Origin of the sequence: Cellulomonas sp. zg-ZUI22 (genome assembly GCF_017353535.1) — a bacterium.
Classification (GTDB): Bacteria; Actinomycetota; Actinomycetes; order Actinomycetales; family Cellulomonadaceae; genus Cellulomonas; species Cellulomonas wangleii.
Map to the genome: position 1 here is coordinate 456,503 of NZ_JAFMUZ010000002.1, position 337,413 is coordinate 793,915.

At 74.7% G+C, this 337,413-nt stretch carries 309 protein-coding genes, 5 tRNA genes, 1 rRNA gene, 1 pseudogene and 1 riboswitch (1 of these 317 running past the window's edge); of the genes and pseudogenes, 119 read left to right on the forward strand and 197 right to left on the reverse strand.

Annotated elements, in window-relative coordinates; translation table 11 throughout:
• Window positions 1-28, forward strand: partial view of an excinuclease ABC subunit UvrA gene (uvrA, locus tag J1G43_RS09795; protein ID WP_207370556.1) — the 3' portion only. It extends 2,834 nt beyond the left edge of the window; only the last 28 of its 2,862 coding nucleotides appear in the window; the start codon falls outside the window, past its left edge; the stop codon is at window positions 26-28.
• Window positions 29-129: 101 nt separating this feature from the next.
• On the opposite strand, the gene J1G43_RS09800 is transcribed toward uvrA, so the two are convergent.
• Window positions 130-633: an OsmC family protein gene (locus J1G43_RS09800; protein WP_207342187.1), complete on the reverse strand. Its 504-nt coding sequence runs from the start codon at window positions 631-633 to the stop codon at window positions 130-132.
• A gap of 78 nt (window positions 634-711) precedes the next feature.
• Here J1G43_RS09800 and uvrC point away from each other — a divergent pair, with 78 nt between their 5' ends.
• The 9 genes from uvrC to J1G43_RS09845 all read left to right on the forward strand — a co-directional run bounded on the left by uvrC (window position 712) and on the right by J1G43_RS09845 (window position 10,088).
• Window positions 712-2,742 carry an excinuclease ABC subunit UvrC gene (uvrC, locus tag J1G43_RS09805; protein ID WP_207342188.1) on the forward strand — a complete coding sequence of 677 codons (2,031 nt, stop codon included), beginning with the start codon at window positions 712-714 and terminating at the stop codon, window positions 2,740-2,742.
• A complete protein-coding gene (rapZ, locus tag J1G43_RS09810; RefSeq protein WP_207342189.1) occupies window positions 2,739-3,680 on the forward strand; it encodes an RNase adapter RapZ in 942 nt (313 codons plus the stop codon). Before uvrC ends, rapZ begins: the two co-directional genes overlap by 4 nt.
• The gene (yvcK, locus tag J1G43_RS09815) at window positions 3,677-4,666 is read left to right on the forward strand and encodes a uridine diphosphate-N-acetylglucosamine-binding protein YvcK (RefSeq protein ID WP_207342190.1); all 990 of its coding nucleotides are present in this window, start codon (window positions 3,677-3,679) and stop codon (window positions 4,664-4,666) included. The genes rapZ and yvcK overlap by 4 nt, the downstream gene beginning before the upstream one ends.
• Before the next feature lie 99 nt (window positions 4,667-4,765).
• Window positions 4,766-5,746 carry a DNA-binding protein WhiA gene (whiA, locus tag J1G43_RS09820; RefSeq protein ID WP_089799190.1) on the forward strand — a complete coding sequence of 327 codons (981 nt, stop codon included), beginning with the start codon at window positions 4,766-4,768 and terminating at the stop codon, window positions 5,744-5,746.
• Window positions 5,747-6,043: 297 nt separating this feature from the next.
• The gene (gene gap, locus J1G43_RS09825) at window positions 6,044-7,048 is read left to right on the forward strand and encodes a type I glyceraldehyde-3-phosphate dehydrogenase (protein WP_207342191.1); all 1,005 of its coding nucleotides are present in this window, start codon (window positions 6,044-6,046) and stop codon (window positions 7,046-7,048) included.
• Window positions 7,049-7,216: 168 nt separating this feature from the next.
• Entirely contained in the window at window positions 7,217-8,416 is a 1,200-nt protein-coding gene (gene pgk / locus J1G43_RS09830; RefSeq protein ID WP_207370459.1) for a phosphoglycerate kinase, read from the forward strand.
• Window positions 8,417-8,419: 3 nt separating this feature from the next.
• On the forward strand, window positions 8,420-9,214 hold the full coding sequence (tpiA, locus tag J1G43_RS09835; protein ID WP_207342193.1) for a triose-phosphate isomerase: 795 nt from the start codon (window positions 8,420-8,422) through the stop codon (window positions 9,212-9,214).
• Between the two features lie 268 nt (window positions 9,215-9,482).
• Window positions 9,483-9,728, forward strand: coding sequence for a preprotein translocase subunit SecG (gene secG, locus J1G43_RS09840; RefSeq protein ID WP_089799182.1), 246 nt, complete (start codon window positions 9,483-9,485; stop codon window positions 9,726-9,728).
• Window positions 9,729-9,740: 12 nt separating this feature from the next.
• Complete coding sequence (locus J1G43_RS09845; protein WP_089799180.1) at window positions 9,741-10,088, forward strand: RNA polymerase-binding protein RbpA; 348 nt, start codon at window positions 9,741-9,743, stop codon at window positions 10,086-10,088.
• A 131-nt stretch (window positions 10,089-10,219) separates the two neighbouring features.
• Here the strand turns inward: J1G43_RS09845 and pgl are convergent, their stop codons facing one another.
• The 5 genes from pgl to tkt all read right to left on the reverse strand — a co-directional run bounded on the left by pgl (window position 10,220) and on the right by tkt (window position 17,604).
• On the reverse strand, window positions 10,220-11,707 hold the full coding sequence (pgl, locus tag J1G43_RS19625) for a 6-phosphogluconolactonase (RefSeq protein WP_207378382.1): 1,488 nt from the start codon (window positions 11,705-11,707) through the stop codon (window positions 10,220-10,222).
• A gap of 60 nt (window positions 11,708-11,767) precedes the next feature.
• Entirely contained in the window at window positions 11,768-12,685 is a 918-nt protein-coding gene (opcA, locus tag J1G43_RS09855) for a glucose-6-phosphate dehydrogenase assembly protein OpcA (RefSeq protein ID WP_207342195.1), read from the reverse strand.
• A complete protein-coding gene (gene zwf / locus J1G43_RS09860; protein ID WP_207342196.1) occupies window positions 12,682-14,223 on the reverse strand; it encodes a glucose-6-phosphate dehydrogenase in 1,542 nt (513 codons plus the stop codon). Before zwf ends, opcA begins: the two co-directional genes overlap by 4 nt.
• Complete coding sequence (tal, locus tag J1G43_RS09865) at window positions 14,220-15,350, reverse strand: transaldolase (RefSeq protein ID WP_207378383.1); 1,131 nt, start codon at window positions 15,348-15,350, stop codon at window positions 14,220-14,222. Before tal ends, zwf begins: the two co-directional genes overlap by 4 nt.
• 85 nt (window positions 15,351-15,435) lie before the next feature.
• The gene (gene tkt, locus J1G43_RS09870; RefSeq protein WP_207342198.1) at window positions 15,436-17,604 is read right to left on the reverse strand and encodes a transketolase; all 2,169 of its coding nucleotides are present in this window, start codon (window positions 17,602-17,604) and stop codon (window positions 15,436-15,438) included.
• 531 nt (window positions 17,605-18,135) lie between these two features.
• Here tkt and J1G43_RS09875 point away from each other — a divergent pair.
• The 12 genes from J1G43_RS09875 (at window position 18,136) to J1G43_RS09930 (ending at window position 28,746) form a co-directional block, all read left to right on the forward strand.
• Window positions 18,136-19,014, forward strand: coding sequence for a heme o synthase (locus J1G43_RS09875; protein ID WP_207800332.1), 879 nt, complete (start codon window positions 18,136-18,138; stop codon window positions 19,012-19,014).
• Between the two features lie 10 nt (window positions 19,015-19,024).
• A complete protein-coding gene (locus J1G43_RS09880; protein WP_207342200.1) occupies window positions 19,025-19,957 on the forward strand; it encodes a site-specific tyrosine recombinase XerD in 933 nt (310 codons plus the stop codon).
• 106 nt (window positions 19,958-20,063) lie between these two features.
• Window positions 20,064-20,927, forward strand: a complete 864-nt coding sequence (locus J1G43_RS09885; protein WP_207342201.1) for a ParA family protein — start codon at window positions 20,064-20,066, stop codon at window positions 20,925-20,927.
• The gene (locus tag J1G43_RS09890) at window positions 20,911-21,849 is read left to right on the forward strand and encodes a ScpA family protein (protein WP_207378384.1); all 939 of its coding nucleotides are present in this window, start codon (window positions 20,911-20,913) and stop codon (window positions 21,847-21,849) included. Before J1G43_RS09885 ends, J1G43_RS09890 begins: the two co-directional genes overlap by 17 nt.
• On the forward strand, window positions 21,846-22,526 hold the full coding sequence (locus tag J1G43_RS09895; RefSeq protein WP_207342203.1) for an SMC-Scp complex subunit ScpB: 681 nt from the start codon (window positions 21,846-21,848) through the stop codon (window positions 22,524-22,526). Before J1G43_RS09890 ends, J1G43_RS09895 begins: the two co-directional genes overlap by 4 nt.
• Window positions 22,523-23,401, forward strand: a complete 879-nt coding sequence (locus J1G43_RS09900; RefSeq protein WP_242635527.1) for a pseudouridine synthase — start codon at window positions 22,523-22,525, stop codon at window positions 23,399-23,401. The genes J1G43_RS09895 and J1G43_RS09900 overlap by 4 nt, the downstream gene beginning before the upstream one ends.
• Window positions 23,398-24,507: a prephenate dehydrogenase gene (locus tag J1G43_RS09905; RefSeq protein ID WP_207342204.1), complete on the forward strand. Its 1,110-nt coding sequence runs from the start codon at window positions 23,398-23,400 to the stop codon at window positions 24,505-24,507. Before J1G43_RS09900 ends, J1G43_RS09905 begins: the two co-directional genes overlap by 4 nt.
• Complete coding sequence (gene cmk, locus J1G43_RS09910; protein WP_207370452.1) at window positions 24,489-25,217, forward strand: (d)CMP kinase; 729 nt, start codon at window positions 24,489-24,491, stop codon at window positions 25,215-25,217. Before J1G43_RS09905 ends, cmk begins: the two co-directional genes overlap by 19 nt.
• Entirely contained in the window at window positions 25,214-25,900 is a 687-nt protein-coding gene (locus J1G43_RS09915) for a 1-acyl-sn-glycerol-3-phosphate acyltransferase (RefSeq protein ID WP_207378385.1), read from the forward strand. Before cmk ends, J1G43_RS09915 begins: the two co-directional genes overlap by 4 nt.
• Window positions 25,901-25,978: 78 nt before the next feature.
• Window positions 25,979-27,517: a ribosome biogenesis GTPase Der gene (der, locus tag J1G43_RS09920; protein ID WP_207342207.1), complete on the forward strand. Its 1,539-nt coding sequence runs from the start codon at window positions 25,979-25,981 to the stop codon at window positions 27,515-27,517.
• A gap of 7 nt (window positions 27,518-27,524) precedes the next feature.
• Window positions 27,525-28,583, forward strand: coding sequence for a hypothetical protein (locus J1G43_RS09925; RefSeq protein ID WP_207342208.1), 1,059 nt, complete (start codon window positions 27,525-27,527; stop codon window positions 28,581-28,583).
• Between the two features lie 89 nt (window positions 28,584-28,672).
• Window positions 28,673-28,746 (forward strand) — tRNA-Pro (locus J1G43_RS09930).
• A 304-nt stretch (window positions 28,747-29,050) separates the two neighbouring features.
• On the opposite strand, the gene J1G43_RS09935 is transcribed toward J1G43_RS09930, so the two are convergent.
• A complete protein-coding gene (locus J1G43_RS09935; RefSeq protein WP_207370450.1) occupies window positions 29,051-29,953 on the reverse strand; it encodes a universal stress protein in 903 nt (300 codons plus the stop codon).
• Between the two features lie 308 nt (window positions 29,954-30,261).
• On the opposite strand from J1G43_RS09935, the gene J1G43_RS09940 reads away from it, so the two are divergent.
• The 3 genes from J1G43_RS09940 to J1G43_RS09950 all read left to right on the forward strand — a co-directional run bounded on the left by J1G43_RS09940 (window position 30,262) and on the right by J1G43_RS09950 (window position 32,925).
• Window positions 30,262-31,044 carry a DUF899 family protein gene (locus J1G43_RS09940; protein WP_207342210.1) on the forward strand — a complete coding sequence of 261 codons (783 nt, stop codon included), beginning with the start codon at window positions 30,262-30,264 and terminating at the stop codon, window positions 31,042-31,044.
• A gap of 93 nt (window positions 31,045-31,137) precedes the next feature.
• Entirely contained in the window at window positions 31,138-32,091 is a 954-nt protein-coding gene (locus J1G43_RS09945; RefSeq protein ID WP_207342211.1) for a manganese catalase family protein, read from the forward strand.
• A 153-nt stretch (window positions 32,092-32,244) separates the two neighbouring features.
• Window positions 32,245-32,925 carry a phosphoribosyltransferase gene (locus J1G43_RS09950; RefSeq protein ID WP_207342212.1) on the forward strand — a complete coding sequence of 227 codons (681 nt, stop codon included), beginning with the start codon at window positions 32,245-32,247 and terminating at the stop codon, window positions 32,923-32,925.
• A gap of 46 nt (window positions 32,926-32,971) precedes the next feature.
• Here the strand turns inward: J1G43_RS09950 and J1G43_RS09955 are convergent, their stop codons facing one another.
• A complete protein-coding gene (locus tag J1G43_RS09955) occupies window positions 32,972-33,610 on the reverse strand; it encodes a DUF2231 domain-containing protein (protein WP_207342213.1) in 639 nt (212 codons plus the stop codon).
• 323 nt (window positions 33,611-33,933) lie between these two features.
• Between J1G43_RS09955 and J1G43_RS09960 the strand changes: the two genes are divergently transcribed.
• The 8 genes from J1G43_RS09960 to J1G43_RS09995 all read left to right on the forward strand — a co-directional run bounded on the left by J1G43_RS09960 (window position 33,934) and on the right by J1G43_RS09995 (window position 41,202).
• Window positions 33,934-34,680 carry a succinate dehydrogenase cytochrome b subunit gene (locus J1G43_RS09960; RefSeq protein ID WP_207342214.1) on the forward strand — a complete coding sequence of 249 codons (747 nt, stop codon included), beginning with the start codon at window positions 33,934-33,936 and terminating at the stop codon, window positions 34,678-34,680.
• A gap of 86 nt (window positions 34,681-34,766) precedes the next feature.
• The gene (locus J1G43_RS09965) at window positions 34,767-36,758 is read left to right on the forward strand and encodes a fumarate reductase/succinate dehydrogenase flavoprotein subunit (RefSeq protein WP_207378469.1); all 1,992 of its coding nucleotides are present in this window, start codon (window positions 34,767-34,769) and stop codon (window positions 36,756-36,758) included.
• Window positions 36,755-37,504: a succinate dehydrogenase/fumarate reductase iron-sulfur subunit gene (locus tag J1G43_RS09970; RefSeq protein WP_207370447.1), complete on the forward strand. Its 750-nt coding sequence runs from the start codon at window positions 36,755-36,757 to the stop codon at window positions 37,502-37,504. The genes J1G43_RS09965 and J1G43_RS09970 overlap by 4 nt, the downstream gene beginning before the upstream one ends.
• Window positions 37,505-37,555: 51 nt before the next feature.
• Entirely contained in the window at window positions 37,556-38,878 is a 1,323-nt protein-coding gene (locus J1G43_RS09975) for an MFS transporter (protein WP_307859543.1), read from the forward strand.
• Window positions 38,875-39,711 (forward strand): aldo/keto reductase, encoded by an 837-nt coding sequence (locus J1G43_RS09980; RefSeq protein WP_207378386.1) that lies wholly within the window; start codon window positions 38,875-38,877, stop codon window positions 39,709-39,711. Before J1G43_RS09975 ends, J1G43_RS09980 begins: the two co-directional genes overlap by 4 nt.
• A 71-nt stretch (window positions 39,712-39,782) precedes the next feature.
• Window positions 39,783-40,289 carry an RNA polymerase sigma factor gene (locus J1G43_RS09985; protein ID WP_207342219.1) on the forward strand — a complete coding sequence of 169 codons (507 nt, stop codon included), beginning with the start codon at window positions 39,783-39,785 and terminating at the stop codon, window positions 40,287-40,289.
• Window positions 40,286-40,915, forward strand: a complete 630-nt coding sequence (locus J1G43_RS09990; protein WP_207378387.1) for a methylated-DNA--[protein]-cysteine S-methyltransferase — start codon at window positions 40,286-40,288, stop codon at window positions 40,913-40,915. Before J1G43_RS09985 ends, J1G43_RS09990 begins: the two co-directional genes overlap by 4 nt.
• Window positions 40,916-40,926: 11 nt before the next feature.
• Entirely contained in the window at window positions 40,927-41,202 is a 276-nt protein-coding gene (locus J1G43_RS09995; RefSeq protein ID WP_207342221.1) for a DUF2277 domain-containing protein, read from the forward strand.
• A 41-nt stretch (window positions 41,203-41,243) separates the two neighbouring features.
• Here J1G43_RS09995 and J1G43_RS10000 read toward each other — a convergent pair whose 3' ends face one another.
• Both J1G43_RS10000 and mqo read right to left on the reverse strand, forming a co-directional pair.
• Window positions 41,244-41,609: a hypothetical protein gene (locus J1G43_RS10000; RefSeq protein WP_249670533.1), complete on the reverse strand. Its 366-nt coding sequence runs from the start codon at window positions 41,607-41,609 to the stop codon at window positions 41,244-41,246.
• Between the two features lie 4 nt (window positions 41,610-41,613).
• The gene (gene mqo, locus J1G43_RS10005; RefSeq protein WP_207378388.1) at window positions 41,614-43,101 is read right to left on the reverse strand and encodes a malate dehydrogenase (quinone); all 1,488 of its coding nucleotides are present in this window, start codon (window positions 43,099-43,101) and stop codon (window positions 41,614-41,616) included.
• Between the two features lie 250 nt (window positions 43,102-43,351).
• Between mqo and J1G43_RS10010 the strand changes: the two genes are divergently transcribed.
• Entirely contained in the window at window positions 43,352-43,564 is a 213-nt protein-coding gene (locus tag J1G43_RS10010; protein ID WP_207342223.1) for a hypothetical protein, read from the forward strand.
• Between the two features lie 80 nt (window positions 43,565-43,644).
• Here J1G43_RS10010 and J1G43_RS10015 read toward each other — a convergent pair whose 3' ends face one another.
• The 4 genes from J1G43_RS10015 to ligD (J1G43_RS10030) all read right to left on the reverse strand — a co-directional run bounded on the left by J1G43_RS10015 (window position 43,645) and on the right by ligD (J1G43_RS10030) (window position 47,373).
• Window positions 43,645-44,751 carry an App1 family protein gene (locus tag J1G43_RS10015; RefSeq protein WP_249670532.1) on the reverse strand — a complete coding sequence of 369 codons (1,107 nt, stop codon included), beginning with the start codon at window positions 44,749-44,751 and terminating at the stop codon, window positions 43,645-43,647.
• Window positions 44,752-44,834: 83 nt separating this feature from the next.
• Window positions 44,835-45,413, reverse strand: a complete 579-nt coding sequence (locus J1G43_RS10020) for a Dps family protein (RefSeq protein WP_207342225.1) — start codon at window positions 45,411-45,413, stop codon at window positions 44,835-44,837.
• A 108-nt stretch (window positions 45,414-45,521) separates the two neighbouring features.
• A complete protein-coding gene (ligD, locus tag J1G43_RS10025; RefSeq protein WP_207378390.1) occupies window positions 45,522-46,403 on the reverse strand; it encodes a non-homologous end-joining DNA ligase in 882 nt (293 codons plus the stop codon).
• A gap of 34 nt (window positions 46,404-46,437) precedes the next feature.
• On the reverse strand, window positions 46,438-47,373 hold the full coding sequence (gene ligD / locus J1G43_RS10030; protein WP_207378391.1) for a non-homologous end-joining DNA ligase: 936 nt from the start codon (window positions 47,371-47,373) through the stop codon (window positions 46,438-46,440).
• Between the two features lie 89 nt (window positions 47,374-47,462).
• On the opposite strand from ligD (J1G43_RS10030), the gene J1G43_RS10035 reads away from it, so the two are divergent.
• The 3 genes from J1G43_RS10035 (at window position 47,463) to J1G43_RS10045 (ending at window position 49,987) form a co-directional block, all read left to right on the forward strand.
• Window positions 47,463-48,533: a Ku protein gene (locus J1G43_RS10035; protein ID WP_207370438.1), complete on the forward strand. Its 1,071-nt coding sequence runs from the start codon at window positions 47,463-47,465 to the stop codon at window positions 48,531-48,533.
• Entirely contained in the window at window positions 48,530-49,567 is a 1,038-nt protein-coding gene (locus tag J1G43_RS10040) for a PHP domain-containing protein (RefSeq protein ID WP_207370437.1), read from the forward strand. The genes J1G43_RS10035 and J1G43_RS10040 overlap by 4 nt, the downstream gene beginning before the upstream one ends.
• A 138-nt stretch (window positions 49,568-49,705) precedes the next feature.
• The gene (locus tag J1G43_RS10045) at window positions 49,706-49,987 is read left to right on the forward strand and encodes an HU family DNA-binding protein (protein WP_207342230.1); all 282 of its coding nucleotides are present in this window, start codon (window positions 49,706-49,708) and stop codon (window positions 49,985-49,987) included.
• A 62-nt stretch (window positions 49,988-50,049) separates the two neighbouring features.
• Here the strand turns inward: J1G43_RS10045 and J1G43_RS10050 are convergent, their stop codons facing one another.
• Window positions 50,050-50,598, reverse strand: a complete 549-nt coding sequence (locus tag J1G43_RS10050) for a DUF6328 family protein (RefSeq protein ID WP_256439574.1) — start codon at window positions 50,596-50,598, stop codon at window positions 50,050-50,052.
• A gap of 33 nt (window positions 50,599-50,631) precedes the next feature.
• Between J1G43_RS10050 and J1G43_RS10055 the strand changes: the two genes are divergently transcribed.
• Entirely contained in the window at window positions 50,632-51,759 is a 1,128-nt protein-coding gene (locus tag J1G43_RS10055) for a low specificity L-threonine aldolase (protein WP_207370436.1), read from the forward strand.
• An 82-nt stretch (window positions 51,760-51,841) separates the two neighbouring features.
• Here J1G43_RS10055 and J1G43_RS10060 read toward each other — a convergent pair whose 3' ends face one another.
• The 3 genes from J1G43_RS10060 to J1G43_RS10070 all read right to left on the reverse strand — a co-directional run bounded on the left by J1G43_RS10060 (window position 51,842) and on the right by J1G43_RS10070 (window position 57,024).
• The gene (locus J1G43_RS10060) at window positions 51,842-53,608 is read right to left on the reverse strand and encodes a cellulase family glycosylhydrolase (protein WP_207370435.1); all 1,767 of its coding nucleotides are present in this window, start codon (window positions 53,606-53,608) and stop codon (window positions 51,842-51,844) included.
• Window positions 53,609-53,752: 144 nt separating this feature from the next.
• Window positions 53,753-55,654 (reverse strand): glycoside hydrolase family 6 protein, encoded by a 1,902-nt coding sequence (locus tag J1G43_RS10065; RefSeq protein WP_207370434.1) that lies wholly within the window; start codon window positions 55,652-55,654, stop codon window positions 53,753-53,755.
• A gap of 269 nt (window positions 55,655-55,923) precedes the next feature.
• Window positions 55,924-57,024, reverse strand: a complete 1,101-nt coding sequence (locus tag J1G43_RS10070) for a LacI family DNA-binding transcriptional regulator (protein WP_307859545.1) — start codon at window positions 57,022-57,024, stop codon at window positions 55,924-55,926.
• Between the two features lie 17 nt (window positions 57,025-57,041).
• On the opposite strand from J1G43_RS10070, the gene J1G43_RS10075 reads away from it, so the two are divergent.
• Window positions 57,042-59,756 (forward strand): substrate-binding domain-containing protein, encoded by a 2,715-nt coding sequence (locus J1G43_RS10075; protein ID WP_307859546.1) that lies wholly within the window; start codon window positions 57,042-57,044, stop codon window positions 59,754-59,756.
• Window positions 59,757-59,857: 101 nt separating this feature from the next.
• On the opposite strand, the gene J1G43_RS10080 is transcribed toward J1G43_RS10075, so the two are convergent.
• Together J1G43_RS10080 and J1G43_RS10085 are read right to left on the reverse strand one after the other, a co-directional pair.
• Window positions 59,858-61,618 carry a DEAD/DEAH box helicase gene (locus J1G43_RS10080; RefSeq protein ID WP_207378392.1) on the reverse strand — a complete coding sequence of 587 codons (1,761 nt, stop codon included), beginning with the start codon at window positions 61,616-61,618 and terminating at the stop codon, window positions 59,858-59,860.
• 273 nt (window positions 61,619-61,891) lie between these two features.
• Window positions 61,892-62,299, reverse strand: coding sequence for a CoA-binding protein (locus J1G43_RS10085; protein WP_207342236.1), 408 nt, complete (start codon window positions 62,297-62,299; stop codon window positions 61,892-61,894).
• Between the two features lie 186 nt (window positions 62,300-62,485).
• Between J1G43_RS10085 and J1G43_RS10090 the strand changes: the two genes are divergently transcribed.
• From J1G43_RS10090 to J1G43_RS10125, 8 genes are all read left to right on the forward strand, one after another.
• Window positions 62,486-63,040, forward strand: coding sequence for a CDP-alcohol phosphatidyltransferase family protein (locus J1G43_RS10090; protein ID WP_207370432.1), 555 nt, complete (start codon window positions 62,486-62,488; stop codon window positions 63,038-63,040).
• Complete coding sequence (locus J1G43_RS10095; RefSeq protein ID WP_207370431.1) at window positions 63,037-63,984, forward strand: DUF881 domain-containing protein; 948 nt, start codon at window positions 63,037-63,039, stop codon at window positions 63,982-63,984. Before J1G43_RS10090 ends, J1G43_RS10095 begins: the two co-directional genes overlap by 4 nt.
• On the forward strand, window positions 63,981-64,313 hold the full coding sequence (locus tag J1G43_RS10100; RefSeq protein ID WP_089799054.1) for a small basic family protein: 333 nt from the start codon (window positions 63,981-63,983) through the stop codon (window positions 64,311-64,313). Before J1G43_RS10095 ends, J1G43_RS10100 begins: the two co-directional genes overlap by 4 nt.
• Window positions 64,310-65,551, forward strand: coding sequence for a DUF881 domain-containing protein (locus tag J1G43_RS10105; protein WP_207370430.1), 1,242 nt, complete (start codon window positions 64,310-64,312; stop codon window positions 65,549-65,551). Before J1G43_RS10100 ends, J1G43_RS10105 begins: the two co-directional genes overlap by 4 nt.
• 185 nt (window positions 65,552-65,736) lie before the next feature.
• Window positions 65,737-66,207 (forward strand): FHA domain-containing protein, encoded by a 471-nt coding sequence (locus J1G43_RS10110; RefSeq protein ID WP_207342240.1) that lies wholly within the window; start codon window positions 65,737-65,739, stop codon window positions 66,205-66,207.
• Window positions 66,208-66,214: 7 nt separating this feature from the next.
• A complete protein-coding gene (locus J1G43_RS10115) occupies window positions 66,215-66,967 on the forward strand; it encodes a MerR family transcriptional regulator (RefSeq protein ID WP_249670528.1) in 753 nt (250 codons plus the stop codon).
• Window positions 66,968-67,072: 105 nt separating this feature from the next.
• Window positions 67,073-67,579 (forward strand): bifunctional nuclease family protein, encoded by a 507-nt coding sequence (locus tag J1G43_RS10120; RefSeq protein WP_207342295.1) that lies wholly within the window; start codon window positions 67,073-67,075, stop codon window positions 67,577-67,579.
• 156 nt (window positions 67,580-67,735) lie between these two features.
• Complete coding sequence (locus J1G43_RS10125) at window positions 67,736-68,317, forward strand: MerR family transcriptional regulator (RefSeq protein ID WP_089799047.1); 582 nt, start codon at window positions 67,736-67,738, stop codon at window positions 68,315-68,317.
• Between the two features lie 188 nt (window positions 68,318-68,505).
• Here J1G43_RS10125 and J1G43_RS10130 read toward each other — a convergent pair whose 3' ends face one another.
• On the reverse strand, window positions 68,506-69,270 hold the full coding sequence (locus J1G43_RS10130; protein WP_207342241.1) for a ParA family protein: 765 nt from the start codon (window positions 69,268-69,270) through the stop codon (window positions 68,506-68,508).
• A gap of 246 nt (window positions 69,271-69,516) precedes the next feature.
• Between J1G43_RS10130 and J1G43_RS10135 the strand changes: the two genes are divergently transcribed.
• The 4 genes from J1G43_RS10135 to J1G43_RS10150 all read left to right on the forward strand — a co-directional run bounded on the left by J1G43_RS10135 (window position 69,517) and on the right by J1G43_RS10150 (window position 72,670).
• Complete coding sequence (locus tag J1G43_RS10135) at window positions 69,517-69,705, forward strand: hypothetical protein (protein WP_207342242.1); 189 nt, start codon at window positions 69,517-69,519, stop codon at window positions 69,703-69,705.
• A gap of 45 nt (window positions 69,706-69,750) precedes the next feature.
• Entirely contained in the window at window positions 69,751-70,257 is a 507-nt protein-coding gene (locus tag J1G43_RS10140) for a GNAT family N-acetyltransferase (RefSeq protein WP_307859547.1), read from the forward strand.
• Between the two features lie 286 nt (window positions 70,258-70,543).
• The gene (locus J1G43_RS10145) at window positions 70,544-72,004 is read left to right on the forward strand and encodes an NAD(P)/FAD-dependent oxidoreductase (RefSeq protein ID WP_207378393.1); all 1,461 of its coding nucleotides are present in this window, start codon (window positions 70,544-70,546) and stop codon (window positions 72,002-72,004) included.
• Window positions 72,005-72,217: 213 nt separating this feature from the next.
• On the forward strand, window positions 72,218-72,670 hold the full coding sequence (locus tag J1G43_RS10150) for a hypothetical protein (RefSeq protein ID WP_207342245.1): 453 nt from the start codon (window positions 72,218-72,220) through the stop codon (window positions 72,668-72,670).
• A 33-nt stretch (window positions 72,671-72,703) separates the two neighbouring features.
• On the opposite strand, the gene J1G43_RS10155 is transcribed toward J1G43_RS10150, so the two are convergent.
• The gene (locus J1G43_RS10155) at window positions 72,704-73,651 is read right to left on the reverse strand and encodes an aldo/keto reductase (protein ID WP_207370553.1); all 948 of its coding nucleotides are present in this window, start codon (window positions 73,649-73,651) and stop codon (window positions 72,704-72,706) included.
• Between the two features lie 378 nt (window positions 73,652-74,029).
• Here J1G43_RS10155 and J1G43_RS10160 point away from each other — a divergent pair, with 378 nt between their 5' ends.
• Window positions 74,030-74,374, forward strand: a complete 345-nt coding sequence (locus tag J1G43_RS10160; protein ID WP_207342246.1) for an RNA polymerase-binding protein RbpA — start codon at window positions 74,030-74,032, stop codon at window positions 74,372-74,374.
• Window positions 74,375-74,527: 153 nt separating this feature from the next.
• On the opposite strand, the gene lnt is transcribed toward J1G43_RS10160, so the two are convergent.
• The 9 genes from lnt to J1G43_RS10205 form a co-directional block, all read right to left on the reverse strand.
• On the reverse strand, window positions 74,528-76,096 hold the full coding sequence (lnt, locus tag J1G43_RS10165; protein WP_207378394.1) for an apolipoprotein N-acyltransferase: 1,569 nt from the start codon (window positions 76,094-76,096) through the stop codon (window positions 74,528-74,530).
• Window positions 76,097-76,561: 465 nt separating this feature from the next.
• A complete protein-coding gene (locus tag J1G43_RS10170; protein ID WP_207370428.1) occupies window positions 76,562-78,181 on the reverse strand; it encodes an amidohydrolase in 1,620 nt (539 codons plus the stop codon).
• Window positions 78,182-78,245: 64 nt separating this feature from the next.
• Complete coding sequence (locus tag J1G43_RS10175; protein WP_207370427.1) at window positions 78,246-81,137, reverse strand: RNA helicase; 2,892 nt, start codon at window positions 81,135-81,137, stop codon at window positions 78,246-78,248.
• Window positions 81,138-81,168: 31 nt separating this feature from the next.
• On the reverse strand, window positions 81,169-82,083 hold the full coding sequence (locus J1G43_RS10180; protein ID WP_207342250.1) for a diacylglycerol kinase family protein: 915 nt from the start codon (window positions 82,081-82,083) through the stop codon (window positions 81,169-81,171).
• Window positions 82,080-82,922: a twin-arginine translocase subunit TatC gene (gene tatC / locus J1G43_RS10185; RefSeq protein ID WP_207378395.1), complete on the reverse strand. Its 843-nt coding sequence runs from the start codon at window positions 82,920-82,922 to the stop codon at window positions 82,080-82,082. The genes J1G43_RS10180 and tatC overlap by 4 nt, the downstream gene beginning before the upstream one ends.
• A 49-nt stretch (window positions 82,923-82,971) precedes the next feature.
• Window positions 82,972-83,259: a twin-arginine translocase TatA/TatE family subunit gene (tatA, locus tag J1G43_RS10190; protein ID WP_207342252.1), complete on the reverse strand. Its 288-nt coding sequence runs from the start codon at window positions 83,257-83,259 to the stop codon at window positions 82,972-82,974.
• 95 nt (window positions 83,260-83,354) lie between these two features.
• Window positions 83,355-83,687: a hypothetical protein gene (locus J1G43_RS10195; RefSeq protein ID WP_207342253.1), complete on the reverse strand. Its 333-nt coding sequence runs from the start codon at window positions 83,685-83,687 to the stop codon at window positions 83,355-83,357.
• Between the two features lie 2 nt (window positions 83,688-83,689).
• Window positions 83,690-84,676: a YafY family protein gene (locus J1G43_RS10200; protein ID WP_207342254.1), complete on the reverse strand. Its 987-nt coding sequence runs from the start codon at window positions 84,674-84,676 to the stop codon at window positions 83,690-83,692.
• Window positions 84,669-85,727 (reverse strand): YafY family protein, encoded by a 1,059-nt coding sequence (locus tag J1G43_RS10205; RefSeq protein ID WP_207370425.1) that lies wholly within the window; start codon window positions 85,725-85,727, stop codon window positions 84,669-84,671. The genes J1G43_RS10200 and J1G43_RS10205 overlap by 8 nt, the downstream gene beginning before the upstream one ends.
• Window positions 85,728-85,800: 73 nt before the next feature.
• Between J1G43_RS10205 and J1G43_RS10210 the strand changes: the two genes are divergently transcribed.
• Complete coding sequence (locus tag J1G43_RS10210) at window positions 85,801-86,958, forward strand: DUF3866 family protein (RefSeq protein ID WP_207342256.1); 1,158 nt, start codon at window positions 85,801-85,803, stop codon at window positions 86,956-86,958.
• A gap of 43 nt (window positions 86,959-87,001) precedes the next feature.
• On the opposite strand, the gene J1G43_RS10215 is transcribed toward J1G43_RS10210, so the two are convergent.
• The 24 genes from J1G43_RS10215 to pyrR form a co-directional block, all read right to left on the reverse strand.
• A complete protein-coding gene (locus J1G43_RS10215; RefSeq protein WP_207342257.1) occupies window positions 87,002-87,448 on the reverse strand; it encodes a PH domain-containing protein in 447 nt (148 codons plus the stop codon).
• A 1-nt stretch (window position 87,449) separates the two neighbouring features.
• Window positions 87,450-88,298: an ATP phosphoribosyltransferase gene (hisG, locus tag J1G43_RS10220; RefSeq protein WP_207342258.1), complete on the reverse strand. Its 849-nt coding sequence runs from the start codon at window positions 88,296-88,298 to the stop codon at window positions 87,450-87,452.
• A 62-nt stretch (window positions 88,299-88,360) separates the two neighbouring features.
• Window positions 88,361-88,624 (reverse strand): phosphoribosyl-ATP diphosphatase, encoded by a 264-nt coding sequence (locus J1G43_RS10225; protein WP_207370423.1) that lies wholly within the window; start codon window positions 88,622-88,624, stop codon window positions 88,361-88,363.
• A gap of 46 nt (window positions 88,625-88,670) precedes the next feature.
• Entirely contained in the window at window positions 88,671-89,144 is a 474-nt protein-coding gene (gene ribH / locus J1G43_RS10230; RefSeq protein ID WP_207370422.1) for a 6,7-dimethyl-8-ribityllumazine synthase, read from the reverse strand.
• Window positions 89,141-90,517 (reverse strand): 3,4-dihydroxy-2-butanone-4-phosphate synthase, encoded by a 1,377-nt coding sequence (gene ribB, locus J1G43_RS10235; protein ID WP_207342261.1) that lies wholly within the window; start codon window positions 90,515-90,517, stop codon window positions 89,141-89,143. The genes ribH and ribB overlap by 4 nt, the downstream gene beginning before the upstream one ends.
• Complete coding sequence (locus tag J1G43_RS10240) at window positions 90,514-91,128, reverse strand: riboflavin synthase (protein WP_207370421.1); 615 nt, start codon at window positions 91,126-91,128, stop codon at window positions 90,514-90,516. The genes ribB and J1G43_RS10240 overlap by 4 nt, the downstream gene beginning before the upstream one ends.
• Window positions 91,128-92,177, reverse strand: a complete 1,050-nt coding sequence (gene ribD, locus J1G43_RS10245) for a bifunctional diaminohydroxyphosphoribosylaminopyrimidine deaminase/5-amino-6-(5-phosphoribosylamino)uracil reductase RibD (RefSeq protein WP_207378471.1) — start codon at window positions 92,175-92,177, stop codon at window positions 91,128-91,130. The genes J1G43_RS10240 and ribD overlap by 1 nt, the downstream gene beginning before the upstream one ends.
• A gap of 168 nt (window positions 92,178-92,345) precedes the next feature.
• Window positions 92,346-92,479, reverse strand: a riboswitch (FMN riboswitch).
• 124 nt (window positions 92,480-92,603) lie between these two features.
• The gene (gene rpe, locus J1G43_RS10250) at window positions 92,604-93,275 is read right to left on the reverse strand and encodes a ribulose-phosphate 3-epimerase (protein WP_249670526.1); all 672 of its coding nucleotides are present in this window, start codon (window positions 93,273-93,275) and stop codon (window positions 92,604-92,606) included.
• Window positions 93,276-93,310: 35 nt separating this feature from the next.
• A complete protein-coding gene (locus tag J1G43_RS10255) occupies window positions 93,311-94,882 on the reverse strand; it encodes an RsmB/NOP family class I SAM-dependent RNA methyltransferase (RefSeq protein WP_207370420.1) in 1,572 nt (523 codons plus the stop codon).
• Window positions 94,879-95,850 carry a methionyl-tRNA formyltransferase gene (gene fmt, locus J1G43_RS10260; protein WP_207378396.1) on the reverse strand — a complete coding sequence of 324 codons (972 nt, stop codon included), beginning with the start codon at window positions 95,848-95,850 and terminating at the stop codon, window positions 94,879-94,881. The genes J1G43_RS10255 and fmt overlap by 4 nt, the downstream gene beginning before the upstream one ends.
• A 39-nt stretch (window positions 95,851-95,889) precedes the next feature.
• The gene (locus tag J1G43_RS10265; RefSeq protein WP_207378397.1) at window positions 95,890-97,992 is read right to left on the reverse strand and encodes a primosomal protein N'; all 2,103 of its coding nucleotides are present in this window, start codon (window positions 97,990-97,992) and stop codon (window positions 95,890-95,892) included.
• Between the two features lie 67 nt (window positions 97,993-98,059).
• Window positions 98,060-99,259, reverse strand: coding sequence for a methionine adenosyltransferase (metK, locus tag J1G43_RS10270; RefSeq protein WP_207342266.1), 1,200 nt, complete (start codon window positions 99,257-99,259; stop codon window positions 98,060-98,062).
• Window positions 99,256-100,506 (reverse strand): bifunctional phosphopantothenoylcysteine decarboxylase/phosphopantothenate--cysteine ligase CoaBC, encoded by a 1,251-nt coding sequence (coaBC, locus tag J1G43_RS10275; RefSeq protein WP_207342267.1) that lies wholly within the window; start codon window positions 100,504-100,506, stop codon window positions 99,256-99,258. The genes metK and coaBC overlap by 4 nt, the downstream gene beginning before the upstream one ends.
• An 11-nt stretch (window positions 100,507-100,517) precedes the next feature.
• Entirely contained in the window at window positions 100,518-100,784 is a 267-nt protein-coding gene (gene rpoZ, locus J1G43_RS10280) for a DNA-directed RNA polymerase subunit omega (protein ID WP_089798991.1), read from the reverse strand.
• A 131-nt stretch (window positions 100,785-100,915) separates the two neighbouring features.
• Window positions 100,916-101,482: a guanylate kinase gene (gene gmk, locus J1G43_RS10285; protein ID WP_207342268.1), complete on the reverse strand. Its 567-nt coding sequence runs from the start codon at window positions 101,480-101,482 to the stop codon at window positions 100,916-100,918.
• 100 nt (window positions 101,483-101,582) lie between these two features.
• Window positions 101,583-101,894 (reverse strand): integration host factor, actinobacterial type, encoded by a 312-nt coding sequence (gene mihF, locus J1G43_RS10290; RefSeq protein WP_013117080.1) that lies wholly within the window; start codon window positions 101,892-101,894, stop codon window positions 101,583-101,585.
• A 204-nt stretch (window positions 101,895-102,098) separates the two neighbouring features.
• A complete protein-coding gene (locus tag J1G43_RS10295; RefSeq protein WP_207378398.1) occupies window positions 102,099-102,929 on the reverse strand; it encodes a hypothetical protein in 831 nt (276 codons plus the stop codon).
• A 347-nt stretch (window positions 102,930-103,276) separates the two neighbouring features.
• Window positions 103,277-104,086: an orotidine-5'-phosphate decarboxylase gene (gene pyrF, locus J1G43_RS10300; RefSeq protein ID WP_207378472.1), complete on the reverse strand. Its 810-nt coding sequence runs from the start codon at window positions 104,084-104,086 to the stop codon at window positions 103,277-103,279.
• 41 nt (window positions 104,087-104,127) lie between these two features.
• Entirely contained in the window at window positions 104,128-107,478 is a 3,351-nt protein-coding gene (gene carB / locus J1G43_RS10305) for a carbamoyl-phosphate synthase large subunit (protein WP_207378399.1), read from the reverse strand.
• Window positions 107,478-108,692, reverse strand: a complete 1,215-nt coding sequence (carA, locus tag J1G43_RS10310) for a glutamine-hydrolyzing carbamoyl-phosphate synthase small subunit (RefSeq protein ID WP_207342271.1) — start codon at window positions 108,690-108,692, stop codon at window positions 107,478-107,480. Before carA ends, carB begins: the two co-directional genes overlap by 1 nt.
• Window positions 108,689-109,237 (reverse strand): hypothetical protein, encoded by a 549-nt coding sequence (locus J1G43_RS10315; protein WP_207342272.1) that lies wholly within the window; start codon window positions 109,235-109,237, stop codon window positions 108,689-108,691. The genes carA and J1G43_RS10315 overlap by 4 nt, the downstream gene beginning before the upstream one ends.
• A complete protein-coding gene (locus J1G43_RS10320; protein ID WP_207370413.1) occupies window positions 109,237-110,541 on the reverse strand; it encodes a dihydroorotase in 1,305 nt (434 codons plus the stop codon). Before J1G43_RS10320 ends, J1G43_RS10315 begins: the two co-directional genes overlap by 1 nt.
• Window positions 110,538-111,587: an aspartate carbamoyltransferase catalytic subunit gene (locus J1G43_RS10325; protein ID WP_207342274.1), complete on the reverse strand. Its 1,050-nt coding sequence runs from the start codon at window positions 111,585-111,587 to the stop codon at window positions 110,538-110,540. The genes J1G43_RS10320 and J1G43_RS10325 overlap by 4 nt, the downstream gene beginning before the upstream one ends.
• A complete protein-coding gene (gene pyrR, locus J1G43_RS10330; protein WP_207342275.1) occupies window positions 111,584-112,210 on the reverse strand; it encodes a bifunctional pyr operon transcriptional regulator/uracil phosphoribosyltransferase PyrR in 627 nt (208 codons plus the stop codon). The genes J1G43_RS10325 and pyrR overlap by 4 nt, the downstream gene beginning before the upstream one ends.
• A 184-nt stretch (window positions 112,211-112,394) precedes the next feature.
• Between pyrR and J1G43_RS10335 the strand changes: the two genes are divergently transcribed.
• The gene (locus tag J1G43_RS10335) at window positions 112,395-114,761 is read left to right on the forward strand and encodes a bifunctional diguanylate cyclase/phosphodiesterase (protein ID WP_207378400.1); all 2,367 of its coding nucleotides are present in this window, start codon (window positions 112,395-112,397) and stop codon (window positions 114,759-114,761) included.
• 50 nt (window positions 114,762-114,811) lie between these two features.
• On the opposite strand, the gene nusB is transcribed toward J1G43_RS10335, so the two are convergent.
• The 26 genes from nusB to J1G43_RS10465 all read right to left on the reverse strand — a co-directional run bounded on the left by nusB (window position 114,812) and on the right by J1G43_RS10465 (window position 141,720).
• Window positions 114,812-115,228, reverse strand: a complete 417-nt coding sequence (nusB, locus tag J1G43_RS10340) for a transcription antitermination factor NusB (RefSeq protein WP_207342277.1) — start codon at window positions 115,226-115,228, stop codon at window positions 114,812-114,814.
• 1 nt (window position 115,229) lies between these two features.
• Entirely contained in the window at window positions 115,230-115,793 is a 564-nt protein-coding gene (efp, locus tag J1G43_RS10345) for an elongation factor P (protein WP_089798971.1), read from the reverse strand.
• Between the two features lie 284 nt (window positions 115,794-116,077).
• Window positions 116,078-116,509, reverse strand: coding sequence for a hypothetical protein (locus J1G43_RS10350; protein ID WP_207342278.1), 432 nt, complete (start codon window positions 116,507-116,509; stop codon window positions 116,078-116,080).
• Window positions 116,510-116,525: 16 nt separating this feature from the next.
• Window positions 116,526-117,194: a hypothetical protein gene (locus tag J1G43_RS10355; protein WP_207378401.1), complete on the reverse strand. Its 669-nt coding sequence runs from the start codon at window positions 117,192-117,194 to the stop codon at window positions 116,526-116,528.
• Window positions 117,195-117,260: 66 nt separating this feature from the next.
• Window positions 117,261-118,385, reverse strand: a complete 1,125-nt coding sequence (aroB, locus tag J1G43_RS10360; protein ID WP_207342280.1) for a 3-dehydroquinate synthase — start codon at window positions 118,383-118,385, stop codon at window positions 117,261-117,263.
• Entirely contained in the window at window positions 118,382-118,945 is a 564-nt protein-coding gene (locus J1G43_RS10365) for a shikimate kinase (RefSeq protein WP_207342281.1), read from the reverse strand. Before J1G43_RS10365 ends, aroB begins: the two co-directional genes overlap by 4 nt.
• 179 nt (window positions 118,946-119,124) lie before the next feature.
• On the reverse strand, window positions 119,125-120,342 hold the full coding sequence (gene aroC, locus J1G43_RS10370; protein ID WP_207370408.1) for a chorismate synthase: 1,218 nt from the start codon (window positions 120,340-120,342) through the stop codon (window positions 119,125-119,127).
• Window positions 120,343-120,532: 190 nt separating this feature from the next.
• Entirely contained in the window at window positions 120,533-121,315 is a 783-nt protein-coding gene (locus tag J1G43_RS10375; RefSeq protein WP_207378402.1) for a hypothetical protein, read from the reverse strand.
• 1 nt (window position 121,316) lies between these two features.
• On the reverse strand, window positions 121,317-122,015 hold the full coding sequence (locus J1G43_RS10380; RefSeq protein WP_207341961.1) for a fimbrial assembly protein: 699 nt from the start codon (window positions 122,013-122,015) through the stop codon (window positions 121,317-121,319).
• Window positions 122,012-123,070, reverse strand: a complete 1,059-nt coding sequence (gene pilM / locus J1G43_RS10385) for a type IV pilus assembly protein PilM (protein ID WP_207341962.1) — start codon at window positions 123,068-123,070, stop codon at window positions 122,012-122,014. Before pilM ends, J1G43_RS10380 begins: the two co-directional genes overlap by 4 nt.
• A 76-nt stretch (window positions 123,071-123,146) precedes the next feature.
• Window positions 123,147-123,944, reverse strand: coding sequence for an A24 family peptidase (locus J1G43_RS10390; protein ID WP_207341963.1), 798 nt, complete (start codon window positions 123,942-123,944; stop codon window positions 123,147-123,149).
• Window positions 123,945-123,949: 5 nt separating this feature from the next.
• Window positions 123,950-125,722, reverse strand: a complete 1,773-nt coding sequence (locus tag J1G43_RS10395) for a hypothetical protein (protein WP_207341964.1) — start codon at window positions 125,720-125,722, stop codon at window positions 123,950-123,952.
• On the reverse strand, window positions 125,722-126,408 hold the full coding sequence (locus J1G43_RS10400; protein ID WP_374191798.1) for a type II secretion system protein: 687 nt from the start codon (window positions 126,406-126,408) through the stop codon (window positions 125,722-125,724). The genes J1G43_RS10395 and J1G43_RS10400 overlap by 1 nt, the downstream gene beginning before the upstream one ends.
• A complete protein-coding gene (locus J1G43_RS10405; RefSeq protein ID WP_207371486.1) occupies window positions 126,408-127,739 on the reverse strand; it encodes a type II secretion system protein J in 1,332 nt (443 codons plus the stop codon). Before J1G43_RS10405 ends, J1G43_RS10400 begins: the two co-directional genes overlap by 1 nt.
• Window positions 127,740-127,835: 96 nt before the next feature.
• Window positions 127,836-128,258, reverse strand: coding sequence for a prepilin-type N-terminal cleavage/methylation domain-containing protein (locus tag J1G43_RS19380; protein ID WP_278186616.1), 423 nt, complete (start codon window positions 128,256-128,258; stop codon window positions 127,836-127,838).
• 152 nt (window positions 128,259-128,410) lie between these two features.
• A complete protein-coding gene (locus J1G43_RS10415; protein ID WP_207378405.1) occupies window positions 128,411-129,637 on the reverse strand; it encodes a type II secretion system F family protein in 1,227 nt (408 codons plus the stop codon).
• Complete coding sequence (locus J1G43_RS10420) at window positions 129,637-131,133, reverse strand: PilT/PilU family type 4a pilus ATPase (RefSeq protein ID WP_207378406.1); 1,497 nt, start codon at window positions 131,131-131,133, stop codon at window positions 129,637-129,639. Before J1G43_RS10420 ends, J1G43_RS10415 begins: the two co-directional genes overlap by 1 nt.
• A gap of 105 nt (window positions 131,134-131,238) precedes the next feature.
• Window positions 131,239-132,912 (reverse strand): GspE/PulE family protein, encoded by a 1,674-nt coding sequence (locus tag J1G43_RS10425; RefSeq protein ID WP_207341970.1) that lies wholly within the window; start codon window positions 132,910-132,912, stop codon window positions 131,239-131,241.
• A 129-nt stretch (window positions 132,913-133,041) separates the two neighbouring features.
• On the reverse strand, window positions 133,042-133,890 hold the full coding sequence (locus J1G43_RS10430; protein WP_207341971.1) for a shikimate dehydrogenase: 849 nt from the start codon (window positions 133,888-133,890) through the stop codon (window positions 133,042-133,044).
• The gene (mltG, locus tag J1G43_RS10435; RefSeq protein WP_207341972.1) at window positions 133,887-135,101 is read right to left on the reverse strand and encodes an endolytic transglycosylase MltG; all 1,215 of its coding nucleotides are present in this window, start codon (window positions 135,099-135,101) and stop codon (window positions 133,887-133,889) included. Before mltG ends, J1G43_RS10430 begins: the two co-directional genes overlap by 4 nt.
• Before the next feature lie 7 nt (window positions 135,102-135,108).
• Window positions 135,109-135,675 carry a Holliday junction resolvase RuvX gene (gene ruvX / locus J1G43_RS10440; protein WP_207341973.1) on the reverse strand — a complete coding sequence of 189 codons (567 nt, stop codon included), beginning with the start codon at window positions 135,673-135,675 and terminating at the stop codon, window positions 135,109-135,111.
• A 4-nt stretch (window positions 135,676-135,679) separates the two neighbouring features.
• Complete coding sequence (gene alaS, locus J1G43_RS10445) at window positions 135,680-138,373, reverse strand: alanine--tRNA ligase (protein ID WP_207378407.1); 2,694 nt, start codon at window positions 138,371-138,373, stop codon at window positions 135,680-135,682.
• An 87-nt stretch (window positions 138,374-138,460) separates the two neighbouring features.
• A complete protein-coding gene (locus J1G43_RS10450; protein WP_207371483.1) occupies window positions 138,461-138,844 on the reverse strand; it encodes a hypothetical protein in 384 nt (127 codons plus the stop codon).
• Window positions 138,841-139,206, reverse strand: coding sequence for a DUF948 domain-containing protein (locus J1G43_RS10455; RefSeq protein WP_207342125.1), 366 nt, complete (start codon window positions 139,204-139,206; stop codon window positions 138,841-138,843). Before J1G43_RS10455 ends, J1G43_RS10450 begins: the two co-directional genes overlap by 4 nt.
• Window positions 139,207-139,367: 161 nt before the next feature.
• A complete protein-coding gene (rpsD, locus tag J1G43_RS10460; protein WP_089798933.1) occupies window positions 139,368-139,994 on the reverse strand; it encodes a 30S ribosomal protein S4 in 627 nt (208 codons plus the stop codon).
• Window positions 139,995-140,310: 316 nt separating this feature from the next.
• On the reverse strand, window positions 140,311-141,720 hold the full coding sequence (locus J1G43_RS10465; RefSeq protein ID WP_207341976.1) for a replication-associated recombination protein A: 1,410 nt from the start codon (window positions 141,718-141,720) through the stop codon (window positions 140,311-140,313).
• A 108-nt stretch (window positions 141,721-141,828) separates the two neighbouring features.
• Here J1G43_RS10465 and J1G43_RS10470 point away from each other — a divergent pair, with 108 nt between their 5' ends.
• A complete protein-coding gene (locus tag J1G43_RS10470; protein WP_207378408.1) occupies window positions 141,829-144,060 on the forward strand; it encodes an MMPL family transporter in 2,232 nt (743 codons plus the stop codon).
• 36 nt (window positions 144,061-144,096) lie between these two features.
• Here the strand turns inward: J1G43_RS10470 and J1G43_RS10475 are convergent, their stop codons facing one another.
• From J1G43_RS10475 to J1G43_RS10500, 6 genes are all read right to left on the reverse strand, one after another.
• The gene (locus tag J1G43_RS10475; protein WP_207341978.1) at window positions 144,097-144,876 is read right to left on the reverse strand and encodes an SDR family NAD(P)-dependent oxidoreductase; all 780 of its coding nucleotides are present in this window, start codon (window positions 144,874-144,876) and stop codon (window positions 144,097-144,099) included.
• An 87-nt stretch (window positions 144,877-144,963) separates the two neighbouring features.
• Window positions 144,964-145,734: an N-acetyltransferase gene (locus J1G43_RS19385; RefSeq protein ID WP_207341979.1), complete on the reverse strand. Its 771-nt coding sequence runs from the start codon at window positions 145,732-145,734 to the stop codon at window positions 144,964-144,966.
• Entirely contained in the window at window positions 145,731-147,527 is a 1,797-nt protein-coding gene (aspS, locus tag J1G43_RS10485) for an aspartate--tRNA ligase (protein WP_207371480.1), read from the reverse strand. The genes J1G43_RS19385 and aspS overlap by 4 nt, the downstream gene beginning before the upstream one ends.
• Before the next feature lie 134 nt (window positions 147,528-147,661).
• Window positions 147,662-148,708: an Rv2578c family radical SAM protein gene (locus J1G43_RS10490; protein WP_207378409.1), complete on the reverse strand. Its 1,047-nt coding sequence runs from the start codon at window positions 148,706-148,708 to the stop codon at window positions 147,662-147,664.
• A 175-nt stretch (window positions 148,709-148,883) separates the two neighbouring features.
• Window positions 148,884-150,260 carry a histidine--tRNA ligase gene (gene hisS / locus J1G43_RS10495; protein WP_207371478.1) on the reverse strand — a complete coding sequence of 459 codons (1,377 nt, stop codon included), beginning with the start codon at window positions 150,258-150,260 and terminating at the stop codon, window positions 148,884-148,886.
• Between the two features lie 73 nt (window positions 150,261-150,333).
• Window positions 150,334-151,056, reverse strand: coding sequence for an MBL fold metallo-hydrolase (locus J1G43_RS10500; RefSeq protein ID WP_207371477.1), 723 nt, complete (start codon window positions 151,054-151,056; stop codon window positions 150,334-150,336).
• A gap of 225 nt (window positions 151,057-151,281) precedes the next feature.
• Here J1G43_RS10500 and J1G43_RS10505 point away from each other — a divergent pair, with 225 nt between their 5' ends.
• From J1G43_RS10505 to J1G43_RS10515, 3 genes are all read left to right on the forward strand, one after another.
• Window positions 151,282-152,052, forward strand: coding sequence for a peptidylprolyl isomerase (locus J1G43_RS10505; RefSeq protein ID WP_207341984.1), 771 nt, complete (start codon window positions 151,282-151,284; stop codon window positions 152,050-152,052).
• Window positions 152,049-154,001 (forward strand): DUF349 domain-containing protein, encoded by a 1,953-nt coding sequence (locus J1G43_RS10510; RefSeq protein WP_374191795.1) that lies wholly within the window; start codon window positions 152,049-152,051, stop codon window positions 153,999-154,001. Before J1G43_RS10505 ends, J1G43_RS10510 begins: the two co-directional genes overlap by 4 nt.
• Window positions 154,002-154,074: 73 nt before the next feature.
• Complete coding sequence (locus J1G43_RS10515; RefSeq protein WP_207378410.1) at window positions 154,075-154,797, forward strand: hypothetical protein; 723 nt, start codon at window positions 154,075-154,077, stop codon at window positions 154,795-154,797.
• A gap of 36 nt (window positions 154,798-154,833) precedes the next feature.
• Here the strand turns inward: J1G43_RS10515 and J1G43_RS10520 are convergent, their stop codons facing one another.
• The 21 genes from J1G43_RS10520 to J1G43_RS10620 form a co-directional block, all read right to left on the reverse strand.
• Window positions 154,834-157,230, reverse strand: coding sequence for a bifunctional (p)ppGpp synthetase/guanosine-3',5'-bis(diphosphate) 3'-pyrophosphohydrolase (locus J1G43_RS10520; protein ID WP_207341986.1), 2,397 nt, complete (start codon window positions 157,228-157,230; stop codon window positions 154,834-154,836).
• A gap of 112 nt (window positions 157,231-157,342) precedes the next feature.
• Window positions 157,343-157,921 carry an adenine phosphoribosyltransferase gene (locus tag J1G43_RS10525; protein ID WP_207341987.1) on the reverse strand — a complete coding sequence of 193 codons (579 nt, stop codon included), beginning with the start codon at window positions 157,919-157,921 and terminating at the stop codon, window positions 157,343-157,345.
• Window positions 157,918-159,006: a protein translocase subunit SecF gene (gene secF, locus J1G43_RS10530; RefSeq protein WP_207341988.1), complete on the reverse strand. Its 1,089-nt coding sequence runs from the start codon at window positions 159,004-159,006 to the stop codon at window positions 157,918-157,920. Before secF ends, J1G43_RS10525 begins: the two co-directional genes overlap by 4 nt.
• Window positions 159,006-160,739, reverse strand: a complete 1,734-nt coding sequence (secD, locus tag J1G43_RS10535; RefSeq protein WP_207371474.1) for a protein translocase subunit SecD — start codon at window positions 160,737-160,739, stop codon at window positions 159,006-159,008. Before secD ends, secF begins: the two co-directional genes overlap by 1 nt.
• A 132-nt stretch (window positions 160,740-160,871) precedes the next feature.
• On the reverse strand, window positions 160,872-161,258 hold the full coding sequence (gene yajC / locus J1G43_RS10540; RefSeq protein WP_207341990.1) for a preprotein translocase subunit YajC: 387 nt from the start codon (window positions 161,256-161,258) through the stop codon (window positions 160,872-160,874).
• Between the two features lie 121 nt (window positions 161,259-161,379).
• Window positions 161,380-162,387: a Holliday junction branch migration DNA helicase RuvB gene (gene ruvB, locus J1G43_RS10545; protein WP_372434921.1), complete on the reverse strand. Its 1,008-nt coding sequence runs from the start codon at window positions 162,385-162,387 to the stop codon at window positions 161,380-161,382.
• A 70-nt stretch (window positions 162,388-162,457) separates the two neighbouring features.
• Window positions 162,458-163,066: a Holliday junction branch migration protein RuvA gene (gene ruvA, locus J1G43_RS10550; protein ID WP_207341991.1), complete on the reverse strand. Its 609-nt coding sequence runs from the start codon at window positions 163,064-163,066 to the stop codon at window positions 162,458-162,460.
• Between the two features lie 76 nt (window positions 163,067-163,142).
• Entirely contained in the window at window positions 163,143-163,709 is a 567-nt protein-coding gene (gene ruvC / locus J1G43_RS10555; protein WP_207341992.1) for a crossover junction endodeoxyribonuclease RuvC, read from the reverse strand.
• Between the two features lie 88 nt (window positions 163,710-163,797).
• Window positions 163,798-164,553, reverse strand: a complete 756-nt coding sequence (locus J1G43_RS10560; protein ID WP_207341993.1) for a YebC/PmpR family DNA-binding transcriptional regulator — start codon at window positions 164,551-164,553, stop codon at window positions 163,798-163,800.
• Between the two features lie 86 nt (window positions 164,554-164,639).
• On the reverse strand, window positions 164,640-165,251 hold the full coding sequence (gene pdxT, locus J1G43_RS10565) for a pyridoxal 5'-phosphate synthase glutaminase subunit PdxT (RefSeq protein ID WP_207378411.1): 612 nt from the start codon (window positions 165,249-165,251) through the stop codon (window positions 164,640-164,642).
• 11 nt (window positions 165,252-165,262) lie between these two features.
• Entirely contained in the window at window positions 165,263-166,471 is a 1,209-nt protein-coding gene (locus J1G43_RS10570; protein ID WP_207378412.1) for a pyridoxal phosphate-dependent aminotransferase, read from the reverse strand.
• Between the two features lie 77 nt (window positions 166,472-166,548).
• Window positions 166,549-167,124 carry an NUDIX hydrolase gene (locus J1G43_RS10575; protein WP_372434918.1) on the reverse strand — a complete coding sequence of 192 codons (576 nt, stop codon included), beginning with the start codon at window positions 167,122-167,124 and terminating at the stop codon, window positions 166,549-166,551.
• On the reverse strand, window positions 167,121-168,029 hold the full coding sequence (gene pdxS / locus J1G43_RS10580) for a pyridoxal 5'-phosphate synthase lyase subunit PdxS (protein WP_207341996.1): 909 nt from the start codon (window positions 168,027-168,029) through the stop codon (window positions 167,121-167,123). Before pdxS ends, J1G43_RS10575 begins: the two co-directional genes overlap by 4 nt.
• A gap of 159 nt (window positions 168,030-168,188) precedes the next feature.
• Window positions 168,189-168,866: a hypothetical protein gene (locus J1G43_RS10585; RefSeq protein WP_372434919.1), complete on the reverse strand. Its 678-nt coding sequence runs from the start codon at window positions 168,864-168,866 to the stop codon at window positions 168,189-168,191.
• On the reverse strand, window positions 168,863-170,050 hold the full coding sequence (locus tag J1G43_RS10590) for a glycosyltransferase family 4 protein (protein ID WP_207342130.1): 1,188 nt from the start codon (window positions 170,048-170,050) through the stop codon (window positions 168,863-168,865). Before J1G43_RS10590 ends, J1G43_RS10585 begins: the two co-directional genes overlap by 4 nt.
• A gap of 14 nt (window positions 170,051-170,064) precedes the next feature.
• Window positions 170,065-171,054, reverse strand: coding sequence for a phosphatidylinositol mannoside acyltransferase (locus J1G43_RS10595; protein ID WP_207342131.1), 990 nt, complete (start codon window positions 171,052-171,054; stop codon window positions 170,065-170,067).
• On the reverse strand, window positions 171,054-171,665 hold the full coding sequence (gene pgsA / locus J1G43_RS10600; protein WP_207341997.1) for a phosphatidylinositol phosphate synthase: 612 nt from the start codon (window positions 171,663-171,665) through the stop codon (window positions 171,054-171,056). The genes J1G43_RS10595 and pgsA overlap by 1 nt, the downstream gene beginning before the upstream one ends.
• A gap of 7 nt (window positions 171,666-171,672) precedes the next feature.
• Entirely contained in the window at window positions 171,673-172,245 is a 573-nt protein-coding gene (locus tag J1G43_RS10605) for an HIT domain-containing protein (RefSeq protein WP_207341998.1), read from the reverse strand.
• Between the two features lie 3 nt (window positions 172,246-172,248).
• On the reverse strand, window positions 172,249-174,249 hold the full coding sequence (gene thrS, locus J1G43_RS10610) for a threonine--tRNA ligase (RefSeq protein ID WP_207342132.1): 2,001 nt from the start codon (window positions 174,247-174,249) through the stop codon (window positions 172,249-172,251).
• Window positions 174,250-174,411: 162 nt separating this feature from the next.
• A complete protein-coding gene (locus tag J1G43_RS10615) occupies window positions 174,412-176,481 on the reverse strand; it encodes an NAD(+) synthase (protein WP_207378413.1) in 2,070 nt (689 codons plus the stop codon).
• A 306-nt stretch (window positions 176,482-176,787) separates the two neighbouring features.
• Window positions 176,788-176,859 (reverse strand) — tRNA-Val (locus J1G43_RS10620).
• A gap of 383 nt (window positions 176,860-177,242) precedes the next feature.
• Between J1G43_RS10620 and J1G43_RS10625 the strand changes: the two genes are divergently transcribed.
• Entirely contained in the window at window positions 177,243-177,671 is a 429-nt protein-coding gene (locus J1G43_RS10625) for an SsgA family sporulation/cell division regulator (protein WP_089798897.1), read from the forward strand.
• A 141-nt stretch (window positions 177,672-177,812) separates the two neighbouring features.
• Here the strand turns inward: J1G43_RS10625 and J1G43_RS10630 are convergent, their stop codons facing one another.
• The gene (locus J1G43_RS10630) at window positions 177,813-178,676 is read right to left on the reverse strand and encodes an aminotransferase class IV (protein ID WP_207371471.1); all 864 of its coding nucleotides are present in this window, start codon (window positions 178,674-178,676) and stop codon (window positions 177,813-177,815) included.
• A gap of 41 nt (window positions 178,677-178,717) precedes the next feature.
• Entirely contained in the window at window positions 178,718-179,803 is a 1,086-nt protein-coding gene (locus tag J1G43_RS10635; protein ID WP_207371470.1) for a chorismate-binding protein, read from the reverse strand.
• Between the two features lie 161 nt (window positions 179,804-179,964).
• Here J1G43_RS10635 and J1G43_RS10640 point away from each other — a divergent pair.
• From J1G43_RS10640 to J1G43_RS10650, 3 genes are all read left to right on the forward strand, one after another.
• Window positions 179,965-180,036, forward strand: a tRNA-Gly gene (locus J1G43_RS10640).
• 49 nt (window positions 180,037-180,085) lie between these two features.
• Window positions 180,086-180,156: transfer RNA gene (locus J1G43_RS10645), tRNA-Cys, on the forward strand.
• Window positions 180,157-180,174: 18 nt separating this feature from the next.
• Window positions 180,175-180,249, forward strand: a tRNA-Val gene (locus tag J1G43_RS10650).
• 82 nt (window positions 180,250-180,331) lie between these two features.
• On the opposite strand, the gene J1G43_RS10655 is transcribed toward J1G43_RS10650, so the two are convergent.
• The 4 genes from J1G43_RS10655 to J1G43_RS10670 form a co-directional block, all read right to left on the reverse strand.
• Entirely contained in the window at window positions 180,332-182,047 is a 1,716-nt protein-coding gene (locus J1G43_RS10655; RefSeq protein ID WP_207378414.1) for an ABC transporter ATP-binding protein, read from the reverse strand.
• Window positions 182,044-183,027, reverse strand: a complete 984-nt coding sequence (locus tag J1G43_RS10660; protein ID WP_207378415.1) for an ABC transporter permease — start codon at window positions 183,025-183,027, stop codon at window positions 182,044-182,046. The genes J1G43_RS10655 and J1G43_RS10660 overlap by 4 nt, the downstream gene beginning before the upstream one ends.
• Entirely contained in the window at window positions 183,020-183,946 is a 927-nt protein-coding gene (locus J1G43_RS10665) for an ABC transporter permease (protein WP_207342004.1), read from the reverse strand. The genes J1G43_RS10660 and J1G43_RS10665 overlap by 8 nt, the downstream gene beginning before the upstream one ends.
• An 82-nt stretch (window positions 183,947-184,028) precedes the next feature.
• Window positions 184,029-185,657, reverse strand: coding sequence for an ABC transporter substrate-binding protein (locus J1G43_RS10670; RefSeq protein WP_207342005.1), 1,629 nt, complete (start codon window positions 185,655-185,657; stop codon window positions 184,029-184,031).
• Between the two features lie 357 nt (window positions 185,658-186,014).
• Here J1G43_RS10670 and J1G43_RS10675 point away from each other — a divergent pair, with 357 nt between their 5' ends.
• Window positions 186,015-186,596, forward strand: a complete 582-nt coding sequence (locus tag J1G43_RS10675) for a TetR/AcrR family transcriptional regulator (RefSeq protein ID WP_207342006.1) — start codon at window positions 186,015-186,017, stop codon at window positions 186,594-186,596.
• Between the two features lie 48 nt (window positions 186,597-186,644).
• On the opposite strand, the gene J1G43_RS10680 is transcribed toward J1G43_RS10675, so the two are convergent.
• Complete coding sequence (locus J1G43_RS10680; protein ID WP_307859549.1) at window positions 186,645-188,684, reverse strand: TIM-barrel domain-containing protein; 2,040 nt, start codon at window positions 188,682-188,684, stop codon at window positions 186,645-186,647.
• A gap of 177 nt (window positions 188,685-188,861) precedes the next feature.
• On the opposite strand from J1G43_RS10680, the gene J1G43_RS10685 reads away from it, so the two are divergent.
• The 3 genes from J1G43_RS10685 (at window position 188,862) to J1G43_RS10695 (ending at window position 192,794) form a co-directional block, all read left to right on the forward strand.
• Window positions 188,862-190,415 (forward strand): glycosyltransferase 87 family protein, encoded by a 1,554-nt coding sequence (locus tag J1G43_RS10685; RefSeq protein WP_207378416.1) that lies wholly within the window; start codon window positions 188,862-188,864, stop codon window positions 190,413-190,415.
• Window positions 190,416-190,599: 184 nt separating this feature from the next.
• Window positions 190,600-191,325 (forward strand): GAF domain-containing protein, encoded by a 726-nt coding sequence (locus J1G43_RS10690; protein WP_207371468.1) that lies wholly within the window; start codon window positions 190,600-190,602, stop codon window positions 191,323-191,325.
• Entirely contained in the window at window positions 191,322-192,794 is a 1,473-nt protein-coding gene (locus tag J1G43_RS10695) for a PP2C family protein-serine/threonine phosphatase (protein WP_207378417.1), read from the forward strand. Before J1G43_RS10690 ends, J1G43_RS10695 begins: the two co-directional genes overlap by 4 nt.
• A gap of 15 nt (window positions 192,795-192,809) precedes the next feature.
• On the opposite strand, the gene J1G43_RS10700 is transcribed toward J1G43_RS10695, so the two are convergent.
• The 6 genes from J1G43_RS10700 to nirB form a co-directional block, all read right to left on the reverse strand.
• Window positions 192,810-193,610: a glycosyltransferase family 2 protein gene (locus J1G43_RS10700; protein WP_207371466.1), complete on the reverse strand. Its 801-nt coding sequence runs from the start codon at window positions 193,608-193,610 to the stop codon at window positions 192,810-192,812.
• Between the two features lie 122 nt (window positions 193,611-193,732).
• Complete coding sequence (locus J1G43_RS10705) at window positions 193,733-194,479, reverse strand: sirohydrochlorin chelatase (protein ID WP_207378418.1); 747 nt, start codon at window positions 194,477-194,479, stop codon at window positions 193,733-193,735.
• Window positions 194,476-195,585, reverse strand: a complete 1,110-nt coding sequence (locus tag J1G43_RS10710; protein WP_207378475.1) for a uroporphyrinogen-III synthase — start codon at window positions 195,583-195,585, stop codon at window positions 194,476-194,478. The genes J1G43_RS10705 and J1G43_RS10710 overlap by 4 nt, the downstream gene beginning before the upstream one ends.
• 8 nt (window positions 195,586-195,593) lie before the next feature.
• On the reverse strand, window positions 195,594-196,862 hold the full coding sequence (cobA, locus tag J1G43_RS10715; RefSeq protein WP_207378419.1) for a uroporphyrinogen-III C-methyltransferase: 1,269 nt from the start codon (window positions 196,860-196,862) through the stop codon (window positions 195,594-195,596).
• On the reverse strand, window positions 196,859-197,278 hold the full coding sequence (locus J1G43_RS10720) for a nitrite reductase (NAD(P)H) small subunit (protein WP_207342013.1): 420 nt from the start codon (window positions 197,276-197,278) through the stop codon (window positions 196,859-196,861). The genes cobA (J1G43_RS10715) and J1G43_RS10720 overlap by 4 nt, the downstream gene beginning before the upstream one ends.
• Window positions 197,275-199,836, reverse strand: a complete 2,562-nt coding sequence (nirB, locus tag J1G43_RS10725) for a nitrite reductase large subunit NirB (RefSeq protein ID WP_207342014.1) — start codon at window positions 199,834-199,836, stop codon at window positions 197,275-197,277. Before nirB ends, J1G43_RS10720 begins: the two co-directional genes overlap by 4 nt.
• 307 nt (window positions 199,837-200,143) lie before the next feature.
• Here nirB and J1G43_RS10730 point away from each other — a divergent pair, with 307 nt between their 5' ends.
• Window positions 200,144-200,641: a DUF1269 domain-containing protein gene (locus tag J1G43_RS10730; RefSeq protein WP_207342015.1), complete on the forward strand. Its 498-nt coding sequence runs from the start codon at window positions 200,144-200,146 to the stop codon at window positions 200,639-200,641.
• 130 nt (window positions 200,642-200,771) lie between these two features.
• Here J1G43_RS10730 and J1G43_RS10735 read toward each other — a convergent pair whose 3' ends face one another.
• From J1G43_RS10735 to J1G43_RS10785, 11 genes and pseudogenes are all read right to left on the reverse strand, one after another.
• Window positions 200,772-204,260, reverse strand: a complete 3,489-nt coding sequence (locus J1G43_RS10735) for an FUSC family protein (protein ID WP_207378420.1) — start codon at window positions 204,258-204,260, stop codon at window positions 200,772-200,774.
• Between the two features lie 21 nt (window positions 204,261-204,281).
• Window positions 204,282-206,348, reverse strand: coding sequence for a YhgE/Pip domain-containing protein (locus J1G43_RS10740; protein ID WP_207342017.1), 2,067 nt, complete (start codon window positions 206,346-206,348; stop codon window positions 204,282-204,284).
• Window positions 206,345-207,199 (reverse strand): hypothetical protein, encoded by an 855-nt coding sequence (locus tag J1G43_RS10745; RefSeq protein ID WP_207378421.1) that lies wholly within the window; start codon window positions 207,197-207,199, stop codon window positions 206,345-206,347. Before J1G43_RS10745 ends, J1G43_RS10740 begins: the two co-directional genes overlap by 4 nt.
• A 92-nt stretch (window positions 207,200-207,291) precedes the next feature.
• Window positions 207,292-208,218, reverse strand: a complete 927-nt coding sequence (locus tag J1G43_RS10750) for an urea transporter (protein ID WP_207378422.1) — start codon at window positions 208,216-208,218, stop codon at window positions 207,292-207,294.
• Window positions 208,219-208,274: 56 nt separating this feature from the next.
• Entirely contained in the window at window positions 208,275-209,312 is a 1,038-nt protein-coding gene (locus J1G43_RS10755; RefSeq protein WP_207378423.1) for an urease accessory protein UreD, read from the reverse strand.
• The gene (ureG, locus tag J1G43_RS10760; protein ID WP_089798870.1) at window positions 209,309-209,944 is read right to left on the reverse strand and encodes an urease accessory protein UreG; all 636 of its coding nucleotides are present in this window, start codon (window positions 209,942-209,944) and stop codon (window positions 209,309-209,311) included. Before ureG ends, J1G43_RS10755 begins: the two co-directional genes overlap by 4 nt.
• A 37-nt stretch (window positions 209,945-209,981) precedes the next feature.
• Window positions 209,982-210,674: an urease accessory protein UreF gene (locus tag J1G43_RS10765; protein ID WP_249670864.1), complete on the reverse strand. Its 693-nt coding sequence runs from the start codon at window positions 210,672-210,674 to the stop codon at window positions 209,982-209,984.
• An 8-nt stretch (window positions 210,675-210,682) separates the two neighbouring features.
• Window positions 210,683-212,407: an urease subunit alpha gene (gene ureC, locus J1G43_RS10770; protein WP_207371460.1), complete on the reverse strand. Its 1,725-nt coding sequence runs from the start codon at window positions 212,405-212,407 to the stop codon at window positions 210,683-210,685.
• A 107-nt stretch (window positions 212,408-212,514) separates the two neighbouring features.
• Window positions 212,515-212,823 (reverse strand): annotated as a pseudogene (locus J1G43_RS10775) (urease subunit beta); the annotation flags it as partial.
• A gap of 42 nt (window positions 212,824-212,865) precedes the next feature.
• On the reverse strand, window positions 212,866-213,729 hold the full coding sequence (locus J1G43_RS10780; RefSeq protein WP_207378424.1) for a hypothetical protein: 864 nt from the start codon (window positions 213,727-213,729) through the stop codon (window positions 212,866-212,868).
• 2 nt (window positions 213,730-213,731) lie between these two features.
• Window positions 213,732-214,037: an urease subunit gamma gene (locus J1G43_RS10785; RefSeq protein ID WP_207342024.1), complete on the reverse strand. Its 306-nt coding sequence runs from the start codon at window positions 214,035-214,037 to the stop codon at window positions 213,732-213,734.
• 300 nt (window positions 214,038-214,337) lie between these two features.
• On the opposite strand from J1G43_RS10785, the gene J1G43_RS10790 reads away from it, so the two are divergent.
• Both J1G43_RS10790 and crcB read left to right on the forward strand, forming a co-directional pair.
• Window positions 214,338-214,874: a CrcB family protein gene (locus J1G43_RS10790; RefSeq protein ID WP_207378425.1), complete on the forward strand. Its 537-nt coding sequence runs from the start codon at window positions 214,338-214,340 to the stop codon at window positions 214,872-214,874.
• Complete coding sequence (gene crcB, locus J1G43_RS10795; RefSeq protein WP_207342026.1) at window positions 214,871-215,248, forward strand: fluoride efflux transporter CrcB; 378 nt, start codon at window positions 214,871-214,873, stop codon at window positions 215,246-215,248. Before J1G43_RS10790 ends, crcB begins: the two co-directional genes overlap by 4 nt.
• Before the next feature lie 137 nt (window positions 215,249-215,385).
• Here crcB and J1G43_RS10800 read toward each other — a convergent pair whose 3' ends face one another.
• Entirely contained in the window at window positions 215,386-219,687 is a 4,302-nt protein-coding gene (locus tag J1G43_RS10800; RefSeq protein ID WP_207378426.1) for a bifunctional nitrate reductase/sulfite reductase flavoprotein subunit alpha, read from the reverse strand.
• A complete protein-coding gene (locus J1G43_RS10805; RefSeq protein ID WP_374191796.1) occupies window positions 219,687-221,114 on the reverse strand; it encodes an MFS transporter in 1,428 nt (475 codons plus the stop codon). Before J1G43_RS10805 ends, J1G43_RS10800 begins: the two co-directional genes overlap by 1 nt.
• Before the next feature lie 299 nt (window positions 221,115-221,413).
• On the opposite strand from J1G43_RS10805, the gene J1G43_RS10810 reads away from it, so the two are divergent.
• Both J1G43_RS10810 and J1G43_RS10815 read left to right on the forward strand, forming a co-directional pair.
• On the forward strand, window positions 221,414-221,755 hold the full coding sequence (locus tag J1G43_RS10810; protein ID WP_207342028.1) for a cupin: 342 nt from the start codon (window positions 221,414-221,416) through the stop codon (window positions 221,753-221,755).
• Window positions 221,752-222,966, forward strand: a complete 1,215-nt coding sequence (locus J1G43_RS10815) for a ThiF family adenylyltransferase (protein WP_207378427.1) — start codon at window positions 221,752-221,754, stop codon at window positions 222,964-222,966. The genes J1G43_RS10810 and J1G43_RS10815 overlap by 4 nt, the downstream gene beginning before the upstream one ends.
• A 10-nt stretch (window positions 222,967-222,976) precedes the next feature.
• Here the strand turns inward: J1G43_RS10815 and J1G43_RS10820 are convergent, their stop codons facing one another.
• Genes J1G43_RS10820 through glp form a run of 3 tightly spaced genes read right to left on the reverse strand, consistent with a single transcriptional unit; the run spans window position 222,977 to window position 225,199 of the window.
• A complete protein-coding gene (locus J1G43_RS10820; protein ID WP_207342030.1) occupies window positions 222,977-223,480 on the reverse strand; it encodes a molybdenum cofactor biosynthesis protein B in 504 nt (167 codons plus the stop codon).
• Window positions 223,473-223,952, reverse strand: a complete 480-nt coding sequence (moaC, locus tag J1G43_RS10825; RefSeq protein WP_207342031.1) for a cyclic pyranopterin monophosphate synthase MoaC — start codon at window positions 223,950-223,952, stop codon at window positions 223,473-223,475. Before moaC ends, J1G43_RS10820 begins: the two co-directional genes overlap by 8 nt.
• Window positions 223,949-225,199, reverse strand: coding sequence for a gephyrin-like molybdotransferase Glp (gene glp, locus J1G43_RS10830; RefSeq protein WP_207342032.1), 1,251 nt, complete (start codon window positions 225,197-225,199; stop codon window positions 223,949-223,951). The genes moaC and glp overlap by 4 nt, the downstream gene beginning before the upstream one ends.
• Window positions 225,200-225,311: 112 nt before the next feature.
• Here glp and moaA point away from each other — a divergent pair, with 112 nt between their 5' ends.
• The gene (moaA, locus tag J1G43_RS10835) at window positions 225,312-226,361 is read left to right on the forward strand and encodes a GTP 3',8-cyclase MoaA (RefSeq protein WP_207342033.1); all 1,050 of its coding nucleotides are present in this window, start codon (window positions 225,312-225,314) and stop codon (window positions 226,359-226,361) included.
• A gap of 4 nt (window positions 226,362-226,365) precedes the next feature.
• Window positions 226,366-226,680 carry a MoaD/ThiS family protein gene (locus J1G43_RS10840; RefSeq protein ID WP_207371454.1) on the forward strand — a complete coding sequence of 105 codons (315 nt, stop codon included), beginning with the start codon at window positions 226,366-226,368 and terminating at the stop codon, window positions 226,678-226,680.
• A 4-nt stretch (window positions 226,681-226,684) separates the two neighbouring features.
• On the opposite strand, the gene J1G43_RS10845 is transcribed toward J1G43_RS10840, so the two are convergent.
• Window positions 226,685-227,140, reverse strand: coding sequence for a molybdenum cofactor biosynthesis protein MoaE (locus J1G43_RS10845; protein ID WP_207342035.1), 456 nt, complete (start codon window positions 227,138-227,140; stop codon window positions 226,685-226,687).
• 94 nt (window positions 227,141-227,234) lie between these two features.
• Here J1G43_RS10845 and J1G43_RS10850 point away from each other — a divergent pair, with 94 nt between their 5' ends.
• The 5 genes from J1G43_RS10850 to J1G43_RS10870 are packed head-to-tail and all read left to right on the forward strand — an operon-like array spanning window position 227,235 to window position 230,602.
• A complete protein-coding gene (locus J1G43_RS10850) occupies window positions 227,235-227,633 on the forward strand; it encodes a molybdopterin-binding protein (protein WP_207342036.1) in 399 nt (132 codons plus the stop codon).
• Window positions 227,630-228,415 carry a molybdate ABC transporter substrate-binding protein gene (gene modA / locus J1G43_RS10855; protein WP_207342037.1) on the forward strand — a complete coding sequence of 262 codons (786 nt, stop codon included), beginning with the start codon at window positions 227,630-227,632 and terminating at the stop codon, window positions 228,413-228,415. Before J1G43_RS10850 ends, modA begins: the two co-directional genes overlap by 4 nt.
• Complete coding sequence (locus J1G43_RS10860) at window positions 228,412-229,248, forward strand: ABC transporter permease (protein WP_249670863.1); 837 nt, start codon at window positions 228,412-228,414, stop codon at window positions 229,246-229,248. Before modA ends, J1G43_RS10860 begins: the two co-directional genes overlap by 4 nt.
• On the forward strand, window positions 229,248-229,961 hold the full coding sequence (locus J1G43_RS10865; RefSeq protein WP_242635652.1) for an ATP-binding cassette domain-containing protein: 714 nt from the start codon (window positions 229,248-229,250) through the stop codon (window positions 229,959-229,961). The genes J1G43_RS10860 and J1G43_RS10865 overlap by 1 nt, the downstream gene beginning before the upstream one ends.
• A 29-nt stretch (window positions 229,962-229,990) precedes the next feature.
• Window positions 229,991-230,602 carry a molybdenum cofactor guanylyltransferase gene (locus J1G43_RS10870; protein WP_207342039.1) on the forward strand — a complete coding sequence of 204 codons (612 nt, stop codon included), beginning with the start codon at window positions 229,991-229,993 and terminating at the stop codon, window positions 230,600-230,602.
• Here J1G43_RS10870 and J1G43_RS10875 read toward each other — a convergent pair.
• The 3 genes from J1G43_RS10875 to J1G43_RS10885 form a co-directional block, all read right to left on the reverse strand.
• Window positions 230,574-230,843, reverse strand: coding sequence for a DUF6457 domain-containing protein (locus J1G43_RS10875; RefSeq protein WP_207378428.1), 270 nt, complete (start codon window positions 230,841-230,843; stop codon window positions 230,574-230,576). The genes J1G43_RS10870 and J1G43_RS10875 overlap by 29 nt on opposite strands.
• 21 nt (window positions 230,844-230,864) lie before the next feature.
• Window positions 230,865-231,407, reverse strand: a complete 543-nt coding sequence (locus J1G43_RS10880) for a hypothetical protein (protein ID WP_207342041.1) — start codon at window positions 231,405-231,407, stop codon at window positions 230,865-230,867.
• A 66-nt stretch (window positions 231,408-231,473) separates the two neighbouring features.
• Window positions 231,474-232,649, reverse strand: a complete 1,176-nt coding sequence (locus J1G43_RS10885; protein ID WP_207342042.1) for a glycosyltransferase — start codon at window positions 232,647-232,649, stop codon at window positions 231,474-231,476.
• Between the two features lie 198 nt (window positions 232,650-232,847).
• Here J1G43_RS10885 and J1G43_RS10890 point away from each other — a divergent pair, with 198 nt between their 5' ends.
• From J1G43_RS10890 to treZ, 4 genes are all read left to right on the forward strand, one after another.
• Entirely contained in the window at window positions 232,848-233,642 is a 795-nt protein-coding gene (locus J1G43_RS10890; protein ID WP_207378477.1) for a transglutaminase family protein, read from the forward strand.
• An 85-nt stretch (window positions 233,643-233,727) separates the two neighbouring features.
• Window positions 233,728-235,920 carry a glycogen debranching protein GlgX gene (gene glgX / locus J1G43_RS10895; protein ID WP_207378429.1) on the forward strand — a complete coding sequence of 731 codons (2,193 nt, stop codon included), beginning with the start codon at window positions 233,728-233,730 and terminating at the stop codon, window positions 235,918-235,920.
• Window positions 235,917-238,436 (forward strand): malto-oligosyltrehalose synthase, encoded by a 2,520-nt coding sequence (gene treY, locus J1G43_RS10900; RefSeq protein WP_207378430.1) that lies wholly within the window; start codon window positions 235,917-235,919, stop codon window positions 238,434-238,436. Before glgX ends, treY begins: the two co-directional genes overlap by 4 nt.
• Before the next feature lie 7 nt (window positions 238,437-238,443).
• Window positions 238,444-240,237 (forward strand): malto-oligosyltrehalose trehalohydrolase, encoded by a 1,794-nt coding sequence (gene treZ / locus J1G43_RS10905; RefSeq protein ID WP_207378478.1) that lies wholly within the window; start codon window positions 238,444-238,446, stop codon window positions 240,235-240,237.
• A gap of 36 nt (window positions 240,238-240,273) precedes the next feature.
• Here the strand turns inward: treZ and zapE are convergent, their stop codons facing one another.
• Window positions 240,274-241,350: a cell division protein ZapE gene (gene zapE / locus J1G43_RS10910; RefSeq protein ID WP_374191797.1), complete on the reverse strand. Its 1,077-nt coding sequence runs from the start codon at window positions 241,348-241,350 to the stop codon at window positions 240,274-240,276.
• Between the two features lie 356 nt (window positions 241,351-241,706).
• On the opposite strand from zapE, the gene J1G43_RS10915 reads away from it, so the two are divergent.
• The 6 genes from J1G43_RS10915 to cobA (J1G43_RS10940) are packed head-to-tail and all read left to right on the forward strand — an operon-like array spanning window position 241,707 to window position 247,845.
• The gene (locus J1G43_RS10915) at window positions 241,707-243,377 is read left to right on the forward strand and encodes a nitrite/sulfite reductase (protein ID WP_207342046.1); all 1,671 of its coding nucleotides are present in this window, start codon (window positions 241,707-241,709) and stop codon (window positions 243,375-243,377) included.
• Complete coding sequence (locus tag J1G43_RS10920; RefSeq protein WP_207342047.1) at window positions 243,374-243,535, forward strand: hypothetical protein; 162 nt, start codon at window positions 243,374-243,376, stop codon at window positions 243,533-243,535. Before J1G43_RS10915 ends, J1G43_RS10920 begins: the two co-directional genes overlap by 4 nt.
• Window positions 243,532-244,251, forward strand: a complete 720-nt coding sequence (locus tag J1G43_RS10925; RefSeq protein ID WP_207378432.1) for a phosphoadenylyl-sulfate reductase — start codon at window positions 243,532-243,534, stop codon at window positions 244,249-244,251. Before J1G43_RS10920 ends, J1G43_RS10925 begins: the two co-directional genes overlap by 4 nt.
• The gene (cysD, locus tag J1G43_RS10930; protein ID WP_207342049.1) at window positions 244,248-245,192 is read left to right on the forward strand and encodes a sulfate adenylyltransferase subunit CysD; all 945 of its coding nucleotides are present in this window, start codon (window positions 244,248-244,250) and stop codon (window positions 245,190-245,192) included. The genes J1G43_RS10925 and cysD overlap by 4 nt, the downstream gene beginning before the upstream one ends.
• The gene (locus tag J1G43_RS10935; RefSeq protein WP_207378433.1) at window positions 245,192-246,637 is read left to right on the forward strand and encodes a sulfate adenylyltransferase subunit 1; all 1,446 of its coding nucleotides are present in this window, start codon (window positions 245,192-245,194) and stop codon (window positions 246,635-246,637) included. Before cysD ends, J1G43_RS10935 begins: the two co-directional genes overlap by 1 nt.
• Window positions 246,634-247,845: a uroporphyrinogen-III C-methyltransferase gene (gene cobA / locus J1G43_RS10940; protein ID WP_207371444.1), complete on the forward strand. Its 1,212-nt coding sequence runs from the start codon at window positions 246,634-246,636 to the stop codon at window positions 247,843-247,845. The genes J1G43_RS10935 and cobA (J1G43_RS10940) overlap by 4 nt, the downstream gene beginning before the upstream one ends.
• A 7-nt stretch (window positions 247,846-247,852) precedes the next feature.
• Here the strand turns inward: cobA (J1G43_RS10940) and J1G43_RS10945 are convergent, their stop codons facing one another.
• Window positions 247,853-248,581, reverse strand: a complete 729-nt coding sequence (locus J1G43_RS10945; protein WP_207342052.1) for a YoaK family protein — start codon at window positions 248,579-248,581, stop codon at window positions 247,853-247,855.
• A 106-nt stretch (window positions 248,582-248,687) separates the two neighbouring features.
• On the opposite strand from J1G43_RS10945, the gene J1G43_RS10950 reads away from it, so the two are divergent.
• On the forward strand, window positions 248,688-249,476 hold the full coding sequence (locus tag J1G43_RS10950; RefSeq protein WP_207378434.1) for a dihydrofolate reductase family protein: 789 nt from the start codon (window positions 248,688-248,690) through the stop codon (window positions 249,474-249,476).
• Window positions 249,473-249,958 carry a hypothetical protein gene (locus tag J1G43_RS10955; RefSeq protein WP_207342054.1) on the forward strand — a complete coding sequence of 162 codons (486 nt, stop codon included), beginning with the start codon at window positions 249,473-249,475 and terminating at the stop codon, window positions 249,956-249,958. Before J1G43_RS10950 ends, J1G43_RS10955 begins: the two co-directional genes overlap by 4 nt.
• Before the next feature lie 67 nt (window positions 249,959-250,025).
• On the opposite strand, the gene J1G43_RS10960 is transcribed toward J1G43_RS10955, so the two are convergent.
• Genes J1G43_RS10960 through gndA form a run of 3 tightly spaced genes read right to left on the reverse strand, consistent with a single transcriptional unit; the run spans window position 250,026 to window position 253,482 of the window.
• A complete protein-coding gene (locus J1G43_RS10960) occupies window positions 250,026-250,778 on the reverse strand; it encodes an amino acid racemase (RefSeq protein WP_307859550.1) in 753 nt (250 codons plus the stop codon).
• Window positions 250,775-252,031, reverse strand: a complete 1,257-nt coding sequence (locus tag J1G43_RS10965) for a carboxylate--amine ligase (RefSeq protein WP_207371441.1) — start codon at window positions 252,029-252,031, stop codon at window positions 250,775-250,777. Before J1G43_RS10965 ends, J1G43_RS10960 begins: the two co-directional genes overlap by 4 nt.
• Entirely contained in the window at window positions 252,028-253,482 is a 1,455-nt protein-coding gene (gene gndA, locus J1G43_RS10970) for an NADP-dependent phosphogluconate dehydrogenase (protein ID WP_207342056.1), read from the reverse strand. Before gndA ends, J1G43_RS10965 begins: the two co-directional genes overlap by 4 nt.
• A 177-nt stretch (window positions 253,483-253,659) precedes the next feature.
• Between gndA and J1G43_RS10975 the strand changes: the two genes are divergently transcribed.
• From J1G43_RS10975 to J1G43_RS10995, 5 genes are all read left to right on the forward strand, one after another.
• Window positions 253,660-254,241: a DUF3000 domain-containing protein gene (locus tag J1G43_RS10975; RefSeq protein ID WP_207342057.1), complete on the forward strand. Its 582-nt coding sequence runs from the start codon at window positions 253,660-253,662 to the stop codon at window positions 254,239-254,241.
• Window positions 254,242-254,410: 169 nt separating this feature from the next.
• Window positions 254,411-254,824: a LuxR C-terminal-related transcriptional regulator gene (locus J1G43_RS10980; RefSeq protein WP_207342141.1), complete on the forward strand. Its 414-nt coding sequence runs from the start codon at window positions 254,411-254,413 to the stop codon at window positions 254,822-254,824.
• Between the two features lie 107 nt (window positions 254,825-254,931).
• Window positions 254,932-256,191, forward strand: coding sequence for an HRDC domain-containing protein (locus J1G43_RS10985; RefSeq protein WP_207342058.1), 1,260 nt, complete (start codon window positions 254,932-254,934; stop codon window positions 256,189-256,191).
• A 139-nt stretch (window positions 256,192-256,330) separates the two neighbouring features.
• On the forward strand, window positions 256,331-257,569 hold the full coding sequence (locus tag J1G43_RS10990) for a thiolase family protein (protein WP_207342059.1): 1,239 nt from the start codon (window positions 256,331-256,333) through the stop codon (window positions 257,567-257,569).
• Window positions 257,566-259,686 (forward strand): 3-hydroxyacyl-CoA dehydrogenase NAD-binding domain-containing protein, encoded by a 2,121-nt coding sequence (locus J1G43_RS10995; protein WP_207342060.1) that lies wholly within the window; start codon window positions 257,566-257,568, stop codon window positions 259,684-259,686. Before J1G43_RS10990 ends, J1G43_RS10995 begins: the two co-directional genes overlap by 4 nt.
• Window positions 259,687-259,746: 60 nt before the next feature.
• On the opposite strand, the gene pflA is transcribed toward J1G43_RS10995, so the two are convergent.
• The 4 genes from pflA to J1G43_RS11015 all read right to left on the reverse strand — a co-directional run bounded on the left by pflA (window position 259,747) and on the right by J1G43_RS11015 (window position 265,647).
• Window positions 259,747-260,631: a pyruvate formate-lyase-activating protein gene (gene pflA / locus J1G43_RS11000; protein WP_207342061.1), complete on the reverse strand. Its 885-nt coding sequence runs from the start codon at window positions 260,629-260,631 to the stop codon at window positions 259,747-259,749.
• 80 nt (window positions 260,632-260,711) lie between these two features.
• Window positions 260,712-262,982, reverse strand: a complete 2,271-nt coding sequence (pflB, locus tag J1G43_RS11005; RefSeq protein WP_207342062.1) for a formate C-acetyltransferase — start codon at window positions 262,980-262,982, stop codon at window positions 260,712-260,714.
• Between the two features lie 118 nt (window positions 262,983-263,100).
• Window positions 263,101-264,978 (reverse strand): 1-deoxy-D-xylulose-5-phosphate synthase, encoded by a 1,878-nt coding sequence (gene dxs / locus J1G43_RS11010; RefSeq protein WP_207342063.1) that lies wholly within the window; start codon window positions 264,976-264,978, stop codon window positions 263,101-263,103.
• 60 nt (window positions 264,979-265,038) lie between these two features.
• The gene (locus J1G43_RS11015; protein WP_207371440.1) at window positions 265,039-265,647 is read right to left on the reverse strand and encodes a DUF4126 domain-containing protein; all 609 of its coding nucleotides are present in this window, start codon (window positions 265,645-265,647) and stop codon (window positions 265,039-265,041) included.
• A 93-nt stretch (window positions 265,648-265,740) separates the two neighbouring features.
• Between J1G43_RS11015 and J1G43_RS11020 the strand changes: the two genes are divergently transcribed.
• From J1G43_RS11020 to J1G43_RS11030, 3 genes are read left to right on the forward strand one after another with little or no spacing between them, the layout of a single operon-like run.
• Window positions 265,741-267,195, forward strand: coding sequence for a GuaB1 family IMP dehydrogenase-related protein (locus tag J1G43_RS11020; protein WP_207342065.1), 1,455 nt, complete (start codon window positions 265,741-265,743; stop codon window positions 267,193-267,195).
• Window positions 267,196-267,200: 5 nt separating this feature from the next.
• Window positions 267,201-267,902 carry a type 1 glutamine amidotransferase gene (locus J1G43_RS11025; RefSeq protein ID WP_207342066.1) on the forward strand — a complete coding sequence of 234 codons (702 nt, stop codon included), beginning with the start codon at window positions 267,201-267,203 and terminating at the stop codon, window positions 267,900-267,902.
• Entirely contained in the window at window positions 267,899-268,576 is a 678-nt protein-coding gene (locus J1G43_RS11030) for a CoA pyrophosphatase (RefSeq protein WP_207342067.1), read from the forward strand. The genes J1G43_RS11025 and J1G43_RS11030 overlap by 4 nt, the downstream gene beginning before the upstream one ends.
• Window positions 268,577-268,643: 67 nt before the next feature.
• On the opposite strand, the gene J1G43_RS11035 is transcribed toward J1G43_RS11030, so the two are convergent.
• Complete coding sequence (locus J1G43_RS11035) at window positions 268,644-269,726, reverse strand: Gfo/Idh/MocA family protein (RefSeq protein WP_207342068.1); 1,083 nt, start codon at window positions 269,724-269,726, stop codon at window positions 268,644-268,646.
• A gap of 90 nt (window positions 269,727-269,816) precedes the next feature.
• Entirely contained in the window at window positions 269,817-270,980 is a 1,164-nt protein-coding gene (locus J1G43_RS11040; RefSeq protein ID WP_207342069.1) for a Gfo/Idh/MocA family protein, read from the reverse strand.
• A gap of 216 nt (window positions 270,981-271,196) precedes the next feature.
• Between J1G43_RS11040 and J1G43_RS11045 the strand changes: the two genes are divergently transcribed.
• A complete protein-coding gene (locus J1G43_RS11045) occupies window positions 271,197-272,207 on the forward strand; it encodes a LacI family DNA-binding transcriptional regulator (RefSeq protein WP_207342070.1) in 1,011 nt (336 codons plus the stop codon).
• Window positions 272,208-272,221: 14 nt separating this feature from the next.
• Window positions 272,222-273,118 (forward strand): aminoglycoside phosphotransferase family protein, encoded by an 897-nt coding sequence (locus J1G43_RS11050; protein ID WP_307859551.1) that lies wholly within the window; start codon window positions 272,222-272,224, stop codon window positions 273,116-273,118.
• A 25-nt stretch (window positions 273,119-273,143) separates the two neighbouring features.
• Here the strand turns inward: J1G43_RS11050 and J1G43_RS11055 are convergent, their stop codons facing one another.
• The 5 genes from J1G43_RS11055 to J1G43_RS11075 form a co-directional block, all read right to left on the reverse strand.
• Complete coding sequence (locus J1G43_RS11055; protein WP_207342071.1) at window positions 273,144-273,395, reverse strand: hypothetical protein; 252 nt, start codon at window positions 273,393-273,395, stop codon at window positions 273,144-273,146.
• Between the two features lie 150 nt (window positions 273,396-273,545).
• Window positions 273,546-276,365, reverse strand: coding sequence for an aconitate hydratase AcnA (gene acnA, locus J1G43_RS11060; protein WP_207378435.1), 2,820 nt, complete (start codon window positions 276,363-276,365; stop codon window positions 273,546-273,548).
• 247 nt (window positions 276,366-276,612) lie between these two features.
• The gene (locus J1G43_RS11065; RefSeq protein WP_089798821.1) at window positions 276,613-276,789 is read right to left on the reverse strand and encodes a translation initiation factor 2; all 177 of its coding nucleotides are present in this window, start codon (window positions 276,787-276,789) and stop codon (window positions 276,613-276,615) included.
• A gap of 105 nt (window positions 276,790-276,894) precedes the next feature.
• Window positions 276,895-278,157, reverse strand: a complete 1,263-nt coding sequence (locus tag J1G43_RS11070) for a class I SAM-dependent RNA methyltransferase (protein ID WP_207371438.1) — start codon at window positions 278,155-278,157, stop codon at window positions 276,895-276,897.
• Entirely contained in the window at window positions 278,147-280,150 is a 2,004-nt protein-coding gene (locus tag J1G43_RS11075) for an APC family permease (protein ID WP_207378436.1), read from the reverse strand. The genes J1G43_RS11070 and J1G43_RS11075 overlap by 11 nt, the downstream gene beginning before the upstream one ends.
• Window positions 280,151-280,278: 128 nt before the next feature.
• Here J1G43_RS11075 and J1G43_RS11080 point away from each other — a divergent pair, with 128 nt between their 5' ends.
• Together J1G43_RS11080 and J1G43_RS11085 are read left to right on the forward strand one after the other, a co-directional pair.
• Window positions 280,279-280,929 carry a TrkA family potassium uptake protein gene (locus tag J1G43_RS11080; protein WP_207342076.1) on the forward strand — a complete coding sequence of 217 codons (651 nt, stop codon included), beginning with the start codon at window positions 280,279-280,281 and terminating at the stop codon, window positions 280,927-280,929.
• Window positions 280,926-281,600 (forward strand): TrkA family potassium uptake protein, encoded by a 675-nt coding sequence (locus tag J1G43_RS11085; RefSeq protein ID WP_207342077.1) that lies wholly within the window; start codon window positions 280,926-280,928, stop codon window positions 281,598-281,600. The genes J1G43_RS11080 and J1G43_RS11085 overlap by 4 nt, the downstream gene beginning before the upstream one ends.
• On the opposite strand, the gene J1G43_RS11090 is transcribed toward J1G43_RS11085, so the two are convergent.
• From J1G43_RS11090 to dut, 4 genes are all read right to left on the reverse strand, one after another.
• Window positions 281,533-282,306 (reverse strand): DUF3159 domain-containing protein, encoded by a 774-nt coding sequence (locus tag J1G43_RS11090; RefSeq protein ID WP_207378437.1) that lies wholly within the window; start codon window positions 282,304-282,306, stop codon window positions 281,533-281,535. The two genes, J1G43_RS11085 and J1G43_RS11090, sit on opposite strands and share 68 nt — an antisense overlap.
• A 4-nt stretch (window positions 282,307-282,310) precedes the next feature.
• Complete coding sequence (locus tag J1G43_RS11095) at window positions 282,311-282,679, reverse strand: OB-fold nucleic acid binding domain-containing protein (protein ID WP_207342079.1); 369 nt, start codon at window positions 282,677-282,679, stop codon at window positions 282,311-282,313.
• Window positions 282,676-283,392: a DUF3710 domain-containing protein gene (locus J1G43_RS11100; protein ID WP_207378438.1), complete on the reverse strand. Its 717-nt coding sequence runs from the start codon at window positions 283,390-283,392 to the stop codon at window positions 282,676-282,678. Before J1G43_RS11100 ends, J1G43_RS11095 begins: the two co-directional genes overlap by 4 nt.
• Window positions 283,393-283,506: 114 nt before the next feature.
• Window positions 283,507-283,965, reverse strand: a complete 459-nt coding sequence (dut, locus tag J1G43_RS11105; RefSeq protein WP_207342143.1) for a dUTP diphosphatase — start codon at window positions 283,963-283,965, stop codon at window positions 283,507-283,509.
• A gap of 225 nt (window positions 283,966-284,190) precedes the next feature.
• On the opposite strand from dut, the gene J1G43_RS11110 reads away from it, so the two are divergent.
• A complete protein-coding gene (locus J1G43_RS11110) occupies window positions 284,191-284,736 on the forward strand; it encodes a DUF3093 domain-containing protein (RefSeq protein ID WP_207342081.1) in 546 nt (181 codons plus the stop codon).
• A 31-nt stretch (window positions 284,737-284,767) separates the two neighbouring features.
• On the opposite strand, the gene J1G43_RS11115 is transcribed toward J1G43_RS11110, so the two are convergent.
• The 3 genes from J1G43_RS11115 to J1G43_RS11125 all read right to left on the reverse strand — a co-directional run bounded on the left by J1G43_RS11115 (window position 284,768) and on the right by J1G43_RS11125 (window position 286,858).
• Window positions 284,768-285,067, reverse strand: coding sequence for a DUF4193 domain-containing protein (locus tag J1G43_RS11115; RefSeq protein WP_089798812.1), 300 nt, complete (start codon window positions 285,065-285,067; stop codon window positions 284,768-284,770).
• 193 nt (window positions 285,068-285,260) lie between these two features.
• Window positions 285,261-286,151 carry an inositol monophosphatase family protein gene (locus J1G43_RS11120; protein ID WP_207378439.1) on the reverse strand — a complete coding sequence of 297 codons (891 nt, stop codon included), beginning with the start codon at window positions 286,149-286,151 and terminating at the stop codon, window positions 285,261-285,263.
• Between the two features lie 65 nt (window positions 286,152-286,216).
• Window positions 286,217-286,858, reverse strand: a complete 642-nt coding sequence (locus J1G43_RS11125; protein ID WP_207378440.1) for a trimeric intracellular cation channel family protein — start codon at window positions 286,856-286,858, stop codon at window positions 286,217-286,219.
• 137 nt (window positions 286,859-286,995) lie between these two features.
• Between J1G43_RS11125 and sepH the strand changes: the two genes are divergently transcribed.
• Window positions 286,996-288,111 carry a septation protein SepH gene (gene sepH / locus J1G43_RS11130; protein ID WP_207378441.1) on the forward strand — a complete coding sequence of 372 codons (1,116 nt, stop codon included), beginning with the start codon at window positions 286,996-286,998 and terminating at the stop codon, window positions 288,109-288,111.
• 96 nt (window positions 288,112-288,207) lie between these two features.
• Here sepH and J1G43_RS11135 read toward each other — a convergent pair whose 3' ends face one another.
• The 4 genes from J1G43_RS11135 to J1G43_RS11150 form a co-directional block, all read right to left on the reverse strand.
• The gene (locus J1G43_RS11135; RefSeq protein WP_207342085.1) at window positions 288,208-288,888 is read right to left on the reverse strand and encodes a thymidine kinase; all 681 of its coding nucleotides are present in this window, start codon (window positions 288,886-288,888) and stop codon (window positions 288,208-288,210) included.
• A 31-nt stretch (window positions 288,889-288,919) separates the two neighbouring features.
• On the reverse strand, window positions 288,920-290,080 hold the full coding sequence (locus J1G43_RS11140) for a nucleotide pyrophosphatase/phosphodiesterase family protein (protein WP_207378481.1): 1,161 nt from the start codon (window positions 290,078-290,080) through the stop codon (window positions 288,920-288,922).
• A 2-nt stretch (window positions 290,081-290,082) separates the two neighbouring features.
• Window positions 290,083-290,655 (reverse strand): DUF5998 family protein, encoded by a 573-nt coding sequence (locus tag J1G43_RS11145; RefSeq protein WP_207342087.1) that lies wholly within the window; start codon window positions 290,653-290,655, stop codon window positions 290,083-290,085.
• 77 nt (window positions 290,656-290,732) lie between these two features.
• Window positions 290,733-293,528: a GNAT family N-acetyltransferase gene (locus J1G43_RS11150; RefSeq protein ID WP_207342088.1), complete on the reverse strand. Its 2,796-nt coding sequence runs from the start codon at window positions 293,526-293,528 to the stop codon at window positions 290,733-290,735.
• A 125-nt stretch (window positions 293,529-293,653) separates the two neighbouring features.
• Here J1G43_RS11150 and J1G43_RS11155 point away from each other — a divergent pair, with 125 nt between their 5' ends.
• Both J1G43_RS11155 and J1G43_RS11160 read left to right on the forward strand, forming a co-directional pair.
• Complete coding sequence (locus J1G43_RS11155; RefSeq protein WP_207342089.1) at window positions 293,654-296,134, forward strand: DNA topoisomerase (ATP-hydrolyzing) subunit A; 2,481 nt, start codon at window positions 293,654-293,656, stop codon at window positions 296,132-296,134.
• Window positions 296,135-296,167: 33 nt separating this feature from the next.
• Window positions 296,168-296,926 (forward strand): hypothetical protein, encoded by a 759-nt coding sequence (locus J1G43_RS11160; RefSeq protein WP_207371430.1) that lies wholly within the window; start codon window positions 296,168-296,170, stop codon window positions 296,924-296,926.
• Window positions 296,927-296,935: 9 nt separating this feature from the next.
• On the opposite strand, the gene glgA is transcribed toward J1G43_RS11160, so the two are convergent.
• A complete protein-coding gene (gene glgA / locus J1G43_RS11165; protein WP_207378442.1) occupies window positions 296,936-298,162 on the reverse strand; it encodes a glycogen synthase in 1,227 nt (408 codons plus the stop codon).
• Window positions 298,163-298,270: 108 nt separating this feature from the next.
• Between glgA and J1G43_RS11170 the strand changes: the two genes are divergently transcribed.
• Together J1G43_RS11170 and serB are read left to right on the forward strand one after the other, a co-directional pair.
• A complete protein-coding gene (locus J1G43_RS11170; RefSeq protein WP_207342092.1) occupies window positions 298,271-299,512 on the forward strand; it encodes a glucose-1-phosphate adenylyltransferase in 1,242 nt (413 codons plus the stop codon).
• A gap of 110 nt (window positions 299,513-299,622) precedes the next feature.
• Window positions 299,623-300,273 carry a phosphoserine phosphatase SerB gene (serB, locus tag J1G43_RS11175; RefSeq protein ID WP_207378443.1) on the forward strand — a complete coding sequence of 217 codons (651 nt, stop codon included), beginning with the start codon at window positions 299,623-299,625 and terminating at the stop codon, window positions 300,271-300,273.
• A gap of 38 nt (window positions 300,274-300,311) precedes the next feature.
• On the opposite strand, the gene J1G43_RS11180 is transcribed toward serB, so the two are convergent.
• The 3 genes from J1G43_RS11180 to fabG all read right to left on the reverse strand — a co-directional run bounded on the left by J1G43_RS11180 (window position 300,312) and on the right by fabG (window position 302,556).
• Window positions 300,312-300,833: a histidine phosphatase family protein gene (locus tag J1G43_RS11180; RefSeq protein ID WP_207342094.1), complete on the reverse strand. Its 522-nt coding sequence runs from the start codon at window positions 300,831-300,833 to the stop codon at window positions 300,312-300,314.
• 133 nt (window positions 300,834-300,966) lie between these two features.
• Complete coding sequence (fabI, locus tag J1G43_RS11185; protein WP_089798800.1) at window positions 300,967-301,734, reverse strand: enoyl-ACP reductase FabI; 768 nt, start codon at window positions 301,732-301,734, stop codon at window positions 300,967-300,969.
• 66 nt (window positions 301,735-301,800) lie between these two features.
• The gene (fabG, locus tag J1G43_RS11190; protein WP_207371429.1) at window positions 301,801-302,556 is read right to left on the reverse strand and encodes a 3-oxoacyl-ACP reductase FabG; all 756 of its coding nucleotides are present in this window, start codon (window positions 302,554-302,556) and stop codon (window positions 301,801-301,803) included.
• A gap of 145 nt (window positions 302,557-302,701) precedes the next feature.
• Here fabG and J1G43_RS19630 point away from each other — a divergent pair, with 145 nt between their 5' ends.
• The 3 genes from J1G43_RS19630 to J1G43_RS11205 are packed head-to-tail and all read left to right on the forward strand — an operon-like array spanning window position 302,702 to window position 304,292.
• Window positions 302,702-303,037: a DUF3099 domain-containing protein gene (locus J1G43_RS19630; RefSeq protein WP_249670860.1), complete on the forward strand. Its 336-nt coding sequence runs from the start codon at window positions 302,702-302,704 to the stop codon at window positions 303,035-303,037.
• 2 nt (window positions 303,038-303,039) lie between these two features.
• Window positions 303,040-303,285 (forward strand): hypothetical protein, encoded by a 246-nt coding sequence (locus J1G43_RS11200; protein WP_207371427.1) that lies wholly within the window; start codon window positions 303,040-303,042, stop codon window positions 303,283-303,285.
• Complete coding sequence (locus tag J1G43_RS11205) at window positions 303,282-304,292, forward strand: SURF1 family protein (RefSeq protein WP_307859553.1); 1,011 nt, start codon at window positions 303,282-303,284, stop codon at window positions 304,290-304,292. The genes J1G43_RS11200 and J1G43_RS11205 overlap by 4 nt, the downstream gene beginning before the upstream one ends.
• On the opposite strand, the gene J1G43_RS11210 is transcribed toward J1G43_RS11205, so the two are convergent.
• Window positions 304,265-305,863 carry an ABC-F family ATP-binding cassette domain-containing protein gene (locus tag J1G43_RS11210; protein ID WP_207342099.1) on the reverse strand — a complete coding sequence of 533 codons (1,599 nt, stop codon included), beginning with the start codon at window positions 305,861-305,863 and terminating at the stop codon, window positions 304,265-304,267. The genes J1G43_RS11205 and J1G43_RS11210 overlap by 28 nt on opposite strands.
• 183 nt (window positions 305,864-306,046) lie before the next feature.
• On the opposite strand from J1G43_RS11210, the gene J1G43_RS11215 reads away from it, so the two are divergent.
• Genes J1G43_RS11215 through J1G43_RS11225 form a run of 3 tightly spaced genes read left to right on the forward strand, consistent with a single transcriptional unit; the run spans window position 306,047 to window position 308,125 of the window.
• The gene (locus J1G43_RS11215; RefSeq protein WP_207342100.1) at window positions 306,047-306,718 is read left to right on the forward strand and encodes a biotin transporter BioY; all 672 of its coding nucleotides are present in this window, start codon (window positions 306,047-306,049) and stop codon (window positions 306,716-306,718) included.
• Complete coding sequence (locus J1G43_RS11220) at window positions 306,715-307,443, forward strand: energy-coupling factor ABC transporter ATP-binding protein (protein ID WP_207371426.1); 729 nt, start codon at window positions 306,715-306,717, stop codon at window positions 307,441-307,443. The genes J1G43_RS11215 and J1G43_RS11220 overlap by 4 nt, the downstream gene beginning before the upstream one ends.
• A 46-nt stretch (window positions 307,444-307,489) precedes the next feature.
• Window positions 307,490-308,125 carry an energy-coupling factor transporter transmembrane protein EcfT gene (locus J1G43_RS11225; RefSeq protein WP_207378444.1) on the forward strand — a complete coding sequence of 212 codons (636 nt, stop codon included), beginning with the start codon at window positions 307,490-307,492 and terminating at the stop codon, window positions 308,123-308,125.
• A gap of 40 nt (window positions 308,126-308,165) precedes the next feature.
• Here the strand turns inward: J1G43_RS11225 and J1G43_RS11230 are convergent, their stop codons facing one another.
• Window positions 308,166-308,585, reverse strand: a complete 420-nt coding sequence (locus J1G43_RS11230) for a DUF3817 domain-containing protein (RefSeq protein ID WP_207342103.1) — start codon at window positions 308,583-308,585, stop codon at window positions 308,166-308,168.
• A 93-nt stretch (window positions 308,586-308,678) separates the two neighbouring features.
• Here J1G43_RS11230 and J1G43_RS11235 point away from each other — a divergent pair, with 93 nt between their 5' ends.
• Both J1G43_RS11235 and J1G43_RS11240 read left to right on the forward strand, forming a co-directional pair.
• A complete protein-coding gene (locus J1G43_RS11235) occupies window positions 308,679-309,980 on the forward strand; it encodes an alpha/beta fold hydrolase (RefSeq protein ID WP_207378445.1) in 1,302 nt (433 codons plus the stop codon).
• Between the two features lie 106 nt (window positions 309,981-310,086).
• Complete coding sequence (locus J1G43_RS11240) at window positions 310,087-310,956, forward strand: neutral zinc metallopeptidase (protein ID WP_207342105.1); 870 nt, start codon at window positions 310,087-310,089, stop codon at window positions 310,954-310,956.
• Between the two features lie 49 nt (window positions 310,957-311,005).
• Here J1G43_RS11240 and J1G43_RS11245 read toward each other — a convergent pair whose 3' ends face one another.
• From J1G43_RS11245 to J1G43_RS11290, 10 genes are all read right to left on the reverse strand, one after another.
• On the reverse strand, window positions 311,006-311,329 hold the full coding sequence (locus J1G43_RS11245; RefSeq protein ID WP_207378446.1) for a hypothetical protein: 324 nt from the start codon (window positions 311,327-311,329) through the stop codon (window positions 311,006-311,008).
• A 210-nt stretch (window positions 311,330-311,539) separates the two neighbouring features.
• The gene (locus tag J1G43_RS11250) at window positions 311,540-311,914 is read right to left on the reverse strand and encodes a metal-sulfur cluster assembly factor (RefSeq protein ID WP_207371422.1); all 375 of its coding nucleotides are present in this window, start codon (window positions 311,912-311,914) and stop codon (window positions 311,540-311,542) included.
• Window positions 311,911-312,426 carry a Fe-S cluster assembly sulfur transfer protein SufU gene (sufU, locus tag J1G43_RS11255; protein ID WP_207342108.1) on the reverse strand — a complete coding sequence of 172 codons (516 nt, stop codon included), beginning with the start codon at window positions 312,424-312,426 and terminating at the stop codon, window positions 311,911-311,913. Before sufU ends, J1G43_RS11250 begins: the two co-directional genes overlap by 4 nt.
• Window positions 312,423-313,775, reverse strand: a complete 1,353-nt coding sequence (locus tag J1G43_RS11260) for a SufS family cysteine desulfurase (protein WP_207371421.1) — start codon at window positions 313,773-313,775, stop codon at window positions 312,423-312,425. Before J1G43_RS11260 ends, sufU begins: the two co-directional genes overlap by 4 nt.
• 110 nt (window positions 313,776-313,885) lie before the next feature.
• The gene (gene sufC / locus J1G43_RS11265) at window positions 313,886-314,650 is read right to left on the reverse strand and encodes a Fe-S cluster assembly ATPase SufC (protein ID WP_207342110.1); all 765 of its coding nucleotides are present in this window, start codon (window positions 314,648-314,650) and stop codon (window positions 313,886-313,888) included.
• Window positions 314,651-314,672: 22 nt separating this feature from the next.
• Complete coding sequence (locus J1G43_RS11270) at window positions 314,673-315,005, reverse strand: non-heme iron oxygenase ferredoxin subunit (protein ID WP_089798786.1); 333 nt, start codon at window positions 315,003-315,005, stop codon at window positions 314,673-314,675.
• Window positions 315,002-316,309 (reverse strand): Fe-S cluster assembly protein SufD, encoded by a 1,308-nt coding sequence (gene sufD / locus J1G43_RS11275; protein ID WP_207371420.1) that lies wholly within the window; start codon window positions 316,307-316,309, stop codon window positions 315,002-315,004. The genes J1G43_RS11270 and sufD overlap by 4 nt, the downstream gene beginning before the upstream one ends.
• A complete protein-coding gene (sufB, locus tag J1G43_RS11280; protein ID WP_278186618.1) occupies window positions 316,309-317,766 on the reverse strand; it encodes a Fe-S cluster assembly protein SufB in 1,458 nt (485 codons plus the stop codon). Before sufB ends, sufD begins: the two co-directional genes overlap by 1 nt.
• Window positions 317,763-318,602 (reverse strand): metalloregulator ArsR/SmtB family transcription factor, encoded by an 840-nt coding sequence (locus tag J1G43_RS11285; RefSeq protein ID WP_207371419.1) that lies wholly within the window; start codon window positions 318,600-318,602, stop codon window positions 317,763-317,765. The genes sufB and J1G43_RS11285 overlap by 4 nt, the downstream gene beginning before the upstream one ends.
• A gap of 167 nt (window positions 318,603-318,769) precedes the next feature.
• Complete coding sequence (locus J1G43_RS11290) at window positions 318,770-319,402, reverse strand: hypothetical protein (protein ID WP_207342113.1); 633 nt, start codon at window positions 319,400-319,402, stop codon at window positions 318,770-318,772.
• A 185-nt stretch (window positions 319,403-319,587) separates the two neighbouring features.
• On the opposite strand from J1G43_RS11290, the gene J1G43_RS11295 reads away from it, so the two are divergent.
• The 3 genes from J1G43_RS11295 to J1G43_RS11305 all read left to right on the forward strand — a co-directional run bounded on the left by J1G43_RS11295 (window position 319,588) and on the right by J1G43_RS11305 (window position 322,407).
• The gene (locus J1G43_RS11295; RefSeq protein ID WP_207371418.1) at window positions 319,588-320,523 is read left to right on the forward strand and encodes an ABC transporter ATP-binding protein; all 936 of its coding nucleotides are present in this window, start codon (window positions 319,588-319,590) and stop codon (window positions 320,521-320,523) included.
• Complete coding sequence (locus J1G43_RS11300) at window positions 320,520-321,308, forward strand: ABC transporter permease (RefSeq protein WP_207371417.1); 789 nt, start codon at window positions 320,520-320,522, stop codon at window positions 321,306-321,308. The genes J1G43_RS11295 and J1G43_RS11300 overlap by 4 nt, the downstream gene beginning before the upstream one ends.
• A 100-nt stretch (window positions 321,309-321,408) precedes the next feature.
• Window positions 321,409-322,407, forward strand: a complete 999-nt coding sequence (locus tag J1G43_RS11305) for a heme A synthase (RefSeq protein ID WP_249670858.1) — start codon at window positions 321,409-321,411, stop codon at window positions 322,405-322,407.
• A gap of 89 nt (window positions 322,408-322,496) precedes the next feature.
• Here J1G43_RS11305 and J1G43_RS11310 read toward each other — a convergent pair whose 3' ends face one another.
• The 13 genes from J1G43_RS11310 to rrf form a co-directional block, all read right to left on the reverse strand.
• Window positions 322,497-323,105 (reverse strand): NUDIX domain-containing protein, encoded by a 609-nt coding sequence (locus tag J1G43_RS11310; protein ID WP_207342116.1) that lies wholly within the window; start codon window positions 323,103-323,105, stop codon window positions 322,497-322,499.
• Window positions 323,102-324,766, reverse strand: a complete 1,665-nt coding sequence (locus tag J1G43_RS11315; protein WP_278186619.1) for a CTP synthase — start codon at window positions 324,764-324,766, stop codon at window positions 323,102-323,104. Before J1G43_RS11315 ends, J1G43_RS11310 begins: the two co-directional genes overlap by 4 nt.
• A gap of 72 nt (window positions 324,767-324,838) precedes the next feature.
• Window positions 324,839-326,530, reverse strand: coding sequence for a murein biosynthesis integral membrane protein MurJ (murJ, locus tag J1G43_RS11320; RefSeq protein WP_207378447.1), 1,692 nt, complete (start codon window positions 326,528-326,530; stop codon window positions 324,839-324,841).
• The gene (locus tag J1G43_RS11325; protein ID WP_207342118.1) at window positions 326,527-327,402 is read right to left on the reverse strand and encodes a hypothetical protein; all 876 of its coding nucleotides are present in this window, start codon (window positions 327,400-327,402) and stop codon (window positions 326,527-326,529) included. The genes murJ and J1G43_RS11325 overlap by 4 nt, the downstream gene beginning before the upstream one ends.
• Window positions 327,399-328,448, reverse strand: coding sequence for a copper transporter (locus J1G43_RS11330; RefSeq protein WP_207342119.1), 1,050 nt, complete (start codon window positions 328,446-328,448; stop codon window positions 327,399-327,401). The genes J1G43_RS11325 and J1G43_RS11330 overlap by 4 nt, the downstream gene beginning before the upstream one ends.
• A gap of 97 nt (window positions 328,449-328,545) precedes the next feature.
• Entirely contained in the window at window positions 328,546-329,733 is a 1,188-nt protein-coding gene (gene steA / locus J1G43_RS11335; protein WP_207378448.1) for a putative cytokinetic ring protein SteA, read from the reverse strand.
• A gap of 6 nt (window positions 329,734-329,739) precedes the next feature.
• Window positions 329,740-331,476 (reverse strand): DNA repair protein RecN, encoded by a 1,737-nt coding sequence (recN, locus tag J1G43_RS11340; protein WP_207342121.1) that lies wholly within the window; start codon window positions 331,474-331,476, stop codon window positions 329,740-329,742.
• On the reverse strand, window positions 331,473-332,345 hold the full coding sequence (locus J1G43_RS11345; RefSeq protein WP_207342122.1) for an NAD kinase: 873 nt from the start codon (window positions 332,343-332,345) through the stop codon (window positions 331,473-331,475). The genes recN and J1G43_RS11345 overlap by 4 nt, the downstream gene beginning before the upstream one ends.
• Complete coding sequence (locus J1G43_RS11350) at window positions 332,342-333,235, reverse strand: TlyA family RNA methyltransferase (RefSeq protein WP_207371414.1); 894 nt, start codon at window positions 333,233-333,235, stop codon at window positions 332,342-332,344. The genes J1G43_RS11345 and J1G43_RS11350 overlap by 4 nt, the downstream gene beginning before the upstream one ends.
• Window positions 333,232-333,414 (reverse strand): hypothetical protein, encoded by a 183-nt coding sequence (locus tag J1G43_RS11355; protein WP_207342148.1) that lies wholly within the window; start codon window positions 333,412-333,414, stop codon window positions 333,232-333,234. Before J1G43_RS11355 ends, J1G43_RS11350 begins: the two co-directional genes overlap by 4 nt.
• A gap of 154 nt (window positions 333,415-333,568) precedes the next feature.
• Window positions 333,569-334,582, reverse strand: coding sequence for an HAD-IIA family hydrolase (locus tag J1G43_RS11360; protein ID WP_207342124.1), 1,014 nt, complete (start codon window positions 334,580-334,582; stop codon window positions 333,569-333,571).
• Complete coding sequence (locus J1G43_RS11365; RefSeq protein WP_307859554.1) at window positions 334,579-335,541, reverse strand: hypothetical protein; 963 nt, start codon at window positions 335,539-335,541, stop codon at window positions 334,579-334,581. The genes J1G43_RS11360 and J1G43_RS11365 overlap by 4 nt, the downstream gene beginning before the upstream one ends.
• Window positions 335,542-337,311: 1,770 nt before the next feature.
• Window positions 337,312-337,413 (reverse strand): 5S ribosomal RNA (rrf, locus tag J1G43_RS11370); the annotation flags it as partial.

Consider the following 337,413-nt stretch of genomic DNA (forward strand, 5'->3'; position numbering starts at 1 on the left):
GCCCGAGCGCGTCGAGGTGAGCGCCTGACGCGCTCGGCCCGTGACCGGCGGTGAGGTGGCGGTCGCGGGTCGACGACGACCCGGCGATGCGGGGGTCGGGCCCCGGGGTGCGGCTCGACGGACCGGTCGTCAGCCGGCGCCCACCACCACGGGCGCCGGCTCGTGGCGCACGGTGAAGTTCACCGACCGCGCGATGAAGCAGTGCTCGTGCGCGCGACGGTGCAGGTCGTCCAGCAGCGCGGCGTCGACGGCGCGGCCGTCCGGCAGCGTCGCCGAACGCACCACGACGCGCGGCCGCAGCACGACCTCGGTGAAGTGCCCCTGCCCGGCCGACTCGATGCGCATCGTCCCGGAGGCCGCGTCCTCGTAGCCGATCACGACGACGCCCGCCGCTGCGGCGAGGTGCAGGAACCACAGCATGTGGCACTGGGCCAGCGCCCCGACGAGCAGGTCCTCCGGCGACCACCGGTCCGGGGCGCCGCGGAAGTGCGGGTCGGAGGTGCCCGGCAGCGGGGGCTTCGCCCCCGACGACAACGTGTGGTCACGGCCGTACGACGTGTACGTCGACGTGCCTGCGGCCCCCGCGCCCGTCCACGTGAGGTCGACCGAGTACTGGTGCAGCAGCTGTGCCATGGACCGACCCTAGTGGTGCACGTCACGTCCCCGGGCGCCCGGCGGGCTGTGTGGGTGCGCCGAACTAGGCTCGGTGGCATGGCCGACCCCGCCACCTACCGTCCCGCGCCCGGGGAGATCCCCGACGCGCCCGGCGTGTACCGCTTCCGCGACGAGCACGGCCGGGTCGTCTACGTCGGCAAGGCCAAGAGCCTGCGCAACCGGCTCAACAGCTACTTCCAGGACATCGCCGGGCTGCACCCGCGCACGCAGCAGATGGTGACGACGGCGGCGTCCGTGCAGTGGACCGTCGTCGGGACCGAGGTCGAGGCGCTCGCCCTCGAGTACTCCTGGATCAAGGAGTTCGACCCGCGGTTCAACGTCAAGTACCGCGACGACAAGTCGTACCCCTACCTCGCGGTGACCATGGCCGACGAGGTGCCCAGGGTGCAGGTCATGCGTGGGGCCAAGCGCAAGGGCACCCGGTACTTCGGGCCGTACGCGCACGCGTGGGCGATCCGCGAGACGGTCGACCTGCTGCTGCGCGTGTTCCCCGTGCGCACGTGCTCCGCCGGTGTGTTCAAGCGGGCACGGCAGCAGGGCCGGCCGTGCCTGCTCGGCTACATCGACAAGTGCTCCGCGCCGTGCGTGGGGCGCATCGGCGTCGACGAGCACCACCGGCTCGCCCAGGACTTCTGCGACTTCATGGCGGGGGACACGGCCCGGTTCACCCGGCGGCTGACGCGCGCGATGAAGGAGGCGGCGGCCGAGCTCGACTACGAGCGTGCCGCGCGGCTGCGCGATGACATCGCGACGCTCGAGAAGGCCACCGAGCGCAACGCGGTCGTGCTGTCCGACGGCACCGACGCCGACGTCTTCGCCCTGGCCGGGGACGAGCTCGAGGCCGCCGTCCAGGTCTTCCACGTCCGGGACGGCCGCATCCGCGGGCAGCGCGGCTGGGTGGTCGAGAAGGTCGAGGACGTCGACGACGCGGCACTGGTCGAGCACCTGCTGCAGCAGGTGTACGGCGGCGAGGACCCCGAGGCCGCGTCGGCGTCGGTGCCGCGCGAGGTGCTCGTGCCCGTGCTGCCCACCGACGTCGAGCAGGTGCAGGCGTGGCTGTCCGGCCTGCGGGGCAGCCGCGTGCAGGTCCGCGTGCCGCAGCGCGGTGACAAGCGGGAGCTGGCGGCCACCGTGCTGCGCAACGCCGAGCACGCCCTCGCGCTGCACCGGACCCGGCGCGCCGGCGACCTCACCAGCCGCAGCCTGGCGCTGCGGGAGATCCAGGAGGCGCTCGACCTGCCGACGGCCCCGCTGCGGATCGAGTGCTACGACGTGTCCCACAACCAGGGCACGTACCAGTCCGCGTCGATGGTGGTGTTCGAGGACGGGCTCGCCCGCAAGAGCGAGTACCGCCTCTTCACGGTGCGCGGCCCGGAGGGTCAGGGCGCGCGCGACGACACGGCCGCGATGCACGAGGTCATCACCCGGCGGTTCCGCCGCTACCTGGCGGAGCGGTCCGACGCGCACGACCCCGAGCTCGGGGACGGCGAGGAGGACGACGCGCCGCGCAGCGGACCGGTCGACGAGCGCACCGGGCGGCCCGTGCGGTTCGCGTACCCGCCCAACCTCGTGGTCGTCGACGGCGGCCCGCCGCAGGTCGCCGCGGCCGCCGCCGCGCTGGCCGAGCTGGGCATCGACGACGTCGCGCTGTGCGGGCTGGCCAAGCGGCTCGAGGAGGTGTGGCTGCCGGGGGAGGAGTACCCGGTCATCCTCCGGCGCGCGTCGGAAGGGCTGTACCTGCTGCAGCGCGTCCGCGACGAGGCGCACCGGTTCGCCATCACCGCCCACCGCAAGCGGCGCAGCAAGGGCATGACCGTGTCCGTGCTCGACGACGTGCCGGGCCTGGGGCCCGCGCGCAAGGCCGCGCTGCTGCGGCACTTCGGGTCGGTGAAGCGGCTGCGCGCGGCGTCCGCCGAGGAGATCGCGACAGTCCCCGGCATGGGGTCCCGCACCGCCGAGGCGGTGGTCGCCGCACTCGCCGGGCCGGCGGACGACGCCGCTGCCGGTGCCCCGCCCGGCGGGTCCGGCACCGAGACCGCCGACGAGCCTGGCATCCTGGGCGCATGAGCGAGCCCTCGCCGATCACCGTGCCGGCGGGCATCCCCGCCCTCGAGGCGGCCGCCGAGGCGCCGGTCCTCGAGCAGCCCGAGGTCCTGGTCATCACCGGCATGTCCGGGGCGGGTCGTACCCGCGCGGCCGCGGTGCTGGAGGACCTCGGCTGGTACGTCGTCGACAACCTGCCCGCCCAGATGCTCACGCACCTGGTCGGCATGCTCACGAGCGGGCCCGTGGGCACCGGTGCCCGGCGCCTGGCCGCGGTGATCGACGTGCGCGGGCGCGAGTACTTCGCGGCGCTGACCGGGGTGATCGACCACCTGCAGGGCACGGGGATCGAGCTGCGCGTCCTGTTCCTCGACGCGTCGGACGAGGTGCTCGTCCGCCGGTTCGAGCAGGTGCGCCGGCCGCACCCGCTGCAGGCGGACGGCCGGATCCTCGACGGCATCGCCCGCGAGCGGGCCCTGCTCGCCGAGCTGCGCGAGCGGGCCGACACCGTCATCGACACCTCCGAGCTCAACGTGCACGACCTCGCCCGCGTCGTGCGGGCCGGTGTCGCGAGCCCGGCCGACGAGGTGCTGCACCTGTCCGTGCTGTCGTTCGGGTTCAAGTACGGCATCCCGCTGGACGCGGACCACGTCGTCGACGTGCGGTTCCTGTCCAACCCCTACTGGATCACCGAGCTGCGGCACCTGTCGGGACGCGACGCGCCGGTGCGCGACTACGTGCTGGGCCTGCCGGGCGCCACCGTGTTCGTCGAGCGGTACGTCGACGCGCTCGAGCCGGTGCTCGCGGGCTACCTGCACGAGGAGAAGCGCTACGCGACCATCGCGGTGGGCTGCACGGGTGGCAAGCACCGCTCCGTCGCCATCAGCGAGGCGATCGGTGCACGGCTGCGCGAGCGCGGGCACCGCGTCCAGGTGACGGCGAGGGACCTGGGCAAGGAGTGAGCACCCCGCCGAGCGCGCCCCGCGAGCCCGCGAACCCCGCCTTCGTCGCCCTCGGCGGCGGGCACGGCCTGGCGGCCTCCCTGTCGGCGCTGCGGCTCATGACGGACCGGATCACGGCCGTCGTCACCGTCGCGGACGACGGCGGGTCGTCCGGCCGGCTGCGCGAGGAGCTCGGCGTGCTGCCCCCGGGGGACCTGCGGATGGCGTTGGCCGCGCTGTGCGACGACTCCGAGTGGGGCCGCACCTGGCGCGACCTGCTGCAGCACCGCTTCGCCACCGACGGGCCGCTGGACCACCACTCGGTCGGGAACCTGCTGATCGTCGCCCTGTGGCAGCTGCTGGGGGACACGGTGGGAGGGCTCGACCTGGTGGGGCGGCTGCTCGGCGCGCGCGGGCGGGTGCTGCCCATGGCGGCCGTGCCGCTGGAGATCGAGGCCGACGTGCGGTGCGACGACGGCACGCTCGCGGTCGTGCGCGGGCAGACCCACGTCGCGGTGACGCCGTACCGGATCGAGCAGCTGCGGCTGCACCCCGCCGACCCCCCGGCGTGCCCGGAGGCGGTGAGCGCGGTGCGTGACGCCGACTGGGTCGTGCTGGGGCCGGGCTCCTGGTACTCGTCGGTGCTGCCGCACCTGCTGGTCCCCGAGCTGCGCGCCGCGCTCCACGAGACGCCGGCGCGCATCGTCGTCACGCTCAACCTCACGCCGGACGACGAGACGCAGGGCATGCGTGCCGTCGACCATCTCGCGGTGCTGCGTGCGCACGCGCCCGAGCTGCCCGTGCACGCGGTCGTCGCGGACCCGGGGTCCGTCGACGACGTCGGTGAGCTCGCCGACCTCTGCGCGTCGACGGGTACCCGCCTGCTCGTCCGGCAGGTCCGGCGGGGGGACCAGAGCGCGGTGCACGACCCGTTGCGGCTCGCGGCGGCGCTGCGCGACGTGGTCGAGGGCTACCTGGGCGACGTCGGGACCCCCGCCGGGCGCTGACAGGGCGCTGGTCGGGCGGCGCCCGGACCGCCGCAGGAGGTCGGAACCCGGGTCACGGGACGGTCACGACCACCCGGGTGTCAGTGGCAGGATGACGCCATGGCGCTGACGGCACAGGTGAAGGACGAGCTCGCCCGGCTGAAGGTCGACAAGACCTCCTGCCGGAAGGCGGAGATCTCGGCCACCCTGCGGTTCGCCGGCGGCCTGCACATCATCTCGGGCCGCATCGTCATCGAGGCGGAGCTGGACACCGGGATCGCCGCCCGGCGGCTGCGCCAGGCCATCGCCGAGGTCTACGGCCACGAGAGCGACATCATCGTGGTGTCCGGTGGCGGCCTGCGCCGCGGCAGCCGGTACGTCGTGCGCGTCGTCAAGGACGGCGAGTCCCTGGCCCGTCAGACCGGGCTGCTGGACAACCGTGGCCGCCCGGTGCGCGGGCTGCCGCCGCAGGTGGTGTCGGCCGGTGTCGGCGAGGCCGAGGCGGCGTGGCGCGGTGCGTTCCTCGCCCACGGGTCGCTCACCGAGCCGGGACGCTCGTCGTCGCTCGAGGTGACGTGCCCGGGCCCGGAGGCCGCCCTGGCGCTCGTGGGCGCCGCCCGGCGGCTCGGGGTGGCGGCCAAGGCGCGCGACGTGCGCGGCGTGGACCGCGTCGTCATCCGCGACGGCGACGCCATCGGCGCGATGCTCACCCGGCTCGGGGCCCACGACACGATGCTCGTGTGGGAGGAGCGCCGCGTCCGCCGCGAGGTGCGGGGGACCGCCAACCGCCTGGCCAACTTCGACGACGCGAACCTGCGGCGCTCCGCACGGGCCGCCGTGGCGGCGGGCGCCCGCGTCGACCGGGCGTTCGAGATCCTCGGTGACGACCTGCCCGAGCACCTGCGCCAGGCGGGCGAGCTGCGGCTCGCGCACAAGGAGGCCTCGCTCGAGGAGCTCGGCAAGCTCGCCGACCCGCCGTTGACCAAGGACGCGGTCGCGGGCCGGATCCGGCGCCTGCTCGCCACCGCGGACCGGCGTGCCGCCGAGCTGGGGATCCCCGACACCGAGGCCGGGCTCAGCCCGGATCTGCTCGACCTCTGACCTGCCCGCGCCTCGTGCCCGCGCGGCGCCGCCGTCGCGCGCTGCACGTCTCCGGCCTGCGGCGACGCGGTCGGCGGATCGTCCAGCATGCGAACGGCGCGGGAGGGTGGACCTTCGTCTCGGGCGAGCCCCGCGCCTCGGGGTATAGGCTCGAGTCATCCGATCGCAACGAGGACGCAACGCGCTGGGCACGTCCCGGCAGTGGTGGTCAGTGGCGGTCGGGACGCACAGCGGCGTGCGTGACCCGAACACCAACTGTGTGCGCCGGCATGGATCGGCGCGTGCCGAGGAGGGCAAGTGACCATCAAGGTCGGCATCAACGGCTTCGGCCGCATCGGGCGCAACTTCTACCGCGCCATCGTCGCCTCGGGGGCGGACATCGAGATCGTCGGGGTCAACGACCTCACCGACAACCACACCCTGGCGCACCTGCTCAAGTACGACACGGTCCTGGGCCGCTTCCCGCTGAGCGTGGACTACGACGACGAGAACATCATCGTCGACGGCAAGAAGATCCGTGCGCTGGCCGAGCGCAACCCGGCCGACCTGCCCTGGGCCGAGCTGGGCGCGGAGATCGTCATCGAGTCGACCGGCTTCTTCACGGACGCCACCAAGGCGAAGGCGCACATCGACGCCGGCGCCAAGAAGGTCATCATCTCGGCCCCGGCCAAGAACGAGGACGCCACCTTCGTCGTCGGTGTGAACCACACCGACTACGACGCTGCGGCGCACCACATCATCTCGAACGCCTCGTGCACCACGAACTGCCTCGCCCCCGTGGCGAAGGCGCTCAACGACGCGATCGGCATCGAGCGCGGCCTTATGACGACGATCCACGCGTACACGGGCGACCAGAACCTGCAGGACGGCCCGCACCGCGACCTGCGTCGTGCCCGTGCCGCCGCGCAGAACATCGTCCCGACGACGACCGGTGCGGCCAAGGCCGTCGCGCTCGTCCTCCCGGAGCTCAAGGGCAAGCTCGACGGGTTCGCGCTGCGCGTCCCGACGATCACCGGCTCGGCCACGGACCTGACCTTCACCGCCTCGCGCGAGGTCACGGTCGAGGAGGTCAACGCCGCGGTCAAGGCTGCCGCCGAGGGTGAGATGAAGGGCACGCTGAAGTACACCGAGGACGAGATCGTCTCCTCGGACATCGTCACCGACCCGCACCAGAGCATCTTCGACGCGAAGCTCACCAAGGTGAGCGGCGACCTCGTCAAGATCGTCGCCTGGTACGACAACGAGTGGGGCTACTCCAGCAGCCTCGTGAAGCTCACGGAGTACGTGGGCGCGCGTCTCTGACGTCGCTCACGCTCTGAGGCAGTCCATGCGTCCGCGTGCGCCGAGGCCACCGGCCCGGCGCACGCGGACGCTGCTGTGTCCGGGGCCGTAGCGCCCCACACCGTGTCCCCGCCCCGGCGGGGGCGACCCAGGCCGCCGGCCACGCCGGCGGCAGGTAGGTAGGAGACCATGAAGACCATCGACGACCTCGGCGACCTGCGCGGCAAGCGCGTGCTCGTCCGCTCCGACTTCAACGTGCCGCTCGACGGCACGACCATCACCGACGACGGCCGCATCCGCGCCGCCCTGCCGACGCTGCAGGCGCTGCTCGCCAAGGGCGCGCGTGTCGTCGTCGTGGCGCACCTCGGCCGGCCCAAGGGCACGCCGGACGCCAAGTACTCGCTCGCCCCCGTCGCCGCCCGCCTCGGCGAGCTGCTGGGCCAGCCCGTCGCGCTGGCCGAGGACCTCGTCGGCGACTCGGCGAAGGCCACCGTCGCGGCGCTCGAGGACGGCCAGATCGCGCTGCTCGAGAACGTCCGCTTCGACGCCCGCGAGACCTCGAAGGACGACGCCGAGCGCGGCGCCCTCGCCGACGAGCTCGCGTCGATGGTCGACGCCTTCGTGTCGGACGGCTTCGGCGTGGTGCACCGCAAGCAGGCGTCGGTGTACGACGTCGCGCAGCGCCTGCCGCACGCCGTGGGCCAGCTCGTCCTGAAGGAGGTCGAGTCGCTGCGCAAGGCCACGGACGACCCGGCGCGCCCCTACGTCGTCGTCCTCGGCGGCTCGAAGGTCTCCGACAAGCTCGGCGTCATCGAGAACCTGCTGAGCAAGGCGGACCGCCTGCTCATCGGCGGCGGCATGCTCTTCACGTTCCTCGCGGCGCAGGGCCACTCGGTGGGCAAGAGCCTGCTCGAGGAGGACCAGATCGACCGCGTCAAGGGCTACCTCGCCACGGCGAAGGAGAAGGGCGTCGAGATCGTCCTGCCCGTCGACGTCGTCGTCGCCCCGGAGTTCAAGGCCGACGCCCCGGCGACGGTCGTCGACGTCGACGCCATCCCGGCCGACCAGATGGGCCTGGACATCGGCCCGCGGACCGCCGAGCTGTTCGCGTCGAAGATCGTCGACGCGAAGACCGTGGTCTGGAACGGCCCGGCCGGCGTGTTCGAGTTCGAGGCGTTCGCAGCGGGCACGCGTGCGGTGGCGCAGGCGCTCGTGGACGCGGGCAAGGCCGGCGGCTTCACCATCGTCGGCGGCGGCGACTCGGCTGCTGCCGTGCGGACGCTCGGCTTCGACGAGGCCGACTTCGGCCACATCTCCACCGGCGGCGGCGCGTCGCTGGAGTTCCTCGAGGGCAAGACCCTCCCCGGTATCGCTGTCCTGGAGGGCTGACACGTGGCGAGCACCCGTACCCCGCTGATGGCGGGCAACTGGAAGATGAACCTGGACCACCACCAGGCGACGCACACCGTGCAGAAGCTGGCGTGGACGCTGAAGGACGCCAAGCACGACTACTCGGCCGTCGAGGTCGCCGTGCTGCCGCCGTTCACGGACCTGCGCAGCGTCCAGACGCTGGTCGACGCGGACAAGCTGGAGATCGCCTACGGCGCCCAGGACGTCTCGGCGCACGAGTCCGGCGCCTACACCGGTGAGATCTCGCCGCTGTTCCTGGCCAAGCTGGGCGTCACGTACGTCGCGGTCGGCCACTCGGAGCGCCGGGAGTACCACCACGAGGACGACGCGCTCGTCAACGCCAAGGTGAAGTCGGCGCTCGGTGCCGGGCTCGTCCCGATCCTGTGCGTCGGCGAGCCGCTCGAGGTCCGCGAGGCCGGCGAGCACGTCCCGCACACCCTCGCGCAGCTCGAGGGCGCCCTCGCCGGCCTGTCGGCCGAGCAGGTCGCCGGTCTCGTCGTCGCGTACGAGCCGGTGTGGGCCATCGGCACCGGCAAGACGGCCACCCCGGAGGACGCGCAGGAGCTGTGCGCGGCGATCCGGGTCAAGGTCTCCGAGCTGTACGACCAGGCCACGGCCGACGCGGTCCGCGTGCTGTACGGCGGGTCCGTGAAGTCCTCGAACGTCGCCGAGATCATGGCGAAGCCCGACGTCGACGGCGCGCTCGTCGGCGGTGCGAGCCTCGACCCGGAGGAGTTCGCGAAGATCGCGCGGTACCAGGCGCACACCGTCGCCTGACCCCGTGCGGGACCGGGGCGCGCCGCGGCGCGCCCCGGTCCCGCACGTCCAGGGACGGGGTGGTGGTGGATCACACCGCCCTGCGTCGCCTACCCTGTACCGCGGTCACCGTGTCGGCGCATCCCGACGACCACGGTGCGCACCGGAGCCTCGCTCCACGCACCACCTGCTGTACGGCACCACCTGCTCCACGGCACCACCTGCACCGCCGCCGATCGGCAACGGCGCACTGCTGCACCGAACCGCCCGAGTGAGGAACCCCACCGACGTGACTGGTCTTCGTATCACCCTCCAGGTGCTGCTGGTTCTCACCAGCCTGCTGCTCGTCCCGCTGGTGCTGCTGCACAAGGGCAAGGGCGGCGGCCTGTCGGACATGTTCGGCGGCGGCATCACCGCCGGCGCCGGCTCGTCCGGCGTCGCGGAGCGCAACCTCAACCGGATCACGGTGACCGTCGCCCTGCTGTGGACGGTCATGATCGTCCTGCTCGGCCTGATCGAGAAGTTCTCGGAGTAGGGAGACCTGGCCATGGCGAGCGGGAGTGCGATCAGGGGGTCGCGCGTGGGGGCCGGCCCGATGGGTGAGGCCGAACGCGGGGACGCCGCACCGCGCGTGTGGATCTCGTACTGGTGCTCGAACGGTCACGAGACCCGTCCGAGCTTCGCGGAGGAGGCCGCCGAGGAGGCGCCCGCCACGTGGGACTGCCCGCGCTGCGGGTTCCCCGCCGGCCAGGACCCGGACGCGCCGCCGGCGCCGAGCAAGAACGAGCCGTACAAGACGCACCTGGCCTACGTGAAGGAGCGGCGCTCCGAGGAGGACGGCGCCGCCATCCTCGACGAGGCGCTGGCCGCGCTGCGCGCCCGCCGCGGGCGCTGACACCACCCGGCCCACGACGGCGCCGCATCCCTTCCGGGGTGCGGCGCCGTCGGCGTCCGCGTCGGACCGCCCGGTACGCCGGCCGGGCACCGCGAACGGCCGCTGGTCACACGGCGCGTCGGCGCCGCACGTCAGCGCACCAGGAGCAGCGCGAAGCCGTCGTACCCCTTCTCGCCCACGGTCTGGACCACGGTGCCCAGCAGTCGCCCGTCACCCGTCGCGCGCTCGACGAAGGCCCGCACGCCCTGCACCCGGTCGTCCGGGTGGTCCGCCTCGACCACGGCCCCGCCGCGCACGACGTTGTCGACGACCACCACGGTCCCCGGCCGGGCGAGCGCGACGGCGCGGTCCAGGTAGTCGGCCAGCTGCTGCTTGTCGGCGTCGACGAAGACGAGGTCGAACGGCTCGGTGCCGTCCGCGACGAGCCGGTCCAGGCTGTCCGTCGCCGGTCCCACACGGACCTCGACCCGGTCCGTCAGCCCGGCGGCCGCGAGGGACGCGCGGGCCACGGTCGCGTGCGCGTCGCTCAGCTCGAGGGTGAGCACCGTGCCCGTGGCGCCCACCGCCTGCGCGAGCCACCAGGTGCTGTAGCCCCCGAGCGTCCCGATCTCCAGCACCCGCCGCGCGCCGGTCGCGCGCGCGAGCAGCTCGAGCAGGCGGCCCTGGGCCGCGCTGACGGCGATGTCCGGCAGTCCGGCGTCGGCGGCGGCCGTGCGGACCGCCGCGGCGGCCGCCGGCTCGGCGACGAGGGGTGCGACGTAGGCGTCGACGGCCGCCCACGCGCCGTCGGCCCCGGATGCGGTGCGGGGGCGCAGGCCCTCGGCGGCTCCGGCCGCCGGGCCGCTCCCGTCCCGGGGGGCGCCCGGCAGCGAGCTCGCCGCCGCGACGTCGACGAGCCACAGGGTGCGCTCGGTGCCGTGGGCCGCGGCGGCGGGGGTCGTGCCCACGTCGTCACCGGCCAGCGCACGGGCCACCGCAGGCGCCTTCTCGGTGCCTGCCGCCACCACCCACACCTCGCGGGCCGACTGCAGCAGGGGGAACGTCAGCGAGACGCGCTCGGGCGGCGGCTTGGGGGAGTCGTGCTCCGCGACGACCAGCAGGTGCGTCTCGTACAGCGCGGAGCGCCCCGGGAACAGGGACGCGACGTGGCCGTCGGGTCCCATGCCGAGGAGCAGCACGTCGAAGCGGGGCGCGAGTCCGTCGCCGGTGGCGTGCGCCCGCAGCTCGGCCGCGTAGCGACGTGCCGCGGTCGCGCCGTCCGGCACGTCGTCCGAGAGCGCGGGCACGGGGTGCACGTTGCCCGGCGGCAGGGCGTCGCCCAGCGCGTCGATCAGTGCCTCGCGGGCCTGGGTCTCGTTGCGGTCCGGGTCACCGGCGGGCAGGAAGCGCTCGTCGCCCCACCACAGGTGCACGCCCGACCAGTCGACGGCGTCCCGCACCGGGGAGGCCGCGACGGCGCGCAGGGCGGCGACGCCGACGGTGCCGCCGGTCAGGACGACGTGCAGCGGTGAGCGGTGGGACTGCAGGTCGACGAGCCGCGTCAGCAGGCGCGCGGCGGTCGCCGCGGCGAGCACGTCGGCGTCCGGGTGGACGAGGACCTCGGGCGGGGCGGAGCTCATGGGTGTGTCCTCCGTGCCCGGACGCCGGGCGGTGTCGGGGCGCGGGGGCACCGCGCCGGGTCAGCCGTCGATGCGGGCGAGGCCCTTCTGCAGCACCTCGCCGTACACCTCGTCGGCGTCGAGCCGGCGCAGCTCCTCGACCAGGCACTCACGCAGCTGGCGGATCGGCAGCGCGATGCGGTGCTCGGGCTGGTCCGGCTGCCGCAGCGAGGCGGTCTTGCCGTCGGGGCGGTCCAGCACGATGTCGCCCGACGTCCGTTCGAGGCGGACCTGGGTGATCGCGGGGGCACCCGGGACGCGCTCGATCTCCACGGGGCAGCGCAGCGCCTGCGCGAGCCACGCCGCGATGAGGTCGACCGAGGGGTGCGTGCTCTCCCCGGTGACGACCGCGCGGTGCACCGGCTCGTACGGCGGCTGGTCCAGCGTCGCCGCGATGAGCCCGCGCCACAGCGTGGCACGCGTCCACGCGAGGTCCGTGTCCCCGTCGGTGTAGACCTGCGCGAGGTCGCGCAGCGCACGGCTGGGCCGGCGGCACGTCGTGGTGTCGGTGATGCGGCGCTGCGCCATCCGCCCCAGGGGGTGCTCGGCGGGGTTGGCGGGGACGTCGTAGGGCCACCACACGACGATCGGTGCGTCGGGCAGGAGCAGGGGCATGACCAGCGTGTCGATGTGCCGGACGACACCGCCCGAGACCCGCAGGACGATGACCTCGCTGGCGCCGGCGTCGCCACCGAGGCGGATCTGGGCGTCGAGGTTGGACTCGCGGTCGCTTGTGCGCTCGGTGATGACGATGATGCGGCAGGGGTGCTCGCGGCTGGCCGCGTTGGCCGCTGCGATGGCGTCCTCGGGGTCGTGCGCGTCGGCGTCGATGATGAGGGTGAGGACACGGCCGAGCGCGACCGCACCCCCCTCCTCGCGCTCCTGGATCAGCCGCCGGTTGATGGCCCGGGTGCTGGTGTCGGGCATGTCGATGATCACGGCAGCCTCCAGGCGCGCCCGTCACGGGCCATCATCTCGTCGGCCGAGGCGGGACCCCACGTGCCCGCCCGGTACTCGTCCGGCCTGCCGCGGGACGCCCAGTAGTCGATGACCGGGTCGAGGATCTTCCACGACAGCTCGACCTCCTCGTGCTGCGGGAAGAGCGGCGGGTCGCCGAGCAGCACGTCGAGGATGAGGCGCTCGTACGCCTCGGGGGAGGACTCGGTGAAGGCGTGGCCGTAGCCGAAGTCCATGGTGACGTCGCGGACCTCCATCGCGGTACCCGGCACCTTGGCGCCGAACCGCAGCGTGACGCCCTCGTCGGGCTGCACGCGGATGACCAGGGCGTTCTTGCCGAGCTCAGAGGCGGCGGTCGCCTCGAACGGCAGGTGCGGGGCCCGCTTGAACACGACGGCGATCTCGGTGACACGCCGGCCGAGCCGCTTGCCCGTCCGCAGGTAGAACGGCACCCCGGCCCACCGGCGTGTGTCGATGTCCACGCGGATCGCGGCGTACGTCTCGGTCGTCGAGTCGGGGTTGAAACCCTCCTCCTGCGCGTAGCCCACGACCTTCTCGCCGCCCTGCCAGCCGGCCGTGTACTGCCCGCGTGCGGTGTGCTTGCCCAGGTCGCGCGGCAGCCGCAGCGCCGAGAGCACCTTGGTCTTCTCGGCCCGCAGCGACGCCGCGTCGAAGGAGACCGGCTCCTCCATCGCGGTCAGCGCGAGCAGCTGCAGCAGGTGGTTCTGGATGACGTCGCGGGCGGCGCCGATGCCGTCGTAGTACCCCGCGCGGCCGCCGATGCCGATGTCCTCGGCCATCGTGATCTGCACGTGGTCGACGTAGTTGCCGTTCCAGATCGGCTCGAACAGCTGGTTGGCGAACCGCAGCGCCAGCAGGTTCTGGACCGTCTCCTTGCCCAGGTAGTGGTCGATCCGGAAGATGTCGTCCGGGTGGAACACCTGGGACACGATGTCGTTGAGCTCCCGGGCCGACTCGAGGTCGTGGCCGAACGGCTTCTCGATGACGACGCGCCGCCAGGTGCCCTCCTTCGGCTGCGAGAGTCCCGAGCGGGCGAGCTGCTGGCACACGACGGGGAACGAGCTCGGCGGCACCGAGAGGTAGAACGCGTGGTTGCCGCCCGTGCCGCGCGTCACGTCGAGCTCCTCGACCGTCTTGCTCAGCCGGTCGAAGGCGTCGTCGTCGTCGAACGTCCCCTGGACGAACCGGATGCCCTCGGACAGCTGGCGCCAGGTGGCCTCGCGGAACGGGGTGCGCGCGTACTCCTTGACCGAGTCGCGGACCACCTGCTCGAAGTCCTGCGTCTCCCAGTCCCGGCGCGCGAACCCCGTCAGGGCGAACCCGGGCGGCAGCAGGCCGCGGTTGGTCAGGTCGTAGACCGCGGGCATGAGCTTCTTGCGGGCCAGGTCACCGGTGACACCGAAGATGACCAGGCCGCTGGGCCCGGCGATGCGCGGAAGTCGCCTGTCCCGCGCGTCACGCAGCGGGTTCTGGTCGGGTCCGACCTTCGCGGGGCTCACCGGGCGGCACCGGCGTCGTCGGCGGCGCCCTGGAGGCCGGCCTCGACGGTGGTGAGCAGCTCGGCCCAGGAGGCCTCGAACTTCTGCAGCCCCTCGGACTCGAGCTGCTCGGTGACGTCGTCGACGGAGATGCCCAGCGCCTCGATCCGGTCGAGGAGCGCGGCGGACTCGTCCTGCGTACCGGTGACGGTGTCGCCCAGGACCTGTCCGTGGTCGGCGACGGCCTCGAGCGTCTTCTCCGGCATCGTGTTGACCGACCCGGCCACGACGAGCTCGTCGACGTACTTGGTGTCGGGGTAGGCGGGGTCCTTCACGCCCGTGGACGCCCACAGCGGCCGCTGCGGCTTGGCACCGGCCGCGGCCAGCGCCTGCCACCGGTCGCCGGTGACGACGTCCTGGTACACGCTCCACGCGAGCCGCGCGTTGGCGACGGCGGCCCTGCCGCGCAGCGCCGCGGCTTCCTCGGTGCCGATCTCGTCCAGCCGCGGGTCGATCGCGGCGTCCACGCGCGAGACGAAGAACGACGCGACGGACGCGATGGGCGCGAGGTCGAGGCCGGCCGCGTGCGCCTGCTCCAGACCGTCGACGAACGCGTCGAGCACCGCGCGGTAGCGCTGCAGGGAGAAGATCAGCGTGACGTTGACGCTGATGCCCTGCGCGAGCGCGGTCGTGATGGCCGGCAGGCCCTCGACCGTGGCCGGGATCTTGACGAAGAGGTTGGGCCGCTCGATCTCCGACCAGAGCGTCTGGGCCGTGGCCGTGGTCGCGGCCGTGTCACGCGCCAGGCGCGGGTCGACCTCGATGGAGACCCGGCCGTCGACGCCGTCCGTGGCGTCGTACACCGGGCGCAGGACGTCGCAGGCGTCGCGCACGTCGTCCGTCGTGACCCGCAGCACGGCCTCCTCGACGGCCGCGCCGTCGACCGCGAGCGAGCGCAGCTGCGCGTCGTACGCGTCACCGTGCGCCAGCGCCGCGGCGAAGATCGACGGGTTCGTCGTCACGCCCACGACGCCGCGGGCGACGAGGTCCGCGAGCCCGCCGGACGCGATGCGCTGACGCGACAGGTCGTCGAGCCAGACGGCGACGCCCGCCTCACGCAGTGCCTGCAGGGGGGTGGTGCTGGTCATGGTCGTTCCCCTTCGTCCCACGAGGTGCATCTGCGTCCTGCGGGCGGCGGGGCCGGGCTGGAGCCGGCCCCGCCGCTGTCGACCGTCAGGCCGGCAGGTCGCCGGTCCCGGACTGCGCGGACGCGTCCGGACGGTCGGACGGGGCGTGCGCCCCACGGGCTGCCGCGATCGACTCGTGCGCCGCGGCCACGACGGCCTCGGCGGTGATCCCGAACTCCCGGTACAGCGTCTGGTAGTCCGCGGACGCCCCGTAGTGCTCGAGGGAGACCGCGCGACCCGCGTCGCCGAGGATCTTGTGCCACGACAGCGAGATGCCGGCCTCGACCGACACCCGTGCGCGCACCGTGGACGGCAGCACCGACTCGCGGTACTCGTCGTCCTGCTCGGCGAACCACTCGAGGCAGGGCGCCGACACCACGCGGGTGGCCACGCCGGCGGCCTCGAGGGTCTCGCGCGCCTCGACGGCGAGCTGCACCTCGGAGCCCGTGGCGAGCAGCACCACGTCGGGCGTGCCGGTCGACGCCTCGAGCAGGACGTACGCGCCCTTGGCGACGCCGTCGGTCGTCGCGAAGCCGTCCTCGCCGCGCGGGAACGTGGGCACGTTCTGGCGGGTCAGGACGAGCGCCACGGGACCGTCGGTGCGCTCGAGCGACGCCCGCCACGCGGCCGCCGTCTCGTTGGCGTCGGCCGGGCGCACGACCGCCAGGCCGGGGATCGCACGGACCGCGGCGAGGTGCTCGACCGGCTGGTGCGTCGGGCCGTCCTCACCCAGGCCGATCGAGTCGTGGGTCCACACGTACGTGACGTTCACGCCCATGAGCGCGGCCAGGCGCACGGCGCCGCGCATGTAGTCGGAGAACGTGAAGAAGGTGCCGCCGTAGGGCCGCGTGAGGCCGTGCAGGCGGATCCCGGACAGGATCGAGCCCATGGCGTGCTCGCGGATGCCGAAGTGCAGCGTGCGGCCGTACTGGTCGCCGGCGAACTCGTGCGACGAGCGGTGCGCCGGCAGGAACGACGACTCACCCTTCATCGTCGTGTTGTTCGACCCGGCGAGGTCGGCCGAGCCGCCCCACAGCTCGGGCAGCACGGGCGCGAGCGCGGACAGCACCTCACCGGACGCGGCACGCGTGGCGACGGCCTTGCCGGCGGGGAACGTCGGCAGCGCCTCGGTCCAGCCCTCGGGCAGAGCGTCCGCGCGCAGGCGGTCGAGGAGCGCCTTGCGCTCGGGGTTGGCCGCGGCCCAGGCGTCGAACGACTGCTGCCACGCGGCGCGGGCCGTCGCGGCACGGTCGGCCAGGCTGCGCGTGTGCGCGATGACCTCCGGGGCGACCTCGAAGGACTTCTCGGGGTCGAAGCCGAGCACCTCCTTCAGGCCACGGATCGCCTCGGTGCCCAGCTTCGAGCCGTGCGAGGAGTGGTCGTCCGTCTTGCCGGGGGTCGGCCACGCGATGAGGGTGCGCAGACCGATGAACGACGGCTTGTCGGTGACGGCCTTGGCCGCCTCGATGGCCGCGTTCAGCGCGTCCACGTCCTCGCGGTACTCGCCGCCGACGGTCCAGTCGACGTACTGCACGTGCCAGCCGTAGGACTCGTAGCGCTTGAGCACGTCCTCGGTGAACGCGATCTGCGTGTCGCCCTCGATGGAGATGTGGTTGTCGTCCCACAGCACGACGAGGTTGCCGAGCTCCTGGGTGCCGGCCAGCGAGGACGCCTCGCTGGTCACGCCCTCCTGCAGGTCGCCGTCGGAGGCGATGACGTACACGTGGTGGTCGAACGGGCTGGTGCCCGGCGCCGCCTCGGGGTCGAGCAGGCCGCGCTCACGGCGGGCCGCCATCGCGAACCCGACGGCCGAGGCGAGGCCCTGGCCGAGGGGGCCCGTGGTGATCTCGACGCCGGCGGTGTGGCGGTACTCGGGGTGGCCCGGGGTCTTCGAGCCCCACGTGCGCAGGGCCTCGAGGTCCTCGAGCTCCAGGCCGAAGCCACCCAGGTAGAGCTGGATGTACTGCGTCAGGCTGGAGTGGCCCGCGGAGAGGATGAACCGGTCACGGCCCAGCCAGTGCGGGTCCGTCGGGTCGTGGCGCATCACGTTCTGGTACAGCAGGTAGGCGGCCGGGGCCAGGCTGATCGCCGTGCCGGGGTGCCCGTTGCCGACCTTCTCGACCGCGTCCGCCGCGAGCACGCGGACGGTGTCGACCGCCCGCACGTCGAGATCGGACCAGCCGACCGTGGTGGCCAGGGGAGCCTTCGCGTTCACCGAACCTCATTCCCGTCCCGCACGCGCGGGGCGTCGTTCCGAGCGTCTCCGGACGTCTGCCGCATCGCGGTTCGTCCGGCTGGGGCCCCGCCGCGTCGTCGGGCGGGGAGGTCTGCTGACGGGGAGCCTATAGCGGACCCGCCTCCTGCCGCGCACTGGGTCCAGGAACGCGGCAAACGATTGCCACACCCGACCGACGCCGTGCGTCGGCCCGTCGCGGACCTCGTGCGACCGATCTCACGTCCTCCGGCGGCGCCGCGACCGGGTCGAACGTCCCGTGCGGGTGGCGGGGTGCGTACCATGGCCGACGGGACCTCGGTCCCGTCCGCCCACGCCCCGACGGGTGTCGGCACCCCCGATCCGACTCCCGAACGGAAACCGAAGCGCGTGCGCCTGTCCACCCCCGCGTCCCTCGACGCGAGCAGCCCCGGTGCCACGGTCGGCACGGTCGGCACGGTGGAGGGCGAGCCGCAGGGAGCGGGCGACGCCCCCGCCCTCGCGCCGGCCCCGGGCGGTCGGTGGTCCACGGCGCTGGGCACCGTCGCCGCGTACGTCGCGCTCACCAAGCCCCGCGTCATCGAGCTGCTGCTCATCACGACCATCCCCACGATGTTCCTCGCCGCGCGCGGCATGCCGCCGCTCGGCCTCGTCGTCGCCACGCTGGTCGGGGGAGCGGGTGCCGCGGGTGCGGCCAACACGCTCAACCAGTACCTCGACCGCGACATCGACGAGGTCATGAACCGCACCCGGCGCCGGCCGATCGTCACCGGGCGGATCACGCCGCGTGCGGCCCTGGTGTTCGGGCTGGTGCTGGGCGCCCTGTCGCTGGCGTGGCTCTGGTTCGTGGTGAACCCGCCGTCCGCCCTGTGGACCGCGTCGGCGATCCTCATCTACGTCGTCGGCTACACGATGATCCTCAAGCGGCGCACCCCGCAGAACATCGTGTGGGGCGGTGCGGCGGGCTGCATGCCGGTCGTCATCGGCTGGTCGGCCGTGACCGGCGGGGTGTCGTGGGAGGCGGTGCTGCTGTTCGGCGTCGTGTTCTTCTGGACGCCGCCGCACTACTGGCCGCTGTCGATGAAGTTCCGGCGCGACTACGCCGCCGCGGGCGTCCCGATGCTGCCGGTCGTCGCCGCCGACACCAAGGTCGCGCGCCAGATGATCGCGTACACGCTGGCGATGATCGCGTGCTCGTTGCTGCTGGTGCCCGTGGGTGGCATGACCTGGGTGTACGCCGTCGTCGCCGCGGCGCTCGGCGCCTGGTTCCTGTGGCTGTGCATCGGGCTGCTGCGCCGTGCACGCGACCCGCAGCACCCGCCGCTGCGCGCCATGACGGTGTTCCACGGGTCCATCACCTACCTGACCCTGCTGTCCGTCGCGGTCGCGGTGGACGTCTTCCTGCCGCTGTGACGTCGCGGACGTGGCCGACCGCCTGACCGCCGCGCTCGAGGGGTACCTCGCCCACCTCACGGTCGAGCGCGGGCTCGCCACCCACACGCTGGCGGCGTACCGCCGCGACCTGACGCGCTACGTCGAGCACCTGCGGGCGTGCGGACGCACCGATCCCGCCCAGGTCACCGAGCGCGACGCCGAGGACTACGTGCTGGTGATGCGCACGGGCTCCGACGGGCGCGCCGTCCTGTCACCGGCGTCGGCGGCGCGCAGCGTCGTCGCCATGCGCGGCTGGCACCGGTTCCTCGCGCTCGACGGACTGGCCCCCACCGACGCCGCGGCGGACGTGCGCCCGCCGCAGCAGCCCCGGCGGCTGCCCAAGGCCATCTCGGTGCAGGACGTGGGTCGACTCCTGGACGCCGCGGGCGTCGGTGACGGACCCGTCCCGCTGCGCGACCGCGCGCTGCTGGAGCTGGTGTACTCCACGGGCGCCCGGATCTCCGAGGCGGTCGGGCTCGACGTCGACGACCTGGACCTCACGCCGGACCGGGCCGCCGTGCGGCTGCTCGGCAAGGGCGGCAAGGAGCGCGTCGTGCCCGTCGGCTCGTACGCGGCGCGTGCCGTCGAGGCGTACCTGGTGCGCGGGCGGCCGGCCCTGGCGCAGGCGGGGCGCGGCACGCCGGCGATCTTCCTCAACACCCGCGGTGCCCGCCTCAGCCGGCAGTCCGCCTGGGCCGTCCTGCGCACAGCGGCGGAGAGGGCCGGCCTGGACGCAGCGCACCTGTCGCCGCACACGCTGCGGCACTCGTTCGCGACGCACCTGCTGGCCGGCGGCGCGGACGTGCGCGTGGTCCAGGAGCTGCTGGGGCACGCCTCGGTGACGACGACGCAGATCTACACGATGGTGACGCCCGACACCATGCGTGAGGTGTACGCGGCGAGCCACCCGCGAGCCCGGTGATGCGGATCGTGCGGCGCCCGGTCTGTCGCACCGGGTGCGGGCGCCGGGCTCGGGTAGGTTGTGCGCGAGGTGGGCCCGCACGGGCGACGGGGAGCAGATGGTGAGCATGAGCCAGGAGACGACCGAGCAGCAGCTCGACGCGGTGGGACGGCCGCTACCGGTGTTCCCCGTGCCCGCGCCGCTGGCGTCGCACGGTCCGGCGCGCGTCATCGCGATGTGCAACCAGAAGGGTGGCGTCGGCAAGACGACGACCACCATCAACCTGGCCGCGGCGCTGGCCGAGTACGGCCGCCGGGTCCTCATCGTCGACTTCGACCCGCAGGGTGCCGCCTCGGTCGGCCTGGGCATCAGCCCGCACGAGCTCGACCGCACGGTCTACAACCTGCTCATGGAGCGCGACGCCGACCTCCAGGACGTGCTGCGCCACACGGCGGTGCCCGGCCTCGACCTGCTGCCCGCCAACATCGACCTGTCGGCCGCGGAGGTCCAGCTCGTCGGCGAGGTGGCGCGCGAGTCCGTCCTGTCGCGGGTGCTGCGCCCCGTCCTCGACGACTACGACGTCGTGTTCATCGACTGCCAGCCGTCCCTGGGCCTGCTCACCGTGAACGCGCTCACGGCGGCGCACGGCGTGCTCATCCCGCTGGAGTGCGAGTTCTTCGCGCTGCGCGGCGTCGCGCTGCTCATCGAGACCATCGAGAAGGTGCGCGACCGCCTCAACCCGCGCCTCGAGGTCGACGGCATCCTGGCGACCATGTACGACTCGCGCACCCTGCACGCGCGGGAGGTCGTCGCGCGGGTCAACGAGGCGTTCGGGGACACCCTGCTGCACACGGTCATCGGCCGGACGGTGAAGTTCCCCGACGCGACCGTGGCCGCGGAGCCGATCACGCAGTACGCCCCGACGCACCCGGGTGCCGAGGCCTACCGCCGGCTCGCGCGCGAGCTCGTGGCGCGTGGCGACGCCGCCTGACGGCGCGCCCGGCACGCTGGACACCCCGCGTCCGTCCGACGGCGCGTCGGGGCAGGGGGCGCCGTCGGGGTCGTCCGGGTTCGAGGTCCACCTCGACGTCTTCAGCGGCCCGTTCGACCTGCTGCTCGGACTGATCGCCAAGCACCGCCTGGACATCACCGAGATCGCGCTCGCGCAGGTCACCGACGAGTTCATCGCGTACATCCGTGCCGCCGAGCGTGCCGCCGCCGCGGGCGGCAAGGACTGGGACCTGTCGCAGGCCAGCGAGTTCCTGCTCGTGGCCGCCACGCTCCTCGACCTGAAGGCGGCGCGACTGCTGCCCTCCGCGCAGGTCGAGGACGCCGAGGACCTGGAGCTGCTGGAGGCGCGCGACCTGCTGTTCGCCCGGCTGCTGCAGTACCGCGCGTACAAGGTCGTCGCCCGCGACCTGGGCGTGCGCCTCGAGGAGGGGGCGCGTCGGTTCCCGCGCGACGTGCAGCTCGAGCCGCACCTGGCCGCGCTGCTGCCCGAGCTCGTCTGGCAGCTGGGTCCGGACCGGCTCGCCGAGCTCGCCGCGCGTGCGCTGGCGCCCAAGCCGCCGCCGCCCGGGGTGGACGTCAGCCACCTGCACGCCCCGCTCGTCAGCGTGCGGGAGCAGGCCGCCCTGCTCGTCGACCGCCTGCGCCGCGACGGCGCGTCGAGCTTCCGGTCGCTGACGGCGGACGCCGACGAGCCCGTGGTGGTCGTCGTGCGGTTCCTGGCGCTGCTGGAGCTGTTCCGCGAGGGGGCCGTCGCGTTCGACCAGGTGGTGCCGCTCGGTGAGCTCACCGTGCGGTGGACCGGCAGCGAGGAGGGTGACGTCGCCGTGTCCGACGACTTCGACCACGACGACCCGGGGGCGCCGGCCACGGACGCCCCGGGGCACGAGGAGGCCGGCGCATGAGCGCGCAGGACGCACAGGACACCGCCCCGCAGGCACCGGGCACCGCCCCGGACGCGGCGGACGCCGCACCCGACGAGCTCGCGTTCGACGTCGCGTCGCTGCCCGGCGGGGCGCTCGCGGCGCTCGAGGCCGTCCTCATGGTCGCCGACGAGCCGGTCCCCGCGGTGCGCCTGGCCACCGCGCTGGCGCTGCCCACCGCGCACGTCGAGGAGCTGCTGGCCACGCTCGCCGCCGAGTACCGCGGCGAGGGCGGCGGCCGGCCGCGCGGCTTCGAGCTGCGGCGTGCCGGCGACGGCTGGCGGATCTACTCCGCCGGTCCGTACGCGGACGTCGTGGGGCGCTTCGTGGTCGACGGGCAGACCCAGCGACTCACCCAGGCGGCGCTCGAGACCCTCGCGGTCGTGGCCTACCGCCAGCCCGTCAGCCGCGGGCAGGTCTCCGCCGTCCGCGGCGTCAACGTGGACGGCGTGATGCGGACCCTGTCGACGCGCGGTCTGGTGGCGGAGGTCGGGCAGGACGCCGCCACCGGCGCGGTGCTCTACGGGACCACGGGATACTTCTTGGAGCGGATGGGCCTGTCGAGCCTCGACGAGCTGCCCCCGCTGGCGCCGTACCTGCCGGACATCGAGTCCCTGGACGGCGTGGACACGACCGACGGACGAGAGGACGGACGATGAGCGGCACGGGAGCGCGTGGCCACCGGGGTGGCGGGCGCGCGGGAGGTACGGGACGCACGGGCGGCGGGACTCCGGGACGCGGGCCGCGTCGCACGGGCCGGCCGACGCGGCGGCCCGCCCAGGTCGCGGAGCCGATCGACGTGCACGACCCCGACGGCGTGCGGCTGCAGAAGGTGCTGGCCTCGGCCGGCCTCGGCTCGCGCCGGGCGTGCGAGCAGCTGATCGCCGCCGGGCGGGTGAGCGTCGACGGGCAGATCGTCACGGAGCTCGGCGTGCGGGTGGACCCGCTGACCGCCGTGCTGCACGTGGACGGCATGCGGGTGCAGCTGGACTCCTCGGTCGTCACGATCGCGCTGAACAAGCCGGTGGGCGTGGTCTCGACGATGCACGACCCCGAGGGGCGGCCGTCGCTGGCGCAGTACGTCGCCAACCGCGAGGAGCGCCTGTTCCACGTCGGACGCCTCGACGCGGACTCCGAGGGCCTGCTGCTGCTGACGAACGACGGCGAGCTGGCCAACCGGCTGGCCCACCCGTCGCACGGGGTGCCCAAGACGTACCTCGTCGAGGTGCAGGGCCGGGTCCGCGAGTCGCTGGGCAAGCAGCTCAGGGCCGGCGTCGAGCTGGAGGACGGCACCGTCACGGTCGACGAGTTCAAGATCGTGCAGGTCGCCAGCCACGCCAGCCTCGTCGAGATCGTCCTGCACGAGGGCCGCAACCGCGTCGTGCGCCGCCTGTTCGACGAGGTCGGCCACCCCGTCGACCGGCTCGTGCGCACCCGCATCGGCCCGATCCGGCTCGGTGACCTGCGCCCGGGTCGCACCCGCGTGCTCTCGAAGACGGAGGTCGGTTCGCTCATGACGGCGGTGGGCATGTGAGCGTCGCGACCGTCGGCCCGGTGCGCGTGGTCGGCACCGGGCTGCTCGGTGCGTCCGTGGGGCTGGCCCTGGCGCAGCACGGCGTCGACGTCCAGCTCGAGGACCCGTCGCGCACCGCCCTCGCGCTGGCGCGTGACGTGGGTGCCGGCACCCCGGCCGACGCGTCGTCGCCGGCCCCTGCGCTGGTCGTGGTCGCCGCACCTCCCGACGTGACCGCCGATGTCGTGGCGGCGTCGCTCGCGGCGCACCCGCAGGCCGTGGTCACCGACGTCGCCAGCGTCAAGGGGTACGTCCTGGCCGAGCTGCGCGCCGCCGGCGCCGACCTGACGCGGTACGTCGGGTCGCACCCGATGGCGGGGCGCGAGCGGTCCGGCCCGTCCGCCGCCGTGCCCGGGCTCTTCGTCGGCCGCCCCTGGGTCATCACGGACTCGGGGGAGTCCGGCGAGGACGCCGTGCTCGCCGTGCGGCACCTCGCCGTCGACGTCGGGGCCGTCCCGGTCGTGATGGACACGGACGAGCACGACGCCGCCGTGGCCGTCGTCTCGCACGTCCCGCAGCTCGCCTCCTCGCTCGTGGCGGCACGCCTGCGCGCCGCCGACGACGACGCCCTCGCGCTCGCGGGCCAGGGGCTGCGCGACGTGACGCGCCTCGCGGCGTCCGACCCGGCGCTGTGGACGTCGATCCTGGCCGCGAACGCCGCGGCGGTCCGGGACGTGCTGGTGGCGCTGCGGGAGGACCTCGACGTGGTCCTCGGTGCTCTCGACCTCGCCGCGGCGGCCACGGGGCCCGAGGACGTCGAGCTCGGCGCGCTGGCGACGATCGCCCGCGCGATCGCCGACGGGGGTGCGGGCGCCGCCCGGATCCCCGGCAAGCACGGCGGTGCGCACAAGCGGTACACCGTGGTGACCGTGCTGGTGCCGGACCGGCCGGGCGAGCTGGCCCGGCTGCTCGGCGACGTCGGCGCCGCCGGCGTGAACCTGGAGGACCTGCAGCTCGAGCACGCGGCAGGGCGACCGGTCGGCATGGCGTCGATCTCGGTGCTGCCCGGGCGTGCCGAGCACCTGGAGACCGAGCTGACCGCTCGGGGATGGAGGCTGGTGAGTTGAGCACCGTCGTGGCGGTGGACGGACCGTCCGGGTCGGGCAAGTCGAGCGTGTCGCGCGAGGTCGCGCGGCGGCTGGGGCTGGCCTACCTCGACACCGGGGCGATGTACCGGGCGGCGACCTGGTGGTGCCTGGACCAGGGCGTGCCACTGGGCGACGGACCCGCCGTCGCGGCCGCCGTGCGGGACCTGCCGCTGGTCATGGGCATGGACCCGGCGGCGCCGACGGTGACCGTGGGCGGCCGTGACGTCGGCGCGGCGATCCGCAGCACCGAGATCTCGTCGCAGGTCAGCGCGGTGGCGACCAACCTCGACGCGCGCGCCGAGCTGGGACGACGACAGCGTGAGCTCATCGAGGCCGAGCGGAGCGGCGGCTGGTCCGGCGGGCGCGGCGTGGTGGCCGAGGGTCGGGACATCACGACGGTCGTCGCCCCCGACGCCGACGTGCGGGTGCTGCTCACCGCCGACGAGGCCGCGAGGCTCGCGCGCCGGGCACGTGAGGTGCACGGGAGCGACGACGCCGCCGCGATCGCCGCGACCCGCGACCAGGTGGTGCGCCGCGACGCCGACGACTCCACGGTCGTGGAGTTCCAGGTGGCGGCGGACGGCGTGGTGACGGTCGACTCCTCGGAGCTGGACCTCGAGCAGACGGTCGTGGCCGTGCTCGACGTGGTCGGGCGGGCAGGCGACCCCCAGGCACGAGCGCCCCGGTGAGCGCCGCGGGCGCGCGCCACGTGCCGTCGCCGGCCGGCCCCGCGTGGGGGCGGTGGGTGGGGCGGTTCCTGGCCCGGGTCGTGTGGGACACGCACGTCACGGGCGCCGAGCGCGTGCCCCGCAGCGGACCGGTGGTGCTGGCCGCGAACCACATCACCCTGCTGGACGGCCCGCTGCTCGTCGGGGCGGCACCACGGCCGCTGCACGTGCTGGTGAAGACGGAGCTCTTCCGCGGGCCGCTCGGGCTCGTGCTGCGAGCGGCGGGGCAGATCCCCGTCGACCGCGCCAACGGGCGTCCCGCGCTGCAGTCCGCTCTCGGTGTGCTGCGCCGCGGCGGCGCCGTGGGCATCTTCCCCGAGGGGACCCGCGGGCGCGGCACGGTCGAGCAGGTGCGTGCGGGGGCGGCGTGGCTGGCGGTCAACGGCGGCGCGCCCGTGGTGCCCGTCGCGATCCTGGGTACCCGGCGCACGGGGGAGTCCGCGCACGGGCTGCCGGAGCTGCGCCGCGACCTCGTCGTGGAGTTCGGCGACCCGATCGACGTCGGCGCAGACGGGCTGTCACGCAGGGAGGCCATCGACCACGCCGCGGCGTCGCTGCGCAGCGCGCTGAGCGAGCTGCTCGTGACCGCGCAGGCCCGCACCGGGGTCGAGCTGCCGGCGGACGACCCACGCTCGACGGCCTGACACGCCGGGGGCGCGCCGTGGTGCACGTCGCGACGTGACATGGCCGGACGAGTCGCCGCGGCAGGGGACAATGGACGCATGGACCAGCCCGACCCCACGACGACGCGCACCCCGGACGACGACCGCGGCGACCTCCTCGAGCCCACCGCGCCGCCGACCGACGACGCCGCGGCCGACGGCGACGACGAGGTGGCCCGCGAACGTGCGCTGCGTGCCGGCCTCGCCGAGTACGACCTGGCCGACGAGGACCTGGCCCTCCTGGAGGGCGAGGGACTCGAGGGTGACGCCCTCGAGATCGAGACGACGCTGCCGGTGCTGGCCGTCGTCGGGCGCCCGAACGTCGGCAAGTCGACCCTCGTCAACCGGATCCTCGGGCGCCGCGAGGCCGTCGTCGAGGACAACCCCGGTGTGACGCGTGACCGCGTGAGCTACCCGGCGGAGTGGTCCGGGCGCCGGTTCACGCTCGTGGACACCGGCGGCTGGGAGGTCGACGTCGCGGGGATGGACAAGCGGGTGGCGCAGCAGGCCGAGGTCGCCGTCGACCTCGCCGACGCCGTGCTGTTCGTCGTCGACGCGACGGTGGGCTCCACGGACACCGACGAGCAGGTCGTGCGCCTGCTGCGACGCTCCGGCAAGCCGGTCGTGCTGGTGGCCAACAAGGTCGACGGCCCGGCCGTCGAGGCGGACGCCGCCACCCTGTGGTCGCTCGGCCTCGGGCAGCCCCACCCGATCTCCGCGCTGCACGGCCGCGGCACCGGCGACCTGCTGGACGCGGCCATGAAGGCGCTGCCCACGGTCTCCGCGCACGCCGTGCCGCTGCCGGACGGACCGCGGCGCGTCGCGCTGGTCGGACGGCCCAACGTCGGCAAGTCCTCGCTCCTGAACAAGGTCGTGGGGTCCGAGCGCGTGGTCGTCGACCCGACCGCCGGGACCACCCGTGACCCGGTCGACGAGCTCGTCGCGCTGGGTGGCAAGCCGTGGGTGTTCGTCGACACCGCCGGCATCCGCCGCCGCGTGCACCAGACGTCGGGCGCGGACTTCTACGCCTCGCTGCGCACCCAGGCCGCGATCGAGAAGGCCGAGGTCGCGGTCGTCCTCGTCGACGCGTCGGAGTCGATGACCGAGCAGGACATCCGCATCGTCCAGCAGGTCATCGACGCCGGGCGGGCGCTCGTCATCGCGTACAACAAGTGGGACCTCATGGACGAGGACCGCCGCCCGTACCTGGAGCGCGAGATCGAGCAGCAGCTCGTGCAGGTGCAGTGGGCGCCGCGCGTCAACGTGTCCGCCAAGACCGGCTGGCACACCGACCGTCTCGTGCCTGCCCTCGAGCGGTCGCTGGAGTCGTGGGACACCCGCATCTCGACCGGGCGCCTCAACGCGTTCCTCGGCGAGCTGGTCTCGGCGCACCCGCACCCGCTGCGCGGCGGCAAGCAGCCGCGCATCCTGTTCGCCACGCAGGCCTCGACGCGCCCGCCGCGGTTCGTCATCTTCGCCAGCGGGTTCCTCGAGCCCACGTACCGCCGGTTCATCGAGCGCCGCCTGCGCGAGACGTTCGGGTTCGAGGGCACGCCCATCTCGATCTCGGTGCGCGTGCGCGAGAAGCGCAAGCGGTGACGCTGCGGTGAGCGACCGGCAGGCCGACCGCCGCACCGGCACGGCGACGCACGTGCTGCTGCGGCTCGGCCTGCCGCGCGACCCCCGCGCCACCCGGCACCTCGGCACGTTCCTCGTGGCCACGGCCGCGACGGTGCTGGTCACGCGCGCGTTCCTGGCGGCCACCGGGTACCCGCAGCTCGGTGGCGACGGCCTGCACATCGCCCACGTCCTGTGGGGCGGTCTGCTGATGGCGGTCGCGTTCCTCATGCTGCTGTCGTTCGCGGGGCCGGTGCTGCGCCCGCTCGGCGCCCTCGTCGGCGGCATCGGGTTCGGGCTGTTCGTCGACGAGGTCGGCAAGTTCGTCACGTCGGACAACGACTACTTCTACGAGCCGACCGCGGCGATCATCTACGCCACCGTCGTGGGCCTGGGGATCGTGGCCGAGGCGCTGCACGGCCGGCGGCCGCCCGACCCGCGCGAGGCGCTGGCGGGCGCCGTCGACGAGGCGGTCGCGGGTGTGGTCGGGGGCTTCACCCCGGCCGCGCGGCACCGCGCCGAGGCTCGTCTGTCCGACGCCGGTGACGTGCCCGGTGCGCGGGAGACCCGTGCGCTGCTGCGCAGCATCGACGAGGACCACGCCGAGCTGCCCGACCCGGTCGACGCGGTCGCATCGGGCGTCGTGCGCGTGCTGCACACCTTGGTCCGTGCCCGGTTCGTGCCGTGGCTGGCTGTGCTGGCGCTGGTGGGCACCTCCGGCGTCACCGTGGCCGGTGCCGTGGCCCGGTGGTGGGGCGGGGACGACTCCCCGGGCTGGGTGGTGGCCGGCGCGCTGGTCGCCGGCGCCGTGAGCGTCGCACTGTGCCTGGTGGGTCTGGCCCGCGTCGGGCGGGACGCCGTCGACGGGTACCAGTGGTTCCGGCGCGCCGTGCTCGTGAGCCTGCTGGTCACGCAGTTCTTCCTGTTCCGGCTGTCGCAGTGGGACGCGTCGTGGGGGCTGCTGGTCGACCTGCTGGTGCTCGGCGTGGTCGCGGCCGAGCTCGAGGTCCTGCGGCGGCGGCGCGAGGAGCGCGACCCCACGGCGTGAGCCCGCACGCCTCCGCACCCGGAGGCGACGGGTGGTCGGGACAGGGGCGTCACGTGCGGTAGGCTCTTCGAGGCTTCTGCGGGAGCCATCGGGCTGTGGCGCAGCTTGGTAGCGCACTTGACTGGGGGTCAAGGGGTCGCAGGTTCAAATCCTGTCAGCCCGACGTGGAGAACGGCGATCAGCGGCTGTCCCGGGAGACCGGGGCAGCCGCTGATCTGCGTGGGTGCCCGTGTCGGGTGAGCCGTTCGACTCACCGGTGGTCCGCGAGCGACAGCCCCCGCACCCGCTGAGAGGGACGCCCCGACGAACGGGGGCCGCCTCGGCGTGGACGAGCCGCTCGCGCTGATCCACGTGCTCGACGAGAGCGTCGACCCCGACGAGATCCAGCACCTCGCGACGGCGGAGGCGCTGTTCCTGCAGCGGTACGCCGCCTCGGGCGACCGCCCGGCTGACCCGGGCCGACGGTCTCAGGCCTCCGCGCGGCCGACCAGCACGCTCGACGCGGCGGTGCGGAGCACGTCGTGGCTCACGGAACCCAGGAGCATGCCGCGGAACGCGCCCAGCCCTCGACACCCGACGACCACCAGGTCGCTGCCGACCGACCGGGCGGCGAGGGCGTGCGCGGGGCTGTCCTCGACCACCTCGACGTCGACCTGCAGACCGGGGTGCTCCTCCCGGAGGTCCTGCGCCAGCCGGGACGCCGCGTGGTGCGCGGTGCCGGCCTCGTCCGGGGGCAGCGGGACGGGCGCGTCGTGGGTGCCGTACGGGTCCTCCACGGTCGGGCGTGCGTGCACCAGGACGAGCGGGACCTCGCGGGACGACGCGGCACGTGCGGCGGTCCGTGCCGCGGCGAGCGAGGTCGCGGAGCCGTCCACGCCGACGACCACCGGTCCGGCAGGTCCGTCCGCGGCGGCCTGGCGGACCACCGCGACCGGGACGGGTGCGTGCGCGGCCACGTGGCCCGCCACGCTGCTCAGCCGGGACCCGTCGGCCCGGCCGCTCGCGCCGATCACGAGCAGCTGGGCTCCCTCGGCGGCGGCGAGGATCGCCGGCACGGCCGCCCCCTGGACGGCGCGCGCGTCGACCCGCAGCCCGGGGTGCGCGGCGGTCGCACGTTCCCGCTGTGCATCGAGGTAGGCCTGCGCGTCGCGGTCCAGCCCCAGAGGGATGAAGGGCGCGTACCACCCCAGCGGCGAGACCTCGTACGGCTCCTGCCACGCGTGGACGAGCAGCACGTCCGCGCCGCGCCGCTCGGCCTCCTGCAGGCCCCACCGCAGCGTGTGCGCGCTGTGCGGCCCGCCGTCGAGAGCGATGACCACCGGTCCGTCCGCCACCATGACCGCCTCCTGCTCGAGTGGCCGAGAACGCATCCTTCTTCAGGTTACGCCCGTGGTGGTACGGGCGGTCATGACCTGGGACCTACCACCACGAACCGGTCCCGGAACGCGCCGGGTCCGCCCGTCGACGTCGCGGCCTTCCCGACGGTGCCGGTCGCCGACGGGGGAGCGGCGACCGCGGCGTCGGCGCGGTCCTGAGGTCGCCCCGGCCGCTGCGTGACGTCGAGCAGGTGGGCCAGGTCGTCAGGCGATGAGTTCACCACGTGCCGCCGGTCAGACCTGGTGACCGTCGACGGACGCCGGGCCCCGCTGCCCGGCACGGACAGCCCCGCGGAGACATCATGACAACGCTGAACGACGCACCCACCACCTCACGCCCGGGCCGGCCGCCTGTGGTCGACCGGGCCACGTGGCAGGCCGCGCGTGACGAGCTCCTGGTCCGCGAGAAGGCCCACACCCGCGCGGGCGACGCGCTCGCGGCGGACCGTCGACGGCTGCCGATGGTCGAGCTCGCCCCCGACGTCCAGGTCGTCGGACCCGGGGGTCCGGTGCCGTTCCGCGATCTCTTCCAGGGGCGCGACGAGCTCGTCGTCTACAAGCACATGTGGCACGACGGCGCGCCGCACCAGGGGCAGTGCGAGGGCTGCACGGTCACCGCGTGGCAGCAGAAGGACGCCGTCTACCTCAACGCCCGCGGGGTGTCGTTCGCGATCCTGACCACCGGCCCGTGGGACGAGGTCGCCCCGTACGTCGACTTCATGGGCTACACCCAGCCCTGGTACTCCGTGCGCGGACTGGACGAGCCCGTCGGCGGTGAGATGGGCCACCTCACGTGCTTCCTGCGCGACGGGGACCGGGTCTACCTGACGTACGACACGACGGGCCGCGGCACCGAGGTCGCCGACTCGTCGTTCGGGCTGCTCGACCTGACGCCCTACGGCCGTGGCGAGGCGTGGCAGGACAACCCCGACGGCTGGCCCGAGGGGAACGGTCCCTGCTGGTACTGGAGGGCCGACGCCGACGGCAACGCGGGGTGGGGGCCGACGACCCGGCCCGTGCCGCAGTGGACCCGTCCCGGCGCGACCGCGGTGGACACGCTCGGGCGGCACGGCCACCACCACTGACGTCCGACGGCGGCACGCGGGGCGGCCCAAGATGCCGAACCCGACAAAGGGGAAGAAGGTGGAGGCCCACCGGACCACAGGAAGAGGCTCGCCATGTACCTGCACGTCCAGCGCCTGATCAACGAGATCGTCCCCGACGAGCCGGACCCGGCCGCCGCCAACGCGCTCCAGGAGGGGCTCGGCGGACAGTTCGGCGAGATGCGGACGATGATGCAGTACCTGTTCCAGAGCATCAACTTCCGGGGCCCCTCCGGCAAGCCCTACCGCGACCTGCTGCAGGGCATCGGGACGGAGGAGATCAGCCACGTCGAGCTGATCGGGACGACCATCGCCCGGCTCCTGGACGGTTCGCCCCGGTACCAGGGCAAGAAGACCGACCCGCTCGACAAGCCCGGCGCCGACGGGGCCACGCCCCTGGGGATCGCGCTGGACGAGAGCAACATCCACCACTACCTCGTCGCGGCCCAGGGTGCGCTCCCGGTCGACGCGGCCGGCAACCCGTGGAGCGGGTCGTACGTCTACAACTCGGGCAACCTCGTGCTCGACCTGCTCTACAACCTCATGCTCGAGTCGACCGGCCGTCTGCAGAAGTGCCGGATCTACGAGATGACGGACAACAAGACCGCCAGGTCGACGATCTCGTACCTCATCGTCCGGGACCAGGCGCACGAGAACGCCTACGCCCGCGCGTTGGAGACCCTCGGCGTCGACTGGGGCAAGCTCCTGCCCATCCCCAAGACGAGCGCGGAGAAGTTCCCCGAGGTCAAGAAGCTCCTGGACCTCGGGCTCCAGAGCAAGCAGTACTCCTTCGACCTCACCGCGGCGTCGGAGGCGGGCAGGATCTTCCAGGGCATGTCGCCGTCGAACGACGGCACCCAGCTCGACGCCAGCGAGCAGGCGCCGGCCGGTGTGCCGATGACCATCGCCGAGGAGCGCTTCGAGGAGTTCGCGCCCGGCCTGGACCCCGAGCTCCTCGCGCTGATCCAGGCGACGGCCGACATCGAGATGGCCGAGGTCCAGCCGATCTACGGGCCGCTGCCCGCCTAGGGCACCCGGCACGCGGCACCCCCGGATCGTCGGGTCCCGAGGACCCGGGGGTGCCGACGACGGGCCCGAGACCGCCGGGCACGTCACGTGCGGGCGCGCACGTGACGTGCGCGGACGTCGCGGTGCTCCGGTGCGGCGTGGGGGAGTGGGTGCATGGCCGCGAGCACGAGACCGTACGCGGACCGGGCCGCGGCGGGGCAGGATCTCGCGGGGCACCTGGCGCACCTCGCGGGCGAGCGCGTCGTCGTGCTCGCGCTGCCCCGCGGCGGGGTCCCGGTCGCCGCGCCCGTCGCGCAGGCGCTCCGTGCGCCGCTCGACGTCGTCGTCGTCCGCAAGCTCGGCCTGCCCGGCCACCCCGAGGTGGCGATGGGTGCGATCGCCGGGATCGGTGACGACGTCGAGCTCGTCCACGAGCACCGGATCGAGGTGCGCGGGAACGTCACCGCCGAGGAGTTCCGCCACGTGCACCGTGCCGAGCTCGTCGAGCTGCGGCGTCGGGAGATCGCCTACCGCGGCACTCGTCGCCCACCGGGTGTGACCGGGCAGGTGGTCGTCCTCGTCGACGACGGCATCGCCACGGGGGCGACCGTCCGTGCCGCTGTCGCCGCGGTCCGCCGCCACGAACCAGAGCGCATCGTGGTCGCCGTCCCCGTGGGGCCCGCGGAGGCCGTGGCAGCGGTCGCCCAGACGGCCGACGACGTGGTCTGCGTGCGCCGGCCGCGGCGCTTCCGGGCGGTGGGGCAGGAGTACGTGGACTTCGCGCCGCCCTCGGACGACCAGGTGCGTGCTCTGCTCGCCGGCGCCGGGCCGGCGCGCCCCCGGCACGACGGCTGACGGAACCGGCGGCCCGGCGCCGGTACGGGCGCTCGCGGGCGCGCGGTCAGGCGTCCGGGGTCGTGCTGGGCGGTCCCGGGGCGGGCGCCACGTCCACCTCGTCCGCATCGGGCACCGTGCGGGTGGTCGCCGGCCCGCTGTGCCGGCGCGGCGGTGAGCCGAGGCGGAACGACATGTGACCACCCAGGTACCCGCCGGCCGAGACCACACCCGTCGCGAGCAGCGAGGCCGCCACACCGGCCGAGTGCGCCCCGCGGCGCCGCAGCACCCAGGACCCGGCGTACAGGCCGAGCGCCACGGAGTTGAGGGCGGCGTGCGCGGCCCCGACGCGCTGCGTGCGGCGGCCGGACACGGCCCAGTCGGCCAGCCCGGTGAGGGAGGTCGGCAGTGCGGCCAGGACGCCGAGCCCGAGCAGCCGTTCGGCATGGGGTCGGGCCGAGTCGCCCCCCACGAGGTCCAGCGTGGTGGCGGACATCCACAGGCCCAGCGGCAGGTCGGTCATCAGCGGGTGGAGCGCGTGCCCGAGGTCCCGACCGTGCAGCCGTGCAGCGAGCCCGGGTCGACCCTCCAGCGCGGCCGCGACGCGGGGCTGCCAGCGCTCGATGACGGCGTCGAACGCGTCCGAGCGCTCGAGGGCGCGGGTGGCGCGCAGCGCGGGGGACGTCCGGTCGTCGGTGTCGCTCATCGGGGGACCTCCGTGGGTGGTGACGGGTCTGCTCCGGTGGTCGTCGAGCATCGCACGACAGGGCGACGCTCGCCCGGGCAGCGTCGACGCCCGTCGGGCCGGGCCGTGACGGGCCCGGGGACGGGCCGGTGGGTGGGTCGAGAGGGCTGATAACGGAACCTGGCGCCCATGAAGGCACAGGAAGACGACAAAACCAGCCCGGAGTCCGAGAGGGGAGCCGTCCAGCGGGGGACTCCAGTCCCACCTCGGCTCCCGCGCGGGATGGAAGCCTCGAGGCGCTGGACGCCCGCACCGGCGGCGCGTCCGTGACACGGAGGTCAGCGGTGGCAGTACCGACCAGCACGCGTCCTGAGCCCGACCGCGTCCCCGCCGTCGCCCGGCCCGCCCCGAACCCGCCGGCGCGCCCGGCGACCTGGGTCCTCAAGGCGGTGATGGCCGTCACCGGCCTCGTGCTCGTGGTGTTCGCCGTCGTGCACCTCGTGGGGAACCTCAAGATCTTCCTCGGCCCCGAGCAGCTCGACGGCTACGCCCACTGGTTGCACGAGGACCTGCTGGCCCCGCTGGTGCCGCACGGCTGGTTCATCTGGATCTTCCGCGCCGTCATGGTGACGAGCCTCCTCGCGCACGTCGCGGCCGGCGTGGTGCTGCGGCGCCGGGCACGCACCGCCCGTGGGCCGCACCGCCGCCAGGGGCTGAGGGGACTGCGTGGGTTCCAGGCGCGCAGCATGCTCGTCACGGGCGCGGTCCTGCTCTTCTTCATCGTGTTCCACGTCCTCGACATCACGACGGGCACACGTCCCGCCGCGACCGACGAGTTCGTCGCCGGGCAGGCGTACGCGAACATCGTCGCGTCCTTCCAGCGGCCGGCCGTCGCCGCGTTCTACGTCCTGGCGATCGGGACCCTCACGCTGCACCTTGCGCACGGGCTGTGGAGCGTGGTGAACGACCTCGGGGCCACGGGACGCAGGCTGCGCGCCACGGGCGCGGCGCTCGCCGGCGGCGTGGGCCTGCTGATCCTCGTGGGCAACCTGATCATCCCGGTCGCGGTCCTGACGGGGCTCGTGGCATGAGCGGCACCGACGCACCCCGCACCGACGCACCCGGCACCGACGCGATGGGCACCGACATGACCGGCAGCGACATGACCGGCAGCGACATGACCGGCCCCGCCACGGACGGTGCGGCACCGACGCTCACCCCCGAGGACGTGCGCCGGGTCGGTGCGCAGCTCGACGGCCGCGTGCCCGAGGTGCCGGCCGAGCAGGCGTGGGACGACCGCCGGCTGCGCTACGACCTCGTCGCGCCCGCCAACCGCCGCAAGTTCACCGTGATCGTCGTCGGCACGGGCCTCGCCGGCTCGGGCGCGGCGGCCGCGCTCGGCGAGCTCGGGTACCAGGTGGAGTGCTTCACGATCCACGACGCACCACGGCGTGCGCACTCCGTCGCCGCGCAGGGTGGCATCAACGCCGCCCGCGCGCGCAAGGTCGACAACGACTCGGTGCACCGGTTCGTCAAGGACACCGTCAAGGGCGGCGACTTCCGCGGCCGCGAGGCGGACGCCTACCGGCTCGCGCAGGAGTCGGTCCGCGTCATCGACCACATGAACGCGATCGGTGCGCCGTTCGCCCGCGAGTACGGCGGCCGGCTGGCGACGCGGTCGTTCGGCGGCGTGCAGGTCTCCCGGACCTACTACACCCGTGGCCAGACCGGCCAGCAGCTGCAGGTGGCCGGCGCCAACGCGCTCCTGCGTCAGGTGGCCCGGGGGACCGTCACCCTCCACACACGCCAGGAGATGCTCGACCTGATCGTCGCCGACGGGCGCGCCCAGGGCATCGTCGTCCGGGACCTCGTCACGGGGGAGGTGCGCGCCGTCACCGCGCACGCGGTCGTCCTGGCGACCGGTGGCTACGGCAACATCTACTGCAAGTCGACGCTCGCCAAGAACTCGAACGCCACGGCCGCCTGGCGCGCCCACCGACGCGGCGCCCACTTCGCGAACCCCGCCTTCATCCAGTTCCACCCCACCGCCCTGCCGCTGATGAGCGAGTGGCAGTCCAAGACGATCCTCATGTCGGAGTCGCTGCGCAACGACGGGCGGATCTGGGTGCCCGCACGCGCAGGCGACGACCGCGCCCCGGCGGACATCCCCGAGGACGAGCGGGACTACTACCTCGAGCGGCGCTACCCCACGTACGGGAACCTCACGCCCCGGGACGTCGCGTCGCGTGCAGCCCGTGAGCGGATCGACGCGGGCCACGGCGTGGGGCCGCTGAGGAACGCGGTGTACCTCGACTTCGCGGACGCCGTGGCACGGCTCGGGCGCGACACCGTGGTGTCGCGCTACTCGAACCTCTTCCACATGTACGAGCAGGCCACGGGCGACGACCCGCTGCGCACACCGATGCGGATCGCGCCGGGTGCGCACTTCGCGATGGGCGGGCTGTGGTCGGACTACGACCTGATGACGTCGGTCCCCGGGCTGTTCGTCGGGGGTGAGGTCGGCTGGGGCTACCACGGTGCCAACCGGCTGGGGGCCAACTCGCTGCTCTCGGCGTGCGTCGACGGCTGGTTCACCCTGCCGTACGCGGTGCCGGGCTACCTGGCGCCCCTGCTGGGGTCGGACGTGCTGGCGCCGGACCACGAGGCGGTCGTGAACGCGCTCGAGGCGGTGCGCGCACGGACGCAGCGGCTGCTGAAGAACGACGGCACGCAGGGTCCCGACCGGTTCCACCGTCGGCTGGGGGAGATCCTCTACCGCTGTGCCGGGGTCACCCGGACCCCCGAGGGTCTGGCCCAGGGCATCGCCGAGATCCGGGCGCTGCGCGAGGAGTTCTGGCGCGACGTCCGCGTGCTCGGCGAGGGGTCGGCCCTCAACCAGGAGCTCGAGCGCGCGGGACGCGTCGCGGACTACCTGGAGATGGCCGAGCTGCTGTGCGTCGACGGGCTGGACCGTGACGAGAGCTGCGGCGCCCACTTCCGCGCCGACCACCAGACGCCCGACGGCGAGGCGCTGCGCGACGACACCACGTGGTGCCGGGTCTCCGCGTGGGAGTCCCCGGCCACCGACGCCCCCGACCAGCGGTTCGTGCGGCACGACGAACCACTGACGTTCCAGACCGTGCCGCTGCAGACGAGGAACTACGCGTGAAGCTCACCCTGGACGTCTGGCGCCAGCCCGACGCGGCATCGCCCGGTGCGTTCGAGACCTACGTCGTCACCGACGCGACCCCCGAGATGACCCTGCTCGAGCTGCTGGACCGGCTGAACGACCAGCTCGTGGCCGAGGGCCGCGAGCCGGTCGCGTTCGAGTCCGACTGCCGCGAGGGCATCTGCGGGTGCTGCGGCGTGAACGTGGACGGCCGGCCGCACGGCCCGGAGGGCAACACGCCGTCCTGCGAGCAGCACGTGCGGTCCTTCGCGGACGGCGACCGCGTCGTCATCGAGCCGCTGCGCTCGGCCGCGTTCCCGGTCGTCAAGGACCTCGTGGTCGACCGGTCGGCGCTGGACCGGGTGATCCAGGCGGGCGGCCACGTCGCGGTGGACGCGGGTACCGCACCGGACGCGGACGCGACCACCATCGACCACCAGACCGCGGAGATGGCACTGGACTTCGCCGCGTGCATCGGGTGCGGGGCGTGCGTCGCGGCCTGCCCCAACGGCTCCGCGTCCCTGTTCACCGGCGCCAAGCTCACCCACCTGGCAGCGCTGCCGCAGACGCGTGCCGAGCGGGGTCGCCGGGCCGTGGCGATGGTGGACCAGATGGAGCACGACTTCGGGCCGTGCTCGACGTACGGGGAGTGCGCGCTGGTGTGCCCGGCGGGGATCCCGCTGAGCGCGATCGCGGCGGTGGGCAAGGAGCGGATGCGGGCGTTCCTGCGGGGTCGCGCGACCTGAGACCGGGGGAGTGCGCTCGGCGTGGCAGCACGGCGCCGCTAGCGTCGTGCCGTGACCCCGTCCGACGGCCCGCCGGCGCCCGGCACCGCGCGGCCCGGTCCGGGCGGTGGTGACCTCGTCGACGTGCCGCGCCTGCGTCGGCGCACCCTGACCGTCCTGGTGGCCGCGCAGGTCTGCGGCGGGCTCGCCGCCGGGTCGGCCGTGTCGGTCGGCTCGCTGCTCGCGGTCGCGCTGTCGGGGTCGTCGACGTGGGCGGGCGGGGTGACGACCGCGACGACGCTCGGCGCGGCGCTCGCGTCGCTGGGCCTCGCGCGCCTGGCGACGGCCCGGGGGCGGCGTGCGGCGCTGTCGACCGGCCTGGCGCTGGCGGCGCTCGGCGCGACGCTCGTCGTCGTGTCCGTCGTCCTGTCCGCGTTCGCGCTCCTGCTGGTGGGCAGCGTCCTGCTGGGGGTCGGGGCCGCCGTGAACCTGCAGTCGCGCTTCGCGGCGACGGACCTCTCGACGCCCGCGACGCGCGGCCGCGACCTGTCGCTGGTCGTGTGGACCAGCACGGTCGGCGCGGTCGTGGGCCCCAACCTCGTGCACCTCGACGGTGCCGTCGGTCGGCTCACCGGGCTGCCTCCGCTGGCCGGTGTCTTCGTGCTGGCCGGGCTCGGCATGCTCGTCGCGCTGCTCGTCGTGCAGGTGGGGATGCGGCCCGACCCGCTGGACGTCGCGGGGCGGGCCGAGGGGACGGTGCGCCGGCACGTCCCGGTGCGGGTCGCCGGTGCCACGCTGCGCCGCCACCCCCGGGCCCTCGCCGGCGTCCTGGGCGTGGTCGTCGCCCACGCCGTGATGGTCGCGGTGATGTCGATGACGCCCGTCCACCTCGCGGAGCACGGCGGGTCGGTCGAGCTCGTCGGCCTGACGGTGAGCCTGCACCTGGCCGCGATGTTCGCGCTCGCGCCGGTCATGGGCACGCTGGTCGACCGTGCCGGTGCGCAGCCCGTGCTCCTCGCCGGTCTGGTGGTCCTCGTGGTGGCCACGGCGGTCTGCGGCCTGGCGGGAGGGGACGCCCTGGGCGTGACGGTCGGGCTCGTGCTGCTCGGCCTGGGCTGGTCGTCCGCGACGGTGGCGGGCTCGGCGGCGGTCGCCGCGGACGTGACGGGCGTCGAGCGCGTCGCCGTCCAGGGGCTGTCCGACGCCGCCATGTCGTTCGCCGGAGCCGTCGGCGGTGCCCTGGCCGGTGTGTGGCTGGGCCTGGTCGGGTACGGCGGGCTGAGCGCGGTGTCGGGGGTCGTCGCGACGTTCGGCGTGCTCGTGGCGCTCGCCGCGCACCGTGGCGGGCGGTCCCCGCGCGCGGACGCGGACACCGGTGCGAGGGTGACCCCATGACCTCTCCCACCATCACCCTGAACAACGGCATCGCGATCCCGCAGGTCGGTTTCGGCACCTTCCAGGTCAAGGCCGAGGAGACGCAGCGCACCGTCGAGGACGCGCTCGAGGCCGGGTACCGCCACATCGACACGGCGGCCGGCTACTACAACGAGGCGGGCGTCGGCGCCGCGGTGCGGGCGTGCGGCCTGCCGCGCGACGAGGTGTTCGTGACGACGAAGCTGCGCAACGGCGACCAGGGCTACGAGCAGGCCCTGCGCGCGTTCGAGGACAGCCGCCGTGCGCTCGGCCTGGACGTCGTCGACCTGTACCTCATCCACTGGCCGGTGCCCAGCAAGGACCTGTACGTCGAGACGTGGCGGGCCTTCGAGAAGCTGCTCGCGGACGGTGCCGTCCGGGCGATCGGCGTCTCGAACTTCCTGCCCGAGCACCTCGAGCGGCTGCTGCGCGAGACGGACGTCGTGCCCGCCGTCAACCAGGTGGAGGTGCACCCGACCTTCCAGCAGCGCGCGACGCAGGACGCCTCCACGCAGCACGGCGTCGCCGTCGAGGCGTACTCGCCGCTGGGGCAGGGCAAGGACCTGCAGGCCGACGCCGTGACGTCGGTGGCGGAGCGGCTCGGCGTCACCACGGGCCAGGTGGCCCTGCGCTGGCACGTGCAGGCAGGACGCATCGTCATCCCCAAGTCGGTCACGCCCGAGCGGATCCGCTCCAACCTCGACCTGTTCTCCTTCGACCTCACGGACGAGGACGTCGCGGCCATCGACGCGCTGGACAGCGAGGAGCGCATCGGCGCCGACCCGGCCACCGCCGCCTTCACCCAGATGCGCTGACCCGCACGCGCTGACCCGCGCCCCGCCGGACCTCACGTCACGGCGGGGCGCGGCGTCTGCACACTGTGGGGATGACCGGACCGTTCGAGGACGTGGTGCGCGCGCACGGGGGCACCGTGCTGCGCGTGTGCCGCGCGGTGCTCGGGCCTGGCGACGCCGACGACGCGTGGTCCGAGACGTTCCTCTCCGCGCTGCGCGCCTGGCCGGCCCTCCCACCCGACGCGAACGCCGAGGCGTGGCTCGTGACGGTGGCGCGGCGCAAGGCGATCGACGAGCTGCGCCGCCGTGCCCGGCACGCGACGCCCGCCGCCGAACCGGGCGCGCTGGGCGGCGACCCGCTGGTCGCACCCACGCCGCTGCCCGGCGACCGTGACCTCGACCTGTGGCGCGCGGTCGGCGCGCTGCCCGCCAAGCAGCGGCGCGCCGTGGTGCTGCACCACCTGGGCGGGCTCCCGTACGCCGACGTCGCGGCGCTCGTGGGTGGCAGCGCCGCCGCGGCCCGGCGTGCCGGAGCCGACGGCGTGGCCGCGCTGCGCCGCACGTACGGCACGACCATCGACGACGGGGGCCAGCCATGACGACCGACCGGACGACACGCGCCGGTGAGGAGCAGGCCACGCTGCGCCGCCTGCACGCCCGACTCGTCGCCGAGGCGCAGGCCGACGGGTTGCTCGACGTCACCTACCGCGTGGTGGACTCGCCGGTGGGCCGCCTGCTGGTCGCGGCGGGGGAGACCGGGGTGCTCCGGGTCGCGTTCGAGGTGCAGGGCCACGCCGCGGCGCTCGACGACCTGGCCGCCCGCGTGGGCCCGCGGGTGCTGGAGGGCGGCACCCGGCTGGACCCGGTGCTGCGCGAGCTCGACGAGTACTTCGCCGGCCGGCGTCGCACGTTCGACGTGCCGGTGGACCTGCGGCTCACGCGGGGGTTCCGCCGTGACGTCGTGGCGGCTCTGACCGCCGTGCCGTACGGCGCGACCGCGTCCTACCGGCAGGTCGCCACGGCGGCGGGCCGGCCCGCCGCGGTGCGCGCGGTCGGTACGGCGTGCGCGCTCAACCCGGTGCCGCTGCTGCTGCCGTGCCACCGGGTGGTGCGCTCCGACGGGTCGCCCGGCCGCTACGCCGGGGGCGAGGCGGCGAAGCGCACGCTGATCGGCCTGGAGCGGGCGGGCGCCGACCCTCTCGCCACGGGACCCGCCGAGGCGTAGGTTCGGCAGGCATGTGCCGGAACATCACGACGTTGCGCGGCCTGGAGCCGCACGCCACGGACGCGGAGATCGAGGCGGCCGCCCTGCAGTACGTGCGGAAGGTGACCGGCGTGCAGCAGCTCTCCGACGCCACCCGCGGGCCGGTCGAGGCGGCGGTCGCGCAGATCGCGCACATCACCGCCCACCTGCTCGACGAGCTGCCCGAGCGCCGCCGGCCTCCGGCGACGGTGCCGCCGCTGCGCCGCCCCGAGGTGCAGGCGCGCATCGCGGCGCGCCAGGGGGGCTGAGGCCGGCCGCGACGTCCGCACGAGGCCGCAGGGTGCGCCGGTCAGTCGTCCGTGCTGCCCGGCGTCGGCACCAGGCGGGGGATGCCCGCCGGGGCGACGGCGGACAGGGCGAGGAACCGCGCCTCGGCGCGGTGCAGGCGGATGTGCTCGTCGAGCGACCACCCGGGACCGTTCGTCAGCGTCATGCCGCAGGCGCACCCGATGGTCACGGCGCCGTCCTCGTCCACGACGACCTGACCCACCGTCGTGTGGTCGGTGAACGCCCGCACCTTGGCGTGGCGCATGGGCGCGCTGACGGGCTCCGGCAGCGTCTCCTGCGGGTCGGTCGTCCGCTCGCCGTCGGTCAGGTCGTCGGCGGGACGACCGAGGTCGGGAACGTCGGGGCCGGGAAGGGCGTGGTCGGGCACGGACTCAGTGTCCGCCCGTGAGCGTCCCGTCGTCCACGAGCTGACGCTCCATCGCCGCGTCCCACTCGCCGCCGCCCAGGCTGGGCATCAGCTGCTGCAGCTGCGGACGCCAGGCGTCGGCCCGCTCGGGGAAGCACCGGTCGAGCAGGTCCAGCATGGTCGCCACCGCGGTCGACGCGCCGGGGGACGCGCCCAGCAGACCGGCGATCGAGCCGTCGGCCGACGCCACGAGCTCGGTCCCGAACTCCAGCACACCACCGCCCTTGCCGCGCTTGATGACCTGGACGCGCTGGCCCGCCGTCACCAGCTCCCAGTCCCGCGGGTCGGCGGTCGGCATGTACGCGCGCAGCGTGCGCAGCCGCGCGGTGTCGCCGGTGGTGACCTCGCGGATGAGGTACGTGAGCAGGTCGACGTTGCGCAGGCCGACAGCGATCATCGGCACCAGGTTGGTGGGTCGCACCGAGCGCAGCAGGTCGGTCCAGGAGCCGCGCTTGAGGAACTTCATGCTCCAGCCGGCGTACGGGCCGAACATCAGCGCGCGGCGCCCGTCGACGACGCGCGCGTCCAGGTGCGGGACCGACATGGGCGGCGCACCGATCGCGGCCTTGCCGTAGACCTTCGCGCGGTGCTGGTCCACCACGTGCGGTGCGGTGGTCCGCAGGAACTGCCCGCTGATCGGGAAGCCCGCGTACCCGCGGATCTCCTTGATGCGGCTGCGCTGCAGCAGGTGCAGCGCACCGCCGCCCGCGCCGACGAAGACGAACCGGGCGGTGAGCGTGCGCGGCGGACGACCGTTCCAGCGCCGGTCCGCCACGGTGACCCGCCAGCGCCCGTCGCGCAGGCGCTTGAGCCGCGTGACCTCGCTGCTCGTGTGCAGGGTGGCCCCGCGCTGGACCGCGTCGGCGAGCATGGCGCGCGTCAGCGACCCGAAGTCGACGTCCGTGCCCCAGGCGGCGCGCGTGGCGGCGACGGGCTCGTCGTCCGCCCGGTCGGCCATGAGCAGGGGAGCCCACCGGGCGATGACGGCCGGGTCGGTCGTGAACTCCAGGTCGGCGAACAGCCGGTGCGCGCGCAGCGCCTCCCAGCGGCGGCGCAGGAACTCGACGTCCTGCGACCCGCGGACGAACGTCAGGTGCGGGGTCGTGGTGACGGCGTCCTCGCCGCCGGGCAGCCGGCCCGCGGCGGCCAGGTGGTGCCACAGCTCGCGCGACAGCTCGTACTGCTCGTTGATCGTGACGGCCTTGGTCACGTCGACCGTGCCGTCGGGGCGCTGGGGCGTGTAGTTCAGCTCGCACAGCGCGGCGTGGCCGGTGCCCGCGTTGTTCCACGCGTTCGAGCTCTCGAGCGCGGGGGAGTCCAGCCGCTCGTGCACCTCGATGCGCCAGCCGGGCTCCAGCGTGCTCAGCAGCGACGCGAGCGTCGCGCTCATGATGCCGCCGCCCACCAGCAGGACGTCGACGTCGGCCGCGGTCTCGTGCTCTCCAGGTGCCACGCCGCGATGCTAGGTCGACGTCGAGAGACCTCCCAGCACAAGTCATGTGATGTTTGTCTCGTGGGACTTTCGTCACATGCGCGCCGCTGACCTGCGGCGCAGTCGCTGTCGGCCGACACGGGGACGTCGGACGCGACGCCCCGACCCCGGTCGTGCCCGACGAGGGCGACACGCCGCGCGGACGCCCGACACGCGCACGCCCCGCGCCGAGCGGGTGCGCGACCCGCCCGGTGCGCGGTAGAACCGGTGCATGAGCTCGAACCGCGCGCGCGACCTGACGTCCGACCCCGCCGCCCACGGCCTGGCCGACCAGCCCCTCACCCAGGCGGACCTGGACGCGGCGGACGCCCGCACGGGGGGCGACCCCGCGCGGGCCCCGCGCTCGCTGCGCGCCGCCGAGCTCGAGCCCGACGACGAGGCGATCGCCTCGAGCGACGACTGGGACGACCCCGAGCGGCTCTGAGGTCCGCGCCGGCGCCGGCATCGACCGCCGGCGTCCCCGCCGGGATCGCCGGCGGCAGACGCCGACGATCCCGGCGGACGTCAGCGCGCGAGCCCGGCCTCGCGCGCCCGCTGCAGCAGCTGCTCCCCGTCCTCGCCCGTGAGGACGTCGAGACCGGGTTCCTCGTCCGCCCGCTCCTCGGACTCCTCCTGCTCGGGGGTTGCGACGGGCATGCCGTGCGAGAGCACGTGCTCACCGGGCGTCAGCTGGCGGATGAGGACGGCCTCGACCCGGTCCGGGTGGTGCTCCACGGCCCCGGCGTAGATCTGCGGGTCGTGCTGCCCGTCGTCGCCGACGAGCACCCACCGCACCTGCGGCAGGTCGGTGAACAGGCGGCGCAGCTCGGCCACCTTGTGCCGCGGACCGCTGCGGAAGAGCCCGGTGTTGGTCGGTCCCCAGTCCGTCAGCAGCAGCGGCCCGGCGGGGTAGTCGTGGCGCCGCAGGAACCGGCCGATCGCCGGTGCCGCGTTCCACGCCCCGGTGGACAGGTACACGACGGGGGCCCCGGGGTGGTCGGCCCGCAGGGCGTGGTACAGGCGTGACATGCCGGGGACGGCCTCGCGCGCGTTCTCGTGCCGCACGAAGACGTTCCACGCGGCGACGAGGGGACGCGGCAGGCGCGTGACCATGACGGTGTCGTCGATGTCGCTGACGATGCCGACCGTCGGCTCCGGGCCCACCACCACGACGCGCGCCGTGGTCCGGGCGTCGTCCACCGACGTGAGCGTGATGTCGTGCCAGCCGGGCGGGAGGTCGGCGTCGACCATGGCGTCGACGTACCCGCCGCGGTCCGTGGTCAGCCGGTGCTTGCGGCCCCCGACCTCGACCTCGACCGGCGCGCCGGCCACGGGTGCGGTGAAGAACGAGCGCCACCCGCGGACGGTCGGTGCGGGCCGCTCACCGGTCTGGGCGCCGCCACCGGCGTCCGGCAGGTCGCGCTGGCGCACGGTGGGGGAGGCCAGCAGGGTGCGGGCGAGCACCCGCACCTTGCCGCCGGAGCCGTACCCGGCGTACCCGACGACGCGGACCGTCCAGCCGCGCCGCCGCAGCACGCGGGCGAGCACGGCGTCGAACCGGTCCTCGAAGCGGGCCGCCACGTGCAGCCGCTGGACCGGGCTGCCGTCGGGGTTCTCGAGCCGGGGAGTCACGCGTCCTGCGCGCAGCCCGTCGTCCTCGTGGCCACCCGGACCGGCGGGTGCGGCAGGCGCGGACGCCGCGGCGTGCCGGGGCGTCACTGGGCGCTGTCGGAGGTCGTGGCGGACTTCGCGGCCGCGGCGGCGCCCTTCTCGGTCGACGCGCCGGCCGTCGACAGGGCACCACCGGAGGACTCGAGGTGGGCGCGGACGAACCAGTGGAACAGCTCGAGCTCGCTCAGGTGCCCGACCAGCAGGTCGTTGGTGACGGTGTCCAGCTCCTCGGTGTCCGCCGCCGCCCTGCGGTGGTCCGTGATGACCCCGACGTACACCGCGTCCAGCGCGCCGAGGTGCTCGGTCGTGCTCGCACGGCCGATCGCGTAGTCGTCCCAGGTGCGCGCGGCGACCAGGGCGCCCGGTGTGCCGACAGGCGCCACACCGAGCGTCGCGATGCGCTCGGCCGTCGCGTCGACCATCAGCCGGACGGCGTCGACCTGGGGGTCGAGCATCTCGTGCACCGCGATGAAGTGCGGGCCGACGACGTTCCAGTGGACGTGCTTGAGCGTCAGCGCCAGGTCGTTCAGCGCGTGGAGCCGTTCCTGCAGGATCGCGGCCACCCTCGCGCCGTCCTCCGGCGTCAGCGACGGGACGGTGTACTTCGGGAGATCGCGGGACATGGCACTCCTTCGCAGACGCACCGGGCCCGTCCGGCCCGGGGTGACGTCCACGCTGCCAGGACGCGCGACCCCCCGCCATCGGAGCCGGTGGGCGGGTGTGCGTCCTGGTCAGGGGTCGAAGGGGTCGCCGTCGCGCGCGAGGCGGTCGGCCGCCTCGTCGGCCGTGAGCTGGCGCAGGCCGGGACCGATCTCGTCCCAGTCGCGTGGCGCCGCGACCGTGGGTCGGTCCCGGCCACGCAGCGACCACGGCGTGATCGTCGTCTTGGCCGGGTGGTTCTGCGACCAGTCCAGGAGAACCTTCCCACCGCGCAGGTCCTTGCGCTGCACCGCCACCACGAGGTCCGGGTGCTCGCCCGCGAGCGCGTGGGCCAGGTCGTGCGCGAGCTCGCGCACCTCGGTCGCGGGACGGGGCCGGGGCAGCGGCGCGTAGAGCTGCAGCCCCTTGGACCCGGAGGTGACGGGCACCGTGCGTGACAGGCCCTGGGTGCGCAGCCGCTCGGCCACGAGGTGCGCGACGCGGGCGCACTCGTCGAGGCCGGCTCCGGGGCCGGGGTCGAGGTCCACGACCAGGCGGTCGGCGCCCCGCAGGCCCCCGCGCGGTCCCACGGTCCACTGCGGGGTGTGCAGCTCGAGCGCGCCGGAGTTGGCGGCCCACATGAGCCCGGCCAGGTCGTCGATGAACGGCAGGTCGAGGGTCGTGCCCTCGTCGTCCGTGCCGGGGGACGCGGGCAGACGCTGGTGGCGCAGCCAGGGCGGGGCGCCGCGGGGGACGTTCTTCTCGAAGAACTTCTCGCCGCCGACGCCCTCGGGCCACCGGATGCGCGTGACGGGCCGGTCCCGCAGCTGACGCAGGATCGCCGCCTCGACGCGCACGAGGTAGTCCATGACCTCGGCCTTGGTGGTGCCCGTGGCGGGGTAGAGGACCCGGTCGAGGTGGGTCAGGCGGACGGGCCGGCCGCCGACGTCCACGGTGCGGCGCTCTGCGCTCATGCGGTCGGCGTCTCCTCGGTCCTCGGGGCTGTTCTCAGGGCTGCTCCCACGGGTCGGCCGTGGTGTCGGTCCGCACCCCGCGGACGACCGGCTGGCGGAGGCGTCCGGTCGGCGTGCGACCCAGGTAGAGGATGTCGGTGACGACCACCGGGTCGCACCAGATCGTGCCGCGGGCGTCGACGGCGGGCACGTCGTCGGCGAACGGGCTGGTGGCGCGTTCGAGGGGGGCGAGCCGCTCGCGCATGGCCCGCGCGGCGGGTCCGGCGAGACCGGAGCCGGCACGGCAGAGGTAGCGCAGGGCGCCGGTGGCGTCCGGGGCACCCAGCAGCACCGCGCCGAGGCGTCCCGTCCCGGTCGACTCCGGGCGCCAGCCGCCGACGAGTGCCGTGCGGGTGCGCCGGTGCGCGGACTTCACCCAGTCGGGCGACCGCCGCCCGGGTCGGTAGGTGGAGCCCGTGCGCTTGGCGACGACGCCCTCGAGCCCGTGGGCGGCGGTGACCTGCCAGAGGTCGTCGCCGTCGTCGTACCAGGGGGAGACCTGGACGTGCTCGGGCAGGGGCAGGCTCTCGAGGACGGCGCGCCGCGCGGTGAGGGGCAGGGGAGCGAGGTCCCGGCCGTCGTGGCGCAGGACGTCGAACACGAGGTAGGTGACGGGCCGGGCCGCGGCCAGGGTCTCGGCGCGCCGGACGTCGCGCACGTGCATGCGCTCGGCGAGCGCCGGGAACGACGGCCGGCCCGCGTCCATGAGCACGACCTCCCCGTCCAGCAGGACGTCGCCCAGGTCGGCCAGGTAGCGCAGCTCGGGGTACGCCGGGGTGACGTCGCGCTCGTTGCGGCTGGCCAGCCGCACGGTGCCGTCGCGCACGTCCGCCAGGACACGGACGCCGTCCCACTTGACCTCGTAGACCCAGTCGCGCCCGTGCGGCAGGGCGGCCGGTGCGGGCGCAGGGGTGGCGAGCATGGGCTCCACGGGTCCATCCTGCCCGTGGACGGCGCAGCGGTCGCGTGGGGCGGCTCGTGGGGGAGCGGTGCCGTGGTCACGACGAGGGAGGACGTGCCGTGCGGGCGATCTGGAAGGGCGCCGTGGCCTTCGGCCTGGTGAACGTGCCGGTGCGGCTCTACGCCGCGACGGGGGAGCACGAGGTCCGGCTGCACCAGGTGCACCGCGAGGACGGTGGCCGCATCCGGTACCGCAAGGTCTGCAGCGTCGACGGCGAGGCCGTGGAGTGGTCGGACATCGCGAAGGGCTACGAGACGGAGGACGGTGAGCTCGTGGTCCTCACGGACGAGGACTTCGAGCAGCTGCCTCTGGCCACCGAGCGCGAGATCGAGGTGCTCGAGTTCGTGCCGGCCGACCAGGTCGACCCGATCATGCTGCAGAAGACGTACTACCTGGAGCCGGACCGCACGGCCGCCAAGCCGTACGCGCTGCTGCGCGGTGCGCTGGAGGAGACGGACCGGGTGGCGGTGGTGAAGGTCGCGATCCGGCAGCGGGAGTCGATGGCGGTGCTGCGGGTGCGGGACAAGGTCATCGTGCTGCAGACGCTGCTGTGGCCCGACGAGGTGCGGGAGGCCGACTTCCCGGTGCTCGACGACGACGTGACGGTGCGCCCGCAGGAGCTGACGATGGCGTCCTCGCTGGTGGAGTCCCTCGCGGGGGACTTCGACCCCTCGCAGTACGAGGACGCGTACGTGGCGGCGCTCGAGCAGCTGATCGCGACCAAGGTGTCGTCGGGCGACACGCAGGTCCGGCCCGCCCCGCCCGAGGAGGAGTCGAGCGAGGGCGGTGGCGAGGTCGTCGACCTGCTCGCGGCCCTGCAGCGCTCCGTCCAGAAGGCGCGCGCGGCCCGGGGCGAGGACGCCGACGACGCCCCCGCCGAGAAGGAGAAGCCCGCGGCCCGCACGCGCGCGACCTCCGGCACGCGCTCGCGCACGACGAAGGACACCGCCGGCGAGGCGTCCACGGACAAGGACACGAAGGGTCGTGGCCGCAAGGGCGGCACGGCGACGAGCGGCAAGGGTGACGAGGCGACGAGCGGCACGGGCGCCAAGCGCCGGTCCGCGGCGACCAAGGAAGGGGCCGACGAGCAGGCCGCGCCGCGGCGGCGGGCGCGCAGCAAGGCCTCGTGAGCGCGCAGGACGACCAGGATCGGGCCGTCGCGGCGCTGCGTCGCATCGCCTTCCTGCTCGAGCGCGGGCAGGCGGGCCGGTACCGGTCGGAGGCGTACCGCGCGGCAGCCCGCACGGTGGAGCGGCAGGACCCGGCGCGCCTGGCGGCCCTCGCCGCGGCCGGGTCCCTCACGGACCTGCCCGCCGTCGGCAGCAGCACCGCCGGGGTGGTGTCACGGGCGATGGCCGGACGTGCCGTGCCAGCGCTCGACGAGCTGGAGGCCCGCGCGGCCGAGCAGGACGCGGGCCTCTCGCCGGAGGGCGCAGCCCTGCACGCCGCGCTGCGTGGCGACCTGCACACCCACACGGACGCCAGCGACGGGTCGGCCCCCCTGCAGGAGATGGTGCTGGCTGCCGTCGGGCTCGGACGCGACTACCTGGCCGTCACGGACCACTCGCCCCGGCTCACGGTCGCGCACGGGCTGTCCGCCGCGCGGCTGCGCGCCCAGCTGGACCAGATCGCCGCCCTACGCCCGGCGGTCGCCCCCTTCGAGGTGCTCAGCGGCATCGAGGTGGACGTCCTCGAGGACGGCACGCTCGACCAGGACCCCGACCTGCTCGACGAGCTCGACGTCGTCGTGGCGTCCGTCCACTCGAAGCTGCGCATGGACCGGGCGGCGATGACACGCCGCATGATCACCGCGGTGCGCGACCCGCGCACCGACGTGCTCGGGCACTGCACCGGCCGGCAGGTGGGTGCCAAGCACCGGCCGCCGAGCGAGTTCGACGCCCGCGCCGTCTTCGACGCGTGCGCCGAGCACGGCGTGGCGGTCGAGATCAACTGCCGCCCGGACCGGCTGGACCCGCCGCACGAGCTGCTGCAGGTCGCGGTCGACGCCGGGTGCGACGTCACGATCGACTCCGACGCGCACGCGCCCGGCCAGCTCGACTGGTTGCGGGTGGGCTGCGAGCGCGCGGTGGCCCACGGGATCGGCCCCGAACGGGTCGTCACCACCCGTCCGGCGCACGAGGTGCGGCAGCGTGCACGACGCTGAGCGCCGATACCGGCCGCGTCGGCGGGCTGTGCACGGGTGACGCGGCTAGGGTCGGTGGCCGTGCGCACGCTCGACGTGCCGCACCGTCCCGGCCCGTACCCGGCCGGGGAGCGAACCGAGTACCGAGGAGCACACTCCGTGAGCGTCAACCGCACCGAGCTCGTCCAGGCCGTCGCCGCGAAGGCCGGGCTCACCAACGCCGACACCGACAAGGCGCTCAAGGCCCTGCAGGAGGTCGTCGTCGAGCAGCTCGCCGCCGGCGGCGGCGTGTCCATCCCGGGCTTCCTCGCGATCGCGCGCGCCGACCGTGCCGCGCGCACGGGCGTCAACCCGCAGACCGGCGAGAAGCTGGAGATCCCGGCGGGCCACCGCGTGAAGATCACGGCCGGCAGCGCCCTCAAGCGCGCCGTCCAGGACTGAGTGACGAACGGCCCCGGACCGCACCGATCGGGTGCGGTCCGGGGCCGTCGTCGTCCCCGCGGTCAGGTCGTGCTCGGCTCCGCACGGCGCGCGATGAGCCGGGGCAGCACCAGCCAGGCGAGCACGATGACGAGCAGCAGCCCGCCGCTGACGACCCGCCCCGCCGTCCGCGACAGCACGACGTCGAACAGCAGCATGGTCGCTCCCGACAGCACCAGTGCGAGCGCCGCCAGCCCGGCCCGGGCGAACCAGTGCGCGGCGTCCACCAGCTGCGGCTTGAGCCGACGGCGGAAGAGCAGCCGGTGCAGGCTGACCGGCGCGACGATCAGCACGGTGGCCAGCGCCGCGAGCACGACGAGCACCAGGTAGACGTCGCGCTGGTAGTCGTCGAGGTCCCCGAACCGGGACTGGAAGGGCAGCGTCAGCAGGAACCCCGTGAGGATCTGCGTACCGGTCTGCGTGACGCGCAGCTCCTGCAGCAGCTCGTCCCAGTTGCGGTCCATCCGCTCGATGTACGTCTCGTCGCGGCCGTCCGGCCCGGTGCCGCGGTCGTCCGCGGTGTCCGTGCCTCGGGCGTCGGCGGAGCGGGCGTCGCTGCCGGTGCGTGCCATGCGGGCTCCTCTGGTGGGTGGGCTGCACGGATCATGCCGGTCCGGGGACGGTCGTGCACGCCCGGGCGCGGCACTGTCCGGAGAGTCGGGGACACTGGGGGCGTGAACGATCCGCACGCGCCCGGCACCCGACACTTCGCCTCCGACAACTACGCCGGCGTGCACCCCGAGGTGCTGGCCGCCGTCGCGGCCGCCAACGTCGGGCACACGCCCGCCTACGGGGACGACCCGTGGACCGAGCGCCTGCAGGAGGTGGTGCGCGCGCACCTCGGCGACGAGGCCGTCGCCTACCCGGTGCTCAACGGCACCGGCGCTAACGTGGTGGCGCTGCAGGCGATGCTGCCCCGCTGGGGCGCCGTGGTGTGCGCCGAGACCGCGCACGTCAACACCGACGAGAACGGCGCGCCCGAGCGTGTCGGCGGACTGAAGCTGCTGACGGTGCCGACGCCGGACGGTCGCCTCACACCCGACCTGGTGGCGCGCCAGGCCTGGGGGTTCGGCGACGTGCACCGCGCGCAGCCCGGGGTCGTCTCCCTCACGCAGGCCACCGAGCTGGGCACCGTGTACACGCCGGACGCGGTGCGTGAGCTGTGCGACCAGGCCCACGCCCTGGGCATGCGGGTGCACGTGGACGGGTCCCGGATCGCCAACGCGGCGGCGCACCTGGGGCTGCCGCTGCGTGCTCTGACCACCGACTGCGGTGTCGACGTGCTGTCCCTCGGTGGCACCAAGAACGGGCTGCTGCTCGGCGAGGCCGTGGTCGTCCTCGACCCCGGCGCCGTCGACGGCGTGGAGTACCTGCGCAAGGCAGGGATGCAGCTCGCCTCGAAGATGCGGTTCGTCTCCGCGCAGCTGGTCGCGCTCTACGAGGGCGACCTGTGGCTGCGCTCCGCGCAGCGTGCCAACGCGATGGCGGCCCGCCTGCGCGCCGGGCTCGACGCGCTCGGGCTGGACATCACCCTGCCGACCGAGGCCAACGGGGTGTTCGTGCGGCTGCCGCGGCCGGTGGCGGCCGCCCTGCGGCGCACGTGGCGGTTCTACGACTGGGACGTCGCCGACGGCACGGTGCGCCTCATGTGCGCGTTCGACACCACGGAGCAGGACGTCGACGACCTCCTCGCCGCGCTGGGCGAGGCGCTGGGAGTCACCGCGGCGTCGTGACACGCGGTCGACTGCCGCACCCCGGGTGCGGCAGCCGACCGGGGTCATCGGTGCACGGGACGCACCGACGTGCCGGGCAGGCTCAGCCGACCGTGCACCGGGCACCGTTCAGCGCGAAACCCGTCGGCGTGCCGGGGGTGCCGCCGTGCGAGGCGTTGAAGCCGATCTCCGCCGTCCCACCGGCTGCGAGCGCGCCGTTCCAGGCGGCGTTGGTCACCGTGACCGTGGTGCCCGACTGCGACCAGGTGCCGCCCCAGCCCTGCGTGACGGTCACGCCCGCCGGGGCGGTGAAGGTCAGCGTCCACCCCGACAGGGTGCTGCCGGTGCTGGTCAGCCGCACGGCGCCCGACAGGCCCGTGCTCCACGAGCTCGCGCTGTAGGTCACCGTGCACGCCCCGGTCGGCTGGGTCGTCGGGGTGGCCGACGGACCGGGGGTGACCGACGCGGACGGCGTCGGTGTGACGCTCGGGGTCGGCGTCGGGCTGACCGTCGGCGTGGACGTGGGCGTGATCACCGGCGTCGACCCGGTCCCGGTGGCCTGGGACAGGGAGATGCCGGTCGTGCTGCCGGCGCCGCCGAGCGGGACGTCGTGGTCGAGCCCGACGAACTTGCCGTCCTGCTGCCACAGCGCCGGCTCCAGCAGCGCGTACTTCTCCTCGTCCCAGGTCGCCCAGTCGTACCCGAGCAGGCCCCCGGTGTCCCCGGAGTTCGGGTTCAGCACCCAGAAGGTGTGGCTCAGGCGCCGGTCCACGATGAGGTCACGCAGCGCGAGCATCCACTTCTCGTTCTTCCCGCCGTCCATGAAGCCACCCCACTCGCCGATGAGCAGCGGCGCGATGTCCTCCTTGTGCAGGTACAGCCAGTTGGGGTCCCACACGTCGCGCTCGAGGCTGGCACGGTCGAAGTCGCCCGTGAACCACGGCTGCTCGTACACGAGCGGTCCGTAGTCGTGCGGGGAGTACACGAGCTGGTCCTGGTTCGCGCCCAGGTCGATGGGGAAGTCGCGCACGCCGCGCAGGTTGCCGCCCCACCACGTGCCGTAGTAGTCCGTCAGGCCCTTCGAGGTCCAGGACACCCCGGGCTTGGGGTAGATCTCGATCCCCTCGACGAAGACCAGCCAGTTCGGGTTGATCGCGAGCACCTTGCGCGACGCGGTCTCGGCGAAGTGCTTGAAGTTGTCCTTGTCGGTCGAGCCGTCCCACTTGGCGCGCTCGGTGTCGCCCTGGGTGCCGTGCGGCTCGTTCTTGATGTCCGCACCGATGATCGTGTCGTCGTTCTTCCAGCGGGTCGCGGCCCACTCCCAGCCCTCGTACACCTTCTCGGTGGTGATGTCGCCCTTCCACCACGTGGGGTAGACGTGCCCGGAGTTGTCGGCCTCGGCGCTGTGCACGTCGAGGAAGACCTTGATGCCGTACTCCTCGCACATGTCGAGCCACTTCTCGAAGACCTGCAGGCTGTTGAGGCCGGCGAGCTCCGGGTTGGCGAACTCGTTGACGTTCGGCTTGGTGAAGGTGCCGGCCTTCCACTCCAGCAGCAGCTGGGTGGAGATGGGCACACGGACGACGTTGAGGCCCCGGGCGGCGATGTCGCGCGTCAGGGTCCGCATGTTCGCCGACCACAGTCCGTGGAAGACGCGTTCGGTGGCGTTGAACCCGAACCAGTTGACGCCGGTGAGCCACACCTCCTTGCCGGAGGCGTCGACGATCGTGTTGCCCTGCACGTGCAGCCAGTCGGCGGTCGGTGCCGCCTGCGCCGGTGCCGCGGACAGGGCGAGCGGGAGGGTGAGTGCGCCGGCGGCGACGAGGCTGCCGAGGGCGGTGCGCAGGCGGCGCACGCGGGAGGTGGACACGGTTCTCCTGGGGAGTGCGCGAGGGGAGCGGTGCGGGAGTGCGGGGGCGGTGGCCCTCGCCGCCGAAGGGGCCCTCCCGGACTGGTCCGGGAGGGCCCCTTCGTCATGTCGGGCGCGTGCGCGCCCGGCTCGTCAGCCGATCGGTCAGCCGATCGTGCAGGTGGCGCCGTTCAGCGTGAACGCGGTCGGCGCGGTGTTCGTGCCGGAGTGCGAGCCGTTGAAGCCGATGTCCACCGAGCCGCCGGCGGCCAGCGTGCCGTTCCAGGCCGCGTTGGTGGCCGTCACGGTCGAGCCGGACTGCGACCAGGTCGCGCTCCAGCCCTGCTGGACCTGCTGGCCGTTGGCGAAGGTGAACTTCAGGTTCCAGCCGCTGAGTGCGGACGAGGACCGGTTGGTGACCTTCACCGAGGCCGTGAAGCCGTTGTTCCAGCTGTTGGCCGTGTAGGTCACGGAGCAGGCGCCGGCCGGGTTCGCGGTCGGCGACGGCGTGACCGGCGGCGGCGTGGTGACCGACGGGCTGGGCGTGACCGGCGGCGGCGGCGTGGTGACCGACGGGCTGGGCGTGACCGGCGGCGGCGGCGTGGTGACCGACGGGCTGGGCGTGACCGACGGGGTCGGGCCGGGGGTGGCGCCGCTCGTCGGGATGACCGGGTAGGCGTTCTTGACGAGTGTCGTGAACTGCGCCTCGAACCACTGGCCGGCCAGCGGGGCGTCCGGCGTGGCGCCGGTCAGGTTGTTCGCCAGCTTGGACGCGACGTAGGTCGGGTCGCACATGCGGTCGAAGCTCTTGCCCTGGTCGTTCGGGATCTCCTTCGACGCACCGTCGGACTCGCCCGGGGGCTTGATCCAGACGTACGCGTCGAGGTGGGCGGCGGCCGGTGCGCTGGAGGGCGTGGCCACGGGCAGCTCCCCGATGCCGGCACCGAGCGGGTTGCACCAGGCGCCGCGGTGGGTGCGGCGGTCGATGCGCGACTCGTTCACGTACGTCTCGAGGTTCGTGCTCGTCGAGACCTTCGTGGGACGGTCCGGGCCGCCCCAGCCGTTGCGGGACGTGTCGATGAGCATGCCGGTCGAGGACGGGAAGCCCTCGGCCACGAGCAGACGGTGCAGCTGCGCCGTCCACGCGTGCTCACCGAAGTCGGAGTTCCACTCGTAGAACTTCGAGGAGCGGACCGGGTTGCCGCCGACGTTCAGCGTCGGGTCCGGGAGGAACGGCTCGGCCAGCGGCGTGCTGTTGGCCGTGTTCGTCACGAAGCCGTCGATGGACGCGAAGCCCTTCTTGGTGGACTTGGCGACCTCGGCGAAGAGCTTGGCGGTCGGGCCCGAGTTCGAGTCCCAGCCGAGCCAGCCCGAGTGGGCGGCATCGAGGTACGTGTAGACGTTGTCGAGCGTCTTCAGCTCGTCCAGCGCGTACTTGACGCCCTCGCGGTAGTACGGCGCCGAGGCCTGGCAGGTGGCCTCGGACATGTTCGTGACGAGGTTCGGCAGCGAGTCGGGCTCGATCGTCGCGGCGATCCGGATGTCCGCGTACTTGGAGTCCGAGAGCAGGTCGACGATGGGGTCGATGTACTCGGTCTTGTAGCGCGCGAGCCCCGCGTCGCTGGCCGGCAGCTCGCCGTTCGACGCCAGCGCGAAGCAGTCACGGCCGGGCAGGTTGTAGATGACGAGGTTGAAGACCAGGGGAGTGCTGCCGGTCTTCTGCTTGACGGCCTCGTCGAGGTGGAACTTCAGGCCGTTGCCGTCGGCGTTGCCGTTGATGGCGCTGATGCGGTCCATCCAGACGGCGGTCGGCTGCTTGGCGACGGTGCGCATCTGGGCCGCGAGCGTCGGGTCGCCGGCACGTGTGGCAGCGCTCTCAACCGTCGCTGCCCACGTGGGGTTCACGTACTGCTTGGCGCCGGCGTAGGGGTTGTCGACGTGGGCCTCGGCGGCGGTCGCCATCGTGCTGCTGAGCGTCAGGGGCACCGCGACGAGCGCCGTTGCCGTCGCGACGGTCGCGACGGCGCGCCAGCGCCCTCGTTCCGTTCGATTGCCGTGTGTGGACACGCGGGTCCTCCGGGGGGTGGTCGGGAGCACCCGGCCCTCGGCGGCGACGGGTGCGAACCGCCGCGGACGCAGTCCACGACGACTGTGGGGAATCCATCACGCGGACGGCACGGGTCGGAGGGGTGCAAATCGTTTAGGGAAGTCGCCGTTACCAGATCGTGACCTTGCTGGGCGGGTTCGCAGACGGGCGTAAGCGCAGGTCAGGCGGCAGGTGAACGTGCACATCCCGCGGCGCCGGTACCGGGCGGGCCCGGCACCGGGCGGCGCGGTCAGCGGGACCGCGGCCCGGTGCTGCCTCGCACGGCCAGACCGCCGACCTCGATCAGGCGCACCGGCGCACCCTGGGCGTCGAGGACCGTGAGGACGGCCTCGCCGACCGCCGTGCCGAGCTCCGCCTGGACGGACGGCAGCGACGTGATCGACGGCGTCGCCAGCCGGCACAGCGCGGAGTCCGACAGCGCGACGACCGAGACGTCCCACGGCACCGCCAGCCCCGTGCGGCGCGCCACGTCGAGCGCCGCCACCGCCATGTGGTCCGTGTCGAAGACCACCGCGGACGGCGGCCGGTCCCCGGTCAGCAGGCGCCGGCAGGAGGCCGCCGCCTCCTCGGGGGAGCCGCCCGTCGGCTCGTGCGTGAGCACGCCGCCGCCCGCGTCCAGCGCGCGCTCGAGGCCCGCGACCCGCGAGCGCGTGCGGTGCAGCGACGCCGGGCCGGTCACGGCGCCGACGTGGCGGTGGCCGAGCTCGATGAGGTAGCGACCCACCCGCTCGGCCGCCTGCTCCTCCTCGACGCGGACGTTCGCCACCTCGCCCGGGACGTCGCCCGCGCCGACCACCACGGCGGGGATCCGCAGCCGGCGCAGCGCGTCCAGCCGGGGGTCCTCGGTCCGCACGTCCGTCACGACCATGACGTCGAACCGGCGCTCGGCCCACCACTCGCCGTACAGCGCCACCGCCGCCGGCAGGTCGTCGACCACCTGGAGGACCAGGGCCAGCCCACGCGTGGCGAGGACGTCCTGCAGCGCGACGACGAACTCCAGGACGTGCGCGCCGTAGCCCACCGCGCCGGTGAGGCCCCGGTCGACCACGAGCCCGACCGCCCGCGGCCCGCTGCGCATGGACCGCGCGGCCGCGCTCGGGCGCCAGCCGAACTCGTCGGCGACGCGCAGCACCCGTTCTCGTGTGGCGGCCGAGACGCCGGGGCGTCCGTTCAGCGCGTACGACACGACGGCGATGGACACCCCCGCGGCCTTGGCGACGTCGGTGATCGTCGGTCGGCGGGCGCCAGGGCCGCCGAGAACGGGCTGTGCCCCGGTCGTCGGAGAGACAGCATCTTTGCCGGTGTCATGTGCAGGAGTGACCACGATCACCTAGTGTTGCGCCCGATGTGGGTCAAAAGCATCAGCTCGACTCCGACGGTGTGGGCGAGGTGTGGCAGATGGTGACGGTCCGACGCGGGGTTCCCGCCACGGTGCGTCGGACGATCGGAGTCCTGTCGCCGGTCGTCGGAGGGTTCTACTTCGGCGCACTGATCGCCGGCGTCGCCCGGGCTGCACGGGGCGTGGGGCACCGCGTGGTGGCCGTCCAGACCTACCCCGCGGGCCTCGACCGCGAGCGCTACCCCGAGGAGTCGGTGCTCGACACCCCGGTGGCGCTGGGTGCGGTCGACGGGCTCGTCGTCATCGGCAAGGCGCTGAGCCCGGAGCGGCTCGCGGCCGTGCGCGAGTGGGGCGTCCCGGTGGTCCTCATCAGCGAGGACCCTGCGCACCCCGACGACCCGGTGGTCGTGCCCGACAACGTCGGTGGCGTCCGCGCGGCCGTCGAGCACCTGATCTGGCACGGGCACACCGCCATCGGGTTCCTCGGGAACCTGGGGCAGCGCGACATGCGCGAGCGCTTCGCTGCCTACCGGACGACGCTGGCCGAGCACGGCATCGACTCCGACGACTCCTGGTGGTACGAGGCGTCGGACAACCAGGAGCAGGGCGGCGTCGACGCGGCCGCCCGGATGCTGCAGGCCGGGACACCCACCACCGCCGTCATCGCCGCGACCGACCGCAACGCCGTCGGGTTCCAGCGCGCGCTGCGCTCGCACGGGCTCGTGCTGCCGCGTGACCAGGCGGTCGTCGCGTTCGACCACGCCGACTCCGGTGCACGGGTGAGCCCGCGGCTGTCGACCGTGGACGCGCACTTCGGGCGCGTCGGTGAGCACGCCGTCGGGCTGCTGCTGGCGCGCATGCGCGGCGACGACGTCATGCCGGGGGAGCACCGGGTGCCGTCGTCCCTGGTGGTGCGTGAGTCCTGCGGGTGCACCGAGGTCACGTCGCCCGGGCAGGAGGGCGGGGACGTCACCGGGTCCGAGCTGCTGCGCCGGCTGGCCGACTCCGCGTTCGCCGGCCCGGCCGGCTCGGCCGTGTCGCGGCGCACCGGCCCCGACGCCCGCGAGACGTGGTGGCGTGCCGTGGAGGAGCCCGTCGAGGTCGCCGCCGAGCGTGGCGTCTCACCGGCGCCGGCCGCGCTCGGTCGCCTGTCGGACCTCACCGCGGCGCTGCAGCCGCACCCCGAGGCGCTCGAGCAGATGGTGGCGGTGCTGCGCACGGTGGAGCGGCGTCGCGTCGAGTCGCTCGACGAGGCCCGCGCCGGGCACGAGCCGGCGGTGCGCCGCGCGGTCACCGACGTGCTGCTCGCGGTGACCAAGGGGTGCACCCGCGCGATGCTGGCCCGCAGCGGTCAGCTCGAGCGCACGATCGTCGACCAGTACGAGGTCGACATGGACCTGCTGCGGGGCGACGGCGCCAGCCCGCGTGCGCTGGGGTGGCTGCCGCGCGGGGTGCGCGGTCACGCGTGCCTGGGCCTGTGGGTCGGCACGGACCGCGGCCCCGGGGACCGGGAGATGGAGATCGTCGGTGTGCACGACACCAGCGGGACGCTCTCGCGGCTCGTCGGGGTGCGGACCACCGCGAGCCAGTTCCCGCCCCCCGCGCTGACGCGGGCGGGCACCGTGGGGTCCAACGAGCTGACGTTCGTCGTGCCGGTCACGTTCGGCGGCAGCGACTGGGGCCTGCTCGCGATCGACGGGACGGTCGAGACGCGGGCGACGCAGCCGCGGGACCGGTTCAACCACTGGGCCGCGCTGCTCGCCGTCGCCCTCGACCAGGAGCGGCTGCTGGGATCGCTGCGCGAGCAGCGCAAGGCGCTGGAGCAGGCGGCCGCCCGCGAGCGGGCGCTGGCCGACACGGTCCGCGAGAGCGAGGAGCGGTACGCGCTGGCGTCCATGGCCGCGCACGACGGGACCTGGGACTGGGACGTCTCGGCGGGCGCGGTGTACTACTCGCCGCGGTGGAAGCAGACGCTCGGGTACGCCGAGGACGTCATCGGGGACCAGCCGTCGGAGTGGCTCGAGCGCGTGCACCCCGCCGACCGCGACGAGCTGTCCGCCGCGATCGCCGCGCAGCTCGCCGGGTGCGGGACGCCCCTGGAGCTCGAGCACCGGGTGCGGACGCAGTCGGGGGACTACCGCTGGATGATGTGCCGCGCGGTGACCGTCCTCGACGACGCGGGGTGCCCGTCGCGGCTCGTCGGGACGCTGGTCGACGTGACCGAGCGCAAGGAGGCCGAGATCGCCCTGCAGCGCGACGCCCTGCACGACCCGGAGACGGGCCTGGTGAACCGGCTGCTGTTCCTCGACCGGCTGGGGGCCGCGCTGCTGCGGTGCCGGCGGTCGGCCGCGTACGACTGTGCCGTGGCGTTCGTCCGCGTCGTGGACGGCGGCGCGGTCCAGCGCGACGAGGACCACGCGCCGGACGTCCACCGCGAGGTGGTGCGTCAGCTGCGCCGTCCCCTGCGGGAGGGCGACACGACGGCACGCACGGGGGAGGACGACTTCGCGATCCTGGTCGACGACGTCGGCGCCGGCGGGATGCCGGACCGGCTCACCGAGCTGCTCGAGCGGCTGCGGCGGGAGATCGGCCCGCGCATCGCCATCGGGGTCATCGGGTCGGTGCGCGGCATGCGCGACGTCACCGAGGTGCTGCGCGAGGCCGACATCGTGCTGCTGCGCGGGCAGGCGCGCAGCGACCCGCGGAACACCGCCGTCCGCTGACGCCGCCGCACGGCCACCGCACCACGGACGACGGACGGGGCGTCACCTCACGGTGACGCCCCGTCCGGACGACCTTGTGCCGGCGTGCGCCGGCGGTCGGGTCAGGCGTGCGTGCGGTGCGTCCGCTCGCCGCGCGCCGGGCCGCGCGACGCCTGCGGCCCGGTGTCGAGGCGGATCCGCAGCGGGCGTCCGGCGACCCGCGTGCGGCCGAGGCGGTCGACGACGTCGGCGCTCAGCCCGTCCGGGATGTCGACGAGCGCGAAGCTGCCGAAGATGTCGATCTTGCCGACGTCCTTGCCGGTGAGGCCACCCTCGCCGGTCAGCGCGCCGACCAGGGCGCCCGGCTGCAGGCCGTCGCGCTCGCCGATCGAGACGCGGTAGCGGGGGCGCCCGCTGGGCCCGGTGGTCCCGGGACGCCGACGCGGGCCGGCCCCGTGCCCGCCACGCACCTCGTCGGTGCGGGCCTCGCGGGCGCGACGCACCGCGTCGTCGAGGTCCTCGACCTCGGACGCAGCACCGGGCCCGGTGTCGCCGACGGCCAGCGCGGTGACCGCGGTCAGCACGTCGACCGGGTCGAGGTCGGGGTTCGCGGCGAGGTGCTCCACGACGGCCTGGCGCACGACCTCCAGGCGACCGGCGGCGAGGCGCTCGGCGGTCCGAGCCAGCATCGCGGTCGCACGGTGCGCGCTGACCTCCGCCGGCGTCGGGATGGCGATCTCGGTGAGGGTGACGCGGATGGTCCGCTCGATCTGCCGCAGGCGGGACCGCTCGGCAGGGGTGATGAACGTCAGCGCCTCACCGGTGCGGCCGGCGCGGCCGGTGCGGCCGATGCGGTGCACGTAGGACTCCGCCTCGCGGGGCAGGTCGAGGTTCACGACCAGACCGATGCGCTCCACGTCGAGCCCGCGGGCGGCGACGTCGGTGGCCACGAGGACGTCGAGCGCGCCGGAGCGCAGACGCTCGACGATCCGCTCACGGTCCGACTGGGCGACGTCCCCGGAGATGTGCGCGGCGGCGATCCCCCGCTGCAGGAGCGCGTTGCCCATCTCCTCGGCGGCCTCGCGGGTGCGCACGAAGACGATGGCGGCGTCGGCGTCGCTGACCGCGAGCACGCGGGCCAGCGCACCGGCCTTGTGACGGTAGGGCACGACCGCGAAGGACTGCTTCACCGCGTCGACCGTGGACGACTGCCGCGTCACGGACACCGAGACGGGGTCCTTGAGGTGCTTGTCCGCGACCCGGCGGATCGGCGTCGGCATCGTCGCCGAGAACAGGGCGACCTGCCGTCCGGCCGGCGTGCCGGACAGGACCTTGTCGACGTCCTCCGCGAAGCCCATGCGGAGCATCTCGTCGGCCTCGTCGAGCACGAGGAAGCGCACGTCCTCGAGGCGAAGGGTCCGGCGCTCGATGTGGTCGATGACGCGACCCGGGGTGCCGACGACGACCTGGGCACCGCGGGCAAGGGCCCGCTGCTGCGGGACGAACGGTGCCCCGCCGTACACGGGCACGACCTGCAGGCCCGGCATGTCGGCGGCGAACGAGGTCAGCGCGTCGGCGACCTGCATGGCGAGCTCGCGGGTGGGGGTCAGCACGACCACCTGCACCGCGGCGAGCTCGGGGTCGACCGCCTGCAGGAGCGGCAGGCCGAACGCGGCGGTCTTGCCGGTGCCGGTCTGGGCCACGCCCACGACGTCGCGGCCGGACAGCAGGGCGGGGATGGTGCGGGCCTGCACCGGGGTCGGCGCGGTGAACCCGAGGCGGGTCACGGCGCTGAGGATCTGCGGGGCGAGGCCGAGCTCGGCGAACGTGCTCGTGTCGGCCTCGGAGGTCGTGGGCATGGCAGAGGGCAGGGGGGTGCTCATGGATCACCGTTCGGTGGCAGTGGGGGAGAGCCGGGCGTCGTCAGACGACCCGGACGTCGCTCACCCCGAACCAGACCACGCACCGCCAGGGGCGGCGCACGCAATGTGCACGAGACGGGAGGTGGCTGCCGGCTGACCGGCGGACCGCCCTACGAGAGGGGATGCGACACGACTCCAGATGTCCCGGACACTCTACCCACAGGGTGGGCGAAGCGGGGGGTCAAGACGGGTGACGTCGCACACGCACCCCTGACGCACCGGCGCAGGACGAGGTCAGCCGAGGCCGCGGGCCCTGCCCTCGATCGCCGGGCACGCGTCCTCGACGACGACCAGGCCCGCGGCGCGGGCGCGCGCGACGGCCTCGTCGGCGTGGACGCCGAGCTGCAGCCACACCGCGCGTGCGCCGACGGCGACCGCCTCGTCGACCACCGCCCCCGCGCGTGAGCTGTTGACGAAGACGTCGACGACGTCGGGCGGCTCCGGCAGGTCGGCCAGCCGTCGGACCCCGGGCGCACCGTGGACGGTGGGGGCGCTGGGGTGCACGGGCACGATCGTGTGGCCGAGGCGCTGCAGGTACGCGGACACGCCGTAGGCGGCACGCTCCCGGTTGGTCGACAGGCCCACCACCGCCCACGTGGCGGGGGTGCGCAGCAGGTCGTCGATCAGGCGGGCGTCGTCCATCCCCCGAGCGTGCCACCGCGTCGGCGGGCTCGCCCCGGGACCCGCGCGGGCGCGCGCCGGGTGTGCGCACGGATGCTCGCGGGCCGCGCGACGCGGCTCGGGACATAGGATCGCGCCAGGACGACGACGGGGGAGAGGGTGACCCAGGACCCACCGGTCAGCACGCGTGTGCTCACGGTGCCGAACATGATCAGTCTCGTGCGGCTGCTCCTCGTGCCCGTCTTCGCGTGGATGGTCGTCGAGGGGCACGACGCCTGGGCGCTGGCCGTGCTGCTCGTCTCCGGTGCCAGCGACTGGCTCGACGGCGTGCTGGCGCGCCGCATGAACCAGGTCACGCGGCTGGGGCAGATGCTGGACCCGGCGGCCGACCGCCTGTTCATCCTCGTCACGCTGCTCGGTCTCGCGTGGCGCGACGTGATCCCGGTGTGGCTCGTCGTGGTGCTCGTGGCGCGTGACGTGGTGCTGGGCGTCATGCTGGTCGTGCTCGCCCGGGCGGGGTACCCGCCGCTGCGCGTCCACCTGGCCGGCAAGGCCGGGACCTTCGCCATCATGTACGCGTTCCCGCTGCTGCTGCTCTCGGAGTGGCCGTCCCCGGTCGGTGACGTCGCGGGCGTGCTGGGGTGGGCGTGCGCACTGTGGGGGGTCGCCCTCTACTGGTTCGCCGGGGCGCTGTACCTCGCGCAGGCGGGCTCCGTCCTGCACCGGGACGCGCGTGACGGGCGTGCCGCGAGGACCACGTGAGCCCCCGGCACGCGGAGGCGGGGCCCGTGCGCGAGGCCGACGCGTCGATGACGCTGCTCACCGAGGTCGACCGACGACCGCTCGACCCGGGGTACCAGGAGGCCGCCGACCGCCGGGCGGCCGGCACGGCTCCGCGCCGGACCGTCCTGTCCGCGATCGCCCTGCTGGTCCTCGCCGTGGCGCTCGGCATGTTCGCCACGACGTCCGCGACGGCGCTGCGGCGGCCCGCGCCGGCGGCGCTCGAGGCGCGCGCGCTGCTCGAGGCGGAGATCCGCGAGCGCACCGCCCAGGCGGACGAGCTGCGGCTGATCAACGCCGACCTGTCGGCGCAGATCGCGCAGCTGCAGGGCCGGGCGGCGGCCACCGACGACCCCGAGCTGTTCGCGCAGCTGCAGCACGACGCGGTCCCGGCCGGGGTGGTGCCGGTGTCCGGGCCGGGTCTGCGCGTCGTCGTCACGGACGGCGACGAGGAGACCGTGGCGGACGACATCGGCGCCCTCGTGCTCGACGTCGACCTGCAGATCCTCGTCAACGGGCTGTGGGCGGCCGGGGCGGAGGCCGTCGCGCTCAACGGTGAGCGGGTGATCTCCACGACCGCGATCCGCAGCGCCGGGGACGCCGTGCTCATCGACAGCACGCCCCTGAGCAGCCCGTACACCGTCGAGGCGATCGGCGACGCCGCCACGATGCAGACACGCATGGCGCGGCAGTACACGGGGCAGCACCTGGCGTCCCTCGCCGGCTACGGCATCGACGTCCGCGTGTCCGCGCAGCGTCTCCTCGAGCTGCCCGGACGCGGTCAGCTGACGCTGCGCTCCGCGCGCGTCCTGGAGAGCGGCGACCCGGACCCCGGCGCCGCCACGTCGACGGCGTCGCAAGGCCCTGGGCCGACGCCTTCCGATGTGGCAGGGTCGGGGGGTCCCGACGGAGAGGAGGCGCCGTGATCGCGGTGATCGGGCTCGTGCTCGGCGTCGTCGCGGGGCTCCTCATCGAGCCGACCGTGCCGGCGAACCTCCAGCCGTACCTGCCGATCGCGGTCGTCGCGGCGCTCGACGCGCTGTTCGGCGGCCTGCGTGCCTACCTCGACGGGATCTTCGACGAGCGGGTGTTCCTCACCTCGTTCCTGTCGAACGTGGTGGTGGCCGCACTCATCGTCTTCCTCGGTGACCAGCTCGGCGTGGGCTCGCAGATGACCACGGCCGTCATCGTGGTGCTCGGCATCCGCATCTTCTCCAACGCCGCGTCGATCCGCCGGCACCTGTTCAAGGCATGACCGGCGCCGAGCCCGACCGGCCGCAGGACGCCGGGTCCGCGGACGAGGCAGGTCAGGTCCCGGTGCGTGACGGCGGGACGCGTGACGACGACCTGTGCGACGACGGTCCCGTCATCGACCCGAGGGACCCGCTCGGGCTGGGCGACCTCGGTCCGTCCGACGCGACCGGCACGCCGCCGCCGCTGGCCGCTCCGACGCCGCTGGCCGCGCCGGGTCAGGACGCCTCGGGTCAGGATCCGGTCGTCCTCGACGCGCCGGTTTCCGACGAGCTCGTCCCCGACGAGCGGGGTACCGACGAGCGGGGTACCGACGGCCACGGTCCCGACGAGCAGGGGGAGGGCGCACTCGGGGAAGGTGCGCCCGGGACCTCCGACGCCCCGCACCTGCCACCCGCCACGGACGCCCGGACCCGGGCGGCGGATGCCGCTGCCCCCGCCGACGCCGGCGCGTCGGCCGCCCCGCCCGCGGGCGCGACCGTCGACGACGCGCGCGGGGGAGGCGTGGGTGCGCGGCCCCCGCGGTCCGGCTGGGCTCGCCTCGGTCACGCCATGCGTCCGCGCACCACGCAGGGCCAGCTCATCACGGCGGGCCTGTGCGCCCTGCTGGGCTTCGCGCTCGTGGTGCAGGTGCGCCAGACCACGGACACGCAGCTGGGCGCGCTGCGGCAGAACGACCTGGTGCGGCTGCTCGACGAGACCACCACCCGCACCGACGAGCTCGAGCAGGAGTCCCGTGACCTGCAGCGCGAACGGGACGAGCTGCTGTCCGGGTCGGACCGCCAGCAGGCCGCGCTGGATGCCGCTCGACGCACGGCCGCGATGCAGGGGATCCTCACGGGTCGCCTGCCCGCCACGGGTCCCGGGGTGCGGATCACGCTGACGGAGCCGGACGGCGAGATCCGCCCCACCACCCTGCTCCACGTGCTCGAGGAGCTGCGCAACGCAGGCGCGGAGGCGATGGAGCTCAACGGGCAGCGGATCACGGCGAGCACCGCGGTGACCGGCGTCCGCGGCGCGATCGAGGTCGACGGCACCGTCATCACCTCGCCGTTCCGCTGGACGGTGATCGGTGATCCGGACACGATCGCGCCGGCGCTCGAGATCCCTGGTGGCGCGCTGGCGCGGGTGCGCAGCGACGGTGGGCGGGGCACCGTCGAGAAGGCCGACCGCGTGGACGTCGAGGCCGTCCGCGAGCTGCCCGACCCGGTCCACGCCACGCCGGACACCGACGAGGGATGACGGTCGCGCGCCGCCCCCGGGCGGTGCGTCGCGCCCTCCACCGCGTCCCTGAGGGTGATCGTCACCCGACCGGCGGTGCCGGTGTGCTGCGCACTCGCGCCGTGACCGCATAGGGTGAGTGGGCAAGGCTGGGTCGACGGCGAGCGCGCTCGCACGGGTGCCCGCGACCGACACGGGAGGTGCGCATGAGCGACGATCGACGGGCGCCGGGTGGCGGGCTCCCCGCCTACCGGGGCGACGGCCCGGACACGACGGTCAGCTTCGGCTCGCTGGACCCGGCCGACACCGAGGCGCCTCCGGTCGGGCTGACGTCCGACGAGGCCGCGGCGGTCCAGGCGCTGCCTCCCACCTCGGCCCTGCTCCTGATGCAGCGCGGCCCGAGCGCCGGTGCACGGTTCCTGCTCGACGCCGAGCGGACCACCGCCGGCCGTAGCACGAGCGCCGACATCTTCCTCGACGACGTGACGGTGTCGCGCAAGCACGCGGAGTTCGTGCGCGACGGGAACCAGTTCGTCGTGCGGGACATCGGCTCCCTGAACGGCACGTACGTCAACCGCGAGCGGATCGACGCGGCCGTGCTGCGCCCCGGGGACGAGGTGCAGATCGGCAAGTACCGGATGACGTTCCACCCCAGCCCCCATCGTGACGCGTCCTGACCGCGCTGTGAGCGCTGCCCTCGAGCAGGAGGGCGACGTCGAGGACGGGGACCTGGCCGTCGAGCCGTGGCCGCGCGGGATCTCGCGGCGTGCCTCGATGCGCATCTCCGACGTCCTGGCCGCGCTGCACATCGAGTTCCCGACGGTCACCACGTCCAAGCTCCGGTTCCTCGAGGAGCAGGGACTGGTCGCGCCGGTGCGGACGCCCGCGGGGTACCGGCAGTACTCCCCGGCGGACGTCGAGCGGCTGCGCTTCGTGCTGCGTCAGCAGCGCGACCGGTACATGCCGCTGAAGGTCATCGGGGAGCGGCTGGCGGCCCTCGACGCGGGTGAGGACGCCGAGCCACCCGCGCGCGCACGGCTCGCGACGCGTGACGGGGTCGTGCCGGACACCACCCGGCTCACGGCGGAGCGGCTGGCCCAGGAGGCCGGCGTCGACGCCGAGCTCGTCGCCGACCTGGTCACCCAGGGCGTCCTGCGGCCCGGCCCCCGCGGCGTGTTCGACCCGTGGGCGCGCGAGGTCGTCGCGGTGGCCGCCGCGTTGGCGGACCACGGCATCGACCCGCGCCACCTGCGCACGTTCCGTGCGGCGGCGGACCGCCAGGCCGACCTCGTGGACCAGGTCGTCGCCCCGTGGCGCGGTCAGCGCAGCGTGTCGGCGCGCGCGCGGGCGGGCACGCTCGCCGCCGAGGTGGGGGAGCTGTGCGCCCGCATGCACACCGCCCTGGTGCGCTCCTCGGTCCACGAGATGGCGCCCTGAGCCTCCCCGCGTCCGTGTGACCGCGGGCGCCACCCCTGTTCCGCTCCCGGGCAGACGTCGCGCCCTGCGCGACGTAGCGTGGGCGTCGTGGGCGTGGAACCCGAGATGGTGCCGGTCGAGGTCGTCGGCGTGCGTACGCACCTGGCCGACGACGAGATCGTCGTGCTGCTCCTGGACCCCGACGCCGCGCTGCTCGTCCCCATCCTCATCGGGCCGGCGGAGGCGTCGGCGATCGCGTCGGCCCAGGCCGGGATCGTGCCCCCACGGCCGATGACGCACGACCTGCTGCGCGACGCGCTGGTGGCGGCGGGTGCCCCGGTCGACCACGTGGAGATCAACCGGCTCGAGGACGGCGTGTTCCACGCGGCGCTCGTGCTGTCGTCGGGTCGGCACGTGGACGCGCGTGCGTCGGACGCGATCGCGGTGGCACTGCGGTTCGGCTGCGACGTGCTGTGCTCGGCGGAGGTGGTCGCCCTGGCCGGCGTGGAGATCCGGCCGGCGGCCAGCGAGGAGGACATGGCGCAGTTCCGGGAGTTCCTGGACCACGTCTCGGCCGAGGACTTCGAGATCGGCCCTGATCCCGGCCCGGAGGGCGGGGCGCGGGGCGGTTGAGCCGTCCGGGTGGTGACCTTCGACGTCGACCTGAAGGTGAGGCGATCGACACCGACACGCCGGGGGCGTTCGTTGCGCCCCCGTCATGCCGGGCCTAGCGTTGCCGACGTACCAGTACAGCGCGGACGCCCTCGGGCGCCGCCGAGGGAGGGCCCCGTGATCCGCAACGAGAGTGCCGACGACACCGGCGCTGTCCCTCAGCACGCGCAGGGCCTGCTGTTCGACGACGACCTGCCCGACCTCGACGTGACGACCGGGTACCGCGGGCCGACGGCCTGCCGTGCCGCCGGCATCACGTACCGCCAGCTCGACTACTGGGCGCGCACCGGGCTCGTGGAGCCGTCGGTCCGCCCCGCGACGGGGTCCGGCACGCAGCGGCTCTACTCGTTCCGCGACATCCTCGTGCTCAAGGTCGTCAAGCGGCTGCTCGACACGGGCGTGTCCCTGCAGCAGATCCGCGCGGCGGTGGGCCACCTGCGCGAGCGCGGCGTCGAGGACCTGGCGCAGATCACCCTGATGTCCGACGGCGCGAGCGTGTACGAGTGCACGTCGGCCGACGAGGTCATCGACCTCGTCCAGGGCGGTCAGGGCGTGTTCGGCATCGCCGTGGGTCGTGTCTGGCGCGAGGTCGAGGGCACGCTCGCCGAGCTCCCGCGTGAGCGCGCGGACGACGACGCCCCCGCCGCCACGGGCCACGACGAGCTCGCCCAGCGTCGCCGGGCTCGCACCGCCGGCTGACCCGTCCGCCGCACCACGCGGACCGTCGCGTTGTCGCGGAGGTCCGTCTGCGTCTGGTCGCTCGCCGGCACCGTCCGGTGGCTGCGTGGCCTGCGTGCGACAGCTAATGGCTGCCTCTGGTGCGCTGGGCCGGGCGTCGCCGCGGGGGAGCCGGCGGGGTCGGGCAGCGGGGGGAGCGGTCGTGCCCGTCAGCGACGCGGTGCCCGCAGGGCCCGGTCGAGGAGCTGGTCGAACACGTCGGCCAGCTCGGCCGCCGCGGCGCCGGGCCACACGTGCACCGGCTGCGCGGCGCCCTGTGCCTGCTGCAGCGCAGCGCGTTCGGGGATGCTCGGTGTCAGCACCAGCGGTCCGTAGAGCGTCTGGAGCTCCTGCAGGCGGTAGGCCTGCTCGACCGAGCGCGCCCGCACGCGGTTGACCGCGATGCCGAGCGGCTGCAGCGACGGCGCCGGCCCGCGGCGCAGCTCGTCGATGGTCCGCATCGCGCGGCCGACCGCCATGACGGCGAACAGGCCGGGCTCGGTGACCACCACGGCACGGTCGCACGCCGTCAGGCCGGTGCGCGTGAGCCCGCCGAGCGACGGCGGGCAGTCGATGAGGACGAGGTCATACCCGGCGACCCAGGACAGCGCGTAGCGCAGCCGGTCGGCATCGGCGTCGTCGACGCGGTCGTGCATGACGGACCGCTCGGAGCCGACCAGGACGTCGAGCCCGTGGTCGGCCCACGACGACGGGGCCGTCGCCGCCGCCACGGTCTGCGCGGACGGTGCGTCGAGCACCGACGCGACGTCGCCCTGTGCGGCCGCCGTCCCCAGCGCCATCGTGGAGTCGCCCTGGGGGTCGAGGTCGACGACGAGGGTGCGCAGACCCCGTTCGAGAGCCGCCGAGGCGAGCCCCAGCGTCACGGAGGTCTTACCCACTCCACCCTTGAGGCTGCACACACCGAGGACGAGCACGGCGCCCACCGTAGTCGGACGCGTCGCCCGTCACGAAACCCCTGCCCGACACGCGGCCACGCAGGTGGGTGCGCACGCTGCCGGGTCGGTGGTTGTGCGGTGGTCTGACACCGGATGCCTGGTTCCGTCGGGGACCGGCCCCGCCGCGGTGGCTTCCCCCGCGGTACGGCGGCAGGGGAGGGGAGCCCTCGCCTCGCCGGGTCGGGCATGCCCGGTTAGCGTGGGCGCCGCCGGAAGGAGACCGACATGACCGAGTCGTTCGACGACACGCAGGTGCCCGAGCTGGAGTACGACGAGACGATCCCGCCGCGTCCCGAGGAGGAGGTCGCCGACGCCGCCCGGGCCGTCCCGGACGCGGCTGGCCACGGGGGAGACGGGGCACGCCAGGCGGTGCCCGCGGACCCGGACGAGCCGACGGCACGCGAGGTCGGTTGAGCGCGCCTCGACACCGGTGCCCTGCGGATGGGGCATGCTGACGGCGTGCTGATCCGACGCGTCGACGAGAACGACTGGCCGACCGTGCGTGACATCCGGCTGCGGGCGCTGCGCGAGTCGCCCGACGCGTTCGGGTCGTCGCTGGCCCGCGAGGAGCTGTTCGCCGAGTCGCACTGGCGCATGCGACTGCGCACGAGCTCGACGTGGGTCGCGCTGGACGAGCAGGGCACGCCGCGCGGCCTGGTGTCGCTGGTGCAGGAGCCGGGCTCACCGGACGACGACCGGCACGTGGTGTCGTTGTGGGTCGCGCCCGAGGTGCGCCGGCGCGGGATCGGCTGGTCGTTGCTCGACGCCGTGGTGCGCGCCGGTGCCGCCGACTCGGCCCGGACCGTCTCGCTGTGGGTCGTGGACGACAACGCGTCGGCCGTCGACCTGTACGTGCGCGCCGGCTTCGAGCGCACGGGTGAGCGTCAGGTGCTGCCGCGTGACCCGCAGCGCACCGAGGAACGGTACGTCCGCCGCACGGACGTCCTCGGACTCGCCGGGCGCTGACCGGGAACCGTCTGCGCTGACGCACGGCCACGCCGACCCGAGCGGTCCGCGCCGAGCGGACAGCGGGGGACGTGGCGGCGGGCGCCGGCGGTGTGGAAGACGGCCTCGCTCAGGCTGTTCTGACATAATGTGCATTATCGGCGTTTGCTCGCACGTCCCGCACGCACGGTTCGACACCGTGCGGCGGCCGCGGACTGCACGCCGCCGCCGCACGACACCTCCGGTGGCACCGGCTGCCCGGGATGGTTGAATCGCGAGGTCAGACGTCGACCCGAAGGGGCTCACCGTGGATGTCGCCGTCGTCGGCTCCGGCCCGAACGGACTGGCCGCGGCCGTCACGATGGCCCGTGCCGGGTTGGACGTCACCGTCCTCGAGGCGCAGCCGACCGTCGGTGGCGGTGCCCGCACGCTGGACCTGGGACTGGCCGACGGTCTGGTGCACGACGTGTGCTCCGCGGTGCACCCGATGGCCTGGGCGTCACCCTTCTTCCAGGCGATCGGCCTGGAGCGCCGTGTCGAGCTGCTCGTCCCGGAGGCGTCGTACGCCCAGCCGCTGCCCGGCGGCCGGGCCGGTGTGGCATGGCACGACCTGGAGCGCACCGTGGCGGGCCTGGGCGCGGACGGGCCGGCGTGGCGTGCGCTCGTGGGTGCGCTGTCCGGGCATGCGTCCGACGTCGTCCGCGTGGCGCTGGGTGACAAGCGCAGCGTCCCGACGGGACTGGTCCCGCGCGGCGTCGCCACGGCCGCGCGGTTCGGCCTCGGGGTGCTCGAGCAGGGCTCGGCCGCGTGGGGCCTGCGGTTCCGCGACGAGGTCGCGCCCGCGCTGCTGACCGGTGTCGCCGCGCACGCCATCACTCCCCTGCCCAGTCCGGCCGCCGCCGGGACCGCGCTGCTGCTGGCGTCCCTCGCGCACGCCGGACAGGGGTGGCCGATCCCCCGCGGCGGGTCCGGTGCGGTCGTCGCCGCCCTCGTCGACGACCTGCTCGCCCACGGCGGCACCGTCGTGGCGGACCATCCGGTGCGCAGCCGGCGTGACCTGCCGGACGCCCGGTGCGTCCTGTTCGACACGACGCCCCGGACCCTGCTCGAGGTGCTCGGTGACGAGCTGGCACCGGGGCGGCGCACCGCGCTGGAGCGGTACCGGCACGGGGACGGCGCCGCCAAGGTCGACTTCGTCCTGTCCGGGCCGGTGCCCTGGGAGCACCCCGACGTGGCCCGGGCCGGCACCGTCCACGTGGGCGGTACACGCCCGCAGATGGCGCGCGCCGAGGCCGAGGTGCACGCCGGACGCCACGCCGACCTGCCGATGTGCCTGGTCAGCGACCCGGCCACGGTCGACCCCGGCCGCGTGCGTGGCGGGTTGCGACCGCTGTGGACGTACGCGCACGTGCCGGCGGGGTCCGACGTCGACGTGACGGAGGCGGTCACCCGCCACATCGAGCGCTACGCCCCGGGCTTCCGCGACGTCGTCGTCGCGTCCCGGTGCGTCCCCGCGGCCCGGATGGCCGACCACAACGCCAACTACGTCGGCGGGGACATCGCCGCCGGTGCCGTGAGCCTGCGGCAGATCATCGCCCGCCCCACGGCCGCCGCGGACCCGTACGCGGCCGGTGCCGACGGGGTCTACCTGTGCTCCGCCGCCACCCCGCCGGGGCCCGGGGTGCACGGCCTGGGCGGGTGGTTCGCGGCGCGGCGGGCGCTGCGCCGCGAGTTCGGGATCCGGGTCCGACCCCTCGCCGGGGCCTGATCCCCCGCTGCGTCCGGACCCGGGCGCGCCGTGGACGTCAAGCGCGGCGCGCGACGTGCCGATCGTCCCCGCGTGACGAGTCCCGCGCGCGGTCACCGTGGCACGCCGCACGGGTGCGCCCCGAACCGACCACAGACCCGGTGCCGCCGTGCCGCGTCCACGGCCGGTCCGTCGGCGCGCCCGCACCCCGCGCCGCACGGCCAGGGTCGAGGCATGGACACGCCCGACGCGGCCGGCTGGGCCGCCCCCGGTCCCGACGACGACCTGCCCGTGCTGCCGGCGCACCCGCTGCGCGACGTCGACGACATCCTCGCGGCGATGCTGTCGCTCGTGGGCCCCGAACGCGCCGGTCCGCCGGCGCTGTGGCTCGCGCTGCTCGACGCGGACGGCACGATGCTGCCCGTCGTGCTGCCCCTCGTCGGCATCCCCCTGCACCCCGACCCGGCGCAGGTCCGGCAGGTGGTGGTCGCACTGGCGGACATCCTCACCCACGACGCGCCCGACGGGTCGGTGGCCGTGGCCGTCGTGCGGGCGGCCGGTGGTGACCGCGGGTCGTTGGAGCGCGCGTGGGAGCACGCCCTGCGCACCACGACCGCGGACCACGGCGTGCGGCTCAGCGCCGTGGTCGCGATCGGCGAGCACCGCGCACGCGTGCTCGGCCCGTGAGGTCGTGCCCTGAGGCCTGCTCGTGGCCGCAGGTCACACCGGACCGGGCGCGGCCTCGTCGATGGCGGCGAGCTGCTCGAGCGTCGGCTCCCACAGCGCCGCGGCCACGTTCGCACGCACCTGCTCGGGCGTGCGGGCACCCGAGATGATCGACGCCACGGCCGGCTGCGCCGCCAGGCCGCCGAGCGCCACCGTGGGCAGGTCGACCCCCCAGTCGGCAGCGAGCGCGGCGAGCGCCTCGATGCGGTCGAAGTCCGCCGCGGCCAGCCGCTGCGGCATACGTGCCAGCCGGCTGCCCGCCGGCGCCGCCTCACCGCGGCGGTACTTGCCCGTCAGCAGGCCGGATGCGAGCGGGACGTACGGCAGGATGCCGACGCCCACGTGCTCGGCGGCCGGCACGAGCTCGGCCTCGGCGCCGCGGTCCAGCAGGTTGTACCGGTTCTGGGCGGAGACGAACGGAGTCGTCCCGGCGGTCCGTGCGGCCCAGTCGGCGTCGACCACCTGCCAGGCCGCGAGGTTCGAGGACCCCAGGTACCGGACCTTGCCCTCGACGACGAGCTCGTGCAGCGCGGCCAGCGTCTCCTCGACCGGGGTGCCGGGGTCGGGTGCGTGCAGCTGGTACAGGTCGACGTGGTCCGTGCCCAGCCGGCGCAGCGAACCCTCGATCGCCCGGCGGACGTACCGCCGGGACCCGCGAGCGCCCCAGTCGGCGCCGTGCAGGCCGCGCACGTCCATCCCGAACTTGGTCGCCACGACGACGTCGTCGCGGTGGCCCCGCAGCGCGGCGCCCAGCAACTCCTCGCTCTGCCCCGGCACTCCCCCGTACACGTCGGCGGTGTCGAACAGGGTGACGCCCGCGTCGAGCGCAGCCCCGACCACCGCCCCCACACCCTCGGGGTCCAGCGTCGCGCCGAACGTGTTGCACCCGAGGCCGGCCGTGGAGACCGTCAGTCCGCTGTCGCCCAGCCGGCGGTACGTCATCGTCATGGCGCCCACCCTAGGGACCCCCCGACCCGCGCGCCGCGGGGACGGGCCCGCCGCCCGGGAGCGGTCCGCAGGACGCAACGCAGCGCCCGAGCGTGCCGCGCGGCTCGATGTGGGCACGTCGCCCACCGGGGTGCCGCCGTCCCCCGTCCGGCGCTCCCCCGACGCGCGACGGGCGCCGGTTCCTGACAGGGTGGGGTCTCCACCGCGACGTGCGTGCGGCGCACGGAGGGGTGTTCACCAGACCTTCACGGTCGGCCGGAACATCGGGGTACCCGGCCGCGTTGACAGTCAGGTAGCAGAACGATTCGACTCACGATCCGGCAGGGCCCACCACGAGCGGGTCCACCGGGACGACACGGCACGGAGGTCCACATGGCCAACAGGTCCCTGCGCGGCATGCGCATCGGGTCCCACAGCATGGAGACCGAGGAGGGCGTCGACTTCGCCCCTCGGCTCCAGGCGCACTACGACTGCCCCAACGGCCACACCATCATCCTGCCGTTCTCCGTGGAGGCGGACGTGCCGGTGGTCTGGGAGTGCCGCTGCGGTGCCGAGGCTCTGCTGCGCGACGCGGCGCAGCCCGAGGCCAAGGCCGGCAAGCCCCCGCGCACGCACTGGGACATGCTCCTCGAGCGGCGCACGGTGAACGAGCTGCAGGAGCTGCTCGACGAGCGCCTCGGCCTGCTGCGCGCGGGCAAGCTGCGCCGCAGCGCCTGACGACGCGCACCGCACAACCCGACGACGCCCCGGTGGAGACACCGGGGCGTCGTGCTGCGTCGGCCCGGCGGTGCGGTCCCACGACGATGACGGCCTCTTCCGAGGCGATGCGGCACCGGCGCCCGGCGGTGCCCAGGAGCGTCGACGGAGGTCTCAGGCGGGGCCGTCGGGCCGCTCGGCCCGCGGCAGCCTGGCCGCGCCCACCATGCCCGCCAGGACCACCCACACGGCGAGCACGTCGGCGACCAGCGCCGGCCAGTCGCCCGCGCGCGTCGCGGGCGTCAGGGACTCGCGCAGCGGCAGGTTCGCGATCATCTCGGCGTCGGTGAACAGCTCCGTGCGCTGCGTGACGACACCGTTGGGCTCGATGACCGCGCTCACGCCGACCGTCGAGATCTGCACGGTCGCGCGTCCGTGCTCGATCGCACGCAGCCGCGACATCGCCAGCTGCTGCGTGGACTCGTCCGACCAGCCGAACGACGCGTTGTTGGTCTGCACCACGAGCAGCTCGCCACCCTCGCTGACCGCGTCACGGACGATGGCGTCGTAGGCGACCTCGAAGCAGATCACGTCACCCACGACCACGGTGCGGCCCAGGCGGGACGACTCGACCGGGATGACGCCGGGCTCGGTGCCGGGCAGCATGTCGCGCGACACCAGGTCGACGGCGTCGGAGAAGTGCCGCACGAACGAGCGCATCGGGATGTACTCGGCGAACGGCGCGGGCCGCTGCTTGGAGTAGCGGGCCACCGGCCCCTCCCCCGGCTGCCACAGCAGCGCCGTGTTGTACCGGCCCCCGGCGTCGGGGTACTCCACGGTGCCCACGAGCACCGGTGCACCCACCTCCTGCGCGACGCCGTCGATGAGGCCCGCTGCCTCGGCGTCGACCTGCGGGTCGATGTCCGTGCCGTTCTCCGGCCAGAGCACGAGGTCCAGGTCGCCCGGCTGGACGTCCTCGAGCAGCGCCCGGGTGCCGGCGACGTGGTTGTCGAGGACCTGACGGCGCTCGCCGAACGCGTCGAGCTTGCCGGGCTCCGGCACGTTGCCCTGCACCGCCCCGACCCGCAGGGTCCCCTGCTGCGCGACGGTGTCCAGCGGGATGAGCAGCGACCCGACGACCAGGGCACCGGCGGCGGCCAGGGCACCGGCGGTCCGACCCAGGGCGACCTGCCCCGCCGCGAGCACGGCCCGTGCCAGCAGCACGCCGAGTGCTGCGACGACGGCGCTGAGCACCGGGGTGCCGCCGAGCCACATGTACGCGGACAGCGACGAGTCGGCCTGCGAGAACGCGAGCCGACCCCACGGGAAGCCTCCGAACGGCCAGGCGGAGCGCAGCTCCTCGACGCCGACCCACAGCACCACGAACGCCGCGAGCTGCCACGCGCCGCTGCGCCAGACCGCGTGACCGCGCCTGGCCCAGGCCCACGCGGCGCCGAAGAGCGCCACGTAGCCTGCCTCGAACACCGTCAGTGCCAGCCACGGGACCGGCCCGACCGCGTCGTTCGCCCACGTGATCATGGGCCCGAAGCACGTCAGGCCCCACACGAGGCCGACCAGGGCGTTCCAGGCGGCGGAGTCGCGGCGCAGCGCCAGGTACAGCAGTGCCATGCCCACCGGGGCCAGGAGCGACAGGCCGGGCTCCGGGAAGGCGAGACGCGTGACCAGGCCGCCCGCGGCGGCCAGGACGAGCGTCAGCCAGCGGGCGGACGGTGGGACGGGCACCGCAGCAGCGTACGTCAGCCTCCGGAGGGGCCCCGTCGAGGCCCCGGTGACGACCGGGGACCGCACGGCCGGCCCGACCGACCGGCCCGCGCGCCCTTCGTACCGGCGAGGACGAGTCCTGCCGTTTTCTGTTGAGCGCGCGGACCCGGTCGGAGCTCGGACCGTGCGGCACCGGTCAGTGGCTCGTGGGTCCCCCTCCGGTGCCCGCAACGACGGGCCACTGCGAAACTACCCGTCTGACCCACCCTGTCAAGGGGACGTACGGCCAGGTCAGCGAGATCGGCGCAGGCCAGCACGGGTCCGTGGGTCCGCGTGCACTCCCCCCGCGCGGCGTGTCGCCCGCGTGTCGGCCATGCGGGCGATCTGGACGGTTCACCGGCTGCGCGAGCGGCGCCGTTTTTCACCCAGGGACGTCGCCGGCGCGGTGTGTCACGGACCCCACCGGACCGAAGGCCGGCGGCCGCGTCAGCCCAGCGCGTCGTGCAGGACGACACCTGCGCGCACCGTGCGCAGGCAGCGCGGCGCGGGCTCGTCGGGGCCGAGGTCCGGCAGCAACGGGCTCCCGGCACGCGCGTCGGCGCTCCACGTCGACGTGCGCGACGCCTGGACCACGAGGTGCTCGGCCTGCCACACCGCCAGGTGCGCGGGCGCACCGACCCGCAGCTCACCGGCACCGCTGTGGTCGAGCCCTGCCAGCCGCCATCCGCCGCGGGTCGCGGCCCGGAACGCCGCCCGCGCGCTGATGCGCTGGTCGGCCTGGTGGTGCGCCGATGCGGCCCGCACACCACCCCAGGGGTCGAACGGGGTGACGGGTGTGTCCGATCCCAGGGCGAGCGGCACGCCGGCGGCCGCGAGGTCGGCGAACGGGTTCAGCGCTGCCGCCCTTCCCCGGCCCAGCCGTGCGGCGTACATGCCGCCGGGGCCGCCCCACGTCGCGTCGAACGCCGGCTGCACCGACAGCCGCAGGCCCAGCAGCAGGATCTGCGCGAGCGAGTGGGCGTCGACCATCTCGGCGTGCTCGACGCGGTGGCCGGCGGCGGCGATCGCCGCCGAGCCCTCGACGTCCGCCGCGGCCCGCATCCCCAGCAGCAGCTCGTCCAGCGCGCGGTCCCCGATGACGTGGAAGCCGGCCTGCGACCCGGCCCGCGTCACTGCCGTGACGTGGTTCGCGATCTGCTCGGCGGTCAGGTGCAGGGTCCCGGACGTCCCCGGCGCGTCGGCGTACGGGTGCCGCAGGGCCGCGGTGCGCGAGCCCAGGGAGCCGTCGACGTTGAGGTCGCCGCCGATGCCCGTCAGGCCGGGCAGGTCGGCCAGCAGCGCGCGTGCGTCGTCGACCGTGACGCACGCCTCGGCGCGGTAGCCCACGACGAGCGGCAGGGCGGACGCCGCGTCCGCGGTCGTCGTCAGCAGCTCACGCAGGCCGTCACGGGTGTCGACGTGGGGCGCGGACTGCTCGTGGACCGCCACGATCCCGGCGGCCGCCGCCCGCCTCAGCGCGTCGCGGTACAGCGCGGTGCGCTCCTGCGCGTCGACCGCGAGAGCAACATCGCGGGCCGCGTGGTGCGCGGCCCCGACCACCAGGCCGTCCTGGGACCACCCGGGCAGGTCCCGCAGGCCGGCCAGGTCGGCCAGCGCGCTCGACACCACCGCCGAGTGCACGTCCACGCGGGCGAGGTACACGGGCAGACCCTGCCCGGCGGCGTCGAGCTCCGCCCGGGTCGGCGCCCGACCCTCGGGCCACGCGCCCTCGTCCCAGCCGGTGCCGTGCACGACACGGCGGTCCCCCGCCCCGCGCCGCGCGGCGACGGCCGCGACGGCGTCCAGCACGGCGGGCAGGGAGGCGCCGGTCAGGTCGAGCCCGGCCGCCGCGAGGGCGGTCTCGAGCAGGTGGACGTGCGCGTCCACGAAACCGGGCGCGACCAGCGCACCGCCCAGCTCGACCACCTCGTCGACGCCGGCGACCAGGCCGTCGGCCGTGTCGTCGGAGCCGAGCCAGGCGACGACCCCGTTCTCGACGAGGAGCGCTTCGGCGAAGGGGTCGGCCGGGGAGTGCACGACGCCGTGCCGGTACAGGGTCGAGCTCACATCAGCACACGATAGGGCCACGGCGGGCCGGTTGCGGTCCGCACACCGGCGACGGCCGCGGGCCTCAGACCGCCGAGTACGCCACGACGCCACGACGCACGGCCGCGACCGCCCGGCCCGCCGTCGTGCGCAGCCGCTCCGTCGGCGCCGCGCCGGCGACCTGGTCGAGCACGTCGACGACCTGCTTGCACCAGCGCACGAAGTCACCGGCAGCCAGGTCGGTCCCCCGCAGCACGGCATCCAGGCTGCGCCCGGCGGCCCACCGGTGGATCGGCTCCACGAGCCCCAGGTCCAGCGGCTGGATGGTGTCGAGGCGCGCCCCGTGCTCCAGGTCCTCCAGCTCGGACCACGCGCGCACCGCGGCGTCGAGCGCGTGGCCCAGCCGGCTGTCCGGGCCCCCGGGCACGCGAGGCTCGGTGTCCTCCTCGCGGCGCGACCGGTAGACGATCGTGGAGACCGCCGCGGCCAGGCCCGGCGGGTCCAGCTCGTCCCACACGCCACGTCGCAGGCACTCCGCGAGCACCAGGTCGTTCTCCGCGTACAGGCGGCGCAGCCAGCGGCCGTCGTCGGTCACGCGCAGCGCCCCGGTGTCGTCCGTGGCGAGGTAGCCCAGGGTGCCCAGCACGTCGCAGATGCGGTCGAACACCGCCGCGATCGAGCCCGTGCGCCCCGAGATGCGACGCACCAGGGCGGCGTGCTCGTCACGCAGCCGCTCCCACCGCTCCGCCCAGCGCGCGTGGTCCTCGCGGTCGGGGCACCGGTGGCAGGGGTGCGCGCGCAGGCGGCGCCGCAGCGACGCGAGCTCGGCGTCCTCCGTGGCCGCCGACCGGGCCTCGGCACGCCGCCCCCCGCCTCGGGCGGGCGAGGGCACCACGTCGAGCTCGTCCAGCCGGGCGCGCAGGCGCGCGGCCAGGTCACGCCGCGCGGCCGGCACCCGTACCTCGAACCGTCCCGGTACCCGTAGCCGACCGACCGTCCGCAGGCCCGTCCCGACGTCGGCGACGGTGAGCCGACGCACACGTCGGTCCGTGGTCAGCACGGTCGGGCGCGGGCCGTCGAACCCGCCACCGCCACCGGGGTCCACGACGACCGCGTGCTCGGCGCGGCGACCGACGGGGATCTCGACCACGTCGCCCACGTGCAGCCCCTCGAGCGTGCGGGTGACGTCGGCCCGCCGTGCGGCCGCCGCCGCCTTGGCCATGCCGCGCTCGCGGTCGGTGATGGCGCGGCGCAGGGTCATGTACTCGGCGAAGTCCCCCAGGTGGCACGACATGGCCTCGGCGTACCCCTCGAGGGCCTCGGCGTGCGTCTGCGCCTGGCGTGCCAGGCCCACGACGCCGCGGTCGGCCTGGAACTGGGCGAACGACGTCTCGAGCACGTCGCGCGCCCGCTCCCGGCCCACCTGCGCCACGAGGTTCACGGCCATGTTGTACGTCGGACGGAACGACGAGCGCAGCGGGTAGAGCCGCCGCGACGCCAGCCCTGCCAGCTGGACGGGATCCAGCCCGGGGTGCGCGACGACGACGGCGTGCCCCTCGGTGTCGATGCCCCGGCGCCCGGCGCGGCCGGTGAGCTGGGTGTACTCCCCCGGCGTCACGTCGACGTGCGCGCTGCCGTCCCACTTGACCAGCTTCTCGAGGACCACGGAGCGTGCCGGCATGTTGATGCCCAGCGCGAGGGTCTCGGTCGCGAACACGACCTTGACCCACCCCCGCGAGAACAGGTGCTCCACCGTCTCCTTGAACAGCGGGAGCATGCCCGCGTGGTGCGCGGCGACGCCGCGCGCGAGGGCCTCGACGAAGGCGTCGTACCCGAGCACCCCCAGGTCCTCGGGCGGGATCGCGGCACACCGCTCCTCGACGACGCGACGGATCTCGGCCTGCTCCCGCGGGTCGGTGAGGCGCACCCCCGCGGACAGGCACTGCTGCACGGCCGACTCGCAGCCCACCCGCGAGAAGATGAAGACGATCGCGGGCAGGAGACCGGCCTCGGCGAGCTCGTCGACGACCACGAACCGCGGCGGCGGGCGCAGGCCCGGCCCGTGCCGGTGGCCGCCGCGTCCCCGGTGCCCGCGGTCGCGCGGGCCGCGCTGGTCGCGCACGCCGGCCGGCTGGCGCCGCAGGAGGTGCGTCAGGTCCGGGTTGATGGGCGGGTCGACGCCGGGCGCCGTCGGGTCGACGTGCCCGGCGTACAGGTCGAGCAGCTGGTCGCCCACCAGCACGTGCTGCCCCAGCGGCACGGGGCGGTGCTCGCTGACCACCACCGTGGTGTCGCCGCGCACGGTCGCCAGCCAGTCGCCGAACTCCTCGGCGTTGGACACGGTGGCCGACAGGGACACCAGCTGCACGTCGTCGGGCAGGTGGATGATCACCTCCTCCCAGACCGGACCGCGGAACCGGTCCGCCAGGTAGTGCACCTCGTCCATGACGACGTAGCCGAGTCCCTGCAGCGCCGGCGACCCCGCGTACAGCATGTTGCGCAGCACCTCGGTCGTCATCACCACGACGTCGGCGTCGCCGTTGACGGTCGTGTCCCCCGTGAGCAGGCCGACGCGCTCGGCGCCGTGGACCCGCGCCAGGTCCGCGTACTTCTGGTTCGACAACGCCTTGATGGGCGTCGTGTAGAACGCCTTGCGTCCCGAGGCGAGGGCGAGGTGGACGGCGAACTCTCCGACCACCGTCTTGCCGGCACCGGTCGGCGCCGCGACGAGGACACCGCTACCGCGCTCCAGGGCCGCGCACGCCTCGACCTGGAAGTCGTCCAGCGGGAAGTCCAGGCGGGCACGGAACGTGCCGAGCTCGCCACGCTCCGCGGCGGCCCGGCGACGCGCGGCCGCGTACCGCTCCGCGGGCGACGGCTCGTGGTCGGGCTCCCGCGGGGGCTGCGCGGTGGACGGGCCGCCGGACCGGCTGGGCTCGGCGGACGCGGCACGGGACGGTCGGCGACGTGGGGGCACGGGCCCACCCTAGGCACGCCCCGGCGGTGCGCTACCGGAGCACGCCGAGCGCGCCCGGCACCACCTCGACGAGCAGCGGCAGGGCGTCCACGCGCTCACCGTCCGCGAACGCGACCGGCGGTGCCGGGCCGAGCGCGGGGGCCGGCTCGACCAGCACGCGCCGCCCCCGGAGCACCTGCACCCGCGGGTCGTCGACGTGCTTGCCGCGGTAGATCCGCGGGAACACCCCGAGCGCCTGCCTGCGGGTCAGCGGTCCCGCGAGCACGACGTCGAGCAGGCCGTCGTCCGGGACCGCGTCGGGTGCGATGGGCAGCCCGCCACCGAACCAGGGCGTGTTGGCCACCGCCACGACCGTGCCCGCCGACTCCCAGACGACGTCGTCGACCTGCACGCGGTACCCGTACGGCCGGAAGGCGGCCAGCTCCGGGGGCAGCGCTCGCAGGTAGCGCGCGTGGCCCCGCGGCCACGTCAGGGCGTTCGCGCGCGCGTTGACGGCCGCGTCGAGCCCGCAGGACAGGACGCCGGCGCACCAGGTGCCCCGGGACCCGTCGGGCGGGCCGGCACGCAGCGCGTCGACCCGCTGCGGTGCGTCGCGCAGCGCACGGTCGATGACGGCGACCGCCCGGTCGACGTCGGCGCGCGGCAGCCCGAGGGCGCGCGCCACGTCGTTGCCGGTGCCCACCGCGACGATGCCCAGCGGCACGTCGGTGCCGGCCACGACGTCGACACCGAGGTGCACCATCCCGTCCCCGCCGACGACGACGAGCGCGTCGAGCCCGACCGTGGCTGCCTGCCGAGCCAGGTGCGTGGCCTGCGCGAGCGTCGGCGCCGACAGGTCGTGGACCACGTGCCCGGCGCGCTCCAGCAGCCGGTGGGCGCGTCGTCCGACACGGGTTCCCTGACCGGTGCCGGCGACGGGGTTGACGACCAGCCCGACCGTGCTCATGCGGTGCCGGGCGTGGCGTCGGTGCGCGCGCCCGGCCCGGTGGCGTCCCGGGTGGCGTCGTCAGGAGTCGTCTCGTCGGGCACGGTGCCGTCCGGGCGCGGCAGGCCCTGCGCGACGAGTGCGCGGTCCAGCCGGCGGTCGTGCAGCAGGCACACCCCGAGCGCACCGAGGAAGAGCAGGCAGATCGGCACGGCGACGACGAGCATGGAGACGGCGTCCGGGGTGGGGGTCGCGATGGCGGCGAAGACGAACGCGAGGACGATCGCCCACCGCCACCCCGCGGCCCACGTGCGCGCGCGGACGAGCCCGGCGAAGGTCAGGGCCACCATGACGACCGGGAGCAGGAACCCCAGGCCGAAGGCCAGGACGATCCGCATGACGAACGACAGGTAGAGCTGGGCGTCGACCCAGTTGGTCGTCTCCGCGGGCGCGAAGGCGGTGAACAGGCGCACCGCGTTGGGCAGCGCCCACCACGCGAGCCCTGCGCCGGCGAAGAAGAGCGGCACCCCGACGGCGATGAACCCGACCGCGTAGCGGCGCTCCTTGGACGTCAGCCCGGGGGTGATGAAGGCCCACAGCTGGTACATCCACCAGGGCGCGGTGAACAGCACCGCGAGGAAGAGGGAGACCTTCACCTGGACGTCGAACGCCGTCGCCACGCCCTGGAAGTTCAGCGACACGCGGTCGTCGCGGGCGTCGGCGGCGTCGAGGATCGGCTGCTGGAGCAGGTGGAAGACCGGCTCGTAGAGGAACCATCCCCCGACCGCGCCGACCACCAGGCCGAGCGCGATCAGCACGATCCTGCGACGCAGCTCGCGCAGGTGCTCGCGCAGCGGCATGCGGGCTCCGGGGTCCGCCGCGCGTCGGGGCTTGCGGCTCACCGGCCGGTCAGGCGCGCGGCGGTGCGGCCGGCGCCGCGGGCGGCGGTGGGGGCACGTCACCGGCGGCCGGGGCGGTACCGGTGGTGGTGCCGGTCACCGGGTCGACGTCGACCACGGGGTCGGGGGTCGTGGTGCCACGGCGCCCGTCGTCCGCGAGGTCCTTGACCTCGTTCTTGAAGATCTTCATGGACTGCCCGATGCTCTTGGCGAGTCCCGGGAGCCGGTTCGCCCCGAAGAGCAGCAGGACCACCACCAGGACCATGATCACGTGCACGGCGCTGACGTTCCTGAGCATGACGACCCCTCTGTGGTCCGTTGTCCTGCGGCGAGTCTACGGGGTGGGCCTCCGGAGTCGAAGCGCTTCCGCACGCCGTCCGGGAGCGATTCGCCTCACCCGAACCAGCGGGTCGACGCATCGGCGACCGTGGCGCGGTGCCGCTCCCGGCGGCGCAGCCGGTGCTCCCGGCGGACGGCCCGCAACAGCTCGACCCGGTCACGCAGCTCCTGCGGGTCACGCCCGAGGGCCGGTCGGACCTCCACCCCGGCCGCGCGTGCCTGCTCCTCGAGCTCGGCGGTGCGGGCGGAGAGGCGGTCGGCCACCTCGCCCGCCCGCGCGAGCTCGTGGCCCAGGGCGACCGCCGCGTGCCACAGCCGCCGGCCGATCAGGAACGCGCCGGCCAGCGTCGCCAGGACCAGGACCGTCCACACCGTGAACCAGAACACCGTCAGCACTCCCCCGCGGTCGTCTCGAGCAGCGGCGCGTAGGCCGCCAGGGCGCCGCGGGCGGTCGCGGCCACGTCGTGCGCGACGTGCGCGGGCCGCACGTCGAGGACGTCGTCCGCCACCTGCAGCAGCAGGTGGCGGATCCAGGCCGGCTGCACCACACGCAGCTCGACCTCGAACGCCCCGTCGGCCAGCTCGCGCGTGCGCTCCACCGGGACCGTCTCGGCGACCCACCGCGCCCGGCCCGCCAGGCGGACGGTCACGAGCTCGCCGGACGCGTCGGGCTGGAACACGTCGGCGTCGGCGGCGACCGGGTGCTCCTCGGCCGGGACGTCGAGCACCTCGGCGTCGACGATCCGGTCGACACGGAACAGCCGCTCGGCGTCGGCCGCGAGCGACCACGCCAGCAGGTAGGAGTGCTCGTCCTCGCTGACCAGGCGCACGGGGTCCACGTCCCGCTCGGTGACGACGTCGGACGCGTCCACGTACCGCAGCCGCAGGCGGCGGCGTCCGGACAGGGCCGCGCCCACCGCGGCGGCGACCGCCGGCACGGCGCCGACCTGCAGCTCGACGTCCACCGGGACCCCCGCGGCCGCGTCGCCCGTGGCGGCCTGCACCTTGGCGAGCACGGAGTCCAGCACGGCCGCGCGCTCGGCGTCCATCGCGGGCCGCAGCGCAGCCAGGGAGCGCAGCGCGGCCAGCAGGGCCACGCCCTCGCGGGGGCCGAGGCGCAGCGGTCGCGTCACCCCGCGCCCCTCGGTGAGCCGGACGACGCCCTGCTCGTAGGAGGACGCGTCGAAGTCGATGAGGTCGTCCGGCAGGTACCCCGGCGTGCCGGTCACCCACAGGGTGTCGACGTCGGCCATGACCTGCTCGGGGGTGACGCCGAACTGGGCGGCGACCTGGTCCACGGGCACGTCCTCGTGCCGCTCGAGGTAGGCGATCATGCCCAGCATCCGCACCAGGCGGTCGCTCGCGCGCTCAGGCACCGCGTGCCTCCTCGGCGTCGGCGCGGTGCGGGGCCTCGTGGTGCGCCGGACGCGCGTCGAGGGTCGCGGCGACGCGCAGCATGCCGACCACGGCGTCGCGCACCTGCGGCGGGTCGAGCACGACGACGGCGTCGCCGTACCCGACGACCTCCTCGGCGAGCTCCCAGTCGACCCGGAACGGCACCGCCAGCAGGTCGCGCCCGGCGAGGACGTCGTCGGCACCGGTGGGCAGCGTGACGTCGGTCGGGGCCTGCGTGGCCCGCGCCCGCAGCGCACCGGCCCGCCCGGGGGTGACCGCGAGCAGGGCCGTCTGCTCCGGTCCTGCGGCACCCCACGTCCGCGCGGCGTCGGCGAGCTCGTCGGCGGTGGGCGGCGGGAAGCCGCCGGGCTCTCCCGCCGGTCGCACGGGTCCGCGGATGCGGGACAGGCGGAACGAGCGGCTGGCGCCGCGGTCGAGGTCCCGGGCGAGCAGCACCCAGCCGCCGCGGCGCGCCAGCAGCCGCCACGGCTCGACGCGCCGCTCGCGCACCTCCCCGGTGGTGGCCGCGTGGTACGTGAACCGCACGGCCTGGCGGTTCTGCACGGCGTCGACGAGCGGGGCGAATGCCTCGCCGCCCGCGCGCACCCGCGGGGCGAGGCCGGCGACGAGGTCGTGGGCCTCGGGTGCCGTGCCCACGGCGCGCAGCTTGGTCAGCGCGCGCGTCGAGTCGGCGCGCAGCGACTGGTCCTGCCAGACCTGGGCGGCCAGAGCCAGGACCCCCAGCTCGGCGGCCGTCAGCTCGATGGGCGGCAGCGACCAGTGGGCGGTGTCGATGCGGTACCCGACGTCGTCGCCGTGCCCGGCGTGCGTCACGGTGAGCACCGGGACGCCGAGCTCGCGCAGCGTGTCCTTGTCGCGCTCGAACATCCGCTCGAACGCGTCGTCGGAGCGGGCGTCGCCGTATCCGGCCACGGAGGCGCGCACCTGCTCCTTGGTCATGCGCCCGGTGGTGTTCACCAGAGCGATGACGAGGTTGAGCAGGCGCTCGGCGGGCGGGATCGCGGGGGGCATCGGGCACCACGGTAGTCGTCCGGAGGCGCCCGGGCGGCGCGGGACGCTCCCGCCGCGCCGGTAGCGTGGGTGCGTGATCGCGTGGCGTGCGGGAGTCGTGACGGAGTGCCGGGCCCGGTGGGACGGCGCGTGCGAGTCGACGGTGGCGATCGAGGGCGAGGACCGCACCGTGCGGGCGCTGTCCTACCCGCACCTCGTCGGCGAGGTCGTGCCGGGTGCGCGGGTGCTGCTCAACGCCACGGCGCTGCTGCGCGGGCTCGGTACCGGCGGGTACGCCCTGGTGGTCGCCCGCACCGACTCGTTGGTGCCCGACCCGCTGCCCGGTCCCGGTCACCTGGTCAAGGCGCGGTACACGCCCCTGCAGGCGATGGTCCTGGGGGTGGACGACCAGGAGTCCGCGCACCACGAGGTGCTGCGCGAGGCCGACGACCTCGCCGGGCTGCCGGTGGTCGTGGCCGACCTGCACTCGGCGCTGCCAGCGGTGGTCGCCGGTGCCCGCGCCGCGGCCGACCGTCTCGGGCGTCCGGCGCCGCGGGTGGCGTACGTCATGACGGACGGCGGGGCGCTGCCGGCCTGGTTCTCCCGCGCGGTCGACGGCCTGCGCTCGGCGGGGTGGCTGCAGGCGTGCGTGACGGTGGGTCAGGCGTTCGGTGGAGACCTGGAGGCGGTGACCGTCCACACGGGGCTGCTGGCCGCGCGGCACGTGGTCGGCGCCGACCTCGTGGTCGTCGCGCAGGGGCCCGGCAACCTCGGGACGGGCACGCGCTGGGGGTTCTCGGGGGTCGCCGCCGGGGAGGCGCTCAACGCGGCCGGTGTCCTGGGCGGGCGGCCCGTCGCGTCGCTGCGCGTGTCGGGAGCCGACGCCCGCGACCGGCACCTGGGCGTGTCCCACCACTCGCTGACGGCGTACGGCCGCGTGGCGCTGCTCCCGGCCGACGTCGTCGTGCCGGAGTTCGCCCCGGACCTGCCCGGCACCCCGCAGGACCTCACCGCCGACCCCGACCCCGCGGCGTGGGCCGCCTTCGGGGCGCGCGTCGCGGCGCAGGCGGACGGGATCACGGCCCCGGCGGGGCGGCACACCGCGGTGCGGGTCGGCGCGGGGACGGCGCTGCTGGACGCCCTGCGCACGTGCCCCGTGCGGCTGTCGACCATGGGTCGGGGCCTGGACGCCGACCCGGCCGCGTTCCTCGCGGCGGCCGTGGCCGGCGCGCACGCCGTGACCGCGGGCTGACGCGGCGCCGCCGGCCCGGTGGACCGATCCGGCCGTGGCCGGGTCAGTCGTCGGCGGTCGTGGCGCTGCGGCGTGCGACCAGCGTGGCCAGGCGGCGCGCCTCCCGCTCGGCACGCTCGCCGTCGGCGCGCTGCACGCCCATGACGGCCAGGGTGTCCCCGTCCGCGAGGTCGAGCTGCACCCAGGGCCGGCCCTGGCCGAACCGCACCGAGACGATCTGCGCCCAGGTCACGTGCGTGGTGACCAGGAGGTTGCGCACGCGCAGGCCGGTCGCGTCCGGGACCGCGCTGACGGAGGCCTGCCGCCAGCAGAACCACGCGATCGCGAGGGCGAACAGCACGAACGCCACCTGGTCGAGCGGCGAGAGCCCGGGCATGACGGCGACGAGCAGGACCGTCAGGGCGAGCACGGCCACCGCGACGCCCAGCGTGACGGCGCGCGCGAGCCGCGGCCGGAAGGGTGCGTCGAGCCGGTCGTCGTCGGGCGTCACATCAGATCCGGCAGGCGAGGATCGACGTCACGAGGATCGCGCGGGCGCCCACGTCGTACAGGGCGTCCATGACGCGGTTGGTCTGGTTGCGCGGCACCATCGCCCGCACGGCGGCCCACTGGCCGTTGTGCAGCGGGGACACCGTGGGCGACTCCAGGCCGGGGGTGATGGCGACGGCCCGGTCCACCAGCTCCAGCGGCACGTCGTAGTCCATGAGGACGTACTCGCGGGCGGTGAGCACGCCCTGCAGCCGGCGGGTGAGGATGTCCAGGCCCGCGGGCTGGTCCACGTCGGCACGCCGGACCAGGACGGCCTCGGAGCGCAGGATCGGCTCCCCGAAGACCTCGAGGCCGGCGGCGCGCAGCGTCGAACCGGTCTCGACGACGTCGGCGATCACGTCGGCGACGCCGAGGCGGATGGCCGACTCGACCGCGCCGTCGAGCCGCACGACCGCGGCGGGCTCGATGTCACGCTCGCGCAGGTAGGCGCCCACGAGCTCGGCGTAGGAGGTGGCGACCCGCAGCCCGGCGATCTGCCGGGCGTCGGTCAGCCGGCCGGCGGTGCCGGCGAAGCGGAACGTGGAGCGTGCGAAGCCGAGCGGCAGGTGCTCGACCGCGGACGAGGCGGAGTCGATGAGCAGGTCGCGGCCGGTGATGCCGACGTCGACGGTGCCGGCACCGACGTACACCGCGACGTCGCGCGGGCGCAGGAAGAAGAACTCCACGTCGTTGTCCGGGTCCGGCAGGACCAGCTCGCGCGAGTCGCGGCGCTGCCGGTACCCGGCCTCCCGGAGCATGTCGACGGCGGGCTCCGACAGGGAGCCCTTGTTGGGGACGGCGATCCTCAGCACGGTGTCCTCGGGTGGTTCGGTGGGTGTCGGTGGGCGGTGCGTCCGGCTGCGGCCGGGACCCCTCACAGGTGCGTGTACACGTCCTGCAGCGTCAGCCCCTTGGCGAGCATGAGCACCTGCAGGTGGTACAGCAGCTGGGAGATCTCCTCGGCGGCGCGCTCGTCGGACTCGTGCTCGGCCGCCATCCAGACCTCGGCCGCCTCCTCGACGATCTTCTTGCCGATCGCGTGCACACCGGCGTCCAGCTCGGCGACCGTGCCCGACCCCTCGGGGCGGGTGACGGCCTTCTGGGACAGCTCGGCGTACAGCTCCTCGAACGACTTCACGAGCCGAGCCTAGACGTCCGCCCGGCCCCAGCCGCACACGGGTCCGTCATGCGTCGCCCAGCGCACGCAGAGTGAGCGCCGTGGCGACCGCCGCCTGCGCGGCCTCGGCGCCCTTGTCCTCCCGCGAGCCGGGCAGCCCGGCGCGGTCGAGCGCCTGCTGCTCGTCGTCGCACGTGAGCAGCCCGAACCCGACGGGGACGCCGGTGTTCAGGCCGACCTGCGTCAGGCCCCAGGTGGCGGCCTGGCACACGTAGTCGAAGTGCGGGGTGCCGCCGCGGATGACGACCCCGAGGGCGACGACCGCGTCGGCCGTGCCCGCGGCGCGCTGCGCGGCCACGGGCAGCTCGAAGGAGCCGGGGACGCGCACCGTGGTGACGTCCTGCACACCGGCCTCGGCGAGCGCCCGCTCGGCGCCGGCGACCAGGCCGTCCATGACGGTGGTGTGCCAGCTCGCGGCGACGACGACGACCTTCAGGCCGCGGCCGTCCAGGTCCAGGGTGGGTGCGCCTGCGCCGCTCATGCCAGCTCCTCCAGGGGTTCGAACGTGTGGTCGGTCGTGTCGGCGCCCGCGGGTGCGGGGCCGGCGAGGACGGGGGCGACGTGCACGGCGGGTGCCACGGCCGGGGCGCCGTCGGTCGTGGGGTCGTCGAGGTGCAGCGCGTGGCCCATGCTGACGGCCTTGGTGCGCAGGTACGCCTCGTTGTGCGGGGTGCGTCCCACCTCCAGGCCGCGCACCTGGGTGACCTCGATGCCGTGGGCGCGCAGCCCGGCGACCTTGGCCGGGTTGTTGGTCAGCAGGCGGACGCGCCGCACGCCGAGCGCGGCGAGGATCGCCGCCGCCGCGCCGTACTCGCGCCGGTCGGCGGGCCACCCGAGGTCGACGTTCGCCTCGATCGTGTCGCGGCCCTCGTCCTGCAGGGCGTAGGCGGCGACCTTGGCGAGCAGCCCGATCCCGCGGCCCTCGTGCCCGCGCAGGTAGACGACCGCGCCGCCCTCGGCCGCCGCGATCTGCAGCGCCGCGTCCAGCTGCGGGCCGCAGTCGCACCGCGCGGAACCGAAGGCGTCACCGGTGAGGCACTCGGAGTGCACGCGCACCGTCGGCTCGGCGGCCAGCCCCGAGGTCGAGACGAGCGCCACGTGCTCGTCACCGGTGCGCAGGTCGCGGAACCCGTGGATGCGGAAGTCGCCGTGGCGTGTGGGCAGGTACGCGGTGTGGGTGGCGTGCACGCGCGGCGCGAGGGCGGCCGGCTCGACGGGCTCCGGCTCCGTGTCGCCGTGGGCGAGCCGCCAGGCCCGCAGGTCGGCGATCGTCAGGAGCACCAGATCCTCGTCGGCGGCGATCGCGGCCGCGTCCGGCAACCGCATCATGCTGCCGTCGTCGTGCACGAGCTCGGCGATCGCGGCGACGGGCTCCAGGCCGGCGAGCCGGCACAGGTCCACCGCGGCCTCGGTGTGCCCCGCACGGTGCAGCACCCCACCGGGCACGGCGCGCAGCGGCAGCACGTGCCCGGGGCGGATCAGGTCGGTGCGGCCCGAGGCGGGGTCCGCCAGGACCCGCAGCGTGCGGGCGCGGTCGGCGGCGGAGATCCCCGTGGTGACCCCCGTCGCGGCGTCGACGGTGACCGTGTACGCGGTGCGACGCGGGTCCTGGCTGTGCGGGACCATGAGCGGCAGGTCCAGCGCGTCCGCACGCTCCCCGGTCATCGGTGCGCAGAGGTAGCCCGAGGAGTGCCGGATGGTCCAGGCGACCCACTCCGGCGTCGCGGACTGCGCCGCGAGGACCACGTCGGCCTCGTTCTCACGGTCCTGGGAGTCGGAGACGAGCACCGGGCGGCCGGCACGCAGCGCGGCGAGCGCCTCCTCGACCGTGCCCAGACGGATGTCGGCGCTCACCGGGTCACTCCCGCCGTGGCCAGCAGCCGCTCGGTGTACTTCGCGAGCACGTCGACCTCCAGGTTGACCCGCGCCCCGGGCGCGAGCGCCCCCAGCGTCGTGACCTGCAGGGTCGTGGGGATCAGCGACACGCCGAACGTGTCGTCGCCCACGTGCGTCACCGTCAGCGACACCCCCTGCACCGTGATGGAGCCCTTCTCCGCCACGTAGCGCGCCAGCGCCGGCTCGAGCCCGATCTCCACGTCGTCCCAGCGGGGGCCGGGCTGGCGGGACCGCACGACGCCGACACCGTCGACGTGCCCCTGCACGACGTGCCCGCCGTACCGGCCGCCGACGGCCAGTGCCCGCTCGAGGTTGACGGCGTCCCCCGGGGCGAGGTCGCCCAGCGCGGAGCGACGCAGCGTCTCGGGCATCACGTCGGCGACGAACGTGCCGTCGCCCGGCAGGTCCGCGACGGTCAGGCACACGCCGCTGACCGCGATCGAGTCCCCGGGCCGCGCGTCGGACGTGACCAGCGGTCCGCGCACGCGCAGCCGCGCGTCCGCCTCGTCCCCGGCCCCGCGCTCCAGCGCGACGACCGTGCCCTGCTCCTCGACGATCCCGGTGAACATCAGTGCTCCTCCTCGGTGGACGGACGTGCGGCCGGGGCGGGTGCCTCGTCGGCCGGGGCGTTGCGGACCGTGGCGACGACGAGCACGTCGGGCCCCAGCGGGACCACCGTGCTCGGCTCCAGGCGCAGCGCCTGCGTGATGGTGGTGATGCCGAGGTCGCCGACCGCGGCCGGGCCGGCGCCCAGCAGCACCGGGGCGACGTACGCGTGGACCTCGTCGACCAGGCCGGCCGCGAGGAACGCGGCGGCGAGCGTCGGGCCACCCTCGACCAGCACGTGGCGCACCTCGCGCTCGTGCAGCACGGCCAGCACCTGCGCGGGGTCGTGGGTGCGCACGGTCACGAGCTCTCCACCGGGGCCCCGCAACCGGCTGCCGGCGGGCACGTCGCGATGACCCACGACGACCCGCAGCGGCTGGTGCTCGACGAGCGAGCCGTCCTCGGTCCGCGCCGTCAGCGACGGGTCGTCGGTCAGCGCGGTGCCCGTGCCCACGACGATCGCCCCGACGTCCGCGCGCAGCGCGTGGGCGTGCCGGCGTGCCACGTCCGACGTGATCCAGCGGCTCGTGCCGTCGACGGCCGCGATCCGCCCGTCGAGCGTGGTGGCGGTCTTCAGGGTCACGAAGGGGCGACCGTGGCGCACCGCGGGCAGCCAGGCGCCCAGCGCGGCCAGGCCCTCGTCGTCCAGGACGCCCGTCAGGACGTCGACCCCGGCCTCCCGCAGGCGGCGCGCTCCCCCGGCGGCGACGGGGTTGGGGTCCTCCACGGACACCACGACCCGCGCGATCCCGGCCGCGAGCAGCGCCGTCGAGCACGGGCCGGTGCGCCCGGTGTGGTCGCACGGCTCGAGGGTCACCACCGCCGTGGCGCCGTGCACGTCAGCACCGCGCTCGCGGGCGTCGGCCAGCGCCGCGACCTCCGCGTGCGGGGTGCCCGCACCGCGGTGCCAGCCCTCCCCGAGCACGGCGCCGTCGCGGTCGAGCAGGACGCACCCGACACGGGGGTTGGGGCCCATCGGTCCGCGGTGCGCCAGCTCGAGCGCCCGGCGCATCGCGGCGACCTCGCGCGGGAGCGCGTCCTGCGGGCCCGGAACGGTCAGGTCGCGCGCGGCGTCCTGCGTCGTCGTCCGCGTCACCGTCCACCTCCGTCGCCGTCAGGGCTCCGGGGCAGCACGGGCGGAGGACCGTACCGTCACGGCACGCCCCAGGGCGCACCGCGCACGCGTCTCCTCCCATCCGGACTTTCACCGTCGGTCCCGGAGTTCCACCAGGTCAACCGCTCACCCCTCGCGGGGATCACGGGTCGCGGACTGTCACCGCCGGCTCGGACTTTCACCGACCCCGGAGCACGTGTGTGTTCGACAACGATGATGCCACACGGGGCATTCCCGCCGGGCCGCTCGCCCGCGCCCGGACCTGCGGCGTCGGACGCGCAGGGCCCGGTCCGCAGGGCCCGTCGCGAGGTCGGTCCGGCGACCTCAGGCCTGCGTCGTGGGGCGTTCGGCCAGCGCCCGCAGCGCCGCGATCTCCTGTGCGGGGTCCGCCGCCCCGTAGACGGCCGATCCGGCGACGAACACGTTCGCCCCGGCGCGCGCGATCCGCCCGATGGTGTCGCGCGAGACGCCGCCGTCCACCTGGATCCACGTGGCCGCCCCGGCCGCGTCCACCGCGGCGCGCGCCCGACGCACCTTGGCCAGCGTGCCCTCGATGAACGCCTGCCCCCCGAAGCCCGGCTCGACCGTCATCACGAGGATCATGTCGACCTCCGCGAGGAGGTCGAGGAACGGCTCGACCGGGGTCGCGGGGCGCAGCGCCACCGCGGCGCGCACGCCGCCGGCCCGCAGCTCGCGCGCCAGGCGCACGGGCGCCTGCGTCGCCTCGGCGTGGAACGTCACCGACGCGGCGCCCGCCTCCGCGTACTGCGGGGCCCACCGGTCGGCGTCCTCCACCATGAGGTGCACGTCCAGCGGCAGCGGGCTGACCTGCGCCAGCCGCCGCACCACCGGCAGGCCGATCGTGAGGTTCGGCACGAAGTGCTGGTCCATCACGTCGACGTGCGCGTGGTCCGCCGACGCGATCGCCTGCAGGTCCCGCTCGAGGTTCGCGAAGTCGGCGGACAGGATGCTCGGGTTGATCAGCACGGGTGGCACGAGCACCACGCTACCGACCCCGCCGACCGCCGCGCTCAGAGCCGCCGCAGCAGCGTCAGGTGCATCGCGTCCGTGCCGTGCACGTGCGGCCACAGCTGCACGTCGGTGCGCCCCGGCACCGGCTCCCACGCCGGCGCGACACCGGCCAGGACAGGCGCGGCGTCGACGACCTCCGCGGGCGTGCCGGCCCGTGCGGCGGCCCGCAGCCCGTCGAGCACCACCAGCTGCGTCTCGGCCAGGTGCGGCGAGCACGTCACGTACGCGACCACGCCCCCGGGACGCACCGCGGCCAGCGCCGACGCCAGCAGCGCGCGCTGCAGGGCACCGAGCGTCGCCAGGTCCGCCGGCGTGCGCCGCCAGCGCGACTCCGGGCGCCGGCGCAGCGCACCCAGGCCGGTGCACGGGGCGTCGAGCAGCACACGGTCGTAGGAGCCGGGCTCCAGCTCCCCCACCGTGCGCCCGTCCCCCGTGCGCACCTCCTCGACGGCGTCATGGGGCACCGCCCGCAGCGCCTGCTCGACCAGCCGGGCGCGGTGCGGCTGCACCTCGTTGGCGACCAGCCGGGCCCCCCGCTCGGCGGCCAGGGCACCCAGCAGCGCCGCCTTGCCGCCGGGTCCCGCGCACAGGTCCAGCCAGCGCTCGTCGCGCCCCTCGACGGGAGCCGCGGCGAACGCCAGCGTCACGAGCTGCGACCCCTCGTCCTGCACCCCGGCCAGGCCGTCGCGGACGGCCGGCACCGCGCCCGGGTCTCCGCCGGTCAGCACCAGCGCCGTCGGCGCCAGACCGGCCGGCACGGCGTCGACCTGCTCCGCCAGCCCCGCCGGCGTCACCAGCCCGGGACGCGCCACCAGGGTCACGCGAGGTGACGCGTTGTCCGCCTCCAGCAGCGCCGCCAGCTCGTCCGCCGAACGACCCGACCCGACCAACGACTCGCGCAGCGCCCGGACCACCCACGCCGGGTGGCTCTCCACGGCCGCCAGCCGCGCCACCACGTCGTCACCCGTGGGGTCGGCGGCGTCCGCGACCCGCGTCAGCCAGACGTCCAGGGGCTGCTCGGCCACCCGGCGCAGCACCGCGTTGACGAACTGCGCCGCACCGGCCCCGACGCGCTCGCGGGCCAGGCCCACCGTCTCGGAGACCGCCGCGTGCGGCGGCACCCGCATGCCCAGCAGCTGGTGCGCACCCATGCGCAGCACGTCGAGCACCGGCGGGTCCACCTGGGCGAGCGGACGCGACGACGCCTGCTCGAGCACCGCGTCGTACCGGCCCCGCAACCGCAGGGTGCCGTACGCCAGCTCCGTGGCGAACGCCGCGTCACGCCCGGCGATGCGGCGCTCGCGCAGCAGCGGCGGCAGCACCAGGTTGGCGTACGCGTCCGAGTCCGCCACGGCCCGCAGGGTGTCGTACGCCGCACCGCGTGCCGCGTCGCCCTGCCGCGTACGCTGCGACGGCGCGGCCGTCGTGCGCCCCGCGCGACCCTGCACCCGCGCCTCACCGCGCTGTCGGCCCCGCGCGTCGCGTCGCGCGTCCTGGCCGCTGCCGTCGCGCCGCGGGCGGTCGTCCCGCCCGGCACGGTCGTCACGACGCGGACGGTCCTCCCGGGTCATCGGGCACCCCCCTCGGTGACTGCGGCCTCCTGCGGCACCCTGCCCAGGACGGTCGCCGCCTCGAGGCGCGCACCCCGCGCCCAGTCGGCCGCGGGCATCGGGCGCTTGCCCGGTGCGGTCACCTCCCCCAGGCGCACGGCACCGGCGCCCGTGCCGACGAGCACCTCCCGCTTGTCCGCACGCACCTCCCCCGGGCCCAGGTCCGTCACCTCCGGGACCGGACGGACCGGCCCCACGCCGAGGCGCTGCCCGTCCGGCAGGGTGGTCCACGCGCCGGGGGCCGGCGTGCAGCCCCGGATCCTCCGGTCGACGGCGGTCGACGGGTGCTCCCAGCGCACCCGTGCGTCCTGCACCGTCAGCTTGGGCGCCAGGCTCACCCCGTCCGCCGGCTGCGGCACCGGCTCCAGCACGCCCTCCTCGAGGGCGTCCAGCGTCCGCACCAGCAGCTCGGCCCCCGCCACGGACAGCCGGCCCAGCAGGTCGCCGGACGTGTCGGTGGGGCGGATCGTCTCGGTGAGCGTCCCGTACACCGGCCCCGTGTCCAGCCCTTCCTCCAGCCGGAACGTCGAGGCCCCTGTGACCTCGTCACCCGCCATGACGGCGTGCTGCACCGGCGCGGCCCCGCGCCAGGCGGGCAGCACCGAGAAGTGCAGGTTCACCCAGCCGTGCCGCGGGACGTCGAGCAGCGTCGGCGGCACGAGCACCCCGTAGGCCACCACCGGTGCCGCGTCCACACCCAGCGCGGTGATCTCGGCGACCACCTCCGGGTCGCGCAACGTCCGCGGGGTCAGCACCGGCAGACCGCGCTCGCGGGCCAGGGCGCCGACGGGCGACGGCTGCAGCGTGCGTCCCCGCCCGACGCGCGCATCGGGCCGGGTCAGCACCGCGACCACCTCGTGCCGGGAGGCCAGGAGGGCCTCGAGGGAGGGGACGGCGGCCGCGGGACTCCCCGCGAAGAGCAGACGCATGGGTTCGATCCTAGGTCGGGTCACCCCACGCGCCGTGCGTCACAGCACGTCGGCGGGGTCCATCTGGACGCGGACGGTGCCGCCCTCCCGGCGCGCGCTGCGGATCGCGACGGACGCTGCGACGGCGGCCGCCAGCGCCGCCCCGTCGGCCGGGGGCACGCGCAGCAGCGTGCGCACCTCGGGCTCCAACGCGGCGCCTCGGTCGTCCTGCGGCACCGGCACGGGTCCGAGCACCTCCAGCACGGGGACGTCGACGCGCGTGACGACCGCGGCGACCGCGTCCCGCGTGCCGGTCAGCGAGGCGACCCGGACCGCCGGCGGCAGCCGGAGCTCGGCCCGCTCGTCGAGCTCGCGTTCAGCGAGGCCCGCGGGGTCCCAGCGGACGAGCGCCTGCGTGGGGCGCACGGCACCGTCCCCGACGAGGAGCACCTGCCCCTCGGGGCGCACGAGCGCGGCCGCGCCCAGCCAGCGGCGCAGCGCGTCGACCTCCGCCCCCAGCCGTTCCCCGGCGCTGGCCACGGCGGCGTCGAGCAGCACGGCGGCCGCGTAGCCGCCGGGGGCGTGCGGCTCGGCACCCGGCGTCGCCACGACGAGCGCCGGCCGGTCGGGCACCTCGGACAGGACGCCGCCGGCCGCGCGGGCGCCGGACACGCGCACCGTGGTGCCGGGGAACGCCCGGCCGAGCTCCTCGGCGGTGCGCTCGGAGCCGACGCGGACCGACCGCAGGGCGGCGGCACCGCACTCGTCGCACCGCCAGCCCGTGGCGAGCCGGCCGCACCAGCCGCAGGACGGCGGACCGTCGCCCGACGTCAGGCCCAGCGGTCCGTGGCACGTGGCGCACCGCGCGGGCGTCCTGCACCGGCCGCACGCGACGACGGGGACGTACCCCGCACGCGGCACCTGGACGAGGACGGGGCCGAGGGCGAGGGCGTCCCGCAGGACGCGCCACGCCGGCGCGGGCAGCCGGGCGGCCGCCGCGGGCCCTTCGCGCGCCAGCTCCACGCTCGTCAGCGCGCGCACGCGCGGCGTGCGGGCTCGCACCCCGGCACGGTCGGCGGACACCTCGTGCGCCCAGCCGGTCGCGACCAGGTGCTGCGCCTCGACGGTCCGGGCGTGGCCACCGACCAGCAGGGCGGCACCCTCGAGCTCGGACCGCAGCGCCAGCACCTCGCGGACGTGCGGGTACGGTGCGCGCGGCTCGGCGTGCTGCAGGTCGCCGTCGTCCCAGCACACGACCAGGCCGAGGTCCGCCACGGGCGCGAACGCCGACGCCCGTGTCCCGACGACCACCCGGGCGCGTCCCCGCAGGGTCGCGAGGAAGGACCGGTACCGGGCGGCGGGGCCGTCCTCGGCGACCAGCCGCGTCACGGGGCCGCCCTCGGACACGTGCGTGAGCCCCGTCTCACGCAGCGCGGTGCACACCCGATCGACGTCCCGTGCGTCGGGCACCACGACGAGCGCGCCGCGGCCCCCCAGCAGGGCCGTCGCCACCGCCTGGGCCACGGCGGCTGCCCAGCGGTGCTCACCGGTGCCGGGCAGCGCCGTCCACACGGCCCGCGGCGCACCGCCCGCCAGGACGTGACGCAGGAACGCCGGACCGCCCCGGTAGGCCTCCCAGGCGGGCGCACCGGGCGCGGGTGCGGCCACGACCGCCCCGGCGACGGCCTCGCCGGAGTCGGGTGCGTCGACCTCGCCCTCCACGCGTGCGTGCCGCGGCGGGACCGCGAGCCGCAGCACGTCGGCAAGGCTCCCCGCCCACCGGTCGGCGACCGCGCGCGCCAGCCGCGCGACCGCGGGCGCGACGACGGGCTCGGAGGACACGACCCGCCGCAGCGGCAGCAGGCGTCCCTCATGGTCGGCCTGCTCGACGCGCTCGAGCAGCCACCCGTCGACGTCCTGGCCGGCGAACCGGACCTTGACCCGGACACCGGGGCGCGCCGCGTCGTCGAGCGTCTCGGGCACCAGGTACTCGAACGGGCGGTCGAGGTGCGGCGGTGCGAGGTCGACGCAGACCCGCGCCACGGGCAACCGGGCGGCCGGCCCGGGCGGCGCGGCGACGCGGCGCCGGCGTGGTGCGGCGGGCACCTCGAGCCCGGCCAGCGCCGGCTGCTCGGGGGTGCTCGCGCTGGTCACGCGGTCCATCCCACCACGGCGCCGGGTGTCCGCGCGGCGCTCGTCAGAGCCACCGCCGTCGGACGGCGGGGCGCGGTCAGCCGACGGCCGACAGCAGGTCGGCCGTGCGGTCGGTGCGCTCCCAGGTGAACTCCGGCAGGTCGCGGCCGAAGTGGCCGTACGCCGCTGTGCGCCGGTACACGGGCCGCAGCAGGTCGAGGTCGCGGATGATCGCCGCGGGGCGCAGGTCGAAGACCTCGCGGATCGCCGCGGTCAGCCGGTCCTCGGGCACCGTGCCGGTCCCGAAGGTCTCGACGTACAGGCCCACGGGGTGCGCCTTGCCGATCGCGTAGGCGACCTGCACCTCGCAGCGGCGCGCGAGGCCCGCGGCGACGACGTTCTTGGCGACCCACCGCATGGCGTACGCCGCCGAGCGATCGACCTTGGACGGGTCCTTGCCGGAGAACGCACCACCGCCGTGGCGCGCCATGCCGCCGTAGGTGTCGACGATGATCTTGCGTCCCGTCAGCCCGGCGTCGCCCTGCGGGCCGCCGATCACGAACTGGCCGGTGGGGTTCACCAGCAGGCGGTGGCCGGAGGTGTCGATGCCCGCGTCGGCGAGCACGGGTGCCACGACGAGCTCGGCCACCTGCGCGGCGAGGGCCGACTCGTACAGGTCGGGCTCGTGCTGCGTGGACAGCACGACGGTGTCGAGGGACACGGGCCGGTCGCCCTCGTAGCCGACCGTGACCTGCGTCTTGCCGTCGGGCCGCAGGCCGCGCAGCGTGCCCTCCTTGCGCACCTGGGCGAGGCGCTCGGCCAGCCGGTGCGCCAACCAGATCGGCAGGGGCAGCAGGGAGGGCGTCTCGTCGCTCGCGTACCCGAACATCAGCCCCTGGTCGCCGGCACCCTGCAGGTCGAGCGGGTCGAGGTCCGCGGCGTCCTGGCGGACCTCGATGGCCTTGTCGACACCCGCGGCGATGTCGGGCGACTGCTGGCCGATGGAGACCGACACGCCGCAGGAGTCGCCGTCGAAGCCGATGAGCGAGGAGGTGTAGCCGATGCCGCGGACCACCTCGCGGACGATCTGCGGGATCTCGACGTACGCGCTGGTCGTGACCTCACCGGCGACGTGCACCAGGCCGGTGGTCACCATCGTCTCGACCGCGACGCGAGCCGTCGTGTCCTGCTCGAGGATGGCGTCGAGGATCGCGTCGGAGATCTGGTCGCAGATCTTGTCGGGGTGGCCCTCCGTCACGGACTCCGAGGTGAACAGGCGGAGAGGCGTGGAGGTCATGCCCGAAGCGTAGCCGCGCCGCCGGGGCGTGGTGAGCGGATGTCCACCACCGGGACCACGGTGTCCCACACGGCGTGGGCGACCTCGCCCTTGGTGCCCGCCGCCTGTGTGACGACGTCACCCGCCCGGTCGAGCACGGTGATCTCGTTGGTCGTGGTGCCGAAGCCGCGCCCGTCGCCGACCGCGTTGACGACCAGCAGGTCGGCGCCCTTGCGCAGCGCCTTGGCGCGGGCGTGGTCGAGCACGGTGCCGGTGGCGTCACCGGTCTCGGCTGCGAAGCCGACGACGACCTGGTCGGTGCGGGGCGGGTCCGTGACGAGCTCGCGCAGGACGTCGGTGGTCTCGACGAGCCGGAGCACCGGGTCGTCCCCCGACTTCTTGAGCTTGGCGTCGGCGACGCTCGCCGGGCGGTAGTCCGCGACGGCGGCCGCCATGACGACGACGTCCGCGTCGCGCGCGGCCCCGCGGACGGCGCGCCGCAGCTCCTCCCCCGTCTCCACGGGCACGACCTGCACGCCGGCACCGGCCTCGGTCAGGACGTCGGCGGCGACGTTGGCCGCGACGAACGTGACCTCGGCACCGCGCTGCGCGGCCGTCCGGGCCAGCGCCGCGCCCTGGCGTCCGGACGACCGGTTGCCGAGGAACCGGACCGGGTCCAGGGGCTCGCGCGTGCCGCCGCCGGACACCACGACACGGCGACCGCGCAGGTCCTGCTCGACGGGCGGCTCGAGCAGCCGCAGCGCGGCGGCCGCGATCACCTCGGGCTCCGGCAGGCGTCCTGCCCCGGTGTCGGTGCCCGTGAGGCGGCCGACAGCGGGCTCGAGCACGTGGACGCCGCGGGACCGCAGCGTCGCCACGTTGGCGACGGTGGCCGGGTGCTCCCACATCTCGGTGTGCATGGCCGGCGCCAGCAGCACCGGGCACCGCGCCACCAGCAGGGAGGCTGTCAGCAGGTCGTCGGCCCGGCCGGCTGCGGCACGGGCCAGCAGGTCGGCGGTCGCCGGGGCCACCAGGACGAGGTCGGCCGTCTTGCCGACGGCGACGTGCGCGACCTGGTCGACGTCCTCGAAGACGTCGGTCGTGACCGGCTCGCCCGACAGGGCCTCCCAGGTCGCACGGCCGACGAACTCCAGCGACGCGCGGGTGGGCACGACGCGCACGGCGTGGCCCTGCTCGCGCAGGATCCGCAGGAGCAGGACCGCCTTGTACGCGGCGATCCCGCCCGCGACCCCGAGGACGATGCGCATGACGGGGAGGCTCAGGCCTCCGCGACGGGCTCGGACGTGAGCAGCCCGGCGTCGATCTCGCGCATGGCGATGGAGAGCGGCTTCTCCTGCGGGCGGGTCTCGACGAGAGGGCCGACGTACTCGAGCAGGCCCTCGTTGAGCTGGGCGTAGTACGCGTTGATCTGCCGCGCGCGCTTGGCCGAGAACAGCACGAGCGCGTACTTGGAGTCGGCGCGCTCGAGGAGGCGGTCGATCGGCGGGTCGGTGATGCCCGTGGGGGCGGCAACGGTTCCGGACACGGAGGACTCCAGTCCTGTCGGATGGCTGAGCGGGTCTGAGGCGCCGTCGGCACGAGCCCCGGGTGGGAGGTGGGCGTCGAGCGGCGCAGTCGGTCCCATCGTACCTGGTCCCGCGCGTCGCCCGGGAACCCTCAGGCGTCGACGCCCATCAGCCGCACGAGCTCGTCCGTGGCGCGGTGCACGTCGTCGTTCACGATGACGTGGTCGAACTCGGGCTCCGCGGCGAGCTCGACACGGGCCGTCTCCAGCCGCCGCTCGCGCTCCTCGGCGCTCTCCGTCCCGCGCCCGACCAGCCGGCGGACCAGCTCGTCCCAGGACGGCGGCGCGAGAAAGACGAAGCGCGCGTCCGGCATGGTCCGACGGACCTGCCGCGCCCCCTGCAGGTCGATCTCCAGCAGCGCGGGCTCACCGGCCGCGAGCCGCTCGAGGACGGGCCCCCGGGGGGTGCCGTACCGGTTGCGGCCGTGGACGACGGCCCACTCGAGCAGGTCGCCGTGCTCGACCATCTCCTCGAAGCGCTCGGGCGACACGAAGTGGTAGTGCAGTCCGTCGACCTCGCCGGGGCGCGGGTCGCGGGTGGTCATCGACACCGAGAGCCACACCTGCGGGTAGCGGGCGCGGATGTCGGCCGAGACCGTCCCCTTGCCCACGGCGGTCGGTCCGGCGAGCACGGTGAGCCGTGCCGGCTGCTTGGTCATGGGTGGTGCACCGCTCCAGGTTCCGGGGATGGCGTCCGGTTCGTCCCGGACGTGCGACGGCGCCCCGCCCGGTGTCGGGCGGGGCGCCGTCGCAGGACGCTCAGCCGAACCGGTCGACGAGCGCCTTGACCTGGTGCGGACCGAGGCCACGCACCCGGCGCGTCTCCGAGATGCCGATCTCGGACATGATCGCACGGGCCTTGACCTTGCCCACACCGGGCAGGGACTCGAGGAGCGCGGCGACCTTGAGCTTGCCGATCGTCTCGTCCTGCTGCCCCTGCTCGATCACCTCGGACAGGGAGCCCTGCGAGTACTTGAGGCGGTTCTTCACCTCGGCACGGGCCTGCCGCGCCGCGGCAGCCTTCTCGAGCGCGGCGGCTCGTTGTTCGGGAGTCAGCGGAGGAAGAGCCACGCGCTTCACCTTCTCGTCACTGGGCCGGAGATCCTGGTCGCCGTTGCGCGGGATCTGACACGAAACTAGCGACGGTACTGCCGGTCGGCAACGCGGGGGCGTGGTGTGTCGCCCGCGACCTGCGCCGACGCGCGCCCGCGCGGCCCCGCCGCAGGTCGTGGGACCGTCGCCGGGCGGGCCGGTGAGGTCGTCGGCCTGCGCTCGTCACGCGGTCGCAGGGCGGGCGAGCGCGCGGACGTGCGCGACGGTGCAGGTGGCGAGGCGCGGGTCGGCACCGCTGAGCACGTCGACGACCTCCTGGAACGCCTTGCGCAGCCCACGTGCGGTGATGGGCATGCCCACCGGGGCGACGACGCCCGTGCGGGGGTGCGTCGACGGGTGCGCACGCACCCACAGCTGGGGCGGCGGGCTCCCCTGCAGCGTCCCGACGAGCTCCTCGCGGGTCACGAGCCAGGCTCCCAGTGCGTGCCGGGTCGGCTCCCCCACCGCGTAGCGCGCACCGGCCAGCGTGAGAGCGGAGCGGTCGGGCGCCACCTCGGCGAGGAGCGCGCGGCCCAGGTCGCGCTCGGGCGCGCCCGTCTCGGCCAGCAGGAGCGCGTGCGCCCGGAAGCGGACCCACACGTCGTGCGACACGCCGTACGGACGCCCGCCGACCGCCCGTGCCAGCAGGAGACGGGCGGCGGACGTGTCGCGTGTCACCGCGGGCGTCGCCGGCCGGCGCAGGGTGCGCACCGCGGACTCCGCGGTCGGGGCGTCGAGCAGACGGTGGTCGAGCGCGAACCGCACGAGTCCGCGCGCCGCGGTCGCCCGCTGCCGCACCGACGCCGGTGACGGCTCCTTCCCGGCCGCCGTGGGCGACTGGAGCCACAGGCCGAGAGCCGGTCCTCCCAGGACGTCGGCGAGCTGGTCGTCCCCGCACGTCGCGGCCAGGTCGCTCAGCGCCCACCGGTACGCCCGCGCCGTGCTCGGGTGCAGGTCGCCGAGGGTGGCGAGGCACCGGGCCACCGCCCGTCCCACCGTCGTCTCCCCCGCCACGGGACGGACGGTACCGGGTGCCACGGACACGGGGGTCCCACGAGGTCGCGCCACCGCGGAGCCCGGTGGACGCAGCGGCGGGCCGGTCGGCGTGTCGTCCTGTCCTTGCGGGCCGCCGTCAGGCGGCCCTCGTTGTCGATCGCTGAGGCGGCTTCCGGGGCGCCAGGTTCCGTTATCAGACATCGCGCCTGACCGGAACGAAGGCACGACCGCGAGGCACGCGAGCCTGGCACCGCCCCCGCACCGCCCCCGGGAAGCACCGGGCGTCCACGTGCCCTCCGACGGCATGCCGAAGGGCGGCCACCACCCCCGTGGCCGCCCCCCGTGGCCGCCCCTCGTGCGGTGGCTCAGCGCAGGGCTGCAGCGGCCTCCGCGGCGGCCCGACCGGCCGCGTCCCGCAGCGCTCCGACGTCGGGGCCGGCACGCAGCACTCCCCTGCTGGACGACGCGAGGACCTGCCGCCGGGCGTCACCGAAGACGGCCGCCAGCTCGCGCGCACCGGCCCCCTGCGCCCCCACCCCGGGCGCCAGCAGCGGCCCGTTGACGGCCGCCAGGTCGACGCCCGTCGCGCGGGCCGCGTCCCCGATCGTGGCGCCCACGACCAGCCCGACCGAGCCCAGCGGCGACGCACCCTCGTTCAGCGCGGCGGCGCGCGCGGCGACCGCGGCCGCCACCGTCACGCCGTCGGCGGTGCGGGCGTGCTGCACCGCGGCGCCCTCCGGGTTGGAGGTGAGGCACAGGGCGAACAGCCCGCGTCCCGTCGCCAGGGCCAGCTCGACAGCCGGCCCCAGCGACCCGAAGCCGAGGTACGGCGACACCGTCAGGGCGTCCCCCGCCAGCGGCGAGCCGTCGCTCAGGTACGCGTCGGCGTACGCGCCCATGGTCGACCCGATGTCCCCCCGCTTGGCGTCGACGACCACGAGCGTCCCGGTGGCACGCCCCGCCGCGACCACCTCCTCGAGGACCGCCAGGCCGGCCGAGCCGTGCCGCTCGAAGAACGCGGCCTGCGGCTTGACCGCCGCGACCCGGCCCGCCACGGCGTCCATCACGCGCAGCGAGAACTCCCGCAGCCCGGTGGCGTCGTCCGGCAGGCCCCAGTCCCCCAGGAGCGAGCCGTGCGGGTCGATGCCGACGCAGAGCGGTCCGTGCTCGTCCATCGCCGCCGCGAGGCGGGCACCGAACGGGACGGGACCGTCGCTCACGCGTCGACCCCGGCGCGGGCCGCCGCGGCCAGGGCGGCACGACGCGCCGCCGCGGCCGCGTCGTGCTCCTGCAGGCTCGTGACCGTGAACGGCCCGGACTGCAGCGCCTCGATGGCCTGCACCGCGGCACCGAGCTGCTGCACGGTGGTGACGATGGCCTTGTCGGCGGCCGTCGTGGCGGCGCGGATCTCGTAGCCGTCGGCGCGCGCCCCCTGCCCGGACGGCGTGTTGACGACCATGTCGATCTCACCGGCCGTGATGAGGTCGACGATCGTGGGCTCGCCGCCCGGGCCGCGACCCGCGGAGTGCTTGCGCACGACGCTCGCGCGGATCCCGCTGCGCCGCAGCACCGCGGACGTCCCCTCCGTCGCGAGGATCTCGAACCCGAGCTCCACGAGGCGCTTGACGGGGAACACGATCGACCGCTTGTCGCGGTCCGCCACGGAGATGAACACCCGGCCGCCGGTGGGCAGCCCGCCGAACGCCGCGGCCTGCGACTTGGCGAACGCCGTGGGGAAGTCCACGTCGAAGCCCATGACCTCGCCGGTCGAGCGCATCTCGGGGCCGAGGACCGTGTCGACGACCGTGCCGGCGGCGGTCCGGAACCGCTTGAAGGGCAGCACCGCCTCCTTGACGGCGATCGGCGCGTCCAGGTCGACGACGCTCGCGTCGGTCGGGGGCAGCACCCCCTCCGCGCGCAGCTGGGCGATGGACCGCCCGGTCATGACCAGCGCGGCGGCCTTGGCCAGCGAGACGCCGGTGGCCTTCGACACGAACGGTGCGGTGCGCGACGCGCGCGGGTTGGCCTCGAGCACGTAGAGCACGTCGGACACGAGCGCGAACTGGATGTTCAGCAGCCCGCGGACCCCGACACCGCGGGCGATCGCCTCGGTGGAGGTCCGGATCCGCTCCAGCTCGGCCACCGACAGCGTCACGGGCGGCAGGACGCACGCCGAGTCGCCGGAGTGCACGCCGGCCTCCTCGATGTGCTCCATGACACCGCCGAGGTACAGCTCGGTGCCGTCGTACAGCGCGTCGACGTCGATCTCGATGGCGTCGTCGAGGAACCGGTCGATCAGCAGCGGCGGCAGGCTGCCGCCGCGGTCGCCGCCCAGCTGCTCCGCGATCGCCCGCTCGACGTACTCGGTGAGCTGCGCCTCGTCGTAGACGATCTCCATGCCGCGCCCGCCCAGCACGTACGAGGGCCGCACGAGCACGGGGAACCCGATGCGCCGGGCCGTCTCCTTCGCCGCCTCGAGGTGCGTGGCGGTGCCGAACGCCGGGGCGGGCAGACCCGCCGCGGCGAGGACCTCGCCGAACTCCGCACGGTCCTCGGCGGCGTCGATCGCCTCGGGCGAGGTGCCCAGGATGGGCAGGCCGGCGTCGGACAGACGCTGCGCGAGGGACAGCGGCGTCTGGCCGCCGAGGGTCACGATGAGACCGGCCACCGGCCCGGCGGCCAGCTCGGCCTCGTACACCTCGAGCACGTCCTCGAAGGTCAGCGGCTCGAAGTACAGGCGGTCGGCGGTGTCGTAGTCCGTGGAGACGGTCTCGGGGTTGCAGTTGACCATGACGGTCTCGTACTCGTCCTTGAGGGCGAGCGCGGCGTGCACGCACGAGTAGTCGAACTCGATGCCCTGGCCGATGCGGTTGGGCCCCGAGCCCAGGATGAGGATCGCGGGGCGCTCACGCGGGGCGACCTCGGTCTCCTCGTCGTACGACGAGTAGTGGTACGGCGTGCGGGCCTCGAACTCGGCCGCGCACGTGTCGACGGTCTTGTAGACCGGCCGCACGCCCAGCGCCCAGCGCGTGCGCCGCACGGCGTCCTCGCTGGTCCGCCGCAGCGACGCGACCTGCACGTCGGACAGGCCGTGGCGCTTGGCGTGCGCCAGCACGTCGGCGGTGAGCGCCGGCGCGTCGGCCGTGGCCTGCGCGACCTCGTTGACCAGCTGCACCTGGTCGAGGAACCACGGGTCGATGCCCGTGCGCGCGTAGACCTCGTCGACGCTCACGCCGGCGCGCAGCACCTGCTGCACGTCGACCAGGCGACCCTCCGTGGGCCGCGAGATCGTCGAGAGCAGGGTGTCGAGCTGCTCGCCCGTCGCCGGCTCCCCGTCCCAGTGGAACGTCGAGCCGCCCTTGTCGATGGACCGCATCGCCTTGCCGAGCGCCTCGGCGAAGTTGCGACCCATCGCCATGGCCTCGCCGACGGACTTCATGGTCGTGGTGAGCGTGTCGTCCGCCGCGGGGAACTTCTCGAACGCGAACCGCGGGACCTTGACCACGACGTAGTCGAGGGTCGGCTCGAACGACGCCGGGGTGGAGCCCGTGATGTCGTTCGGGATCTCGTCGAGCGTGTAGCCCACCGCGAGCTTGGCGGCGATCTTGGCGATCGGGAAGCCCGTCGCCTTGGACGCCAGGGCCGAGGACCGCGACACGCGCGGGTTCATCTCGATGACGATGACGCGACCCGTGTCCGGGTGCACCGCGAACTGGATGTTGCAGCCGCCGGTGTCGACGCCGACCTCGCGGATGACGGCGATGCCGATGTCCCGCAGCCGCTGGTACTCGCGGTCGGTCAGCGTGAGCGCCGGCGCCACCGTGATCGAGTCACCGGTGTGCACGCCGACGGGGTCCACGTTCTCGATCGAGCAGACGACCACGACGTTGTCGTGCTTGTCGCGCATCAGCTCGAGCTCGTACTCCTTCCAGCCGAGGATCGACTCCTCGAGGAGCACCTCGGTGGTCGGCGAGTAGTGCAGGCCCTGACCGACGATCCGGCGCAGGTCCGCCTCGTCGTACGCGATGCCCGAGCCGAGCCCGCCCATGGTGAACGACGGGCGCACGACCATCGGGTACCCGAGGTCCTCGGCCGCGACCAGCGCCTCGTCGATCGTGTGGATGATCGCCGAGCGCGCCGACTCCCCGCCGCAGACCTCGACGACCTGCTTGAACTGCTCGCGGTCCTCGCCCTTCTGGATCGCGGGGATGTTGGCGCCGATGAGCTCGACGTCGTACTTCTCGAGCACGCCGGCCTCGTCGAGCGCGATCGCCGCGTTGAGCGCGGTCTGCCCGCCCAGAGTGGGCAGGATCGCGTCGGGGCGTTCCTTGGCGATGATCGACGTGAGGACCTCGGTGGTGATCGGCTCGACGTAGGTGGCGTCGGCGAACTCGGGGTCCGTCATGATCGTGGCGGGGTTGGAGTTGACGAGGACGACCCGCAGGCCCTCCTCCTTCAGGACGCGGCACGCCTGCGTCCCGGAGTAGTCGAACTCGCAGGCCTGGCCGATGACGATCGGGCCGGACCCGATGACGAGGACGGACTTCAGGTCGTCGCGACGGGGCATCAGGCGGCGCCCTTCTCGGTGGTGGCGGCGTCCGGCGTCGAGCCGTCGCGGTGCGTGGTCATGAGGTCGAGGAAGCGGTCGAACAGGTACGCGGCGTCGTGCGGACCCGCCGCGGCCTCGGGGTGGTACTGGACCGAGAACGCCGGCAGGTCGAGCGCCTCGAGGCCCTCGACGACGTCGTCGTTGAGGTCGACGTGCGACACCCGCACGCGGCCGTAGCGGCCGCCGTCGAAGGGTGCGACGGTCTCCGCGTCGAGGGGGGCGTCCACGGCGAAGCCGTGGTTGTGCGCGGTGATCTCCACCTTGCCGGTGGTGCGGTCGACGACAGGCTGGTTCACCCCGCGGTGCCCGTAGCGCAGCTTGTAGGTGCCGAACCCGAGGGCGCGGCCGAACAGCTGGTTGCCGTAGCAGATGCCGAAGAACGGGATGCGGCGGTCGAGCACGCCCCGCAGCACGTCGATCTCGTGGCGCGCGGCCGACGGGTCGCCCGGGCCGTTGGAGAAGAACACGCCGTCGGGCCCGACGGCGAGCACGTCGTCGATCGCCGACGTCGCGGGCAGCACGTGCACCTCGACGCCGCGCTCGGCGAGCCGCTGCGGCGTCATCGACTTGATGCCCAGGTCGACCGCGGCGACGCGTGCCCGCGGCTCGGCCAGCGGCTGCCCGTCCGGACCGAGCGCCGGCACGACGTACGCCTCGTCGACGCTGACCTCGCCCGCCAGGTCCGCACCGGCCATCACCGGGGCGGCCAGCACCTCGTCGACCAGCTCGTCGACGGGCCGCCGCTCCCCCTCGGGCCGCACGAGCGCGTCGCCCGAGAAGATGCCGGCACGCATGACGCCGCGCTCGCGCAGGTGACGGGTCAGGGCGCGGGTGTCGACGTCGCTGATGCCGACCACGCCGTGCGCGACGAGCTCGTCGTCGAGGGTGCGGCGCGCCCGCCAGCTCGACGAGCGGCGCGCGGGGTCCCGCACGACGAACCCGGCGACCCAGATGCGGCGGGACTCGGCGTCCTCGTCGTTGACGCCGGTGTTGCCGATGTGGGGCGCCGTCATCACGACGATCTGCCGGTGGTACGACGGGTCGGTCAGGGTCTCCTGGTACCCCGTCATGCCGGTGTTGAAGACGATCTCGCCGAGCGTCCGCCCGGTCGCGCCGTAGGCCCGCCCGGTGAACGTGCGGCCGTCCTCGAGGACGAGGATCGCGTCGCTCATGCCTGCTCCTCCTGCGCCGTGGGCGGCGCCGTCTCGGTGTCGGTGGGCGCTGCCAGGGTGCGGGCCGCGGCGAGCAGCGCGGGACGCGCGTCGTCGTGGCGCACCTGCAGCGCGGTGTCGATGGCGGTGCCGGTCGTCGCGTCCGGGACCCAGGTGAGGACCACCAGCTCGTCGCGGCCGACGAACTTGCCGGCCTGCCCGCTGCTGGTCCCCACGGCACGCAGCGCACCCGCGGGCACCCAGACGTCGGCGGCGCCGGTGCGCGTGAGCAGCACGCCGTCCGCGTGCACCTGCACCAGCGCGGGGCTGCGCACGCCCAGGTCGTGCGCGACGACGCGGTCGAGCCAGTCGCCGGCCCGTGTCGAGGAGACGTAGACCGCCTCGACGGGCGCGCCGACGGGCGCGCCGGGAGACGCGGGGACCGTCGGGACGCTCGGCACCAGGGCCGCGGTCCGCCGGCCACGTGCCTGCCAGCCGCGCCACATGCCCCACAGACCCAGCACCGCGAGCGCGGCGAGGATCGCGACGGAGGCCCAGACGGGCATCAGGCGTGCACCCCTGCCGGGACGAGTGCGCCGTCGAGGACGGTCGGGCGTCCCCGCAGGAACGTGGCGACCACCCGGCCGGGCAGCTCCTGCCCGGCGAACGGGGAGTTGACGCTGGCCGTGGCCTGCTGCTCGGGGACGACGACGCGGCGCGCGTGGGGGTCGACGAGGGTGAGGTTGGCGGGCTCCCCCACGGCGATGGGCCGACCCTGGCCGGGGACGCGCCCGATGCGGGCGGGGGCGGTGGACATGACGCGGGCGACGTCGGCCCAGGTCATGCGGCCGGTGTCGACCATGGCGGCCTGGACGACGGACAGCGCGGTCTCCAGCCCGGTCATGCCGAAGGCCGCGGCGGCCCACTCGCAGTCCTTGTCCTCGCGGGGGTGCGGGGCGTGGTCGGTGCCGACGGTGTCGATGGTGCCGTCGGCGAGGCCCTGGCGGACCGCCTCGACGTCGTCGGCGGTGCGCAGCGGCGGGTTCACCTTGAAGCGGGGGTCGTAGCCGCGCGCGTGCTCGTCGGTCAGCATGAGGTGGTGGGGCGTGACCTCGGCGGTGACGTCGATGCCGCGGGCCTTGGCCCAGCGCACGATCTCGACGGAGCCGGCGGTCGACAGGTGCAGGACGTGCAGCCGGGAGCCGACGTGCTCGGCGAGGAGCACGTCGCGGGCGATGACGGCCTCCTCGGCGACCGCGGGCCAGCCGGTGAGGCCGAGCTCGGCGGACACGACGCCCTCGTGCATCTGGGCGCCCTCGGTGAGCCGGGGCTCCTGGGCGTGCTGGGCGACGACGCCGTCGAACGCCTTGACGTACTCCAGGGCGCGGCGCATGACGACGGGGTCGTGCACGCACTTGCCGTCGTCGGAGAAGACGCGCACCGCGGCGGCGGACCGGGCCATGGCGGAGAGCTCGGCGAGCCGCTCCCCCGCGAGCCCGACGGTGACGGCGCCCACGGGGTGCACGTCGCACCAGCCGGCGTCGCGGCCCAGGCGCCAGACCTGCTCGACGACGCCCGCGGTGTCCTGCGTGGGGGTGGTGTTCGCCATGGCGTGCACGGCGGTGAAGCCGCCGAGCGCGGCGGCCCGGGTGCCGGACTCGACGGTCTCGGCGTCCTCGCGGCCCGGCTCGCGCAGGTGGGTGTGCAGGTCGACGAGCCCGGGCAGCAGCACCAGGCCCTCGGCTGCGACCACGTGGGCACCGGGGCGGCGGGCCTCGGCGCCGATCGCGGCGACCACGCCGTCGGCCAGCAGGACGTCCGTGGGCTCGCCGCCCAGGGGGCGGGCGCCGGTCAGCAGGTGGGTCGTCACGCGTGCGTCCTCGTCTCGTCCGTGCGCACGTCGGTGCGCTCCTGGTGGTCCCCCGTGCGCCCGGCGGGTGCCTCGCCGCGGGCGGTGTCGCCGCCCGCCAGCAGCAGGTACAGCACGGCCATGCGGACCGCGACGCCGTTGGCGACCTGCTCGACGATCACGGCGCGCGGCGAGTCGGCCGCGTCGGCCGAGATCTCCAGGCCCCGGTTCATGGGTCCGGGGTGCAGGACGACGGCGTGGTCGGGCAGCATCGCCAGGCGGCGTGCGTCCAGCCCGTAGTTGCGGGTGTACTCCAGCGGGCTGGGGAAGAACCCGCCGCCGGCGCTCGACATCCGCTCGCGCTGGACGCGCAGCATCATGACGGCGTCGGGTCCGGTGGCCAGGACGTCGTCCAGGTCGTAGGACACCTCGGCCGGCCAGGCGTGCACACCGACGGGCACGAGCGTGGGCGGTGCGACCAGCGTGACGCGGGCACCGAGGGTGCGCAGCAGCTGCACGTTCGAGCGGGCGACCCGGGAGTGCAGGACGTCCCCCACGACGGCGACGTGCGCACCGGACAGGTCGCGGCCGGTGACGTCGGCGCGGCCACCGTCACCGACGAGGTGGCGGCGCAGCGTGTACGCGTCGAGCAGGGCCTGGGTGGGGTGCTGGTGCATCCCGTCGCCGGCGTTGACGACCGCACCGTGGGTCCAGCCCGCGTGGGCCAGGGTGTGCGGCGCCCCGGACGCCTGGTGGCGGATGACCACGGCGTCGGCGCCCATGGCCTGCAGGGTCAGCGCGGTGTCCTTGAGCGACTCGCCCTTGGACACGCTCGAGCCCTTGGCGGAGAAGTTGATGACGTCGGCCGAGAGTCGCTTGGCGGCGGTCTCGAACGAGATGCGCGTGCGGGTGGAGTCCTCGAAGAAGAGGTTGACGACGGTGCGCCCGCGCAGCGTGGGGAGCTTCTTGATCTCGCGCGCCTGCGTGGCGGCCATCTGCGCGGCGGTGTCCAGGACGAGGACGGCCTCGTCGAGCCCCAGGTCGGCGGCCGAGAGCAGGTGCCTCATCGGGTGGCCCCCTCGATGACGACGCGGTCGTCGCCGTCGGTCTCCGCGAGGAGCACGCGGACGCGCTCGGCGGTGGCCGTGGGCAGGTTCTTGCCGACGTAGTCGGCGCGGATCGGCAGCTCGCGGTGGCCGCGGTCGACGAGGACGGCGAGCTGGACCGCGCGGGGTCGGCCCAGGTCGCTGATCGCGTCGAGGGCGGCGCGGATGGTGCGTCCCGAGTACAGGACGTCGTCGACGAGGACGACGACCTTGCCGTCGATCCCGTCGCCGGGGACGAACGTGTCCCCGATGGTGCGGGTCGGCTGGTGGGCCAGGTCGTCCCGGTGCATCGTCACGTCGAGGCTGCCGACGAGGTCGGCGGCGTCGGCGTGCTCCACCTGCGCGAGCCGCTGCGCGAGCCGGCGGGCCAGGGGCAGGCCGCGCGTCGGGATGCCCAGCAGGACGACGTCGTCGACGCCCTTGTTGCGCTCCACGATCTCGTGCGCGATGCGGGTCAGTGCCCGTCCGACGTCGTCGGGTCCGAGGACCGTGGTGCCGGTGCCGGTGGGCGTCGGTCCGGCGGCCGTGGGGTCCGCGCCGGGGGCGGGACGTCCGGGTCCGGACGTGGGTGTGGACGTGCTCATGCGTGCGACTCCTTCCCCGCCTCACAGGACGGGCTTAAAGGGAGGTTGCTCGACGTACCACCCTACCGTGGCCGGGGGCGTGCGGGACCGAGGTCCCGCGTGACGCGCGGCACGCCGGGACGGTCGGCGCGCGACCCGCCGGTGCACGGTCCCGGGGACCGCCGGCCCCTGCCCCGTCACCCGGATGCCGTTCATGTGGGGCCCCGGCGCGGCCGATGTACCCGACATGCTCGGCGACGTCCCCCTGTGGACCACCGTCCTGCAGTTCCTGGCGGCCGGCCTCATCGTCGGCTTCTGCGTGCTGCAGTGGGTCTGGTGGCGTGGTGCGCTGCGCTCCGACGGGTCGTCGTGGGCGCTGGCGTTGTCCGTGGCCATGGCCGGCATGGTGCTGGTGGCAGGCCTGCACGGCATCGCCGTGGGGGCCGAGCTGCGCGAGGCGCTGTCGTTCCTGCACGGGCAGCTCGTCGGGGTGGTCGCGCTGCTGTGCCTGCCCGCGACGCGCGCGTTCGGCAGGACGGGCCCGCGGCTGCGACCGTGGGTCGTCACCGCCGCGGTGCTGCTGGCCGTCCGCACGGTGCTGTGGTTCCTCACGTTCGGGCCCGTCGACGCACCGGGCGTGCCCACCGGGCGGCCCGTCGCCGTCGCCCTGCTGTTCCTCGTGCTCGCCCTGGTCGTGGGGTACGTGGTGATGGCGCTGGGTGCGGTGCGGCTCAACGCGCTGGGCGTGCTGCTGGTGGTGGCCGCGGCCGGGTCGTTGACCATGCTCACCGCGGGCATCCTGCTCGGGGGCCAGCCTCTCGGTGCGCTGCTGGCCGGGCTGTGGCCGCTGCCGCTGGCCGTGGGGCTGGAGTCGTTGGCGTCGGTGCGGCTGCGTCGGTCGCAGCAGACCGCACGGCGGCGCGAGCTGATGCGGGACGCGCTCGCGCAGGTCACCAACAACGCCTGGTTCCACCGCGATCCCGACGCGCTGCTGGTGCAGGCCCGCGACGCCGCCCGGGAGGTGCTGGAGGACCCGACGATCGAGGGGTCCCTGCGCCCGCTGCAGCGTGACCGGTTCGTGGTCGACCTGTTCCCCGAGGCCCCGGACCGGCTGGCGCCGCACGAGCGGACCTTCCTCATCGACCTCGGCCTGGTGGTGTCGTCGGCAGCCGAGCGGTACACGCTCACCGAGCGGCTGTCGCGCGCGGCCGTGACGGACACCCTGACGGGCCTGCCCAACCGGCGGGCCGTCGACACCCACCTGCTCGAGGTGCTCGAGCGGGCCGCCGTCGAGCGCACCCGGGTGACGGTCGTGTACTGCGACATCGACGGCTTCAAGGACGTCAACGACCGTGAGGGGCACGCCGCGGGCGACGAGCTGCTGCGACGCACCGCCGACTACCTGCGCACGTGGGTCGACGACGACACGTACGTGGCGCGGCTCGCCGGGGACGAGTTCGCGGTGATCGTGGCGCGGGCGCCCGGTGACGAGGAGCTCGCCGACCTGGCGCGGCGGGTGCGCAGCGGGTTCGGCGCGCGGGTCGGCACGGTGGTGGGCCCTCGCCTGACCTGCGGCGTCGCGACCTGGAACCCCAGCGACGTGGTCGACGCGGACACGCTGCTGCGGCACGCGGACGCCGCGATGCTCGAGGCCAAGCGCACCGCGTCGGGGCACCGCGTGTTCGACCCGGCGCTGCGGGCCCGCGCCGAGGACGCCCGCCGGCTGCGCTCGGCGCTGGAGCGGGCGGTCGAGGAGGACCGGATCACCGCGTACTTCCAGCCGATCGTCGACACCCGCACCCTCGAGGTCGTCGGCCTGGAGGCCCTGGCCCGGTGGCAGGAGGACGGTCACCTGGTCCTGCCTGAGCACTGGCTGGCCCTCGCGGAGCAGACGGGGCTGATCGTGCCCATCGGGCGCTCGATGATCCGCCAGGCACGCCGCGCGCTGGACCGCCACCACATGCCGGTGGCCGTGAACCTGTCCGCGCGCGAGCTGCACGAGCAGGACGTCCTCGAGCGCATCGACACGGCGTGGTCCGGCGGGCCGTGGGAGCACCTGACGATCGAGATCACCGAGAGCACGATGCTGCGCACGTCGTCCGCGGTGCCGGTGCTGTCCGAGCTGCGGGCCCGCGGGGCGCGGATCGCCCTCGACGACTTCGGCACCGGGTTCAGCTCGCTGGCGCGGCTGGCACGGCTCCCGGTCGACGTGCTGAAGATCGACAGGTCGTTCGTGCGGGAGGTCCGCACGCCGCGCGGGGCGGGGCCGGTGCGGGCGATCGTCGCACTGGCCGAGCACCACGGGCTGGACGTGGTCGCCGAGGGTGTGGAGTCCGCGGGCGACCTGCAGGCGCTGGTCGAGCTCGGCGTGCCGCAGGCGCAGGGCAACTTCGTCGGACGGCCCGCACCGGGACTGCCCGTGCGTGGGGCCCGCCCGCTGCCCCGCCCGGCCGCGGACGAGCTGGTTCGGCGGGTGGAGCCGCACCTGCCCGGGCGCCGGGTGCGCACCGTGCCGCGTCCGCTGCGCATGATGCAGGGCGCCCTGGGCGACGCGACGCCCGAGCACCTGTGAGGTGCCCGGGCGTCGGGTGAGGTGTGCGGCCGCGTGGGCCGCCGGCCGGGTCAGGCCAGCAGGGTCGGCTTGAGCGCCACGAGGCGGCCGAGCAGGCCGTTGACGAAGGCCGGCGAGTCGTCGGTCGACAGCTCGCGCGCCAGGGAGACGGCCTCGTCGACGGCGACGGCGTCCGGGACGTCGTCGTTCCAGAGGATCTCCCAGGTGCCGATGCGCAGCAGCGCGCGGTCGACCGCCGGCATGCGGGCGACCGTCCAGCCGTGCGCGTGGGTCGCCAGCAGCTCGTCGATGCGCTCGGCGTGCGCCAGGACGCCCTCGACGATGTCGACGGAGTACTGCGGCAGCGACGTCTCGGCACCCGGCTCCACGACGCGGCGCGACAGGAGCTCCGCGACGGGCAGGTCCCGCTGCTCCGCCTCGAACAGCACGTCCAGCGCGCGCTTGCGCGCCTTGGTCCGGGCGCCCACGTCAGTCGTTCACGCGGCCGAGGTACGACCCGTCGCGGGTGTCGACCTTGACCTTGGTGTTGGCCTCGAGGAACAGCGGCACCTGGATCTCGTAGCCGGTCTCGAGCGTGGCGGGCTTGGTGCCGGCCGACGAGCGGTCGCCCTGCAGGCCGGGCTCGGTGTACGTGACCTCGAGCACCACCGAGGGCGGCAGCTCGACGTACAGCGGGACGCCCTCGTTGGTCGCGACCAGCGCGGTCTGCGACTCGAGCATGAAGTTGGCGGCGTCGCCGACGGTGGCGGCGGGCACGTGGAGCTGGTCGTACGTGTCCGTGTCCATGAACACGAAGTCGTCGCCGTCCTTGTACAGGTACTGCATGTCGCGCTTGTCGACGTTCGCCGTCTCGACCTTGATGCCGGCGTTGAAGGTCTTGTCGACGACCTTGCCCGACAGCACGTTCTTCAGCTTGGTGCGCACGAACGCGCCACCCTTGCCGGGCTTGACGTGCTGGAACTCCACGACGGTCCACAGCTGGCCGTCGATGCGCAGCACGATGCCGTTCTTCAGGTCGTTGGTCGTCGCCACGAGCGTCGTTCTCCCGGTCGGTGGTGGTGCGCGCCGTGCGGCGCGTCCGGAGCACAGCGCCCCGCGGGACGGCTGCCGGCCACGGAGCCGCCGGGCGGGTCGCCCCACCGTGTCCGGCTCGCTTCGCCCGGCCGGGCCTGTGCACGAGGTGCACGGACCGGCCGCAGGCCGTCGACCATCCTAGCGCCCGCACCGGGGGTCCACCCACGGGCGCCTCGGTGCAGCAGCGCTGTCGGGTGGGACGGTCGGGCGGGACGGTCGGGTGGGATGGTCGGGTGGCACGGTCAGCCGAGCAGCAGGCGCACGGCGGCCATCCCGCAGACCGCCGACCACAGCAGGGAGGCGAGCGTGCCGATGACGAAGCGCTCGGAGGCGCCGGGGTTCTCCCGCAGCTCGGGGTAGCGGCCCAGGCCCTTGACGGCGACGACGACCGCGACACCCTCGGGGACCCCCGCCAGCAGGCTGCCGGTCACGGCGAGCCGCTCCAGGACGCCGATCCACGTCCCGCCGCGCAGGACGATCTGCGCGCCCTCCCCGTTCGGGCCGTCGCTGACCCGCAGGGGCTCGAGCAGGACCGGGCCGTGGGTGCCGCGGTGCCGGCCGGCGTCCCGGGAGCGCGACGCGAGGCGCAGCACGACACGGGTGACGAGCCAGCCGCCGAGGGCGGACACGAGCAGGGCGCCGGCCCAGATGCCGGCCACGAGGGCGGGGTGCACGGGACCGACCCTGACGTCACCCGGCGGCGCGCGTCAACAGGCGCGCCGCAGCGGGACGCGCGGCGACCTCCTCGGCCCACAGCGCGGTGCGCAGGCGCTGGCTGACGGCCTGCTGGGTGACCCCGAGCGCGGCGGCGACGACGTCCTGCGCCGGCGGCTCGTCGCGGCCGACGGGACGGGGGCTGGCGGGACGGGAGCCGGCGGCGTGGGCCGTCGCGCCGCCCACCGGGGCGCCGCCGGCGCGCAGCGCGTCGACCGCCGCCCAGCCCGCCGGGGTGCGTCGGACGGTCAGGGCACCGAGGAGCACCAGGACGCCGTCGGCGTCGGCGGCGGCCTGCGCGTCGGCCCCGCGCACCGCCACCGGGACGGGCCGCTGGCGGCTCTTGGCCGCCTCGACCGCCTCGCGCGCCAGCACGAACGCGGGGCCGGCACCCTCGCGCGGCGAGGCGGGCAGCGGCTCGTCGACGGCGCCGGCGCCGATCCCCACGCTCCACCCGCCGTCGCGCAGCACGCGCAGCGCGGTGTCGACGACCACGTCGGGGTCGTCCAGCACGCCCTGCACCTCGTCACCGACGGTGCGCTCGAACCCGCGGACCACGGGCACGTCGGCCAGGTCGGCCAGCAGCTCCGGGACGCGGTCGGTGCCCGTGCGGCTGCCTCGTTGGTCGATGGTGAGGACGAACATGACACAAGACTCTCACCTTGTTCCGCTCTCCACAACGTCTGAACGTTGTAGACGCCACCACAAGGGTCAGAGCAGGATGCCGGTGCCCCGCTCGGGCTCGGTGGCGATCTCCGCGTACGCGGCGGCCAGCAGCGTCGGGTCCGGGCCCTCCAGGCGCGCGGGCCGGGCCAGGCCGTCCAGCACGACGAACCGCAGCAGGTCCCCGCGCGTCTTCTTGTCCCGGCGCATCGCGGCGAGCAGCTGGTCCCACCGGTCGCCCCGGTACCCCGTGGGCAGGCCGAGCGACGTCAGGACGCTGCGGTGCCGCGCGACGACGTCGTCGTCCAGGCGGCCGGCGAGGCGCGCGAGCTCGGCCACGAACACCATGCCCACCGACACCGCGGCCCCGTGCCGCCAGCGGTACCGCTCGACGTGCTCGACCGCGTGCCCGAACGTGTGCCCGTAGTTGAGGATCTCGCGCAGCCCGGCCTCGCGCAGGTCCTGCCCCACGACGCGGGCCTTGGTGCGCACGGCGCGCTCGACCAGCTCGGCCAGCACCGGGGACGACGCGGCCGCCACCGGGTCGCGCAGCAGCGCGGTGTTCTCCTCGACGAGCTCGAGGATCCGCGGGTCGTCGATGAACCCGCACTTGACGATCTCGGCGAGCCCGGCGACGAAGTCGTACGGCGACATCGACTCCACGGCCGCCAGGTCGCACAGCACGCCGGCCGGCGGGTGGAACGCGCCGACCAGGTTCTTGCCCTCGGCCGTGTTGATGCCGGTCTTGCCGCCCACGGCGGCGTCGACCATGCCCAGCACCGTGGTGGGCACCTGCACGACGCGCACACCGCGCAGCCACGTGGCCGCGACGAACCCGGCGAGGTCGGTCGTCGCTCCCCCGCCCAGGCCCACGACGGCGTCGGAGCGGGTGAAGTCCGCCTGCCCCAGCACGCCCCAGCAGAACGCCGCCACCTGCGCGGTCTTCTGCTCCTCGGCGTCCGGCACCTGCGCCAGGTACACCTCGTACCCCGCGGCGAGCAGGTCCTCGCGGACCGTCTCCGCCGACGTCGCCAGCGCCGCCGGGTGCACGACGAGCACGCGCCGCACGCCCTCGCCCAGCATCGCCGGCAGGTGACCCAGCAGGTGCCGGCCGATGACGACGTCGTACGGCTGCTCCCCCGCGACCGTGACGACCGCCTCGCCGCCGCTCACGCGTCGGACCCCGTGGCCGACGGCGCGCCCAGCGCGTCCTCGACCGCCACCGCCACCTCGGCGGGCGTGCGCCCGTCCGTCGACACCCGCACCGTCGCGACCTCCTCGTAGACCGGACGCCGGGCGTCCATGAGCGCCTGCCACTGCGCGCGCGGGCTGCCGACCAGCAGCGGGCGCGACTGGTTGAGCCCGACGCGCGGCGCGGCGTGCGCCAGGCTCACGTCGAGGAAGACGACGGCACCGCCGGCGTCGCGGTAGTCCCGCAGCGCCGCGCGGGTGCCCTCGTGCAGCACCGCACCGCCGCCGAGCGCCAGGACGCCGTCGTGCTCCGCCAGCGCGGTCGCGACCGCGGCACGCTCCAGCTCGCGGAAGTGCGGCTCGCCGTCCTCGACGAACACGTCGGCGACGGACTTGCCCGCCACCTTCTCGACGTCGGTATCGGTGTCGCGGACCGCCAGCCGCCAGCGCCGGGCCAGCGCGGCCGCGACCGTCGACTTGCCGGCTCCGGGGGGGCCGACCAGCACGAGACGGGGACCGGGGGTGGGGGTTGCAGGGGGCACGGGCGGCAGCCTAGCCGCGCGGCCGTCGGCGTCCCGCGCCGTCCAGCGGACGGGCGACGGGCGGTGCCGTCCGGCGGACGGGCGATGGGCGATACCGTCCGGCGGACGGGCGGGGCGCAGTGCCGTCCAGTGGACGGGCAGCGGGCCGCGCGGTGCGTGACCGCGCGACCCGGCCCCGGTCAGGTCAGGAGCTCAGGCACCGCGTCGAGGTACGCCTCGAGGTTGCGACGGACCTCGGCGACGCTGTCGCCGCCGGTCTTCTCCAGCAGCGTCTGCGCGACGACCAGCGCGACCATCGCCTCGGCGACCACGGCCGCCGGCGGGACCGCGCACACGTCGGAGCGCTGGTGGTGGGCGGTGACGGGTTCCCCCGTCGCCGTGTCGACCGTCGCCAGGGCGCGCGGGACCGTCGAGATCGGCTTCATCGCCGCGCGCACGCGCACGACCTCGCCGTTCGACATGCCGCCCTCGATGCCGCCGGCACGGTTGGTGCGCCGCACGATCCGCCCGGACGCGTCGCGCTCGATCTCGTCGTGCGCCTGCGACCCGCGGCGCGTCGCGGTGCGGAAGCCGTCGCCGACCTCGACGCCCTTGATCGCCTGGATGCCCATGAGCGCGGCCGCGAGGCGCGCGTCGAGCCGGCCGTCGGCCTGCACGTACGTGCCGACACCGGACGGCAGCCCGTGGACCAGCACCTCGACGACGCCACCGAGGGTGTCGCCGTCCTTGTGGCACTGGTCGATCTCGGCCACCATCGCCGCGCTCGTGACCGGGTCGAAGCACCGCACCGGGTCGGCGTCGAGCGTCGCGACGTCGTCCGGCGTCGGGGCTGGTGCGTCCTCGGGGACCGCGACCGGACCGATCGCCACGACGTGCGACACCAGCCGCACGCCGGCGACCTGCTCGAGGAACGCCGCCGCCACCGTGCCCAGCGCGACCCGCGTCGCCGTCTCACGGGCCGAGGCCCGCTCGAGCACCGGACGGGCGTCGTCGAAGCCGTACTTGCGCATGCCCACCAGGTCGGCGTGGCCGGGACGAGGACGCGTGAGCGGCCGGTTGCGCGCGATCTCCCGGACGTCACCGGTGCCGGCGTCGACCGTCAGCGCCTCGGGCGGCACCGGGTCGGCCGACATCACGTCGGCCCACTTGGGCCACTCGGAGTTGGCGACCTCGATCGCGACCGGACCGCCCTGCGTCAGACCGTGGCGCACGCCGCCCAGCAGACGCACCGCGTCCTGCTCGAACTTCATGCGCGCACCGCGCCCGTACCCGAGACGACGCCGCGCGAGCGCGGCCTGGACGTCGGAGGTCTGCACCTGCACACCGGCAGGCAGACCGTCGAGGATGCCGACGAGCGCGGGACCGTGCGACTCACCGGACGTCAACCATCGGAGCATGAGGGGGATCCTCCCACGTCGTGGTGCGCCGGCCCTCGACGCGTCCACGGCGGGCGGCCGTGGTGCGACGCGTCGAGGACCCCGGGCGCACCGGCGCCGCCCGCCCCCGGGGGGGGGGGGCGGCGCCGGGGGGGGGCGGGGGGGGCGCGCCACCGCCGCGGGGGGGGGGGGGGGGGCGGCGCCGGGGTCGTCAGTTGGCCGCGCTCATCCGCGGCGGGGTCGCGGGCGGGAGCGGTGCGAGCGTCGGCTCCTCCGTCGGGGCAGGCGTCGTGGTCGGCGCGAGCCCGTACAGGTAGCCGGTGATCTTCAGCTCGATGTCCCCCTCGGCGGTGGCGGGGCGCCCGTTGCGCCCCTCCTCCTCCTTCTGTCCCTCGCCGTCGAGCGCGGTGACGAGGTACAGCCGCTCCGGGCCGTTCTGGAGCTGGTCGACGAAGGCCGACACGTTGGCGGCGGGGCCCAGCACGATGACCTCGAGCGCCATGCCCACGAAGCCCTCGACGGGCACGAAGCCGGCCGGGACGGTCTCGGTGGCGGCGGGCTCCGCACCGTCCTCGGCGCCCTCGGCACCCTCGGACGCCTCCGGCTCCTCGGCCACGGCGGGCGCGGGCGCCTCGACCTCGACCGGGACGACGAGCTCGGGCTCACCGGCCACGTAGCCGATGAAGGCCACGCCCGTCGCCTCGGCCGTGGCCTGCACGGTCCGGATGTACTCCGCGAGCTGCGCCTGCGGGGGGATCTGCCGCCCGATCGCGGCCAGCTCGGCCTTCGACGCGTCGAGCTGGGCGAACTGCTGCTCGAGGCGGTCCAGGTCGGCCCGGAGCTGGACGTTGCGCGTGTCGGACGCGTCAGCGGCGTCGTGCGCCGTCGAGGTCGCGGCGAGCGTCGGGGAGATCCCGACGAACCAGGTCGCGACCAGGATGAGCAGCGCGACGACGACCGTGCCGCCGACCCATGTCGTGGACTTGCCGGCCATGTCAGTCCTCCCCGCTGAAGCGCGACGCGTACGCGAGGGGACTCACGGCGACGCTGCTCGAGTACACGTACACCGTCTCCTCGTTGAACTCCTCGACGTTCGCGAGGCTGACCCAGGCGTCGTGGAAGCCCGGCACGCTGTTGAGACCATCGATCCAGGCGGCGGTGTCCACCATCAGCGTCGACCTCGCCTCGAACCTGATCGTCGAGACCGTCTCGGACGCGAGGGGGTGCGCCGGCGGGGCCGGCGCCAGCTGCGGCGTCGCGCCGTCCATGACGAGGTTGGTCAGCGTCACGCCCTCGGGCATGACGGTGCCGATCGCGCCCAGGTACGGTGCCCAGAGGATCTCGGTCGACATGCCGAGCTCACGCGCCCCGCGCGCCCTGTCGAGCTCACCGAGCACCACGGGCACCTCGGCGTACTGCTGCTGCGCCTTCAGCAGGCGCGTGGTCTCCTGCTCGGCCCGCGCCGCACGGTCCTGTGCGCTCGACAGCTGCGTCAGCGTCGCACCGTAGAGCGCACCGGCGAGGGCGAGCACGGCGACGAGCACCAGCGCCAGACGGCGCTTGAGCCGTCCCAGCGCGTACCGGTCGGCGTACTGCTGCGGCAGCAGGTTGACCTGGTAGGTCTGCGGGATCATCACGGCACTGCGCCCGGTGTCGCGCGCACCGGGGAGCGGACGCTTCAGGAGGGTGCTCATGCTGCGACTCCCATGGCCAGACCCAGCGCGATCGCGAGGGTGTGCTGCTGCCCGGCGAGTGCGGTGCCCGCGGAGCCGCTCTCGATGCCGGCGAACGGCTGTCCGGGACTGACCGGCAGGCGCGTGGCCGTGGACAGGTACTGACCCAGCCCGGGCAGTGCCGACCCGCCGCCGGTGAGCAGCAGGTGCTCGATCGTCGCACCCGGGTGCGTGCTGTTGTAGAAGACCATGGTGTTGCGGACCGCCTCGACCAGCGCGGACACCACGGTCATGACCTGCTCGGCCGCACGCTCGGTCTCCGGACCCTGCGAGAACCCGACGCCGATCGACCGCTTGGCGACCTCCGCCTGGTCGAGCGGGATCGCGAGCGCGCCGGCGACGGCCTCGGTGACGTCCTGACCGCCGGACGGCAGCATCCGGACCATGCGCGGGACCCCGCGCGCGACGACCGCGACCGTGGTGACCCGGGCGCCGACGTCGACGATGGCGATCGTGTGGTCGACCGCGTCGCCGCGGGCCATGGCCCGGGCGAGCGCGAACGCGCTGAGGTCGACGACGATCGGGCGCAGGCCCGCCGTCTCGACCGCCGCGGTGTTCGCCTGCACGGTGTCCTTCGTCGCCGCGACGAGCAGGCCGTGCATCACCTCTCCCCCGTCGCCGGTGCGCAGGTCGACGGGCAGGAAGTCGAGGATCGCGTCGTCGACGGCCACGGGGATGAGGTTCTGCACCTGGAACGGCAGCGAGGAGCGCACCTGCGCCATGGGCATGGCGGGCAGGTCCAGGTCACGGACGACGACGCGCTGGTTCCCCACGCCGAGGATCACGCTCTTCGAGCCGAACTTGTGCTCCGCCCACAGCCGCTTGATGGTGCTCCCGACCGTCGTGCGCTCGACCACCTCGCCCTCGCGCACGGCACCCGGCGGCAGCTGCGCCACACCGACCCGGACGAGTCGGGGCCGCGCGCGGGCCGACGACCCACCGCTCCCGAACTCGACCTCCGCGGCCCGGACATGGGTGGTCCCGATGTCCAGTCCGATCACACGCTTCCTGGCCACGTGGCATCCCTTCGCGCGTCCGACGACTCTGGGTCTATCGGACGACGGACGCCCGGTCTTGAGCGTCCGACGGGGTTCAGCCGCCCAGCGTCGCGCGGAGGTAGGCGTCCCAGATCTGCTGCCCCGCGACGACACCGATCGTGGCGCCCAGGAGCATCCAGGGCCCGAACGGCACCTGCGACTTGCGGCCGGCCCGGCGCAGGACGACCAGCCCGAGGGCGAAGACCCCGCCGCACAGGAACGCCGCGAAGGCGCCCACGACGAGGGGTCCCCAGCCGAACCACGCGAGGACCATGCCCAGCACGCCCGAGAGCTTCACGTCACCGAAGCCCATGCCGCGGGGGTAGATCATGACCAGGGCGAAGTAGAACGTCCACAGCGCCGCCATGCCGATGGCCGCGCGCAGCAGCGCGTCCCACTGCCCGGTCCCCGCGCTGGCGAGGGCGAGCAGGACCCCGACCACGACGTAGGACGGCAGCACGATCCTGTCGGGCAGGCGGTGCACGTCGAGGTCGATGAGGGTCAGGGCGACGCCGATGGCGATGAGGTACCACACGACCGGCAGGAGCCACAGCCCGTCGGGACGGCCCAGCAGCCACCAGGTCCCCAGGACGAACAGGACGCAGGTCGCGAGCTCGACGGCCGGGTACCGCACGGAGATGGGCTCGCCGCAGTCCCGGCAGCGTGCCCGCAGCAGGAGCCACGACACGACGGGCACGTTGTCCCGCGCCCGGATGGCGTGCCCGCAGGACGGGCAGGCGCTGGCCGGTCGCACCACCGACTCGTCCCGGGGGACGCGCCAGACGACGACGTTGAGGAAGGAGCCGATCGCCAGCCCCAGGAGGGCGGCGATCCCCAGGAGGATCACGGGCACCGGCGTCAGCTCGCCGACCCGTCGGCGTCGAACGCCGGCTCCACCTCGACCCACACGTTGACACCGTAGGTGGTGGTCACGGGTGAGAGGAACTTCGGTGGTGCCGTGTACCGGAACCGCTCGTCGTAGTTGTAGTCCTTGCCGTACCCCGTCGACATCGACGCCCCGGTGCCGGTGCCGACCGGTCCACGGAACTTCTGCGCGATCGCCCCGTTGACCGTCAGCGTGCCGCGGTTGCTCGACCCCTTGTCGTAGTTCTGCACCATGAAGGTGTGCGCGACGGACAGGATGGCGGCGTCGATGCGCCGGTTCTTGGCGTTCAGCGGCTGGTTGGAGCTGTTCACGGGGTTCCAGACCCACACCGCGTTGTTGCCGATGAGGCCCAGCATGTCCTCGGCGGGGTCGTCGTACACGATGTCGTCGGTCACGTAGATGTAGTTCTCCGCCGCGACGGTGGCGTTGCCGCTCAGCCTGCCCGAGATGAACACGTCACCGCTGCGGCACCCGTACGCGGCGGTGAAGGGGACCTTCTCGCTCGAGCGCGGGTAGCCGATCGAGTTGCCGTTGGTCACGCAGTCGTTGGTCGATCCGGTGCCCGGGAAGGGGGGCCGCTTGCTGGAAGGGCTGGAGTCCGTGCGGTTCACGTTGCCGCTGGCGTTGGGCACCGTCTGGACGTAGACCACGAGGTTCGACGGGACCGGGATCCTCTGGCCCACGTACTTGCCGCTGGCGCGCTTGGCCAGGCCGGTGTCGCCGGGGACCCCGCACTTCACGGGGTGGGTCCCGTGCGATGCCGTGGCGTTGACCTGCGTCTCCTTGGTCCACGGCGAGATCACCGTCATGGTGCCGTCGGAGTGGAACGTGATCGACGTGGGCCCGGTGTACAGGCACCCGGGGTTCGGCACCTCGAGCGGCAGGTCGTGGCGGACCTCCTTCATCAGCTGCGCGTTCGTCGGGGGCATGCCGATGGACCCGATGTTCTGCGGGTCGCCCGGCAGCAGGAAGGTCGGCGAGGATCCCGACTTCACGTAGTTCGGACCGCTCGCCGCCTTGTAGGCCGTGGTGACCTTGCCGTTGAACTTGGCCGCGCCGTTGGTCGTGATCGCGTCGTTCGTGTGCAGCGGGCCGTTGATCTCGTCCGCGCCGCCGAAGTTGATCGTCGTGCACCCCGGTCGCGGGCTCGGGTAGCGGATCGCGCAGTTCACCGCGCTGCCCGGGGACAGGGCCTGGGGGTCCATCACCTCGAAGTCCGTGAAGTACAGGAAGTCGATGAACCCCTTCTGCTTGATGTCCGCGACGATCGAGCGGGTGTCGCCGCCCGCCCGGCCCGTGGAGCGGATGCGCAGGGTGCCGTCGATGTAGAACTGGGAGTTGTCGACCTCGTAACGGAACGCGGCCTGCCCGTCGCTGCCGGGCACCGTGGCCCAGGTGCCGGAGGTGCCGATGCCGAAGGCGGGGTTGGCGGACGCGCCGCCGGGCAGCGAGACGCGCGAGCTGGACCCGGTCTGCACGGTGAACGGCGCGGCCGGGTTGCCGTAGGCGAAGTACCCGAGGTCGTTCGCGAGCCGGCTCTCGTACTCCTCGACGCCCGCGTAGGCCGCCGCCAGCGCGGCGTTCCACCCCTCGTCGCGCTGCGACTGGCGAGCCGCTCCCACGCTCGTCGTGATGCCGGCCACGACCAGGGCGCTCAGCAGGAACGTCATCCCGAGCACGACGACCATCGCGGCACCCCGCTCGCGCTCGTCGACGGGGACACGCAGCACTCGGGACAACGTCATCACGGCCTCACTCGAGAGATGCCCCGGTTGGGGATGCCGACGGCATTGTGGATCTGGACGGGATCGGCGCGCTCCGTGTCGTCCGCCTGGACCGTCAGGGTGACCCGGACGGCGGCGATCGAGCGCAGCTGGTCGGTGGTGAACCCGCTCGCGGGGATCGTCAGCGGCGTGTTGCTCGCGTCGAGGTACTGGAACAGCGGGTCCGCACCCACGGGGATCAGGCGGGCGATCGGACGTGTCTGCGTCGGGGAGCCCGTCGCGACGAACGACCACGGTGCGGCGGTCGACGTCGCCGCCCACCGCGTCTCGACGAGGCGTCGCTGCGCGTCGATCGAGAACCGGACCTTCACCGGCTTCGGGCTCGTGGCCTGCGTGTCGATGTACGCGAACATCGTCAGGGCGTTGGCCCCGGCCTCGACGAAGACCGGCGAGGGTGCCGCGCCCCCGCCGAGGAGCCGCAGCTCGGTGCCCGAACGCACCACGCGGGTGAGCTCCTTCATGCCCGCCGCGGCGACCGTCGTCGAGTCGGCCGCCGCCCGGTCGCGCGAGAACGTCTGCGAGAACGAGGAGACGAGTCCCAGGATCAGCGCGCTCAGGAAGCCCAGGAGCATCGTGGTCACGAGCACCTCGGGCAGCGTCATCCCGCGGTCCCCGGCCGCCAGCAGGCGCCGGCGCAGGCCGCGCATCACGGCAGCACCGCCGTGCGCGGGTCGAACGTCACGACGCTGCCGGCCACGGTCGTGCGTTCCGGCACGGCCGGGGCGGGCACCACGATCTGGGACGCGGAGATGTTGCTCTTGGTGCCGGAGGAGCTGCTCGACTGCTGCAGCCGCCAGGACCCGTACGGCAGGGCGATGCTCACGCCCGAGCCCGTGAGGACCTCGCCGAACGAGTAGGTCACCGCGCACCCGGGGTCCTCCGAGGTGGCGTGCAGCCACCGCCCGCCCCCGGGCGTCACGCGCACCACGCCCATCGGCACCGACATCGCGGCGGTCCCGCCGGGCGGCGCGGCGACGGGGTCGGGCAGCGTGCCCACGAGGGGCACCGGTCCGCTCGTGTCCTCGGGCCAGGCGCGGGGGTCGGCCAGGTCGCACGTCCCTGCGAACGGTGCGTACCCGGACGTGAAGGGGTGGAGCTTGTAGGTCTGGCTCGTCCCCCCCGGTCCGCCGAAGGGGACCACGGCGGCGTTGCCGTACGTGTTGGTGAAGGTCGTGCGGAAGTTCGTGCTCGTCGGCAGGCGCGTCCCGGCCGGCGCACCCGGCGCCATGGTGGCCGTGAAGGTGGCGACCTCGTCGAGCTGGAAGCCGACCGAGGCCGTGGACCCCGCCGCGACGACGACGGACTGCGTGGGCGCCGCGAGCTGCGCGTCGTTGACGTGCTCCGCGCGCTGCACGGTCACGGTGTACGTGCCGGGGTTGACCTTGAGGATGTACGTGCAGCCCTGGGAGTCCGTCGGGCTGATGACCGAGCCCACGCCGGGCGACGCCGTGACGGCGACCCCGGCGTTGCCGGTGCCGTCGGCGCGCAGCACCGAGACGAGGATCGTGCCCTTGGTGGGGTCGTTGATGTGGTCGTCCGGGGTCAGGATCGTGTCGCTGCGCGCGGGGTTCACCCCGTCGCGCATCCCGCCCCAGGTGACGGTGACGTTGACCCGCTTGTACCGCAGCGAGCCGCTGCCCGTGCCGGCGCCGCACGTGAACTCCGCGCCGGGGTCGGACACCCACTGCGTCGTGCGGTTCACGGTGTACTCGTCGCCGTTGAGGTGCACGGTGCGGGTCTCGTCGAGCATCGCGAACAGGTCCGCGGCGTCCCGCGCGAGGTCGATCTCCTCGGCGGCCAGGTTCGCCGCGACGGCGCGGGCCCGGGCGTCGCGCGTCAGGCTGAGAGTGCTGATGAGGGAGTACGCCAGGCCGGTGCTCACGAGCGCGAAGATCATCATCGCGACGAGGAGCTCGGGCAGGCCCATGCCGGCGTCACCGGAGCGGGCGCGCTGCCAACGGTGCCACCAGGTGAGCACAGGTCCTCCGGTTGCCTCAGGGACGGGTGGTTCGACGACTCAAGGGTGTGGGGCGCCGCGTGCGCGACGCCCCACACCCCTGGGGCTAGCTCAGGGTCACTCGCCGGAGCCCTCTTCGATGACGCCGGTCGCGCTGTCGTACGTCCAGGACTTGGCGTCCAGGTTCGCGTGCTCGGCCGACAGCACGAAGCCGGTCTCGGTCGCCGCGTCGACGGTCACCGTGACGTCCTGGGTCGCGTTGTAGCCGTTCGCGCCCAGCGACACCTCTGCCGCGTCGCCCGCGACCAGGTTCTCGTACGAGCCGTTGTTGCCCACGGCGTACGTCTCGGCCGCGATGGCCGCGTTCTTCAGGTCGGACTCGACCTGCGCGACCCAGCCGCGGGTGCGCTGGCTGAGGAACGCCGGGATGGCGATCGCGGCGAGGATGCCGATGATGATGATGACGACGAGGAGCTCGATGAGCGTGAAGCCCTTCTCACCCTCGGCGCGCTTCTGCATGGTGGTACGGACGCGAGCCATCATGTGCTGGTCCCTGCTTTCGGTTTCGGTGTCCATTGCCGGGCCTGCGACCCGGCGGTTCGGTCGTGCACCACGGACATCGACGCTGGTCAGGGGGCACTTGAGAGGTCGGATCAGGTTCACCCGGACGGCCGCGGCCGTCCGGGTGAACCTCACTGCACCAGCTCGAAGATGCTGAAGATCGGCATGTAGAGGGCGACGATCATGCCGCCGATGATGACGCCGAGGACCGCGATCATGAGGGGCTCGATGAGCGAGGTGAGCTGCTCGGTCGTGGCCGCGACCTCCTCGTCGTAGAAGACCGCGATCTTCTTGAGCATCTGCTCCAGCGCACCGGCGTCCTCACCGGTGGTGATCATCTGCACGACCATCGGCGGGAACACGGCGTGCTTGGCCAGCGGCGTCGACATCGGCTGGCCCTGCCGCACGCCCTGCTGGATGTCGCGCACCGCGACCTCGATCGTCCAGTTGCCGGACGTCTCCCCCACGATGTCCAGGGCCTGCAGGATCGGGACGCCGGCACCCAGCATGGTGCCGAAGTTGCGGGTGAACCGCGCGATCGCGACCTTGCTGAACAGCGAGCCGAACACGGGGGTCCGCAGCGTGAGGGGCTGCACGCGGGAGCGGATCGCGTCGTCGTTCTTGTGCTTGCGCCACCACACCGAGAAGGCGATGCCCAGCACCGCCAGGAGGGGCGCGAGCCACTTCATGACCCCGGAGAGGAACACGAGGAACTGCGTGGGCGCCGGCAGGGATCCACCCAGGTCGCTGAACATCTTCTCGAACACCGGGACGATGAACAGCAGCATGCCGACGACGGCGAGGATCGCCATGGCGAACACCACTACCGGGTACGTCATGGCGGACTTGATCTGCGCGCGGAGCTTGACCTCGGACTCGTAGTTCTCCGCGACCGAGGTGAGCGCGTCCTCGAGGAACCCGCCGATCTCGCCCGAGCGGATCATGTGGATCATCAGCGGAGGGAAGACCTCCTTGTGCTTCGACATCGACTCCGACAGCGCACCGCCGGTCTCGACGTCCGAGCGCACCGTGCCCAACGCCTTGGCCAGCGGCTTGCTCTCCGTCTGCTCCGAGAGGATCGACAGGGCCCGCAGCAGCGACAGGCCCGCGCTGATCATCGTCGCGAGCTGGCGCGCCATGACCGCGAGGTCCTTGAGCTTGACGCGGTCGCCGAACCCGGGGATCGACAGCTCCGTCTGCAGGCCGGTCGTCGAGACCTCGTGGATCGCGATCGGCGCCATGCCCATCGAGCGCAGCCGGTTGGCGACGGCCTCCTCGTTCTGGGCGTCGATCCTGCCCTTGACGACCTTGCCGCTGCGGTCGGACAGCTCGTACTCGTACGTGCGCATGACAGCCATCAGTAGCCTCCCAGGCTCGCACCGGACGCGTTGCCGAAGGCGTTGGCCTGCAGGGTCGAGGCGCCCTGGTTGACCTTGGCCGTGCGGCCGACCAGCTTGTTGAAGTCCTCGACGTGGTGCGCCTTCTCCAGGCCGACCTCGTAGGTGATCTTGCCGCGCTTGACCAGCTCGGCCAGGTGCTGGTCCATCGTGTGCATGCCCTGGTCGGCACCCGCCTGCATCGCCGAGTAGATCTGGTGGGTCTTGCCCTCGCGGACCAGGTTCCGGATGGCGGGCGTGGCGATCATGACCTCCGTGGCGACGACCCGCCCCGTCCCGTTGGCCTTCTTGGCCAGGGTCTGGCAGACGACGCCCTGGATCGCGGCCGCGAGCTGCGTGCGGATCTGCGCCTGCTGCCCGGAGGGGAAGACGTCGATGACGCGGTCGATGGTCTGGGCGGCGTCCTGCGTGTGCAGCGTCGCGAAGACGAGGTGCCCGGTCTCGGCCGCGGTCAGCGCGACCGAGATGGTCTCGAGGTCGCGCATCTCACCGACGAGGATGATGTCCGGGTCCTGGCGCAGCACGTGCTTCAGCGCGTTGGCGAACGAGTGGGTGTCGGCACCGACCTCACGCTGGTTGACGATGCACTTCTTGTGCCGGTGCAGGAACTCGATGGGGTCCTCGACCGTCATGATGTGGTCCTCGCGCGTCCGGTTCGCCAGGTCGATGATCGACGCGAGCGTGGTGGACTTGCCGGACCCGGTCGGCCCCGTCACCAGGACCAGTCCGCGCGGCAGGCCGGCGAACGAGCCGACCGACGACGGCACGCCCAGGTCCTCCAGCGGCTTGATCTCGTACGGGATCACGCGGAACGCCGCACCGACGGACTCCCGCTGCTGGTACAGGTTCACGCGGAACCGCGCCAGGCCGCGCACGGCGTGGGAGAGGTCCAGCTCGAGGTTCGCCTCGAACTTCTCGCGCTGCTTCTGGGTGAGGAACGCGTACAGGCTGCGGCGCAGCGGCTCGGGCGTCATCACGCCGAACTGCTCGAGCGGGCGCAGCGCCCCCGAGATCCGGACCATCGGCGGCGTGCCGGCGGTGAGGTGGACGTCGGAGGCACCCAGGCGGTGCATCTCGTGGAGCACCGCGTCGATGGCGACGTCGCCCTGCTCCGCGACGCGCGTACCGCCACGCGACGGACCCGACGGTCCGGCGCCGCCTGCCGGGGCGGGCCCGCCGGCACCCCCCGCGGCGGGTCCGCCGGGCGCGCCGGCGGGCGTCGGGACGCGCGCCGCGGGCTGGTGCGCGGGCGGCGGCACGCTGCCCGCGGGGACCCCCGGGTAGCCCCGGGACGCGTGCCCGGGGGGCGGCCCCGCGGGCACGTGGCTCTGCGAGGGCATCGGCTGGTACGTCGCCGCGCCGTACGTCCCGGGCGGTGCTGCCTGCGGTCCGGCCGGCCGGTACGGCGGCAACGGCCGAGAGGGCTCCCCGGACGCTGCCCTGTAGGTCTCACTCACGACGTCTGCCTCCCACGGTCCACGCACGGGTGCCCGCGGGCGACGCGGGTCCGCCCATGGCATCGGCCCGGGAGGCGCGCGACTTGAGTGCCGGCGCGCCTGCGGTCAGGCCACGACGCGCAGGATCTCCTCGATGGACGTGTCGCCGGCCGCGACCTTGTACCAGCCGTCCTCGCGCAGCCGACGCATGCCCTGCTTGACGGCGGTCGCCCCGATGTCGGCCGACGACGAGTGCGCCACGGCGTGGCGCTCGATGTCCTCCGTGACCTGCATGACCTCGTGCAGCGCGAGACGCCCCTTGTACCCCGTGCGCGAGCACGCGACGCAGCCGGTGGGCCGGTACAGCTCGGGCAGCGGCTCTCCCGCCACCCACGGGAACCGGGCCGCCTCGAGCTCGGTGGGCGTCGGCCGGTACGGCTCCTTGCACTTCGCGCACAGCCGGCGGGCGAGCCGCTGGGCCACCACGCAGTCGAGGGCTGACCCGACCAGGAACGGCTCGATCCCCATCTCCGTCAGTCGCGTCACGGCCGACGGGGCGTCGTTGGTGTGCAGGGTGGACAGGACGAGGTGACCCGTGAGCGACGCCTCGATCGCGATCTGTGCCGTCTCGTGGTCGCGGATCTCACCGAGCAGGACGACGTCGGGGTCGGACCGCAGGATCGAGCGCAGCGCCGCGGCGAACGTCAGGCCGGCCTTGGGGTTGACCTGCACCTGGTTGATCCCGGGCAGGCGGTACTCGACGGGGTCCTCGACGGTGATCACGTTGATGTCCGGCTTGGAGACCGCGTTGAGCGTGGCGTACAGCGTCGTCGACTTCCCGGACCCCGTGGGGCCGGTCACCAGGATCATCCCGTAGGGCTTGGTGTAGGACTCGCGGTACGTCTGGTAGTTGTGCTCGAGGAACGACAGGTCGCGCAGGTCGAGGCTCGCCGTGGAGTTGTCGAGGATGCGCATGACGATCTTCTCGCCCCACACGGTGGGCAGCGTCGCCACGCGCAGGTCGATCTTGCGGCCGTTGTGGGTGACGGACATGCGCCCGTCCTGCGGCTTGCGCTTCTCCGCGATGTCGATGTCGCTCATGATCTTCACGCGGCTGACGACGCCGCCGGTGATGTTCTTGGGGGCGCGCTGCGTCTCGTGCAGCACGCCGTCGATCCGGTACCGGACCCGCAGGTCGTGCTCGGTCGGCTCGATGTGGATGTCGGACGCCCGGTCGGTGATCGCCTGGGTCACGAGCAGGTTCACGAACCGCACGATCGGTGCGTCGTCGTCGACGACGTCGCCGATGCGGTTGAGGTCCGCCTCCGGCTCCGGCGTCTCCTCGACGAAAGCCGAGGACAGGTTCTCCATCTCGCCGTCCGCGCGGCAGAACCGGTCGATCGCCCGCAGGACGTTGTCGTAGGTCGCCACCACCGGGATGACCCGCATGCCCGACAGCGTGCGCACGTCGTCGACGGCCACCACGTTGCCGGGGTCGGCCGTGGCCAGGACGATCGCACCGTCGCGCAGGGCGACCGGCAGCACGGCGTGCCGTCGGCAGACGCTCTCGGAGACGAGAGCCACGGCGTTGCGGTCCACGGGGTAGTCGTCGAGGTCGACGAACTCCATGCCCACCTGGGCGGACAGCGCCCGCACCAGCTGCGCCTCCGTGAGCATCCCCAGCTCGACCAGCGTGCGTCCCAGCGACGTCCCCATCACGGTCTGCTCGTCGATCGCCGCCAGCAGCTGCGCCTCCGTCACCAGACCCTCGGTCAGCAGGATCTCCCCGAGCTGCTTCACGCGCACGCCTCCTCGTCCGGGGACCGCGTTGGGCCCCTGGACGGCATCGGCAGCGCGTCGGCACGTCTGAAGCCCTGCGGCCCACCGGTGCCGCCGTGCACGCCCGTGGTGGCGCGTGCGAGTGACGCGTCAGCCGACGGGTGCGAGCGCCCCGCTCAGCGCGACGTCCATCGCCGCCACGGGCGCCGTGCGCCCGGTCATGAGCCGCACCTGCTCCGCCGCCTGGTGCAGCAGCATCCGCTCACCGCCCACGACACGGCCCCCGCGTGCGGCCCACGCGGCGGACAGCGCCGTGGGGCGCGGGTCGTAGCAGACGTCGAGCAGCGCACCGCCGACGCTCGCCGGCAGCGCCGCCGCCAACGGGTCGGCCGCGTGCGCGGGCAGCGTGCTCACGACCACGTCGCAGCGCCCGACCTCCCCCGCCGCGTCGTCCAGCCGGCACAACCGCGGTTCGACACCCATCCGGTGCGCAGCGCGCAACAGGGCCCCGGCGCGGGCCTGGGAGCGCACGTAGACGCGCGGTGTGGGGCAGCCCAGCTGGGCCAGCGCGGCCAGGGTGGAGGACGCGGTGGCGCCCGCCCCGACGACGGCGGCCGTGGCCACTCCCCCGGTGACCCCCGCCTCCCCCAGCGCGGCGACGATCCCGTGCACGTCGGTGTTGGCTCCCGTGAGCATGCGCCCGGCACCCGAGCCCTGCGGCAGCACCGTGTTGACGGCGCCCACCACCTCCGCGAGCGGCTCGACGTGGTCGAGCAGCGCGATCACGGTCTGCTTGAGCGGCATCGTGAGGCTCAGGCCGGCCCAGGAGTCGTCGAGGTCCGCCAGGAGGGCGGGCAGCGCGTCCTGCGTCACGTCGACGGCGTCGTAGCGCCAGCCGTCGAGCCCGAGCGCGGTGTAGGCGGCTCGGTGCAGCACGGGTGACAACGAGTGCGCCACGGGGTGCCCCAGCACCGCGGCGCGACGGGCGGCGGACGTCACCCGGAGTGCTCCGCCTGCCACTGGCGCAGCAGCGCGACGTTCTCCTGGTGCTCGTCGTACGTCTCGGCGAACCGCGTCTCCCCGGTCTCGAGGTCGATCGCGACCCAGAACACCCAGTTGCCGGGCGCGGGGTTCAGGACCGCGTCGATCGACACGGTGCCCGGCGAGGCGATCGGAGTCGGCGGCAGCCCCATGTGCTTGTAGGTGTTGTACGGGTTGGACGGGTCCTGGGTGTTCTCCCGCGTGAGCTGCGTGCCGGAGATGCCCAGGCCGTAGGCGACGGAGGCGTCGATGTCGAGCGTCATGCCGCGGTCCAGACGGTTCTGGATGGCGCGCGCCATGATCGGCCGGTCCTCGTGCATCTTGGCCTCGCGCTCCACGAGCGACGCCTTGGTCAGGACCTCCTGCCACTGGTCCTGCGGGACGCCCTTGGCGGTGAGCGTCTCGACGGTCTTGGCGACCATCGTCGCGAGCACCGCGGCGGCGGACGTGTTCGGCTCGACCTGGTACGTCGACGGGAACAGCCAGCCCTCGACCTTGCCGCCCGCCTCGGCCGGCAGACCGATCGCGGCGGGGTCGCCCTCGGCCGCGGCGCGCAGGTCCTCGATCGGGATGAGCGTGACCTTGTTGATGCGGGTGTAGATGTCCTCGGCGGAGAAGCCCTCGGGGATCGTCACCTTCATCGAGACCCGGCTCTTCGGGTCGAGCAGGGCCCGCACGGCGTCCTCGGCCTTCATCTCCAGCAGCAGCTGGTACGAGCCGGGCTGGATCCCGTCCGCGTCCGGGTTGTTGTCGAACGCCTCGCGGAACGCACCCTCGGACGCGACGATGCCGGCGGCGTGCAGCGTGGTGGCGATGGCCGCACCGGAGTCGCCGGGGCTGATGACGATCGTCGGCGCACCCGGCCGGCCGGGTCCCTGGTAGTCCGTGACCTCCGTGGACTGCGCCGAGCCGCCGAACAGCGAGCCGCCCATCAGCGAGAGCACGACGTAGCAGGCGCCCGCCACGAGGACCAGCGCGACCACCAGCACGGAGATCGTCCGGCGGCGGCGCTGCTTGCGCAGGCGCTCCTCGCGCTTGCGGCCGGACGCGCGGGAGCGTCGACGCGGCTCGGGCGCGCCGGGCGCGGGCGCGGTCCGGTCACCGCCGAACAGCTCGCTCACGCTCTCGTCCGACTTCACCGGGGCCCACCACTCCGTCTGGTTGCTCACCTGCGCGTCACTCCACAGTCGTCGTGCCGTCGCCCGCAACCCCCCGGCGCGCCGTCGCGGATCGGCCGGGGTCCACCTCGACCCGTTCCCCGGGCCGACGACCCGTGGATCTCTCCGTGTCCAGCGCGTGCTGCAGGATCACCACCGCGGCCGCCTGGTCGACGACCTGCCGGTGGCGGCGTCCGGATCGGCCGGCCGCCTGAAGCGCCTGATGCGCGGACACCGTGCTCATCCGCTCATCCACGAGCCGGACCTGGACGGGCCCGACCGCGTGCGCCAGTGCGACAGCGTACGCGCGCGCGAGGCCCGCCGACGACCCCTCGGCGCCCGAGAGGTGCCGCGGGAGCCCGACGTACACCACGTCGGCACCCCGCTCGCGCGCCTCCTGCGCGATCGCGGCGACGTCCGCGGCGGTCGAGGCCGGCTTCCCGGCGGCACGCGCCAGCGTCGCCACGGGCGTCGCGAGCGTGCCGTCGGGGTCGCTCGAGGCGACCCCGACGCGCACGGACCCGACGTCCACCGCGAGCCGCACGGCGCGCGTCACGGCGTCGCGGTCGTCCCGGTCGCTCGGCACGACGTCAGCCCCGGACCGCCGCGACGACGCCGTCGAGCGCCTCGGCCAGCCGGGCGACGTCGGTGCCGCCGCCCTGCGCCACGTCGTCCTTGCCGCCGCCCCCGCCGCCGAGCACGCCGGACGCGGTCCGCACGAGCACGCCGGCACGGTGGCCCGCCTCCCGCGCCGCCGCGTTCGTCGCGACGACGACCACAGGACGGCCCTTGGCGACACCGCCGACGGCCACGACCACGGGCGACGCCTCACCGAGGCGGCCCCGCACGTCGAGCGCCAGGGTGCGCAGGTCGTCGGGCGCGGCGACCTCGCCCGCGTCGTGCGCGACGACGAGCGCGGTGCCGACCTGCGAGGCGCCCGCGGCGAGCGTGCCGGCCGCCGCGAGGAGCTGTGCCTGGCGCAACGCGGCCAGCTGCTTCTCGGACTCGCGCACCCGCGTCAGCAGGGACGACACACGGTCCCCGAGCTCGTCGGGACGCGCACCGAGCAGCCCGGACAGCTGGCTGACCAGCGCACGCTCCTTGGCCTGGTACCCGTAGGCCGAGTCGCCGACGAGGGCGTCGACGCGGCGCACGCCCGACCCGATGGACGACTCCCCCAGGAGCGTCACCAGGCCCAGCTCGCCGGAGCGGCGCACGTGGGTGCCCGCGCACAGCTCGCGCGACCAGTCCCCGCCGATCGACACGACGCGGACCTCGTTGCCGTACTTCTCGCCGAACAGCGCCATCGCCCCCAGGGCGCGCGCCTCGTCGATCGCCATGACGCGGTCGGTCACCTCGAGGTCGTCCTGCAGCCGCTCGTTGACGCGACCCTCGATCTGCGACAGCGACGTGCCGGGCACGCCGGAGCCGGAGCGGAAGTCGAACCGCAGGCGGCTCGGAGCGTTCTCCGACCCGGCCTGCGTCGCCGTGTCGCCCAGCTCCTCGCGCAGCGCCTTGTGGACCATGTGCGTCGCGGTGTGGGCGCGCGCGATCGCACGCCGGCGCGCGGTGTCGATCGTCGCAGTGCCGGCGTCGCCGAGCGTGAGCGTGCCGTCGACCAGTCGCCCGTGGTGCACCGACAGGCCCTTGATCGGCGCCTGCACGTCGTCGACCTCGACGATGCCGCCGCCCTCGAGGCTGATCGTGCCGGTGTCGGCGAGCTGACCGCCCGCCTCGGCGTAGAACGGCGTCACGTCGAGCACGACCTGGACGTGCGCCGGCGCGGTGGCCGCCGGTGCGGGCACGCCGTCGACGAGCAGGCCCACGACCTTCGACTGCGCCGTCGTGTCCGTGTACCCGACGAACGTGACGGGCCCGCCCTTCTCGCTGCTCAGCGCCTGGTGCAGCTGCTGGTAGGCGCTCGTGTCGGTGTGGCCGGTCTTCTTGGCCAGCGCGTCCGCGCGGGCACGCTCACGCTGCGCCTGCATCAGGGTGCGGAAGGCCTGCTCGTCGACGCTGACGCCGTGCTCGGCCGCCATCTCGAGCGTGAGGTCGATCGGGAAGCCGTAGGTGTCGTGCAGCGCGAACGCCTGCTCGCCGGTCAGGACGACCCCGTCCTGACGGCCGGACGCCTTCGCCTTCGTGACGGCGCCCTCGAAGATCGTCGTGCCGGCCGTCAGCGTGCGCAGGAACGCGTCCTCCTCGCCGTACGCCACCTGCGAGATCCGGTCGAAGTCCCGCGCGACCTCCGGGTACGACGCGCTCATCAGGTCGCGGCTGATCGGCAGCAGCTCGGGCAGCGCGGCCTCCTCGACGCCCAGCAGGCGCATCGAGCGCACCGTGCGGCGCACGAGCCGGCGCAGCACGTAGCCGCGTCCCTCGTTGGACGGCGAGACGCCGTCCCCGATGAGCATGAGCGACGAGCGCACGTGGTCACCGATCACCCGCAGCCGCACGTCGTCCTCGCCGCCCGCGCCGTAGCGGCGGCCGGTCAGCTCGGCGGCACGCTCGATGACGGGGAAGACCTCGTCGATCTCGTACAGGTTGTTCTTGCCCTGCAGCAGGTACGCGATGCGCTCGAGCCCCGCACCGGTGTCGATCGCCTTGCGCTCGAGCTCACCCAGCAGCGGGTAGCTCTTCCCCCGCCCCTCGCCGCGCACGAACTGGTCGAAGACCAGGTTCCAGATCTCGAGGTACCGGTCGCCGCCGGGGTCGACCGTGCCGCCCTCCGCCTCGGGGCCGAACTCCGGGCCGCGGTCGTAGTGCCACTCCGCGCACGGGCCCGCGGGGCCGGGCTGGCCCGTGTCCCAGAAGATCTCCTCGCGCGTGAGCCGCACGATGTGACGCGGGTCGACGCCGACGCGCACGAGCGCGTCCGCGGACTCGGCGTCCTCGTTCCAGATCGTCACCCAGAGCCGGTCACCGTCGAGCCCGAGCCCGCCGGACTCCTGCGCCCCGGTGAGGAACTCCCAGGCCAGCTCGATGGCACCGGTCTTGAAGTAGTCGCCGAACGAGAAGTTCCCCATCATCTGGAAGTACGTGCCGTGCCGCGTGGTGCGGCCGACGTTCTCGATGTCGTTCGTGCGGATGCACTTCTGCACGCTCGCCACCCGGGGCCAGGGCGCGTCCTGCGTGCCGAGGATGTACGGGATGAACGGCACCATGCCGGCGATCGTGAAGAGGATCGACGGATCCGGGGAGATGAGCGGCACGGACGGCACGATGGCGTGGTCCTTGCTCGCGAAGTAGTCGAGCCAGCGCTGGCGGATCTCGGCGGTGCGCATGTCGTCCTCGTCAGGTGCGGTCCGCCGCCGGGGGGCGGCGGACGGTTCGGGTGGGCCGGGTACGGCCCGGGTGGTGCGGGCTCACGCTCAGAAGAACGGGGCGCGCTCGTCGTCGTCGGGGTCCGTGGTGGGTTCGTCGGCCCACCCCCGGGCGCTCAGGTCGGCGGCCAGGCCCCCCGCGGCCGGTCGGCCGAACGCCTCGCGCAGCTCGGCGCGGTGCCGCGGGGCGTTGGACCGCACGGTGTCGACGTCGACGTCGCCGACGAGCGCCTCGAGGAGCTCCGCCTCGCGCTCGGCGACCCCGCTGCGGAAGTCCTCGCGCGCGGCGCGCAGCGCCTGGCCCACCCGCACGGCGCCGGCGACGGCCTCGGTGGAGCCCGCGGGCGCGTAGTGCGTCACCAGCCGGCGGCCCTGCCGCACGACCACGACCGTGAGGGCCGCGCCCACGCCGACCCAGAACAGGCGCCTCATCGCACGCCACCGCCGGCACGCAGCCCGGCCAGGGCCCGGCGCACGCCGTACGAGAAGGCGGCGACCTTGAGCAGCGGGGCTCCGACGGTCGCCGTGACCAGCGACGTCAGGGCGGAGACGTTCTCCCCGACCTGGGCCGCGGCGGTGGTGACGGTGTCGACCTTGTCGATCTGCGTCGCGGAGGACGCGACGACGCGTGCCGTCTCGTCCAGCACCGGCAGCGCGTGGTCGGTGATCTCCTTGACGGAGGTGCGGGTCTCGTCCAGCACGTCGGCGAGCCGCAGCAGGGGGCGCGCGATGAACCCGACCAGAGCCACGAACGCGATCGCGGCGATGAGCCCCGCGACGTCACCGATCGACACCATGTCCGACACTCCTCACGCCTGGTTCCTCGTCCGGGTCCGGACCACGTCACCCTACCCGCGCGCTGCTCCCGCACCACGCGCGGCGCGTGCGTGCGTCGTCCGGACGCGCGGACGCCCCGCCGGCACAGGTGCGCGGCGGGGCGTCCGTGGGGAACGGGTCAGCGGGCGTAGTACTCGACGACCAGCTGGACCTCGCAGGTCACGGGGACCTCGGCGCGCTTGGGGCGGCGCACCAGCGTGGCGCTGAGCTTCTCGAGCTGGACCTCGAGGTAGCCCGGCACGGCCGGCAGCACGTCGCGGTGGGCGCCGGCGGCGGCGACCTGGAACGGCACGGTGGCCTGCGACTTCGGCTTGATCTGGAGGGTCTGGCCCTCCTTCACGCGGAACGACGGGCGGTCCACGATCTTGCCGTCGACGAGCACGTGACGGTGCGTGACCGTCTGGCGCGCCTGCAGGATCGTGCGGGCGAACCCGGCGCGCAGCACCAGGGCGTCCAGACGCGTCTCGAGGTCCTCGACGAGAGCCTCACCGGTCAGGCCCGGGGCCTTGCGGGCGTTCTCGTACGCCTTGGCGAGCTGCTTCTCGCGCAGCGCGTACTGGGCGCGCAGACGCTGCTTCTCGCGCAGACGCACCGCGTAGTCCGACTCGGTGCGGCGACGGGCGCGGCCGTGCTCACCGGGCGGGTAGGGGCGCTTCTCGAAGTGCTTGACGGCCTTGGGCGTCAGGGCCAGGCCGAGCGCGCGGCTCAGGCGGACCTGGCGACGCGAGCGGGTCACGTTGCTCACAGAGGTACTTCCTGTCGTGTCGATGGACGAGCACACCCGCGCACCGGACGAGGTCCGGACGGAAAGGGTTCCGGCGGGCGTGGGGCCGACCACTGGTGCGGCGCGCTGACCGTCGCAGGACGGTCGGTGCCACGGGCTAGGGCCCCAGGTGCTGCTTGCTGGTGGTGCTCGTGCGGCGGACCGCACGATCGCCCGCACACGGCGGACGACCGGTCCATGCTACCCGACCACCACCCGTCCGTCCGACCGCGACGCCGGCACCGGCACCGGCACACCGACCGTGGCGTCGCGCGCGGTCGCGGCGACCGCGCGCCCGTCAGCCCCCCGACGTGCCGGGCCCCGGCCGCGTCCCGGGGTCGAGGATCGACCGGATCCGGGTCAGCCGCTCCCCCACCGACCGCTCGAACCCGCGGTCCGAGGGCTCGTAGTACCGCGTGCCCGCCAGCTCGTCCGGCAGGTACTGCTGGGTGGCCACGGCGTGCGGCTCGTCGTGCGCGTAGCGGTAGCCCTTGCCGTGGCCCAGCCCCTGGGCACCGGCGTAGTGGGCGTCACGCAGGTGCGGCGGGACGCTGCCGATCCGGCCCGCCCGCACGTCGGCCAGCGCGCGGTCGATGCCGAGGTACGCGGCGTTGGACTTGGGGGCCGTCGCCAGGTGCACGACCGCCTCGGCCAGGATGATCCGCGCCTCCGGCATCCCGATGAGCGCGACGGCCTGCGCGGCCGCGACCGCGGTCTGCAGCGCGCTGGGGTCGGCCATGCCGACGTCCTCCGCCGCGGAGATGACGATGCGCCGCGCGATGAACCGGGGGTCCTCCCCCGCCGCGATCATCCGCGCGAGGTAGTGCAGCGAGGCGTCGACGTCGGAGCCGCGGACCGACTTGATGAACGCGCTGATGACGTCGTAGTGCTGGTCGCCGTCACGGTCGTACCGCACCGCCGCGACGTCGATCGCGCGTTCCATGGTGGCGAGGTCGACCGTGGCGGGCGTCGCGTCGTCGGCCGCGGGGCCACGGTCCCCGAGAGCGGCCCCCGCAGCCGCCTCGAGGATCGTCAGCGCCTTGCGGGCGTCGCCGCCGGCGAGGCGCAGCAGGTGGTCGAGCGCGTCGTCGTCCAGCGCGACGGACCCCGCCAGGCCGCGCTCGTCCCGGACGGCACGCTCGACCAGTGCGCGCACGTCGTCGGTCGTCAGCGGCTGCAGCGTGAGCAGCAGGGAGCGCGACAGCAGCGGGGAGTTGACGGAGAACGACGGGTTCTCGGTGGTGGCGGCCACGAGGGTCACCCACCGGTTCTCGACGCTCGGCAGCAGCGCGTCCTGCTGGGCCTTGGTGAAGCGGTGGACCTCGTCGATGAACAGGACGGTCTCCGAGCCGTCGGACGCGAGGCGGCGACGGGCGTCCTCGACCACGGCGCGCACGTCCTTGACGCCGGCGGTGACGGCGGACAGCTCGACGAACCGCCGTCCCGAGGTGCTGGCGACGAGGTACGCCAGCGTCGTCTTGCCGGTGCCGGGCGGGCCCCACAGGATCACCGACGACGGCGCGGCACGGCGTGACGCCTCGTCGGCGGGCTCGACCAGGCGACGCAGCGGCGAGCCCGCCACGAGCAGGTGCCCCTGGCCGGCGACCTCGGCGAGGGTCCGGGGTCGCATGCGCACCGCGAGGGGTGCGCCGGCGGCGGGCGCGGGCAGCCCCTGCGCGGTCGAGACGACCGCGTCGAACAGGTCCATGCCTGCGAGCCTACGCACCGCCGCCGACGGGACCGCCCACGGCCACGACGGCGCACGACGCGGCGTCGGTGTCCCGCGACGTGCGCGGGTGGCCCCGGACCTGCGAGCATGGCGGGCGTGTTCGCACGCCTCGGCCGCAGGGTCGCCCACCACCCGCGCCTGACCGTCGTCGTCTGGCTCGTGCTCACCGTCGTGGGCTACGCCCTGGCCGTGCAGGGCCTCCACGGCCAGAGCCTGTTCGACCGCGTCGAGGCCGGGGGTCCGGGTGTCCCGGGCGCGGAGTCGACCGAGGGGCAGCAGATCCTCGCGGACGAGCGGACCACGGGCCCGGCGGTGAACCTCGTGCTGACGGGTGTCGACCCGGCGGACCCCGCGGTCGGGCCGGCGCTCGAGGAGGCGCGCGCGCAGATCGCGGCGGTGCCCGGGGTGGTGTCGGTCATCGACCCCCTGGTGCTGCCCGGCGGTGTGCAGAGCCCGGCGGCGGCGCCGCTGCTGGCGCAGGACGGGGACGGGTTCCTCGTCGTCGTCGAGCTCGAGCCGGACCTGACGGCGGACGAGCAGGCCGCCGCGCTGGACGAGGTGGAGCAGCGCCTGCGCGCGGTGCCCCAGGACCTGCGGGACGTCGCACCGGACGTCCGCGGCGTCGTGGGCGCCGAGCACCTCATCGTCGACGAGATCACGCAGCAGGTCGAGGACGACCTGCGCACCGGAGAGGCCGTCGCGCTGCCGATCGCGCTGCTCATCATGGTGGTGGTCTTCGGCGGGTTCCTGGCGGCGTCGATGCCCATGGCCGGCGCCCTCGCGTCCATCGCCGGCGGGCTGGGCGCCCTCCTGGCGCTCACGTACGTGATGGACGTCGACGCCTCGGTCGTCAACGTCGTCACCGTGCTGGGGCTGGGCCTGTCCATCGACTACGGCCTGCTGATCGTGTCGCGGTTCCGCGAGGAGCTGCAGCGCACCGTCGGGACGGACGACGGCGCGGGGTCGCGGCGGCGACGCGGCGACGGACCTGTGGTGGAGGCGGTGGAACGGACCATGGCGACGGCCGGGCGGACGGTCGCGTTCTCGGCCGTGACCGTCGCGGTGTCGATCGCGGGTCTGCTGGTCTTCCGGCCGGAGATCCTGCGGGCCATCGCGGCCGGTGGGGTGGCGGTCGTGCTCGTGGCGGTCGCCACCGCGATCACGCTGGTCCCCGCGCTGCTGACGCTCACGGGCCGTCGCCTGGCGCGCCCGGGCCTGGTGGCGCGGATCCCCCTGCTGCGCCGCGCGTCGGACGTGCAGCGTGAGGAGGGTGCGTTCTCGACCCTGGCCGCCCGGGTCCAGCGCCACCCCTGGTGGGTCATGCTCGGGTCCGTCGCGCTCCTGCTGCTGCTGGCCGCCCCGGCGTTGCGCATGGAGCTGCGGATCAGCGGGCTGGAGCTGCTGCCCGAGGGCACCACCCAGCGCGAGTACGTGGGCGACCTGGAGGAGAACTACCCGGCCGCCGCGGGACCCGCCGTGACCGTGGTCGCCGCGACGTCGCTGGCCGAGGCCACGGCGTGGGCCGAGGAGCTCGAGGCCCTGCCGGACGTGGCGTCCGTCGACCCGCCGGCCGAGCTGGGCTCCTACGTCGTCATCGGCGTGCGGGCGGACACGGCCGACCCCGGTGGGCCCGTCGCGGCGGACGTCGTGCGGGAGGTCCGTGACGTGCCGGCGCCGTTCGAGCGCTGGGTGGTCGGGCAGGCCGCGTCGCAGATCGACTTCACGAAGGCGCTCGTGGAGCGCGCGCCGGTCGCGCTGGCCGTCGTCGGGGTGGCGACCCTGCTGCTGCTGTTCCTCATGACGGGCTCCGTGGTGATCCCGGTCAAGGCGCTGCTCACCAACGTGCTGTCGATCCTGGCCTCGCTGGGCGTGCTGGTCTGGGGGTTCCAGGACGGGCACCTCGAGGGGCTGCTGGGCTTCACGTCGACGAACGGCATCGAGACCTACGTGCTGGCGCTCGTCGCCGCCTTCGCGTTCGGTCTGGCGATGGACTACGAGGTCTTCCTGCTCTCGCGCGTCAAGGAGCTGCACGACGAGGGGCTGGCGACCGACGCCGCGGTCCGGCTGGGGCTGCAGCGCTCCGGGCGGATCATCACCTCGGCCGCGGCCATCATCATCGTGGTGTTCGCCGGGTTCGTCGCCGGCGACCTCGTGGTCATCAAGCAGGTCGGGTTCGCGCTGGCGGTCGCCGTGCTGATCGACGCGACGGTGGTCCGCCTGTTCCTGGTGCCGGCGACCATGACGGTGCTGGACCGCGCCAACTGGTGGGCACCGCGCCCCCTGCGCCGGCTGTACGACCGGTTCGCGATCCTGCACTGAGCCGCCGAGGCGCGCGGGCAGGGGGCGGCCGGGCCGTCAGGCGACCAGGCCCTGCCCACCGTCGACGAAGACCTCGGTCCCCGTCACGTGCCGCGCCGCGTCGGACACCAGGAACGCGATGACGTCGGCGACCTCCTGCGGCGAGCCCGGCTCCTCCCCCGTGAGCGGGATCTGCCCCTGCGGGTACTGCGCCGGCAGCCCGAGGTCGTCCGTGTCCCGCTGCTCCGTGTTCTCGTCGATGTTCGTCTCGATGGCGCCGGGGCACACCGCGTTGACGCGCACCCCGCGCGGGCCGAGCTCGACGGCCGCCATGCGGGCGAGCGCGACCTGACCCGCCTTGCTGGTGGCGTACGCCGACGCCCCGGGCGTCGTGAAGGTCCGGGTCCCGTTGATGGACGACACGACGACGACGGCCCCGCCCTGGCGCAGCAGCAGCGGCAGCGCGTAGCGCAGCGTGAGGAACGTCCCGGTGAGGTTGGTGCCGAGCGTGGCGTGCCACTCGTCCGGCTCGATCTGCTCCAGCGGCGCCCACACCCCGTTGACGCCGGCGTTGGCGACGACCACGTCGAGGCGCCCCAGCTCACGCTCCACCCGGGCGTAGACCTCACGGACCGCCTCGGCGTCCCCGACGTCCGCGGCGAGGGGCAGCACCCGCCCGCCCGCCGCGCGGACCTCCGCGGCGACGTCGTCCGCGCTCTCCTGGCGGTGCCCGACCGCGACGACGGTCGCACCGTCCTGCGCGAGCCGCACCGCCGTCGCCCGTCCGATGCCCGATCCCGCGCCCGTGACCAGCGCGACCTTGCCGTCCAGCGTCATCGTGCTCCCTCCCTCGACGTCACGGTCGACGGTAGCCACGCCCGGCGCGGACCGCCCGGTGAGCACCACGGCGGAGCCAGGGGCACGTCAGGGGCGTGCGGCACCCGGCGGCCCGTAGCCCGCGTTCTCGACGTCGACCCGGAATCCGAGGGCCGCGTAGACGCGGCGTGCCGGCGCGTTGTCGGCGTACATGCCCAGCGACACCCAGGGCGCGCCGCCCTCGAGCGCCCGGCGCGTCGCCACCGCCGCCAGCGCGGTGCCCAGCCGGTGGCCGCGCGCGTCGGGGACGACACCCAGGCCGTGCAGGTGCATCGAGGGGACGTCCGTGCCGGCGCGCACCGCGACACCGATCACGCCCAGCAGCCGGCCGCCGGCCGGGTCCGGCACACCCCACCACGCCGCGTCGTCGGACGCGCCGGGGCGCGCGTGGGTCGTCGGGTTCGCCACGTCGAGGCATGCCGTGATCGCCGCGGCGTCGCGCTCGGCGTCGAGGAGGACGACGCGGTCCTCGCCGGGCTGCGCGGGGGGTGGGACGTCGCACGAGAACCGGTCCCACGACGTGGCCGGCACGACGCCGACGACCTCGAGGGCCGCCGGCGTGACGGGCACGGCGCGCGGGACCGTGGCCCAGCGCACACCCGGGCCGTGGCTCCGCAGCGCGTCGGGGAGGAGCTCGTGGAGCTCGTCGGGTGCCCCCAGGGCCCACAGGATCGACCCGCCCGGCCGTTCCCGGGCCAGGACCGCCGCCGCGGCGCCCTGCGCGAGCACCGCGGCGTCGGCCCAGTCGTGCCGCTGGTCCAGCACGTCCCGCCGGCTGCGCAGCGCGGCGGGCAGCCGCGCCAGGAGCCGGTGGCTCACACCTGGGCGGCGGGGGCCGGGCCGGCGGGCGGCTGGGCGGCCTTGGGACGCGTGTCGACGCCGGTCTCGCGGCGCTGCTCGGGCGAGATGGGCGCCGGTGCCCCGGTCAGCGGGTCGTACCCGCCGCCGGACTTCGGGAACGCGATGACCTCACGGATCGACTCGGAGCGCGTGAGCAGGGCGACGATCCGGTCCCAGCCGAACGCGATGCCGCCGTGCGGCGGCGCACCGAACGCGAAGGCGTCGAGCAGGAAGCCGAACTTCTCCTGGGCCTCCTCCTGCCCGATGCCCATGACCTCGAAGACGCGCTGCTGCACGTCGCGCCGGTGGATACGGATCGAGCCGCCGCCGATCTCGTTGCCGTTGCACACGATGTCGTAGGCGTACGCGAGGGCCGCACCCGGGTCCTCCTCGAAGCGGTCGATCCACTCCGGGGTGGGCGACGTGAACGCGTGGTGCACGGCCGTCCAGGCGCCCTTGCCGACGGCGACGTCGTCGTCCTCGCCGGTGGGCTTGAACAGCGGTGCGTCGACGACCCACACGAACGACCAGGCGTCCTCGTCGATCAGCCCGCCGCGGCGGCCGATCTCCAGACGGGCGGCGCCCAGCAGCGCACGCGCCTCGCTCTGCTTGCCGGCGGCGAAGAACACCGCGTCACCCGGGTTGGCCCCGACCGCGGCCGCCAGCCCGGCGCGCTCCTGGTCGGTGATGTTCTTGGCGACCGGTCCGCCGAGCTCGCCGTCCTCGCCCACCGTGACGTAGGCCAGGCCCTTGGCACCGCGCTGCTTGGCCCACTCCTGCCACGCGTCGAACCCGCGGCGGGGGGTGCTCGCACCACCCGGCTGCACGACTGCCCCGACGTACGGCGCCTGGAAGACCCGGAACGGGGTCTCGGCGAAGTACGCGGTGAGGTCGGTCAGCTCGAGGCCGAAGCGCAGGTCGGGCTTGTCCGTGCCGTACCGGCGCATCGCCTCCGCGTAGGTCATCCGCGGGATCGGCGTCGGGATGGTGTACCCGATCAGCTCCCACAGCGAGGTCAGCACGGCCTCGGCGAGCTCGATGACGTCGTCCTGGTCGACGAAGCTGGCCTCGACGTCGAGCTGGGTGAACTCCGGCTGGCGGTCCGCGCGGAAGTCCTCGTCCCGGTAGCAGCGGGCGATCTGGTAGTACCGCTCCAGGCCGCCGACCATGAGCAGCTGCTTGAACAGCTGCGGGGACTGCGGCAGCGCGTACCAGCTGCCCGGGGCCAGGCGCGCCGGGACGACGAAGTCGCGCGCGCCCTCGGGCGTGGACCGCGTCAGCGTCGGGGTCTCGACCTCGACGAACCCGCGCTCGTCGAGCACCGCGCGCGCGGCACGGTTGACCTGGGCGCGCAGCCGGATGGCGTGGGCCGGGGCGGGCCGGCGCAGGTCGAGGTAGCGGTGGCGCAGGCGCGCCTCCTCCCCCACCGGCTCGTCGACGGACGCCGAGACCTGGAACGGCAGCGGTGCGGACTCGTTGAGGACGACGACCTCGTGCGCGACGACCTCGACCTCGCCGGTCGCGAGGTTGGGGTTCTCGTTGCCCTGCGGACGGCGCCCGACCTCACCGGTGACCTGGAGCACGTACTCCGCACGCAGCCCGTGGGCGACGGCCTCGTCGCGGATGACGACCTGGGCGATGCCCGAGGCGTCGCGCAGGTCGACGAACGCGACCCCGCCGTGATCGCGCCGGCGGTCCACCCAGCCCGTGAGGGTGACGGTGGTGCCGATGTGCTCGGCCCGCAGCGAGCCGGCGGTGTGGGTGCGCAGCACGGAAGGTCCTTCAGGTCGGGGATCCGCGCCCGGACGGACGCACCCCCGATCATAGGTGCGCCGACGGTGCCCGGCCCACGCGGACGCCCTACCGCGGGACGCCCCGCGCGCACCCGCCCCGACGGGCCGGACCCTCAGAAGAGACTGGGCTGCAGCTCGGCGGCGGCCGGCGGCGCGGGCTCCCGGTCGCTGCCCCAGCGCACGCCGTCGCCGACGTCCTGCGGTGCGCGGTCCAGCCCGTGCCGTGCGAGCAGCGGGCGGACCCGCGCGCCCAACCAGGCGCCGTACTCGGCGTGGGCGTACGACCCGCCCCGGTACACCCGGTCGTAGCCGGCCACCAGGTCGGGCCGCTCCCGCCGCAGCCACGCGAGGAACCACTCCCGGGCGCCCGGCCGCAGGTGCAGCGGCAGCACGGTGGCCCGCTGGGCCCCGGCCTCGGCGACGGCGGCGAGCAGCCGGTCCAGGTGGTCCGTGGAGTCCGTCAGCCAGGGCAGCACCGGCGCCACCATGACGTGCACGGGCAGCCCGGCCTCCCGCGCCGCGCGGACCAGCGCCAGACGCGCCCGCGCCGTCGGCGTGCCGGGCTCCAGGCTCTGCTGCAGGTCGTCGTCCAGGACGGCGATGGAGACGGCCGTCGACACCGGCACGTCGCGCGAGGCCTCGGCCAGCAGCGGCAGGTCCCGGCGCAGCAGGGTGCCCTTGGTGAGGACGGACAGCGGCGTGCCCGAGCCCGCGAGCGCCTCGATGATCCCGGGCATCAGCGCGTACCGGCCCTCCGCCCGCTGGTACGGGTCGGTGTTGGTGCCGAGCGCGACGTGCTCGCGTCGCCACGACGGCCGACCGACCTCGGCGCGCAGCACCTCGGCGACGTTGGTCTTGACGACGATCTGGGTGTCGAAGTCCGCCCCCGCGTCGAGGTCGAGGTAGCGGTGGGTGCCCCGGGCGAAGCAGTAGGCGCACGCGTGCAGGCAGCCCCGCATCGGGTTCACGGTCCACCGGAACGGCACCGCCGACGCGTCCGGCACCCGGTTGAGAGCCGTACGGCACAGCACCTCGTGGAAGGTGACGCCGGCGAAGTCCGGCGTGCGCACGCTGCGCACGAGTCCGGGCATGGTGCGCAGGTCGAGCCCGGGCAGCGCGGTGCCGTCCTGCGCACCGATCTTCTGCCCGTCCCATCGCACACGGCCATTCGAACACACGTTCGACCACGTGTCGAGAGGGTCAGCCGCCCGCGCGACAGCCGGTCGTGCGGCAGCCGGTCGTGCGGCAGCCGGTCGTGCGGCAGCCGGTCGTGCGGCAGCCGGTCGTGCGGCAGCCGGTCGTGCGGCAGCCGGCCGTGCGGCAGCCGGCCGTGCGTCAGCCGGCCGCGACGACGCGCGGACGCACGTCGTCCGCCGGCGGCGCCCACGTCGCGGCGTCGGCGGGGACCTGCTCGCCCGAGCGGATGTCCTTCACCTCGTCCTGCGCGGGTGCGCCGTCGTCGGCCGGGTCGCCGACGAACCACACGAAGGGGATGCCGCGGCGGTCGGCGTGCTTGATCTGCTTGCCGAACTTGGCGGCGCTCGGCGCCACCTCGACGGGGATGCCCCGCGCCCGCAGCGCGGCGGCGACCGCGTCGGACCGCGAGCGCAGCTCCTCCGACGTGACCGCGACGAGGACCGCGGTCGGCACCGAGCGCGTCGCGCGCACGAGGCCGGCGGACAGCAGCCGGGACACCAGCCGGGACACGCCGATCGACAGACCGACGCCCGGGTAGGTCTGGTTGCCGTCCGACGCGAGCGTGTCGTACCGGCCACCGGAGCAGATGGACCCCAGGTCCTCGTGCCCGACCAGCACGGTCTCGTAGACCGAGCCGGTGTAGTAGTCCAGGCCGCGGGCGATCCTCAGGTCGGCCACGACCACCCCGGGCGCGCGCTCGGCCGCGGCGGCGACGAGTGCGCCGAGCTCGCCGAGCCCTTCCTCCAGCAGGTCGCTCGACGCCCCGTGCCGGGTCGCGAGCTCGCGCACCCGCTCGACGACGGAGGCGTCGTCGCCGCTGATCGCGGCGAGCTCCAGGCAGGCGTCGGCCTGCGCGGGCGTGGCGCCGGCCTCGTCGACGAGCAGCGCCGCGACCGCCTCCGGGCCCACCTTGTCGAGCTTGTCGATGCCGCGGAGCACGGCCTCGACGTCGTCGAGACCCAGGCCGCGGTAGAAGCCCTCGGCGACCTTGCGGTTGTTCACGAGGATCCGCACCGGCGGCACGCCCAGGTCGCGCAGCGCACCGAGGGCGTCCGCCATGACCAGCGGGAGCTCGACCTCGTAGTGGTAGGGCAGCGCACCGGCGCCGACGACGTCGATGTCGGCCTGCACGAACTCGCGGAACCGCCCGTCCTGGGGCCGCTCGCCACGCCACACCTTCTGGATCTGGTAGCGGCGGAACGGGAAGGCCAGGTGCCCGGCGTTCTCCAGCACGTACCGCGCGAACGGCACGGTGAGGTCGAAGTGCAGGCCCAGCTGGCCCGCGCGCTCGGGCGCCGCGTCCGGGTCCTCCTGCAGGCGCCGCAGCACGTAGACCTCCTTGGAGGTCTCTCCCTTGCGCAGCAGCTGGTCGAGCGGCTCGACGGCCCGCGTCTCGATCCCCGCGAAGCCGTGCAGCTCGAACGTGCGGCGCAGGACGTCGAGGACGTGCTGCTCGACGATGCGCCCGTCGGGCAGCCACTCGGGGAATCCGGACAGGGGTGTGGGTCGCGCCATGGGCACGATGATCCCAGAACGCGACGCCCGGTCCCGCACCCTTCCGGGACGTGGGCCGCGCCGTCCCGGCGGCTCAGCCCCGACGCGGCAGGTACGGGTTGGTCGCCAGCTCGGTCGCCACGTCGGTGGCGGGGCCGTGGCCCGGCAGCACACGGGACCCGCGTGGCAGGGCCGCCACCACGTCGCGCAGGGTCGCGAGCATCGCGTCGTCGTCGCCGCCCGGCAGGTCGGTGCGACCGATGCCGCCGGCGAACAGCACGTCGCCGGACAGGACGACGGGTTCGACCTCCCCCGCGTCGACGAGGTAGAGCGTGGAGCCCTCGGTGTGCCCGGGGGCGTGCCGGGCGACGACCCGGACCCCGCCGAGGTCGAGGTCGACGTCACCCGTCCGGCCCACGCCCGCGCGACCGAACGGCTGGACCTGCTGCGGCTGCTGCCACGCGGCGGGCTCGACGCCGACGGCGCGCAGCGCCTGGGCGAGGGGGCCACGCGGGTCGTGGCGCGGGTCGAGGACCCCGAGCGTGCCGAACGGGTCCGCCAGCCGGTGCACGTCCCCGGCGTGCAGCAGCACGGGCACGTCGAACGCGGCGGACAACGCCGCCGCGTCCCACGTGTGGTCCGCGTGCCCGTGCGTGAGCAGCACGCCGCGGGGCCGCAGCGCGTGGCGGGCGACGAGCTCGCGCACCTGCTCCGCCGTGCCGGCGCCGGGGTCGACGACGGCGCAGTCGCCGTCCGGGGCGACGAGGACCGAGCACCGCGCCGCGAAGACGGGCGCGACCACCGTGAGGATCTGCATGTCCCGCACGCTAGACGAGCACCCGGACGCGTGCTGCACCGGCGCCGGCGACGGACGTCGGGGCGCACGGGACCGGGGCCACGCCGTGGTCAGCGTGCGCGACGACTGCCCGGGCTTGCCTAGACTGTCCCGGGGTCCGGCGCGTCTGCGGCGGCGGCACGTGGGACGGCAGCGGTGCAGCGGCGACGCGCACGTGCCGGCGGCACGACGAGACTGAGGAGAGCGGTGTCTTCGAAGCGCGAGCGCGAGCAGGAGCGCCGTCGGCAGGAGAAGAGGCACGCGCGCATGCTCGAGGCGCAGCGTGCGCGCCAGAAGCGCGCCCGCGTGGTGGCCGGCGGCGTGGTCGGCGCCCTCGCGCTCGGCCTGGGGGCTGTGGCGATCGTCGGCCTGACGCGCGACGACGCTCCGCCGTCGGCCGGACCGCAGGACGCGCCGTCCGCCGCCGCGACCTTCCCCGCACGGACGGGCAACGGCGGCGTCGCGCCCGACCCGGCGCTGGCCGAGGCGCGCACCTGGACCGGCACGCTGAGCACGTCCGCCGGTGAGATCGGCGTCGAGCTCGACGGCGCGGCGGCGCCGCAGGCCGTCGCGAACTTCGTGACCCTCGCCGACGAGGGGTACTTCGACGGCACGCTGTGCCACCGGCTCGTGACGCAGGGCATCCACGTGCTGCAGTGCGGCGACCCGACAGCCACCGGCATGGGCGACCCCGGGTACTCGTGGGGCCCGGTGGAGAACGCCCCCGCCGACGACGTGTACCCCGCCGGCACCATCGCGATGGCCCGCGTCGGCGGCGACGCCGAGTCGATGGGCTCCCAGTTCTTCCTCGTCTACGAGGACTCGCAGATCCCGTCCGACGCGGCGGGTGGCTACACCGTGTTCGGCCACATCACGTCCGGTCTGGACGTGGTGCAGGCCATCGCTGACGCGGGGACCCAGGACGGCTCCGAACGTCCGGTCTCCGACGTCACCATCGAGGGAGTGGAGATCCAGTGACCGAGCACCCGACGACGCCGTCCGCGGACGACGCCGAGCAGGCTCCCCCCCTCGCGGGCGACCCGACGGCCGTCGAGGCCACGCCCGAGGCACCGGTGGACGAGCCGGCGACCGAGGACAGCACCGCCACGCCGGACGAGCCGACGGACGACGCCGTGCAGGACGTCACTCATGAGCCGCAGGCCGAGGCCGGCGCCCCGGCGACCGACGGCACCGAGGGCGTCGTGACGGACGCCGAGCCCGGCACCGCCGCGGACGAGGCGCCACCGGCTCCGGCCGAGGAGGCCGCACCCGCCGAGGAGGCCGCACCCGCCGAGGACGCACCGGCCGACGAGACCGCGCCGGCCGAGGAGACCGCACCGGTCGACGAGACCGCGCCGGCCGAGGAGACCGCACCGGCCGACGAGACCGCACCGGCCGACGAGACCGCACCGGCCGACGAGACCGCACCGGCCGACGAGACCGCGCCGGCCGAGGCCGAGGTGGGGGACGCCGCGTCCGAGCAGCCCGCGTCCGACCAGTCCGCCACGCCTGCGCCGGGTGGGGTCCCCGCCCCCGGCGCCCGGCCGGGTCAGCGTCCGCGGCCGACGCCCGCGGCGATGCGTCCCGGCCCGCGGCCGCCGCGCCCCGGCGGTCCCGCCGCACCTGCCACACCGGCCGTCCCGGTCCCCACGCCGGACGAGGAGGCCGAGGCCGCGCGGGCCGCGACCTTCGGCCGGGTGGACGAGGACGGCACGGTGCACGTGGTCGAGGCCGCGGGCGAGCGCGTCGTCGGGCAGTTCCCCGGCGCGAGCGCGCCGGAGGCCCTCGCGCTGTACGTGCGCCGGTTCCTGGACCTGCAGGCCAAGGTCGCGCTGTTCGACGCCCGGCTGTCCGCGACGGACCTGTCCGTCAAGGAGATCGACCAGACGCTCGCGCGCCTCACCGAGGAGCTCGCCGAGCCCGCCGCCGTCGGCGACCTCGACGGCCTGCGGGCACGTCTGGAAGGGCTGCGCGCACGCGCCGCCGAGCGCCGCGCCCAGGCCGACGCCGAGCGCGCCGCTGCACGCGAGGCCGCGGTCGCGGCCCGCACGCAGATCGTCGAGCAGGCCGAGAAGATCGCCGCGACCGACCCCGCACGCATCCAGTGGCGTCCCGCCGGTGAGCAGCTGCGCTCCCTGCTGGACCAGTGGAAGGACGCCCAGCGCTCCGGGCCGCGCATCGACCGCCCTACGGAGGAGTCGCTCTGGAAGCGGTTCAGCCACGCACGGACCACGTTCGACCGCGAGCGACGGCACTTCTTCGCCGAGCTCGAGGCGCGCAACGCCGAGGCGAAGGGCGTCAAGGAGCAGCTGGTCGCCGAGGCCGAGCGCCTCGCGTCGAGCACCGACTGGGGCGGCACGTCCGCCGCGTTCCGCGACCTCATGACGCGCTGGAAGGCCGCGGGCCGCGCCAACCGCCAGGTCGACGACGCACTGTGGGCCCGGTTCCGGACCGCCCAGGACGCGTTCTTCGCCGCGCGGGACGCTGCGAACGAGGCCGTCGACGCCGAGTTCCGGGCGAACCTGGAGGTGAAGGAGGCGCTGCTCGTCGAGGCGGAGGCCCTCCTGCCCATCCGTGACCTCGGCGCCGCCAAGGCGGCCCTGCGCTCCATCCAGGACCGCTGGGACGCCGCCGGCAAGGTGCCGCGCGCCGACCTGCAGCGTGTCGAGGGCCGGCTGCGCGCCGTCGAGAGCGCGATCCGCGACGCGGACTCCGCGCAGTGGCGTCGCGGCAACCCCGAGACCCGCGCGCGGGCCGAGGGCGCTGCGGCACAGCTGGAGCAGGCGATCGCCGGGCTCGAGGCGGACCTCGACGCCGCGCGCGCCGCGGGCGACGAGCGCCGCGTGCGCGAGGCTCAGGCGGCGCTCGACGCCCGACGCGCGTGGCTGGAGCAGGTCCAGCGCGCGGCGCAGGACGCTCGCGGCTGACGCACCACCCGTCCGTCCACAGGATGCCCGTCCGCGCCCCCGGCAGAGGGCGGGGGCGGGCATCCTGGCGTCCGTGACCTCTCCGCTCGACGTCCCGGGCCCCGCGGCGCTGCGCAGGCTGCGGCCTGGCGCTCCCCCGTCGGTCCCGCTCGTCGTGCGCCGCGCCGAGCTCCCGGCCTCCGCGTGGACGGGGCTGCACCTCGACGGCGTGCTCGCGCCGCTGTGGCGGGACACCGCACGCGTCGTCGACCGCAACGCGTCCGGCGGCAGCGCGTCCGACAGCAGCGCGTCCGACGACGCAGCGGTCGGCGGCACAGCGGTGGCCGGCACAGCGTTCGACGGCACAGTGGTCGACGGCACAGCGTTCGACGGCACAGTGGTCGACCACGCGGTGGACCCCGCCGTGCGCGCGGCGGCGTTCGCCGCGCTCGTGCCGCAGCGCGGCACGGTCGGCCGTGAGGCGGCCGCGTGGGTGCACGCGGGAGGCAGCCCGCCCGACCGCGTCACGGTGCTCGTGCGGTCCGGGGCGCGGCGCCCGGACCCCCATCCGAGCCGCACGACGGCCGAGGCCGACCTCACGGAAGCCGACGTCGTGGACCTCGGCGGGGTGCGCGTCACCACCGTGCTGCGGACCGCGGTGGACGTCGCGCGGTGGTTGCCGACCGAGGACGCGCTGCGCGTGCTGCGCCGGCTGCCGCCGGTGGGCCTGGACCCGGCCGACGCGCTGCGCCGGCTCGAGCAGCACGCCGGAGGGCGCGGGGTCCGGCGCGCACGGCGCACCCTGCGGCTCGTCTGACACGCGGCGCCGCGGCGCCCGGGACCGACCCGGACGTCAGGCGCGGATGGCCGGCTCCTCGGCGCCACGCGACCCGGTCACCCGGTACACGTCGAAGACGCCCTCGACCTTGCGCACCGCGGCCAGCACCGACGCGAGGTGCGACGGCTCGGCCATCTCGAACACGAAGCGCGACAGCGCGACCCGGTCGCGGGACGTCGACACCGACGCCGACAGGATGTTCACGTGGTGGTCGGACAGCACGCGCGTGACGTCCGACAGCAGCCGGCTGCGGTCGAGCGCCTCGACCTGGATCTGCACGAGGAACAGCTGCGAGCTGGTGTGCGTCCACTCCACCTCGACGATGCGCTCCGGCTGGCGCCGCAGGCCCTCGACGTTGAGGCAGTCCGTGCGGTGCACCGAGACGCCCGCGCCCCGCGTGACGAACCCGATGATCTCGTCACCCGGCACGGGCGTGCAGCACTTGGCGAGCTTGACCCACACGTCCTCGACGCCCTTGACGACCACACCGGGGTCGCCCGTGCGCACGCGCCGCGCGGTCGACCCGGGCCGCGCCGCCTCGGCGAGGTCCTCCTCCTGGGCCGGCTCGCCCCCCAGCGAGTGCACGAGCCGCTGCACCACGGACGTGGCCGAGGCCTGCCCCTCGCCGACCGCCGCGTACAGCGCCGAGACGTCCGCGAAGCGCATCTCGTGCGCCAGCGCGACGAGGGCCTCGTGCGACATGAGCCGCTGGATCGGCAGGTTCTGCTTGCGCATCGCCTTGGCGATGGCGTCCTTGCCCTGCTCGATCGCCTCCTCGCGGCGCTCCTTGGTGAACCACTGGCGGATCTTGTTGCGCGCGCGGGGGCTCTTGACGAACGCGAGCCAGTCGCGGCTGGGCCCCGCCGTCTCGGACTTCGACGTGAAGACCTCGACGACGTCACCGTTCTCCAGCGTGGAGTCGAGCGGGACGAGACGACCGTTGACCCGCGCGCCCATCGTCCGGTGACCGACCTCGGTGTGCACCGCGTAGGCGAAGTCGACGGGCGTGGAGCCCGCGGGCAGCGCCTGGACGTCGCCCTTGGGGGTGAACACGTACACCTCGGCGCCGGCGATCTCGTCGCGCAGCAGGTCGAGGAACTCCGTGGGGTCGGCCGTCTCCCGCTGCCAGTCGACCAGCTGACGCAGCCACGTCATGTCGTTGCCGGCGGCGTCCTGCGGCCCGCCGCTCTTGGCGGTCTCCTTGTACTTCCAGTGGGCCGCGACGCCGTACTCCGCGCGCCGGTGCATGTCGTGCGTGCGGATCTGGATCTCGACCGGCTTGCCCCCGGGACCGATCACCGTGGTGTGCAGCGACTGGTACAGGTTGAACTTGGGCATCGCGATGTAGTCCTTGAACCGGCCGGGCACCGGGTTCCACCGCGCGTGCAGCGCACCGAGCGCCGCGTAGCAGTCGCGGACCGTGTCGACGAGGACGCGCACGCCCACCAGGTCGTAGATGTCCGCGAACTCGCGGCCGCGCACGATCATCTTCTGGTAGATCGAGTAGTAGTGCTTCGGCCGGCCCGTCACCGTCGCCTTGATCCGTGCGGTCCGCAGGTCGGCGCCGACCTGGTCGCGGACCGTGGCCAGGTACTCCTCGCGGGCGGGGGCGCGCTCCGCGACCAGGTGCACGATCTCGTCGTACACCTTGGGGTAGAGCGTCGCGAACGACAGGTCCTCGAGCTCCCACTTGATGGTGTTCATGCCGAGCCGGTGCGCGAGCGGCGCGTAGATCTCGAGGGTCTCGCGCGCCTTCTTCTCGGCCGACGCCGCGGACACGAACTTCCAGGTGCGGGCGTTGTGCAGCCGGTCCGCCAGCTTGATGACGAGCACCCGGATGTCGCGCGACATCGCGACGACCATCTTGCGGACCGTCTCCGCCTGGGCGGCGTCGCCGTAGGCGACCTTGTCGAGCTTGGTCACGCCGTCGACCAGCATCGCGACCTCGGGACCGAAGTCGTGCCGCAGCTGGTCCAGGGAGTAGTCGGTGTCCTCGACGGTGTCGTGCAGCAGCGCCGCCACGATCGTCGACGGGGTCATGCCGAGGTCGGCGAGGATCGTCGCGACGGCGACGGGGTGCGTGATGTACGGGTCGCCGCTCTTGCGCAGCTGGCCGCGGTGGGCGTGCTCCGCCACCACGTAGGCCTGCTCGATTACCGACAGGTCGGCCTTGGGGTGGTTGGTGCGCAAGGCCTGCAGCACCGGCTCGAGCGCGGGGTGCGCGGAGGCCGACCGCCCCGATAGCCGGGCGAGACGGGCACGGACCCGACCGGTCGACCCCGGCACGGCGTCCACCTCGGGCGTGCCGGCGCCCGGCGTCGTGACCGCGGGCCCGGAGGGCACGGCCGGTCCGGGCGCAGCGGGGACGGGCGCGCTCACCGGCTCGGCCCCTGCTCCGACCTTCTCCGACATCCGCCCGCACCCCCTTTCCGTGATCGCTCGATTCTACGGCCGCGACGCGTGCGGCCCCGCCCGGCGCACACGCCCCGCACCGGTGCGTGCGCCCCGCCGGCGGGGCGCACGGTCAGGCGATGGTCAGCAGCGCGTCGACGAAGCGTCCCGGCAGCTGCGCACGCCCGCCCAGCGCCTCGAGCTCCACGAGGAAGCTCAGCCCCACGACGGTGGCACCGCAGGACTCCAGCAGCTCGACGGTGGCTGCCGCCGTGCCGCCGGTCGCCAGGACGTCGTCGACGACGAGCACGCGCGCACCGTCGGGAATGGTGAACGGCTGCACCTCGACCGCGGCGGTCCCGTACTCGAGCGCGTACGTCTGCGACGCGACGGGTCCGGGCAGCTTGCCTGCCTTGCGGACGGGGACGACACCGGCACCCAGGGCGGTCGCCACCGGCGCGGCCAGCAGGAACCCGCGCGCCTCCATGCCCGCCACGAGGTCGATCGGCCCCGGCGCGTCGGCGGCCAGCGCCCCGACCACCTCGGCGAAGGCGCCGGCGTCCGCCAGCAGCGGCATGATGTCGCGGAACAGGACCCCGGGCTCCGGGTAGTCCGGCACGGTGCGCATCAGCGCGTCGATCCGACCGGCCAGCGCGGCCCGCTGGTCCGACGGGCCGGGCACCGTGACCGGCCCGTCGGGCTGCGGGCTCATCGGCCCTTGCGCCGGGGCTGCGCGCCCTGGCCCAGGTGGCCGCCCGGCCGCAGGGCCGCGGCCGCGTGCACCGCACCGGCGGTGAGGCCCTCGCCCTGCGCGCCGTCGCTACCCGCGCGCGCCGCCAGGACCTTGGCGGTGTGCTCACGGATCCGCGGCTCGCGCTCCCGCAGCGTGACCTCGAGCGGCGTGGCGATGAAGATCGACGAGAACGTCCCGACGAACATGCCGACGAACAGCGCCAGGGCGATGTCCCGCAGTGTCCCGGCCCCCAGGACGAACGCACCGATCACGAGGATCGACGCGACCGGCAGGAGCGCGACGACCGAGGTGTTGATCGACCGGACGAGGGTCTGGTTGACGGCCAGGTTGGCCCGCTCGGCGTACGTGAAGCGCGTCTGCTCCAGCGTGTCCGCGGTGTTCTCCCGGACCTTGTCGAACACGACGACCGTGTCGTAGATCGAGTACCCGAGGATCGTGAGGAACCCGATGACGGTGGCCGGGGTGACCTCCCAGCCGATGGCCGCGTAGATCCCGACGGTGATGATGAGGTCGTGGAACAGGGCGATGATCGCCGCCGCCGCCATCCGCCAGTTGCGGAAGTACACCGTCATGACCAGCGACACGAACAGCAGGAAGACGAGCAGACCGGTCACGGCCTTCTGCGAGACGTCCTGCCCCCACGAGGGGCCGATGTAGGCGCTGGTGATCTGGTCCTGGCCGACGTCGAAGGCCTCGGCGAGACCGTTCTTGACCTCCTCGACCTGCTCGTTGGTGAGCTCGGCCGTCTGGATGCGCAGCGAGCTGCCGCCGACCGTCGTGACGCGCGGGGCCTCCTCGGGCGAGACGGCCTGCACCGTGTCGACCGCGAGCTGCTGGTCGTCGGTGGGCACACCCGAGACCATGAACTCCGAGCCGCCGCGGAACTCGATGCCGGGGTTGAGGCCCGGCTTGACGAGCAGCACCGCGGAGATGAGGACGAGCACGAGCGAGATGGCGTACCACCTGCGCCGCTTGCCGACGATGTCGTACGAGCGGCGGCCCGTGTAGAGGTCGTTGCCCCACTGGGCGAATCCCGTGGCCATCAGCGGTCGCTCCCCTCGGCGCGCTCGGCGGCGGGCTCGTCGGTCCCGGACGCGGGCGGTGCGTCCGGCGGTGGTGCCGCAGCCGACTGCGCGGCACGGGCCGCGGCGCGGCGCTCGGCAATGGTCAGGCCGCCACCGCTGCCGACGGAGACCGGCTCGCGTGCGGACTCGGGGGCCGGTGCACCCGCCGTGCGCTGGCCCGGCGTGACCACGCGGCCGCGGCCGCCGTACCGCAGCACGTCGACGCCGAGGCGGCGCGGGTCGAGCCCGGAGGCGGGGTGCCCCTCGGAGAAGAACCGGGTGCGGCCCAGCAGGATCATCAACGGGTGCGTGAAGAGGAAGACGACCAGCAGGTCGACCAGGGTCGTCAGACCCAGGGTGAACGCGAACCCGCGCACCCCGCCGACCGCGAGCAGGTACAGCACGATCGCGGCGGTGAAGTTCACCGCGTCGGACGCCAGGATCGTGCGACGCGCCCGCTCCCAGCCCTTCTCGATCGCGGCACCCAGGGCCCGGCCGTCCCGCAGTTCGTCCCGGATGCGCTCGAAGTACACGATGAACGAGTCGGCCGTGATGCCGATCGCCACGATGAGGCCGGCGACACCGGGCAGCGACAGGCGGTAGCCCTGCAGCCAGGACAGCAGCGTGATGACCCCGTAGGTCACGAGTGCCGCCACGAGCAGCGAGGCGACCGTCACCAGGCCCAGCGCGCGGTACTGGAAGAGGGAGTACACGACGACCAGCAGCAGCCCGAAGACACCCGCGAGAAGGCCCTTCTGGAGCTGCTCGGAGCCGAGCGTCGCGGAGATCTGCTGCTCGCTCTGGACCGTGAAGCTGATGGGCAGCGAACCGAAGTTCAGCTGGTTCGCCAGCGTCGCCGCGGACTCGCGGTCGAACGACCCGGAGATCTGCGCCTGGCCGTTGGGGATGACCTCGTTGACCGACGGGGCGGAGATCACCAGCGCGTCGAGCACCACCGCGAACTGGTTGAGCGGCGGGGTCTGGCTCGCCAGGCGCGTCGTGACCTCGGTGAACTTCGGGGTGCCGGCGCCGGTGAACTCCAGGTTGACGACCCACTGGCCCGTGGAGGCACCCGTGGAGGTCGTCCCCATGCCGGACGTCGCGCTCTTGATGTCCGCACCGGGGATCTCGACCGGGCCGAGGATGTACTTGGCCAGGCCCTCCTGGTCGCACGCGACGAACGCGGTGTCGGGGTCGCCGGGGGCGCCACCGGCCCGGTTCTCGGGCAGCGTGCAGTCGAGGGCGTCGAACTCCTGCTGCACCTCGGGCGTCACGTAGTACGCGATGTCGCTCGGCCCGTCCGGGGACTCCTTGGTCGGCTGGGCCGGCGGGGACGCCGCGGGGTCCTGCGGCGTCGCCGCAGGGGCCCCCATCACGAGGACCGGACGGAACTCCATCTGCGCCGAGGTGCGGACCAGGTCGAGGGTCTCCTTGTCGGGACGGCCCGGCAGCGCGACGACGATCTTGTCGCCACCCTGGCTGGTGATCTCAGCCTCGGCGACGCCGGAGGCGTCGACGCGCTGGCGGATGACCGCGATCGCCTGGTTGATCGTCTCGGAGGTGACGTCGCCCTTGGCCTCGGGCACGGGCTCGAGGATGATCTGCGTCCCGCCCTCGAGGTCGAGCGCGAGGTTCGGCGTCAGGGACGCGTCGCTCCAGCGGGTGCCGGCGAGGATCGACGCGAACAGCGCGACGACCAGCAGCCCGAGCATGACGAGCGTACGGACCGGCCGTTCACGGCGGCGGGGAGGAGGGGCCAACGGAGTTCTTCTCTCGTGCGCGCACCGCCCGGGAGGACCGGCCGGTGGGGTCGGGGCCCGGGCGTCATCGCCCGGGCCGGTGGGTCACTTGTCGTCGCGACGGTCGTCCGGCGTCGTCGGGGGCTCGGGCGGCAGGGAGGACAGGTCGTCGGGCACGTCCACCACGGGCTCGTCCTGGACGGCGGGGTCCTCGGTCTCGGACGGCTGCTCACCGACGACGGCCTCGGTGCGGCGCCCGATCGCGGCGCGCAGCCAACGCGTCTGCGTGCCGGGCGTGGACTCGAGCGTGACGACGTCGCCGTCGATGGCCGTGACGGTCCCGAAGAGCCCGGAGGCGGTCATGACCTCGTCCCCCACCTCCAGGTTGTTCCGCAGCTCGGCGGCCTCGCGCTGCTGCTTGCGCGTGCGGCTCGACATGAACCACAGCGCGGCGAACGCGAGCAGCATGATGATGAGGAACGAGTAGTCCATGGGGTGGTGGTTCTCCGCATTCGTGTCAGACGTCCGCCGCAGTCTAGGCGCCGCGGCCCGCCGCTCCAACGTCCCAGGGTCCTGCGACGTTCCCACCCGGTGCCCGAAGGGCGCCGCGCGCTCAGCCGAAGAGCGTGTCCGAGGCCACGGGGACCGCCAGCCCGAGGTGCTCCCACGCCGGTGGCAGGGCGACGCGGCCGCGCGGCGTGCGCCCCACCAGGCCCTCCCGCACGAGGAAGGGCTCGGCCACCGTCTCGACCGTCTCGGGCTCCTCGCCGACCGCCACCGCGAGCGTCGTCAGGCCGACGGGGCCGCCACCGAACCGGCGGCACAGCGCGTCGAGGACAGCACGGTCCAGCCGGTCCAGCCCGCGCTCGTCGACCTCGTAGACCGCCAGCGCCGACCGGGCGGCGTCCAGCGACAGGTGGCCGTCACCGCGCACCTGTGCCCAGTCGCGCACCCGGCGCAGCAGCCGGTTCGCGATGCGCGGCGTGCCGCGCGAGCGCGACGCGATCTCGGCCGCGGCCTCGGCGTCGAGCGGCACGCCCAGCAGCCCGGCGGACCGCACGAGCACACGCTCGAGCTCGTCGTCGGCGTAGAAGTCGAGGTGGCCGGTGAACCCGAACCGGTCGCGCAGCGGCGCCGGCAGCAGTCCCGCCCGGGTCGTGGCACCGACGACGGTGAACGGCGGCAGCGACAGCGGGATCGCGCTGGCGCCCGCCCCCTTGCCCACCACCACGTCGACCCGGAAGTCCTCCATGGCCACGTACAGCAGCTCCTCCGCCGGGCGGGCCAGCCGGTGGATCTCGTCGATGAACAGGACCTCCCCCTCGTCGAGGGAGGACAGCACCGCGGCCAGGTCGCCCGCGTGCTGGATGGCCGGCCCGCTCGTGACCCGCAGCGACGCGCCGAGCTCGGCGGCGATGATCATCGCCAGCGTCGTCTTGCCCAGGCCCGGCGGGCCCGACAGCAGGACGTGGTCCGGTGCCCGCCCCCGCGCCATCGCCGCCTCCAGCACCAGCGACAGCTGGTCGCGCACGACGCGCTGCCCGACGAACTCCTCCAGCCGACGGGGCCGCAGCGCCGCCTCGGCGGCACGCTCCGGCTCGTCCGCGGCGGGACGCACCACCGAGCCGGCGTCGAAGGCGTCGGGCTCCCCCACCTCGATGCGTCCGCCGCCGAGGGGGTCCGTCGCGTCCTCAGGCACGGGCGCTCCCCAGCGAGCGCAGGGCGGCGCGCAGCACGCCGGGCACCTCGTCGGCGCCGACCGGACCGGTGGTGCCGTCGAGCACGGCCGCGACCGCGTCCTGCGCGGCCCGCAGCGGCCAGCCGAGGCCCACGAGGGCCTCGACGACCTGCTCGCGGTGGTCGGCCGACAGCGGGGCGGAGGCGGCGCCGGTGGGCGCGGGCGCCCCCAGACGCTCCCCCAGCTCCAGGACGATGCGCTGCGCACCCTTGCGTCCGATGCCCGGCACCCGCACGAGCGCCGCCAGGTCCTCGTCCGCGACCGCACGGCGCAGCCCGTCCGGGGTGTGCACGGCCAGCATCGCCAGCGCGAGGCGCGGTCCGACGCCCGAGACCGTCTGCACGGTCTCGAACACGTCGCGCTCGTCGTCGTCGGCGAAGCCGAACAGGGTCAGGGAGTCCTCGCGCACCACGAGGGACGTGAAGAGCCGCGCAGGCTGCCCGACGCGCAGACCGGCGAGCGTCGCCGGGGTCGCCTGGACCAGCAGACCCACACCGCCGACCTCGAGCACGGCCGAGTCCAGCCGTACCGCCAGCACGGTCCCGTGCACCGACGCGATCACCGCGCGCTCCTCCCGTCGTCGACCGTGACACTGTGCCACACCCGGACGAACACGTGTACGAACGACACGCGAGCCGTCACCCGCGGCGGCGCGCCGCCTGCTCCGCCTCCGCCCACCGCCGCTGCGCGGGCGTGAGCGCGCCGGGCTCGCGCTGCGGTGCCCCCAGGGCGCCCGCCGGGCGCCACAGGTGGCAGATCGCCAGGGCGAGGGCGTCCGCGGCGTCCGCGGGCCGCGGCAGGTCGTCCAGGCCGAGCAGCCGGGCGACCATCGTCTGGACCTGCGCCTTCTCGGCACGGCCGGACCCCGTGACCGCGGCCTTGACCTCGCTGGGCGTGTGCAGGGCGACGGGGATGCGGCGACGGGCCGCCGCGACCATGGCCAGGCCGGCGACCTGCGCGGTCCCCATCACGGTGCTCACGTTGTGCTGCGCGAAGACGCGCTCGACCGCCACGGTGTCGGGCGCGTGCTCCTCGATGCACTCCTCGAGGGCGCGCTCGATGAGGAGCAGCCGCTGGTCGACGTCGAGCGCGGGGTCGGAGCGCGCGACCGACACGTGCACGAGACGGGCGCGCCGTCCGGGCAGCCCGTCGACGACGCCGAGGCCACACCGGGTCAGGCCGGGGTCCACTCCGAGCACGCGCACGCGGCCATCGTCGCAGCCGCCGGACGCAGGACGGGCCCCGCCACACCGGTGGCGGGGCCCGTGCGCGCACCCGGGAGGGTGCGGTGCGTCACTCGGCGTCGAGCTCGGCCATGACCTCGTCGGAGGCGTCGAAGTTGGCGTACACGTTCTGCACGTCGTCGGAGTCCTCGAGCGCGTCGATCAGCCGCAGGATCTTGCGGGCGCCGTCGGCGTCGACCTCGATCTGCGTCGACGGCCACCACACGACGTCGGCCGAGTCGTAGTCGATGCCGGCCTCCTGCAGGGAGGTCCGCACGGGCACCAGGTCGGTGGCCTCGCTCAGCACCTCGAACGACTCGCCCAGGTCGGTGACCTCCTCGCCGCCCGCCTCGAGCACGGCCTCCATGACGGCGTCCTCGTCGGTGCCCTCCTTGGGGACGATGACCACGCCCTTGCGGCTGAAGATGTACTGGACCGACCCGGGGTCGGCCATCTGGCCGCCGTTGCGCGTGAAGGCCACCCGCACGTCGGACGCGGCCCGGTTGCGGTTGTCCGTCAGGCACTCGACCAGCACCGCGACACCGCCGGGGCCGTAGCCCTCGTACGTGATCGACTGGTAGTCCGCGCCGCCGGCCTCCTGGCCGGAGCCGCGCTTGACGGCACGGTCGATGTTGTCGTTCGGGACGGACGACTTCTTGGCCTTCTGGATGGCGTCGAAGAGCGTCGGGTTGCCCGCGGGGTCACCGCCGCCCGTACGGGCGGCCACCTCGACGTTCTTGACGAGCTTGGCGAAGAGCTTGCCCCGCTTCGCGTCGATGACGGCCTTCTTGTGCTTGGTGGTGGCCCACTTGGAGTGACCCGACATGGCTCGTTACCCCTTCGTCTCCGCTGATCCGCCCGCGTCGCTCCCGGGGCGCCGCCCAGGTGCGGGCGGGCCGGGGATCCGCGACGTCACAGGCTGTCGCGGACGATCTGCACGAACAGTCGGTGCACCCTCGGGTCCCCGGTCACCTCGGGATGGAACGAGGTCACGAGCAGCGGGCCCTGGCGCACCGCAACGATCCTACCGGCGGCGGGGCCCTCCGCGACGCGTCCGACGACGGTGGCTGCGGGTCCCACCTCCTCGACCCAGGGCGCCCGGATGAACACGGCGTGCACCGGGTCGTGCCCGCTCTCCGCCACCCCGTCCAGGACGAGGTCCGTCTCGAAGGAGTCGACCTGCCGCCCGAACGCGTTGCGCCGCACGGTGATGTCGACGCCGCCGAGCGTGCGCTGCCCCTCGATGCCGCCGATGATCCGGTCGGCCAGCAGGATCATGCCGGCGCACGACCCGTAGGCGGGCATGCCGCCGGCCAGCCGGTCCCGCACGGGGCCGTCCAGCTCGAACGCCCGCAGCAGCTTGTCGATCGTCGTCGACTCACCCCCGGGCAGCACGAGCGCGTCCACGGCGTCGAGCTCGCTGCGGCGGCGCACCGCGACCGCGCCGACGCCGAGGGAGCCGAGCACCGCCAGGTGCTCGCGGACGTCGCCCTGCAGGGCGAGCACACCGATGGTGGGGGTCACGGTGGCCGATCCTAGGCGTCCTCGACCGCGGCCGGCCCGACCACGGCGAGGGGCCGCCCGGCAACGCCCGTGGGGTCCGCCACCTCGTCGGCCAGCCGCTCCAGCCCGAGCAGGAGCTGGTCCCGCGGCGCCGCGAGCGAGACCCGCACCATCCCCGCGGCGGCCGTCCCGAAGGTCGACCCGGGCGCGACCGCGACGTGCCGACGTGCCAGCAGGCCCCGGGCGAAGGCGTCGGTGTCGGAGGTCCCGACGTCGACCATGAGGTAGAACGCGCCGTCGGGCACGACGTGCGCCACGCCGCGGCGCGCCAGGAGCGCGCACGCGGCGTCCCGCCGCTCCCGGTAGGACGCCACGGCGTCCGCGACCCCGTCCTGCGGCCCCGTGAGCGCGGCCAGCGCCGCCACCTGTCCGGGCGTCGACGGGCAGGCGACGGTCGCCTCGGCCAGGTGGCCGAGCGCCTCGACGACGTCGGGCGCGGGGACGACGACCCAGCCCGTGCGCCAGCCCGTCAGCGCGTAGGTCTTGGAGACGCTGAAGAACCCGAGGACCCGCCCGTCCGTGTCGTACGCGAGCGGGCTGACGTGCGGGCGGTCGAAGGTGATGGCCTCGTAGCACTCGTCCGACAGCAGCCACAGGTCGTGGCGCCGTGCGACCTCGACCAGCCCTGCGACGACGTCGGGCGGGTACACCGCCCCCGTGGGGTTGTTGGGCGAGCACACGACGAGCGCGCGGGTGCGCGGTGTCACGCGCGACGCCACCTCGGCAGGGTCCGGCACGAAGCCGGCGGCCGCGTGCGCCGGGTAGGTGCGCACGGTGGCACCGGCCGCGACGGCCGCCATCTCCCAGTTCGGGAAGGTGGGGTCGGGCAGCAGCACCTCGTCACCCGGGGCGAGCAGCGTGGCCATGGCCATGGCCAGCCCGTGCATCGCGCCGTGGGTCACCACGACCTCGTCGGGCGACGTGGCACGGCCGTGGGTGCGCGCGACGCGCTCGGCCGCCGCGACGCGCAGCTCGACGAGGCCCGTGCTCGAGGTGTACCCGGTGCGTCCGTCCCGCGCGGCCGCGGCGACCGCCGCCACGACGTGCTCGGCGGGACCCGCGTCGGGCTCGCCGATCTCGAGGTGGATGGCGCTCGGGTCACCCAGCGCGAGGTCCATGAGGGTGCGGATGCCCGACCGCGGGATCCGGGCGACGGGCGAGGAGGCGGCGGCACGAGGCATGCGCCGGACGCTAGCCGGGTGACGTGACCGGGATGTTACCGACCAGTACGCACGGCGCGGGGACCACCCGCGACGCGTCACTCCTCGACGAGACCGAGGTGGCGCGTCGTGCCGTCCCACACCAGGACGGCCCGCACGAGCTCGGGGAGCCCGGCCGGGAACACCTCGATCGTGACGCGGTCCAGCTCGTCGAGGTCCCACCACCGCAGCTCGTCGAGGACGTCCAGCTCGACCGCGGTCCAGCCGTCGCGCGTCGTCACGAGGTCGGTCGCCGGCACGCGGGCGAGGTACAGGTCCTCGTCCTGCCGGCACGTCCGGGCGGCGAAGTCGAACAGCGCGGACCGCGTGTACACCGGGCCCACCAGCTCGTCGGGCGCCAGCACGATGCCCGTCTCCTCGCGGACCTCCCGCACCGCGGCCTGCCGGGACGTCTCCCCCGCGTCGATCCCACCGCCCACCGTGAACCACCACGACCGCTCCGGCAGGTCGACGTCGTGGCCGCGGACGAGCAGGACGCGGTCGTGCTCGTCGAGCAGGATGACGCGGGCGGCGCGCCGGTGCAGCAGGCCGTCCGGGCCGGGGACCCAGTCGCTCCCGAACACGGCGGCCGACGCGCCACCCACCTCGGCGCCGTGCGGGCCGGTCGTGCTCACCAGCCCCGCTCGGCCAACCGGTGCGGCACCGGCACGTCGTCCACGTTGATGCCGACCATGGCGTCACCCAGGCCACGGGACACCTTGGCGATGACGTCCGGGTCGTCGTGGAACGTGGTGGCCTTGACGATGGCCGCGGCGCGCTCGGCGGGGTTGCCGGACTTGAAGATGCCCGAGCCGACGAACACGCCCTCGGCGCCGAGCTGCATCATCATGGCCGCGTCCGCAGGCGTCGCGATGCCGCCGGCGGTGAAGAGCACGACGGGCAGCTTCCCGGCCGTCGCCACCTCCTTGACCAGCTCGTACGGCGCCTGCAGGTCCTTGGCCGCGAGGTACAGCTCGTCCTCGGGCAGGGACGTCAGCCGGCGGATCTCGTCGCGCAGCGTGCGCATGTGCGTCGTCGCGTTGGACACGTCACCGGTTCCGGCCTCGCCCTTGGAACGGATCATCGCCGCGCCCTCGGTGATGCGCCGCAGCGCCTCGCCGAGGTTCGTCGCGCCGCAGACGAACGGGACGGTGAACGCCCACTTGTCGATGTGGTGCGCGTAGTCGGCGGGCGTCAGCACCTCCGACTCGTCGACGTAGTCGACGCCGAGCGCCTGCAGCACCTGCGCCTCGACGAAGTGCCCGATGCGGGCCTTGGCCATCACCGGGATGGAGACCGTCGAGATGATGCCGTCGATGAGGTCGGGGTCGCTCATGCGCGCCACGCCGCCCTGCGCCCGGATGTCCGCGGGGACCCGCTCGAGCGCCATGACGGCGACGGCGCCCGCGTCCTCGGCGATCTTCGCCTGCTCCGGGGTGACGACGTCCATGATGACGCCGCCCTTGAGCATCTCGGCCATGCCGCGCTTCACGCGCGCGGTGCCGACCTCGCCGGCGGCGGGCTGGGAGTTCTGGGTCACGTCAGACCTCTTCGATCGGTGGTGGCGGGGGGCCCGCCTGCCGCGGTGCCCGGCGGCACGGCGCGACGCCGGACGCCGGCCGCCGTGGTCGGGGACACATCCATCCTAGGCAGGACGACCCCGGCGGTGGACGGACGACCGGCACGCGGACAGCGCGCGTCAGGCGCCGGTCGCGCCGACCTCCGGGGGCACCGGCCGTGCGCTCTCGCCGGGCCGTGCCAGGCCGTGGGGCCACGCGTCGTCGAGCTCGAGGGTGCGCGGCTCGGGCGCGTGCCCCGCGAGCCGTAGCAGCCGCACCGAGGCGCTTCGCCGCACGCGCTGCGTCTGGGCGACGGCCTCGTTGTGGAACCGACGCGCCAGCTGCACGCGGTACCAGGCGGCGGCCAGGTCGCCCAGCAGCCGGGCGCCGAGCGGGTCGGTGGCCAGCGCGGCCACCTCGTCGGCGTCGTCCAGGATCTCGCGCAGCGCTGCCGTGAGCTCGCTCTCCACCTGGGACCGGTCCACCGGCTCACCCGGCGCGTCCGGGGCGCCGAGCACCTCGTGCACGTCGGGCGGCAGCAGCCCCGCCGGCACGTCGACCGCGCCCGCGGCGGTCAGCGACTCCCACACCGACTCACCCAGCACCACCGAGCTCGCGGGGTCCAGCAGGCCGCTGGTGGCCAGCTCCGACGCCACCGTCGCACGCCGGACGAGCTGCGCGTCGACCACCGCGCGAGACGCCGCCACCTTGCGGTGCAGTCGGTCCAGCCGGCTGGCGCGCACCCACACCAGCCACAGCGCCAGCAGCACGACGCCGACGACCACCAGGACGGCCGTGCCGTCCATCGCGCCCGTCACGTGCGGTTCCGCCGCAGCTCGAGCAGGCGGGCGCCGCGCAGCGACGACGGGTCCTCGCCGACGGGCGCGTCGCGACCCGCCACCGCCATCTCGTAGACGGCGAGCACCTGGTCGGTCACCGCCGACCAGTCGTAGCGGCGCACCACGCGCGACGCGTGCGCGCTGATCCGCTCGCGCAGGGCCGCGTCGCCGAGCACCCGCACCAGGGTGGCGCCGAGGTCCGCCGGGTCGCCGGTGCGGAACAGCACGCCGGCGTCCCCGTCGTCGAGCACGCGCGCGAACGCGCCCAGGTCGCTGGCGACCACCGTCGTCCCGGCCGCCATCGCCTCGACCAGGACGATGCCGAAGCTCTCGCCGCCGGTCTGCGGCGCGCAGTAGACGTCCACGGAGGACAGCAGCCGCGCCTTGTCCTCCTCGCTGACGCCGCCGAGGAACTCGACCGCGCCGGCCCGGTCACCCAGCAGCTCACGCGCCTGCTCCTGGCCCGTGTCACCGCTGCCCGCGACGAGGAACCGTGCACCCGGGTACGTGTCGAGCACGGTCGTGACGGCGCGCAGCAGCACGGCGAGCCCCTTGCGGGGCTCGTCGAGGCGGCCGAGGAACGCCACGGTCGGCGCCTGCGGCGTGCCGGTCCACCGGGGGTCCGTGCCGGCGTTCGCGAAGGTGTCGACCCACACCCCGTTGGGGATCACCACCGCGTCGCCGCCCAGGTGCTCGACGAGCGTGCGCCGCGCGTCCTCCGAGACCGCGATCCGCAGGGAGATCTTCTCCAGGGACTGACGGACGAGCGGGTACGCCATCTGCAGGGAGCGGGACCGCACGATCGAGGTGTGGAACGTCGCCACCACCGGGCCGTCCGCGATCCACAGGGCGAGCATGCCGAGGCTCGGCGTGACGGGCTCGTGCAGGTGCAGCACGTCGAACTCGCCGGCGGCCAGCCAGCGCCGCACCCGGCCGGCCGTCACGGGGCCGAACGTGAGCCGCGCGACGGACCCGTTGTAGTGCACGGGGACCGCGCGGCCGGCCGCGACCAGGTAGGGCGGGACGGGGGTGTCGTCGGCCGCGGGAGCGAGCACCGACACCTCGTGGCCGCGCCCGATGAGCGACTCGGCCAGGTCCCGGACGTGGAACTGCACGCCCCCGGGCACGTCGAAGGAGTAGGGGCACACGATCCCCACGCGCAGGGGGCGGGTGCTGGTCACGTGGCGGTCTCCGGGCCCAGGGCGTCGTCGCCCGCAGCCGGCTCCCCCGTCGCGCGGCGAGCCGCGTCGCGGGCAGGGTCGAGGTCCGCGACGAACACGCGCTGCAGCATGTGCCAGTCCTGGGGGTGGGCCTGGATCTGATCGGCGAGGACGTCCACCCACGCCTGCGTCAGGGCGTGCACCCTGTCGGCGCGGGGCGCGTCCGCGGGGACCTCGATGCGAGGGCTGAAGCGCACGACGATCCCCCACGGCCCGCCGGCCGCCCGCCGCCGGGCACGACGCAGCCGCTCGTAGCTGATGGACGCGGCGACCAGCGGCGCGCCGGTGGTCACCGCCAGCGCGGCCGGCCCGGCCGCCACCCGCGCGCGCTGCCCGAAGAGGTCGACCTCGAGGCCCTTGGCCGTGAGGTCGCGGTCCGCCAGCAGCGGCAGGAGCCCGGGTCCGGTGCGGGTGACGTGCACCAGCTGCCGGAACACGTCGCCGCCACCGGTCAGCGGGATGATCCGCAGGCCGATGCTCTCGCGGAAGGCGAGGAACTCCTGGAAGAGCTCCTCGGGCTTCAGCCGCTCCGCGACGGTCGTGACCGGCGCGACGTGAGCGGCCGCCCAGGCGCCGGCGAGGTCCCAGTTGCCCGTGTGCCCGAGGGCGACGACGATCTGCCGCCCCTCGTCGAGGTGCGGCAGGAGGTTCTCCAGGCCCTCGACCCGCACCCGGGCCGCGAGCTGGTCCGTGCTCAGCGCGCGCAGCGTGAACGCCTCACCGAAGTAGCGCATGTACGAGCGCATGCCCGCGCGCGAGAGCCGACGCAGCGCACGCTCGTCCAGCTCGGGGCGCACCCGGGCGAGGTTGGCCTCGAGGCGCCGCACGCCGGACCCGCGGCGCGCCCACGCGACGTCCGCGCCGAGCGTGCTCAGCCCGCGCACGACGACGCCGGGGACCCGGTGGCCGACGCGCCACGCGAGGTGGTAGGCGCGGGCGACGTCGATCACGGGGCCGCCTCCCGCACCTGGCGACGGACCGTGGCCATGCGCTGCACCACCGTGACCGCCGACGCAGCCGCGAGCAGCCCCAGGACGACGGTCATGACGACGTCGGGCAGCCCGGCGCCGACCAGGATCGTCGCCACGATCACGGCCACGAGCCGCTCGGCGCGCTCGGCGATCCCGACCGCGGCCGTCATGCCCAGGCCCTCGGCACGCGCCCGGGCGTACGGCACGATCGAGCCGAGCACCAGGCACGCGAGCGCGAGGACGGCGGTGAGCCGCGAGCCGCCGCCGCCGGTGTACCAGAGCACGAGGCCGGCGAAGATCGCGCCGTCACCGAAGCGGTCGAGCGTGGAGTCGAGGAACGCCCCCCAGGGACTGCTGCGCCCGGCGCGCCGCGCCATCACCCCGTCGAGCGAGTCGGTGAGCGTGAAGACGGCGATGAGCAGGCCACCGAGCAGCAGGTGACCCGTGGGGAACGCCCACAGGGCCGTCACGACGACGACGAGCGTCCCGGTGATCGTCACGGCGTCCGGCGACACCCCCCGGCGCAGGAGCGCGTCGGCGAGCGGCGTCCACAGCCGCGTCATCACCCCGCGCAGTCGGCTCAGCACCCGTCCGTCATCCCTTCGTGGTGGCGGGCCACGCGGCGGCGAGCGCCTCACGCGTGTCGCCGAGCAGCGCCGGCAGCGCGCGCGTGCGCGCCACGATCGGCAGGAAGTTCGCGTCGCCACCCCAGCGGGGCACGACGTGCTGGTGCAGGTGCGCCTGGATGCCCGCGCCCGCGACCTGCCCCTGGTTCATGCCGAGGTTGAAGCCGTCGGGCGCGAGCACGTCGCGCACCACCCGCATCGCGGTGCGCGTGAGGTCCGCCACCTCCGCGACCTCGGACGGCGTGAGCTCGGTGTAGTCCGCGACGTGCCGGTACGGGCACACCAGGAGGTGCCCGGAGTTGTACGGGTAGAGGTTCATCACCACGTAGGCGACCGCGCCGCGGTGCACGACGAGCCCCTGCTCGTCCGGCAGGCCGGGGATGCGGCAGAACGGGCAGCCGTCCCCCGGCGAGTCGTCCGCGGGCTTGTCCTGCCCGCCGATGTAGGCCATGCGGTGCGGGGTCCAGAGGCGGTCGAGCCCGTCCGGGACGCCGGCGAAGGCGTCGGCGGGCTCGACCTCCACGTCGTCGGAGGAGGGCACGGCTCAGACCTGCACGCGGTCGCGGACGGCCGCGACGATCCGCTCGACCGCCACGTCGACGGGCACGCCGTTGTCCTGCCGGCCGTCGCGGTAGCGGAAGGAGACGGCACCGGCCTCGGCGTCCTCCCCGCCGGCGATGAGCACGAACGGGATCTTCTGCGTCGAGGCGTTGCGGATCTTCTTGCCGAAGCGGTCGTCGGAGCGGTCGACCTCGGCACGGATCCCCTGGGCGCGCAGGCGGGAGACCACCTCGTCGAGGTACGGCTCGAACGGCTCGGCGACCGGCACGGCCAGCACCTGGACGGGGGCGAGCCAGGCGGGGAACGCCCCGGCGTAGTGCTCGGTCAGCACGGCGAAGAACCGCTCGATCGAGCCGAACAGGGCGCGGTGGATCATCACCGGGCGCTGCCGGGTGCCGTCGGGGGCGGTGTACTCGAGCTCGAAGCGCTCGGGGAGGTTGAAGTCGAGCTGGATGGTCGACATCTGCCAGGTGCGGCCGATGGCGTCCTTGGCCTGGACCGAGATCTTGGGGCCGTAGAAGGCGGCGCCGCCCGGGTCCGGCACGAGGTCGAGGCCCGAGGCCTCGGCGACCTCGCGCAGGGTCTCGGTCGCCTCCTCCCAGACCTCCTCGGAGCCCACCGACTTCTCGGGGTTGCGGGTCGACAGCTCCAGGTAGAAGTCGTCGAGCCCGTAGTCCTTGAGCAGGTCGAGGACGAAGGTGAGCAGACTGGTCAGCTCGTCCTTCATCTGCTCGCGCGTGCAGTAGATGTGCGCGTCGTCCTGGGTGAAGCCGCGCGCGCGGGTCATGCCGTGCACGACGCCGGACTTCTCGTACCGGTACACGGTGCCGAACTCGAAGAGCCGCAGCGGCAGCTCGCGGTACGACCGCCCGCGCGAGGCGAAGATGAGGTTGTGCATCGGGCAGTTCATGGGCTTGAGGTAGTAGTTCTGCCCCTCGCGCCGGATCGTGCCGTCCTCGTGGTACTCCGCGTCGAGCTGCATGGGCGGGTACATGCCGTCGGCGTACCAGTCCAGGTGGCCCGAGATCTGGAAGAGCTGCTCCTTGGTGATGTGCGGCGAGTTCACGAAGGAGTAGCCGGCCTGCACGTGCCGGCGGCGCGAGTACTCCTCCATCTCCATGCGGATGATGCCGCCCTTGGGGTGGAAGACCGCCAGGCCGGACCCGATCTCCTCGGGGAACGAGAACAGGTCGAGCTCGTTGCCGAGCTTCCGGTGGTCACGGCGCTCCGCCTCGGCGATCCGCTCGAGGTAGGCCTTGAGCTCGTCCTTGGTCGGCCACGCGGTGCCGTAGACCCGCTGCAGCTGCGGGTTCTTCTCCGACCCGCGCCAGTAGGCGGCCGCGGACCGGGTGAGCTGGAAGCCGTTGCCGATCAGGCGGGTGGAGGGCAGGTGCGGACCGCGGCACAGGTCCTGCCACACGACGGTCTCGGACTCCCGCCCGGCGCCGCGCACGTTCTGGTAGATCGACAGCCCGCCGAGGCCCACCTCGACGGACGCGCCGTCGGTGTCCCCGGCCTCGCCCTTGAGCCCGATGAGCTCGAGCTTGTACGGCTCGGCAGCGAGCTCCTCGCGCGCCTGCGCCTCGGTGACCTCCCACCGCCGGAAGGTCTGGCCCTCCTTGACGATCCGGCCCATGACCTTCTCGATGGCCTTCAGGTCCTCGGGGGTGAACGGGGTCTCGACGTCGAAGTCGTAGTAGAAGCCGTCGGTGATCGGCGGGCCGATGCCGAGCCGCGCCTTCGGGTTGACCTCCTGCACCGCCTGCGCGAGCACGTGGGCGGCCGAGTGCCGCAGCACCGCGAGCCCGTCCGGGGAGTCGATGGTCACCGGCTCCACCACCGCGCCGGACGCCAGCGGCGCAGCGAGGTCCTTCAGCTCGCCGTCGACGCGGACGACGACGACGTCCCGGCGGTCGGCGAACAGCTCGGCGCCCGTCGTGCCCTGCGCGACCGGGGTCTCGACGCCGTCGACGGTCAGGGTCATCTGCTCGGGCACGTTCGTGAGCTCCTCGGGTCTGCCCGCTCCGCGGGTCGCGGCGGGTCGGCGGCACGGGTCGGCGGTCGTCGACACGGGCCAGGTCGATGCTACCGACCGCGGTCGGCCGGAGGCGCACCCCGCCGTCGCCGACCGGGGTGCAGAGGCGGGTCAGGACGGGCGGGGCCCGCCGGGCAGCTCGTGCGGGACGTGCGCCTCGAGCTCCGCGAGCCAGGCCGCGGGCGACGCGTCGGACGGCATCCGCCAGTCGCCGCGTGGCGACATCGTGCCGCCCTCGCTGACCTTCGGGCCGTTCGGGAGCGCCGAGCGCTTGAACTGGCTGGCGAAGAACCGTCGAAGGAACACCTCGAGCCAGCGACGCACCGTCGGCAGGTCGTACTCGGGGCGCCGGTCCTGCGGCCACGCCGGGGGCCACTCCCCCGCCGACGCGTCGTGCCAGGCGTGCCACGCGAGGAAGGCGATGCGGCTGGGCCGCATGCCGTGCCGCAGCAGCTGGTACAGCGCGAAGTCGTGCAGCGCGTACGGGCCGATCGTGTCCTCGGTGGACTGGATCCGCTCGCCCTCGCGCGCCGGGACCAGCTCCGGGGAGATCTCCTGGTCCAGGACGCGCAGCAGCACCGCGTTCGTCGCGTCGTCGAAGTGCCCCTCGCCGACCACCCAGCGGATGAGGTGCTGGATCAGGGTCTTGGGAACGCCGGCGTTGACGGCGTAGTGGGACATCTGGTCCCCCACGCCGTAGGTGCACCAGCCCAGCGCCAGCTCCGAGAGGTCGCCGGTGCCCAGCACGATGCCGCCGCGCTGGTTGGCTGCGCGGAAGAGGTAGTCGGTCCGCAGACCCGCCTGCACGTTCTCGAACGTGACGTCGTAGACCTCCTCACCGGCGCCGGCAGGGTGGCCGAGGTCCGCGAGCATCTGCCGTGCGGCGGGGCGGATGTCGATCGTCTCGAACGTCGTGCCGAGCGACTCCATGAGCGCCAGCGCGCTGGCCTTCGTGCCCTCGCTGGTCGCGAACCCCGGCATCGTGAACGCCAGGATGTCGCTGCGGGGACGGCCGAGCCGGTCCATGGCCCGGGCGGCCACGATGAGCGCGTGCGTCGAGTCCAGCCCGCCGGACACCCCGATGACGACCTTGGCGCCCCCGACCGCACGCAGCCGCTGCTCCAGGCCGCTGACCTGGATGTTGTACGCCTCGTAGCAGTCGAGGGCGAGGCGCTGCGGGTCGTCCGGCACGAACGGGAACCGGTCGACTCGCCGACGCAGCCCGACGTCGCCCGCCGGCGGGTCGAGGGTGAAGGCGACGGTCCGGTGCGAGGCGCCCGCGGAGGGCATGCCCAGCCCGCGGCGGTTGTCGTCGAAGGTCCCGGTGCGCTGGCGGTGCTGGCGCAGCCGGTCGAGGTCGACGTCCGCCACCGTGTGCACCGGCTCGTCGACGAACCGCGGCCCCTCGGCCAGCAGCTCGCCCAGCTCGTAGACCATGGTCTGGCCGTCCCACGACAGGTCCGTCGTCGACTCGCCGTACCCGGCCGCCGCGTACACGTACGCCGCTGCGCACCGCGCAGACGCCGAGCGCACCAGCAGCCGGCGGTCCTCGGCCCGCCCCACGGTGATCGGGCTCGACGAGAGGTTGACGAGCACGGTGGCACCCGCGAGCGCGGCGGTCGCGCTGGGCGGGACCGGGACCCACAGGTCCTCGCACACCTCGACGTGCAGGACGAGCCCGGGCACGTCGGTCGCCGCGAACAGCAGGTCGGGGCCGATCGGCACGTCCTGCCCGGCGATCGTGATCGTGCCGCGCACGTCGTCCCCCGGGGCGAACCAGCGACGCTCGTAGAACTCCCGGTACGTCGGCAGGTACGACTTGGGCGCGACGCCGAGGACCCGGCCGCGGTGCACGACCACCGCGGCGTTGAGCAGCCGCCCGCCGTGCGCGAGCGGCGCGCCCACGACCAGCACGGGCCGCAGGTCGTGCGAGGCGGCGACGACCTCGTCGAGCGCGGCGCGCACCGCCTCGAGCAGCGCGTCCTGCAGGAACAGGTCGTCGATCGCGTAGCCGGACAGGCACAGCTCGGGCAGCACGGCGACGGCGACGCCGTCGTCGTGGCACGCACGCGCGGCCGTGATGACGGCCGCCGCGTTGCGGGCCGGGTCGGCGACGGTGACGGGCACCGTGCACGCGGCGACCCGGGCGAACCCGTGGGCGTAGGCGGAGAGGAAGTCCACGTCGCGAGTCTGGCACGGCCCGCGGTTGCCGACCTCGGTGCACGCCCCGGCCGGCGCGGTCCCCGAGCAGCACGCACGCGAGCTGCCCGCGCGAGGTGAGGTGACCGAGGTGGAGGGGAACCACGCGGCGTACCTCACGCGTCCGGACGTGGTCGCCGGCGTCATCGACCGCACCGCCCTGGTGCCTGCCGCCTGAGCCCGCGGGCGGCGGGACGGGTGCGGTCCTCGGCGGCCACGACCCGCCGGGCCCACCCGGTCCGGACACGACGACGCCCCAGCCATCAGGCCGGGGCGTCGTCGAGCGGGTGGGCGATACTGGGTTCGAACCAGTGACCTCCTCGGTGTGAACGAGGCGCTCTACCACTGAGCCAATCGCCCGCTGCGTGCGCCGTCCGGGTCCGTCGACGGCCCAGCCCCTCGGGGCAGACCACCGGCGAACCACCCGTGGGCGGCACGGGAGACGATGTTAGCGGACGTCGGCCCGAACGCCGAACCGACCTCGTCGTCGGCGTGCCGCGCCGGCCCGTGGAGCCCTGCGCAGGAGCGCCCCGACGCGCTCACGACGGGTCTCACGACCGGCGCCGCGACCGGGCAGCTTGTCGCGATCTGCACCCTCCCGTGCGATGGGCAACGTTTTCCATCAAGGTGAAAGGGTCCGGGCGGGTGAACTGTGGGCAAGCAACGGTCCAATGGGACATCGGTCCTGCCATGATGTGAGTCCACGGGCCCGTGCGGGCACCACCACGCGACAGGAGGACCCGATGACGGGATCGTCGTACGACGTCATCGAGGTCGTCGCCATGCAGCTCATCGGGTCCGATGCGACCGTCATCCCGGTGTCCGCGGAGCTCTGCTTCCGCACCACCGACCCCTACACGGTGCGCGCCGTCTTCACGGGCGCCCACACGATGTCGACGTGGCTGCTCGGCCGCGAGCTGCTCGCCCAGGGCGTGCACGCGGTCGCCGACGCCCCGGCCGGCACCGGTGACGTGCAGGTCTGGCGCGACGACGACCCCGACTACACCCTCGTGTCGCTCTCGGGCGTCGAGGGCAGCGCGCTGCTGGCGGCGCCGACGGAGCCGCTGCTGCGGTTCCTCGCCGCGACCGAGTCCCTCGTCCCCGTGGGCGCGGAGTCGGACAAGATGGAGGGCGAGATCACGGCGCTGATCGCCGCCCTGCTCACCGCCTGACCCGCGGCACCACCCGACGGCTCCAGCCGGTCCCGCACGCGCGGGGCCGGCTGTCGTCGTCCGGGCGCGTCGTCGTCCGGGCGCGTCGTCGTCCAGCCGTGCGGTCGTCCGGGGCCCGCCACCGTCCGGCTCCGCAGGGGCCTACGGGTCCAGGTCCTGGGGCAGCCGCTCGAGGAACACGCGCCGGGCCTCCTGCGACAGCGGTCCGGGCGTCACGTCCACGTCGTCGAGGCGCACGACCGGGGTGACGTGACGCACGGACCCCGTCAGCGCCAGGTGGGCGCGCCCGGCGGCCACGTCGTCCAGCACCTCCCACGGCAGCTCGTCGGGACGGGCCTCGCGCACCGGGAGCCCGGCCTCACGCCCCCACAGCAGCACGAGCTCGCGGGTGATGCCCGCCAGCGCGCCGGTCTCCAGCGCGGGCGTCAGCAGCTCCCCGGCGGTCTCGACGAACACGTTGGACCCGGTGCCCTCGCACAGGCGCCCCCGGGTGTCGGCCAGGAGGGCCTCGTCGGCGCCGTGCTCGCGGGCGCGGGCGAGCGCCACGACGTTCTCGCCGTACGACGTGGTCTTCAGCCCGGCCAGCGGTGAGCGCTCGTTGCGGACCCACGGCACCCGCACCGCGCGGGCGACCTCGGCCGCGGCCGCCGGACCTGCGACCACGACGACCACGGGGCGCTGCTCGTGCGGCGCGTCGCGCTGCGTGCCCAGCGGACCCGGACCGCCGGTCACGGTGATCCGCAGGCGCCCCGCGCGCTCCCCCGCCGCGGCGAGCACCGCGCGCACGCCGGCACGCACGTCGTCCAGCGGCAGGGCCGGCAGCCCCATCCCCCGCGCGGACGCCTCCAGGCGGGCCAGGTGCCGGGTCAGGGCGAACGCGACGCCGTGGTGCACGGCGCAGGTCTCGAAGACACCGTCGCCGACTGTCACGCCGTGGTCGACGGCCGTGAGCACCGGCTCGTCCGGGGTGCGTAGCCGGCCGTCGGCCCAGATGGTCACGTCCACGCCGGCCATCCTGCCACCGGCCGCGCCCGCGCGGCCGGTCGTCAGCGCGACGCGAGCGCGACCAGTCGGGCGGCCTTGAGCTCGGTCTCGTCCCACTCCGCCGCGGTGTCGCTCGCCCACGTGATCCCGGCCCCGGTGCCGAAGCGCAGGACGTCGTCACGCCACCAGAAGGTGCGGATGCCGACGGCGAGCTCGGCGGACCAGGTGCCGTCCCCGGCCACGTGCACCCATCCGACCAGGCCGCAGTACGGGCCGCGCGGGACGGGCTCGAGCTCCGCGATCACCCGGAGCGCCGAGCTCTTGGGCGCCCCGGACACCGAGCCCGGCGGGTAGGTCGCGGCGAGCAGCCGGGCGAGACCGTCCGGTGCGTCCCGGACCTCGGGGAGCAGGTCGCCGGCGACGGTCGAGACGAGGTGCACCAGCCCGGGGTGCTGCTCGGTGGCCAGCAGGTCGGTCACCCGCACGGTCCCCGGCCGGCACACGCGCTGCAGGTCGTTGCGCACGAGGTCGGTGATCATCACGTTCTCCGCGCGGTCCTTGGCGCTCAGACCGGCGGGCGTGGCCGCGGTGCCCTTGATGGGGGCCGACGTGACGACGCCGTCCCGCACCCGCAGGAAGAGCTCGGGCGAGGCCGTGACGACCCACCCGGGGGCCACAGGCCCGCCGGAGGGCACGTGGACGCCCCCGGAGTACGGCGCCGGGTTCCCGGCCGCGAGGCGGGCGCCCAGGGCACGCGCAGCGGGCTCACGGCCGTCGGCCCCGGGCAGCGGCGCGGACAGCACGCGGCAGACGTTCGCCTGGTACACCAGCCCGTCGCGCACGTGCGCGCGGACCCGCTCCACGGCGGCCACGTAGCCGGCACGGTCCAGCGACGACGTCCAGGCCGCGCGCGGCGGCCCCTGCCAGGCCTGCGACGCACCCTGCGCAACGGCCGCCGGGCGCACGTCGGCGAAGCGCCACGCGTCGACACGGCCCTCGAACTCCCCCACGACCGCCCACCAGCCCGGTGCCGCCGTCGCGTCCGGCCGGGCCCGCAGATCGGCGTGCTCGACGACCCCCCGGGCGTGGCGCCCCCCGAACCACGCCTCACCGGGGGCGGGGACGGGCGCTGCGGACGGGCTGGGCACGGGCTCAACCTACCCAGGCCCGACGGGCGTCCGGGCCGCTCGCAGGAGCCACGGAACGCGCCCGCGGACACGCTGGTGAGGGGCCGGTTGGACTCTCACCGATGTTGTCGTCTAGAGTCTTCGACGCACCAGGAACGCCGGTGAAACGGCGGAACTGACGCGCGGACGTGGCTCAGTGGTAGAGCATCACCTTGCCAAGGTGAGGGTCGCGGGTTCGAATCCCGTCGTCCGCTCGGAGGCTATCCCCATCGGTACCCAACCGTTGTGGACTGCGGTCTCAGCGGTGGAGTGGCCGAGAGGCGAGGCAGCGGCCTGCAAAGCCGTATACACGGGTTCGAATCCCGTCTCCACCTCGCATGTACTCCCCCCATGGGCGATTGGCGCAGCGGTAGCGCGCTTCCCTGACACGGAAGAGGTCACTGGTTCGATCCCAGTATCGCCCACCAGCATCACCCAGCGAGAGCCGTCCCGGAGGTCCGGGACGGCTCTTCTGCTGTCCGGTGACGTCGGCGGCCGACGTCACCCCCGTCAGCGCCCCGCGGGCAGCGCCAGCCCCGCACCGGGGATCGCCGCGAGCAGGTCCCGCGTGTACTGCTCCCGGGGGGCGTCGAACACGTCGTCCGTCGGGGCGTGCTCGACGACCTTGCCCTCGCGCATGACGACGACCGAGTCCGCGATCTGGCGCACCACGGCGAGGTCGTGGGTGATGAACAGGTACGCCAGGCCCAGCTCGCGCTGCAGCCCGGCGAGCAGGTCGAGGACCTGCGCCTGTACCAGCACGTCGAGCGCCGAGACGGCCTCGTCGAGCACGACGACCTCGGGGGCGAGCGCGAGCGCCCGTGCGAGGGCGACCCGCTGGCGCTGCCCCCCGGACAGCTCGGCCGGGAACCGTCGCATGACGTCGTGCGGCAGGGCGACCATGTCGAGGAGCTCGCGCACGCGCGCCTCGCGCGCCGGGCGGTCCCCGACCCGGTGCACGCGCAGCGGCTCCTCGAGCGACCGGTAGACCGAGTACTGCGGGTCGAGCGACCCGTAGGGGTTCTGGAACACCGGCTGGATCCGGCGGCGGAACGCGAGCTGCTCCCGCCGGGTCAGTTCGCCGACGTCCTGCCCGTCGAACAGCACCGTCCCGGCCGTCGGCTCCAGCAGGCCGAGCACCATGTTCGCCGCGGTCGACTTGCCCGAGCCGGACTCCCCCACCAGGGCCAGCGTGCGGCCACGGGCGAGCGTGAAGCTCACGTCGTCCACGGCCGTGAAGCCGGTCGCTCGCGCACCACGGCCACGGGTGCGGAACACCTTCGTCAGGTGCGAGGCCACGACGACCTCGTCGCGCCGCGCCTCGGGCTCGTCGGCGTGCCGCGCGAGGAGGTCGTCGACGGGCTGCTCGCCGCGGGCGTGGGCGACCTGGATCCGGCGCGACGACAGCGAGGGCGCCGAGGCCACCAGCCGGCGGGTGTACGGGTGCAGCGGATCGGCCAGGATCCGGCGCGCCGGCCCGGACTCCACGACCTCACCCCGGTACATCACGACGAGGTGCTCGGCGCGCTCGGCCGCGAGGCCGAGGTCGTGCGTGATGAACAGGACCGCGGTGCCGAGGTCGGCGGTCAGGGTGTCGAGGTGGTCGAGGATCTGCCGTTGCACGGTCACGTCGAGGGCGGACGTCGGCTCGTCGGCGATGAGCAGCCGCGGGCGTGATGCCAGACCGATCGCGATGAGCGCGCGCTGGCGCATGCCGCCGGAGAACTCGTGCGGGTAGAGGCCGGCACGCGCACCGGCGTCCGGCAGCCCCGCCTCCGTGAGCAGCTCGTGCACACGGGTGCGGCGCGCCGCCCGCGTGCCGACGAACCCGTTGGCGCGCAGCGCCTCCTCGACCTGGGAGCCGATCTTCCACACGGGGTTGAGGTTCGACATCGGGTCCTGCGGGACCAGGCCGATCTGGTCGCCGCGCAGCGCCTCGACCTCCCGGCGGCCGAGACCGACGAGCTCACGACCCGCGAAGCGGATGCTGCCACCGGTGACCCGGCCCGTGCCGGGCAGCAGGTCGATGATCGCGTGCGCGGTCGTCGACTTGCCGGACCCGGACTCACCGACGATCGCGACGGACTGACCCGGGTAGACGGTCAGGTCGGCACCGCGCACGGCGTGCACCGGGCCGGTGGCGGTGGCGAACGCCACCTCGAGCCCACGGATCTCCAGGAGCGGGGCGTCCGGGTCGAGCGGCGTCCGGGGCGTGGGGGTGCTCATCGGGTGCGCGCCTTCGGGTCGAGGGCGTCGCGCACGACGTCGCCCATCATGATGAAGCCGAGGACCGTCAGGGCCAGCGCCCCGGCGGGGTACAGCAGGATCTCCGGGTTCGTGCGGATGGCGCCCTGCCCCTGCGAGATGTCCCCGCCCCAGGACACGACCGACGGCGGCAGCCCGATGCCCAGGAAGCTGAGCGTCGCCTCGGCCACGATGAACGTGCCGAGGGCCACCGTCGCGTAGACGATGACCGGTGCCGCGGCGTTCGGCAGCACGTGCCGCAGGAGGATGCCGGGCCGGCTCATGCCCAGGGACCGCGCGGCCGTGACGAACTCGTCGTTCTTGACGGACATCACGGTGCCGCGCGCGATGCGCGCGATCGGCGGCCAGCCGAAGGACGCCAGCACCAGGGCCACCGTCAGGGCGGTCCGGCGGGTGGACAGGCTCATGATGACGATGGCGGCGAGCACGAGGGGGATCGCGAAGAAGATGTCCGTCACGCGGGCCAGCAGCGTGTCCGCCCACCCTCCGAGGTACCCGGCGAGCGCACCCGCCGTGGTCCCCACCGCGACGACGAGCAGCGTGGTGAGCACGCCGACGATCACCGAGGCCCGGGCGCCGTGCACGGTGCGCGAGAAGATGTCGCACCCCTGACGGTCGAACCCGAAGGGGTGCCCGGCCCGGGGGGCGTCCAGGGCGTCGGACAGGGCGCACGTGCGCGGGTCGATCGACGTGAACAGACCGGGGAACGCGGCCACCAGCAGGACCATGACGATGAGCAGCGCGGACACCCAGAACAGGGGGCGTCGGCGCATGCCGTGCCACGCCTCGCGCCAGAACCCCGCGGGCGCGCTCGTCGTGCGGACGGCGTCGACGGCGCCGAGCTCGTCGTCGGAGGCCGGACGGGCGATGTGCTCCTGACCGGGTCGCGGTGCGGTGCGGACGGCGTCGACGGCACCGGTGCTGAGGGGGGCGTCAGGCATAACGGATCCTCGGGTCCAGCGCGGCGTACAGCAGGTCGACCGCGAGGTTGGCGACGATGTAGACGAGCACGAGCACGGTGGTCAGCGCCACGACGGTCACGTTCTCGCCGCGCGTGATGGCGTCGTAGAGAGTGCCCCCGACGCCGTGGATGTTGAAGATCCCCTCGGTGACGATCGCCCCGCCCATGAGAGCGCCGAGGTCGGCACCGAGGAACGTCACGACCGGGATGAGCGAGTTGCGCAGCACGTGCCGCCCGGTGACCTGTGTGCGGGACAGGCCCTTGGCGCGGGCCGTGCGCACGAAGTCGGCGGAGAGGTTCTCCTGCACCGACGTCCGGGTCAGGCGCAGCACGTACGCGAACGACGTCGCGGCGAGGACGGACGCCGGCATCAGCAGGCTGACGACGTCGGGGTCACGGCCGGCGGTGATCGGCAGCCAGCCCAGGTTGACCCCGACGACGATCTGCAGGACGAAGCCGAGGACGAACGTCGGCACCGCGATCACCAGCAGGCTGAGCACGAGGACCGTCGAGTCGAACAGCCCGCCCTTGCGCATCCCGGCGAGGAGTCCGAAGCCGACGCCGAGCACGGCCTCGATGGCCAGCGCCATGAGGGCGAGCTGGAACGTCACCGGCAGCGCCTGGGCGATGACTTCCGTGACCTCACGGCCGGTGAACGTGACGCCGAGGTCGAGCGTGACGATGCCCTTGAGGTAGAGCAGGTACTGGACGAGGAACGGCTCGTCCAGGTGGAACTCCGCACGGATCTGCTCCTGCACGGCCTCGGGCAGGCCGCGCTCGCCGCCGAGCGCGAGCACGGGGTCACCCGGGCGCAGGAACACCAGCGCGTAGAGCAGGAGGGTGGCGCCGAGGAAGACGGGGATGACCTGCAGGACCCTGCGGCCGATGTACCAGCGCATGCCGACGTCTCTTCCGGTGGTTCCGTCACGGAGCGGGTGGACGGGTCCCGGCGCCGCGGGTCGGCGGCGCCGGGACCGCGCGTCACTCGCTCTTGGTGACCTGGTAGAGGATCGGGTCCGAGTCCCAGCCGAACTCGACGTTCTCGACGGTGTCGGCCCAGCCGCCGGTCGCGTTGTTGTACCAGAGCGGGATACCCGGCAGCTGCTCGAACAGGATCGACTCGGCCTCGAGGTACAGGGCCACGGCCGCCTCCGGGTCGTCCGCCCCGTTCGCCTCGGCGAGCTTGGCGTCGAAGTCGGCGTTGGACCACTGGCCGTCGTTGGAGCCTGCACCGGTCCCGTAGATCGGGCCGAGGAAGTTGCTCATGGCCGGGTAGTCGGCCTGCCAGCCACCGCGGAACAGGCCCGGCACCGAACCCGCGTCGCGGGCGTCGAGGTACTCGTCGAATGTCGGGTACGGGTAGAACTCGCAGCCGATCTCGAGCACGGTGCGGATGTTGTTGCAGACCGCGTCGACCCACGTCTGGTGGTCGGAGTCGGCGTTCGAGGCGATCTGGAGCGTGTAGTCGCCCACCGGCGTGATCGCCTCGGCCTGCGCCCACAGGTCGACCGCGAGCTCGGGGTCGTAGTCCAGGACGTCGTTGCCGGGGATGTCCTCGGTCCAGCCGTCGATCACCGGCGACGTGAAGTCCGTGGCCGGGGTGCGCGACCCGGAGAAGATCGTCTCGGTCACCTCGGGGCGGTTGATCGCGTGGGACACCGCCTGCCGGCGCAGCAGGCCCGCCTCGCCCTGGAACTCGGGCAGCCACTGCGGCACGGTCAGCACCTGGATGACGGCGGCCGGCTGGTTGACCGAGCGGCCCTCGAGCTCGTCCTCGAACGTCGCGAAGGCCGACGAGGGCACGTTCTTGATGATGTCGAGCTGACCGCCGAGCAGGTCGTTGTACGCCGAGTCCTCGTCGGTGTACGCGACGAGCTCGAGGCCGCCGTTCTGCGGCGTCCGCTCGCCGGCGTACTCGGGGTTCGGCTCGAGGGTGATGGCCTGGTCGTGCTCCCAGGACTCCAGCATGTACGGGCCGTTGCCGACCGGCGCCTCGCCGAAGGCCTCGGGGTCCTCGAAGAACACCTCCGGCAGCGGGAAGAACGCGGCGTAGCCCAGCCGGATCGGGAAGTCGGACTCCGGCTGGCTGAGCTTCACGACGAGCGTGCTGTCGTCCTCCACGACCAGGCCGCCGGCCTCGATGAGGGAGACGTTCTCGTCGTAGGAGAAGCCCTCGATGGGCTCGAAGAAGTACGACAGGCTCTGCTTGTTGTCGAGCGCGGCGCCGTAGTCCCACGCCTTCGCGAAGCTCTCGGCGGTGACGTCCGTCCCGTCGCTGAACGTCCACCCGTCGGCGATCGTGATCGTCCAGGTGAGGTTGTCGTCGGACTCGATCGACTCGGCGACCTCGTCGTGCACGGCGCCCTCGGCGTCGTAGTACACGAGCCCGGCGAAGAGGTTCTGCACCGCCAGCGCCCCGAAGACCTCGTTGGTCATGGTCGGGATCAGCGGGTTCTGCGGCTCACCGTTGTGGACGGTGACGACGCCCCCGCCCGCGTCCGCCGTGCTCGTGTCCGAGCCGCCGTCGTCGCCGTCGGAGGCGCACGCCGTGAGGGCGAGCGCCCCGGCCAGGCCGAGTGCGGTGAGGGCGGTGGGGCGCCTGGTTCTCATGTGTTCCTCCGGTGCAAGGCGGGTCGGGTGTGCCGCCGGCGGTGGCGCCGTCCGCGAGGGGTGGCGCGTCCGTGGTGGGACGCGCCGGACAGTAGGCGAAGCGCTCCCGCCGTCACACACCTCCTGCGCCCGCAAGGCACGCTGTTACTGAACTGCGCCCGGGTATTTACACGACCGACATCAAAGGCCCGCGGGGGCGATACTGACCATTCTTGTGCGCCACGACCCCGGGTCGCCCTCACGGGCGACGGCAGGGTCGGTCCCCGTGCGGCCCGCCCCGAGGACCGCATGCGCGTCGGGCATTCCGCCACGTAGAGTGCGGAACGGCCGGGCGCCTGGCCGTCAGGAGGTAGCGGCTTGACGACCGTCGCGACCCCCCGACCACCCGCCCCGAGGGAGAGAATTCTCGACGCGGCGGACGTGCTGTTCTATGACAGGGGCGCCCGGGACGTCAGCATCGAGGACGTCGTCGTCCTCGCCGGAACCACCCGCATGACCTTGTACCGGCATTTCCCGTCGAAGGACGATCTCGTGCTCGCGCACCTGCGCCGGCGGGCCGAGCACGAGCGCACGGTCCTCGCGGACGTCGTGCGCGACGCGGCGCGCGACCGGCGCAACCCCCTCCTGCTGCTGGCGGCCCGCGTGCGGGACGACGTCACGGCCCCCGGGTTCCGCGGGTGCCCGTTCCTCAACGCCGCGGCCGAGTACCGCGACCCCGAGCACCCGGTGCGGCGCCTCGTCGCCGCGCACCGCGCCTGGTTCCGGACAAGCCTCGTGGGGCTCGTCGCCGACACCGGCGCGCACGACCCCGAGGGGATCGCCGACAGGATCGTGCTGCTGCGCGACGGTGCGATGGCCGGCGGCGCGCTGGGTGGCGCGTCCTCGCCGGCCGGGGCCCTACCGCCCGCCGTGGCCGCGGTGCTGGGGGTGCGCAGCTGACGGGACGGCTCGGATCCCGGCCCTTCACCGGCTGCGCGGCGGCGCCCCTCAGGCGGACGGGACGCGGCCGACGAGGTGCGCGAGCGCACGATCGCGCGCGAAGACCGGCAGGGTCGCGAGCGGGGCGTCGACGTCGATCCACTGCCCGCCGTCGTGCACCTGCCCCGTCACGAGCGACGTCCACGTCGCCCCCGCCGGCAACCAGACCCGACGGGACGTCGCACCCGCCTCCAGCACGGGGGCGACGAGCAGCGACGGCCCGTACAGGTACTGGTCCGCCACCCGCCACGCCCACGGGTCGTCCGGGAACTCGTGCGCGAGGCCGCGCATGACCGGCTGACCGTCGGTGTGCGCGGCGGCCATGAGCTCGCGCGTGTAGTCGCGCAGCTCCTCGCGCAGGTGCACGTAGTGCTCCAGCACGTCGTACACGGCGTCGCCGAAGGACCACAGCTCGTTGCCCGCCCCCGTGGGGTTGCGCTCCGAGCCGTCCGCGGCCCGCACCGGGCTCGCCGGGACGCGGTCGCCGTGCAGCCGCATGACCGGCAGGAAGGTGCCCACCTGAAACCAGCGCACGAGCAGCTCGTGGAAGGCCGGGTCGTCCGTGCGGCCGCCCCCGAACCCGCCGATGTCGGTGGTGAACCACGGGATCCCGGCGGCACCCATGTGGACCCCGGCGACGATCTGGCGCCGCAGCGTGGGGAAGTCGGAGTGGATGTCACCCGACCACACCAGCGCGCCGTAGCGCTGCGACCCCGCCCACGCGCAGCGCACGAGGTTGACGACCTCGCGCTCGCCGTCGGCCGTCTGCCCCTCGAAGAACGCCCGCGAGAAGGCCTGCGGGTACCAGTTGGCCACCTCGGTCCCCTGCCCGGCGTGGAACCGGTAGGCGTCGTGGTCGTAGACGCCGAGCTCGGGCTCGGCCTCGTCCAGCCAGAACAGGCGGATGCCGTGGCGCGCGTAGCCCTCCCGGCACCGGTCCCACAGGAACCGGCGGGCGTCGGGGTTCGTCGCGTCGACGAACCGGCTCGGGCCGCCGAACCACATCTGCACGTCGATACCGCGGTTCGTGCGCACGAGCAGGTTGCGCCGCGACATCTCGGCGAAGTTCTCCGACTGCAACGACACCTGCGGCCAGACGGACACCATGAGCTCGACGCCCAGCTCGCGCAGCTCGGCGACCATCGCCGCCGGGTCCGGCCAGAACTCGTCCTCGAACCGGTAGTCGCCCAGGTGCGGCCAGTGGAAGAAGTCCGCGACGATCACGTCGAGCGGCAGGCCGCGGCGCACGTGCTCGCGTGCGACCGCCAGCAGCTCGGCCTGGCTCGCGTAGCGCAGCTTGCACTGCCAGAACCCCAGCCCGTGCTCGGGCATCATCGGCGCGTGGCCCGTGGCCTCGGCGTAGCGCCGGCTGACGTCCGCCGGCGTCGCGCCCGCGGTCACCCAGTAGTCGAGCTGACGGCAGGCCTCCGCCGTCCACTCGGTGCGGTTGGCCGCGAACGTCGCGCGACCGATCGCCGGGTTGTGCCACAGGAACCCGTAGCCGGCGCTGGACCGCACGAACGGCACGCTGGCCTGCGAGTTGCGCTGCGCGAGCTCGAGCGTGCTGCCCTTGAGGTCGACGAGGTCCTGCTGGTACTGCCCCATGCCCGCCAGGTGCTCGTCGGCCGGGGTCCGCAGCGCGAGCCCGGCCTGCACGCCGCCGCCCGGCAGCGGCCGGTACGTGCGGGCCCGCACCTTCAGGGCGCCGCCCGACGGCACCTCGGAGAACAGGGGCCGGCCGTCGGCGTCCTCGAACGCGAGCCGGCAGTCGTGCGCGAGGGCGCCGGTCTGCCAGTCCTTGCCGCTGGTGGCCGTCGCGACGACCCGGATGCGGCCGTTGGTCAGCGTCGCCGTCGACCCGTCCACCACGACGTGCGCGTCGGCGTGCGCCGCGGGGTCCGGCGGCAGCAGCGCCCAGTCGGCGTCGACGACGTCGCCCAGCGCCGAGCGCACGCGCACGCTGTCACGGCCCCACGGCTCGACCACGAGGGTCTCGCCGTCGCCGCGCCAGACGAGGGTGCCGGCTCCGGTGTCGAACACATGCGTCACAGGGCTGCGTCCTTCCCGCCGGGGCGCGGCCCCTGCAACGGTGGAGAGGGGTGCCCGGACGGCGACGGCGACGTCGCACGTGGTCAGGGCCACTCGCGATCATAGGTTGCGCCACCCGCCGCCCACGGCGTGCCGTGCCCTGTGGCGACCCCGGGCACCCGCTGCGACGCTGGCTGGATGGTACGAGCCGGCCACTCGTCCCCCACGCGCACCCGGGGCGGTGGCCGCACGGGGTGGGTGGTCGCCTGCGCCGCCGGCGCCCTCGCGTTCGTCGTGCGCTGGCACCTGGTCGGGGGCGCGGGCGGCGTCCGCGGGTACCACGGGTACGACGACGGCGTGTACTTCTCCTCGGCCGTCGCCTTCGTGCACGGCCGGATGCCGTACCGCGACTTCCTGCTGCTGCACCCGCCCGGTGTGGTGCTCGCGCTGGCGCCGTTCGCCGCGCTGACGCGGTGGACCAGCGACCCGAACGCCCTCGCCGCCGCGCGCGTCGCCTTCATGGCCGTCGGTGCCGTCAGCACTCTCCTCGTCACGCGGCTGGCCCTGCGCTGGGGGACGGCTGCTGCCGTCGTGGCGGGCGCGCTGTACGCCGTCTCCTCCGCCGCCGCGCGCGGGGAGCGCCTCACGCTGCTCGAGCCGCTCGGCACCCTGACCCTGCTGGGCGCCGTCTGCCTCCTGCTGCGGGCGCGCGCACCCGACACGTCCCGGTGGTGGCTGTACGCCGGCGGCGCCGTGCTCGGCGTCGGCCCCGTCGTCAAGATCTGGAACGTCGTCCCCGTCCTCGTGGTGCTCGCCTGGCAGGCGTGGACGCAGGGGACGCGCTCGGCGGTGCACGTCGCGGGCGCGGCAGCCGGGTCCTCGCTGCTCGTCCTGCTGCCCTTCGCGCTGGCCTCCCCCGGCGCGGTGGTGCGGCTCGTGCTGCTCGCCCAGCTGGGCCGGCCACGGTCGGGCACCACGACGGGTGAGCGGCTCGAGGGGATCACCGGTGTGGGCACCGCACTCGAACCGCAGCCGCCCGGGACACGCGCGGCGTGGACGGTCGTGGTGTGCGTGGCGGTCGCGGTCGCCGCGGTCGTCGCCTGGTGCGGGCGCCGGGGACGGCTGTGGGTGGCGGTCCTCGGGACGCAGGTCGCCGTACTCCTGGTCTCGCCGTCGTTCTACGTCAACTACGCCGCGTACAGCGCCGCGGCGGTGGTGCTGGTGGTGGCCGCCGCCGTGTCGCTGGTCCCGGGCGGTCGGCCCGCGTGGGCCGGCCCCCGGGTCTGGGCGGCGGCGCTGACCGTCGGGGCGCTGGGGCTCCCGACGGCGGCGGTGCGCCCGCCGCCACCGGAGACGCTCGCCGTCGCCGAGGTCCGTGGGCTGCTCCCGGAGCAGGGCTGCGTGCGTGCGGACTCCCCCGGCGTGCTGGCGGTCCTCGACGTCCTGTCCCGGGACGAGGAGCGCGGCTGCCGGACCCGTGTCGACGTCTCCGGGCAGACGTACGTCGTCGGCGACCGCGACGATCGGGGACGCCCCGTCCCGCGGTCCCGCAACAGCCGCTGGCAGGACGACGCCGTGGCCTACCTGACGTCCGGGACCGCCGCCGTGCTGGTCCGGGCGACGGGCAACGGCTTCGACGACGCGACCGTGGAGCGGCTGCACCGGCAGGGCACGCTCGTGCGGCTACGAGGCGCGCAGGTGCTCCTGCCCCACGACGCCGCTGCCCCGCACGGTCCGGCCGCGCGACCCTGAGGACCGGCACGTCGACGGTGCGGGGTGCCCGAGGGCTGCGCCACGGTCGCCTCGGTGAGCCGGCCGCGTGCTCTGCGCACGCCGGTCCTGCCCCGGCACGGACGAGCGGCGGCGCCCTGCGGTGCGTCCTATGGTCGGAGGGTGCGGCACCACGTCGGCGTGGCCCGCACGAGGGGGCGCGATCATGGCCGGTTCGCCGTTGGAGCACGTGGTGGCCCGTGCATCCGGGCTGATGCTCACGGACCGCGCGGTCGACCAGGTCCTGGACCTGCTGACGGCCACGCTCCTGCAGGCGGTGCCCGCGGCGTGCGGGGCGGGCATCACGGTCGTCGACCGTGATCGCGACGAGGGCCACGGCGGCACCACGACGGCGGCCACCGGAACGCTCGTCGAAGCCGCCGACGCGGTGCAGTACCGCCTGGCGGAGGGCCCCTGCCTCACCGCGTGGCTGACCCGCCGGGCGGTGCGGGTCGACGTCGTGGCGACCGAGCCGCGGTGGCCGCGCTGGGCGCAGGAGGTGGCGGCGCTGGACGTGGCGTCGGTGCTCAGCGCACCGATGGTGGCCGGTGACCTCGCGGTGGGCTCGCTCAAGCTCTACGCGCACGAGCCGCACGCGTTCGCGTCCCGGGACGAGACGACGGTGAACCTGTTCGCCGCGCAGGGTGCGCTCCTGCTCGCCAGCGCCCGGACCTTCCGGGACGCGGGACGCCTGTCGCAGGACGTGCGCAGCGTGCTGGTGCAGCGCGACGCCCTGCAGCGCGCGGCCGGGCTGCTCATGGGGCGCGACGGGCTGACGGAGCAGGCAGCGCTCGCGCACCTGGCGGCCCGGGCCGAGCAGGAGCGCACCGGCGTCCACCAGGTCGCGGCGCGCGTGCTCACCGCGCACGCACGTCAGGTGGCCGGCCGTTGACGACGTCGGCCGACCGCCAGCGCCGGCGGATCCGTGCCGCGTTCGGCCGGACCCGCCTGGAGCCGGAGGAGCTGTGGGTGCGGTACTTCGCCCTCGGTGGCCAGGCGGGTCCCGCCGACCTCGCCGAGTTCCTCGACGGGACGTCGGACCTGCCGGTGCGGGAGCGGGACCGTGTCGCACTGGCGGTGAACGAGGAGCTGGACCGGATCACGGGCAGCGACCGGGCACCCTACTCGCGCCCCCTGCGCGCCGCGGAGCCCGAGGGTGGCCCGCTCGCCGCCCTGGTCACGCTGCTGCGCGACACGCACCTGTCCCCGCCGGACTCCCTGCCCGCGGCGGTCGACGCGGCCGGACGTCACCTCGGCGTCGTCCCCGTGCTCTACCTCGCGGACGACGGGGCCCGCACCCTGGTCCCGCTGCCCGGCGGCCCGGGCCACGGCCGCGAGCCGCTGTCGGTGGACGGCACCCTGCCCGGGCGGGCGTACCGGGTGCTGCAGACCCAGCCCGCGGTCAGCGAGGACGGGCAGGCACGGCTGTGGGTGCCCGTCGTCGACGGCGCGGAGCGTGTGGGCGTGCTCGACGTCATGCTGGCCGACCCGGCGGACCTCGACGACCCCAACCTGCACCGCCACTGCTGGTGGCTCGCCCACTACCTCGGTCACCTCGTCACGGCGCTCGCCTCGTACGGCGACGCGCTGGAGGTGACCCACCCGGCCGGGTCCCGCAGCGCCCGCGCGGAGCTGATCCACCGGCTGCTGCCGCCGTCGACCGCCGGCACGGGCCGGGTGCTGGTCGCGGGGCGCGTCGAACCGGCGCACGACATGGGCGGTGACCTCTTCGACTACGCGCTGAGCGCGACCCGTGCCCAGTTCGCCGTGCTCGACGCGACCGGTCACGACCTGCGCGCCGGCCTGGCGGCGGCCGCGGCGGTCTCGGCCTACCGCGCGGCGCGTCGGGCCGGTGCGGGCCTGTTCGAGCAGGTGGAGGCCGCGCACGGCACCGTCGCGGAGCACTTCGCCGGGAACGTGTTCGCCACCGCCGTCGTCGCCGAGCTCGACCTGCTGACGGGGCGGCTGCGCTACCTCTCGGCCGGGCACCCCGCCCCCCTGCTGCTGCGCGCGGGCAAGGTCGTCAAGCAGCTCGACGACGGACGCCGACCCCTGCTGGGGATCGACGTGCGCAGCACGACGGTCGGTGAGGAGCACCTGCAGCAGGGTGACACCGTCGTCGTGCACACCGACGGGATCACCCGGGCCCGTGACCGGACGGGCCGGACGTTCGGGCTCGGCGGGCTCGTCGACGTGCTGCAGCGGACGGCCGCCGAGGGCACGCCGCTGCCGGAGGTGACCCGGCGCGTGGTGGCGGCGATCCTCGACCATCACCAGGGCGCGCTGCAGGACGACGCGACGCTGCTGATGGTGCAGTGGACGACGGAGGGCCAGGACGCCCTGGACCCCGCCCCCCGGTGACGGGCGCCGTCGCCGTCAGGGCCGCGCGCGGCCGGCGGGGACGCCGGGTGCGGAGCCCCGCAGCCGCACCTCCCAGCGCCGCCACGGCGGGAGCACACGCCACTGCCGCCCCAGCGTCCGGAACGCCCGTCCGAACCGCGCCACCCACTGCCGCCCGGGGCGCACGGAGCGCGCCGACACGCCCACGTGCCACGAGCGGTCGACGACGATCCGCGCACCGGGGCCGAGCGCCATCGCCAGGTCGAGGTCGTCGTGCACGTCCTCGGTGCGGGTCACGTGCGCGCGGGCACGGCGCCACGACTCCGCACGCAGCGCGGCCGACGACCCCCAGATGACGCCGTGGCCCGCGGCGAGGGCGCCCAGCAGGTAGTACGACCCGAGGTACACGTGTGCGAGGAGCGCCCCCCAGGGTCGGGGCACGTCGAACCGTCCCCACCCGCTGACCGCATCGACCTCGGGGTCGTCGAGCACGCGCACCGCGTGCTCGACCCACCCGGGTCCCGGTCGGGAGTCGGCGTCGAGACGCATCAGCACGTCGCCGCGGGCCGCGTCGTACCCGGTGGCGACCGCGGCCGGGATCCCGACACGCGGCTCGTGCACCACGCGCGCACCGTGCCGCAGCGCGACCTCGACGCTGGCGTCGGTGGACGCGTTGTCGACCACGACGACCTCGTCGGGGAGCCGGGTCTGGCGGGCCAGCAGGGTGAGGCAGGCGTCGAGGTGCGTGGCGTCGTCGCGCACCGGGACCACGACGGAGACGAGGTGCGACCGCCCGGGAGGTGCCGGCGCGGGCTCCGGACGGACCGGCTCGCTCATGGCTGTCACTCGACCTGCTCTCCGGGTGGTGGTGCCCTCGACGATCCCACGACCGGCCGCCGTCCTCCACCGGGGGCACGTGCGCGCTCCGCCGACACGCGAGCCCCGCGGGCCGAGCGGGCTCAGCGACGCGCGCCGGCCGCCCGCTGCGGCGAGGGCCACGACGACGCCGCGTGCCCGCTGACCTCGTCGTACCGGTCGAGCGCGATCGCGGCCAGCCGCGGGTCCGGCGCCAGCGGGTCCGTCACGACGTCCGCGCCCGCCTCGTGCACGCGGTCGAGGAAGTAGCCCGGGGCGAGCAGGTAGGACGCGACCACGACGCGCCCGCCCGGCGCGAGCCCGGCGCGCGCCGCCGCCACGGCGACCGGCACGCGGGGGTGGGCGCCCGACCCGTACCCGACGGTGACGGGCCGGCCCAGGTGCTGCGCGAGCGCGTCGACGACGTCACGCACCGCGGCGGCGGCGGCAGGGTCGCTGGACCCGGCGGCCGCGAGCACGACCGCGTCCCCGTCCCCGAGGCCCGCGGCCACGAGCCGGTCGGCGAGGATCTCCACCAGGCGCGGGTCGGGGCCCATGGGCCGGGCCGCCGCCGCACCGGGGCGGTCCACCGCGCGGGCCACGTCGACCTTCACGTGGAACCCCACGGACAGCAGCAGCGGCACCACGACGGCCGGTGCCTCGCCGAGCGCGCCGGTGACGACGTCGTCGACCTCCGGCTGCTGCACGTCGACGAACGCCTCGCGCACGTCGAGCCCGGGCCGGGCCGCGACGACGTCGGCGAGGATCGAGGCGATCGCCGCGCGTCCCGCGACGCTGTCGGTCCCGTGCGAGCAGCCGATGAGGACGGGCGCGGTGGCGGACGAGGTCATGCCTGCTCCTGGAGCTCGAGGCGGTAGCCGCGCTTGACCACCGTGCGGATGAGGGTGCGGCTCCCGGCCGCGTCGCGCAGCCGCGCGATCGCGACCTCGGCGGCGTGCGGGTCGGACGAGACGCCCGGCAGGGCGGCCAGCACCCGCTCGCGCGGCACCACCGAGCCCCGGGCGTGTGCCAGGACGCGCAGCACCTCCAGGCCCGTGCGCGACAGCGGCAGCACGCGCCCGTCGAGCACCGCCGCCGCCCGCCGCACGCGCAGCGGGCCGGCGACCGTGTCGAGCGCGTCCACGCCGCCGTAGTGCGTCACGACGGCCCGCACGAGCGATCCGAGCCGGCCGCGATCGGGCACCAGCGGGTCGATGCCCACGTCGACGAGCGGCTTGGCGGTCACCGGGCCGACCGCCGCGAAGACCACGGCACCCGAGCGGTACCGCCGCAGGACGCCGTCCATCGCGCCGGCGTCGTCCGCGGCTGCCAGCCACGCCGCCGAGCCGGGCGCCGACGTGAAGACCACGGCGTCGATCTCGCCGTCCGCGACGGCCTGCGCCGAGTCGCGCACCAGCGCGGGGTCGGGCGGCGGGCCCCACCGGTAGACCACGAGGCTGCGCACCCGCGCCCCGGCGAGCGCGAACGCCTCGTCCAGGCCGTCGGCGCCGGCGCCGTGGTGCTGGATGACGATGTCGCGGCCCGCCACGCCCTCGTCGAGCAGCGTCTCGGCGATCTCGGCGCTGGTCTCGGACTCCGCGACCCAGTCCGCGCTGAGCCCCGCCGCCTGGATGGCGCCGCGCGCCTTGGGGCCGCGCGCGACGATCCGGGTGCCGCGCAGCACGTCGACGAGGCTGTCGGCCACGCCGGCGGCGTCGGCGGCCTCCACCCAGCCGCGGAACCCGATCCCCGTGGTGACGACGACCGTGTCCGGCGGGTCGACCAGCAGGTCGCGCGTGCGGGCGAGCAGCAGCGCGTCGTCCGTGTGGGGCACCATGCCCAGGGCCGGCGCGTGACGGATCGTGGCGCCGCGGCGTGCCAGGGCGGCGCTGAGCTCCGCGGCGCGGCGGTCCGCCGTGACGAGCACGACGCACCCCGCCAGCGTCTGGTCGATCATCTCGGCCGTCACGCGCCCATTGTCGTGGAACCGGCGCCGGACGGCTCGGGGGCGCCACCGGTCGGGACGTCGAGCAGCCCCGCCGCCGCGACGTCGCCCAGCACGACCACGGCCGGGGCGGCCACGCCCCGTGCCCGGGCCCCCGCAGCGACGGCGTGCAGGGGCGCGCGCGTCACGCGCTGGTCGTCCTGGGTCGCCCGCTCCACCACGGCGACCGGCAGGTCCGGGTCGACCCCGCCGGCCAGCGCGTCGCGCACCAGTCCCGGCAGCGCCGCGACCCCCATGAGGACGACGACGGTGCACGAGCGGTCCCGCAGCCCGGTCAGCGCCGCGGCCGACCAGCCGTCCGTGCCGTTCATCACGTGCACGGCGCCGACGACCCCGCGGTGCGTCAGCGGGATGCCTGCCGCCGCGGCGGCGGCGAACGCGCTGCTCACCCCGGGGACCACGGTGACCGGGACCCCTGCCGCGCGGCAGGCCTGCACCTCCTCGCCGCCGCGCCCGTACACGAACGGGTCCCCACCCTTGAGGCGCACGACGACCCGCCCGCGCTGGGCCTGCTCCACGAGCAGCCGGTTGATCTCGTCCTGCGGGACCGGGTGGTGCCCGGGCGACTTGCCGACGTCGATGACCTCGACGTCCGCGGGCAGCTCGTCGAGCACGTCGGTCGGTCCGAGCCTGTCCGCGACGACGACGTCCGCCTCGGCGAGCGCACGTCGGCCCGCGACGGTGAGCAGCCCCACGTCCCCCGGGCCGCCGCCCACCAGCACGACGCGCCCCCGGTCGGGTGCAGCGCGTCGTCGTCGCAGGTCGACCGCGCCGGTGCGCAGGTGCGCCGCGAGCCAGTCGCGCACCCGCACGCTGCGCCGCGGGTCGGCGCCGGCGGTCGAGACGACCCCGACGAGGACGTCCCCGGCCCGCGTGGTCGCCGGGGTGCGGGCGGTCCCGGCGGCGGGCCGCCGCGGACCGCCCGCGTCGACGCAGAACACGCGGCGTGCCGTGGCCCAGGCGACCACGGCCAGGTCGGTCACCCGGTCCCCCGTCGCGGTGTGCGCGAGCCACACGTCGTCGAGGTCGTCCTCGGCGACCTCACGGTCGGACCAGCGGACCGAACCCGCGACGACGAGGTCGGCCAGCGGCTCGCACACGTGCGGCGCGACCACGTGCACGAGCGCACCGGCGTCCGCGAGCGCCTGCACCCGGCGGGCGGCGACCGGTCCCCCACCGGCCACGAGCACGACCCGCCCGGCCAGCTCCACGCCGAGCAGCGTGGTCATGAGGCACCCCCGGCGACCGCGACCTGCACGTCCCCCTCGAGGACCCGCACGGGCCAGGTGCGCAGGTCCGGGCCGTGCCCGGCGACGGGCTGCTTGCCGGCCCGCTCGAGGCACCGACCGGTGACCAGGTCGAACACCTGCTTGTGCATCGGCGACGCCACGGTCGGCACGTCGGCGTCCTCGACGCGTCGTGTGCCGACGATGCCGCGCGCGATCACGTGGGCGTCGCTGAACGGGTCGAGCTGCTGCACGGCGAGCACGCGCTCGTCGAGCAGCCGGAACAGCGCGACCTGGGTGAGGACGGGCTGCCCGTCCACCTCGTCGGGGACGAGAGCTGCGGCGCCGCGCTCGTACGCCAGGTCGTGCCGCCGGCACACGGTCAGCCAGGTCGTGGCGCGGTCGTCGAGCGTCGTCACGAGCGGACCTCCAGGGTGGTGCCGGCGACGAGCACGGCGCGCTCGTCGTGGGTCGCGGGGCGCACCTGCCCCCGGGTGGGGACGTAGGCGAGCGAGGGGTCGGCGACGTCGGGGGCGTTGACGAAGGACGCGAACCGCCGGAGCTTCTCGGGGTCGTCCAGGGTGGCTCGCCACTCGTCCTCGTAGTCGGCCACGTGGCGCGCCATCTGCTCGTCGAGGTCCGCGCAGAGGCCCAGGGAGTCGTCCAGGACGACGGCACGCACGCCGTCGAGGCCGCCCTCGACCTCCTCGATCCACGGCGCCGTGCGCTGCAGCCGGTCCGCGGTGCGCACGTAGTAGAGCAGGAAGCGGTCGATCGTCCGCACGAGCGTGTCGGTGTCGAGGTCCTCGGCGAGCAGTCGCGCGTGCCGCGGCGTGAACCCGCCGTTGCCGCCGACGTACAGGTTCCAGCCGTTGTCGGTCGCGATGACGCCGACGTCCTTGCCGCGGGCCTCGGCGCACTCGCGCGCGCAGCCCGAGACGCCCAGCTTGATCTTGTGCGGGGAGCGCAGCCCGCGGTACCGCAGCTCGAGCATGACCGCGAGCGCGACCGAGTCCTGCACCCCGAAGCGGCACCACGTCGACCCGACGCACGACTTCACGGTCCGCAGCGACTTGCCGTACGCGTGGCCGGACTCGAACCCGGCGTCGACCAGACGACGCCAGATCAGCGGGAGCTGGTCGATGCGGGCGCCGAACATGTCGATGCGCTGACCGCCGGTGATCTTGGTGTAGAGACCGAAGTCGCGGGCGATCTCACCGACCGCGATGAGCCCCTCGGGGGTGACCTCGCCGCCCGCCATGCGCGGCACGACCGAGTACGAGCCGTCCTTCTGCAGGTTCGCCATGACGTGGTCGTTCGTGTCCTGCAGGGCGGCACGCTCACCGTCCAGGACGTGCGCGGGGGCCGTGGTCGCGAGGATCGAGGCGACGACGGGCCGGCAGATGTCGCAGCCTCGACCGTGCGAGCCGAACCGTTCGAGCACCTCGGTGAACGTGCGCAGCCCCGCGACCCGGACGGCGTCGTACAGCTGGGCGCGCGAGAGCGCGAAGTGCTCGCACAGCGCGCTGCTGACCGTCACGCCGAGCTTGGCCAGCTCGGTGGTCATGAGCTTCTTGACCAGCGGCAGGCAGGACCCGCAGCTCGTCCCGGCGCGGGTGCACGCCTTGACGGCGCCGAGGTCGTGGCAGCCCTGCTCGGCCACGGCGTGCCGGACCGCACCGGCCGACACGTTGTTGCACGAGCAGACCCCCGCGTCGTCGGGCAGCTCGAGGTCCGGTGCACCGGTCCCGCCCTCCGGGAGCAGGAACGCGGCCGGGTCGCCGGGCAGCTCACGTCCCACCATGGGCCGCAGGCTCGCGTACGCCGTGGCGTCACCGACCAGCACGCCGCCGAGCAGGGTGCGGGCGTCGTCGGACAGGACGAGCTTCTTGTACACACCGCCCACCGGGTCGGCCCAGACGACCTCGAGCGCACCGGGGGTGCGGGCGAACGCGTCCCCGAAGCTGGCGACGTCGACGCCCGCGAGCTTGAGCTTGGTGGCCGTGTCGGCCCCCGGGTAGACGGCGGCGCCGCCGAGCAGGCGGTCCACCGTCACCTCGGCCATCGTGTAGCCGGGCGCGACCAGACCGACGCAGGCACCGTGGATGCACGCGACCTCACCGACCGCGGACACGTCCGGGTCGTCGGTCAGGCACGTGTCGTCGACGACGACGCCGCCGCGCGGGCCGATCGGCAGGCCCGCGTCGCGGGCGAGCTCGTCGCGGGGACGCACGCCGGCGGCGACGACGACCACGTCGGCGTCCAGGCGCGTGCCGTCGGCGAGCTCGACGCGCCCCACGCCGCCGCTGCGGTGCGGCAGCAGCCGGGTCGTGCGCGACTGTGTGCGGACCCCGATGCCCAGCCGGTTGACCAGGCGCCGCAGCGCCTCGCCGCCGCCGAGGTCGACCTGGGCCGACATCAGGTGCGTGTCGACCTGCAGGACCGTGGCGCGGGCGCCCAGCGCGTCGAGCGCGCCGGCGGCCTCCAGCCCGAGCAGCCCGCCGCCCAGCACGACGCCCCGCACGGTGCGCTCCGCGGCGAGCGCGGTGACGTGGCCGCGCAGGGCCGCGACGTCGTCGAGCGTCCGGTACACGAAGACGCCGTCGAGGTCGGCGCCCTCCATGGGCGGGACCCACGCGGACGAGCCGGTGGCCAGGACGAGGTGGTCGTAGCGGTGCGTGCGTCCCGACGCGGCCGTGACGGTCCGCGTGGCGCGGTCCACCGCGGTCACGGCGTCCCCCCGCACGAGCGTGACGAGCGGGTCGTCCCACAGCGTCGCGTCACCCAGCGCCAGGTCCTCGGGGGCCCTGCCCGAGAAGAAGCTCGTGAGCGCGACGCGGTCGTACGGCCGCCGTGGCTCCTCGGCGAGGACCGTGACCCGCCAGACACCGTCGGCGTCACGGTCACGCAGGGCCTCGACGAGACGCTGGGCGACCATGCCGCCGCCGACGACCACGAGGTGGCGCTGTGCGTCCATGGGACCCTCCAGGGGCTGGGACCGGGGCGGTCGTCACGGGCGGGCCGGGCGCCGCGCCTGCCGACGACGCTAGGGCCGGCGTGTTTCCGCCGAGCACGCCCGTGCGTTACCCCTCCGGAACCGTCCGCGCACACCGGGGTCGGTCGCCGTGTGAGGGCGCGCGGGGCGACCGCGCCGGCGCGGCACGACGATCACCCGTGCCGGATGAGGCGCGGCGCCGACCCGACGGCGACCCTGGGGTCGGGCCCCGGCCTGCCCGGCGTGACGCCGGGCGGGGCGACGGACCGGCCCGGACGAGGAGACGACGGTGGCCACTCTGAGCGTGTGGAAGTTCGAGACCCCGGAGGGGGCGGCGCAGGCGGAGGACGCGGTCCTCGCCCTGCAGACGCAGCACCTCATCGACGTGCAGGACGCCGCCACGGTGTCGTGGGAGCCGGACAAGAAGAAGCCGAAGACGCGCCAGTCGCACAACCTCGCGGCGGTCGGCGCCCTCGGCGGCACGTTCTGGGGCCTGCTGTTCGGCCTGCTGTTCTTCATCCCCCTGGTCGGGGTGATCGTGGGGGCGGCCGCGGGCGCCATCGGCGGGGCCCTGACGGACGTGGGCATCGACGACAACTTCATCAAGCAGGTGCGCGAGAAGGTCACGCCGGGCACGTCCGCGCTCTTCCTGCTCACCTCCGGCGAGGTCCCCGACCGGATCGTCGCCTCGCTGCGGGAGCAGGGCATCCACGGCGAGCTGCTCGCGACGAACCTGTCCTCCGAGGAGGAGGCCAAGCTGCGCGAGGCGTTCCAGGAGGACGTCTGACGCCTGGCCCTCGGGACGGCCGTGCGCCGCGGTCCACGGACCGCGCTGCACGGCCGTCCTGCCTGTCAGGCGACCACCCGGCCGTCCCCGCCGCGCGGGGGCCGCCGGCGGTGCGTCGGGGACCGCCTGCTCAGGCGTCCACGCGTCCGTCGTCCTCCTGCCGGTCGACCACCCCGGGCGAGGCGGTCTGCACCAGCAGGACGAGCGTGTCGTTGATGCGCTCGAGACGGCGCCCGATGCCCTCGAGAGGGCTGCCCGCGGGAGCGTCCGCGACCCCGGTCTCCGGCAGGTCGGGCCGCACCTCGGTCGGCAGGCGGCCGGTGAGGACGTCGAGCAGCGCCGTGAAGTTGACCTGCAGCGTCGTGCGCACCGCGGCCCAGTCACGCGCCTCGCGGGTCGAGCCCGCGCGGATCGCCGCCTCGACGTTCCGCACCAGGTAGCGGGTGTCGTAGGTGAGCGCCCACAACGCGGTCAGCCGCGCCTCGACACCCGCTGCGGCGGACGCGCCCGCCGCCCGCCGCAGCGGGGCGGCGGTGGCGGAGACGCCCCGCGCCTCGCGCTCGGCGACGAGCACCCGCTCGCGCATCGCCTTCGTCGACACCGACCTGCCGGACTCCAGGTGCCCGACGGCCGTCGTCACGAGCGCCGCGAGGTCCCGCACGAGCTGTGTCGTGTCCTTGTCGAGGACGGCTGCGGTCCGGGTCGGCAGGACGAGCCAGGCGACCACCACGGCGGCCGCCGCACCCAGCAGCGTCTCGAGCACGCGCAGCTCCAGCGCGACGGGCGTGAGCCGGCCGAGGAACTCGTAGACGACCGCGAACAGCATCGTGCGCCACAGGACCGACGCCGCCGGGGAGACCCGGTTGTAGTAGGTCGCGGCGAAGACGGCGACGGCCAGCAGCGGGACCAGCACCCACGGCTCGTGGCCCGACCAGATGGCCACGCCGAACCCGATCACCGCGCCCACGACGGTGCCACCGACGCGCTGCAGCCCTTTGAGGCGCGTCTCCCCGTCGGTGCCGCCGAGCACCTGGTAGGCCGCGAGGGTCGCCCAGTACTGGTGGGAGGAGGACAGGAGCTCGGCGATGACGAGCGCGGCGCCCACCGCGATGCCGGCCTGAGCCGAGCGGCGGGTCACCGACGACAGGTGCAGGCCGGTCGCCTGCGGGTCCGCACCGTTCCAGTCGAGCTCCTCCAGCGCGTCCGCGTCCGCGTCCGCGTCGGCGTCGGCGTCCGCCGACCCCCGGTCAGGGGCGCCACGCCCGGCCGGGACCGGGGCGTCCGGTGCCGCGGCCCGGTCTGTCCCCGTCGCGGGCTCCACGACCGTGCGGAGCGTGGCGCTCAGCCCGGCCGCCACCTCGTACAGCTCGTTCATCGAGCGCCACAGCGCACGCGCCGGTGCGGGCCACTGCGCGGGCGGCGGCGGCGCGTCCCAGGGGTCGACCCGGGGCGTGGAGGCCTCGCGCGCAGCTGCGGCGTCGTGGCCCGCGGCGAGCTGCTGCAGGTGCGCCCGCAGCAGCTCGAGGCGGCCTGCCAGCCGCCCGCGCAGCTCCAGCGACACCGCCGTGCCCGTCACGTCCCGGGCCGCACCCACCAGGTGCGACGCGGACAGGGTCGTGTCCAGGAGCCGCAGGCGCAGCCCCACGGCCTGCCGCGGCTCGAGCCCTGTCGCCTCCGGCGGGCCCGTGAGCTGGCCCGTCATGAACGCCGCCCCGCGGGTGAGCCGGCGCTGGTCCACCGCGACGCGCTTCCTGACGTCGGGGTCCCAGCGCGCCCAGGAGACGGCGTCGACGAGCGTGTCGATCGACGCGACGAGCTCACGCTGGTAGCCGCTGATGCCCGCGCGCAGGACCCGGACGGGACGCTCGGGCAGGAGGACGTTGGTGAGCAGGAAGCCCCAGGCCACGCCGAGAGCCGCCGTCGCGAGGTAGAACCCGACGTCGGACAGCTCCAGGCGCAGGATCAGGGCGAAGTAGTAGACCATGAAGGTCGTGCGGCCCAGGGCCGCCCACCGGGGCCCGAAGCGGGCCATCCAGGTGCCGGCGACGGCCACGACCACGACGAGCACCGCGGTCCACACCGGCGAGCCGGACACCAGGGCGCCGAGCACGACGACGACGACCACCGGCACGAGGAGCAGGACGCTCGTGGCGCGACGCGCGCGCACCGTGCGGTCCACCGCGATGCCCGCGCTCAGCATGCCGACGAAGCCGCCGAACAGCGCGGGCGTCAGGACGTCCTCGCCGAGGGCCCGCAGCAGGAGGTAGCCCGTCAGCGCGGCCCCCACGGCCGCGAGCAGCGCACGGGTGGCCGCGCGCAGCCGCGCGTAACCCGGGTCGACCTGCGCGACGTGCTCCCGCAGGAAGGTGTGCCACCGGGACACGGCCCGCCGCCCGGCGGCGTCCGGCCGCGTCGGCTCGGGCGGGCCGGACAGGTACTCCTCGACGCCGCGCAGCGACAGCGCGCCCTGCGGGTGCAGGATCGAGACCGGCTGGTCGGTGACGATCACCGGCTGGTAGTCGAGGTCGCGTGCGACGGCGACGCTGACCTGCTGCGACCGGTACGCGAACGGCAGCCAGCCGGTGTACCGCCGGTACGTGTCGGCCGGGTCGGCGCCGGGCCGCACGCCCGCGAGCGTGGCCATGTCCTGGTCGAGCTGCAGGAACCGGGCCGCCCACACCCCGCTCACGTCGTCCGGCACCTCACCGTCGGCGATCCGGGCGAAGCGCTCCGCGTCGACGACCTCGGGGACGTCGGTGCTCGTCCAGCGCAGCCGGCGCTGCAGGTAGTCCCCGAACTCGAGGAGCTCGAAGGTCAGCGGCTCGAGCCGGGGCACGGCGGCGCCGGGGTGCCCCGTGGGCAGGCCCCAGCGCAGCGCAGCGATCGTCCCCCCGGTCATGCGCAGCGCGTAGGGCAGGGCGAACTGGTCCCGCCCGCTCTGGAAGTAGTACGCCGCGAAGTGCAGCCGCAGCCCGTCGGTGTACGACCCGAAGGCGTCGCCGACGTCGTCGAGGTGCCCGTCGAGCCCGTTGGGGTGACCGTCGCGGAAGTACGGGGCGATGCTCGCGACGGCGGACCCCGCCCCGCGCTCCGCGGTGACGAACCGGGTGCACAGGCTGTTGAGGTCACCGATCACCGAGTACACGCCGAGCAGGTACGTGAGGACCAGGGACAGCAGGAGCACGCCCGTCAAGGTCTCGGTGATGCTGAGGAAGCGCAGCAGGTCGGTCTCCGCCGTCAACGACGAGCCGCCGACCGTCGACAGCTGGGCGGCGCTGAAGTAGAGCGCGCTGAACAGGTCCAGCGACGCTCCCGTCCCCGAGACGGAGAACGCGGTCGGCGTCATCAGGCCGTAGTAGACGAGCCCGTAGCCGACGACCGTGCCGAAGACCCACAGCACGATCGTGAGGACCACCTGCAGGCCGGTGACCTGCCGCAGCGCCGTCGGGCGCCAGCGTCGCGGCAGCCGCCGGGTGACCGCCCGCAGGCTGCGCCACTGCAGCCGCGTCATCGGCGCCGCCAGGAACCCCGACTCGTCGTAGTTGAGCGCCGTGAGGAAGACGTCGAGGAGCGTGCCGAGAAGGACGACCACGCCCAGCACCAGCCACAGCACGTCCACGGGCGTCTCCTCGTCGGTGGGTCAGAGCACCAGCTCGGGCTGCAGGCGGTTGGGCGTCCACGTGCGGCGCCGGTACGCCGCCCACGTCGTGGCCGCCAGGCCCAGGACGAGGACCCCGGCCAGGACGGCGGCGTCACCGGCGGCGCTCGCCAGGTCGCCGCCGTAGAGCGTCTGACGCAGCCCGTCGACGGTGTACGACATGGGCAGCAGGCGGTGCACCGACAGCAGCGGCTCGGGGATCGTCTGCCACGGGAAGGTCCCGCCGGCCGTGACGAGCTGCACGAGCATGAGCACGAGGCCCAGGAACTCCCCGACGGCGCCGAACCAGACGTTCAGCGCCTGCAGGACCGCGATGAACGCGGCCGACGCGAGCAGGAGCAGGAGCACCGTGTAGGCGCCGTAGACGGGCCGGATGTCCAGCGCGAACGCGACCAGGGCGGTCATGAGCACCACCTGCCCCGCCCCGAGGACCACCGCCGGCAGCCACCCGCCCAGCGCGGTGCGCCACGCCGGGGCGCCGGCGGCGAGCGCCCGCTGGGACAGCGGCCGCACGAGCAGGAACAGCACGTACCCGCCGATCCAGGTGGCCAGCGACATGAAGAACGGGGCCAGGCCCGCCCCGTAGCTGCCGGCGCGGGCGAGCTGGTCGTCGGCCACCCGCACGGGGTCGCCGATCGTGCGCGCCGTGTCGCGCTCCGTCTGCTGGTCGAGGTCCGGGATCCGTTCCAGCCCGGACTGCAGGCCGTCGCGCAGCTCGGTGACCCCGGACGCCAGCTGGTTCGTGCCGTTGTGCAGCGTGACGCTGCTGATGGCGAGCTCCTCGGCGCCCTGGGACACCTGCGCGGTGCCCGACGAGAGCCGACCGGCGCCGGCGGCCGCGGAGGCGATGCCCTGCGCGAGCCTCGGCGCGGCCTCCGCGAGCGCCGCGTCGCCCTGTGCGACCTCCCGGGCGCCGATGTCGAGCGCCCTCAGGTCGGTGGTCGCCTGGTGCAGGGCCGCCTGGGCCGAGGCGAGCTCGCCCTCCAGCCTCGGGACGGGATCGGTCAGGGCCTGGACCTGCTCGGGCGTGAGGTAGCCCTCGTCCTGCAGGGCGTTCAGCTGGTCCTGGACCACCGCTCGCGCGTCGTCGAGAGCCAGCAACGCAGCGTCGAGATCCTGCCCCTCGTCCGTCCCGCGTCGCTCCTCCAACCGCCGGGCACCTTCCTCCGCCGCTCTCGCCGCAGCCTGCGCCTCGGCCGTCGCCCTCGCCGCGGCCGCCTCGACCTGTGTCGCGACCCTCTCGATCTCGTCGTCACCCGCTGCCACCTTCGCCGCGCCCGCGGCCAGCCGGCGTGTGGCGTCCGGCAGCCCGCGGGTGTCCGCCCGCAGCGTGTCCAGACCGCCCGCCAGCTCGGCCGCGCCGCGGGATGCCTCCTGCGCCCCCCACGCCAGGCGCCCCGTCCCTCCCACCAGCTCCGCGGTCCCCGTCGCCAGCTCACCGGCGCCGTCGACCAGCCGGTCCGCACCCTGGACGCCCTGGGCGAGGTTGGTGTGGATGGAGCCGAAGCCCTGCAGGAACACCGTCGCGGCCTGCGTCCCCACCTGGGTGGCGATGGCGTCGCGCACGTCGTCGGCGATCGTGTCCGCGATGGTCGTGGACAGGTAGTTGTTGGCGTCGTTGGTCACCAGCGTCAGGCTCGCCTGCTGCGGGCGGTACTCGGCGGACGAGACGAGGTCCTGCGAGAAGGACGGCCCGATGATCAGGGCCGCGTCGAACCGGTCGGACCGGACCCCGGCCTCGGCCTCCGCCTGGGAGGTCCGCACCCAGCGGAACCCGCCGCGCCCGTCGGCCAGGCGGTCGGCGACCTCCTGCCCGTAGTCCACCCGGCGGGTGCTGCCGTCCTCCGGGTCCGTGGTCGTCGCACCGCGGTCGCGCACGACCAGGGCGGCCGGGACGTGGTCCAGCCGGCCGTACGGGTCCTCGTTCGCGAAGAGGTACAGCCCCGAGTACAGCGAGGGGATGACGACGAGCGCCAGGAGCGCCAGCTTGGGCAGGGTCCCCGCGGCGAGGCGGCGCAGCTCGGTGCCGGTGAGGCGCGCGATGATCACGACGCACGCCCCTCTCCCGGCGGCGGGTCGTCGGGTCGGTCGTCGGGCGGGTCGTCAGGCGGGTCGTCGGGCGGGCCGTCGGGCGGGTCGTCAGGCGTGCCGTCGACCGCGTCGTCGGGCGTGCCGCCCACGGCGGGCAGCTCCCCTGTCGTCACGTCGTCCGCCGTCCGCCGCACGCCGGGCGCCGTGCGTGTCACCTCGACGTGGGCGGCCCGTCCCGCCGCGTCGCCCCGGGTGCCGGCCACGGGCACGCCGAGGTGGTTCGCCGACGCCCGCGTGCACTGCACCAGCACCCCGAGGCCGCGGGCGGCGAACGCCTGCGCGATCGCCCACCAGCCCGACGGGTCGCCGCCGTGACGGTCGGGCAGCGTCAGCACCAGCAGCCGCACGCCCGGCCGCTCGGACGCCAGGGAGGTCAGCAGCGCGGTGCGCCGCGGCCCGTCCAGCTCGGCCACGCGCGTCCCGAGCCGGTCGGCCATGTCGTGGTCCGCGAGCCACTCGCGCGCAGCGCGGGCGCTGCTGGGCCGACGCGCGAGCGCGAGCTCCTCGGCCACGACGGTGCCGACCGTCAGCACGTCGTCCGGCTCGGAGACCTCGGGCAGGTCCACCACAGCGGTCAGCGCGCGCAGCGCCGCGGGCGTCGTGGTGCTGGCGCCGTCAGCCGTCGTCAGCGTGACGGTCCCGGTGTGCGGGGAGAGCCGACCGGTCGCGACCAGCGCGAGCGCCGTGTGGCCCTCCCCCGGATCACCCGCCAGCAGCACGCACTCCCCTGTGCCGAAGGTCAGGCCGGGCAGGTCGAGCATGGGCCCGTGCCGGCCGGTGACGTGCACGTCGTCCAGCGTCAGCCGCACCGGGCCCGCTGTGGGGGGCGGCGGGTGCCGGACGGCGTCCCGGCGGGCGCGGCGAGCGACCCGCCCGGCGGGCGGCCGCGGCGCGTCGACCGTCATGGTCGCCGCAGGGCGGGGACGGCCGACGCGATGATCAGGAACACCCACGTCGTGAGGATGTAGGGCCACGTGTAGTGCGGGGCGTCGGTCGCGTCGTTCAGCGCCAGGGTCACCACGGCGGTCACCACCGTGCCGACGGCGGCGTAGATCCAGGACGCGACGCTGCTGCGCAGGAACACGACCGACAGCGCGATCGCGGTCAGGACCCCGGAGTAGCCGGCCAGGCCCTCACCGATGTCCGACTCGGACCACCCCAGCGCGAACGCGCACAGGCTGCCCACGACGCTGCCCATCACCGCCGCGAGCCCCACCTTCCACGAGGCGATGAACAGGCCCAGCAGGATCAGCGCGCCGGCCCACACGCTGCTCACCAGGACGACCTCGGAGACGTTCGTGAGCAGCGAGCGCAGGTACGTGCCCACGGTGCCGTCGGTGACGTGCACGGCGGGCGAGCGCTCCTGCAGGCTCGCGGTCGTCGCGTGCATGACCCCGGCGACGACGCAGAACGGTGCCGTCGTCGCGGGCAGCGCGAACCGCTTCAAGGGCTGGCTGGCGAACAGACGCACGAAGAACCAGGTGACGAACGCGCACGCGATGCCGCCGACGAACGCGATCGGGTAGGCCCAGCCCTGGCTGCCCAGCGCCGTGTAGACGGCGGCGCCCAGCAGCGCACCGCAGAAGCCCTGCATGCCCAGCGGCACGTCGTCCGCCCCGATGAGCGCCCCGGTGAGCGTCCCGGCGATCGTGCCGATGACGACGAGCACCGCCATGCGCCAGTCCGCGACGACGAACGCGGCCAGGATGAGCAGGCCCGTCCACACGTTGCGCTGGAAGAAGATCTGCGACAGCCCGTCCGCGAGCGCGCGGGGGTCCAGCGCGGAGCCGGCCCTCGAGGACATGTTCGGCGACGTCGTTGCTGCCATGACGCTCTCCTGACGTGCGGTCGGGTGGGACGTGGACGGGCCGAGGCCCGTCCGGCTCAGGTCTTGCGCACCAGCGGCGCGGGCGCACCGGTCAGGTGGAGCCGAAGCGCCCGCCACGCGCGCGCCGTCGCGTGCGTGACGGGCGCCGTCGCGTCACCGACGATCCGGACCCAGGCGCCGACGTCGCCGGGCAGGGCGCTGACGCCCAGCAGGACGTCGGGCGCGTCGGCGAGCTCGGCGTGCAGCAGGTCGGCGAGCTCGCGGGCCGTCGCCAGCGGCGTGACGACGTAGAGCATGCCCAGCACGTCGTGGTCGGCGAGCACCGCCAGGCCGCCGGTCCCGCCGTCCTGCGGCGTCAGGCGTACCCGGTCGAGCGCCAGCACGGTCCCGTCCGGACGGCGGATCTCGACGTCGGAGGCCAGCGCCGCGTACCGGTGGCGCTCGCCGCGGGCCAGCCGCCCGGCCAGCAGGGTCTCACCGGCGATGAGCGTCCCCGACTCCGCGACGATCAGCCGGGTGCTCTGGTAGAGGCGTGCGTCGACGAACATGACGACCGGCTCCGGCAGGTACTCGACGTACGCGTCCTCGCCGACCTCGACGGTCGTGAGCGCCACCGCGTAGTCGGCCTCCATGCGCAGCACCCGCGTGTACGCCGTGGTCGTGACGTAGGCGCTGGTGCCGGGCCCGAACCGCAGGTCGGTCCGCAGCCGGTCCCCCTGCAGCACGCCCGCGCCGGTGGACATGAGGTAGAGGTACGGCATGTCGGGACGCCGCGGGTCGTAGTACAGCGGGCGCATGATCTGCAGCGGCGACTTCTGGTAGTGCTCCACCAGCTCGGTGCCGTGGCCGGTGAGAGCGAACTCCAGGTCGAGGATGCCGACCTTGCCCGGGCTGCCCGTGGGCAGCATCGTGGGCACGCCGGCGAAACGGGCGACCTCCCGGGGCACGCGCCGCGGCTCGTAGTACGCCGGCTGCAGGTGGTGGCCCCCGTACGCCGGCACCGGCCCGCCGGGGGGCACACCCTCGTCCCGACGCGCCCGCGGGCGCGTCGGGACGGCGGGCGTGGCCGGCTGGGCAGCGAGGTCTGCGCTCACGGCACCAGGGCGCGGCTGCGCTCGTCCCACATGGCCAGGATCTGGTCCTGCAGGACGTCGACGCCCTCGCCGGTGAGCGAGTTGGTCAGCACGACCGGCTTGCCGTCGCGGACCCGGTAGGCGTCGGACTCCATGACGCCCAGGTCGGTGCGGACGTACTGCGCGATGTCGATCTTGTTGATGACGAGGATGTCGGAGTCCGTGATGCCCGGCCCCCGCTTGCGCGGCATCTTCTCGCCCTCCGAGGTGTCGAGGACGAAGACGAACACGTCCACGAGCGCCGGGGAGAACGTGAGCGTGAGGTTGTCGCCGCCCGACTCGTACAGCAGCGTGTCGACGTCCGGGAACCGCTCGAGCATCTCGGCACCGGCCGCCAGGTTCATCGTCGGGTCGTCGCGCACCGCGGTGTGCGGGCACGCGCCGGTCTCGACGCCGACCACGCGCTCGGGGTCGAGCACGCCCGCGAGCTCGCGCCGCACGTGGTGCGCGTCCTCCTGCGTGTAGATGTCGTTGGTGATCACGGCCGGGCGCCGGCCCACGGCGATCAGCCGGGGCACCAGCGCCTCGGTCAGGGCGGTCTTTCCGGAGCCCACCGGGCCACCGATGCCGACCCGCAGCACGTTCTCGTTCATCCTCGTCTCCGTCCTGCCGGCATCCGCCGGCACGTCGTCAGCTCGCGAACAGGCGCGCCTCGGCACGCTCGTGCTGCGCCGACATCACGTCCGCCAGGGGGACGCAGCCACCCATGTCGTCGAGGTCACGGGCGACCGCCTCGTCGGCCGCCTGCTCGATCACCGGCGCCAGTGCGTGCAGCGCCACCTGGACCTCGCGGTGGTCTGCGAGCCGCAGGCGCAGCGCGGCCCCCAGCACGCTCATCGCGAACGCCGCGAGGTCGGACGCGACCGCCGCGGTCGTCTCGACACCCGTCGCCGCGTAGACCACCGCGGTGGCGACCGGCTGGCACCCCGGCGACTCCTTCGCCGCGATCGCGTGCGCCCACGTCCCGATCACCGGACCACCGACCGCGACCCCTGCCACGTCCGTCAGCTGGTGCCCGCTGCGCACGGACGCCCGGCGCATCTCGGCGTTGAGCTTGGACGCGAACAGCAGCCGGTCGACCCGGTGCACCTGCTCCCAGTCGCCCGCGGTCGCGGCCTCGTGGGCCCGGGCGAGCGCTGTCGCGTCGCCCGGGCCCACCCCGTGCAGCAGCAGCCCGCGCAGCAGGCCGACCACCCCCCCGTGGTCGACCAGCCGCGCCTGGCTGAACCCCTCGAGCCCGTGCGACATCGTGTAGAAGCCGCTCGGGAACGCGGAGTCGGACAGCTGCAGGCTCATGAGCAGCGCCCGGACGTCGGTCGCCACCGTGCTCCTCAGGCCAGGAAGAAGAGCTGGGTCATGGGCAGCGTCTGCGCCGGTTCGATGTGGGCCGGCTCCCCGTCGAGCGTCACCTTGTACGTCTCGGGGTCCACGTCGACGACGGGCAGGGAGCCGTTGCGCACCATGTGGCCCTTGCCGAGCTGGCGGGTGCGGCGCACCGGCAGCACCGTGCTCTCCAGCCCCAGCTTGTCCGGGACACCGGCCTCGACGGCCGCCTGCGACATGTACGTCACCCGGGTGCTCTGCTGCGCCCTGCCGAACGACCCGAACATCGGCCGGTAGAACACCGGCTGCGGCGTCGGCAGCGAGGCGTTCGGCTCCCCCATGACGGCCCACTTGACGAGGCCACCCTGGAGGACCATCTTCGGCTTGGCCGCGAACGACCCGACCGGCCACAGCACGATGTCGGCGATCTTGCCGACCTCGAGGGACCCGACGTAGTCGGAGATGCCGCACGTGATCGCCGGGTTGATCGTGATCTTGGCGAGGTACCGCAGCACGCGGAAGTTGTCGTTGCCCTCGGCGTCCTGCGGCAGCTTGCCGCGCTTGTCCTTGTTGTGGTGGGCGGTCTGGAACGCCCGCGTGAAGGACTCGCCGATCCGGCCCATCGCCTGGGAGTCCGACGAGAACATCGAGATGACGCCCTCGTCGTGCAGCACGGTCTCGGCCGAGATCGTCTCGGCACGGACGCGGGAGTCCGCGAACGCGACGTCCTCGGGGACGTCGTGCGACAGGTGGTGGCAGACCATCACCATGTCGAGGAGCTCGTCGACCGAGTTCACGGTGTAGGGCAGCGTCGGGTTCGTCGACGACGGCAGCACGTTCGGGTGCCCGGCCAGCTTCATGATGTCCGGCGCGTGGCCGCCACCTGCACCCTCGGTGTGGAACGTGTGGATGGTGCGGCCGTCGATCGCGGAGATCGTGTCCTCGACGTAGCCCGCCTCGTTGAGGCTGTCCGTGTGCACGGTGATCTGGACGTCGTAGTCGTCCGCCACGGACAGGGCGTTGCTCAGGGCCGCCGGGGTCGTCCCGTAGTCCTCGTGGACCTTCAGGGCGGCCGCCCCGGCCTCGACCTGCTCCTCGAGCGCGGGGCGCAACGAGCCGTTGCCCTTGCCGTAGAAGCCCATGCTGACGGACATGTCCTCCGCCGCCTCGAGCATGCGGTGCAGGTTCCAGACGCCGGGCGTGGTGGTGACACCGTTCGTGCCGTCGGTGGGGCCGGTGCCCCCGCCGAACAGCGTGGTGATGCCGCCGCAGATCGCCGTGTCCCCCTGCTGGGGCGAGATGTAGTGCACGTGCGCGTCGATGCCGCCCGCGGTGGCGATGAGGTGCTCACCGGCGAGGAGCTCGGTCCCCGGCCCGACAACCAGGCGCGGGTCGACGCCGTTCTGGAGGTTGGGGTTCCCGGCCTTGCCGATGCCGGCGATCTTGCCGTCCTTGACGCCGATGTCCCCCTTGAGGACGCCGAGCACGGGGTCGAGGATGATCGCGTTGGTGATGACCAGGTCCAGCACGCCCTGCGCCGAGGTGGTGCGCGGGTCGGCCGCCATGCCGTCACGTGCGGTCTTCCCGCCCCCGTAGACCACCTCGTCGCCGTAGAGCCCTTCGCTGAAGTCGTGCTCGATCTCGATCACGAGGTTCGAGTCGGCCAGATGGACCTTGTCCCCGACCGTGGGGCCGTACAGGTCCGTGTACTGCTTGCGCGGGATGATCGCCATCAGTGCTCCCCCTCGTGCTTCGTGCCGGCTGCCGGCTGCTCCGGCGTCCCGTTCGCGAACTCGCGCTCGGCGAGCCGACGCAGCGCGTCCAGACGCGTCTGGCGGGAGTCGAGGCCCCCGTCGACGAGGTTGTTGAACCCGACGACCCGGCGGCCGCCGCCGTACGCGACGAGCGTCACCTCGCGGGTGTCGCCCGGTTCGATCCGGACGCCGTTGCCGGCCGGGATGTCCAGGTGCATCCCGTACGCCTTCTCACGGTCGAACCTCAGGGCGCGGTTCACCTCGAAGAAGTGGAAGTGCGACCCGATCTGCACGGCGCGGTCGCCGGTGTTGGCCACGAGGAGGGTGACCTTCTCGCGCCCCGCGTTGATCTCGATGTCCTGGTCGTTGTGGTGGTACTGCGGGCTGCCGAGCATCGTGGTTCCTCACGTTCCGTGGTCGGTTCGAGGGTGTCCGCGTCAGGCGCGGGCGGGTGCGGGCGCACCGGACGCCGGAGCGACGGGTGCGGCGCGGTGCGGGTGGGTGTGCGGGTGTCCGTGCCCGTGCGGGTGCTCGTGGCCGGCCCCCTCCAGGCCGGCGTGCGAGTGCGCGTAGCCGTGTCCGTGGTCGGCCTCGAGCCCGTCCTCGATGCCGTCGTGACCGTGCTGCAGGTCGTGCTCCGCCGCGGCCAGACGCTCCCGGACGATCCGCAGGAGCGCGGTGTCCGACAGCAGCGGGCCGAGGAAGGCGGCGCCGTCGAGCGCGTCCGCCGAGGGCGCCGCGGCGGCGAAGCCGGCCGGCACGACCACGACGTCCTGCGCGCCGAGCAGGCGCACGCGGTGGACCGCACGGGCGAGGTCGCCGTCGGTGACGACGCACGCGACACCGATCTCCAGCCCCGTCCCGAACGTCCGCACGAGGTGCGCCACCCGGTGGAGCTCCGCGTCGTCGAACGGGTCGGCCCCGGGTGCGGCGAGCACGAGACCCGCCCCCGGGTGCCGTGCGGCGGTTCGCGTCGCCGCGGCCCGCAGCAGCGCCACCAGGTGGTCGACCGTCCCGAACTGGTCCGCCAGCGCGATCCGCCCCCTGCCGGACCCCGCGGCCAGCCAGCGCAGCGTGCGCGCCGTGTCGGCGACCATCACCGGGTCGCGCCCCCACGTCATCGGCAGGACGACGACGGGCTCCGGGCCGGCCGCGAGGCCCGCCCGCACCGCGTCCTGCAGCGAGCGCCCCGGCGCGCACACGGCGGCGCCCGGCAGGGCACCGCGGAGCCGCTCGAGGTCGGCCCCCCGCGCGCTCTCGTGCCCGCCGACCAGCACCGGTCGGACGTGGGAGCCGGCCATGCTCAGGCCGACACGGGGTCGTGACAGGAGACCAGCTTGCTGCCGTCGGGGAACGTCGCCTCGACCTGCAGCAGCGAGACCCGCTCCCGGACGCCGGGCATGCAGTCGGACTCGGCGACGACGTGCTTGCCGAGCTCCATGCACTCCGCGACGGACTTGCCGTCACGCGCGCCCTCGATGATCGCCTCCGAGACCAGAGCCTGGACCTCGCTGACGTTCAGCTTGGTGCCTCGCTCGCGGCGTTGCCGGGCCAGCTGGGCCACCTGGTACACGTAGAGCTTCTCCCTTTCACGAGGTGTCAGATCCATGGTGCGGCGACCTTTCGGAAGAGAACTGCGCAGCCCACCTGCGCTCTTGCCGACCATACACCGACGGCCATTAAGGACAACTTCTGGACGAGTACCCCCACCTGATCACGGAAAACTGTCCGCGCGTTCGCCCGGGCGACCAGCAGAACAACACCGGTGGCATTCTCTGGACGCCTGGTCAAATGAATCGATTTCCCTTCGACGCACCATCCCTGGACACGTGGCCACATGAATCGATTCGCTTGCGCGACGGCCCGTCAACGGGCGCGCCGGGGCTTTTCTCGCCCTACGCTGGCGCCCATGGCACAGGCACCGGGGAGTGCTCCCCCTCCAGCCGGCGGCACGCCGCACGCGGCGCCCCGCCACGTCACGCTGCGATGGTCGGCGGTCGGGCTCGTGCTGCTCGGCGGAGCAGCCGGAGTCGCCGCGCGCGAAGGGCTCTCGCTCGCCGTGCCGGACGTCGACGAGGTCCCGGTGGTCATCCCGCTGGTCAACCTGCTCGCCGCCTTCGCGCTCGGCTACCTGTACGAGGGCGTCGCCCGCGCCCTGCCGGGAACGCCGCTGGCGGGCCGGCTCAAGCTGCTCGTCGGCACCGGGTTCTGCGGCGGCCTGAGCACGTACAGCTCCCTGGCCACCGACACCGCGGTCCTGCTCGACCACTCCCGCGGCGGCGTGGCCGTGCTGTACGCGCTGGGCACGGTCGTGGTGGGTGCCCTGGCGACGCTCGCCGGCATCGCGCTCGGCTCACGGCTGCACCCGCACCAGCCCGACGCGCACGAGCTGCGGCGCATCGAGGGACACGCCGACACCAGCCCCGCCCACGGGAGGACGTCATGACGCCGGGCCTGTTCCTGCTCGTGGTCGTCGCCGGCGGCATCGGCGCCTGCACGCGGTACGTCGTCGACGCGCTGGTGCGCTCGCGTACCACGTCCGCCTTCCCGTGGCCGACCACCGTGATCAACCTGACCGGCTCGTTCGTCCTCGGGTTCCTCACCGGGCTGGTCGCCGGCGACCTGGCCTCGACCGACGTGAGCGCCGCGGTCGGCACGGGATTCCTCGGCGGCTACACGACGTTCAGCACCGCGAGCTACGAGCTCGTCCAGCTCGTGCGGCAGAAGAAATACGGCGTCGCGCTCGCCTACGGCATCGGCGTGCTCGTGGTGGCCGTGCTGCTCGCCCTTCTCGGGTACCGCTGGGGCGACTCGCTGTAAAGCGATCGCCGCGCTCGCGCAGGACGCGCACCCCGGCAGCGGCCCGACGTCCGTGCGGACATTCCCTGGACGGTCGACCTGCACGCACGTCCATTTGTCGGACGGCCGGCACGCCCTCTGCAGGCCTTTTCGCACGCCTAGTACACGTCCCGGACGTACCGACGGGCGCGGGTCATCGCCGTCACGTACGCCGCCGCACCGGCGGGCGACATCCCGCCGTGTGCCGCCACGACCTCGCGCAGCGTCCGGTCGACGTCCGCCGCCATGCGCGCGGCGTCCCCGCACACGTAGACGTGCGCGCCGCGCTCGAGCCACGACCACAGCCGGGCACCCTGCTCGTGCATCCGGTCCTGCACGTACACGGTCGTGCGCTGGTCCCGAGAGAAGGCGGTGTCCAGTCGCGTCAGGACGCCCTCGGACCGCAGCGCGTCGAGCTCCTCGCGGTACCAGAAGTCGGTGGCCTCGCGCCGCTCGCCGAAGAAGAGCCAGCTCTCGCCGGTGTCCCGTCGCGCGCGCCGCTCGGCCAGGAAGCCGAGGAACGGCGCCACGCCCGTGCCCGGACCGACCATCACGACCGGCACCGACCCGTCCTCGGGCAGGTGGAAGTGCGGTGAGGGCTGCACGTGCACCGTGACGTCCGCGGCGGCGTCCGCGTCCGCCAGGTACCCCGAGCACGCACCGGCGCGGGCCGCACCGCCGGGCGCCGTGTACCGCACGACGCCGACCGTCAGGGCGATGCGGTGCGGCTCCACCAGCGGGCTGGAGGAGATCGAGTACTGCCGGGGCTGCAGCCGGGGCAGCGCGTCGGCCCAGTCCTGCGCCGACGCGCGCACCTGCGCCGCCGCGACGACGTCGACGACCTGCCGGCCCCACAGCCACTGCCGCAGGGCGTCGCCCCGGCCGGGCCGCAGCAGCGCGCCGAGGTCCTCCCCGGTGGACCGGTCGGCGACGAAGCGCAGCAGGCCGGTGGCGGGCCGCGTCAGCTCCAGGTCCGTGCGCAGCGCGTCGCCCAGGGCGCGCGCACGTCCGTCCACGCGCACCTCCGCGGCACCGTCCAGGCCCGTGGCGGCCAGCCACTCCGCCACGAGCGCGGCGGCGTTCACGGGGTGCACGGCGAGCGCGTCCCCGGCCCGGTAGGTCACCGGCACCGGGCTGTCGCCCACGTCGAACACGACCTGGCGGACCTCCTTGCCGGAGCCGGCCGCCCCGAGCCGCCGGTTGACCGCCAAGCGGCCGCGACCGGGTCGCGCCCGGGTCGCGCGCTCGCCGGTCCCGCGTGCGCCCGTCGCGTCCGGCTCCACGACCCGGGCCGTCCGGGCACCGGGACGCGACACGCCCTGCCCTGCGGCGGGCAGCGACCCCGTCCCGGGCACGGTGCCGCCCGGCACCGCTCCCGCGCCGCCCGGCGCCACCACGCCGTCCGCCACAGCGGCTGCATCACCGGTCGTCGCGTCGACGGGCGCGGGGGGCGCGCCGTCATCGCCACGCAGCGCCGCGGCGAGCGCGTCGACCCACGGGTCGACGCACGCGTCGTCGCCCGGCTCGCGCTGCAGGTGCGGGACCAACCGCTGGGCGCCCAGCTCGGCCAGACGGCCGTCGAGGCGCCGCCCATGACCGCAGAACCGGTCGTACGACGGGTCGCCGAGCGCGAGCACCGCGAACCGCGCCGCCTCGAAGGACGGCGCGCCGGGGTCAGCGAGCACCTCCCACAGCGCGGCACCGTTGTCGGGGGCGTCCCCGTCGCCGGTCGTGCTGGTGACGAGCACCAGGTCGGCGCGCCGGGGCGGCGCCGCGAGCACGTCGTCCATCGCGACCACGCGTGCGCGCCGACCGGTGGCGGCGGTGAGCCGGGCGGCGACCTCGCCGGCCAGCTCCTCGGCGGTGCCGGTCTGCGAGGCCCACAGGACCACCAGCTCGCGCGCCGGCGCACCGGCCCCGTCGGGGTCGGTGCCCCCGCTGCGGGAGAACAGCCCGGCGAGCACGCCGTCGACCCAGAGCGCGTGCTCCCCGGCCACGGGCGCACCGGGAGGCAGGACCGGCACACCGGGGGCGCCGTGCCCCAGGCCTGCGATGAAGCCCGCGAGGTACCGCTGCTCGCCCGCGTCGAGCACGGGCGCCGCGAGCTCCGGCAGGCCGAGTGCCACCGCGAACGCGCGGGCGGCAGCGACGGCCGGGCCGTCGCCGGCCACGGCCGCGGCACCGGTAGGCCGGTGGGCCCCGTCCGTGCCGATGTCGTCCGGGTCGGGCGCCGGCGCCGCGACCGGCGTCAGCGCGACGGCGCAGGCCTTGAGCTCGGGCTGCAACGACAACGGGTCCACCGCGTCGTTGGTCACCGCGTTGACGCTGAGGTACTCGCCGAACAGGTCGTTCCAGTGGAAGGGCGCGAACAACGTGCCGGGCCGGACGCGGTCGGTCACGACCACGGGCAGCACGGCACGGCCACGGCGGGACGCGACCTCCACGGAGGCGCCGTCCGCCAGCGCGAGCCGCGCCGCGTCGTCGGGGTGCACCTCGACGAACGGGCCGGGGTTCAGCCGGTTGAGCGCCGGCACCCGGCCCGTCTTCGTCAGGGTGTGCCACTGGTGGGCGACCCGACCGGTGATCAGCAGGAACGGGTGGTCGTCGTCGGGCAGCTCCGCCGGGTCGACGTGCGGGCGGGCGTGGAACACCGCCCGTCCGCTGGGCGTCGGGAACACGAGGCGCGGCGCGGTGCCGTCCTGGCGGACGTGCCGCGGCTGGTGCACACCGTCGTTGAGGTAGCGCAGCGGGTTGCGCGCCGGCCCGTCGGGCGCCGCGGGCCACTGCACGGGGCCGCGGCGCAGCCGCTCGTAGGTGACGCCGCGCAGGTCGTAGCCCGTCCGCGGGTTGCTGCTGCGGCGCAGCTCGGCGAACACCTCCTCGGACGACGCGTGGGCGAACCCGTCGAAGCCCATCGCCGTGGCGACGCGGGCGATCAGCTGCCAGTCGGGCAGCGCGCCCCCGGGTGCGGACAGCGCGCGGCGCGCGAGCGTCATGGTCCGCTCGCTGTTGACCATCACGCCGTCCGCCTCGGACCACATCGCAGCCGGCAGCACGACGTCCGCGTACGCGTTGGTCTCGGTGTCGGCGAACACGTCCTGCGTGACCACCAGCTCGGCCCGCTCGAGGCCCTCGATGACCGTGCGCCGGTTACCCACGGACGCCACCGGGTTGGTGCAGATGACCCAGCACGCGCGGATCTCGCCCTCCGCCATGCGGCGGAACATGTCGATCGTGCCCGTGCCCGCGCCGTCGGCGCGGATGGTGCCGCGCGGCACGCCCCACAGGTCCTCGCAGAACGCACGGTCGTCGGGGTCGAGCACGCTGCGCTGACCGGGCAGCCCCGGCCCCATGTAGCCCATCTCGCGCCCGCCCATGGCGTTCGGCTGGCCGGTCAGCGAGAACGGCCCGCTGCCCCGGCGCCCGATCGCGCCGGTGGCCAGGTGCAGGTTGACCAGCGCGTTCGTGCTCCAGGTGCCGTGCGTGGACTGGTTGAGGCCCATCGTCCAGCAGGACACCCAGCTCGTGGCCCCCGCGATGAGCGCCGCCGCGGCCCGCAGGTCCGCCGCCGGGACGCCCGTGAGTCCCTCGACGACGTCCGGCGGGTAGTCGGCGAGCAGCGGCGGCATCGCCTCCCAGCCCTCGGTGTGCTCCGCGACGAACTCCTCGTCGACCGCCCCCTCCTCGACGAGCAGGTGCAGCAGACCGTTGAGCAGCGCGATGTCCGTGCCGGGGCGCACCTGCAGGAACAGGTCGGCCCGGTCCGCCGTCGCGGTGCGGCGGGGGTCGACGACGATCAGCCGGGCGCCCGCCTTCACGCGGTCCAGCAGCCGCAGGAAGAGCACCGGGTGGCAGTCCGCCATGTTGGCGCCCACGAGCAGGAAGACGTCGGCGTGGTCGAGGTCGTCGTACGACCCGGGCGGGCCGTCCGCGCCCAGCGAGAGCTTGTAGCCGGTGCCGGCGCTCGCCATGCACAGCCGCGAGTTCGACTCGATGCGGCTCGTGCGCAGGTAGCCCTTGGCCAGCTTGTTGGCCAGGTACTGCGCCTCGATGCTCATCTGCCCGGAGACGTACAGCGCGATCGCGTCCGGTCCGTCGCGGTCGAGGATCTCCCGCAGCCGGCGCGCGACCTCGTCGATCGCCCGGTCGACGTCCGCGGGCACCGGCGCCGCCCCGCGCTCGGTCCGCACCAGCGCGCTCGTCAGGCGGCCGCCGGCCGTCAGCACCGTCGCGCTGGTCGAGCCCTTGGTGCACAGACGTCCGGCGTTCGACGGGTGCGAACGGTCGCCGCTCGCCCGGCGCACGGCGCCGTGCTCGTCGACGTCGAGCACGATGCCGCAGCCCACACCGCAGTACGTGCACACGGTGGCGACCTGGGTCGCCCCCGTGCGCACGTCCTGCGTCGTCGTGGTGGCGGTCATCAGATGACCGCGTGGCCGAACGCCGCACTGCGGCGCACGTACACCGCCCACGTCGTCGCCGCCATCACGCCGTACAGCGCGACGATCACCCACAGGGCTGCCTCGATGCCGCCCGTGGCACCGGTGGAGACGGCGAAGCCGCGCGGGATGAGGAAGCCGCCGACCGCGCCGACCGCGCCGGCGATGCCGAGGCACCCGGCGGCGACCTTGGCGCGGCGGGCGCGGTCGGCCGCGTCCCCGGCGCCGTGGCGGAACACGGCGGGGATCATGCGGTAGACGGACCCGTTGCCGGCACCGGTGGCCAGGAAGAGCACCAGGAACGAGCCGAAGAACAGCGGGAACGAGCCGGCCCGCAGCGCGAGGATCGCGCAGACGGTGCCCGCGGCCATCACGGCGAACGCGGCGATCGTCACCCGCGCACCGCCCAGCCGGTCCGCCAGGATGCCGCCCATCGGACGGGCGACCGAGCCGACGAGGGCCCCGAGGAAGGCGATCGAGAGCGTCATGGTCGGGAACTCGTTGCGCAGCAGCGTCGGGAAGGCACCCGAGAACCCGATGAACGAGCCGAACGTGCCGATGTAGATGAACGAGATGATCCAGGTGTGCCGCTGCCGCGCCGCGGAGCCGTAGGTGCGGGGGTCCGTCGCCGCGTCCTTGACGTTGTCCATGAGGCGCCACGCGAGCACGGCCGCCAGGACCGCGAGCGGGATGAACATCAGCCCTGCGCGCTCGAGCTGCACGCCCGCGGCGGCGACGATCACGAGCGGGACCGCGAGCTGCACGGCCGCCGTGCCGATGTTGCCGCCCGCCGCGTTGAGGCCGAGTGCACGGCCCTTCTCCCGCTCGGGGTAGAAGAAGGAGATGTTCGCCATCGAGGAGGCGAAGTTCCCGCCGCCGACGCCCGCGAGCGCCGCGACGCCCAGCAGGACACCGAACGACAGGTCGGGCCGTTGCACCGCCCACACGAGCGCGCCGGTCGGGACCAGGAGCAGCAGCGCGGACACCACGGTCCAGTTGCGGCCGCCGAACACGGGCACCGCGAACGTGTACGGGATGCGCAGGGTCGCGCCCACCAGCGACGGCACCGCGATCAGCCAGAACATCTGGTCGGCCGTCAGCGCGAACCCGGCCGCGGGCAGCTGCGGCACGACGATGCTCCACAGCGCCCAGACCGCGAACCCGAGGAACTCGGCGAAGATCGACAGGACGAGGTTGCGCCGGGCGACGGCCCGCCCGACGGTCTGCCACTGGTCGGTCGCCTCGGGGTTCCACCCGTACAGCCACCGCCCGCGGTGACGCACGAGCTCGGGAGTCGTCCCGGGCGGCGTCAGGACCACCGCGCCGGCTCCGTGGGCCGTGCCGGTGACCGGCGGGACGGGTGGGGTGGACGCCCCCGCCGCGGGCGGCGTCGTCGGGGTCTGGGTCACGGGGAGCCTCCGGGCGTCGGGCCGCGTGCGGGGCACGCGAGGTCGGGCGTCGGTACCGGCCGGGCCGGCGGGGGCGCCGCGTGGTGCCGGCGTCGTGCTCGAGGCTAGGAACGCGGTGTTTCACCCGGGGTGGCCCCCCGGTAACCCGCCGCGAACGTTCCGCGCACACCGGCCCGGTGCGCGGTGTGAGGTGAGGTGCGAGGCGCGGGGTGCGGTTCGGGGTCCGGCGGAGGACCGGCGACGCGGGCGGACGAGCGTGCCGCGACGCGGAGCGTGGACCCGCCTGCGAGGATCGACCCATGCCGGACCTCCACGCCCTGACCACCGAGCTCCTCGACGCCGCCCGCACGGACCCGCACGGCCGCAGCGCTCGGCTCGTCGTGCACGACGGCGAGCTGCGCCAGACCGTCATCGCGCTCGTCGCCGACTCCCGCCTGGGCGAGCACGCGTCGCCGCCCGCCGCCAGCCTGCAGACGCTGGTCGGGCGGGTCCGCGTCGAGGTCGGCGGCGACGTGCAGCAGGAGGTCGGCGCCGGTGAGCTCTGGGAGCTCACCCACGAGCGGCACGCCGTGCAGGCGCTCGAGGACAGCGTCGTGCTGCTGACCACGGTGACGGGGGTCGCGACGGGGTCGCACGGGTGAGCCCCGCGGGCACCCCGCTCCCGCCGCTCGTCGAGCCCGGTCCCCCGCTCACGCCGGGCCAGGTGGCCCGCTACGCGCGGCACCTGGCGCTCGCCGAGGTCGGCGAGGCGGGCCAACGCCGGCTCCTGGCGGCGCGCGTGCTCGTCGTCGGCGCCGGCGGGCTGGGCTCGCCCGTGCTCCTGTACCTCGCCGCCGCGGGGGTGGGCACGCTGGGGATCGTCGACGACGACGTGGTCGAGGTCTCCAACCTGCAGCGCCAGGTGGTGCACGGTGCGGCCGACGTCGGGCGCCGCAAGGTCGACTCGGCCGCCGACGCGGTCCGCGCCCTCGACCCGGCGCTGGACGTCCGTGCGCACCCGGTGCGGCTGGACGCCGACAACGCCCGCACCCTGCTGGCGGGGTACGACCTCGTCGTGGACGGCAGCGACAACTTCGCGACCCGCTACCTGCTCGACGACGTGTGCGCGGGGCTCGGGCTGCCGTGGGTGTGGGGCTCGCTGCAGCGGGGGCACGCCCAGGTGAGCACGTTCTGGTCGACGCCCCCGGTCGGTGAGGGCGTCACGCTGCGCGACGTGTTCGGCGGCCCGCCGCCGGACGGCACCGTCCCCCCGTGCGCCGTCGACGGCGTGCTGGGCGCGGTCTGCGCGGCCGCCGGTGCGGCGATGGCGCTCGAGGTCGTCCGCCTCGTGTGCGGCGCCGGCCGGACGCTGCTGGGCCGGGTCGTGGTGCACGACGCGTTCGCGGGCACGTGGCACGACGTGCCGGTGCGCCGCCGCGCGGGTGACTCCCGGCGCGACGGCGCGGGCGGCGCGACGGACGCCCCGTCACCAGTGCGGCGCGCCGACGCCCCTACGGGCGCTCCCGCAGACGCTCCCCCAGGCGCTCCCGCCGGGCGCCCGGCGCCGCGGGACGTGCGCACCGGCGACGTCGTGGCGGCCGACGACGCCGACGTCGTCGACCTGCGCGACGCGGTCGAGGTCGCAGCGCTGCCGTTCCCCGGAGCCCGCCACGTGCCGTTCGCGCAGTTCGTGTCCGAGACGACGCTCGCGGGGCTCGACCCCGACCGGCCCCTCGTGCTCGTCTGCCGGGTGGGGAGCAGGTCCGCGCACGCGGCCGCCCTGGCCCGTGCGGCCGGTGTCAGGGACGCGCGGCACCTGCCCGGCGGGGTGGCCGCGTGGGCGCGGACGCCCGCGGGGCCCGACACCGCCTGACACCGCCCGCTCAGCCGGGGTGGTCGCCCCCCGCCAGCTGGGACAGGGCGTGCGGCAGCACGCCTGCGAGCACCTCGAGCGCGTCGCGCGCGGCACCGGGCGACCCCGCGACGTTGACCACCAGCGTGCGACCCGCCACCCCGGCGACGCCGCGCGACAGCAGCGCACCGGGCACACCGCGGCGCACGCCGTCCGCGCGCAGCGCCTCGGCGATCCCGGGCACGGTGCGGTCCACCACCGCCAGGGTCGCCTCGGGCGTCAGGTCGCGCGGGCCCAGGCCCGTCCCGCCGGTGGTCAGCACCAGGGCCGCGCCGGACGCCACCGCCTGACGCAGCGCGCGCTCCACGGGCATGCCGTCGGGGACGACCACCCGGTCCGCGACCCGCAGCCCCAGCGCCCGCAGCCCGTCGACGAGCACGGGCCCGGAGACGTCGTCGTACGTGCCGGCGGCGGCCCGGTCGGACACGGTGACGACCACGGCGCACGGCGTGGTGGCGTCCGTCGGCTCAGGCACGGGTCCACGTCCCGCTGCGGCCGCCCGACTTCTCCTCGACGCGCAGGTCGGTGAGGTGGGCGCCGCGGTCGACCGCCTTGACCATGTCGACGAGGGTCAGGCCGGCCGCGGCGACGCACGTGAGGGCCTCCATCTCGACGCCCGTGCGGTCGGCCGTGCGCACGCGCGCGTCGATCGTGACGCCGTCGTCGACGACCTCGAGGTCCACGCTCACGCCGTGGATCGCGACCGGGTGGCACAGCGGCACGAGGTCCGGCGTGCGCTTGGCCGCCTGGATGCCGGCGATGCGGGCCACCGCGAGCGCGTCGCCCTTGGGCACGCCGTCACCCCGCAGCAGCGCGACCACCTGCGGGGTCGTGACCAGGCGCCCGGTGGCCCGCGCGCTGCGCACGGTGACGTCCTTGTCGGCGACGTCGACCATGTGCGCGGCGCCGTGCGCGTCGACGTGGGTGAGGCGGTCGGGCTGGGTCACGCGTCGTGCTCCCTCAGGTCGATGACGGTCACGGGGTCCCCCGCGGCCAGGTGCGCGACGTCCTCGGGGACGTCGACGAGCGCGTCGGCGCCGGCCAGGGCACCGAGCAGGTGCGACCCGGGACCGCCGACCAGGACGGCCACGGGCCGCCCCGACCCCCAGTCGAGGCGCGCGCGCAGCAGGCGCCGCCGGCCGGCCGTCGACCGCAGGTCCGCGGCGAGGTCGGCGGTGAGCCTGCGCCGGTGCACGTGGCGCGCGCCGAGCAGGCGACGCAGCAGCGGGCGGACGAACACCTCGAACGACACGAACGAGCTGACGGGGTTGCCCGGCAGCGCGAGCACCGGGGTGCCGTCCGCGAGCGCCCCGACGGCCTGCGGCTTGCCGGGCTGCATGCGCACGTGCACGAGCTCGCCCGCGCCGTCGGCCAGCAGCGCGTCGCGGACCACGTCGTACGCGCCGACCGAGACCCCTCCGGTGGTCACGACGAGGTCGGCCTCACCGACGAGCGCCGCCAGCGCGGCGCGCACCGCGGGGACGTCGTCACGCACGACCCGCACGGCGACGACGTCGGCACCGGCGGCCTCGGCCGCGGCGGCGAGCTGGGGCCCGTTCGACTCGTGGATCTGCCCGTGTGCGAGCGGCTGCCCCGGGGGCACCAGCTCGGACCCGGTCGACAGCACCGCGACGCGCGGGCGCGCGTGGACGGCCACGTGCGCGTGTCCCGTCGCGGCGAGCAGACCGACGGCCCCGGCGCCGAGCACGTCCCCGGCGTGCAGCACCACGTCACCCGCGCGCACGTCCTCGCCGCGACGGCGCACGTGGGCCCCGGGCGCGACGACGCCCTGCACGTGGACGCGTCGCGTGCCGCCGTCGGTCAGCTCGACGGGCAGGACCGCGTCGGCGCCGTCCGGCACCGGGGCGCCGGTCATGACGCGAGCCACCGCCCCGGTGGGCAGGCGGACGTCGCGGGTGTCCCCCGCCGCGACGTCGTCGGCGACCTCGAGCGCGCCGCCGACGTGCAGCTCCGCGCTGCGCACGGCGTAGCCGTCCATCGCCGAGCTGTCCCACGGGGGCAGGTCGAGGGTGCTGCGCACGTCGGCGGCCAGCGCACGCCCGCGCGCCTGCGCGGACGGCACGGTGACGGCGGGCAGCGGGCGTCCGAGCGCCAGCACGGCGGCCGCGTGCTCGTCGAGGCTGCGCACGACACGGGCGGGCAGCGCGGGCCCGGCGGGCAGGACGTCGGCCATGCGCCCAACCTACTGCCGGGTCCGCGGGTCCCCTCGCCCGCCCGGCGCGGCGCACCGTCCGGGCAGCGGACGCCCCACGGCGGGCACCACGGGGCGTCCCTATCATCGCGGGATGGGAGCCGTGAGCGGGGGCGGTGCCACCTCGCGGCCGACGGGGGGGCTGGTGGACCGGTACGGCCGGGTGGCCACCGACCTGCGGGTCTCGCTGACGGACCGCTGCAACCTGCGCTGCACGTACTGCATGCCCGCCGAGGGGCTGCCGTGGGCACCGGACGACACCGTCCTCACCGACGCCGAGGTGGTGCGCCTGGTGCGGATCGGTGTCGAGCTGCTCGGCGTGCGCGAGGTCCGGTTCACGGGCGGCGAGCCGCTGCTGCGGCGCGGCCTGGAGGGCATCGTCGGCGCGACGGCGGCCCTGCGCACGGCCGACGACGTCCCGGTGCGCACGGCCCTGACCACCAACGGGCTGGGGCTGGACAAGCGCGCGCACGCGCTCGCCGCCGCCGGCCTCGGCCGCGTCAACGTGTCGCTGGACTCCCTGGACCCGCAGCGGTTCGCGGTGATCGCGCGCCGCGACCGGCACGCCGACGTGCTGGCGGGCCTGGCAGCCGCCGCGGCGGCGGGGCTGGCGCCCGTGAAGGTCAACGCGGTGCTCGTGCGCGGCGTCAACGACGACGAGGCCGTCCCGCTGCTCACCTGGGCGCTCGCGCACGGGTACCACCTGCGCTTCATCGAGCAGATGCCGCTGGGCCCGCACGGGTCGTGGCGGCGGGAGGACCTGGTGACGGCGCGCGAGATCCTCGACACGCTGTCGGCGGCGTTCGAGCTCGTCGCGGAGCCGGACGGTGCCCGGGCCGGGGCGCCGGCCGAGACGTGGCACGTCGCCGGGCACCCGGGCGCGACGGTCGGGGTGATCGGCTCGGTGACGCGGCCGTTCTGCGGGGCGTGCGACCGCACGCGCCTGACGGCCGACGGCCAGGTCCGCAGCTGCCTGTTCGCGCGTGACGAGGACGACCTTCGCGGGCTGCTGCGCGGCGGGGCCGACGACGACGCGGTCGCCGACGCCTGGCGGGCCGCGATGCGCGGCAAGGCCGCCGGCCACGGCATCGACGACCCGACCTTCCTGCAGCCCGCCCGGACCATGAGCGCGATCGGAGGATGACGGCATGACGAGCACCCCGTCGCCCACGGCCGGGACCCCGCCGGCGCCGTCGTTCGGCGCGTCGGCGACCACGGTGGAGGTGCGCTACTTCGCGGCGGCCGCCGAGGCCGCGGGGGTCGACAGCGAGCAGGTGCCCGTGCCCGCGGGCGCCACGGTCGGCACCTTGCTCGACGCGCTCGCCGCACGCCACGGAGCCGCGCTGCGGGACGTGGCGGCGCGGTGCGCCCTGCTGGTGGACGGGGTGCTGCACCGGGACCGTGGCGAGCCCCTGGGCGCGCCCTCCCGTGTCGACGTGCTGCCGCCGTTCGCAGGCGGCTGAGCCGTCAGGCGCTGCCGACCCACTCGTGACCGCCCGCCGTGAGGTCCTGGCGCTTCCACACCGGCAGGTGGGCCTTGACCTCGTCGACCAGCAGCGCGGCGGCCGCGAACGCGTCCTGCCGGTGGGCGGCCGACACCGCCACGCCCAGGGCGCACTCCCCCACGGCCAGTGTGCCGACGCGGTGGACGCAGGCGACCGCGTCGACGCGGCTGCGGGCGACGACGTCGGCCACGACACGCTCCACCACGTCCTGCGCGTCGGGATGGGCGACGTACTCCAGCCCGGTCACGCCCCGTCCCCGGTCGTGGTCGCGCACCACGCCGGCGAAGGTCACGACCGCGCCGGCGGCGGCGTCCTGCACCGCGCGGGCCAGCGCGTCGACGTCCACGGGGTCGGGGGTCACGCGCGCGGTGAGCACGCGGCGTGCGGGCTCGTACGGGCGGTCCTCGGGTCCGGTCACCGCGCCAGCCTAGGGTTGCGCCACCAGTGCCGCAGGTGCGGTGCGCCGCCCCGCGCGCTGTCCGCAGGTGCGGCAGCGCCCCTACGATCGGGACGTGCCGACCTACCGCGTGGCCGAGGCCGCGACCCTGCTGGGCGTCAGCGACGACACCGTGCGCCGCTGGATCGACTCCGGCCGGCTCGCCGCCGCCCCGGGGTCGTCCGGCCACCGGGAGGTCGACGGCCTCGCCCTGGCCGGTCTCGCGCAGGAGCTGGGGGCGCGGCCCGAGCCCGGCGGCGAGCACCGCTCCACGCGCAACCGGCTGCGTGGCATCGTCACCCGGGTCGTGCGGGACACCGTGATGGCCCAGGTCGAGATCCAGGCCGGGCCGTACCGCGTGGTGTCGCTCATCAGCCGCGAGGCCGCCGACGAGCTGGGGCTCGAGCCCGGGGTCGTCGCGGTCGCGTCCGTGAAGGCGACGAACGTCGCCGTCGAGCACGTCGAGCGCCGGTGACGCGCCGCGTGCCGGTCCTCACGGCCGCGCTGCTGGGCGTGGCCGTGGCACTCGGCGGCTGCACGACCACCGGCGCCGCGAGCGCGGGCGACGACCCCTCCGCCGGCCGGGTCGAGGGTCGGCTCGTGGTCCTGGCGGCCGCGTCCCTGACGGACGTGGTGACGGCCCTGGCGGAGCGGGCCGAGGCGGAGCACCCCGGGCTGCGCGTCGAGACCGCCTTCGGGTCCAGTGCGACGCTCGCCGCCCAGGTGGTCGCCGGTGCGCCGGCGGACGTCCTGCTCACCGCGAGCGACGACACGATGGTCACCGTCACCGGCGCGCTCGGCGGCGACCCCGTCGTCGTGGCGACGAACCACCTCCAGCTCGCCGTGCCGGCCGGCAACCCCGGCGGCGTCGAGTCGCTCACGGACCTCGCCGACCCGGACCTGACGGTCGCGCTGTGCGCCCCGCAGGTCCCCTGCGGGGCGGTCGCCGCGGACGTCCTGGCGCGGGCGGGAGTCGTCGCCGCGCCCGACACCCTCGAGCGCGACGTGCGTGCCGTCCTGACCCGGCTGGTCCTCGACGAGGCCGACGCGGGCCTGGTGTACCGCACGGACGTGCTCGCGGCCGACGGTGCCGTCGAGGGCGTCGACGTCCCGCAGGCCGCGGACGTCCCCACCGCGCACCCCGCGCTCGTGGTCCCCGGTGCCCCGCACCCCGCCGCGGCCGCGGCCTTCGTCACGCTGCTGACGGGCCCCGAGGGACGCCGGGCGTTCGCCGCGGCCGGGTTCGGCCCGCCGTGAGCGCCCGGACCACCGGCTCGCCGGCCTCGTGGGCACTGGTCCTCGCGGCCGCCGCGGGCGTCGCGGTTCTCGTGCTCCCGCTCGTCGCGCTGCTGCTGGCGACACCCTGGGGCGACCTGCCCGCGCTCGTCGCCGACCCCGCCGTGCTGCAGGCGCTGCGTCTGTCGCTCGGCACCGCCACGGCGGCGACAGGGGTGTCCTTGCTCGTGGGCGTCCCGTTGGCGTGGGTGCTCGCGCACGACGACCTGCGCGGCGTCCGGCTGCTGCGCGCACTGGTGACCGTGCCCCTGGTGCTGCCGCCCGTGGTCGGCGGCGTCGCCCTGCTGCTGCTGCTGGGGCGGCGGGGACTGCTCGGCGGCGCGCTGCACGCGTGGACCGGCGTGAGCGTGCCGTTCACGTCCGTCGCCGTCGTCCTGGCCCAGGTGTTCGTGTCCCTGCCGTTCCTCGTGCTGGCGGTCGAGGGCGCCCTGCGCGGGGCGGACCGCCGCCGCGCGCTCGCCGCGCAGACCCTGGGCGCGTCGCCCGGGTACGTGCTGCGCCGGGTCACCCTGCCCGCCGTCGCCCCGGGCGTCGCCGCGGGTGCCGCGCTCTGCTTCACGCGGGCGCTCGGCGAGTTCGGGGCCACCGTGACGTTCGCCGGCAGCTTCCCCGGGACCACCCGCACGATGCCGCTGGCGGTCTACCAGGCGATGGACACCGCACCCGACCAGGCGGTGGCGATGTCGGTGCTGCTGCTGGCGCTCTCGGTGACCGTGCTGGTCGCGCTGCGCGGGCGGTGGCTCGGCGGCCTGCCCGGGACGGGTGCCGGCACCGGCAGGAGGGCGTCGCGGTGATGCTCGACGTCCACGCCCGGGTGCAGCGCGGGTCCCTGACCCTCGACGTCGCGCTACGCGTCCCTCCCGGTGCGGTGCTCGCGGTGATGGGCCCCAACGGCAGCGGGAAGTCGACGCTGCTCGAGGCCGTCGCCGGCCTGGTCCCGCTGACGGCGGGGCACGTGCGCCTGGGGGACGACGTGCTCGCCGACGCCGCGGCCGGGCACCACCGGCCGCCGGCGCAGCGCCGCCTGGGCGTCGCGCTGCAGGACGGTGCGCTGTTCGGGCACCTCTCCGCGCGCGAGAACGTCGCGTTCGGCCCGCGGGCGCAGGGGGTGCGCGCGGCCGCGGCACGCGCGGCGGCCGACGCGCTGCTGGCGGACGTCGGCCTGGCGGAGCACGCCCGGACGCGCGCCGACCGGTTGTCCGGCGGGCAGGCCCAACGCGTCGCGGTGGCCCGGGCCGTCGCCGCGCGCCCGCGGGCCCTGCTGCTCGACGAGCCGTTCGGCGCGCTGGACGCCGGGACGCGGCACCGGGTCCGCGGCGTCGTCCGCCGGGCCGTGGCCGCCGGTGTGCCCGCGCTCGTGGTGACGCACGACCTGCGCGACGCGCTCGAGCTCGCCGACGAGCTGCTGGTGCTCGAGGCGGGGCGCGCGGTCCAGCGGGGTGCCCCGGCCGAGGTCGCCGCCGCCCCCGCGACCGCGTACGTCCGGCGTGTCGCCGCGGCGGGCTGACGGCACCGGCAGGCCGTAGCGTGACGGACGTGACCGCTGCACCCGCCGTCGTGGTCGTCCTGACCGGCGGCACCGCGCGCCGCCTGGGCGGCGCGGACAAGACGGCGCTCGACGTGGGTGGCCGCTCCCCGTTGCGGCGCCTGCTCGACGACGTCGCACCGCTGCCGACGGTCGTCGTCGGCGAGCCGCAGGACGTGGGTCGCGACGTGGTGTGGACCCGCGAGGAGCCCGCGGGCGGTGGCCCGCTCGCCGGCGTCGGCGCCGGTGTGGCCGCGGCCCGGGCGGCGCACCCGGCCGCACCGGTGGTCGTCGTGCTCGCCGGGGACCAGCCCTTCGCCGGGCCGGCCGTCGGGGCGCTGCTGGCGGCGCTGGACGCCGACGCCGCGCTCGACGCCGCGCTCGCCGCGGGCCCGGACGGGCGTCCCCAGCCGCTGCTGGCCGCCTACCGCCTGGCGGCCGTCCGCGAGCGGCTGACCCGGGACCTGCACGGGCGACCGGCGCGGGACCTGGTGGCGGGCCTGCGCACGGTCGGCGTCGCCGTGTCCGCCGCGACGGCGCTCGACGTCGACGACGCCGACGACCTGGCGACCGCCCGCCGCGTGGCCGCCGCCCTCAGCCCGCCGCCGCGGGCTCCTCGCTGAGCAGCTCCGCCACACGGGCCAGCGCGTCACGCACCGCCGTCTCGGGGTCGTCACCCCCGGCGGCGGCCCGGCCGGCCGCCAGTCCCACCACGTACGCGGTCAGCGGGGCGGCGGGGCGCAGGACGCCGTGGGCCACGTCGCGCACCATGTCGAGGACCTCGTCCTGCGTCGCCGCGACGAGCGCCGGGTCGACGCCGAGCGCGGGGGCCGCCCGGCCGGTCCAGTCCTGCAGCGCGTCCATCGCCACCTCCGTCGTCGCAGCCTAGCCACGGCCCCCGGCGGCGCGCCCCTCGTGCGCGGCGGGTGCGTCGAACGCCTGCGCCCGGTGCCGGGCGTGCATGGCCTCGACCAGCTCGGCCTGCTCCCGCGAGCGCGCCACGAGCGCGTCGAGGCGCTCCGCGTCGAGGTCGAGCGCCACGGCGTGCTCCCGCAGCGTCGTCCAGCCCAGGCGCTTGCCCTCGAGGCCCGAGCGCAGCACCTCCAGCTCCAGGACGATGGTCATCGGGGACCGGCCGACGGCGCGGCCGTTCGGCTTCAGCCGCGCCACGCGCTCGGCGAGGGCGGCACCGAGGTGCTTCCAGCGCGAGAGCCGGAACCCGAGGTCACGCGCCGTGGCCTCGTGCACGCGACGCTCCTCGCGCAGCTCGGTCGCCAGCCGCTCGAGGTCGGCGGCGTCCTGCCCCGCGTCGGGGTTGCGGCTCATCCGCTGGACCCGCGAGGCGACGGCGCTGGCGCCCGTGATGTGGTCGTTGAGGTAGGTGCGGACCAGCGTCAGGTCGATGCGCGTGGCGTCGGGCTGCGTCATGGCGTCCTCCCGGATCGGCGTGCCCCGATCCTGGGGCCCTCGGGGACCGCGCGCACGCGGAGAGCGTCAGACGGTCTCGCTCGACGGGGCGGGCGGGGCGACCGCCTGCTCGGCCTCCCGCTCGACCAGCTGCTCACGCCGGCTCGACGCGCGCGGCCGGTACACGACGCGGGAGTGGAACGTGAAGCGGACGACGAAGGCGATCGCGATGGTGATCGCCGTCGCGAGCACCGCGGCCACGTGCATCGTGTTCACCAGCAGGCCGACGAGCGGCAGCCGGACCATCGTCTCGACGTTGTTGAACACGAACGACTGCCCGAACCGGGCCCACACGCCCTTGCCCTCGTGGCGCAGGTCGCGGAAGACGAAGCGCTCCTGCAGCAGGAAGTTCCCCGCGATCGTCACCTCGGCGGCGACGATCGCGGCCAGCAGCCAGTGCGCGCCCAGGCTCGTCATGGCCGCGACGATCCCGATGTTCGCCAGCGCGCCCAGTCCGCCGATGATGGCGAACCGCGACATCCGCCCGAACCGCAGGCCGGCGAGCTGCCACATGAAGTGGACGCCCTGGGCCAGGTTCGCCTTGGACGCCCCGGCGTAACGCTGGCCGAAGACGAACGGGACCTCGACCACGCGCATCGGGTGGCGCGCGAGGATCTCGAGGAGGATCTTGAAGCCCCGGGGACGCAGCGTGTCGAGGTCGATCGCCGCACGCCGGACCGCGAAGAACCCCGTCATCGGGTCGGAGCAGTCGCGCAGCCGCACGGGGAACATCGCGCGTGTGACCGCGGTCGAGGTCGACGACACGGCCCGGCGCACCGCGCCGGACAGGCCGGCGCTGGAGCCGTCCCCGATGTACCGCGAGGCGACGACGACGTCCACGTCGGGCTCCTGCACCCGCGCCAGCAGCGTGGGGATGAGCTCGGGCGGGTGCTGCAGGTCACCGTCCATCACGAGGACGTACGGCGTCGTGCTGGCGCGCACGCCCGCGAGCACGGCACCGCCGAGGCCACCCTCGGGGGTCCGGCGGTGGATCACGCGCACGGGCAGCTCGGCGGTCGGCGCCAGCGCACGCGCCACGTCGGCGGTGTCGTCCGTGGAGTCGTCCACGACGAGCAGGTCGACACCCAGCCCTCGGGTCGCCTCCCCGACGCGGCGCACCAGCTCGGGGACGTTGGGGGCCTCGTTGAACGTCGGCACGATCACGGTCAGCACCGCTCCCGCGCGATCCGGCGCTCCGTCCATGTGCACCTGCCTCCGGTCTTCCGACGACGCCCCGTCGCGTCGCGTCGCAGAACGTCCTGTCACGGTAACCGACACGATCTGCCGCGCCGAGCCCCTCACCCGGGCTAAACGCTTCAGCGGCGCAGAGCCCCACGGTCGGCGCAAACTCCCACGAACCCTGACGAGACAAGCGTGCACACGGCTGCCACCATGACGCACGTGCATCGCGACATGACCGCCCACCTGGTCCTCGACGTCACCTCCCCTGCGCGCCTCGTCCTCGAGATCGCCGTCTCCCACCGCCACGACCCGGTCGAGGAGCTGAGCATCCTGTCGGGCGGTCGTCCCGTGGTGCCGCGCGAGGTCGTGGACCCGCACGGGTCCCGGCTCCACGTCCTCGACGTCGAGCCCGGACCGCTCACCGTCGACTACCGCGCGAGCGTCACCGGACGGGCGGCGGAGCCGGAGCCCGGCGACCCCTCGGACGAGCTGCTCTACCTGCGGCCGTCCCGCTACTGCGAGTCCGACACCCTCGCCCCGACCGCGCGGGCGGAGTTCGTCGGGCTGGCCGGCGTCGACCTGCTGGGGGCCGTCAGCTCGTGGGTCGGTACACGTCTCGCGTACGCCCCGGGCACCAGCCTGCCGACGGACGGAGCCGTGCGCACGCTCCTCGCGCGGCGCGGCGTCTGCCGCGACTTCGCGCACCTGGTCGTCGCCCTGCTGCGTGCCCTCGACGTCCCCGCCCGGCTCGCGGCGGTGTACGCCCCGGGCCTGGACCCCATGGACTTCCACGCCGTGGCGGAGGCCTACGTGGAGGGTCAGTGGCGCGTGCTCGACGCCACGACGCTCGCCCCGCGGTCGAGCCTGGTGCGCATCGCGACCGGCCGCGACGCGTCCGACACGGCGTTCCTGTCGGTGCACCGCGGCACCGCGACGCTGCGTGAGCTGCAGGTCTCGGCGGTGGCCGACGAGCTGCCGGACGACGACGTGCGCGACCTCGTGTCGATCGGGTGAACCGGGAGGCCACCGGCGTACGGACGTGATCTGAGGCACACCGGCTCAGCGAGCCGATCCGATGGTGCCCTGGCACGCTTTCGCCATGCAGACCTGGCCCGGACGCCCTTATCCGCTCGGTGCGACCTACGACGGTACCGGCACCAACTTCGCTCTCTTCTCGGGTGTCGCGGAGCGCGTCGAGCTGTGCCTCATCGACGACGACGGCACGGAGACCCGGGTGGACCTGCCCGAGGTCGACGCGTTCGTGTGGCACGGCTACCTGCCCTCGATCGCCCCCGGGCAGCGCTACGGGTACCGCGTGCACGGCCCGTACGACCCGGCCGCCGGGCACCGCTGCGACCCCTCCAAGCTCCTGCTCGACCCGTACGCCAAGGCCATCGACGGGCAGGTCGACGGCGACCCGTCGCTGTACTCGTACACGTTCGGAGAGCCCGGCACCCGCAACGAGACCGACTCGGCTGGCCACACGATGACCTCCGTCGTGGTGAACCCGTTCTTCGACTGGGGCCACGACCGCCCGCCGCAGCACCAGTACCACGAGTCGGTGGTGTACGAGGCGCACGTCAAGGGCCTGACCCGCCTGCACCCGGCGGTCCCCGAGGAGCTGCGCGGCACCTACGCGGCACTGGGGCACCCGGCCGTCGTCGAGCACCTGTCGGGCCTGGGCGTCACCGCGGTCGAGCTCATGCCGGTGCACCAGTTCGTCAACGACCCGTCGCTGCAGGAGCGCGGGCTGTCGAACTACTGGGGCTACAACACGATCGGCTTCTTCGCACCGCACAACGGGTACGCGTCGATGGCCGGCAGCGGGCAGCAGGTCCAGGAGTTCAAGCAGATGGTCAAGGCGCTGCACGCCGCGGACATCGAGGTGATCCTGGACGTCGTCTACAACCACACGGCGGAGGGCAACCACCTGGGGCCCACGCTGAGCTTCCGCGGCATCGACAACGCGAGCTACTACCGCCTGGTCGACGAGGACCCGTCGCACTACTTCGACACCACGGGCACCGGCAACTCGCTGCTCATGCGCTCGCCCGCGGTGCTCCAGCTCATCATGGACTCGCTGCGCTACTGGGTCACCGAGATGCACGTCGACGGCTTCCGCTTCGACCTCGCCGCCACGCTGGCGCGGCAGTTCCACGAGGTCGACCGGCTCTCGGCGTTCTTCGACCTCGTGCACCAGGACCCGGTCATCTCCCAGGTCAAGCTCATCGCCGAGCCCTGGGACCTCGGCGAGGGCGGGTACCAGGTGGGCGGGTTCCCGCCGCTGTGGACGGAGTGGAACGGCAAGTACCGCGACACGGTGCGCGACTTCTGGCGTGGGGAGCCCTCGACGCTCGGCGAGTTCGCGAGCCGGCTGACCGGCTCCTCCGACCTCTACGAGCACACCGGGCGCCGCCCGATCGCGAGCGTCAACTTCGTCACCGCGCACGACGGGTTCACGCTGCGCGACCTCGTGTCCTACAACGAGAAGCACAACGAGGCGAACGGTGAGGACAACCGGGACGGCGAGAGCCACAACCGGTCGTGGAACTGCGGCGTCGAGGGACCGACGGACGACCCGGAGATCCTGGCGCTGCGGGCCCGTCAGCAGCGCAACTTCCTCGCCACCCTGCTGCTGTCGCAGGGTGTGCCGATGATCGCGCACGGCGACGAGCTCGGGCGCACGCAGGGCGGCAACAACAACGGGTACTGCCAGGACGACGAGATCACGTGGGTCGACTGGCACCTCGACGACGAGCGGGAGTCGCTGCTGGAGTTCACGCGCCGGCTCGTCCGCCTGCGCCGCGACCACCCCGTGTTCCGGCGCCGACGCTTCTTCGCCGGCGCGGCCGACCACGGCGGGCAGTCCGACCTGCGCGACATCGCGTGGATGACCCCGACCGGTGGACCCATGTCCGACGACGCCTGGAGCGCGGAGCACGCGTTCGCGGTCATGGTGTTCCTCAACGGCGACGCCATCAACGAGCCGGACCTGCGCGGCGAGCAGGTCATCGACGACTCCTTCCTGCTGCTGTTCAACGGGCACTGGGAGAAGAGGCAGTTCCAGCTGCCGGGCACCGAGTACGGCGCGGTGTGGACGGCCGTGCTGGACACCGACGCCCAGGTGCGCCCGGGCCGGGAGGTCAAGGCGCGCGGCCGGGTGACGCTCGCACCGCGCTCGATGGTGCTCCTCACCCGGCCGCCGGAGCAGGAGACGCCCTCGGCGTCCGGCAGCGGGTCGGCGGCGACCGCCGCCCGGGAGGCGAGCAGGCTGGGGCGGGAGCACGTATGAGCGACCAGCCCGTCGAGCGCGCGCTGCCGGACCGGCGCTCCGTCCGCCCCGGCCACCGCGTCCCCGCCTCCACGTACCGCGTGCAGCTCGGGGAGGACCTGACGTTCGACGACGTGGCGGCCCGGGTGCCGTACTACGCCGGCCTGGGCGTCACGCACGTCTACCTGTCCCCCGTGCTGGCTGCGGCGCCGGGGTCGACGCACGGGTACGACGTCGTCGACCACGACACCGTGTCCCCGGTGCTGGGGGGCGAGCAGGGGCTGCGCCGGCTGGCGGACGCGGCGCACGCGGCCGGGCTGGGGCTCGTGCTCGACATCGTGCCCAACCACATGGCCGTGCCGACCCCCGCGTGGCACAACCGGGCGCTGTGGTCCGTGCTGACCGACGGCCCCGCGTCGCCGTACGCGACGTGGTTCGACGTCGACTGGTCCGCCGGGGACGGTGCCGTGCTGATGCCCGTGCTGGGCGACCGCATCGGGGCCGTGCTCGCGCGCGACGAGCTGCAGCTCGTCGAGCAGGACGTCCCCGGCGTCGGGACGACCACCGTGCTGCGGTACCACGACCACGTCTTCCCCGTGCGCGCCGGCACCGAGCAGCTGCCGCTGGCCGAGCTGGTGGAGCGGCAGCACTACCGCCTGGCGTACTGGAAGGTCGCGGACGAGGAGCTGAACTACCGGCGCTTCTTCGACGTCGGCACCCTGGTGGCGGTCCGCGTCGAGGACCCCGAGGTCTTCGACGCGACGCACGCGCTCGTGCTGCGCCTGCTCCGCGAGGGCGTCGTGGACGGTCTGCGCATCGACCACCCCGACGGCCTCGCCGACCCGGCGGGATACCTCGCGCGGCTGCGCGAGGCGACCGACGGCGCCTGGGTGGTCGTCGAGAAGATCCTGGCCGGCGAGGAGGAGCTGCCCGACGACTGGGCGACGGCCGGCACCACCGGCTACGAGGCCCTGTGGCGCGTGCAGCAGGCGTTCGTCGACCCCGGCGGCGCGGCGCTGCTCGGCTCGGTCATGCACCGCCTGACCGGTGACGTGTCCGACGCGTTCGACGAGGTGGAGGAGACGGCCAAGCGCGAGGTGGTCGACGGGCCCCTGTACGCCGAGGTCCACCGCCTCACCAACCTCGCTGCCGAGATCTGCCACGAGGACCTGCGCCTGCGGGACCACACGTGGCGTGCGCTGGAGGAGTGCCTGGTCGAGCTGCTCGTCGCGTTCGACCGGTACCGCGCGTACGTCGTGCCGGGCGAGCCGGCGCCGCCCGTGTCGGTCGCGGTCCTGACCGCGGCCGCCGAGCGGGCCCGCCGCCGCCTCGGCGTCGACCGCGAGGCCACCATGGCCGTCCTCGTCGACCTGCTGCTGGGCCGGGAGGCCGGCTCGGCGGGCCGCACGCGCGACCCGCGCCGTGACGAGCTCGTCGTGCGGTTCCAGCAGACCTGCGGGGCCGTCATGGCCAAGGGGGTGGAGGACACCGCGTTCTACCGGTGGACGCACCTCGTCGCGCTGTGCGAGGTCGGCGGCGAGCCGGTCCGCTTCGCGACCACGCCCACCGACCTGGCGGCGTGGGCCGTCCGGGCGCAGGCGGGCGCACCGTTCGGCATGACGACGCTGTCCACGCACGACACCAAGCGTGGCGAGGACACCCGGGCCCGGCTCGGCGTGATCTCGGAGCTGCCGCGCGAGTGGTCCGCGCTGGTCGAGGATCTGCGGCGGGCGTCCGCGCCCTACCGCGGGACGCTGCTCGACGGCCGCACCGAGTACCTGCTGTGGCAGACGCTGGCCGGCACGTGGACCGACGACGGGCCCATCGAGGAGGACCGCCTGGTGGCCTACCTCACCAAGGCGGTCCGTGAGGCCAAGTCGCACACCACGTGGACGGCGCCCGACGAGGCGTACGAGCAGACCGTCCTGTCGGCCGCCCGGCAGGCCCGGACCGACCCGGTCGTGCTGGGGCTGCTCAGGGACTGGGACCTGCGCACCCGCGAGGCGGTGCGCGCGGCCACGCTCGGCACCAAGCTCGTGCAGCTCACGCTGCCGGGGGTCGCCGACGTCTACCAGGGCACCGAGGTACCGACGCCCACCCTCGTCGACCCGGACAACCGGCGCCCGGTCGACGCGGACGCGCTGGCCGCACGTCTCGCCCGCCTGGACGAGGGCGCCGGTCCGCGCGGCCTGGCGGACGAGAAGATGCTGGTCACGTCCCGGGCGCTGCGCGTGCGACGGGACGTCGCGGACGCGTTCGTCGGACCGCACGCCGGGTTCGTCCCGCTGCCGCACTCGTCGGGGCACGCCATGACGTACGCCCGCACCGTGGGCGGCGACCCGCGCGTCGTCGTCGTCGCGACCCGGCTGGCGGCCGCGGTCGAGCGGCTGGGCGGCTGGGCCGACCACACCGTGGCGCTCCCCGACGGGACGTGGCACGACGTGCTGAGCGACCGGGTGGTCGGCGGCGGGGTGCAGCGCGTGGCCGAGGTGCTCGAGCGGCTCCCGGTGGCGCTGCTCGTGCGGGAGGGGGTGTGACGTGCCGCTGGAACCGCGCCTGTGGGCGCCCTTCGTCGGCCGCGTCGAGCTCGTGCTGCCGGACGAGGACCGCCGCCTGCCCCTGCACGCCGAGGACGACGGCTGGTGGGCCGCCAAGGTCGAGCTGCCCCACGGCACCGACTACGCGTTCTCGCTCGACGGCGGCGACCCGCGTCCCGATCCGCGGGCGGCCTGGCTGCCCCACGGGGTGCACGGCGCCGCGCGCGTCTTCGACGCCGACCGCTTCGCCTGGGCCGACGCCGGGTGGAGCGGCGTGGACGTGCGCGGGGCGGTGACGTACGAGCTGCACGTGGGCACGTTCACGCCGCAGGGCACGCTCGCCGCCGCCACGGAGCGCCTGGAGCACCTCGTCGAGCTGGGCGTGGACGTCGTCGAGCTCATGCCCGTGGCGGCCTTCAACGGCCGGCACGGCTGGGGGTACGACGGCGTCGCGCTGTACGCGGTCCACGAGCCGTACGGCGGGCCGCAGGCCCTGCAGGAGTTCGTCGGCGCGGCCCACGCCCACGGGCTGGCGGTCTGCCTGGACGTCGTGCACAACCACCTCGGCCCGTCGGGCAACTACCTGCACGAGCTGGGCCCGTACTTCACCGACGCCCACCACACGCCGTGGGGCCAGGCGATCAACCTGGACGGTCCCGGGGCGGTGCACGTCCGCCGGTGGATCTGCGACTCGGTGCTGCGCTGGGCGCGTGACTTCCACGTGGACGCGTTCCGCCTGGACGCGGTCCACGCGCTGCGCGACGACTCCCCCCGGCACCTGCTCGCGCAGCTCTCCGACGAGGTCGCGGAGCTGGCGGAGCAGCTGGGACGGCCGATCGGGCTGGTCGCCGAGTCCGACCTGAACGACGTCGTGACGCTGGACACGACGCAGGACGGCGGCTGGGGCATGACGGCCCAGTGGGCCGACGACGTGCACCACGCCGTGCACGCGCTGGTGACGGGCGAGCGGCACGGCTACTACGTGGACTTCGGCTCCCCCGAGACGCTGCGCACGGCCCTGACCCGGGTGTTCGTCCACGACGGAGGCATGTCGACGTTCCGCGGCGAGCCGTGGGGCTCCCCGGTCCCCGACGACGTCGACGGGCACCGCTTCGTCGCCTTCACGTCGGACCACGACCAGGTGGGCAACCGTGCGCTCGGGGACCGCCCGTCCGCGCGCCTCGACGCCGGCGGTCTCGCGGCCCAGGCCGCGCTGGTCCTGCTCTCGCCCTTCACGCCGATGCTGTTCATGGGCGAGGAGTGGGGGGCCCGCACGCCGTGGCTGTTCTTCACGGACCACCCCGAGCCCGACCTGGCCGAGTCCGTCCGCGAGGGCCGCGCGCGGGAGTTCGGCGGGCACGGCTGGGTCGACCTGTACGGCGGCCCCGTCGACGTCCCGGACCCGCAGGACCCGGCGACGTTCACGGCGAGCGTGCTGGACTGGTCCGAGCCGGAGCAGCCGGACCACGCGCGGCTGCTCGAGTGGTACCGCGTGCTCGTCGCGCTGCGCCGGTCGGTCCCGGACCTCGCGTCGGGCGACCGCCACCGGACGTCGCTCGACGTGCTCGACCCGCCGTCGCCCACGGACGCCCCCGGCTGGCAGGGCGCCCTGGTGCTGCACCGGGGTGACGCGCGCGTCGTCGTGAACCTCGCCCACGTGCCCGTGGCCGTGCCCGTCGCGGCGTCGCACCCCCTGTGCGTCGTCGCCGCCTGGGACGGCGGTGCGGTGCACGCACCGCACGCCGCCGGTGAGCCGCTGGTCGTGGACGTGCCCGCGCGCGCGGTCGTCGTGCTGGTCTGACGGCCGCGGCGTCCGGCACACCGGGTGCCGCGGCGGTCAGTCCCGCCCGACCAGGGCCGCCCCCTCGCCCGCGAGCGCGCCGAGGCGGGACAGCGCCCGGTAGTACTTCTTGCGGTACCCCCCCGCGAGCATGTCCGGCGTGAACAGGTCGGCGCCGTCCGTGGCGCCCGCCCCCGACCCGGCGGCCAGCACGACCGGCACGTCGCGGTCGTACAGCCGGTCCACGAGCACCACGAGGCGCAGCGCGACGTCCTGCGCCGTCACCTGGTGCACACCGGTGATCCCGACGAGGTCGATGCCGTCCAGCAGCGCGCCGTAGCGGCTGGGGTGGACGGTCGCGAGGTGCTCGAGCAGCGCGTCCAGGTCGTCCAGCGTGGCCCCCGGGCGGCCGGCGACGACGGCGCGCACGTCCTGCGCGGACAGGGTGGCGGCGTGCGTCGTGACCGCGCGGTGCCGGTGGTCCTCGCCGTCGATCCGGAGCACCTCGAAGCGGGCGGCCAGCGCCTGGATCTCGCGCAGGAAGTCCTCCGCCGCGAACCGCCCCTCGCCCAACGACTCGGGCAGCGTGTTGGAGGTGGCGGTGATCGCGACCCCGCGGTCCGTGAGCTCCCGCAGCAGGCGGGACATCATCACCGTGTCGCCCGGGTCGTCGAGCTCGAACTCGTCGATGCAGACCAGTCGCTTGGCGGCCAGCGCGTCGACGGTCGCCGCGAAGCCCAGCGCCCCCACGAGGTGGGTGAGCTCGACGAACGTGCCGTACGACGTGCGCTCGGTGCCCACCGCGTGCGCGAGCGAGGCGAGCAGGTGGGTCTTGCCGACGCCGAACCCGCCGTCGAGGTACACCGCCGGCGCCTGCGCGGCGGCGCGGCGCCGCCACCACGCCCCGCCGCTGCGCGTGGGACCGCTCAGCGCGCCCGCGACCTCCCGCAGCCGGTCGAGCGCCTCCCGCTGCGACGGGTGCGCCCCGTCCGGCTCGTACGTGTCGAAGGACTCGCGGGCGAAGTGCCGCGGCGGCACGAGCTCGGCGAGAAGTCGCGACGCGGGCACCCGGGGGTGACGGGCCGTCAGGGAGTCCGGGCGTGCGCGCGGCGCGACGGGGTCGGCGGTGGTCACGGGTGACGACGATACGTCCCACGACACGGGGCGGCCTGCGCGTCCGGCACGAGCGGGCGACCCGCACTCTCGGGCGTCCTGGACGGGTGTCCGCATGCCGGGCAGTCATCTCGGGATCCGGACACACCCTCCCGATTCACCCGCACGCGTGCCACGCTCGTCCACGTGAACCTCCCCGGGACCTGCTGCCTGTGTCGGTGCTGTCGCGCCGCCGCGGTCCCGTGCGCCTGCTGTCCGCGGACCCGCTGACCAGCCCCGTTCCCCTCGACGGGCGCGTGGTCCGCGCCCGTCGTCCACGACCTTCGTCGTGCGCGGACGCGTGAGCACGCCCCCCAGCACCCCGGAGGTGGCGCCCCATGGCGCAGACCACGTCCCGCACCCCGCTCGCCCCGCCGCCCAAGCGCCCCGAGGGCCAGTGGGGCTTCGACCAGCGCGACCCGCTCAACGCCAACGAGGCCCTCAAGCAGCAGGACGACGGCCTCAACGTCCGGCACCGGATCGAGACCGTCTACGCCCGCGAGGGCTTCGCCTCCATCCCCGGTGACGACCTGCGTGGCCGCATGCGCTGGTGGGGGCTGTACACGCAGCGCCGGCCCGGCATCGACGGCGGGCGCACCGCCACGCTCGAGCCGCACGAGCTCGAGGACGAGTACTTCATGCTCCGCGTGCGGTGCGACGGCGGCTCGCTCGACCTGCGCCAGCTGCGCACCGTCGCCGGCATCTCGCAGGAGTTCGGCCGCGGGACGGCGGACATCACCGACCGCCAGAACGTCCAGCTGCACTGGATCCGCATCGAGGACGTCCCGGAGATCTGGCGCCGGCTCGAGTCCGTCGGCCTGACGACCCAGGAGGCGTGCGGCGACGTGCCGCGGGTCATCCTGGGCTCGCCGGTCGCCGGCGTCGCGGCCGACGAGATCATCGACGGCACCCCCGCCGTCCGGGCGATCCGCGAGCGGTACATCGGCGACCCGGCCTACTCCAACCTGCCGCGCAAGTTCAAGACCGCGATCAGCGGATCCCCCCACCAGGACGTCGCGCACGAGATCAACGACGTCGCCTTCGTCGGCGTCGTGCACCCCGAGCTGGGCCCTGGTTTCGACCTGTGGGTCGGCGGGGCCCTGTCGACCAACCCCATGCTGGGCAAGCGGCTCGGTGCGTTCGTCACCCTCGAGCGCGTGCCCGAGGTGTGGTGCGGCGTCGTGGGCATCTTCCGTGACTACGGCTACCGCCGCCTGCGGACCCGTGCACGCCTGAAGTTCCTGCTCGCCGACTGGGGACCGGAGGTGTTCCGCCAGGTCCTGCAGACCGAGTACCTGGGGTACGCGCTGCCCGACGGCCCGCCTCCCCCGCCGCCGCCCACCGGCAACCGCGACCACGTCGGCGTGCACCCGCAGAAGGACGGCCGGTTCTACGTGGGGGCCGCCCCCACGGTCGGGCGCGTCTCCGGGCCGGTGCTCACGGCGCTCGCCGACCTGGTCGAGGAGGCCGGTTCCGAGCGGGTGCAGCTGACCACCGAGCAGAAGCTCGTCGTGCTCGACGTCGAGCCGCAGCGCGTCGACGCCCTGGTGGACGGGCTGGAGTCGCTGGGCCTGCGGGTCCGCGGCGCCTCGACGTTCCGGCGGGGCACGATCGCCTGCACCGGCATCGAGTTCTGCAAGCTGGCGATCGTCGAGACCAAGGCGCGCGCCGCGGCCCTGGTCGGCGAGCTCGAGGAGCGCCTGCCGACGTTCGACCAGCCGATCACCATCAACGTCAACGGCTGCCCCAACTCCTGCGCGCGCATCCAGACCGCGGACATCGGCCTCAAGGGCGCGCTGGCCGGCGGCGAGGAGGGCTACCAGGTGCACCTCGGGGGCGGCCTCGGCCTGACCAGCGGGCTCGGGACCACCCTGCGCGGGCTGCGCGTCCCGGCCTCCGAGCTGCCCGACTACGTCGAGCGCGTGACCCGCCGGTTCGACGAGCAGCGCACGCCCGGTGAGCTGTTCGCGCAGTGGGTGCACCGTGCCGCCGAGGAGGACCTGCGATGAGCGAGCAGACCAGCGGGCAGCGAGCGGTGCCGTACTACTGCCCGTTCTGCGCGAGCGAGGACCTCTGGCCGGCCGGGCAGACGCACGGCCAGTGGGAGTGCCGCACGTGCGCCCGGGCGTTCGCCCTGCGGTTCGTCGGCCTCGTGGGCGTGTCGTGAGCACCGCGACGCACCGGGCGGCCGACCTGTCGCCCGACGCGCTGCGTGCCCTGGCCGAGCAGGCGGGCCGGGACCTCGAGGGGTCGCACCCCGCGGACGTGCTGCGCTGGGCGCGCGCGGAGTTCGGCGGCGACCTCGTCGTGGCCTCGTCGATGGGTGACGAGGTGCTCGTCCACCTCGCCGCCGCCGCCGCGCCCGGCATCGACGTCGTCTTCCTCGACACCGGGTACCACTTCGCGGAGACCATCGGCACGCGCGACTACTACGCGGACTTCACCGACGTGAGCCTGCGCACCGTCCTGCCGCTGCGCACGGTCGCGGAGCAGGACGCCGAGCACGGCCCCCGGCTGCACGACCGCGACCCGAACCTGTGCTGCGCCCTGCGCAAGGTCGAGCCCCTCGAGCGGGCTCTCGCGCCGTACACGGCGTGGGTCACCGGCATGCGTCGCGAGGACGCCCCGACCCGCACGGACATCGCGGTCGTCGGCTGGGACGCCCGCCGCGGCAAGGTGAAGCTCAACCCCCTGGCGGCCTGGTCGCAGGACGACGTGGCGACGTACGTCGCCGAGCACCACGTGGTGCTCAACCCGCTGCGCGAGCTCGGGTACACCTCGATCGGCTGCGCGCCGTGCACGCGGGCGGTCGCCCCGGGCGAGGACCCCCGCGCAGGCCGCTGGGCAGGCACGAACAAGACGGAATGCGGGCTGCACACATGACGACGACCTTCCCCACCGACACCCCGGCCGCCGCGGCGGCCGGCCCGAGCACGCCGACCCAGCTCGACGCCCTGGAGTCCGAGGGCGTCCACGTGATGCGCGAGGTCGCCGGCGAGTTCGAGCGGCCCGTGCTGCTGTTCTCCGGCGGCAAGGACTCGATCGTCATGCTGCACCTGGCGCGCAAGGCGTTCTGGCCGGCGCCGGTGCCGTTCCCGGTCATGCACGTCGACACGGGCCACAACTTCCCCGAGGTCATCGCCTACCGCGACCGCGTCGTCGCCGCGCTGGGGCTCCGGCTCGTCGTGGCGAGCGTGCAGCAGGCCATCGACGACGGTCGCGTGACCGAGCGCCCCGGGGGGTCGCGCAACCCGCTGCAGACCGTGCCGCTGCTCGACGCGATCACGGCGCACCGGTTCGACGCCGTCTTCGGCGGCGGTCGGCGCGACGAGGAGAAGGCCCGTGCCAAGGAGCGCATGTTCTCCCTGCGGGACGAGTTCGGGCAGTGGGACCCCCGCCGTCAGCGACCCGAGCTGTGGGACCTGTACAACGGCCGGCACCGGCCCGGTGAGCACGTGCGCGTGTTCCCGCTGTCGAACTGGACCGAGCTCGACGTGTGGCGGTACGTGGAGCGCGAGGGCATCGAGCTGCCGAGCATCTACTTCAGCCACGACCGCGACGTGTTCGCCCGCGACGGCATGTGGCTGACGGCGGGCACCTGGGGCGGTCCGCGACCCGACGAGACCGTCGAGCGGCGCCGGGTGCGGTACCGCACGGTGGGCGACATGAGCTGCACGGGGGCCGTCGACTCCGTGGCCGCCGACGTCGCGGACGTCATCGCGGAGGTCGCCGCCAGCCGCCTGACCGAGCGCGGCGCCACGCGCGCGGACGACCGGGCCTCCGAGGCCGCCATGGAGGACCGCAAGCGCGAGGGGTACTTCTGATGGGCACGCACGCACCGGGTCTCCCCCGGACCCGACCGACCCCCACCGCCGACGTCCACGCGCGGCGCGACCTGCTGCGGCTGGCCACGGCCGGTTCCGTCGACGACGGCAAGAGCACCCTCATCGGCCGTCTGCTGTACGACACCAAGTCCGTCCTGGCCGACCAGCTGTCCGCCGTCGAGCGGGCGACGGCCGCCCGGGGCGGCGAGGGCGCGGCCGTGGACCTGGCGCTGCTCACCGACGGCCTGCGGGCCGAGCGGGAGCAGGGCATCACGATCGACGTGGCCTACCGGTACTTCTCGACCGCGCGCCGGGCGTTCGTGCTGGCCGACACGCCCGGCCACGTCCAGTACACCCGCAACATGGTGACCGGCGCGTCGACCGCGGAGCTCGCGATCGTGCTCGTCGACGCCCGCAAGGGTGTGCTCGAGCAGACGCGGCGGCACGCGGCTCTGACGGCGCTGCTCGGCGTGCCGCACGTGGTGCTGGCGGTCAACAAGATGGACCTCGTCGGGTTCGACGAGGCGACGTTCCGCACCATCGCCGCACGGTTCGCCGAGCACGCGCGGGTCCTCGGCCTGCCGACCGTGCACGCCGTGCCGCTGTCGGCCCTCGAGGGCGACAACGTCGTGACCCGGTCCGCGCGCACCGACTGGTACGACGGCCCGACGCTGCTCGAGCTGCTGGAGGAGGTGCCCGTGGCACGGGACGCGGGCGGTGAGCCGCTGCGCCTGCCCGTGCAGTACGTCATCCGTCCCCGGACGCCCGAGCACCCCGACTACCGGGGGTACGCCGGCCGGGTCGCCTCCGGCGTCGTGCACGTCGGTGACGAGGTGCGCGTGCTGCCGTCGGGGCGCACCAGCCGCGTGGTCGCCATCGACACGTTCGACGGCCCGCTGCAGGCCGCCGACGCCCCGCGGTCGGTGACCGTGCGGCTCGCCGACGACCTGGACGTGGCGCGGGGCGACGTGCTGGTCCCCGCCGCCGAGCAGGTCACCGTCGGCCAGGACCTCGTCGGCACCGTGTGCTGGCTGACCGAGCGCCGCTCGGTGCCCGGTTCCCGGGTGCTGGTCCGCGTCGGCACCCGCACGGTGCGGGCGCTGCTGCGCGAGGTCGACGCCCGGCTCGACGTCGACACGCTCACGGTCGAGCGGTGGGACCCGGTGGACACCCGCCACACCATCGACGCGACGGACACCTCGACGCAGGCGGCGCCCCCGGCGCTCGGTCTCAACGCGATCGGGCGGGCGCGCCTGCGGCTGGCCGAGCCGGTCGTGCTCGACGACTACGCGACGCACCGCCGCACGGGCGGCTTCCTCGTGGTCGACCCGACGGACGGCTCGACGCTGGCGGCGGGCATGATCGGGCCGACGCTGCTCGACCGGCTCGCCCCGGTGCGCACCGACGAGCGCGACGACGACTGGCTCGCCGGGGCCGGGATATGAGCCCGCGGCACCCGCTGCTCCTCGACCTCGCCGGCCGGCGGGTCGTCGTGGTGGGCGGCGGTCCCGTCGCGGCGCGGCGCACCCGAGGGCTGCTCGCGGACGGCGCCGACGTGCACGTCGTCGCGCCCGCGCTGTGCGAGGACCTCGCCGACCTCGCCGCAGCCGGTGCCCTCACCTGGTCGGCGCGCGAGTACGCGCCCGGGGACCTCGACGGCGCCTGGCTCGTGCACACGGCGACCGGGGAGCGTCGGGCGGACGACGCGGTGGCCGCGGACGCCGAGGTGTCCCGGACGTGGTGCGTGCGGGCGGACGACGCCGCCGCGTCGACCGCGTGGACACCGGCGGTCGCCCGCGCGGGCGACGTGACCGTCGCCGTGAGCGCGGGCGGCGACCCCCGGCGGGCCGTGGCCCTGCGCGCGGCCGTGCAGGTGCAGCTCGACACGGGCGGCCTGCCGCTGCGCCGGCGCCGCGCGGGCCGCGGGCACGTCACGCTGGTCGGCGGCGGGCCCGGCGACCCCGGTCTGATCACCACGCGCGGCCGGCGTGCGCTGGCCGAGGCCGACGTCGTCGTCGTCGACCGGCTGGCGCCACGCGCGCTGCTCGACGAGCTCGAGCCCGACGTGGAGGTGGTCGAGGCCGGCAAGGCGCCGCACGCGCACACGCTGACGCAGGCCGAGATCAACCGGCTGCTGGTCGAACGGGCCCGCGCGGGGCAGCGCGTGGTGCGCCTCAAGGGCGGCGACCCGTTCGTGCTCGGCCGCGGTGGTGAGGAGCTGGCCGCGTGCCGCCAGGCCGGTGTCGACGTGACGGTCGTCCCCGGGGTCACCAGCGCGATCGCGGTGCCCGGGGCCGCCGGCGTGCCGGTGACGCACCGGGACGTGGCACGTCAGGTGACGATCGTCTCGGCGCACGACGCGCAGACGGACTGGGAGACGCTGGCCCGCCTGCGGGGCACCCTGGTGCTGCTCATGGGGGTCGCACGGCTCGGTGAGCACATGGCGCGGCTGACGTCGCACGGGCTGGACGCGGCCACGCCCGTCGCCGTGGTCGAGGACGGCACCCTGCCGAGCCAGCGCACGACGCTGGGCACGGTCGGGGACATCGCCGAGCGGGCGCTGGCGGTGGGCGTGCGCAACCCGGCCGTCGTGGTCGTGGGGGCCGTCGCGACGCTCGCCACCACGCTGGGAGGCGTCGCCTCTCGCGGGTGAGCCGCGGTCACCTCCTGCCGGGGCCGGCCGTCGGTGCGGCGTCCCGCTCACCCCGCGCCGCACGGGCCAGCACGACGACCGCTGCAGCCCGCAGGAGCACGGAGCCGCCGAGCGCGAGCGGCGCCGTCAGCTCGCGGACCAGCACTGCGCCGAGCGCCGCGCCCGCCATCAGCGCCACCACCGCCAGCGCACGGTCCCGCCGCACGTGCCGCGGGCCGGACGGCGCACCCGCGACGCGGCTGTCCCGGGCCAGGTCCACCAGCGTGCCCGTCACCACGACCGTCGTGATCGCGGCGTTCCCCAGAGGCTTCACGGCCGCCGCCTGCACCCCGGACAGGCCGGCCAGCAGCCCGGTCGTGACCAGCACCGTCGTCTGCCCGAGCCGGGGCACCGCGAGCCAGGCGCCGCCCACGAGCACCATGGCGACGGTCAGCGCCGCGAGCGTCGCGACCGTCGCCCGGGCCACGGCCGGGGACGACGTGCGGGGCACCGAGCGTCCGCCGACCACCGCGCCGACGACGAACGCGGCGAGCGCGACCACCGTGCCGGCCAGCGGCACGTCACCGGCACCCGCGAGCGCGAAGCCGAGGAAGAGCACGTTGCCGGTCATGTTCGCAGCGAACGCGTGGTCGAGGGCGAGGTACGTGACCGCGTCGAGCGCCCCGCTCGCGGCGGTGAGCAGGAGCAGGGCGGCGCTGACCGCGTCCCGCGGTGCCGCCGCGCCGTCTCCTGGCATCGCTGCTCCCCCGTCGGCGCCGGTCGGGCGGGTCGTGCTCCGTCATCGACGGTGCCACGACGGCACCGGCGGCGCACCTGGTCCGTGCGCGCCCTAGCCTGGGGACGTGCCGCCCACCGTCGACCTCGACCTGCTCCTCCCCCGGGACGCGGCCCGTCGGCTGGCGTCGTCCGCCGACGAGGCGGACCTCGTCGCACTGCTGCGACGCGACCGCGCCCGACCCCACGTCCGGGCCACGATGGTCACGAGCGTCGACGGCGCCGCCGCGGGTACCGACGGTCGGTCCGGGTCGCTCGGCACCCCGGCCGACCGCCGTGTCTTCGCGGTGCTGCGGGCCCTGGCGGACGTCGTGCTCGTGGGTGCCGGGACCGTGCGGGCCGAGGGGTACCGCGAGCTCCCCGTGGCCGCCGGGCTGCGCGAGGTCCGGGCATCGCTGGGCCTCGGGCCGCGGATCGTGCCCGCCGTGGTGACGTGCCGCGGCGACGTCCCCGCGGACGTGGCGGACGGTGCCCTGGTCGTCACCGGGACGCAGGGCGCCGACCGGGCACGCGCCGCGGTGGGTGCGGACCGGACCGTCGTCGTGCCCGCCCCCCACGACCCCGGCTCCCCCGACCTGCGCGCGGCGGTCGCCGCGCTCGCCGCGCGCGGCCTGCGTCACGTCCTGGCCGAGGGCGGGCCGCGGCTGCTGGCGGACCTGCTCGCCGCGGGCCTGGTCGACGAGCTGTGCCTGACGACGAGCCCCCTGCTGGTGGCGGGCGACGCGCCCCGGGCCGCGACGGGCGCCGGGCCCCTCGACCCGCCGCGCGCCGCACGCGTGCGCCACCTCCTGCACGCGACCGACGGCACGGTGCTGACCTGCTGGGACCTGCGCGCACCCGTAGGCTCGGGGTCGTGACCGACACCATCCTCGTCCTCACCGAGGACACCCTGGCCGAGTCCGACGTCCGACACATCGTGGGCCTGCACCCCGACGAGTCGCCCGCCTACCGCGTGCTCGTGCCCGCCGACACCGACCGCCCCCTGATCCCCTGGATCATCGACGCGCTGAGCCTGGGCGAGCTGCGCGAGGCGTGGGAGCGGGCGACGGGCCACGAGCCGAGCCGCACGCGGGCGCGCCAGACCGCCGCCGAGCAGGTCGCCGGCAGCGTCGCCGCCTTCGTCGCCGCCGGCAGGGACGCGACCGGCGAGATCACCGACGACGACCCGCTGCCCGCGCTGCGCACCGCCGTCGCCGGCGGCGGCGTGCGCGAGGTCGTCGTGGTGACGTACCCGCACATGATCGAGGACACGTTCCACACCGACTGGGCCTCGCGGGCGCGCGAGGAGCTGCACGTGCCGGTGCTGCACCTCTACTCGGGGACCAGCGAGCTGGGCTGAGCCGACCGGCGCGCCCCGCCCGCGCCCTCGCCGCCGTCCCTCGGGGAGTCCCTCGGGACGGCGGCGGTCAGCGCAGCGGGTACCCGGCGCGCTCGACGGTGCGCCGGGCGAGGACGTCGAGGGAGTCGACGTACCCGCCGTCGGCGAGCAGGTCGTGCTCGGCCGCCACGACCGAGAGCTCGGTGCAGCCGAGCACCACGACGTCGGCCCCGCGCTGCCGGAGCCGGTCCGCGACGGCGTGCAGGGCGCCGACGTCGGCCGGACGGCCGGCCTTCACCTCGTCGTAGATGATCCGCATGACGACGTCCTGGTCGGCGTCGTCCGGGACCACCACGGACAGCCCCCGGTCCTCGAACGCCCGCTGGTACACTTGCGCCGCGAGCGTGCCGCTCGTGGCGAGCACGCCGACGCGGGTGACACCCGGCCGGGCGGCGACCTCGTCGGCCGTCTCGTCGACGATGCTCAGCACGGGCACCCCCACCGCGGCGGCGACCTCGTCCGTGAAGTGGTGCGCGGTGTTGCACGGCACCACGACGAAGCCGACGCCGAGGCGCTCCAGGCGACGGGCGTCGGCGGCCATGACCGGCCCGGGGTCCTCGGTGGAGCGCCCGAGGATGTAGGCGGTGCGGTCGGGGATGCCGGCGTGCTGCAGCACCACCAGGTCGACGTGGTCCTGGTCGCGCTCGGCCGCCGTGCGGCGCACCACGAGGTCCAGGAAGCAGACCGTGGCGGCCGGGCCCACCCCGCCGATGACACCGACCTCCACGCGGTGCGGCGTCGTGCCGTCACCGCGCGGGGGCACCTGCCCGGGGTCGCTCACGCGTCACCGTGCGGGTAGTGGCGCCGGTACTTGCGCACCTGGTTGGCCTGCGCGACCGCCAGGTAGGCCAACCGCCGCGGGTCGGTCTCCGCGCGGTACCACAGCGGGTTGGTCACGCGCCCCGCGCGGCCCAGCGCCCGGGTGCGGGCCCGCAGCGCGGGGTCGGCGACGTAGCGGCGCAGCAGCCAGCGCGGCAGCACCGTGTACAGGTGCGGCTCCGTGAGGTGGTCCGCGGCCCCGTCGGGCAGCGGGTCGAGCCCCTGCACGTGCTCACGCACGTAGAGCTCGGCCGTGTTGCGGCCGCCGGCGGTGATGTAGAAGTTCGACCGTCCCAGCCGCGGGTTGAGCTCGAAGAAGACGGTGCGCCCGTCCCGCGGGTCGTACTTGAGGTCGAAGTTGGCGTACCCGGTCCACCCCAGGTGCTCGAGCAGCCGGACGGCCTGCGCGGCGATCTGCGCGTCGTGGCCCGTGATGATCCCCGCGGGGTTGCCCAGCGCGCCGGGCGTGTGCTCCTCGAGCAGCACGTGCCCGAACGCCGAGAACCGGACCCTGCCGGACGCGTCGCTGTAGCAGGTGAGGATCCGCATGCCGGAGTCGTCCCCGGGGATGAGGTCCTGCACGACGAACCGCCCCTGGTACCCGGAGGCCTGCACCCGTGCCAGCAGGTCGGCGAGCTCGGCGGGCGTGTCGACCGTGAAGACCTTCTTCTTCCCGGGGAACTCCACCAGGTGGTACGCAGCGGTGTCGGCCGCCTTGGCGATGACGGGGAACCGCAGCCCGGAGGTGTCCGGCGTCCCCCCCGCCTGCACGTCGTGGACCACGGTGGCGGGGTGGTCGATCCCGAGCTCGGCGCACAGCTCGCCGAACAGCACCTTGTCCGTCACGCGGTCGAGCGTCGCGACGTCCACGTACGGGATCGTGTACAGGTCCTCGAGTTGCGCCCGGTTCTCCACGATCGTGCGCACCAGCCAGTCCGCGCTGCCCAGCAGCACCCGGTCGGTGCCCGGGTGCTGCTCGGCGATCGCACGCAGCCGGCGCACGACGGTCGGGCCGTCGTCGATGCCCGGCTCGACGACGTTCTCGAGGATGCGCGAGTGGCGCACCAGGCCCGTCGAGACCGACGACACCACGACGGAGCGCACGCCGTACGCCTCGTGGAACGTGCGCGCCAGCGAGTACGCCCCGACGTCACCGCCGAGGACGACGGGCTGCAGCCGCGGCGCCGGCACCTGGGCGCCCGTGCGCCGGCTCACCAGGTCTGCTCGGTGCGGTCGCCGGACCAGTCGGTGTGGAACACGCCGTCGCGGTCCACGCGCCGATAGGTGTGGGCACCGAAGAAGTCGCGCTGGGCCTGGATGAGGTTGGCCGGCAGCCGCTCGGCCCGCACGCCGTCGTAGTACGCCAGGGACGACGAGAACGCGGGCGTCGGGACCCCGTGCGCCGCGGCCGCCGCCACGACCCGCCGCCACGCCGCGACACCGTTGGAGACGGCCGCGGTGAAGTACGGGTCGGCGATGAGCAGCGGCAGCTCCGGGTTGCGCTCGTACGCCTGCGTGATGCGGTCGAGGAACTTGGCCCGGATGATGCAGCCGCCCCGCCAGATGCGCGCCATCGCGGCCCGGTCGATGTCCCACCCGTACTGGGCCGACGCGGCCGCGATCTGGTCGAAGCCCTGCGAGTACGCCACCAGCTTCGAGGCGTACAGGGCCAGGCGCACGTCCTCGATGAAGGCACCAGGCTCGGGCACGTTCCAGGCCAGCGTGTCGGCCGGCAGGACGCCACGCGCGGCCGCGCGCTGCGGGGCGGACCCGGACAGCGCACGGGCGAACGTCGCCTCCGCGATCCCCGTGATCGGTACCCCGAGGTCGAGCGCGTTCTGCACGGTCCAGCGACCCGTGCCCTTCTGCTCGGCGGCGTCCGCGACCACGTCGACGAACGGGCGGCCGGTGGCCGCGTCGGTGTGCGCGAGGACCTCGGCCGTCACCTCGATGAGGTAGGACTCGAGGTCACCGGTGTTCCACGCGGCGAAGACCTCGCCGATCTCGGGCGCCGAGGCACCCAGGCCCTGGCGCAGCAGGTCGTACGCCTCGGCGATGAGCTGCATGTCCGCGTACTCGATGCCGTTGTGCACCATCTTGACGAAGTGCCCGGCACCGTCCGGTCCCACGTGCGTGCAGCAGGGCACGCCGTCGACCTTCGCCGAGATCGCCTCGAGGATCGGGCCCAGCGACGCGTACGACTCGGCCGTGCCGCCCGGCATGATCGACGGCCCGTTGAGCGCACCCTCCTCGCCGCCGGACACGCCCGTGCCGACGAAGTGCAGGCCGTGCGCGCGCAGCGCCTGCTCGCGGCGGACCGTGTCGGGGAAGTGCGCGTTGCCGGCGTCGACGACGATGTCACCGGGCTCCAGCAACGGCACGAGCTCGTCGATCACCGCGTCCGTGGCGGGGCCGGCCTGCACCATGACGACGACCTTGCGGGGCCGGGCGAGCGAGGCGACGAAGTCCGCCATCGACTCCGACGGCACGAACGTGCCCTCGTCCCCGTGCTCGGTCACGAGCGACTGCGTGCGGGCGTACGTGCGGTTGTGGACGGCGACCGTGTACCCGTGCCGCGCGAAGTTCCGCGCCAGGTTGCGGCCCATGACGGCCAACCCGGTCACGCCGATCTGCGCGGTGCCGACGACCGACGACGGGACAGACATCACTAGCGCTCCTTATGCCGGATGGGCACGTACCGCCGTGAGGTGCCGGGCCCGTGCGGCGACCGGCACCGGCGCGCGCGGCGCGTGCGGATGCGTCGTCGAGCCTAGTGCGCGCGAGGCCCGGCCCCCTCGGCGTGCCGGGGACCGAGACGAGCGGTCCGCCCGTACTCTCGCCGCGTGACCCCTGCCGGACCCGAGGACGTCCCCGCCGAGTTCGTCCGCGCCCTGCGCTCGTTGCGCGGGGTGCCGGTGCGCCCCGAGGTGGTGCTGGACGAGGTTCCCGGACCTGCCCGCATCGCGCCGTACACGGCAGCGCTGACCGCGGAGGTCCGCACGGCGCGTCGTTCGGTCGCGGCCGAGGACCTCGCGTCGGGGCGGTTCGTCGTGCTCTACGACCCCGAGGGCCAGGAGGCGTGGGAGGGCTCGTTCCGCCTCGTCACCCTGGTGCGCGCGAGCCTCGAGGCCGAGGTGGGCGCGGACCCGATGCTCGCCGAGGTCGCGTGGTCGTGGTTCCACGACGCGCTGGAGTCCACCGGCGTCACCCCGCACGCCGCGGGAGGCACCGTGACGCGGGTGCTCTCCCAGAGCTTCGGTGCGCTGGACCGGCGCGAGGAGCAGACCGAGCTCGAGATCCGCGCCTCGTGGACCGCCTGGGACGAGAACCTGGGCCCCCACCTGGCGGCCTGGGCCACCCTGCTGTGCACGGCGGCCGGCCTGCCCCCGCTCCCGGAGGGCGTCGTCCCGCTGCCGCGGCGCTGACGGGCCACCCGCGCACCGGCTCAAGTCGTCGGCGGGCCCTGCCGATGCACGGGGCGTGACCATCGAGCCTCTTCGACGCGACGTCCGCGACATCCCGGCCCGCCGCCCGGGCGTCTCGACCGTGCCCACGTCGCGGCGCGTACCGTCCACGACCCCCGCACGTCACCCCATGTGCGTGGTGGTCACCCAGATCGCCGAGGGCGAGGGCGAGACGCTGGTCCGCGCCCTGCGCCGGCGGGGGGCGCACCGTGTCGTCGTCCTGGCCCGACGCGCGGGACGCACGGAGCTGCGCACGCTGCTGGCGGGCGGGCTCCGCGGCGGCGTGGCCAGCACGACCGATGCCACCGGCGCACCGGCCCGCCCGGCACCCGCGCCGCCGGCCCCGACCGCCGAGCTGAGCGCCCGCGAGCTGGGCGTCCTGTCCCGCGTGGCCGAGGGCCGGACCAACCGCCTCGTCGGCGAGGAGCTCGGGCTGTCCGCCCTCACCGTCAAGAGCCACCTCGCCAGGATCTCGCGCAAGCTCGGCACCGGTGACCGGGCGGAGCTCGTGGCGATCGCGATCCGCAACCGGCTCATCGACTGAGGCCGCCACCCGCACGACCGGCCGCGGGTGACCCCGCCCGGAGCGCCGTGCGCGACGCGCGCGCCGGCTGCACGGACGCACCCCCGCGGTCGCCTACGGTGGACGTCATGAATGCCGAGGCGCCGCAGGGCGCGCCGGGTGCGGACGACCACCCGGACGTCACCACGCCGGTCGTCGTCCCGCTGCTGGAGCCGGCCGACGGCGTTCCCGAGGTCGTCGCGACGCCGGAGGCGCTCGCCGCCACCGTCGCGGCGTTCGCGGCGGGCACCGGGCCGGTCGCCGTGGACGCCGAGCGCGCCTCGGGCTACCGGTACGGTCAGCGCACCTACCTGGTGCAGCTGCGCCGTGAGGACGCGGGCACCGCGCTCATCGACCCGATCGCGCTGCCCGACCTCTCGTCGCTGTCCGACGCCCTCGTCGGCGTGGAGTGGGTGCTGCACGCCGCCTCGCAGGACCTGCCCGGCCTGGCGGAGCAGCACCTGCGCCCGTCCCGCCTCTTCGACACCGAGCTGGCCGCGCGGCTGCTCGGGATGGAGCGCGTCGGGCTCGCGGCGGTCGTGGCCGACACGCTGGGTCTGGGCCTGGCCAAGGAGCACTCGGCCGTCGACTGGTCCACCCGTCCGCTGCCGGCGGAGTGGCTGCGGTACGCCGCGCTGGACGTCGAGGTGCTGGTCGAGGTCCGCCAGGTGCTCGCCGAGCGCCTGGCCGTCGCCGGCAAGGCCGAGTGGGCCCGCCAGGAGTTCGAGGCGGTGCGGCTGGCGCCGCCACCGGCGCCGCGGGTCGAGCCCTGGCGGCGGGTGTCGGGGCTGCACAACGTCCGCGACGCGCGACGCCTCGCGGTGGTCCGCGAGCTGTACGCGACCCGTGACCGCAACGCCCGCGAGCGCGACATCTCGCCGGGACGGGTGCTGCCCGACGCGGCCATCGTGGCCGCGGCGCAGGCGCTGCCGCGCACGGTCGGCCAGCTGGTGATGCTGCCGGCGTTCGCCGGCAAGGGGACGCGGCGGCGCGCGGCGCTGTGGCAGTCGGCGATCGACCGGGCCATGGCGCTGCCCGAGGCGGACCTGCCCGCGACCCGCGGGCCCGCGAGCGACGGCCCGCCCCCGGCCCGGGTCTGGGGCGACCGGGACCCGGCCGCCGCACGCCGGCTGACGGCTGCGCGCGGGGTCGTCACCGCGGCGTCCCTGGAGCACACGGTGCCGGTCGAGAACCTGCTGCAGCCCGACCTGCTGCGCCGGCTGTGCTGGTCCCCGCCGCAGCCGCTGGACGAGTCCTCCGTGGCGGCGACGCTCCAGGCCGGCGGTGCGCGGGCCTGGCAGGTCGAGCTGCTCGCCGGCCCGCTCGCCACGGCGCTCGCCGCCGCCTGACGACGTCCTCGCGAGGGACGTGATCTGCATCACCCGCGCGGTTACTCTTGAGTAACTTCGCCTGTCCAGGGACGATGGTCCCTGCCCGCGCGACTGCGCGTGCGCGCTCCCCGGACACCGCCGTCCCCCTGGAGGACTGATGCCGAGCACGTCCCGTCCCGACGCCCGGGTGCCTGCCGCCCGTCGCGTCGTCTTCGTCGACGGGGTCCGCACCCCGTTCGGCCGCGCCCGCAAGGACGGGCTCTATGCCCACACTCGCGCCGACGACCTCGCCGTGCGGACGGTCCGCGAGCTGCTGCGACGCCACCCCCAGCTGCCGCCCGAGCGCGTCGACGACGTCGCGCTGGCCGCGACCACCCAGCAGGGTGACCAGGGCCTGACGCTGGGACGGACCGTCGCGATGCTGGCCGGGCTGCCGACGACCGTGCCCGGGTTCGCGATCGACCGCATGTGCGCCGGCGCGATGACCGCCGTGACGACCACCGCCGCGGCCATCGGCTTCGGTGCGCAGGACGTGACGATCGCCGGGGGCGTCGAGCACATGGGTCGCCACCCGATGGGGTTCGACGCCGACCCCAACCCCCGCTTCCTCGCCGAGCGCATCGTCGCCGCCGACGCCCTCAACATGGGCGTGACGGCCGAGAACCTGCACGACCGGTTCCCCGCGCTCACCAAGGAGCGCGCCGACGCGTACGGCGCCGCGAGCCAGGCGAAGTACGCCGCCGCGCTGGCCGCCGGGAAGATCGACCCCGACCTCGTGCCCGTCGCGCTCCGCGACCCCGAGCGCGGCTGGGGCCTGGCGACGGCCGACGAGCCGCCGCGTCCGGGCACCACGCTCGAGGGCCTGGCCGGACTGGCGACGCCGTTCCGTGCCGGCGGCCGCGTCACCGCCGGCACGTCGGCACCGCTCACCGACGGCGCGGCGTCCTGCCTGCTCGCCGCGGAGGACGTCGCCGAGGAGCTCGGCCTGCCGGTGCGCATGCGCCTGGTGTCGTTCGCGTACGCCGGCGTCGAGCCCGAGGTCATGGGCCTGGGCCCGGTGCCCTCCACCCAGAAGGCGCTCGAGCGCGCCGGCCTCACCATCGACGACATCGGTCTGTTCGAGCTCAACGAGGCCTTCGCGGTCCAGGTCCTGTCCTTCCTCGACGCGTTCGGCATCGCCGACGACGACCCCCGCGTCAACCCGTACGGCGGCGCCATCGCCGTCGGCCACCCGCTCGCCTCGTCCGGCGTGCGCCTCATGACCCAGCTCGCGCGGCAGTTCGCCGAGCACCCCGAGGTCCGCTACGGCCTCACCGCCATGTGCGTCGGACTCGGGCAGGGCGGCACCGTCATCTGGGAGAACCCGCACTTCACCGCCGAGGAGGCTGCCCGATGAGCACGCCCGAGCCGCGCCCCGAGCGCGTCACCCACGCCCTCGTCCGGGACGTCCGCCTGCCCGGCGACCTCGGCACGCTCGCCCTGGTCACCCTCGACAACGGGCTCGACCACACCAAGCCGACGACGCTCGGCCCGCAGGGCATCGCCGAGCTGCACGCCGCGCTGCGCACGCAGCAGGAGCGTGCCGCCGCCGGTGAGATCGCCGCCGTCGCCGTCACCGGCAAGCCGTACTACCTCGCCGCCGGCGCCGACCTGCTGCAGGTCGCCGGCGTGCGCACGCGGGACGCCGCCCTGGCGCTGGGCCGCGGCGGGCACGACGCGTACCGGCTGCTCGGTGAGATGGGCGTGCCGACGTTCGCCTTCGTCAACGGCGCCGCGCTGGGCGGCGGGTTCGAGGTCGCACTGAACTGCGACTACCGCACCGCAGCGGCCGACGTGCGCGCCCTGGCCCTGCCGGAGACCGGCCTCGGGCTCGTCCCCGGCTGGGGTGGCGCGTACCTGGTGCCCCGGCTCGTCGGCATCGAGAAGGCCGTCGAGGTGGTCCTCACGCGCCCGGCCGCCAACAAGCCGTTCACCGCGGCGCAGGCCGCGGCGATCGGGCTCGTCGACGTCGTCCTCGACCCCGCGGACTTCCTCGAGGAGTCCGTCCGCTGGGCCGCGGGCGTGCTGCGCGGGGACGTCACCGTCGAGCGCCGCCCGCTCGACGACGCCGCGACCTGGTCGGCGGTCGTCGACGCGGCCCGCGCCCGGCTCGACGCCGTCGTCCACGGCTCGCGCCCGGCGCCCGGTCGCGCGCTGGACCTCATGGCCGCCGCGCGGGACGCCGACAAGGACGCCGCGTTCGCCGCCGAGGACGAGGCGCTCGCCGACCTCATCCTCAGCGACGAGATGCGCGCGAGCGTCTACGCGTTCGGGCTCGTCCAGGGCGGCAAGAAGCCCACGGGCGCGCCCGACCCCGCGCTCGCCCGCCGCGTCACGCGGGTCGGCGTGGTCGGCGCGGGCCTCATGGCCTCCCAGATCGCGCTGCTGTTCGCGCAGCGCCTCGGCGTCCCGGTCGTCATGCGGGACCTCGACGAGGCCCGCGTCGAGCAGGGGCTGGCCGCCGTCCGCTCCTCGGTCGAGCGCCTCGTCTCGACCGGCCGCATGCCGGCGGACACCGGCGCGCGCATCGCCTCCCAGGTGACCGGCTCGACGTCGATCGACGTGTTCGCCGACTGCGACCTCGTCATCGAGGCGGTCACCGAGGTGCTGGATCTCAAGAAGCGCGTGTTCGCCGAGCTCGAGGACGTCATCGCACCCGATGCGGTGCTCGCGACGAACACGTCCGCGCTGTCCGTCACGAGGATGGCCGCCGACCTGCGCCACCCCGAGCGGGTGGTCGGGCTGCACTTCTTCAACCCCGTCGCGGCGATGCCGCTGGTCGAGGTGGTGAAGGCGGAGCAGACCTCGGACGAGGCACTGGCCACCGGGTTCGCCGTCGCCGCGAAGCTGCGCAAGACCGCGGTCCTGGTCAAGGACCGTCCGGGGTTCGTCGTCAACCGACTGCTCGTGCTGCTGCTGGGCATCATCGTGGACGCCGTCGAGAAGGGCACGCCCGTCGAGGTCGCCGACCGCGCCCTCGACCCGCTGGGCCTGCCGATGCCGCCGTTCGAGCTGTTCGACCTGGTCGGTCCCGCCGTCGGGCTGCACGTCCTGACGTCGCTGCGCGAGGACCTGGGCGACCGCTTCCCGCGCTCCCCCGGGCTCGAGAAGCTCGTCGCCGACGGCACGACCGTCGTCACACCGGCACCCGCCAAGGGGCTGCCCAAGCGGGTCGACCCCGCCGTGCAGGCCGTCTTCGACGCCGCCCGGGAGGTCGAGCCCCTCGACCCGCCGCTGGACGAGGCGGGTGTGCTCGACGCCGTCCTCACGGCCCTGGCCGTCGAGATCGGCCACATGCTCGACGAGGGCGTCGTGACGACCCCGCAGCAGATCGACCTGTGCATGATCCTGGGCGCCGGGTGGGGCTTCCACCTCGGCGGCATCACGCCGTACCTGGACCGCACCGGCTACAGCGAGAAGGTCCTGGGCCGCCGCCTGCTGCCCGAGGGCCTGGCGGACGTGCCCACCGCCTGACCGGCACGGGCTGGATCGACCCCGACGCGGGGTCGGTCCAGCCCGACCGTGCGGGGGGTGTCAGAAGGTCGTCAGGCCCCGGGCGCGGAAGACGTCGCGGACGGCCTCGGTGGCCTCGCGCGTGGGCGGCTCGGTGTCCTCGAGCTCGTACGTCAGGCCCAGGTCGGCCCACTTGTCGCGGCCCATCTGGTGGAAGGGCAGGACCTCGACGCGCTCGACGGCCTCACCCAGCGAGGCGACGTAGTCGGCGACGGCCTCGACGTTCTCGGGCGCGTCGGTGAGGCCGGGCACGAGCACGAACCGGATCCACATGCGGTTGCCGCGTGCGGCGAGCCGGCGGCCGAAGTCCAGCGTCGGCTGCAGCTCGCGGCCGGTGGCCCGCTTGTACGTCTCGGGCAGGCCGGACTTCACGTCCAGCAGGACGAGCGAGACGTCGTCGAGCATCTCGTCGGTGGCCTGGGCGCCGAGGAAGCCCGAGGTGTCGATGGCGACCGGGACGTCCATCGCGGCCGCGCCGCGCACGAGGCGCCGCACGAACGCGGGCTGCATGAGCGGCTCGCCGCCGGAGATCGTGATGCCGCCGCCGGTGGCCTTGAACACGCCGCGGTAGCGGGCGATGCGGGTGAGGAGCTCGTCGGCGGTGACGTCGGTGCCCCGCCGCATCTCCATGGTGTCGGGGTTGTGGCAGTACAGGCACCGCAACGGGCACCCGGACAGGAAGATCGTCAGGCGCGTCCCGGGCCCGTCGACCGCGGTGACGAGCTCCCACGAGTGCACCGAGCCGAGCCGGCCCTCGCGCACCGCGGCCAGTCGCTCACCGCGCTCGGCCTCCGTGGCCTCCAGCCCGGCGGTGCCGTGCCCCTGCGTGCGGGTGTGCGAGCCGCCGACGAGCGGCATCCCGAGGGGGACGACCGGGGCGCCGGTCTGCTCGGCGGTGGTGCTCATCAGGGCCTCGCACGGGTCGGTGGTGCAGGGGGGTGCGACCCCGGCCCGGCGGTCAGCGCGCCGGGCCGGGGTCACGGGGGTCAGACCGCGCCGTGGAAGGTGCGGGACAGCACGTCGAGCTGCTGCTCGCGCGTGAGCCGCACGAAGTTCACGGCGTAGCCGGAGACGCGGATCGTCAGCTGCGGGTAGTTCTCCGGGTGCTCCATGGCGTCCACGAGCGTCTCGCGGTTCAGCACGTTGACGTTCATGTGGTAGCCGGAGGACAGCACGTAGGCGTCCAGCAGACCGACGAGGTTGGTCACCTGCTCGTCCTTCGTCCGGCCGAGCCCGGCGGGCACGATCGACGAGGTGAGCGAGATGCCGTCCTGCGACTCCGAGTACGGCAGCTTGGCGACCGACAGCGCGGAGGCGAGCATGCCGTGGGTGTCACGGCCGTTCATCGGGTTGGCACCCGGGGCGAACGGCTCGCCGAGCTTGCGCCCGTCGGGGGTCGACCCGGTGTTCTTGCCGTAGACGACGTTCGACGTGATCGTCAGCACCGACTGGGTGTGCAGCGCGTTGCGGTACGTGGGCACCGCGCGGATCTTCTCCATGAAGGTCCGCACGAGCCACACCGCGATGTCGTCCGCACGGTCGTCGTCGTTGCCGTAGGTCGGGTAGTCGCCCTCGATCACGTAGTCGGTGATGAGGCCGTCGGCCGTCCGCAGGGGCGTGACCTTGGCGTACTTGATCGCCGACAGCGAGTCCGTGACGACCGACAGGCCGGCGATCCCGCAGGCGAGCGTGCGCAGGACGGTGCGGTCGTGCAGCGCCATCTCGATGCGCTCGTACGCGTACTTGTCGTGCATGTAGTGCACGCAGTTCAGCGCGTCGACGTACGTCTCCGCCAGCCAGTCCAGCGTCTTGTCGAACTTGGCGAGCACGTCGTCGTAGTCGAGCACGTCACCCTCGACGGGCGCCGAGACGGGGGCGACCTGCTTGCCCGTGATCTCGTCACGACCACCGTTGATGGCGTACAGCAGCGCCTTGGCGGTGTTGACGCGCGCACCGAAGAACTGCATCTGCTTGCCGACCCGCATCGGGGACACGCAGCACGCGATGGCCGCGTCGTCGCCCCACGAGGCGCGGATCAGCTCGTCGGACTCGTACTGCACCGCGGAGGTGTCGATGGAGACCTGCGCGCAGAACCGCTTGAAGCCCTCGGGCAGCCGCTCGCTCCAGAACACGGTCATGTTCGGCTCGGGGGCCGGACCGAGGTTGTAGAGCGTCTGCAGGAAGCGGAACGACGTCTTCGTGACGAGCGGGCGCCCGTCCTCGCCGATGCCGCCGATCGACTCGGTCACCCACGTCGGGTCGCCGGAGAAGAGCGTGTCGTACTCCGGGGTGCGCAGGAACCGGACGATGCGCAGCTTGATGACGAAGTCGTCGATGATCTCCTGCGCCTGCTCCTCGGTGAGGACACCGGCCTCGAGGTCACGCTGCAGGTAGACGTCGAGGAAGGTGGAGGTGCGGCCCAGCGACATCGCGGCGCCGTTCTGCTCCTTCACCGCGGCGAGGTAGCCGAAGTACAGCCACTGCACGGCCTCGCGGGCGCTGGTCGCCGGCTGCGAGATGTCGTAGCCGTAGGACGCGGCCATCTCCTTGAGCTCGCCCAGCGCGCGGATCTGCTCGGCGAGCTCCTCGCGGTCGCGGATGACGTCCTCGACCGAGCGCTCCATGTCGAGCGACGCCTTCTCGAGCTTCTTGGCGGCGATCAGCTGGTCGACGCCGTACAGGGCGACGCGGCGGTAGTCACCGATGATCCGGCCGCGGCCGTACGCGTCGGGCAGGCCCGTGATGATGTGCGACGAGCGGGCGGCGCGCACGTTCGGCGGGTACACGTCGAAGACCCCGGCGTTGTGGGTCTTGCGGTACTTGGTGAAGATGTCGATGATCTCCTGCGGCGCCTCGTACCCGTAGGTCTCGAGCGAGGTCTGGACCATGCGCCAGCCGCCGTTGGGGATGATCGCGCGCTTCAGCGGCGCGTCGGTCTGCAGGCCGACGATCAGCTCGTTCGTCTCGTCGATGTAGCCCGGGGCGTGCGACGTGATCGTGGACGGGGTCGACGGGTCGACGTCGTAGACGCCCTTCGCGCGCTCCTCCGGGAACATCTCCGAGAGCTTGCCCCAGATGCCGGTGGTGCGGGCCGTCGGGCCGGCGAGGAAGTCGGCGTCGCCCTCGTAGGGCGTGTAGTTGCGCTGGATGAAGTCGCGGACGTCGACGTGGTCGGTCCACGGTCCGGCGACGAAGCCCTCCCAGGCCGCGGGTACGACGGTGTCGCTGCGGTCGCTGGCGGCGGCGGTGATGGTCATCAGGCTCTCCCTGGGTCGGGGTCGATGAAGACGACGCTACGGACGGAATGATGGGATGTCTTGGGACCTCTGTCCCCGCGGCCCGGCGGCACTGGTGACGCCCACCACACGAGCCGGTTCACCCCCGCGCGCGCAGCGCCGCGAGCACGTCCCCCGCGACGTCGTGGGGCGTGAGCCGCAGCTCGTCGATCACCTCGTCGCGCGACGCGTGCTCCAGGAAGACTGCGGGGACGCCGAAGGACTGCACGGGCGTCGGCACGTTCGCCTCCCGCGCACGCTGCGCCAGCAGCGCGCCGATGCCACCGTCGACCAGCCCGTCCTCGAGGGTGACGACGTGGTCGTGGTCCCCCACCAGCTTCACGAGCGCGGCCGGCACGGGCAGCACCCAGCGCGGGTCGACGACGGTGACCGCGGTGCCGTCGGCCGCGAGCAGCTCACCGACCGCGAGCGCGGTGGACACCATGGCGCCGATCCCGACGACGAGCACCCGCGTGCCCGCGCCCTCGTGCCGCGCCAGCACGTCGACCCCGTCGGCGTCCTCGATCGCGGGCACGGGGTCGCCCATCGAGCCCTTGGGGTAGCGCACCACGCTCGGCGCGTCGTCGATGTCGACCGCCTGGCGCAGCGCGGCGCGCAGCGTCGGCTCGTCCCGGGGTGCCGCGAGCCGCAGCCCGGGGACGATCGACAGCATGGCCAGGTCCCACATGCCGTTGTGGCTCGCACCGTCGTCGCCCGTGATGCCGGCACGGTCGAGCACGAACGTGACGCCCGCGCGGTGCAGCGCGACGTCCATGAGCACCTGGTCGAAGGCGCGGTTGAGGAACGTCGCGTAGACGGCGACGACCGGGTGCAGGCCGGCGAAGGCCATGCCGGCGGCCGACGTCGCGGCGTGCTGCTCGGCGATGCCCACGTCGAAGACCCGCTCCGGGAACTCCGCGGCGAACGGGGCGAGGCCCACCGGCTGCAGCATGGCGGCCGTGATCGCGACCACGTCCGGCCGGCGCCGCCCGACGCGCACGATCTCGTCGGCGAAGACGCTGGTCCAGCCGAACCGCGACGGCGCCAGCGGCAGCCCCGTCTCGGGGTGGATCACGCCCACCGCGTGGAAGCGGTCGGCCACGTCCTGCTCGGCGGGGGTGTACCCGCGGCCCTTCTCGGTGATGACGTGGACGATCACCGGCCCGCCGAACGCCCGCGCCCGGCGCAGCGCACGTTCTACGGCCTGCTCGTCGTGCCCGTCGACCGGGCCGATGTACTTCAGCCCCAGGTCCTCGAACATGCCCTGGGGTGCGACGACGTCCTTGATGCCCTTCTTCAGACCGTGCAGCGCCTCGTAGGCCAGGCGCCCGGGCGGCCCGGAGCGGCGCAGGGTGGTCTTGCCCCACGTCAGCACCGACTCGTAGCCCTGTGTGGTGCGCAGCGAGTCGAGGTGCTGGGCGAGCCCGCCGATGGTCGGTGCGTAGGACCGCCCGTTGTCGTTGACGACGATGACGAGGCGCCGGTCGACGCCCGCGGCGATGTTGTTGAGCGCCTCCCAGGCCATGCCGCCGGTGAGGGCACCGTCACCGATGACGGCCACGGTGTGCCGGTCGGACTCGCCGCGCAGCTGCCGTGCCTTGGCGATCCCGTCCGCCCAGGACAGCGCGGTGGACGCGTGCGAGTTCTCGACGACGTCGTGCTCGGACTCGGAGCGGCTGGGGTACCCGGACATGCCGCCCCGGCGGCGCAGCGACGTGAAGTCCTGGCGCCCGGTCAGCAGCTTGTGCACGTAGGCCTGGTGCCCGGTGTCGAACACGATCGTGTCGCGCGGGGAGTCGAAGACGCGGTGCAGCGCGATGGACAGCTCGACGACCCCGAGGTTCGGGCCGAGGTGGCCGCCGGTGCGCGAGACCTGGTCGACGAGGAACTCGCGGATCTCCTCCGCGAGCGCGTCGACCTCCTGCGTCGTGAGCCGACGCACGTCCTGCGGCGACGAGATGCGTTCGAGCAGCCCCACCTGGGCCTCCTTCGTGCCGGTCCCTCCGGCGGTGTGCCGACGGTTGCCGGACCTCCCACTCTAGGTGCCGCGCAGGGGTCCGTCCTGCGCCACCCGCCCGTCCCGCCGTGCGCGCCACCGGCGCCGCAGCACGACGAGCGCCCAGATCCCGAGGGCGAGGACCACCAGGACGAGCACGGGGAGGAACACGGCGAGCAGGCTCAGGCCGATCGCCGCGCCGTCCTCGACGGTCGAGACGACGGGTGCACCCAGGCCCCCCGTGCCGGCGTTGACGACGGGGCGGGCGGCGGCCTTGCCGGCGTGCACGAGGCCCGCGACGACGATGCCGGCGAGGACCGGCACCCAGGGGTTCTCCTGGACCCAGGACGACGCCTCGAGATCCTCCGCCGCGGACGTGGCGGCGAAGACGATTCCCCCGGTGGCCGGCCGGATGAACGTCTGGACGGCGTCGTTCACGGTGTCCACGGCGGGGACCTTGTCCAGCACGACGTCGGCGAGGAGCAGCACCGCTCCGACACCGATCGCCCAGCCGCTCTGCATCCACTCCAGGCCGGCCGGCAGCACGACGACGTCCGTGAACCGCGCGAGGAGCGCCACGAGCAGGAACGGGATGTAGGCGTTGAGTCCCGCCGCGGCCGACAGGCCGATCCCCGTGAGCGCGACCAGCATGTGCGGGAGACTACCCGGGGGGGGTCCGGTCCGCCGGGCCCCGTGCCGCGTCCGCAGCCGGATCGTTAGGATTCCTGGGAAAGGGGTCCCCTCATGCGCTTCCTCGACGGCCACACGGCCGCGTCCGACCTCACGTACGGCGACGTGTTCCTCGTCCCGTCCCGCTCCGAGGTCACCTCCCGCTTCGACGTCGACCTGGCCTCCAGCGACGGCACGGGGACGACGATCCCCGTGGTCGTCGCGAACATGACCGCGGTCGCCGGTCGTCGCATGGCCGAGACGGTCGCGCGTCGCGGGGGCATCGCGGTGCTCCCCCAGGACACACCCACCGACGTGGTCCGCAAGGTCGTCTCGTCGGTCAAGGAGCGGCACCCCGTCGTCGAGACGGCGACCGTGGTCGCCCGCGACGACACCGTCCACACCGCGCTGACGCTCATCGCCAAGCGCTCGCACGGTGCCGCCGTCGTCGTCGACGACGGCCGGCCGGTGGGGGTCGTCACCGAGGCGGACTGCCGGGACGTGGACATGTTCACCCAGGTCGACCAGGTGATGACGCCGGACCCCACGACCGTGGACCTGGCCGTCATCGAGCAGGGCGGCGCCCACGGCCTGGAGGACGCGTACGAGCAGCTGCACCGCTCGCGGCGCCGCTTCTCCCCCGTCGTGTCCGACGGCCGCCTGGTGGGTGTGCTGACGCGCGTCGGCGCGCTGCGGTCGTCGATCTACACGCCCGCGCTCGACGCGCACGGCCGGCTGCGGATCGCCGCCGCCGTCGGCATCAACGGCGACGTGAAGGCCAAGGCGTCCGACCTGCTCGACGCGGGCGTCGACGTGCTCGTGGTCGACACGGCGCACGGCCACCAGCGCAAGATGCTCGACGCGCTGGCCGCGGTGCGGTCGCTCGACCCGCAGGTCCCGGTCGTCGCGGGCAACGTGGTGACCGCGCAGGGCGTGCGGGACCTCGTGGAGGCGGGCGCCGACATCGTGAAGGTGGGCGTCGGACCGGGTGCCATGTGCACGACCCGCATGATGACCGCCGTGGGCCGTCCGCAGTTCTCGGCGGTGCTCGAGTGCGCGACCGAGGCACGCCGGCTGGGCCGGCACGTGTGGGCCGACGGGGGCGTGCGGCACCCGCGTGACGTCGCCCTCGCCCTGGCCGCGGGCGCCTCGCAGGTCATGGTCGGCTCGTGGTTCGCCGGGACGCACGAGTCGCCGGGCGACATGCGCACCGACAGCCAGGGGCGGCTGTACAAGGAGAGCTTCGGGATGGCGTCCGCCCGGGCCGTCGCGGCCCGCACGCAGGGCGGCTCGGCGTTCGAGCGGGCCCGCAAGGGGCTGTACGAGGAGGGCATCTCGCACTCCCGGATGTACCTCGACCCGCGTCGTCCGGGCGTCGAGGACCTGCTCGACCAGATCACGGCCGGCGTGCGCTCGGCGGCGACCTACGTCGGTGCGACGAACCTCGAGGAGCTCCACGAGCGGGCGGTCGTCGGCATCCAGTCCGCCGCGGGGTACGACGAGGGTCGCCCCCTGCCCGACGGCTGGTGAGCGGGATGCGCCCGGTCCTGGTGCTCACGCACGCGCCGCACGAGGGCCCCGGGGCGATCACCCGCGCGCTGGACGTGCCGTACACCGTGCGCACGGTGCTCGACGTCGCCGAGCCGCGGCTGCCCGCCCTGTCGGACGTCTCCGGGGTGGTCGTCATGGGCGGGGCGATGGACGCCGACGACGTCGCGGGACACCCGGGCCTGGCCGCCGAGCGCGGGCTGCTCGCAGCGGCGGTGGACGCGGACGTGCCCGTGCTCGGCGTCTGCCTGGGCCACCAGCTGCTGGCGCTCGCGCTGGGGGCGCGGCTGCACCGCCGCACGTCCCACGAGGTCGGCTTCGCGCCCGTGCGCGTCGTCGCCGACGACCCGGTCCTCGGCGGGCTCGGCCCCGTCGGTGCGGAGCCGACGGTGCTGCACTGGCACAGCGACGAGGTGGACCTCCCTGACGGGGCGACGCTCCTGGCGTCCACCGACGCCACGCAGGTGCAGGCGTTCCGGGCCGGCAGCGCGGTCGGCGTGCAGTTCCACCCCGAGCTCGACGTGGCCATGCTCGACCTCTGGCTGGCCACGCCGGACATGGTCGACGGCATGTCGGACGACGAGGTCGAGTCGCTGCGTGCCGACGGTGCCCGCCACCTGCCGACGCTGGTGCCCGCGGCGCAGCGCGTCTTCGCGGCCTTCGCCGAGCAGGTCCGGGCCCGCGGGTGAGCCCCACGGACGCGGCGGGTGCACGCGCCGACCTGCTGCGCGTGGCCCGTGACGGGATCTCCTGGCCGGGTGACCCCGCCCTGCTCGCCCGCAGCAGCGGCGCACGCCGCTCGGCCGTCCTCGTCCTGTTCGGCGTGCTGGACGACGCCCCGGCCCGGGTCGGCACGCAGCACGTGCCGGCCGACCTCGACGTCCTGCTGCACCGCCGGGCGGCGACCCTCTCGCACCACCCCGGCCAGGTCGCGTTCCCCGGCGGCGGCATCGACCCCGAGGACGACGGCCCCGTGGCGGCCGCGCTGCGCGAGGCGGTCGAGGAGACCGGCCTGGACCCGTCGGGCGTCGAGGTGCTCGGCACGCTGGCCGACGTCCCGCTGCCCGTCAGCGACAACCTCGTGACCCCGGTGCTGGCGTGGTGGGCCCGCCCGTCACGGGTCGTCGCGGTGGACCACCGCGAGGCCGTCGACGTCTTCCGGGCGCCGGTGGCCGACCTCGTGGACCCCGCACGCCGCGGCGTCGTCGTGCACCCCGCGGGTCGAGGGCGGGTGCGCACCCCCGCCTTCGAGCTCGACGGGGGTGTCGTCGTGTGGGGCTTCACGGCGCTCGTGCTGGCGGGCGTGCTCGACGCCGCGGGCTGGTCGGTCCCGTGGGACCGCTCGCGGACCGTCGTCCCCTGACGCCACGCCGACGCGGGCGCGTCGGGGCCCGACGCGGCCGCGTCACGACGTGCCGCGGTCGCGACGCTCAGCCGCGGCCGGTGAGCTCGACGGCCCGGAGCTGCGCCAGGACCGACAGCTCGGCGGCCTTGAACGTGTGCTCCTGGGTCATGGCGTTCTCGGTGCGGTTCAGGCAGTCGAGGACCAGCTCGCCGAAGTACGGGTAGCCGACCTGGCCCGTGAGGTGGAACGCGGTCTCCTCGTGACCGTTCGCGAGGTACAGGTGACCGCCGGTGGCCTGCGGGTCGCCGAGCTGCATGTACTTGCGCTGCTCGATGAACCCCTCGGTGCCCAGGATGATCGTGCGTCCGTCACCCCAGCCCTGCAGGCCGTCCGGCGTGAACCAGTCGCACCGGAAGTAGCCGGTGGCACCGTTGTCCAGGACCAGCATCGCGTCGCCGAAGTCGTCGAGGCCCGGGTGCTCGGGGTGGTGGTAGTTCGCGATCTGCGACCGGACGACCTCACCGTCCGACGCACCCGTGTAGTGCAGGATCTGCTCGATCTGGTGCGAGCCGATGTCGCACAGGATGCCGCCGTACCGCTCCTTGTCGAAGAACCAGTCCGGGCGTCCCCGGCCGAGGCGGTGCGGGCCCGTCCCGATGACCTGCAGGACGCGCCCGATCGCCCCCTGGGCGATCAGCTGCGACGCGAACACGGCCGTCTCCACGTGCAGCCGCTCCGAGTAGTACACCGCGTACGTGCGCCCCGTCCGGGCGACGGCGTCCTTCGCGGCGGCGAGCTGCTCGAGCGTGGTCAACGGCGCCTTGTCGGTGAAGTAGTCCTTGCCCGCCTCCATGACGCGGATGCCCAGGGCGCAGCGCTCGGAGGTGACGGCGGCGCCGGCGACGAGGTGGACGGCGGGGTCGTCGAGCACCTCGGCCTCGCTGCGCGCGATCCTGACGCCCGGGTGGCGGGCGGCGAAGGCCGCGACCTTGCGCGGGTCCGGGTCGTAGACCCAGGCCAGCTCGGCGCCGGCACCGATCAGGCCCTCGACCTGGCCGTAGATGTGCCCGTGGTCCAGGCCGATCGCGGCGATGGTGAACTCCCCCGGTCCCACGACGGGTGCCGGGACGGGGTCGGGGGCGTAGGTCGAGCCGTCGGTCCTGCTCATCGGGCGTGCTCCTCGGACGTCGGGGCCTGCGGTCCGCAGGCCGGGCTGAGGTCGCCGCGGCGCCGGCCGCACGACCGTGACGATGTCGGCTCAGGCGTGCGGGCCGGGCGAGCCGCCGAGGGAGATCACGCCCTCCTGCGACGCCACCGCACGGGTCTTCTCGTGGTACCGCGGGGCCCGTGCCAGCAGGGCCTCGCCGGTGTACCACGGCGACGCGGGATCGAGCGGCAGGTCCACGGGCCGGCGCTCGATCGCGGCCTGGTAGACGGCGGTGACCACCTCGACGGTACGGCGCCCGTCCTCGCCCGTGATCGCGGGCTCGCGGCCGGCGGTGAGAGCGGCCACCACGTCACCGACCTGGCCGGCGTGCCCCTCGTGGACGAGCGGCACGCGGTCGGCGGCGAGCCTCTCGATGCGGGCGACGAGCTCGGCGTTGCCGCCGCGTGCGGGGAAGCCGTTGGGCTGGGCGGACTCCGCCCGCACCGACCACGGCTGGGCGACGGCGGCGTCGCGGCCCTGGACCGCGAAGGCCTGCTCCTCGCCGTGGTGGACGACGGACGCCGTCAGCGTCGCGATCGTCCGCTCCCACTCGAGCAGCGCGACGGAGAGGTCCTCGACCTCGGAGTTGTCGTGCCAGGCGTTCGTCATGACGGCCGTGACGCGCTCGGGCCGCCCGAGCATCCACAGCAGGAGGTCGATGTGGTGGATCGCGTGGTTGAGCGTGGGGCCGCCACCCTCGGACTGCCAGGTGCCCCGCCAGTCCAGGTCGTAGTACGGCGTGCCCCGCCACCACGCGGAGTCGACACGGGCGTGCGACACCGGTCCGAGCAGTCCCGAGTCGACCGTCTCCTTCACCGCGGCCAGGTCGTTGCGGAACCGGTTCTGCGCGACCACGCTGAGCGTCCTGCCGGCCCGGCGCGCGGCCGCGAGCATCTCGTCGCAGGCGGCGACCGAGGGTGCCATCGGCTTCTCGACCATGACGTTCTTGCCCGAGAGCAGCAGGTCCACCGTGAGGGACCGGTGCGACGACGGCGGCGTGCAGACGCTCACCAGGTCGACGTCCTGGCGTGCCAGGAGCTCGTCGAAGGTGACGACGTCGGCGTCGAGGAGCCCGAAGGCGGCCTTCGCGTCGTGCGCCCGCGACGGCACGACGTCGTGCAGGGCGACGACGCGGCACTCCTCGGGGAACGTCGCGTACCCCGCGAGGTGCGCCGCCGCGATGCCGCCGGTCCCGACGACGCCGACGTTGAGCATGGTCCGGGCTCCTTGCTGCCGGTGTGCGTGCTGTCGACGCACACGAGGTCGCGTGACGCGTCGACCCAGGAGGTCGTCGGGCACGTGATACGTATCAGCGGTGATACGTATCACGGTAGGATGCGGGCCACGGGTGCACCCGTCAAGCCGTGACGCCGTCACGCCGTGCCGGGGCGGTCCCGGCCGGCCGGAGTCCACCCGCGGCGGAGGACCGACATGGACGCACCGCGCGCCACCAGCCGAGACGTCGCACGCCTCGCAGGCGTGGCGCAGTCGACCGTCTCCTACGTGCTCGCCGGCAAGGGGTCGATCTCCCCCGCGACGCGCGAGCGCGTCCGGCGGGCCGCCGAGCAGCTGGACTACCGGCCGAACCTCGCCGCCCGTGCGATGCGCACCCGCCGCACGGGACGCGTGGCGGCCGTCATGGGCCTGCCCGCCTACGACCCCGCCGCCATGCTCGCCGGCGCCTCGGCCGCGGCGCAGGCCGCCGGCTACGCGATGGACGTCCTGCACGTCGACGGCAGCGTCGAGACACGCAGCGAGCGCGTCCTCGAGCTCGCGCGGTCCGGCCTGTTCGACGGGGTCCTGTCCTTCACCCCGCTCCTGCCCGCCGTCGGCGAGCGCGCCCCGACCGACGTCCCCGTCGCGGTGTCCGAGACCTTCGACGACGACATGCACGCCGCCGGGGAGCTCGTCGACGCCTCACCGGTCGCGACGTTCGTCGAGCACCTGGCCGCACTCGGCCACACGCGCTTCCTCCACGTCGCGGGCCCGTCGCAGTACGCGTCCGCCGTGGCGCGGCGCGACGCGTACGTGACGACCGTCGAGCGCCTCGGCCTGACGTCGCTCGGCGTGGTCGAGGGCGACTGGTCCGGCCGGGCGGGTCTCGACGCGATCAGGTCGCTGCCCGACCACGCACCGCCGCTCGCCGTCATCGCGAGCAACGACCTCGTCGCCGTCGGCGTGATGCGCGGGGCCGCGGAGCGCGGGTGGTCCGTCCCCGGGGACGTCAGCGTCACCGGGTGGGACGACGCCCCCGTCGGCCCCTACCTGACGCCGTCGCTCACGACCGTCGACACCGACCGCGCCGAGGCCGGACGGCGCGCGATGCGGCAGCTCGTCGCCGCCCTGAACGGCGAGCCGGCGCCCCACGGGCTGCCCCCGCTCACCACCATCGTCTGGCGGGAGTCGACCGCCCCACCCTCGGACCGGACCGCGCGCCCGTGACGTAGCGTCGCCCCGTGCCGACGCCCCCGCTGCCCCGCCACCCGATGATCGAGGTCGACGTCGACGCGGAGCTCGCCCGTGCGCTGCTCGTGCAGCAGCACCCCGACCTCGCGCACCTGCCGCTGCACGGGCGGACGTTCGGCTGGGACAACCTCACCTGGCGACTGGGCGAGGACCTCGCGCTGCGGTTCCCCGTGCGGGAGACGTCCTCGACGCTCGTCGAGCGCGAGCAGCGGTGGCTGCCTGTCCTCGCCGCGCGGCTGCCGGTGCCCGTCCCCCGCCCGGTCCGCGACGGCCGCCCGGGGCACGGCTACCCGTGGGCGTGGAGCGTCGTGCCGTGGCTGCCCGGCACACCGGTGGCCGCGACGCCCGTCGCCGACCGCACCGGCTGGGCGACGGAGCTCGCCGACGCGCTGGCCGCGCTGCACCGGCCCGCGCCGCCCGACGCCCCCACCAACCCGTACCGCGGGGTGCCCCTGGCGCAGCGGCACGAGGTCATGGCGTCCCGCCTGACGGAGGCCGTCCCGCACGTCGCCGCCCTGCGCGACGCACTCGAGGCCGGCCTGGCCGCACCCGCGTGGGACCGGGACCCCGTGTGGGTCCACGGCGACCCGCACCCGGGCAACCTCGTGGCCGCGGGCGGCCACCTGACGGGCCTGATCGACTTCGGCGACCTGTGCTCCGGCGACCCCGCGAGCGACCTCGCCACCGCGTGGATGACGTTCGACGCGGCCGGGCGCGCGGCCTTCGTGGCGCGGACGCAGGAGGAGCACCGCTGGGACGCCGCGACGTGGGTCCGGGCGCGGGCCTGGGCGGTGTCGTACGTGCCGGTCCTGCTCGCGCACCCCGAGGAGTACCCGCTGATGGCCGCGGTCGGCTGTCACACCGCCGCGCAGGTCGCGGCGGCCTGAGCGCCGGCACCGGCCGGGCCACGCGTCACGGACGCCCGACGCGGTCGGCCGTCCGCAGGACCACGACACCCGCCAGCACCGCCACCAGCGCGGCGACGAGCACGGTCGTCATGTACGGCGCGGCCTCCGGAGGCACCGGGCAGCCCGCGGACGAGTCCTCCTCCTCGCACGAGGCCCACGGCTGCAGGAGGACGACGCCCACCAGCAGCACGCCCCACGCGACCAGCAGCCACCCGACCAGCGCGAGGCGCTGCGCCTCCCGCGCTCCTGCGTTCATGCCTGCCTCTTCGCGGCTGTCGCCGACGGGTCGTCGGCGCGGGGCGTGCACGGTAGCAGGCGCGCCACCGTCGGGTACTGCCCCCGACGCGCCCGAGGGGGCGCCCCGTCGTGCGGGACGCCCCCTCGGGGAGCTGCGACGAACGCGGGGTCAGGCGACCCCGGCCACCTGGCGCAGCACGTACTGCAGGATGCCGCCGTTGCGGTAGTAGTCCGCCTCGCCGGGCGTGTCGATGCGCACGACCGCGTCGAACTCCACGACCGAGCCGTCGGGCTTGGTGGCCGTGACCTTGACCGTGCGCGGCGTCGTGCCCTCGTTGAGCGCCGTGACGCCGGCGATGTCGAACGTCTCCGAGCCGTCCAGGCCCAGGGAGTCCGCGCTCTCGCCCTCGGGGAACTGCAGCGGCAGCACGCCCATCCCGATGAGGTTGGACCGGTGGATCCGCTCGAAGCTCTCGGTGATGACCGCGCGCACGCCCAGCAGGCGCGTGCCCTTGGCCGCCCAGTCGCGCGACGAGCCCGAGCCGTACTCCTTGCCGCCGAGGATCACGAGCGGCACACCGGCGGCCTGGTAGGCCTGGGAGGCGTCGTAGATCGTCGTCTGCTCGGTGCCGCCCTCGAGCCAGTTGACCGTGAACCCGCCCTCGACGCCCGGCACCAGCTGGTTGCGCAGCCGGATGTTGGCGAACGTGCCGCGGATCATGACCTCGTGGTTGCCGCGGCGCGAGCCGTAGGAGTTGAAGTCACGACGCTCCACGCCGTGCTCCGCGAGGTACTGACCCGCCGGGCTGTCCGCCTTGATGGAGCCGGCGGGGCTGATGTGGTCGGTGGTCACGGAGTCGCCGAGCTTGGCGAGCACGCGGGCACCCGAGATGTCCGTGACGGGCTCCGGCGTGGCGGCCATGCCCTCGAAGTACGGGGGCTTGCGGACGTAGGTCGAGTCGGCGTCCCAGTCGAAGACGTTGCCCTCGGGCGTCGGCAGCGCGCGCCACCGGTCGTCGCCCGCGAAGACGTCGGCGTAGTCGGACTCGAACATCTGGCGGTCGATCGACGCGTCGATCGTGGCCTGCACGTCCTCCGGCGACGGCCAGATGTCCCGCAGGAAGACCTGCTCGCCCGCCTCGGTGGTGCCCAGGGGCTCGTTCTCGAAGTCGAAGTCCATCGTCCCGGCCAGCGCGTACGCGATGACCAGCGGCGGCGACGCGAGGTAGTTCATCTTCACGTCGGGGTTGATGCGGCCCTCGAAGTTGCGGTTGCCGGAGAGCACCGACACGACCGACAGGTCGTGCTCGTTGACGGCCGCCGAGATCTCGTCGGCCAGCGGGCCGGAGTTGCCGATGCAGGTGGCGCAGCCGTAGCCGACCAGGTGGAAGCCCAGCTTCTCGAGCGCCGGCCACAGACCGGCCTTCTCGTAGTAGTTGGTGACGACCTGCGAGCCGGGCGCCATCGACGTCTTGACCCACGGCTTGGCCGAGAGGCCCTTCTCGACCGCGTTGCGGGCCAGCAGCGCCGCGGCGAGCATCACCGACGGGTTCGAGGTGTTCGTGCAGCTCGTGATCGAGGCGATGACGACGTGCCCGTGGTCGAGCTCGGTGGTCGTGCCGTCCGCCAGCGCGACGGGCACGCGCTTGTGCGGGCGGCGCGCGGCGTCGCCGTTCGGCACGTCGGCCGGCTTGTCGGAGTCGTCCTCGTGCTCGCCGGCCGCGATGGGGTCGGACGCGGGGAACGTCTCCGCGACGGACTCGTCGAGGCCCGAGAAGGGCGCGGCCTCGGCGTCGGAGACGTAGTCGACGATCGTCGTCGCGAACGACTCCTTGGCCGCCGAGAGCTCGATGCGGTCCTGCGGGCGCTTCGGCCCGGCGATCGACGGGACCACGCTCGACAGGTCCAGCTCGAGGTACTCGGAGAACACGGGCTCGACGTACCCGGCGGCGGCCGGGTCGTGCCACAGGCCCTGCTCCTTGGCGTACGCCTCGACGAGCGCGAGCTGCTCCTCGGAGCGCCCCGTCAGGCGCAGGTAGTCCATCGTCACGCCGTCGATCGGGAAGATCGCGGCGGTCGAGCCGAACTCGGGGCTCATGTTGCCGATCGTCGCGCGGTTGGCCAGCGGCACGGACGCGACGCCGTCGCCGTAGAACTCGACGAACTTGCCGACGACGCCGTGCTGGCGCAGCTGCTGCGTGATCGTCAGGACGACGTCGGTGGCGGTCACGCCGGACGGGATGGTCCCGGAGAGCTTGAAGCCGACGACCCGCGGGATGAGCATCGACACGGGCTGGCCGAGCATGGCCGCCTCGGCCTCGATGCCGCCGACGCCCCAGCCCAGCACGCCCAGGCCGTTGACCATCGTGGTGTGCGAGTCGGTGCCGACGCAGGTGTCGGGGTAGGCCTTGCCGTCACGGACCATGACGACCCGGGCCAGGTACTCGATGTTGACCTGGTGCACGATGCCGGTGCCCGGGGGGACGACCTTGAAGTCGTCGAAGGCCGTCTGGCCCCACCGCAGGAACTGGTAGCGCTCGAAGTTGCGCTCGTACTCGAGCTCGACGTTGCGGGCGAACGCGTCACGGCGCCCGGCGACGTCGATCTGGACCGAGTGGTCGATGACGAGCTCGGCGGGTGCGAGCGGGTTGATCCGCTCGGGGTCGCCACCGAGGTCGGCCACGGCCTCCCGCATCGTCGCGAGGTCGACCACGCAGGGCACACCCGTGAAGTCCTGCATGATGACGCGCGCCGGAGTGAACTGGATCTCGGTGTCGGGCTGCGCCTGCGGGTCCCAGCCCGCGAGCGCGCGCACGTGGTCCGCGGTGATGTTGGCACCGTCCTCGGTGCGCAGCAGGTTCTCCGCGAGGATCTTCAGGCTGTACGGCAGCCGCTCCACGCCGGGGACGGCCCCGAGCCGGTAGATCTCGTACGAGGCGTCACCGACCTCGAGAGTTCCCTTCGATCCGAAGCTGTCGACGCTGCTCACTGGCGCTCCTTCGCTGGCTGTGTCCGGGCTCTCACGTCCCGGCTCCCGGGCCCTGCCCCCGGCCAAGCCTAGGACGCGGGAGGGCGGGTGCCCGAGCAAGTATCTTGATGTCAAGATACATCGTACCGCGTCGGGGCGGTCCCCTGCACAGGTCGACACACCGGTCGACACACGGCTCGACACACCGGTCGGCACGCCACGAGGGGCGGCCCGTCCCCGGACCGCCCCTCGTCGGTGACGCGCGCCGTCAGCCCGCGTCGCCCTCGCGGCTCGCCCGCAGCGCCTCGGCGGCCTTGCGCTCGGCCTCCACGGCACGCTCGTGCGCCCGCGGGTCGTAGTCGGGGGTGCCCTGCTTGTGCAGCTCCTGGGTCGCGATGCGGCTCGCCTCCGCGAGCCGGCTGGCGGCGTCCTGCGACTCGGTCATGGTCCGCTCCTCATCGTCCGTCCGCGACGGGGTCCCGTCGGGGCCCGGCCCGCGGGCCCGCCACCACGCTAGGCCCGCCCGGGACGGCCCGCGCGGCGGCGCGCCTCAGCGGTCGAGGACGGCGACGGCCTCGAGGTGGTGCGTCATCGGGAACAGGTCGTGGCCGGTGACCGTCACGTCCGACCAGCCGCGCTCACCCAGCAGGGCCACGTCGCGCGCGAGCGCCGCAGGGTCGCACGCGACGTACACGATGCGGCGCGGGCGCAGCGCCGCGATCGCGTCGACGACCTTGCGACCGGCGCCCGTGCGCGGCGGGTCCAGCACCACGACGTCGGCGGCCGCCACGGCAGGCGCGCCGCCGCGCCGCCCGCGCAGCACGTCGAGCACGTCACCGGCGTGCAGCTCGACCTGGGGACGGTCGTGCGCGTTGCGGCGCGCGTCGCGCACGGCCCGCTCGTCGCCCTCGACGGCCACCAGGCGCCCGTCGGCGCCGACCGCGTCGGCCAGCGGGGAGGAGAACAGCCCGGCGCCGGAGTACAGGTCGAGCACCGTCGCACCCGCGACGTCCCCGACGGCCTCCAGGACGCGGGAGGCGAGCAGCGCCGGCGCCTCGCGGTGCACCTGCCAGAACCCGGCGGCGGCCACGCGGTAGTCGTACGCCCTGCCGGCGAGCTCCACGTGCTCGCGCACGGCTGCGCGCGCGTTGGGGCGCGGGTCGCGGCGGTTGCTGTGCAGGTCGAACGGCGCGCCGTCGAGCAGCACCAGCGCCGACGAGCCGTCCGCCGGGGCGACGGCCTCGATCCGCGAGCCGGCCGGCCAGCGCCGGTCGAACAGGCCGAGCGCGGCGATGTGCTCGGTGGCCAGCGGCATGTCCGCCAGCGGCACGACGTCGTGCGAGCGGTACGCGCGCATCCCGGCACGCCCCTCGGCGTCGACGTGCAGGTCGATGCGCGTCCGCCAGGCCAGCCCACCGCGCGCGTCGTCACCCGGCGCCGCCGTGACCTCCGGCTCGAGGTCGAGCCGTGCGAGGCGGCGCAGCTGCTCGGCCAGCACGGCGCGCTTCCACGCGCGCTGCGCGGGCAGCGCGACGTGGGCGAGCTCTCCCCCGCCGACACCGCCGGGGCCGGCGGCGGGCCAGGCGGACGGCACGCGGTCCGGGGACGCCTCGAGGACCTCGACGGCGTCCGCGCGCCAGAACGACGCGTCCGGGGACGCGTCGGTCAGCCGCGCGCGCACCCGCTCACCCGGCAGCGTGTGCCGGACGAACACCACGCGTCCCTCGTGACGGGCGACGCAGTGGCCCCCGTGGGCCACCGGGCCGATCTCCAGGTCGACGATCGTTCCGTTGCTCAGGGTCTCAGAAGGCACCCGGTACGGTACCTCGCACCGGCTCCTCGAGCCCCGTCTGCCCGGCGGAGGACGCGAGCTGCCAGGGCACGGAGGCGACAACGACCCCGGGCGTGAACAGCAGCCGGCTCTTGAGCCGCAGCGCGCTCTGGTTGTGCAGCAGCTGCTCCCACCAGTGGCCCACGACGTACTCGGGGATGTAGACCACCACGAGGTCGCGTGGGCTCTCGCGGCGGATCGAGCGGACGTAGGTGAGCACCGGGCGCGTGATCTCGCGGAACGGCGAGTCCAGGACCTTGAGCGGGACCGGCACGTCGGCCGCCTCCCACTGCGCGCGCAGCTCCGCGACGTCGTCGGCGTCGACCCCGACCGTCACGGCCTCCACGACGTTCGGCCGGGACGCGCGGGCGTACGCCAGCGCGCGCATCGTGGGACGGTGCAGGTGCGACACCAGCACGACCGCGTGCACGCGGCTGGGCAGCGCGCGGGCCGCCTGCTCGTCGGCACCGAGCGCCAGCTCGGCACGGACGCGCGAGTAGTGGCGGTGCACCGCCTGCATGACGACGTAGACGCCCGCCATCGCCAGGATCGCGATCCACGCACCCAGCAGGAACTTGGTGGCGAGCACGATCAGCAGCACCGTGGCGGTCATGCCCAGGCCGATCGCGTTGACCACGCGGGACCGTCGCATCCGGGCGCGGACCTGCGGGTCGGGCTCGGTGCGCAGCCCCCGCGTCCAGTGCCGCACCATGCCCAGCTGCGACAGCGTGAACGAGACGAAGACCCCGACGATGTACAGCTGGATGAGACGCGTGACCTGCGCGTCGAACGCCCAGATGAGCGCGATCGCGCCGAGGGCGAGCGTCACGATGCCGTTGGAGAACGCCAGCCGGTCGCCGCGGGTGTGCAGCTGGCGCGGCAGGTAGCCGTCGCGGGCCAGGATCGAGCCCAGGACGGGGAAGCCGTTGAAGGCCGTGTTGGCGGCCAGCACCAGGATCAGGCCCGTGACGACCGACACGAGCACGAACAGCAGGTGCTGCCCGGAGAACACGGCGCCGGCGAGCTGGCTGATGACGGGGTGCTGCTCGTACCCCTCGCCGACCGGCACGCCGTCCCGCAGCAGCTGCGTGGCGGGGTCGTCGACGAACCTCACGCCCGTGGCCTGCGCGAGCAGCAGGATCGACAGGATCATCGCGACCGAGATGGACCCGAGCAGCGCCAGCGTCGTGGCGGCGTTGCGCGACTTCGGCTTGCGGAAGGCGGGCACACCGTTGCTGATCGCCTCGACACCGGTCAGGGCGGCGCAGCCCGAGGCGAACGCGCGCAGCACGAGGAACCCGCCCGCCAGGCCCATGAGCCCCTGGTCGAACCCCTGCTCGGCCGCGACGCCCAGGCCGGCGCTCTCGGCCGGCGGCAGGGTCCCCGAGAAGTAGCGCACGGCACCGACCACCGCGAGCGAGCCCATCGCGCCCATGAACAGGTACACGGGGACGGCGAAGACGGTGCCCGACTCCTTGACGCCGCGCAGGTTGAGCAGCGTGAGCACCACGACCAGCGCGATCGCGAAGGACGTCTCGTGCCCGCGCAGCGCCGGGACGGCGGTGGCGGCGTACTGCGCCCCGGACGAGATCGACACCGCCACGGTCAGCACGTAGTCCACGAGCAGGGCGCTCGCGACCGTGACGCCCGCCTTGGGGCCGAGGTTGACGGACGCGACCTCGTAATCGCCGCCGCCCGAGGGGTACGCGTGCACGTTCTGGCGGTAGGAGGCCACCACCGTCAGCAGCACGACCGCGACGCCCAGCCCGACCCACGGCGAGACGGTCAGCGCCGTCAGCCCCGCCAGGGACAGTGTGAGCAGGATCTCGTCGGGGGCGTACGCGACGGAGGACAGGGCGTCGGACGCGAAGACGGGCAGCGCGATGCGCTTGGGGAGCAGGGTGTGGCCCAGCCGGTCGCTACGGACCGGACGGCCGAGCACGAGCCGCTTGGCGGCGTCTGCGAGGTCCGACACGATGAGCGATCGTATGCCCGTCCGATCCCCGGCACACGCGGGTTCGCCCCACGCGTGACCACGACGACGGACGCGCTGCGGCCCGGGCACCCCCGGGTATAGCGTGACCGGCTGTGCACTTCGTCATCATGGGATGCGGACGCGTGGGGGCGACGCTCGCGCAGTCCCTGGAGTCCCGCGGTCACTCCGTGGCCGTCATCGACCAGAACCCCGAGGCGTTCCGCCGCCTCGACGCCGGCTTCTCCGGCAACAAGGTGACCGGCCTCGGGTTCGACCGCGACACCCTGCGGACCGCCGGCATCGACGACACCTACGCGTTCGCCGCCGTGTCCGACGGCGACAACTCGAACATCCTCGCCGCCCGTGTGGTGCGCGAGACGTTCGGTGTCGAGAACGTGGTCGCCCGCATCTACGACCCGCACCGCGCCGAGATCTACCAGCGCCTCGGCATCCCGACCGTGGCCACCGTGCGGTGGACCGCCGACCAGGTCCTGCGGCGCATGCTCCCGATGGGAACCACCGACGAGTACCGCGACGCCTCCGGGCGCATCCAGCTGACGCAGGTCGACGTCCACCCGGGCTGGGTCGGACGTCCGCTGCGCGCCCTGGAGAGCGCCAGCGGCGCGCGCGTCGCCTTCGTCACCCGCTACGGCGACGGGCTGCTGCCCGACGCCGGCTCCGTCCTCCAGGAGAACGACATCGTGCACCTGCTCCTCGAGGTCGCGCAGGCCCCCGCCGTCGAGCGGGTCCTCACCGCACCACCGGCGGTCGACGCGTGAGGGTCGTCATCGCCGGCGCGGGCTCGGTCGGCCGCTCCATCGCGCGCGAGCTGCTCGCCCACGACCACGAGGTCACGCTCGTCGACCGCCAGCCCTCCGCCATGCGCGTCGCCCAGGTGGCCGACGCCGACTGGCTGCTGGCCGACGCGTGCGAGCTGCCCACGCTGCGCGCCGTGCGTGCCGACGAGTGCGACGTGATGGTCGCCGCGACGGGCGACGACAAGGCGAACCTGGTCATCTCTCTGCTCGCCAAGACGGAGTTCGGCGTGCCACGGACCGTGGCACGCGTGAACAACCCGAAGAACGAGTGGATGTTCGACGCGGCCTGGGGCGTCGACGTCGCCGTGTCGACCCCGCGCATCATGACCGCGATGGTCGAGGAGGCCGTCGCGGTGGGCGACCTGGTGCGGATCTTCACGTTCCACCAGTCCAAGGCGGACATCCTCGAGCTCACGCTGCCGGAGGGGTCCCCGCTGGCGGGCCTGCGGGTCGGTCAGATCGCGTGGCCCACCGACACCGTGCTCGCCTGCATCGTGCGCGACACGCGCCCGATCGCGCCGAGCCCGGACGACACGCTGGAGGGGCGCGACGAGCTGCTGTTCGTCACGGGTCGCGAGGTGGACGAGAAGGCGCTGGAGCACCTGCTGACCCACGGACCAGCATCCAGCTGAGCCACAGGGCCACGGCCGTCAGCGGCAGCCCCATCGCGAGCTTGGCGGTGCCGAGCCACACGACCTCGTCGGCGAGGAAGAGCGGCAGCTGCACCAGCAGCCGCAGCCCGAACATGCCGACCCACGGCCACGTGGCCAACGCGTAGCGACGGCGCAGCGCCGGGTCGTGCCGCCACTCGACGGCCGCGGACCACGGCCCGCCGCCCAGCGGGCCACGGGCGCTGAACATGCCGACGACGAGTCCCACGAGGGGCCAGCCGGCGACCACCGAGACGAGCGTCCCCACCAGGTAGGCGACGTTGACGAGCAGCCCGTACGCGAAGTAGTCGCTCGCGTCACCGGTCCGCCACGCCCAGATCACGCCGATGCCCACGCCCAGCACGCCGGAGAACGCCTGCGTCACCGGGGTGCGCTGCACCAGCCGCGCCACCACGGCCAGCACCGCGGCCACCGAGGCCGCGATGAGCGCCGGGCGCAGCTGCTGACCTGCCGCGATGTAGACCACGACGAAGAGCAGCCCCGGCGCCACGGCCTCGACCATGCCGCGCACGCCGCCCACGGCGTCGGCGGCCGAGAACTCGTCGGCCGTGATGGCGCGGAGCCCACGGGCGCCGCCCTCCTCGGGCGGCACGGCGTCGTCGATCGCGTCGAGCACCACGGGCTCGTCGTCGTGCGGACCGGGCCGCCGGCCCGTCGGCTCGCTCATCGGCTCACTCCCCCGGTCGCGCGCGCAGCTCGTAGCGCGGGTTGAACACCGTGCGGCGGCCGTCGACGAGGCACACCATGCCGTCCACCTTCAGCCGTCGTCCCGGCTCGATGCCCGCGATACGGCGCCGCCCGAGCCACACGAGGTCGAGCGCGCCCGAGCCGTCGTAGAGCTCCGCCTCGATGGCGGGCACGCCCTCGCGCGGTCGCAGCGTCACCGACCGCAGGACGCCGCTGACGCGCGCCCGCTGGCGGTGCGGCAGCGCGGCGACCGGGCAGCACCCGGGCACGCGCAGCGCGTCGGCCCGCTCCTCATCGGCCTCGATCTCCGCCCGGGAGGCGATGACCTTGCGGAACCTGTCGGTGAGGGTCATCCGATCTCCGTGATCTCCGGGCCGCGCTCGGGGGGCGCCAGCCGCGGGTTCGCCGGCGGCGGGGGCGGCGGCGTCGCGCCGCCCGGCAGCTGCAGCGGGAGCAGGTCGCGCGGCGGCCGCGCGTCCGTGCCGCGCACGACGACGACCTGTCCGAAGAGCTCCTCCAGCCGCCTCGCGGCGTCCGGCTCGACGGCGGCGCGGCCGGTGAGCACACCGCGCACGAACCAGCGCGGACCGTCGCTGCCGATGAAGCGCGCGGGCCGGTGACCCGTGCGGCCCTCGGGCGTGCGCACCGGCAGCCGGGCGAGCAGCTCACGGCCGAAGGGACCGGGCAGGTCGTCCACGGTCCCGCCCTGTTGCGTGATCGAGGCGGCGATCTCCCCGCGGATCTCGTCCCAGATGCCCTCGCTGCGCGGCGCCGCGAACGCCTGGAGCTGCAGCGACGACCCCTCCAGCAGCACGGCCACGGCCGAGACGACGTTCGACGACTTGTCGACCTCGAGGCGCACCTCCATGCCCTCGACCGACGGCAGCTGGATGGCACCGAGGTCCACGCGCGGCACGTCCGGGTGGGGCGCGTCGGCGTCCCAGGGACCGCGCGCGTCGGGTGCCGGCAGCTCCGCGGCCTCGACGTCCTGCGTCTCATCCTGCGGGACGTCGGCCGGTGCGTCGGCCGCGCCGCCCTCCTTCGGGCCACGACGGAACAGACCCACTTCGCTTCCTCCGACCGGCGCTCGCGCGCCCTCGCCCTGCATCGACGTCCTCATGATCCTCAACGACGATCACGACGACAGTAGTTCCGCTCCCGGCCGGCGGCCGGGTCGCGATCACGCCGTGGACGCCCCGCCCGCGGCCGCCGCCCAGCCCCCGCTGGACCCGAAGCCGCCGACGCCCCGCACCGAGTCCGGCAGGGCGTCGACCTCGACGAACGCCGCACGCTCGACGCGCTGCACCACCAGCTGGGCGATGCGGTCGCCGCGACGCAGCTCCACCGCGTGGTCCCGGTCGGTGTTGAGCAGCGTCACCGCGATCTCGCCCCGGTACCCCGCGTCGACCGTGCCGGGCGCGTTGACGACGGTCAGGCCGTGGCGTGCGGCGAGCCCCGAGCGGGGGTGCACGAACGCCGCGTAGCCCACGGGCAGCGCGATCGAGACCCCGGTGGGGACGGTCGCCCGCTGCCCGGGCGCGAGGGTGACGTCCTCGCGTGCCACGAGGTCGGCACCCGCGTCACCGGGGTGCGCGTACGCCGGGGCGGGCAGGTCCGGGTCGAGCCGCCGCAGCAGCACCGGGACGTCCGTGCCGCGCTCGTGCGCGCCGTGCTCGTGCGAGCCGGGCTCGTGCGGGACGGGATGGCTGGTCGCTGTCACGGGGGCCGACCCTACCGTGGGCGCGCGCGACCCGCGCCACACCCCGGCCCGGCCGCCCGTCGACCCGACCGGGTGGCGCCGTGCGGCCCGCGACGCGAGCGCCTCGCACCGCGCGGGTGTCGCCCGCGATGAGATCCTGGGCGCATGACCACCGCACCTGCCCCCGGCACGCCCCCCGAGCCGTCCGGCACCGCCGACGGCGTCCCCGGGTTCCGCGAGCAGCTGTGGCCCGGACCGCTGGGCTGGGTCGCGGTCGTCGCGTTCGCCGTCGTGCTCGGCATCGCGTTCGTGCCCGTCGACACGCGGCTCGCCCTCGCGGCGGGCCTGCTCGCGCTGGGCGCCGGGCTGGCGGGCGCGGTGCTCACCACCCCCCTCGTCCGGGTCGCGCAGGGCACGCTGCAGGCGGGCTCCGCGCGGATCCCGGTCGACGTGCTGGCCGCACCCCGGGTGCTCGACCGTGCCGCGCTGCGCACCGAGCTCGGGCCGGCGCTCGACGCCCGCGCGTACGTCTGCCTGCGGTCGTGGATCGGCACCGCGGTGCGCGTCGAGGTCGTGGACCCGCAGGACCCGACCCCGTACTGGATCGTCTCGACGCGCCGCCCCGACCGGCTCGTGGCCGCGCTGCTCGCGTCCGGCGCACAGCCGGTCCAGACCCCCGGGACGACGCCGGCCGGCCACCCCGAGGGGTGACCGGCCGGTCGGTCGTCGGCGAGGCGCGTCGTCAGGCGGCGCACTCCGAGCAGACGGGCATGCCGTCGCGCTCGTAGGCGAGCTGACTGCGGTGGTGCACCAGGAAGCACTTCGAGCACGTGAACTCGTCTGCCTGGCGGGGAAGGACGCGGACGGAGAGCTCCTCGCCGGACAGGTCGGCGCCGGGCAGCTCGAAGCCCTCGGCAGCCTCCGTCTCGTCCTCGTCCACCACGCCCGAGTTCTTGTCGGAGCGCCGAGCCTGGAGCTCCTGGAGCGAGTCCTCGCTCAGGTCCTCCTCGGTCTTGCGCGGGGCGTCGTAGTCGGTTGCCATGTGTGAGCGTCACACTCCGTCTTCTGCAGCAGTGGTCGTGGTACGCGGGATCAAGGCGCCACGTCAGCGTTTTGTTCCCCGCGCGGGTCGGATTCTGCATCACTTCCGGCCCGGATGCGAACAAGGACACGTGCCCATGTCCGCGGACGTGACGCGCACCACTCACCGGGCATCGTCGCCGCAGGTCAGACCGCTATCGCGGACCACCGTGACCACGGTCGCACACACCCTCGCGGGACGGCGAGTCGGGGGCGTCCGCGTGCAGCTCCTCGAGCAGCGCGACGAGCTCCGCGACGCGTTCCGCCGGGCCCGCGACCACCATGTCCGGCCCGGCCGCACGGCCGCGCAGACCCGTCACGACACCCCCGGCCTCCGCCACCACCAGACCGGCGGCGGCCAGGTCCCAGGGCTGCAGCCCGCGCTCGTAGTACAGGTCGAGCCGGCCCGTGGCGACCTGGCACAGGTCGATGGCGGCGGCCCCGGCGCGACGCACGTCACGCACCCGGGGAAGCAGGTCCGCCAGCACACGGGCCTGGGCGCGGCGCCGCTCGGCGACGTACCCGAACCCGGTGCCGAGCAGGCACCGGTCCAGCGGCGGTGCCGGAGCCACGGTCAGCGGCCGCCCGTCGAGGTGGGCGCCCTGGCCGCGTCCCGCGGTCCACGTCTCCCCCGTCGCCGGTGCGTGCACGCAGCCCGCGAGGACGGTCCACGCGCCCGGGGCAGGCTCACCGACGACCGCGGCGACGCTCACGGCGTACGCGGGCAGCCCGTAGAGGTAGTTCACGGTGCCGTCGATGGGGTCGACCACCCACGTGACACCCGACGTGCCGGGCACGTGACCGCCCTCCTCCCCGAGGATGCCGTCGGCGGGCCGCAGCCGGGCGAGCTCGGCACGCACGAGCTCCTCGCTGGCCAGGTCCATGGCGGTGACGACGTCGACGGCGCTCGACTTGGTCGCCGCCACCCCGACGGTCTCGGGCCGGCCGTCGTGGACCAGCCGGCCCGCAGCGACGGCGACCTGCCGGGCGACGGCGACGAGCTCGGCGACGAGCTGGGCGGACGGTTCCGCGGAGGGAGTGCTCACCCCGCCATCCTGCCGCAGCCGGCCGCGCGCCCCCGCGGCTGACGCGGGGTCGGCACGGCCCCGCGTCAGCCGGCGCCGCCCGAGCCGCTCCCGCGCCACGGTCCCGGTGCGTTGAGGCGGAAGCGCAGCGCGGCGACGCGCAGCACGAAGACACCCGCGGCGACGGCGCCGAGGCCGAGGCCGCCGGCCCACTCCAGGTGCCACAGCGCGACCACCGCGACGGACCCCAGCAGGGCCGGCACCGCGTAGAGCTGCCGGTGGTGCAGCACGACGGGCACCTCGCCCGTGAGGAGGTCGCGCAGCATGCCGCCCCCGACGCCGGTGAGCACGCCCACCACGACGGCGGCCAGTGCGGTGGTCCCGTACTCCAGGCCCTTCAGCGTCCCGACGACCGTGAAGAGCGCCAGGGCGCCGGCGTCCAGGACGTTGATGACGCGCCGGGCGCGCTCGAGCCTCGGGTGCCCGAAGTACATGACGAGCCCGCCGGCGAGCGCGGCAGCCATGAGGCGCAGGTCGCTGATGCCGACCGGCGGCACCGCACCGATCAGGACGTCGCGCAGCACACCGCCGCCCAGGCCGGCCGCCCAGGCGAGCACGAGAATGCCGAAGATGTCGAACTGCTTGCGCACAGCCGCCAGCGCGCCGGACATGGCGCCGACGAAGACGCCGGCGACCTCCAGCAGCGGTTGGGCCAGCAGCTCGGGCATCACGCCCCCATCCTCGCGCAGGCGTCGGGAGCGGGCGCGACGCACGTCACGTGCCGGATGCGGCGGCACACCGGCCCGGGTGCGCGCGTTCGGCGCCCGGAGGTGGCAGGCTCCCTCCTGGAGCCCGGGGAGGTCGTATGGGTGAGCTGGAGCTGGTCGGTCTGCACGAGGACGGCGAGCACCTCGTCGTCGTCGCGCCCGACGGGCAGCGCTTCCGCCTGCGCATCGACGACCCGCTGCGGGCCGCGGTGCGCCGCGACCGTCCGCAGCTGGAGCAGCTGCGCGCCGAGCAGGCCGGATCGCTGAGCCCTCGCGAGATCCAGTCGCGGATCCGGGCCGGCGCCACCGCGCAGGAGGTCGCCGACGCCGCGGGCGTGCCCGTCGAGTCCGTGCGCCGCTACGAGGGTCCCGTCCTGGCCGAGCGCGAGTACGTCGCGGAACAGGCGCGCGGCACGCGCGTCGGGCGCGACTCGGGCGCCCCCCTGCTCGGCGACCTCGTCACGGACCGCCTCGCGGCGCGCGGCGTGGACGTCGGGTCGCTGGCGTGGGACGCCGCGCGCGAGGGCACGGGCCCCTGGACCGTGGTGGCACGGTTCGTCGTCGAGGACGGTCCGCGCACCGCCCGCTGGACGTACGACCCGGTGCGGCGCGCCGTCGTCGCCGACGACGACGAGGCGCGCTGGCTCTCCGAGACGGAGATCGACGAGCCCGTGTCGCGGCGGCACCTGGCGGCCGTGCGGGACGTGGTGTTCGACCTCGAGGCGATGGGCGAGCTGACCGCCGAGGAGCCCGAGCCCACGCACGTGCTGCTCGACGAGCTGCGCACGCGCCGCGGCGTCCGCCAGCCCCTGGAGCTCGACGGCGACGACGAGGAGTTCGAGGGCTTCGGCCCGCAGCACGCGTTCGACTTCACCGCCGGCCCCGGCGGGGCCGGCACGGTCGACGAGGCGAGCGCTCCCGGCGCGCACCCCCGGGACGCCGACCCGGCACGCGAGGCGGTCGTCCTGACACCACCCCGCGGCGAGCGGACGGCCCCGCCGACGGGCGCGGTCCCGGCGGCACCCGCCCCGAAGCCGTCCGCCCCGGAGCCGTCGGCCGCGAAGTCGTCGGCCCCGAAGCCGTCGGCCCCGGAGCCGTCCGTCCCGGACGACGCCACGGAGCCGCGAGCGGGAGCCGGTGAGCGACGCTCCCGGCGCCCGCGCGCCAAGGTGCCCAGCTGGGACGAGATCGTCTTCGGCGCCAAGCCGGAGTGAGGCTCGTCGCGACGGTGTAGCGGCGTCGCGACGGTGTAGCGGCGTCGCGCGGACGAGCCACGCCTCGCCAGCGCCCCCGCGCGGACCCGCGCCCGCTCAGGGAGCGGTGCCGCCCCGGCGGTCGCCCGCGTCGTCGTCGAAGAGCAGGGTCTGCGCGGACGGACCGGTGGCGCGGGCCACGCGCGCGGTCATCCGCCGCACGTGGTGACGACGGCAGAGGACCTCGTAGGCCACCTCGCCGGCCCCGCCCGCGACGTCGCCGACGACGACCTGGTCACCCTCGACCACCATGACACCGTCCAGGGTGCGCGCGTTGTGGGTGGCCCGTGCCCCGCACCAGCACAGGGCCCGGACCTGGAGCACCTCCACCCGGTCGGCCAGCTCGACGAGGCGCGCGGACCCCGGGAACAGCCGGGCACGGAAGTCCGTCGTGATGCCGAAGGCGTAGACGTCGGCGGACAGCTCGTCGACGACGCGGGCCAGCTGCTCGACCTGCACGGCGGTGTAGAACTGCGCCTCGTCCGCGATGAGGTAGTCGACCGGCCGGCCGCGCGTGCGCCGGGTCACGACCTCGGCCCAGAAGTCGGTCGTGTCGTCCACCTCGTCCGCCCGGCGCTGCAGACCGAGCCGCGAGGAGATCATGGCGTTGCCCGCGCGGTCCTGCCGCGTGAACAGCACACCGTCACGCCCGCGTGCGGCGTGGTTGTGGTGCATCTGCAGGGCGAGCGTCGACTTGCCGCAGTCCATCGTCCCCGAGAAGAACACCAGCTCGGCCACGGTCAGCCCCTCCCCGGCACAGGTCGCCCGCTCACCGGTGCACCAGCAGCGGCACGAGCATCTCCCGGGCCGTCAGCGACCCGTGCACGCCCACCAGGGCCATGGACGCCGGCGTCTGCGTGCGGGAGTCGACCACCGTCGCGGCCCCCGTCATCGCGACGACCACGTCCCCGACCACGGGGAGCACCCGCGGCTCGACCGGCCCGAACCACCCGGCCGCGACCGCCTCGTCACGCGTGCGCACGACCGCGTCGTCGCCCAGCTCGTCGCGCCAGCGGGCGGCGACGACACCGGGGTCGACGCCGTCGGCGACGTGCAGGTGCAGCGCGCGGGGCTCTCCCCCCGTGGTCACCACGTCCGCACCCAGCACCGGGTCCGTGCCCACGTCGCGCCGACGCGCCGGGTCGACGTCCACCATCCCGTGGTCGGCGGTGACGACCAGGAGGGTGTCGCGGGGCAGCGAGCGCGCCAGGCGCCCCAGCTCGGCGTCGAGCTCCGCGAGCGCCTCACCCCACTGCCAGGAACCCCAGCCGTGGTGGTGGCCGGTCTTGTCGACGTCGTGCCAGTACAGGTAGGCGAGCCCGGGTTCGCGCAGCGCCCGCACCACCGCGTCGACGCGGCCGTCCAGCGACTCCGCGGCCGCGTACCGCGCACCGCGCAGGGCAGCCCCGGTGAGTCCCGAGCCCTGGAACCGGGCCGGTCCGACGCTGGTGACACGCACGCCGGCGGCAGCCAGCTGCTCGAACACCGTGGGGTGCGGCTGCCAGCGCTCGGCGGGCGGCATGTCGGCCCAGGACACGAGGTTGCCGAGCCGGCCCGTCTCGGGCACCCGCACGGTGTAGCCGAGCATCGCGGTGCGGCCCGGGCCGCACCCGGTGCCGAACGCGGCGACCGCCGTCGCCGTGGTCGAGGGGAACGTGCTGAGCAGCGGCTGCGAGGAGGCGAGCAGCGAGCGGAGGAACGGCGCGTGCCCACCGCGCTCGGCGAGGTTGAGGTGACCCAGCCCGTCCACCAGCACCACGCAGGCGCGCGTCGCGGCCGGCAGCCCCAGCAGCGCCCGGCCGGGCTCGCCGCCGGCCACGTCGACCCCCAGCGCGGCCGCCACCGCGGGCAGCACGTGCCGCAGCGCCGGACCGTCGTCCGGGGTCAGCAGCTCGTCGGGGTGCGGCAGCGCCCCAGCGCGCGCGGACACGCTCACCGCTGGGTCGTCGCCGCCGAGAGCGTGCGCCCGAACCGCATCGCGGCGAGCACCGCCTCGCGCCCCTCCGCCGCGGCGCTCACCCGCACCACGACGTCGTCGGGGGTGATCGAGCCGCTCATGCCGTGGTCGGCGTCGCACTGGGGGTCACCGCAGGACGCGGGCTCCAGGTCGACGCGGGACACCGCGCCCCAGCCGATCGCCAGTGTGAGCTCCGAGGCGCCGTCGCCGGCACGGTGCTGCTGCGGGTCGTTCATGACGTGCGTGAAGGCCACCGAGCGCAGCTCGCGCAGCGGCACCGCCTCGGTCGTCGCCTGGGCGCTGGCCGACGGGTGCTCGGAGTCGGCGGGGTGGTCGTCGACGTGGGTGACGACGAACCGGGTCGCGGTCAGCACGAGCACGGTGACGTGCCGTCGCACCTCCGCACCGTCGAACGTCGTCTCGGGGTGGACCAGGTGGGCGACGGCGTCCTCGCCGGCCAGGGCGAGCTCGAGAACCTCGCCGACGAGCTCCGGGTAGTACCCGGCACGGTGCAGGTCGTCACGCAGCGCGGTGGAGAGTGCAGGCACGCCACCATCCTCCCATCCCCGCGCGGGAGGCCCGGTCCGCCGGTGACCGGCGCGCCAGGGACGTCGCCCGGACGGGCTCACGGCCGCGCCAGCCGGCGGGCGGCGTCGGCGCGGTCGGCCGGTGCCACCGTGACGTACGCGCCGAGCACGGCGAGCCCGTGCGGCGAGACGACCACCGGGTTGAGCTCGAGGGACCGCACGTCGGGCAGGGCGTCGGCGAGCACGGACACCCGGGCGACCAGGTCCTCCAGCGCCGCCACGTCGAGGGCCGGCAGCCCGCGGTACCCGAAGAGCCGGGGCGCCGCACGGGGCGTCCGCACGAGCTCGGCGACGTCGACGTCCGTCAGCGGCGGCACCCGGTACGCCACGTCGCCGAGGAGGTCGGCCGCGTCCCCCGCCACGCCGAGGCTGATGACGGGCCCGAACAGCGGGTCCTCGGCGGACCGCACCACGCACGCGACGCCGTGCGGTGCCATCGCCTGGACCTCCAGGGGCGGCACGCCGGGTCCGGGGTCGTGGGCGTCCGCGAGCGCGAGGATGCCCGCGACGTCCGCACGCAGCTCGGCCGCGTCGGCGACGTCGAGCCGCACACCCCCGAGGTCGGCACGGTGGCGCAGCGCGGGCACGGTGGTCTTGAGCGCGACGGGCCACCCGAGCGCCTCGGCGGCGGCGACCGCCTCGTCCGCGTCGCGCACGCGCACCGACGGCCACACGTGGACCCCGGCGGCGGCCAGCAGCTCGGCGGTCTGGGCCGGGTCGAGCGCCAGCGGGGAGCCGTCGGTGGCACCGGACGCGGCCAGCAGCCGCGCCACCAGGCGGGCGGCCGCGCGGGTGTCGACGCCCGCGGGCCGCACCGGGTGCCCCCGGTCGGCGGCGCGCCACGCGGCGTAGCACGCGGCCCGGCCGAGGGCGAGCGCGGCGTCCTCGGGTGCCGCGTACGCGGGCACGGTCCACGCGCGACCGCCCTCCGCGGTGGCCGTCAGGTCGGGCGTCACGCCGTGCAGGCCGTGGATGCACGCGACGGTCGCCTTGCCGGTGCGGGCCGCGGCGCGGGCGACCTCCCCGGGCAGGACCGCGTCCGGCACCCCGAGGGTCGGGATGCGCAGGACGATCACGACGTCCACGTCGGGGTCGCCGTAGACGCGCTCCACGGCGTCGTGCACCTCGTCCGGTGACGCGTCCTCGGCGAGCAGCTCGACCCGGTCGGTCACGACCAGGCCGGCGGCGGCGGCCGCCTCCGCGACCAGGGCCGCCACCCCCGTGGAGGTCGCGAGCACCGCGGTGCGCCGCCCGCGGGGCAGGGGCTGGTGGGCCAGGAGCTGGACGACGTCGAGCATCTGGTGGACGTTGTCGACCCGGATCACGCCGGACTGGCGCAGCACCTCCTCCAGGGTCCGACGGGGGGCACGCGTCGGACGCACGGCGTGACCCGGGGGCGCGACGTGACCCGAGCGGCCGGCCGTGAGGACGACCACCGGCTTGTGCGCCGCGAGCCGGCGGGCGATGCGCGAGAACTTGCGGGGGTTGCCGATCGACTCCAGGTACAGGGCCACGACGTCGGTGCCGTCGTCCTCGCCCCAGAACTGCATGAGGTCGTTGCCGGACACGTCGGCACGGTGGCCGGCGGAGACCAGCTGGGCGAGCCCCAGGCCACGGCGCTCGACCGCACCCAGCAGCGTGACGGCCAGGGGGGCCGACTGGCAGAACAGCCCGACGCGCCCCGGTCGCGGCGGGCGCGCGGCCAGCGACACGTCCAGCAGGGTGCCGTCGTGCGTCGCGATCAGCCCGAACGAGGCCGGGCCGACCACGCGCATGCCGGCGCCGTGGGCCACGCCCACCAGCAGACGCTGCCGCGCGAGGCCCTCCGGGCCCGCCTCGGCGAACCCGCCGGACAGCAGCACCAGCCCTCGCACACCCAGCGCACCCAGCCGGCGGGCCGCGTCCAGCACGCGCTCGGGCGGCAGTGCCACGACGGCGAGCTCGACGGGCCCCGGCACGTCGTCGATCCGCGCGTGGTGGTGCATGCCGTCCGCGTCGACCCCCGCCCCGTCGAGGCCCTCGGGTGCGCCGACGCCGACGACGTGCACCGTCACCCGTCCGGCACGCGCCTGGCCCGCCAGCCCGGCGACGACGCGCTCGGCCTGGCCGGCGGTCAGCGCGCGGCCCGGCTCCGGGCCGGGTCCCACCACGACGACCGAGCGCGCCGTGAGCAGCGCACGCATCGAGCGCGCCTCGGCGCGGTGCTCGCGGTCCGCGGCGACGGCCAGCGAGCGCTCGGTGGGGTCGATGTCGAACGTCACCTGCACGACGCCGTCCTCGGTGCGCTGGTGCACCTCGTAGCCGGCCTCCTTGAAGACGGCGATCATGCGCCCGTTCTGCGGCAGCACCTCGGCGAGGAAGTGCCGGACGCCGCGCTCGCGCGCCGCCGCGGCCAGGTGCTCGAGCAGCACCGAGGCCAGGCCCTTGCCCTGGTGGGCGTCGGCGATGTTGAACGCCACCTCGGCGGTCTCGGGCTCGACCACGTCGTACCGCGCGACGCCGATGATGCGCTCGGGGGTACCCGCCTCGGGCGACCCGGTCACGGCGACGAGCGCCACCCGGTCGACGTGGTCCACGGTCACCAGCCGCTCGAGGTCGCGCTCCGGCAGGCGGTCGAGGGACGCGAAGAACCGCAGGTACGTCGAGCGCTCGGACTGCGCGACGTGGAACGCCTGCAGCGCCTCGGCGTCGTCCGGGTGGATCGGGCGCAGCCGTGTCGTGGTGCCGTCCGTCAGGACGACGTCCGCCTCCCAACCCGCCGGGTAGGGTGCGGCGGCGGACCCCGGCGCACCAGCCGGGTCCGGGTGCCCGTCAGGGGGGACGACGTCGGCCATGCCGCCAGGCTAGCGGCGCGGCTGCACCGAGGACGGACACGGCGCGGCGACAATGGTCGTGGCGCGCGAACCGTCGGCACCCGCACGCCCCACCGCACCGCAGCACCCGAGGAGCACACCAGCCCATGGCGCGTCGCCCCGCGACCCCCGACCTGCCGCCCGACGACCTCGTCGAGCGGATCGTCGACGTCGACGTCACGACGGAGATGGAGGGCTCGTTCCTCGAGTACGCGTACTCGGTCATCTACTCGCGCGCCCTGCCCGACGCGCGCGACGGGCTCAAGCCGGTGCAGCGCCGGATCGTCTACCAGATGGCGGACATGGGGCTGCGGCCCGAGCGGCCGTACGTGAAGTCGGCGCGCGTGGTCGGCGAGGTCATGGGAAAGCTGCACCCCCACGGCGACACGGCGATCTACGACGCGATGGTGCGCCTCGCGCAGCCGTTCTCCCTGCGCCTGCCGCTGGTGGACGGCCACGGCAACTTCGGCTCGCTCGACGACGGCCCCGCGGCCTCGCGCTACACCGAGGCCCGGATGGCGCCCGCCGCGGTGGCGATGACGCAGGGGCTCGACGAGGACGTCGTCGACTTCGTCCCCAACTACGACAACAAGCTCAAGCAGCCGGGCGTGCTGCCCGCCGCCATCCCGAACCTGCTGGTCAACGGCGCGACCGGGATCGCGGTGGGCATGGCGACCAACATGGCGCCGCACAACCTCGTCGAGGTCGTCGCCGCGGCGCGCCACCTGGTCACGCACCCCGACGCCACGCTCGAGGACCTCATGCGGTTCGTCCCGGGTCCGGACCTGCCGACTGGCGGCAAGATCGTGGGCCTCGACGGCGTGCGCGACGCCTACCGCACCGGCCGCGGAGCGTTCCGGACGCGGGCCACCGCCCGGATCGAGAACGTCACACCGCGCCGCAAGGGGATCGTCGTCACCGAGCTGCCGTACACGGTGGGCCCGGAGAAGGTCATCGAGAAGATCAAGGAGGGCGTGCAGTCCAAGAAGCTCTCCGGGATCTCCGACGTCGTCGACCTCACGGACCGCGCGCACGGGCTGCGGCTGGTCATCGAGGTCAAGACCGGGTTCGACCCCGAGGCGGTGCTCGGGCAGCTCTACCGGCACACGCCGCTGGAGGACTCCTTCTCGGTCAACAACGTCGCGCTGGTGGACGGGCAGCCACGCACCCTCGGGCTGGTCGAGCTGCTGCGGGTGTGGGTCGAGCACCGCCTCGACGTCGTGCGCCGCCGCACGTCGTACCGCCTGACCAAGCGGCAGGAGCGCCTGCACCTCGTCGAGGGCCTGCTGGTCGCGATCCTCGACATCGACGAGGTCATCCAGGTCATCCGCACGTCGGACGACGCGGACACCGCCCGGGGTCGGCTGCGGTCGGTCTTCGACCTGTCCGAGCCGCAGGCGGAGTACATCCTCGAGCTGCGGCTGCGCCGCCTGACGAAGTTCTCGCGCATCGAGCTGGAGAAGGAGCGCGACGAGCTGATCGACGAGATCGCGCGCCTGCAGGCGATCCTCGGTGACGACGCCCTGCTGCGCACCGTCACCTCGGACGAGATGGCCGAGGTCGCGGCGACGTACGGCACCCCGCGCCGGACCGTGCTGCTGGAGAGCGCCGGCGGGACGAGCCTCGCGGGTGCCGCGGGCGCACCGACCTCGGCCAAGGGCGCACCCGCGTCGCTGGAGATCCCCGACACGCCCTGCTGGGCCCTGCTGTCGGCGACGGGCCTGCTGGCACGGACGTCCGAGGACGTCGAGCCGGCACGCGGTGACGGCACCGTCCGCAGCCGCCACGACGTCGTCGCCTCGGCCGTCGCGACCAGCGCACGCGCCGAGATCGGTGCGCTGACGTCGGCAGGGCGCGTCGTGCGCCTGTCCGTCCTCGAGCTGCCCACGCTGCCGCCGACCGACGGCCCGCCGTCGCTGTCCGGCGGGCTGCCGGTGGGCGAGGCGGTCACGCTCGGCAAGGGCGAGCGCGTCGTCGCGCTCGCCCCGCTCGGCGACGACGCTCCCCCGCTGGCGCTGGCGACCGCCCAGGGCGTCGTCAAGCGCGTGACGCCCGGCGACGTGCCGACCAAGGGCGACGAGTGGGAGGCGATCTCCCTCAAGGACGGCGACGAGGTCGTCGGCGCGGGCCTCGCGGCGGACGACGACGAGCTCGTGCTGGTCTCGTCGGACTCCTCGCTGCTGCACTTCCCCGGCGCCCAGGTGCGTCCGCAGGGCCGCGGCGCCTTCGGGATGGCCGGCATCAAGCTCGCCGCCGGCGCCCGGGTCGTGGCCTTCGCCGTCGTGCGTCCCGGGGACGACGCGGTCGTCGTGACCGTGTCGGGGTCGTCCGCCGCGCTGCCCGGCACGCAGACCGGGTCGGCCAAGGTGACGCCGTTCTCCGCCTACCCGGGCAAGGGGCGTGCCACGGGCGGCGTGCGCTCGCACCGGTTCCTCAAGGGCGAGGACACGCTCCTGCTCGCCCACGTGGGACCCGCGCCCGCGCGTGCCACCGGCTCGGGAGGTCAGCCGGTGGAGCTCCCGCCGGTCGACGAGCGCCGTGACGGGTCGGGCGTCGCGCTCGCGGCACCCGTGCACGCCGTGGGCTGACGTCGGCCGCGCCGCAGCGCCTACCGTGGAGCCGTGGCTGCCACGCTCGACCTGCCCCGGTCCGTCCTCCTCGCGCTGTGGCTGACGTCGGCCGGTGAGACCGACGCGGCCGTGTCCGCCGTCCAGCACGACGACGAGCCGCACACGGTCGACGTGGACGGCGAACCGCTGAGCCTCACCGACTGGGTGCGCTGGCTCGGCCGCCCCGTGGACGAGGCGGCCGCGCTGCTGCCCGTCCCGGGTGAGCCCGTCGCCGCGCCGCCGGCGGTGTCCGGCCCCGCCGTGGACGCGGGCGAGTGCGTGCTGCTGCGTGCCGGCACCCGGCTGCTCGCCGCCGTCCCGGACGTCCGACGGTTCGGCTCGGACCTCGAGCCGGGTCACCTCGTGACCTGGCGCGTCACCACGGTGCCGGACTGGCGGACGGCGGTGTGGGCGCAGGTGGGCACGCTCGAGGACGCCGAGCGTGACCTGCGCCGCGGGCTGCTGACCGCCACGGAGGCGCTGGTGCAGCTCGGGGTCGAGCGGTGGCGCCCCGACGCGGCCGACACCATCGCCCAGGTGCGCGACGGGGCGCTGCCCGAGCGGCGGCTGCCGCGCCGCGTCGACGCGCAGCGCCTGCGTGTGCTGTCGAGCGCGGCCCGGCTGCGCGGCATCGTCGCGCTGGCCGCTCAGGACGACGGCGGCGCGGTGAACACGTGGCAGGCCGACCAGCGGGCCACCGCGCTGCGCGAGGTCGACCGCGTCGCGCGCCGGGCGATGGCGGCGGCCGCCACCGCGCTGACGCGCGACTGAGTGCCCGGCTCAGCCCTGCAGCACCCCGCGGTACACCTCGAGCGTCCGCTCACCGATCGCGTGCCACGAGAAGTGGTCCTCGACCCGCCGGCGTGCGGCGGCGCCCCAGCGTGCGGCCCGCCCGACGTCGGACACGGCGTCGGCGAGCGCGGCGCCCAGGTCCGCGACGAACGCGTCCGGGTCGACGGGTGTCCCGGTGCCGTCCTGCACCTGGTCGATCGGCACGAGCAGGCCGGTGACGCCGTCGACGACGACCTCGGGGATGCCGCCGGTGGCGGTGCCGACCACGGGCAGACCCACGGCCATGGCCTCGAGGTTGACGATGCCGAGCGGCTCGTACACCGAGGGGCACGCGAACACGGTGCCGTGCGCGAGGACGGCCACCAGCTCGTCGCGCGGCAGCATCCGGTCGATCCAGACGACGCCCGCCCGTCGCGTGCGCAGCTCGTCGACCAACCTGGTGACCTCGGCGAGGATCTCCGGCGTGTCGGGCGCACCGGCGCACAGCACGACCTGCACGTCGGTCGGCAACGTCTCGACGGCCCGCAGCAGGTACGGCAGGCCCTTCTGCCGCGTGATGCGGCCGACGAACACCACCGCCGGGCGGTCGGGGTCGATGCCCAGGTCCTGCACGACGCGGCGCGCACGGGCCAGGCCCTCGTCCGACGTGGGCCGCTGCCACCCGTCGAGGTCGATGCCGTTGTGCACGACGTGCACCCGGTCGGGGTCGACCGCCGGGTACGAGCGCAGGATGTCCTCGCGCATGCCGCCGCTGACGGCGATGACGGCGTCCGCCGCCTCGTACGCGGTCCGCTCCACCCAGGACGACAGCGCGTAGCCGCCGCCGAGCTGCTCGGCCTTCCACGGGCGCAGGGGCTCCAGGCTGTGCGCCGTGAGCACGTGCGGGACGTCGTAGAGCAGCGCCGCGAGGTGCCCGGCGAGGTTCGCGTACCAGGTGTGCGAGTGCACCAGGTCGGTGCCGCCGTCGGCGGCGTCCCGGCCGATCCCGTCGACGATCGCCAGGTCGACGCCCATGGTGGCGAGCGCGGCGTTGGCCCCGGCCAGACCACCCGGCACCCCGTAGCCGTACGTCCCCGGCTCCGCGACGGGCTCGTCGAAGCTGTGCACCCGCACGTCCACGAGCTCGCGCAGGACGGCCGTCAGTCCGGCCACGTGGACACCCGCACCCCCGTACACGTGGGGTGGGTACTCACGGGTCAGCAGGTCGACGCGCACCGGTGCCTCCAGTCGTGACCGGCGGGTGGCCGGTCGTCTGAGCGACACGCTAGCGCTCGGACCCGCGTGCTCCTCGCTGCGAGCGCCCCTTCGGCCTAAGTTGGTCGCATGCCAGCGCCGCGTGTCCTCGCCATCGTCCTCGCCGGAGGGGAGGGCAAGCGCCTGATGCCGCTCACCGCGCACCGGGCGAAGCCCGCGGTCCCCTTCGGCGGCAGCTACCGCCTCGTCGACTTCGCCCTGTCGAACGTCATCAACTCGCACTACCTGCACGTGATCGTGCTGACCCAGTACAAGTCCCACTCGCTGGACCGGCACGTGTCCAAGACGTGGCGGATGTCGTCGCTCCTGGGCAACTACGTCGCGGCCGTGCCGGCGCAGCAGCGTGTGGGCAAGCACTGGTACCTGGGCAGCGCGGACGCGATCTACCAGTGCCTCAACATCATCGACGACGAGCGCCCCGACATCGTGGTCGTGGTCGGTGCCGACCACGTCTACCGCATGGACTTCTCCCAGATGGTCGACGCCCACATCGAGTCGGGCGCCGAGCTGACGGTGGCCGGCATCCGGCAGCCGATCGACATGGCCGACCAGTTCGGCGTCATCGAGACGGTGCCGGGCGACCCCTCGCGCATCGCGGCGTTCCGCGAGAAGCCGTCGGACCCGACGCCCGTCCCCGGCTCCCCGATGGAGATCCTCGCGTCGATGGGCAACTACGTCGCGAACGCCGACGCACTCGTGCAGGCCGTGACCGTGGACGCCGAGGACGTGAACTCCCGCCACGACATGGGCGGCGACATCGTCCCGTGGTTCGTCGAGCGCGGCACCGCAGGCGTGTACGACTTCATCCGCAACGACGTGCCGGGCTCCACCGACCGTGACCGCGACTACTGGCGCGACGTGGGGACCCTGGACTCGTACTACGACGCCAACCACGACCTCATCTCGGTCGAGCCGGTGTTCAACCTCTACAACGACGCGTGGCCGCTGTACACGGGCTACACCGGCCTGCCTCCGGCCAAGTTCGTCCACGCCGGCGCCGGCCGGCTCGGGCACGCCGCCGACTCGATCGTCTCCCCCGGGGTCGTCGTGTCAGGCGCAACCGTGTCGGGCTCGATCCTCTCCCCCGGCATCCGGCTGCACTCCTGGGCCCAGGTGACTGACTCGGTGCTGATGGACGGCGTCCAGGTCGAGCGGTACGCGCAGATCCACCGCGCGATCCTCGACAAGAACGTCATCGTCCCCGAGCGGGCGCGCGTCGGGCTGGACCACGAGCACGACCGCGCGCGCGGGTTCACCGTGACCGACAGCGGGATCACGGTGGTCCCGAAGGGCACGGTCATCACCGACTGACGGCGCGCCGCCGGTGCGGGTCGGGCCGGCGGCAGCACGTCATGCGGACGGGGTCGCACGTCAGGCGGACGGCGGCGCCCGTGCCCGGCCGCGCCCGCTAGCCTGCGGGCGTGGAGACCCGCACGGCCGCTGCCCGCCTCGTCGTCATGGACATCGACTCGACGCTCATCACCGGCGAGGTCGTCGAGATGCTCGCGGCCCGTGCCGGGTCGCTGCCGCTGGTGGCGGCGATCACGGAGCGCGCCATGCGCGGCGAGATCGACTTCGCGCAGTCCCTGCGCGAGCGCGTCGCCACCCTGGAGGGTCTGCCCGTCACGGTCTTCGACGACGTGCTGGCGGAGGTCGAGCTGACGCCAGGCGCGGCGGAGCTCGTCGCCGAGCTGCAGGCCCGCGGCTGGCCGGTCGGTCTGGTGTCGGGCGGGTTCCTGGAGGTGGCACGCCCGCTGGCGGCGCGGCTCGGGATCACCCGGGTCAACGCCAACCGCCTGGAGGCCCGCGACGGCGTCCTCACCGGGCGGGTCGCCGGACCGGTCGTCGACCGGGCGGCGAAGGCCGCCACGCTGACGGCGTGGGCCGCCGAGCTGGGGCTGCCGATGACCCGGACCGTGGCCATCGGGGACGGCGCCAACGACCTCGACATGCTGGCGGCGGCCGCCACCGGGATCGCGTTCAACGCCAAGCCGGTCGTGGCCGGCGCCGCCGACGTCGCGGTCGCCGGGCGGCTGGACGCGGTGCTGGCGCTGGAGCCGTTCGCCGCCTGAGGAGGGCGGGCGGCGCTCGGTACACCTGCCGCCGCCGGTCAGGCCGGGTGGTCCAGGTGGACCAGTCGCAGGGCGCCCGGCGCCGTCGCCGTCCACGGACCGTCGAGCTCGAGGACCGACCAGGCCGCCGTCGGCACACCCATGCGGACGCGGGCCAGCACCAGCTCGTCCGAGCCGGGCCCTGCCAGCGTGGCCGCGGCGTGCGACACCGTCGGCTCGTGGCCGACGACCAGCACCGTCACCGCGTCGTCCGGCACCGCCTGGACGAGGGCCACCAGGTCGCCCGTGGACGCGTCGTAGAGCTCGTCGCTCACGGTGACCGTCGCCGGCGCCGCCCCCGCGGCGCTCAACGCGGCCCGGGCGACGTCCCACGTCTGACGCGTGCGCAGTGCGGACGAGCAGAGCACGTGCGTGGGCGCGAGGCCCGCGGCGGCCAGCGCGCCGCCCACGGCCGTGGCCTGGCGCCGACCGACCAGGGCGAGCGGACGCCCGTGGTCAGGGACGCCACCGGCCGGTTCGGCCTTGGCATGGCGCAGGAGGACGAGACGGTGCGGGGTCACCGCACCAGGGTGCCATCGCCCGCGGTGCGACGAGCGCGCGCCCGCGGCGGGACGGACGTGACGTGCGCGACGGCCGGCACCGTACCGCCCGCCCGCGTGCCGCGGTGCGACGTCGCGCGCCGCCCTGCGTCTCTCACAGCCCCATGGCGTGCACGCCGCCGTCGACGTGCACGATCTCGCCGGTCGTCGCGGGGAACCAGTCGGACAGGAGCGCGGCGACCGCACGCGCGGTGGGCTCGGGGTCCGTGACGTCCCACCCGAGCGGTGCACGCTCCGGCCAGCCGCCCTCCATCGACTCGAAGCCCGGGATCGACTTGGCCGCCGTCGTCCGGATCGGGCCGGCGGACACGAGGTTCACGCGGATGCCCGCGGGACCGAGGTCACGCGCCAGGTAGCGGGCGGTCGACTCGAAGGCGGCCTTCGCCACACCCATCCAGTCGTAGACGGGCCAGGCGTAGCGCGCGTCGAACGTCAGGCCCACCAGGGCCGAGCCGCGGGTCAGCAGCGGCTGCGAGGCCACGGCGAGCGACTTCAGCGAGTACGCGCTGACCTGCAGCGCGGTCGCGACGTCGGCCCACTCGCCGGCCAGGAAGTTCCCGCCCATGACCGACTGGGGCGCGAAGCCGATGGAGTGGACGGCACCGTCCAGGTGGTCCGTGTGCTCGCGCACGCGGTCCGCGAGCGCGTCCAGGTCGTCCTGCGACGTGACGTCGAGCTCGACCACGGGCGCCGCCTGGGGCAGCCGGCGCGCGATCACCTGGGTGAGCCGCATCTGGCGTCCGAACGAGGTGAGCACGACCTGTGCCCCCTGCTCCTGGGCCAGGCGCGCGACGTGGAACGCGATGGAGCTGTCGGTGAGGACGCCGGTGACGAGCAGGGTCTTGCCCTCGAGCAGTGCCATGGTCCGCGTGCCTTTCGTTCGGGGTGCGCGTGCGTCGTGCGCCCGCGCGGAGGGTCGGAGAAGGGCTCAGTGCCCCATGCCCAGGCCGCCGTCGACGGGCAGGACCGCGCCGGAGACGTACGCGGCGTCGTCGGACGCGAGGAACTGCACGGCGGCGGCGACCTCGTCGGCCTGCCCGAAGCGCCCGGCGGGGATCGCACCGAGGTAGGCCTGCTGCCGGTCGTCGGGCAGCGCCCGCGTCATGTCGGTGTCGATGAACCCCGGGGCGACGACGTTCGCGGTGATGCCGCGCCCGCCCAGCTCGCGGGTGATGGAACGGGCCATGCCGACGAGCGCCGCCTTGGAGGAGGCGTAGTTGACCTGGCCGGGCGACCCGTACATGCCGACCACGGACGAGATGAGGACGATGCGACCGCGACGCATCCGGATCATGCCCTTGCTCGCCCGGCGCACCACGCGGAAGGCCCCGGTGAGGTTGACGTCGACGACGTCGGCGAAGTCCTCGTCGGTCATGCGCAGCAGGAGCTGGTCGCGCGTGACGCCGGCGTTGGCGACGAGCACCTCGACGGGTCCGTGCGCGGCCTCGACGTGCGTGAACGCGGCGTCGACCGAGGCGGTGTCGCGGACGTCGCCGATGACCTCGAGCACACCGTCGGGGGCACCGCCCGACCGGACGATCGTGGCGACCCGGTCGCCCGCGGCGACGAACCGCTCCGCGATGGCGCGGCCGATGCCACGGTTGGCGCCGGTCACCAGCACGCTGCGCGGGGTGCGCGCGGCGGCGTCGGGGGCGGGGGTCGTCTCGGGTGTCGTGGCTGGCACGGGACACGACGCTAGCCGACGGCGACCGTGGGCACGGGGGTGCGCGCGGCCACGAGTTGCGCCCCCGACGTTGTGGGAGACCCACAAACTGTGCGCCCCACCACGTCGCCCCGCCCCACGTCCCGTGCACGCCTACCATCGGACGGTGAGGACTCGTCGTCGCACCGAGCACGCCGGTCCGCAGGTGCATCGCATCACCTCGGCACCGACGGCGCTGGCCGACGACCTCGCGCGCCGCCAGCGGCGGTACCTGTGGCAGATGGGCGTGCGCGTGCTGTGCTTCGTGGCCGCGGGCCTGCTGTGGTCGCACGTGCCCACCGCGGTGTCGATCGCGCTGGTCGCCGCCGCCGCGGTGCTGCCGTACGTGGCCGTGCTGCTGGCCAACGCAGGACGGGAGCGACGTGAGGAGCCCGGCGTCTACTACGAGGCGCGGGAGATCGGCGGCGCGCAGCCGCACGACGAGCTGGGAGACGGACGGTGACGATGGCGACGCCCCCGCAGGGTGCCGTGCCCGACGTGGTCGGGGAGCTCGTGTGCAGCGCACGCGGCTGCCGCACCCAGCCCGCCTGGGGCGTGCTGTGGAACAACCCGCGGCTGCACACGCCGGCACGGCGCAAGGTGTGGCTCGCGTGCGAGGCGCACCGCGAGCACCTGTCCGACTACCTGCGGGTGCGGGACTTCCTGCGGGACGTCGTCCCCGTCGACGAGCTGGAGCGATCGGACCCGTGAGCCTGCTGCACGAGGACGAGCACGCGACCTCCGGCCGGGTACCGACGGACGACGCCGGGGCGGGCGCCGCCCCGGGCGCACCCCCGACCGCCGCCGCCCTGCGCGCGGCCGCTCGACGCCGGGCCGTCGGGCTGGTCGTGCTCGCGGTCGCCGTCGCGCTCACGTGCACGTTCCTCGGCCGCTGGCAGTGGAACCGCCACGTCGCGCGTGACGCCGCGATCGCGGTCGTCGAGGCGAACTACGCGGCGCCGCCCGCGGACCTCGCCGACGTCGTCGCGGACCCCGACGCCCCGCTGCCGGAGGCCGACGCGTGGCGCTCGGTCGAGGTCCGCGGCCGGTACGTGCCGGACGCGGCGGTGCTGCTGCGCAACCGCCCGGTGGTGCCCGGCACGCCCGGCTACCACGTGCTGGTCCCCCTGGTCGTGCAGGACGCGGCACCGGGCTCCTTCGGGGCCCCGGTCGACGCCGGGCGCGTGCTGGTGGTCGACCGGGGCTGGGTGCCGACGGGCGCGGACGGGTCGGTCGACGTCGACGTGCCCGCACCGCCGGCCGGGGACGTCACCGTGACCGTCCGGCTGCGGCCGGGTGAGCCGGTGAGCAGCCGCAGCGCCCCGGACGGCCAGGTGCAGGCCATCGCGCCGACCCAGGTGCTCGCGGCCGCCGGCGTGGACGGTGAGCCGTACGCGGCCTACGGCGGGCTGGTGCGCGAGGACCCGGCCGCCGACGAGCCGCTCGGCGCGCTCGCCGCACCGAGCACGGACCCCGGCTCGCACCTGTCGTACGCGTTCCAGTGGTGGGTCTTCGCCCTGGGCGGGCTCGTCGCGTTCAGCGTCGCCGCGCGCCGCGAGTGGGTGGCGGCCCGCGCGCTCGGGGACGCGGCACCCGCCCCGCACCCCGCCCGACCTCGCCGGGCGCGAGGGCGGGACGAGATCGACGAGGACGCCGAGATCGAGGCGCAGCAGCGCCGCGACCTGCAGGCTCAGGCCAGCGCGATGAGGTCCAGGTAGTCCTGGCTCCACAGGTCCTCGTCGCCGTCGGGCAGCAGCAGGACCCGTTCGGGCTCGAGGGCCGCGACCGCGCCCTCGTCGTGGCTGACGAGCACGACGGCGCCCTGGTAGCCGCGCAGCGCCGCGAGGATCTCCTCGCGCGACGCGGGGTCGAGGTTGTTCGTCGGCTCGTCGAGCAGCAGCACGTTGGCGCTCGACACCACGAGGGTGGCCAGCGCGAGGCGCGTCTTCTCCCCGCCGGACAGCACACGCGCCGGCTTGTCGGCGTCGTCGCCCGAGAACAGGAACGAGCCGAGCACCGAGCGCACCTGCGTGTCGGTGAGGTCGGGAGCCGCGGTGCGCAGGTTCTCCAGGACGGTGCGCGACAGGTCGAGCGTCTCGTGCTCCTGCGCGTAGTAGCCGAGCTTGAGACCGTGGCCGGCCTTCACCTCGCCCGTGTCGGGCTCCTGGAGCCCGCCGAGCATGCGCAGCAGCGTCGTCTTGCCGGCACCGTTGAGGCCCAGCACGACGACCTTGCTGCCCCGGTCGATGGCCAGCGAGACGTCCGTGAAGACCTCCTGCGAGCCGTACGACTTCGACAGCCCCTCGGCCGTCAGCGGCGTGCGGCCGCAGGGCGCCGGCTCGGGGAACCGCAGCTTGGCGACCTTGTCGTTGACGCGCACGGCGTCGAGCCCCGACAGCATGCGCTCCGCCCGGCGCGCCATGTTCTGCGCAGCGACCGCCTTGGTGGCCTTCGCCCGCATCTTGTCGGCCTGGGCCAGCAGCGTCGCGGCCTTCTTCTCGGCGTTCGCCCGCTCGCGCCGCCGACGCTTCTCGTCGGTCTCGCGCTGCAGCAGGTACGCGTCCCAGCCCAGGTTGTACTGGTCGAGCTGCGAGCGGTTCGCGTCGAGGTGGAACACCTTGTTCACCGTGGCGCGCAGCAGCTCGACGTCGTGGCTGATGACGACGAACCCGCCGGGGTAGGACTTGAGGTAGTCCCGCAGCCAGACGATCGAGTCGGCGTCGAGGTGGTTCGTGGGCTCGTCGAGCAGCAGCGTGTCCGCACCGGAGAACAGGATGCGTGCCAGCTCGACGCGGCGCCGCTGCCCGCCGGACAGCGTGCCGAGCTCCTGGCCCAGGACGCGGTCGTCGAGGCCGAGCGCCGCCGTGATGCGGTGGGCCTCGCTCTCGGCCGCGTAGCCGCCGGCCGCGGTGAAGCGCGCCTCGAGCCGCGTGTACCGGTCCATGGCCTTGTCACGCGTCGCGTCGTCGGCCGAGGCCATCGCGCCCTCGGTGTCGCGCATCGACGCGAGGACCGCGTCCAGGCCGCGCGCGGACAGCACGCGGTTCATGGCGAGCTGCGTCAGGTCGCCCGAGGCCGGGTCCTGCGGCAGGTAGCCGACGTCCCCCCCGCGCGAGATGGTCCCGCCGGTCGGCTGGGTCTCGCCCGCGAGCGTCTTGGTCAGCGTGGTCTTGCCCGCGCCGTTGCGGCCGACGAGCCCGATGCGGTCGCCGGAGGCGATCCGGAAGGTCGTCGGTTCCAGCAGGACGCGGGCGCCGACGCGCAGCTCGACGCCCGAAGCGGTGATCACGGGGTGGTTCCTCGGTTTCCTACGAGAAGACCGGGTGGGTTCTGGCCCCCGGCACAAACGCCGTCCATCGTACCCAGCGCTAGCGTGGCCGGAGGTCGGGCTCCCGGCCGCACCGGCGTCGTCGCGCGTCCGCCCGCAGGCGGCCGACCCGACGACCGTCCACCCCACCGGCCGGAGACGCCCATGTCCAGCACTTTCCCGCACGACGACGGCGCGCGGACCGTGTCGCCCGTGCCCGGCTCGGTCGTCGCCGAGGTCCTCGGCGACCCTCCCGCACCGCGGACCGTGCGCCGTACCAGCACGGACGTCGCGCTCGTGGCCACGTTCGCGGCGTTCGTCGCCGCCTGCGCGCTGGTGCCGGCGATCCCGACGGGGGCGGGTGTGCCCATCACGCTGCAGACGTTCGGGGTCGTCGTCGCGGGGCTCGTGCTCGGCGCGCGACGCGGGTTCCTCGCCGTCCTGCTGTACCTGGTCGTGGGTCTGGCCGGTGTGCCCGTGTTCGCCGAGATGACCGGCGGGCTCGGTGTGCTGGGCAAGCCGTCGGTCGGCTACCTGCTGGCGTTCCCCCTCACCGCGGCGGTCGCCGGGTGGCTCGGCGGGCTCGCGCTGCGCGCCCGCCCGGCGTGGCGCTACCCGCTGCTCGTCGCCGCGGGCCTGGGGTCGTCCGTCCTCGTGACGCACCCCGCGGGCGTCGTCGGGCTGATGGCACGCCTCGGCCTGGGCCCCGCCGAGGCGCTCGCGATCGACGTCGTCTACTGGCCCGGCGACGTGGTGAAGAACGTCCTGGCGGCGGCCGTGACGCTGGCGGTGCTGCGCGCGTTCCCCGACCTGCGCGGCGGCCGGCGCGCGGCGTGATCGAGCTCGACGCGGTCGAGGTCACCGCCTGGTCCCCCGACCCCGCCGGTGGCCCGGACCGCGTCGTGCGGCTGCTGGGGCCGGTGTCGCTGCGCCTGGCCGAGCGGCGGGTGGCCGTCGTGGGGGCCAACGGCTCGGGCAAGTCGACGCTGGCGCGCCTGCTCAACGGGCTGGTGCTGCCGTCGGCCGGGTCGGTGCGCGTCGACGGCCTCGACACGGCGACCGACGGGGCTGCGGTCCGACGGCGGGTGGGGTTCGTGTTCACGGACCCGGACGCGCAGATCGTGATGCCCACGCCGGCCGAGGACGTCGCGCTGTCGCTGCGCCGCACCGTGCCTGACGCCCGCGAGCGCGAGGCGCGCGCGATGGACGTGCTCGCGCGCTTCGGCCTGGCGGACCGCGCGCACGTGTCCGTGCACGCGCTGTCGGGCGGGCAGCGCCAGCTCCTGGCCCTGGCCGCGGTGCTGGCGACCGAGCCGGCCGTGCTGGTCTGCGACGAGCCGACCACGCTGCTGGACCTGCGCTGGCGCACGCACGTGGACGCGCTGCTCGCGTCGCTGGAGCAGCGGGTCGTCGTGGTGACGCACGACCTGGAGGCGGCCGCACGTGCCGAGCGCGTGCTCGTGGTGGACGACGGCCAGGTCGTCGCCGACGACGCGCCGGGACCTGCCCTCGCCCACTACCGGGACCTCATGGGCGCGTGCGACGCCGAGGTCGTGCGGTGAGCGGACCGCGGCGCGCCCGGGCGCGGCGCGGTCCGGCAGGCCCGCGGTGAGCGCGGGACGGCCGCAGCGCGCACCCTGGGCCGGTCCGCTGGGGCTGCACCGTCCCGGCACGAGCGCGGTCCACCGCGCGCCCGCAGGCCTCAAGCTCGTCCTGCTCGCCGCCGCCGGTGCGGTCCTCGTCGTGCGCACCGGGCCCGCCGCGGCCGCCGTGGGCCTGCTCGTCGTCGTCGCGCTCGGCGCCCTGGCCCGCACGCCGTGGCGCACGTCGGTGCGCGGCCTGGTCCCGGTGCTGCTCACGGCCGCCGCCCTCGGCGGGTACCAGACCTGGGCGCGCGGCGCGGCGTACGGCGCGGAGGTGGCGCTGGACCTGCTGACGCTCGTGCTCGCCGGCACCCTCGTGACGGCGACGACCCGCGCCGACGACCTGCTGGCCGTCGTCGCCCGGGCGGCGCGGCCGCTGCGCCACGTCGGGCTGCCGCCGGAGACGGTGGCGCTGACGGTCGGCCTGTTCCTGCGCACCGTCCCGGTGCTCGTGCGGGTCACGGGCGAGGCGCGGGACGCCGCGCGGGCGCGCGGCCTGGAGCGGGACCCCCGGGCGGTGGTCGTGCCGGCCGCGGTCCGGATGGTGGGGCACGCGCGGACGACGGGCGACGCGCTGGCGGCGCGCGGGCTCGGGGACTGAGCCCGCACCGGCAGGTGCGCGCGGGCCCGCGCGGCGCGTGTCAGGTGCCGGGCACCGCCGCGAGGTCGTCGTCGGTCGGCACCGGGCGGGCGAGCCGGCCGGTGCGCCGCAGCCACCGCTCGAGCGGCAGCGTGACGAGCGGCGGCACCGCCGCCGCCAGCGCGAGCCCGGCCACCCACCACGGCCAGCGCAGCCGCACGGCGGCGACCAGGGCGACGACCACGTACAGCAGGAACGCCCCGCCGTGCAGGCGCCCGAAGACCGCGACGCCCAGCTCGGTGGTCTGCGTGACGTGCTTGAGGACCATGCCGACGAGCAGACCCGCCCACGTGAACGCCTCGACGAGCGCGACGACGGCGAACAGGCGCCCGACGCGGTCGACGGGACGCACGGGAGCGGCGCCGGCAGGCACGGACGGGGACGCGGCCGGGACGGACGGCGCGGGGGTGGACGCGGGCATGCGGTCGCTCCTGGGGTCGGGGGTGGAGGTCCATGCTCTCCCACGCGCGGGCGTGGACGGGAACCGGCCCGCGGTGCGGCCCGTTACGGGGTCATGACGACACGGGACGGTCACGCGGACGGCAGGACGGGGCAGGGCTCGGGCGGACGGGACGCCGCTCGCCGCGCGGCGGTCGAGCGCGCCGCGCGCGGGGTCCTCGCGCACGGCGGGGGGACGGTGGACCGGCCGGTCCACGGCGACACCCTCCCGCTGGCCTACGTCCGTACCGCTCCGCGCGGTGACGCCCCTCCGCTCGTCGTCGTGCCGGGCGGGCCGGGGCTCGCGTCCGTGCTGCCCTACGTGGCGCTGCGCGCCGAGGCCACCCGCCGCGGGCTCGACGTCCTCATGGTCGAGCACCGCGGCATCGGCCTGTCGCGCCGCGTCCGCGCAGGCGGCGACGTGCCGGCCGAGGCCGTCACGGTCGCCGCGGTCGTCGACGACCTGGTGGCGGTGCTGGACCACGCCGGCGTCGAATGTGCGGTCCTGCTCGGCGCGTCCTACGGGTCGTACGTCGTCCAGGCCTTCGGTGCCCGCCACCCCGACCGCGTCGCCGGGATGGTCCTCGACTCCCCCGTCCTGGCCCCCGCGGACGACCTCGTCGCGGCCCGGGCGCACCGACGACGCATCCTGTGGGACGGCGACCTGCGCGCCGGTGACGACCCGGCGCTGGCGGGCGTCGCCGACGCGGTCCGCTCCCTGGCGGACGACGTGCCGGCGGCCGAGCTCGCCCACGTCGTGCAGGTCGTGCACGAGTTCGCGGGGCCGCAGGTGCTGCACCGCCTCCTCCTCGCCCGGCGCGCCGGACGGCTGCGGGCGGTGTGGGACCGGGTCGCGACGCTCGGCAGCGGAGAGGTGGAGGGAGCCGGGCAGCCGTTCGTCATGGAGCCGGACCTCGTCGCGCGGATCATGGACGACGAGCTCGGGTTCGCGCTGCCGCCGGACGGCGGTCCGCTCGACCCGCAGCTCGCGTTCGCGGACGCCGCCGCCCGGCACGCAGCCCGCGGCGGTGCCGGAGCGACCACCCCGTTCGACCTTCCGGCGGCGCTGCCGGCGTTCACCTGGCCCGTCGCCGTCCTGTCCGGCGACCGCGACCTGCGGACGCCACGACCCGTCGCCGAGCGGGTCGTCGGGCTCGCTCCGGACGCGGTCCTCGTGCCGCTCCCCGGCACCGGCCACAGCGCGCTCGACACCCACCGGGCCGCCGCCCTCCTCGCCGCCCGCGCGGTGGCGGCCGGTGCTGCGCGCCGCCTGCCGGACCTGGCGCCACGTCTCGCCGCGCTGCCTCGGCGCGGTCCGTCGAGGCACGTGGGGACCGCGCTCTCGGCGGTCGTGCGGGCGACGACGCGACGCCCCTGACGTCGTCGCCGCGCACGCGGCTGTGGCGCCGTCGCCGCACGGGGAGTGCCGGACGGCTGTCCAGCGTCGCCGCGCGCGTCCGTGACCTCGGGGCTAGCGTGTGCGCGTGACATTCAGCGAGGGTGGCAGGTTCGAGGGCGGCCGGGTCAAGCGGCACGGGCGTGGCGGCGCCGTGGCGGCCGGCGGCGGCGGGCTCGTCGGCATCATCGCGCTGGCGATCTTCCTCTTCACCGGCCAGGACGTGTCCGGCGTCCTCGGTGCCGAGGGCGGCGGCGCGAGCGCACCCGTCGACGAGGTCGGTGAGTGCACCGCCGAGCAGGCGAACACCGATCCCCTGTGCCGCTACTCCGCCACCCTGGAGGCGCTGGAGGTCTACTGGGGGGCGACGGTCCCGGCGGGGACGGCCTTCGCCCCGGCCCAGGGCCACGAGTTCTCGGGCGGCATCGCGACCGGCTGCGGCCAGGCGTCCTCGTCGACCGGCCCGTTCTACTGCCCGGCGGACCAGGGCATCTACCTCGACGTCACCTTCTTCGACCTGCTGCAGCAGCAGCTCGGCGCGCAGGGCGGACCGCTGGCGGAGATGTACATCTACGCCCACGAGTACGGCCACCACATCCAGAACCTCACGGGCGTGTTCGACTCCGCCGACCGCGGCGGGAGCGGCGCCGAGTCGGACTCGGTGCGCGTCGAGCTCCAGGCCGACTGCTACGCGGGGATGTGGGTCGGCGACGCCGCGACGCGCGAGGACCCCGAGACCGGCGTCACGTACCTGCAGCCGCCGACGCGCGAGGAGCTCGCGCAGGCGCTCGACGCCGCAGCCACCGTCGGCGACGACCACATCCAGCAGCAGTCGGGCGGCGTGAACCCCGACACCTGGACCCACGGCTCCAGCGAGCAGCGGCAGAAGTGGTTCACCATCGGCTACGAGCAGGGCTCGCTCGCCGCGTGCGACACGTTCGCCGCGTCCGAGCTCTGACGCCGCACACGGACGGCCGAGCCCGTCGACTCCGGGCGAGGCCGCGCGCTCAGTCCAGGTACGAGTAGACGCGGTCCACCCAGCGGAAGCGGCGCGAGTCGATCTCGTGGCCGATCATGCAGACGACGGCCGCGATGACGAGCACGCCGTACATGATCGTGGCACCGCCCCAGAACCCGGCGGCCCTCGGCTGGCCGATGAGCGGCGCGATCACCGAGCCGGTACCGCCGGCCACAGCCGCGCACGCGAGGCAGGCGACGGCGACCGAGAGTCTCCGCAGGCCGTAGAGGACGGGGCCGGCAAGCAGGTGCCGGATCTCAGCCCGTCGCGACACACCGTCGTCGTCGGCAGGGTGCCGTCCTCCGGTGGTCATGACCGAGAGTGTCGCAGGCGCTCCCCGGGCTGTCGTGCGACGCGTACCCACGCGGCCACACCTCGGCTCTCCCACCCCGAGGTCCCCGCGGTCCGCCCGACCACGGAGCGTGCGACGAGGACGACGATCGCGCGACCCGTCCGCCCGGTGCCCGTCGCACGCCGAAGACCCCGACCAGCGAGCCGGCCAGGGCCTTCGGGTGTGGCGTGCTCAGATGTTGAAGCCGAGGGCCCGCATCTGCTCGCGACCGTCGGGCGTGATCTTCTCGGGGCCCCACGGCGGCATCCAGACCCAGTTGATGCGGAACCCGTCGACGACGCCCTCGAGCGCCTGGGCCGACTGGTCCTCGATGACGTCGGTCAGCGGGCACGCCGCCGACGTGAGCGTCATGTCGATGACCGCGGTGTTGGTCTGGTCGATGACGACGCCGTAGACGAGGCCGAGGTCGACGACGTTGATGCCGAGCTCGGGGTCGATGACGTCGCGCATCGCCTCCTCGACGTCCGCGGCCGTGGCGGCGCCGGTCGTGGGCGCGGTCGTGGGCGGCGCCGTCGTGGGCACGGGCGTGGTCTCTTCGGTGGTCATGCGTCCTCCGTCGTACGGGCTCCGGACAGGATGAGGGCGTCGGCCAGCGCGACCCAGCCGAGCTGGGCGCACTTGACGCGCGCGGCGTAGCGCGAGACGCCGGTGAACGCCGCGGCGTCCCCGAGGACCTCCTCGGCGTCGTCGCCGATGCCCGCGCCCTGGGACTGCATCAGGTCGCGGAACGTCGCGGCGAGCCGGTCGACGGTCGGCAGGTCCTGCCCGACCACGAGGTCGTGCAGGACGGACGCCGAGGCCTGCGAGATCGAGCACCCCTGGCCCTCCCAGGCCACGCCGCGCAGCACCGGGACGTCACCGGTGGTGTCGACGTCGACGTGCATCGTGATCTCGTCGCCGCAGGTGGGGTTCACCTGGTGCGAGGTCGCCGCGCACGTGCCGTGGTCGGCCGCAGCCACCCCGACGGCCGTCGCACCGGCCGGCAGGCCCCTGCCGTGCGGGTGCTTGGCGTGGTCGAGGATGACCTGCTGGTACAGCTGCTCCATGGCCGAGCTCACGCGGGCCTCCCGTCCGTCGTCGTGTCCTGCAGACCGAAGAACGTCCGGACCCCCGCCAGGGCTTCCCGGAACGCGGCGACGTCGTCGTCGGTCGTGTAGACCCCGGCGCTCGCGCGGGCCGTGGCAGCCACGCCGAACCGGCGGTGCAGCGGCTGAGCGCAGTGGTGGCCGACGCGCACGGCGACCCCGGCGTCGTCGAGCACCTGGCCCACGTCGTGCGCGTGCACGCCGTCGACGACGAACGACACGGCCGCGAGCCGGTCGACGTTCTCGGTGGGGCCGATCACGCGGACGCCGGGCACCGACGCCACGGCGTCGAGCAGCAGCCCCGCCACGTGGTGCTCGTGCGCCGCCACGGCCGGCATCCCGAGCTCGCCGAGGTACTGCGCCGCGGCGCCCAGCGCCACGGCCTGCGAGACCATCTGCGTCCCGGCCTCGAACCGCTGCGGCGGCGGTGCGTAGGTCGTGGCCTCCATCGTCACGACCTCGACCATCGAGCCGCCGGTCGTGACCGGCGGCATCGCCTCGAGCAGCTCGCGCCGCCCGTACAGCGCGCCCACCCCGGTGGGGCCGTACATCTTGTGACCCGAGAAGGCGGCGAAGTCCACGCCCAGCGCGGCGAGGTCCACCGGCAGGTGCGGCACCGACTGGCACGCGTCGAGCACGGTCAGGGCCCCGACCTCGCGGGCGCGGGCGACGAACGCCTCGACCGGCGTGACCGCGCCCGTGACGTTCGAGGCGTGCGTGAAGGCGAGCACCCGCGTGCGGTCCGTGACGACCGTCGCGAGGTCCTCGGTGCGGATCCGGCCGTCGTCGTCGACCCCCAGCCAGCGCAGGGTCGCCCCGGTGCGGGCCGCGAGCTCCTGCCACGGCACGAGGTTCGCGTGGTGCTCGGCCTCGGTGACGACGATCTCGTCACCGGCGCCGAGCGCGAACCGCCGGGCGGCCTCTCCCCCGCGCCCCAGCGACGCGTTGGACATCGCGTACGCCACGAGGTTGATCGCCGCGGTCGCGTTCGACGTCCACACGAGCTCGCCGGGCGACACGCCGACGAACCCGGCGACACACGCCCGGGCGTCCTCGAACGCCTCGGTGGCCTCCTCGGCCAGCTGGTGCGCACCGCGGTGCACGGCCGCGTTGCGGCGCACGTAGAAGTCCTGCTCGGCGTCGAGGACGACCTCGGGCTTCTGCGACGTCGCCCCGCTGTCGAGGTACACCAGCCGGCGGCCGTCGCGCAGCGTCCGCTCGAGCAGCGGGAAGTCGGCCCGCACGGCGATGAGCTCGGCGGCGGACAGCGTCGTGCCGCCGGTGTGGCCGGCCGGGACGAGCGGCTCGAGCGTGCTGGTCATGTGTCCTCCGGGCGGGCGGCGGGCGCCCGCGGGTGCGTGAGACGGGTGGTCGCCCGGGGGCGACCGGTGCGGCGGCCGACGGGGTGCTCCCGGCGGCCGCCGCGACGGACTCAGACCGAGGTGCCGGCGGCGAGGAAGCGGTCGTAGCCCTCGTTCTCGAGGCGCTCGGCCAGCTCCGGGCCGCCCTGCTCGGCGATCCGGCCGTCGACGAAGACGTGCACGAAGTCCGGGGTGATGTACCGCAGGATGCGCGTGTAGTGCGTGATGAGCAGGACGCCCACGTCGCCGCCGGCCTTGACGCGGTTGACGCCCTCGGACACGACGCGCAGGGCGTCGACGTCCAGACCGGAGTCGGTCTCGTCGAGGATCGCGAAGCGCGGCTTGAGCAGCTCCATCTGGAGGATCTCGTGGCGCTTCTTCTCACCACCGGAGAAGCCCTCGTTGACGGAGCGCTCGGCGAAGGAGGCGTCCATGCGCAGGTCGTCCATCGCGGCACGCACGTCCTTGACCCACGTGCGCAGCGGCGGCGCCTCGCCGGAGATGGCCGTCTTGGCGGTGCGCAGGAAGTTCGACACCGAGACGCCCGGGACCTCGACGGGGTACTGCATCGCGAGGAACATGCCCGCACGGGCACGCTCGTCGACGCTCATCGCGAGGACGTCCTCGCCGTCGAGCAGCACGGTGCCCGACGTGATCTCGTACTTCGGGTGCCCGGCCAGCGAGTACGCCAGCGTGGACTTGCCGGACCCGTTCGGGCCCATGATCGCGTGGGTCTCGCCGCTGTTCACGGTGAGGTCGACGCCGCGGAGGATGGGCTTGGCGCCCTCCTTCGTCTCGACGCTGACGTGCAGGTCGCGGATCTCCAGTGTGGACATCTGGGGGTACTCCTCGCAGGTTTCAGAGCGGCGCGTCGACGTCGACGAGCACACGCTCGCCGTCGACGGTCACGGGGTAGACGGGGACGGGGCGGATCGCGGGCGGCGACAGCGGCTTGCCGGAGCGCAGGTCGAACCTCGACCCGTGCAGCCAGCACTCCACCGTGCAGTCCTCGACCTCGCCGTCGGACAGGGAGACGGCACCGTGCGAGCAGACGTCGCTGATCGCGTGCCAGTCACCGGACTCGTCGCGGACGACGGCGACCTCGACAGGTCCCGCCTCGCCCTCGAGCTCGACGCGGAGCGCACCGGCGACCGGCACGTCCGCGGTGTAGCAGGCCAGCTGGGCGCTCATGCACGCTCCGTGGCGGCCGCGGCCTGCGAGCCCTCGACCTGCGGCACGCCGAGGATCGCGCTCATCGACTTCTCGAGCTCCGCGTCGATCGCGGCGACGAGCCGCTCCTCGACCTCGGGCACGCCGATCTCCTGGATGAGCTCGGCGAAGAAGCCGCGCACGACGAGACGGCGGGCGTCCGTCTCCGGGATGCCACGGGCACGCAGGTAGAACAGCTGCTCGTCGTCGAACCGGCCGGTGGCGCTGGCGTGGCCGGCACCCTCGATCAGACCGGTCTCGATCTCGAGGTTGGGGACCGAGTCCGCGCGCGCGCCGTCCGTGAGGACGAGGTTGCGGTTCAGCTCGTAGGTGTCGGTCCCCTCGGCGGCCGCGCGGATCAGCACGTCGCCGACCCAGACCGTGTGGGCGCCGACGCCCTGCAGGGCACCCTTGTAGGTGACCCGGGACACGCAGTTCGGGACCGCGTGGTCGACGAACAGGCGGTGCTCCTGGTGCTGGTCCGCGTCCGCGAAGTACAGGCCGAGCGCCGTGACGGATGCACCCTCGCCGACGAACTCGGTGTCGGGCGTGATGCGCACGACGTCGCCACCGAGCGTGACGACGATGTGCTTCACGGTCGCGTCGCGCCCGATCCGCACCCGGTGGCTGGCGGCGTGGACCGAGCCGGCGGCCCAGTCCTGCACCGACACGACCGTCAGGTGCGCACCGTCCTCCGCGACGATCTCGACCGTCTCGGTGAGGTTGGCGTGCCCGACGTGGTCGAGGACGACGACGCCCTGCGACATCGGCTCGGCGTGCAGCAGCAGGTGCGCCGCGGTCGGCTCGAGGGGCGCGTCGGCCAGACCGGCGCCCTCGATGCCCTCGACGACGACCGAGGTGACCTTGGAGGAGACCGACTCGCGGGGCAGCGTCACGACCGTCGCGCGGTCGAACGACGCCCACGCGGTCGCGGCGGCCCGGTCGCCCGGCTTGCCGGCGGTGCCGAGACGCACGTCGTCGCGGTCGACGATCTCGACGCGGACCTCCGGCGACTCGACGACCGTCGTGAGGACGCCGCGACCGGTCAGCACGCCGTCGCTCGCCGCGGCGAACAGACCGGCGAACCGGTCGACGGGCGCGAAGCGCCACTCCTCCTCGCGCCCGGTGGGCACGGGGAAGTCCGCGACGTCGAAGGACGTCGGACGCGACGCGCGCGACGCCTCCGGCACGATCCCGCCGTGCGTGTGCGCGCCGTCGGCGGTCGCGCGGGAGTGGTCCGTCGAGAGGCCCTCGCTGGGGACCTGCTCGTTCGTGGTGGTCGACATCAGCCGACGGCCCCTTCCATCTGCAGCTCGATGAGGCGGTTGAGCTCGAGCGCGTACTCCATGGGCAGCTCACGGGCGATGGGCTCGACGAACCCCCGCACGATCATGGCCATGGCCTCGGTCTCGGTCATGCCTCGGGACATCAGGTAGAACAGCTGGTCCTCGCTGACGCGGGAGACCGTGGCCTCGTGGCCCATCGACACGTCGTCCTCGCGGACGTCGACGTACGGGTACGTGTCCGAGCGCGAGATCTGGTCGACCAGCAGTGCGTCGCACAGCACGTTGGACGCCGAGTGCTCGGCCCCCTCGAGGATCTGCACGAGCCCGCGGTACGACGTGCGACCGCCCCCGCGCGCCACCGACTTCGACACGATGGACGAGGACGTGCGCGGCGCCGCGTGCACCATCTTGGAGCCCGCGTCCTGGTGCTGGCCCTCGCCGGCGAACGCGATCGACAGCGTCTCGCCGCGCGCGTGCTCACCCATGAGGTAGATCGCCGGGTACTTCATGGTGACCTTGGAGCCGATGTTGCCGTCGACCCACTCCATGGTGGCACCCTCGGCCGCGGTCGCCCGCTTGGTCACGAGGTTGTACACGTTGTTCGACCAGTTCTGGATCGTCGTGTACCGCACGCGGGCGTTCTTCTTGACGATGATCTCGACCACCGCGGAGTGCAGCGAGTCCGACTGGTAGATCGGCGCGGTGCAGCCCTCGACGTAGTGCACGTACGAGCCCTCGTCGGCGATGATCAGCGTCCGCTCGAACTGGCCCATGTTCTCCGTGTTGATGCGGAAGTAGGCCTGCAGCGGGATCTCGACGTGGACGCCCGGCGGCACGTAGACGAACGACCCACCGGACCACACGGCGCTGTTGAGCGCGGCGAACTTGTTGTCGCCGGGCGGGATCACGGAGCCGAAGTACTGCTCGAAGATCTCCGGGTGCTCGCGCAGAGCCGTGTCGGTGTCGAGGAAGATGACGCCCTGCTCCTCGAGCGACTCCTGGATCTGGTGGTAGACGACCTCGGACTCGTACTGCGCGGCGACGCCCGCGACCAGGCGCTGCTTCTCCGCCTCCGGGATGCCGAGCCGGTCGTACGTGTTCTTGATGTCCTCGGGCAGGTCCTCCCAGCTGGTGGCCTGCTTCTCGGTGGACCGCACGAAGTACTTGATGTTGTCGAAGTCGATGCCCGACAGGTCCGCGCCCCACCAGGGCATGGGCTTCTTCTCGAACAGCCGCAGCGACTTCAGACGCGTCTTGAGCATCCACTCGGGCTCGTTCTTGAGCCGCGAGATGTCGCGCACGACGTCCTCGGACAGGCCGCGGCGCGCGACGGCGCCGGCGACGTCCGGGTCGTGCCACCCGTAGGTGTAGTTGCCGATCGAGGCGATGGCCTCGTCCTGGCTCATCGGCTCACCGGTCGCCGGCCGGGTGGCCGTGTCGTCCGTGGGTGCGCTCATGGTGTCGGTCCTTCCGTCGAGTGCACGGGGGCTGGGGAGGGCTGGGGGGTCGGGGGGCGGGCGTGCCGACCGTCCGGCGGCCGCGCGGGGTGGTCGGGCGCCTCGACGGCGTCCGGCGGCGACGACCGGCCGGCACCGGCGGGGATGCTCGTGGTGCACACGTGGCCCCCCGAGCCGAGCGTGGACAACCGCTGCACGTGGACGCCCAGCATCCGGCTGAAGGCCCGGGTCTCGGCCTCGCACAGCTCGGGGAACTGCGCCGCCACGTCCTGGACGGGGCAGTGCCCCTGGCACAGCTGCACGACGGTGGTCCCGGGGACGGGGCGCGCCGACGCGGCGTAGCCGTCGTCGGCCAGGGCCCGGGCGAGGGCGTGGGCACGGGCGGCGACGTCCTCACCGGCGGCGTCGACGACGTCCGCGTGCCGCGCCTCCAGCTCGGCCACACGGTGCTCGGCGAACTGCCGAACGGCGCGCGGGCCGGCCGCGTCGGCGAGGAAGTGCAGCGCGTCCGTCGCGATCTCCGCGTACCGCTGGGTGAGGACGGCCTGCCCCTGCCCGGTCACGACGTAGCGCCGCGCGGGCCGGCCGCGACCGCGCGACCCCGCGGGGCCGACGTGCACGGCCACCTGGTCCGCCACCTCGAGGGCCTGGAGGTGCCGGCGTACGCCCGCGGCGGCCAGGTCGAGCGCGGCCGCGAGGTCAGCGGCGCTGACCGGACCGTCGGAGGCGACGAGCTGCAGGATCCGACGGCGGGTGGAGGCGTCGTGCTCGCTCGCGGCGTCGGCGCTGCGGTCGGCGTCGGCACCGCGGTCGGCGAGGGGTGTGGACCCGGTCATGCAGCACCTCCCCGCGACGTCGAAGACCTCGACCCGCTACGGGCGTCGGCGTGGGCACGACTGCACCCGATATCGGCAACATCCTTGTTGCCGAAATCCATCCACGCAAGCAAGGTGAGCCTTCGTGACGTGCACGTCGCACGGGGAGCCGCCGTCACGGTGCGGCGCTAGACGGTGGCGCGCGCCCGAGCCGCCGGGCCCGTGCCGCCGCGCCCGGCACCCGGGTCCCCGGTCGCGCGGGCGGACGCCGCCGCGAGCGCGATCCTGCTCGCCCCCACCTGGTCGTCGGGGGCGCCGTCCCGCGTGCGGCGCTCGAGCGCGGAGGAGAACAGGTGCACCGCCTCGGAGTACCGACCGGTGCCGTAGCGCACGCGACCCTGCCCCTGGTCGGCGAACGCCAGCACCGCCGAGCAGTCCCGGCGCGCGTCCTCGTCGACGCCCGGGACCACGGCAGCCGCCTGCGCGGCACGGCGCACGGCGTCGACCACGGCGTCGGCCGCGTCGAGCAGCCCTCGCCGGTGCAGCACCTGCGCGAGCCGCAGCAGAGGCCGCCACGCCGCCGCCGGGACGGGCTCGGCGACCGCGAGGTCGGCGAGCCGCACCGGTCCCCCGTGACGCGCCACGTCCGACCACGCGAGCCGCTCCGCGGCCGCCAGGGCGCCGAGGATCCGCAACCAGACGACCCGTTCGGCGTCACCCGGCGGGCCCTGCCGCTCGAGCCGCTCCACGTGCTCCCACGTCGCCCCGACGTCCTGGGGAACCTCCCACAGGGTCGCCGTGTCGATGCGGTACGTGACCACGGGCAGCTCCTTCGGCCGTCACGCGAGGCGGGGACGCACGGGACGATCCGGGCAGATCGACCCGGCGCCCACCGTAGGGGGCGGCGGACCGCGCCCGCACGGCCCGTCCACCACCAGGACACCGCCGTCGGTCGCGCACCGCCCGGCACCTGGGCGAGGCCCGCGAGCGCCTAGACTCGCGCTCCGTGCACCGCTCCCATGCCGTCGAGGTCCACGGCCTCGTGAAGAGGTACGACGGACGCGCCGTCGTCGACGGCCTCGACCTGACGGCCGACGCCGGCCGCGTCACCGCGGTGCTGGGTCCCAACGGCGCCGGGAAGACCACCACGGTCGAGTGCTGCGAGGGCCTGCGGTCCCCGGACGCCGGGACCGTGCGCGTCCTCGGCCTCGACCCCGTCGCGGACGCCGCGGCCCTGCGACCGGCCGTCGGGGTGATGCTGCAGGACGGTGGGCTGCCGACCGGTGTGCGGGCGCAGGAGATGCTCGAGCACGTCGCGCGCATGTACGCCCGGCCGCTCGACACGGGCCAGCTCGCGGAGCGCCTCGGCCTCGGCGCGTTCGCGCGCACCACCGTGCGCCGCCTGTCCGGGGGGCAGCGCCAACGGCTCGCGCTGGCCGTCGCGGTCGTCGGGCGGCCCCGTGTGGTGTTCCTCGACGAGCCGAGCGCGGGCATGGACCCGCAGTCGCGGCTGGCCGTGTGGGAGCTCGTGCGCGAGCTGCGCGACGGCGGGGCCGCCGTCATCCTCACGACGCACCTCATGGAGGAGGCCGAGGACGTCGCCGACCAGGTCGCCGTCGTCGACCACGGGACGGTGATCGCCCGCGGCACCGTGCCGCAGCTGCTCGCCATGGGCGTCGACCGCGACGGAGCGGCGACGCTCGTCGTGCACACCGACGGCGACGTCGACCCCGCCGGGCTCGCGGAGCGGCTCGGCGACCGGTTCACCGTGGAGCGCCGCTCCGGCACGTCGCTGGCCGTGACCGGCGCGGTCGCGCCCGGCACGGTGGCCGCCACCACCGGGTGGCTCGCCGAGCAGGACGTGCTGGTGACGCACCTGGACCTGGGTCGCCGCACCCTCGAGGACGTCTTCCTCGACCTCACCGGACGGAGCCTGCGATGAGCGTGCCCGACGCCCCTGCGGCACCTCGTCCCGACGGACCCGCCGCGGCACCGCCCGCGCGGCGCGTGCTCGCGCAGGCCGCGTTCGAGGCGCGCATGATCCTGCGCAACGGCGAGCAGGTGCTGGTCGCGGTGGTCATCCCCGTCCTCGCCCTCGTCGGCCTCGTCCAGGCGTCGTTCGTCGCGCTGGACACCGGCAGCACGAGCCGGATCGACTTCCTCACCCCCGGCGTCCTCGCGCTGGCCGTCATGACGGCGTCCTTCACCTCGCAGGCGATCGCCACGGCGTTCGACCGCCGCAACGGCGTCCTGCGCCTCATGGCGACGACCCCCCTGGGGCGCGGAGGGCTGCTCGCGGGCAAGGTGCTCGGCGTGCTCGCGGTCGAGGCCGTGCAGGTCGTGCTCATCGGAGCCGCCGCCGTCGCGCTCGGGTGGCGTCCGGACGCGACGGGCGTCCTGCTCGCGCTCGTCGGCGTCGTGCTGGGGACCGCAGCCTTCACCGCGCTCGCGCTGCTGGTCGCGGGGACCCTGCGGGCCGAGGCGGTGCTCGCGCTGGCCAACCTGCTGCTGCTCGTGCTCGCGCTGGGCGGCGGCGTCATCGTGCCCGCGGACCGCCTGCCCGGGCCGCTGGCGACGCTCGCCGCGTGGCTGCCGTCCGGGGCCCTGGGCGACGTGCTGCGCGGTGCGCTGGTCGACGGTGCGCTGCCGCTCGTCCCGGTGCTCGTGCTGGCCGGGTGGACCGCCCTGCTCGGCGCCCTGGCAGCGCGGCTCTTCCGCTGGCACTGAGCCGACCGGCGGCGCTGACCGGCACGATGAGACGTACGCCGCACGGCCCGGCCGCGCCGGGCGCCCCGCCGGGCCGCGACCGCCGCCTACCCTGGACCACGTGACCGGCACGATGCCCTCCCCCGACTCGACGTCCCAGCGCGAGCACGAGCGCCCGCCCGGGTCACCCCGGCGGGTCGTCGCCCTCCTCGACCGCCTGCGGCCGGGCTGGACGCAGCGCGCGGTCGTCGCCAACCTCGTGGCGCAGATCGGCATCGTCGTGACCGGTGGGGCCGTCCGGCTGACCGGATCGGGCCTCGGGTGCTCGACGTGGCCGTACTGCGAGCCCGGCCGGTTCACGCCCGAGCTCCACGCCGAGATGACCATCCACCCGCTCATCGAGTTCGGGAACCGCACGCTGACGGGTGTGCTCCTCGTGGTGGCACTGGCCGTGGCCCTCCTCGCGGGCCTGGACCGCACGCGGTCGCTGTCCTACCGCCGGCTGGCCTGGGCGCCGTTCGCCGGCGTGGTCGTCCAGGCGGGCGTCGGCGGCATCACGGTGCTCGTCGACCTGCACCCCGCGATCGTGGGCTCGCACTTCCTCATCTCCGCCGCGCTCATCGCCGTCTCCGCATGGCTGCTGGTCCGGCGGCGCGAGGGCGACGGGCCGGTCGTCCCGGTCGTCGACGAGCGCGTCCGCACCCTGGCCCGCGGCCTGGCTGTCCTCGGGGCCGTCGTGGTGGCGCTGGGCGTCGTCGTGACGGGGGCCGGGCCGCACTCCGGGGACGAGGAGGTCGGGTACCGGTTCGCCGTCGACCCGTACGCCGTGGCGCGGGTCCACGCGCTGTCCGTGTGGGCGTTCGTCGTGACCCTCGCCGTGATCCTGGTGCTGCTCGCCCGCGCCCGCCGCGTCGCGGACGCCGGGTCGGGCGGTCCGGCCCGCGCCCTGCGCTCGGGCCTGGTCCTGATGGCCGTCACGCTCGCCCAGGGGCTCGTCGGGTACGTGCAGCTGTTCACCGGGCTGCCGATCGCCCTGGTCAACCTGCACATGCTCGGCGCCGGCGTCCTGATAGCCGCGATCGCGTCCTTCCTCGGGACGCTGCGCCGCCGCGAGGCCTGACGCGGGACGTGCCGGGGACGGCACGTGCACCGACGTGACGAGGGGCGGGGCCCGACCGGGCCCCGCCCCTCGCGGGCCTCACGGTCACGTCAGGCGGGCGTCACCTCGGTGAGACCCGACCAGCCGGCACCGCGCGCGGCCACGGCCGCGAGGACGCCGACGACCGTGGTCGGGCAGTGCAGCCGGCCGGCCATCACCCCGGCGACGACGTCGTCCAGCGGCACCCAGACGGGCACGATGTCGGCCTCCTCCTCGCCGCGCACGTAGCGCTCGGCCTCGGGCACGGGCGACAGGTCCCGCGCGAGGAAGATCGTGATGCGCTCGTCGGACCCACCGGGCGAGGTGAAGTACTCCGCGAGCCGCCACCACCGGCCGGCCACGAGGTCCGCCTCCTCGGCGAGCTCGCGGGCGGCCGCCGTGACGAGGTCCTCGTTCTCGACGTCCAGCAGACCGGCGGGCGGCTCCCACAGCACGTGGCGCACCGGGTGCCGGTACTGGGAGAGCAGCAGCACGCGGTCCTCGTCGTCGAGCGCGATCACCGCGACGGCGCCGGGGTGGTCGACGTACTCGCGCACGACGTCACCGTCGTCGAGCCGCACCGTGTCGGACACCACGTCCCACACCCGTCCGTCGTGCAGCAGGCGGTGCTCGACGACGTCCCGCTCGCGCGGGACGTCGACGAGCGCCTCGTCGCTCACGCGGTCGTCCGCGCCGCGAGCGCCGCGCCGACGAGACCCGCGAACAGCGGGTGCGCACGCGTGGGACGCGACTTGAACTCCGGGTGCGCCTGCGTCGCGACGTAGTACGGGTGCTCCTCGCGCGGCAGCTCGACGAACTCCACGAGCGAGCGGTCGGGCGAGACGCCGGAGATCACCAGGCCGGCGGCCTCGAGCTTGTCGCGGTACGCGTTGTTCACCTCGTACCGGTGCCGGTGCCGCTCCGAGACGCGCTCGCTGCCGTACACCTCGGCGACGACCGAGCCGGGCAGGAGCGCGGCGTCGTAGGCGCCCAGGCGCATCGTGCCGCCGAGGTCGCCCTCGCCGCCGACGATCGTCAGCTGCTCCTCCATCGTGGCGATGACGGGGTGCGGCGAGTCCGGGTCGAACTCGGAGGACGACGCCCCCTCGAGCCCGGCGACGTTGCGCGCGTACTCGATGACCATGCACTGCAGCCCCAGGCACAGGCCCAGCGTGGGGACCTTGCGCTCCCGCGCCCAGCGCAGCGCGCCGAGCTTGCCCTCGATGCCGCGCACGCCGAAGCCGCCGGGCACGAGCACGGCGTCCACGCCGCCGAGCGCCTCCCGGGCGCCCTCCGGGGTGCGGCAGTCGTCGGACGGCACCCACCGGATCGTGACGCGTGCGTCGTGGTGGAACCCGCCGGCGCGCAGCGCCTCGGTCACCGAGAGGTACGCGTCGGGCAGGTCGATGTACTTGCCGACCAGCGCGATCTCGACCTGGTGCGCAGGGGCGTGGACCCGGCTGAGCAGCGCGTCCCAGCCGCTCCACTCGACGTCGCGGAACGGCAGGCCGAGCCGCTGGACGACGTACGCGTCGAGGCCCTCGGCGTGCAGAACGCGCGGGATGTCGTAGATGCTCGGCGCGTCCTTGGCGATCGCGACGCTGTCCACGTCGACGTCGCAGAACAGCGCGATCTTGCGCTTGATCGACTCCGGCACCTCGCGGTCCGCACGCAGCACGATCGCGTCCGGCTGGATGCCGATGCTGCGCAGCGCCGCCACGGAGTGCTGCGTGGGCTTGGTCTTCAGCTCCCCGGACGGGCCGATGTACGGCAGCAGGGACACGTGCAGGAAGAACACGTTGTCGCGTCCGAGGTCGTGGCGCACCTGGCGTGCCGCCTCGAGGAACGGCTGCGACTCGATGTCGCCGACGGTGCCGCCGATCTCGGTGATGATCACGTCGACGTCCTCGGACGCCTGCGAGCGCATCCGCCCCTTGATCTCGTCCGTGATGTGCGGGATCACCTGCACGGTGTCGCCGAGGTACTCGCCGCGGCGCTCCTTGGCGATGACGTCGGAGTACACCTGCCCGGTCGTGACGTTCGCCGAGCCGACCAGGTCGACGTCGAGGAACCGCTCGTAGTGGCCCACGTCCAGGTCGGTCTCGGCACCGTCCTCGGTGACGAAGACCTCACCGTGCTGGAACGGGTTCATCGTCCCGGGGTCCACGTTGATGTACGGGTCGAGCTTCTGCATCGTGACGCGCAGGCCGCGCGAACGGAGAAGTCGACCGAGGCTGCTGGCCGTCAGGCCCTTGCCCAGAGAGGAGGCCACGCCCCCCGTGACGAAGATGTGCCGGGTCAGGGAGTCCGACCGCCCGGAGAGTCGATGCGCGCGTTCCATCACGGGCTTCCACCCTACCGGACCCGGCGCCCGACCGGGACGCGGCGACACCCGAACGTGGCGCGCCGTGCGTCACGTCGGGGTCGGACCGGTCCGTCTGGACGGCGCCGGGTCGCCGGACGTCGCTTCCGGCACCGGCGTGCGCTCGACGCGGAGCACACCGGTCAGCGTGCCGCGGTCCAGCAGCGCGACCGCCCCGACCACGGCCGTGACAGCCACGACCGCGCCCCCGCCGGCGGCCGCGGTCGCACTGAGCGCGCCGTCGCCCACCAGGTCCAGCACGGTGGTCGCGACACCTCGGCCCGCGACCGCACCGAGCACGCCGGCACCCAGCGCGACGACCGCCGTACGCCCCAGACCGGCGAGCGCTGCACCTCCCGCGGCGTGTCGCAGAGCGAGGACCGCCGCGACGCCGCCGAGCGCCATGCCGAGCGCCGTCGCGAGCCCGATGGACCGGAGGACGGCCGTCGGGTCCTGCGGGTCCCCCAGCACGACGAGCAGCGGTACGGCGACGGCGACGGCGCCCCACCCGACGACGTTCGTGAGGATCGCCGCGCGCGGCCGCTCCACGGCGTAGAGCGTGCGGGACACGTGGAACATCACCGCGAGCCCGACGACCCCCGCCGGCATCCACGTGAGCAGGATGCCCATGGCCTCGGCCAGCCCGGCACCCTCGCCCGTCGCGAGGTCCGCGAAGACCCGGGCCACACCGCTGCCGCCCGCGACCACGGCCGCGCCACCCAGCGCCCCCACGGTCAGCACCGCGCGCGTCGTGACGGCCGACGTCGCGGCGAACCGAGCGCGGTCCCCCGTCGCGGCGTGCGCCGCCACGCGCGGGAACGTCGACGTCGCGAGGGGCACGACCAGGACCGCGTACGGCAGCAGGTACACCTGCTGGGCGTAGACGACCGCGGAGAACCCGCGCCCGTCGTGGGGCAGCAGCTCGTTGGCGACGTACCAGATGACGAGGACCGAGAGCTGCTGGGCGGCGACCGACCCGACACCGGCGAGCGCGAGCGCCCGGAACCGGGGGCCCGCGTCGTCCGGAAACCGCAGCGTGGGACGCATCCGCACGCCGAGGCGGCGCACCGGCAGCAGCACCGGCAGCAGCATCGCGAGGACGCCCGCCGTCGTGCCCCACGCGAGCAGGTCGATGGCGCCCGGCACGAGCGCCGTCGGGTCGGACGTCTCGCCGTCCGCGAGCGCGCCGTACACCAGGAAGGTCGCGATCAGGACGAGGGAGTTCAGCACCGGGGCGAACGCCGGCCAGAAGAACCGGCGGTGCGCCTGCAGCACGCCGTACAGCAGCACGGTGAGCCCGTACACGGGGACCTGCACCGAGAAGACCAGCACGAAGTACCGCACGGTCGTCGCCAGCACGGGGTCGTCCCTGCTCGCGACCGCCGCCACGACGCCGCTCAGCGCCGCGAGAAGGATGCCGAGCGGGACCAGGACGAGCAGGACCCACCCGAGCGCCGCGGACACGAGGCGGTCGATCTGCGCGCGGTCGGCGCGTGCCACGGGCGCGGCCAGCAGCGGCACGACGGCGCCCGCGAGGGCCCCACCGGCCGCGACCTCGAAGAGCACGTTGGGCAGGAGGTTGGCCGCGTTGTACGCGTCGGCGATCGCCTCGTGCCCGACGGTGCCGTTGAGGACGAGCGTGCGCACGAGCCCGAGCACGCGGCTGACGACCGTGACGACCGCGATCATCGCCGCCGCGCCGAGCAGCCCCTGGACAGCACGACGCAGGCCCGCGCGGGTCATGGCGTGGTGCCCACGCCCGCCCGGGGCGCGGCGGGGCGCCGCCCCCACGCGTCGATCTCGCGCAGCACCGGCGTGCGCTCGATGACGCGGGTGAAGCTGACCCGCTCGCTGACGAGCGTCAGGCCGACGACGCCGACGAGCGCCGCGAGTCGCACGGGGCGCGGCGCACCGAGCACCAGCGCCGTGCCCAGCGCCGCGCCCAGGGCGTTCGCCCCGGAGTCGCCGAGCATGTCCGTCTCGGCGAGGTCGGCCTCGACGGCGGTCGAGGCCGCACCGAGCACCGCGCACGCCGCCACGCCGCCGCCGGTGCCGACGAGCGGCGCCGCGGCCAGGGAGACGGCCTTCAGAGCCCGCCCCGGGCGCAGGTCGAGCAGGTTGACGAGGTTGGCGGTGCCGGCCACCAGCGCCGCCGACGCGAGGGTGTCCACCACGCGGCCGACGGGACGACCGGCGGGGCCGCCGGCGGGCGGGGCGAGCGTGGCCGCCGCGAGGGCGCACGCCCCGATGCCGAGCACCTTCAGCCCCCCGGTGGTCAGCTGCCCGCGGGCGAGGGCGCCGAGGTGCCCCCGGAGGCCCTTGGCACGCGTCCCGGGGTCCTCGCGCAGGTCGTCGACCAGGCCGAAGGCACCGGCGCCCACGACGGCCGTCGCGGTCGCGGCGGTCGCCCGCAGACCGCCCGCACCGACCAGCACGCCCGCGAGGACGCCGGCGACCACCGCCGGGCCCTCCAGCAGGCTGACGGGCTCACCGCGGTGGTTGGTGCGCGTCCACGTCGTGGCGCCGCCCGGCGGCTGCCAGTCCAGCGCACCACGCGCCGCGGCCGTGACCGCGGCGGCGACGAGCGCGGCTGCAGGACGGCCCGCGCGGCTCATCCCTCACCGCCGGCCTGGTCCGGCACCTCGCTCTGCGCCGCGGCGTCGTCCGCCTCCGGCACCACGGGTGTGCGGTCCACGGGTGTGAGCTGGACGGCCGGCGGCAGCGTCTGGAGCCCGTCCCCGTAGCCGTAGTGGCCGGGCTGGTCGGCGATCGCGGCGGCGAGCGCGAGCGGCACCACGACCTGCCCGCTGACGGTCGCGACGTCGGCGACGGTGGTCACGGTGTCGGCGAGCGCGTCGTCACCACGCACCGCGGCGACCAGGTCGTCGCCGTCCGTCCCGGTCCCCGCGACGACGGCCCCCTCGGAGAGCCGCTGCGCCGCGGCCGCCAGCGCGAGCTGGGCGTCGAAGGTGACGGGCGTCGGCGCGGCCGTCGCGTCGCCGTCCGCGGGCTCGACCGGCGTGCCGGCGACGACCACCACGGCATCCGCCGGACGGGTCACGTCCTGGGCGTACGACACCAGGGGACGGTCACCCGCCGCGAGCACGTCGAGCAGGGACGACGCGTTCTCCGACAGCGCGTCGGGCGCGGCGGAGTCGGCACCGACGAGCCCCGAGACGAGCGCCTCGGCGAGCTCGGCGTCCGCACCGGCGTCGGCCGCCGGCGGCTGGTCGAGGTAGGACATGACCGTGCCCGCCAGGGTCCGGCGGTACGTCGCCATCGCGGGATCGGTCCACGCGGCGTCCACCGTCACCGTCGCCGAGATCTCGGCACCGGCCTGCGTGAACCGCTCGACGAGCGCCGCGACCTCGTCCTCGGGGACGTCGTCGACGAGCACCAGCGCGACACGGCGGTCGGTCAGGGCACCCGCGAGCAGGCGCTCGCCGGAGGCGGAGGCGAACGCGTCCGCGGCGGCCAGCTCACCGCCGGTGCGGTCCAGCTCGGATCGCAGGCTCTCCTTCTCGGCGCGCAGCCCTTCGACCTGGCCCGTCAGGGTGTCGCCGATGGTCTCCTTCAGCGGGCCTGCGCCGAGGGCGATGCCGACGGCGAGCGCAAGGAACACGGAGATGAGGGAGACGATGTGGTACCGGAAGTCGATCACGGGGTGTGCTCTCGATCGGGTGCGCGACGGATCGCGGCGGGACGTACGAACGGGACGCCGCGCAGGCCGGGGGCGGCGGCACGGCGGGCGGGGGCGGTCACGGCGATCCGCCGAGCAGCGAGCCGACCCACGACAGCAGGTCGTCGACGCGCGCGCCGACCAGGCCGATCAGGGTCTGCCCGGCAGCGGTGGACGCGAGGGCCACTCCGAGGGCCAGCAGCCCGGCCAGCACGAGCAGCGTGAGCTGCAGGTTGGAGATGCGGTGCTGGTAGAGCTGGGAGACGCCCTTGGCGTCGACGAGCTTGCCGCCGACGCGCAGCCGGGTGAGGAACGTGCTGGCCATGCCGGAGCGCCCCTTGTCGAGGAACTCCACGAGGGTGGCGTGCGTGCCGACCGCGACGATGAGCTCGGCGCCCTTGTCGTCGGCCAGCAGCATCGCGACGTCCTCGCTGGTGCCCGTCGCCGGGAACACCACGTACGGCACGCCGAGCTCCTCGACGCGGGCGATGCCGGGCGCGCGACCGTCACGGTAGGCGTGCACGACGATCTCGGCGCCGCACCGCAGCGCCCGGTCGGACACCGAGTCCATGTCACCGACGATCATGTCGGGACGCCAGCCGGCGTCGAGGATCGCGTCCGCGCCGCCGTCCACACCGATGAGCACCGGCCGGTACTCACGGATGTACGGACGCAGCGTGACCAGGTCCTCCTTGTAGTGGTACCCCCGCACGACGATGAGGACCTGACGACCCTCGATGCGCGTGTCGATATCGGGCACCCCGACGCCGTCGAGCAGGAGCTCACGCTCGCGGCGCAGGTAGTCCATCGTGTTGGCCGCGAAGGACTCCAGCTGCACCGAGAGCCCCTCGCGCGCCTCGGCCATCGCCGCGGCGACGCTCTGCGCGGTCTGGGCGACGCCCTCGGCGACGAGCGCGTCACCGTCGTGGACGGCACCGTCGACGACCCGCAGCACGCGGCCCTCGGCGATCGCCATGACGTCGGGCCCGAGGTCGTCGATCAGCGGGATGCCCGCCTCGACGAGGATCTCGGGTCCGAGGTTGGGGTAGCGGCCGGACGTCGACCTCGCCGCGTTGAGGACGGCGGCGGGCTGGCACGCCACGAGCGCCTCGGCGGACACGCGGTCCAGGTCGAGGTGGTCGATCACGGCGATGTCGCCGGGCTTGAGCCGCTTGGTCAGCGCCTTGGTGCGGGGGTCGACACGAGCCGGGCCGACGACCTCGGCATCATCGGTCGCGGGCGTGCGGCGGCGAAGGGAGACTCTCATCGAGGATCATCGTCCCACGGACTGGGCCAACAGCTCCGCCGCGTGCGCGCGTGCCGTGACCGAGTCGTCCTGCCCGGAGAGCATCCGGGCCAGCTCGCGCACCCGTTCCTCGCCGTCCACCTCGCGCACGTCGGACTCCGTCACCACGTCCACGCCGTCCGCCAAGGACTTGGAGACCACCAGGTGGCGGTCGGCGAAGGCGGCGACCTGCGCCAGGTGGGTGACGACGAGCACCTGCGTGCCGTGCGCGAGCCGCGCGAGCCGCTCCCCCACCTGCGTCGCGGCGCGACCGCCGACACCGGCGTCCACCTCGTCGAACACGAACGTCCCGGGCGTGGCCGCCCCGGAGCCCTCCGCGGTCGCGAGCGCGACCTCGAGGGCGAGCATGACGCGCGAGAGCTCACCGCCCGACGCCCCCTTGCCGAGCGGTCGCGCCGGGGCACCCGCGTGCGGGACGAGCAGCATCTCGACGTGGTCGGCACCGTGCGGGCCGGGCTCGTCTGCCGGGCGCACGACGACCTCGAGGTGCGCACCACCCATGGCCAGGCTCGCCAGCTCCTCGGTGACCGCCTGCGCGAGCCGCAGGGCGGCCTGGGCGCGGGTGGCGGTGATCGTCGCGGCCAGCTCACGCAGCCGGTCGTCGAGCGCGTCCCGCTGCTCCGTGAGCTCGGCGACGCGCTCCTGCCCGCCGTCGAGGTCGAGCAGCCGCTGCGAGGCGTCCTGCGCCCACGCGAGCACGGCGGCGACGTCCTCGCCGTAGCTGCGGGTCAGGCCGGTCAGCTCCGCACGCCGGCGCTGCACCGCGTCGAGCCGCGCCGGGTCGGCCTGCAGGTCCTGGACGTACGCCGAGAGCTCGGCGGCGAGGTCGGCCAGCAGGTAGCCCGCCTCGGCGGCGCGGGTCGCCAGGTCGGCCAGCGCCCGGTCGTGGTGCCCGGCGTGCTCGAGGGAGCGCCGCGCCTCCTCGACCAGCACGACGGCCGCCGCGCCGACGTCCGCCGCGTCCTCGTCCCCCACGAGTGCGGCGTGCGCGCCTGCGGCCGCGGCGCGCAGGTCCTCGGCGTTGCCGAGCCGCTCGGCCTCGGCGGCCAGCTCGAGGTCCTCCCCCGGCTGCGGCGCGACGCGCTCGACCTCGGCCAGGCCCAGGCGCAGCAGCTCGGCCTCGCGGGCACGCTCCTGGGCGTGCGCGACCCGGTCGTCGAGCTCCGCCTGCACACGCACCCGCTGCGCCCATGTCGCGGCGTGCCGCGCGAGCACCTCGGCGTGCGCCGGCCCGGCGAACGCGTCGAGGGCGGCGCGCTGACGGGCGGCAGAGCGCAACCGCATCTGGTCCGCCTGGCCGTGGACCGTCACGAGCTCCTCGGCGATCTCCGCCAGGACGCCCTGCGGGACGGACCGCCCGCCGAGGTGGGCCCGGGAACGTCCCGGAGACCCGGGGGTACCCGCGCTGACGGTGCGCAGCACGACCAGCGACCCGTCGTCGTCCACCTCCGCGCCGGCCTCCCGGGCGCGCTCGAGCGCGGGCGACCCCGCGGGCAGCAGGACGCGCCCCTCCACGGCCGCGCCCGTGGCACCGGTCCGCACGGTCGCGGGGTCGGCGCGCCCGCCGAGGAGGAGTCCGAGCGCGGTGAGCACCATCGTCTTGCCGGCGCCGGTCTCACCGGTGAGCACCGTCAGCCCGGGGCCGAGCCGCACGTGCGCGCGCCCGATGACACCCAGGTCCTCGATCCGGATCTCGTCGATCACGACGCACCGTCCTCGTCACTGCTGCGGGCGCCCCGCCAACCCACGACCGGCAGGTCGAACTTCTGCACGAGCCGCGTCGTGAACGGCGCGGGGTAGAGCCGTGCGAACCGCACGGGCACGTCGCTCACGCTGACCTCCATGCGGGTCCCCCGCGCGACGGGCAGCTGCCGCCGGCCGTCGCAGGTGACCACCGCCGTGGACGGGGACCGCTCGATGACCTCCACCGCCAGCACGCTGCTCGGGCCCATGACCAGCGGCCGGGCGAAGAGCGTGTGCGCCGCCAGCGGCACCATGACCGTCCCGCGCACGTCCGGCCAGACCACCGGGCCCCCGGCCGAGAACGCGTGCGCGGTGGAGCCGGTCGCAGACGCCGCGATGAGCCCGTCGCAGCCGAACGACGACAGCGGGCGGCCGTCGACCTCGATGACCACCTCGATCATCCGTGCGGGGTCCGTCTTCTCCAGCGCCGCCTCGTTCAGGGCCCAGGCGGTCCGCACCGTGCCGTCGGCGTCGACCAGGCGCACGTCCAGGGTGACGCGCTCCTCGACCGCGTAGTCACCGTCGGCCAGGCGCTGCACGGCGGTCGCCACGTCCGCCGGCTCGATCTCGGCCAGGAAGCCCACGTGCCCGAGGTTGACGCCGAGCAGGGGCACGTCCGTGCCGCGCGTGAGCTCGGCGGCCCGCAGGATCGTGCCGTCCCCTCCGAGCACGACCGCGAGCTCGAACGGCGGCAGCTCGTCGGCGGTCGTGTGCTGGGACGCGGTGACCGGTTCGACGTCCGCGTCGCGCAGGGCGCGCAGCACGGCCTCGGTGGCGTCCAGCGCCTCGGGCCGACCGCTGTGCCGGACGACGAGCGCGCGCCGGGTCACCGGGCACCTCCCGTGCCCGGTGACCGCTGCCCCGCGCCGACCTGGAGCGTGTCCCGGTCCAGCGCGGTGTCCACGGCCGTGGCCACCGCCGCCGTCACCTCCGACCAGGACGCACCGGCGCCGGCCGCACCCGGGCCCTGCGCCCAGAGCACGAACTCGACGTTCCCGTGGGTACCGGGCAGCGTGCTCGGGCGCACGTCGCGCACCACCGCACCGGACGCGACGACCCGCTCGCAGACGGTCGTCACGGCCTGCGCCCACAGGCGGGGGTCACGCACCACGCCGTCGGCGCCGAGCCGGTCGCGGCCCACCTCGAACTGCGGCTTGACGAGCAGAACCAGGTCGGCTGCGTCCTCGGCCACCGCGAGCAGCGGGTCGATCACGAGCGTCAGCGAGATGAAGGAGAGGTCGGCGACCACGAGGCCCGGTGCCGGGACGACGTCACCGGCTCGCAGGTCCCGGACGTTGACGTGCTCACGGACCTCGACCCGCGGGTCGTCGCGCAGCCGCGGCACCAGCTGCCCGTGCCCGACGTCGACCGCGACGACGTGCGCCGCACCGCGGCGCAGCAGCACGTCGGTGAAGCCGCCGGTGCTGGCCCCGGCGTCGAGGCAGTGCCTGCCGGCGACGACCGGACCCGCGGCGCCGTACCCGTCGAGGGCGTCGGCGAGCTTGTGCGCCGCCCGCGAGGCGTACCCGGGATCGGAGGGGTCGGTCTCGACGTGGACGTCCTGGCCGTCGTCGACGCTCGTCGCACCGCGGCGCACGGCGGCACCGTCGACCCGCACGCGGCCGGCCGCGAGCAGCTGTGCGGCGTGACCGCGCGAGCGCGCGAGCCCTCGCCGGACGAGCTCGCTGTCGAGCCGTGCCCTGGTCATGGTCGTCGTCATCCCTCGGCGTCCGCCAACCGGTCCTGGAGCGCCGTGTGCACGTCCTCGAAGGTGGTGAGCTGGACACGCAGGTCCTGCTCCTCGACGCCGGCGAGCCGGGTCAGGGCCTCGTCGACCGCGGGGTCGCCGGAGGTCGGCACCGCCCCCGGCACCGTCGGGTCCTGCACGGGCTCGCTCACGTCACGTCTCCTCTCGACCACCACGGACGCCGTCCGCGGTCGGGCCGCCGTCACCCCGGGCTCGCCGCCGGCACCGGCCGGTCGCGCGCTCGCCCACGGTACCCGGCGGTCGCCGCCGCGGGGCGGTCGCCCACAGGTCGGCGCGGCGCCCCGATCAGCGCAGGAGCTCGGGCACCGACGCCGGGTCGGGGCCCGCGCCGCTGTCCGCGGCGTCCCAGGCGGCCGCGCACGCGGCACGCACCAGGTCCACCGGGTCGTCGGGCAGCCCGTCGACCTGGAGGACGGCGTCCACGACACGCGCGGCCGCACCCCGGCACACCCACCACCCGCCGTCGACCACGGGCTCGGGGTGCGGCGTGAGCAGCGCCCGCAGGTCCGCGGCCACGTAGTGCGGCCGTTCGCCCGGCGCGGCGAGCACCGCGTCGCGCGCGGTGCTCACACCCGTGAGCACGTGCAGCCCCGGCATGTCCCCCGCCCGCGCACCGGCCAGGTCGGTGTCGAGCCGGTCACCCACGACCAGCGGCCTGCTCGCACCGGCACGGGCGACGGCCAGGCGGTACATGGTCGGCGACGGCTTGCCCGCGCTGGACGGCTCCACCCCGGTCGCGGCCCGCACGGCACCGACCAGCGCACCGTTGCCGGGCGCGAACCCGCGTGCCGTCGGCAGGCTCAGGTCGAGGTTCGACGCCACGTGCCAGGCGCCGCGCTGGACGGCGTACGCGGCCTCGGCGAGCTGGGCCCAGCCCACGTCCGCGGCGTAGCCCTGGACCACCGCGACGGGCTCGTCGTCCGCGGACGCGACGATGCGGTAGCCCTTCGCCGCCACCGCGGTGTGCAGCCCTGCCCCGCCGACCACGAGCACCCGCTCGCCGGCGGGCACCCGGGTCGCGAGGAGCTCGGCGGCCGCCTGCGCCGCGGTCATGACCTCGTCGGGCCGCGTCGGGATGTCGAGCCCCGTCAGCTGCTCGGCGACCGCCTCCGGCTCGCGTGACGCGTTGTTCGTCACGAACACCAGCCGCATTCCCGCGGCGCGCGCACCCGCAAGCCCCTCGGACGCACCGTCGATGGGGTGGTGCCCCCGGTACGCGACGCCGTCCAGGTCCACGAGCGCCAGGTCGTACCGCTCGGCGAGCGGCACGTCGCAGCCGAGCAGGCCGCGCGCGGTCACCGCGACTCCTGCGCCGACGCGTCGTCCGCACCGTCGACGACGTCGGTCGGGGCGTCGGTCCCCGGCGCGGTGGGCTCGTCGGTCGACGGCTCAGGCGCGACCTCGCCCGCCCCGACGCCCTCGAGGGGGACGCCTTCGTCGGGGAGGTCATCGTCGGCGACGTCCTCGTCGGGGACGTCGTCGTCGGACACGTCGTCGTCGGGGACGTCGTCGTCGGACACGTCGTCGTCGGACACGTCCTGCGTCGGCCCACCCGGGGCGAGCTCCTGCTCCTCGGCGGGCTCGTCCGCCAGGTCGTAGACCACGACGTCCTCGTGCTCCGTGACGTTGCCGGCGGCCTCGTCGAGGACCTCCTGCGGGTACGCCGCCAGCTCGGCGGCGGCGTCGTCCGCGCGACCCGCGGCCTCGAGCGCCGCGGCGCGTGCCTGTGCGACGCGGGCGGCGAGGAGCCCCCGCGCCGCGCGGACCAGGGGTCCGGACAGGGCCGCGACGGCGGCCTCGGCCTGACCGAGGTCGAGACGCGCCCCGCTGACGACCATCGCCATCTCGATCTGCGTGTCCGCCGGGAGCGTCTGCGCCTCGGGCTCCTGCGAGAGCGTGATCGCCCGCTCCGGGCGGCCCAGTCCCCGCTCGCAGTCCGCCATGACGGCCAGGTGCTCGGACGAGCCGTTGAGCCGTCGCACCGTGCGCAGCTCTCGCAGCGCCTCGGCGTACCGGCCGGTGCGGTAGGCCGCGAGCCCGGCGGCCTCGCGCACGACGTCGACCCGCCCGGCACGGCGCACCGCGGCCTGTGCGTGCTCGTACGCCGCCTCGGGGTCCTCGTCGATCAGCCGTCCCACCATGACCAGATGGCGGCCCACGCGCTCGGCGTTCTCCTTGCTCAGCGTGCGCAGCGGCCCCCGCACGTCGCGGTCGAGCATCGAGAACGTCACGTCCTCGGGGATCACCGGGTCCGGCACCCGGGCCTCCCGCTCGTCGGGCGTCGGGCGGGCGGCGGAACGGTCTCCGAATCGGGCGCCGCCACTCGTCGCCGGCCGCTCGTCCCTCCCGTACGGACGGCCGCCGCCTGCGGGACGACCTGTGCGGTCGCCGAAGGACGGCCGGTCGGACCGCTCACCCGACGACGGACCACGGCCACGGTCACCGAAGGCAGGACGACCGGGGCGCTCACCCGAGGACCCGCCACGGTCACGGTCACCGAACGCCGGACGACCGGGGCGCTCGGAGGAGGGACCGCGGTCACGGTCACCGAAGGCCGGGCGGTCGGAGGACGGACGACGGTCACGGTCACCGAACGCCGGACGACCGGGGCGCTCGGAGGAGGGACCGCGGTCACGGTCACCGAACGCCGGGCGGTCGGAGGACGGACGACGGTCACGGTCACCGAACGCCGGACGACCGGGGCGCTCGGAGGAGGGACCGCGGTCACGGTCACCGAACGCCGGGCGGTCGGACGACGGACGACGGTCACGGTCACCGAACGCCGGGCGCGCCGTCCCGCCCCCCGAGGACGGACCACGGCCACGGTCACCGAAGGCGGGCCGACCGGTGCGCTCACCCGACGAGGGCCGACGGTCACGGTCACCGAACGCGGGTCGACCCGTGCGGTCACCGGACGCCGGGCGGTCGGACCGCTGCTCACCCGAGAAGGGTCGACGGTCACGGTCACGGGACACGGGGCGCTCACCGCGACCGCCCGAGAACGGGCGCCGGTCGCGGTCGCCGGAGGAGGGCCGACCGCTCCACTCCCCCGAGGCCGGGCGACCCGGACGCTCACCGGCCGACGGACGACGGTCACGGTCGCGGTCACCGAACGCGGGACGGCCCGGACGGTCCGTGCCACCGCCGAAGCGGTCACGGTCACCGAACGAACGGCCACCGGTGGGCCGCCCGGATGCCGCGGAACCACCGGACCTGCCGCCCGCGGGCCGGGGCCCGCCACGGAACGAGCTGTCCCCGTCGCGACCACCACGCGGGCCGCCACCCGACGGACCGCCACTACGCGGCGGACGGGCCTCGCTGCGGTCGGAGCTCTCCCACGGACGCCCGCCACTGCTCGGGCGGCCGAACGAGCCACCGCCGCGCGCGGGCCGACCCGCACCGGCACCCACGCCTCGACGGTCGCCGCGGTCCCCCGTCCCGCCCCAGGCGGGACGGGTGCCGTCACGCTCGCCATTTCCCGGCCGCGATCCCCACGTGTCGCCGTCGGGGCGGGATCCCGCCGGACGCCCCTGCCGAGGGCCGCGCACGCCGGACCCGCCGGCCGCGGTCGGGCGCGGGCCACCGGTCCGCGGTCGCTCCGACCAGCCGCCCTGCGCCTGACCGCCGGGGCGCTGCGCGCCTGTGCGCGGACCACCGCTGGACGGCCGCGCTCCCCGCGCGTCCGAGGACGGGCGCCCGGCACGGTCCTGCCCGGATCGGGGGCTCTCCCCACCCGGGCGACCGCCGGCGTAGCCTCCGGCCCGGCCGCCGCGCTGCGGTCCGTTCCTGCGGGGTCGGTCCTGGCCACCGGGGCCGGTGGGGGCGTCGCTGTTCATCTGTACTCCTCGATCGATCGTCTGACCCCATCGTCCCACCACGGGAGGCCCACGGGCACACGACGGACCTTCCGGTCGCGCGGGTGCGCGGAGAGTCTTCTCACGTCGTGCCCGACCTGGGCACGGGGGTGGTGGGCGGGGGAACGACGAAAGGCCCACCCCTGACAGGGGTGGGCCTTTCGTTGAATGATTGTCCGGCGGCGTCCTACTCTCCCACACCCTGGCGGGTGCAGTACCATCGGCGCTGAAGGGCTTAGCTTCCGGGTTCGGAATGGGACCGGGCGTTTCCCCTTC

What these genes read in the sequence shown, in the direction of transcription:
- J1G43_RS09800 (WP_207342187.1), bottom strand. Translation starts at nt 633, where the DNA reads ATGGCACAGCTGCTGCACCAGTACTCGGTCGACCTCACGTGGACGGGC.
- uvrC (WP_207342188.1), top strand. Translation starts at nt 712, where the DNA reads ATGGCCGACCCCGCCACCTACCGTCCCGCGCCCGGGGAGATCCCCGAC.
- rapZ (WP_207342189.1), top strand. Translation starts at nt 2,739, where the DNA reads ATGAGCGAGCCCTCGCCGATCACCGTGCCGGCGGGCATCCCCGCCCTC.
- whiA (WP_089799190.1), top strand. Translation starts at nt 4,766, where the DNA reads ATGGCGCTGACGGCACAGGTGAAGGACGAGCTCGCCCGGCTGAAGGTC.
- pgk (WP_207370459.1), top strand. Translation starts at nt 7,217, where the DNA reads ATGAAGACCATCGACGACCTCGGCGACCTGCGCGGCAAGCGCGTGCTC.
- J1G43_RS09845 (WP_089799180.1), top strand. Translation starts at nt 9,741, where the DNA reads ATGGCGAGCGGGAGTGCGATCAGGGGGTCGCGCGTGGGGGCCGGCCCG.
- pgl (WP_207378382.1), bottom strand. Translation starts at nt 11,707, where the DNA reads ATGAGCTCCGCCCCGCCCGAGGTCCTCGTCCACCCGGACGCCGACGTG.
- tal (WP_207378383.1), bottom strand. Translation starts at nt 15,350, where the DNA reads ATGACCAGCACCACCCCCCTGCAGGCACTGCGTGAGGCGGGCGTCGCC.
- J1G43_RS09885 (WP_207342201.1), top strand. Translation starts at nt 20,064, where the DNA reads ATGAGCCAGGAGACGACCGAGCAGCAGCTCGACGCGGTGGGACGGCCG.
- J1G43_RS09895 (WP_207342203.1), top strand. Translation starts at nt 21,846, where the DNA reads ATGAGCGCGCAGGACGCACAGGACACCGCCCCGCAGGCACCGGGCACC.
- J1G43_RS09900 (WP_242635527.1), top strand. Translation starts at nt 22,523, where the DNA reads ATGAGCGGCACGGGAGCGCGTGGCCACCGGGGTGGCGGGCGCGCGGGA.
- cmk (WP_207370452.1), top strand. Translation starts at nt 24,489, where the DNA reads ATGGAGGCTGGTGAGTTGAGCACCGTCGTGGCGGTGGACGGACCGTCC.
- der (WP_207342207.1), top strand. Translation starts at nt 25,979, where the DNA reads ATGGACCAGCCCGACCCCACGACGACGCGCACCCCGGACGACGACCGC.
- J1G43_RS09935 (WP_207370450.1), bottom strand. Translation starts at nt 29,953, where the DNA reads ATGCGTTCTCGGCCACTCGAGCAGGAGGCGGTCATGGTGGCGGACGGA.
- J1G43_RS09940 (WP_207342210.1), top strand. Translation starts at nt 30,262, where the DNA reads ATGACAACGCTGAACGACGCACCCACCACCTCACGCCCGGGCCGGCCG.
- J1G43_RS09945 (WP_207342211.1), top strand. Translation starts at nt 31,138, where the DNA reads ATGTACCTGCACGTCCAGCGCCTGATCAACGAGATCGTCCCCGACGAG.
- J1G43_RS09950 (WP_207342212.1), top strand. Translation starts at nt 32,245, where the DNA reads ATGGCCGCGAGCACGAGACCGTACGCGGACCGGGCCGCGGCGGGGCAG.
- J1G43_RS09955 (WP_207342213.1), bottom strand. Translation starts at nt 33,610, where the DNA reads ATGAGCGACACCGACGACCGGACGTCCCCCGCGCTGCGCGCCACCCGC.
- J1G43_RS09965 (WP_207378469.1), top strand. Translation starts at nt 34,767, where the DNA reads ATGACCGGCCCCGCCACGGACGGTGCGGCACCGACGCTCACCCCCGAG.
- J1G43_RS09980 (WP_207378386.1), top strand. Translation starts at nt 38,875, where the DNA reads ATGACCTCTCCCACCATCACCCTGAACAACGGCATCGCGATCCCGCAG.
- J1G43_RS09985 (WP_207342219.1), top strand. Translation starts at nt 39,783, where the DNA reads ATGACCGGACCGTTCGAGGACGTGGTGCGCGCGCACGGGGGCACCGTG.
- J1G43_RS09990 (WP_207378387.1), top strand. Translation starts at nt 40,286, where the DNA reads ATGACGACCGACCGGACGACACGCGCCGGTGAGGAGCAGGCCACGCTG.
- J1G43_RS09995 (WP_207342221.1), top strand. Translation starts at nt 40,927, where the DNA reads ATGTGCCGGAACATCACGACGTTGCGCGGCCTGGAGCCGCACGCCACG.
- J1G43_RS10010 (WP_207342223.1), top strand. Translation starts at nt 43,352, where the DNA reads ATGAGCTCGAACCGCGCGCGCGACCTGACGTCCGACCCCGCCGCCCAC.
- J1G43_RS10020 (WP_207342225.1), bottom strand. Translation starts at nt 45,413, where the DNA reads ATGTCCCGCGATCTCCCGAAGTACACCGTCCCGTCGCTGACGCCGGAG.
- ligD (WP_207378390.1), bottom strand. Translation starts at nt 46,403, where the DNA reads ATGAGCGCAGAGCGCCGCACCGTGGACGTCGGCGGCCGGCCCGTCCGC.
- J1G43_RS10050 (WP_256439574.1), bottom strand. Translation starts at nt 50,598, where the DNA reads ATGGCACGCACCGGCAGCGACGCCCGCTCCGCCGACGCCCGAGGCACG.
- J1G43_RS10055 (WP_207370436.1), top strand. Translation starts at nt 50,632, where the DNA reads ATGCCGGTCCGGGGACGGTCGTGCACGCCCGGGCGCGGCACTGTCCGG.
- J1G43_RS10080 (WP_207378392.1), bottom strand. Translation starts at nt 61,618, where the DNA reads ATGAGCACCCCCCTGCCCTCTGCCATGCCCACGACCTCCGAGGCCGAC.
- J1G43_RS10085 (WP_207342236.1), bottom strand. Translation starts at nt 62,299, where the DNA reads ATGGACGACGCCCGCCTGATCGACGACCTGCTGCGCACCCCCGCCACG.
- J1G43_RS10090 (WP_207370432.1), top strand. Translation starts at nt 62,486, where the DNA reads ATGATCAGTCTCGTGCGGCTGCTCCTCGTGCCCGTCTTCGCGTGGATG.
- J1G43_RS10105 (WP_207370430.1), top strand. Translation starts at nt 64,310, where the DNA reads ATGACCGGCGCCGAGCCCGACCGGCCGCAGGACGCCGGGTCCGCGGAC.
- J1G43_RS10110 (WP_207342240.1), top strand. Translation starts at nt 65,737, where the DNA reads ATGAGCGACGATCGACGGGCGCCGGGTGGCGGGCTCCCCGCCTACCGG.
- J1G43_RS10120 (WP_207342295.1), top strand. Translation starts at nt 67,073, where the DNA reads ATGGTGCCGGTCGAGGTCGTCGGCGTGCGTACGCACCTGGCCGACGAC.
- J1G43_RS10135 (WP_207342242.1), top strand. Translation starts at nt 69,517, where the DNA reads ATGACCGAGTCGTTCGACGACACGCAGGTGCCCGAGCTGGAGTACGAC.
- J1G43_RS10150 (WP_207342245.1), top strand. Translation starts at nt 72,218, where the DNA reads ATGGACACGCCCGACGCGGCCGGCTGGGCCGCCCCCGGTCCCGACGAC.
- J1G43_RS10155 (WP_207370553.1), bottom strand. Translation starts at nt 73,651, where the DNA reads ATGACGTACCGCCGGCTGGGCGACAGCGGACTGACGGTCTCCACGGCC.
- J1G43_RS10160 (WP_207342246.1), top strand. Translation starts at nt 74,030, where the DNA reads ATGGCCAACAGGTCCCTGCGCGGCATGCGCATCGGGTCCCACAGCATG.
- J1G43_RS10180 (WP_207342250.1), bottom strand. Translation starts at nt 82,083, where the DNA reads ATGAGCACGGTCGGGCTGGTCGTCAACCCCGTCGCCGGCACCGGTCAG.
- tatC (WP_207378395.1), bottom strand. Translation starts at nt 82,922, where the DNA reads ATGCCGCTGCGCGAGCACCTGCGCGAGCTGCGTCGCAGGATCGTGCTG.
- tatA (WP_207342252.1), bottom strand. Translation starts at nt 83,259, where the DNA reads ATGCTCAGGAACGTCAGCGCCGTGCACGTGATCATGGTCCTGGTGGTG.
- J1G43_RS10205 (WP_207370425.1), bottom strand. Translation starts at nt 85,727, where the DNA reads ATGCCCCCCGCGATCCCGCCCGCCGAGCGCCTGCTCAACCTCGTCATC.
- ribH (WP_207370422.1), bottom strand. Translation starts at nt 89,144, where the DNA reads ATGAGCGGCGCAGGCGCACCCACCCTGGACCTGGACGGCCGCGGCCTG.
- J1G43_RS10240 (WP_207370421.1), bottom strand. Translation starts at nt 91,128, where the DNA reads ATGTTCACCGGGATCGTCGAGGAGCAGGGCACGGTCGTCGCGCTGGAG.
- ribD (WP_207378471.1), bottom strand. Translation starts at nt 92,177, where the DNA reads ATGCGCCGGGCGCTCGAGCTGGCGCACCGCGGACCGATGGGCCCCAAC.
- J1G43_RS10255 (WP_207370420.1), bottom strand. Translation starts at nt 94,882, where the DNA reads ATGACCCGGGAGGACCGTCCGCGTCGTGACGACCGTGCCGGGCGGGAC.
- fmt (WP_207378396.1), bottom strand. Translation starts at nt 95,850, where the DNA reads ATGCGTCTGCTCTTCGCGGGGAGTCCCGCGGCCGCCGTCCCCTCCCTC.
- J1G43_RS10265 (WP_207378397.1), bottom strand. Translation starts at nt 97,992, where the DNA reads ATGGACCGCGTGACCAGCGCGAGCACCCCCGAGCAGCCGGCGCTGGCC.
- metK (WP_207342266.1), bottom strand. Translation starts at nt 99,259, where the DNA reads ATGACCTCCACGCCTCTCCGCCTGTTCACCTCGGAGTCCGTGACGGAG.
- coaBC (WP_207342267.1), bottom strand. Translation starts at nt 100,506, where the DNA reads ATGCGCATCGTCCTCGGGGTCGCGGGCGGGATCGCCGCGTACAAGGCG.
- gmk (WP_207342268.1), bottom strand. Translation starts at nt 101,482, where the DNA reads ATGACCAAGCAGCCGGCACGGCTCACCGTGCTCGCCGGACCGACCGCC.
- pyrF (WP_207378472.1), bottom strand. Translation starts at nt 104,086, where the DNA reads ATGGACGAGCACGGACCGCTCTGCGTCGGCATCGACCCGCACGGCTCG.
- carB (WP_207378399.1), bottom strand. Translation starts at nt 107,478, where the DNA reads ATGCCCCGTCGCGACGACCTGAAGTCCGTCCTCGTCATCGGGTCCGGC.
- carA (WP_207342271.1), bottom strand. Translation starts at nt 108,692, where the DNA reads ATGAGCGACGCGATCCTCGTCCTCGAGGACGGCCGCACGTTCACCGGG.
- J1G43_RS10315 (WP_207342272.1), bottom strand. Translation starts at nt 109,237, where the DNA reads ATGCCCGTCTGGGCCTCCGTCGCGATCCTCGCCGCGCTCGCGGTGCTG.
- J1G43_RS10325 (WP_207342274.1), bottom strand. Translation starts at nt 111,587, where the DNA reads ATGAGGCACCTGCTCTCGGCCGCCGACCTGGGGCTCGACGAGGCCGTC.
- pyrR (WP_207342275.1), bottom strand. Translation starts at nt 112,210, where the DNA reads ATGAGCACGTCCACACCCACGTCCGGACCCGGACGTCCCGCCCCCGGC.
- J1G43_RS10335 (WP_207378400.1), top strand. Translation starts at nt 112,395, where the DNA reads ATGCCGTTCATGTGGGGCCCCGGCGCGGCCGATGTACCCGACATGCTC.
- J1G43_RS10355 (WP_207378401.1), bottom strand. Translation starts at nt 117,194, where the DNA reads ATGTTCGTCCTCACCATCGACCAACGAGGCAGCCGCACGGGCACCGAC.
- aroC (WP_207370408.1), bottom strand. Translation starts at nt 120,342, where the DNA reads ATGCTCCGATGGTTGACGTCCGGTGAGTCGCACGGTCCCGCGCTCGTC.
- J1G43_RS10375 (WP_207378402.1), bottom strand. Translation starts at nt 121,315, where the DNA reads ATGGCCGGCAAGTCCACGACATGGGTCGGCGGCACGGTCGTCGTCGCG.
- J1G43_RS10380 (WP_207341961.1), bottom strand. Translation starts at nt 122,015, where the DNA reads ATGAGCACCCTCCTGAAGCGTCCGCTCCCCGGTGCGCGCGACACCGGG.
- J1G43_RS10395 (WP_207341964.1), bottom strand. Translation starts at nt 125,722, where the DNA reads ATGACGTTGTCCCGAGTGCTGCGTGTCCCCGTCGACGAGCGCGAGCGG.
- J1G43_RS10400 (WP_374191798.1), bottom strand. Translation starts at nt 126,408, where the DNA reads ATGCGCGGCCTGCGCCGGCGCCTGCTGGCGGCCGGGGACCGCGGGATG.
- J1G43_RS19380 (WP_278186616.1), bottom strand. Translation starts at nt 128,258, where the DNA reads ATGGCTCGCGTCCGTACCACCATGCAGAAGCGCGCCGAGGGTGAGAAG.
- J1G43_RS10415 (WP_207378405.1), bottom strand. Translation starts at nt 129,637, where the DNA reads ATGGCTGTCATGCGCACGTACGAGTACGAGCTGTCCGACCGCAGCGGC.
- alaS (WP_207378407.1), bottom strand. Translation starts at nt 138,373, where the DNA reads ATGCGCACCGCCGAGATCCGCCAGCGCTGGCTCGACTACTTCGCGAGC.
- J1G43_RS10450 (WP_207371483.1), bottom strand. Translation starts at nt 138,844, where the DNA reads ATGAGGCGCCTGTTCTGGGTCGGCGTGGGCGCGGCCCTCACGGTCGTG.
- J1G43_RS10465 (WP_207341976.1), bottom strand. Translation starts at nt 141,720, where the DNA reads ATGGACCTGTTCGACGCGGTCGTCTCGACCGCGCAGGGGCTGCCCGCG.
- J1G43_RS10470 (WP_207378408.1), top strand. Translation starts at nt 141,829, where the DNA reads ATGGCGGGCGTGTTCGCACGCCTCGGCCGCAGGGTCGCCCACCACCCG.
- J1G43_RS10475 (WP_207341978.1), bottom strand. Translation starts at nt 144,876, where the DNA reads ATGACGCTGGACGGCAAGGTCGCGCTGGTCACGGGCGCGGGATCGGGC.
- hisS (WP_207371478.1), bottom strand. Translation starts at nt 150,260, where the DNA reads ATGGCGCGACCCACACCCCTGTCCGGATTCCCCGAGTGGCTGCCCGAC.
- J1G43_RS10500 (WP_207371477.1), bottom strand. Translation starts at nt 151,056, where the DNA reads ATGCAGATCCTCACGGTGGTCGCGCCCGTCTTCGCGGCGCGGTGCTCG.
- J1G43_RS10520 (WP_207341986.1), bottom strand. Translation starts at nt 157,230, where the DNA reads ATGTCGGAGAAGGTCGGAGCAGGGGCCGAGCCGGTGAGCGCGCCCGTC.
- J1G43_RS10525 (WP_207341987.1), bottom strand. Translation starts at nt 157,921, where the DNA reads ATGAGCCCGCAGCCCGACGGGCCGGTCACGGTGCCCGGCCCGTCGGAC.
- secF (WP_207341988.1), bottom strand. Translation starts at nt 159,006, where the DNA reads ATGGCCACGGGATTCGCCCAGTGGGGCAACGACCTCTACACGGGCCGC.
- secD (WP_207371474.1), bottom strand. Translation starts at nt 160,739, where the DNA reads ATGCTCGGGCTGCTGGTCGTCGCGCTGTTCGCGTCGATCCTCGCCGGC.
- yajC (WP_207341990.1), bottom strand. Translation starts at nt 161,258, where the DNA reads ATGGACTACTCGTTCCTCATCATCATGCTGCTCGCGTTCGCCGCGCTG.
- J1G43_RS10560 (WP_207341993.1), bottom strand. Translation starts at nt 164,553, where the DNA reads ATGTCGGGTCACTCCAAGTGGGCCACCACCAAGCACAAGAAGGCCGTC.
- J1G43_RS10570 (WP_207378412.1), bottom strand. Translation starts at nt 166,471, where the DNA reads ATGCCTCGTGCCGCCGCCTCCTCGCCCGTCGCCCGGATCCCGCGGTCG.
- thrS (WP_207342132.1), bottom strand. Translation starts at nt 174,249, where the DNA reads ATGACCCTGACCGTCGACGGCGTCGAGACCCCGGTCGCGCAGGGCACG.
- J1G43_RS10625 (WP_089798897.1), top strand. Translation starts at nt 177,243, where the DNA reads ATGACGGGATCGTCGTACGACGTCATCGAGGTCGTCGCCATGCAGCTC.
- J1G43_RS10655 (WP_207378414.1), bottom strand. Translation starts at nt 182,047, where the DNA reads ATGAGCACCCCCACGCCCCGGACGCCGCTCGACCCGGACGCCCCGCTC.
- J1G43_RS10660 (WP_207378415.1), bottom strand. Translation starts at nt 183,027, where the DNA reads ATGCCTGACGCCCCCCTCAGCACCGGTGCCGTCGACGCCGTCCGCACC.
- J1G43_RS10665 (WP_207342004.1), bottom strand. Translation starts at nt 183,946, where the DNA reads ATGCGCTGGTACATCGGCCGCAGGGTCCTGCAGGTCATCCCCGTCTTC.
- J1G43_RS10670 (WP_207342005.1), bottom strand. Translation starts at nt 185,657, where the DNA reads ATGAGAACCAGGCGCCCCACCGCCCTCACCGCACTCGGCCTGGCCGGG.
- J1G43_RS10685 (WP_207378416.1), top strand. Translation starts at nt 188,862, where the DNA reads ATGGTACGAGCCGGCCACTCGTCCCCCACGCGCACCCGGGGCGGTGGC.
- J1G43_RS10690 (WP_207371468.1), top strand. Translation starts at nt 190,600, where the DNA reads ATGGCCGGTTCGCCGTTGGAGCACGTGGTGGCCCGTGCATCCGGGCTG.
- J1G43_RS10700 (WP_207371466.1), bottom strand. Translation starts at nt 193,610, where the DNA reads ATGAGCGAGCCGGTCCGTCCGGAGCCCGCGCCGGCACCTCCCGGGCGG.
- J1G43_RS10705 (WP_207378418.1), bottom strand. Translation starts at nt 194,479, where the DNA reads ATGACCTCGTCCGCCACCGCGCCCGTCCTCATCGGCTGCTCGCACGGG.
- J1G43_RS10710 (WP_207378475.1), bottom strand. Translation starts at nt 195,585, where the DNA reads ATGATCGACCAGACGCTGGCGGGGTGCGTCGTGCTCGTCACGGCGGAC.
- cobA (WP_207378419.1), bottom strand. Translation starts at nt 196,862, where the DNA reads ATGACCACGCTGCTCGGCGTGGAGCTGGCCGGGCGGGTCGTGCTCGTG.
- nirB (WP_207342014.1), bottom strand. Translation starts at nt 199,836, where the DNA reads ATGGACGCACAGCGCCACCTCGTGGTCGTCGGCGGCGGCATGGTCGCC.
- J1G43_RS10750 (WP_207378422.1), bottom strand. Translation starts at nt 208,218, where the DNA reads ATGGCAGCAACGACGTCGCCGAACATGTCCTCGAGGGCCGGCTCCGCG.
- ureG (WP_089798870.1), bottom strand. Translation starts at nt 209,944, where the DNA reads ATGAACGAGAACGTGCTGCGGGTCGGCATCGGTGGCCCGGTGGGCTCC.
- ureC (WP_207371460.1), bottom strand. Translation starts at nt 212,407, where the DNA reads ATGGCGATCATCCCGCGCAAGCAGTACACGGACCTGTACGGCCCCACG.
- J1G43_RS10780 (WP_207378424.1), bottom strand. Translation starts at nt 213,729, where the DNA reads ATGGCCGGCTCCCACGTCCGACCGGTGCTGGTCGGCGGGCACGAGAGC.
- J1G43_RS10785 (WP_207342024.1), bottom strand. Translation starts at nt 214,037, where the DNA reads ATGGATCTGACACCTCGTGAAAGGGAGAAGCTCTACGTGTACCAGGTG.
- J1G43_RS10790 (WP_207378425.1), top strand. Translation starts at nt 214,338, where the DNA reads ATGGCACAGGCACCGGGGAGTGCTCCCCCTCCAGCCGGCGGCACGCCG.
- crcB (WP_207342026.1), top strand. Translation starts at nt 214,871, where the DNA reads ATGACGCCGGGCCTGTTCCTGCTCGTGGTCGTCGCCGGCGGCATCGGC.
- J1G43_RS10800 (WP_207378426.1), bottom strand. Translation starts at nt 219,687, where the DNA reads ATGACCGCCACCACGACGACGCAGGACGTGCGCACGGGGGCGACCCAG.
- J1G43_RS10810 (WP_207342028.1), top strand. Translation starts at nt 221,414, where the DNA reads ATGCCGGACCTCCACGCCCTGACCACCGAGCTCCTCGACGCCGCCCGC.
- glp (WP_207342032.1), bottom strand. Translation starts at nt 225,199, where the DNA reads ATGGCCGACGTCCTGCCCGCCGGGCCCGCGCTGCCCGCCCGTGTCGTG.
- moaA (WP_207342033.1), top strand. Translation starts at nt 225,312, where the DNA reads ATGGGAGCCGTGAGCGGGGGCGGTGCCACCTCGCGGCCGACGGGGGGG.
- J1G43_RS10840 (WP_207371454.1), top strand. Translation starts at nt 226,366, where the DNA reads ATGACGAGCACCCCGTCGCCCACGGCCGGGACCCCGCCGGCGCCGTCG.
- J1G43_RS10865 (WP_242635652.1), top strand. Translation starts at nt 229,248, where the DNA reads ATGCTCGACGTCCACGCCCGGGTGCAGCGCGGGTCCCTGACCCTCGAC.
- J1G43_RS10875 (WP_207378428.1), bottom strand. Translation starts at nt 230,843, where the DNA reads ATGGACGCGCTGCAGGACTGGACCGGCCGGGCGGCCCCCGCGCTCGGC.
- J1G43_RS10880 (WP_207342041.1), bottom strand. Translation starts at nt 231,407, where the DNA reads ATGACGCAGCCCGACGCCACGCGCATCGACCTGACGCTGGTCCGCACC.
- J1G43_RS10885 (WP_207342042.1), bottom strand. Translation starts at nt 232,649, where the DNA reads ATGGACGGAGCGCCGGATCGCGCGGGAGCGGTGCTGACCGTGATCGTG.
- glgX (WP_207378429.1), top strand. Translation starts at nt 233,728, where the DNA reads ATGCAGACCTGGCCCGGACGCCCTTATCCGCTCGGTGCGACCTACGAC.
- treY (WP_207378430.1), top strand. Translation starts at nt 235,917, where the DNA reads ATGAGCGACCAGCCCGTCGAGCGCGCGCTGCCGGACCGGCGCTCCGTC.
- J1G43_RS10915 (WP_207342046.1), top strand. Translation starts at nt 241,707, where the DNA reads ATGGCGCAGACCACGTCCCGCACCCCGCTCGCCCCGCCGCCCAAGCGC.
- J1G43_RS10920 (WP_207342047.1), top strand. Translation starts at nt 243,374, where the DNA reads ATGAGCGAGCAGACCAGCGGGCAGCGAGCGGTGCCGTACTACTGCCCG.
- cysD (WP_207342049.1), top strand. Translation starts at nt 244,248, where the DNA reads ATGACGACGACCTTCCCCACCGACACCCCGGCCGCCGCGGCGGCCGGC.
- J1G43_RS10935 (WP_207378433.1), top strand. Translation starts at nt 245,192, where the DNA reads ATGGGCACGCACGCACCGGGTCTCCCCCGGACCCGACCGACCCCCACC.
- cobA (WP_207371444.1), top strand. Translation starts at nt 246,634, where the DNA reads ATGAGCCCGCGGCACCCGCTGCTCCTCGACCTCGCCGGCCGGCGGGTC.
- J1G43_RS10945 (WP_207342052.1), bottom strand. Translation starts at nt 248,581, where the DNA reads ATGCCAGGAGACGGCGCGGCGGCACCGCGGGACGCGGTCAGCGCCGCC.
- gndA (WP_207342056.1), bottom strand. Translation starts at nt 253,482, where the DNA reads ATGTCTGTCCCGTCGTCGGTCGTCGGCACCGCGCAGATCGGCGTGACC.
- J1G43_RS10980 (WP_207342141.1), top strand. Translation starts at nt 254,411, where the DNA reads ATGTGCGTGGTGGTCACCCAGATCGCCGAGGGCGAGGGCGAGACGCTG.
- J1G43_RS10985 (WP_207342058.1), top strand. Translation starts at nt 254,932, where the DNA reads ATGAATGCCGAGGCGCCGCAGGGCGCGCCGGGTGCGGACGACCACCCG.
- J1G43_RS10990 (WP_207342059.1), top strand. Translation starts at nt 256,331, where the DNA reads ATGCCGAGCACGTCCCGTCCCGACGCCCGGGTGCCTGCCGCCCGTCGC.
- J1G43_RS10995 (WP_207342060.1), top strand. Translation starts at nt 257,566, where the DNA reads ATGAGCACGCCCGAGCCGCGCCCCGAGCGCGTCACCCACGCCCTCGTC.
- pflA (WP_207342061.1), bottom strand. Translation starts at nt 260,631, where the DNA reads ATGAGCACCACCGCCGAGCAGACCGGCGCCCCGGTCGTCCCCCTCGGG.
- pflB (WP_207342062.1), bottom strand. Translation starts at nt 262,982, where the DNA reads ATGACCATCACCGCCGCCGCCAGCGACCGCAGCGACACCGTCGTACCC.
- J1G43_RS11015 (WP_207371440.1), bottom strand. Translation starts at nt 265,647, where the DNA reads ATGCTGGTCGCGCTCACGGGGATCGGCCTGTCGGCCGCGGCGGGACTC.
- J1G43_RS11020 (WP_207342065.1), top strand. Translation starts at nt 265,741, where the DNA reads ATGCGCTTCCTCGACGGCCACACGGCCGCGTCCGACCTCACGTACGGC.
- J1G43_RS11025 (WP_207342066.1), top strand. Translation starts at nt 267,201, where the DNA reads ATGCGCCCGGTCCTGGTGCTCACGCACGCGCCGCACGAGGGCCCCGGG.
- J1G43_RS11035 (WP_207342068.1), bottom strand. Translation starts at nt 269,726, where the DNA reads ATGAGCAGGACCGACGGCTCGACCTACGCCCCCGACCCCGTCCCGGCA.
- J1G43_RS11040 (WP_207342069.1), bottom strand. Translation starts at nt 270,980, where the DNA reads ATGCTCAACGTCGGCGTCGTCGGGACCGGCGGCATCGCGGCGGCGCAC.
- J1G43_RS11045 (WP_207342070.1), top strand. Translation starts at nt 271,197, where the DNA reads ATGGACGCACCGCGCGCCACCAGCCGAGACGTCGCACGCCTCGCAGGC.
- J1G43_RS11055 (WP_207342071.1), bottom strand. Translation starts at nt 273,395, where the DNA reads ATGAACGCAGGAGCGCGGGAGGCGCAGCGCCTCGCGCTGGTCGGGTGG.
- J1G43_RS11065 (WP_089798821.1), bottom strand. Translation starts at nt 276,789, where the DNA reads ATGACCGAGTCGCAGGACGCCGCCAGCCGGCTCGCGGAGGCGAGCCGC.
- J1G43_RS11080 (WP_207342076.1), top strand. Translation starts at nt 280,279, where the DNA reads ATGGGATGCGGACGCGTGGGGGCGACGCTCGCGCAGTCCCTGGAGTCC.
- J1G43_RS11090 (WP_207378437.1), bottom strand. Translation starts at nt 282,306, where the DNA reads ATGAGCGAGCCGACGGGCCGGCGGCCCGGTCCGCACGACGACGAGCCC.
- J1G43_RS11095 (WP_207342079.1), bottom strand. Translation starts at nt 282,679, where the DNA reads ATGACCCTCACCGACAGGTTCCGCAAGGTCATCGCCTCCCGGGCGGAG.
- J1G43_RS11110 (WP_207342081.1), top strand. Translation starts at nt 284,191, where the DNA reads ATGACCACCGCACCTGCCCCCGGCACGCCCCCCGAGCCGTCCGGCACC.
- J1G43_RS11115 (WP_089798812.1), bottom strand. Translation starts at nt 285,067, where the DNA reads ATGGCAACCGACTACGACGCCCCGCGCAAGACCGAGGAGGACCTGAGC.
- J1G43_RS11125 (WP_207378440.1), bottom strand. Translation starts at nt 286,858, where the DNA reads ATGCCCGAGCTGCTGGCCCAACCGCTGCTGGAGGTCGCCGGCGTCTTC.
- sepH (WP_207378441.1), top strand. Translation starts at nt 286,996, where the DNA reads ATGGGTGAGCTGGAGCTGGTCGGTCTGCACGAGGACGGCGAGCACCTC.
- J1G43_RS11150 (WP_207342088.1), bottom strand. Translation starts at nt 293,528, where the DNA reads ATGGCCGACGTCGTCCCCCCTGACGGGCACCCGGACCCGGCTGGTGCG.
- J1G43_RS11155 (WP_207342089.1), top strand. Translation starts at nt 293,654, where the DNA reads ATGGCGCGTCGCCCCGCGACCCCCGACCTGCCGCCCGACGACCTCGTC.
- J1G43_RS11170 (WP_207342092.1), top strand. Translation starts at nt 298,271, where the DNA reads ATGCCAGCGCCGCGTGTCCTCGCCATCGTCCTCGCCGGAGGGGAGGGC.
- fabI (WP_089798800.1), bottom strand. Translation starts at nt 301,734, where the DNA reads ATGGCACTGCTCGAGGGCAAGACCCTGCTCGTCACCGGCGTCCTCACC.
- J1G43_RS11200 (WP_207371427.1), top strand. Translation starts at nt 303,040, where the DNA reads ATGGCGACGCCCCCGCAGGGTGCCGTGCCCGACGTGGTCGGGGAGCTC.
- J1G43_RS11215 (WP_207342100.1), top strand. Translation starts at nt 306,047, where the DNA reads ATGTCCAGCACTTTCCCGCACGACGACGGCGCGCGGACCGTGTCGCCC.
- J1G43_RS11230 (WP_207342103.1), bottom strand. Translation starts at nt 308,585, where the DNA reads ATGCCCGCGTCCACCCCCGCGCCGTCCGTCCCGGCCGCGTCCCCGTCC.
- J1G43_RS11235 (WP_207378445.1), top strand. Translation starts at nt 308,679, where the DNA reads ATGACGACACGGGACGGTCACGCGGACGGCAGGACGGGGCAGGGCTCG.
- J1G43_RS11245 (WP_207378446.1), bottom strand. Translation starts at nt 311,329, where the DNA reads ATGACCACCGGAGGACGGCACCCTGCCGACGACGACGGTGTGTCGCGA.
- J1G43_RS11250 (WP_207371422.1), bottom strand. Translation starts at nt 311,914, where the DNA reads ATGACCACCGAAGAGACCACGCCCGTGCCCACGACGGCGCCGCCCACG.
- J1G43_RS11260 (WP_207371421.1), bottom strand. Translation starts at nt 313,775, where the DNA reads ATGACCAGCACGCTCGAGCCGCTCGTCCCGGCCGGCCACACCGGCGGC.
- sufC (WP_207342110.1), bottom strand. Translation starts at nt 314,650, where the DNA reads ATGTCCACACTGGAGATCCGCGACCTGCACGTCAGCGTCGAGACGAAG.
- J1G43_RS11270 (WP_089798786.1), bottom strand. Translation starts at nt 315,005, where the DNA reads ATGAGCGCCCAGCTGGCCTGCTACACCGCGGACGTGCCGGTCGCCGGT.
- sufD (WP_207371420.1), bottom strand. Translation starts at nt 316,309, where the DNA reads ATGTCGACCACCACGAACGAGCAGGTCCCCAGCGAGGGCCTCTCGACG.
- sufB (WP_278186618.1), bottom strand. Translation starts at nt 317,766, where the DNA reads ATGAGCGCACCCACGGACGACACGGCCACCCGGCCGGCGACCGGTGAG.
- J1G43_RS11285 (WP_207371419.1), bottom strand. Translation starts at nt 318,602, where the DNA reads ATGACCGGGTCCACACCCCTCGCCGACCGCGGTGCCGACGCCGACCGC.
- J1G43_RS11300 (WP_207371417.1), top strand. Translation starts at nt 320,520, where the DNA reads ATGAGCGTGCCCGACGCCCCTGCGGCACCTCGTCCCGACGGACCCGCC.
- J1G43_RS11315 (WP_278186619.1), bottom strand. Translation starts at nt 324,766, where the DNA reads ATGGAACGCGCGCATCGACTCTCCGGGCGGTCGGACTCCCTGACCCGG.
- murJ (WP_207378447.1), bottom strand. Translation starts at nt 326,530, where the DNA reads ATGACCCGCGCGGGCCTGCGTCGTGCTGTCCAGGGGCTGCTCGGCGCG.
- J1G43_RS11325 (WP_207342118.1), bottom strand. Translation starts at nt 327,402, where the DNA reads ATGAGCCGCGCGGGCCGTCCTGCAGCCGCGCTCGTCGCCGCCGCGGTC.
- steA (WP_207378448.1), bottom strand. Translation starts at nt 329,733, where the DNA reads ATGAGAGTCTCCCTTCGCCGCCGCACGCCCGCGACCGATGATGCCGAG.
- J1G43_RS11350 (WP_207371414.1), bottom strand. Translation starts at nt 333,235, where the DNA reads ATGACGACGACCATGACCAGGGCACGGCTCGACAGCGAGCTCGTCCGG.